Source organism: Comamonas terrigena NBRC 13299, assembly GCF_006740045.1.
Taxonomy (GTDB): Bacteria; Pseudomonadota; Gammaproteobacteria; order Burkholderiales; family Burkholderiaceae_C; genus Comamonas; species Comamonas terrigena.
Window position 1 is genome coordinate 1,868,967 of the sequence record NZ_AP019749.1, and the last position, 461,373, is coordinate 2,330,339.

A 461,373-nucleotide genomic window follows, 5' to 3' on the forward strand; every position below is an offset into this window, starting at 1 on the left:
CGGTGGGATGTCGGGCCGCCTCGGCGGCCGCGGTGTCAATGCCGGTGGTTGACCTTGCGCGACAGGGTTTCGCCGGCGAACTGCACGATGGACACCAGGGCCACCAGGATCACGATGACTTCGAACATCACCCGGGTTTCATAGCGTTCGTAGCCGTAGCGGATGGCCAGGTCGCCCAGGCCGCCCGCGCCCACGGCGCCGGCCATGGCCGAGGCGTTGACCATGGCGATCACGCTCACCGTCATCCCTCCGATGATGCCGGGCAGGGCTTCGGGCAGCAGCACATGGCGCACGATGTGCCAGCGCTTGCAGCCCATGGCGCGTGCGGCTTCCACCAGACCTGGATCCACATCGTTCAGGCTGACCTGGGCGATGCGGGCATAGAAGGGGATCAGGTTGACCGACAGCGGCACCACGGCCGCCCAGGTGCCCAGGGTGGTGCCGACGATGCTGCGGGTGACCGGCAGCAAGGCCACCAGCAGAATGATGAAGGGAATGGCACGGAAGATGTTCACCGTCACCGACAGCCCTTTGTAAAAGCGCGGCCGGGTGTACAGGCCACGCGGGCCGGTGATGGTGAGCACGATGGCCAGCAGCAGCCCCAGGCCGATGGCGATCAGCGAGGAGGTGGCCACCATCAACAGGGTTTCGGCAAAAGCCTGCAGGTATTTGTCAATCGGCGCGGACATAGCCCAGCAGCTCCAGGTGGTCGGCGCCGGTGGAGTGGCGCAATGCATCAAGGGAAGGCAGGCCGGTGGCTGGTGTGGACACCAGCAACTGGCCCAGTGAATGGCCGCGCAACCGGTCCAGCCCGCCATGCAGCAAGGTGGCCTGGCTGCCCAATGCGGCCAGGGCCTGCAGCGGCAGGCCTTGGGGGCGCTGTGCACCGGCAAAGCGCAGGCTGAGCACGGCGCGGTCGGCGCTGCTGCTGGGTTGGGGCAGCAGCTGGCGGGCCAGATCGGGGGGCAGGCCTTGCTGCAGCGGCTGCAGCAGCGCTTGCGTGGCGGCGGCCTGCGGTGCGCCGAAGACGCGCCAGACCTCGCCGATTTCCTGCACCTGGCCCTGGTCCAGCACCAGCACACGGTCGCAGATGGCGCGGATCACCGCCATGTCGTGGGTGATCAGCACCACCGTCAGGCGCAGCTGGCGGTTGATGTCGCGCAGCAGGGACAGGATGGACTGTGTGGTTTCCGGGTCCAGCGCGCTGGTGGCTTCGTCGCACAGCAGCACTTCGGGCCCGTGCACCAGGGCACGGGCAATGCCGACACGCTGCTTCTGGCCGCCGGACAGCTGTGCCGGGTAGGCCTGGCCCTTGTCCGACAGGCCGACCAGGGCCAGCAGTTCGTCCACCCGGGCCTTGATGATGGCCGGGCGTTCACCGGCCACACGCAGCGGCAGGGCCACGTTTTCGCGCACGGTCTTGGCGGACAGCAGGTTGAAGTGCTGAAAGATCATGCCGATGCGCCGGCGCAGCGCGACCAGGGCGTTTTCGTCCAGCTGCGCCGGGTCCACGCCGTGGATCTGCACCCGGCCTTCGGAAGGGGTCTCGAGCGCATTGATGGTGCGCAGCAGCGTGGATTTGCCGGCGCCGCTGCGGCCGATGATGCCGAAGACCTCGCCATGGTGGATGTCAAAGTTCACCGCCGACAGCGCCTGGACCTGGCTGCTGCGGCCGGCGTAGGACTTGCCCACGCCGTCGAACACGATGTGCGGTGCCAGTTGCACCGGAGGAGGGAGGGTGGTCATGCAGTCGCTCAGAACGCCGGAATCAGCGTGCCTTCGTACTTGGTTTCGATGAAGCGGCGGATGGCTTCGGTCTGGAAGGATGCCACCAGGGCCTTGACCCAGGGCGCGTCCTGGTCCTTGCTGCGCACGGCAATGATGTTGACGTAGGGGTTGTGCTCGCGCTTTTCCACAGCGATGCCGTCGCGGGTGGCGATCAGGCCGACCTGGTAGGCAAAGGTGTTGATGACGGCGGCGGCGTCCAGATCGGGCACCGAGCGGGCCAGGACGTTGGAGGCGGCTTCCACCAGCTGCAGCTGGCGAGGGTTGGCGGTGACGTCTGCCAGCCCTGCGGTGCCGGAGAAGGGGTCGAACCCGTCGCGCAGCTTGATCAGCCCCTGGTCGCGCAGGATGACCAGGGCGCGGGTCTGGTTGCTGGGGTCATTGGGAATGCCCACCCGGGCCTTGGCCGGCAGATCCTGCAGGCGCTTGTGCTTGTTGGAGTAGAAGGCGATCGGGGCAATCAGCGTGTTGCCTGCGGAGACGATCTGGTAGCCGCGCTGGCGCACCTGGTCTTGCAGAAAGGGCAGGTGCTGGAAGGCGTTGGCTTCCAGGTCGCCGTTGTTCAGCGCCTCGTTGGGGCTGACCGCGCCGCCCAGAACGACCAGCTGCACATCAAGGCCCTTGGCCTTGGCGGCCTTGGCCACTTCGGCCCACAGCTCTTCACCGATGCCGCCACGGATGCCCACGCGCACGCGCTGGGCCGCCTGGGCGGAAGGGAGTTGCAGCAAGGCAGCGGCGCCTGTGCCCAGCAGGGCGGCCAGTGCGCCGCGGCGCGAAGTTGGGGAAAAATGAATCATGGATGGCTCTCTCAGAACGCGGGAATCACCGAGCCCTGGTATTTCTGCAGGATGAACTGGCGCACCGGTTCGGACTGGTAGGCGGCCACCAGCTGTTTGGCCCAGGGGGTGTCCTGGTCCTTGGCGCGCACGGCAATGAGGTTGGTGTAGGGGTTGCGCTCGCGCTTTTCCACGGCAATGCCGTCGCGGGTGGCGACCAACCCCGCCTGGTAGGCAAAGCTGTTGACGATGGCGGCGGCGGCCAGGTCATCCAGCGAACGGGCCAGCACCACCGAGGCCACTTCCACCAGCTCCACCTTCTGGCGCAGCGCGGTCACGTCGGCCAGGGAGGCGGTGCCGGTGAAAGGGTCGAAGCCAGGCTTGAGGTCCAGCACGCCCTGGTCGCGCAGCACCACCAGGGCGCGGGTCTGGTTACTCGGGTCGTTGGGGATGCCCACGCGCGCGCCGGCAGGCAGGTCGGCTAGGCGCTTGTACTTGCGGGAATAGAAGGCAATGGGGGAGATGTAGGTGTCACCTGCCGATACCAGCTGGTAGCCGCGCTGCTGGTTCTGGTCGCGCAGGAAGGGCTGGTGCTGGAAGGAGTTGGCTTCCAGATCGCCGTTGTGCACGCCTTCGTTGGGGCTGACCGAGCCGCTGAGCACCACGGGCTTGACGTTCAGGCCGCGTTCCTTGGCGACCTTGGTCACCACCTCCCAGATTTCCTCGTCCACACCGCCGCGCACGCCCACGCGGATCAGGGCCGGGGTGGTGGTGGCGGCCGTGGCCAGGGCGGAGAAGGTGCCGGCCGCAGCAGGCAGCAGGAAGGCAGCAGAGGTGCGCAGAAAGTCGCGTTTGTTCATGGTGGATCCGGTCGGTGGGATGGAATGGGAGGCAGTATCCCGAGCCACCGGGGCCCGGGCAACGAAGCTTTGCGGCTATGCAAATGCGCTTTGCGCATGAGCACCGGGGTGCGCGGCGGGATGAGCGGAGGTGCCGGTGCCGGGGTAGGCGATCAGCTCCAGCCGGGTGCCATGGGTGTTGCCATGCACCACGGGCCCCAGAGGGTTGGCCTGCGTGGTGTGCAAGGCGATGGCAAACGGGCCTTCGCCTTGCAGGGCCAGCCGCTGGGCGGCTTCAGGGCTGGCGCTGGCGGATTCCAGCTTCAGCACGGTGCCGCCCAGCTGCAGGCTGGCAGCGCCTTCGGCAGGGACCGGGGCATCCGTCAGGCCCAGCAGGGCACGGTAGCGTTCCAGTGTGGCGGCCACGTCGTGCACGGCCACGTGCAGCTGGGCGACGCCCTGCACGCCATTGGCGTGCTCACGCACCGGGCCTTCAGGCACGCGCAGGGCGCGGGGTGTGACATCGCCGCACAGGAAAGGCAGATCGGGCGTGGCCGGGCGGGCGTTTTGCCAGCGCAGCTCCACCCCGTCGGGGCGCAGCCGCCCGCCATCGACCGGGGGCTGGTAGGCCAGGCCGCGCGACAGCGCCTGTGCCACCACCTGCGGCGTGGTGCCGGGCAGCAAGGCAAAGTCCACGATGCCGGGGCCAAAGCGGCTGAGCTTGGGCCACCAGGGGTGGGCTTCTTCCGGGCCTTTCCAGGCGATCAACTCAAAGTAGGAGCCGTCCTGGAACACCACCAGTGCGTTGTGGGTGGCGCGGCCCGGGTGGTCCCCGCCCGGGGTGACGGTGAATCCCAGATTGCGGTAGTCGTGGATGGCGGTGTGCAGATCGTGCACGGCAATCACGATGTGGTCCAAAGGCAGTGACATGGGAGGCTTTCTCTGAGGTGGGAAAGCGCCATGCTCGCGCGGCTGCGGGCGGGCGGCAAATACGGAATACGGCTTTGGTTATGCGGTTTGTGCCGGGCGCTGCATATCTGCTGGCCGCATATCCAAGTGCGAAAACAGAGGTTCAAAAAGGCGAGCGGAATTCCTAGCATTCAGGCCATCTGGAAGGTTTCCCTTGGAGTCTTCCGACTCTTGCATAACAGCGCCTCAATGGCATGAAGGATGGATGGTCTCGTGCAACTGCAACGCAAAAACAAACGTCAATGGTGGTGGCTGGCAGCCATGGCTGCGGGAGTCTGGGTGGCGGGATGCTCCCAGCAAAGCAGCACTTCGGAAGGCGCATCGGCAGGTGCTGCCGTACAGGGAGGGGAGCTGGTCTATCTGGAGCAGCAGGCCCACACCAATCTGTATCCGCCGGCCGGCGGCTTCTATCCCAACGGCGGTGTGCTCAACCAGATCACCGACAAGCTGACCTACCAGGACCCGAAGACGCTGGAAATCCAGCCCTGGATCGCCGAGTCCTGGGCCATCAATGACCAGGCCACGGAGTTCACGTTCAAGCTGCGTTCCGGCGTGACGTTCTCGGATGGCACGCCGCTGGATGCGGCGGCCGTGGCCAAGAACTTCGACACCTACGGTCTGGGCAACAAGGCGCTGAAGCTGCCGGTGTCCGAAGTGATCAACAACTACCAGCGCAGCGAGGTCGTAGACCCGCTGACGGTGAAGTTCTATTTCAGCAAGCCGTCGCCGGGGTTCCTGCAAGGCACGTCGGTGATCGGCTCGGGCCTGGTGTCGCTGGCCACGCTGGCACGGCCTTTCGAAGAGCTGGGTGATGCCACGCGCATCATCGGCTCCGGCCCCTTTGTGGTGGAGCGGGAGACACTGGGCAAGGAGCTGCTGTTCAAGGCGCGTGCCGACTACAAGTGGGGCCCTGCCAAGCATGCGCACCAGGGCCGTGCGCGCCTGGACAGCATCCGTCTGGTGGTCACGCCCGAGGACAGCGTGCGCATTGGCGCGCTGCTGTCGGGCCAGGCGGGCCTGATCCGCCAGGTGCAGGCCTATGACGAGAAGCGCGTGCAGGAACAGAACTTCCAGATCTACGCGCCTTCCACCCGCGGGGTGAACAACAGCATTGCCCTGCGCCCGGACAACGCCCTGGTGGCCGATCTGCGCGTGCGCCAGGCGCTGCTGCATGGGACGAACACCGCCGAAGTGGTGCAGACCCTGTTCTCGGCCAACTACCCGCAGGCCACTTCGGTGATCGCCAAGTCCGCCGCAGGGTACGTGGACCTTTCTGCCGATCTGAAGTTCGATCCGCAGCAGTCGCAGCGCCTGCTGGACGAAGCCGGCTGGACCTTGGGGGCCAACGGCCTGCGGCAGAAGGACGGTCAGGAGCTGGTGCTGACGGCCTATGAATCCCTGCCGCAGCCGCAGAACAAGGAAACCCTGCAGCTGGTGGCGCAGCAGTGGGGCAAGCTGGGGGTCAAGCTCAATGTGCTGGCCGGTGATGCGGGCAGCAAGACGCTGGACAGCCTGGATCCGGCCAAGACCCCGGTCGCGCCGGGCATGGTGGGGCGCGCAGATCCGGATGTGATCAAGAGCAACTACTACCCCACGAACCGCAATGTGCTGCTGCAAAAAGGCGGTGTGAGCCAGAAGGTCAACAGCTTTGTGGATGACAAGCTCAACGGCCTGCTGGACGCGATTGCGGCCGAGACCGACGCCGCCAAGCGCCTGCAGCTTACCGGGGACGTGCAGCGCTATTTGATTGCCCAGGCCTATGTGATTCCGATCTTCGAGGAGCCCCAGGCCTTTGCCGGTGCCACGACGGTCAAGGATGTCGGGTTCGAGGCCGTGGGCCGACCCAGCTTCTATGCCACCTGGCTGGCCAAGCCCTAAGCGGAGGCGCGCATGACGGCATATCTGTTGCGGCGCACCGGCCAGGCACTGCTGGTGCTGTGGGCAGCGTTCTCGGTCTCGTTCGTGCTGCTGCAGCTGATGCCAGGGGATGCGGTGCTGATCAAGTTCCTGAACCCCGATCTGGGGCTGGGGCCGGAGCAGATTGCCGATATCCAGGCCGCCTATGGCGCGGACCAGCCGGTCTGGCGCCAGTACCTGCACACCTTGGGGCAGTTTCTGACGGGCCATTTCGGCTATTCGCTGCAGGCCGGGGTGCCGGTCAGCGAAGGGCTGGCCACCAACCTGCCGCCCACACTGCGCCTGGCGGCGCTGGGGCTGGCTGCGGCACTGCTGCTGGCCCTGGGCCTGGCGCTGGCCGCCAGCGTGGTGCGGGTGCGGGCCGTGCGTGCGCTGCTGCAGTCGCTGCCCTCGCTGTTCGTATCGATCCCGGTGTTCTGGCTGGGCATCATGCTGATCCAGTGGGTGTCGTTCCGCTGGGGCTGGGTGCCGGTGATCAATCCCGGGCCTTGGCAGGGGCTGATCCTGCCCACGCTGACGCTGGCCGTACCCATTTCTGCGCCGCTGGCGCAGATCCTGATGCGCAATCTGGATGCCGCGCTGGCACAGCCCTATGTAGCCGTGGCGCGCGCCAAAGGTGCCTCGCAGCTGCATGTGCTGCTGCGCCATGCCGCACGCAATGCCTTGCTGCCCGTGCTGACCATGACTGGCGTGCTGTTCGGCGAGCTGCTGGCCGGCGCCGTGGTGACCGAGGCGGTGTTCGGCCTCAACGGACTGGGCAGCCTGACCCAGCAGGCCGTGGGCAACCAGGACACGGCGGTATTGCAGGCCGTGGTCATGGTGTCTGCCGCGGCCTTTGTGACCATCAACCTGATCGTGGACCTGCTTTATCCCTGGCTGGATCCACGGCTTCGCCATGCGGCAGGAGGCTGACGCGATGAATGCATTGACACACAACGAAGGGCTGGCGCTGCGCGCACCGGCAGCGGATCCCTTGCAGGGCACCGTGCCGCAAGTTGCCGTGGCGGCAGCAGCGGCCACAGCGGCTACCGCGCCTGCTGCATCCGCCCGTGCACGTCCATGGGCGCAGGGCCTTGGCCTGGGCTTGCTGCAGCAGCGCGCACGGCAGGTGCCGCCGGGCCTGTGGCTTGCCTGGACGGTGCTGGCCGTGGTGCTGCTGTGGGCCTTGGTGCCCGGCTGGTTCAGCAGCCACGACCCCCTGGTGGGGCTGGCGGGCCAGCAGCTGCGCGCACCGGGTGCCGGCCATTGGCTGGGCACGGATGCGCTGGGGCGCGATGTCTGGGCCCGGGTGGTACATGGTGCCGTGCATTCGCTGTCCGGCGCGCTGGTGGCCGTGGGGGTGGGCCTGGTGGCCGGCACCGCGCTGGGCCTGATCGCGGGCGCCGTGGGCGGCCGCACCGACGAGGCGCTGATGCGGGTGGTGGATGTGCTGCTGGCCGTGCCGTCGCTGCTGCTGTCGCTCACCATCATCATCGTGCTGGGCTTTGGCACGGTGAATGCGGCCATTGCCGTGGGGGTGGCGTCGGTGGCCAGTTTTGCGCGCCTGGTGCGCTCGGAAGTGGTGCGTGTGCGCCGCACGGAATATGTGGAGGCAGCCTTTGGCAGCGGCGGGCGCTTTGGCGCGGTGCTGTGGCGCCATGTGCTGCCCAACTCGCTGACCTCGGTGGTGGCGCTGGCGGCGCTGCAGTTCGGCACGGCGATTCTGGCCATCGCCACCCTGGGCTTTCTGGGCTATGGCGCGCCACCGCCCACGCCGGAATGGGGACTGCTGATCGCCGAAGGGCGCAATTACCTGTCCACGGCCTGGTGGCTGACATCGGCCCCGGGCCTGGTGGTGGTGGCCGTGGTGCTGGCGGTCAACCGCATCAGCGTGTCGCTGTCGGGAGCACGCGCATGAGTGCCTGGCAAATCTGGCGCCAGCGCCTGCTGCGCACGGCAGCGGCAGAGCCTGCCTCCGCCGCCGCGCCGATTCCGGCGGACGGCCCGTTGCTGGAAATCGACAACCTGCAAATCGCCTACCGGGAGGCGGATGGGCTGCGCACGGTGGTGCACGGCGTGTCGTTGAGCGTGCGTGCTGGTGAGGTGGTGGCGCTGGTGGGGGAGTCCGGCTCCGGCAAATCCACCACGTCGCAGGCCGCGATCGGGCTGTTGCCGGACAACGGCCGGGTGGTGGGCGGCAGCATCCGCCTGCTGGGGGAAGATGTGACCCATGCCGGCGAGGCGCAATGGCGCAGCCTGCGCGGCCGGGTGGTCAGCCTGGTACCCCAGGACCCGACGGCTTCGCTCAACCCCGTGCGCACCATCGGTGCGCAGGTGGCCGAAGTGCTGCAACTGCACGGCTGGCGCGATGCCGCTGCCGTGGAGCAGCAGGTGGTGGAGTTGCTGCGCAAGGTGGGTCTGTCGCGGCCGGAGCTGCGCTACCGCCAGTACCCGCACGAGCTGTCGGGTGGCATGAAGCAGCGGGTGCTGATTGCCATGGCCGTGGCGCTGAAGCCTGCGCTGATCATTGCCGATGAGCCCACCAGCGCGCTGGATGTGACCGTGCAGCGGCGCATTCTCGACCTGATCGACACCCTGCGCCGCGAGACCGGCACCGCCGTGCTGCTGGTCACCCACGATCTGGGGGTGGCGGCCGACCGGGCCCACCGCATTGTTGTGCTGCGCCAGGGGCGCGTGCAGGAAGCGGGTGAGACGCTGCAGGTGCTGCGCCAGCCGCAAAGCAGCTATGCGCGCCAGTTGCTGGCCGATGCGCCGGCCCTGTCTACGCCGGTGCTGCGCACGGCAGAGCCGGACGATGCCGCGCCGGTCACCGAATGGGCTGTGCAGGTGCAGGAGGTCGAGCACCACTTTCCCATGCCGGGCCAGCGGGAGCCGTTCAAGGCTGTGGACGGGGTGTCATTCCAGGTGCGGCGCGGCAGCACCCATGCCATTGTGGGAGAGTCCGGATCGGGGAAGACCACCACCATCCGCGCCCTGGTGGGGCTGCTGCGGCCCACGGCGGGGCAGATCCGCATTGCCGGAGAGGACGTGACCGCGCTGCGCGGCGAGGCTCTGCGCCAGTTCCGCCGCAAGGTGCAGCTCGTCTACCAGAACCCCTATGCCTCGCTGGACCCACGCCAGACCGTGTGGAACATTGTGGAGGAGCCGCTGCGCAACTTTGCGCCGCTGCCGGCCGCCGAGCGCCGCCAGCGTGTGCAGGCCACGCTGGAGCGCGTGGGGCTGGCGGCGGAGCTGCACCAGCGCCGCCCGCATGCCCTGTCGGGCGGCCAACGCCAGCGCGTGGCCATTGCCCGTGCCCTGGTGCTGCAGCCCGAGGTGCTGGTGCTGGACGAGGCTGTTTCCGCACTCGATGTGACGGTGCAGGCCCAGATCCTGCGCCTGCTGGAAACGCTGCAGCAGCAGCTGCAGCTGACCTATGTATTTGTCACGCACGACCTGTCGGTGGTGCGTCAGATCGCCCACACCGTCTCCGTGCTACAGCACGGCAAGGTGGTGGAGCAGGGCACGGTGGAGCAGGTGTTCCTGCATCCCCGCAGCCATTACACCCGTGAACTGATCGCCGCCATTCCCGGCACAAGGAGCATTGATTTTGTCCAATCCCACCACCACCCCGAAGAAACGCCTGGGCTACTTCAGCCGATTGCTGGATGACGCCTCTGCCGGCGAACGCTACCGCCTGGTGACCGAGCAGATCGCCCATGCCGAGGCGCTGGGCTTCGAGTCGGCCTGGGTCGCCCAGCACCATTTCCACGAACACGAAGGCGGCTTGCCTTCGCCGCTGGTGTTTCTGGCCCATGTGGCGGCGCGCACGCAGCGTATCCGCCTGGGGACGGGCGTGGTGACGCTGAGCATGGAAAACGCCATCCGGGTGGCGGAAGATGCCGCGGTGCTGGACCTGCTGTCCGGTGGCCGCCTGGAAGTGGGGCTGGGAACGGGCGGTACGGCCGAATCGTTCGAGGCCTTTGGCGTGGGCAGCCAGGAGCGGGGTGCGGTCTATGGCCGCAATCTGGATGTGCTGCGCGCCGCCTGGCGCGGTGATGCCTTGCAGGGTGGCGTGCGGGTCTACCCCGCAGCCCCGCATTTGCTGGGCCGCATCTGGCAGGCCACTTTCTCGGTGGAGGGCGGCCAGCGCGCCGGCGCGGCGGGCGAAGGCCTGATGCTGTCGCGCACCCAGCCCCGCCCTGACCATGCGCCCAAGCTGTCGCTCTCGGAGATCCAGAACCCCATCATCGATGCCTATCTGGCGGCACTGCCGGCCGGGCAGGCTCCGCGCATCCTGGGCTCGCGCACCCTGTTGGTGGCCGACCGCCGTGAAGACGCGCTGCACTGGGCCGAGACCGGTCTGCGCCGTCTGGCGGTGCGCCATGCCCATGCATCGGCCGGTCCATTCCCGCGTGTGGACCCCCAGGCGCCCCTGGAGCGGCTGATCGCAGCCTATGACGTGCACCTGGGCACGCCCGACGAGGTGATCGCCTCGCTGCAGGCCGATACGGCACTGGCGCGCACCACGGACCTGGTGTTCCAGGTGCATTCGATCGACCCGCCGCATGCGGCCATCCTGCGCTCGCTGGAGCTGACGGCCCGCATCGTTGCGCCTGCGCTGGGCTGGAGCGGCACCGCTGGCGCCGCGGCGGCACCGGCTGGCACCGAACGCGAATTGCAAGCGGCTTGAGAAAGGCAGAACCATGACAGAAATCGTGCATGCACCCGAAGCCACAAATGCGGGTACACAGACGGGTACCCATGCAGGCGCACAGACGGCACCGCCCGATGTGATCGACCTGCTGGCCGGTATTGCGCCAGGCGACTGGCTGGACCAGCTGCGCTGGTCGCGCCCGCAGACCCGTGATCAGGCGCAAAAAAGCCATGATGCGCTGTTTTCGCCTGCAGCCCCCGTGGCGGGGCAGGTCAGCGCAGCGGAGCGCCATGCGGTGGCCGCCTTTGTGGCCTTGCTGCACCAGCAGGCGGCGGTGGCGGATTTCCATCTGCAGGCCCTGGAACCCCTGGCGCCCACCTGGGCCCAGGCGGTGCGCCACGCCGCTGCCGTCGGCACGGTGCAAGGCCCGTACGGGCGCTTTCCCGAAGGGCCGCTGACGGTGGAAGACCGCGAAGGGCTGGAACTGCACCTGTCCGATACGCTGCGCACCGTGCTGGGGGGGCGGCTGCATGCCGCCTTGCGGCACGCGCATTTCCTGGTGTTCCATCCGCGGGATGCACAGCCGCAGCGCCTGCGCGCGCTGGAGGCTGCGGGCTGGTCGGCCGACGACATCGTGGTTCTGTCGCAGCTGGTGGCATTTCTCAGCTTTCAGATCCGGGTGGTGGCGGGGCTGGGGGTGCTGTCGGCGCACTGGGACACCACCGCTGCTGCTGCGGCACGCACCGGCGCGTCGCAGCCGGTGGCACCAGTGCACGAAGAGGTGGTGCCGGGCACGGCCCCGGTCGTGTTCACCCAGGCCGAGCTGGACTGGCAGCCCTGGCTGGCGCCGCTGGAAGAGGCTGCACTGACGCACCGCCACTATGACGGACTGGTGGATGCGGTGCGCGCCAAGTCGCCGTATTTCCGCTTGCTGGCACGCGACCCGGACACCTTGGGTGCGCGCACCCGCACCGACAAGGACATCTTCTACAACCCCGAAGCCGGCCTGCCACGGGCCGAGCGGGAGCTGGCTGCGGCGGCCACGTCGCGCCACAACGGCTGCATCTATTGCGCTTCGGTGCATGCCCGGTTCGCCAGCCATTTCGCCCGCCGCCGCGAGGATGTGCAGCGCCTGCTGGATGAAGGCGTGCACGCCGATCTGGGGGCGCGCTGGAATGCCATCGTGGACGCCAGTGTGGCGTTGACGGACACCCCGTCCCGGTACAACGCCTCCCATGTGGCCGCCCTGCGCACGCAGGGTCTGGATGCACAGGCCGCAGCCGATCTGCTGCACGCGGCGGCCTTCTTCAACTGGGCCAACCGGCTCATGCTGTCGCTGGGGGAACCCCGGTACTGAACAGATGGCAGGGGAGCGGGAGAGGGCGCATGCTACCGCACCTTGACTTTCCGCGCCTACTGTAATTTGCCTGTGCCCGCTACCCATGCGGGTGCGCCGGCCCATCCCACACCCCGCTGTGTTCTGCACAGCGGGGTTTTTTTGCTCTGGGCCGGGTTTGTGAGGGCCGGTGGACGGAGCTGCCTGGTGTCACGGTCCGCATGCATCGGGCGGTCCCAGGCCTCCCATTGCAGAAGTGTCAACGGGAGTCCGGCAGTGGCCTGGACCGGAATCTGGTTGCCTGACAGGCCGTGCAGTGTGGGTGGTTTGCACCGTGGGTCCTCCGCAAAAACTGCGCGAAATACCTAAGTTTTGTGATTGCTAGGTTTTTTCGAAACGGGTGAACTCGGGGTGTCTGTAACCAGGAGTTACTTAAGAGCGCACATGGAGCCCACGTGGTGGGGAGACCGGGGGGCCGGGCAGCAGCAGGTGGGCGTATTGCACCAAGGTGGTGCGGCTTGGCATGGGTCATGGGCTGCATGCGCGATGCGAGATGGATGTGGGTAGCTCCTGGATATGGACGACGGACGTACAGAAAAAAGAAATCGTTATCGCGACAGGCACAAGAGGCTCCCTTGCAAGTTCTTCGTTTTATCCAGTGCGGCATGGTCATCACCGCCGCGATGTTGTGCATGCACACGTATGCACAGACCTCTTCGGAATTGCAGCAGGCCACGCAAGATGCACAGCGGCAGCAGCAGTTGCAAGCGCAGCGTCTTCAGGAACAGTTGGCCAGAGATCGACTCAGCGCCTCTCCGCCGGCGCAGATCTCCATCACGCAGCCGGAGTCCGTCAGCAAGGACAACGGTGCATGCCGCGACATTCAGACGGTCCATGTGGACGGTGCCAGCCTGTTTTCACCAGCCGATCTGGACCGCATCACGCAGCCCTATCTGCAGCGTTGTCTGGGCGTCGGGCACATTGAGGCACTGCTGAGTGACATCACCCGTGCGTATGTCCAAAAAGGCTGGGTGGGGGTGAGAGCCTATTTGCCGCAGCAGGACCTGAGCGAGGGGCGGCTGAAGATTCTGGTGGTGGAAGGCAAGCTGTCCAAGATCCGGGTGGAGGATGGCGGCAAAAACAGCATTTCCGTGGGAACCATCGCTCCGGGCCTGGAAGGTGCGCCGCTCAATATCCGTGACCTGGAGCAGGCGCTGGACCAAGCCAATCGCCTGGCATCCAACAATGCCACGCTGGAAATGTTGCCGGGAAATACCCCGGGAGACAGCATTGTGGTGCTGCACAACAAGCCTACTTTTCCCTTGCACGCCTTGGTGAGCCTGGATAACCAAGGCTCCGAAAGTACCGGTGAATCCCAGGCCGGAGTGACAGTGTCGATAGACAATATCCTGGGTTTCAATGATTTTGTCAGCTACACCAAGCGCCGGACATTCCCTTTGGGTGACAAGCAGCGTCTGAGTGAATCAGACTCGATGACGTACATCATTCCATTTGGATATACCACCCTCAGTATCAATGGCAGTGTTTCGCGTTATGCCAGCTCTTTTTCTACCGCCAGTGGCACGCGCCTGAAAAACAGTGGTGACACCGATAGTTATTCGGTTCGGCTGGACCATGTCTTGTCGCGCAACGCGACCACGCGTTGGAATCTGTATTCCAACCTGACCGCCAAAGAATCCAAAAGCTATCTGGAAGACACGCTGTTGGAAGCGGCCAGCCGGAAAATGAGTGTTCTGGACGTGGGCGGTTCCGTCAATACGGTGGTGGCAGGTGGTTTTCTGTATCTGGACCTGGGCGTTTCGCAAGGTCTGAGATCTTTCGGTGCTTTGCGTGATGCCGATGGGCTCACCGCCAGCGATCCGCGTGCGCAGTTCAGGAAGTGGACATTCAGTGGGAATTTCTTCCGCCCATTCAAGGTGGGCGAGCAAGGGTTTGAATTCTCATCGCAATGGTCCTCCCAATATTCACACGATGTCCTGTATGGGACCGAACAGATCATGATCGGCAGCCTGTACTCGGTACGCGGCTTCAATCGAAGCTCACTTTCTGGGGACCATGGCTTTTTTGTCCGCAATGAAGTCGGGATGCGCCGTCCATTCGATCTGGCCGGTGTGACAGGAAGCGTACGCCCCTGGCTGGGTCTGGATTACGGGCGGGTCTACAGCCGCAACGAGGGCGTACCAGAAGGGGCGCTGACTGGCCTGGCGCTGGGTGTGCAATTCAATCTCCGCAACGGGATCAACGCCGACATACAGGCCACCAAGCCTTTATCCAAGCCCAATTTCATGCAGTTTGATCCTTTCAAGGTATGGCTGCGCCTGAGCGCCAGTATCTGAGCCGCATTTTCTGCCGATCAATCCCCAATAAATAGCTCAGGCAGTCTCCGTACTGCGGGCATGGACGTACAAAATGAACAATAAAGCTTACCGCGTGATCTGGAGTGAAGAACTCTGTACCTATGTGGCCGTACCGGAGTTTGCCCGGGCATGCGGAAAACGCAGCAGCTCCGTGGTTTTGGCGGCTGCCAGCAGCCTGGCAGTCTTCTTCATGCAATCTGCAGCTGCCCAGGTGAGCGTGTCGTCAGGGAATACGCAGGCTTATTCGGGGCTCAATGGGGTGACGGTGGTGGATATTGCCACCGCCAATGCCAATGGTCTTTCCCACAACAAGTACAACCAGTTCAATGTGGATGCCAAAGGATTGGTGCTGAACAACAATGCGCTGACCTCACCGATCCAGTCCAATCTGGCGGGGCAGGTCGAGCGGAACATGAACCTCAATGCCGCGGCCAAGGTCATCCTGAATGAAGTGGTGATGCAAAATCGTTCCACGCTGCAAGGCTATATGGAGGTGGCGGGGACGCGTGCGGATGTGATTGTGGCCAACCCCTGGGGTATTACCTGCAGCGGCTGCGGGTTCATCAATACCGACCGGGCCATGCTGACCACAGGCACACCGAATATTGCGCAGGATGGCAGTATTTCCAGTTTCAGAACCAACCAGGGCGATATTCTGATCAATGGCCGTGGTCTGAATGGCAACAGCGTCAATATCCTGGATATCGTGGCGCGCTCGGTGGTGCTGGACGGGCAGGTCAATGCCAACGACCTCAAGCTGGTGGTGGGCAATAACGAATTCAGCTATGCCACCCGCGTGGCCAATGCGGTCACCGCCTCCGGCGCACCGACCGTGGCATATGCCATTGACTCCACCATTCTGGGTGGGGCCTATGCCAACAAGATCGACATCATTGCGACCGAGCAGGGCGTGGGCGTGCGCATGCTGGGGGATGTGGCTGCGACCGGCAGCGATTTCACATTGACCGCGGCAGGCAAGATCGAGCTGCAGTCCAACATCAGCGCAGCGCGCAACGCTGCCATCACCAGCACCGCCAGCGGCACGGATGCCATTCATAGCCAAGGGGCCAGCCTGAGTGCCGGCCAGAACCTGAGTCTCAGCGCCACAGCCGGTCAGGTGCATCTGAGCGAAGGCGCCCTCCATGCGGGACAGGATCTGCAGATCAGCGCCAAGGCGCTGGCTGACACCGCTTCTGCCGAGGCCAAGCGCTTTGCCAGCCGCAACCAGACCTGGCAGATCGAAGACCATGCCGACATCAACGGTGGCCAGATCGGTGCTGGTGCACGCCTGGATGTGACCGTGGGCAGTCTGGCCGTGGGGGACAAAGGCACTTCGCTCTACAGCGGCAGTGACGCTGCCGCTGCAGACCGCAGCCTGCAGCTGACCGCCACGCAGGGGGACCTCCAGCTGGGCTCTGCCTCCCTGGTCTCGCCAGGCGCATTGAGCGTGGAAGCGACTGCCGGCGAGATCACCGTTGGCGCAGCAGGCCGCATCCATGCCACCGCGCAACTGGATCTGGGTGCGGGCACGGCCATTCGCAACCAGGGCCAGATACTGGGCGCGACCCAGATCCATGTGCGCGCAACGGACGCCGAGACACTGCTGGACAACAGCGGGACGCTCCAGGCATCTGGTGACCTGGTGTTGGGCAATGCGGGGCAGATCGTTGACTTGAACAACAGCGGTACCTTGCTGACGGGTGCTTCCCTGCAGATTGAGGGCGGCCACCTCAGCAACACCGGCAGGGTGCAGGCGACCGATGCAACCACCATCCGGGCGGTCAGCCTGGACAACAATGCGCCTTCCGCAGCATGGCTGCTCTCGACCGAGAGCGGGCAGGCGGGCAGCATCCATCTCAGTGAAGGGCTGAACAACCAGGGCGCGCTGCAATCCGCGGGGGGACTATCGGTAGTTGCCGATGGTGCGATCCACAACAGCGGCAACCTGTCGGTCGCAGACGATGCGGCCTATGCGCTGACCCTGACGGGGAACTCCCTGCACAACAGCGGCAATATCGTGGGCTCCGGCACCACGACGCTGACAGGCACGGCCACCAGCGGTGCTGCCATTACCAACAGCGGCCAGATCCACACCACGGGTGAGCAACTGTCTCTGGTCACCGGCGGCGGCGCTATCGAGAACACCGGCAGCGGCAAGATTCTGGCCGACCAGGCTCTGACCCTGTCCAATGCAGCTGCCAACGCCGAGCTGACCAATGCAGGCCTGATCCAGAGCCTGGGCGCCATGGCGCTGGGCCAGGCGGGCCACACCTTCAACCTGCACAACAGCGGTGCGGACAGCACGGTGCTGAGCAACAGCACCCTGGCGATCAGCGGCGGCAGCATCACCAACAGCGGCACGCTGCAAGCCAAGAACGGCAGCACCATCACGGCTGCCAGCCTGGTCAACAACGCCGGTTCGGCGCTGACCACCTCCACAGCAGCGGGCGCTGACGGCAGCATCACCCTCGACGGTGACTTCACCAACGCCGGCACGGTGCAGTCCGCAGGAGGGCTGAACGTCAGCGCAGCCGACCACACCATCACCAACAGCGGTACGCTGCTGAGCGCAGGTGCTGCGGACAGCCTGCAACTGACAGGTGCTCAGCTGAACAACAGCGGAGCCATCAAGTCGGCCAATACCGCCACCCTCACCGCCACCCAGGCCAGCGGCAATAGCATCGACAACAGCGGCACCCTCTACAGCGTGGGCGCACTCACGCTGAACACCGGCGCCTCGCTTAACAACGCCGCCAGCGGCAAGATCCTGAGCGACAGCGCGATCAGCCTCGCCACCGCCGCCGCCAGCGCCAACCTCAGCAACGCCGGCCGCATCCAGAGTGGTGGCGCAATGGTGCTGGGCGCGGCGGACCACCGGTTCAATTTGAATAACAGCAATGCCAGCAGCGTCATCCTTGCCGGCTCCACGCTGACGTCCCACGGCGGTTCGCTGACCAACCTCGGCACCGTGCAGGCCACCACCGGCGCCACCGTGACCGCCACCAGCTTCACCAACAGCGGCAGCGACGCGGCCTTCATCGCCTCCACCGTCGACGGCGGCAACGGTACGCTCACCCTCAGTGGCGCTTTCGACAATGAAGGCACCCTGCAGTCGGCCGGTGGACTCACCGTCGCAGCCAGCGGCCAGACGCTGGACAACAGCGGCGTCATCTACGCCTCCGGCACCAGCGGCAGCCTGAGCCTCTCCGGCAGCCAGCTCAGCAACACCAGCACCGGCATCATCCAGGGCAATGGCAGCGTCGCCATCGACACCACGCTCGCCAGCGGCAACGGCCTGGACAACGCCGGCACGGTCTATAGCAAGGGTGCGCTCAACGTCACTGCGGCCGACGACATCGCCAACAGCGGCCAGCTGCTGGCCGATGGCAACCTCACCCTCGCCACCGGCAGCGCCCTGGCCGATCTCGCCAACAGCGGCCGCATCCAGAGCGGCGCTGCAATGGTGCTGGGCGCGGCGGATCACCGGTTCAACCTGAACAACAGCAACGCCAACAGCGTCATCCTTGCCGGCTCCACGCTGACGTCCCACGGCGGTTCGCTGACCAACCTCGGCACCGTGCAGGCCACCACCGGCGCCACCGTGACCGCCACCAGCTTCACCAACAGCGGCAGCGACGCGGCCTTCATCGCCTCCACCGTCGACGGCGGCAACGGTACGCTCACCCTCAGTGGCGCTTTCGACAATGAAGGCACCCTGCAGTCGGCCGGTGGACTCACCGTCGCAGCCAGCGGCCAGACGCTGGACAACAGCGGCGTCATCTACGCCTCCGGCACCAGCGGCAGCCTGAGCCTCTCGGGCAGCCAGCTCAGCAACACCAGCACCGGCATCATCCAGGGCAATGGCAGCGTCGCCATCGACACCACGCTCGCCAGCGGCAACGGCCTGGACAACGCCGGCACGGTCTATAGCAAGGGTGCGCTCAACGTCACTGCGGCCGACGACATCGCCAACAGCGGCCAGCTGCTGGCCGATGGCAACCTCACCCTCGCCACCGGCAGCGCCCTGGCCGATCTCGCCAACAGCGGCCGCATCCAGAGCGGCGCTGCAATGGTGCTGGGCGCGGCGGATCACCGGTTCAACCTGAACAACAGCAACGCCAACAGCGTCATCCTTGCCGGCTCCACGCTGACGTCCCACGGCGGTTCGCTGACCAACCTCGGCACCGTGCAGGCCACCACCGGCGCCACCGTGACCGCCACCAGCTTCACCAACAGCGGCAGCGACGCGGCCTTCATCGCCTCCACCGTCGACGGCGGCAACGGTACGCTCACCCTCAGTGGCGCTTTCGACAATGAAGGCACCCTGCAGTCGGCCGGTGGACTCACCGTCGCAGCCAGCGGCCAGACGCTGGACAACAGCGGCGTCATCTACGCCTCCGGCACCAGCGGCAGCCTGAGCCTCTCGGGCAGCCAGCTCAGCAACACCAGCACCGGCATCATCCAGGGCAATGGCAGCGTCGCCATCGACACCACGCTCGCCAGCGGCAACGGCCTGGACAACGCCGGCACGGTCTATAGCAAGGGTGCGCTCAACGTCACTGCGGCCGACGACATCGCCAACAGCGGCCAGCTGCTGGCCGATGGCAACCTCACCCTCGCCACCGGCAGCGCCCTGGCCGATCTCGCCAACAGCGGCCGCATCCAGAGCGGCGCTGCAATGGTGCTGGGCGCGGCGGATCACCGGTTCAACCTGAACAACAGCAACGCCAACAGCGTCATCCTTGCCGGCTCCACGCTGACGTCCCACGGCGGTTCGCTGACCAACCTCGGCACCGTGCAGGCCACCACCGGCGCCACCGTGACCGCCACCAGCTTCACCAACAGCGGCAGCGACGCGGCCTTCATCGCCTCCACCGTCGACGGCGGCAACGGTACGCTCACCCTCAGTGGCGCTTTCGACAATGAAGGCACCCTGCAGTCGGCCGGTGGACTCACCGTCGCAGCCAGCGGCCAGACGCTGGACAACAGCGGCGTCATCTACGCCTCCGGCACCAGCGGCAGCCTGAGCCTCTCGGGCAGCCAGCTCAGCAACACCAGCACCGGCATCATCCAGGGCAATGGCAGCGTCGCCATCGACACCACGCTCGCCAGCGGCAACGGCCTGGACAACGCCGGCACGGTCTATAGCAAGGGTGCGCTCAACGTCACTGCGGCCGACGACATCGCCAACAGCGGCCAGCTGCTGGCCGATGGCAACCTCACCCTCGCCACCGGCAGCGCCCTGGCCGATCTCGCCAACAGCGGCCGCATCCAGAGCGGCGCTGCAATGGTGCTGGGCGCGGCGGATCACCGGTTCAACCTGAACAACAGCAACGCCAACAGCGTCATCCTTGCCGGCTCCACGCTGACGTCCCACGGCGGTTCGCTGACCAACCTCGGCACCGTGCAGGCCACCACCGGCGCCACCGTGACCGCCACCAGCTTCACCAACAGCGGCAGCGACGCGGCCTTCATCGCCTCCACCGTCGACGGCGGCAACGGTACGCTCACCCTCAGTGGCGCTTTCGACAATGAAGGCACCCTGCAGTCGGCCGGTGGACTCACCGTCGCAGCCAGCGGCCAGACGCTGGACAACAGCGGCGTCATCTACGCCTCCGGCACCAGCGGCAGCCTGAGCCTCTCGGGCAGCCAGCTCAGCAACACCAGCACCGGCATCATCCAGGGCAATGGCAGCGTCGCCATCGACACCACGCTCGCCAGCGGCAACGGCCTGGACAACGCCGGCACGGTCTACAGCAAGGGTGCGCTCAACGTCACTGCGGCCGACGACATCGCCAACAGCGGCCAGCTGCTGGCCGATGGCAACCTCACCCTCGCCACCGGCAGCGCCCTGGCCGATCTCGCCAACAGCGGCCGCATCCAGAGCGGCGCTGCAATGGTGCTGGGCGCGGCGGATCACCGGTTCAACCTGAACAACAGCAACGCCAACAGCGTCATCCTTGCCGGCTCCACGCTGACGTCCCACGGCGGTTCGCTGACCAACCTCGGCACCGTGCAGGCCACCACCGGCGCCACCGTGACCGCCACCAGCTTCACCAACAGCGGTGCCAACTCGGCTTTCATCGTCTCCACGGTCGACGGCGGTGACGGCACGCTCACCCTCGGCGGCAACCTGGACAACTCTGGCAAGCTGCAATCTGCTGGCGGGCTGACGGTCAATGCCGGCAGCAACGGCATCACCAACCGCAGCGGCGCACTGATATCCGCCACCGGTGGTTCGGACACCCTCAGTCTCACCGCCAGCACCATCAGCAACAGCGGCACCATCCAGGGCGGCGGCGCCACCAGCCTGAGCGGCACCAGTACCAGCGCTACCGGCCTCACCAACGCCAGCGGCGCCACCCTCTACAGCGTGGGCACGCTGAACATCCAGTCCGGCAGGGACATCGACAACGCCGGCAGCATCATCGGCAGCGGCACCGTGCAGTTGAAAACCAGCAGCACCGTTTCAGGCACCGGCACCGTGAGCAACAGCGGCACGCTCCAGAGCGGCGGCAACATGAGCCTCATGCGCGATACCAGTGGCGCAATGGATATGACCCTGGCCAATGCCGCGACTGGCGTGATCCGCGCCGGCGGCTGGATGTATTACTACGGCAACAGCATCAACAACCAGGGGGCGATGCAGGCGGCCACCGGCATGAACCTGGAAAGCACTGGCACGCTGGTGAACGGCAGCGCGAGCAACAGCAGTGCTCTCATCCTAGCGGCCACCGGTACCGCCCAGTCCGGCTACCAGCAGATCAAGGCCACCTCGCTGGACAACTATGGCGCCATCCATTCGAACGACAATGTGACATTGCTGAGCACCGGCAGCGGCGGCATCACCAACCGCAATACCGGCGGCCTCTCCTCGCTGCAGACCCTGAGCCTGGACACCAGTGGTGCCGACAACATCAACAACCACGGCGCCCTCTATGGCGGCGCCGGCCTGAAGCTGACGGCCGCCGCGCGCACCATCTACAACCGGGAGGGCGCGACCATAGACAGCAACGGTACGCTCACCACCTCATCGGCCAACTTCTACAACTTCGCCACCGTCCGCGTCGCCGACGCCGGCATCACCACCAGCACCTACTTCTACAACGGCCCGGAGAACATGCCGACGAAGTATGTGGATACCGGCAACGTCATTGCCAAGAGTGGTATCAGCTCCTACTACAACTGGCAGGAAAGCAACTGCATTTATTGCAATGAGCAGTGGCTGAACCAGCAGTTCATCACCTACCGCGAAGTGCAGAGCGGTTCGCTGCCGACGGTTACGCCGCAGATCCTGGCCAGCGGCACGCTGACGGTGAATTACGGCGCCCAGGGGGTGAACCGGGTCGGCATCCTGTCCGGCAACGTGGTGAATCTCAGCGGCACCAACTTCGCCAACGAAGCCTTCTATCTCGACCAGGTGGTCTACGTCCGCCGCCAGAGCCATTACGAGACCGACTGCGTTACCTGCGACAAGAAGCACTACTACGCCTCGGCCTCTACCGAGGCGGACTGGGCGCGGATGGATCCGAGCTCGCCGTCCTACGACCCCGGCTACTACCGCAACTTCCACAACCCAGACCTGCGCTCGGACGAACAGGCGATGGACGCATCCCTGACCAAGGAATCCAGCCGCTCGCTCTACCAGACCGTGGCCAGCGCCTACGTCTATGCCACAACGCTGAACGTGACAGGCGGCTCGGTCACCAACAGCGGCTCGCCCCGTTCGGTGACGACCACCAGCTCCTCGCAGAGCGGCAGCTCCGCCGCCAATGGTGGCCTGGCCAACGGCGCCAGCGGCAGCAGCGCCGCCACCCACAACGGCACCTCCGGTGCCAGCGGCAGCAGCGCCACCACCCACAACGGCACCTCCGGTAGCAACGGCAGCAGCGCCGCCACGGCGGGCGGCACCTCCGGCGCGGCAGGCGTCGGCAGCGCCTCGTCCAGTACTTCCGGAACCAGCGGCACTTCCGCCACGAACACTAACGGAACTGCCGGCGCCAACGCCGCCAGCAGCGACTCGGCGGGGCCGGTGAGCGGCACCACCACCAAGACGGTGGTCGCGGCCGACGTGCTGTCCAAGACCCCGTCGATCGCACTGGGCGGCGTCACCATCAACTTCCCGACCAACCCCAACGGCTATTTCGTTCCAACCAAGAACCCGGAATCTGCCTACCTGATCGAAACCAATCCCCGTTTCTCGGTGGGCACGGCATCGGTGGGGTCGGACTATCTGGAAAAACGCCTGGGTTACAACCCGGATGTCAATATCAAGCGCCTGGGGGATGCCAATTACGAAGCGGAACTGATCCGCCAGCAGCTGATCAATGAGACCGGCCGGAATCTGCTGGCTGGCAACAGCAATGAGGCAGCTCAGATTCAGAGTTTCATGGACCATGCCGCCACCCAGGCAACGGCCCTGGGTCTGGAATATGGCAAGCCGCTCACGGCATCGCAGGTGGCCGGTCTGACCAGTGACATTGTCTGGATGGAAGTGATCGATGTGGGCGGCATCAATGTGCTGGCGCCACGCGTGTACCTGTCTGCCGCCAGCAAGGCGATGATCACCGGCGGCGCGGTGATGGCCGCCGACAATACCACCATGAACGTGAGCTCGCTCACCAACACCGGCGGGACCATCTCCGGCAGCAACAGCCTGAGCATCACCAGCCAGGGCGACATCACCAACACCAGCGGTACCCTCAGCGGCGGCAATGTCAGCCTGACCTCCACCGGCGGCGACATCATCAACCGCACGCTGGTCGAAGTGCATGGCGACAGCGCCGCCATGGCCACCACCATCGGCAAGACGGGGGTGATCTCCGCCACCGGCAACCTCGGCGTGACCGCTGTCAGCGGCAACATCAGCGTGCAGGGCGCCGGCGTGAGCGCCGGCGGCAACGCCACGCTGAAGGCCGGCCAGGCGATCACCTTCGACACCATCGTCGAAAAGGCCTCCAGCACCACCGCCGGCAGCTCGTCCAGCGGCTTCCTGGAAAGCGCCAGCAACACCACCACCACCGCTACCACGCGCAACATCGGCTCCACCGTCACCGTGGGCGGCACCCTGGGCCTGAGCAGCGGCAAAGATACCACCATCGCCGGCAGCACGGTAAGCGCTGGTGCCCTGGCGGTGGATGCCGGAGGAGACTTCAATGTGCTGGCGCGCCAGGATACCTCCACCACCCACAGCGTCAGCACCGCCTCCGGCGTCGGCGTGGGCGGCGGCGTCTACGGTATGGAGACCAAGACCACCGACAGCTTCAAGAGCACGTCGGCGGGCTCTGCGATCGATGTGACGGGCAATGCCACGATCACATCGGCAGGTACCACGACCTTGCAGGGCTCTGCCTTGAATGTGGGCGGTGATGCGAATATCACCAGCAAGCAGGGGATCCAGGTGGTGGATGCGGTGAACATCGACCGCACCAAGACCGTTACCGAAACCACGACGTTCCTGAAGCTCACGGATTCGTCGGATACGAAGACCGAGACAGAAGCCAAGGCGGGTGCTGCGCAGCAGAAAGCCAAGGCTTCGGCGTCTGCAGGTGCCGAAGCGTCGAATGAAAGCAGCCTGAGACTGATGGAGGCGTCGACCACGACCGAGACCAAGTCGGAGACCACCAGTGCCGGCTCCAGCTTGAATGTGGGCGGCAATCTGACGGCCAAGACGGATGGCACCTTGACGATCCAGGGCTCTAAGGTTAGCGCGGGAGGCGATGTGGCCCTGGAGGCCAAGAGCATCGATGTGCTGGCAGGGCGTAACGAGAAGGTGGAGACCTCTGACACCACGCGCACTTCCATCGGCTTTTATTCCGAGAGCAACGCCTCTGCCGAGGCGGAAGCCCAGGCCAGTGCCAAGGCGCGCGGCCTGGCGGCCAATGCGGGGGCATCTGCCGAGGCATCGGCCGGAGCATCGTCCACCTTGACGGTGGGCGCCAAGCATGAGCAGGAGTCCAGCTCGGAGCGCACGGTCACCAACACCTCATCCACCATCCAGAGCGGTGGGAACATGAGCATCACGGCCAAGGGGGATGCGACGTTTGTGGGGGCCACAGTGGAGTCCGGCGGCAATCTGGATGTGAGTGCGAAAAGCATCACCAACAAGGCGGCGCAAGACACCCAGGAAAAGACCACGTCCAGCAGTTCCCACCTGGCCGGGGTCTACATCGGCACCGCAGCGGAGGCCAATGTGGCGGCAGAGGCCAATCTGAGCGCGTCCACCGGCGTTGTGGTTGGAGGCGGGGCAGGCGACAAGGACAAGTCGGACAGCAAGGGCAGCACCAGCACGGCCGCAGGCAGCAAGGCCACAGCCAGCACCGCCAAGACAGGCAGTGACGACAAGACCGCAGCAGCCAAGGACTCCGGTGGTCTGCTGGATGAGACGGGCCTGAAGGCGGACGCGAGTGCCAGTGCCAGTGCCAGCGCGGAAGTGACGGCAGGCGTGCGCTACCAATACAAGCAAGAGAGCGAAACTGAGGGCTCCGTTACCCAGGTCACGAATTCGTTCACCGCCAAGGGCAGTATTACGCGCACCGCCACCGACACCATCACCGACCAGGGAACCCAGATGGAAGCGGGCAAGAACATCAACCAAACGGCGCGCGTGATCAACGATGAAGCGGTAAGCGATTCCACCTACAGCAGCAAGGACGCGCAAAGCCATGATGCCCGCATTGGTGCGTATGCCGGCGCATCTGCCAGTGCGAGCGCCAGCGTGGAGGGTAAGGCCAGCGTGACAGGGAAGGTTGAATCCGAAAAGCCCGAAGTGGAAGCAGGGGCCAGTGCGGGCCTGGGCGTGAAGGCCAGCTACACCGGCAGCATCTCTTCCGAGTCGGAATCTTCCACCACGGCGGTGACGTCCCGCTACAAGGCCGGCGGCGATATATCTTCGACCTCGCAAGAAAAGACCACGCTGAGCGGCACAGCGATAGAGGCCGGCGGTAACGTGAGCCTGGGGGCGGGTTCCTTGGACTACAACGCGGCCAAGGACACCAAGACCTCGAGCAAGAACGAGCACGACATTGCCGGCCAGGCCACGGTGCGTGTCATCGGTACAGCAGGTGCGGATGTGGGGCTGAGCTATGACGGCAGCATCGAAAGCGAAAGCGCAACGACGGCGCGTGCAGGCAGCATCAAATCGGGGGGCGACACCCGCATCACCACCAAGGGGGATGCGAATTTCACCGGTACGGATATCGCCAGCGGGGGCAAGACGGCGGTGAATGCCGGGGGCGATGTCAATTTCAATGCAGCGCAGAGCACCACGGATTCGGCTTCCCATGAGATTGGCGTGAGCGTCAACGTCAGCTCGAGCAAGAAGAGCGACTCCATTGGGGCAGAAGCCAACTACGACATGTCCATTGGATCGAGCAATACGGCCAAGGGATCCAGCATTACTTCGGGAGGCGGGGTGGAGATCAGCTCGGGTAAGAGCGTCACCTTGGAAGGCACGGGCATCGAGTCCAAGGGGGATGTCAGCATCAGCGCGCGTGACAAGGTCGATCTGAAAGCGGCTGTCAGCAGTGAAACCAATGTCGGTTTGGGCATTGGTGTGGCCGTGGAGGCGAAAACCAAGAAGGAGGGCGCCGCCCCGTCCAGCGCGGACAGCAAGTCGGACAACAAGACCGGGACTGACAGCACCAAAAAGGCCGAGCCGGCAAAGCAGGAGCAGACCACCAAGGCGGCAGAAGCCGGCAAAACTGCCGAAGATGGCGCCGAAGAGGACAAAAACAAAAAGAAGGCGGAAACCGGCGTTGGCGTGGACTTCTATTCTGGAACGGAGTCCACCAGCACCTCCATCTCTTCCACCGGCAAGATCAACATCAAGGCGGGCACTGTCGTGAACCAGGAAGCGAAGCTGGAAGGGGCTGAAGGCACGTCGGTGGCAGGCAAGCAGGTGCAGAAATCGGCGGTCAACGGCTCGATCTCGCTGGGGGTCAACGCAGGGGTTTCCACCGGGGATTGACCAACTCCGCGCGCGCTCTGCCGACAAGCCCGCAGCCTCCTGTTTGCCTTGTAGCAGGAGTGCCTGTGGGCTGTCTTCTCTGCCCGGAAGGCATTCCGGGTGGAAATGCCACATCCAAGCCCGGACACGGCCACAACGTGGCCGGTTTCGTGCGCCGTGCGGGGAGGATCGTAGGATGCCGGACACCATCGGATTGATGGTGATGGGGCATCAGCTTGGGCGTTGCACTATGTCTGGCGGATCCGGGCTGCCAGGCCACTGGTGGCGAACTCCTGAACGATGTAATCCACGAACACCCGGACCTTGGCCGGCACGAGCTTGCGGCTGGTGTAGTAGATCGACAGCGGCCGTGATTCGGCATACCAATCGGGCAGCACGCGCTCCAGCGCACCGCTTTCCAGCAGCGGCAACGCATGCGGCAGCGGCAGCAGGGCAATGCCCATGCCGGTGGCTGCAGCACGCGCCATGGCCTCGGGGTCGTCCATGACGATGGACGGGCGCACGCTGGCGACCAGTTCCTGGCCTTCCTTGCTTTTCAGAGCCCAGGGGATCAGGCGCCCGGTGGCCAAAGAGCGGCGCAACAAGCCGTGGTGGCGCGCCAGATCCTGCGGGTGCTGGGGGGCAGGATGGGCCTTGAGGTAAGCGGGCGCGGCCACCAGCACGATACGCAGGCGCGCGAGTTCCCGCGCAATCAGTGCATCGGTCAGCTCGATACCGCCGCCAATCGCGACGTCGAACCCTGCCGCCACGATGTCGACCTGGCGGTTGTCGAAATGCAGATCGGGCAGCACGTCGGGGTAGCGGTGCAGGAATTCGCCCAGCAACGGGACAATGTATTCACGGCCCACCGTGTGGGCCAGTGCCACCTTCAGCGTGCCCGCCGGCTTGCCTGCGCCCTGGCGCAGGTCGGTCAGGGCGTCGTTGATCTCGCTCCAGGGCAGGCGCACCTGGGCATACAGGCGCTCGCCATCGGTGGTGAGTGCAAGGTGGCGGGTGCTGCGCTGGAAAAGCCGCACCCCCAGCCGGACCTCCAACTGACCCACGCTTTTGCTGATGGCGGCGGGCGTCAGCCCCAGCAGGCGTGCGGCGGCCGAGAAACTGCCTTCATCGGCCGAGGTGATGAAGGCGTCGAGGTGGCTGCGCAGTTCGGTCAACATGGCGCAATCTTATACAAATGGTTGAAATTGAATGCTTTGTTTAATGACTACCAGAAATAGGTGAGCCGGCTCACACTGCAGCCATCAACCACTCCCTTTGAAAGGAAACGCCATGAACACCACCTCCAACCCCGCCTCCGCAGCCTCTGCCGCCGTGGGCAAGCCCCTGGCCGGAAAAACGGCCTTCATCCATGGCGGCTCTCGGGGCATCGGCGCCGCCAGCGCCCGCCGCCTGGCCCGTGATGGCGCCCGTGTGGCCATTGGCTATGGAGCTTCTGCCATTGCAGCCGAAGCCCTTGTCGAAGAGATCAAGGCCAGCGGAGGCGACGCCATCGCCATCCATGCCGATGCCACCGATGCCGCTGCGCTGACCCGAGCCATCGACAGCGTTGCCCACCGTTTCGGTCGCCTGGACATTTTGGTCAACAGCGCCGGGGTGCTGGCACTTGCACCGCTGGACCAGTTCACGCTGGAAGACTTTGACCGCACCGTGGCCGTCAACATCCGCTCCGTGTTCGTGGCATCGCAGGCCGCTGCCAAACACATGCAGGAAGGGGGCCGGATCATCAACATCGGCAGCACCAATGCGCAGCGCATGCCGTTTGCGGGCGGGGCCGCCTATGCCATGAGCAAATCGGCCCTGGTGGGACTGGTCAAGGGACTGGCGCGTGACCTGGGGCCGCGCGGCATCACGGTCAACAACGTGGCCCCCGGCCCGGTGGACACGGACATGAACCCCGAAACCGGCGATTTCGCCGCGACGATGCACGGGCTGATGGCCATTCCGCGACATGGCAAAGCCGATGAGATTGCCGGCATGGTGGCCTACCTGGCCGGGCCGGATGCCGCCTTCGTCACGGGCGCGGACTTGCTGATCGACGGCGGTTTCGCCGCCTGAGGCAGGGCGGCAGCACAGCCGTACCTGCACGCCCCGCTGAATGCGTACCTGACGCTGGTCCAAAATACAAAAACCCCGCTATGCAGAACACAGCGGGGTTTCTTTATTTCAATGGTGCCGGAGACATGAATCGAACACGCGACCTTCTCATTACGAATGAGCTGCTCTACCGACTGAGCTACACCGGCAACAAGCCAATATTATAGCGCGTTTTTATCGGCTTCGAGATGGTACCGGGTGATGCGTTCCACTTCGTTCTTGGAGCCCAGCACAACGCTCACGCGCTCGTGCAGCTGGGTGGGCTGGATTTCCAGGATGCGTTCGCGGCCGTTGGTGGCCATGCCGCCGGCTTGCTCGATCAGCCAGCTCATGGGGTTGGCTTCGTACATCAGGCGCAGCTTGCCGGGCTTGAGCGGCTCGCGCTTGTCCCAGGGGTACATGAAGACGCCGCCGCGGCACAGGATGCGGTGCACGTCGGCCACCATGGCTGCCACCCAGCGCATGTTGAAATCCTTGCCGCGCGGGCCTTCCTTGCCGGCCAGCACTTCGTCCACATAGCGCTTCACGGGCTCGTCCCAGTGGCGCATGTTGGACATGTTGATGGCGAATTCCTTGGTGTCTTCGGGGATCTTGACGTTTTCCTCGATGAGCACGAAGGAGCCTTGCTCGCGGTCCAGCGTGAACATGGATACGCCGTCGCCCACGGTCAGCACCAGCGTGGTCTGGGGGCCGTAGATGCAGTAGCCGGCGGCCACTTGCTGGGTGCCGGGCTGGAAGAAGTCGCTGTCGTGCACGCCAGGGTGGCCTTCAGGCTTCTTGAGCACGCTGAAGATGGTGCCGATGGACATGTTGATGTCGATGTTGGACGAGCCGTCCAGCGGGTCGAACATCAGCAGGTATTCGCCCTGGGGGTAACGGTTGGGCACCACGTAGATGCCTTCCATTTCTTCCGAGGCCATGGCGGCCAGGTGGCCGCCCCATTCATTGGCTTCGATCAGGGTTTCGTTGGCGATGATGTCCAGCTTCTTCTGCACTTCGCCTTGCACGTTCTCGCTGCCGGCGGTGCCCATCACGTCGCCCAGCTCACCCTTGTTCACGGCAAAGCTGATGCGCTTGCAGGCGCGGGCAACGACTTCCAGCAGCAGGCGCAGCTGGCCAGGGATAAGGCCGTCCACGCGTTGCTGCTCGACCAGGTAGCGGGTCAGGCTGATGTTTTTCTTCATGGGTTGAACTCCTTAAAAATCCACGGGCCATCCGGCGCAAACCGGATCGCCTGGCGCAAGGGGCGGGCACGGTGCCGGCCTCTTGCGCATGTCAATGTGAGGCCTCAATCGGCCAGTGCGCGGGTGATGACTTCACGCACATCGTTGGACAGATTGGGCTTGGCGGCCACGCGCTCGATGGCGGCCTGGGCGGCTGTGCGGTAAGGCTCGGCCAGCTTTTTCCAGCGGTCCATCACCCGGGCCAGGCGGGCGGCCACCTGGGGGTTGAAGCCGTCGATCTCGATCACGCGGTCGGCCCAGAACACATAGCCCGCCGCATCGGTGCGGTGGAAGGCGCCCGGGTTGTTGCAGAAGCTGAAGATCAGACTGCGTGCGCGGTTGGGGTTCTTGATCTGGAAGTCCGGGTGCTTCATCAGCGTCTTCACGGCCGGCAGCACGTTGCCGCCGCGGTCGCAGGCGCTGCCTTGCAGGGCGAACCACTTGTCCAGCACCAGCGCATCCTGCTGGAACAGGGCGTGGAAGCGCTGCAGCGCTTGCGCCGCCAGGGGACTGGCGCTGTAGATCAGTGCGGACAGCGCACTGGAACGGTCGGTCATGTTGCCGGCGTCCTTGCAGCGCTGGTAGGCCTTGCCGGGCCAGACGGTGTCACCGCTCTGGGCCGATGCCAGGCACAGCATGGTCAAGGCACGGCCCGCCAGGGCACGGCGTCCGGCGCTGACATGGTCGGGGCGATAGGCACCGGTGTCGCTGTGGGCCAGCCACAGGGCTTCCCAGTCGGCTTGCAGTGCGGTGGCCAGCTGCAGCTGCATGGCTTCGCGCACGGCGTGCACGCGCTGCGGGTCGACTTCGGCCAGCTGCTCGGCGATATAGCTTTCCGACGGCAGCGTGAGCACCAGATCCTTGAAGGCCGCATCCAGCTTGTCATTGCCCAGCACTTCGCGCAGTGCCTGCATGAAAGCGGCGGGCAGCAGCTGGGCGCCGGGTTGGCTGTCAGTGTCTGCGGCGTCGGCCGGTGCCGTGATGGCCTTGAGCGCGTAGCGCAGGCCCAGGCGCTGGCTGGCTTCCCATTGGTTGAACGGGTCGCTGTCATGCGCCAGCAGGGTCAGCAGCTCGGCGTCGCTGAAGTCGCATTCCAGCACCACCGGGGCGCTGAAGCTGCGCAGCAGCGATGGCACGGGGGCTTCGGTCACGTTGGTGAAGACAAAGCGCTGTTCGGCTTCGGCCAGCACCAGCATGCGGCTCTTGGCGGCCTGTGCGGTGTCTTCGCCCTGCAGCCGCAGCGCGATTTCCTGGCCGCTGGCCGAGATCAGGCCCATCTGCACGGGAATGACAAAGGGCAGCTTCTCGGGCTGGCCCACGGTGGGGGCGCAGCGTTGCGACAGTGTCAGGGTGTAGGTCTGTGCGGCAGCGTCGTACAGGCCCACGGCTTTGAGGACGGGCGTGCCGGCCTGGCTGTACCAGCGGCGGAACTGCGGCAGATGCTGGGCCAGTGGCGAGTCGGGGTTGGCGTCGGCAATGGCCTGCGAGAAGTCGTCGCAGGTGACAGCGTGGCCGTCGTGGCGCTCGAAGTACAGCTTCATGCCCCGGGCAAAGCCTTCGCGGCCCACCAGGTTGTGCTGCATGCGGACCACTTCCGCGCCCTTTTCGTAGATCGTGACGGTGTAGAAGTTGTTGATCTCGATGTAGCTGTCCGGGCGCACCGGGTGGGCCATGGGGCCGGCATCCTCGGGGAACTGCACGGTGCGCAGCACGCGCACATCGTCAATGCGCTTGACGGCGCGCGCCGATGCGCTGCCCGCCATGTCCATGCTGAATTCCTGGTCGCGGAAAACCGTCAGACCTTCTTTCAGCGACAGCTGGAACCAGTCGCGGCAGGTGACGCGGTCGCCGGTCCAGTTGTGGAAGTATTCATGGCCGACCACGCTCTCGATGTTGAAGTAGTCGGTGTCGGTGGCCGTGGCCTGGTTGGCCAGAACATACTTGGTGTTGAAGATGTTCAGGCCCTTGTTTTCCATGGCGCCCATGTTGAAGTCGCTGGTGGCGACGATCATGAAGCGTTCCAGGTCCAGGCTCAGGCCGAAGCGCGCCTCGTCCCATGCAATGGAGTGCATGAGCGAGTTCATGGCGTGCTCGGTCTTTTCCAGATCGCCGGGGCGCACATAGACCTGCAGCAGGTGTTCGTTGCCTGCACGGCTCTTGATGTGCTGCTCGCGCGCGACCAGCTTGCCGGCCACCAGTGCGAACAGGTAGCAGGGCTTCTTGTGTGGATCGACCCACTTGGCAAAGTGGCGGCCGTCTTCCAGATCACCGGACTCCACCAGATTGCCGTTGGACAGCAGCACCGGATACTGGGCCTTGCTGGCGCGCAGGGTGACGGTGTACATGGCCATCACATCGGGACGGTCCAGGAAGTAGGTGATGCGGCGAAAGCCTTCGGCCTCACACTGCGTGAAAAAGGTGTCCTCGCTCACGTACAAGCCCATGAGCTTGGTGTTCTTGGCGGGCGCGCAGGTGGTGAAGATCTCCAGCTCCACGGGGGCATCGCCCTCGGGCAGGTTCTCCAGCACCAACTGGTCGCCTTCCATCTTGAACGAGGTGCCGCCGCCGTTGACCATCACCCGGGCCAGGTTCAGCTCGTCGCCATCCAGGCGCAGGGCCTGTGCCGGTACATCCGGGTTGCGGCGCACGCGCATGCGGTTGAGCACGCGGGTCTTGGCCGGGTCCAGGTCGAATGTCAGCTCCACCGTGTCGATCCACCAGGCAGGAGCCTGGTAGTCGGCACGGTAGACAGCTGTTGCTTGTCCTTCACGCAGCATGGGGATTCCTTAAACGCCTTGCTTGAGCGAGGCTTCGATGAACACGTCCAGATCGCCGTCCAGCACCTTCTGGGTGGCCGAGACTTCAACATTGGTGCGAAGGTCTTTGATGCGGCTGTTGTCCAGCACGTACGAGCGGATCTGGTGGCCCCAGCCCACGTCGGTTTTGGTGTCTTCCAGCTTTTGCTGCTCTTCCATGCGCTTGCGCATTTCGAAGTCGTACAGGCGCGAACGCAGGCGCTGCCACGCTACGTCACGGTTGCTGTGCTGGCTACGGCCGTCCTGGCACTGCACCACGATACCGGTGGGGATGTGGGTCAGGCGCACCGCCGAGTCGGTCTTGTTGATGTGCTGGCCGCCCGCGCCTGATGCGCGGTAGGTGTCGGTGCGCACGTCGGCCGGGTTGATGTTGATCTCGATGGAGTCATCAATTTCGGGGTAGACGAACAGCGAAGCGAACGAGGTGTGGCGACCGCCGGACGAGTCGAACGGCGACTTGCGCACCAGGCGGTGCACGCCGGTTTCGGTGCGCAGCAGGCCAAAGGCGTATTCGCCTTCGATCTTGATGGTGGCGCTCTTGATACCCGCCACGTCGCCGGGCGTCTCTTCTTCCACCGTGGCCTTGAAGCCCTTGCGTTCGGCGTACTTCAGGTACTGGCGCAGCAGCATGCTGGCCCAGTCGCAGGCTTCGGTACCACCGGCGCCGGCCTGGATGTCGACGAAGCAGTTCAGCGGATCGGCTTCCTGGCTGAACATGCGGCGGAATTCCAGCTCTTCGATCAGCGGGCGCAGCTTGGCGGTTTCGGCCTCAATGGTTTCCAGACCGGCTTCATCGCCTTCTTCCCGGCTCATTTCGTAGAGCTCGGAATTGTCGGCCAGCTCGGTGGTGAGCTTCTGCAGGGTCAGCACGACGGAGTCGAGGGACTTCTTTTCCTTGCCCAGCTCCTGGGCCTTCTTGGGGTCGTTCCAGACCGCGGGGTCCTCGAGCGAGGCGTTTACCGTGCGCAGGCGTTCAAACTTGGCATCGTAGTCAAAGATACCTCCGAAGGTCCTCTGTCCGGGCGGACAGGTCTTCGAGGGCGGCGCCGATTTGGTTGATGCGTTCTGCTTCCATGGTCAATTCCTGTTCTGTTTGTAGAGTGGCAGGCGCAAGCGGCGCCTTAAAAGCGTGATTTTCGCATGGTGCACTCCCTGCTGCTGCAAGACGGCCCCACAAGAATGCGCGATACATGGATTTGCCGCCGCGACAGGGCAGCAAAACGGCCGCAGGAACGACAACAGGCCCCGCAGGGCCTGTGTGCATGGGGCGCACAGCGGCAGGCTGTGCTTTGGCGGTGCTTAGAAGCTTAGAAAGCTTCCCACTCGCCCTCATGCTGGGCGGTAGATGCCGCAGCCGCCGGGCGGCGTGGGGCGGCCGGTGCCAGGGCAGGGCGGGGCGCTGCGGCCACGCTCTTGGCGGGGGTCTTGGCGACGGGACGTGGGGCGGACACGGCGGCCGTGGCACGGGGAGCGGCCACGGGGCGGGTTGCCGTCAGATCCAGGGCGGCAGGGCCGTTGGCCAGCTTGAATACGCGCACGGTCTGGCTCAGTTGCTGGGCCTGCTCCTGCAGGGAGCTGGCGGCGGCAGCGGACTCTTCCACCAGGGCCGCGTTTTGCTGGGTGACCTGGTCCATCTGGGCGACGGCCTGGTTGATCTGCTCGATGCCCGAGGTCTGTTCGTCGCTGGCAGCGGTGATCTCGCCCATGATGTCGGTCACGCGCTTGACGCTGTCGACGATCTCGCTCATGGTCTGCCCGGCCGATGCGACCTGGGAGTTGCCTTCTTCCACCTTGCCGACCGAGTCATCGATCAGGTGCTTGATTTCCTTGGCTGCTTCGGCGCTGCGCTGGGCCAGGGTGCGGACTTCACCCGCCACCACGGCGAAGCCACGGCCCTGTTCTCCGGCGCGGGCAGCTTCCACGGCGGCGTTCAGTGCCAGGATGTTGGTCTGGAAGGCGATGCCATCGATCACGCCAATGATGTCGACGATCTTGCGCGACGAGGTGTTGATGGCGGTCATGGTGTCCACCACCTGGTTGACCACGGCACCGCCGCGTTGCGCCACCTGCGACGCACTGGCCGCCAACTGGTTGGCCTGGCGGGCATTGGCGGCGTTCTGCTTGACGGTGGAGGTCAGCTCTTCCAGCGAGGCTGCAGTCTCTTCCAGCGAGCTGGCCTGCTGTTCCGTGCGCGAGGACAGATCCTGGTTGCCCGTGGCGATCTGCTGGGTGGCGGTGGCGATGGAATCGCTGCCCTGGTGGATCTGGGCCACGATCTGCACCAGGCTGTCGTTCATCTGCTTGAGGGCTTGCAGCAGCTGGCCGGTTTCGTCGGTGGAGGTGGCTTCGATGCGGCGGCTCAGGTCACCGCCAGCCACGGCCTGGGCCAGTTCCACGGCGTGGTTCAGGGGGCGCGAAATCAGACGGGCAATGAAGATGGCCAGCGCCAGGCCAGCGGCCATGCTGATGGCCACGATGGCCCAGATCAGGTTGCGGGATGCGGTGTAGATCTCGTCACCCAGCTTGTCGGCGGTGTCGGCACCTGTATTGATGTGTTCGAACAGGACATCGACCTTGCTGTTGATGCTGCGGCTGATGGTCAGCGCTTCACCACGCAACAGGGCCGTGGCTTCGGCTGTCTGCTGTTCGCGCGACAAACGTATTGCCTTGTCATGCACCTGGTTGTACTGGCCCATGGCCTGCACGATTTCGGCGTGCAGGCGCTTGTCGTCATCGGTGTTCAGAAACTTGTTCAGCAGCTCCACGTTCTGTTGCAGACCGTCCCACAGCTTGGGCATGGTCTGCTCGTAGGTGGCAGCTTCTTCGGGGGAGGCGCTGAGCACATGCTGCTGTTCCTGCGAACGATAGCGCTGCAGCTGGTATTTGACCTCCATGGCCGTGCGGGTGGCCGGCAGCCACTGGCGGGCCAGATCCGTGCCGGTCTGGTTGACGCGGTCGAGCTGCACGATCGACAGCAGGCCGATCAGTGCGGTCAGCACCAAAATCGCAGCAAAAGACAGCAACAGTTTGCTGGAGAGCTTGAGGTTATGAAAAAACTGCATGGTGGGGGTTGCAGCACGGGGCCGCTGAGAGTGCGCGAAGCTTTGTTAGAAACTGGAATGCCAACGCAGGCATGGGGGGACGCCGCCATGACCGCACCACAAAAGCGTGTGTGGTCGGGCTGATTCTAGGGGGGTGCCAGCTTTGTAAAGGTTTGTTTGTAGGCGGCCACTTTGTTGCATGGTGCCGAGGGTGCTTGCTATCAAGTCTGATGATGGCGAGGTGAAGGTGCTTGGGTGCAACTCTTTGATTTGATTGTTTTTGGTCCACCAAATGTGGAAACTACGCCATCAGTGGCGCTGATGGTTGCTGAGGCTGCGGCGCCACAGTCACCCATGCCTAAAGGTTATGACCATTTGGTAAAAATGGTCTATCAATGGGCGATTGCCCCGTTTGCTCTGTTTGATGCCGTCAAGTGCCCAACTTCCGGAGAACACCACGTGCCCTGGGAGTGTTGCTGTGGCAGACCAGGCTGCCCGTGTGCTTCGGGCGTGGCGGCATCTGCACACATGCAGCTTGCGTGTGCAGGCCATAAAAAAGGCCCCGGAACGCGATGTTCCAGGGCCAGCCCCGCACACGGGCGGACAAGTGCAGGGGCAAGGCGCATGGCACGCCTGTCAGTGGTGATCAGCTGCCGCGGGTGATAGGCACGTCGGCGTTTTTGCCATAGGTGCCGTACTTGCCCAGCTCCCACTTGGCAATGGCGTTGCGGTGGACTTCATCCGGGCCGTCGGCAAAGCGCAGCGTGCGTGCGTGGGCGTAGTCAAAGGCCAGCGGGAAGTCCTGGCTCATGCCGCCGCCGCCGTGCACCTGGATGGCCCAGTCGATCACGTCGCAGGCCAGCTTGGGCGCCACCACCTTGATCATGGCGATTTCGGTGCGGGCCACCTTGTTGCCCACGGTGTCCATCATCCACGCGGCCTTGAGCGTCAGCAGACGGGCCATGTCGATGCGGCAGCGCGCCTCGGCAATGCGTTCCTGGGTGACGGTCTGCTGGGCGATGGTCTTGCCGAAGGCCACGCGGCTGCTGGCGCGCTTGCACATCAGTTCCAGGGCGCGCTCGGCCTTGCCGATCAGGCGCATGCAGTGGTGGATGCGGCCGGGGCCGAGGCGACCCTGGGCGATCTCGAAGCCGCGGCCTTCGCCCAGCAGAATGTTGCTGGCGGGCACGCGCACGTTCTCGAAATACATCTCCATGTGGCCGTGGGGCGCATCGTCATAGCCCATCACGGACAGCGGGCGTACCACGCGCACGCCGGGGGTGTCGGCGGCCACCAGAACCATGCTCTGCTGCGAGTGCTTGGGTGCCTCGGGGTCGGACTTGCCCATGGTGATGTAGACGGCGCAGCGGGGGTCGCCTGCGCCGGAGATCCACCACTTGTGGCCGTTGATGATGTATTCGTCGCCCTGGCGTTCGATGCGGGTGCAGATGTTGGTGGCATCGGACGAGGCCACTTCCGGCTCGGTCATGGCAAACGCGGAACGGATGTCGCCGTTGAGCAGGGGCTTGAGCCAGCGCTCATGGTGTTCCTTGGTGCCGTAGCGGGCAATGGTTTCCATGTTGCCGGTGTCGGGCGCAGCGCAGTTGAACACTTCGGAGGCCCAGCCCACGCGGCCCATGATTTCGGCCAGGGGGGCGTATTCCTGGTTGGTCAGGCCGGCGCCGTCCACGCCGGCGATCTCGGCGGTGTCCTTGGGCAGGAACAGGTTCCACAGGCCTTGTTCCTTGGCCTTGTCCTTGAGGGCGTCCAGGAAGTGCAGGTGGCTCCAGCGCTTGCCGGCCTGGGTGTTGGCTTCCAGCTCGCTCCAGTAGGTGGCTTCATTCGGATAGATGTATTCATCCATGAAGCGTTGCAGGCGCGCTTGCAGCTCCTTGGTTTTGGGGGAGTAGTCGAAGTCCATGGTGTCTCCTTGAGGGTGGTGGGCGCACATGGGCGCGCGCTGCCCCCCGGCAGCCGCATGCCGTTTTGCACAGTGGGGGGATGGGAAAACCGTCTGTTGCCAGGCGGAACGGATTAAGCCCGGTGTTTCTGGGCGTAGGACCAGGCCAGCTCCGCCATGGGGCGGGCCGTGTCGCCCGAGGCCTTGGCCTGGGCGCTGGATGCGGTGCCGGCTTCCACCCGCTTGGCAATGCCTTGCAGGATGGCAGCGATACGGAACATGTTGTAGGCGAGGTAGAAGTTCCAGTCGGCCTGCAGCTGTTCGGGTGTGGCCAGGCCGGTGCGCTCGCAATAGCGGCGCTGGTATTCGGCTTCGGAAGGAATGCCCAGTGCGGCCAGATCCAGACCGCCGATGCCACGGCCCAGCGTGCTGGGGATGTGCCAGGCCATGCAGTGGTAGCTGAAGTCGGCCAGGGGATGGCCCAGTGTGGACAGCTCCCAGTCCAGCACGGCCACGGCGCGGGGCTCGGTGGCGTGAAACATCACGTTGTCCAGTCGATAGTCGCCGTGGACGATGGAGACCTTGCTCTCGTCCCTGGCGCTGTCAGGCAGGTTGGCGGGCAGCCAGGCCATCAGCTTGTCCATCTCGGGGATGGGCTGGGTGATGGAGGCCACGTACTGCTTGCTCCAGCGGCCGATCTGGCGCTCGAAATAGTTGCCGCTCTTGCCGTAGTCCGCCAGGCCCTGGGCGGCAAAGTCCACGGTGTGCAGCGCCGCGATCACGCGGTTGAGTTCGTCATAGTAGGCGCCGCGCTGGGTGGGTGTCATTTCCGGCAGCGACTGGTCCCACAGCACGCGGCCTTCCTTGAATTCCATGATGTAGAAGGCGCGGCCGATGACGGATTCATCCTCACACAGGGCATACATGTGGGGTACAGGCACTTGGGTGCCCGCCAGGCCGCGCATGACCTTGAATTCACGCTCGATGGCGTGGGCCGACGGCAGCAGCTTGGCCACCGGGCCGGGCTTGGAGCGCATCACATAGCTGCGCCCCGGCGTGACCAGCTTGTAGGTGGGATTGGACTGTCCGCCCTTGAACATTTCCGCTTGCAGCGGGCCGGCAAAGCCTTCCACATGCTGCTGCATCCAGGCGGTGAGGGCCGCCATGTCGAATGCGTGGGTGTCCGAGACGGGCTTGGTTCCTACAAAGTGGTCAAATTTGCTCATAAGTCCTTACAGGTCGGTTTCCGCAATGCGCAGAAGCGCATTGCGGTCCCGCACCACCAGCCCACCTGGTTCGATGCGGATGCTCCCCTCGCGCTCCATGCCTTTGAGTTCCTGGTTCACACGCTGGCGCGATGCTCCGAGCAGCTGGGCCAGCTCTTCCTGGGCCAGCTGCAGTCCGATGCGGATTTCCTGGTTGTCCGACAGGCTGGGAATGCCATAGCTGCGTGCCAGATGCAGCAGCTGTTTGGCCAGCCTGGCACGCAAGGGCAGGGTGTTCAAGTCCTCGACCAGGCCGTACAGCTGGCGAATGCGCCGCGCCTGCAGCCACAGCATGGCTTCGTAGAACTCCACATGCGAGGCCAGAATGCGCTTGAAATCTGCCTTGGCCACACACACCAGCGTGGTCGCGCCATGGGCGTACACATCGTGCGTGCGCCGGTCCCCGTCGAAAATCGACACATCCCCAAACCAGATGCCCGGTTCCACATAGGTCAGCGTGATCTGCTTGCCCGTGATGGAGGTCGAACTCACGCGCACCGCCCCCTTGGCGCAGGCAATCCATTCCTCGGGCGGCTCGCCGCGGGCGCAGATGAGTGCACCATCCTTGAAACGTTTGACGTATGCGCATCGAAGTATGTCGTGCCGTAATGACGGGGATAGGGATGAAAACCAGCGTCCTGAGTTGATCGCTTCTCTTTCTTCGATAGTAAGAATCGGGTCGTCCATGGCCTGTCGTTTCTGTGACTGAAAACAGCCCCATTGTCGCGTCAGGGACGAGGTCTGATTTGGATCAGCAGGTCACAAACGGATGAAGTTGTCCGATACACGACAGCAGCATGGCGCGGAACGTACAAAACCAAGGGTTAACCCTTTTGATTTGGGGCCGGCTGGCCGCAGCGTGGAGCGCAAAGCCAAGGCGGGTTGTGCTCCGCCCAAGGGCGTGGCCGGTAGACAGAGCTTAGGAGAGGGCGCTGCAGGCACCCTGTAGGCAGTGCGGGATTGATTGCTAGATAAAATGGTTTGAATTGCAAATTATTTAATCTACAAAGCATTGATGCCACGCTCCACTGCCAGCCCTCGTCCCCGTGCCGTCAAAAAGTCGGCGCCCATGCCGCCTGTGGTGGGTTCGACCCAGTCCACCAAGGTGGGCCATACGCTCCCATCGAACCATGCTGAAGCACCGTTGTTCGGCTACACGCTGATGAGCCTGGGCCGCCAGTGGCGCCGTGTGGTCCACCTGCGCCTGGCCGAGCTGGGGCTGACCGACGCCACCTGGGCGCCGCTGTTTCACCTGCATGCCGCAGCGCAAGGCATCAGCCTCAAGGCCCTGGCGCAGCGCGTGGGTCTGGACAGCTCTACCCTGGTGCGGGTGGTCGATCTGCTGGAAAACCGGGGCCTGGTGCGCCGCGAAACCGATGCGCACGACCGCCGCAGCAAGCTGCTGCAGGTGACCGAGTCCGGAAACGCCGCCGTGGCCGATGTGCGCGCCAAGCTGGTGCAGGTGGAAGGACGTCTGCTGGACGGCATGGATGCGGCTACCTCGCAACTGCTGCTGCAGGGCATGCTGCAGCTACAGCAGCGCATGGCGCAGGAGCTGGGCGATGCGGTGGAGGATGCGGACGACACCGAGCCCACGATGGAGCGGGGGCGGTGATGGTGCAGGACGCTCACACATCCAGGTGGCAGCGCGGCATGGCGGCCTGCGGTTTCCACCTGCCCACCCTGGTGTTTGCCTTGCGCACGGCACTGGCCGGTTTTGTGGCGCTGGCCGTGGCCTATGCCCTGGGGCTGGAGCACCCGCACTGGGCGGCCATGTCGGCCTGGGCGTCCAGCCAGCCCATGCGCGAGCATCTGCTGTCGCGCGGCATCTACCGCTTTGCGGGCTCCGTGGTCGGTGTGGCCTTTGCCGTGGCGCTGGTGCTGATGGCGCAGGGCTCGCTCTGGGTGCTGGCCGTGGGGCTGGCCTTGTGGGGAGGGCTGTGCGCTTTTCTGGGCAATCTGCAGCGGGGCTATATGGTCTATGGCTGCATGTTGGCGGGCTATTCGGCCGCCATGGTGGTGCTGCTGCACCACGGCGGGGCCGAAGAGGTCTGGCCGTTCGCCTGGGACCGCATGCTCACGGTGGTGACCGGCGTGCTCGCCGCGCTGTGCATCTCCTGGTGTTTTGCTCCCCGGCGCAAGGCAGCGGTTCTGATCGCCCAGAGTCGCCAGGCCCTGGCCGCCGTGCTGGACGCCTGCGTGGCCCGGTTGCGTGGCCACAGCGCCGCGCCAGGGCTGGACAATGCCAGCCTGCTGGTGCGTCTGGCCGAGGTGGAGGAGTTGCTGGAGCTTTACCCCGAAGGATCGCGCACCGCGCGCAACACCAGCAAGGCCATGCACTGGCAGCAGCACCAGGCGCTGGAGCTGGTCTACCACCTGGGGCAGACGGCGCAGGACAGCACGGCTGTGACTGACGCCCTGGACCCGGTGTGGGCCTTTGCCGCGATACCTGACGACGCTGGCGCTTCGCCTGCGGCCCTAGCCGATGCACTACAGGCTTTGGCCCAGGTGCTGCGCCAGGCGCCGGCGGCCGACAGCGCGGCCGCACACCCGGTGGATGCTGCATTGCGTCAGGCGATTGCCGCTTGTGAAGCGCTGGTAGAGCGTATCCAGGCAGACGGCCATGCGGTGCAACCCGGGCTGAACGCCTTGTACCTACTGATGCAGGAGATGCGCCGCGCCGTGCGTGCCGAGCAGCTGGACCTGGGCGGACCTGCCCGTGCGGGCACGGCATGGGTCGACCGCCGGGTTGATCCCTTGCCACTGCACCGCGACTGGGTGGGCGCCCGCGAAGCCGCGATCCGCGCAGGCGGCACCTTGCTGTTTTTCGGCCTGCTGTGGGCCTGGACGGGCTGGAGCCTGATTGCCTTTGGCATGCTGGGCCTGTCGGTGATGCTGCTGGTGTTCTCGGCCTTCGAGAACCCGAACCGCACCATGGCCTTTGTGCTGCGCGGTCAACTGATAGGTGCAGCGCTGGCCCTGCTGTGCCAGTGGCTGGTGTGGCCCTGGGCACAGTCCGGCTGGCAGATGGTGTGGATGCTGCTGCCTTTTGCCCTGCTGGGCGGGCTGGTGTTTGCCCACAAGCGCACCGCCGCCGGTGCCATGGACACCAATATGGCCATGCTGATCCTGCTGGCGCCGGTCTTTCCGTATACACAGGACATGGGCAAGAGCGCAACCATGGCGCTGGCCGTGGTGTCCGGCCCGGCGTTGGCCTGGCTGGTCTATCGCTGCATCTACCCCACCAATGCCCAGCGCCGCATGCGCACGCTGGCGCAGATGATGGTGGCCGAAGTGCCTGCGCTGGCCCAGCGTATGGTTGAAGAGGGCAAGCCCGGTTTGCTGCCCAGTTTGCCGGCCAGCATGGCCGTGGCGCCCACCGGCTTCTGGCAGGCGCAATTACACCACCGCCTGCTGCGCCTGGTGCGCTGGGCCGACAAGACCCAGCACCCGCGCCGCGCCACCTTGCCGGAGCTGGGCCTGGCCCTGCGCGCCACCCAGAGCACCATGCTGCAACTGCAGCAATGGCGGCGCGGCACCATTCTGGTCACCCCGCAGTTGCGCCGCACCGAGCGCAGGGCCGAACTGGCATTGCGCCGAACGGCCCAGTGGGGTGCCGCCCACAGTCTAGAAGCACAGGCTGCAGCCGGCCAGCAAGCCGCCCAGGCCTGGCAGACCCTGGCGGCGCAACCCGGCCTGCCGTCGCTGCTGGCCGCCGAGGCGCAGCGTGTCGCCCGGCGTTACCTGCCCGAGCTATGTGCGGCACGGCGGGATCTGCAGGTGCAGTAAGGGCTGCGTGAGTTTTGTGCAAAGAAAAAGGGCTTCGCAGGAAGCCCTTTTTTATGGCGTAGTGGTGGATGCGGTGATGCGGTGCATCCAAATCACCGGAGCCGCAGCTACTCATGCTTAGAAACTCTCCCAATCGTCCATGTCCTGGCCCACGGTAGCGGGTTTGGGGGCGGGAGTACTGGCCGCACTCGATGCGCCAGATGCACCAGAGATGGGGCGGCGCAGGGCCGGTGCAGCCGGTGTGCCGGAGCCCGACTGTGCGGGGCGGGAGAAGGGACGGACGGACGGCGTGGCGGACGTGTCCGGGACGGTGGATGGACTTGCTGGCTGGCTGTGGGCCACGGGCGTCGCCATGGCCGCCGGGCTAGGCTGCTCGTAAGCAGACAGCTTGAACACCGCCACGGTTTCCACCAACGACTGGGCCTGGGTGTTCAGGCTGCTGGCGGCGGCGGCCATCTCCTCCACCAGGGCAGCGTTTTGCTGGGTGGCCTGGTCCATCTGGGTCACGGCTTCACCCACCTGGGCCACGCCCTGGCTTTGTTCGGTGCTGGCGGCGCTGATCTCGCCCATGATGTCGGTCACCCGGCGGATGGCGGCCACCACCTCGTTCATGGTGGTGCCGGCTCGGTCCACCAGCAGGGTGCCCTGGCCCACGCGTTCCACGCTGGTGCCGATCAGCTGCTTGATCTGCTTGGCTGCGTCGGCGCTGCGGCCGGCCAGTGCACGGACTTCGCCGGCGACCACGGCAAAGCCCCGGCCTTGCTCTCCGGCGCGGGCGGCTTCGACGGCAGCGTTCAACGCCAGGATATTGGTCTGGAAGGCAATGCCGTCAATCACGCCAATGATGTCGGAGATCTTGTGGCTGCTGTCGTTGATGCTCTTCATGGTCTCCACCACTTCGGCCACGATCTCGCCGCCCTGGGCTGCCACGGTGGAGGCGTTGACCGCCATCTGGTTGGCCTGGCGGGCGTTGTCGGCGTTCTGGCGCACGGTGGAGCTGAGCTCTTCCATGGAAGCGGCCGTTTCTTCCAGTGCGCTGGCCTGCTCCTCCGTGCGGCCCGAGAGATCGTGGTTGCCGGCGGCAATCTGCGCGCTGGCCGAAGCCACGCCCTGGGCATTGCTGCGCACCGTGGAAACGGTCTGAACCAGGCTGTGCTGCATGCGCTGCAATGCCCCCAGCAGCAGACCCATTTCGTCCTTGCGGCCCACATCGATCTGGGTGCTGAGGTCGCCGCCGGCCACGCGGTTGGCTGCTGCCACGGCCTGGCCCAGCGGGCTGGTGATGGAGCGCGTGAGAGCGATGGCAATCCACACGCCCAGTGCCAGGGCCGACAGCACCAGCACGCCGGCCACCAGAATGGCTTGCTGGTAGGTGTGTTGCGCATCCGTCCGCGCGGCGGCAGCGCCTGCGCGGTTGAGCTCGACACTGCCGGAGATGAGGTCGGTGGCCGTTGCAAACGCCTTGGCCGATTCCCCGACGGACAGGGCGCGGGCATCGGCAAAGCGCTCCTCGCCGGCCTCGGCCAGTTCCAGCAGTCGCTTGTCGACCGTCAGGTAGGCGGCCCATGCGGCCTTGATCTTCAGGTTCAGCTCTTGCTCTTCGGGGGAGGAGACCAGCTTGTCATAGGCCAGCATGGTGGTGTCCATCTTGGCGATGGCTTCGTCGTGCAAGGCCCGCTGGGTACGTTTGCCTTCGGGCGTCACTTCCAGCACCGAGCGCAGGGAGGCGCGGCGGGCGCTGTTGGCCAGCGCGCGCGCGTCGCCCAGCGTTTGCACGCTGGGCAGCCAGTTTTCGGCGATTTCCTCGGTGCCATCATAGATCCTGGAGGCCTGGAAATAGGCCGCGGCCCCCATGCTGCATAGCAGCAGCAAGATGATGGCAAATCCCGCACTCAGGCGGGCGCCAATTTTGAAGTTGCCCAGGAAACCAGCCATGTTGAACGCCTCCAGATGAAAAATGCGCAGGCCTTGCTTGCCACGCCTGGCCCGCCAGGGTCGCGATTTTTTCGATTCTTGGGCATTTCCAAGTGGTCAGGCACTCCACTGGGAGGCAGTTGCATGGCCGACTGTCGATCTGGGGAAGGGCGGCCGTACCGTTCGTGCTCCGCCTGTTGCCTTACCGCGTTAAGGCCTTTGCGCGACCGCTAGCAGTGGCCCACTGCGCGCCGTTGGTCCGTTGCCTTCCGTCCGCCGCCCGGGTGCCTGCTGGCGCGCGGAATGCTGGGGTGGGCGTGTTGGGCGGGTTGGCGCTGCCGTTCCGGGCCCGGGGTGGCTGGCGTGCCGTTGCTATCATGGCCCGCATGACGATCGTTCACCGCCGGGTGGCTGCCTGCCTGCTCTTGTGTTGGCTGTGGGTCTGGGGCGTGGCTGGCGCCCAGGCAGCGGAGTTGCGCGTGGGTTCCAAGCGCTTCACGGAGTCTTACATCCTGGCCCAGATCATGGCGCAGACTGTGCAGGCCAGCGGTACGGCGGTACAGGTGCGGCAGGGTCTGGGCAACACCGCTATCGTGTATGAGGCGCTGCGTTCGGGCCAGATCGATGTGTATGCGGAATACACGGGCACGATTGCGCAGGAGATCGTCAAGGACCCGTCCCATACCTCGCTGGCCGATCTGCAGCTTGCCCTGGCGCCGCTGGGGCTGGACGTGGGGGTGCCACTGGGTTTCAACGACGGGTATGCGCTGGCCATGCGCCGTGCCCAGGCAGAGCAGCTGGGCATTCGCACGCTCAGTGACCTGGCCCGCCACCCGGAGTTGCGCTTCGGCCTGTCCAATGAATTCCTGGGCCGGGCTGACGGCTGGCAAGGGCTGGCAGCCCGCTACCAGCTGCGCGCCCGGCCCACGGGGCTGGACCATGGCCTGGCCTATGGGGTGTTGGCCCAGGGGCAGATCGATGTGATGGACATCTACACCACCGATGCCAAGATCGACGCGCTGGGCCTGCTGGTGCTGGAGGACGATCGGCAGTACTTCCCACGTTACGACGCGGTGCTGCTGTTCCGCAAGGATTTTCACCGCCAGCAGCCTGACGCCTGGGCCGCACTGCAGACGCTGCAAGGCCGCATTAGCGAAGCGCAGATGGTCCGCATGAATGCCCAGGCCGAGCTGCAATCCCTGCCGTTTGACGTGATTGCACGCCAGTTTCTGGCCGGCGCGCAGGCGCCGCAAGGCGCGGCCGCAGCCGCGGGCGGCACAGAAAAGGCCGCAGTCAGCGGGGAAGAGGGGGGAAGGGCGGCTGCCAGCGGCGCCGCGGCGTCTGCAGTGCCCGGCGCAGCATCCCCTGGCCTGCTGCAGCGGTTCTGGCAGCGCCTGTGGGCGGACGATCTGTGGACCCTGACCGGCCAGCATCTGCTGCTGGTGCTGCTTTCGGTTGGGGCGGCGGCCCTGATTGCGGTGCCTGCCGGTGTGCTGCTGTTTCCGCATGCCCGGCTGCGGGCGCTGGCCCTGGGACTGTCGGGCGTGGTGCAGACCATCCCGTCGCTGGCGCTGCTGGCCGTGCTGATCGCCCTGCTGGGGGTGATCGGACGGGTGCCGGCGCTGCTGGCGCTGACGGCCTATTCCATCCTGCCGATCCTGAGCAACACCTGCGCCGGACTGGCCGAAGTATCGCCCGGCCTGCGGTTGGCGGGGTCTGCCCTGGGCATGACGCCTGCACAGCGCATGCGTTGGGTGGAGCTGCCGATTGCCCTGCCCATGGTGGTTGCAGGCCTGCGCACCGCCTGTGCCATCGCCATCGGCACGGCCACCATCGCCGCATTCATCGGTGCCGGCGGCCTGGGCGAGCGCATTGTCACCGGCCTGGCACTGAACGACAGCGCGCTGATGCTGGCCGGCGCCGTGCCCGCAGCGGTGCTGGCCCTGGCCAGTGAGCTGCTGTTCGAGCTGCAGCAGCGGTGGTTCCGCAGGGGCCGGAGGGAAAAATAGGGCGATTTGCAGGCCGGTTTCCAGGCCGTGGTGCAGGTGTTGGACCCCCAAGGTGGTTGGTCCAACCACCTTGTCTTCAGGGCCTCAGCCCCGGTACATCTCGCGGCGGGCTTTGCGCTGTTCCGGGGTCTCGTTCAGCAGCTCGTCCAGTACCTGCTGGCGTGTCTTGTTCGACGACTGCTGCGACGGCGAGCTGTCGACCAGTGGGTAGTTGCTGTTGCGGAATACATTGGTGCCGCCATTCTTCAGGAACTCGGCCGTTTCCGCCTGGACCTGGGCCCGTGTCTTGTCGCTGCGGAAATGGTCGGGGTACACCACATATCCCGTCTCCGAATTTTTCGGGTGGATGTAGCTGCTGGCAAAAGCAGTGTTGACGGTGGCCAGTGACAGGGTGGCGAATGCCATGGACAGGAGAATGGGAGTGCGTGTGGTGTGCATGAAGGTGTGCCTTTCAGTCAGGTTGCAATCACCTCGAAGCGATGGCTTGCACCATGGCTTTCGAGAGGGTTTCATTGTGAAAAGCACACGCTGACGGAAGGCACACAGGAAGATGACATTGCGGCAATGAACGCTCTGGGCGGCGTGCGGAAACAGCAAAGCCATGGCGGGTAGGCCATGGCTTTGGGGTCACTCCGGTCCGGTCAGGACACGGACGGTCGGGAGGAGGGTGCCGTCTGCGGCAATTCTTCCTCGGACGGGTCGTGCCGGTGGACCAGGCGGTAGAGCAGCGGAAGCACCAGCAGAGTCAGTACCGTCGAGGACAGAATGCCGCCGATCACCACCGTGGCGAGCGGGCGCTGCACCTCGGCGCCGGTCCCGGTCGCGATGGCCATGGGGACAAAACCCAGAGAGGCCACCAGGGCGGTCATCAGCACCGGGCGCAGGCGCGAGAGTGCGCCCGCATGTACCGCTGCGGGGACGGCCATGCCGGTTTCGCGCAGTGCCCGGATGGACGAGATCATCACCAGCCCGTTCAGCACCGCGACGCCCGACAGTGCGATGAAGCCGATGGCGGCAGAGATGGAGAGCGGGATGTCCCGCAGCCACAAGGCCAGGATGCCCCCGGTCAGTGCGAAGGGAATCCCCGTGAACACGATGAGCCCGTCGCGCACATTGCCGAACATGGCGAACAGCAAGGTGAATACCATCAGCAGGGCCAGGGGCACCACGATCTGCAGCCGCTGCTGCGCCGACTGCATGTTCTCGAACGTACCGCCCCAGCGTGTCCAGTAGCCGCTGGGCATGGGGATGGCGTCCAGCTCACGCTGCGCCTGCTCCACGAAGGAGCCGATATCGCGACCACGCACGTTGGCACTGACGACGATGCGGCGCTTGCCATCCTCGCGGCTGACCTGGTTCGGCCCGGGAGACAGATCAAACGTGGCGACGGTGGAAAGAGGGACAAAGCCTGTCTTGCTGTCCGCCTGTGCAGGCAAGGCGATAGGAAGGCGTTCCAGCGCCGCAAGGTCGCTGCGCACCGATTCCGGCAGGCGCACCTGGATGTCGAAGCGGCGGTCGCCTTCGAACACGGTGCCGGCCTCCTGTCCGCCGATGGCGGTGGCAATGGTCTGTTGCACATCCCCCATGTTCAAGCCATAGCGCGATGCCTTCTCGCGATCGACCTGCACAGTGAGCATGGGCAGTCCGGTGGTCTGCTCGACCTTGACTTCCGAGGCGCCGGGCACCTTCTGCAGCATGGCAGCAATGGCCTGTGCCGTGCGCTCCAGCACCTGGGTGTCGTCACCGAAGACCTTGACGGCCACATCGCTGCGCACACCCGAGATGAGTTCGTTGAAGCGCAGCTGAATCGGCTGGGAGAATTCGTAGTTGCTGCCCGGAATGGCCTCCACCACCTTCTGCACGGCGGCCAGCAGGTCTTCGCGGCTGCGTTGCGGATCGGGCCATTGTTCCCGGGGCTTGAGCATGATGTAGCCGTCCGAGATGTTCGGCGGCATGGGGTCCGAGGCAATTTCCGCGGTGCCGGTGCGCGCGAACACGCGCTCGATCTCCGGGAAAGACTCCTTGAGGGTGCTTTCCAGCTGCATCTGCATGTCCAGCGATTGCGTGAGGCTGGTGCCGGGCACACGCAAGGCCTGGATCGCAAAGTCCCCTTCGTTGAGGTTGGGGGCGAATTCGCTGCCCATGCGCGAGGCGAGCAGCAGGCTGAGCACGACGGCCACGACAGCTGCCGCTATGACCACCACGGGGATGCGCATCACCCGGGTGAGCAGCGGTTCATAGGCTTGGCGGGCCCAGACCATGAGGCGGTTCTCCTTCTCCGCGACGCGTTTGCCGATGCACAGCGCAATCGCCGCAGGGATGAAGGTGATGGACAGCACCATGGCGCCGGCAAGGGCCAGCACCACCGTGAGCGCCATGGGGTGGAACATCTTGCCCTCCACTCCCGTCAACGCAAAGATCGGCAGATACACCACCATGATGATGAGCTGCCCGAACAGCAAAGGCCTGCGGGATTCCCTGGCGGCGGCAAACACTTCGTGAAAGCGTTCACTGCGGGTGAGCAAGCGCCCCTTGAGCTCCTGCGCATGGGCCAGGCGGCGCACGCAGTTCTCCACGATGACCACCGCGCCGTCGATGATGATGCCGAAGTCCAAGGCGCCCAGGCTCATCAGGTTGGCGCTGATGCGGTACTGCACCATTCCGGTGAAGGTGAACAGCATGGACAGCGGGATGATCAGGGCCGTGATCAGGGCCGCGCGGATGTTGCCGAGGAACAGGAACAGCACCACCACGACCAGTGCGGCGCCTTCCACCAGGTTCTTCTTCACCGTGGCAATGGCTTTTTCCACCAAGGTGGTGCGGTCGTAGACCGTCACGATCTTCACCCCCTCGGGCATGCTCTTGCGGATGGAATCCATGCGTGCGTCCACCGCCTTGGAGACCACGCGGCTGTTCTCGCCAATCAGCATGAACACCGTGCCCAGCACGACTTCGCGGCCGTTGTCGGTGGCGGCGCCGGTGCGCAGTTCGCGTCCCAGTTCGACATCGGCCAGATCCCGGATGCGCACCGGCTGGCCCAGGGCCGTGCCCACGATCACCTGCTGGAGGTCCTCGATGCCCTGGACCTGGCCGGGCGCACGGATGAGGTATTGCTCGCCTTCGCGCTCGATATAGCCCGCGCCAACGTTGGTGTTGTTGTTCTGCAGGGCCGTGACCAGCCTGTCCATCGAGATGCCATAGGACGCCAGCTTGTCCGGACGCGGCGCGATCAGGTACTCCTTGGCAAATCCGCCAATCGAGTTGATTTCCGTGACGCCGGGCACGTTGCGCAGCTGGGGTTTGATGACCCAGTCCTGGATCTCGCGCAGGTCCATGGGGGTGTAGGGCGTGCCGTCCGGCTTTTTGGCGCCTTCTTCGGCTTCCACGGTCCAGAGATAGATCTCGCCCAGGCCCGTGGAAATGGGGCCCATGCTGGGGGAGATGCCGGACGGCAGCTTCTCGCGGGCCTCCTGGATGCGCTCATTGACCAGCTGGCGGGCAAAGTAGATGTCGGTGCCATCCTTGAAGATCACGGTGACCTGCGACAGTCCATAGCGCGACAGCGAACGGGTCTGCTCCAGCTGCGGCAGGCCCGCCATGACGGTTTCTATCGGGTAGGTGATGCGCTGCTCGGTCTCCAGGGGCGAATAGCCTGGTGCCTGCGTATTGATCTGGACCTGGACATTGGTGATGTCCGGCACGGCGTCGATGGACAGACGCTGGTAGTTGAAGAGGCCGAGGATGGCCATGGCGGCCACGGCCACGATGACCAGCCAGCGCTGCTCGATGGCGAAACGGATGATGCGCTCAAACATGGGGGACTCCGGCTCAGTGCGTGTGCTCGGCAGACGCCTTGCCCAATTCGGCCTTCAGCAGGAAGGAGCCGTCCTTGACGTAGTCCTGTCCGGCCTGCAGGCCGGCGGTGACTTCGGTGGTCTTCCCGTCCGAGCGCCCCAGTTGAACGCGCTGGGCCTTGTAGCCCCCCTGCGCAGGAACGAAGACCACGTTGTCCTTGCCATTCGGGCGCTGGATGGCCTTGGCGTCGACCGCGACGGGAACCTGTGCGGCATCCGCGAGGACCTTGACCTCCACAAACAGACCGGGTCGCCAGACGCCTTGGGGGTTGGCCAGCGCCACGCGGGCAGGGGCCGTGCGTGTCTGTTCCCCGATCAGTGCGCCGACATAGGCGATCTTGCCTTCTGCGGCCGACTCGAACGCCGTGGCCCGCACCGTCACAGGTGCGCCGACGATCACATAGGGTAGCTGCGGTGCCGCGACATTGATCTCCGCCCAGACGGCGCTGAGGTTCGACACGGTGAAGGAGGCGGTGCTTTCCGTCACCGATTCGCCCACGGTCAGGTGCTTTTCGACCACCACCCCTGCCAGCGGCGCGCGCAGCTCATAGCGGCTGGAGCCGCCCGATCCGCCGGAACCCGCGCCCATGGCTGCGAGCTTCTGCGAGGTGTTGGTCACGGCAATTTCGGCCTCCTGCAGGGCCTGGCGGGCCTGCAGATAGTCTTGCTCCGCCGAAATCTTCTCTTCCCAAAGCTGCTTTTCCCGCTGGAATGTGTTTTGGGCGAGCACCAGACGTTTCTGTGCCGTCTGCAGTTCGCTGCGCTGGTCCGAGACGGTGGCACTGTGGATCACCGCCAGAAGCTGTCCCTTGGCGACCTGTTCACCCAACCGGGCATGGACCGAGGCCACGATGCCGGCCACGCGCGGCACCACGTGTGCGGTGCGGTCTTCATCCAGGCGGATCTCTCCCGGCAGCAGGACTTCCTTGCGGATGGCGGCTGCACCGGCCTGGGCCAGGGTCACGCCCGCTTTCTTCGACTGGGCTTCGCTGAGCGGGACCAGGCCTTCCTCTTCTTCAGGGCCGTGTGCATCCTCCCCATGCGGGTTGGCAGCCGACGCGGTCTTCTCCTTGTCGGCCGTGTCGGTTTTGGCGTCGTGGTGTTCTTCGTCGGAGTGCTTGTCGGCTTCCTGGTGGTCGCCATGCTTTTCAGCTGGCTGGCCATGGTGTTCGCCATCCTGGTGCGCGTCGGCATCCGCGTGGCCGGACGCTGCGGCCGGAGTGGGGGTGCCCGGAGTCCGGAGGATGAGGGCGCCAGCCACCATGCCACAGGCCAGAATCGCTGCGACGGCGATCCAGTGTTTGGGAGCAGAGAGTGATGCGTCGAATTGCTTGGGTTCGGACATGTTCAGATTCCAGTGTGTGTGTCGGCCAGGGATTCCGTGCCCAGGAGGCGGTCTATTTCTGCGCGTGCCTTGTGTGATGCCATCCACTGATCCAGCAACTGGCGCTGGCTTTCGATCAGCGTGCGCTGGGCTTCCAGTACATCCAGGAAGCTGAACTTGCCCAGAGAAAAGCCACGCACGGCGATGTCGTAGGCAGACTGTGCGGTGGGCAGCACCTGGCTCTGGAGCAAGGACAGTTGCTGGTTGCTGCTGATCAGTTGCTGGCGTGCTGTGAACACCTGGGCCTGTAACTGCAGGCGCTGTTCCTGCAATTTCTGTTCGGCCTGGTCCACCTTGCGCAGGGCCTGGAGCTGGTTGCCTGCATTGCTGTCGAACAGCGGCAGCGGGATGCTGATGCCCAGCACCACCTGGTTGCGGCCGACCTCGTTGGCCCGCTTGACGCCCAGGCTCACGGTCGGGTCCTGCAGGCGCCTGGCGCGTTCGATGGCGGAGGCGGCCTGGCTCTGCTCCAGCGCGTGGCGCGCCTGCACCATGGCGGGGGCGGTGTCCAGCAGCGCGTCCAGCTGGTCGGCTGTCGGAGCTTCCGCAGTGGCAGTGAAGTCGCCGATGGCCGTGCCGATGTCCGTCGTCCGGCCGCCCCAGAGGGCGGCCAGATTCTGCTGCGCGACCACTACCGACGACCTGGCCTGCTGCAGTTCCAGGGCAGCATGGGCCTGTGCCACCTGGGCGCGGCTGGCTTCGAGCGGAGGCACTTTGCCAGCCTGGACGCGTTTGCGGGCTGCGTCGCTGGCCTGTGCAGCGAGATCGTGTGTCTTCGACGCGAACTGCACGCGCTGCTGGGCGAGCAGCAGTTCGTTGAAACCATTGACCACCTGGTAGCGGAGCAGGGCCTGCGTTTCGGCCACGGCGGAATGGGCTGCAGCCTTCTCGCTTTCGGCCAGGCGCACGCGCGCTGCACGCTTGCCCCCCAGCTCGATGACCTGGTTGATCTGGACCGTGCTGGAGCGGTTCTCGGAGCGGGTGTCTTCCTGGCTGAACGCCAGTTCGGGATTGGGGCGGGCCTGGCTTTGCAGCAGAGCGCCTTCGGTGGCGGCGGCACCGAAACGGGCCGCTTTCAGACCGGGGTTGGCTGCCAGCGCCCTGTTCCAGGCATCCGCCAGGGTCATGGGTGTGCCGGTTTGCGCCGTGTGCTTGGGGGCTGGCGTCACCAGGGCCGGGGGCAGGTCTGTCGCGCTTGTCGTGGCGGATGCCACGCTGGCAAGCGCCAATGCGATCCATGCCAGGGAAATCTTGCGTTGCGTACGTGCCCCGCCGGGAGCATGGGCCAGGGTTGCCATGTGTGCTTCTCCAGAAAATGGTCGCGCACACGGGCCTTCCTGCGGCCGGTACGGCTGCGGGTTTCCATGTGCGATGGCGCAGACTGTAGAAATCGCCAGCGAACACCAAGCCGTCGGCCAGATGACAAATTTGTAATCAATCGGAGGCGTGCAAATCCGGGAAAATGGGTTAGATGAGACTGCTGTTGATTGAAGACGAAGCCAAGCTGGGCGAGTACCTGCGCAAAGGTCTGGCCGAAGAGGGCTATACCGTGGACGTCGCAGTGAACGGTATTGACGGGCTGCATCTGGCGATGGAGCTGGACTACGACCTCATCGTTCTGGATGGCATGCTGCCGGGCATTGATGGCTTTGCCGTGCTGGCGGCGCTGCGGCAGTCCAAGCCGACGCCGGTGCTGATGCTCACGGCCCGTGCGGATGTCGAAGACCGCGTGCGCGGCCTGCAAAGCGGTGCCGATGACTACATGATCAAGCCGTTCGCCTTCTCCGAGCTGGTGGCGCGGATCCAGGTATTGCTGCGCAGGGCGCATGCCTACCAGCTGGCGCCTGAGCCCACGGCGCTGAAGGAGGGCGATCTGGAGGTTGACCTGATTCGGCGCAAGGCGGTCCGGGCCGGGGTGCGGCTGGACCTGACGGCCAAGGAGTTCAACCTTCTGGCGCTGTTGTTGCGCCGCCAGGGTGAGGTGCTGTCCCGCACGGAGCTGGCCTCGCAGGTCTGGGACATGAACTTCGACAGCGAAACCAATGTGGTCGAAGTGGCGGTGCGGCGCCTGCGCATGAAGGTGGACCAGCCCTTCGAGACGCCGCTCATCCATACGGTGCGGGGCATGGGCTATGTGCTGGAGAGCCGAGCCCAGCCATGAAGCAGACCGCTGGAGTGCAGCACCTCGGCAGGCAGCTTTCACGCTGGATGGCCTTGCTGTCGATGCTGGGGCTGGGGGCGGTCAGCATTGCCGTGTATCTGGTGTTTGACACCACACTGTCGGCGCGGCAGGAGGAAATGCTGGACCAGAAGCAGCAGGCGCTGGCCCATGTACTGGGTGACGACGACGTCGAACACCGGGATAAATCGCTGGCCCATGTGCTGACCGATTTTCTGGCCGGCCATGCCGACTATGCCATCCGCATTGTGGATAGCCAGGGCGCCACGCTGTTCGACAGCCGCATTCCCGGCCTGGGCGCGGAGCATACGCTGCAGCGGACGTTCGCCGTCACCATCCAGTCCCGCACCACAGACCATGCGCAGGCAGCGACTGCCACGCTGGTGATGGACCGGCGTCCCGATGATGCCCTGCTGCGGGCGCTGGCCTGGGCGCTGTTCATTTCCATGATTGCGGGCTCGCTGCTGCTGTCCCTGTTCGGCGGCTTGCTGGTGCGCCGCAGTCTGCGTCCCATCCAGTCGCTGGTCTCGCAGATCGACGAGCTGTCGGCCAAGGACTTCGGCCGCCGCCTGGACGGCAGCGGGCTGCCGCAAGAGTTGCTGCCCATCGTGACGCAGTTCAATGCCTTGCTGGACCGGCTGGCAGACGCGTACCGGCAGCTGGAATCCTTCAATGCCGACGTGGCCCACGAGCTCAACACGCCGCTGTCCACGCTGATTTCCAGCACCGAGGTGGTGTTGCGCAAGCCCCGCACGGTGGAGGAGATGCGCGAGGTGCTGGAGTCCAACCTGGAGGACCTGCGCCGCATTGCCGCGATGGTGGGGGACATGCTGTTTCTCTCCCGGGCAGACCGGGGGGCGGGCACCCGGGAGGCCAAGGTGTTCAGCCTGGCCGCGGTGGCCGCCGATGTGGTGGAGTTCTACGAAGCGGTGGCCTTGGAGGCGGACCTGACGGTGGAAGTGCGCGGCGATGCGCAGCTGCAGTTCGATGCGCCACTGATGCGCAGGGCGCTGTCGAACCTGCTGAGCAATGCCACGCGGTATGCCGCCAGCGGCTCGCGCATCGTGATCCAGATCGGCACCCAGGCGCAGCACGGGCACACGGAAGCCGTCATCTCCGTGACCAACACCGGTGCGGACATCGCCCCCCAGCACCTGCGCCATCTGTTCGACCGCTTCTACCGGGCGGATTCCGCACGTTACAACGCAGACCGCAACCACGGTCTGGGCCTGGCCATCGTGAAGGCGATTGCCAAGATGCATGGTGGAACTGTGTTTGCCCAGTCGGAAGGTGGAACGACCACGTTTGGCCTGGTCCTGCCGGTGGTGCCGGGGGCTTGAGGCCGGCGGGCGGGGGCCTGCCCGGTATCCAGCCATGCCCCGGGAGTGCCTTGCGCTGCAACGGCCTGGACCGGTTTCCCGCATACCATCGTGCCCACCCCGCCCGCTGTGCTGTGCAAGCGGCCGCGTCTTCCTCGTTCCCCCGGCACACACCACCGACTTTCACCATGGCAACCACCAAGCAACTGTTCTATTATCCCAGCAACGCCAGCATGGCTCCTCACATCGTTCTGGAAGAAATCGGGAAGGCGTTCGAACTGGTGAAGGTGAAGCGCGAGGTGAATGCCCACAAATCGGCGGAGTATCTGCGCCTGAATCCCAATGGTCTGATCCCGGTGTATGTGGAAGGCAGCATGGTGCTGTACGAAACCGCCGCCATCTGCCTGCACCTGGCCGATACCCACCCTGAAAGCGGCATGGCACCTCTGCTGGCTACGCCCGAGCGTGCCGCGTTCTACAAGTGGCTGATGTGGCTGAGCAACACCTTGCAGACCGCATTGATTGTCTATTTCTATCCCGAGCGCTGGGTGGATGCGGGCAACGAATCGGGCGCCAGGCAGGTGCAGGCCCATGCGGAATCGAAGATCGCCAGCCTGCTCGAACAGCTGGAAGCGCAGTTGCAACAGAGCGAAGGCCCTTGGCTGCTGGGGGCGCAGTACACGGTGCTGGACCCCTATGCGTTCATGCTGTGCCGCTGGACCCGGGGCTTTGCGAAGCCGGCGCGGACATGGCCGCTGCTCGGTGCCTATCTGCAGCGGATGCTGGCGCGGCCGGCCGTGCAGCGCATGATCGCCACCGAGGGACTGGCCGAGCCCCTGGTCTGACCGGGCCGCTGGGGCTGTTGGCAAGCTGGCCTTGGGCCGGCAGGGTGGCGTTTTGGCATAGTGTAGGGCTGGGAATCGTTTGCGATGAACCCGGTTGTGGCCCTACCATGCACCGCGGGCAGGGCACAGCAAGAAGCCTTGTCCTGGGGTGCGAAGGCTTGTACCTGCGCGCTGCGTTCCGGTTTCGCTTGGTGCTTTTCGTTTGCGCTTCAGGAGGCCTTGATGAACATGAACTTGCCACGCATTCGTCCGCAATGTGCTGCGTTGTTGCTCGGTATGGCGGGGATTGCTGCCGCGTCCAGTGCCTGGGCTTGCACCCGACTGGTGTTTCACGGGGCCAATGGCCAGGTGGTGACCGCCCGCTCCATGGACTGGAAGAACGACATTGTCAGCAACCTCTGGGTGCTGCCGCGGGGCATGGAGCGCAATGGCAAAACAGGGCCCAACACTGTACGCTGGACGTCCAAGTACGGCAGCGTCATCACCTCGGGCTACGATGTTTCGACCACCGACGGCGTGAACGAGGCCGGTCTCAATGCCAATCTGCTGTGGCTGGTGGAATCGGAATACCCCGCATTCGATGGCCGTGGCAAGCCCGGGCTGACGATTGCCGCATGGGCGCAGTATGTGCTGGACAATTTTGCGACGGTGCAGGAAGCGGTGGCGGCACTGCAGAAAGAGCCCTTCACCATCGTGACAGACAATGTGCCGGGTGAGAACCGGCTGACCACGCTGCATCTGTCCATGTCCGACGCCAGTGGTGACAGTGCCATCGTGGAGTACATCGGGGGCAAGCAGGTCATTCACCACAGCCGCACATACCAGGTGATGACCAACTCGCCGATTTTTGAAGAGCAACTGGCGCTGAACACCTATTGGCAGCAGATTGGCGGCACGGTCATGCTGCCGGGCACCAACCGGGCTGCCGACCGTTTTGCACGTGCATCGTTTTATGTGAATGCCATTCCCAAGGACCAGACTCCGAACAAGAACCTGGCCAGCGTGTTCAGCGTGATCCGCAATGCGTCGGTGCCCTACGGCATCAGCACCCCGGGGCAACCCAATATTTCTTCCACCCGCTGGCGTACCGTGTTCGATCACCAGCGCAAGCTGTATTTCTTTGAGTCTGCACTGACGCCCAATACCTTCTGGGTGGATCTGAAGCAACTGGACTTCAGCCCACAAAGCGGCAAGGTGTTGAAGCTGGATCTGGGCCCGGATCAGGACCATACATTCTCGGGCAATGCCACGTCGCAATTCAAGCCATCGGCGCCATTTCAATTCCTGGGCATCTAGGCCTAGGGCACTGAAGCCCCCCAGGGCCGCCGGGTCCGGAGAGGGCGGGCGGCGGCCAAGGTCCTTTGCCCACAGCTTCGGCGGGCGAAGGGCGTGGCTATAGCTTCTTCCAGTCGCTGCAGGCCTGGGCGTCAGCTGACGGCGCCCTGCTGCAGGTCCGCATGCTGGACGATGCGGCCCTTGCCGGCATGCTTGGCGGCGTACATGGCTTCGTCGGCACTTTGCAGCAGCGTGGCCGTGGAACTGCCTGCGGTGCTGACGGAAATGCCGATGCTGATGCCGACCTGGGCCATGATGCCCTCGTGCAGGGCAATGGGCTGGCGCACTGCATCCATGCAGCGTTGCATCACCGAAAGCGCCTCCCCGGGGGTGTGCAGGTTGGCGAGCAGCACCACGAATTCATCACCGCCCAGGCGGGCCACGCAGTCGCCCGCGCGGGCCTGGGCCGTGAGCCGGGCGGAGACCACCCGCAACACTTCATCGCCGGCGTCGTGGCCCTGGGTGTCGTTGACCTGCTTGAAGCCATCCAGGTCCATGAAGCACACCGCCACCATCTGGCCGGACGTCAGCTCCTGGGTCAGGGTGTCTTCCAGCGCCCGGCGATTGGCCAGACCGGTGAGTGCATCGTGGTTGGCCAGGTGGGTGGCGGCCTGCTCGCCTTGCTTGAGGGCGTCGATGTCCACAAAGATCCACAGCGACTCGTCCGCATTCAGCAGGGTGCCGGAAGCGTCCACCCAGAAGCGCTTGCCGTCGGATGCCTGCAGCTGGAACTGCTTGTGAAACTTGCCGCGGGCCAGCAAGGAGGCGTAGGCTTTCTCGCCGATGAGCCGGTAGCTCGCATCGTCCGGATAGAACATGCGTGTGGACGCGCCATGCAGCGCCGAGGCGGGCTGTTTGAGCAGGCGGCGCAGGGCGGGGTTGGTCCACACGATGCGGCGTTCGCGCAGGCGGGCCATGCCGATCAGGTCGTTGTTGATGACCAGCTCCTGTTCTTTGCGGATGCGGTGTTCACGCTGCTGCAGGCGGTACAGGGCGACCGAACCCAAAGCGATCAGCAGAATGCACAGGCCGGTGAGCGCCCAGGCACGCCAGGCGGAGGCGCGCCACATGGCCATATAGGCTTCCGTGCCCAGCCCCGTGAACACCGTCAGAGGGTAGCCTTGCAAGCGCTGGTAGGCGGTGATGCGCTCCACGCCATCCAGCAGGGTGGGCGTGATGTACCAGCCTTCCTCGCGGTCGCGGGCGATGGCGCGGTGGTATTCGGGCGAGACCGTGGCCTTGCCGATACCGGTTTCGGCATCCTGGCTGGCCCCTGGATAGCGCGCGACCAGCAGCGCCTGGTCGGTGCGCAAGGCCATGGCGCTGCTGGAACCAAACGACTGGCGCTGGAACAGATCGTGAAAGTGCTCGGACGCGACTATGGCATACACAATGCCCTGGAAGCTGCCGTCCTCGGACAGCAGGCGCCGCGCCAGCACGATGGACCATTTGCCAAAGGAGTGGCTGACCAGGGGCTCGGACACCACCATCTGGTCGGTTGTTCGAGCCTGGGCGAAATAGTCGCGGTCGCCCACCGAAAAAGGTTCGTCGATCTCGCTGGGGGTGATCAGGACCTCACCCTTGCTGTCGGTGGTGCGCAAGGCCGTGACAAAAGGGATGAGGGCGCGCTGCTCCTGCAGCATCTCGTACAGGGCCAGGTTGGCCGTGGGCAGGCCTTCGAAGCTGCGCGTGCGATAGCGGTTGGCAATGGAGGACAGGGCGTTGTCCACCAGCCGCACCTCGGCTGCCAGCTCCAGGCTCAGACTGCGCGCCTGGTGCCGGGTGACGGCAATGCCCAGGTCCATGTCGGCACGGTAATTGGCATGCATGCTGAACCAGGTGGCAAAGCACAGCAGGGCGGCCACCACCAGGTTGCCGAGCACGATGCGACGCAAAAGCGTGTGGGAGCGGAGGCTTGTCATCTGGATGCGCAAGGTCCCTGGAGGCACGCCGGGAGTCCAAACGTTTCGGGTCCCGGCCATGCTTCCAATCACCGGTTGAGTGGAAAGTCGCGGGCCGCCACTGTGCATTAAGCGGGTCTTCATCCGCAGTGGCTGCGAAGAGTTTATAAGCGAGGATGAGATTCCTTGGAAAGCCCTGTATGGGGGGAAAGCCTGCTTCCAAAATTGATTGCAGACTTTGGCAAGCCGCGGTATATCCGGCGTCTGGCCGATCCCGGCGCAGCAGCAAGGCGGTGGCCGTGTGCATGCCGCTTCCGGTCACGGTCCCGCTCCGGGGTGCGGGGCGACACGGGCGTACAGTGGGTTGCACGCCACAATCCAGGCAAAAAAAAGAGGACTTCAACCGAAGTCCTCTTGTGGCGATGGCGCTCGGGGGGGCACCGCTGCAGGTTCGCAGACCGGCTGGCGGTCAGGACTGGGCGGGCTGCGGCAGCCTTGCCATCAGATCCCGCGCGGCTGCTTGCGGATCGGGCGCATTCACCAGTGCGCGCACCACGGCAATGGAGCCGACACCGGTAGCTGCGATGTCGCCGAACTGTTCCGCGGCAATGCCGCCGATGGCCACCAGCGGGTAGGCCTGCATCAGCCGCACATAGGCTTGCAGACGGGCCACGCCCTGGGGGGCGGTGGCCATTTTCTTGAGCGTGGTGGGGAACACGGCGCCCAGGGCGATGTAGCTGGGCTGCACGGCATGGGCGCGCACCATTTCGGCGTAGCCGTGGGTGCTGACGCCCAGGCGCAGGCCGCTGGCGTGGATGGCGGCCAGGTGCTCGCCGGCCAGCGCGTCCAGGTCTTCCTGGCCGACGTGGATGCCGTAGGCGCCGGCGTCGATGGCTTCGCGCCAGTGGTCGTTGATGAACAGGCGGGCGTTGGTGCCCTGGACAGCTGCAACCGCTGCACGCACTTCGGCACGGATGGCAGCGGCGTTGTCGCTTTTGAAACGCAGTTGCACCGTGGGCACCCCGGCGCGGGCCATGCGGCCCACCCATTCGGCCGTGGGCAGCACGCCGTATAGGCCCAGCTGGCGCGGGCAGGCAGGGAAGGCTTGGGCGGGATCGGCACCGGCCAGGCCGAAGTCCTGGGGATCGTCCGGCCAGTGGGTGACGTCGAAGTGGTTGGTCCGCTCGGCCTGGCGCTGCCAGGCCTGGGCCAGGCATTCGGCATCGACCGCGATGAAGCCCAGGCGGCTGCAGGCCTGCAGGGCCGCCAGATAGGTAGGCTCTGTACGCAGTGCCGGCGGCGTGGGCTGGGGCACCAGTTCTACGGAGTTGGCATCGTGGTGCAGGCGCGCGCCAAAGGTGGCACTGTGGTGGTGGACGATGGCGTCCGCCAGGGCCTGGATCTCTGCAGTGTGCATGGCGTGGTCTTCCAGCGAGGGTCAGGCGTGGTGCCAGAACGGAGTGCCCAGCACCGGGGTGCTGGGCTGGGCGGCACGCTGCTCGGCCATGGCGCCAGCCAGGTAACCGTCGCGGCCGGCCTGTACGGCGTCGGCAAAGGCACCTGCCATGCGCACGGGGTCTTCCGACAGGGCCACGGCTGTGTTCAGCAGCACGCCGTCAAAGCCCCATTCCATGACGGTGCAGGCGTGGGAGGGGCGGCCCAGGCCGGCGTCGACGATCAGCGGCACGTTCAGGCGCTCGCGCAGTGTCTGCATAGCATAGGGGTTGGCGGGACCGCGGCCGGTGCCGATGGGCGCGGCCCAGGGCATGACGGCCTGGCAGCCCACATCGACCAGGCGCTGGCACAGCACCAGATCTTCGGTGCAGTAGGGCAGCACCTGGAAGCCGTCCTTGATCAGGATGGAGGCGGCCTCCACCAGGTTCAGGGTGTCGGGCTGCAGGGTGTAGTCGTCGCCGATCAGCTCCAGCTTGATCCAGGGGGTGTCGAACACCTCGCGCGCCATCTGGGCGGTGGTGACGGCTTCCTGGATGGTCATGCAGCCAGCGGTATTGGGCAGCACGGGCACGTTCAGCTTGCGCAGCAGCTCCCAGAAGCTGGCGCCGGTTTCGGCCACTTCGGCGGCGCTGCTGCCCTGGCGGCGCAGCGAGGCGGTCACCATGGCAGGTTTCGCACGGGCGACCGCCGCTTCCAGCACGGCGGGTGAAGGGTAGCGCGAGGTGCCCAGCAGCAGGCGGCTGTGGAAGGTCTGGCCGTACAGCGTCAGGCTGTCAGCGGAGGATGCGGTGGTGTCGGTCGACATGAAATACTTCTGTGTTGGCGTAGGGCTCCGGCGCCTGCTGGGCGAGGGAGCGGTCCATTGGACGCTGAATGGGGCCCGAGTCTGCGGTCAGCCGCCGGTCACGGGGGCAATGATTTCGACCTGGTCGCCTTCGGCCAGCGCATGGGCCGCATAGCGGCCACGGGGCACAAAGCCGGTGTTCACCGCCACGGCAAAGGGCGGCTTGGCCTGCCACTGGGCCACGGCATCGGCCACGGTGGCGTTGGCAGGCAGTTCCACGGATTGCTGGTTGATGGTGATGTGCATGGGCTCTCAGGTCGGGGTAAAAAGGCAAAAATCTACTACGGGTTAACCCGTGGAGGAGGCGGCGATATCGCTGTAAGGGCTGGATCAGGCCGCCTGGGCAGTGGTCTGGGCAGCGGTGTGCGGCAGGTGCACGGCCACATCGAATTGTCGGGCCAAGTCGGTGGCTCCGCTGCGCAAAACCTGCAATGTGATGTCCAGCATGGCCGGGGAGATCATGAAACCGTGGCGGTACAGGCCGTTGACCTGCAGCACGCGATCATCCAGCCAGCGCAGTGCGGGCAGGTTGTCGGGCAGGGTGGGGCGGCACTGGGTGGCGATCTCCAGAATGCGTGCCTCGGCAAAGCCGGAGTGCACGGTATAGAGGGCGCTGAGCAGTTCCATGGTGGAGCGCACACTGGCCGGTCCCATGTCGTCGGACTCGATCTCGGTGGCACCGATCACAAACACATGGTCCTGCTTGGGGGCGATGTACAGTGGGTAGCGCGGGTGCACCAGGCGCGTGGGGCGCTGTAGCGTGACTTCGGGGGCGTGGACGCGCACGACCTCGCCGCGGATGCCGCGCAGCGCGCTCCACTCTGTGCGGGCGCCCAGGCCGCGGCAGTCCAGCACCAGATCGGGCTGGCCGGCACTGCCCGGGGCAAAGTCCGTGGTTTCACGGGCGGTGTGCCAGTGGAATTGCACGCCCAGGCGGGCCAGGGTGGTTTCCAGTGCGGCCAGCAGCTGGCGGTTGTCCAGCTGGCCCTCGCCGGGCAGGTACACGCCCTGCTGGAAGCGGCCCTGCAGTGCCGGCTCGACGGTGGCCATCTGGGCGTGGCTGACGCTTTCCAGCGCCGGCAGCGTGGGATTGATGCGGCGGTTCTTCTCGAACAGGCTGCACAGGCGGCTGGCATCGGGTGCATCCTGGCGGTGCCAGACCACGAGGGTGCCGTTTTGCTGGAAGTAGACCGGAGCGTCGAGCTGGGCAATCAGCTCGGGCCAACGGGTGAGGGCGTATTGGCCCATGTGCACCACGCCGGGCTCGGTGATGGCCGATTCGGCCAGCGGGGCCAGCATGGCGGCGGCCACGCGGGCGGCGGCGCCGTCGGCTTCGGGGCCCTTGGCCTCGAACACTTCCACGCGGTGCCCTTCGCGCGCCAGCTCCAGGGCCAGCAGGCGGCCCATCAGGCCGGCGCCCAAAATGGCGATATGGGAAGGTGCAGTCAGAGCAAGCATGGCGGTGTCGTTTCGTCCAAGGCGGTTAGAAGGCAATCCAGGGACCAAACGGGGTGGCATAGCCTGCAGAGGGCGGCCACCGGCTGTGAAACTCCCCACGCCAGCATGACCTGGATCGGGTGTCGGGGTCGCCTGCGTGCCGGGTCGGCATCCAGGCGGCCCCAGGGTCTGTTCTCAGTCGCATGCGGCCCGTGCCGCTGTGCGGCGGGCCGATGGACACCCCTGTTTCGTCCGTGAGCAGGAATTACAGCACAAGCCGCATACCTGGGATGGCCTTGTCGGCACAAGCCTTGGCTTGGGTCATAATTTTTGCCCTATGACCCCTCAGACATCCTCTGCGCCGCACCCAACTTCGCGTTATGTGCGTGTGCTGTCCATTGCCGGCTCCGACAGCGGCGGTGGCGCCGGCATCCAGGCCGACCTCAAGACTTTCAGTGCCCTGGGCTGCTATGGCATGACGGCCATCACGGCCATTACCGTGCAGAACACGCTGGGCGTGACCGGCATCCACAGCATTCCGGTGGATATTCTGCGCGGCCAGATCGACGCCGTGGTGGAAGACATCGGTGTGGATGCCGTCAAGATCGGCATGCTGGCCACGCCGGAAGTGGTGCGCACGGTGGCTGACGCCCTGCGCCGCCACGGCCTGCAACAGGTGGTGCTGGACCCGGTGATGGTGGCCACCAGCGGCGACCGCCTGATTGCCGAAGAAACCAAGGACGTGCTGGTGCGCGAGCTGTTCCCGCTGGCCACGGTGGTGACACCCAATCTGGACGAGGCCAGCCTGCTGATCGGCCGCCCCATCGATGGCATCGACGCGCTGGAGGCTGCTGCCAGCGACTTGCTGGCGCTGGGCGCGCCGGCCGTGGTGGTCAAGGGCGGACATTTGCCCGGTGACTGGGTGGTGGACCTGCTGGCTGCGCAGGACGGTCTGCGCCGCACGCTGGAGTCGCCACGCATTGCCACGCACAACGGCCATGGCACGGGCTGCACGCTGTCGTCGGCCATCGCGGCCCATCTGGCCCTGGGCCTGCCGCTGGCCGATGCCGTGGCGCACGCGCGTAGCTACATCCTGGAGGCGATCCGCGCCGGTGCGGCCGTGCGTACCGGCCATGGCCATGGGCCGCTGAACCACGGCCACGCGCCCGTGGCCCAGATCATTCGCGCCAACTGAAAGCGTGCAGCGGCGCAGGGCGCCGGCGAGTCCCGCTGTGGCGGACACGTAAAAACACCCCGCAGGCTGCGCGCCATGCGGGGTGTTTTTTTGGTGGCCTGCCCAGGCCCAGGGGCAGGTGGGCTTATTTTGTGACAGGGTCGGTCACAAAACCGATCTTGCGCACGCCCGCAGTTTGTGCGGCAGCCATGGCCTGTGCCACGCGCTCGTAGCGCACTTCCTTGTCGCCGTGGATGTGCAGGTCGGGCTGCGGATCCTTGGCGGCTTCGGCCTGCAGGCGGGTTACCAGTTCCTCGTCGGAGATGGCTTCCTTGTTCCAGTGGTACTTGCCATCGGCAGTGATGGACAGGCTCACGTTCTGCGGTTTGACCTTCTCGGGCTCGTTACTGGCGCGGGGCAGGTCGACGTTGATCGAGTGCTTCATCACCGGGATGGTGATGATGAAGACGATGAGCAGCACCAGCATGACGTCCACCAGGGGCGTCATGTTGATTTCGTTCATGACTTCATCGCTGTCGTCTTGGGTGCCGAAAGCCATGGCTTACGCGCCTTTCTTGATGGGAGAGACGTTGTGGTGGCCTTGGCCGCTGTCCACGCGGGCGCCGGTCACGAAGTAGGCGTGCAGGTCGTGGGCGAAGGTGTTCAGGCCGTTGAGCACGTTCTTGTTGCCGCGCACCAGGGCGTTATAGCCCAGCACGGCGGGGATGGCCACAGCCAGACCGAAGGCGGTCATGATCAGTGCTTCGCCGATGGGGCCGGCCACCTTGTCGATGGAAGCCTGGCCCGAGGTGCCGATGGCCACCAGGGCGTGGTAGATGCCCCAGACGGTGCCGAACAGACCCACGAAGGGGGCGGTGGAGCCCACTGATGCCAGGATGGCCAGGCCGGCTTGCAGGCGGGCGGTGAACTCATCCACGCAGTAGCGCAGCGAGCGGGTCATCCAGTCGCTGATGTCCAGCGCGTCGTGCAGGTGGGCGCTGGTCTTGCGGTGGTGGGACTGGGCTTCACGGCCTTCCAGGGCCATGTAGCGGAAGGGGTTGGAGGGGTCGGTGTCCAGCTTGCTCAGACCGGCGCTGAAGTCTTCGCTGTGCCAGAAGTCCTTGGCCTGGCGGGCTTGCTTCTTGTACTTCACCAAGGCCAGGGTCTTGATGATGATGACCGCCCAGGAGGCGACCGACATGATCAGCAGCAGGATGGCCACGCTGCGCATGACGAAGTCACCTTGTGCCCAGACGTGGGCAATGCCGAATTGGGATTCCATGAAAACTCCTGAGATGAATGTTTATTCGAGAACGAAATTGATGGGGACGATGTTCCACATGCCTTCGGGGACGCCGTTGCGCTTGCCGGGCACGAATTTCCATCGTTTGACGGCTTCCAGGGCCGCCTTGTCCAGGCGTTCGAAGCCGCTGGACTTGTTGATTTCGAGCTGCTGGGGCTGGCCTTGCTCGTCAATGAAGACGCGCAGCACCACCTTGCCCTGTTCGTTCATGCGGCGGCTGATCGCCGGATAGGACGGACGGGGATTGTTCAGGTAAGCGGCGTTGCTGGACGGCAGCTGGATGGCTGGCGGCGCGGGCGGTGCCGGTGGTGCGGGCGGAGCCGGGGGGGCAGCCGGTGCGGCCGGCACGGGTTTGCTGGGCTCGCTGTCCAGCGTGCCGGTGGGCGCGTTGGGGGAGGGTGTGGGGTCCGCGATGGCCTTGGGCAGCGGCTGCTTTTGCACCGGCTTGGGGACCGGTGCCGGCTTGGGTGTGGGCTTGGGTGGTTGGGGTGTCGGGGGAGCCGGTGGTGGAGGGGCCGGAGGCTGTGGCTCGGGGGCGGGCGGCGCAATGAACTCGGCAATCACCTCGGCGGGCACGATCAGCGGCTCGGGAGTGTGGGTCAGTGCATGTTGCAGCGCCCAGATGCCGGCCACGTGCAGTGCTAGCACCGAGCCGGTGATGACCGCATTGCGGTGCATATTGCCGGTCGGCGCGAAACGTTCAGATGAAGACATAGGGATCAAAAAGCCGGCCACGAGGCCGGCACTTGCACAGGGTCTGGTTCACGACCCCTCGAAGACTAGCGGATTGCGGACCCATTCAGGTCAACATGGCGCAACCCGAGGAGATGGGCTAGCGCCGGAAAATCCACAGGGAGCACCCCAGGACCAGGATCAGACTGCCAGTGACGGTTGCGAGGAAGGCCATGCTTTGCTCTCCAAAATAGAGGTGGCAAGCTGAACCGGCTTGGCAGATTCATTGTGAATCGCAGCATGCGTGCCGCTGGAGCAGCATTTGTCCACCACGTCACGGGCACAGCTTTCGCAGCGTCCGCACTGGGTGGCCACGCCGAGTTCGAACTGAATCTCGTCGAAAGACATGCCCGCATGTGCGTGGCGTGCGATTTCGCGGTCAGAAACCCGGCGGCAAACACAAACAATCATGGTCTCAAGCAGATGTGGCTGGCTGTTAAAAGATGGGAATGATTATAAATAGGAATCTATCGCATTTGCAATGTCTATCTTGTTCATAGTCGTTGCAGAGGTTCCTGAAAGTGGAAAAGCGGGGGGAGGTGCCGCCCCCAGTGGGTGCGGTGCTCCTCTCTTCTATATAGGTAAGGGGCTGGAATGGCCCTGTACGTCCCAGGGGCGGGGCTATGGGGGGGGCCGGGGTCTGCGTAAATCTTAGGTAAATGAGAGCTATTTTTATTTGTTGGCCCTAGAATCGAGGGCTTCGTGGCGCAGGGCAGGGTCCGTGCGCACGCCATCTTTTTGTGTATGCAAGCCTCCCCTTCTTCCCAACGTGCCTACTGGTTGAAAACCCTGCATGAATGGCACTGGGTCAGCTCCGCCATCTGTCTGGTGGGCATGCTGCTGTTTGCCGTGACGGGCTTCACCCTCAACCATGCCGGCCAGATCGAGGCCAAGCCCCGCGTGGTCTCCCGCCAGGACCGGTTGCCTGACTCTCTGCTGCCGGTGCTGCAGCAGGCGGCCGAGGCACAGAAAGCCCAGCCGCAGGAAGGCGCCAGCCTGCCGGTCACCGTGCAGACCTGGGCGCGCGAGGTGCTGGGGGCAGAGACCCGCCAGCGCGCTGTGGAGTGGAGCGAGGACGAGGCGTATGTGCCACTGCCCCAGCCGGGCGGCGATGCCTGGCTGCGCATCGGCCTGCAGGACGGCGAGGCCGAGTACGAGCACACCGACCGGGGCTGGATCTCTTATTTCAATGACCTGCACAAGGGCCGCCACACCGGCACCGCGTGGAGCTGGTTCATTGACGTGTTTGCCGTGGCCTGCTTGGTGTTCTGCATCACCGGCCTGTTTATCTTGCAGATGCATGCGGGCCGCCGGCCCATGACCTGGCCCATGGTGGGGCTGGGACTGCTGATTCCCGCCTTGCTGGCCATGCTGCTGGTGCACTGAACATTGACCGAATCACTTGAGAGGGACATTCCATGACAACAAAAATCTTGCGATTCACGGCCGCGCTGAGCGCCGTGGCTGGCCTGCCCGCCATTGCCGGCAGCATGAATGTGGGCGTGGAAGTGCCGCGCCTGGACGTGGCCGAATACCACCGCCCCTATGTGGCCGTGTGGGTGGAGCGCGCCGACAACTCGGTGGCCGCCACGCTGTCCGTGTGGTACGACACCAAGATGCGCGATGCCGAAGGCATCAAGTGGCTCAAGGACATGCGCCAGTGGTGGCGCCGCACCGGCCGTGAACTGACCATGCCCATCGACGGCGTGACCCAGCCCACCAAGCCCGCCGGCAAGCACGCGCTGTCGTTTACCGAAGGCCGCAACCCGCTGCCCAAGCTGGCTCCCGGTCAGTACAAGCTGCAGGTGGAAGCGGCCCGCGAAGTGGGCGGCCGTGAACTGGTGACCATTCCGTTCGAATGGCCCGTCAAGCAGGCCACCAACCTGAACGTCAAGGGCAAGAGCGAGCTGGGCGACATTACGCTCGAACTCAAGCCCTGATCGGCCTGATCCGCTGTCTTTCCGCGCTGCTACCCAGCCTTGCTTCCCGGGTTTCCCGCTTTCTCTGTTTCGACCATCTATTCCAAGGAGTCACCATGTTTTCTGCTTCCCGCCTTGCCCTTGCGCTGTCGTTGGCCTGCGCTGCCGTGGGCGCCCAGGCGCACAATCTGTGGCTCAAGCCGTCGAGCACCGTGCTGTCCAAGGCCGACTGGGTGACGGTGGATGCGGCCGTCTCCAACGACATCTTCTTCTTCAACCACCGCCCCCTGGCCGTGGACAAGCTGACCATCACCGCACCCGACGGCAGCACCGTGCAGCCCCAGAACGTGGCCAAGGGTGAACTGCGCAGTGTGTTCGACCTCAAGCCGGAAAAAGCCGGCACCTACCAACTGAGCATCGTCAACCAGGGTGCCATGGGTTCGTACAAGGATGCCGCCGGCCAGATGAAGCGCCTGCGTGGATCGGTGGAAGACATCGTCAAGCAGATCCCTGCCGACGCCAAGGAGGTGATGGTGGCCGAAAGCGCCAGCCGCATCGAAACCTTTGTGACCATGGGCAAGCCTTCGGCACTGCGCCTGAGCGGCAAGGGCCTGGAGCTGGCCCCGGTGACCCACCCCAACGATCTGGTGGTGGGTGAGGAAGCCACATTCGCCTTCCATGTGGACGGCAAGCCTGCTGCCAACGTGGAAGTGGTGCTGGTGCCCGAAGGCAAGCGCTACCGCGATGCAGTGAACGAGATCAAGCTGGTGACCGACGCCAAGGGCCAGTTCAAGGTGAAGTTCCCCGTGGCTGGCATGTACTGGCTGGATGCCGACGTCAAGGACAACAAGACTTCGGTGCCCCAGGCCAAGGAACGCCGTCTGGCCTATGTGGCCACGCTGGAAGTGATGCCCTGATGGCGGGTTGCCATCTGCTCACGTGACAGTGGGCAGATGGCCCTTGTCTTGTGCAGCCCGCATGAAGTCCCCCGCACGCGCTCTGCCGGATCCTGTGAAGCCCGGCGTTCGCCAGGTGCCGCGCGTGCATTTCGGCAGCGGCATCTGGCAGCGCCCGGCACCGGCGGTGGCTGCTGTGCCTGCTGCCACAGCGGTGCCTGCGTCGTTTGCCACTGTTGGCTGGCAGGCCGCCGGAGCGCAGCGCATGCAGCTGCAGCAGGACCGCAGCCTGCAGACCCAGGGCGGTGCCACCATGGGCACCACCTGGTCGCTTCGGCTGGTCAACCCCGACTATGCACCGTTGGCGCCCGTACACGCCCTGGTCCAGTCCACCCTGGACGAAGTCATTGCGCAGATGAGCAACTGGGAGGCGGATTCCCGGCTGTCGCGCTTCAATGCGGCCGCACCCGGCAGCTGGCACGAGCTGCCAGCGGAGCTGGCCCAGGTCATCGATGCGGCCCTGCACTGGGCACAGGTATGTGATGGCGCCTGGGACCCGACGGTGGGCGCTCTGGTGGCGCTGTGGGGCTATGGCCCGCGAGCGCAGCCGCAGCAAGCGCACAGCGGGCAGCTGCCTTCGGAGGCCGAGGTCGCCCAGGCCCTGCGCCACTGTGGCTACCAGCGGTTGCAATGGGAACCTGCGCAGCGGCGCGTGCTGCAGCCGGGTGGCCTGCAACTGGATTTGAGCGGCATTGCCAAGGGCTTTGCCGTGGACTGGGTGGCTCAGCGCCTGCAAGCCGCCGGCTGGCAGCATGGGCTGCTGGAGATTGGGGGCGAGATCCTGGGCTGGGGCCAGCGCCCCGATGGGCAGCCATGGCGCGTGGCCGTGGCCGGTCTGCCGCCCGAAGCGCAGGGTAGTGCCACCCCGGAAGCCGTGCCCTTGCAAGGCGGTGCCCTGGCCACCTCCGGAGACCACTGGCATGTGTTCACCCAGGGCGGGCGGCGTTACTCGCACACTATAGACCCGCGTACCGGCCAGCCGGTGGCGCACGCCCTGACCAGCATCACCGTCTTTCATGCGGCCTGCATGCACGCCGATGCCCTGGCCACGGTGCTCACCGTGCTGGGGCCGCAGGCGGGCTGGGATTTCGCGCTGGCACAGCATGTGGCTGCCGTGTTCCACACCCACCCTGATGCAGCGCATCCCCAGGGGCAGCGGCGCAGCACGCCGGCATGGGATGCGCGTTTTGCCTCCGCTGGAGGCCTTGGACAATAAGAGTCGCCTGCGCGCTGTGAAATGCCATACCCGGTGGCTAATGGATGGGGTTCTCTGCGGCAGGTGTACACACAGCTATGGTTTTGAGATCAGCATGATGGATTGGATTGTGACCCCGGCGCGTCTGGGTGGTGCGCTGGCGCTGGTGCTGGGCTATGCGGGTCTGTGCTCGGGTGTGGCCTGGCGGCTGCGACAACAGCGCCATGCGCTGCAGCGTGAGCGCCATAGCCTGCAACAAGGGGACGGCGCTGATGGTGCGGCCATGCTGGTGGTCTACGCCAGCCAGACTGGTCAGGCCGAGGCCCTGGCCCACGATACCGCACGCACCCTGCACGCTGGCGGCTGCCCGGTGCAGCTGGTGCCCGTGCAGGAGCTGACGCTGGCGCAGCTGCAATCCTGCCGCCACAGCCTGTGGCTGTTGTCCACCACGGGCGAGGGCGATGCGCCCGACCAGGCACTGCCTTTTGTGCAGCAGTTGCTGCCCCAGTCTGCGGCGCTGCGGGGGCACGATGCCCGCATTCTGGCGCTGGGTGACCGTGAATATGAGCAGTTCTGTGCCTTTGGCCTGCGGGTGCAGGCCTGGCTGCAGGGCCAGGGTGCCCAGACCCAGGTGGTGTGCATGGACAGCGGCCATGCGCCGGCCCAGGCCCGTGCGCTGGCGGACTGGCAGGACGGCGTAGGTGCGCTGCTGCACGCTGTCACGGGCCAGGCGGCGGCCGGTTGGCAGTCGGCAGACAGCAGCCAGCATTGGGTGCTGCGCAGCCGCACGCATTTGAACCCGGGCAGCCAGGGCGGGGCGGTGTACCTGCTGGAATGGGCGCCCGAGAACGGCCAGCTGCCGCAGTGGGAGTCGGGGGATCTGGTGTCGCTCTGCCCCCCGGGCGAACCGGATGCGCCGCGCGACTACACCATTGCGTCGGTGCCAGCCGATGGTTGCCTGCAGCTGCTGGTGCGCCAGAGCGTGCGGGACGATGGCGAGCTGGGCGTGGCATCCCGCTGGCTGTGCGAGGAGATGGCGCTTGGCGCCACGCTGGCATTGCGCATCCGCGCGCACAGCGGCTTCCGGCTGGAAGGCAATATGGACCGCCCGGTGGTGTTGATTGGCAACGGCACCGGTCTGGCGGGGCTGTACAGCCATATCAAGGCGCGGGTGCAGCAGCAGCAGTTTGACCACTGGCTGCTGTTTGGCGAGCGCAGCCCCGAACACGACAAACTGCTGGATGCACAGCTGCAGCAATGGGTGGCGCAGGGGCAACTGGCTCGGCTGGACCGTGCCTGGTCGCGCGATGTCGCGCAGCCCGGCTATGTGCAGCAACTGCTGGCCCAGCAGGCCGACCGCCTGCGCCACTGGGTGGAGCGTGGTGCCGCCATCTATGTGTGCGGCAGCCTGCAAGGCATGGCCAAGGGGGTGGACGATATGCTGCGTGAGCTGCTGGGCAGCGAACAGCTGCAGGCCCTGGCCGCCAGCGGCCGCTACCGGCGGGACGTGTACTGACGGGCCAGGCCTACGCCTGCACCCTGGTACGGTTCAACGCGGCTGCCACAACAGGTCGGCGCCGATCTGCCGCAGCTGGGCGCACCCGGTCTGGGCCATGGCCAGCTCCAGTTCGGAGCGCAGCAGGTACAGCATGTGCGCCGTACCCAGCGTACCGGCCACCGCCAGGCTGTGCAGTTGCGGCCGGCCGATCAGCACGGCATTGGCGCCCAGTGCCAGGGCCTTGAGCACGTCGGTGCCCTGGCGGATGCCGCTGTCCAGCAGCAGCGGCAATTGCGGGCCGACGGCCTGGCGTACATCGGCCAGCACATCGATCGGGGAGACCGCCGCATCCAATACGCGTCCACCGTGGTTGGACACCACGATGGCATCGGCTCCCAGTGCCGCCGCCTGGCGTGCTGCGCGTGGCGACAGAATGCCTTTGACGATCAGCGGCAGATGGGTGTGTGTGCGCAGCCATTCCAGATCGCTCCAGCGGGGTGCGCCGGTGGCCAGCGGTGTGCCAAACAGGATGTGATCGTCCATCAGGTCGCCGGTCTGCTGTGGCTGTGGCATGCCGCGCAGATTGACGGCTTCCACGCCGGGGGGCAAGGGGTAGCCCGAGCGTTTGATGTTGGCGTCCACCGTCCACACCAGGGCCTGGTAGCCGGCTGCTTCTGCGCGGCGTACCAGGGACAGCGTGTGCTGGCGGTCGGGCTGGCTGTAGAGCTGGAACCACAGCGGGGCCGTGCGGCCCAGTTCCTGGGAAGCGGCGTTGGCCGCCTGGGCGATTTCTTCCAGCGTGTAGCTCGACAGGGTGCTGACCACCATGCCGGTGCGCATGGCCATGGCTGCGCGCACGCTGGCAATTTCGCCTTCTGGGTGGGCCAGGCGGTGGTAGGCCACCGGAGCCAGCAGCACCGGCCAGTCGAAAGCCTGGCCCAGCAGTTGCAGGTGGGTATGGGCCTGAGACAGGTCCGGCAAAGGCTCGGGCAGCAGGCGGATGCGATCCAGTGCCTGGCGGTTGTGTGCCAGGGCCTGGGCCTGGTCGCAGCCGCTTTCGATGTGCGCCCAGGCATGGGCTTCGATATGGTGGCGTGCCTGGCGCGCATAGTCGGCAAGGGCCCCGATACCGGAGGGGATGCGCGACAGCGCCGGCTGCACTGCCTGGCCCAGCGCGTTGAGCACGGGCGCTGCGGAAGGCGTGTCTGTCATGCTTCGGACCACATGCGCAGCAGGTTGTGGTAGGTGCCGGAAAGCGTGGACAGACGGGGGTGCGCAGGCAGTTCGCTGCTGAGCTGCTGGATGGACTGGTCCAGATCGAACAGCAGGCGGCGCTGTTCGGCCGACTTGATCAGGCTCTGGGTCCAGAAGAACGAGGCATAGCGCGTGCCGCGCGTGACCGGGTTCACGCGGTGCAGACTGGTGCCGGGGTAGACGATGGCGTCACCTGCAGCGAGCTTGACGGTCTGCTGGCCGAAGGTGTCTTCCACGACCAGCTCGCCGCCTTCATATTCCTCCGGCTCGCTGAAGAACACGGTGGTTGACACATCGGTGCGCACCTTGATGGCCGTGCCGGGGATGGTGAACAGGGCATTGTCGATGTGGTTGCCGTAGGTGCCGCCGCCTTCATAGCGGTTGAAGCGCGGCGGCAGCACCTTGCTGGGCAGGGCGGCGGACAGATACAGCGGATGGTGGCCCAGGCGGTCCAGGATCAGACTGCCCAGGGTCTTGCCCGTGGCACTGTCCAGCGGCAGCTGCAGATTGTTTTTGACTTGGGCGGCCAGGAAGCCGGCGGTGGTGCGGCCATCCTGCCAATCGGCTTGTTCAAGCGCTTGGCGGCATTGGCGCACATCTTCGGCGGACAGCAGGGCGGGAATACGCAGCAGCATGGCAGGAATAATCCTTCAAGACGGGACAGGGTACAGGCCGTAAGTGTGAATGCAAAAAGCCCCGTGGGCATGGTGGTCCACGGGGCTGTGACGCTGGCCTGCGCTACATCAAGTGCGCAGGCGGGTCAGGGGGCTCAGTACGTGAACTTGAGCGAAGCCACGGCAGAGCGGCCAGCCGCAATGTTGGCGTAGTGGGGCGAGCGCACGCCGCTGTAGTACACCTTGTCGCCCAGGTTGTACAGGTTCAGCTGGAATGCCAGGTTGCGGTTGATCTGGTAGCCCAGCATGGCGTCATAACGCGAGTAGCCGCTGACGCCCTTGGTCACGATGCCGCCACCAGGAGCGGTCGACAGGGCATAGCTGGCGTTGACGCTGCTTTGTGCATACACACCCAGACCCAGGGTCAGCTTGTCCGTGGGCTTGTAGCTGGTCCACAGGCTGAAGCTGTGCTTGGGGGTGTTGGGGAAGGCTTGGCCGTTGGCGGCATTGCCTGCACCCATGTCCTTTTGTTCGCTATCCATGTAGGTATAGCCGCCAAAGACGCTCAGGTTGCGCAGGATCTGGCCGGTAAAGCCCAGTTCAATGCCGTTGACCACCTTGCTGCCGGCCATGTAGTCCACGCCACCTTCGGTGATGCGAGCATTGGTCACTTCATTGCGGAAGACTGCGGCGGTCAGGCCCAGCTTCTTGTCCAGCAGATCCCACTTGGTACCCAGTTCCATGGAACGGGTCTTTTCGGGCTTCATGTCGGCTGCCCTGGCAGTCGTCATGACCATGTCTTCATTGGCATTGCCCAGAGCATTGCCCACAGGGCGGGTGGAAGTGCCGATGTTGGCGTAGATGCTGCCATTGGGTGCCGGCTTGTAGACCAGGCCCAACTGGTAGTTGAACAGGGTGTCGGAACGCGAGATGTCGTAGGCCGGGTAGGTGTTCGGCGCACGGCCACCGGCAGGGCCCGAAGCCGAGGTCTTGTAGTGGTCGGCACGCAGGCCCAGGTTCAGCAGCCACTGCTCATTGAACTTCAGCGTGTCGAAGCCATACAGGGCGATGGTGTCGACCTGGTTGGTCGTGGCTTGTGCTGGCAGGCTCCAGGCGAATGTCCAGGGGGCATTGGCACCGCTGGGGTTGCTCAAGGTGGTGCACCATGGGGCGACCGCCGAGGTGCAGGTACCGCCGCTTTGGATGGCGGCAGAACGGACTTCGGCTTTTTCCTTGGACAGTTCCAGGCCCAGTGCAAAGCTGTGGCCCACGGAGCCCGTCTGGGCTTTGCCCGTCAGCTCGGTCACGTTCTGCAGGGTAGTGGTTTCCGAAACGCGTGCGTTGCCGCGGCGCCAGACATAGCCATTGATGGCATTGCCCTTGCTGTCGTCGGGCTGCGTCCAGATGTAGTCCTGGTCGGTCTTGCTGTAGCGCAGGCTGTTGCGGATCTTGTTGGTGTCGGTGAACTTGTGTTCCACGGTGGCCGTGAACAGGTCGCTCGTTTCTTTTTCGTAGTCACGGTGGGTCAGGCCGTACCAGTTGGCGCGGTCATTGCCATAGGTGGGGCGCACCGTGCTGCCACCAGGCAGTTTGGCCATGGCCGTGTTGCTGTAGAGGTAAGGCACGCCACCGTCGGGAATATTGTCTGTCTTGAGGTGTTGCCAGGACAGCGTGACTTCGGTGGGCGTGCCCATGCCGAAGGTCACGGTAGGAGCAATGCCCCAGCGCTTGTTTTGAGGACCATCGCGGCCGGGAATGTCGGCGTCATGGGCCATGGCGTTCAGGCGGAAACCGGTGGTTTCACCCAACTTGCGGTTCAGGTCCAGCGTGGCGCGCTTGTAGTTGTCGGTGCCCAGGCCCACATCGCCAGCGACGAAGTTGTCGTTCTTGGCTTTCTTGGTGGTCAGGTTGATGGAGCCACCCGCACCGCCACGACCGGCGTAGGCCGAGTCAGCGCCCTTGATGACTTCCACCGATTCCAGGTTGAACACTTCGCGGGTGCCGGCGGCGATGTCACGCATGCCGTCCACGAAGGTGCTGGCCTGGGAGTCCATGCCGCGGATGAAGGGCTGGTCACCGGAGGGGTTGCCGCCTTCGCCATTGCCGAAGGTGATGCCGGGGGTGGACTTCAGCGCATCTTTCAGGCTGGTGGCGCCGGTTTGCTTGATGATCTCTTCGCCGATCACCTGCACGGTCTTGGGGGTGTCCACCAAGGGGGCCGTGAACTTGCCCTGGGGCGAAGTCTGGGGGTTGAAGGGAGCGTCGGCCGTGGCGTTCACCTGCACGGAAGGCAGGGTGACTTCTTGCTGGGCCAGCGCGTTGCCGCCCATCAGGCACAGGCCAGCAGCGACCACGATCTGCGTGAGCTCGCAGTGCAGTGCGTTGATGTCTGTAGGTGTGTTTTTGAGTGTAGACATGTGAGCAAAGGTAGAGAAAATCCGGTCTCGGGTCGGCCCGAGGACGCTGGATTTTAGACACTACTGATAATTGTTCTCACTACTATTGCTGGGTTTGGAATGTAAACCTGATGTTTGTTGCCACTCTGCAACAAATGGCGGAAAAGCAGACTGCGATCCGGCTGGGGTTGGTGCTTGCTTTCTTTGTGAGTTAAGTCACACGGCGCTGCATGGAGCAGCGGCTGAGTACGCCGCATGACACGGTATGACAGACAGGGGTAAAACCATCACAGATCGCTGGGCACGGACGGGCCGGTGGGCGGTGGACGCACGGGGGCGCGCCAGACGCAAAAAAGCCGGCACAAGGCCGGCTTTTCGAATCCAGTGAAGGACGCTTTATTTGACGTGCTTGCCGATCAGGCCTGCCATCTCGAACATGGAGACTTGGGGCTTGCCGAAGACTTCCTTGAGCTTGGCGTCGGCGTTGATCATGCGCTTGTTGGCAGCGTCTTGCAGGTTGTTGGCCTTGATGTAGACCCACAGCTTGCTGATGATTTCGGTGCGTGGCAGGGGAGTGGAACCGACCACGGCAGCCAGAGCGGCGCTGGGGGTCAGGGGTTTCATGAAGGCTGCGTTAGGGGTGCGCTTTTTTGCAGGTGCTGCCGGTGCAGCGGTTGCCTTCTTTGCAGTTGCCATGGTTGCTTGTCCTTGTTGAGGAAGTGTGGTTCTCTTCGCCACGCTGCGGTCTTGCAGCAAGGCATCAGCAAATCCTACTGGGAAAATTTGCCCATTCCAAGCTGACTGGCCCCTTTTTTTGCCTCGAATTGTTGTGCAACGTCACTTTTGGCGGGTTTCCGGCACTGGCGGCACGCCCGAATGGTTGTTCAGGACGCCATGGCGACAAAAAAGCGGTGGCGGCTGCGCTAGCTTACGGAGGCAATTTCCAGGGGCGAAGGGCAGCGCTGGCGGCCCAGGAAGAGGTGGCTGGCGGACATCTGTGGAAGACTGTGGCCTGTGTTGTCGGGAGCCTGTCAGCGGCTGCCGGGATGATAGGGCTGCCCCTCCCGGTGGCTTGCACGTGCTGCCTGCGATCTGCCGTCGGCTGTCGTTTGCCGGCTTGCGTGTGGTCGCATGCTGCCCCTCTGTCAAGGGCCTCGGCGCCAACGCCGGGATCCGCCATCACGGGCGGCCCTACGGGTGATGACTATTGTTTTGGAGCTTTTTTCATGCGCACTGCCTCTGCCCACGGTCCTCAGGTTGCCACCTGCGATCTGTGCGATGTGTACAAGAACGACGAATCCGGCCAGTTCCGGGTGCTGCCGCCGGTCTTCCCCAGCTTTGGCGGGGTGGAGTCCTTTGCCGGCCCGGCCTTCACGGTGAAGTGCTTTGAAGACAACAGCCTGGTCAAGGCGGCGGTCGACTCCCCGGGCCAGGGCCGGGTGTTGGTGGTGGATGGAGGCGGCTCGGTGCGCCGTGCGCTGGTGGGCGGCAATCTGGCAGCAGCAGCCGCCCGCAACGGCTGGGCGGGGGTGGTGGTGTATGGTGCCGTGCGTGATGTGGCCGAGTTGCGTGCCGCCGCCGTGGGCATACGCGCGCTGGCGCTGATGCCGCTGCCCACGGAAAAGCGCAACGAAGGCCAGTCCGGCGTGGCCGTGCAACTGGCCGGGGTGACGGTGCGTCCCGGGGACTGGGTGTATGCCGATGCCGATGGCGTGGTAGTGGCCGACCGGGCAATTCACCCCGGAGCCTGAGCGTTCCGTCGCGGCGGCGTCCTGCGGGGCGCATGACGCTGGCGGTTGCTGGCGTCTCCTGCAAAGATGCCGAAGAGGTATCTGGGGGCGCCAGAGTGACAGATATTGCCCCTGGCGCTTCAGGCCGCGCGGTGTGCCACCCGCTGCAGCGGCAGCGACAAGGTCGCGACCAATCCCGGTGCGTCCGGAGCCAGGTGCAACTGGCCGCCAACGCTTTCGGCGATGCGCTGCACGATGGTCAGGCCCAGGCCGCTGCCCTGGGTGGCTGATGTCTTGCGCCAAAAGCGCTGCAGGGCCTGGGCGCATTCCTCGGCGCTCAATCCAGGGCCATGGTCCCGCACCTGGATCTGCAAGGTGGCGGTGGCCGTGCTGGCACAGGCCTCCACCCCTGTCGTGCCCGCCGTTCCGTGGCTTGTTGTGCCATGGGCCGGGTCGAGCCCTTCATCAACGCCATCGGTATCGCCAGCTGTACCCGTGCCGGCAGGCTGCAGGCTCAGTTGCAGGGTGATGGGTTGCTCGCCCAGGTGGTGGCGCAGGGCGTTGTCTACCAGGTTGGTGACGGCGCAGGTCAGCAGGGCGGGGGCCAGCGGCAGCTCCCAGTCGTGCAGTGCGGCGGGTTCCAGGTCGGTCTGCAGCCTGGGCGTGGGGGTGTCGCCCTTGTTGGCGCGCTGCAGCGATTGGCGGCAGGCCAGGTGCAGGGCCTCGGCGATGGCAGTACCCTCCGTGCTGGGGGGCGTGCCGGTGCTGGCGCTTTCCACGCGGGCCAGTTGCAGCAGCTGTTCCAGTGTGGCGTGCATGTGGTCAATGCCTTCACTGGCCTGCTTCAGAGCCTGGCTGGCGGGGTTGCCCGGGCTGCCTGGGCCGGGTGGTGCGTGGCGTTCCAGCACCAGCTGTGCCACCTGCACATGGGTTTTGATGGCGGTCAGCGGGGTGCGCAGCTCGTGGGCGGCGTCGGCCGTCCAGCGGCGCTCGTGCTCGATGGCGCGGTTCATGCGGCCCAGCAATTGGTTCAGGCTGCCCACCAGCGGGGCCAGCTCGGCCGTGTCCTGGCCGGTCTGCACGGGCGAAGGGTCCTGGGGTGGGCGGTGCTGCAGCTCTTCCCCCAGGCGGTGCAGCGGCTCCAGACCCAGGGTGCAGATCCACCAGGTCAGCAGCACCACGCCGGCCAGGGCCAGCACAAAGGGCACCACCAGGGTATAGACAAAGGATTGCACCAGCTGTTCGCGCACGTCCAGCCGGTCGGCGGTGGCAATGCGGATGCCGTTTTCCTCCAGCACATAGGTGCGCCAGGATTTACCGCCTTTTTCAATGCTGCCAAAGCCGGAGCGGGTGAGCGGGGTGAAGTCGGGGCTGTTGCTGGTCTTGGCCAGCGGCAGGATGTCCACCTCGCTGCGCACCAGGCTGACCTCGCAGGCCACGCCGTCGCGGGCAATTACCGACAGCAGGGCGTTGTTAGCGGGTGTGATGGCATCCACCTGCGCCGGCTGGAACTGGTGGACGATGCCCGACACCATGCGGGCGCTGGCGATCAGCCGGTCGTCCAGCATGGTGCGCAGCTCACGCTGCATGGTGGGAAACATCCAGGCCGCCACGCTGCCCCACAGCACGCACAGCGTCAGGCTCAGTCCCAGCACCAGGCGCAGGCGCAGGCTGGTGGGGGCCGGGGAGCGGCGCAACAGTTTCATGCCGGATCTTCAGAGACCGGGCTGGCAGTAGCGCGCGCCCAGCCGAAAGCCGATGCCGCGCACGGTGTCGATGATGTCGCTGCCCAGTTTCTTGCGCAGATGGTGCACATGCACATTCACCGTGTTGCTGCCCACATCCAGGTCAAAGCCGTACAGGCTGTCGTGCAGCTGGGCCAGGTTCAGAACCCGGCCTCGGGATTGCAGCAGCGCCGCCAGCAGCGCCCATTCGCGGCGGGACAGCTCCACCAGCTGACCGTTGCGCCAGACCTCTCCGGTGCCGGTGTTGACCTGGCAGTCGCCCAGCGCCATCAGATCGGTGGCACGGCCGCCGGCCCGGCGCAGCAGGGCGTGCAGTCGCAGCACCAGCTCCTGCAGGTCGAAGGGCTTGGTCAGGTAGTCGTCGGTGCCGGTCTGAAAGCCGGCCACCTTGTCTTCGATGGTGCCGCGCGCAGTCAGTATCAGCACCGGCAGCTGCAGGCCGGCGGCGCGCCAGCTGCGCAGCAGGGCCAGGCCGTCACCGTCGGGAAGGCCCAGGTCCAGCACGCAGGCGTCGAAATGGCCGGCGGTCAGATGGCGGTCGGCCAGGGCCAGATTGAGGGCAATGTCGCAGGCAAAGCCGTGCAGCTCCAATCCGGCCTTGATGCCACTGGCCACCAGGCTGTTGTCTTCCACGATCAGTATGTGCATGCCGCTGCCCCTGCGCGCCCGCGCGCACAAAAAAACCAGTGATTCTATAAATGCAGGGTTATCGCAGTATTAAGGGCGGGGTGCGGGGGCGGGATGTGGAAGCGAGTTAAGTGGCCGGTGCGGTGGCGCCCTTGCTGCTACACCCTGCAGCAATTGCAGGCGGCGGCAGCCTTGTCATCTTCCAAACTGTCCGCATGTGAAGGACGGGTTGCGTGGCATGTCGCTGCGGGACCGTCTGCCGGGGGAAAGAAAGGTCTGCCATGTGGAAGCTGGGTCGTCTGCTGTCGGTGTTTCGCAAGGAGCTGCGGCTCGCCTGGGCGGTGCTGCGGGATCCGCGTGCGCCCAAGGCTGCCAAGCTGGCCACGGTGCTGGCAGCGTTGTACGTGGTCAGTCCTGTGGATTTTGTATCGGACTTCATCCCCGTCCTAGGCTGGCTGGATGACGGTGTGATCGCCTATCTGCTGCTGCAGCTGGCCTTCAAGTTCCTGCCGCCCGAGCTGCTGGCCACGCTGCGGGCCCGGGTGGGGCAGCGCAGCCCCGGCAAGGCCACGCCCTGAGGCCAGGCGGCGCGTGCCTGCGCCCCCCTGGTGTTCCGCTTTATCGACGTGATCAGCCCACGGCGCGCGCCAGGATGGCTTTGGTCTGCTGTGCCAGCGGTGCCTGGTACTGTAGTGTCAGCTCGGGGCCGGGTTGGATCCGTCCGGGTTGGGGGGCCGTGGCAGGCGCGCCCGGCAGAGCCCCCAGCTGAAACAGCGCTGGCCGGTCCAACTGCTCTGCCCAGGCGCTGTAGGTGCGCCGCGCCGTGGCGTGCAGCAGCGCCAGGTGCTGGGGGAGCTGGGCCAGAATCTGCGGTGCGCGCTGCACGGCGGGGCCGGGGGCGCGGCGCAGTTCGTCCTGGCCTTCGCTGCACCAGGCGCGGACACTGTCCTCCGTGACTTCCAGGTGGCCCTGGAACGCCCAGTGGCGGCCATGCACAAAGCCCTTGTTCAGACAGAACGCGCCGTACATGCTGCGCGAGGCGCCTTGGGGCAGCTCGAACGTGTCGTAGTGCCAGTTGAACAGCGTGATCCGGGGCGGCAGCTGCATCAGGTCCTGCGCCTGGCGCGTGACCCATACGTTGCTCCAGCCGATGTTGGGGCAGGGATTGCGCCACACCCGCGCACCCATGGCGCGTGCCAGCATCTGTGCGCCAAAGCAGTGGCCCAGCACGGGCACATCGTGCGCCAGCGCGTTCTGCAGCAGGCAGCGCTCCTGTTCGATCCAGCGCAGCTGTTCGTTGGCACAGTGGTTGCTGCCCAGCACCACCACCCCGCGGTAATCCGCCGCCCGCACCGGCGCGTGGCCTTCCTGGCAGGGACTGATCAGTTCACAGGCAATGCCTTGCTGTTGCAAATGTTCCCAAAGCACCCCGGGGCCTTGTGCGGCTTCGTGCTGGAGGATGGCGACTGGTTTCATACGTCAATTGGCTGGGTGCTCCAGCCTGTGGTGGCGATGGCTGAAATCTAGGCATTCGGGCATCAAGCCCGTGTCGGGATTGCGCAGTAGGCCATCAAGATGGTGTCAAGCTGGCGCGGCCAGGCAGAGGGGCCGCAGGCCTTGCGCCAGGCCTGTCTTGCCCATGGCCCTGCTGGCGCGGTAGGCATTGGCCGGGCAGAGGTGATGAATCTGTATAAAAATACAGTTGCCTAACCGTTCCCGCCACTTTCTGTCATTTCCCGCCCGTGACTGCGCCGCAGCCTGCTGCCTTCCCGCCCCATCGCCTGTATTACCTGCACAACTTTCAGCGTGCGCTGAACTGGTTGGGGCAGCGCTATGGGGACCTGCTGGGTGAAGAGGAGGCCGGCTTTCTGGCTGGATTTGCCCTGCTGCCGGAGCCCACGCAGGCTCTGCTGGTGCGCATGGTGATGCGCAAGGGGCCGTGGTTTCGGGCCAGCAAGCTGGTGTATGCGGAAATCGGCGACAGTGCCCAGGCGGCCGTACCGCTGCTGCAGATGGGCTGGCTCAGCACTTCTGAGCCCATGGCGCTAGGTGAACTGTTTGGCCTGCACACCAAGTCCGAGCTGCTGGACATCTTGAAAGGCGCCGGGTTGGCGGCCACGTTGCGCAAGGCCGACATGCTGGCCGCGCTGGACGGGCAGACTGACCCTCAGCCCTATGCCGCCTGGCACCCCCAGGCCACGGACCCCGTTTGGCGCGTGATGGTGGGTGAGGTGTGTGAGCGGCTGCGGCTGATGTTCTTTGGCAACCTCCACCAGGACTGGTCGGAGTTTGTGCTGTCCGATCTGGGCATCTTCCGCTATGAAGCTGTGGCGCTGGATGCCGCCTCACGCGCTTTCCAGAGCCGTGCCGATGTGGACTTCTACCTGGCCATTTCCACCAGCCGCCAGGCACTGGATGCAGGGGGCGATGCCGGGGCGCTGCTGCAGTCGCTTGGGCAGCTTGAAAGCCCCCACCGCTGGCTGAACCAGCGCCGCGCCAAGCTGCTGCTGCGCCTGGGGCAGGCATGCGAGCGGGCGCAGGACTGGGAAAACGCTGCCCAGGCCTACACCGCCAGCGCCTACCCCGGCGCCCGCCACCGGCATATCCGCGTGCTGGAGCATATGCAGTGCTTCGGACAGGCCCTGGACCTGGCGGCCCAGGCCCAGACGGAACCTGAAAGTGAAGAGGAATCCCAGCGCGTGGCCCGCATGCTGCCGCGCTTGCGCCGCAACGCGGGCCTGGGCGGAGCCCCCCGCCAGGCTGCGTTGGCTCCGGCCGTGGCGGCGCTGTGCAGCGAGGTGGTGCTGGCGCGGCCAGCCCAGCCGGTGGCCGTGGAGTACGCATTGCGCGACCACTGGCACCGCGGCGAGGCACCGGTGTTCTATGTGGAGAATGCGCTTATCAACTCGCTGTTCGGCCTGCTGTGCTGGCCGGCGATTTTCGCGCCGCTGCCGGGCGCGTTCTTTCACCCCTTCCAAAGTGGACCGGCCGATCTGGGAGCCCCCGACTTTGTGGCCCGCCGCCAGCCCCTGTTCGATGCCTGTCTGGCCGAGCTGCAAGATGGCCGTTACCGCAGCACCATCCGCAGTCGTTTTGCCGGCAAGGCGGGCACGCAGTCGCCCTTTGTCTTCTGGGGCACGCTGAGCGACGCGCTGCTGGAGCTGGCGCTGGACTGCATTCCCGCCGCCCACCTGCAGCGGCTGTTTGACCGCCTGCTGCGGGATGTGAAGGCCAACCGCACCGGCTTTCCCGATCTGGTGCGTTTCTGGCCTGACCGCGCAGAGGGCGCAGGACGCTACGAACTGGTGGAAGTCAAAGCGCCGGGCGACAAGCTGCAGGACAACCAGATCCGCTGGCTGGACTATTGCGCCGCCCACGGCATTCCCGCGCGCGTCTGCCATGTGCAGTGGCAGGGGATTGGCGAAGGCGCATGAGCGACGCCGCTGCCCCGCCGACGGTGGCCGTGCGAGCGTTGTGCGAGTTCACAGCCCGCACGGGTGATCTGGATCTGCGCTTCACCCCGGCGCCCAGTGCGCTCGAAGGCATGGAGGGCCATGCCGTGGTGCAGCAACGCCGACAGGTCCAACCGGACAGCAGATATGAAGCCGAGGTCGCGCTCAGTGGCCAGTTTGAAGGCCTGCAGGTGCGCGGCCGGGCCGACGGCTTTGATGCGGCGGCGCAGCAGCTGGAAGAAATCAAGACCTACCGCGGCCCGCTGGACGCGGTGCGCCCCCACCACCGCGCATTGCACTGGGCCCAGGCCAAGGTCTACGGCCATCTGCTGTGCCAGGCACGCGGACTGGCGCGGTTGAACGTGGCGCTGGTGTATGTGCACACGCCCTCTCTGCAGGAAATGGTGCTGGTGCAGGACTGTAGTGCCGACGAGTTGCAGCAGTTTTTTGCCATGCACTGCCGCCGCTACCTGGACTGGGCGCGCAGCGAAGCAGGGCACCGCCAGCAGCGCAATGCGGCGCTGGCGGCAGCGGCCTTTCCCATGGCGGCGTTTCGCACCGGGCAGCGGCAACTGGCGGTGGCGGTCTACCGCACGGCCCGCAGTGCCGGTGGGGGCCGTTGCCTGATGGCCCAGGCCCCCACCGGCATTGGCAAGACGCTGGGCACCATCTTTCCCATGCTCAAGGCCATGGCGGGGCATGGCGCAGCCAGCGCTTCGAGCACTTGCAACGGGTTGGACAAGCTGTTTTTCCTGACCGCCAAAGGCACGGGCCATGGGCTGGCATTGCATGCGCTGGAGCACATGCAGACGGCATTGGCCCAGGGACAGCACGAACCGTTGCGGGTGCTGCAAATGCGTGCGCGCGACACCAGTTGCGAGCACCCGGACAAAGCCTGCCACGGTGAGTCCTGCCCGTTGGCGCAGGGTTTCTTCGATCGACTGCCAGCGGCACGGGCTGAGGCCGTGGCCCTGTCCGCATCTGCGGAGCCGGTGCTCTGGGATGGCTCCACCGTGCGCCAGGTGGCGCTGCAGCATGGCATCTGCCCCTACTACCTGTCGCAAGAGCTGGCACGCTGGGCCGATGTGGTGGTGGCCGACTACCACTACTTCTACGACAGCGCTGCCATGCTGTATGCCCTGGCGCAGCAGCAGGGCTGGCGTGTGGGGGTGCTGGTGGACGAGGCCCACAACCTGCTGGAGCGCGCCCGCAGCATGTACACCGCACCGCTGTCGCAGTTTGATCTGGCGGCCGCCCGCCGCTCGACCACTTCAGCCACGGGGGCCGTCAAGAAAGCGCTGGATGCGCTGCAGCGCCAGTGGAATGCGCTGAACAAGGCGCAAGCCGTCCTGCCGCAGCGGGCAACGGATTCCGAAGCCGATGGGGCGTCCGGTGCACAGAGCCTGCCGCTGTTTGCCCAGGCGGCCGCGCAGACCGTGTCCGGCCTCCGTGAGCCCCGCCACACCGCCAGCCACACGGCCTACCAGAGCTATGCCGCCATCCCCCCCGCGTTGCTGGCGGCCGTGCAGCGTGCCATCGGGGCGATTGCCGATGTGCAGGCTGACCAGGCTTTGCCTGCTGGCGACCCGGTGCTGACGCTGTACTGGGCCTTGCTGCATTTTCAAGCCCTGGCCGAACAGTTTGGTCCGCATGCGCTGTTCGATGTGCAGCTGGCGCCGCCGCTGCTGGCACGCGGCGGGCAGCCACGCACACCGGTTTCCACGCTGTGCATACGCAATGTCGTCCCCGCACCGCACCTGGCTGCGCGCCATGCTGCGGCCCAGGCCACGGTGCTGTTTTCCGGCACGCTCAGTCCGCCGCAGTTCTACCGTGATCTGCTGGGGCTGCCGGCCGACACCGCCTGGCTGGAGGTGGACGCGCCGTTCGCCGCCCACCAGCTGCAGGTGCGCATTGCCCGCCACATCTCCACACGCTGGCGCGACCGCGAGGCATCGCTGGCGCCCCTGGCCGACCTGATCGCCCGGCAGTACGCCGGCCAGCCCGGCAACTATCTGTGCTTTGTCAGCAGCTTCGACTACCTGCAGCGCGTGGCTGCCAGCCTGCAGCGCCTGCACCCGCAGCTGCCGTTGTGGCAGCAGGAGCGCAGCATGGACGAAGCCGGGCGTGCGGCCTTTCTGGAGCGTTTTGTCGAAGGCGGGCAGGGTGTGGGCCTGGCCGTGCTGGGCGGCGCCTTTGCCGAAGGGGTGGACCTGCCTGGCACCCGCCTGATTGGTGCTTTTGTCGCTACGCTGGGGCTGCCCCAGGTCAATCCCGTCAATGAGGCCATGCAGCGCGCCATGGATGCCGCCATGGGTGCCGGGCGGGGCCATGACTACACCTACCTTTACCCCGGCTTGCGCAAGGTGGTGCAAGCCGCTGGCCGCGTGATCCGTACCGAGCAGGACCGGGGCGTGGTGGTGCTGGTGGATGACCGCTTCCAGCGCGCCGAGGTCAGGGCCTTGCTGCCGTCATGGTGGCGGGTGGAGTGAGCCACAGGAGCTCCAGCCCTGGTCAGGAAGTTCTGGGAATACAGCCGACGCGCTTGCGCCATTGCAAGAGATATTTGTTGGCGCGGCTGTTCCCTGGCACGACCTACCTGGCTAATTTTTAGGCGAATCCGGCATCACTGTGCGCTTGGATTCAGGGTCCTGGGGAATGTCTGGTTCGGTGTCTGGCGAGAATGGCGGATGGGGCGGATCATCGCCATCCTTCTCCTGCTCGGGGTATGGCTTGCCAACGGGATCCATTTCTTCGTCCTCGGGAAATGAGGGCTTGCGTGTGCTTGGTGTAGCCATACCTCACTCCTGGTTGTTTTTCCCGGACTTCGGTGCATGCACAGAAGGGGGGCTTCCCTTGGGCACGGATTGGGGGCCGGTATTGGGCTTGCGGTGTTGCTCGGCGATGATGGTCGGTTCGGCCGCTACACCTTCTCCGGGCGCGCGCTTCGGCGAACGATGCTGGCTGGCATCGGTGCTGCTGGTTTTCGTTGACATATTTGCCTCCTTCCTGAGAGCCGCTCACACCACCCCATACCCTGCTTCAGCTTTGTCGTACGAAGTGCGCTGCCAGCGGCTTTGTGCCCCGTCTCGGTTGCAAACCTGCGGTTCGAGGGGGACGTGTTGGCCACTCTGAGACGCCGGCCCGGCCGGCTGCCGGGCAAAAATTAGCGCTGAGGCTGGTTTGGCTGGTCCTGCCCAGGCTGCTGGCGATTCGGGTTTTGCTGCTGCTGTTGGTCAGAGGGCTTTTGTCCAGGCTGTTGCTGACCAGGCTGCTGTTGGTTGGGGTTCTGCTGTTGATGTTGGCCAGGTTGCTGTTGATTGGCATTTTGCTGATGGGGTTGCTGCGACATGTCTTGAGCTCCTTCGGGTGAAACAACAGGTCGGGGTGACCTGCCTGTCCGTCAGCATGGAGCGCTGGCAGCAACTGATCTGTAGTCACAATCTGACAATGCGCTTCAGTTATGTAAGTGGATGCTCTTGGTTTATGCATTGGTATGCCTATAAGGGATTGAGTGCGCTTCTCACAGGTTGAGGTGCTTTGTAGACTTCTCTTACGTCAACGCTTTCATGCTCGGGTTCTAGGTGCCGTTCCTGGTGCGTCGTTGCCCGTCTTACCGTACGGGTTGCAGTGCTTGCGGTCTCAAGCTCCTTGTCTTGATTGAGTCCTGCTGCTCACCGGGCCGTGCTAGCCGTTCTAAGTGGACTGTGAAAAATGGATGACCAATGAAAAAAGCCCGCAAATGCGGGCTTCGGTATTCGGCGTTTCAGATAATTTACAGGTATGGAATTCCGTAATAGTCATTCACACGGCGGCGGTTTTCATCGGTGTAATCCCATTCCATACCGCGCGTATAACTTGGAGCGTCTTCCAGTTGTTCCTTGCTTACAGAGACAACGTAGCCGCCCATATTGGGTTCGTACTTCAGGCTGCTCCAGGGAATAGGGTAATTGTCGGTACCTATTCCCAGGAAGCCGCCAAATTCCATCACGGCGTAACGGACTTGGCCGCTGATCTTGTCGATCATCAGAGAGTCAATCGAGCCGAGCTTTTCGCCATTGGGGTTATAGACATTGGTCCCATTGACCTTGTCGGAGGAAATGATGCTCGATGCAGTATTGGGTGTAACCATGGCTATCTCCTAGAGGGGTTTACACACAAACGCTGAGGAAATGCGATGCCATCAAGGTGGCGATGCGAGGTGCGGACAATGTTGTGGAGAGAGCAATTTCTCTCTATTGATCCGCTTCAGCGCTTGGTACTTGCGAAGCAGAATGGCTTCTGGGTACAGATTAGGTCGCTCGTCGACGATAGGGAGTAGTCGATAGGTGTGCAGGACTGTAGGATCAGCACCTGCTCAAACCTGTCCAATGATATAACCATCTTTCGGCTGTAACTTATTGCATGGAAATGCGTGAAATGATCTCTGTCGTTTGGAAAAATAGTTCTCATACAGAAAAAATGAAGGGCTGTGAGCGCTGCAGCTATTGGGAGAAATGGGAGAAATTAATGCGGAAATTTTTTACAACCATTTTTCTTGCATGGGTCTGTGGAGCATCAGCGCAGGCAGACGGTGAGCCTGCAATCAATGAGGCACTTCTGCGCAATGCGTTGGGCGAAAGACTGAGTGGTACGGAAAGCGCCGAATTGAGGGCGCTGGAAATCATTGAAAGCAAAAAAGAGAAGGGCGATTTTCAGATATGTGGTGAAATCAAGGTGGGTGACAGCGGCACTTACACGCCTTTTCTGGTGTACATCGTCAATATGGAAAAGTACTCTGTGCTGGATATTTCGCCCAATGCGCGCAAACTGTGCACATTGGTCAAGAACGGAGATGTCTAAAGTTGCGCAGCGCTCCTCGCCCAAAGCATTGGCGGGGAGGTGGTGTACTCAGCCACTGTTTCATTTGGCTGCGCTTGTATCAGTCAAGGTTGTGATCGACCTACATCCATGGCGTGGCATTGGACGTACTCTGTACAGACTGTTCACCACACGAAGGAGTACACAATGAAGTTGTTTTCCCCGAATGCATCGACCATTCAGCGCGACCTGACCCGCCTGCTGCAAGACACGGGTGACGTGCTTGCCGCGCGCGCCAAAGAGGAACCCAAGTTGAAGGAGGCGGTGCAGTTCCTGGATCGTGGACTCAGTCGCGCTCGAAATGCGGCCAACGGAGCCGTGGATTATTCGAGGGATGTTGCTCGCAACACCGATGACTATGTCCATGATTCACCATGGCAGGCCATTGGCGGTGCATTGGCCGTTGGGGTTGTCATCGGCATGCTTTTGACCAGACGGTAATCCCACTCTGGTGTTGAATTTTTGTGAATAGAAAAGCCCGCATCATGCGGGCTTTTCTCTATATCGTGACCACAGACCGTATTCAGGTCCATGTGGTGCGAATGTTAATAAAGAATTTTATGGACGTGTGAGATTAAGGGCGAACCACAATGCTGTTCCTCACCCCCATAACACCTTTGGTGTTGCGTGTGATGGATTCTGCTCGATCTTTTTCTGCCTGGCTTTTTGCAAAGCCGGAGAGCTGAACTACACCCTTCATGGTTTCCACGCTGATGGAGGTGGCAGCAACAGTTTTATCCTCTGCAAATTTTGCCTTCACCGCTGTGGTGATGCCAGAGTCATCCATATAGGACCCAACGCTTTGTTGATTGCGGGCCACAGAGCAGCCAGTGACAGCCAAAACACCAGAGCTGAGTGCAATGGCGACAATCAGGGCGCGAGATGTGTTGCTTGCTTTCATGACGATTCCTTTCTGGGTTGGATGTCGGAAGTTATTTCTTGTTGATCAAACTTACGACGAATGTAATTACCGCAATCGCGATAAAGACAAAGAAGAGAATTTTCGCAATATCCACTGCACCTGCTGCGATCCCGCCAAATCCCAAAACGGCAGCGATCAGTGCAATGACCAAGAAAATAACAGCATAACGTAGCATGTTTGCCTCCTGTACTTAATTTTTATGCTGGGACTAAGAAAATATTTGTAAGGTTATTCAATAAATAGATGAAAGATATGGACTACACCATACGGAATTATCAGCCTGAGATCACTGTAAATCAATATTACATTTACGCCTGCATAGTTCTTATAATAGATCTTCAAGTTCAGTATGAAAATAATTGAATTTTCAAAGCAATAGCATTAGTGTGAATTTTATCAACCTTGCTTGGTTAATAGGCGTTGACGCAAAGACATGAAAGGAATCACCGCGATGAAAGACCCAAACAAGTGGAAAAAATCTGAGCGACCTGCCGATGCCGATGCCGCTATGCAACGCCAACAAGTTATTCAGGCGACGCAGGATGCAGATGACCGCCAGGCTCCCACACGTAATGCGCGTGCAAAGCCAAAAGCCAAAGGCGCTCCAGGCCCGGGACATGCCGAGCCAGCGCCCCCTCTGCCGCCGCAGACGCTCGCCAAGCCAGGGTTGCAGGCCGACATGCCACTGCAGCCTCGGAGCCTTGCGAAGGACTATCGTGGCAGCGGCAAATTGGAAGGCAAGGTGGCAATCATTACAGGGGGCGATTCAGGCATCGGTCGGGCGGTCGCGATTCTCTTTGCACGCGAAGGTGCCCGCGTCGCCATTGCTTATCTGAACGAAGACGAGGATACCCAAGAAACCTGCCGCCTGGTGGAAGCCGAAGGTGGCACATGCCTGCCCATCTCGGGGGACGTACAAGATGCCGCATTTTGCGAGGGTATGGTTGCCAAGGCGGTAGCGAAGTTCGGCGCCATCCATGTGCTGGTAAACAACGCGGCCTTTCAGGAGCATGCCGAACACATCGAAGACATCACGGAGCAGCGACTCGAAGAGACTTTCAAGACGAACGTCTTTGGCTACTTTCATATGGTCAAAGCCGTGCTGCCTCATCTTGGTCAGGGCGACTGCATTATCAACACCGGTTCTGTGACAGGCCTTCGCGGCAGTAAGAACCTCTTGGACTATTCGGCCACGAAGGGCGCAATCCATGCGTTCACCAAGGCGCTTGCAAGTAACCTGGCCGAGCGCAATATCCGCGTGAATGCCGTCGCACCAGGTCCTGTCTGGACGCCGCTCAATCCTGCTGACAAAACAGCCGAAGACGTGGTGCAGTTTGGGGCCAAAACCGACATGCGGCGACCCGCACAACCTGAAGAAATCTCGCCGGCCTATGTTTTCCTGGCGTCTCAAGCTTGTTCCAGCTACATCACCGGCGTTGTGCTTCCCATCACAGGAACGGCTGCAGAAGGCTGAAATTGGGCTATCCAGCACTCCAGCCACCGCAAAGGCGCGACCGTCCGTGCCGCATGCCTTTGCGTCGTGTGGTGCTGGCTTAAAGCCGGGCAGCTTGGCCTCAATTGACCATTGCCTGGCAGGCTTTAGCGCAGTGCTTGCATGCGTCAGCACACTGCTGGCAATGGTCATGTGAATGCTGTGAGCATTCGTTCGCACAAGCCAGGCAGACTTCACTGCACACACGGCAAAAATGCCGAGCCATTTCACTGTCGCGGGCCATCGCATGCGCTGCAAGGCTGCAGATGGCTGCGCAATCGGTGTCGAGTGCAATGCAGCGACGCATCATTTTCACGTCGTCTTCCTTGAGGCAAGCAGCCAGGCAGGCATTGCAGGCGGCAGCACAAGCGTTGCATGCGTCGATACAAGCCTGATATCGGGTGTGAATATTCATTGCTCAATCTCCAGTTCTCTGTTGGCGATGCGATCCAGAGCCGCAGAAACTCTGTCCCGTGCGATCTATTCGGCCCTGCCAGCGGTGCGAAGACCGAGCGCACTGTGACTCCGTAACCACTGGTGGAAGGCGCTGGCAGGGCCTGTACATCTCGTTCACGCAAGACTGCGCAATGTGGGCTCACGTTCCCAAATGCGAGATACCGCGGCCTTCACAAACGCTTTGGTGTCACTCGGGTCCACTACGCCGGCGTCGGGCTTTACTCCAGCCGCGTCAAGGATGGCGTGTGTGCCCTTGCAGGCTGCGATAGCTTTAAGGTGGCCAAAGGCATCGCGAAACCAGTTCTGCGCTGCGGCTTGCTTGGCCAGTTTTTTGCCAGACTCCAGCGGGATGATGGAAGCCACCGCATCAAACTGGGCGGAGGGCGATCCGGCCAGTTGGCCATCGATGGCGGCTTCTTTGCCATCACTCAGCCTGATGCCACCCAGGCGCGGGGCAATCAACTTGACGCTGGCCTTGGCCGCTTCCAGCGCCTTGCGCATCGCGGCAACGGACTCGGCATTCGATCCTTCATCCACCAAAATGGCGACGCAGCGGCCTTCCAGCGTGGGCTTCATTCGGTCGATGATGCGGGTGGCCGGGCTGACCGGCAGGTCCTGCACGGGGACGGCGGGCTGCACTGCATCAGGCACCGGCGACAGGCCCAAGCCCTTGGCCACGCGCTGGCCCAGTTCCTCGTCAATCACGCGCAGCTGGCTGACCACCGCGCTGCGCACATGGGGTGTCTGTACCTTTGAAAGCTCAAACACCAAGGCGCTGGTGATGTGGGCCTGCTCCAGGACACTTTGGCTGCGGAAGAACATGCGTGCCTGGCTGTAATGGTCCGCGAACGATTCGGGGCGTACACGGCCTTTGCTGCCTACCGCAGCTTCGGCAAATGAGCGAGAGCCCTGAGCCAGCGAAGCACGCGGGCTGTCGGGTTGCAGGCTGGACGGTTCATAGGCCACGCGACCCTTGGGTACTTGCATTTGCATATGTCCGTCGCGCTGGTGATGGGCGAAGGGACATTTCGGCGCATTGATGGGGATTTGCGCAAAATTGGGCCCACCCAGGCGCGAGAGCTGCGTATCCAGATACGAGAACAAGCGGCCTTGCAACAGCGGGTCGTTGGAGAAATCGATGCCTGGCGGCACGTTGGCTGGGCAGAAGGCCACCTGTTCGGTCTCTGCAAAGAAGTTGTCGGGCCAGCGATTGAGTACAAAACGGCCGATTTTTTGCAGCGGCACAATTTCTTCCGGAATGATTTTGGTGGGGTCAAGGTGGTCATAGGGCAGTTTGCTGGCCTGCTCCTCGGTGAACAGCTGCACGCTCAGCTCCCAGGCAGGCGCTTGGCCGGCCTCCAGGGCTTCAAACAGGTCGCGGCGATGGAAGTCGTTGTCGGCGGCTTGCAGCGCCAGCGCTTCGTCCCACACGGTGGACTGGATGCCCAATTCGGGTCGCCAGTGGAACTTGACAAAGGTGCTGTCGCCCTGGGCGTTGATCAGCCGGAAGCTGTGCACACCAAACCCTTCGATGGTCCGCAGGCTGCGGGGGATGGTGCGGTCGCTCATGATCCACATCACCATGTGCATGGACTCGGGCATCAGCGAGATGAAATCCCAGAACGTATCGTGGGCCGAGGCAGCCTGCGGAAAGCCGCGATCGGGCTCCATCTTCACCGCGTGTACAAGATCTGGAAACTTCATCGCGTCCTGGATGAAGAACACGGGCACGTTGTTTCCGACCAGATCCCAGTTGCCTTCGTCGGTATAGAACTTGATGGCGAAACCACGCACGTCGCGCGGGGTGTCCACGGAGCCAGCACCGCCGGCCACGGTGGAAAAGCGCACGAAGATGGGTACCTTCTTGCCCGTTTCGGTGAGTACTTGAGCCGTGGTGTATTTGGCCAGGGATTGACTCAACTCGAAGTAGCCGTGGGCCCCCGTGCCACGGGCGTGGACGATGCGCTCGGGGATGCGCTCGTGGTCGAAGTGGGTAATCTTCTCGCGAAGGATGAAGTCTTCGAGGAGGCTGGGCCCACGCTCATAGGCCTTGAGAGAGTTCTGGTTGTCGGGGACCGGGATGCCTTGCTGGGTCGTCATCGCCGGGTGGCTGCCCCCGGCTTGCTGCTGCAGCTCGCCGGCATTCCCGCGTAGGTCGGTCACTGACGGCTTGGCACTGCTCTTTTTCGCTGCTGGCTTGGTCATACAAACTCCTTTGCTGGTGGGAGCTGTTAACTATGCAGCGCTGAGCTGTCAGCGGGGTAGGCGTGGGGGAGGCATTGCTGGGGGCGATTGGACTACAAAGGGGCTCCTGGAGTTCTCGTCCCTCAGCGGTCCCTGTGAACCCTCTGCACTGAATTGGCCAGAGTTGTGCAGCTGGTTCAACGCTCCTGTTTCCATCAGCACCGCAGTCTTGATGCTTCGTTGGCGCTACTTCGAACAGATGGCCTCTGGCAAGCCAAGCCAATCCAATCCGGAAAGCGAGCGCGCCGTTGGCAATCGCTGGCCGCATGGCCCGCGCCGGGCATCACTGGGGCGGGTGGTGCCAGTGGATGACCGTTCTCAGCGCGCAGATGCGGTCACCGCTGCCACCATGGTGGCGGGTGGCGGGTGGCGGGTGGCGGGTGGCGTGGAACGCTGGAATGGCCTTCACGGGTCCGCGCTAGAAATCGATCACCACCGATGGTGCGCTGCGCCGGGCCTCGCCGTGGTACACGGCTTCGATGTTGTTGCCATCGGGGTCCAGCACAAAGGCCGCGTAGTACCCGGGGTGGTAGGGCCGCTCGCCTGGAGGGCCGTTGTCGCGTCCCCCATGCGCCAGCGCTGCTCGGTGAAAGGCCTCCACCATGGCCTGGTCTCTGGCCTGGAAAGCCAGGTGGCAGCGGCCTGTCAGCACCCCCAGCGCGGCCGGGCTGCCGGCCGAGGACACCACCAGTTCGTCCGCCCAGAAGAAATCATCACTGGTGCCGATGATGGGGATCTCCAGCACAGCCAGGACGGCGGTGTAGAAGTCCTGGCTGGCTTGGAGGTCGCTCACCACCAACTGGATGTGGTCGATGAGGCGTCCGCGGTGAAGCTGGTTGGTCTCCATGGTCATCCTTTCACATTCAAGGTCAGGGTTGCATGCGCAGTTGCCGGGCCAGCGCCGCCTGGGCGCGCGCACCGGATGCGGCATCGACCTGGCGGGTCATTACCTGCACCACCTGCTGCAGCTGGCTGGGCGTCAGGCCGGTGTTCAGGCTGATGCGCATATGGGCCTGCAATTGGCTGTCGACGCCTGGCAGGGCCGCCAGCTTGCCGACGGTGGCGATTTCGCGGCTTTGCCAGTCCAGGTTGTCGCGCGCAAAGATGTCGCCGAACAGGTGTGATTTTAGGAACACATCGATGGCCGGTGCAAAGTCAAACAGCGGTCCGGTGACCGGGCCCCCGGCAAGCCGGGTCTGGTTGGCGGTGCCCAGTGCCAGCAGGGCGTCGCCCGTGGGGACGGCACCGGGTTCGCGACCCACGGTGTCTTGCACGCCGCGCTGCCTGCGGGCATCGACCAACTGCATCGGCTCACCCAGGGCGTTCAGGCTGCGTGGAAAGCCGGCATAGGCATAGACCTGCACCAGCGGCTCCTTGGCCTCCTGGATCGGCATGTCGGCGTCCAGCGCCTGCTCCAGTGCCGTGCGAAGTCGGGGCATGTCGCCCACCGCTGCCCACGCCGCGACAGGTGCGATGGCCAGTTGCCGGGCCGTGAGGCTGGTGCCAGAGGAGGTGTGGTGTGTAGTGTGTGGTGGGGTGGTGCATGGGCGTTTCCTGCGCGTGTGTGGTGCCGGCCGATAGCGCCACCATCGATGCCGAGCTGGCCGCGCTGGCGGCATGGCGTGACAAGCCGGCGGGCACGGTGCGGATCTCCACCCACAACCACGCCATAACCACCGTGCTCTGGCCCCGGTTGCTGCCGCTGTTGCATGCCTATCCCGACATCCAGGTGGAGTTTGCGGTGGACTACGCCATGACCGATATCGTGGCCGAGCGCTTTGATGCCGGGGTGCGCTCCGGCAACCAGCTGGACAAGGACATGATTGCCGTGCGCATCAGTCCGGACCTGCGCATGGCGGTGGCGGCATCGCCGGCCTATCTGGAGGGCCGCCAACTGCCGCTCAGTCCCGCTGATCTGACCGGGCACCGCTGCATCTATCTGCGCCTGCCCACCTACGGAGGGCTGTACGCCTGGGAGTTTGAAAAAGGGGGCTAGGCACTGAATGTACGGGTGACGGGGCAGGTCACGGTGAACAACATGTTCTGGCTGCTGCGCGCCGCGCTGGATGGCATGGGGCTGGCCTATGTGCCACTGGATCTGCTGCAGTCCCATTTTGAGCAGGATACCCTGGTGCCGGTGCTGCAGGACTGGTGGCCCAGCTTCCCGGGCTACCACCTGTATTACGCCAACCGCAGGCAACCCTCGCCGGCGCTGACGCTGGTGATCGAGGCCCTTCGGATGGAGAGCCGTTGACGCCATCCCGGAGCCAGCTTGGGCACGTCATGGCTTCGGGCTGCCGGGGCATGCCGCCAGCCTTGGCAGGCAGTGCCCTCCAATGGGGGCTCGGCGGGCCCGGCCAGGGCCGTCGCGCTGCGCCGGTTCAGCCCCCGCTGGCAAATCCCTCCCTCACATGGTTGCAGACACAAAACGGCTGGTTGGCGGGATATCTGCCGCGGCACGGCGAAGGTCGCAGGCGCGCGGCCATACGGCGTGTACAGGCGCATCCGAAGGCCTTCAATGCCTTCTCTGCTTCATCCGAGAGCTTCACCCTTTAACGGGTGCTCGGTGGTCGAGCCTCGGGATGCAAGCCCGGATTGTTGCTTTGGCGTTACAGGCGACCTCGATGGGTTATGGCTATGGCACTAGGTAATCGCTGCACTGCCTATGGGCTGCGGTGTATCGCCTTTCCTGAAGCGCCGCAGGCACAGGCTGCCTTCGGGAGCTCCATCTTCCGAAAAGAGCGATAAACAGGCGCTTAGAAACGCTCAGTTTCAATAGTTACTTTTGAAATACTCTTGGAGATGCGTTATGCCAATCGCGCCAGCGACAGCGGGGTTGGATGACTGTGGGGCGGGCCCGATGCTGCCTTACCGCGCCCTTGAATTCTTTACCTAGCCTGCATTTATCTATGAGCAAAACCATCGCCAAGGCCCAATACCATCTGAACACGCGCAAGGCAGCGCTGCCGCTTCAGGCAGGTCAGGCCAACACCTACAAGGCTGTACCCGGTGAGGCCTATCGCGTTCTCAAGCGTGCAGAGGGTGCAGCCGGTGATGAGTTGGCCAGCGACGTGCTGGCTCAGCGCAGTGGTTCCGATCTGCAGTTGGACTACGCAGACGGCACACGGATCACGCTCCAGGACTATTTCACCGAATGCCGGGGCGATGCTGCGTGCAGTGTGACTCTGGCTGGCGACGCCCCAGAGGGCTGGGAACTGACGGCGGGCGCCAAGGATGGTGCCAGCTTGGCGGATGGCAGCAGTTTGTTGTATGCCCATGGCAGTCCTGAAGCCTTGGCCTCGATGGCGGGCAGTCACCCTGGGCTGGAGCAGCCCCTGGCGGGCCTGCAAGGTAATCTTCGGACCTATCTGCCGCAGGAGTCTTCCGGCATGGGGTGGATTGCCGGAGGTACTGGACTGGGCGCATTGATGGCCTCCGGCGGTGGTGGTGGAGGTGGAGGTGGCGCAACGGCTGCCGTTGCCGTGCAGAACTTCGTCAAGCTCAGCTTTGTGGGCGGCCCGGCGCTGGACGGCAACGATCTGAGCGTGGAGGTCTATAGCGCCGACGGCAAGACCTTGCTGGGGACAGGCAAGCTCGCTGCCGATGGCTCTGTGACTGTGAATGTAAAGGACTACCAGGGGGTCGTGGTGGTCAAGCTGCTCAATACTGGCGGTGCAAACGACTATCTGGATGAAGCGACTGGCCTGGGCAAGGACCTGGGTACCCAGCTGTATTCGATGGGGGTGATCAGCGCCCCCAACTCGACGATCAACCTGAACGTCAATGTGCTTACCACCATTGCCTACGTCAAGGCGCAGGAAGGGGTGGGGGGGACGCCGGACAACCCGGCCGTGCTGAGTGCGCAGCAGGTCTCCGACACAGCCAAGGCTATCAGCGCGGTGTTTCAGATCGAAGATGTGCTCCGCACCAGTGCCGTTGCAACCAATGGTGGCAACTACAACGCTGCCGACGGTCTGAGTGCGGGGGAGAAATACGGATCGGTGCTGGCGGCATTCTCCGGCGCAGACAAGCTGGGGGCTGGCAACGTGCAGCAGACCCTGGACAAGGTGCTGGCGGGTATCACTATCAGTGGTGGCCAGGCTGCCATCACCAATGAGAGTCAGGCGCTGCTGGTCGAGGGCGCCAAGGTCGCGAATGTTCCGGGTGGCTCTTCCAATGATCCGTCGGGTGGCGTCAGCGGCATCGTGGATACGTATGCGCCGGTTTTTTCGAGCTCCGGAACGGCCAGTGTCTACGAACACATTGGTGAAGGTAAGGTGGTGTACACGGCGGTGGCTAGCGATCCCAGTGCCTTTGCCTACAGCCTGGCAGGCGACGATGCGAGTGCCTTCCGCATTGACCCCCAGACCGGGGCCGTGACGCTGATTGGCGACCCGGATTTTGCAACCAAGTCGAGCTACAGCTTCAAGGTAGTGGCCACCGATGCGGCGGGCAATACCAGCAGCCAAGACATCGCGCTGGATGTAAAGCTGGCCGAGCCCATCATTCAAAAACTCGTCGTGGAGTCGGGAAGTTTCAATATCGGGGACGTTGTCACTGCCACCATCACCATCAGTGGAGACAGCGGCGTCCCGCTCTCAAGCATCAGTGGCACGGTTAACGGCTTTGCGCTGGGCAATTTGACGCGTGTCAACAGCACCACGTATACGGCGACGTTCACCGTGTCCTCTGGCGGCGTGGATATCGCCGAAGGGGAGAGCATTCCTGTCTCATTCAGTCTGGGTGACGGAGCCAGCCGAAACACACCGGTATACAACCAGTCCAACAAAGAAGCGCAACCCATTGTCGATAACTCGACCACCAGCTACGAGCTCTACGTCGACTCAGATGCCGATGCGGCAGATATCGTGCGCCTGGGCCTGAACGCCACCCATACCTACAAGGGCGATCTGATTATTTTGCTGGTGGCTCCAAACGGTAGTCAGGTCACCTTGTTTAGCCAGCAGGGCGGAGGTGCCGACGACTTTGTCAACACCTACTTCACAACGGGCGGTGCAAACCTTTCGACTGGCGTTGGCGCTTTCACGGGCAGCTTTGCTCCGGAACAAGGCTTTGACGGTCTGAGCGGCGCTGCACGCGGCACCTGGACATTGGTTGTCAAGGATGTGCAAGCCAGCGACGCGGGCGTGCTTTCCAACTGGAGTCTGACGCTGCCCGATTACACCGGCAGCATGATTGCCACCGAAGGCTCTACGGTCATCGATGCCAACGCGCCGCTGCTGCTCTCCAGCTCGCCCCAGGATGATGCCGAGAGTGCCGTTGCAAGCGCCAACCTGACGCTGACATTTGGGGAGAACATCCAGGCCGGCACCGGCTCGATCCGTATCGTCAACAACGACAATCCCGCGGACACGCGCCTTATCGATATCAACGACGGCACGCAGATCAGCATCAACGGCAAGGTGCTGGTGATCAATCCAAGCAATGACCTGCTGGCAGGGGGCAATTACCACATCGAAATTGACGGCAGCGCATTGCATGATGCCGCGGGCAACAACTATGCGGGCATCAGCAGTTCCGACAGCCTGAATTTCACGGTGGCTGCGGCCGCTGCATCGCAGTTGCTGGTGACGGACGGGGGGGTGTTTGTCGACAGCAATGGCGATGGCATGCTGGATGCAGGAGAGGCCCAACTGATCAGACTGGATCAAGGGCAATGGGTCTACACCGCCGCAGCCACTGGCTCGACCGAACAGACGGCTGGCGCATTGGGCGCAGCCATCGGAATCAATGGACTTCAAGATGGTGCAGGCCATGCGATAGCATTTGCTGATGGCGAGTGGACTGTCACTTTCCTGAGTGTCACGGGGCCGAAGCTGGATCTGGCAGGCTTTGGTGCCGATGACAAGATCGTTGTGGATATGAGTGAAGCGACGGTGTCTGGCAATCAGTTTGCAATGGGCCAGGACCTTGGTGTACTCGAAGAGGGGCGCTGGGTAGGCGATCGCTGGGGATGGGATGACTCAGAGCTTCCATCGGACGCTTGGGGGAAAGTCACCCACTACCCATATGACTACTCTGCAGGAGTCGAAGAGGCGTCGCTAGAAGTGAGTTTGGGGGAGAGCATCACGGCACATTACGAAGTGATCAATCGTCCCGGGGACAACCGGTCTGGTGACATCACTCTGGCGATCAACTTGCCAACAAACTACCTCTACGATTTCTTGCTTCCCGCGGCGGATTGATCAGGGTGAAGCGCTGAATCGGGCAGCTTGGCCAGCCAGTACCAAGCTTGCAATTTCGGCCCCTGCGCGCTTTCGGAGATACGCCCTCCGCAGACATTTGTCTGCGGAGGGCGTTGCCATGATCGACCCCGCTGCCTGTTGAACCAGCGAAAAAGTTGCCAGGTCCATTAGCCAGGCGCATGGCTGACATGGGCAAGGGGGAAGGAGCAACGGCAAGCAGGCCATCGGTTTGCGCGAGCAGCGACAATGAAGGAGTCGTGCAGGGGGAGGCGATCCGAAGTGCCTCCCACTCCTCGCACGGTAAGTGGCGTGCCAAAGGTATATGTACGCAAGGTCCTGGCACCGCATCTCAGACGCACAGCTGCGGTGCGGCTTAGGGCTCTCTGGAGTCATACCTGTGCGAACTTCCTATAGGCCGCGTGCGGGGACTTCCACAGGCAGTGAGCAAGCCCCCGTGGTCGCGATGAGGTCAGCCCACAGCACCGTGCGGCGATCTCCGAGATCCCGTCGGTGCGGTGGTGTCAGACTATCGGTGCATGCATGGCGGCACATGCAACTGCCGGGCGTAAACCGCAGGCACGGGTCTTGGCTGATGGCTTGCAAGTGCAAAAAGCAAGGAGCGCCAACGGGGCGGGGCATGGCTGCATTGTCAGAAAATCTGTCCGGCAGCAGGCATATCGGCTGCGCCTGAGCATGGCCGTGGCTGCATGCACGTGCGTGGACATAGCCATTGAAGGCGCCATCGCCGCTTGGCGCGTGAAGTGATGGCTGTACCGGGGTGGGATCTTCAGGACAACTAGGAGGAGCGGAGATGCGTTCTCGCCTGGGTCCCTCCAATCCCCGTCCGGGAGCAGGAGGCAACAGGGTGAGGCTGCAGTTGCCCGGGAGATGCCGCCGCCCAGGTGCGCAACGCCATCGTGCTAGGCGCCAGCCACCAACGGCTTAAACAGCAAGATCAGGCAAGCTTTCGCCCGCACTTGTGTCCCATCGGTTAGCCGGGGAGCCCTCCAGCTCTGGATCCCTGCAGACAGACAGTGCCCGCTAGCTTCTAGCGTTCTTTGAAGGATTCATTGAGCGTCTTGCGCAGCGGTTTCAGCAGGAAATCCATCAAGGTGCGGTCGCCGGTGCGAATGTCGAGTTGCGCAGTCATTCCTGGCAGTACGTCGAGCGCCCGGCGGGTGCTGCTTACCAAGGGTTGGCCCGGTCCCGATGTTTGGGGGCGCACATGGACACGATAGTAAATTTCCTCCCCGCGTGGGGTGCTTTCTTTGAGGGTGTCTGCGCTGACATAGCTCACTTCGCCTTGCACGGAGCCATAGATGGTGTAGTCGAAGGGGTCAAGCCGCACGGTGGCAGGCAGGCCGACAGTCACCCGCGCAATGTCGGCGGGCAGCACCTTGGCTTCGAGAATGAGGGCATCGTCCTGGGGCACGATCTGCATGATTTCTTCACCTGCCCGTAACACCCCGCCCAGGGTGGTGACCCGTACGTTCTTGACGATGCCTGGGCCTGCGGCGGTGAATATGCTGTCATGTACTTCCTGGCGGCGGCGGGTCATCAGTTGGCTGGCCTGGTTCAGCTCGTCCTCGGCTTTGCTTAAATCTGCGCGTGCGTCTTCCATGAATTTGTTGCGGCGGCCAATCAAACGGGCCTCTGCGTCGTTGAGGCCGCGCTGAGCACGCAGCACTTCGGCGGTGCTGACATCGCCCGAGCTTTGCAGGCCTTCAACGAGTGACAACTCTTTGCGGGCCAGGTCGACAGCGGTCTGCAGTGTGCGCAGGTCTTCCTGCAGGCTAAGTCGACGCTGCTGGAACAGCGCCTGTTCGATAGCAGCCTGCTCGCGCAGACCGGCACTGGCCTGCGTCGGGAAGCGGGGTGTGGCCAAACCAGCAGTTTCTGCACGCAGCCGGGCAATTCTTGCTTGCAGCCCCGTGATACGGGCGTCGACTTCACCGGCGGCGGCTTCGAGGCGTGTGGGATCCAGGCGCGCCAGCACTTGGCCGGCGCGCACTTTATCGCCTTCCTTGACATGCAACTCGGCCAGTACACCACCGTCTACGGACTGGATGATCTGTACCCGGCTGCTGGCAATAACTTCACCGCGCGCCTTAACAGCTTCGTCAATCCGGAAGAACATGGCCCAGGCGACGAAACCGCCCAGAGCCAGCGCAATCGCCCAGACCAAGACTGCAGCGGCGCGACTATTGTGGTAGCTCATGAGCCGGCTGGTGCGCGCGATGTCGGCGCGCTCGTCGTCAAACAGTTCGATGGGCATGCTTATTCCTGCGCTTTGGCAGTATCTGGCCGGATGGTCGGGGTCTGGGCGGGGAACGCCGGCAGTGCTTGCCGCGCAGTGGTCACTTGTACCTGTTCCAGACGCACTGTGGTGGCATGCGGTGCTGGAGCTGCATGGGCTGCGCCGGCGGCGCGTGCCATGAGGCCGGGAATGACCTGGTCTGGGCGGCCATCGCGGCTGATTTCACCTTGCTGCAGCACAATGACACGGGTGGCCAAGCCGATGGCGGTCATGGGGCGGTGGGTAGAGACGATCAGAATGTCTTCGGGCTGCAACTGGGCCTTGAGCTGTTGCCATACGCGGGCCTCCGCATCACCATCCAGCGATGCAGTGGGCTCGTCAAGCAGCCATACACGTGGCCTGGCCATCAATACGCGGGCCATTCCCACCAACTGGCGTTGGCCTCCTGAGAGCCCTTCGCCTCCTTCGCTGATCTCCATGTCCATACCCTGCGGGCTGCCGGCTGCAATCTGATCCAAACCCAGTGCGCTGACAGTTTCCAGCATGGTCGAGTCGCTGACAGCTCCGGACAGTGCGAGGTTGCTGCGCAGTGTGCCCTTGAACAGTTGCACATTCTGTGGAAGGTAGCCCACCTGGGCGCTGACAATCTGAGGATCTATCTCCCAGAGGTCCGCATCGCCCAGGCGCACCCTGCCTTCGCTCGGACGGTACAGGCCGGCTAGGACCTTGAGCAAGGTGGATTTGCCGCCGCCCACAGGGCCCAGCAGCAGAACGCGTTCACCGGAGCGAACATGCAGCTTGGGAATGTTAAGCAGTTGCAGCGGAGAGCCCGGGAATGCGAAGCGCAATTGTTCCACTGCTAGCGCATCCGGCAGCCGGTCGGGCATCAGCAAGGTCTGCTCAACGCGTCGCTCAGGGGTCAATGTCAGCAGTCGGTTCACCATCTGCAGTGATTCGCTGACCTGCTGCCAATGGACCAGATATTGCACCCCTTGGGCGATCGGGGCTATGACGCGGCCCCCCAGAATGGAGCAGGCGATCATTCCGCCCATGGTCAGGTTCCCGGCCTCGACTTGCCAGACGCCGACCACGATGGCAGCCACATAGGCCAGTGTTGACAGACTGCCGGTCGTGGTGCCGCTGAAATGGGCCAGTGCTTTTTGCTGGATGCTGTAGCCAGCGATCGACTGGCTCAACGTTTGCCAATCTTGGGCAAAGCGCCAGCCGGCATTGCTTGCTCGGATGGTTTCGGCGCCGCGGATCGTGTCTACCAGCAGGCCCTGGCGCTCGTTGCTGCGTAGCATCTGTTGGTGTGTCAGGCGGCGTAGCCGCAGTCGGGTGTACAGCCCAAGCAGCACTGCCACAGGCAGCAGGGCTGCATAGACCCAGCCTATATGACCGCCAATCACTCCGATCAGTGCAATGAACAGCAGCGCAAATGGCAGGTCCACCAGACCGAAAATGATGGTTGATGAGAAGAACTGACGCACCGAATCCAGCGCGCCTACCTGCGCAGCCAGTGAGCCCAGGCTGCGTGGCTGCTGGTCCAGTTGAAGTCGCAGCAGATGCTCGTAGACTTGCTGGGACAGGCGTTGATCGGCACCACTGGCCACGCTGTCCAGGATATGGGCGCGCAAGGTCTTGAGCAGCCAATCCAGCCCGATCATCAGCAGCATGCCCACGCTGAGCGTGGCCAGTGTGGCGTAAGCCATGGTGGGTATGACGCGGTCATAGACCTGCATGGCAAAGATCGATGTGGGAATCGAAAGCAGATTGACCATCAGTGTGGCCACGACCACACGTGCGATCCAGCCGCGTTCGCGCAGCAGCTCATGCAGCACCAGGCGCAGTGCCGGATTGCCCTGAGGCTGAGACGTATCGCCGGCTTGGGACTGCGGCTGGCCACGCAGCCAGATCACATGTGCGTCATGCAAAGCGTCTTCAGGGCATTCGCGTGCAGTTGTACCGGCACGGCTCAACAGAAGCTGTCCATTGGCCTGGCGCTCGGCAAGCCACCAGTGCTCCTGCTCCCATATCAAGGCCGGAAGTCGGCGTGGATCCAGGCGTCGCCAGGGAAGTATGGTGACCTGGATGTCCTTGAGGCCTGCATCTGCCAGCAGCTTGCGCAACTGGTACAGAGGGCGTGCCTCGGCGGCGGTGTGCAACACGTGCGCGTGGGCTTGTGCCAGCGCTCCCGGGTTGAAGCTGATACGCAGCTTGCCCAACAGGTCCTGCAGTTCGGTCAGGGATACGGGTTTCATCGGACAGTGATTGTGGTTTCTTGCGGCTGCGTCAGGATGGCCGCAGGCTCGTCGAACCATCCCATACGGGTGGCCAGACGCAGGCTGTTGATGCGCCAGTTGGCCTGTACCTGAGCCTGCTGCATTTGCTGCTCGGTCAGCTCGCGCACCGCATTCAGCACATCCAGCCAGCTTTTGTAGCCCGACTCATACTGGCGGCGGAATGAGGTCAGCGTGTTCTCGAGGGTTGCCACCGATTCGGCGTAGCCAGCCAGCAGCGCTTGATCGGAGGCACGTCGGTCCAGCAACTGCTGCAATTGCACCTGCTGTTCGTGGCGCAATTGCGCCAGATCCTGGCGTGCAGCCTCGACGCGTTCCAATGCGGCCCGCTGCTGCGCCTGGTTGGCCAGGCCCATACCTTCCAAGCTGGCCTGCATGACGATGTTGATCGTTGTGCTGCTGGCTTGATTCGGCAGGCGTGCCACGTGATTCCTTGCGGCTTCCAACAGCACGGTTGGCATGTTGGCGGAGCGTTCGCGCTGCACATCGGCCTCGGCCAGGGCGACCACGGCTTCGCGCAGGCGTATGGCAGCGCTTTGGGCCCACACTTGTTCGCTGATGGCCGGGTCGCTGGGCAGATTGAGAGCAGCGTGAGGGATGGGCAGGTCACTGGCGATGAAGACCTGGGTCAACGCAAAGAGTGCCGCTTCGGCATTGCGCAGATCAGTGCCCGTTGACTCTCGTTGAGAACGAGCTTGCAGCCATCGGGCCTGAGCCATGCTGACATCTACTGCGGAGGCCAGACCGCCATTGGCTCGACGTTGAATCTGCTGCTGCAACTCCTGGTGCCGCTGCACACTGCGTTCTGCGACGGCAAGACGTTCCCTGGCTCCCTGCACGCTGGCATAACTGGCAGCAGTCTCTTCCAGCAGTTGACGGCGTGTGGACCAGGCATCGGCCTGCTGCACCTGGATGTCCTGGTCAGCATAGGCAATTGAGCTGTCGATGCGACCAAAGGCCCAGAGAGGTTGCCTGGCGCTTACCGTAGTGGTGCTGGCTCCGCTGTAGCCTGAGCTTTGGCCGGCGCCAGTTGAGGCGCTGATCGAGGGGTAGCGCGCAGCGCGGGCCGCGTCGGCAGCAGACTCCTTAGAACGTACCTGTGCCTGCTTGCCTGCCAGCGCAGGGTGGTTCCTCAACATGCTGTGCAGTGCCTCTTGCAGACCTGCGGGCTTGCCTACGGAGATTTGGGCCGAGGCAGACAAAGCCCCGCAGCAGAAAAAGCCTGCTGTGATGAAAATGAAGAAACGGTTCATGCGAGGGTGTCGACCCACCTTGGGGCAGGCAACACGTTTTGGAGATGCATTTGACGGCACGCACCCGTTGGGCCAGCGCTAGGGGGCAGCAGCGGGCGCATCCTGTCAGGCTGCTGGTTATAAGTGCTAAGAGGAGCGCCAATCTGAGCAATTCTGAGCAGATGTGGCTGGCCTGCGAACCTGTTGCAACGGGCGCAAATGCAGTCAGGAATTGACAAGCGCTTTGGCGTGGAAGCGATAGCCCTGATTGCGCGCCGTGTTGATCGGTAGAGTCAAGCCGCTCAATTCGTCGACTTTGCGGCGCAAGCGCCGCATCTGTGTGTCCAGGCGACGTTGGTCATAGCTGAAAAAGTCCTCGCCCAGGGCTTCGATGATTTGCCTGCGGCTGACAAGACTGCCTGCATTGCACATCAGTTCCTGCAGTACGGTCAGATCCTGTTCGGAAAGGGCAATGGCCCTTCCTCTTGGAGGATGCAGGTTGCGAGGGCCTTGCTCCAGCACCCAGGTGTCGGCCTGGACGGCATTGGGCACCTCCAAGCGCCTGCCTAGGGCTGCCAGCGTTGCTGCAAGCTCGTCCAGGTCCAGCGTTTTGGCCAGGTAATGGTCGGCACCGATATCAAGGCCGCTGATGCGGTCGCGCGCTTCACCACGGGCGGTGAACACAACAATGCCGATGTGTTCGCCGCGTGCGCGCAGCTCTCGAATCAAGGTTAGTCCATCGCCATCGGGAAGGCCGATATCCAGAATCGCAATACTGTGACGGCGTGGATCAAAACGCCGGTGAAAGCCGGCCAGCGTGGACTCTGCGTCAATGCGATAGCCGCAACCTACAAGGAATTCGGTAAGTTCTTCACGCAGTACGGCTTCGTCTTCGAGCAGGATTACATCAAGCATGGATCTAGGGTATGCCCATGAGTGGTGGCGAATCTGAGCAAGTCTGAGCAGTAGGCTGCATTGTCAGTCAAATTGCTGCACAAACCATCCAGTTCACTGCCCACGGCGCTGATAATCAGCGCCGATGCGGTTTTTTTCTTCTCTCTTGCGATGCTCGCGCTCCCTGTTGGGGGTGTTGCTGGCAGTGCTGCTGCAGACCGTTATCAGCACGTCGCTCTGTGCCCAGCCAACGCTGATGCTCGAGGCCAGCCGCAGCATGTCAGCCAGCGGCCATCTGGCACTGCTGCGTGACCCTGGTGGCCAACTGGATGCAGAAGCAGTGGCAACCGCCGCGTCCTGGGAGGTTTTGCCCGGTTCGTTGAAGCTGGGTTTTACCGATGATGCGATCTGGCTGCGTCTGAACGTGCAACGCGGCGCTGCGGAACCTGTGCGTTGGCTGCTGACGTTGAGCAATGCGCTGCTTGACGATGTGCGCTTGTACCAGCGTGATCCGTCGGGGCATTGGCAACTGAGGCAGCACTCCGGTGAGGGGCTGGGCCGCCAGCACTGGCCAGTTGATGCGAGAAGTCCTGTACTGCTGCTGGAGCTTCCAAGTGACGTGCCGGAGTCGTTGTTGCTCCGTGTGCAAACGCGCAATGCGCTGACCACTCGGTTGGAGATTGCTACGCCCGAGTTGCACGGAGCCAAATCCCAGCGCGAGAGCTACTACTATGGATTGGGTCTCGGTTTCGGTTTACTGCTGATTTTGTTTCATGCTTTGTTTTGGCTGAAAACCCGAGAGCGAGTCAACGCCTGGTACGTGGCTTACGTGGGGCTCGCATTGCAAAGCGAGTGGCTCACTTCCGGTCTGGCGCAGCAGATGCTGGACCTGCCGGGGTGGCTTTCGGACCATTGGCTGGCCCTGGTCCTGTGCACGGCTTTGCCAGTCGGCGTGTTTTACAGCGATATGCAACTGGGACTGGCACAGCGCATGCCGCGCTTCAGCCGGTGCTTGATTACGGCCTTCACCGCCATCGGGGTGGTTGCTGCGATGCTGGTTCTCGCTGGCAACAACGGGGCCGGCATGCTGCTGATGCAGCTCAGCGCGCTGGTTGCCATGGTGCTGATGATTGGAACTGCCTTGTGTCTGCTGTCCCGTGACGATGGCCGGGCTCGTGCATTCTTATTGGTTTTTGGTATTTATTACGCAGGCGTGATCATCGCGTTTCTTCGGAACCTGGGCTGGTTGCCAAACACTGCCATCACCCAGAATGCCACGGCATTGGGTACGTTGGTGCACATGGTGGTGATGAGCGTACGGCTCAGCGATGGCTACGACAGAATGCGCCGTGAAAAAGAGGTGGTGCAACAGCGGCTTGTGGAACTCGTAGGGCAGCAAAACGAGTTGCTGGAGCAGGAGGTGTTGCGTCGAACCATCGCTTTGCGGCAAGAAATTGCACAGCGTGAATATCTCGAGGTTGAGCTGCGGTCTGCACTGGAAACGGAACGCCGGACCAGGCAATCCCAGCTAGATTTCATTGCGATGATCTCGCATGAGTTCCGCACGCCGCTGGCAATCATCAACACCACTGCCCAGCAGATTGCGCGCAACCTTGATGCAGCTCGCGAAAAGACGTTGACCCGCTGTACCAATCTGCGCAATGCGGCCAAACGCATGGTGGATCTGGTGGATGAGTATCTGAGCACCGACCGGATGAATACAGAACATGCACCTTTTCAACCGCTAGAGTGTTCTGGCCCGGATCTGTGCAAGCTTTTGGAAGAGCTGGTCACAGACTGGCCTGAGGGGCGGGTGAAACTGCATGGCATGCGTGTGCCAGAGCGGATATGGTGCGATTTGGAGCTGTTGCGTGTGGCATTGCGCAATCTGTTGGTCAATGCCGACCGCCATACCCAGGCGGGATTGCAGCTTGTCCTGGAGATGTCGTCGCACCGTGAGGGTTTTTTTGCATTGAGTGTGAGCAATCCCGGCGTGAAGATACCTTCAGATGAAGTTCCCCATTTATTCGAGAAATATTTTCGAGGCAGGCAGGCACAGCAATCTCCGGGAGCAGGTTTAGGCTTGTATTTGGTTCGCCGAATAGCCGAGCTGCACGGAGGAGAGGTGTATCTGGAAAACCATCAGAACACAAAGCTTGTCCGTTTTATTATCAGAATCCCAACTTCTACTCCTTTGCAGGCGTAAATGGGCTGAGATAATTTTTGTGCTGGGTGGATTTCAGCATGAATTGATTAGTATTTCGTAGGGGATATATTTCCGACTAGCTGGCGTATGTATAAATCTGTTTTATTGATTTTCATGCGGCTTTCCGATGGATGGTGTCGAACATGGTGATAGATCCTGTGTCATCAGGCGTTGCAGAAGTGGCTCCTGTCCGCACCAATACCAGGGTGGGCTGAACTGCAGCATTCACGCATTCCATAAATGACCTTGGCGCGATTGCAGCGTCTGGCCTCATTCCTTAACCAGTGTTGTGCGGTGAAGCTGGAAATAAGCACTAGCCTTCAACACCGCAGCACCGACAGGCTGCAGTAATCTTTTCGCGAAAGGGCTGTTTGCATCCACCGATACAGGCGTGCTCCTCATCAGTCCCCGCTGACAAACCCGGCTTTTACATGACTGCCGTCACAAAACGGCTTGTTGGCGGAGTGCCCGCAGCGGCACAGCCAGGTGTTGGTCACCCGGGTGATGGTGCGCCCGGTGCCGCTGACTACTTCGAGCGGGCCGCTCACATGCAGCGGGCCGCTGGTGGTGGGGTCTATCTGCAACGGACCGTTGCGTCGGGGCAGCGGGTTGGATTCCTGTGTGGACGGCTCCCCCGTGGCGGTGAAGCCGGCGGCAGTGTGGCTGCCGTCACAGTAGGGCTTGAGTTGCGACGCGCCGCAGCGGCACAGTGTGGCGCGCAGGCCGTCGGGTCGGCCGGCCACCACCAGTTCCGCATGGAAGGCCAGCGGCCCGTTCTCGCGCACGCGCACGGTGTTGACCAGCGGCGGCAGCTCCATGGCCGCACCGTCCGGGTGCTGGCACTGGATGGCACCGGAGGGGCAGTTGTGCGCCAGCTCCAGCACTTCATCCGGGGTGGCACGTTCGGGGTGGATCCAGGCGCCCTTGACATTGGGCACAAACACGTCCGGGCGGTCCAGCACGCAGTGGCGCGAGTGGATGCAGCGCTGGCCGTCGAAGGTGACGGTGACGTTGGAGGAGGAAACGGTTTCGCGGCCCATGGTGAGCTCCTGTTCTGGTCGTGGGGTGTGCGCTGCCGGCCCGTCCCGCACCATGTCGCCCGGGCAGGCGCGAGTGCACCTGTCCATCGTAGGCAGGCACGCGCTGCAGCAGGCGTAGGCCTGTGCCGCAGCGTGCAGCCCGATGTGGCACCGGCCTACACCGGCCTACAGCGGTGACAGACGGATGGCGGACGGGAGTGAGGGGAAGTCCCCAAGCTCTGTGGGAGCCCGCCCATGCCAGCATGGCGGCTGTGCGGCAGGTGGGGCCTGTTGTGTTGCGCCCTGTCCCATTTTTTCCTGCTGCCGGTGTGATGGAGGAGCTGCTTCATGTCTGCACTGCAAGTCCCTGTTTCAGCCCATGACCATGTCCATGGCCCGCGTGATGCCGCCGTGGTGCTGGTGGTCTATGGCGATTACCAGTGCCCTTACTGCGGTATGGCGGAGCCGACCTTGCAGCGCATTCGCCAGGAGCTGGGCGATCGGGTGGCGGTGGTGTTCCGCAACTTTCCACTGCCCATGCATGCCCAGGCGCTGCCGGCGGCCTTGGTGGTGGAGTTCGCGGGCCAGTACGGCCGTTTCTGGAAGGCGCACGACTGGCTCTACAGCCACCAGGCGACCCTGGGACCACCGCTGTACGGGCGCTTGCTGCAGATGCTGCAACTGAACGCGGAGGAACTGGGGCCGGCCATGGCCGGTGGGCACCTGGAAGCCCGCATCCGTGCCGATATCGACGGCGGGGAGCGCAGCGGGGTGGATGGTACGCCAGCCTTTTTTCTGAACGGCGAAGCCATCCATATCCAGCACAGCCATGACGAGCTGTATGAGCTGGTCTTGCGCGCGCTGCGCTAGGTGAGCCCGATACGCACGCAACCGGATGTCAGGGCTGACCGTGTGCAGGGTGCTGTGGGCGGAAGATGGCTTCGTCTCAGGCGCCCTACATGGTTCGATTCCAAGGTCAAGACGCCTGCCGTGGACAGGGCTGCACTGCGGCTTTTGCCCTGGGGGCGGTCAGGCATGGCACCATGCGGGTTTTGGATCTGGAGTGAGCGATATGAAGTTCTGGCTGGCAGGGGTGCTGGGTGCCCTGGTGGTGGCAGGGTGTGCAAGCAAGCAGGCACTGGTGCCGCAGGTGCAGCAAGGTGTGGATGCCAAGGGCGTCAAGACCGTGACCGTGGCTCCCGAGAGGGTGCAATGCAGCCGCCCGCAATGCCCCACGCTGGCGGCATCCTGGACCGCCGCGAAGAAGGGGCAGGCCGTGCTGAGCATTGGCTTGCCCAACCAGCAGGCTGCAGTGACGGGGGCGGATTTCCACTTTGGCAGTGGCGAAGTGCTGCGCGTGCGTTCGCGCTCGCAGACTGCAGCCATGCAGCAAGGCTATCCGGCCACGGCGTTTGACGTACCGCTGCGCACCATGGAGCGCCTGGCCTATTCGCCACGTACCTGGGTGCGCGTCTACACCGAAGGTGGCAATGTGGATGAAACCATCAACAGCGGCGAAGAAACCAGCCGCGCCTTCACGGCCATGAACTATTTCATGGGCGGCGTGGAGGCCGCTACCGGCCAGGGCCCCAGCGCCGATGTGAACACGGGAGGGCTGATGGACCGTCTGGGCCTGGGTGAAGACAAGGACAAAGAGCGCAACCGCTGAGCGGTGCCGCCTTCCGCTGCGGTACAAAAACATGGCGGCCTGTGTGGGCGCTGTGTGTTTCTGGAGGGGGGGCCAACTGAAGCGATTGCCCTCACTTCAACGGCCATGACAATGGCAATGGCACCGGGGAAGCCACTGCGCATGGCCCGCAGGGGCGACCCGCAGCCGCCGCTGCTTACTCTGGCATGCTGCTGGGCAGTTGCAGGCTGTCGCCGGTGACATAGAACTGGCCGCCCGCCACATAGTGCAGGGTGCGCAGGTCGTCTGGCGCGGCATCGAATTTCCAGCGGCCGTGCTGGAACACGCGTTCGTCGGCCCAGGCGGCCGTCACTTCGCCAATGAACAGGTCGTAGGCCTGCTGGTTGTGCGGCTCGGGGATAAGGCAGCACACCAGCCAGCCGGCGCAGCCGGCCACCAGCGGGGCGCCGGGTGCTGCGGGCGGGCGGAACAGCTCCACGCCGTGGCGCTGCAGCTTGTCCGGGTGCTGCACGGCGCTGTCGGTGCCCACATCCAGTGTCAGCCGGGCCTGGGCGCGGGTGGGCAGCTGCAGCACGAACTGGCCGCTGGCCTCCACCAAGGCCCGGGTGCGGGTCTGTTTGTCCAGCACCACCGTCACCTTGGGCGGTGCAAAGTCCAGTGCGCAGGCCCAGGCAGCGGCCATCACGTTGGCCTCGCCCGCGTGTGCGGCCGACACCAGCACCGTGGGTCCGTGGTTCAGCAGGCGGTAGCACTTGTCCAGTGGCACGCTCTGGCAGTAGGCGGGCAGGTGCAGCGGGAGATCGTCAAAGGAAGTCATGGCGGTGCAGGAAAGGGCGACAAAGCAAGCAGTGTAGGCGGCTGCCAGTGGTGTGCCGTGGGTGGCGGGCAGGTGCTTGAAAAAGCCGGTCTGTCAGACCGGCAGCGCAGCGCCCGGGTGCATGGAGCGCAATGGCAGGCACCATGCGGAAATGCTCCACGGTGGCGTAGCCAATTCGGAGCAGGTATAGCGCATATTCAGGAGACGCAGGACATGGTGCGATTATGGTGGTGCCCATATTCGTAGGGCTGCGCGGCGCCTTATCACCTGCGGGTTCTTATGCACCACGAGAATCGGTATCGAGCTGCGGAATTTTCCGGGAAATACCGAAAACCGTACCGTTTCGCCACACCCAGATACCTTGCGCTCCACTCCAAGTTGCGCACGTTATAGTGCTTTAACTGGTTTAGTCTCGGTCCTGCTTCTTCCTTGCGGTGTGCCATATAGGAGAACGGATAGGTCGTCAGCTTGAAAATAGCCCTATATGGGGTGTTGTGCCTGGCATTGCAGACAGGTAGCGAAACCAGGCAGTCAGCCCGTTGCGGTATCTGGAAGGCGCACAGGACGAGTTTGAGCATGGCATAATTTCATGGTGCTAGATTTTTGATTTTGAAACCCCATAATCAAGGACAAGTATTTTGGATACATCCATTTTGCACACACTCACCAGCCTGATTCCCATGATGCTGATTCAGGGGATTTATGCCATCTTTGCAGCACAAGTTGCAAAAAGAACCCAAAGAAGCGTACCGCTGTTTGTCATTCTCACCCTGATTCCCTTTTTGGGCATGCTCCTGTTTGTTTACGTCATCTGGTCTACGACTTTGTACGTACTGGATTCAATCAACGAGCTCAAAGAAAAATCGTGAATGCGCTGGCATGCGGTCTTGGAGGGTCCAAGATCGCATGCCTTGGCAGAACCGGGGTGCTCACAGGTGCTCATGGCTGCCCGGCCTGCCGGTGCAGGCGGTGCTTGCTGCGCCCGATTCGCTGCGCCTGGTAGATGCCGGCATGCCCGGAACACAGATAGGCGCTCACACAGGCAATGGCGGCAAATGGACCGATCTGCGCGCCGAACAGCTCCAGCGCCATCAGGATGGTGGTGATGGGGGTGTTTGCAGCCCCCGCAAACACGGCGACAAAACCGAGGCCGGCCATCATCGCAAGCGGCATGTGCAGCAACGGGGCCAGCGCATTCCCCAGCGTGGCACCAATGTAGAACAGCGGCGTGACTTCACCGCCCTTGAACCCGCTGCCGACCGACGTGGCCGTGAACAGCAGCTTGCCCAGGAAGTCCCATGGCCGGACGGGGGCGTGGAATGCCCGCAGGATGTCGGGGATGCCCAGACCGATGTAGCGGTAGGCATCGAGCCCCCACACGGCCGTTGCAATGGCGATGCCGCCGATGAAGGGGCGCAGCGGCGCACAGGGCACGCGGTGTTTCATGAAGGCGCCGATGGCACGGGTGGTCTTTGCAAACAGCATGCCGACCAGCCCGAAGAGGATGCCGGCGATGGCAACTGCCAGCACACTCCACCAGTCCACAGGAGGCACTTCCACCGCTGCATAGTGGGTGTGGTGGATGCCCCAGGCAAGCCCCACCTGGTCGGCCAGAATGGCAGCGACAACGCACGGGAACAGCGCGTCGTAACGCATGCGCCCCATCGCCAGCACCTCCAGGCCAAAGACGGCGCCCGCCAGCGGCGTGCCGAAGACCGAGGCAAAGCCGGCGCTCAGCCCTGTCATGAGCAGGATGCGCCGGTCGTGCGGTGCCAGCCGGAAGACAGCGGTTAGCTGGTCGGCGAGGGCAGCGCCCATCTGGACGGCGGTTCCCTCGCGGCCTACTGAGGCGCCGAACCCATGGGACACCACCGTGCTGGCCAGCACCAATGGCACTATGCGCAGCGGCACCACTTTTTTCGGCGTGTGGATCTCATTGAGGATGAGGTTGAGGCCGCCATCGACCGACTGGCCCACCTGGCGGTAGAGCATGCCTACCGCCAGGCCGGCGAATGGCAGCAGCCATACCACCCCATGGTGGGCATCACGCCAGGTGGTGGCATGGTCGAGTGCAAAAAGAAAAAAGGCGGAGGCGGTGCCGGCAAGTGCGGCCACCACACTGGCCAGGGCGAGCCACATCCCCATGCGGGGCAGCAGTGCGAAGGAGACGGGTGGGAAGAGTTTGGGCATTGGTCAACAAGGCGAAGGAATCGGCCTGACCAATGGGGGGACGTATACGCGAGCGCCTACAGCCCCGACCCAGGTCAGGTTCTGTAGACGTCATCAGCTGCATGCCGCAGCGGTTGAGGAGGAACGTCATCTCCTTGGCCGCCAGTATAGCGGCGCCAGCGGTGTGTGCTGGCTGTCGTTTTTTTGATGCCACTGGCTCACAGCCAGCGGCGCACCTGCTGGCAATAGCGATCGAACGCGGCCCCGAAACGCGTGCGCAGTGCGGCTTCTTCAGGGCGAATCTGGAAATGCTGCAGGTAGGCCATGAACACCATGACCGCGAGCAGCCCGGACAGCTTGCCCAGCCCTAGGGCAAAAGCCAGCAGCAGCAACGCAAAGCCCAGGTACATGGGGTTGCGTGTCAGGCGGTAGACCCCGCGCACCACCAGCGCCGAAGATGCGGCAGGGTTGACCGGGTTGACGGTGGTGCGTGCACGGCGGAATTCCAGCACGCCAGCCAGGCAGAAGCCTCCGCCCAAGACGGCCAGCACGGTGGCGGCCACCCCGGCGCCAGGCCGCCGGATGGGCAGCAGGTCAGGCAGCAGCCAGATGGCAGCGGCGAACAGTGCAAACAGTGCCAAAGGGGGTACGCGCAGAGAGAGCCAGGAGGACGGCTGCTGGGAGGAAGGGCGGGTGGGCATGGGCGAGTCGATGAAGTGGTGGTGAAATCTTTGTGCTGCAAGCATAAAGATTGAAGTTACTTCAATGTCAACGGCTGTGATGAAGTTGCAAACCTGCCGGGCGCCAATGGAAGGTGCATGATCGCCAGAGCAAGCCCCGCTGGGGCCGGTGTGCTGGGCATGCAAACCTTCTCCAGGACGCAGCAAGGCGCATGGGAGTGCCGTCGTGAACTTTGGCTGCAGCCCGCGCCCTGTTGTGCTTCAATGCTCAGCCCAGCTTTTGTTTTCTTCTGCCATGGCGAATTCCTGCGCCCTGGTGTGGCTGCGGCGCGATCTGCGCTGCGATGACCATGCCGCGCTCTATCACGCGTTGCGCCGCTTCGAGCGGGTGTATTGCGCCTTTGTCTTCGACACCGACATCCTGGACGCGCTCCCCCGCAAGCAGGACCGGCGCGTGGAATTCATCCACGCCAGCGTGCTGCAGTTGCACGGCGCGCTGCAGGCCTTGTCTGCCAGTGCGGGCGTTCCGGGTGGCGGGCTGATCGTGCGGCATGGCAGCGCTGCTCAATGCATTGTGCAACTGGCCCGCAGCCTGGGCGTGCAGGAAGTGCTGACCAACCGCGACTACGAGCCTGAGGCCATTGCACGGGACCAGCGGGTGGCCCAGGACCTGAGCGGGCTGGGCATCGCTTTCAGCGACTACAAGGACCAGGTGCTGCTGGACCGGGACGAGGTGCTGACGCAGCAAGGCCAGCCCTACAGCGTGTTCACGCCCTACAAGCGGGCATGGCTGCAAAAGCTGGACGCCTTTCAGCTCAAGCCCTACCCGGTGGCGCTCTACGCCCGCCATCTGGCCCCGATCCCTGTGGAGGAACGCTTGCCGGCGCTGGAGCAGCTGGGGTTTGAACGCACCAACCTGCAGGCCTTGCCCATGCCGGCGGGCATGGACGGCGCGCAGCAGCTGTTGCAGGACTTCCTGCCGCGCATGCATGCCTACCAGGAGGCGCGGGACTTTCCTGGGCGCAAGGGTGTGTCCTATCTATCCGTGCACCTGCGCTTTGGCACGGTGTCCATCCGGGCGCTGGCAGGTCTGGCCCTGCAGCGTGCCGTACAAGGGGATGAGGGCGCACAGACCTGGCTGTCCGAGCTGGCCTGGCGTGATTTCTACTTCATGATTCTGTGGCACCACCCGCATGTGGTCACCCAGTCCTTCCGCCCGGAATACGAGCGCGTGCTGTGGGACGACGCGCCGCAGCTGTGGCAGGCCTGGTGCGAGGCCCGCACCGGCTACCCCTTGGTGGATGCTGCCATGCGCCAGCTGCACCAGACCGGCTATATGCACAACCGCTTGCGCATGGTGGTGGCCAGCTTTCTGACCAAGGACCTGGGCATCGATTGGCGCCGGGGCGAGCGGCACTTTGCCGAGCACCTGAACGACTATGACCTGTCGGCCAACAACGGCGGCTGGCAGTGGGCGGCGTCCACGGGTTGCGATGCGCAGCCCTGGTTCCGCATCTTCAACCCCGTCACGCAGTCACAGCGGTTTGACCCGGATGGCCGCTTCATCCGCCGCTATGTGCCGGAGCTGGCCAGGCTGCCGGACAAGCACATCCATTTCCCGGCGGGAATGAAGCCGCTGGAGCTCCAGGCCTGCGGCGTGCAACTGGGCGTGGACTATCCGCACCCTGTGGTGGACCACGCCAGCGCCCGGCAGCGGACGCTGATGCGCTTTCATTTTCTGCAAAGCGACCGGTAAGGCGAACGCGAACCCTGCGCAGAGCGAACGGCAGGGCGCTGCGGCGGTGAAACAAGATGCAAAACAAATCTTATACAATGAGATTAATTCTCATTAACGATTTGTACGCTGCGGATCTTGGGCCACAGCTACGCGAAGGGCATTGTGGGCACCGCAGAGTTCACGCTTCAAGGACAGGTCAAGACCTTGTACACCAACCACCATGGTTGGTTGCACGGCTGGCTGCGCTATAGCCTGAATGATGCGACAGGTGCCGCAGACCTGGCGCACGACACCTGTGTACGGCTGATCGCCCGTCCCCGCAGTTTCACTACCGGCCCGGAAGCACCGGCCTATCTCCGCACCGTGGCCAACGGCCTGTGCATTGACATGTGGCGCCATCGCGAGATCGAGCGGGCCTGGCATAAAACCTGGTCACCCGGCCAGCGGGGCATGCACCGTCCGCCGAAGTGCATGTCGCTTGACACACCAGGAAGCCGCCCGCGAATGGGGCGTGTCTTCTCGCATGGAACCATTTTGATATGAAGTCCACTTTGACATCTCGCACTCCTTGGCATGCCGTGCTGCGCATCGCCGCTGCGGTCCTGGGAGGCTACATGCTGACCTGGGGCTTTATCGCGTTGGCGACGGCCGGCATGTTCGCGCTGGGCATGGAATTTCACGATGCAGAGCACCTCAGCTACCTGCTGGGGATGCTGCTGTATCTGACCGTCTTTCTCTGGGCGTTCGCAGCACCACGGCTGTCGCGCGTGTGGTTGGTTCTTGCTGGTGGTGGCGCACTCATGGCCGTGCTGGCTTCGCTGCTGCAATCGCAGTTGACTTAGGAGTGGAGCTGATGTTTCAAAGTTTTCGCCATGCCATGACCTGGCTGCACACATGGTTTGGTCTGGCCCTCGGATTTGTGCTGATGGCGTGTTTCTTTTTCGGATCGCTGTCGGTGTTCGACCGGGAAATTGACCGCTGGGCCATTCCGGCCTCGCGTTTCGCACCGCAGCCCATGCCGTCTTTTGACAAGGTGCTGCGACCGGTATTCGAGGATATGAAGCCCAGCCAGCAAAGCATCGAGTTCATGCGGGACAAGGTGAACGGGCCCATGCCCGAGCGTTTCGATACCGTGCGCAACTGGGGGGCTTACACCACGCACCGGGACCCGATGCTGAGCCTGTTTGCGGGCTATGTGGTGCCCAATGCCAAGAATCCCGATGACGGGGTCCGGGGCAACCGCACCATCGACCCACGCAGCGGCGGGGCTTTGCCGGATGACCAGCTCAAGGTCGGCAGCGGTTTCCTCTATCCCTTGCACTATAGCCTGACCTTCTACTGGAAGGGGCTGGGTTTCTGGATTGTCGGATTCGCGGCCCTGATGATGCTGGTGGCACTGGTGACCGGCGTGGTCATGCACCGCAAGTTCTTCCGAGAGTTCTTCACTTTCCGCCCCAAGAAGGCGGTGCAGCGCAGCGTGCTGGACCTGCACAACATGATGGGCGTGCTGGCGCTGCCGTTTCACTTCTTCTTCGCCTTCACCGGGCTGGTGATCTTCGCAGGGATCTATTTCCCGGTGTCGCATACCCAACTGGAGCCGCTGCATGAGTTGCACGAGCAGCATGAGGCGCAGACCACAGGGCTGCCGCATGACCGTGCCGGCGTGGCGGCGCCGCTGGCGTCGGTGGATGACATGGTGCGTGAAGCCCAGCGGCGGTGGGCCGCCAAGGGCATGGCCGGCGAGGTGGGGCTGCTCTCGCTGCGCCACGTGGGGGATGCCAATGGCTATGTCAGCGTCTTCCGTGCCGGAACGGACCGCATTGCGCTGGTGGGCGACGGCATCCATTTCAAGGCCAGCACCGGGGAGGTGCTGCGTGAAGACCCGCCCCGTACCGCGGTGGACAGCCTCAACACCTTTCTGACGGGGCTGCACCTGCAGCACTTCCGCCACTGGCTGCTTCGCTGTCTGTACGTGCTGGGTGGGCTGATGGGCTGCGTCTGCATTGCCACGGGTTTCATTTTCTTTGTCGAAAAGCGCAAGAAGCAGCATGCCAAGCAAGGTCGGCAGGGCAGCCGCATTGTGGATGCCCTGGCGGTGACCACCGTCACGGGCATGCTGATTGCCACCTGCACCATCCTGATTGCCAACCGCCTGCTGCCCGCGTCACTGCCCAGCGGATGGCCGCCCCGAGGCGATCTGGAACAATACCTGTTCTGGGCCGGATGGGTGGCAGCGATGGCGCACGCCTTCTGGCGCAGCGCACCCGTTGCCAGCGGACAGCCGAACCCTGCCTGGCGTGAGCAATGCTGGGCCGTTGCCGCCATGGCGGCAACGGCCGTGGGACTTAACTGGATCACGACGGGAGACCACCTGTTGAAGACCGTGGGCGAAGCCTACTGGCCGGTGGCGGGCGTGGACCTGAGCCTGCTGGTCTGCGCGGCCTTGGCCGTGGTGGCTGCCCGCAAGCTGGCGCTGCGTGCAGCGGCCGTGGGTTCGGTGAACCGTCTGGAGGCCGCCCATGCTTGAAGGGCCGACGGCTGCGCTGTTTTTGCTGGCAGCCTGCCTGGCCTGCTGGGCGGGCATGGGCTGGTTGGCCCTGGCGATGGACGGGCATTGGGAGCAGGTTTTCCAGGCAGAGCAGCCACAGAGCGTGGTGTGGCGGCTGCGGGCACAGGGCGCGGCTGGGCTGGCGCTGGGCTTGGTGCTGTGCCTGCAGGCCGACCATGCATCGATGGCCGCATTGGTGTGGGTGATGATGCTGGCCGCTGCTGCCTTGTCTGTGGCCATGACGCTGTCATGGCGTCCGGGCTGGCTGGCATGGCTGGCCTGGGGGGCGCGCAGAGCCTAGAGGCTGCAAGCGGCTGGATCGGCCGCAGGCCCGCATGCGGGCGATTCCGGGTGTGAGAAGGGATGGTTCTCCCATCCAGCCAGGCATTGCTGCGGCCTGGCGAGGTAGCCAGCAATGGAAAGGCCGGTGGTGCGCGCCATCCGTGCCGTTAGCAGCCATGCGCGCTTTGCTCCGATGTGATCAGGGCATTCACCCCTGCGCATGGCCTCAGCTCACTTTGCGCACCTCGGTGGCGGCAGGTTGCAGCACCGTGCCATCTGGGGCGTGCGGTGCCATGGGGGGCACCGGCTGGCCCGTGCGCTTGTCGATCAGCACCGAATGGCGTTCGCTGGGCGCAAACAGGTGCTGTTCGCCCCATTGGCGCAGCGCCACCACCACGGGGAACAGGTTTTCGCCCTGCGGTGTCAGCACGTATTCCTGGTAGGCCGAGCCATCCGAGGCGTCCTGCATGGCCAGGATGCCGGCATCGACCAGCTTGCGCAGCCGGTCGGACAGGATGTTTTTGGCCATGCCCAGGCTGCGCTGGAAGTCGCTGAAGCGGCGCATGCCGTCGAAGGCATCGCGCACGATGAGCAGGGACCAGCGATCCCCGATCAGGTCAACGGAGCGCGCAACGGGACAAGGTTGCTCGTTCAAAAATTTACGGGCTGGCATGGGGTCTACGGCAGGGTGGGCGGCAGCGGGTTGTTTGGTTGCATTTTAAAACTACATGTCTTAGCATCGTTCTGGTTTTGTTTTAAAACTAGTTTGAGTGAGCTTGGAACCATGAAAGCCTGCACCGCACCACCATCACCCCCGCCGTTGCCGCAGCGCTGTGCACCGGCGCAGTCTGTAGACATGCCCCGCAGCCTGGTCTGGCTGTTCGCCGTGGCCAGCGGCCTGAGCGTGGCCAATGTCTATTACGCGCAGCCCTTGCTGGACGCGTTGGCGCAGGACTTTGGCATCAGCCATGCGGCGGTGGGCGGTGTGGTCACGGCCACACAAGCCGGATGTGCGATGGCGTTGCTGCTGCTGGTGCCCCTGGGCGACCGGGTGGAACGCCGCCGCCTGATGGCCCTGCAGTTGCTGGCACTGGCCGCGGCGTTGGTGGCCGTGGCCATGGCCCAGTCGGTTCCCGCATTGCTGGCGGGCGTGCTGGCCGTAGGTTTGCTGGGGACGGCAATGACGCAGGGGTTGATCGCTTATGCCGCCAGCGCGGCAGCGCCCCAGGTGCAGGGGCGTGTGGTCGGCGCGGCACAGGGCGGGGTGTTCATCGGTCTGCTGCTGGCCCGGGTGTTTGCCGGGGGCATCAGCGATGTGGCGGGTTGGCGCGGCGTGTATCTGTGTGCTGCGGTGCTGATGCTGCTCGTTGCCTTGCCGCTCTGGAGACGGCTGCCTGTGTTGCCCGCATCGCCCGATGCGATGGGCTACTGGCGCCTGATTGTGTCCATGCTGACGCTGCTGCGGGAAGAGAAGGTGCTGCAGGTGCGCGGGGTACTGGCGCTGCTGATGTTTGCGGCCTTCAACATCTTCTGGAGTGCGCTGGTGTTCCCGTTGAGTGCGCCGCCCCATGGCTTCTCCCACACCGCCATCGGCGCGTTGGGCCTGGTCGGTGCGGTGGGGGCGCTGGCCGCTGCGCGCGCCGGGCAATGGGCGGACCACGGCCATGCGCAGCGCACCAGTGCGGCAGCGCTGGTGCTGTTGCTGCTGGCCTGGTGGCCGCTGTCGTTGATGGAGCGCTCGCTGGGCGCGTTGGTGGTGGGCATCGTGCTGCTCGATATGGGAGGGCAGGCACTGCACGTGACCAACCAGAGCATGATTTTCCGCACCCGGCCCGAGGCCCACAGCCGGCTGGTCGGCCTCTACATGCTGTTCTATGCGATTGGCAGCGGACTGGGGGCGATTGGCACGACGGCGATCTATGCCCGCGCGGGCTGGCAGGGCGTGTGTCTGCTTGGCGCTGCGGTCAGTGTGCTGGCACTGCTGTTCTGGTGGGGGACGCGGCCGACCACGAAGCAGGCATGAAGCAGGCATGAAACAGGCATGAAACAGGAAAGGGAGATGCTCCAATGAACGAACTGGAACTTTTGGCCCATGCCGATGTGCGCGGGCGCCGCTACACCGAAGCCAACGGCCAGCGCCGCGTGTTTCCGTTGGAGGAAGCGATTGCCGCATTGGCGGCCTTCGATGAGTCGCTGCCCGCCCTGGGTTTGCCGGCGGAGGCCACGCTGGCGCTGCTGGACGATGTGGGGTCCCCTGCAACCACGGCATCCAATGGGCCACGCTATTTCGGGTTTGTGATCGGCGCGGCATTGCCGGTCGCCGCGGCGGCGGAACGCTTGATGCTGGCGTGGGACCAGTGTGCCTCGACCTTCGACAATTCCCCGGTATCGGCCACGGTGGAGCGTGTGGCCGCCCGCTGGGTGCTGGACGCCCTGGATCTGCCGCGGGACAGCGCCGTCGGCTTTGGCACCAGCGCCACTGCCTGTACCTTGACCGCTCTGGCTGCAGCGCGGCGCGAGCTGCTGGCACGGCAGGGCTGGGATTTCGACGGCCAAGGGCTGCATGGTGCGCCGGAGATACGGGTGGTGGTGTCCGCGCTGGTGCACACCACGGTCAAGAAGGCATTGCGCGTGCTGGGCTTCGGGCTGAACCAGATCGTTCATGCGCCGGTCGATGGCCAGGGGCGGGTGGACGTGACGCAACTGCCGGCTCTGGATGCACGCACCATCCTCTGCCTGCAGGCCGGCGAGGTGAATACCGGCGCCTTTGATCCCTTTGCGCAGATCCTGCCGCATGCCAGAGCGGCCGGGGCATGGGTGCATGTGGATGGCGCTTTCGGCCTGTGGGCCCGGGCTTCCTCGCTGGCCCACCTGACCCAGGGCATCGAGCTGGCCGACAGCTGGACGACCGATGCGCACAAATGGCTCAACACCCCTTACGACTGCGCCATGGCCATTTGCCGTGATGCGCGGGTGCTGGCCGAGGCCATGAACAGTGATGCGGCCTATTCCAGCGCCAGCCTGGATGCCCAGAAGAATCTGACGCTGGAGTTTTCACGTCGGCCCCGCGGGATTCCGGTGTGGGCGGCATTGCGCAGTCTGGGCCGCCAGGGCATTGCCGAGCTGGTGGAGCGGCATTGTGCGCAGGCGCGCCGTATCGGGGAAGGTCTGGCGCAGGCCGGGTTCGAGGTGCTCAACACCGTGACGCTCAACCAGGTGCTGTTCCGCTGCGCCAGTGACGCACACACCCATGCGGTGCGCGTTGCAGTGCAGGCCTCTGGCGAGGCATGGTTCGGCGGCACCCTGTGGCAGGGACGGCCTGCCATGCGCATCAGCGTGTCGTCCTGGCGCACGCGGGACGAAGATGTGGAGGCGCTACTGGCCTTGCTGGAGATGGCGGGGCGGAAAAGCGCTGTGGGTCGGTGAGCGGCCATGGTGTGCCGCCCTGCCGGTCAGGTCCAGGCGCTCCGGCAGGAGCAGGCCGGAGCGGTGTGCTCCGGCTGTGCCTTTGTTACTCCGCCAGTGCGTTCACCAGATCGGTTTCCAGCTCCAGCTGGGCGGTGTTGTTGCCCAGTGTGGGGCCCTGGATCAGAAAGCTGTCCTCCACCCGTTCGCCCAAGGTGCTCACCTTGGCCAGCTGCACGCTAACTCTGTGTTCGGCCAGCACACGGGCCACGGTGTAGAGCAGACCGGCGCGGTCGCTGGCGGAGATTTCCAGCAGCCAGTGCTGTGATTTTTCGTCCGGCTGCAGCACCACGCGCGGCGGCATGGGGAAGCTGCGCACCCGGCGCGAGACGCGGCGGCGTGCCGGCGGGGGCAGGGGGCCTTCGGCCTCGATGGCATGGGGCAGACCTTCCTCGATCAGCGCGGTCAACTCGCGCCAGTGCACTTCCAGCGGCTCACTGGTGATGACCTGGAAGGTGTCCAGCGCGTAGCCGTTGCGTGCGGTGTGGATGCGTGCGTCCAGAATGGAGAAGCCCGAGCGGTCGAAGTAGCCGCAGATGCGGGCAAACAGGTCGCTGCGGTCGGGCGTGTAGACCATGACCTGCACGCCTTCGCCGGCCAGCGACTGGCGCGCCCGCACGATGGGGGTGGGCGTGCCCACATAGCGGCCCAGGTGGCGGGCGTGCCAGGCGATGTCGGCGGCCTCGTGGCGCATGAAGTAGCTCACGTCCAGCGTGTTCCACAGCAGCTTGTGCGATTCGTGTGGCTGTGCGCTGAGTGCCAGCTGCACCAGGGCTTCGCGCTTGCGCGCCTCGACCAGGGCCGCGGCGTCGGGCGCCCGGCCGCCCAGCATGCGCACGGTGGCGTGGTACAGGTCTTCCAGAAGCTTGCCCTTCCACGCGTTCCAGACCTTGGGGCTGGTGCCGCGGATATCGGCCACGGTCAGCAGGTACAGGGCGGTGAGGTGGCGTACCGAACCCACGCGGGCGGCAAAGGCGCGGATCACGTCGGGATCGGTGGTGTCCTGCTTTTGCGCCACCTGGCTCATGGTCAGGTGTTCGCGCACCAGGAATTCGACCATCTGCGCGTCGTCCGCGTCCACGCCATGCTGGCGGCAGAAACGCTTCACCTCGATGGCGCCGATCTGCGAATGGTCGCCGCCCCGGCCCTTGCCGATGTCGTGAAACAGGGCGGCGAGGTACAGCAGCCAGGGCTTGTCCCAGCCGCTGGCCAGCTGGGAGCAGAAGGGGTATTCGTGCACATGCTCGGCCATGAAGAAGCGCCGCATATTGCGCAGCACCATCAGCGTGTGCTGGTCCACCGTGTAGACGTGGAACAGGTCGTGCTGCATCTGGCCGACGATGCGGCGGAAGGCCCACAGGTAGCGCCCCAGCACCGAGGTCTGGTTCATCAGCCGCATGGCGTGGGTGATGCCGCTGGGTTGCTGCAGGATCTGCATGAAGGTGGCGCGGTTGACGGGATCGCGGCGGAAGGCGCCGTCCATCATGCCGCGCGCCGAGTACAGCGCGCGCAGCGTGCGCGCAGACAGGTCGCGCAGGCCGGGAGAGGTCTCGTAGGTCAGAAAGGTGGCCAGGATGGCCTGGGGATCGCGGCGGTACAGGTCGTCGCTGGCGACTTCGATCAGGCCGTCCTTGTCATAGAAGCGGTCGTCGATTCGCACCATGGCGCCCTGGCTGGCGGGGTACAGGCGCTCTTCGATGTTCAGCAGCAGGATCTGGCTGAGCTGGGTGACGGCCTTGGCCGCCCAGTAGTAGCGGCGCATCAGCCCTTCGCTGGCGCGCACCGGCATGCGCTGGCCGGTGCGCTGGTGGCTGTGAAAGCCCAGCTGTTCGGCCACGGTGGTCTGCAGGTCGAACAGCAGGCGGTCTTCATGCCGCCCGGTGGCCGCGTGCAGGCGGGCGCGGATGTGGCTGATCAGCGCTTCGTTGCGTTCCAGCTGCTGGGCTTCGAAATGCGTGGCAATGCCGCTTTGGGCCAGTTCCTTCCAGCTGCTGCCCAGGCCGGCGGCCTTGGCGACCCAGAGGATGGTGTGCAGATCGCGCAGGCCACCGGGCGATTCCTTGCAGTTGGGCTCCAGCGCGTAGGCGGTGTTCTCGAACTTGTTGTGGCGCTGGCGCATCTCCAGCATCTTGGCGGTGAAGAAGGCGCGTGGATTGAGCAGCGCACGAAAGCGCTGCTGCATCTGGGCGAACAGTGCCAGATCGCCGTCGATCAGGCGCGACTCCAGCAGCGCGGTCTGGATGGTGACGTCGGCTGCGGCTTCGTCCACGCATTCCTCCACGGTCCGCACACTGGAGCCGATTTCCAGCCCGGTGTCCCAGCAGGCTCCGATGAATTGCTCGAGCTGGGCCTTGAAAGGGCTGTCCTCGCCGGCGGGGTGTTCGGGCACCAGCACCAGCACGTCCACGTCGGAGGCGGGAAACAGCTGGGCACGGCCATAGCCGCCCACGGCGATCAGGGCCACGCAGTCCGGCAGGCCGGTCAATTGGCGCAGCGCCTGCAGGTGCTGGTCGGTGCGCTCGGACAGCTTGTGCAGCAGCGGCCGCACGCTGCGTTTGGCGGGGGCGGGCTGCTTGAACTGCTCCACCAGCGCGGCCTTGTCCTGGCGGTAGGCGTTGCGCAAAGCGGTCAGATCGGAGAGGGCGGGGGCGAGCGTGGTCATGTTGGCAATGCAAGCAAAAAACGTGCGCAAATGGTGCGGAACTGGGCAGGCGTGCACCGCACACGTGCACTGTAGCGGCTCTGCGGGGCGACGGGTCTTTGGCGCAGGCGCTGGCCGGTCTGGTGGCGCAAAAAAAGCCGCTGGACCCCCAAAGGGTGCAGCGGCGGGCGGGCAGCGCAGCAGGGGCCTGCGCGGAACCGTGCTGGATCAGGTGCGCAGCGCGGTGATGAAATCCGGCGGGGTGGGCGAGCCGTCCGACCAGGTCAGGATGTCGTAGCCGGTCTTGGTGACGGCCAGCATCAGTTCCCACTGGGCGGTCAGGCTGTGGTCCTTGGTGATCACGGTCCAGCCGTCGGGCATGGCCTTGATGTCCCTCTTGCCCAGGTTGAGCATGGGCTCGATGGTGAAGACCATGCCTTCTTCCAGCACCACACCGGTGCCGGGGCGGCCGTAGTGCAGCACCTGGGGCTCGTCGTGGAACACCTTGCCGATGCCGTGGCCGCAGTATTCACGCACCACCGACAGGTTGTGGCCTTCGGCGAAGGACTGGATGGCGTGGCCGATATCGCCCAGGGTGGCGCCGGCCTTGACCTGCTGGATGCCCTTCCACATGGCTTCAAACGTCAGCTGGCATAGGCGCTTGCCGGCAATCGTTCCGTCGCCCACGATGAACATGCGGCTGTTGTCGCCAAACCAGCCGTCGTCGGTGATGATGGTCACGTCCACATTGACGATGTCGCCCTTCTTGAGCGGCTTGTCGTTGGGGATGCCATGGCAGACCACGTGGTTGACCGAGGTGCAGACATAGGCCGGGTAGGGCGTCATGCCCGGCGGCTGGTAGCCCAGGCAGGCGGTCTTGGTGCCTTGCTGGGCCATGCGTTCGGCGCACAGATCGTCGATCTGCTGGGTGGTGATGCCGGGCTTGATGTGGGGGGTGATGTAGTCCAGCACATCCGAAGCAAAGCGGCCTGCGACGCGCATGCGCTCGATGTCTTCGGGGGTCTTCAGTGTGATGCTCATGCTGCCAATTATCCCATTGCGGGCTTGAACCTGCAGGGGCAAGGGGCGGGAGTGCTTCGGGTTAGTGCTAGGCACGGTAAAATCAGAGGCTCACCGATTCAGCGCTTTGGTCGGCCCCCTCGCAACAGGGGGCGGGCCAGGGTGCCCTTCACCAGCCTTCACATAAACAGGCCGCCACGTGACATTGCATCTGACACAGTTTGAGGGTGGAAACGCCCTGAGCTCGTTCCGCGCCCAACAGCTTCTGACCGACCTGGTCGCCATCCACCCCAAGATCACAGGCGTGTCCGCACGTTTTGTGCATTTGGTGGCTACCGAGGGGACGCCTGTGCCCGCATTGCAAGAGCGCCTGTCGGCGCTCTTGACATATGGCGAGCCCTTTGAAGGCAGCGCCGATGGCGTGCCCTTCATCGTCACTCCCCGCATGGGCACGATCTCGCCCTGGGCTTCCAAGGCCACCGACATTGCCCGCAACTGCGGCCTGGAAGTGTTCCGCGTGGAGCGCGCCACCGAATACCGCGTGACCTTGAAGTCGGGTCTGCTGGGCGGCACGCCCGAGCTGAGCGCCGAGCAGACGGCCCAGATCGCTGCGCTGCTGCACGACCGCATGACCGAGTCGGTGTTTGCCACGCGTGCCGAGGCCGAAAAGCTGTTCTCTGCCCTGCAGGCTGCTCCGATGGAGTTTGTCGATGTGCTGGGTGGCGGTCATGCCGCGCTGGAGACCGCCAACAAGCAGTGGGGCCTGGCCCTGGCCGATGACGAGATCGAGTACCTGGTCAACGCCTTCAACGGCCTGAAGCGCAACCCCACGGACGTGGAACTGATGATGTTCGCCCAGGCGAACTCCGAGCACTGCCGCCACAAGATCTTCAACGCCAACTTCACCATCGACGGTGTGGCGCAGGAGAAGTCGCTGTTCGGCATGATCCGCAACACCGAAGCCGTGTCGCCCCAGCACACGGTGGTGGCGTACTCGGACAACGCCTCCATCATGGAAGGCCACCAGGTCGAGCGCTTCATCGCCAAGTTCGATGCCGCTACCGGCACGGCACAGGCCCCCAGCTACCAGAAGCACAGTGCCACCAACCATGTGCTGATGAAGGTGGAAACGCACAACCACCCCACGGCCATTTCGCCCTTCCCCGGCGCATCGACCGGCAACGGCGGTGAAATCCGTGACGAAGGCGCGACCGGCCGTGGCTCCAAGCCCAAGGCCGGCCTGACCGGTTTCACGGTCTCCAAGCTGTGGGGCAGCGAAGTGGGCAAGCCCGAGCACATTGCCAGCCCGCTGCAGATCATGATCGAAGGCCCGCTGGGTGGCGCGGCTTTCAACAACGAATTCGGCCGCCCCAGCCTGACCGGGTACTTCCGTGAGTACGAGCAGCAGGTCGGCGATGTGACCCGTGGCTACCACAAGCCCATCATGATTGCCGGTGGTCTGGGTGTGATCGACGCCGAGCTGACCCAGAAGATTCTGTTCCCCGCCGGCACGCTGCTGATCCAGCTCGGCGGCCCCGGCATGCGCATCGGCATGGGCGGCGGTGCGGCCAGCTCCATGGCGTCGGGAACCAATGCCGCCGAGCTGGACTTCGATTCGGTGCAGCGCGGCAATCCCGAGATCGAGCGCCGTGCGCAGGAAGTCATCAACCACTGCTGGCAGCAGGGCGCGCAGAACCCCATCCTGGCCATCCACGACGTGGGTGCCGGTGGCCTGTCCAATGCCTTCCCCGAGCTGACCAATGACGCGGGCCGTGGCGCGCGCTTTGATCTGCGTGCGGTGAACCTGGAGGAATCCGGTCTGGCGCCCAAGGAAATATGGTCCAACGAATCGCAGGAGCGCTATGTGCTGGCGATTGCCCCCGAGTCGCTGGCCCAGTTCACCGCTTTCTGCGAACGCGAACGCTGCCCGTTTGCCGTCATTGGCACGGCCACCGAAGAGCGCGAGCTGGTGCTGGAAGACACGGCCGTCAAGTCGGGCGACCAGAAGTTCCCCGTGAACATGCCCATGAACGTGCTGCTGGGCAAACCGCCCAAGATGCACAAGGACGTGAAGACGGTGGAGCGCGAGCTGCCCGCCATCGACCTGACCGGCGTTCCGCTGGAAAAGGCCGTCATCGAAGTGCTGGCCCACCCGACGGTGGCATCCAAGCGTTTCCTGATCACCATCGGCGACCGCGCTGTGGGCGGCATGACCCACCGCGACCAGATGGTGGGCCCCTGGCAGGTGCCTGTGGCCGACGTGGCCGTGACGCTGGCGGACTTCCAGGGTTTCAAGGGCGAAGCCATGGCTATGGGCGAGCGCACCCCGCTGGCGGCCATCAATGCGCCCGCATCGGGCCGCATGGCCGTGGCCGAAGCCATCACCAACATGCTGGCGGCGCCGATCGAGCTGTCCAAGATCAAGATGTCGGCCAACTGGATGGCCGCCTGCGGCGAAGCCGGCGAGGATGCCGCCCTGTACGCCACGGTCAAGGCCGTGGGCATGGAACTGTGCCCGGCGCTGAACATTTCCATTCCCGTGGGCAAGGACAGCCTGTCCATGCGTACGCAGTGGAACGACAACGGCGTGACCAAGAAGGTTACTTCGCCTGTCAGCCTGATCATCACCGGCTTTGCATCGATCGACGATGTGCGCAGCACGCTGACTCCGCAGCTGGACGCCACCGAAGACGACACCACCCTGGTGCTGATCGATCTGTCGCGCGGCAAGATGCGCATGGGCGGCTCCATCCTGGGCCAGGTGCTGAACCAGTCCGGCAACGAAACGCCCGATCTGGACCAGCCCAAGGACCTGATCGGCATGGTCGATGCCGTGAACGCCCTGCGCGCCAAGGGCCAGATTCTGGCTTACCACGACAAGGGTGACGGCGGCCTGCTGGCGACCGTGGCCGAAATGGCCTTTGCCGGCCATGTGGGCGTGGCACTGAATGTGGACATGCTGATCACCGAAGGCGACGGCATCAGCGACAGCCGCATGGACAGCGGCGAAGGCAAGAACTGGGGCAACCAGGTGTCCGGCCGCCGCGAAGACCTGACGCTGCGCGCGCTGTTCAATGAAGAACTGGGTGCGGTGCTGCAGATCAAGACGGCAGACCGTGCCGAAGTGCTGCAAACCCTGCGCGAGCATGGCCTGGCCACCTGCAGCCACATCATCGGCAAGACCCGCCCTGTGTCGTCTGCCGTCGACATGGGCAAGGGCGAGCTGCAGGTCTGGCGCGATGCCAAGAAGGTGTTTGGCGCCACGCTGAGCGATCTGCACCAGGTCTGGGATGCCGTGAGCTGGAAGATTGCCCAGCAGCGCGACAACCCCGCCTGCGCCGACAGCGAACACGCTGCGGCGGGTGTACCTGCAGACCCCGGCATGCATGTGCACCTGACGTTCGATCCGCGGGCCAACGTGGCGGCGCCGTTCATCAACGTGGCGGCCAAGCCCCGCGTGGCAGTGCTGCGCGAGCAGGGCGTGAACTCCCATGTGGAAATGGCCTATGCCTTCACCGAAGCCGGTTTCGACGCGGTGGACGTGCACATGACGGACCTGCAGACCGGCCGTGCCCAGCTCAAGGACTTTGCGGGCGTGGTGGCCTGCGGCGGCTTCAGCTATGGCGACACCCTGGGTGCCGGCATTGGCTGGGCACGCTCCATCACCTTCAATGACCGCCTGTCGGCCGAGTTCCAGCAGTTCTTTGGCCGCACCGACACCTTTGGCCTGGGCGTGTGCAACGGCTGCCAGATGTTTGCCGAACTGGCCGACATCATTCCTGGCGCACAGGACTGGCCGCGTTTCACGCAGAACCTGAGCAACCGCTTTGAAGCGCGCCTGTCGATGGTCGAGGTGCTGGAGTCGCCCAGCCTGTTCCTGCAAGGGATGGCGGGTTCGCGCCTGCCGATCGCCGTGGCACACGGTGAGGGCTATGCCAACTTCAAGTTCCGCGGCAACCAAGCCCAGGTGCTGAAGGCCATGCGCTACGTGGACAACCACGGCCAGGCGACCGAACAGTACCCGTTCAACCCCAACGGCTCGGCCGGTGGTCTGACGGCAGTGACCACGGCCGATGGCCGCTTCACCGCCATGATGCCCCACCCCGAGCGCGTGTTCCGCAATGTGCAGATGAGCTGGACGTCGGGCGACAAGGCCGAATTCAGCCCCTGGATGCGTGTGTGGCGCAATGCGCGCAAATGGCTGGGCTGATCTGATCAGCGCCTGTCCATGAGAAAGCCCCGCAGTGTGAAAGCTGCGGGGCTTTTTTGTTGCCGCCAGCATGCGGCGAAGCATGCTGTGTTTGGGACGTGCAGTGTTAGTTGGATGAGCACGAGTGGCTATTGCATTGGGCGTGGTGGTTTGGCATACACCAGCAAACGCCCCTTGTAGCCTGCTTGCAGTTCGGTCTCCGTGCGGTCCAGCCGGGTTTCCGTCACGCCATAGCCGCGTTCGGCCATCTGGCGGCTGAAGGCGGCGCGGTTGCCACGGTCAGGGTCGATGATCCAGATCTGCGCGCTGGCGCTGGCATGCTCGCAGATGTAGTTGGGCAGGCGCGCAAACTGATCCCGTTCGTACAGTAGGTCGCTGCCGATGATGAGATCGAACACCCCACGCACTGGAAGATCTGCCACGGGTGCAACAAAGCCGCCCGGCAAGCTACCCGCCAAAGCGGTGGTCTGGGCAGCTGCATCGAAATGGGCGGTGGCTTCGGCTGCTGCGGCAATCGATTCCAGCGCCCCCCATTGGCCCGCGCGGTATTTCATGGGCGGCAGGTCGTTCAGGCGCAGGTTCTCTTTCAGAAAGTCGCCTGCCAGCGGGTGGCAATCGCTGGCCGTGATGTCCGCCCCCATACGGTGGCACACTAGGCTGGCCAGACCCAGTCCACAGCCCAGCTCCAGAATGCGCCGGCCTTGTATCACGGGCTGCTGTGCCATGTGGTTGGCCAGCTCGCTGCCGGAGGGCCATAGCAGACCGAACAGCGGCCAGATGGCATCCGAGATGCCCAGGCGCAGTGCGGCGCCGTCGGGGTCGAAGAATTGTTGCCGGTCCAGCAGGGAGCGAATTTGCATGTCCTGCGCGCCATCGATGCGAATGGACTCTTGTTTGGTCAGATACCCGGGCATGGGGTGCGGCGCGTCAAAACGGCAGCCGCTCAAGTGAAGGTGTCTGCAGTATGCGGTGTGAATGGCAAAACCGGACACCTGGCAGCGAATGTCCTTGGTGTGGGGAAAGCACGTTGCGGAACATGTCCCGAGTTCCACCACCGGCAGTCGCCTTGAAAAGACACGCCATGGCCGGGCTGGGCTTGCCCATGCTGTTCGGCGGTGTGGCGGACTTGGGGGACGATATTGCACGGATGACCAAAACGGAGGCTGGCAAAAGCACGTCCGTCCTGGACGATGCGGCCACTCAGACCCGGGTGGCCATGCCAAAGATGGCAGGATTGCCGGCAGGCGTGTATGGCGCAATGCGCGCAAGTGGCTGGGGTGATCCGGCATCCGGGATGCGTCGCAGGCAAAAGCCCCGCAGTGTGAAAGCTGCGGGGCTTTTCATCGGGGCACGGCGGGCTTTGTGCCAGCGGCCCTGCCCATGGCTGGCGGTCATGCGTCGCGCACGCGCAGTGCGGGACTGTGCCGGACCGGGTCTAGTCCGCCAGCACCACCCCGAGCTTGGCGAGTTTGGCTGCCAGCACATCACGGCGGCGGGCTGCTTTGGCCGCGGTTTCGCTGACGGTGGCGATGGTTCTGGGGCCTTTGGAGGCCGCGGCTTTCACCAGTTCCGCCTTTCGAGCGGCTTCGGCCGCGACTTTGCGGTAGCTGGCGATCAGTTCTGCGTGTGCAATGGGTTGGGTCACAGGATGTCTCGTTCAATGGGGCGCCCATTGTCACGGCAAAACGCTGCAAGCGTGCGGGGGCGGGTTGCCTGGCGGCGTTCAGCCGCCGCAGCAGCGCCGTTTGAAGGCATGATGGCGGATATCGAAACCAACGGGGGCGTGTGATGGCGGGTGCAGGTCTGTTGATGTTGCTGGACGATATCGCCACGCTGCTGGATGACGTGGCGCTGATGAGCAAGACGGCGGCGGGCAAGAGCACGGCCATCCTGGACGACGTGGCCACACAGAGCAAGGTGGCCATGCAGAAGACGGCCGGGGTGCTGGGCGACGATCTGGCGTTGAATGCCGAGCAGGTGACGGGCGTGCGTGCCAACCGCGAATTGCCGGTGGTCTGGGCCGTGGCCAAGGGTTCGCTGCTGAACAAGGCCATTCTGGTGCCTGCGGCACTGCTGATCAGCGCGTTTGTACCCTGGCTGATCACGCCGCTGCTGATGGTGGGCGGCGCCTTTCTGTGCTTCGAAGGTGTGGAGAAAGTGCTGCAGATGCTGCACAAGCGCCAGCAGCATGGTGTGCAGGAGGCGGTGCACGACGCCCAGGAGGCGGCTGAGAAGGGGGTAGCTCCGTCATCGGTGCATGCTGCCCGCGCAAAAGCCATGGATCCGGTGGCCTATGAAAAGGAAAAAGTCGCAGGCGCCGTGCGCACGGACTTCATTCTGTCTGCCGAAATCATGGCCATTGCGCTGGGCACGGTGTCGGCCAAGCCGCTGTGGGAACAGTTCACGGTGCTGGTGGCCGTGGCGCTGGCGATCACGGTGTTTGTCTACGGCATCGTGGCCTGTATTGTGCGGATGGACGATGTGGGCGAATGGCTGATGCGCAAGCCCGGTGCGGCTCTGCAAGGACTGGGCCGGGGGCTGATCGCTTCCACGCCCTGGCTGATGCGCGGCCTGTCCATTGTGGGCACGGTGGCCATGTTCCTGGTGGGCGGCAGTCTGCTGGTGCATGGCATGGCACCCATTGAGCACTGGCTGCACACCCATATCGAACCTTTGGGCGGCGCGGCGGCGGCCATCATCCCTTTGCTGGTGCATGTGGGGGTGGGGGCCGTGATCGGCGGCCTGGTGGTGGTGGTGGTGCACCTGTGGCACCGGCTGCGCGGTACGCAGCCTGCACACTGAACCCGGGCCTGTGGCGTGGCCCTGCTGTGGGAGGCTGGGGCCGCTTGGGTGTTGCACTGTCTTGGAGTGTTGCGGCTGTGCAACGCACTGTGCGGGTGCCGCACAGGGCTGGAAAAAGCTTGAGCTAGGGCAAATGCCAGTTGTCAGCACTTTGTTTCAATCAAGTCCAAGGGGAAACCACCCCGATTCAGTGACCCAAAGGAAACACCAAGATGAAGAAGACTCTGCTGGCAATTGCCGCTCTGACTGCCCTGACCTCCGGTGCTGCAATGGCGCAGCAGCAAGACGGCAACTGGATGGTGCGCGTGCGCGCCGTTCACCTGGACAGCGCTAACAAGGACTCCACCGGTCTGGGCTTGTCGATCAACAACAAGACGATGCCCGAGTTCGACATCTCTTACTTCTTCACGCCGAACATCGCTGCCGAGCTGATCCTGACCTACCCCCAGAAGCATGACGTGCGTTCCAGCGCACTGGGCGGCAAGATCGGTACCCTGAAGCACCTGCCTCCCACCCTGCTGGCCCAGTACCACTTCACCAACTTCGGTGCCTTCAAGCCTTATGTGGGCGCTGGTATCAACTACACCCGCTTCTCCAGCGTGGACATTGCTGACGGCGCTGCCGACGTGAAGCGCAACAGCTGGGGTGGTGCCCTGCAAGTGGGTTTCGACTATGCGCTGGACAAGAACTGGTCCATCAACTTTGACGTGAAGAAGCTCTACCTCAAGACCGACGTGAGCCTGGCTGGTTCGAAGATCGGCACCCTGAAGGTCGACCCCGTGCTGGTCGGCGTGGGCGTGGGCTACCGCTTCTAAGCTGTACGCTGGATCCTTCCAAAAACCGCTGCCTTGGCAGCGGTTTTTTTATGCCTGCGCTGCCTCTCGCGGTCGGAATGCCCTGAGCCCGTAGAAATGGGTCGTCACGGTTTGGCGAGCAGTCGAAGTGCCGGTGATGGATTGGGGAAAGGCTGGTGGCGTGGGGATCAGGCGGTTGCTTTGGGCAAGGTTGCCAGGCACACCGCCGACTTCAAACGCCCAGTGCCTGACCGACCAGACACAGCCCGCTGACCACCAGCAGTCCGCAGATCACCCGGCGCAATGCGCCAGGGGAAACACAGCGTGCTAAGCGATTGCCCAGCAGCACGCCGGCGACGGCCACACCCATCAGCAGCAACCACCGCTGCCACAGTTCGGCCTGTGACAGGCGCCCGGATGCGCCCATGGTCAGCAGCACGGTGCAGGCGCTGGCGGCAATCACCACCGGTGTGGTGGCACGCAAGGCCTGCATGTCGGGCAGTCGGCGGCTGAGCCAGGCGACGACCAAGGGGCCGGCCGTGCCAAACAGCATTTCCACCAGGCCGATGGCGCCACCCATGGCCGCAGCCCAAGGGGTGGAGGCTGCGCTGCCCGTACGCAGAGGGGCCGGAGCGGCGCGCAGTGCGTGCAGACCCACGGCGGCCACATAAGCCCCCAGCACCAGCAAAGGCCAGCGTGCCGACAGCACCTGGCTGAGCCACAGGCCGGCCAGGGCGCCGGCGACCAGGCCCGGCAGCAGGCGGCGCAGTTCGGTCATGTTCACCTGGCGCAGATTCAGCCCACCGTGCAACAGGGATGCAGGCACATCCAGCAGCAGGGTCAGGGCCACTACCTCCGGCAGCGGCCAATGCCAGGCCAGTAAAGGCACGATCACCAGAGCCGAGCCAAAGCCGGTGATGCCCAGCACCACATAACCCGCCAGCACGACGGCGGCGGGGTAGAGCAGCTCGGGCATCAGGCCACAGCGCCAGAGGTCATGGGCGGCATTGCAGCGGGCCAGCTCTCTGTCTGCTCCAGCCCGACATCGGCATCCAGCGGGTACATCGGACGGGGCAACTGCTGGAAGGGGAACAGGCTGTAGTCCGAGCTGCAGACACCCAGACCGCTGACCAGCACGATGTGCCTGGCAAACGGCTCAAAGCCGGCGCGGAAATGCTGGCGCGACTTGAGCAGCACGTACCTGGCCTGGGCTGGATCCACGCCGGCATGGGTAAAGACGCCGGTGTCGTAGGGCTCCTGCGGGCGCTCGGAGATGAAGATGCGCACCGTGCCTACACGCAGCACGGCCGTGCGGCCCAGGCTCAGGCGCATGCCGGTGTACATGGGGCCGGTGACGGTGTAGTCGCCATCGGTCAGCCGCTCCACCACTCCGCACAGCCGCAGTGGCTGGCCCTGCAATTGCAAGGCAGGCATATCGGTCTTGCCGCCCACGTCCAGCGTCACTTCGGCACCCACGCCGGCGTCAAACAGTGTGGCCACGCTGGCCGGGTCACAGAACGGGCCCGCCACCACATCTTCCAGGCCCTGTGCCAGCACTTCCTGCAGCACCGCCATGATGTCGGTGGTACCGCCGGCGCCGCAGTTGTCGCCGTGGTCCACCAGGATCACCGGGCCCTGCGGCAGGCGCTTGGCCTGGGCAATCGATTCGGCCACTGGCGCGGCGGGAAAGACAAAGTCCGCGCGGCGCGCCCAGGCCAGGGTGCACAGCTCGTCCAGCAGTTGCTGGCCTTGCGCCAGGCGATCGCGCTCGGTCACGATGACCACGGAGAAGCCGGCGCAGGGAATGTCGGACAGCGGAAAACCGCCAAACACCGAGGCGTTGCAGACCTCGCCGTCACGCTCCGCCTGCATGGCGCGGTCCATGATGTCTTTCATGGGCTGCATGGCCGGTGTCTGGCGCAGCATATGGGTCAGCATGGGCAGGCGGCGCCACAGCAGCACCGGGGCGCTGCGGCGCTCCAGCAGCGCGCGGATGCTGCGGCCCACGCGGGCCCCGGTTTCGTACACATCCACATGTGGGTAGGTGCAGTAGCCGGCGATGGCCGTGGCGTGGCGGATGAGTTCGCGGCTGAAGTTGGCATGGAAGTCCAGCGCCACGCCGATGGGCAGGCCTGCCGGGGTGCAGGCGCGCAGGCGGCGCAGCAACTCGCCTTCGGCGTCGGCATAGCCGTCCACCACCATGGCGCCATGCAGGTCCAGCAAGATGGCATCGCAGCCTTGCTTGGCGCTGTGCACCACGGTGTCGCACAGGTGCTCGAAGGCTTCGCGTGTCACCAGGCCGCTGGGCACAGCGTTGGCGCAGACGGCAAAGTCCACGTCAGCGCCCATGTCGCGGGCCAGATCGAGGTAGGCGGCGGCAGCGCTGTTGGTGCCCTCGCAGGCCATGCGGGCGGCATCGCCGTAGGCGGGGCCGTTCAAGGTGGTACCGCGGCGAAAGTCGCTCAGCTGCGTGGGTACGGGCGAGAAGGTGTTGGTTTCGTGGCGAATCAGTGCAATGACGAATTTCATGTGTCAGCCCGTTGCTTATTGTTTTTCCAGACCCGATTTCTCGACCAGCGCGCCGTAGCGCCGGGTTTCCTGCTGCAAGAAGGCCTTGGCCTTGGCGGGCTCCAGCAGCACGGTGTCCAGGCAGAGCATGTCCATGGTCCTGGTGAAGTCCTCCTCTTTGGCGCCGGCCTTGAGGATGTCGTAGAGCTTGTCGATGACGGGCTGGGGCGTGCCGCTGCGCATGACCACGGACAGGTTGGACTGCACGTTCAGTGCCTTGGGGTTCTGCTCACTTTGGGCTGTGGCCTTGGGAAATTCCTTGAGTGTGCGGCTTTGCAGCACGGCCACGGGCAGCACGCGGCCGCTGCGGGCGTGGGCGACGGAGGAGCCGACCACGTCCACATGCGCATCGGTGTGGCCGCCGATCAGGTCGGCCACGGCAGGGGGCGATCCGCGGTAGGGCACGATTTCGAACTTCAGTCCGTTTTCGCGGCGCCAGCTGTCCAGGGCCAGATAGGCGGCTCCGCCAATGGTGTTGACGCTGATGGACACCTTGCCAGGCCGGGCCTGGATGGCCTGCACCAGGTCGTCCAGGCTCTTGTAAGGCCCCTGTCCATTGACGATCAGCCAGTGCGGGTAGGTATTGAGCACGGTCACCGGGGTGAAGTCGCGGTCGCCGTCGTAGCGCGCGTCCTTGAGCAACCAGCGGTTGATGTTCAGCGTGTTGTCGCTGGCCAGGAACACGGTGTGGCCGTCGGCCGGCTCGCGCATCACGGCCAGGGCGCCGGGTACGGTGGCACCACCGGTGACGTTCTCCACCACCACGCTCACCTTGGGGAAGGCTTTGCCCAGCTTGTGGGCCACCAGGCGGCCCATGACGTCGGCCGTGCCGCCTGGCGGGTAGGGCACTACCACCTTGATGGTGCGGCGGGGCCAGTCGGTTTGCGCGTGGGCAGCGGACATGCCCAGCACGGGGGGGAGGCAGGTGGTGAGGGCCAGGCCAACAATCTGGCGGCGAGAGGGGTGCATGCGTGTCTCCTTGTTATCTATTGCCGGTATGCGAGGTAGGCAACGCGGCGGAGTATAGAAACGCATGTCGATAAGGTCTAATATATATAAGGTCTATTGTTTATATAAAAACTATATGGATGAGCACCGTCTGAAATGCTTTGTCGCGGTTTACGAGCAAGGCAGTGTGTCGGCTGCGGCCGAGCGCCTGCACATGACCCAGCCGCCTTTGAGCATCTTGCTGCGCAAGCTCGAGGAAGAGCTGAAAGTGAGTCTGTTCGACCGTAGCGGCCATCGCCTGGTGCCGACCGCCACGGGAGAGCTGTTCTATCTGCGTGCCAAGGCATTGCAGGCCAGTTTGCAGGCCGTGCGGCGTGAGCTGCGCGAGGCAGAACAGGGATCGCGCGGCACCGTGCACGTAGGCTGTGCCACGGCGGCCAGCCTGTTTCTGATGCCCCGGGTGATGGAGCAGCTGATGGCGTGTGATCTGAAGATCACCGTGCATGTGCACGAGGGCGAGACAGGCTACATGCTGCAGCGTTTGCGGGAGCGCAGCCTGGATCTGATCATCTGCCGCAGCCAGTACACGGCGCCGGAGCTGCAGAACCTGGAGATCATGAACGAGCCGCTGCGGGTGGCGCTGCCTCCACAGCACCCGCTGTGCGAACACGCGCAGGTGCCGCTGGCGGCGCTGCGCCATGAACGCTTTCTGCTGCACAGCTCACTGCTGGGCACGGGCATTTCGGACATGTTGCTGCGCGCCTGCCAGCAGGCCGGATTCACCCCGGAAGTGGCATATTGGGGCGTGGAGACCCTGCCCATGCTGTTGATGGTGCAAAAAGGATTGGGCGTGGCGTTTGCCCCCGAAAGCTTTGCCCAACTGGGTATGCAGGGTCTGCCCGCGCTGGTGCCGCTGCAGGATGCCGGGCTGCGCACGCACCTGAACCTGATCTGGCAGCGCGCGCATGCGCTGCCCCCCGCGGCCGAGCGGCTCAAGGCGCTGATTCTGGCGCAATGCGGGGTGCAGCCGGCAGGGTGAGGGGCGTGTTGCTCGGACTGCCGGCGCAGGGTGCGCGCCCATGAAAAAGGCACGCCGTAGCGTGCCTGGGTGTGGGTCCCTCTGCGCATGCAGAGGGTGGCCGGTGTGCCGCTTACTCGCGTTCGCCGCCCATGATGCCCAGCAGGGCAAGCAGGCTCTGGAACACATTGAAGATGTCCAGGTACAGCGACAGCGTGGCGCTGATGTAGTTGGTTTCGCCGCCGTCGATGATCTGCTTGAGGTCATACAGCATGTAGGCGGAAAAGATGCCGATGGCCAGCATCGAGATGGCCATCATGCCGGCGGTGGAGCCCACGAACACGTTGATGACCGAGCCCACCAGCAGCACCATGGCGCCGACGAACAGCCATTTGCCCATGCCCGACAGGTCGCGCTTGATCACAGTGGCCAGCGAGGCCATCACGAAGAACACGCCGGCCGTGCCCGCAAAGGCGGTCATGATCAGCTCGGAGCCGTTCTTGAAGCCCAGCACCATGGCAATCATGCGCGAGAGCATCAGGCCCATGAAGAAGGTGAAGGCCAGCAGCACGGGCACGCCGGCGGCGGAGTTCTTGGTCTTTTCGATCGCGAACATGAAGCCGAAGGCACCGACCATGAACACGATCAGGCCCAGGCCGCCGGAGAGCGAGCGGGTGATGCCGGTGGACACGCCGATCCAGGCGCCCAGCACGGTGGGCAGCAGGCTCAGCGCCAGCAGCCAGTAGGTGTTGCGCAGCACCTTGTGGCGCTGCTGCTGCGAGATGGCAACGCCAGCAGTGTCCCAAGAGGTGACGTGATCATTCATGGATAGGTTTCTCCTGTGTGTGGCTGCCGTTCAGGCAGTCCAGTGAATATGAGGGTGGAGGAAGGAAAGCGCAAGGGCCATGCGCTGGCACCCGTGGATGGACCTGGGCATTTTTAGGTTGTAATGTTTTGCGCTCAGGGTCGCTTTCGGTCCGGGTTTGCACATTATGCTGGTTGCTTCCTACTCAGCGCAAATTTCTGCCTTACAGACCATGAAGACCAAGCACGAACTCGAACTGTCCGACGTCAAGAAGATCGCCGCCGCCGCCGAGGCCGAGGCCCTCAAGAACAAGTGGGCTGTGACCATCTCCATCGTCGACGATGGCGGCCACCTGCTGTGGCTGCAGCGCATGGACGGCGCCGCGCCCATCTCCTCGCACATCTCGCCTGCCAAGGCCCGCACGGCCGCCGTGGGTCGCAAGGACACCAAGGCGTTTGAAGACATGATCAACAATGGCCGCACCGCTTTCCTGAGCGCGCCGTTTGTCGACGGCCTGCTGGAAGGTGGCGTGGCCATCGTCAAGGACGGCCAGGTGCTGGGCGCCGTGGGCGTGTCCGGTGTGAAGGCCAGCGAAGATGCACAGGTGGCCAGCGCCGGTATTGCGGCCCTGGGGCTGTAAGCAGCCAGGCTTTCCGCCTCGCCGGCTGCTGTGCGCTTTCAAGCGCACCGGCGGCCACCAACAAAAAGAGCGCTTCGGCGCTCTTTTTGTTGGTGGAGGCATCTGGGAGGCGGCGGTCATGGCCGGAAGGCCGCCCGATGCGCACTACATACCATACCGCGTAACGGCAGCTTTATCCCGCAGTCCGCAGGCGTGCCTGACTGGCGTGGTTGACGTAGCTGGCGCGGCGGGTGCAGCCGTGAAGCATGGTCAAGCATGAAAAAAGAGCGCCGAAGCGCTCCTTATGGGGAGGGCGGGCAGGGCGCTCTCAGACCTGGGCCAAGGCCTGCTCCAGATCGGCCAGCAGGTCGTCGATGTGCTCAATGCCCACGGACAGGCGCACCATGCCTTCGGTGACGCCGGCCTTGGCCAGCTCGGCGGGGTCCAGCTGGCGGTGGGTGGTCGAGGCCGGGTGGGTGGCCAGCGACTTGGCATCGCCAATGTTCACCAGGCGCGTGAACAGCTGCAGGGCATCGAGGAAGCGCGCTCCGGCGGCGCGGCCTTCGCTGCCCTTGAGGCTGAACGACATAATGCCCGAGGCGCGGCCGCCCGACTGCTTTTGCACGATGGCATGGTCGGGATGGTCTTTCAGGCCGGCATAGCGCACCCATTCCACCTTGGGGTGGTTTTGCAGTGTTTCTGCAATCTTCTGCGTGTTTTCGCAGATGCGGTCCATGCGCAGGGCCAGGGTTTCAATGCCTTGCAGGATCTGGAAGGCGTTTTGGGGCGAGATGGCGGCGCCCATGTTGCGCAGCGGCACCACGCGGGCACGGCCGATGAAGGCGGCGGGGCCTAGCGCCTCGGTATAGACCACGCCGTGGTAGCTCACGTCGGGCTCGTTCAGGCGCTTGAAGCGGGCCTTGTGCTCGGCCCAGGGGAATTTGCCGCTGTCCACGATGGCGCCGCCCACGCTGGTGCCGTGGCCGCCCAGGTATTTGGTCAGCGAGTGCACGACGATGTCGGCGCCATGCTCAAACGGACGCAGCAGATAGGGCGAGGGCACGGTGTTGTCCACGATCAGCGGCACGCCATGCTGGTGGGCCACATCGGCCAGTGCACGGATGTCGGTCACGTTGCCCAGCGGATTGCCGATGGATTCGATGAACACGGCCTTGGTCTTGCCGTCGATCAGCTTGCCGAAGCTGGCCGGATCGCGCGGATCGGCGAAGCGCACCTCGATGCCTTGCTGCGGAAAGGTGTGGGCAAACAGGTTGTAGGTGCCGCCATAGAGCGTGCTGGCGGACACGATGTTGTCGCCGGCTTCGGCCAGGGTCTGGATGGCGGCAGTGATGGCGGCCATGCCCGATGCCACGGCCAATGCGGCAATGCCGCCTTCCAGGGCCGCAACGCGCTTTTCCAGCACGTCGGTGGTGGGATTCATGATGCGGGTATAGATATTGCCCGGCACCTTCAGGTCGAACAGATCAGCGCCATGCTGGGCGCTGTCGAATGCGTAGGCCACCGTCTGGTAGATGGGCACAGCCACGGCCTTGGTGGTGGGGTCGGGGGCGTAACCGGCGTGAACGGCAAGGGTCTCGAGGCGCATGGATGTCTCTTTCTGGTGGTCTGCGAAAAAGGAGTGGAGCCAGGTATCGCACCGGCCGCGAGGGCCTGCTGTGACCGCTGGTCCGGCATAGCTGCGGCGATTATGCAAGGGGCCCTGCGCAGAACGAACCAAGCTTTAGCTATGTGCTTATGGGGCTGGCCCCACGGTCTTTCCGGATGGGTGGCAGCACTTGGATACACTTGTTTACCTTCTTCCTTCTGTGCAGGCCCTGCATCGGTGTTCTCTCTGCCCGACCGCTATTTCGCACTCCTGGTACCGCTGTGCGTGCTGCTGCTGGCAGCGGCACTGGTGGTGTGCTGGGGAGTACTGCGCCAGCAACGCCAGCAGCGCTATCTGCTGTGGCTTGCTGCGGGCTATGCGCTTAGCGCCATTGGCCTGGGCTGGCAGAGCCTGCTGGACAGCGCGCAGTTCGCCTTCTGGGCCCCCGTGACCGGGGTGCTGTACCTGGGGGGCGCGTGGTCGCTGGCGCGTGGCATTGCCGGGCGCTATGGGAAATCGGCCCACCCGCGCACGGCGCTGCTGATCGCCATGGTGGTGCTGGCCGCTTTGTACTACTACGGCCATGTGCAGGACAGGCTGCTGGTGCGCATGCACTGGCTCAATGCCGGCCTGGGTCTGATGCAGATTCTGCCCATGCGCGGCATTTTGCGCAGCCAGCTGCCGGGCAACCGGCTGGAGCGGGCTCTGCGCATGTCCTTTCTGCTGTTTGCCTGCTACACCATGGTGCGGCCCTTGCTGATCATGTTGCTGGTGCCGGGATTGCAGGGCAACGACATTCCGCGCTCGGGCTATTGGCTGATCACGCTGGCGGGGACACTGTTGTTTGCGCTGTGGTTCACCATGCTGGTGGTGGCCTGCACGGTGCGCGATGTGTTTGCCCAGCTGCATGAAGAGCGCAGCCGTGACCCGCTGACCAGGCTGCTCAACCGCCGGGCGTTCATGGAGACCGCCGAGGGAGTGCTCCGCGACCGCCGCAGCGGCCCCTGGGCCGTGGTGGTGGGCGATATCGACCACTTCAAGCAGGTCAACGACAACTGGGGCCATGCCTGCGGTGACCGGGTGCTGCAGCAAATCAGCCTGGTGCTGCAGCAGCAAGTGCGCCAAGGCGATCTGGTGGCGCGCTTTGGCGGTGAGGAGTTTGTGTTGCTGCTGCAGCGTGCCAGCCTGCTGGATGCCGAAAGCGTGGTGCAGCGCGTGCGCCAGCAACTGGACTCCTCCGATGTGCCTGGCCTGCCCAATGGCCGGCGGGTGACGGTCAGCTTTGGCATTGCTCCGGTACAGAGCCTGGAGCACCTGAGCAAGGCCTTGTCGCGTGCCGATGCCCTGTTGTATGAGGCCAAGCAGGCCGGTCGCAACCGGGTGCGGGTGGACGCCGAAGCCCAGGCTGCCGGCATGGTGGCGCCATAATCGGACTGACGGTGGAGCAATGAATGGCCGTGGCGATCGCTCTTGAAACAAGAGCTGCTTGTGCTTTGCTGCAGGGCGCTGAGGGGTCCAAAGCCTGCAGATTCTTGGCGCGCTGACAGGGGCTGCGACCGCGCCAGGACTTGCACGGGGAATGGGCGCCGACGCCAATGTGCACTTGTACAAGATCAAAGGCAGATGCGGTAGGGCACTCTTGCGCAAAGATACACTCAGATACATAGGGCTTACAAAGCCTGCGCCCCTTTTTCCACCGCCCGCATTGCCTGTGAATCTGCCTGCTGACCAGTACTTTGCCTTGATTGCACCCGCTTGCGTGATCTTGCTGGGCGGCGTGCTGCTGGCCTGCTGGTGGGTGCAACGCAACCAGACCCGTGCGCGGTTTCTGCTGTGGATGGCGGCCGGCTATGTGCTGCCGGCGCTGGCGCTGGGCGCGCAAAGCCTGATGACCAATGCCCAGCTGGGCCGGTGGTCGCTGGCCACCGCTGTGCTGTACCTGGCAGGGGCCTGGGGGCTGGCGCAGGGCATGGCGTTGCGCTGTGGCCAGGCGCACATCAACCGCTGGGTGGGGGGGCTGGCCGTGGTGGGTACGCTGGCCGTGCTGTATTACTTCTCCTACGTCGATGACGACCTGTGGGCACGGGTGCAGTGGCTGAACGTGGGGGTGGGTGTGCTGCAGTTCCTGCCCACACACAGCCTGCTGCGTGGACCGCGCGCTCGGGACCGGCTGGAAACCGCGTTGCGCTGGACCTATTTCTTCTTTGCTTCCTATACGCTGCTGCGCCCGTTGGGGGTGTGGCTGGTGGTACCCGTCGAGCATGTGGGTGAACTCACCCGCTCGGGCTACTGGCTGCTGACGTTGGCGGGCACCTTGCTGTTCACGTTGTGGTTTTCGCTGGTGCTGCTGGCCTGCGTGGTGCGTGATGTGTTCACCACGCTGCGCGAGGAGCGCAACCGCGATCCGCTGACCCGCCTGCTCAACCGCCGCGCTTTCATGGAGGCTGCCGAAGGCGTGCTGAACGACCGCCGTGTGGCACCCTGGGCGGTGGTGGCGGGGGATATCGACCATTTCAAACGGGTGAACGACAGCTGGGGCCATGCCTGTGGTGACCAGGTGTTGCAGTCCGTCAGCCAGGTGATGTTGCAGCAGGTGCGTGCGGGCGATCTGGTTTCACGCTTTGGCGGCGAAGAATTTGTGCTGCTGCTGCAGCGGGCCAGCCTGGACGACGCGGAAGGTGTGGTGGAGCGCATCCGCCAGCAGATGGCGTCGCCCCAGGGACCCTGTCTGCCCAATGGCCAGCAGGTGACGCTCAGCTTTGGCATTGCCCCTGTCCATAGCCTGCTGCACCTGACCAAGGCATTGTCCCGCGCCGATGCCTTGCTGTACGAGGCCAAACAGGCTGGTCGCAACCGCGTGCATGTGGACCGTCTGCTGCCGCCTTCGGTGCTGAACGATTTTCAGGCGCTGAAACGCTGACACCACAGCGCGGATCGCTGTCCCTACCGCGGCTCAAAGGCCGGCAGGGCTTGCAATCCTCAGGAGCCGGTCCGGCTCAGCCTCGGCGGGGCTGGAAAAGCGCTGCAATGCGGCTGCGGACGGGAGCTGCACCTTGCATGCTTTGCGGGCCTTGTGTGCCAGATGGCAGTGCCGGGGCGGTGGGCTGTGGCACGGGCGACGGCTGCGGTGTGGGCGCCGGTGGGGCGGACTGGATGAGGTCCGACCCGGGTGCACGGGGTGCGCGAGGGGGCCGGGGCGGGCGGGCTGTTGCAGGCGCGGGCTGGCGGGACTGCCAGGCGGGCAGGGCGGCATGGACCACGGCCGGCCCGTGGGCATCGTTGGCCGCATAGCGCAACTGGCCGGGGCTGTACTGGCGCGCCGCCCAGTTGGAGGTGGACATCTTCTTGGACTTGTGGAAGTTCTGCCCCAGTACCAGCGCCACGGCCGCACGCACACCGGTGCTGTTGCCGTAACCGTACTGTTTGAACACCCGGTCCAGGTCCACCACGTTGTGCAGTTCACAGCCCAGGCGGCGCGGCAGGGTGGCTTTGTCGTTGTCCAGGCCAAAACCCACTTTGCAGATGCCGGGGTGGGCCAGCAGTTCGCGGGCCAGCTCCAGCGCCTGTGGATGGTGCAGCTGCAGCAGCCAGGCTGCATCCGTGGTCGCCAGTTGCACCAGGTGCGGGCCGGTGTCGACCTGCTGGGTGCTGAATATGGGCTTGCTTTCCGTATCAAAACCCAGCGCGCTCTGGGCCAGCAGGGCCGTGCGGGCGGCGGCAAACTCGGCCTCGGTGGCGGGCAGGTGAATGGCGCTGTCCGGCAGGGCTGCAAACGCAGGCAGCAGCAGGCTTTCTTCTTTGGAGGGCGGTTTGAGGCGAGGCATGGTGCGCAATTGTCGCAGCTGCACCGGGCCGGCGCCGCGCAGATGCGCGGGCGGCCGGGCAGCCTGGGTTGGTGGCGTTGTCGCCCGCAGAGCTGCTTGCGCGCTTCGCTGTGGCGCGCGTACGGCCTTCACCGGGAGAGGCTAGTCAAACCTGGGGCTTGGGCAGCGACGTGGGGCGGGTGCGGTAGAACTGCATGGGGTGTTCCTGCATTTCCTTGGCATGCTGGTTCAGCACCGATTTCTTCATCTTGCCCACCACGTGCATCTCGCAGGGTTTGCAGTCGAAGCGCAGTGTGAGCTTTTCCTTGCCGTTGATCAGCTGCAGCGGCTCAGCCTTGATGGTGCCCTTGACGCCGATCACGCCCTTGGCCTGCTTGGGGCACAGGCTCATGGAGAAGCGCACGCAGTGCTTGGTGATCATCAGCGAGACTTCGCCTTCTTCTTCCTTGCTTTCATAGGCGGCGTCCACCACCTTCACGCCATGCTTCACATAGAAGTCATGCGCCTTCTGGTTGAACACATTGGCCAGATAGCTCAGCGTGTCCTCGGGGAACGGGGTGGGCGGCTCCACCGGCTTGGCGCGCGGCAGGCGGATCAGGCCGTCGGCGCGGGCCTGTTCCAGCCCGGCCAGCGCATCGCGGCGCAACTGGTTCAGGGCCGAAGCGGGCACAAACCAGGGCTGGCTGACGCTCAGCGCGATGTCGTTGACCGCGAAGATGCTGGCGCCAAAGCGGCCCAGCTGTTCGCGCAGCGTGGCTTCGGCCTTGGCCGTGTCTGTGGCGGCCTGGTGGGCCTGTTCGATGCCGGCGGTGGCGGTGAAACCGTCTTCGTCGGTCAGGGTCAGCGCAAAGCCCGCAGCAGTTTCCTTGAACTCGGCCCACAGGCCGATGCGGCGTTCGCTGGACTTCTTCTCCAGTGTGCGCACCCAGTCCATATCGCGGTTGCGGTTGATTTCCAGGCCCTTGCGCAGGTCCTTGAACTCGGCAATCTCGTTTTTGGGAAAGACCCGCCAGATGCCTTTCTTGGCATGCACGCATTCGGCACGGTTGATGTGCACGCCCACCAGTTCCTTTTGCAGGTCGTAATAGCACAGGCCGTCGCCGTTGTGCAGCTCGGTGGCCTTGTCGCTGGCTTCGATTTCGAACCACTTGTCGCCCACCTGGGTGACCCAGCCAATGGCACGGCCGGGGGTCTTGGGGGTGTCGAAGGCGCCGATGTCGTCCTTGCGGCCATTGACAAAGTAGTCGGTGAACTCGCGGTTGAAGTTCTGGTCGGGATCGGGCTCGAACGTGAACGTGGTGCGCCCGGAGGAGGAGCGCGCCAGCGGCTGGTCGGAGAATTCGCGCTCTTCGATGATCTCGTCCAGCAGCTTGCGGTAGTGGGCCGTGATGTTCTTCACATAGCCCATGTCCTTGTAGCGGCCCTCGATCTTGAAGCTGCGCACGCCGGCGTCGATCAGGGCGCGCAGGTTGTCGCTCTGGTTGTTGTCCTTCATGGACAGCACATGCTTTTCGTGCGCAATGATGCGGCCGCCTGCATCCGTCACCTCATAGGGCAGACGGCAGGCCTGGTTGCAGTCGCCACGGTTGGCGCTGCGGCCTGTGTGGGCGTGGCTGATGAAGCACTGGCCGGAATAGGCCACGCACAGCGCACCGTGCACAAAGAATTCGATGGTGGTGCGTGCCGGGTCGGTGGCGGCGCGCACGGCGGCAATCTGCTGCAAGTCCAGCTCGCGCGCAATCACGATCTGGGACAGGCCTGCATCCTGCAGAAACCGCGCTTTTTCGGGGGTGCGGATATCGGTCTGGGTGGAGGCGTGCAGCTGGATGGGGGGCAGGTCCAGCTCCAGCAGGCCCATGTCCTGGATGATCAGCGCGTCGGCCCCTGCGTTGTAGATCTGCCAGGCCATGTCGCGCGCGCCCTGCAGTTCATCGTCGCGCAGGATGGTGTTGAGCGTGATGAAGATGCGGCTGCCAAAACGGTGGGCATGCCGGATGAGCCGCTCCAGGTCGCGGATGTCATTGCCTGCCGTGGCGCGTGCGCCAAAGGCCGGGCCGCCGATGTAGACAGCATCCGCGCCATGGTTGATGGCTTCAATGCCGATATCGGCGTCGCGGGCCGGGGACAGGAGTTCGAGCTGGTGGGGCAGGAGGGACATAGGGCGCGGATTATCCCAGGGCCATGCCGGAAGCGGGTGAAAACGGGGAATTGACCGTTCATCGGCAAAAATACCAAAAACCAGGGATGTGCAGGTGTACGAGATTTACCTACAGTGGCATTGCCACCTTCGCGGGTGGAGTGGTGCCGGCCGCAGCCGCTGACAGGCGGCGCCCGGTGCGTCCAAGAGAGCCCATTGCGGTGTTGACGGTCTGCTTGCCTGGTCTGTAGACGGTCACTGTCCAGGGGGAGGGGAGGCGCGCTGAGGACATTGCCTGTCGGGGGCCGCGGCTGGACCACTGTCTCTTTCAATAAGCTTGACGGGCGCCTTCGGGCGCCCTTTTTTTGTGCCCCCCGGCACATGCAGGCTCCAGGCCGGGCGGGGATAATCGCCGGCACATGCCTGCTTCGCCTCCGCTCCCCCCCGACGCTTCCGACGCCGCCGTCGATCACGCCCACTGGATGCGCCATGCCCTGCGCCTGGCGCAGCAGGCTGCGGAGGCGGGCGAGGTGCCTGTGGGCGCCGTGGTCGTGTACCAGGGCCAGATCGTGGGGGAAGGCCGCAATGCCCCGATTGCCAGTGGCGACCCCACGGCCCATGCCGAGGTGCAGGCGCTGCGCGATGCGGCACGCCGCCTGGGCAATTACCGGCTGGAAGGCTGTACCCTGTATGTCACGCTGGAGCCATGCACCATGTGCAGTGGCGCCATGCTGCATGCGCGCGTGGGTCGGCTGGTCTATGGCGCAGCCGAGCCCAAGACCGGTGCGGCGGGTTCGGTGCTGAATGTGTTCGGCTACCCCGCCATCAACCACCAGACCCAGGTGCTGCGCGGTGTGCTGGCCGAGGAATGCGCCGCCTTGCTGGCCCGTTTCTTCCAGCAGCGGCGCCAGGCACACCGGGCGGCGGCCGTGCACCCGCTGCCGGATACCGCGCTGCGCGTGCCCGACCGTGCGTTTGCCGATCTGCCCGACTGGCCCTGGCAGCCCCGCTACCGCAGCGACCTGCCCAGTGGGCAGGGACTGCGTCTGGCCGCCGTGGACGAGGGGCCGCAAGGTGCCACGCTGACCTGGCTGTGCCTGGCCGCCAGCCCGGGCTGGGGCTGGGCCTTTCGCCACCTGATTCCCGTTTTTCTGGCTGCCGGCCACCGTGTGGTCGTGCCGGATCTGCCGGGCTGGGGCCGCAGTGACCAGCCCAAAAAGCCCCAGGCCCACAGCGCCGCCTGGCACCAGCAGCTGTTGCAGGAATGGGTGGAAGCACTGGATGTGCGCCACGCCATGCTGCTGGGGCAGGGCGATGCCGCCCGGCTGGGGCTGGCCGTGGCCAGCCAGCAGCCGCAGCGCTTTGTAGGCGCCTGGCTGCACGATGCATGGCCTACAGATGCCTTGCCCCCGGCCTGGTCGGACTGGCAGTTGCAGGCGGCCCGCAAACCCCGGTGGCCGGTGGGAGCGCAGCTGCAGCAGGCGTGGGGGCTGGCCCCCTCGGCGGTGGAACAGGCCGCATTCGATGCCCCGTTTGCGGCGGCCGGCCACCGTGCGGCACTGCAGGCTGCTCCACAATGCCGCGCCGCCTTGCCCGCTGTGCCGGCCGGGCTGCTGCACGACTGGCTGGCGCAGGGCCGCTGCTGGGTCACCCGCACGCCGCAGGCCGCGATGCAGCACCCGGTGTGCAGCGCATCCGAATACGAGGCCGCCTGGAAGCAGGTGCTGCCTGCGCTGGCCGGGTACCCGCAGGCCATGCCGTCCAACCCCGGTCTGGACTGGGGCCGGTCGCAGGCAGACGGCGGCGCACGCCGCGCTGTGGAATACTTCCGTCCGTAGCCCGCAGGCCGTGCCTGTGCGGCGTGGGTGCCTTGCTGTTGTGGCAAGACCCTCTCTCGCATTCCCCTTTTTCACGGAGCGCGCCGCCTGCTTGCGGTGCGGACAAGCTTTGGCGACCACCCGCAAATCCACCGGAACCTCTCCCAGCCCATCCACCCGCAAGACCCCGGCCACGGTGGCTCCGGCCGCTGCTGCTGCACCTGCCTATACCGCGGTGCAGACACCGGCACAGGGCCTGGGCATGGGGCATGCCTGCGGTGCAGACTGCGGGCATGACGGCCATCACGACCACGGTCACGATCATGGCCATGCCGACCATGTGCATGCGGCCGACGGCAGCTGCTGCGGCCACGACCACAGCCACGGTCCCAAACATATCTATGTGTACTCGCCCTCGGGCGCGGTGCGCGACAAGGCCGCATTCAAGCGCGGTATCCGGCAGCTGGAAGCCATGGGGCACCAGGTGGAAGTGGATGCCGATGCCCTGGCCAGCAGCCAGCGCTTTGCCGGTGACGATGCCACCCGCCTGGCCGCCATCCACCGCGCGGCCGCCAGCGGCGCCGATGTGGCACTGATCTCGCGTGGCGGCTACGGCCTCACGCGCATCCTGCCGGGCATCAAGTACAAGACCGTGGCCAAGGCCATTGCCAATGGCACGCAATTTGTGGGGCTGAGCGATTTCACCGCCTTCCAGTTGGCCATGCTGGCCCAGACCGGCGCCACGACCTGGGCGGGCCCGGTGGTCAACGCCGACTTCGGCGTGGACACCCGCGATGGCGGCGAGGTGGATGACATCATGCTCGACTGTTTTGCCGATCTGCTCAGCGGCCAGGGTGAGGGGGCCGGCTGGCAGATGCCCAAGGTGGGCGAGCTGCCCAACGGCAAGCCCCAGCTCAAGGACTTCTATGTGTCCGGCGGCGCCACGCTGTGGGGCGGCAACCTGGCGGTGCTGGTGTCCCTGCTGGGCACGCCGTATTTTCCGCAGGTTGAAGGCGGGGTGCTGTTCCTGGAGGATGTGGGCGAGCACCCCTACAAGATCGAGCGCATGCTGAACCAGCTGCTGCTGGCCGGGGTGCTGCAAAAGCAGAAGGCCATCGTGCTGGGGCAGTTCACTGAATTCAAGCTCAACACCCATGACAAGGGCTTCAAGCTGCAGACCGTGATTGACTGGCTGCGCATGCGGCTCAAGCGCCCGGTGCTGCAAGGCCTGCCGTTTGGCCATGTGCCCACCAAGGTGCTGCTGCCGGTCGGGGCGCAGGTGTCGCTGTCGGTGGAAGGGCGCGATGCCCTGATCTACTGGGGGCATACCCACTGAATTGCTTCCGGGGCCGGCGTACGCGCGGCCCCAAGCAGAGTACCCGTTGGCGGGTGTGGGGTGATGGATGGTTCAGAGGGGGCAATCGATGTGGGAATTTGCGGCCTATCCGCTGCTGGCGCTGGTGTTCGTGGGAATCTTCAGCCGGGAAGTGATTGCCCCGGCATCGCGCAACCACTGTGACCGGCGCTGGCTGCTGATGTCCAGCGCGCTGGCCTGCAGCACACTGCTGGTGACCTTGCTGGTGGGACATTGGTTCTCGGACAGCATCCGCGCCGTGGCGCTGTTCGATGTGGGCCAGCGCTGGCCCGCGCCGCTGGTGGGCCTGGCCAGCTTCGGGCTGACCAGCTTTGTCTTTTACTGGTGGCACCGTGCCACGCACCGCTGGGATCTGCTGTGGCGGGTGTTCCACCAGCTGCACCACAGCGCCCCCCGGGTGGAGGCCTTGACCGCTTTCTACGCCCATCCCATGGACACGGCAGCAGCGGTGCTGCTGAGTGCGCTGTCCAGCTACTGGGTGCTGGGCGCCAGCCCGCTGGCGGCGGCGTTCGCCATCGGCCTGACCGGTGCCTTTGACCTGTTTCTGCACGCGGACATCCGCACGCCGCGCTGGGTGGGTTACCTGGTGCAGCGCCCGGAGATGCACACCGTGCACCACCAACATGGCCACCATGCGCAGAACTACGGCCTGCCGATCTGGGACCTGCTGTTCGGCACCTGGGCCAACCCGCCCGAGCGCGTGCAGCGCCTGGGCTTTGACGACGAAAAGGCCGCGCGCATCAGCGACATGCTGCGCTGGCAGGATGTGCACAAAAACCGCTGAGGGGTGCTGGCGCGTAGCGCGCCGTCCCTTTCGCTTTCCATTTTTCCAACCAGGACAGACACCGCATGGGCAAAGCCGCACTGCAATGGACTGACGCGATGCTGGCCCAGCTGGGTCAGGAAAAAGACGCCGTGCTGGCCGAGCGCTGGGGTACATCGGCCAAGACGGTCAACCTCAAGCGCAATGCGCTGGGGATTCCCGCTGCGGGGCATTTCCAGTGGACGCCCGCAGCCCTGGCGCTGCTGGGTCAGCAGCCGGATGCGGCCGTGGCACAGCAACTGGGCATCAGCAAGGCCAGCGTGGTCGCCAAGCGCACGGAGCTGGTGATTGCCCCGGCCTCTGGCGCCACGGCTGCTACTGCTGCCTACGACTGGACACCCGAGGCCGTGGCCCTGCTGGGCACAGCGTCTGACGCCAAGGTGGCGGCCCAGTTGGGAATCAGCCGGCTGACGGTCTACCACGCCCGCGTGCAACGAGGCATTGCGGCAAGCCAAGGAAGCCGCAAGCCGGCGGATGCCAGCTGATACCTGCCTGATTTCTGCTGGGTGCGTGTCGGATGCCGCTGGAAGCGGTGCGGTGGCGTGCCGCACCAGGCTCCCTGCTGGAGATAAGGGCTAGCGCGCGGCCTGCCGTTCGGCCCAGACCACGGCGCAGGCGATGATGCCCAGGCCCAGCCATTGCCCGCCATCCAGGCGCTGGCCCAGCAGCAGCCCTCGATCAGCAGTGCCACGCGGCTGGTGGGCAGGCGGGCCATGCCGGCGTAGATCAGCATATAGGCCAGGGCCGTGTGGGCCAGTCCCAGGCCGGCCAGCCACAGCCAGCTGGTGCCCGATGCGGGCCAGCCGTGCTGCAGCGGCCAGACCCACAGCAGCACGGTGCCCAGCAGGCACTGCCACCAGGCCAAGGTGCTGGCGGTGACCGGCTGGTGCCGCTGCAGCCCCTGGGCGATCAGCGTGACGGCGGCGGTGCACAGTGCGCCCAGCAGGCACAGGGCTACGCCCAGCAGGTAAGCGGGGCGGGTGGCGTGGGCCTGGTCCTGCCACAGTGCCGACAGCGTGCCTGTGGCCAGCACCAGCCACAGCGGCTGTACATGGAACAGCACCACTGCCATGCCGGTGGATGTGGCGGGAATGGCGGCAAAGAACAGGACCCAGGCCAGCACCATCAAGGAGCCTGCGGCCAGCACCCCGGGGGCGGTCTGGCGCGTCAGCCGCAGCTGGCCGCCCTGGCGACGCCACAGCAGCCACAGTGTCAGCCCCAGCAGGCCGAAGGCGCTGCGTGCCCAGGTGGCGGTCAGCGCACCGGCCTGGGCCTGGTGCAGGAACAGCCCGATGCTGCCCAGCAGGGCGTTGCCCCACAGAAAAGGTGCCACCCCCGAGGCGCGGTGGACGCCGGACGGGGTGGAGGCGGCAGGGGCCGTGGTGCAGGCCGAAGAAGGGGAGGAAGGTGACGACATGCCGCGCAGTGTGCGGTGCTGCATGCATGCCGAAAAGCGCATAATATTGGCAATAATTATTCGATAAACGAATGTAAGGAGGCGTCTGTGGCCCTGCGGGATCTGCAAATCGACTGGCTGCACTGCCTGGTGGCCGTGGTGGATGCCGGTTCGCTGTCGGCTGCGACGGTGCAGCTGCACCGTTCCCAGTCGGCAGTGAGCATGCAGCTCAAGAAGCTGGAGGATGCCGTGGGCCACCGTCTGCTGGAGCGCGGGGCGCGCAGGCTGGAGCTGACGGAGCAGGGCCGGACCTTGCTGGGCTATGCCCGCCGCATGCTGGACCTGCAGGCCGAGGCCCAGGCCGCGCTGCAGCCTGCGGTGCTGAGCGGCCGTGTGCGCCTCGGCGTGCCGGATGACTATGCGGCCACCTACCTGACCCCGGTGCTGCGCCGCTTTGCGCCCCGGCACAGCGGCGTGGAGATCGAGCTGAACTGCGAGCAGTCCACCGCGCTGATTCCGCGGGTGGAGCGGGGAGAGCTGGATCTGGCGCTCATCTCGCGCGACCACGCGCGGCGCGGGCGCTTGCTGTTCCATGAGCCCATGGTCTGGGTGGGCTCCCCCCAGCTGGAGTTGTGGCGGCGCGATCCGCTGCCGATTGCGGTCTACGAAGACATCAGCCTGGCGCGGCGGGGTGCCATCCATGCGCTGGCGTTGCAGGGGCGGCGCTGCAAGGTGGTCTACCACAGCTCCAGCCTGGCAGGGCAGCTGGCGGCGGTGGAAAGCGGCCTGGCCGTGGCGGCCCTCACGCAGTGCAGCGCGCCCGCGCAGCTGCAGGTGCTGGGGCGCGAACAGGGTCTGGGGCCGCTGGCGCCGATGCAGGTGGCGGCCTACCGCAGCAAGGCATCGCGGGGGAACGCGGCCGTGGACGAACTGGAGCGCCTGCTGGTGCAGACGCTGCGCATGGCGCGCGGTGTAGGCTGAGGTGTTCAGCCCCCCTCGGCGTGGCAGTGACTAGGGCCCTGATGGGGGCGTGGCGGCACCAGCGCCACCCACGGCATCTGCTTGCCAGCCGCCACCCAGGGCTTTGTACAGCTGCACGCGGTTGTCCAGTTCGGCCTGGTGCAGGCGCACCACCTCCAGCTCGGCCGCATAGAGGTTGCGCTGCGCGTCCAGCTCCTCCAGGTAGCTGGCATAGCCGGCTTCATAGCGGTCATGGGCATAGCCCAGGGTCTGGTGCAGCACATCACGGCGCTGTGTGGCGTGCAGTGTCTGCTGGGCCAGGCGCTGGGTGCCGGTCAGCGCCGATTCCACATCGGCAAATGCGGCCAGCACGGCGCCGCGGTAGGCGTAGGCCGCCTGGTCGCGCTGTGCGGTTGCGGCATCCAGCTGTGCCTGCAGACGGCCGCCGTTGAACAGCGGGGCCAGCAGGCTGCCGCCCAGGCTCCACACGGTCAGCGGGTTGTAGTTGAGCGAGTTGACCAGCAGGCTGCCCACGCTGGCGCTGAGGTTCACCTGTGGCAGAAAGGCGGCGCGCTGGGCCTGCAGCTGGTGGTCGCTGGCGGCCAGCAGGGCGGCGGTGCGGGCGATGTCGGGGCGGCGTTCCAGCAGCTGCGATGGCAGGCTGGACGGCACGGCGGGCAGCTGCAGATCCTGCAGGCGCTGCGTGGGTGCTGCGGCCAGCGCGGCGTTGCCGCCGGCCTGGCCGAGCAGCAGATTCAAGGTGGCCAGCTGTTTGTCGACCTGCCATTGCAGCTGCTGCACCTGCTGCTGCACGCTTTCATGCTCGGCCTGGGCCTGGGTGACCTGCAGCTGCGAGATATAGCCCACGCGCTGCTGGTCCTGGGCCAGCTGCAGTGCTTTTTCGCGTGAGGCGACGGTGGCCTGGCTGATGGCCAGTTGCTGCTGCAGCGCGCGCAGGCCCACATAGGTCTGCACCGTGGTGGCGGCCACCGTCAGCTGCACCGCAGCGCGGTCGGCCTGGCTGGCCTGCAGCCGGGCGGCTGCGGCCTGGCTCTGCTGGGACAGCCGCCCCCACAGGTCCAGTTCCCAGCTGGCCTGCAGGCCGGGTTGCACATTGCGCGACTGGCTGGGGCCCAGCACCGTCAGGCTGCGGCCGGCCTGGGCACCCAGTGTGGCGTTGAGCTGCGGGCTGCGCGCGGCGTCGGTGGCGGCCAGGTTGGCCTGGGCTTCCTGCACGCGGGCCGCGGCGGTCAGCACATCGGTGTTGTTCGCCAGCGCCAGCTGTACCAGGGCGTCGAGTTGGGTATCGCCCAGCTGCTGCCACCACTGGGCCGCGATGGGGGCGGTGCCGGCTTCGGCCGCTGTACTCCACTGCGCAGGCAGCTGCGGCCGGGCGTTGTCGGGCGCGGCGGGAGGCAGAGGGGCGCAGGCGGACAGCAGGGCGGCGGCCAGCACCGCCGCCAGCGTGGCTGTGGCTGGGGTGGAGCGGCGCATCATGGCTGCGGACCCTCTGCGGCGGGGACCGCCGGGGCCTGGGGCGCGGCAGCAGTATCCACATGGGCGATCACGGACATGCCGGGGCGCAGGCGCGCCGCGTCGGGCTGGCCGGCATCGATGGCGATCTTCACCGGCAGGCGCTGCACCACCTTGGTGAAGTTGCCGGTGGCGTTGTCGGCCTTGAGCACGGAGAACTCCGAGCCGGTGGCGGGCGCAATCTCCAGCACGGTGCCGGTCAGCTGTGCGCCTTCCAGGCCGTCCACGGTGAAGCGGGCGGGCTGGCCGATGCGCACATGGGCGGTCTGGGTTTCCTTGAAATTGGCCACCACCCATAGCTGGGGCGGCACCACGTACAGCAGCTGGCTGCCGGCGGCCACGTACTGGCCCTTGCGCACCGTCACTTCGCTCACCTGCCCGTCACTGGGGGCGTGCACCGTGGTGTTGTCCAGGTTGATGCGGGCCTGCTGCACCTGGGCTTCGGCCATCTGCACGGCGGCCTGCAGGGCATCGCGGTTCACGGTGGTGGCCTTGATGGCTTCGTTGCCGATGGCGATGTCGGCCCGGGCCTTGTCCACATTGCTGGCGGCCAGGCGGGCGGTGGCGCGCACCTTGTCGCGCTCGTTCAGCGACACCGAGCCGCGGTTGGCCAGGTCTTCCACGCGGCGCAGTTCGGCCTGGGCACGTTCGGATTCAGCCTGGGCGGCCGACAGGGTGGCTTGCTTGGCCCCCAGTCCGGCGTGGTTCTGCGATTGGGTCTGGGCCGAATTTGCCAGCTGCGCCTTGGCATTGGCCAACTGGGCCTGGGCCTGGGCCAGCGCGGCTTCATAGCTGCGGGTGTCGATCTTGACCAGCGGCTGGCCGGCAGTGACACGTTCGTAGTCCTTGACCAGTACTTCCGTCACATAGCCGTTGACCTGGGGCGCCAGCACCGTGACCTGGCCGCGCACATAGGCGTTGTCGGTGGAGATGTCGGCCGTCTGGAACGGGCCCACATTCCAGGCGCGCAGCACCAGCGTGATGCCGAGCACGCCGATCACCACGGCCATCAGCGCGCTGCGCAGCGTGGGGCGCTCCTTCTTGGGAGTGGGGGACGGGCCCGGGGCCGCGGCAGCAGGGGCTGCGGGCGGCGTGGGGGCAGAGGTCGGTGCGGAAGTGGGGGCGGTGCTCATGTTGTTGGGTTCGGTTATGGGGAGCAAAAGGGGGCCGGCGCAAGGCGCCGCTGGCATCAGCGGGCGTCTGCGGTGGCGGGTGGCGGCCGGGTCGCAGAGGCCGGTGCGGCAGCGGATGCGGGGACGTCGTCGGTATCGTCACCGTCATCGTCCGGTGTGGCATTGGCGGCGTCGGTGCCGACTTCGCTGGCGTTGTCCTGGAGGCTGCGGGCATGGCGTGCCGCCCGCGCGGCGGCGCGCCGTGCCTGGCCGATTTCCAGCAGACACCAGGCCAGGTAGACAAAAGCCACCAGGGCCACGACGTGGAACACATCGTTGTAGGCCAGCACATTGGCCTCGCGCCGCACGGTGGCGGCCAGTTGGGCCGTGCCCTGGGCGGAGCGCAGCACGGGGTCGGTGATGGTGGGGGCCAGGGCCTGCTGCTGCAACTGCAGGCGTTGCGCCACCAGCGGGTTGGCCGGGTTGATCTGCTGCACCAGATCCACTGAGTAGGACTGTTCGCGGTAGGTCTGGTAGGTGCCCAGCAGCGAAGAGCCGATCAGTCCGCCCAGCGCCTGGGTCATGGAGATGGTCAGAATGGCCGTCAGCATGTGGCTGGGTCCGTTTTTCAGGCCCTGCACCACGCCCAGCAGCATCAGCGGGCCCATGAAGATGCCCGAGCCCACGGCCAGCAGGAGCTGGCTGAGATAGAAGTCGGCCGGGCGGTCCAGGCTGGTGCGGTGAAAGTCCAGGAAGGCGCCTGCCGCCAGCAGCACCAGGGCGGCCAGCAACTGCTTGGCAGCGTTGTCCAGGCCGAAGGTGGCCGACGACAGCACAATGCCCAGCAGCGTGCCGAAGAAGATCACCACGAACAGCGGCTGCATCTGGTCGGGCGTCATGCCCAGCGTGCGCATCAGGCCCACCACGCCATAGCTTTGCTCGGTGGTCAGAAAGCGCAGCACGATGGCACCGATCACAAAGCGGATGGTGGCGCTTTGTGTGAACCAGCGGGTGTAGAGCAGCGGGTTGGGGCGGTGGTGTTCCAGATAGAGGCCGGCAAAGAGCAGGACGATGGCACCGCACAGCAGCCAGGCCAGCTCGGGCGCATTGAACCACCAGCGGGTGGTGCCTTGCACCAGCACGGCCACCAGCAGGCCCACGCCGTGAATCAGCAGTGCCATGCTCAGAAAATCGCGCTTGCCGAAGACCTGGATGTGCACCCCCGCCGGCAGCTTGAGCAGCACCACGGCGGCAAACGACAGCAGCGCCAGACCGGCTTCCAGCATGTACAGGTTGTGCCACTGGCCGTGGTTGAGCAGACTGGGCGAGAGCATCCAGGCCAGGGGCGTGGCCAGCTGGCTCACGCCCACGCCCAGCACCAGCAGCTTGAGCACATAGGTGCGCGGCAGCGCCTGCAGCATGTACAGCGTGCCCAGTGAGGTGCAGGCCGCTGCCGCCAGGCCGCTGGCACCGCGCAGCCAGAGCAGGCTTTGCGGGCTGCCCAGCAGCAGGTGCAGCACGCACAGCAGGGCGTACAGGCCCAGGCCGATCTCGGCAAACAGGCGCATGCCGTACTGCTGGCGGAATTTGTAGACCAGCATGTTGGCGGTCACATTGAAGGTGACGTAGGCACCGGACAGCCAGGCGGCCTCGCTGGGTGTGAGCCCCATCTGCCCCTGGATGGTGGGCAGGTTGGCGGTGAACAAGGCATTGCCCAGGCCCCCGGTCAGCCCCACCAGCACGGCCACCAGGGCGTAGCAGACTCGCTCCCATGGCGCATGCCAGGGCATGGCGGGCGAACCGGGCAGGGCCGGTTTTTCGTGCTCCTCCCAGTCGGGGGGACGGCGCAGGTAGACGGTTTCGGTCATGCGGCAGAAACGGCTGAAGCGGCAGAATCCACCGAAGCGGCCGTTGACGCGGCAGAGGCGGCCGCGGTGTCGGCATCCGGCTGCAGGCCGCGGCGCACAATGCCCAGCGCCTGGCGGGCCAGGCGGCGGCGTTCGGCGTCGGTGTTGCCCCGCAATGCTGCCCCCAGCATGCTGGACAGCAGGGAAATGTCCTGTGCCTGGATATCGGCGCGGATCAGACCGCTTTGCTTGCCGCGTTCCAGGGCCGGGCCGAACGCTGACCAGACACGCTGGCGCAGGGCGTTGACGCGCGGGTCGTCCAGCTTGGCGGTGCGCCAGTAATCCGACAGCGCGGGCGAACCCACGATGCGGGCGGACAGGTATTCCAGCAGGGCGAAGAAGGCGTCCGGTCGGTCCTTCAGCCGATCGGCCTGGTCATGCAGGCGCTGGGCCGAACGTTCCATCAGGGCCAGCAAGATGGCGTGGCGATCGGGGAACTGGCGGTACAGCGTGGCGCGGCCCACACCGGCCTGTTCCACCACCAGTTCCAGCGGAGCATTCACGCCGTGTTGGGTGAACACGGTGTCCGCAGCATCCAGCAACTGGGCGCGGCGGGTGGCGGCATCGGGGCGTTTGGTGGGGCAGGAGGTCATGGGGGTGAATTTTCGGACAATTTTGTCCGTTTTGTTTTAGCGCCTGAGCAGCCATGGCGCGAAGCGGGTTATTGCCGGACCTGCCTGGTCCGAGGTGGATCTGCCCAGGGTGGTGGGCTACTGGGCTACTGGGCTACAGGGCTACAGGGCTACCGGGGCCAGTGCGGCCAGCGCGCCACAGCGGCGCAGAAAGTCGCCGCAGCGGTTGCTGCGCGGGCACCGTGGGTCCTGCCGGAGCGCCGCCGAATCACTCCTGCAGCTGCTGCAGTTCCGTGCGTCCAGGGCGTGCCACCAGTCGGCACCCGTGCGTGCGAGTCGGATGGGGCCGGGGTAGGGCGCGGTCAGCACACGCTGCACCGCGTGCAGATGCAGTGCAGCAGTGGCTTACGGCTGCAGGTCGCTCTCGGGCACCCGGGCGCAGCGCCGGACCAAAGCCAGCAGCTCGTTCGGCGCGTAGGGCTTGGTCAGGAAGGCCTGGGCCCCGGCGTCGATGGCTTTCTGGCTCACCGGACCGGCTTCGTGGGCGGTGAGCATCACCACCGGCAGCTGCTTGCAGCGGGCGTCGGCGCGCACGCGGCGCAGCAGTTCCAGGCCGTCCATCTCGGGCATTTCGATATCGGCCAGCAGCAGGGCCGGCAGCTCGCCGTCTTCCAGCAGCTGCCAGGCCAGCAGGCCGTCGGCGGCGGTGGCCACGCGGTAGCCCTGGGTCTGCAACAGGTGCTGGGCCAGGCGGCGCACGCTCATGGAGTCGTCGGCGATCAGCACCAGAGGCGGTGGCACTTCCGGGGCGCTGGCATCGTCGCTGGCGGCCACCGGCTGGGCGGACTGCAGCAGGCGGCGCGCCTCGTGCGCTGCCAGGGCTGCATAGGGGTCGTACACCTGCAGCACCTGGCCGCTGGGCTGGGCAGCGGTGCCCAGCAGGCCGGGCAGGGGCACGGCCACCTCGGCGGGGGGCTGCAGCGCCACTTCCTGTGTGCCCAGGACTTCATCCACCTGCAGTGCCCAGCGCGAGGTGTCGCTGCGCACCACCAGGGCAATGGACTGGCCGTCCACCGGCGGGGCACTGCTGCGGGCGGATTGCTGCCACACGGCACCGGCCCAGTACAGGGGCATGGGGCCGGTCACGTCGTCGGGCAGCATGCCCTGGGCGACCGCCTCGTCCATCTGTGCGGCGGGGATGCGGCGCACGGCTTCGATGCTGCGGGCCGGCAGGGCAATGCTCCAGCTGCCGGCCCGCAGGGCCACGACCTGCTCCACCTGCGGCGGCGCGGGCAGGGTGATGGTGAAGGTGCAGCCCAGGCCGGGCTGGCTGTCGATGTGCAACTGGCCGCCGAGCTGCTGCACACCGGCCTGCACGGCGTCCATGCCAATGCCGCGGCCGGAGAGTTCGGTGATCTGCGCGGCGGTGCTCAGGCCCGGATGCAGGATGAGTTCGGCTGCACGCCGGGCGTCCACGGTCTCGTCCGGCTGCAGCAGACCCAGGGCGACGGCCTTGGTCTGGACGCGCCCCACCTGCAGGCCGGCACCGTCATCCTGCACGGTCAAGGTCTGGACCGGGCCCTGGGTGTGCAGGCGCACCGTGATCTGGCCTGTGGCGGGCTTTCCTGCGGCCTGGCGGCGGGTCGCAGGTTCGATGCCATGGTCTACACAGTTGCGCAGCAGATGCTCCAGTGCCGGCGCCAACTGGTCGGCGACATTGCGCTCCAGCAACTGGTCGCCGCCTTCCAGCAGCAGCTGGGTGGGCTTGCCAGTGTCGCTGGCGGCCAATTGCACGGTGGCCAGCAGGCGTTCGTGCAGCTGGGCCAGCGGAGTCAGGCGCGCGTACAGCAGCGTGTGCTGCAGCGCGCGCAGGTGGCCGGCCTGGGTGGTGAGGGCGGTGTCCGCCGTCGCCAGGCCGTGCTGCAGCTGGCGCTGCACGGTGCCGATGTCGTCCACTCCGTCGCTGAGGCCGCGGATCAGATCGTGCAGCTCTTCATGCCATTCATAGGACAGATCCATATCGCCGTGCAGCACCAGGGTGTCGGCCCAGGCGGCGCAGTCCTTGAGCTGGGCGCGCAGGCGCTGCAGGCAGCTTTCCATCTCGGTCAGCATCTGGTGGTTGTCGGCCACGGACTGCTGGGTTTGCTCGTGGGTGCCCCACAGCGCTTGGGCGTGGCGGCCCACGGTGTCGATGGGGCTGGCGCCCCAGTGCTGCAGCGAGCGCTCGGGGTGGCGCGCGGCCAGCTCTTGCTGCAGGGCGACGAAGGCGATGCGCAGCACTTCCAGGGGCTGTTGCAGGGCACTGGGGCCCAGCGGCCCGTCATTGGGTTGCGCCAGCAGGGCCAGGTCTTCCAGGGCATGCACCTGGCTGGCCCAGGCGGCGGCACCGGCCAGGCGGGCGCTGCCCTTCAAGGTGTGCAGGCTGCGCAGCAGGGTCTGGCGGGGCGTGCCCTGCTCGGCAGGTCGCTCCATCCATTGGTGCAGCGCGGTCTGCAGCGCAGGCCAGACGGCAAGCACCTCTTCCTCGAACACGGCAAAGCGCACGGGTTCGAGCTGGTCCACGCTGGGCAGGACCGGGACCGGGACCGGGACCGAGGCCGGGACTGGCACGGCGGCAGGCACTTCTTCGTGCCCGATGGCCTGGTGGGTGGCCGTGCCGTCTATGAAAGTGGTGTGGCGGTCGGGGGCTGCCCCGTCGGCGTCGGTTTCGTCTTGGGCCGGACGGGTTTCGCTGTCCGGCGCTGGTGGTGTGGATACCGTATCTGCCAGGATGTGGTTCAAGGCTTCCAGCACCTGGGGGTGGGGGCGGCGCATGAAACCGGCGGCAAACTGGTGCAGCAGGCGCAGCACTTCGTCGGCGGCATGCACACAGGCCTGGCGCTGTGCAGCCGTGGCGTTGCGGCGCAGGCGCTCCAGCACCATCTGCAGGGTGTGGGTGAGCAGCGAGATCTCGGTGCAGCCAGCGCCCCAGGCGCTGCGGGTCAGCGCGCGCGCCTGCTCTGCGGCCGTGGCGGGCAGGGGCGTGTCGCTTTCTGCCGCCCACGCGGCGATCTCTGTCTGCAGCTGCTGGCTGAGGCCATCGGCTTCGGTCAAAAAGCCCTGGTTGGGTTCTGCCCGGGGCTGGCCGGCCGCACCTTGCAGCAGGGCGGCACCGGGTTGCAGCTCGGGCACGGCGGCTGCGGCCAGGCGTGTGGCCAGAGCGGTGCGCTCGTCCATGGGGGCGGCAGCCTGTGCCGCAGCGTCCTGCGGCGGTGGCACATCGGCGCGGGTACTGACGGCGTCTGCGGTGTCGGCTGTGGTTGCCAGTTCCGTGGGGAATGCTGTGTTTCCATCGTCTGCCGGGCGTTCTGCCTGAGCACTGTCCGTCACTGGTTCGGAACGCTCCTGAGCGGCTTCCACTGGGGGAGCATCGGTGTCGGTGTCGGTGTCGGTGTCGGTGTCGGTGTCGGTGTCGGGTGCGCTGTGCTCGCCGCTGGCGGCTTCGGCTGTCGTGGTGCTCCCAACGCTGTCTGCAGGAGCGGCGGATGTGGCGTGCTCCTGCTCGGCAAGGGTTGCATCGACAACGCCTTCCGGCATGCTGGCGGGGTGCGGTGTGGTGGCCTCGGCGAGCAGAACAGGCTCAGTGAGAGGCTCTGCTGCCGCTGGCGTGTTCGCTGCAGACACGGCCGCCACGGAGGTGATCTCGCTTGGCCCGGCTGCGTGGGGTACTACGGAAGATGCTGCCGCCGCAGGGGCCGCTGTGTTGTCCAGGGCGGTCGCACTGTGCGGTACCGCCGAAGTGTCCATCGCTTCGACGACGCCTGCGGTGGCGGGCAGAGCAGCATCGTGCGCTGCGCTGGTGGCAGCCGAGGCCGGGGTGGCGATGGAGAGGTCCCCGGTGGTTTGCGCCACCGGCTGTGGTATCGGTGCCCGCGCGGCGGGCGGGGCAGACGGTTCAGCGACTTCGACCGGTACCTCGGGCGCTTCGGGCTCGTCGCCGAACACCAGGTGCGAAAGGTTCAGGCCTGCATCGTCTGATGTGGCAGATGGGCCGGCTGCAGGCGTGGTGGAGCGGGGCTCTGCCAGTGTATCGTGCAGCGGCGCAGCCACAGTGGTGGGGACGGCCAGGGCTTCGGCTCCGCGGCCCAGGTCCAGGGTCAGTGTGGTGTCACCGGGGGGCGTGACAGCCTGTGCGACCCGTGCCGGAGCGTCTGCGGGCAGCAGCTGGCAGCTATGGCAGATGGCCTGCAGCACGGGCGGCAGGCCGTCCATCACCATGGCGGCGGTGTCGGCGGCCTGGGCGCAGTAATACAGCAGATCGCGCACCAGGGTGTCGGGCGGCGGGGTGAAGGCGGAGTCGCCGGCCTTGGCCACGCTGGCGTAGTGCATCAGCACGCGCGAGGCCAGGCGCTTGGTGTAGAGGTCTTGCTCCAGCAGGCCATGGGCCGTGGCGTCAAAGCAGCCGGCCGCTGCCTGCCAGAAGGCAGTGTCGGCCGGTGCCGCGCAGGTCTGGGCCAGGCCCAGGCACAGGTCGCGCAGGCGGGCGGCAGCTGGGGCGTCGGCGTTCTTGACCACGGCCAGCACCTGCTGGTCCAGCAGAGTGCGGGTGGACGGGGCTACCCTGTGGGGCGGTACCTGCAGCGCGGCGGGCAGCGGCGCGGGAACGGGAGCCAGTTGCCAGAGCAGCTCCCACAGGTCGGCCGGGTGGGCGCTGTCCTTGCCGCCGAGCTTGCAGACGGCGCGGTAGGCCGGGAAAAGGTGGGCCACCTGTGCGTTGCGGCCGGCCTGCAGAGTCTGCAGGTGGGCCTGGGCGTCCTTGGCGGCCAGCAGCAGTACATCGCGGGGGAGTGGGCTGCCTGGCGCCGTGCCGGTCGGTGCGACGGGCTGGCGCAGCGCGGTTTCCATGGCCCGCAGCAGCCGGGCCAGGCCGGGTTGCTGCACCACGTCCAGTGCGCGGGCGGTCTGGTGCAGCAACTGGGCGGCCTGGGACGGCGCCAGGGGATCGGTCGATTGCAGCAGGGCCGGCAGCTCCTGCAGCATGGCGCCCAGCGAGGGCGGCACCTGAACACGGGCTCCTGCCAGGTTGGCAGAGGCCGGGGTGGGTGCAGCCGGGGGCGTCAGGAGATCGGTCATGGCAGTGGGGAGGCAGGCCTGGCGGCATGCAGCACAAAGTCGGGGGAAGGCAGGCGGCAGCTATGGTACGCGCCTGCGGGCAGCACGCAGGCAAATCCATGCAAGCTGCAAGCGTAGCGCGAGATGGGCGTGTAGACCGCTTCCTCCGAGCAATTCGCTGCGCCACTGCAGACCGTGGGCAGGGAAGTCAGGTCGCTGGCCGGCCCGGCATGGGCATCCGCGCGACCTGTTGGGGCCGTCAACCCGGGGTTGACCGGGGTGTAGCGGCCGCGCCGGGGCGGCTTATTCCGCGTACTTGCCGTTTTCCTTGCGCCGCTCGCGCATACCTTTGCGGATGAACAGGTTCACACCGGGCAATGCCAGAAAGGGCTGGCCCATGCCGCCGGCCACATGGGCGGCCAGGCGTTGGGGCAGATCGGCCAGCGTGGCCTGGATGGCGGGGACTTCGCTGGCATGCGGGTGTTCGTCCACAAATTCCTGCAGGTACTGCCGGACTTCGCGTTCCAGCCATTCCAGGTTGGAAGGCAGGGCGATGTAGGTAGGCTGCTGCTCGCCTTCGGCCTCGAAGCCGAACAGGTAACAACCGATGAAGTGGCGGAAGGTTTCGCCCACATCGGGGCCGCGGGAGAGCTTGCGCAGCAGATCAAAAGGCCACATGGCAGGAGGGTGTCCGTGGTGGGGCGCTGGCAGCATGGCTGCAGGGCCTGCAAAAACAGGAGCGCACGGGGCGCGCCGGATGGGAAAAATGGATGCCCAATGTAGCGCAAATGCCGCGTGCGCAAACACAAGCCGCGGCATGGGGCATAGGGCGGTATGAGACAGGCGCCGCGTTCAGGGCTGGCGCACCAGACGGCTGAGCTGGTCGAGCAACAGGTGCAGGTGGCGTGTGCGCAGGGTGTCGCCTAGCAGATCCACCTGCAGCAGGCTGTTCCAGGTGGCGGCGTGGTCGACACGAAAGCTCGACAGGGCGGAAATCAGGTAGTGGACGTCGACCGCCGTCACATCGGCGCGGAACACGCCTTGTGCCACGCCGCGCTGCAGAATGCGCTCCACAGGCTCCAGTGCGGCCTTGCGCAGCAGTTCGGTGTTGGAAACCTGGCCCAGCAGCTGCGCGCCCTGAAAGTTCTCCTGCAGCACCAGGCGGGTGAATTCCTGGTTCTGTTCGTGGTACTCGAAGCTTTTCTGCGCCAGGGCGTGCAGGGCCTGCAACGGCGGCAGGGCGTCGAGGTTGAGCTGTTCTTCCGAGGCCCGGATATCGCTGTAGCACTGGGCGATAACGGCCAGGTACACATCCTTTTTGTTGCCAAAGTAGTAGTACAGCATGCGCTTGGCGCAGCCCACCTTGGCCACGATGCGTTCCAGCCGGGCGCCGTCAAAACCGTAGTTGGCGAACTCGGTGCGGCCCGCTTCCAGCAGGGCTCGGCGCATGTCGGCGGCGGAGTCCACAGCTGCATTCGGGAGTGGACGGCCAGTGTCGCTGAGGTCGCTGGCATGGCCGGGTGCAGCCTGGGGTGTGGCCGGCACCATGCCGTAAGCCTTGTCACTGTTGTGCTGCGCGTTCACCACCATCTCTCTTTGCAAGCTGTCGTCCACCAAAGCCTGCCAGCGTAGCATGCGCAGCGGCGGCGGGCGCCAGAGACAAAAAAAGCCATGGCCCTTGCAGACCATGGCGTTGGGGAGCTGGCGCTGCGCGCATTCCGTGGAACAGAAAGTGCGCGCAGGGCCGGGGCTTACCTGGCGGTGCCGTCTGGCAGCGCGTAGGCGATCACATAGTCGCCGCGGTCGGGCGACTGGCGGGCACCGCCGGCCGAGATCACCACATACTGCTTGCCGGTCTTGGGCGACTTGTAGCTCATGGGGCCGCCCTGGCTGCCCACGGGCAGGCGGCTCTTCCAGATTTCCTTGCCGGTGGCCGTATCCCAGGCGCGCAGGTAGTAGTCCTGTGTGCCGGCAAAGAACACTAGGCCGCCCTGCGTGGCCAGGGTGCCGCCCAGTGTGGGCAGGCCCACAGGCAGCGGCAGGCGCATCTTGATGCCCATGGGGCCGGTGTCCTGCACCGTGCCCACAGGCACTTGCCAGGCCACTTGCTGGGTCTTCATGTCGATGGCGGTCAGCGTGCCGAACGGCGGCTTCTGGCAGGGAATGCCCAGCGGCGACATGAAGCGGTCCTTCATCACCGCGTAGGGCGTGCCGCCCAGCGGCACCTGGCCCATGCCGGTGTTGGGTGCTTCGCCGCCGTCGGACAGCGCGGCATCCTTCTTCTGCGGCACCATCTGCACCCACAGGCCCAGGCGCATGTCGTTCACGAACAGCAGCTGGTTGGTCGGGTCGGCCGACAGGCCGCCCCAGTTCATGCCGCCCAGCGAGCCGGGGAAGCTCAGCGAGACATCGGTATCCGGCACGGTGAACAGGCCGTCATAGCGCATGGACTTGAACTTGATGCGGCACATCAGCTGGTCCAGCGGTGTGGCGCCCCACATATCGGCTTCGGTCAGTGTCTGCGTGCCGATCTGCGGCATGCCGACGGACAGCGGCTGGGTGGGTGCATATTTCTCGCCCGGGATGCTGCCGGGCTTGACGGCCACGTCTTCCACCTTGGTCAGGGGCTGGCCGGTCTTGCGGTCCAGCACAAAGATCTGTCCGGCCTTGGTGCCGACGACCAGTGCGGGCGTGGTGGCACCGTCGGGGTGGGGAAAGTCGATCAGCGTGGGGGCCATGGGAATGTCGAAGTCCCACAGATCGTTGTGCACGGTCTGGTAGACCCATTTTTCCTTGCCGGTCGCGGCGTCCAGCGCCAGAACGGAGGCGCCGTATTTCAGGTCGGCTGCCGAACGGGTGGCGCCATACAGATCGACCGAGGGCGAGCCCATGGGCAGGTACACGGTGTTGGAGCTGGGGTCGTAGGTGGTGCCCGCCCACACGTTGGCGGACGAGCGGGTGTAGGTCTGGCCGGGGCTGAGCAGCGCGTTCGGCGTGGCCGAGCCGGCGTCAAATGCCCAGCGCTGGGCACCGGTCACCACGTCGAAGCCGCGGATCACGCCGCCGGGCATGTCCACCTGCACGTTGTCGGCTACACGGCCGCCGATGACGATGGTGGTGCCTGCCACGGTAGGGGCCGAGGTCAGGGTGTAGTAGGCGGGGTTGGCAATGTTGCCCAGGCCCTGCTTGAGATCGACCACGCCATGGGTGCCAAAGTCATCGCACAGCGCGCCGGTGTCGGCGTTCAGGGCAAACAGGCGCGCGTCGATGGTGTTCATCAGAATACGGCGCTTGCAGCTGCCGGTGGCGGGCAGAGCCACCGCCTGCACCGGTGTCGAGCCCGGGACGCTGGGCTGGGCCAGGGGGGCTTCGGCATCGAAATAGGCCAAGCCGCGGCAGCGTTCCCACACGCCGCCCACATGGGAGTTGGTGTCATGGCGCCACAGCTGCTGACCGGTGTCGGCATCGAGTGCGATCACATTGTTGCTGGGCGTGCAGAGGAAGACCTTGTCGCCCACCTGCAGCGGCGTCAGCTGGTCTTCGGCGCCTGCGCCGGTAGATTTGGGTACATCACCGGTGTGGAAGGTCCAGGCCACCTGCAGCTGGTTCACGTTGTCCACATTGATCTGGTCCAGCGCGGCAAAGCGGTCGTTGTTGCTGCTGTTGCCGTAGTGGTTCCAGTCCTTTTGTTCGCTGGCGGCATCCACGGGCTTGCGCGTGGCTGCAGCGGCCTGGGGGCTGACCTCGGGATGGATCTGGAACATGGAGGCAAAAGCGGCCAGACCCGCGATCAGCAGCACGCCGGCCGTGGCCAGGGGCGCTTTGGCGCGGGAGCCGGCAGGCACACCGCCCTGGCGCAGCAGCGGCATGCTGGCCAGCACCACCACGGCGCCAAAGGTCAGCGCCAGCAGGCGGGAGATCAGGCTCCAGTAATCCAGACCCACTTCGCACAGTGCCCAGACCACGGTCGCAGCAAAGGTCAGCAGGTACAGCCATGCTCCGCTGCGGTGGCTGCGAACGGTCTGCAAGCCGGAGGCCAGCAGGCCGATGCCCGCCAGCGCAAAGTACCAGCTGCCTCCCAGACTGATGAGCTTGGCACCGCCAACCAGGAAGGCCAGGCCGGCCACGGCCAGCACTGCCCCCAGGATCCAGAGCCAAACACGCGCCGCCACCGGCTGCGCCTGCGCTTGATGAGTCATATCGAACCTCGCATGAAAACGGGCCTGGGCATGGAACCATGCAGGCCATTATTGTTGTGAGAAAAAAAGTCCATTCTTCATGGGAAATAAAGTCCATGTCGTGCTGGCGTGTACCGGATATTTCAGAAATTTGTGAAATTCAATAGCGGCGACCGCTGCTGGCGCATGTGCGCGGTGGGCTGTCACGGGTTGGGGGGCATGCTTGCGTTTGCGCGGCGCTTCGCTGGCGCCATGGGCGGACGCGCACCCTGTGATGCCGCTAGCCGGGCCGTCTGGCTGCTGATACTGGCATGGGGACGCGTTTGGGAGGCAGGCTGTGCGTCAGTTCGTCAGTTGCCGGGCTGGAAATGCTGCTCGATGGCCCAGGCGCTGCGCAGCAGCAGCGCGCGCACGGTGTGCTCGACAAACTGCGGCGTCATGGTGCGGATGTCGCCCGAGGCGCTGAGAACCATCATGGGCATGCCCTTGCCCACGCGCAGCGGGGTGGCGATGGCACCGACCTCGCCCCGCCATTCCGAGTACGAGGTGCAGCAGTCGGTGGCTTCGTACTCTTCGCCGGCGCGGGTGATGGCGCGCTCGATGTCGGCATAGCCCTCGGGGTTGAGGTTTTTGACCCGCTCCATCACCGATCTGCGGGCTGCCGGGCGCGAACCGGCCAGGTAGGCGCGGCCCATGGCGGTGGTGTGCAGCGGAATGCGCGAGCCCAGGTTCAGCCGGATTGTGATAACCGAGGCATCGCTGCGTGCCGTTTCCAGATAGAGCATCGACATGCCTTCGCGCATGCCCAGGGCGATCAGGCAGCCGGTCTGGTTGGCCAACTCCTGCATGATGGGTCGGCTGATTTCGCGCGCGTCCAGCCTCAGGAGCGTGGTGCCGCCCAGGGACAGCGTGGCCATGCCCAGCCGGTAGCGGTTTTGCACGCTGTCGTGGTGCAGAAAGTCCAGCAGCGTCAGGGTGTGCGTGAGCCGGGTGACGGTGGATTTGGGCAGGCGGCAACGCTGGGCGATTTCCTGGTTGCCCAGATGCTCCTCGCCCGAGGTGAAGCATTTGAGCACCTGCAGCCCCCGCGCCAGCGCAGTGACGAACTGGCGGTCTTCCTTGTGGTCGTCAATGGGCATCGGCAGTTTTCCGATGTCGCGGGAGGGCGTGGGAGGGCGCATGGGCAGGAGAGGAAATGCCATGTCCCTGGCTCCTGGCTGAAAGGCGTGGGCTGGGACATGGCTGGGCAAGCGGGCAATGCCGCGATTTTCAGGCGGATGTGCCGGCGTCCACCATGGCACGCAGGCGGCCGTTGATCAGCTCGTCGGTGGCTTCGCGCATGATGCGCTCGATCAGCTCGGCCACGCTGGGGATGTCGTGGATCAGGCCGGCCACCATGCCGCAGCTCCAGGCGCCGGCATCGACATCGCCCTGCACCATGGCCTTGGGGTAGATGCCGCCCACCAGCTCGCGGATGTCCTCGATGGTGGTGCTGGCGCCCTTGGCGGCTTCGATCTCCAGCAGCTTCTGCACGCCGGGGTTGTTCAGCACGCGTTCGGTGTTGCGCAGCGGGCGCATGACCAGGCGGGTGTCCAGCTCGCTGGCGGCAACGATGGCGTTCTTCACGTTCTGGTGGACCGGGGCTTCCTGGGTGCACAGAAAGCGTGTGCCCATGTTCATGCCATCGGCGCCCAGCGCGAGTGCCGCCACCAGGCTGCGGCCGTCGGCCATGCCGCCGGAGGCGACAAACGGGATCTTCAGCGCACGGGCGGCTGCGGGCAGCAGAATCATATTGGGCACGTCGTCCTCGCCGGGGTGGCCGCCGCATTCAAAACCGTCCACACTGACGGCGTCGCAGCCAATGCGTTCGGCCTTGAGCGCATGGCGCACGGCGGTGCATTTGTGGATCACCTTGATGCCGGCGGCTTTCAGGGCGGGCATATAGGCCTCGGGGCTGCGGCCGGCGGTTTCCACCACCGTGATGCCGCCTTCGCGGATGGCGGCGATGTATTCCTCGTACGGAGGCTGGGTGAAGGAGGGTAGAAAGGTGAGGTTGACGCCGAACGGCTGGTCCGTCATGTCCCGGGTCTTGGCGATTTCCTGGGTCAGCTTCTCGGGCGTGCCCAGCGTGAGGGCGGTGATCATGCCCAGACCGCCGGCGTTGGAGACGGCTGCCGCCAGCGGCGCCAGGCCCACATAGTGCATGCCGCCCTGGATGATGGGGTGGCGGATGTTGAACAGTTCGGTGATGCGTGTCTTCATGGTGTGTGAGGGCGTGGAAAGGGTGTTGCAGGTGCGCCCCGTCAGGGCCGAGGCAGCGATGGTGCAGCGGGTGGAGCAGGGCGTCAGCTGCCGGAACGCTGGGCCAGGATTTCTTCTTCCACCTCGCGCAGGCGGTCCTTGCCGAAGAACATCTCGCCGCCGACAAAGAAGGTGGGACTGCCAAAACAGCCGCGCTCATAGGCCTGCTGGGTGTTGGCCAGCAACCGGTTCTTGACCTCGGGTGTGGCAATGGCGGCGGTGATGGCTGCTGCGTCCAGCCCGGCCTGCTGCAGCACGCTCTGGAACAGCTCGGGCTCGGCCATGTTCAAGGCACGTTCCCACATGGCGGCAAACATGGCGTCCACATAGGGGTCCAGGCAGCCCATCTGCTGGGCGGCGATGGCGCCGCGCATCATCATCAGCGTGTTGACCGGGAAATGCGGGTTGCGCTGGTAGCGGTGCAGGTCGTGCTTGCGGATGAAACGCTGGATCTCCAGCTGGTCGTAGGCGCGCTTGGTGGGGATGTCGGCAAACGCCTCCATGGGCGAGCGGTTGTTGGCCAGCTTGAAGATGCCGCCCAGCAGAATGGGCACATAGGTCACGGGCTGGCCGGTGCGCGCGGCGATGGCGGGCAGCACCTGGTGGCAGAAATAGGCATTGGGGCTGCCAAAGTCGAACAGGAATTCCACGGTCGGTTGGTGCATGGTGCAAGCTCCGGTCTGGGGATGGTGGTGACGGGGGGCGGCGGTTTACCAGCTCTCCAGCCAAGGGCGCAGTTCGGTCTCGTGCGTCCAGGCGTTGCGCGGCTGCTGGTGGATGGCCCAGTAGGCGTCGGCAATGGCTTCGGGGCTGACGATGCCGTCCTGCTTCTTGAGCGCATAGCGTTCGGGGAAGTTGCTGCGGATGAAATCGGTGTCGATGGCGCCATCGATGATGGGATGGGCTACATGGATGCCCTGGGGCCACAGCTCGCGTGCCATGCTCTGGGCCAGGGCGCGCAGGCCGTGCTTGGCGCCGGCGAAGGCGGCAAAGCCGTCGCGCCCACGCAGGCTGGCGGTGGCGCCAGTGAACAAAATTGTGCCCCGCCCGCGCGGCAGCATGCGTTTGGCGGTCTCGCGCCCCATCAGAAAGCCGGCAAAGCAGGCCATTTCCCAGACCTTGAAATAGACGCGTGCCGTGGTCTCGGTGATGCCAAAGCGCACATTGGCCCCGATGTTGAACACCGCCACTTCGATGGGAGCGATCTGGCTTTCGATGTGCTCGATCAGGCTGACCATCTCGTCTTCCTTGCGCGCATCGCTGCCAAAGCCGTGGGCTTCACCACCTGCGGCGCGGATCTCCTGGACCAGCGGCTCCAGCTTGTCGGCGCTGCGGCGGGTGACGCAGGCGATATAGCCCTCACGGGCAAAACGCTTGGCAATCGCGCCACCCGTGGCGTCTCCGGCGCCAATCACGAGGATGGCTTTCTTGTCACTCATGGCTTGTCTCCTGTGTGTGCAGATGCAGTGCAGCCGGTGGGGCATGCATGTGCCGCCATCCTTGCCACTGGGATCGATTGTGGAGGGCGTGGACCGTTTGCAACCGCCGGCGGCACAGATCAAGTTCCGCACAGCGGTTTTGCAGCGGCATGGACAGCTGCAGTCTGCCGCCCCATGAACCGGTCTGCGGCACAAGATGGTGCCTGTGCCATTAGCGCAGCGATGGCCAAATGACAAGGGTGTCTTTCTGGAGGTGATGTTCCGCATGGCGGTTTTGGAAAAGAGCCCACCGGGCCGGGGGCGCTCCTACACTTTTCCAGCGCAGCAGCCATGTCGGACCGCTGTGACCCCCACCAGACAGGAGACACCATGCCCGCAGACACTGTGGAGGCCGGCTTGACGGCCCCGACCCTTTCTTCAGCGCCGCGCCGCATCCATGAGGCGATTGCCCCCTGGGTGCAGCGTCAGCCCAGCCATCTGGCCGTGCAGGATGCCCAGCACTGCCTGAGCTACCAGCAACTGTGGGCGGCGAGCGATACACTGGCCCAGCAGCTGCAGCAGGCCGGGGTGGGCCCCGGCGACCGCCTGCTGGTGGTGGGCGAGAACTGCGTGGCCGCCTGCGCACTGTTTGTGGCTGCCAGCAAGTTGGATGCCTGGGCGAGCATCGTCAACGCGCGCTTGTCGGAGCGGGAAATTGCCCAGTTCAAGGAGCATTCCGGTGCCCGCCGTGTGGTCTACCTGACCCATGTCTCGCCCGAAGCTGTGGTCCATGCCCGCCATGCGGAGGCGGTAGGCTGGGACACCCCGGTGGGGGCACTGGGTCTGGGCCCGCTGAACGCACAGGCCCAGGCGGAGCCTTGCAGCGCCGACCCGGCCGAGCAGGTGGCGGCCCTGGTCTACACCTCAGGCACCACGGGCCACCCCAAGGGGGTGATGCTGACGCACGCCAACCTGCTCTTTGTGGCGCAGTCGGCGCGCGAGATCCGCGAGATCGGCCCGCGCGACCGGGTCTATGGCGTGTTGCCCATGGCCCATGTGGTGGGGCTGTCGACCCAGTTTCTGGGCAGTCTGTGCGCCGGCGCCAGCCTGCTGCTGGAAGCCCGCTTCACGCCGGAGGCCGCTGCCCGGGCGCTGGGGGAGCAGGACGTTACCCTGTTCGTGGGCGTGCCGGCGCTGTTTGCCCGGCTGCTGGAATGGAGCCGCTCGCAGCAGCAGACGTTGCGAGCACCGGCACTGCGCCTGATCGGGGTGGCCGGTTCACCGCTGACGCCCAGCCTCAAGGCCCAGGTCGAGCAGGCGCTGGGCCAGACGCTGCACAACGGCTATGGCCTGACCGAAACCGGCCCCACCATCGCCCAGACGCGCGGTGCGCCGCGTGCGGACTGTGCCGTGGGCCAGCCGATTCCGGGCGTGGAGGCCAGCCTGCGTGGCCCCGGCGGCCTGCCGGTGGCGGCCGGGCAGGTGGGCGAACTCTGGGTGCGCAGCCCGGGACGCATGCGCGGCTACTACCGCGACGCCGCCACCACGGCCCAGGTGCTGGATGCCGCGGGCTGGTTCAACACCGGCGACATGGCGCGCCAGGGGGCGGATGGTGCGCTGGAGGTGGTGGGGCGCAGCAAGGAGCTGATCATCCGCTCGGGCTTCAATGTCTACCCGGTGGAAGTGGAGCAGGTGCTCAACAGCCATGCGGCCATCGTGCAGTCGGCTGTGGTGGGGCGCGAGGTGGCGGACAACGAAGAGGTGGTGGCCTTTGTCGAGGTGAAGGCCGGCATGGACCCCGACCTGCAGGAGCTGCGCCAGTGGCTGCGCGCACAGCTGTCGCCCTACAAGGTGCCCAGCGAGATCCGCATTGTGCCGGCGCTGCCGGCCGCGCCCACCGGCAAGATCCTCAAGCATGTGCTGAAACACTGGGCCGGCAGCCCGGCGGTGTGATACCGGCGCCCGCAAACGGAAGAGACACACCACACCGAGACGCGCTGAACAGGCCTGCACACCTGGGCGGCGCATCTGGCGCACATTGAGCACATCCCTTTCATAACTGGAGACCTTCCATGACCGATTCCCGCATGAGGCAGGGTCGCCGCCGCATGGCCGCTGCACTGGTACTGAGCCCTTTGCCGGCCCCGCTGGCCGGGCTGCAGCCCGTCCGCAGCTGGGCTGCTGACCGCCGCAGGCTTCAAGCGGCGGCGGTGCAGAAATCCTCGATCAGCCGCGCCACGGCAGCAGGTTGGTCGTGGTGCAGCATGTGGCCGGCGTCTTCGACGCGCGCCAGCCGGCAGTCGGGCACGGCCTGCAGGCGCTGGTGGTATTCGGCCAGCGTGTAGCGCTCTTTCCACCAGCCGGCCAGGCTGTCGTCGCTGGCTTCCACCGCCAGCAGGGGCGCGGTGATGGCCGCGTAGTGGGCCAGGGCTTCGTCCACACGGAACAGCTGGGGGTTGACAATCTTGTGTGCAGCGTCGCCCAGGATGGCCCAGCTGCCGTCGGCCTGCGGGGCCGACCAGTGCTGGGCCAGCCACAGGGCTTTGTCTGCAGGTAGGCGCGGGTTGGTCTTGCGCAGGCGCTGGGCCACTTCGTCCACGCTGGCATAGGTTTTGAGGGCGATGGCGCCGCTCTCGAGCTTCCGCAGCTCGTCCAGCCACTGGGCTGTGCGCCTGGGGGCCTGGGCGGGGCGGCTGGCAGGCATGCCGAAGCCTTCCAGATTCACCAGGCGGCGAATGCGTGCCGGACGGGCGCCCGCATAGAACATGGCCACATTGCCGCCCATGCTGTGGCCCACCAGATCGATGGCACCGTCTCCCGGCACACAGTGGCGCAGCAGTGCGTCCAGATCGCCCAGGTAGTCGGCGTAGTGGTAGTTGTCGCAGGGCGCAGGCATGGGGCTGAGTCCGAAGCCGCGCCAGTCCGGAGCGATGATCTGCCGCCCCTGCGCAAACGCCTGGCTGAAGGCATCCACCACAAACTGCCAGGAGGCGGAGACATCCATCCAGCCATGCACCAGTACCAGGGGGACGCTATCGGGTTGGGGCTGACCCCAGGTGCGCACATGGTAGGAGAGGGTGCGCACCGGAAGGTGCTGGCTGGTGGCGGCGCGTTGGGGCTGGTACATGTCGGTATGTCAGTGCAAAGGCGGTACGGCTGTCAGATAAATGCCCGTGGAAGGGGTGAACGGTGCACGCACCGGCAGTTGCGCGCACTACAGTAGCTGCAGCAAATCCTATAGCAACCGATGCGGCACGGGTGGGCGGGACTGTCCGGCGCGTGACGCACTGCGTGACATGGGGGACCGGAGTGGAGAGACCAGTCAAGCTTGCCAGTTTTCGATGGGCTGCTGCCCTTTTTCTGTGCCTGTGCAGCGGCTGGCCGCCGGCATTGGCGCAGGCCGGTACGGTGACGGTGGTGACCTCGCTGTCGCAGGAAATGATGCGGGCCTACCGCCTGGCGTTCGAACGCCAGCATCCGGGCATCCGCCTGGAGATCGTGGCCAAGAGCACCGCAGAGCTGTTGCGCGAGGTGGAGCAGCGCCCGGCGGGCAAGCGGCCGGATGTTGTCTGGGCCTCGTCCATCGAAGCCTTTGTGCTGCTGGCGCGCAAAGGGCTGCTGCAGCCTGCGCCCGAGCTGCGCAACCCCCAGGTGCCGGCCAAGGTGGGGCCGCATGCGCTCAACGATGCGAGCGGGCGCTATTTTGGCCAGTCGCTGTCGGGCTACGGCATCATGTGGAACAGTGACTATCTGCGCCAGCGCCAGATCCGGGAGCCCCAGGAGTGGCAGGATCTGGCCCAGCCCGCCTATGCCGGCCATGTGGTGCTGAGCGCGCCTTCGCGCTCCGGCACCACCCACCTGATGGTGGAAAGCATGCTGCAGGGCCTGGGCTGGGAACAGGGCTGGGCGCTGCTGCTGCAACTGGCGGGCAATGCGGCGGAGATATCTCCCGACAGCTATGCCGTGCCCCGGGGCATTGCGCGTGGCAGCTATGGCGCCGGTCTGGTGATCGACGCGTTCGGCCTGGCGGCCAAGTACTCCGGCATGCCGGTGGATTTCGCCTACGCCACCATGGCCCCTGTGCTGCCGGCCAGCATCGGCCTGGTCGCCGGGGCGCACAACCCGGACGGTGCCAAGCGCTTCATGGCCTTCACCCTGTCGCCGCCGGGGCAGCAGCTGTTGCTGGACCCCCGGATCAACCGCCTGCCGGTGCTGCCGGCCGCGGTGCTGCACATGCCTGCGGGCTACCCGGACCCCTACCTGCAGGCCCAGCGCTCGCGCCTGCAGTTTGATGTGGAGCTCTCCAGCACGCGCTACCAGCTGGTGAGCCGGCTGTTTGACCTGGTGGTGACGGAACCCCTGGTCGAGCTGCAGGCGGCGACCCGCGCCATCCATGCCGCAGACCGGGCATTGCGCAGCCGGTCCAGCCGGCAGGGTGCGGCGTTGCTGGCATCGGCCCGCAAAGTGGCTTATACGCCGGTGCTGCCGGCCATGGAGGCGAGCAGCCGGCAATGGCTGGCGGCGGCGGGTGCCCCGGCTGATGCCCAGTGGGAGCGGCTGCAGGCCATCTGGAGCGAGACGGCACGCAACAACTATCGGCGTGCGCGCCAGCTCGCGGAGCAGGCCCTGGCACAGGCCCAGGCTGCCCCCTGAAGCCATCCCGTGGTACGGATTCCGCCCGGTTTGTCTGCAACCGGGCTGCCAGCTCCTTACACTTGAACACTATTGTGAAGAGCAGGAAAGCAAGCATGCAGCATGTCGAACTGGGCCGCAGCGGCCTGAAAGTCAGCCCCATCTGCCTGGGCACCATGACCTTTGGAGAGCAGGTGAACGAGGTGGACGCCCACCGCATCCTCAGCCGTGCGCTGGAGCGTGGCGTGTATTTCTGGGACACGGCCGAGATGTATGCCGTGCCGGCGCGCGAAGCCACCTACGGTGCGACCGAGACCATTCTGGGCAACTGGTTCAAGGCCAACCCCGGCCAGCGCGACAAGGTGGTGCTGGCCAGCAAGGTGGCCGGGCCCTCGCGCGGCATGCCCTGGATCCGCGAAGGCACGGGCCTGAGCAGTGCCGACATCGTGGCCTCCTGCGAGGGCAGTCTGCGTCGTCTGCAGACCGATGTGATCGACCTCTACCAGATCCACTGGCCGGAGCGCCATGTGCCTGCCTTCGGCGCGCTGTACTACGAACCGGCCAAGGACAACTCCGCGACCCCGATCCGCGAACAGCTGGAGACACTGGCCAAGCTGGTGCAGCAGGGCAAGATCCGCCATGTGGGGCTGTCCAACGAAACGCCTTATGGCGTGCACGAGTTTGTGCGCCTGGCCGAGGAATATGGCCTGCCGCGCGTCGCCAGCGTGCAGAACCCCTACAGCCTGCTGAACCGCAGCTGGGAAAACGGCATGGACGAGAGCTGCCACCGCCTGGGCGTGGGCCTGCTGGCCTATTCGCCGCTGGGCGTGGGCCTGCTGTCCGGCAAGTACGACGCCATGGGTACGCAGGCGCCGGATTCCCCGCAGGGCCGCATTGCCAAGTACGAATCGGTACGCAAGCAGCGCTGGGGCCGCCCCGAGGTACTGCCCGTGGCCCGCCTGTACAACGCGCTGGCGCGCCAGCACGGCCTGATGCCGTCGCAGATGGCCCTGGCGTTCTGCTACACCAAGTGGCAGGTGGCCAGCACCATCATTGGCGTGACCAGCCTGGCGCAGCTCGACGAAGATCTGGCGATCTGGGGCACGCAGCTGTCTGCGGAACTGCTGGCGCAGATCGACGCCATCCGCTGGCAGCACCGCGACCCGGCGCAGTGACAGGGCGGCACGCCCGCTAAAGCGGCGCTGCTTGCCTTGCGCACCTGCGCTGCAAGGGAACGGCTGTGTACCGGGCGGTGCCTGCAGGGCCAGGCTACCCTGGTTCCATCGGTCTTCCACGCGCTTGTCAGGCGTGTGGGAGGCGAGGCTATCCATTCAGAGAATATGGCAAAAAAAGACAAAGCCCATGTGAGCGAGACCCCGGCCACCCAGCTGCTCAAGGCGCACAAGGTGGAGTTCACCGAGCACCCGTATGAGTACGTGGAGCATGGTGGCACCAGCGAATCGGCACGCCAGCTGGGGCTGGACGAGCACGCGGTGGTCAAGACCCTGGTGATGCAGGACCAGGATGCCAGACCGCTGCTGGTGCTGATGCATGGTGATTGCACCGTGTCCACCAAGAATCTGGCGCGCCAGATCGGCGCCAAGAGTGTCGAGCCCTGCAAGCCCGAAGTGGCCAACCGCCACAGCGGCTATCTGGTGGGCGGGACGTCGCCGTTTGGCACGCGCAAGGAGATGCCGGTCTATATCGAGTCCAGCATCCTGGATTTGCCGCGCATCGCCATCAACGGTGGGCGCCGTGGTTTCCTGGTGCAGATCGCCCCCCGGGTTTGTGTGGAGCTGCTGAACGCCAAGCCGGTGCAGTGCGCGCTGGCACAATAAGCGCTTCGGGGCGGCCCTGGCCGGCCCCTCCAAAACCGGAAAAACAACAAATACCAGCCGCCTGCCTTGGAGGGCAGGCAAGGATTTCTCTCTTGAACGCATTGCTTCCTTCCCTGGCCACCGTGCTCGCCTACCTGATCGGTTCGCTGTCGTTTGCCGTCATCGTCAGCCGCGCTTTCGGCCTCAGTGACCCGCGCACCTATGGCAGCGGCAACCCCGGCGCTACCAATGTGCTGCGCTCGGGCAGCAAGAAGGCGGCGGCCGTGACGCTGCTGCTGGACGCGCTCAAGGGCTTTGTGCCCGTGGTGCTGGTGAAATATGCCGGCCCCCAGTTCGGGCTGGAAGAGGGCACGCTGGCGCTGGTGGCCATTGCGGCCTTCCTGGGCCATCTGTTCCCGGTGTTCTTCCAGTTCAAGGGCGGCAAGGGCGTGGCCACGGCGCTGGGCGTGCTGCTGGGCATCAGCGGCTGGCTGGGTCTGCTGGTGCTGCTGACCTGGCTGGCGGTGGCGGTCATCAGCCGCTACTCCTCGCTGTCGGCCCTGATTGCCTCCATTGCCGCACCGGTGTACTACGTGCTGCTGGACGGTAGCCTGTGGTCGGCAGAAAAGCCGCTGCTGGCCGCCATCATCGCCATGTCGGCCCTGCTGCTGTGGCGCCATGCGCAGAACATCGGCCGCCTGCTCAAGGGCCAGGAAAGCAAGATCGGCAGCAAGAAAGACAAGGCCGCTGCCGCCAAGGGCAAGGCCGCCAAGCACTGAGTCAGGCCTTTCGTCCCCCCACACCGAAGCCCTGCAGCCCACGCTGCGGGGCTTTTTGCTGGTGGGGGCATCGCGGGAATGCCGCGGTGCAGGCGGAGGGCGGTGGGCCAAACCTATAATCAAAGGTTGTTCCGTGCCGTAGCAAGCAATTCGGCTCCTGGCACACCGAAACCCCCATATCCATGAGCACTCCCACTTTCTCCGTTGCCGACATCCGGAAGACGTTTCTGGACTTTTTCGCATCCAAGGGCCACACCATCGTGGAATCGAGCCCGCTGGTGCCGGGCAACGACCCCACCTTGATGTTCACCAACTCCGGGATGGTCCAGTTCAAGGACGTGTTCCTGGGCACGGACAAGCGCCCCTACAACCGTGCGACCAGCGTGCAGACCTGCCTGCGCGCCGGCGGCAAGCACAACGACCTGGAGAACGTGGGCTACACCGCCCGCCACCACACCTTCTTCGAGATGCTGGGCAACTGGTCGTTCGGTGATTACTTCAAGCGCGAGTCGCTGAAGTGGGCGTGGGAGCTGCTGACCGAGGTCTACAAGCTGCCGGCCGACAAGCTGCTGGCCACCGTGTACGCCGAGGACGACGAGGCCTACGACATCTGGACCAAGGAAATCGGCCTGCCGCCCGAGCGCGTGATCCGCATCGGCGACAACAAGGGCGGTCGCTACAAGTCCGACAACTTCTGGATGATGGCCGACACCGGCCCCTGCGGCCCCTGCTCGGAAATCTTCTACGACCACGGTGCACACATTGCCGGCGGTCCTCCCGGCTCGCCCGATGAAGACGGCGACCGTTTCATCGAAATCTGGAACAACGTGTTCATGCAGTTCGACATGGACGAGCAGGGCAACGTCAAGCCGCTGCCTGCGCCCTGCGTGGACACCGGCATGGGCCTGGAGCGTCTGGCGGCCATCCTGCAGCATGTGCACAGCAACTACGAGATCGACCTGTTCCAGCACCTGATCAAGGCGGCTGGCCGCGAGACCCATACCGCCGATCTGGAAAATCCCTCGCTGAAGGTGATTGCCGACCACATCCGTGCGACCGCCTTCCTGGTGGCCGACGGTGTGATCCCTTCCAACGAAGGCCGTGGCTATGTGCAGCGCCGCATCGTGCGCCGCGCCATCCGCCACGGGTACAAGCTGGGCCAGAAGACCCCGTTCTTCCATAAGCTGGTCAAGGATCTGGTCGCCACCATGGGCGATGCCTATCCCAAGATCCGCGAGCAGGAAGCCCGCATCACCGAGGTGTTGAAGGTCGAGGAAGAGCGCTTCTTCGAGACCCTGGCCCACGGCATGGAAATCCTGGACAGCGCACTGGCTGGCGGCACCCAGGTGCTGCCCGGTGATGTGGCCTTCAAGCTGCACGACACCTATGGCTTCCCGCTGGACCTGTCCAACGACGTGGCGCGCGAGCGTGGTCTGTCGGTGGACGAGGCCGGCTTCCATGCAGCCATGGAACAGCAGAAGAACCAGGCCCGTGCGGCCGGCAAATTCAAGATGGACCGTGCGCTGGAGTACACCGGCGCTGCCAACACCTTCACCGGCTATGAGAAGCTGGCCGAGCCGGCCACGATCGTGGCGCTCTACGCCGATGGCGTCAGCGTGAGCGAGCTCCAGGCCGGCCAGTCCGGCGTGGTGGTGCTGGACACCACCCCGTTCTACGCCGAATCCGGCGGCCAGGTGGGCGACCAGGGCGTGATCGCCGCTGGCGACGCACGCTTTGCCGTGGAAGACACGCAAAAGATCAAGGCCGATGTGTTCGGCCACCATGGCCAGCTGGCAGCCGGCAGCCTGAAGGTGGGCGACGCCGTGCAGGCACAGGTGGACACCCAGCTGCGCGCAGCCACCGTGCGCAACCACTCGGCCACCCACCTCATGCACAAGGCCCTGCGCGAAGTGCTGGGCAGCCATGTGCAGCAAAAGGGCTCGCTGGTCAACGCCGAGCGCACCCGTTTCGACTTTGCGCACAACGCGCCGGTGACGGCCGAGCAGATCCGCGAGATCGAAGCCCGCGTGAATGCCGAAGTGCTGGCCAACAGTGCCACCGATGCCCGCGTGATGGACATCGAAAGCGCCCAGAAGACCGGCGCCATGATGCTGTTTGGCGAGAAGTATGGTGAAACCGTGCGCGTGCTGGACATCGGCACCAGCCGCGAGCTGTGCGGCGGCACCCACGTGCACCGCACGGGCGACATCGGCCTGTTCAAGGTGGTGGGCGAATCGGGTGTGGCCGCTGGCGTGCGCCGCATCGAAGCGGTGACGGGCGAGAATGCGCTGGCCTATCTGCAGTCGCTGGAATCCACGGTGGATCAGGCTGCGGCGGCCTTCAAGGCGCCTGCTGCCGAGCTGACCCACCGCATCGGCGGTGCGCTGGAGCAGATCAAGGCACTGGAAAAGGAAATCGCCGCCCTCAAGGGCAAGCTGGCTTCCAGCCAGGGCGATGAACTGGCCACGCAGGCCGTCGAAGTCAACGGCGTGAAGGTGCTGGCGGCCAAGCTCGATGGCGCCGACGCCAAGACCCTGCGCGACACCATGGACAAGCTCAAGGACAAGCTGGGCGCGGCCGTGATCGTGCTGGCGGCCGTGGACGGCGACAAGGTGCAGCTGGCTGCCGGTGTGACCAAGGCCGAAACTGCCAAGGTCAAGGCTGGCGAGCTGGTGAACTTTGTGGCCCAGCAAGTGGGCGGCAAGGGTGGCGGCAAGCCCGACATGGCGATGGCCGGTGGCTCGGATGCAGCGGCAGTGCCGGCCGCTCTGGCATCGGTGCAGGCCTGGGTGTCCGAGCGTCTGTAAAACATCGTCGCTGCGGCAGCGGAAAACCCTGTTTTCCGGCCATGCATGAAAAAGCCCGCCATGCGCGGGCTTTTTTTCGTTATCGTTCTGGGTTTTTGCTGTGATGGCCCGGGGTGGGGCTGCACGCGCCAGGAAACTCCACGATGCCATTGATTGCCCGCCTTGCGCTGGGATGTAGGAAGACACAGGACTGTCTGCGCCAGTGCGGGAGCAGGGCCGCTTGGCGTGCCCTGGCGGCATGCATGGCGCTGCTGCTGGGCGTTGCGACGGGGGCGGCGGCGCAGCGCGTGACCTTCATCAACCCGGGAAAGAGCAGCGAGGGCTACTGGGTGACGGTGTCGCAGGTGATGCAACAGTCGGCACGCAGCCTGGGCATGGAGCTGGAGATCCTCTATGCCGAGCGCAATCGCCTGATGCCTATCACGCTGGCCAAGGAAATCGCACAGCGGCCGGCGCGCAGCAAGCCGGACTACCTGGTGGTCACCAACGACTACAGCGTGGGCCCGGAAATCCTGCGCTCGCTGGAAGGCGCCGGGATTCCGGTGTTCATGGTGTTCAGCGGCATCCCGGAGGATCTGCATGCCCAGACCGGCCGCCCGCGCGAGCGCTATCCGTTCTGGCTGGGCAGCATGGAGCCGCGTGCGGAAGATGCGGGCTACATGACCGCCCGGGCGCTGATCCAGAAAGCGCGCGCCATGCCGCAGCTGCGCGGCGCTGACGGCAAGCTGCACTTCATGGCAGTGGCCGGGGATCGCTCCACCACCGCCTCGGCGGCACGGAACAGGGGCATGCTGCGTGCGGTGCAGGAAGCCAAGGAGGTGGTGTTCACCCAGCAGGTCTATGGCGAGTGGCTGCGCGAGCGGGCGCACGAGCAGGCCAAGGTGCTGTACCAGCGCTATCCCGATGCCCGCCTGGTCTGGGCTGGCAGCGACCAGATGGCTTTTGGTGCCATGGAGGCCTGGAGACAACAAGGCGGCGTGCCGGGCAAGGATGCCTTGTTCAGCGCCATCAACACCTCCCAGGAGGCCCTGGATGCCCGCAGGCGTGGGGAGTTGACGGCGCTTGCCGGAGGCCACTTCCTGGCGGGTGCCTGGGCGTTGGTGATGCTCTACGACCACTTCCGGGGCATCGACTTCGCCTCCGAGGGGCTGGAGCTGCATTACCCCATGTTCATGCTGCTGAATGAAACCAATATTCCGGCCTTCGAGTCACGTTTTGCACAGGTGCAGACGCGTGTGGACTTCAAGGCCTTCAGCAAGTTCCACCAGCCGAAGTTGAAGCGCTACGACTTCGACATCGGCCGTTTGCTGCGCTAGCCCGCGGCCTATTCATGTCGTCTGCAGACACCACGCGCTTCCGTTCCATTTCCACGCTGCTGATCCAGCGCATTGTCTGGCTGTCGTTGGGCTGCATGCTGGCGTTGGGCGGGTTGCATGCCTGGATCGAGTTCCGGCATGAACAGGCCAGCTTCGAGCGGTCCATGCGCCTGCTGGCGGACAACAGCATGCGCAACCTGTCGATGGCACTGTGGGACATCGATCCCAGGGCCGTGCGCGAACAGGTCGACTGGATGGGCGCACTGCCGGAGGTGGCCCAGGTGCAGGTGCAGGCGCTGGCCACGGGCGAGACGTTCAGCAGCGGTCGGAATGTGCGGGACGTGCCGGCCACCGTGACGGTGCAGATCATGCCGCCGGACGGACAGGCGATTGCACTGGGTGTGCTGGAGATCTGGGCCGACCCGCAGTACTTTCTCTCCACCATGGCGCAGTCCACGCTGCGCGTGACCTTTGGCTATGCGCTTTTCACGCTGCTGATCTGCGTGATGGTGGCCTGGGTGCTGGGGCGCGAACTGCGCCAGCCGCTGTCCCAGATTGCGCACTTTGCCGCCGGGCTCAAGCCCAACGCGTTGAGCAAGCCGCTGCAGCTGCAGCGCCCGCAGCGCGCGCAGTCCGATGAGATTGACCTGGTGGTGCAGGGCTTTTTGCAGCTGCAGGGCGATGTGCGCAGCCACATCGACAATTTGGATGGGTTGGTGGCCGACCGCACCCAAAAGCTGGAAGTGCTGGTGGATGAGGTCAAGCGCCTGTCGCTGACCGATGCCTTGACAGGCTGTTTCAACCGCCGCGCACTGGATGAGCGCCTGCCGTCCGAGCTGGAGCGCAGCCTGCGCTATGGCCGGCCGCTGTCGCTGGTGTTTGTGGACATCGACCATTTCAAAGCCATCAACGACCAGCATGGCCACGGCGTGGGGGACATCGTGCTGCGGGAAGTGGCGTTGCGCCTGCAGACGCATCTGCGCAGCCAGGTGGACTGGGTGGCGCGCTACGGGGGCGAGGAGTTTCTGCTGGTGATGCCGGAAACCACGGCCCGCGAGGCGCTGGAATCGGCGCAGCGGCTGGCCGATTTCGTGCGTACCGGCCCGGTGCTGGCGCAGGGCGTGGCGCTGCAGGTGACGGCCAGCTTCGGCATTGCCCAGCTGCGCGGGCGCGAGACACTGTGCAGCTTGCTGGAGCGGGCCGACAGCATGCTCTACCAGGCCAAGGCCGATGGCCGCAACTGCATCCGCATGGCGTTGTAAGTTGTTGCCCGGCACTGGTGCTGCTGGAAAAGCAGCAGATTGAAAGCAGTGGATGGGCGGTCCAGGAGGCTGCGGGGCGAGCCTAGAAAAGCTCGACGTCGTCGTGGGCGACCTGATGGCCCAGGGCACCTTCGGCCACCAGGCTCTCGTAGTGGCAGACCTGGTTGCGGCCGTGCTGCTTGGCGTAGTACAGGGCCTGGTCGGACTGGCCCAGGATTTCCACCGGCGAGCACAGGCGCGTGCTGGTAAAACCCAGGCTGACGGTGATCTGGCCCAACTGCGGGAAGGCGTGGGATTCCACGGTCTTGCGAAAACGCTCGAACACCTGGTGCGCTTCCTTCAGCGAGGCGGCGCGCAGCAGGATCACGAACTCCTCCCCGCCAAAGCGAAAGATGCGGTCCTGGGTACGGAACGAGGCGCGCAGCAGATTGGCCACCAGAATCAGCACCTCGTCACCAAACAGGTGGCCGAAGCGGTCGTTGACCTGTTTGAAGTGGTCGATGTCCACCACCGCCAGCCACTGCTGGGGGACTTCGTCGCTCAGGCTGTGCGGCGCCGCGGCGACGCTGGCATTGGCTTCCAGGCTGGCAAAGCGGATGAACTGCTCGTCAAAGGTCTTGCGGTTGAGCAGGCCCGTCAGGGCATCGCGTTCGCTGTAGTCCAGCAGGCTCTGGTAGTTCTGGTAGACGCGGAAGATGCCTTGCAGCACCTCGATGCGCTGGGTGCTGAAAGGGCGGGACTGGGTGATCTCGAGGCAGGTGCGCGCCTTGTTGTGCATCCACACCGGCAGCCACAGCACATGGTGGTGGGGACCATCGCTGTGGCGGGCACTGCTGCGGGCCTGCTGGATACACTCGGCCAGCGGTGGCAGCGTGTGCAGGGGCTGGCCACGCTGGTCGCTGGAGGCCTCGCAGTCGGAAGACAGGATCTCGCCGTCCTGCAGCCAGGTGCGGGGACGGATCAGGGTGCCTTCGGCCTGCTCGGACAGCTCCAGCGCGCGCACATTGGTCACATGGGGCAGCTGCTGCATGGTGGAGAGTACCGACACTTCCAACCGCACGTGATCGCGGTGGCCGGTCATCTCAACCAGGTTCTGAAGAATTTGCATGCTGCCTTGTCGGACTCAATGAACTGGGGGTGCTATACGCGGCGGAAAACGACGTCCCACACGCCATGGCCGAGACGCAGGCCGCGGTTTTCGAACTTGGTCAGCGGGCGGTAGTCGGGTTGCGGCGCATAGCCTTCGGCAGTGTTGCGCAGCAAAGGTTCGGCGTCCAGCACTTCCAGCATCTGTTCCGCATAAGGCTGCCAGTCTGTGGCGCAATGGATATAGCCACCGACTTTCAGACGAGCGGTCAACTTGGCCACAAAAGCGCTCTGGATCAGACGCCGCTTGTTGTGTTTCTTCTTGTGCCAGGGGTCCGGGAAAAAGATGTGGATGCCGTCCAGGCTGCCTTCGGGCAGCATCTGCTCCAGCACTTCCACCGCGTCGTGCTGGAGGATGCGGATGTTGGTGATGTCGTGCTCGCCAATGCGCTTGAGCAAGGCGCCCACGCCGGGCTCGTGCACTTCGCAGCACAGGAAGTTGTCATCCGGGCGGACACGGGCAATGTGTGCCGTGGCTTCGCCCATGCCAAAGCCGATTTCCAGAATCAGTGGCGCGGTGCGGCCAAAGGCGGCCTGCGCGTCCAGCGGAGCGTTCTGGTAGTTCAGCAGATAGCGGGGGCCCAGGTCTTCAAACGCCTTGGCCTGGCCGGTGGTCACACGGCCGGTGCGGCGCACGAAGCTGCGGATGGTCTTGGGGTGGAGCACACCGGCAGGCGCCTGGCCTTGCGGGGTGGGGGCTGCATCAGGGGCAGCGGGGGTATGAGGAGTATCGGTCACGGGCCGCATTGTAAAAGCCCTGCCAATTCAGGACCCATGTGTGCAAGGCGTCCGGGATTGTCGCGGGGCTCTCCACGGGCGGCAAGCCCAGTACAGAGGCGGCTTGATATAGCGCAAACAATGGGTCGCTGAGATCCAGTGGTGTGGCGCCATGCTGCTTGGAGAGCTTTTCTCCATCGGGCATCAGCACCAGCGGCGTGTGCAGATAGGCCGGTGTCGGCACGCCCAGAGCATGCTGCAGCAGCATCTGGCGGGGGGTGTTGTCGGTCAGGTCTTCGCCGCGCACCACATGGGTGATGCCCTGCAGCGCATCGTCCACCACCACGGCCAGCTGGTAGGCATACAGGCCGTCGGCGCGCTGCAGGATGAAGTCGCCCACGGCCTCGACGGGGCGCTGGGTTTGGGGCCCCAGGCGCCGGTCCTGCCATTGCAGGCAGCCATCTTCCAGTACAAAGCCGGCCGGTGTCGCCCCGGCCGCCTGCCTGGCAGGCCAGTCCCGCACATATTCATCGAGCCGGAAACGCCAGCTGCGCGCCGGTTTGCCGTGCAGGCCGTGGCGGCAGGTGCCGGGGTAGGGACGCTCCACATGGCGCACATGGACCACGCCCTGGGCCGCCCAGGCGGCTTCCAGGTCACGGCGTCCGCAGCCGCAGGGGTAGGCCAGGTCGCTGTGCCGCAGCTGCTCCAGCGCGGCGGCGTAGTGCGCCTGGCGCTGCGATTGCCAGACCGGAGGTGCGTCGGGATGCAGACCGCATTGGGCCAGCTGCTGCAGGATGTACTGGTCGGCGCCGGGTTGGCAGCGCGGTGGATCGATGTCTTCGATGCGCACCAGCCAGGTGCCGCCATGGGCGCGGGCATCCAGCCAGCTGGCCAGGGCGGCGACCAGCGAGCCCGCGTGCAGCGGGCCGGTGGGGGAGGGGGCAAAACGGCCGCAGTAGGGAGCGGCCGTGGCGGGCAAGGTGACCGCAGCAGCGGCCGAAGGTGGGCAGGCAGAGTCAGGCATGTGCGGGCACAGGCCTGGCAGGCGGCACCATCACAGGGTGCCGGCCCGCAGGCCGCAGGAGATCAGGCTGGATTGTCCACCTGATCGGCAATGGCCAGCGCCAGATCCAGGCCGGAGAGGAATGCGTCTTCGACCCGCATGCCCACGCACCAGTCGCCGCAGACGCCGAACTGCTCGTGCGAGTCCCAGGCAAACGACTGGCCCAGCGGGGTGCTGGTGCGGGCGTGGGGCCACAGACGCACATCCATGTGGCTGGGCTGCACGCGGATGCCCGTCACTTCGGTGAAAGCCTTGTGCAGCTTGGCGAGCACGCGGGCCGGGCTGTCATTCTGGTGCTTGTGCGACCATTCGGCACTGGCGTGCACCGTCCAGCGTTCCTTGAGCGAGCGGCCGGGCTTGGACGATTCGCGCGCCAGCCAGGCAATGCGGTGGTGGGTGCTGCTGGCCACGTTCCAGTCCGGGCCCAGTGTGGTCACGCCGGGCTGCATGGCCTGGGGGAAGGACAGCATCATGGTCCAGCAGGGTTCCATTTCCACTTCCGACAGCGGCAGGGTCAGCGGGCTTTGCACGCCGCTGCCGCGCAGCAGCAGGGTGGCTGCCGGAGCGGGGATGGCCAGCACCACGGCGTCAAAGCCAGCATAGACATTGGGGGCGTCATCCGGGCTGGAGACGCGCAGCTGCCATTGGTCCGGGTGCAGGCGGTCGCGTTCCAGGGCCTGGACCTGGGTGCGGGTGTGCAGCATGCCATGGCGCTCCAGCGGGGCGGCCCAGGTGCGCACCAGATCGCCCATGCCGGGGCAGGCCACCCAGTGGTGTTCCTTGCCATTGGGGCGAGCGACTTTCTTGCCGGTTTCGTCCAGCACCACGATGGTGGTGGCGCTCCAGGGGCGGCACAGACCCGGTACGGTCACGTCCAGCGCCTGGGCAAAGCGCGGGTCGCGCACGGTGAAGAACTGCACGCCGGCATCGAAGCTGCCGTTGGCGGTGTCGACATGACCCATGCGGCCGCCGGCCTGGGCTTCTTGTTCGAAGACCGACACGCGAAAGCCGGCCTGCACCAGGGTGCGGGCGCAGGCGGTGCCGGCCATGCCGGCGCCGATGATGGCGATGTGATAGGGGCGGGAGGGAGCGGGCAGAGGGGTGTCGTAGGCTGCGTTGCGCGGCATGGAGAGTCTCCGTTATGGGTATGGGGTGCGCGGCGCTGGGCGTGCACTCCGGTTCACACTCTACACTGCATCCGACCCGCCGCCGGGCAGGTGGGGGTGCCGTGAATGGGCCAGCAGGGCGTTGCGGGTGGTGGGGCTTTCCAGCTGTTCCAGCCACCACTGCAGGGCCCGGCCGGGGCGGGTGTGCGCCGAAGGTGTCCACGCATAGCGCAGCCGCATATTACGCGTGGGGCGGGCGACGTCCTTGACGCGGAGCAAGCCGGCTGCAACATAGGGAGCGACCATGCTGTCGGGCAGAAAGCCGCAGCCCAGGCCACGGATCTGGGCCTCGATCTTGGCGGGCATGCTGCCCACCGTGAGGGTGTCCTGCCCGCCGAGCAGGCCCACGCTGGCAGCGTCGCGCACGCCGGAGTCCGCCACCACGATCAGCCGGTGGGCCAGCAGGGTCTCGTCGTCGATGGGTTCGGCGGCATTGGCCAGCGGATGGTGGGGCGCCACGGCAAAGCGGAAGATCATGTCGCCCAGATCGCGGGTCTGCAGACTCGCTGTGTCGCTGGACTGCACGCTCACGCCGATTGCCAGGTCGGCGCGGCCGGAGGTGAGGGTCTCCAGCGTACCGGACAGAATGCCTTCCACCAGCTTCAGGCGGGTCGGAGGGTGCAAGGCGTAAAAGGCTTCGACCAGATCCAGCAGGGTGGCACGGTGGATCACGCCGTCGACCACGATGGTCAGCTGCGGCTCCCAGCCGGTGGCCACGCGCTTGACGCGGTGGGCCACGGCGTCCATGTCCTGCAGCAGACGGTCGGCTTCCTGCAGCAGGGCCTGGCCGGCTTCGGTGGGCTGGGCCTGGCGCGAGCGGCGGTCGAACAGCAGCACATCCAGCGCCTCTTCCATCTGGCGCACGCGGTAGGTCAGGGCGCTGGGGACCAGGCCCAGGGTGCGCGCGGCGGCGGCAAAGCTGCCGGTGTCGGCGATCACCTGCAGCATGGACAGACTGTCGGGGGTGAGCACGTCGCGGGGTTGGGGCATGGCAGTGCAGGATGCAAAAGATTTGAATGATGCCATCAAACCCATGTTGCCCCCTGCAACAGCCCCCGCCCTACAGTACATCCATGGGTTGCACAACAGCGCGCAGCCCGCCATTCACACAAGGAGCACCGCGATGATCCGCATCCACAAATCCGCCGACCGGGGCCACGCCGACCATGGCTGGCTGGTGTCCCAGCACAGCTTTTCCTTCGCCAGCTACTACGATCCGGCCCATATGGGCTGGGGCAATCTGCGCGTCATCAATGAAGACCGCATCGCCCCCGGCACCGGCTTCGGCTCCCATGGTCACCGGGATATGGAGATCGTCAGCTATGTGATGTCGGGCCAGCTCTCGCACAAGGACAGCATGGGCAACGAGCAGGTGATTGCACCGGGCGAGGTCCAGCGCATGACCGCCGGTAGTGGTGTGGTGCACAGCGAGCACAACCACGCCGCCGGTCAGACCACGCATTTCCTGCAGATCTGGCTGCTGCCGCTGCGCCAGGGCATGGAGCCCGGCTACGAGCAAAAGCGCTTCACCAATGCAGAGAAAACCAATATCCTGCGCCTGGTGGCATCGCCGGATGGCGCGGAGAACTCCGTGCAGCTCAATGCCGATGCCCGCATCTACGCCACGCTGATGGACGGTTCCACCGCACTGCACCAGGCCCTGGATGCACAGCGCAAGGCCTATGTGTTTGTCGTTTCGGGCGCGGTGTCCATCAATGGACAAAAGCTGACAAGTGGGGATGCTGCGCTTATCGAGAATGAATCCAGTCTCACGCTGGACCAGGCCAGCCAGGCCGAGGTCTTGGTGTTTGATCTGGCCGCCTGATTGGTACAACTAGGAGCACGCAACATGATGTGGAATTCTTCTCAGAACGTCTTTGCGCTGGTCGGGCGCATCCTGATGGCTTTTCTGTTCATCCCTGCCGGGTTCGGCAAGATCAGCGGCTTTGCCGGAGCTGTGGGCTATGCCGGGGCGATGGGTATGCCCATGCCCACCGTGGCCGTCGGCATCGGTCTGCTGATTGAGCTGGTGGGGGGCGTCGCCCTGCTGCTGGGCTGGGGCACACGCTGGGCGGCCCTGGTGCTGGCGTTCTTTACGCTGGTGGCCAGCTTTTTCTTCCATGCCTACTGGGGGCTGCCGGCCGATCAGGCGGGCATGCAACAACTGCTGTTCAACAAGAACGTGGCAGTGGTGGGTGGGCTGCTGGCCTTTGCCGCCTTCGGTGCGGGCGCCTTCAGTGTGGATGGCCGTCGCCGTACCCTGTAAGCTGTGCTGCGCAATGCCGCCGTGCGGCGGTGTTGACTACCTTCCAAAGGCGCCCTCTGGGCGCCTTTTTGGTTGTGTGGGCGGCAGCACCCAAGGCGTGCTGATGGGTGATGGACTGGAGGCTTGGGCGCATGGTCTGCCGCGGAGATGCCATGCAGAACCCAGAGCCGGCCTGCACGCGATTTCGGGCGGTGGTGCCGGCGCCACCGGGGGGCAGTTTGGCATGCCGCGCCGCGCAAGGGTTGTCAGCCTGCTGCAATAAAAAAACGGTGCAGATGACTGCACCGTTGTTCTTGAGCGCTGGGGCTGGAGGCCGCTCAGGCGTACTCCACCGGGGTCAGCATGGTCTTGATCTTGTTGGCCAACTGGGCCACGGCCAGGGCTGCCGGGCAGCCAGGCATGCTGTGCAGCAGCAACTGGCGGCGCATCACCGATTCACGCACGGCCTTGTCGGCGGGAATGTCGCCCATGTGGATCAGGCGCATGGGGTTGCCGGATTCCGTGCTGACAAAGCGGTTGAGCACCTGTTGCAGCTGGCCGGTGATGGCGCGGCCGTCACCGGGGCGTGCGGCTTGGTTGATCACCAGGCGCATGTTGTGGCGCTTTTGCTGGGTGGTCAGCACCTTGATGGCGGCGTAGGCATCGGTCAACGAGGTGGGTTCGGGCGTGGCCACGATCAGCACTTCGGAGGCCAGCGACACGGAGAACAGCACCACGTCGGAAATGCCGGCGCCGGTGTCGAGCAGCACCACGTCGTAGCGGGGCGCCAGTGTGTCGATCACATGCATCAGCTGGTTGCGGATTTCCGGGGTCAGGCGGGAATATTCCACCATGCCGGAGCCAGCCAGCAGCACCGAGAAGCCACCGGGCGCGGTGATCACCGCTTCGTCCAGCGTGGCCTTGCCGGTGAACACATCGTGCAGCGTGACCTTGGGGTAGAGGTTCAGCACCACGTCCAGATTGGCCAGACCGAGGTCGGCATCCAGCACCAGCACGCGCAGGCCGTGGCGGGTGAGGGCTGCCGCCAGGTTGGCGGAGACAAAGGTTTTCCCGACGCCACCCTTGCCACTGGTGATGGCAATGATGTGCGCACGCGAACCACGCGAAGAAGGTACATGCGTGGACTGGGCAGTGGCTAACGGGGAAGGGGGGGGCAGCACGTCGCTCATCTTATTGCTTTCAGTTGACGCTGCCGGCAGGCTCATCCACGGCGTTCCACGCCGCGGCATCTTCGGAAACATCCGCCCAGGTGGACGGCATGTGGGTCAAAGGCCCAAATAGTAAGCTTTTTTCTTCTGCAGAAACGGTACTGTCCGGTTGTTCTTCGATATGCACGCAGTTGCGACCGCTACTTTTGGAGCGGTAGAGCTGTTGGTCCGCACGCTCCAGCCACAGTTTGCGGGTGCTGCGGATCCATTGGAGCGCGAAGGCGCCGCCGACGCTCACAGTCACCTGCAGCTCCTGGGTGGGGGAAATGGGCACGCGCACGGCTTCGACCGCACGGCGGATGCGCTCGGCCACCGATTTGCCGAATGCAGCATGGCAGGCTGGCAGGCTGGCAGGACGATGGCGAATTCCTCGCCACCAAAGCGCACCAGGGTGTCCATGGGGCGCACACTGTCGGCCAGCACGCGGCTCACGGCCTGCAGCACCTGGTCGCCAGCCACGTGGCCATGGGCGTCGTTGATGTGTTTGAAGTGGTCGATGTCCAGCATCAGCAGCAGGGCTGCTTCGCCCGAACGGGCCACACGGTCTAGTTCACAGTCGATGACCGTGAAAAGCTGGCGGCGGTTGGACAGACCGGTGAGTGGATCTTTGAGCGACAGCTCGCACAGACCGTCAATGAGGGCCTGCAGATAGCGAGCAGGCTCAGCGTCTGCAGGCAGCTGGCCGGCACCTACCAGTGCGCGCGCAGCTTCCAGTTGCAGATCCTGCAGGGACACCATGGGGAAAGCCTTAGATCCAGTCACGAAAATTGTTCGAAAGTGTGACGGAAGTGTATCAGCCTCGCGCATACCCTGGCGGCACCGACGATTTTGGCGTCGGAGTTGAAGGGGCCAGGGACGAGAGAGCTTGGGCATCGGTTCGGTACAGCACCAGGTCATCGCCGGGCACCAGTGCGCCGGCACGTACCAGTATCTGTTCCACGGGGAGTTTCATTCCCCCGATATGCAGGGCAATTCCCTGCTTTTGCAAGGATCGCCGCAGCCGCACGAACATTTCGACGCCTGTTACGTCGATGCGGTTGATGGGCAACGCGGCCAGATACAGGATGCGGATGTCCGGGCGCTGTGCCAGCTGGTCGGTGATGTGGCGCTCCAGCGACTGTGCGGAGGCAAAATCCAGTTCGGCATCCATGCGCAGGGCCAGCACCTCCGGGGCGATGGCGGGCAATTGCCACAGGTGGCGGTCGCGCAGGCTGCCGTCGGGATGGGGCGCCACTTCGATGATGCGGGGGTGCAGGCGCTGGTACAGAAAATAGCCCAGGCTCAGCACAATGCCGGCAAACACCCCCCAGTACATCTGCGGCGCGGTCAGCAGCGTCAGCAGCAGGGTGGCCAGGGCAATGCAGCCTTCCACCCTGGAGATCTGGAACAGGTAGAGGATGGCCCGGGGCTTGATCAGGTTGACCACGGCCGTGATGACGATGGCCGCCAGCGCGGCCTGCGGCACATGGTAGAGCGCGGGAATGAACCACAGCACCACCACCACCACCAGCAGGATGGCAAAGAGGTTGGAGTACCCGGTCTTGGCGCCGGCCAGCAGATTGACGGCCGAGCGCGAGAACGATGCGCTGGTGGCAAAGCTGCCGAACAGGCCGGCGCTGATCTTGGACAGGCCCTGGGCGATCAGGTCCTGGTTCTCGTTCCAGCGGGTGCCTGCCTGCTGGTGCTCGACCTGGGCGCTGGATGCGGTTTCCAGGAAGCTGACCAGCGAGATCACCAGCACCGGCAGGATCAGCGCGCTGAATTCCTCCCAACTGAGCATGCCGGGCCATGTGAGGTGCGGCAGGCCGCTGGGCAGATGGCCCACCACATCGCCACCGGCATCGGCATACCCCGTGGCCCAGCTGACGATGCCGGTGAGGGCGATGATGACAATCGCCGACGGAAAGGCCGCGCGCCAGCGCTTGGCCAGCACCAGCAGCGCAATGCTGCCCACGCCGTAGGCAATGGCATGTCCGTCAAAGTGCTGGAGCGAGGGCGTGTTCCAGACGGCACTCCAGGTGCTGCGCAGGCCCAGCACCGCTGGCAGCTGGGAAGCCAGGATCAGCAGCGCGGCCGCCTGGGTGAAGCCGGTCAGCACCGGGGCGGTGACCAGGTTGAGCAGCCAGCCGGCACGCACCAGCCCCAGTACGGCCTGCACCAGACCGGCCAGAATGGCCATCCAGGCTGCCAGCAGCACCCAGTGGGCGGACCCGGGCTCGGCCAGCCCCGTCAGCGAAGCACCGATCAACAGCGCACTCAGGGCGGTGGGGCCGACGCCCAGCCGGGGAGAGCCGCTGAACAACACCGCGATCAGGGCCGGGACAATGGAGGCATAAATGCCGGTGATCAGCGGCATGCCAGCCAACGCAGCGTAGGCCACGCCCTGGGGAAGCAGCATCAGCCCGACCGTCAGACCGGCCCAGAACTCCCCTTGCAGCAATGCGGCGGTGGGCCGGGGCCAGGCCAGAAAAGGGAAGTAACGGGCGAGAGAGGTCAGCATGGCCCGATTGTGCGTGGTTTCACACCAAAGCGCTGAGGCGCGCTCGACAGGAGTGCAGTTGCTGCTATGGAATTGAATAGCACCGCCTATCGGTCGTGCAGGGGTTTGTCCTACGCTCCGCTGAGAGGGCGCCTCACTCCGTGCCATGTGGGAACCACGTAGAGTCGGCTGGCATGGCCTTGCGCCATTCCGATGAACTGTCAGAACGAAGGAGCAGACACCGTGAGTAAATCGACCCAACGCATTGTGCAGATCATTGCCGTTTCGGCTCTGGCCTTTGGCCTGGCGGCCTGCAACAAGGCTGCTGACGAGGGACAGACCGCAGGCCAGAAGCTCGACAGCGCCATCGCCAACACCGAAAAGGCAGCGGACAACGCGGCGGCCAATGCCTCCGCTGCCGCCACCAATGCCGCTGATGCAGCCAAGGACGCCGCCAAGGAAGCTGGCAATGCCATGGTCTCGGCAGCCGACTCGGCCTCGATCACGGCCGCAGTGAATGCGGGCCTGATCAAGGACTCCGAGCTGAGCGCCATCAAGATCAATGTGGACACCAAGGACGGTGTGGTCACGCTGACGGGTGAAGCACCCAACCAGGCGGCCAAGGACCGCGCCGGTGATATCGCCAAGGCGGTGCAGGGGGTGAGTTCGGTGGCCAACAACCTGACCGTGAAGGCCGGCTGAGCCGGCTTTGCCTTGCCCCTGCTGTACCGGCATGCTGGTGCAGCCGCAAAAAAAGCTGCGATGCGTCGCAGCTTTTTTTTTATGGTCCAGTCCAGCCCTGCCGCCTTGGGCGGGCGGCTGGCAAGGGGTTATAGCTCCTCGACGCGGCGTGCGGGGTAGCTGTCCCAGCTCTGGCAGCCGGGGCAATGCCAGAAATGGGTGCGGGCTTCAAAGCCGCAGGCGGCACAGCGGTAACGCAGCAGCGGTTTGCTGGCATGGTCCAGCGCTTTTTGCACGGCGGGGTGGAACTGTTCCTGCTCCAGCTTTTCGCCTGCCAGCCACTTGGTGGCCGCGACCAGCGAGGGTTCCCGGGAGAGGTGCTGCACATACCAGCTGCGGGCGTCGGCCTGGGCTTCGCTGTCTTGGGGCGATGCGGGGGCTGCCCCCAGCGCGACCAAGGCGTCCAGCAGGTCCAGCGAAGGTGTCTGCTGGTAGTGCTGGCGCAGCAGGGCTGCGGCATCAGTGGTGTGGTTGCTGGCGGCCGCCACTTCCAGCAGCAGCGGTGCGGCCAGTGGCAGGCCCTGCGGTGTTTCGCGCGACAGCGTGACCAGGGACTGGAAGGCGTCCTCGGAGCGTTGCAGGCGGTGCAGCACCTTGGCCAGTTCGATGCGTGGGCGGATGGACTGGGGGGCGATGGCCACGGCTTCATGGAGCAGGTCCATGGCGGGCTCCAGCTGGGCGTGGGCGGCTTTTTCGCTGGCTTGCTCGCACAGGTAATGGGCCAGGCGGGCGCTGAAGTCGCCTTGGTTGGCAGTCTGCATGCGGCGGGCAATGTCCGCAGCCAGCGGCCAGTCGCGTGAGCGTTCGTAGATGGCCAGCAGTGCCAGGCGGGATTCGGTCTCGTAGGGCGTGCCTTCCAGGCGGCGCAGGGCTTCTTCGGCACGGTCCAGCAGGCCGGCTTTCAGAAAGTCCTGGGCCAGACCGTGCTGGGCACGTTCGCGGTCGGAGGCGCTCAGGTCTGCCCGTGACAGCAGGTGCTCGTGCACGCGCACGGCGCGGTTGTATTCGCCACGGCGACGGAACAGATTGCCCAGTGCAAAGTGCAGCTCGGTGGTGTCGGGGTCGTTCTGCACGGCCTCGATGAAGGCGTCAATGGCTTTGTCCTGCTGCTCGTTGAGCAGGAAGTTCAGGCCTTTGAAATAGGCCTTGGGTGCCTGGCGGTTTTCCGCGCGGATCTGGCGCAGGTCCAGGCGCGAAGCCAGCCAGCCCAGGATGAAGGCCAGCGGCAGGCCCAGCAGGATCCAGCTGAGGTCAAATTCCATGGATGCTCGAGGAAATGGTGTCGGAAGAGGTCACAGGTGCCGGCGTCTCGGCATTGGCGGGCGCCGGGGCTGGTTTCTGGGCGTGGGCTGCAGCCTTGCGGTGCTTCCACCAGCGCGGCACCATGCCGAGCACCCCGGCAATCAGGCCCATGCCGAAGGCAGACAGTACCACCAGGACCAGAGGGGCCCGCCATTGCGTGCCAAAGAAGAAATGCACCGTGACTTCTTGCTGGTTGTTCAGCGCGAAGGCGAAGAGGGTGAAAAAAATGGCTGCCTTGAGCAGCCACAACAGGTATTTCATGCGCGCCCTTGTAGTGACGCTCTGATTCTAGAACCTTCGCTGTGCTTTTTGAGCCAGCACAGCATGCGGATGCAAGGGCTCAGGCCTTGCGTTGCAGAAGGGTGGTGGTGTCGCTGGTGGCCGCGGGCACGGGGTGGTCTACATCTTCGCGCAGCGCCTTGCCGGGCTTGAAATGGGGAACGCGCTTGGCGGGAATCTGCACGGCTTCGCCGCTGCGGGGATTGCGGCCCAGACGGGGGGGGCGGCGGGTGACAGAAAAGCTGCCAAAACCGCGGATCTCAATGCGCTGGCCACGCACCAGGGCGTCGCTCACGGCGTCCAGGATGGTTTTCACGGCCAGTTCGGCGTCGCGCTGAGTCAGCTGATCGAAGCGGGCGGCCAGTTCCTCGACGAGGTCAGATCGGGTCATCGCACAAAAGTGAGGCTAGGGTGAAAAGCGCAGCGGGCGCCGAGAGAGCGCCCGCTGCTTGCGAATCCTCAGTGTTAGCGCAGGGCTAACACTGTGGGATTACTTGTCGGCGTCCAGCTTGGCGCGCAGCAGAGCGCCCAGGCTGGTGGTGCCGGCGTTTTCCTTGGAGGATTGGGCCGACAGGGAAGCCATGGCTTCTTGCTGTTCAGCTTGGTCCTTTTGCTTGATGGACAGCTGGATGTTGCGGGTCTTGCGATCCACGTTCACCACCACAGCAGTCACTTCGTCGCCTTCCTTCAGCACGGAACGGGCATCTTCCACGCGATCGCGGGAGAGTTCGGACACGCGCAGGTAGCCGATGATGTCTTCGCCCAGATCGATTTCAGCGCCACGTTGGTCCACGGTTTTGACCTTGCCGGTCACGATCTGGCCCTTGTCGTTCACGGTCACGAAGGTCGTGAAAGGATCGCTGTCCAGTTGCTTGATGCCCAGGGAGATGCGCTCGCGCTCCACGTCCACGGCCAGCACGATGGCTTCGACTTCCTGGCCCTTCTTGTAGTTACGAACAGCGGCTTCGCCGGTTTCGTTCCAGGACAGGTCGGACAGGTGCACCAGACCGTCGATACCGGCAGCCAGACCCACGAACACGCCGAAGTCGGTGATGGACTTGATGGGGCCCTTCACGCGGTCGCCGCGCTTGGTGTTCTGAGCAAATTCTTGCCAGGGGTTGGCCTTGCATTGCTTCATGCCCAGGGAGATGCGACGCTTGTCTTCGTCGATTTCCAGAACCATGACTTCCACTTCGTCACCCAGGGTGACCAGCTTGGAAGGAGCAATGTTCTTGTTGGTCCAGTCCATTTCGGACACGTGCACCAGACCTTCGATACCGGGTTCCAGTTCCACGAACGCGCCGTAGTCGGCAATGTTCGTGACCTTGCCGAACAGACGGGTGGCCGAAGGATAACGGCGCGACACGCCCATCCAAGGATCGTCGCCCATTTGCTTCAGGCCCAGGGACACGCGGTTCTTTTCGGTGTCGAACTTCAGGATCTTGGCAGTGATTTCCTGGCCGGCAGTCACCACTTCCGAAGGGTGACGCACGCGGCGCCATGCCATGTCGGTGATGTGCAGCAGACCGTCGATGCCGCCCAGGTCAACGAACGCACCGTATTCGGTGATGTTCTTGACCACGCCTTGCACGATGGCGCCTTCCTTCAGGGTTTCCATCAGCTTGGCGCGCTCTTCGCCCATGGAGGCTTCGACCACAGCGCGGCGCGACAGCACCACGTTGTTGCGCTTGCGATCCAGCTTGATGACCTTGAATTCCAGGGTCTTGTTTTCGTAGGGGGTCAGGTCCTTGATGGGACGGGTGTCGATCAGCGAACCGGGCAGGAAAGCGCGGATGCCGTTGACCAGAACGGTCAGGCCGCCCTTGACCTTGCCGGAGGTGGTGCCGGTCACGAATTCGCCGGATTCCAGCGCCTTTTCCAGCGACAGCCAGGAAGCCAGACGCTTGGCGGTGTCGCGCGACAGGATGGTGTCGCCGTAGCCGTTTTCGATGGAGCCGATGGCCACGGACACGAAGTCACCCACTTGGACTTCGACTTCGCCCTGGTCGTTCTTGAACTCGTCCAGAGGCACGTAGGCTTCCGACTTCAGGCCAGCGTTCACCACCACGAAATTGTGCTCAACGCGCACGACTTCAGCGGTAATGACTTCGCCAGGACGCATTTCGGTGCGTGTCAACGACTCTTCAAAAAGGGCTGCAAAAGATTCAGACATGTAGTTCCTTGACTGCAGACAGGTTTCCGACGGCACCATTGCCGGCGTTTTTATGGCTGTAAGCAGAGGCTTGCAGGTGTCACCCTGCGGGTTAAAAGGTTGCAAACCGCAGCACCAGTGCGCATGAAAAAGGCGCGAATGTGGTGTGCGGACCCAGTGCTCAGCCTTGTGCGGCGGGCGCAAAAGGCTGGCGCGCTGCCCACCAGTCCATCACCTGTTGTACGGCTTCTTCGGCCGTGCCGGTGGAATTGTCCAGTTGCAGCGCGTCTTCTGCGGGCTTGAGGGGGGCGGCTGCGCGATGCATGTCGCGCGCATCCCGGGCTTCAAGGTCCGCAAAAAGCGCCTGCATATTAGCAGGAAGTCCCTTGGAAATCAACTGCTTATACCTACGCTCGGCGCGGCATTGCACGCTGGCCGTGAGGTAGACCTTCAGCGGTGCGTGCGGGAAGATCACGGTGCCCATGTCGCGGCCGTCGGCCACCAGTCCGGGCAGGGCGCGAAAGGCGTGCTGCACGCCCACGAGGGCGCTGCGCACGGCCGGGAAGGCCGAGACCTTGGAGGCGTTCATGCCGGCTTCCTCGGTGCGGATGGCCAGCGAGACATCTTCACCGTTGACCAGCACGCGCTGGTCGGAGGTGAATTCCAGCTGCTGCGCGGCAATCAGTGCGGCAATGCGTTCGGCGTTGGTGGCTTCCAGTGCCATGCCGGCGCGGGTGGCCACCAGACCGGTGATGCGGTAGAGCGCGCCGGAATCCAGCAGCCGGTAGCCCAGGCGTTCTGCCACCTGGGCCGCCACCGTGCCTTTGCCGGAGCCGGAAGGGCCGTCTATGCAGATCACCGGAATCTGCTGTGCCGGGGTGTCGCACACGGCAAACAGCGATTCAAAGAAATCCGGGAAGGTCTTGCCCACGCACTGCGGGTCTTCGATGCGCACCGGCAGGCCGGCCGGATTGAAGGCGGCCAGTGCGAAGCACATGGCCACGCGGTGGTCGTCATAGGTGTGGATGCTGGCGGCTTTCCAACCGGTGGCACTGGCGGGCGGGGTGATGCGGATGTAGTCCGCGCCTTCCTCCACCGTGGCGCCCAGCTTGCGCAGCTCGCAGGCCATGGCGGCGATGCGGTCGGTTTCCTTGACGCGCCAGCTGGCGATATTGCGCAGCGTGGTCGTGCCATCGGCATACAGCGCCATCACGCCCAGCGTCATGGCGGCGTCGGGAATGTGGTTGCAGTCCAGATCGATGGCCTTCAGCGGCCAGGTGCCACGGCCGACCTGCAGCCAGTTGGGGCCGCTTTCCACCTGCGCGCCCATGGCCTGGGCGGCCTCCACAAAACGGATGTCGCCCTGGATGGAATCCTTGCCCACGCCCAGAATCCGCACGCCCGTTTGGCCTGGCGTGGCGGCTGCCAGGGCGCCGAGTGCGATGAAGTAGCTGGCGGACGAGGCGTCGGCCTCCACATGGATGGCGCCCGGCGACTGGTAGCGGCTGCCGGCGGGAATCACAAAGCGCTGCCAGTTCTCGTTGTGCACCTGGATGCCAAAACGCGCCAGCAGCTCCAGCGTGATGTGGATGTAGGGCTTGGAGATCAGTTCCCCCACCACCTCGATGGTGATGGCCTTGTCTGCAGCCTGCAGGGGCAGGGCCATCAGCAGCGCGGTCAGGAACTGGCTGGACACGTCACCGCGCACCTGGATGGGGGCATCACTCCAGGCGCTGAAATCCGGTTGGCCGATTTTCAGCGGCGGGAAGCCTGCGTCCTTGAGGTAGTCGATCTGGCAGCCCAGCTGGCGCAGCGCATCGACCAGGTCGCCGATCGGGCGCTCGTACATGCGGGGCACGCCCGTCATTTCAAAGTTGCCACCCAATACGGCCAGGGCCGCAGTCAGCGGGCGCATGGCGGTGCCGGCATTGCCCAGGAACAGGGTGGCCGCCGTGCCGGCGGGCAGCCGGCCGCCAATGCCGGTCACGGCAATTGGCTGGCCGGGGGTGACGGCATCGGGTGTGATGGTGCAGCCCAACTGCTTGAGTCCGGCCAGCATCACGCGGGTGTCGTCGGAATCCAGCAGGTCTTGGATAGTGGTTGTTCCCTGGCTCAGCGCGGCCAGCAGCAGTACGCGGTTGGAAATGCTTTTGGAGCCGGGCAGGCTGACGGTGCCGCCGGCCGTGGCCAGCGCGGGAAGGTCCAGGAATGCGGTGCGGTACATGCAGGAGGAATTATCAAAAATACAGTCAGGCCGGCGTGCGGGCCGCCGGGGGCTGACCCATGGTCCAGTGCAGGCGGGCATCGCTGGCGTGGGTCAGCAGGGCTTGCAGCGCCTGGTCGTCATCGGCCAGCATGGCCTGCTCCAACTGCTGCAGCGCCTGCTGGAAGTGGCGGGACTGGGCCAGCACTTCTTTTTTGTTGGCCAGCAGCACATCGCGCCACAGGCGGGGCTCGCCGCCAGCAATGCGGGTGAAGTCCCGAAAGCCGGGGCCGGCCAGCGACAGGAAGTGGGCCGCTTCCGGCTGGGCCAGCACGCCGTTCATCATGGCAAAGGCCAGCAGGTGCGGCAGGTGGCTGACGGCTGCGAACGCGGTGTCGTGTGTTTCCGGTGCCATGCGGGTCACGCGGCAACCCAGTGCCTTCCACAGTGCTTCGGCATGCTGCAACTGGGGCGCCAGGGTGTGCTCGGTGGGGGTCAGCACCACCAGGGCATTGCGGTACAGGTGGACGTCGGCGTGTTCGACGCCGGCCACTTCCTTGCCGGTAATGGGGTGGGCTGGCACAAAGCTGCCGAAGCTGTTGCCCAGTGCACTGCGCGCTGCGTGCACCACATCGGTCTTGGTGGAGCCCACGTCCATTACCAGCGTGCGGTGGGTGACCTGCTGCTGGATGGATTGGAGCGTGGCTTCGGTGGCAGCCACCGGCATGGCCAGCAGCACCAGATCGGCACCGGAGGCAGCCATGGCTGCGGTGGGGGCGATGTCATCGATCACGCCCATCTGGCGGGCGCGTTCGGTGGTGGAGGGGGATTTGCTGTAGCCGACTACGCGCTTCACCAGACCGGCTTCTTTCAGTGCCAGCGCAAACGAGCCGCCCATCAGGCCGCAGCCGATCAATCCCAGTTGTTCAAACATGCGGGCGTGTCCTCAGGCTGCAGCCACCGGGTAGGTGCCCAGCACCTTGTAGAAGGCGCTCAGGCTCTGCAGCTCGGCCAAGGCCTTGGCCATGTTGGGCTGGGCGGGGTGGCCTTCCAGGTCGATGTAGAAGTAGTACTCCCACTGGCCGGTGCGGGCCGGGCGCGATTCAAAACGCGTCATGGAGACGCCGTGCGTCTTCAGCGGAACCAGCAGATCGTGCACGGCGCCGGGGCGGTTGGGCACGGAAATCACGAGGCTGGTGCAGTCCTTGCCCGTGGGGGCCGGGGTGGCCAGGGTGTGTGGCAGGCAGATGACGGCAAAGCGCGTGCGGTTGTAGGCGTCGTCCTGGATGGCGTGGCTGACGATGTGCAGGCCAAACTGCTGTGCGGCGCGTTCGCTGCTGATGCCGGCCCAGCCGGGGTTCAGCGCCGCGAGCCGGGCGCCTTCGGCGTTGCTGTCGACCGGGCGGCGTTCGGCGTGGGGCAGGTGCTTGGATAGCCAGGCGTGGCACTGTGCCAGGGCCTGGGGGTGGGCCGCCACCACCTCGATGCCGTCGAGCGTGTTGCTGGAGCGCAGCAGGTTGTGGCGGATCAGCATGCTCACTTCGCCCACGATGTGGCAAGGCGAGTTGCGGAACATGTCCAGGGTGCGGTTGACCACGCCCTCGGTTGAGTTTTCCACGCCCACCACGCCGTACTGGGCGCTGCCGGCGGCGGTGGCATGGAACACTTCTTCAAAGGTGTTGCAGTACAGGAAGTCGGCGGCGCCGCCAAAGTACTGCACCGCGGCCTCTTCGCAGAAGGTGCCTTCGGGGCCGAGCACGGCCACACGCTGGGGCGATTCCAGCGCCAGGCAGGCGGACATGATTTCGCGCCAGATGGCGGCCACATGCGCACCCTTCAGCGGGCCGGGGTTGTGGGTCTTGATCTTTTCAATGACTTGGGCCACGCGGTCGGGGCGGAAGAAGGTGGAGCCTTCCAGCTTCTTCAGGTCACCCACTTGCTCGGCCACGCGCGCGCGCTGGTTGACCAGCTCCAGCAATTGCTTGTCCAGGCTGTCGATTTCGTTGCGCAGCTTCAGCAGCTCGGGGCTGGCTTGGGGTTCTGTGCTCATGGCATCCTCAAAATGCAAAAGCCGCCTGTACGCATGCAGGGAACAAACGTTTGCCGCAGAGTGTTGCGGCAAATCGTGGTGCTGCACGCACCGGCGGCTTGTTTCTTATCTGTGCTGGGTGGTGGAGGTCAGGCGTCAGGCGCTGGTGCGCTCGAATTCACGCATGTAGTCGACCAGTGCCTGCACGCCCGCCAGCGGCATGGCGTTGTAGATGCTGGCGCGCATGCCGCCCACGGACTTGTGGCCCTTGAGCTGGAGCAGGCCGCGTGCCTTGGCGCCGGCCAGGAAGGCGTCGTTGCGGCTTTCGTCACGCAGCAGGAACGGCACATTCATGCGCGAGCGGTAGGCCTTGTCGACCTTGTTCACGTACAGCTGCGAGGCATCGATGTAACCGTACAGCAACTCGGCCTTGGCGATGTTGCGCGCCTCCATGGCGGCCACGCCGGTCAGGCTGCCTTCGGTCTGGCGCTGGAGCCATTGGAAGGTGAGACCTGCCATATAGATGCCCCAAGTGGGCGGCGTGTTGAACATGCTTTGGTTGTCCGCTACGGTCTTGTAGTCGAACGCCGTGGGGCAGACCGGCAGGGCGCGGCCCAGCAGGTCTTCGCGCACGATGACGATGGTCAGGCCGGCCGGGCCGATGTTCTTTTGCGCGCCGCCAAAAGCCAGGCCCACGCGGCTCCAGTCCACCGGGCGCGAGGCCACGTGCGAGGAGAAGTCGATCACCAGCGGGGCGTTGCAGCCCAGGGCTTTCAGGTCGGGCAGTTGCTGGAACTCCACGCCGTGGATGGTTTCGTTGCTGCACAGGTGCACATAGGCTGCATCGCTGCCCAGCTTCCAGCTGGCGGCGTCCGGCACGCTGGTGAAGTTGCTGGCTTCGCCGCTGGCGGCCAGGCGGTTGCTGGCGTACTTGCCGGCTTCCTTGAAAGACTTCTGGCTCCAGCTGCCGGTGACCACGAAGTCCACCGCACCGCCTTGCGACAGGTTCAGCGGAACGATGGCGTTTTCGGCCAGGCCGCCGCCTTGCATGAACAGGATTTTGAAGTTGGCGGGCACGGCCAGCAGACTGCGCAGGTCGGCTTCTGCCGCTTCGTAGATGCTGATGAATTCCTTGCCGCGGTGGCTCATTTCCATCACGCCCATGCCGGAGCCTTGCCAGTCCAGCATCTCGGCAGCGGCTTGCTGCAGGACTTCTTCGGGGATGGCGGCGGGGCCGGCGGAAAAGTTGTAAGGGCGCGTCATGGTCGGCTATCAAATCGGGCTGCAGCGCCACGGTAGTCGGCGCAGTCAGCTATCAAAAATGCAATGTTAGGCGAAAAAACACCCCACAGCTTGCGCAGTGGGGTGTGGGGCTTATTCCGCCGAGGGGGCCTCGGGGGTGTCATCGCCTTCGGTGGCTTCCCCGGGGGTGGCTTCCGGGTCGCCTTCGGCGTCGCTGTTGGCGTCGTTTTCGGCAATCCGCTGCAGGCCGCTGAGCTTGGCGCCTTCGTCCAGTGCAATCAGTGTGACGCCCTGGGTGGCGCGGCCCATTTCGCGGATCTCCGCCACCCGGGTGCGCACCAGCACGCCGGTGTCGGTGATCAGCATGATCTCGTCTTCGGTGCCGACCAGGGTGGCGGCCACGACCTTGCCGTTGCGTTCGGACTGCTGGATGGCAATCATGCCCTTGGTGCCGCGGCCGTGGCGGGTGTACTCACCGATGTGGGTGCGCTTGCCGTAGCCGTTTTCGGTGGCGGTCAGCACGCTTTGCGAGCCTTCGGCCACGTTGCCGGTGCCGTCGTCGGCTTCGGCCACCAGCATGGCGATCACGTTTTGCGTGTCGTCGATGTTCATGCCGCGCACGCCACGGGCATTGCGGCCCATGGGGCGGACATCGTTTTCGTCAAAGCGCACCGCCTTGCCGCCGTCAGAGAACAGCATCACGTCGTGCTTGCCATCGGTGAGTGCGGCGCCAATCAGGAAGTCGCCTTCGTCCAGGCCCACGGCAATGATGCCGGCCTTGCGCGGGTTGCTGAACTCTGTCAGCGGCGTCTTCTTGACGGTGCCCATGCTGGTGGCCATGAAGACGTAGTGGTCTTCGGGGAAGCTGCGGTTTTCACCGGTGAGCGGCAGCACCACGTTGATCTTCTCGCCTTCCTGCAGCGGGAACATGTTGACGATGGGGCGTCCGCGCGAGCCGCGCGAGCCTGCAGGCACTTCCCAGACCTTGAGCCAGTACAGGCGGCCACGGTTGGAGAAGCACAGCAGGTAGTCGTGCGTGTTGGCGATGAAGAGCTGGTCGATCCAGTCGTCTTCCTTGGTAGAGGTGGCCTGCTTGCCGCGGCCGCCGCGCTTTTGCGAGCGGTATTCGGACAGCGGCTGGCTCTTGATGTAGCCGGTGTGCGAGAGCGTCACCACCATGTCGGTGGGGGTGATCAGGTCTTCGGTGGACAGGTCTTGCGCGCTGTACTCGATGGTGGAGCGGCGCATGCCCTTCTTGGATTGGCCGAATTCGGTCTTCAGCGTGGTCAGTTCGTCACCGATGATGGTGGACACGCGGGCGGGCTTGGCCAGGATGTCCAGCAGGTCTTCGATGGCGGCCATGATCTCGCGGTATTCGGCGACGATCTTGTCCTGCTCCAGGCCGGTCAGGCGCTGCAGGCGCATTTGCAGGATTTCCTGCGCTTGCGTGTCGGACAGGCGGTACAGACCGTCCTGGCCCAGGCCGAATTCGCGTTCCAGCGATTCCGGGCGGTAGTCGTCGGCATTGACCACCCCGCCGTCTTCGCGGGTGCGGGTGAGCATTTCGCGCACCAGCTTGCTGTCCCAGCTCTTGGCCATCAGCTCGGCTTTGGCCACCGGTGGGGTGGGGGCGTTGCGGATGATGGCAATGAAGTCATCGATATTGGCCAGCGCGACGGCCAGGCCTTCCAGCACGTGGCCCCGGTCGCGCGCCTTGCGCAGCTCGAACACGGTGCGTCGGGTCACCACTTCGCGGCGGTGCTGCAGGAAGACCTGTACCAGATCCTTCAGATTGCACAGCTTGGGCTGGCCGTCGACCAGCGCGACCATATTGACGCCGAAGGTGTCCTGCAGCTGGGTCTGCTTGTACAGATTGTTCAGCACCACTTCGGGCACTTCGCCGCGCTTGAGTTCGATCACCAGGCGCATGCCGGATTTGTCCGACTCGTCCTGGATGTGGCTGATGCCTTCGATCTTCTTTTCGTGCACCAGTTCGGCCATGCGCTCTTGCAGGGTCTTCTTGTTCACCTGGTAGGGGAGCTCATCCACGATGATGGACTGGCGCTGGCCCCGGTCGATGTCTTCAAAGTGCACCTTGGCGCGCATCACCACACGGCCGCGGCCGGTGCGGTAGGCTTCCTTGACACCATTGATGCCGTAGATGATGCCGGCGGTGGGGAAGTCGGGCGCGGGCACGATTTCCATCAGGTCGTCCACGCTGGCTTCCGGATTGCGCAGCAGGTGCAGGCAGGCGTCCACCACCTCGTTGAGGTTGTGCGGCGGAATATTGGTAGCCATGCCCACGGCAATACCGGCCGAGCCGTTCACCAGCAGATTGGGCAGGCGGGCGGGCAGGGTCAGCGGCTCGCTTTCGGAGCCGTCGTAGTTGGGGCCGAAATCAACAGTTTCCTTGTCGATGTCGCCCAGCATTTCGTGTGCGATCTTGGAGAGGCGGATTTCCGTGTAGCGCATGGCAGCGGCGCTGTCGCCGTCCACCGATCCGAAGTTGCCCTGGCCATCGACCAGCATGTGGCGCAGGGAAAAATCCTGGGCCATACGCACGATGGTGTCGTACACGGCGCTGTCGCCGTGGGGGTGATATTTACCAATCACGTCCCCGACGATACGCGCCGATTTTTTGTAGGGGCGGTTCCAGTCGTTATTGAGCTCGTGCATGGCATAGAGCACACGACGATGCACGGGCTTCAGGCCATCGCGCGCATCAGGGAGTGCGCGGCCCACGATCACGCTCATTGCGTAATCGAGGTAACTGCGGCGCATCTCTTCTTCTAGGCTGATGGGAAGTGTTTCTTTGGCAAACTGGGTCATGTACTCTTATACGGTGACGGCGAGGAGCGGTCATTTTAGGGTGAATGGCGTGTTGCTGCCAGGCAACACATGTCCGGTATTAGGCTTTTGTCCTACTGTTGGTGCCCAAGGGCCTTGGCTTTTGCTCTGTTACGTATGGCACAATCAAAACCAGCGTTCTTGGTGATGGTCACTAATGACGTCCTCAATTCCGTGGTCCGGCCACGGCTCAATCCCCAAGAGGAGAACCATGAAGAAACTGAACAAAGTAGCGATGCTGTTCGCAACCGCCGCCCTGGCAACTGCCGCTGGCGCTCAAGTCAAGGCAGCTAACGGTGGCAATGTCATCGACAACTGGCAGAACGGCACGGGCGAACACGTCTGGAAGAACGGCACGAACGAACTGTGCTGGCGCGATGCCAACTGGACGCCTGCTACTGCTGCTGTGGGTTGCGACGGTGCTCTGCAACCCGCTCCTGCTGTGGCTCCTGCTCCCGCTGCTGTTGCTCCCGCTCCCGCTCCCGCTCCCGCCGTGGCTTCGAAGGTGACCTTCGCTGCTGACGCTTTCTTTGACTTCGATAAGGCTGTTCTGAAGCCCGAAGGCAAGGCCAAGCTGGATGACGTGGCCTCCAAGGTCAAGGACATCAACCTGGAAGTCGTGATTGCTGTGGGTCACACCGACTCCATCGGCTCTGACGCTTACAACCAGAAGCTGTCGGTGCGTCGCGCTGAAGCCGTGAAGGCTTACCTGGTGTCCAAGGGCATCGCCAAGGACCGCGTGTACACCGAAGGCAAGGGCGAAAAGCAACCTGTGGCCGACAACAAGACCAAGGAAGGCCGCGCCAAGAACCGTCGCGTGGAAATCGAAGTGGTCGGTACCCGCGCCGCTCAGTAATCTTCGGATTGCCTCTAAAAAGCCCCGGCAACGGGGCTTTTTTTATTCCTGCTGATATGCCCGTGGATGGGTGACAATCTTTCACTATGAGCCAAAGTACCAATGTGGATCCAGCCGAGCTGGAGAAATTTGCCAGCCTGGCCCACCACTGGTGGGATACAGAGAGTGAATTCAAGCCTTTGCACCAGATCAATCCGCTGCGCCTGGCGTGGATTGACGGTCTTGCCTCGCTGAAGGGCAAGCAGGTGCTGGATGTAGGCTGTGGTGGTGGCATCCTGGCCGACTCCATGGCGCGCAAGGAGGCGCAGGTGCTGGGGATCGATCTGGCTACCAAGTCACTGCGCGTGGCGCAGTTGCATGCGTTGGAAGCCGGCACCACGGGCGTGCAATACCGCGAGGTGCCGGTGGAGGTGCTGGCGGAAGAGAAGCCGGGCGCCTTTGATGTGGTGACCTGCATGGAGATGCTGGAGCATGTGCCGGATCCGGCCTCGGTGGTGCGGGCTTGCGGTCAGTTGGTCAAGCCGGGTGGCTGGGTGTTTTTCTCCACCATCAACCGCAATCCCAAGGCGTATGCCTTGGCCATTGTGGCGGCGGAGTATGTGCTCAAGATGCTGCCGCAGGGTACCCATGAATTCGACAAGTTCATCCGCCCCAGCGAGCTGGCGCAATTTGCCATGGATGCGGGCTTGGTCGTTGATTCGGCCAAGGGGATGGAGCACAACCCTTTGACGGGGCGTTACTGGTTGAGTGGCGACACCAGCGTGAACTACCTGCTGGCGACACGCCGGCCCGTCCTGTGATGGCTGTGTCCTGGAATGGCGTGCGCGCCGTGCTGTTTGACCTGGACGGCACGTTGCTGGACAGTGCCCCGGATCTGGCTGCCGCAGCGAATGTATTGCGTCGCGATGCGGGCCTGGATGATTTGCCGCTGTCGCATTACCGGCCTTTTGTGGGCACGGGCGCACGCGGAATGCTGCGCATTGCGCTGGGTCTGCAGCCGGATATGCCAGAGTTCGAGCTGCGCCGCGAAGAGTTCTTTCAAGCCTATGAGGGTTTGCTGATGCAGCATTCGGGCCTGTTTGCCGGAGTGCCGCAGCTGGTGCAGGGGTTGGAGCAGCAAGGCCGTCCCTGGGGCATCGTGACCAACAAGTCCGAGCGCTTTACGCTGCCGATCGCCCGCCGGGAGGCGACGCTGGGTCGGGCGGCAGTGGTGGTCTGTGGTGATACCACCCCACATGCCAAGCCGCATCCGGCACCTTTGCTGCATGCATGTGAGCGTCTGGGCATCTTGCCGGAGCACGCCATCTACGTGGGGGACGATGAGCGGGACATGCAGGCGGCGCGTGCCGCAGGGATGCGCGGTGTGGCTGCGGATTACGGCTATCTGGGCGGCGTGGACAGTACAGCCGGCTGGAATCCGGATGCTGCAATTAAAAATCCCCTGGAGCTCTTGAAGTTGCTGGGTATGGACTAAGATACGGTCTATGGGGCTGTCCTGGTTTCGACGTGGGTTCGGGATCAGCGCGGTGCATGCCGAGCTTGAGTGACGCTCGTAAATCTCCATTCAAAAAACTAACTGCAAACGACGAACGTTTCGCACTCGCCGCTTAATCCGGTGAGCCTTGCAACAGCACGTTGATGGGCTGGGCAAGGGGGTAGAAATACCTCCAGGCTGCAAGGGAATTTACATCAGCTGGTTCTGCGCCGGGTACCTTGGTGTGGAACAAGAAAATAGGGTACTGGCCTTGTTTGCAGCGTGCGCCTGCGCGGCAAACCGGGTGAGATTCAAAACAGAACGCTAAGCATGTAGATCTGTCTGACGAAGGCTTGCGGACGCGGGTTCAATTCCCGCCAGCTCCACCATACAAGACACCGCCACACACTGGAAAGCCTAGTGTGTGGCGGTTTTTTCTTGTCCCATAGGGTCGTGTGGTGTCGCCAAATTCGCACCGATTTCGCACGGGATTCGCACCGATCACTCCCCGCTGACCAGGCGAAGTTCAGCCTTGGGCTTCTGGTGAACTTGTCGTAGGCGCGGACCTCCATCGCTACGACCCCATAGCCTAGGTGCCGGGCCGCCTGCCAACGGTTGGCTCCAGGGGCGATGCAGGGTTGCATCAGATCTGGCATGAGTTCCGGTGCGCAATTGCCGGCCGCTTTGCGATCGCGGCGGCCATGCCGACTTCAGTGTCCGAGCAGCATCGCTTGCTCAGGGCCCAGGCGTATAGAACAACCCCGTTGCTGCGCTAATGAAGCATCTCGGAGCCAAGCTGATTCGGGCGCAAGGGTAGCGTGGGAAAGTGGCATCAAAGACGGATGTCTTTGGCGGGGCTGGATTTTTGCTTTTTTAAAAGTTGATCTTTAGCCCATCCAGCTGACTGATTGCCTTGGTTGGCCCGGTCAAGTCAAAACGCATCACGGTAAAAGATCCACTTTGCACCGGCATGGTGAAATAGAGGATCCCAGATGACAATGCGTTATCCGTTCAAGATAAAGATGACTTCATCTTCTCTGTGACTTCTGGCGCTGGTTTGGGGTGACCAAACAGGAAACCTTGGAACTGAGAGTATCCGATATCAATGAGCATTTCGTGCTGGCTGTGCTCTTCCACGCCCTCAACAATAGCTTCCATTTCTAACAGTTCGGATATTTCAAAAATCTTCTTCAGCAGATTTTTGGAAGATTCATTGGACTTGGCATCTCGAATAAATTGCTTGTCTATCTTTATTTTCTGCACCGGCAATGTCTTGATGATAGAAAGCGATGAGAATCCAGATCCGAAGTCATCAAGAGCCCATTGGACGCCGAAATCTTTAAGTTGCTGGATTTTTAATATCGCTTGCTCGGCATCGATGATCAAGGCTGACTCCGTCAGCTCAAGTTCAATCAGCTCAGGCCTGACCCCGAAATTTTGAACCACTTCGATGACGGTAGCGACGAAATCTTCATCAGCAAGCTGCACCGGACTCACATTGACCGCTATATATTTGTCTTTGAGCGAAGAATCATTTGACCATTCTGCAAGCAAACGACAGGATTGACGTAAAACCTCAAGCCCAATATCACGGATGACAAGGCTCTCTTCGGCCAATGGAATAAATTTATCAGGAGATAAAAGGCCTCGTTCTGGGTGGTTCCATCTTACCAATGCCTCAGCTCCCAAAGGCTTGCCTTTCGCATCCACTTGAACTTGGTAGTGAACCACTATTTCATTTTTTACCACGGCTTGAGCCAGGCTGAATGCGAGATCAACTTTCTCGTTTAAATTTTTGATGTAGATTCTTATTATGGATGCCAGTATCAACGTGGAAAATGTGTAGTTGCTGACGCAACCTATCATTCTAATATTTTCTGGCGGAGAGAAATTGGAAGAATCTATATCAAAAAGTCCTACTCCGAAAGCGGCAAAAAATACCAAACAAAGTCTGGGGAAAATAATTCCCATGTATTTGTCTTTGGGGTTGAATATAAATACAACTCCAATGGCGAGAGGGAGGAAATATACATGGGCAGAGCGCGGAATGTTTTCAAGAGGGCTGTCTATCAAAGATATCAATGTCACTATCAGCAAGAGTGCATGCGCCATTCCTGCAAGATATGCATAACTGAAATTTCTCGCGGAATAATATGAACATATTCCCACAAGAAAAAGCCCAACAAAAATCAGCGCAAGGTCATTTCTGGAATACAAAAAATAACATGCAGCCCAGAATATACCCAAAACCGTACAAGCGATGGTATTGAGCTGCAAAAGGAGCTTGATTTTTATGACTTTATCACTTTGGGGAAATTTTTTCCCCAACCACTCTACCTCTCGGTAGTGGGAGGCTTTTGTATTATATTTATTAGTCAACGTACTTGCGCCTTGTAAATTTAAAGCAGTTGATATTTATTTTTAACAATGAGCGGCGCATTGTAAATTACAATTTGTTTCAATGCATTTGTTTTTGACTATAATTATAGTTGTTTTGATAGTTTGTAATTTTTATAGAAAAATAATTCTATTAATTACTAGCCCGGTGAAGCAGTGGTGGTTCTGATCGGCCGATAAGGCGCACAGTCATTCTGTGGGAGGACTTCATGGGTTTCAACCCATCGCACCAGCATCAAAAAAAAGCCACGCAGCGGTTATGCTGTGTGGCTTGATTTATTGCTCAAACGTTCCAGATGGCTATCAGAGTCAGCTTGTCTTTGGCAGTGCTTTCGGGTGCTGGTAATCCTCGCGGATGAATTTGCCGTAGGTGCGGAACACCATTTCCACGTCCTCGTGCCCCAACTGCTGTGCCACGTACCAGGGGTTGGCGCCGGCAGTCAGCAGCGTTGAGGCGTAGGTGTGCCGGATCTGGTACGGATTGCGGTAGGTTATGCCGGCCCTGGCCATCAGCGGCAGCCAGGCGGTTTTGCGCACCTGAGCATCCGTGGTCCAGGGGAGTAACGTCACTGTGTTGAGCCACACCCGCTTGCCGCGGGCGCCGCTGATGGGCAACTGGCCGCGGAGGGCCTGCATGGCCTCGTCGTTCAAATCCATCTCCCGCTTGCCGGCGGCTGTCTTCGGACCCTTGATGACACCCGCCACTTGGTTCTGGACGATGCGCGCGACGCGCCGCTCCCAGTCAATGTGCTCCCACTCCAGCGCCTGTAACTCTCCAGGCCGAAGGCCCGTGTTGAACCAGAACTGGAAGGTCGGGCGCTCATCGTTTCGGCAAGCGTCGAGGATAGTCATACGCTCGGCGTAGGTGAATGGCCGAACGACGTAGTCACTGGCTTTGGCTGTTTGCCGGATCAGCTTTGCCAATGCAATGCGTTCAAACGGGTTGAATTCGATCACGCCGTCATTCAGTGCATCTTCGAAAACGGAACGCAGAGGGATGAGCGTGTTTCGGATGGCCTTTGAAGTGCAGTCCATCTCGCCAATCTATTCGCGCAGCATGCCGGGGGTGATCTCGGACGCCTGCACATTGTCCCAGTGCCGCATCCGGTCGCCGTTTATCACCTTGGCATAGCCGTTATAGGTGGATTTCGACATCTGCCCGTTTTTGACTTGGCGCTCGTAGGTCTCCAGCTGGTTTTGCAAGAGCGTTCTCATCAGTCCGGCGTTTTTCCTACTGACACCGGCCTTCGGGCTGTCGGGAAAGAATGCGGCGTAGTCGAAGTCACCGGCCTTGATTTTGTCGCGGATGTCTTCTCGCAGAACTGCTGCTCGTTGAATGCTGGACTTGTTGATAGGCCCAGGCGGTAGCATCTCGCGGCACTCTTTGCCCTCGAATGAAAACGCAATTTGAATGCGGTCACCGGTGACAAATCTGCGGATGGTTACGCCGGGTGGTGTTTCGAGCTTTGGTCTTTTATCCATTGGTCTGCTGCTTTGATGTTGACGTAGAGGCGACGGGAAACGACAGCAACCTGCTGGCCGATCTTCCAAGTGCCGGTCTTCTTCCGCTGCTTGACGGTCTCGCGGGTGACGCCTGTCAGCTCTTCGTACTTGCTCGCCAGCACCCATTCGGGGGCACTAGCGGCGGCGGGATTCTCGTGGGTGACCACGGTTGCCTGGTGGGTTGCTCTGTCTCTCATTGACTGCTCCAGAAAAGACAAAGCCCGCCGGGCATGGGCCGGGCGGGCTGGGGTTCAGGGAAATCAGGACAGGCGCAAGTCCTGTGCTCATGCCCCTGGTGGGGCGAGTGTCGCCCCGGCCGAAGCCAGGGCGGCTGGTTTACGGCTTGAATTCCAAGCCGTTGCGCACAGCATCACGCATACGCTGGTCCCGCACATCACCGGGAACCGGCTTGCTGTTGCGATCCTCGATGCTGGTGCTGGACTCCGTGAAGGCTGGGACCTGGCTGCGCTGCACCGTGCCCTTGGGGGCATACGACGGCTGGGCCATGTTGTAGATGGCCGCCAGGGCCAAGGCGGCCAGGAAGATCCAAACCTTGCGCAGCTTGATGCCCAGCAACAGGCCGGCGGCCACCACAAGGTAGGGCAGAAGGTTCAGCAGCAGGATCATTTCAGCTTGACCATTGGGGTGGAGTCGCCCAGGGTGGTGGTGGGCAACTGACCATTCCACTTATCGATCCAGGCGCGCTGATTCTCCAGCTTGCGCAGCTCCAGCACGCGGCCGTCCACCGACTGGGCCAGGACGGCTTGAGCCATGGCTTCAGTTTCCGCCTTCTCTTTTTCGATGGCGCGGTTCAGGCGGGCTTCCTGCAGCTCGCGCTCTAATTGGGCCTTGCTGATGGCCAGCTGAGCCTCTTCCTTCTGGATGGCTTCGCGACGCTCGGCTGCAGAATCCTGGGCGTCGGTGATGATCTTGGGGTACTTGAAGTTCGTGATGCCCACATAGCGCACTGAGAACGGGGTGCGCGCCTCGATCACTTTGCCCAGTTGCAGGCGCAGGTCAGCGTTGATCTTCTCGTTGCTCGAGGCAATTTCGCTGATGCTGAACTTGCTCAGGTACTCGCGCACCTCGGCCTGGATGATCTGGCTGGCGTAGGTGCGGTACACCTGCTCATTGCCAATCACAGAGATATCGCCATCATTGCCTTCAGGGCTGATCGCGTTGAACAGCTCGCCCGTCTTGGCCGGGTTGATGCTCAGCGTGGCGCGCACCGCGACTTCCAGGTTCAACTTGTCCTCGGGAATGAAGATGGACAGAGCTTCCTGGTAGGCCTTGTCCGAGACGTCCAGTAGGACGAGGCGGTCGCAGTAGGCCCAGCACGCGGAGAGGCGGAATTTGGACGTGGGGATCAGGGCCTCCTGGTAGCCGTCCTTGGTCATGATTTTGCCCACATGGGCGGGCGGCACTTCGACCTTGCTGCCGCAGGCGGCCAGGGTCGCCAGGGCAGCAACAGCCAAGAACAGTTTGAGCTTGCGCATAGTTCGCCGCCTCCTTCGCGGCATGAAAAAACCCGCTCGCTGCGGGTGATAAGGGGAAAGGCGGCCGGTGTTATGCGGCCGGGGTGATCAGATAGGCCTCACGGTCCTGACCACGAATCCACACTGGCTCCTTGCCGCGCCCGGTCCAAGTATCACCGGTTTCCGGGTTGCGGTACTTGGCCGGCACAGTGCTGGTGATGCGTGGCTCGGCCTGGCTGGCGTTCGGGCGCGAGAGGGCGGAGGTCAGGCCGTGGCCATCACTCCTTGCAGGTGCTTGATCATCGCCCCCAGGATGTGCGGCACGCTGCCAGCAGGGTAGTGCTTGGCGGCCTTGATCGTCGTGGCCACAAAGCCGAGTTCAGCCAGGCCGGCGGCGTCAACTTTGATGGGCGCAATCAAGGCGTTGATTTGACCCAACGTCATCGTCCGGCCATCGTCGCTCGCTGCTGCAGCAGCACTGGTTTGCGCCGCAGCGATGGCATGCCGCGTGTCGATCTCGGCCACGCCGCTGTCTCGCAGGCCTTTGGCCAGTGAGCTTAGGTCATCCAACAGCGGGCCTGGCAGTTCATCGGCAGAACGTGCTTCATCAATACCGGCCTGCGCCTGAGCTTCGGCCTGAATGAGCTTCTCCCGCATTTCTGCATCGGCGCGCTGCTGCTCCTCCTGGCGAATGATCTCGCGTTCAGCCTCTATCCGCTTGGCCTCGGCCGAGCGATGGTTTCCGATGCGCAGCGCGGCCAGGGCATGGAAGTCCTCTGCGGCTTTGGTGCCCACGGCGGCGAAGTCGGCAAACAGGGCGATCCAGTCGCCGTCCTGTTGCACCAGGTGTGCGCGGTTGGCCACCAAGCGCTGAGCCAGGCCGTTGGCCTGTGCCTTGGCGTTGGTCAGCGCCACAGCTACGGCGTCCTGCATGTTGGCCAGGGACTTTTTGCCCTTGATGGTTTCCGCAAATCCACCTGCCATGCGGGGCAGCCAGTCGGCGCCCAGGCGCTTGTTGAGCGCGGCCACGTGCTGGTCCAGGTCCTGCTGGGCATCGGTCACCACGGCCAGGCGGCGGGCGTCTTTCTCGGCTGCTACCAGCTTCTCGCGTGCCAAGCGGGTGGTGCGCATCAGGTTGGCCAAGTCGCTTGCGGTGCGCGTGAAGGCCTCCACATCGCTGACCTGAGCCAGTGCACCGGTCACGGCCGCCTTCATGGCTTCCTCACCAGACTTCAGGGCTTTGCATTCGGCCTCGGCGTCAGCGAATTCCTGATCGGTGGAGGGCTTTGCCACCATGCCATCGATAAAAGCGCGCACGGCCACAGCCACTTTGTCCAGGTTGGACACTACGACCAGGCTGCCCTGGAGCTGCACTGCCACGGCCGGCAGGCTCTCCACTGGCTCGGCCACCGTAGGGGCCTGGCGCGCGGTGGTGGGGTCAAAGGCCACCACATCCCGCTCCAGCTGTTCCCAGCCGGCCACGATCTGGGCGCGCAGCTGCAGATTGGGTACATACCAGCAGTGGCGTTCCTCAACCAAGGTGCCATCGCTACTCCATGCGCTGGCCATGAACAGGATTCGCTCACAGCCCGAGACCATGGCCTGCTGCTCTATCTGCACCTGGTACTGCTGTGGCAGGTCGACACCGGTGCAGCCTTGGACCATGGCTTCGCGCAGCGTGTTGTTGAGCGTCTTGTGTTCGAACGCCACATCGTTCATGAAGGTGAGGCCATCAAACCATGCGCTGTACTTACCCTCGGTGCCAACACAGGGCGACAGTTCATCCCCGATGATTTCCTCTGCCAGCGGCCGCACCATGGCTTCGAACTGGTGGCCGGCATCAAAGCGCCGCTGGGTGGCTGCGTCCACTTCCTCGCTGATACCGGTGGCGAGCTCTTTGATGATCTGGGCCCGGGTCTTGTGCGGGCTGCAGGCCATCATGGCCGGGGCATCGCTGGCGTTGAAGTGCGCACGGCGGTGGGCGTGCCATTCAGGGGTGCCCTGCACCAGATTCACAATTCGCATGCTCATGGCTGCTCCAGTTGCGCCACGCGGGCATCAAAGATTTCGGTCATGCGCAGACGCTGCGCTTCGTCGGTGATGGCATCGAGCAGGCCGCCCAGCTCGTAGAGCTTGTCCAGGTCGGCACAGGCCTGCAGATCTGCGGCCAGCTTGTCGGGGGCCACCGCAGGGGCGCCGGGCGCGCCCGCTTGCGTGGTGGTGGGCTGCTGGAGCCTGGCCGTCTTGTCGCGCAGCTCTTTCTCCTGCTCAGCTGTGACCTTGCCCTTGCTGCCCAGCCAGGCCAGCGCGTCATCGACGGTTTTGCCCTGGGCGATGCCATCGAGAATCTGCGGCAAGCGCGCAGCCCACTTGTCGGTCGGCCATTCAGCCTGTACCACCTCGGCGGGGCCCATGTGCTTCTGAACTGGCAAAGGGTTGGCCGCCATGTCCTGCAGTTCCTCTGCCACGGGCATGCCGCGCAAAACGTCAGGAAACACGTCGCGCAGCGCAAAGGCACGCGCACGCATCTGGCGCATGCGCTTTGGGTACTGCGTCCACGGGCCTTGCTTGTTGGTCAGCCCAGCCTTTTGCGCATCAGCCATGCTGAAGCTGCGTACCTGCTCAGGCCCACCCTTGCGCTTCACGCGGCAATAGGCTGTATTGCCATCGTCATCTTCGGTGACGTACTCGCAGACGGGGCTGGCCAGGACCAAGGCAATGACCGCATCACCCCACAGTGCCGGCCGGCCGTTGATTACAGCCAGGTTCTGCAGCGACTGCAGAGGCTTGAGCCCCAGCTCAGCACCCCACTGCATGGCGATCAAGCAATTACCCGGTTTGCCCTTGAAGTCCTTGGGCACCAGGTCGCTCTCAGCCAGGTAGTTGGAGAACGTCAGGGCCTGCTCAAAGTTTTGCGGGCTCAGGTCGAACTGTGCGGCAGGGCGAAGGCTGCCTGCAGCCTGCTGGGGGGCGAGCGCATTGCTCATGGGATACCTCGATTCGTGGTGATGGTCAAAAGACGATGGCGGCGGCAGCGGCCAGCGCGAGGGCGCTGATCCCCAGCCACTTGAGCAGGTCCAGAAAATAAGAAGCCCGCAACGAGGCGGGCTGGTGGAGAGGAGCGGTGGTGTTCACGCAGAACCTCGCACACCGGCGGTGGTAATGCCCGCGATGACGCTGCCGGCGCGCAGCAGGCCGGCGGTGTAGGCCGCGTCGCGGGTACTGAAGGTGCCAGCACTAGGCTGCCCGTTCACGATGTAGATGAAGCGCACGGGATCTCCTAAAACTGTGTGGCCGCCAGGGCGGCGACGATGGCCAGGGCCAGAATGAACAAAGCCCGCTTGATGGCGGGCTTCTTCTTGCGGCGCGGCAGGCGCTGGAGTTGGATGGTCGGGCGCATGCTGACTTTCAATCAGAGAAGCCGGCCCGGCGCTCCACCTGGGCGTCGTTGCGTAGGGCCTGGCGGTGCGTGTCGTAGGCGCTAAGGATGGCCTCGTCGATGCTCGGCTCCAGCAGCGGGGCGATGTTCACGCCGCGGTGCCAGATGGCCGAGACAGACAGGTCAAAGTCATCGCCGTAGTGGATCAGTGTGTCCAGCGTGACGCCCTCGACCGTGACCTGAAAGCGTGCAGTGTCGGGCTCATAGGGCGGCAGGCCATTTGCGTCGGAGGGTATGGCGCGCAGTGGGAGTCGAGCGTTCATGCAACCTCCGTTTTGATCTCTTGGACACGGACATCAATCCATCCAGCTTTGGTGGCCAGCTCGGCACATTGCAGAGCTGCATCATTCAAGGTGTATGGCTTGCTACGAACAGGGGAGCGCTTCGCGCTGCGCAGCCAAGCCATCTCGTCAAAGTCTTTGATGTCTTGCCCTCCAACCTTCCGCGCTGATGCCTGCAGGCTTGCATGCGCACCGCGTGCTTCCTCAAGCAGGCCGGGCTTCACGCCGGTCACCCGCCATCCTTTGTGGACAGCTGCGACTTCGCCTTTTGCAGCAGCGCGGCGCAGGCGCTCTTGCTCTTGGCCGTGAGTGCGCATCGCGGCCATTTGGCTTTCAGTGATCTTTTTGCCGAAGCAATTCACAAATGTCAGGCTCATGACGCCTCCAAAAGAAAAGGCCCGTCGAAGCGAGCCGTAGAAATGGAAAAGCCCGCTCTAGGCGGGCAGGGGGAGCTACTATCGGGAGGGGCTACGAATAAATGATAGTAACTATTGAGAAATATAAAAAAATAAATAAACAGAATAAACCCATTGGTGTAATTTTTATTATTTTTTTGGGAGGTATAGATTTGGCGACCGTTTTAGGTATTTTAGATTCCAGTGGCGCAGGCCACGTGTATGCGACTGTTGGGTCGATTGGCGGCCAGGTCTGGAAAGGATAAGCATCTGCGTCGAACTCTAAATCAGCGTCCTGCCTGAGCTCCGTAAGGATTTGCTCTAAGCCAGAATCTCCTGAAACAATATCCCCGTGTCCTTCTGCATAAAACTGACCACCAGTGATCTTCGACAAAATCGCAACTGTTAACGCTTGAGCATAGAAGCTAGAAGGTGACCGGCCGGATGACGTTCTAGTGCAAACTTGGTAGGTGTAGTTATCAACGCTAACTAGCCTGTTCTTGTCATCTGGATTCGCGCCTCCTGGATTCAGAGACACATAGTATCCACACCCAGCTAGTAGCGGAACTCCAGGGTAAGAGCGCTTAATATAAGCTGGGGTCTCTAGGAAATTTAAATACAGCGATTCATCATCATTTTGCTGCAGTAAATTTATATCGGGATGAATTTCTACCTTGAACCCAAGCTCCGAAAATTCTTGAACGACTCTCTTCTCAAGGTCCTGCGTCTCATGCCCGAGAAAACCACATATAACTATGCTCATTTCGACCCTAAGGAGCTTTTGGTCGCCAATTTGAGGAACGAAATATAGCAGCAGATGCTGCTGCCTCCCAAAATGCAGGCACCTCGTGGAAACAAAAGAGAGGGAGGGAGGAGACTCCCCAGGCCCGGCTGTAAACGGGTGATGGCTGCCGTGTGCGCCCCGGCTTTTTCCAACATCTCTGCGGACATGTTGCAGGGAGGGTGCGGACTTTCACCGCGTGCTGGTGGGCAACTACCAGTCACACCATCAAGAAAGCCCCGGGGCTTGCTTCATGGCCTTGCAGTGGCCCTGCGAGAGAGTGGCGGTGCTCAGTTCACTGGCTTGAACAGATGCGCTGAATCAGTCTCAAGCGTGACCTCCGGACAACATTTGCGCTTGTCTTGCCGCACGTCAAGTCGGACCATTGCGGCCGCTGATAGCGGGATCACAATCGAGGATAGAGGCTTGATAGGCAGTGGATATCTCTTGTCGTACGCTTGCCTCACATCAACAACAGCAAACTGACGGGACCCATCTTGAGCAATCATGGTTCGCATATGAAGAGCATCCGTTTTGTTGACCGTCTGATAGATGGAGTGGTAACAAGTCTCATTCGGTCTAGGCAGCTTTTGCTTAAAACTGTTGTCGGCGTTTTTCTAATTGCTTCCATACTTATAGCGTCCACTTGGCATAACCTGCGCGAGTCGCGTGATTACCACGTTCAACGTGGCGTGGACGCCTCCATCAATCAGGCCCGCTTGTTGAGCTACGAGCTCAACACCGAGATGCGGCTGATCGATAACGCACTATCGACTATTGCGCACGAATTCCATCAGGCCGGGGCAACTGCACAAACATTTGAATCGGCCATGACCAACCAGGCTGCTTTGCTTCCCTTCTCCAAAGCAGTGCGTGTGGCCGATGCCAATGGCATGGTGCGCCTGGGCCTTTTGCCAAATGAGCAGCCTTTTTCGATTGCGGACCGGGCCTACTTTGAAGAGGTCAAACGCTCTGACAAGATGGTCATCTCAGAGCCTTTGGTCAGCCACTCGTTTAAAGAATGGAGCGTGGTTCTTAGCCGAAGGCTGGAGGGTGAAAACGGTACCTTCAAGGGTGCTGTGTTCGTCGTCCTGGATGTAGAGCATTTCCGCAAACTTTTCCAGAAACTGACCCCTGGCGAAGACAGCGCAACCACTCTACGCTCGGCCGAAGGCCGTTTGGTGGCCCGTTACTCGCAAGCAGATCCAACCTCGCATATTGGCGTTGGAGGCACGCTGACCTCTACCGCGCTGAAGCAAACGGTGCGCCGTAACCCAGATCATGGCTGGTTCATTACGCCAACTGCGCTGGACGGCATTGAACGCATAACGGCTTACCAACGTCTTTCCTCCCCGTATTCGCTGACGGTCTACACCGGCATCAGCACCGAAAGCTACCTGCGACCTTGGCGAAGCGAAGCTGTACGGGTCTGGAGCCTGACGGGGCTTTGCGTGCTGCTCATGGCGCTTGGTGCAGGGAGCCTGTTTCTGCATCAGCAGCGAGAGCTGACTGACAAGTTGCGCAATGCAGAGTTGCTGAAAGAGCAGAACTTCTTTGTCGAAAATGACTTGATCGGCATGATCAAAGTGCGCGACCGGAAAATACTCTGGGCCAACAAGGCCATGGCACGCATGCTGGGAAAGCACGTGTCTGATTTGAACCAGCAATCCAAGCTTTGCATCTATCCAGACAAAGAAACATATGAGCAAATCGGGCGACTGTCCAGCGAAGCGCTAAGTCATAACAAGCACTTCCGCACAGAGGTGCAGTTGAAAAAAAGCAATGGTCAAACCTTCTGGGTGGACGCCAATGCCGCGCAAATCACGGAAACGGATACTGTGTGGATTTTTGTGGATGTTGACGCCCACAAAAAGCTCCAGCAAGAGACCGAGCACCAAGCCACCCACGATGCGTTGACGGGCCTGGCCAACCGTCGGCTTATGGTCATGCAGATGGAGCGCTTCATTGCACTTGCCAACCGCCACCTGAGCTCAGTTGCCGTTTGCTTTATCGATCTGGACGGGTTCAAGGCTGTCAACGACACCTACGGGCACGATGCCGGCGATATCGTTTTGCAGACCGTAGCCAAACGATTGAAGGGGGCAGTGCGTGAATACGATTGTGTTGCACGCCTTGGAGGCGACGAGTTTGTCGTTGTGCTGACTGGGCGTAACGATCGCGAAAGCGTTGTACACACTATGCAGCGCTGCCTGCAGGAGGTACTGGTTCCTATTGTGGTGGAAGACATTCATACAACCAAAGTGGGATGCAGCATCGGTATTGCCTACTATGAATTTGATAACGAGTCATGCGATTCGTTAATTGAGCGCGCTGATGAAGCCATGTATGTGGCAAAGCACGCAGGCAAAGGGCGCGTCATCGAATCGAACAGACGGCCGCTTGGTGAGAACCCAAATGAGAATTCGACAGCTGCCACATAGCGCTGCAAAAGGGTGATGGCTGCCGTGTACGCCCCGGTTCTTTTTGCACTCAGCCACGAGAGACGCTGACTTCCACGGCTTGCTGGTGGGCAACTACCAGTCACGCCATCAAGGAAGCCACTGGGCTTGCTTCATGGCCCTGCATGCGCTCCAGGAGGCGGCGTTTAATGCCCGCATGGCTACTGAGTTACGATTTCTTTTTAATTACCGCTAGCCGCAGCTTTAAGCCCGATTTTTGAGGCTCTGGCAAAGGGGGGGCACCAGCAATCATCGGTCTTGGCGGTAGCTCGGAAATTGGCCGAGTAAATATTAGCCCAATATCACGCCAAAATTCAATATTTAACTTATATGCAAGTAGTGAGAACATATAGACCTCCGGTCTATTTCGGCTGCAATTTGGGGACCGCCTTGTCCCCACCTTATTTTCTAGTCAAATGTGCAGCCGACTATTTTGAACACATCTACTTTTCGCGTTTTCACTGTTTGCCGTAAATGGAGCCATTTTGTGGGAATTAGCCCCCTAGGTCGTCGGCTTCAAAAAAGTGAGAGTCCGACTTGGAATCACAACTTAGCGCAGAGGCTGGTCAGGTTGTTCTTGCCCTGGCTGCGGCTGGTTGGGGTTCGTTTGCTGCTGATCGGGTTGCTGCTGCCCGGGCTGGATCTGGTTGGGATTTTTTTGTTGTTCACCCGGATTCGGTTGATTCAATTGCTCACTCATTACCGCTGCTCCTATTAAGGCCAATCGAAGGATTGACCTAACCTATTATGGCCATTTAAAGAGTGAGGTGATGTAGGACAAGTAGTAGAGTAAAGCACTATATCGTAAGTAGACGCTACCAAAAATTAATTTAGGGATGCGCGAATTCGCTGCATGCAGTCCACTAATGGATCATTTCTTTGAAGTTCAACGGACGTGTTGGCATGCACTTGCAAGTCGGTAATTATCTGATCAATTTGTAAGAGTGCTAGTGCCATGTCGGGATGGCCATCTAAAACACAATCGAGAATCAGCCTTAACGAATTGGCTTCTAGCTGCAGGGGAGCAGATATCGCAATGCTGACGCTAGACATGGTTCCTACCTTAGCATTCAAAGTATTTAGCAGATGCTGGCTTATAACTAACTTTGTTGTTTTTCTTTCACGCCAGGCTCTTTCTCTCTGTCCCCTTGCTGGCGCTCTACTTTTTCATGTGGCTCCGGTGCGTCCTGTCTTACAGGCGCAGGCGAAGTAGGCGGAGCGACAGGCTCGGATTTCACCGGTGTTTTCGTCTCAATCATGGTTTTGCCTCCACGCTTTCCAAGAAGATCAAAAGCCCGCTTAAAGCGGGCTCATTAACTGCTGACCCTGAAGGCCGTGCAGTGCCCCCGAAAACCGAGGCGTTAGCAACTTGATTGCTTATTTGTGCTGCCCACTTGGCTTTTGGGCTGGCTGGCCTTGTTGAGGGGTCTTGGGGGAGGACTGTTCGGCTTGGCCGGGTTTTTTGCTCGGGGTCTGGCCGGGTTGTTGGTTGGACTGAGTCATTTGGATATTCCTTAACCATTTGCAGCGCATCGGGATGACTTGCTGCATCTTCACAATGAGGCTTTAGGGATAACCACGCTGTACCAATGCGTTACGGCCTAAGCCTTCGAGGATCAATAGTCCTCTTCTGCAGTTTTCTCGCGCTGCAGTTTGCGGACCTTTTTTATGGTTACTTTGGGTTGTTTGCTCGGGTCGACAAGCATGGTCAGTACATGCCAGTTCGGCTCGAACACATAGTCGTCACTCGAAGCTGTGTGACTGTCAAAGTCTGGTAGTTGGGGCAATCTGTCGCCTAAATAGGCTGCAGATTTCGAGGGGGGTGACATTTAGACCTCCGGTCTATCAAGGCGGATCAGGGCTGATCGCCTTTCTTCAGGGTACTCTCTTTCAGGAGCAAAAACCGTTCTGAGAGAATACTTACATTGTTCACCCCCAGGGCCCGTAGCGCCTTTGGTGAGCGGGCCCTGGTCTTCGCCCTGGTGTTGCTAAGGGTAAGGCGTTGCACCAGATGGCTTTTTCCCCTTTTTCCGCGCTGTGTCGACCATGCTTGGTGCTCCCCAGGAGGGAGGGGCGCGCGGACCACCTCGATCGCGACCAGTGGCAGTTGCCCCTTGACTTCCAGCACCACAGACTGCACCGCTTATCTGAGGAGTTGCCATGCGCACAGGACATGACAAGGTGGATTGGTCCAAAGCCCCAAGGCTTGCGCGTTGGTGGGCTATCAACCAGGACGGGGTTGCACACTGGTACTGCGCGCCAGACATTGCTTGTTACTCGAGCTTCTGGTTCTCTGATGCGGTGCCAGCTCCCGCATTCAATTTCCGTGGCGACTACAAGAAGTCTCTGACTTCGCGGCCAGAACGGCGTACTTATTTTTGAAAATTTGCCTTGGGATTTTTGCCCGCTTCACCTTCTAGCGCACGGCTGCAGAAAACGATGCAGGCAAACGCTCAGGCCACAGCAAGGCATAAAAAAGCCCGCGACTTGCGGGCTATGCAGGAAGTGTGTGAACTTTAAATAGCGAACGATGCGCGGTCTTTGTCGGCAATCCACTTCGGGGGTTTGCCGCGGCCAGTCCAGGTCGCACCGGTAGCTGGGTCGCGGTACTTGGGGGCCACAGTTCCACGGGGGCCGGTTGCGGCTTTCTTGCCACCAAACACATCGTCAGCAGTCAAGCCGTATTGCGCCACCAGTTCACGCGCTTGCTTCACCGCGTGGGCCAGTTCGGTTTTACGCGCCTCGGCGATCTTGGCTTCCAGTTCGGCTTTTTGTTGAAGCAGGCTTTTGTAGGTGCTCATGTTGGAGATCCCCTTGTTTGAGAGTTTGCAGTTGCCGTTAGAGAGCTGCGCGTATTGCTCGCGCTTGGGCTTTGCCTTGTGTGCCTTCACCTAAGAAGCAGTGCCCATTCAGTGATTCTTAATATTATTAAAAATTCTTTAACTTGTGAAATGTAGGGCATTCCATAACAAATCGTTCACCAAACCAGAGTATTTGCTTGACAAGTGCTCTGGTTTGGCCCGGGTCACCCCGGGCGGACGGTTGCTGGAATTAGGCCGGAGTGCACAAAGCAGGGTGCGTTTTGAACGGCTTCGCGTCCTTGGCATCCGGCTGTACGGTCACCCACAAGCCCTTGGTGGTTTCGATGATCTCCTGCACTTAGCCGGCAATCGTGGCGGTGCCACGGATAGTACGAGCTTTCACAGATTGGCCTTTTTTCAGTTGAGTCACGGTTGAGTTTCAAATTGCAGGGGAGGGCCGCCCTGCTATCGGCGTAAAAAAGCCAAGCGCTCTCTGGTGAAAGGGCTTGGCTTTTCCCCGGTGGCCCGGGTGAATGGGCTACCGCGCGTCCTTGGCTATCGATACCTGCTGTCCCAGGTGCAGGCGTGCGCGGCGGCTGGCATATCCCGAAGAGGGCCGGTACCAGCGTCCTGATTAACCGCTCAAGCGGGCGAGGGGCATGCTGTTTTAATCTGGCCCAGCTGGGCCTGGCTCGCGAGTGTTGGTTCTCGCGCCACCTGTCTTTTGCTTTCTGCCGACAGATCACAGGGGCAGGGCCTTTGGGCCTGTTCATCCGGCTCGGCTGATGTGATTGAGAGAGCGGGCAGGACGGCCATTCCCTGCTATGACACTGATTGCCGTGCCTCACAAGTCCATGAGCCCGCGCAATTGCGCCGCCTGGTCATGTCCTTAAGTCTTCCCCCGGTCTTTTCATCCCCGGGCATTTCGGCTGTGGTGCACCCCGTTGCATGTTTCCAGTACTTCGGTGCCGCCGCCTCTCTCAATCACACCAGCTGCTTTTTAAAGACCCGAGGTGCTGGCTCGATCACTTGGCACCCATCGCGTCTGCAACTCCTGTCTGCACTCCCTTGGGAGCTAACCCCGCCTTTGCGTCCTGTCGGCTTCGGCCCCGTATCGCTGGGCCTGGGGTGTCTCGCGGTGTGTTGCTGCGATGGGTGTATTAAACAATACGTTTAATTCGTCGTCAAACAAAATGTTTAAGACCTTTGTGATGGGCTGAAAAAACCGCCTCGGAGGGCGGTTTGTAGCGCTGAACGCAGAGATGGTTCGACGGGAGTCTCTCTAGAGGCTTCTGTCTTTGGTGGAGCTGTTTTGAACGCGCTTGATGAATGAGTCGAAAAGCTTGTCGAACTTCTTGAGGGCGGCTCGCGAGCCTGAGAGGTCGAAGCGCAGAACGGAGAACAGACCGCTTTCGAGTGGGATGGCAAACCCGATCAGACCGGAGGAGTCCTGAACGATCGTGGTCATTTGCTTATGGGTTGAGAGGATGTACCGGTGATAGTTAGTTCCACTAAGGTTGACGACACCAGAGCAGTGAGATGAAATTGCAAAAGATCCGCTAGATGCATTCACGAGGATAGGCGTCTCCGTGCCAGATTCGCATGCGGTCTTTGAAGTCAGAATGACCCAGAAGCAGTCCTGCATCTCGTCTGAGCAGACTTGCCCGAAACCGTTTCCGCTGTCATTAATGGTCATGGTGACCGGTGCATCAATCAAGTCATAAACTTCCCATTTCTGAAAGGTTTGTGCAGACACTCCGACACATGCAAGAGCGAAACACGCAGCAAGTGCGACTTTTCCCAGCGATTTCAACGGCGTCCCTCTTTCGATAATTAATGATTTTGGGTGATTAAAGTTTTCGACCATTCCATGCCCAAACCACACGGCCCAGCACTCGCACCTCGTGGTCTCCATTCAGCTCATCCACCGTTTTAATTGTTGGGTTATCCGAGCTGACCTCCAGCATGCCTGACATGCGCATGCGCACGCGCTTGATGTAGGTCTTGCCATGCAACTCCAGCACATAGACGCCCTCGTGGGCGGCCGGATCGCGTGAACCAGCATCCACCAGTAGTACGTCGCCATCGCTGAAAGTGGGAGCCATGCTCTCGCCGTGGGCGTGGATGAATCTCAACTCACGGATGTTGCCTGGCTTAATGTATTGGTTGATCCAGTGCGAGGACAGCGACAAGTCGCCGACCACGTAGTCAGAGTCCAGCACCTCATTGCCTGGACCCATGCTACCCGAATTGGCGAGCAAGGGGATTCGGACCAGGTCTGTTGCGGTCGGCGTTGCAGGCAGAAATTCTTCTCGCGGAGCAATAACGGATCCGCTTGTCATGTCGCCTTCGCCAGTGATGAGCCAGTTGGCTCGTACACCCAGCACATTCTCGGCCTTCATCGCTCCAGAGCGCGAAACACCACGCGTCTCCCAATTTTTCACTGTCTGGGGTGATTCATTGAGCAGGCGGGCAACAGCCGACTGACCCGAGATGTCTCGGAGTAGCTTGGCGGCTTGATAGAGGCGATCTGCAGAGGTGTGCATCTAGAAATTCTCCGTTTGCTAAACAAAATGTTGTTAAACGATGTGTTTGACTTTTGTTTAAACAATGTGTTTAATTTTGGCATGCACCAAGACGCAGGACTCATATCTCACATGGGCGGAGCCACCAAGCTCGCTGCCCGCTTAGGTTACGACCTAAAAAATGGCGGTATCCAGCGCATCCAGAACTGGAAAAGGCGTGGCATCCTTCGGGTGTTGAGCGTGACAACCCATGGATCACGCGCATCCGGCGCAACCTACTGAGAAAGCCAACTCCTACAACCACCCAGGAGGTGGCGTGATGTGCGGCCGGCTTCCTCTTTCTGCGGCGTACTTCGATCCGGCCTTCATCAACTGCCTGTCCAGTGCGATTGCTGAGCCAGAGCTGGCGGAGCAGTTCTGCCGGATCTACGGCTCGAAGCTGAACACCTCGCAGCGCAGCGAGGACGACATGCGCGCCTTCAGCAAGTTCGTTCACGACTCGATCTACACGTGCTTGCCCGACGAGGCGATCCATTCTTTGCGAGCGAATGCGCTGGCTGGCGAAGCGGGGGAGGTGAGCCATGGCTAGCCACAAGCTTCCCGCAGTGGATATGGCCGCAGTGCGAGCAGGAGAGCAGGGTGCTCTAGCCGCGGCTGTTGCTGCTTGTGCTGCGCGCTGGTTCAGCATGGCCGATTCCCACATCGCATTTCGGCACCACGCATCTCATGTTGCTCGCGAGGCAGGCTCACCCAAGGCAGGCCTTCTGGCTGCGGCCATGGATCTGAGTGAGCTACTGGCCCAAAGCCCGGATGGTCGGCAAGCCCTGCGTGATTTCGGTTTTGAGCCAGTCGAGAGCCGAGATAGCGCAGTTCCCATTTCAAGCCAAATGCCGAGGAGGTAAGTCATGGTTGAGTTGCAGACCTTCATATTGCCTGCCGGCACCGTGTACAAGCGAAACGGCATTCCTTTTGCGTTGGCGTACGCAACGCAGATTTGGTGCCACCCGGACAACTGGGAGCTGATCCGGGATGGCTTTACACCGCAGACCGATGGTCAGGCGTTGGCATGCAGCCAATCTGAGCATGGTTTGGATAGTCCCCAGGATGCCCAGCCGTGTTTGACCAGTGCAACTACAAGCAACTCGTCGTTGGAGTCCAGCTTGGATTTCAGCAAGTCTCGTACCTGAGCTGGCGTCCAGTTTGTGTTGACTATGAAAGTTGACTCCAAGCAGTTCCAGCTGCCCGGAAACGTTTCAATGATGAGTTTTCGCAACTCGGTGTACCGCTGCCCCAATTTGTGCAAGTCATATGCGATTAGCACTGCGCTCATGTCCGCCCTCCCTGGCGTTGGTTGTGTAGGAGCTTCCATCGTAGCCCGGGGCAGGGCGGGCACCCCTTCCAAGCCCAGCCCCGAGGAGGTGAGCCATGGGTGACATGTACGCCGCTACTACAGCTTCTCGCGCCGCGCAATCTCGTTGTCCACCCGCTGAATGCCATCGAGAAGCATGAAGTACGCCTCTTCGAACGCGGCCGCAACGATGGCTGGTGTGAATTCGCTGTGCTCGTCTTCGAGGTTCGACAGCAGCGCTGCAGCGAGCGTTGCAGTTGGACCTATCAATTCCTGTTTCATGTCCGCTCTCTTTGGTGTTGGTTGTGTAGGAACTTCCATCGTAGCCCAGGGCAGGGCGGGCACCCATTCCATGCCAAACGCAGAGGAGACCCCCCATGGCTGACCCGTACCGCTTTGGCGGCTCCATTTTTGAGTCTGTGCGGCGGCTGAAGAAGTGCCGCGAGAGGCATGGCTCCAGCCTGTTCGCTAGGGTGACGCGTGGTCGGAAGGCGGCTGCTGCAGTGATGTCTTCGCACTTGCACTCTGCTGCCCCCGAAGCGTCTCGAGCATGTGAAGGGCGCGGTCCTTCTCGGTCTGCATCAGATCCAGATACGAATTGCTGACTCCGGTGGGTATGTGCATGTTCTCCCAGGATTCGAATCTGATCTCTACGTCCTTGCGGAGCTCTTCCGCAGGGATTCGGGCCAAGAGGCTCATCACCAATAGCCGCAATCCATCGATCTGCGCTTGCAGTTCTTCTGGTTTTGTCATGTCCGCTCTCCCTGGGGTTGGTTGTGTAAGCCGCACCAGCATAGACCAGCGCAGGGCGGCCACCCCTACACATCGCGTAGCCCCAGCGCGATCGCACGCAGTGCGCGTGCCTCAATCCTTCCAAGCCACTTCTCGGCCCGTTCAATGGCTGCTTACACCTGCTCTGGTGTCAGCGCTTCGGGCTTGGGTGGTTGTGGCTTGGGTTCCATCTCTCTCTTTCTTCGTTGGGCCAAGTGTCGGATCTACCCCGAGCGGCTGCAACGTCCGTTTTTCTGGAGCCCGGACATGAACTCCCTTGATGCATTGCGGCGCATGGTTGCCAACTACCCGGGAGGCCGGGCAGCCCTACAGCATCCGCTGGACCCTGGCCGATAACACCACGGTGGAGCTGGGCGCCGAAGGCGTGATTGCGGTGGGCTTTGCCTTGCTGGCCCACACCGACGGCATCCACCAGCGCAGCCGGCAGATCTACGCCCAGATCCAGGCGGCACAGACGGCGGAGGAGGTGGCGGGCATCAGCTGGACGCAAGAGCCCGCAGAGATCGAAACCGCCGCTTGAGCACGAACAGGAGCCACACATGGACAACGACAACGCAATCAACCCGCGCCTGGCCGAAGTGCTGAACGCCAATGTGGGCAACAAGATCACGCCGGAGCTGTCGGCGGGCCTGCAGGGAACGCTGCAGCAGCTGATGAACACCATTGCGCTGGAGGCCTACGAGGCTGGGCTAGCGGCCCCCCGCGACGGCGGCCGCGCTGCAGGTGAGGTGACGGATGTGGAGCCCAAGTGCTGACGGCAGTCGGCGTAAGGCAATCCAGAGGGTAGGTTTTTGAGGACTCCTTCCAGGAATTTGGCTGGGGGGTAAGGGGGGGGTATGCAGGATGAGTGGGAAACGAGCTGCCGGTGCGCACGATGCAGCAGGTGAATGGCCGGTTCGATGCGGGCAGCGCACGCATGGCCGAAATCGAGCGTGGGCAGGGTTCGATCCCGCGCGAGCTGGAGCAGACGCGCAAAGAGCTGCATGAGCTCAAGCAGCAGTTGGCTGATCTGCTGGAATTCTTCACTGCCATGAAGGGCGCTTTCAAGGTGCTCAACTGGCTGGGCAAGCTGGCTCGGCCCACGGCCGCCATCGTGGCGTTGGGGGTCGCACTGACCGCGGCATGGAATGCGGCCCGGGGGATCTACCCGAAATGAACTACAAGCAGAAATTGATTGCCGCCATCGGCGCGGCGGCTGCGGCGTCCGTGGTGCCGCTCGTGGCCACGTATGAAGGGACTGTGCACCGCACGTACCGCGATCCCATCGGCATCGTGACGGCGTGCACCGGCCACACCGGCCCGGAGCTGCGCATTGGGCAGACCTTCACGCGCGAGCAGTGCGAGGCCATGCTGTACCAGGACCTGGCCCAGCATGCAGACGCGCTGGCTTGCATCCGCCAGCCGCTGACCGATGGCCAGCGCGCAGCCTTCCTGTCGTTCGCCTTCAATGTGGGGGAGGGCGCTTTCTGCGGCTCAACCCTGGTGCGCAAGGCCAATGCCGGGGACATGGATGGTGCGTGCGCCGAGCTGAGTCGCTGGACCTATGCCGGCGACAAGCAGCTGCCCGGCCTGGTGCGCCGCCGGGCGGCCGAGCGCCAGCTGTGTGAAGGTGGCCTGGCATGACGGGCCGAGGCAAAACCATCCTGGCCACCCTGGCGCTGGCCGGGGCCTTTGCTGCGGGGTGGACCGCCCAGGGCTGGCGTGCGGATACCGCGCTGGCCCGGGTGCAGGCCGAGCAGTCAGGAAAAGAGATGATGCAGGCGCAGCAATCGCAGACAGCCACGGAAAACAAAGCAGGCGCGCTGCTGCAGCATGCCCGCGATCAAAAGGAAAACACCCATGACTACACGCAAAAACTGGCGCAGTTGGAGGCTGGCCGTGCTGCTGACACTGCCCGTATTGCAGGCCTGCAGCACGCCGTCAGCGCTGCCGCCACCCGCAGCGCCCAAGCTGCAAGTGACGCCGCTGCCTGCCGAGATCTGGCAGATCAACACCAGCGACTCGCTGCCTTGGCTGGAGAGGGCGGAGCAGTGGTTGCAGGCCTGGTCCGGCAGCTGGATGCAGAAATAGGGCTGCTTGCGGGGCAGATCCGGGTCGATAGAGGGCTGGCTGACCAGCAGTAGTTCAACTCCACTGTCACTAAAGACAAAGCCAAGCTCAAGCACCTCCAGCGGCGCGCTCAGCCATGCTTCCATTGCATAGTCTTAACTCACTGGATCCTATAAGCAAGTTAATTGAATTTGGCAATAGGTAAATACCGATACTTATTGTGTTTATTTTTTGTGACAATAGTTAATAAGAATTATATTAAAAATGATTTAAGAATTTTTGCCTTATTTTAGGCAAATTCTCATGTATCAAGCATCATGCAAATTAATGAATTGTTTGCATGTCTTGCAATTTACTAAACACATATTAGGACTGCGCTATGCCAAGCCATATTAAATCATCTAGTAGCGGCTTTATTGGGGTGCTGCAAAAAAAGCCAATGAGATTTTTTAAAATAACTGATTTTGATGGCGCGCTTGCTAAGTCATTTATGATTATGGCGCTAAGTTTTTCTGGTGGAGTAGGGTGGGCAGCGGAATACGTTGATAATGAATACCGACCAATATCAGGAGGACAGTGGAATATTGTAGGTGATCTGGTTGTAGGTGATTCTGGTTTGGGATATTTATTTGTTGATAATCAAGCTAAAATAAAAAATGAGAATGGCTATCTTGGCTATGCGCCTCTTAGCGTTGGTCAAGTTATTTTGACAGGGAATAACACTAGCTGGACAAATACAGGTTTTTTGAGTATTGGCGTGGATGGAGATGCTGTTCTCTGGATTGAAGATGGCGCTACTGTGATCAGTAGTGACACTCTTATCGCGGGTTCTGGCGGGAGCACTTCTCAGCTTAATTTGAATGGCACCTCCCTTGCACGCGGAAAGCTCTCGACGGGCTACTTGATGAAGGGCGCGGGTATTGCATTATTCCAGTGGGATGGCGGTATATTGCAGGCGCGCAATAATGAGGCGGATTTCTTTCTTAATTTTTCTCGTTACGAAATCGAGATAGGTAATGAAGGGGCTTTTTTTGACACCAATGGCTACGATGTTGGAATCAGCACCGACCTGATCGCCACTGGAAGCGGCGGCTTCACAAAGATTGGCTCGGGTTCTTTAACTCTTAGCGGTAATAATGATTACTCGGGCGGAACATTCATTAGTGGTGGTACGCTGGTGGCAGACAATAACAGTGCTTTAGGGTCTGGTGCTGTGACGGTTGGCGGCGCTGGGACAACTGGCACCCTGAAGGTCAATGCAGGAATTACGCTTGCTAATAGTGTTACGCTTAATAATGGCGGCACCTTGTCCGGATTTGGCGCGGTGGGTAATACGGTTGTAGAAAGCGGTGGTGTTATTTCTCCAGGGCAATCAGGGTCCATTGGTACGTTGACTGTCAACGGTAACTTGGAGATGAAAACTGGTGCTGTCTACCACGTGCAAGCCGCCCCCAATAGCAGCGTGAGCAGCCTCATTAATGTGACAGGCATAGCCACATTGGCCGGAAATGTGCTGCATGTAGGCAATGAATCTAATGCAAGCACAGATTTCCAAGTGGGCAAGACTTACACCATTTTGCACGCAAGCCAGATCAACGGCGTTTTTAGCGGCGCATCGTCTAACTACGCTTACCTGGATGCGACCCTGGGCTACCTGCAAACCAACAGCGTGACCACAGACGTAACACTGCAACTGCAGCGCAAGACCAGCAATACGGGCGGTGGCAATATGGGCTTTGCTGAGCTAGCTGAAACACGCAACCAGTCGTCAGTTGCCAATGCGATCAACAGCCTGCCCAGCAGCAGCGCGCTTTACCAGTTTGTGGAAACGTTACCAGCAGGTACACCAGCCACAGTGCTGGCCAGCCTGTCCGGCGATGCGCAGGCCAGCGTAGGCAGCAGCTTGGTGGGCCTGGGCGCCTATGCTCCTAGCGTCAGCAGCCAGCATCTGCGCAACAACATGACCGCCGGTTTCCGTACCGGTGCCCCGGTAGCGCAAAGCGATGGCCCGCTGCCCGCATCGGCCTGGCCATCGTCCAAGGCCCTGCCGGCCTGGGCCGAGGTGGTGGGTCACTGGCAGCGTTATGACGGTGATGGCAATGCCGCCCAGCTGAAGCAGCGCACCACGGGCCTGTTCCTGGGCATGGACGAGGAAGTGGGCACCAGCGGCTGGCGCCTGGGCGGTTCGCTGGGTTACACCAATGCCAGCGGCAAGGTGGCAGACCGTTCCTCCGAGTCGGACGTGAACAGTTACAGCGCGGCCGTCTACGGCGGCAAGAGCTTTGGCACCGGCACGGGCCCGCGCATCAATGTGCTGGGTGGTCTGGCCTATACCTGGCACGACATCGAGACCACACGCCGTGTGACCAGCCTGGGCCAGACCCTGAAGGCCGACTACAGCGCTCACACGGCGCAGCTGTTTGCCGAGGTGGGTTATGCCATCGGCCAGTACGACAAGGTGGGGTTTGAGCCCTTCGCGGGCGTAAGCCTGGGCCAGCAGCGCACCGGCAGCTTCCAGGAACGCGGCGGTTTTGCCGCGCTGCAGGGCCGCAGCAGCACCGACGACCTGGCCAGCACCACCTTGGGTCTGCGTGTGCACAGCGACTTCCAACTGGCCGGCAAGGAAGGCCGCCTGCGCGCCACCGTAGGCTGGCGCCATGCGTTTGGCGATGTGACAGCCAAGAAGACCATGGCGTTTGAAGGCAGCCAGAACTTCACCGTGGCCGGCACGCCGCTGGCGCGCAATACGGCCGTGCTGGGCCTGGAGGCCGATGTGGCACTCAGCCGCAGCGCCGCGCTGGTGCTGGGCTATCAGGGCGAGATGGGTAGCGGCCAGCGTGACCACTCTGCCAGTGTGAAGCTGCGCTGGGCGTTCTAAAGCGCAGGCACATCACTTCAACCCCTGCCAGTGCAAGCCGGCAGGGGTTTTTGATTGGCGGGGAGGCGGTTGTTGTAGCGGCTCAGGCTACGGGTGCCCGTCTGCATTGATCATCGACCGCAGGGTCGACTGATCTTCGCACCGGCCGGCGGTGAGCAGGTGGGGGTGCCAGCTGCGCATGAACGAGTAGAACGTGCAGAAGTCGGTCTCCGTGCTTGGGAAGCCGGAGGGGTGGTCCTTCTCTGTTGTCCACAGCAGCCATTGACTAAGCACCGCCGACCTGGCTGCCTCGCGCCTGGAGAGAGATGTTTCGCTTCGCATTGCGATACTGTAAATTTATACAGTATTGTTGTGTCAAGGCCAGGGAATAACGATGTAGGCCTGCAAAGGCAAAGCGCCCCGGCAACTTGGTTGTTGCTGAGGCTCCTTTCGCTTTTGGTGTCAGTAGGTGTCGTGTGTTTTCCTAGATTCGCACGGCTTTCGCACCGATTGAGCGCAGGCCCGCATGCCGCCTAGTGCGGACGCGGGTTCAATTTCCGCCAGCTGGGGCCATAACGTTCAAGGGCGTTCACTGATTTCCAGTGAACGCCCTTTGTCTTGGGTCAACCAACGTGCAACCCTCAGCATCCGTTGGCGTTGGTACCCGTGGTGCCGATCAAAGCGGATCGGCATCAAGCGCCAGGTGCACGGGGGCTTCTGGCGGATCTCAAAACACTGCGGTGGTGCTTAGAAGCTTTCCCACTTGTCGGTGGCGTCTGCGGTCTTGGTCAATGCCGCAGGCTTGGCGGGCGCTGGGGGCGCAGTTGGTGAGCTGCCCTCGATCTTGAAGGGGGCAGGGCGCGCTGAAGGTGCCGGCTTGCGGGCCTGTGGGGCCGAGCGTGGTGCTGCGGTGGATGGCGTGGTAGTCGCCGAAGCCTTGGTGGCCTGGGCTTCGCTGGGGTGGAGTTTGAAAACGGCCACGGCCTGCACCAGGTCCTGCGCCTGGCCATGCAGGCTGTTGGCGGCGGCCGACATTTCTTCCACCAGGGCGGCATTTTGCTGCGTGGCATGGTCCATCTGGGTGACCGCATCGCCCACCTGGATGACGCCGGCGCTTTGTTCCGAGCTGGCGGCGCTGATCTCGCCCATGATGTCCGTGACGCGGCGGATGCTGCTCACCACCTCGTTCATGGTGGAGCCAGCCTGATCGACCAGGGCCGTGCCTTGTTCCACGCGCTGCACGCTGGCGGTGATGAGTTCCTTGATCTCCTTGGCGGCTTCGGCGCTGCGGCCGGCCAGAGTGCGCACTTCACCTGCCACCACGGCAAAACCCCGGCCTTGCTCGCCTGCGCGGGCCGCTTCGACGGCGGCATTGAGGGCCAGGATATTGGTCTGGAAAGCGATGCCGTCGATCACGCTGATGATGTCGGCAATCTTGGTGCTGGATTGGCTGATGCCCTTCATGGTGTCCACCACCTGGGCCACCACCTGACCGCCTTGCACCGCCACGCTGGACGCGCTTTGGGCCAGCTGGTTGGCCTGGCGGGTATTGTCAGCGTTCTGCTTGACGGTGGAGCCCAGTTGTTCCATGGATGCCGCCGTTTCCTCCAGGGCACTGGCCTGGCTTTCGGTGCGGGCTGACAGGTCGAGGTTGCCCTGGGCAATTTCGGAGCTGGCCGTGGCCACGCTGTCCGAGCCCTGGCGGACGGTGCGCACCACGCCCGACAGGTTGTTTTGCATGTCGCGCAAGGCTGCCATCAACTGGCCGATTTCATCGCTGCTGGTGATGTGCACTTCTTGGCTCAGGTCGCCTGCGCCAATGCGCTGAGCGGTAGCGCGCGCGTTGTCGATGCCAGAGGCAATGCCACGCGACAGGCGCCGGCTGATGAAGACCGCAATGGCGATGGCCAGCACCACCAGGGCAGCACCCACCTGATAGAGCTGCAGGAACATGGCCTTGACCTCCGCCTCGGCGGTGGAGACGTTGCTGACTTCCGCATCGACCAAGACCTGGATGGCATCCACATAGGCATTGGTGGCGGGAATGAAGCGGTTTTGGACGAATGCCTGAATCGTCTGGTTGTCGACGGAGGCTTTCATCTGGTTCACCTCATCGCGGGTGCTCAACCAGACCTTGCGGACATCCACGACCTTGTCGGCAAGCTGTTTGGATTGTGGGTTTCGGACTTTTTCGAAGAATGCGCTTTGCTTGGCATTGGTCTCGCGGGTGGTGGCGGCCATGGACTCCTTGAAGAAGTCCAGCATGGCCGTGCCATCAGAATAGGCGACAGCCAGAGAGCGTGCCGAGTTCTGGCGCACGTCGCCCTGCCAGGCACTGGCGATCTTTAGCAGTTCGGCCGAGCGCTCCATGCGCACGGTGGCCTGGGAAATCATTTCCACACGCCAGGCCGTGGCGGCGGACAGCAGCAGCAAGATGGCAATCACGAGCGTAAAGCCCAGATTGAGCTGGCTGGAAATCTTGAGATTTTTCATGGTGTGGCAGCGAGTCTGTTCTTGTAGTTATGCGTTGGCTGGCGTCAGGCTGCTCAAGCCCATGTCCGCGCTGGTGACGAGTTTCTCGATGTCCATGAGAATCAGCATGCGGGTCTGATCGGCCTGCTCCACCGTGGCAATACCCATGATGTGCTGCGAGGACACGGCGCCATTGAACTCCGGTGCAGGCTTGATGTCTTGCGCTTGCAAAGCCACAACGTCCTGCACCGCATCCACGACCATGCCAATCACCCGGTTCGCCACATTCAAAACGATGGTGACGGTTTGGCTGCCGTAGTGCACATCGGTCATGCCGAATTTGATGCGCATATCCAGCACTGGAACAATCACACCCCGCAAATTCAATACGCCCAGAATGAAGGCGGGGGCATTGGCCAGTCGGGTGGAAGGCTCATAGCCGCGAATTTCCTGGACTTTCAGGATATCGATGCCGTACTGCTCTTCTCCCAGCTGGAAGCTTAAAAATTCATTGTTGTTGGATTTCATGTCTCTGTGTGGTTGGGTTTATTGATTGCACGCAGAAGTATCCACGCACCGGGTGGTGTGAGAGCGGCGGATCAAAGAAGAAAAGGCGGCCCAATATGGCCCATGTGTGCTGCATGCACGGACCGCCTCTCACCGCCACCATGGCCATGGATGGTGTCTCCACCATGAAAAAGCTTTACTGATCCACAGCGCCGAATGACACGGGGCACCAGGTTTTGCTTCTGCGTGTAAAAGCCGAGAGGCTACGGTATCCATGGAGCGCATTGCGCATATTCCAGATGAATAAACTGTAACTTTCAGGCGATCAATTTTTGGCTATTGCCACAGGCCCTGGCGATGCCATTTTCTAAGAACAGTTCCCTGAATGGCTGCGTAGCGCCGCCATGGAATCTGGTGTGTGCGCTTTGCTTCGATATGGTTACTCTCCCGGCTGGCTGCCGCCGCCAACTACTTGGCCGGGCTGCGGCCGCAAGGGACGCATGAACCAGGATGGCAGGATCAGCACTCCGGGGCGCGACGACTGGGGTCAAGGAGGCCGGTCTGACCGTGTGGATAAGCCCCCGGCCCCCGGGGTATAGGGCCTTGCCTGCAGAGTGTGCGAAATCACATTAAAATCCTAGCAGTGGTCGCAGGTTTGCACGCTTGGCTGTGCAGACGTGGGTTGATTCCCGTTTGCGCCACCATTTCACAAAGCGCCACACAGCGTATTCGCTGGCGTGGCGTTTTTCATTGGCTGCTGCGCTGTCTGTGCCAACAGTACGGGCACCGGCCAAGGCAGTGGCCATGTATGTAGGGTGTGATACACCCACAGCAGCTATGGCAGCTGTTGATACGTACACTGTCAGGCTACGCGCCTGCTCCCCCACGGATTCGCACCATGAACGCCCCCATCGACGTCTCATTTTTTGAACGCGCAGCCAAGCCGCTGACCAGCTACAAACCGTACTGGGCCAAACGCTTTGGTCCGGCGCCGTTTCTGCCCATGAGTCGTGCGGAAATGGACCAGCTCGGCTGGGACAGCTGCGACGTGATTCTGGTCACGGGCGATGCCTATGTGGACCATCCCAGCTTTGGCATGGCCGTCATCGGCCGTGTGCTGGAGGCGCAAGGCTTTCGTGTGGGCATCATTGCCCAGCCGGACTGGACCAGTGCCGAGGCGTTCAAGGCCCTGGGCAAGCCCAATCTGTTCTGGGGCGTGACAGCGGGCAATATGGATTCGATGATCAACCGTTACACGGCTGATCGCAAAATTCGCAGCGACGATGCCTACACCCCTGGTGATGTGGCCGGCAAGCGCCCGGACCGGGCCGCCATCGTCTACTGCCAGCGCTGCCGCGAAGCCTACAAGGATGTGCCCGTCGTGTTGGGCGGCATTGAAGGGTCGCTGCGCCGTATTGCCCACTACGACTACTGGAGTGACAAGGTTCGCCGCTCCATCGTGGTGGACAGCAAGTGCGACATCCTGCTCTACGGCAATGCCGAGCGCGCGCTGGTGGAAGTGGCGCACCGCATTGCCGCGCGGGAGCCGGTGGAGCAGATCACCGATGTGCGTGGGACCTCGTTCTTCCGCCGCGCGTCAGAAGCGGGCTGGTTCGAGGTGGATTCGACCACGGTGGACGAGCCGGGCGAGGTCGAGCCTCATATCAATCCCTACATGACGACCAGTGAGCAGGCCGAGGCGCAAGGCCAGAGCTGCTCCAAGGAAGAGGTTGCGGCCGGAAATGCCGCAGGCAGCGGGGCTTCTGCCTGCGCCAGCGGTACCAGCGGTGCCGGCGATGCTCCCTCGGTCGCCAGCGTGCAGCCGATCCAGTTCGTTCCCAATCTGTCGCTGCGCAGCAAGTCCAAGCTGCCTCCGCGTGACCGTACTGTGCTGCGTCTGCCCAGCTACGAAGAGGTCAAGAGCGACCCGATTCTGTATGCCCACGCCAACCGTGTGCTGCATCTGGAGACCAACCCCGGCAACGCCCGCGCGCTGGTCCAAGCCCATGGTGAGGGCACGACGGCCCGCGATGTGTGGATGAACCCGCCTCCGATTCCGCTGACCACGGCCGAGATGGACTGGGTCTTCGGTCTGCCCTATGCACGCAGCCCGCATCCGGCCTATGCCGATGAAAAAGGCAGCCACGAAGGTGCCACCAAGATTCCGGCTTGGGAGATGATCCGCACCTCGGTGAACATCATGCGCGGCTGCTTTGGCGGCTGTACCTTCTGCTCGATCACCGAGCACGAAGGCCGCATCATCCAGAGCCGTTCGGAAGACTCCATCATCCAGGAGCTCGAGGAGATCCGCGACAAGGTCAAGGGCTTCACGGGCACCATTTCGGATCTGGGCGGGCCCACTGCCAATATGTACCGCCTGGGCTGCCGCGATCCCAAGATCGAGGCGGCCTGCCGCAAGCCCAGCTGCGTGTTCCCGGGTATCTGCCCGAACCTGCACACCGACCATGGCCCGCTGATCAAGATCTACCGCCGCGCGCGCAAGCTGCCCGGCATCAAGAAGATCCTGATCGGCTCCGGCTTGCGCTACGACCTGGCCGTCAAGTCGCCCGAGTACGTCAAGGAACTGGTGCAGCACCATGTGGGCGGCTATCTGAAGATCGCGCCCGAGCACACGGAGCAGGGGCCGCTGGGCAAGATGATGAAGCCCGGCATTGGCAGCTATGACAAGTTCAAGCAGCTGTTTGAAAAGTACAGCGAAGAGGCCGGCAAAAAGCAGTTCCTGATTCCCTATTTCATTGCGGCCCACCCGGGCACCAGCGATGAAGACATGATGAATCTGGCCATCTGGCTCAAAAAGAATGGTTTCCGCGCCGACCAGGTGCAGACCTTCTATCCCAGCCCCATGGCCACGGCCACGGCCATGTACCACAGTGGCCGCAATACCTTGACCCGTGTGCGTCGCCAGATGCGGGACGAGGCAGAAGAGCGCGTGGACATCGTGCGCGGTGAAAAACGCCGCCGCCTGCACAAGGCCTTTTTGTGCTACCACGATCCGAACAACTGGCCGCTGCTGCGCGAGGCGCTCAAGACCATGGGCCGTGCCGACCTGATCGGCAACGGCAAGCAGCACCTGATCCCGACCTTCCAGCCGCTGGTGGATGGCAGCTACCAGAGTGCGCGCAAGAAAAACAGCACAGCCACCAAGAGCGGTGGCACCGGTCTGGGCTACACCACCAACAAGGATGGCAAGGTCGTGGCCGTGCGCCAGCGTGTGCACAATGCGCAGGAGCCGCAGGGCGATGTGCGCTTCCGCCGTGCCGAGCCCAAGCCGGGTCGCATGCTCACCCAGCACACCGGGCTGCCACCGCGCCCGGGCGTGGGAAAATCGCTGGGCGGCAAGAAACGCTGAGTGACCGAGAAGCCGCTTTTCTGCAAAGAGAACGCGGCTTTTTTGTGGGGAAGGGGCTGGTCGGATGCGGCAGCGGGCGGTGATGCAGCCGCCGCCCCAGCACAGCGCGTGAACAGCGTTTTATGGCGTGTCCTGGGACGCTGTGCCGAAACGCTTGGCTCCTTGCGTGCTGGCGGCCGCAAAATATTCGTAGTTCCACGGCATGGGCTTGGCGATGCAGAAACCTTGTCCGTAATCGACCCCCATTTTGCGCAGCGCATCGATGGTGGCCTCGTTTTCCACAAACTCGGCCACCGTGCGCTTGCCCATCATGTGGCCGATCTGGTTGATCATCTCCACCATCGCGAAATTGGAGGGGTTTTCCAGCATGTCGTGTACAAAGCCGCCATCGATCTTCAGGTAGTCCACGGGCAGGCGCTTGAGGTAGTTGAAGCTGGACATGCCGGCGCCAAAATCGTCCAGCGAGAAACGGCAGCCCAGGGCCTTCAACTCGGTAATCAGGCGGATGGCATTGTCCAGGTTGGCAATGGCGCTGGTTTCGGTGATTTCAAAGCACAGAATCTGCGGCGGAACGTGGAATTCCTCAATCTGCTGCTGGAGAAAGCCCAGCAGGGATTCATCGCCCAAGCTCATGCCGGACAGGTTGATGGCGCAGGTGTGTATCTCGCGCAGCTGTTTGGGGTAGCGTGCCAGGGTGTGCAGCGCATGGGTGACCACCCAGCGGTCCAGCGCCGGCATCAGGCCGTAACGTTCGGCTGCGGGGATGAAGTTGCCGGGCGGAATGATCTGCCCGTGTTCATCGGTCATGCGCAGCAACACTTCAAAGTGCAGGCCGTGCTCGGCCCGGGTCTGGAGAGGCGCCAGGGTCTGGGCAAACAGGCAAAAGCGGTTCTGGTCCAGCGCGGTACGGATGCGCTCCACCCAGTCCATCTCGCCCATGTAGCGCTTGAAGGCATGGTCTTCGTGCTCGTAGGCCAGGACTTTGTTGCGGCCGCTTTCCTTGGCGCGCAGACAGGCCATATCGGCCATGCGCAGCAGATCCTGGGCGCAGGCATCCACACCGCTGATATGCACCATGCCAATGCTGACGCCGGTGCGCAGAATGCGCGTGCCCCACTGCAGGTGCAGGCTCTGGATGGCATGGCGCAATTTCTCTGCCACCACACTGGCCTGCTCCGGCGTGTAGTCGTGCAGCAGCACGGCAAATTCATCGCCGCCCAGCCGGGCCACGGAGTCGCTGTCGCGCGTCAGGCGGCTGATGCAGTGGCAGACTTCGCGCAGCACTTCGTCGCCCGCCGTATAGCCGGAGGTATCGTTGATCAGCTTGAACTGGTCCAGGTCCAGGTGCAGCAGGGTGGCCGGGCGCGACTGGTTGCGTGGCACGCTGAGCAGGCGTTCCAGGCGGGTGCGGAATTCGCTGCGGTTCTCCAGTCCGGTCAGCGTGTCGTGGCGGGACTGCCAGTTGAGCTGGTGCATGAAGTTCTGTTCGCGCGTGACGTCGTGCAGTACCAGCACGGCGCCGGCCAGCTGGCCTTCCTGCTGTATGGGAGAGCCCATCAGCTTGACGGCCAGTTGCTGCTGGTCGTTGCTGCGGCGTATCCAGCGTACGGCCTCATCGCGGAAGGGGTGGGGGGACTCCATCAGGCGCACAAACACCGGATCGCGGCCTTCCAGCTCGGTGCGCTCGAACACCAGCACCTTCTCCAGGGCCTGCCCGAGCAGGATGTCGGCGGGCTGGCCCAGAAGGATTTCTGCCGCAGGATTGGCATAGACGATCAGCCCCTGGTCGTTCAGCGTGAGCACGCCATCGCCCAGTGCCGCCAGCGTGGTGTAGCCGCGCTCGCGTTCGGAATGCAAGGCGTTTTCCACCGTGTGGCTTTGCGTCAGCAGCTTGTTCACAAACCACAGAATGGCCGAAATCAGCAGCAGCGCCGTGCCGAAGTTGATGGCCAGCAGCACCTGGGTGATCCTGCGGGAATTCATCCCCAGTGAGTCGCTGAAGGCCTGACTCAAGGGCGCAATGCTGGCGTCGATGTGGCTGATTTCCAGGTGCCATGCCCTGCGCTGCAGCAGATCGATATTGCGTGGGTTGGTGGTGCGGGCAGTGCGGATTTCCATCGACAGCGTGACCAGCTGGTCCAGATAGGTGTCCGCAGCGCGCCACAGGCCTATCGTCTTGCGCATCCATTCCATGTCCCAGGTGAGCCGCAGAATGTCTGTGGCGGTGCCGATGTCGTCGCTGTGGACTTCTCCGCGCAGCAGTCCTTCACGCACCTGCTGGGTGTTGGTGGGAGAACGGTCCAGAGCCAGCCTGGCCAGCCGGTCCCCGAGGGGAATCTCCAGCGCCTGGCGGAATTGCTGGTACGCCTCTTCATCGCCCTGGGCGGCGTAGCGATCCAGGTAGAGGATGGCGTCTTTCTGGGCCTTGGACCAGGTGCTCTCGCCTGCCACGATGATGCGCGTGCCCGACAGCAGGTAAATGCTCGCGGTTGCCAGCAGCAATTGCAGGCAAATGGCCAGCACAAAAGGCCAGGTGCGGGCCAGGAGACTGCGTGCTTGGCTCCGGATGATCATGGGTGGGTGCGGAGGAATGGGCAGTGAATGGACATGGGCGTGCTTACCTCAATGACAATGCGGCGCACTCGGTCGCTTGGCTGCTGTTTTGCAGGGTGTTGTCGGTCTGGAAACCCGCCACCAGATGGCTAAGCCGCTGCGCCTGCTGTGCCAGTGCCTGTGCGGCGTGGCTGGATTGCTCTACCAGAGCCGCATTCTCCTGGGTCAGCGTGTCCACCTGCTGTACCGCCGAGCTGGCATGCTGCAGCTGGGTGGCCTGTTGCTGTGCGGTCTGACTGATGGCCTCGATCAGTGTGGCGACCTGCTGGGAGTGGCTGACCAGTTGGTCCATGCTGTGGCCTGCCTGGCCCACCAGATTGGCTCCATGGTCGGCGTGGCCCATCGATTGTTCGATCAACTGGCGCACATCCCGGGCGGCACTGGCGCTGCGCTGGGCCAGGGCCCGTACTTCGCTGGCCACCATGGCAAAGCCCCTGCCTTGTTCCCCTGCGCGTGCGGCTTCCACGGCGGCATTCAGTGCCAGGATATTGGTCTGGAAGGCAATGGAGTCGATCAGCCCCACGATGTCACCGATCTTGCGCGCACTGCTGTGAATGGCTTCCATGGTGCTCACGACATTGCGCACCACGCTGCCGCAGGCATGTGCGCTGCTGCGGATGGCGTCCATGCTGGCAGCCGTCTGCTGCAACTGGCTCACCGCGGATTCAGCACGCTGGCCCAGGTGCTGGTTGCCTTGGGCGATGGTGTTGCTGGTCTGCAGCACCAGTGCGGCGGCGGCATGGGTTTCGGCCACCACCTCGTGCATGCGCGCCAGCGCATGGCGCACGGATTGCGCCGTGGGGCTGGTGACGGGCTTGTGCTGCACGTTCAGCGACAGCTCGCCGCTGGCGGAAGGCTGGCACAGGCTGCGCAGCTCGGCCGATTCCACTGCGTCGGTGCGCATGCGCAGCGCAATGCCCACTTCCACCGCTGTCTGTACCACCACAAACACTGCGTGCAGGACCACGCGCCCCACATCCGGCTGGGTCAGGCAGAACACGGGCAGGCCCAGCCACTGCAGGTGGTCGAAGGCCACATGGTGCACGGCAATGGCGGCGGCTGCCACCACGATGGGGCGCCAGTCACGGTAGACCAGCAAAAATGCCAGAAAAACGAACACACCGAAGTGCAGCTCGGTTTGCCCCATCGACAGCTGGATGTGCAGGGCCACCATGCCCATGCCGCACACTGCCAGCGTGCACCGGGACAGCATGGAACCGGGTGCCAGACGGTAGGTCACGGCAGCGATGGCCAGCAGAAGCAGGGCGGCGGTACTGCCGGCGCCCAGGGCGCCATAGATGCCACCCAGCGCTGCCGCGGCCACCGCCCCCAGACTCAGAATGCCCAGCACGGTTACATCCGCGCGGCATGCCATGGCATGCATGCTGGCATGCACTTCGTCCCGGGCTGGCTGCGTGACAGTCTTCATGGATGTCCCTTGTAGAGTTCCCTGCACCGCATGGAATGGGCGAGGGAGCCAGGACATTCACTGGTGCATGCTGTGGTGCACCGGCGCAACCCTCATCCAAGAGCAGGGCGGAATACGCCCCCCATGCAGCCCAGGGGCCGCTTGATTGGTACCGGCTGTGCGCAACTAACGCACGGCTTCAGTCCATTATTTGTTTCTATCTGCAAGGACATGTAGGGGAATGTCCTTTTCTACGGACAAGCGTTCTAAATCTGTACCAGCGGTGGTCTGCAGGAAGCGGGCGATTTGGTCGTGCACCGCCGGTGTGCGCATGGCCTGCACGCTGCCGTCGCACTCCACGCCTGCCAGGGCGCAGAGCTGGCGGGCAAAGTGGGGCTCCAGGGCGGCTACGGCTACATGCCCGTCGGCCGTGGCGTAGACACGATAGCCGGCATGGGCCCCGCCCACATCGCCGTTGGGAGTGGTCAGGCCCCAGTGCAGGGGCTGGGCCAGCCAGTGGGCCGCCTGGGCCAGGCCCACGTCGCGCACCACGCCGGTGCCGCTGCGTTCACGCTCCAGCAGGGCTTGCAGCAGGGCTTCGGCCGCGCTCAGGGCGCCGGCCATGTCGGCGTGCAGGCTGGTGGGCATGTGGCCGGGGCTGACCAGGCCGGCTTCGGCCTGGTAGGTCAGGTCGTGGCCGGGTTGGCTGGCTGCTTCGGCATTCAGATCCCCCTGAATGCGCACCATGCACAGCTGGGGGTAACGGGCGTGCAGGTGCTCCCAGTCCACTCCCAGCTTGATCAGGGCGCCCGGGCGGAAGGAGGTGATGAGCACATCGGTGACCAGCAGCTCCTGCTGCAGCAGCAGTTGGCCTTCCTCTGTTTTGAGATTGGCGTGCAGCACGCGCACACCCTGGTGCAGCTCGCGGTAGGCAGCAGGGCTGTACTGGGCCATGGGGTCGGCGCTGCTGCTGCCCTCGGGCGGTGGAGGCTCGAGCTTGGTGCAGATGGCGCCCATCTGGTGGCAGCGCAGCAGGGCGGCCGGCCCCGGCAGATTCAGCGCCAGGCTGAGGACGCGGATGCCTTGAAGTGTGGGGTGGTGTCTCATGGTGATCTTGTGGTTTTGATAAGGGCGGCAACGCTGCTGCGGATGGCTATCCGTCTTTATAGCCGGTATGCTGGCGCTGGCGTTCAGCCGCAGCGACAGCGTTTGCTCTGAAAATATGAGCCGGCTGTGCCCTGTGCAAGGGCTGTACAGGGCAAAAAACACATGGATTTCCCTGAGGCCGGCGCGGCACAGAGAGGTCTGCCTGCGCAATGCCGGGGGCGCAGGCATAAAAAAGCCGCCCGAAGGCGGCTTGGCAGAACACGACCGGCTGCAGCGCAGTGCGCCGCAGCCGTCGCATCTTCAGATCACGGCAGCAATGGACTTGCAGACGTGGTCGATGTTCTTGCTGTTCAGTGCGGCCACGCACATGCGGCCGGTGTCGGTGCCGTACACGCCGAATTCATTGCGCAGGCGCACCATCTGGTCCTTGGACAGGCCGGAGTAGCTGAACATGCCGATCTGGGTGGTGATGAAGCTCATGTCTTGCTGCACGCCGGCAGCCTTCAGGCCGTCCACCAGCTTCTGGCGCATGGCCTTGATGCGCACGCGCATCTCGCCCAGCTCGGCTTCCCACTGGGCACGCAGCTCGGGGTTGTTCAGCACGGCGGCCACCACAGCGCCACCGTGGGTGGGTGGGTTGGAGTAGTTGGTGCGGATGACGATCTTCAGCTGCGACAGCACGCGGGCTGCTTCTTCCTTGTCGTTGGCCACCACGGACAGGGCGCCCACGCGCTCGCCGTACAGGCTGAAGCTCTTGGAGAAGGAGGTGGAGACGAAGATGTTCAGGCCAGCGGCCACGAACTTGGCGATCACGGCGCCGTCCTCGGCCAGGCCGTAGCCAAAGCCTTGGTAGGCCATGTCCAGGAAGGCGACCAGGCCCTTGGCCTTGACCACTTCGATCACTTTGTCCCACTGGGCGGGGGTGATGTCATAGCCGGTGGGGTTGTGGCAGCAGGCGTGCAGCACCACCACAGTGCCGGGGGCTGCTGCGCTCAGGTCGGCGATCATGCCTTCGAAGTTGATGGCGCGGTTGGCGGCATCGTAGTACTTGTAGCTGTCCACTTCAAAACCGGCGTTCTGGAAGATGGCGCGGTGGTTTTCCCAGCTGGGGTCGGAGATCAGCACCTTGGCGTTGGGGTTGAGCTTCTTCAGGAAGTCTGCGCCGATCTTCAGGCCGCCCGTACCGCCCACGGCCTGCACGGTGGACACGCGGCCGGACTTGACCACGTCGGACTCGGCGCCGAACACCAGGGCCTTCACGCCGTTGTCGTAGGCAGCGATGCCGTCGATGGGCAGGTAGCCGCGGGCGGTGGGCTTGTCCATCATGGCCTTTTCAGCAGCCTGCACGCACTGCAGCAGGGGCAGCTTGCCGTTATCGTCGAAATACACGCCCACGCCCAGGTTCACTTTGTTGGGGTTGTTGTCGGCGGCGAATTGATCATTCAGGCCCAGGATCGGATCGCGGGGAGCCATCTCGACGGCGGTAAACAGAGACATGAAAAGTCCTTGATGGTGGAAATAAAGCGGGGAGCCCCCAAGTACTGCGGTAGTCTTGAGAGTTGCCCCGTTATTTTAGCCCCGGGCAGCGTCATGCGTTGAGCACATAACACCATGCAAGAAGCTATTGATACCGCGCCAGAAGGCACTTTTGTGCATTTCCCCGATTCGCCCTTCGAGCTGTTCCAGCCGTACCCGCCGGCAGGAGACCAGCCTGCGGCCATTGCCAAGCTGGTGGAAGGCATTGAGGACGGTGAGGCTTTTCAGACCTTGCTGGGGGTGACAGGTTCGGGCAAGACCTTCACCATGGCCAATGTGATTGCCCGCATGGGGCGGCCGGCCATTGTGTTTGCGCCCAACAAGACGCTGGCTGCACAGCTGTACAGCGAGTTCCGCGAGTTCTTCCCGAACAACGCGGTGGAATACTTTGTCAGCTACTACGATTATTACCAGCCCGAAGCCTATGTGCCGCAGCGCGACCTGTTCATTGAAAAGGACAGCGCCATCAACGAGCACATCGAGCAGATGCGGCTGTCGTGTACCAAAAGCCTGATGGAGCGGCGCGATGTGGTGATCGTGGCCACCGTCTCGGCGATCTACGGTATCGGCGAGCCGGAGAGCTACCACCGCATGGTGATGACACTGCGCACCGGCGATACGCTGAGCCAGCGCGATGCGATCGCCCAGCTGATCCGCATGCAGTACCAGCGCAACGACCAGGAGTTCACGCGCGGCAAGTTCCGCGTGCGCGGGGACACCATCGATGTGTTCCCGTCGGAAAACTCGGAGCTGGCGCTGCGCATCGAACTGTTTGACGATGAGGTGGACAGCCTGCAACTGTTCGATCCGCTGACCGGGCGCGTCAAGCAAAGCATCCCGCGCTTTACCGTCTACCCCAGCAGCCACTATGTGACGCCGCGCGACAAGGTGCTGGCGGCGGTGGAGACCATCAAGCTGGAGCTGGCCGAACGCCTGAAGCAATTGGTGGGCGACGGCAAACTGGTGGAAGCCCAGCGCCTGGAGCAGCGCACGCGCTTCGATCTGGAAATGCTGTCCGAAGTGGGGCACTGCAAGGGCATCGAGAACTACACGCGCCACCTGTCGGGCTCGAACCCGGGCGATCCGCCCAGCACGCTGACCGACTACATGCCCAAGGACTCGCTGATGTTCCTGGATGAGAGCCACCAGATGATCGGCCAGCTCAACGCCATGTACAACGGTGACAAGGCGCGCAAGACCACGCTGGTGGAATATGGCTTCCGCCTGCCGTCGGCGCTGGACAACCGTCCACTGAAATTCGAGGAGTTCGAGCAGCGCATGCGCCAGGTGGTGTTTGTCTCTGCCACGCCGGCGGACTACGAAAAGACGCACTCCGGCCAGGTGGTGGACCAGGTGGTGCGGCCCACCGGACTGGTCGATCCGGAAATTGAAGTGCGTCCTGCCACCCACCAGGTGGACGATGTGCTGCAGGAAATTCGCAAGCGGTCGGACGTGGGGGAGCGGGTGCTGATCACCACGCTGACCAAGCGCATGGCCGAGCAGCTGACCGACTACCTGACGGACAACGGAGTGAAGGTGCGCTATCTGCACTCGGATGTGGACACGGTGGAGCGTGTGGAAATCATCCGCGACCTGCGCCTGGGGGCTTTTGACGTGCTGGTGGGCATCAATCTGCTGCGCGAAGGCCTGGACATTCCCGAGGTGTCGCTGGTGGCCATCCTGGATGCGGACAAGGAAGGCTTTCTGCGTGCCGAGCGCAGCCTGATCCAGACCATCGGCCGCGCGGCGCGCAATCTCCACGGCAAGGCCATTCTGTATGCGGACCGGATCACGGATTCGATGCGCAAGGCCATCGACGAAACCGAACGCCGTCGCGTCAAGCAGATGGCGTACAACGAAGCGAATGGAGTGGTTCCGCAGGCTATTGTCAAGAGGGTGAAAGACCTGATTGATGGGGTCTACAGCGAAAAGAGCGGAAAAGAGGCCAAGCAACTCGAAGTACGCCAGCGTCAGGTCGAGGAAGTGCAGGAACTTTCCGAAAAGGAAATGGCCAAAGAAATCAAGCGTCTCGAGAAGGAGATGCTGGAGTTCGCGCGCAACCTGGAATTCGAGCAGGCCGCCCGTGCGCGCGATCAGTTGGCTGCGTTGAAGACGCGGATGTTGGGTGTCTAGGCATGCCGCCTGTCGGGGGAAACCGCGGGGCCGAGAAGGTCTCGCTATGCCCGCAAGCGACAAAAACCATGGTATCCGACAAATTTGATGGGGTTTATGCTATACTCCTGTCAATAACTCAACAACAACACACTTCGAAACAAAGAAGGGCTCTGGACCTTTTATAGGGCGGAGTAAGGGCGGAGACGGTGTCGGTACCAGGCATCCACTTGGCCGACGTTTCTGTAACCACAAGCCTGATTGAAGGAGCTCGCGATGCGTCTCACTACCAAAGGCCGCTTTGCGGTCACTGCCATGATCGACTTGGCCCTGCGCCAGAACAACGGTCCTGTCACCCTGGCGGCCATCAGCCAACGCCAGCAAATTTCGCTCTCTTATCTGGAGCAGTTGTTCGGCAAGCTGCGCCGCCATGAACTGGTGGAGTCGACCCGTGGTCCTGGTGGTGGATACACCCTGGCACGCAAGGCGGCCGACATCACCGTGGCCGACATCATTGTGTCGGTGGACGAGCCCATTGACGCCACCCAGTGTGGCGGCAAGGAAAACTGCATGGGCGAAGCCGGCCGTTGCATGACCCACGAGCTGTGGGCCGCACTGAACCAGCGCATGGTCGAGTTTCTGGACTCCGTCACCCTGCAAAAGCTGGTGGACGAGCAGATCGCCAAGGGCGTTCAGATCGAGGACAAGCCGGTCGTGCGCCGTGCGATCTCGACCGCGCCGGTGGTCAAGCCCATCCGCGTGAACGCCCCGAATTCGGTTTTTGCCCTGGGCAACGCCTTCGCAAAATCCTGATTCGGCGGGTGCGTGCTGGTCCCTCGGGAGCGGCGCCCACCCGGACAACGGCCAATTATTTCGGCACATTCATTTCGGCATATTCAATTGCCAGCCTGATTTCATAGAGCCAGCCATGGACATGACCCCGCACTTCCCCATCTACCTTGACTACGGCGCCACCACGCCTGTGGATCCCCGCGTCGTGGACGCCATGATCCCGTGGCTGCGCGAGCATTTCGGCAACGCTGCCTCGCGCAGCCATGCCTGGGGTTGGGAGGCGGAGGAAGCCATCGAGAAGGCGCGCCAGCAAGTTGCAGACCTGATTGGCGCCGATCCGCGTGAAATCGTCTGGACCAGCGGTGCCACGGAATCCGACAACCTGGCCATCAAGGGCGCGGCCCAGTTCTACAAGGGCAAGGGCAAGCACCTGATCACCGTGAAGACCGAGCACAAGGCTGTGCTGGACACCATGCGTGAGCTGGAGCGCCAGGGCTTTGAAGTGACCTACCTGGATGTACAGGAAAACGGTCTGCTGGATCTGGAAGTCTTCAAGGCCGCCATCCGCCCCGACACCATCCTGGTGAGCGTGATGGCCGTGAACAACGAGATCGGCGTGATCCAGGACCTGAACACCATTGGCGGGATCTGCCGTGAGAAGGGCATCATCTTCCACGTGGATGCTGCACAGGCCACGGGCAAGATGCCGCTGGACATGCAGACCATGCCCATCGACCTGATGAGCCTGGCTTCGCACAAGACCTACGGCCCCAAGGGCATCGGCGCTCTGTATGTGCGCCGCAAGCCGCGCATCCGCCTGGAAGCGCAGATGCATGGTGGTGGCCATGAGCGCGGCATGCGCTCGGGCACGCTGCCCACCCACCAGATCGTGGGCATGGGCGAGGCCTTCCGCATCGCCAAGGACGAAATGGCACAGGACCTGGAGCACGCCAAGCGCCTGCAGCAGCGTCTGCTCGACGGCCTCAAGGATGTGGAGCAGGTCTTCGTGAACGGCGATCTGGAGCACCGCGTGCCCCACAACATGAACATCAGCTTCAACTACGTCGAAGGCGAGTCGCTGATCATGGGGATCAAGGGCCTGGCGGTGTCGTCGGGTTCGGCCTGCACCTCTGCCAGCCTGGAGCCCAGCTACGTGCTGCGTGCCCTGGGTCGCAGCGATGAACTGGCGCACAGCAGCCTGCGTATGACGATCGGCCGTTTCACCACGGAAGAGGAGATCGACTATGCCATCAGCACCATCCGCATCAACGTGGAAAAGCTGCGTGAACTCAGCCCCCTGTGGGAAATGTTCAAGGATGGCGTCGATCTGAGCACCATCCAGTGGGCCGCGCACTGAAGCGTCGCCAGCAGCACAGCACATACTGAAAATTCAAGAGGTAGACACCATGGCTTACTCTGACAAAGTTATTGACCACTATGAAAATCCCCGCAACGTGGGCTCCTTCGACAAGGGCGACGATTCGGTGGGTACCGGCATGGTGGGCGCTCCGGCCTGCGGCGACGTGATGAAGCTGCAGATCAAGGTCAATCCTTCGACCGGCGTGATCGAAGACGCACGCTTCAAGACCTACGGCTGCGGCTCGGCGATTGCCTCGTCGTCGCTGGTGACCGAATGGGTCAAGGGCAAGACGCTGGACGAAGCGGCTGCGCTGAAGAACAGCCAGATCGCTGAAGAACTGGCACTGCCGCCCGTGAAGGTGCACTGCTCCATCCTGGCAGAAGACGCCATCAAGGCAGCGGTCAACGACTACCGCACCAAGCACACTGCCACTGCGGAAGCCTGAAATGGCCATCACGCTGACAGAAGCGGCCGCACGCCATGTGGGGCGTTATCTGACGCGCCGCGGCAAGGGCATCGGCGTCCGCCTGGGGGTCAAGACCACGGGCTGCTCCGGCTTGGCCTACAAGCTGGAGTATGTGGACGGCGTGGAGGCCGAGGACATCGTGTTCGAAAGCCACGGCGTCAAGGTGCTGATCGATCCCAAGAGTCTGGCGTACATCGACGGAACCGAGCTGGATTTCGTGCGCGAAGGTCTGAACGAAGGCTTCAAGTTCCACAACCCCAACGAACGTGATCGTTGCGGCTGTGGCGAGAGCTTCCGCATCTGACGCGCTGTGAACGGCCTGCAGGCAGGCCGCCCATTCCTCCAAACCGCCACCGCAGCCGTGCTGGCGGTTTTTTATCGACATGAATCTGCAGTCTGACGATTTTGAACTGATGGGCCTGCCGCGCCAGTTTGCCCTGGATCGTGCACAACTGGATGCGCGCTGGAAGGAACTGCAAAAGCAGGCACACCCGGACCGCTTTGCGGCCGAGGGCGCGGTGGCGCAGCGCGTGGCCATGCAATGGTCGGTGCGCATCAACGAGGCCTACCAACGCCTGAAGCAGCCACTCAAGCGTGCGGCCTATCTGTGCGAGTTGCTGGGCGCGCCGGTGCGTGCGGAAGACAACACCGCCATGCCGACGGCTTTTCTGATGCAGCAGATGGAATGGCGTGAAGCTCTGGATGATGCGGCCACGGAGGCGGACATCGACCGCCTGGAGCAGGAAGTGGCCGACTCCAAACGCGCCATGCTCCAGCGGTGCGAGCAATTGCTGGTGTCTCCCGAGGGAGCACAAAAAGCCGTGCAGGAGGTGAGATCCCTCATGTTCGTTGAGCGCTTTGCCCAGGACATCGATCGCCGCCGCGATCAACTGGGACAATAGGCTTCCTTCTTTTGTCGCAGCGCTGCAAGCGCGCTGCACATCTCTGTGGGGCAAGGGGGCACGCCGTGCCTGCCTTCCCTTGTGATTGCGAAGAATCCATGGCGTTACTGCAAATTTCTGAACCCGGCCAGTCTCCTGATCCGCACCAGCGGCGCATCGCCGTGGGCATTGACCTGGGAACCACCCATTCGCTGGTGGCTTCGGTGCGCAATGGCGTGGCCGAATGCCTGCCGGATATGCAGGGTCGTGTGCTGCTGCCTTCGGTGGTGCGCTATGCGCCCGAAGGCAAACGCCAGATCGGTTATGAGGCCCGGGGCCATGAGGTGGAAGACGCTGCCAACACCATCGTGTCGGTCAAGCGCTTCATGGGCCGCGGCCTGGCGGACATCGCCAACGCCGCACAGCTGCCCTATGTGCTGGAGCAGCCCGAAGACCAGGGCATGGTGGCCCTGTCGACACGGGCAGGCCGCAAGAGCCCGGTGGAGATCAGTGCCGAGATACTGGCCACCTTGCGCTACCGTGCCGAAGACAGTTTTGACAACGATCTGTACGGCGCGGTGATCACCGTGCCGGCCTATTTTGACGATGCCCAGCGCCAGGCGACCAAGGATGCCGCCCAACTGGCAGGCATCAACCTGCTGCGCCTGATCAACGAACCCACGGCGGCGGCCATTGCCTATGGCCTGGACAATGCCAGCGAAGGCGTTTACGCCGTCTACGACCTGGGGGGCGGCACGTTCGACATTTCCGTGCTGCGTCTGACGCAAGGGGTGTTCGAGGTGATTGCCACCGGTGGCGATTCTGCCTTGGGCGGTGACGACTACGACGCTGCGCTGGTGCAGTGGGTGCTGGAACGTACCCCGGTGCAGCCCGCCCACGGCGAAGACCGTGCAGCCCTGCGTGTGGCAGCCCGGGCGTGCAAGGAAGCCCTGACAGACGCAGACAGCGCCGCATTTGCAGCCACGCTGTCGGGGGGGGCGCAGATCGCCTTGGAGGTGACACGCGCCGATTTCGATGCCGCCACTGCACACCTGACCAAGCGTTCGCTGGCCGCCGTGCGCCGCGCCTTGAAGGACGCGGAACTGGTGGTCGAGGATGTCCAGGGGGTGGTGATGGTGGGGGGCTCCACCCGCATGCCCCAGGTGCAGCAGGCGGTGGGCGCTTATTTCAACCAGACGCCGCTGACCAACCTGAATCCGGATGAGGTGGTGGCGCTGGGCGCCGCCATCCAGGCCAACCAGCTGGCAGGCAACAACAGTGCCGGCGATCTGCTGCTGCTGGACGTGATTCCGCTGTCGCTGGGGGTGGAAACCATGGGCGGGCTGGTGGAGCGCATCGTGGCGCGCAACGAAACCATTCCCTCGGCCCGTGCGCAGGACTTCACCACCTACAAGGATGGTCAGACCGCCATGGCCATCCATGTGGTGCAAGGGGAGCGCGATCTGGTGGCCGACTGCCGCAGCCTGGCGCGTTTCGAGCTGCGTGGCATTCCGCCGATGGCGGCCGGTGCGGCGCGCATCCGCGTGACGTTCACGGTGGATGCCGATGGTCTGCTGTCGGTCAGCGCCAAGGAACAGCTCAGTGGTGTGGAAGCGCACATCGACGTCAAGCCGTCCTACGGCCTGTCGGATGCCCAGGTGGCCCAGATGCTGCAGGATGGCTTCAACACTGCTCAGGAAGACATGAAGGCCCGTGCGCTGGTGGAAGCCCGCGTGGACGCCGACCGCATGCTGCTGGCCACGCACAGTGCGCTGGCCGCCGATGGCGATGTGCTCAGCGCTGCCCAGCGTGCCGAGATCGACCAGTTGATGGACGCTTTGAGCCAGGCCAAGGGCTCGGACGATGTGGCCGTGGTGGAAGCCGCCACGCAGGCGCTGGCCAAGGGCACGGAAGCCTTTGCCGCCGAGCGCATGAACCGTGGCATCCGCGAAGCCCTGGCTGGCAAGAACGTGCAATCCATTTCCTAAAATCTGACCCCATGCCTGTTATCAAAATTCTTCCCCATCCCGAATACTGTCCTCAAGGCGCCCAGGTGGAGGCGCCTGCTGGTACCTCCATCTGCGAAGCCCTGCTGGACAACGGCATCAAGATCGAGCATGCCTGCGACATGAGCTGCGCCTGCACCACCTGCCACGTGATCGTGCGTGCGGGTGGGGCGTCGCTGAATGAAGCCGAGGAGGAAGAGGAAGACCTGCTGGACCGCGCCTGGGGCCTGGAGCCACAATCACGCCTGTCCTGCCAGGCCATCCTGGCGCAGCAGGACGTGACGGTGGAGATTCCCAAGTACTCCATCAACCACGCCAAGGAAAACCACTGATATGTCACGGCTGATCGTTCTCGATACGGAAACCACGGGTCTGTCGGCCGTCGACGGCGACCGCATCGTGGAGCTGGGGTGCGTGGAGCTGGTGAACCGCAAGCTCACCGGCAACAACCTGCACCTGTACTTCAATCCCGAGCGCGACAGCCATGAGGAGGCCTTGCGCGTTCACGGCCTGACCACCGAGTTCCTGCGTGACAAGCCCAAGTTCGCCGAGAAGGCGCAGGACATCCTGGCCTATCTGCAGGACGCCGAGCTCATCATCCACAACGCGCCGTTCGACGTCGGTTTCCTGAACAAGGAGTTCGATCGCCTGGGGCTGAAGCCGCTCAAGAGCTATGTCAGCGCCGTCACCGACACGCTGGCGATGGCCAAGGAGCTGTTCCCCGGCAAGCGCAATTCGCTGGATGCGCTGTGCGACCGCCTGGAAGTGGACAACAGCGGACGCACCTTGCACGGCGCCTTGCTGGATGCGGAGTTGCTGGCCGACGTCTACATCAACATGACCCGCGGGCAGGATGCGCTGCTGATCATGGAAGACGAGGCCCCTTCGGCTTCCCAGGTGAATACAGAGCTTGGCAGCCAGCAGCGTGTGGACCTGTCCCGCATTGCGCTGCAGGTGCTGCGCGCCAATGAGCAGGAGCTGGCCAGCCATGAGGCGGTGCTGGCCGAGTTGGACAAGTCCAGCGACGGCAAGACCATCTGGCGCACTGCGGAGCAGGCCGCCGCCTGATGCACACTGCGGTGTGCTGCCCGCGCGGGGTAGCATGCCGTGCCGCCATCGGCGTCAAATACCGCTGCTGCGCGTAGGCGTTCGCGGCAAAGCGTCCCAGGCAGGCTAGGATGCGGGGCTTATGACCGATACCCGCTCCCGCGATCTCATCACCCAGATCGTTCACCACCCCTACGTTCCCCCGGCCGATTTTGTCGCCCCCCAGCCGCCGGTGCACAAAGGCTCCACGGTGCTGTTCCCCAATGTGGCGGCCATGCGCGAGCGCCGCTGGCTGGACAAGAGCAGCTACACCTACGGCCTGCACGGCACACCCACCACCTACCAGCTGGAAGAGCGCCTGTGCGCACTGGAAGGCGGCTTGCAGTGTCTGTTGGTGCCCAGCGGCCTGTCGGCGCTGACCACGGTGTCGCTCGCGTTGCTGAATGCTGGCGATGAAGTGCTGGTGCCTGACAACGCCTACGGTCCCAACAAGGATTTCACCGAGATCGAGCTCAAGCGCCTGGGCATAGCCCATGCGTTCTACGATGCCATGAACCTGGCCGATCTGGAGGCCAAGATCACGCCCGCCACCAAGCTGGTGTGGCTGGAAGCACCCGGCTCGGTGAGCATGGAATTTCCGGATCTGGCGGCCTTGGTGCGCCTGTGCCGCGAACGCGGCGTGAAGACGGTGCTGGACAACACCTGGGGTGCGGGCCTGGCCTTCCGGCCCTTCGACCTGCTGGCCGACGGCGGCAGCCTGGGGGTGGACATCACGGCCCATGCGCTGACCAAATACCCCAGCGGCGGAGGCGATGTGCTGATGGGCAGCATCATCACCCGCGATGCCAATCTGCACATGCGCATCAAGCTCACCCATATGCGTCTGGGCATTGGCATTGGTGCCAACGATGCGGAACTGCTGCTGCGCTCTCTGCCCAGCGTGGGTCTGCGTTACCAGGCCCACGATGTGGCGGCGCGCGATCTGGCGCGGTGGCTGGGCCAGCAGCCGGCCGTGGTGCAGGTGCTGCACCCGGCGCTGGAAGAGGCTCCGGGCCATGTGCACTGGAAGGCGCTGTGCGGAGCCGCCCACGGCGGCCAAGGTGCCGCAGCAGGCCTGTTCAGCGTGGTGATCGACCCCAAGTACGGGCAGGACGCCGTGGACCGTTTCTGCGACAGCCTGCAGCTTTTCAAGCTGGGTTACAGCTGGGGCGGCCCCATCAGTCTGGTGGTGCCCTATGACATCGAGCGCATGCGCAGCCAGCCGCATGCGCAGCTCAAGACCGGGACCGTCGTGCGCTTTTCGATCGGTCTGGAGCAGGTCGACGACCTGCGTGCCGACCTGGCGCAGGCGCTGTCTCAGGCGTTTGCCTGATTGCACTGAGCGTGCGCCGCAAAAAAAGCCGGGCATTGCCCGGCTTTTTTGTGGTCGCTGTCCGTGCCGTGTTCAGCGGCTGCCGGAGAGGTCCATTTCTTCGTAGCGCACGATGCGGGTGCCTTTGGCCCATTTGTAGCCGAACCAGATCAGCAGAAACAGCGGCAGGCCGATGTAGGTAGCGATGACGCCGGTCCAGTCGATGCTGTCCTTGGTGAAGGCTTCGTAGTTCTGGCCCAGGGTGATGACCAGGCACAGCACAAAGGCAAAGATGGGGCCGAAGGGAAAGGCTGCTGCGCGGTAGGGTAGCTGGTCCAGCTGGTAGCCCTGTGCTTCGCAGCCTTTGCGGAAGCGGTAATGGCTGATGGCAATGCCCAGCCAGGCCACAAAACCGCACATGCCCGACAGGTTCAGCAGCCAGATGTAGACCGCTTGCGGGCTGAAGATATTGGTCAGAAAGCACAGCGCGGCGACCACGGTGGTGGCGACCAGGGCCATGATCGGCACACCGCGGGCATTGACGTGGGCAAACAAGCGGGGCGCCATGCCTTGCTGGGCCAGCGCATACAGCATGCGGGTGGAGGCATACATGCCCGAGTTGCCGGCCGACAGCACCGATGTCAGCACCACGGCATTCATCACGGCCGCGGCACCCAGCAGGCCGGCGCGTTCAAACACCAGGGTGAAGGGGCTGACGCTGATGTCGCCCACATCGTTCTTCAGCAGTTGCGGATCGGTATAGGGGATCAGCAGGCCGATGATCAGGATGGAGAACACATAGAACAGCAGGATCCGCCAGAACACCTTGCGCACGGCGCGGGGCACGTTCCTGGCCGGGTCTTCGGATTCGCCGGCGGCAATGCCGATCAGCTCCGTCCCCTGGAAGGAAAAGCCCACAATCATGGCCACACCGATCAGCGCGGCAAAACCGCCGGCGAACGGCGCATCTCCGGCGCTGAAGTTGGCGATATTGCCCCACAGGCCTTCGGGCGCACCGCCTTGCAGGATGCCCAGGATCATCAGCAGGCCCACCGCAATGAAGACCAGCACCGTGGTCACCTTGATGGCGGCAAACCAGAATTCCGACTCGCCGAAGCCCTTGGCCGACAGGGCGTTGAGCCCCACCATCAGGGCCAGAAACAGTGCGCTCCACAGCACGCCGTTGCTCTCCGGGAACCAGTAGGCCATCACCAGCTGGGCGGCCACCAGGTCCACGGCAATCGTCACGGCCCAGTTGTACCAGTAGTTCCAGCCCAGGGCGAAGCCAAAGCCTTCGTCCACATACTTGGCGCCATAGGTGGCGAACGAGCCGGAGACTGGCAGGTGCGAGGCCATCTCGCCCAGGCTGGTCATCAGGAAGTAGACCATCAGACCGACGACCATATAGGCCAGCAGTGCGCCGCCGGGGCCTGCTTGCGAGATGGTGGCGCCCGAGGCGACAAACAGGCCGGTGCCGATGGAGCCGCCGATGGCAATCATCGACATATGGCGCGGCTTGAGGCTGCGGTGCAGCGCGGAAGGCTGGCCGGAAGAGGAGGAATCTGCTGCCATGGGTGATGCAGTCGTATCGTCAAAAAAGCAAGATCCCAGGCGGTGGCCTGGTTGCCCGCACCAAAGACAAAGGCCGCAGACAATGCGGCCTTGAAAGCTGGAACGGGGGCGTTCGGAGGCAGATTGTGCGCGATGGGGTGCATCGCCGGAGACGATGGGGTTAATGACCCTACAGGCAGTTTAGAGCTGCTAATGCCCGTCGTGTGTGGGCTGCCAGGGGCACCGGGACGTGGGCACCACGCAGCGCTGTGCGTGATCCTGCTGGTTGCGGGCCGTGCTCTGCGCCGGCCATGAACGTTGCGGCCCCTGGATGGCTGCCGCAGGGACCCAAACGCGGTTTAATCGCTGCATTGGCAATGCCCCCTGGGCTGGAGTTTTGCATGACCGATCACACGGCTTTGGAGATTCAACGCATCGCACCCCGCAGCAGCGACCTGGGCGAAGGCCTGATGGTGGCGCGCACCTTGCCCAGCCGGGCACGCCGCATGGTGGGGGCCTGGTGCTTTCTGGACCATATCGGCCCGACGCATTTTGCGGACGGCCAGGGCCTGCACGTGGGCGCGCATCCGCACACGCGTCTGCAGACCTTCACCTGGATGATCGAGGGTGAAATTCTGCACCGCGACAGCCTGGGCAACGAGCAGGTGATCCGACCCGGACAGGTCAATCTGATGACGGCGGGCCATGGCATTTCCCATACGGAGGATTCGGCGCAGCCCGGTCAGCGCCTGCATGCGGCCCAGCTGTGGATTGCCTTGCCCGATGCAGTGGCCGAATGCCCGCCGGACTTTGCCCATTACCCGGATCTGCCCCAATGGAACGACGCCCAGGCACCCGCGGTGCGCTGCGCGCTGATGGCCGGTCAGTACGCCGGCCATACTGCGCCCACGGCGGTGCATTCCCCGTTGCTGGGGCTGGAGTTGCGCAACACCGGCAGCACGCCGGTCACGGTGGCACTGGCATTGGCACCGGGTTTCGAGCATGGGCTGATGGCGCTGGAAGGCGGCTTCACTCTGGCAGGTCAGGACTTTGCCATGGACGAGCTGGCCTATGTGGCCCCCGGGCCTGACCAGGCTGCGCTGCAGCTGGCGCCGGGCGCGCGCGTGCTGCTGCTGGGCGGCACGCCGCTGGGCGAGGCCGTGACCATGTGGTGGAATTTTGTCGGTCCGGACCTGGCCAGTATCCGGGGTTACCGCGCCGAATGGGAAGCGGCCAGCCCGCGCTTTGGCAGTGTGCCCGGCGGGGAAGGGCGGCGCATTGCGGCCCCTGCCTTGCCGTGAGCCCCCCTGACGCCACACAGCAGGGGGGACGCCGTGCCCTGTGGCGCACCCAGCTGGGCATGGCGCTGTTCTGGCTGGCGGCGCTGGGTGCGCTTTACCTGGCCATGGACCGCTGGCTGCAGCCCGCTGTGATCACCGTGCAGGCCGATGGCAGCGTGCAGCTGCAGCGCCACCGGAACGGGCATTTCTATGCCGCTGGGCATGTCAATGGCCAACCGGTGCAGTTCATGGTGGACACCGGCGCGACGGCGGTGGCGGTGACCGATGCCCTGGCCGAAGCCGCCGGGCTGCGTGGCGGGCGGTCCGCCACTTTTTCCACCGCCAACGGCGACCGCCAGGGCCGGCTGGTGCGTGCCGACACGGTGGCCGTGGGGCCGCTCACGGTGCACCAGCTGACGGTGGGCACGGGCTACACCGGTGCCACACCGCAGTCCGCGCTGCTGGGGCAGAATTTCCTGCGGCACTTCGACGTGCGCATGCAGGGCGATGTGATGGAGCTGCGCCCACGCTGAGCCCACATTGAGTCCACATTGAGCCTGCGCTCGCCGTGCGGCGGCGCTGTGAGGCCTGGCCGAGGATGGGGCTGCAGGGGCGGGCGCCCGGCTGAATGCGGGCCGCTGGCATCCATGCCCGTGGGGTCTGCGCGTGGGGGCGGACATGCCCGCGCCATCATCACCCACCCTGCCACTTGCCATTAGCGGCATGAAAAAAGCAGCCCGCAGGCTGCTTGGGAAGGGGGCGCAGGGGACGGATCAGCCCAGCAGCAGGGCGTCGTCCGCCAGTTTTTCGCCGCGCACCTTCTCGAACATGTGCAGCAGATCGGGTACGTCCATCTGGGCGCGCTCTTCGCCGCTGACGTCCAGCACCACGTTGCCCTGGTGCAGCATCACGGTGCGCTCGCCCACGTCCAGGGCCTGGCGCATGCTGTGCGTCACCATCATGGTGGTCAGCTTGCTCTCGGCCACGATGCGGGCGGTGAGTTGCAGCACGAAGTCGGCGGTGCGGGGGTCCAGCGCGGCGGTGTGTTCGTCCAGCAGCAGGATGCGCGAGGGCTGCAGTGCCGCCATCAGCAGGCTCACGGCCTGGCGCTGGCCGCCCGACAGCAGACCGATGCGGTCTGTGAGGCGGTTTTCCAGGCCCAGGCCCAGCGTGGCCAGACGTTCGCGGTACAGCTCGCGGTTCTGGGCCTTGACGGCACTGCTCAGACCGCGCGATGTGCCGCGGCGGTGGGCCAGGGCCATGTTTTCTTCGATGGTCAGGTCCTCGCAGGTGCCGGCCATCGGATCCTGAAAGACGCGGGCCACCCGGTGGGCACGGTCCCAGACGGGGCGGCGTGTCATGTCTTCGCCGGCAATGTGGATGCTGCCCTTGTCCACGCTCTGGTCGCCGGAGATGGCGTTCAGGAAGGTGGACTTGCCGGCCCCGTTGGAGCCGATGACGGTGACAAACTGGCCGTCCGGAATGTCCAGCGACAGGCCGCGCAGCGCGCGGGTTTCGATGGGCGTGCCGGGGTTGAAGGTGAGTTCGAGTTTTTTGGCGCTCAGCATGGGTTCACAACTTTCTTCAATGGTGGGCGCATCAGGGCTTGCGGCTCCACTTGCGCTTGAGCTGGGGAATCACCAGCGCCACGGTCACGAGCAGGGCGGTCACCAGGTTCAGATCCTGGGCCTTGAGGCCTATGAAGTCGCTGTTCAGCGCTGCTGCAATGAAGAAACGGTAGACGATGGCACCCACCACCACGGCCAGCGTGCACCAGACGATCTTGCGCGAAGGCAGGATGGATTCACCCACGATCACGGCGGCCAGGCCGATCACGATGGTGCCGATACCCATGGAGATATCGGAGCCGCCCTGGGTCTGTACGAACATGGCGCCGGCCAGGCCCACCAGGGCGTTCGAGATGGCCATGCCCAGCAGGATCATGCCGCCGGTGTTCACGCCCTGGGAGCGGGCCATGCGGGCGTTGGAGCCGGTGGCACGAATGGCCAGGCCGCGTTCGGTGGCGAAGAACCAGTCCAGTGCCAGCTTGGCCGCGACCACGATCGCCAGCAGCAGCAGCGGGCGGAAGATGTAGTCGTCAATGCCCTCGGGCTGGAGCATGTTGAAGATGGTGGGGTCGTTGATCAGCGGGATGTTGGGGCCGCCCATGACGCGCAGGTTCACGGAGTACAGCGCAATCATCATCAGGATGGAGGCCAGCAGGTCCATGATCTTCAGACGCACATTCAGCCAGCCGGTGATCAGCCCGGCCACGGCGCCGGCCGCGGTGGCGGCCAATGTGGCCAGCCAGGGATTGATGCCGGCGGCAATCAGCACGGCGCAGACCGCGCCACCCAGAGGGAAGCTGCCGTCCACGGTCAGGTCGGGAAAGCGCAGCAGGCGGAACGAAATGAAGACACCGAGCGCCACGAGGGCGAAGATCAGGCCGATTTCGATGGCGCCGAAAAATGAGAACAGGGACATGGACGGGGGCAGGCGCCGGGCGCCACACTTGGGGGGGAATGAACAAAGGCAGGGCCAAGTGTACTTGGCGCCTGCCTTGGGTCTGCCCGGCAAGGGCAGACAACACTCAGGGGATGGAAGGGCCCGAAAGGGCTTACTTCACCACCTCAGCGGCGGACTTCACCAGTTCGTCGCTCAGCTTGATGCCTTGCTTCTCGGCAGCGCCGGGGTTCACGAACAGTTCCATCTTGGTGCTGACTTCAGGCTTGATGGCGCCGGGCTTTTCACCCTTGAGGATGCGCACCACCATGCGGCCGGTCTGCTCGCCCAGATCGCGGTAGTTGATGCCATAGGCAGCCACAGCGCCGCGCTTGACGGAGTCGGTGTCCGAAGCCACCAGCGGGATCTTGGCGTCCTGGCCGACCTTGACCAGCGATTCGTAGGCCGACACCACGTTGTTGTCGGTGTTGGTGTAGATCACGTCCACTTTGCCGATCAGCGAACGGGCGGCGCTGCCCACGTCCACGGAACGGGGGGCGGCGGCTTCCACCAGGGTCAGGCCCAGGGTGGGCAGCAGCTTCTGCAGTTCCTTGACCACGACCACCGAGTTGGCTTCGCCGGGGTTGTAGACCATGCCGATGCGCTTGGCGTTCGGTGCGACCTTCTTGACCAGCTCCATCTGCTTGTCCAGGGCCAGCAGGTCGGACACGCCGGTCACGTTGGTCTTGGACGGTTCCCAGCTGGGCACCAGCTTGGCGGCCACGGGGTCGGTCACGGCGGAGAACACCACGGGCACGGTCTTGCTGGCGGCGACCACGGCCTGGGCCGAGGGGGTGGCGATGGCGACGATGGCATCGGGCTTGTCACCCACGAACTTGCGGGCGATCTGGGCGGCGGTGCCGGTGTTGCCCTGGGCGCTTTGGTACTGCCACTTCAGGCTCTTGCCTTCTTCGTAGCCGGCGGCCTTCAGCGCGTCCTTGACGCCGTCACGCACGGCGTCCAGGGCCGGGTGTTCGACGATGGCAGTCACCGCCACGGACTTTTGCTCGGCCGCTTGTGCGGGGGCGATGGCAGCGATGGCCAGTGCCATTGCACCCAGCGGTGCCCAGGTCAGATGCTTCATGTAGCTATCTCCAGCTTTTGTTGGTTTGGAATGCCTGCTGTGTTTGCGAGAAGGGGCTGCGCAGGACCTTGCTGCTCCTCGGCGGGCAAGTCTAAAGCACGACCGTGCCGAATGGAGTGCGGCGAAACACTGGTTTGTGACGCTTTTCTGACGGCGTGCAGTTTTCCTGCAGGCCACGCTGCGGGTTTGCACTTAGATACAAGGGCTGCGCAAAAAAACACACGAAAAAATGCCCGTGCAGCCATATCTATGCTGTGTCAGAAGCTATGGTTTTTTCTGGTGCAGCCCGGGGTGTGCGGTGCACCAATCTGCTGCAATTTCCCGCAGTTCACGCACTCTTTGATGCCAGGCGCAGCGCGCGTGAGCGATGGTGGTGCGCGCGGAGCCGACCGCTGCTGGAGAAGATGGTCGCCGTGTCCGCCCCGGCTTTTTTGCACTCAGACAAATGAGACGCTGACTTTCACTGCTTGCTGGTGGGCAAATACCAGTCACCCCATCAGCAAAGGCCGCAGGGCATGCGCAGGGAAACAGGCATGGAACGGTGGCCTTTGCTGATGCGCCGCCTGTCCATCCGGGACTTGATGGCAGGCAGCATATTGTGTAGGTGGCGTTCGGGGGCATCGAGTTCCCCGGGCGCGATGATAAACGGCCGCCATGGGCTGGCCGCCGCAGCCGTGCGCCGCTTCAGCGGTGCAGCTCGTATTCCAGCGCCCAGAAGTAGTCCCAGACATGGTGTTGACTGCGGTAGGCCCAGGGGGCCACGGCGGCCAGCAACTGCTCGCGGCTGGGGAAGTTCTTCAGCACCCGGTGCACCGATCCATCGGCCAGCGGGCGCAGCTGGTAGCTGTTGCCGGCTGCGTCGCGCTCGGCAATCGGGGTGTTGCTGCCGGGCACATACCGGTTGTCCATGAAGACCACGCGCGCGCCGGGTTGCAGCACCGCGTGCAGGCTCTGCAAAAAGGCGGGAATGCGCTCCAGCGGAATGTGCGACCACCAGAAACCGGCCAAGGCCGCCTCAAAGGGCAGGCCGCTGGCATCGTGCGCGGGTGGCTGGTAGGCATCGCCGATCTGCAGCTGCACCTGCGGAAAGCGTGCCGCTGGCATGCGCGTGCGGGCGATCTGCAGGGTCTCGGTGGCGCTGTCGATGCCCAGCACACGGGTGGCGTGGGGCGCGTAGAACGGTGTCCAGTAACCGGTGCCGCAGGCGATCTCCAGCACCGAGCGGCCGCTGAACACGCCGGGCAGCCAGGCTTCCATCTGGCGCAGATCGGCCTGGCGCTCAGGCTTGCGGTAGATCTGGTCGTATTCGCCGGCGCGGGCGGCGTAGTAGTCCTGCATGCCTTCCTCCTTCTGGTTGATTCTGGTGCATCCCTCCCGCACGCGCCACCCAGCGTGTTGCGTTGCGGTGGATGCCTGATTTCGGGCGAAAAAAAGGCCTGCAGAGCAGGCCGGGTGTGCACAGAGTGCCTGGGGTTTACATCCCCGAGTAGTTGGGGCCGCCGCCGCCTTCGGGCGTGACCCAGACGATGTTCTGTGTCGGGTCCTTGATGTCGCAGGTCTTGCAGTGCACGCAGTTCTGGGCGTTGATCTGCAGGCGCTGGGCATCGCCGCCCTTGTCGGTGTCGGCCACGAATTCGTAGACGCCGGCCGGGCAGTAGCGCGCCTCGGGGCCGGCAAACTTGGCCAGGTTGACGTTGACGGGCACCGAAGCGTCCTTGAGCGTCAGGTGGGCCGGCTGGTCTTCGCTGTGGTTGGTGTTGCTGATGAACACGCTGGACAGGCGGTCAAACGTCAGCTTGCCATCGGGCTTGGGATAGTCGATGGGGGTGCACTCTGCCGCGGGCTTCAGGTACACATGGTCGGGCTTGTCGCGGTGCAGCGTCCAGGGGATGTTGCCCTTCAGGACGAACTGCTCCAGGCCGTTCATGATGGTGGCAGTGGACAGGCCCTTCTTGAACCAGGTCTTGAAGTTGCGGGCCTTCCACAGTTCGTCGTACAGCCAGCTGTTTTCGAAGGCGGTTTCGTAGGCGCTCAGCACATCGCCCTGGCGGCCGGCGGTCACGGCGTCATAGATGGCGTCGGCCGCCATCATGCCGGTCTTGATCGCGGCGTGGCTGCCCTTGATACGGGACACGTTCAGGAAGCCGGCGTCGCAGCCCACCAGCGCGCCACCGGGGAACACGAACTTGGGCAGGCTCAGAATGCCGCCGGCCGTGATGGCGCGGGCGCCATAGGAAATGCGCTTGGCCGGCTTGATGCCCTTGGCCTCATCGCCTTCCAGGTAGTAGCGGATGTTGGGATGGGTCTTCCAGCGCTGCATCTCCTCGAACGGAGACAGGTAGGGGTTGGCATAGTCCAGACCCACCACATAGCCCAGCGTGACCAGGTTGTCTTCCAGGTGGTAGAGGAAGCCGCCGCCATAGGTCTTGTTGTCCATGGGCCAGCCGCCGGTGTGCAGCACCATGCCGGCCTGGTGGCGGGCAGGGTCGATTTCCCACAGTTCCTTGATGCCGATACCGTAGGTTTGCGGGTCCTTGTCGGCATCCAGCTGGTACTTGGCAATCAGTTGCTTGCCCAGGTGGCCGCGTGCGCCTTCGGCGAACACGGTGTACTTGCCGTGCAGCTCCATGCCCAGCTGGAATTCACCAGTGGGCTCGCCATCCTTGCCCACGCCCATGTTGCCGGTGGCCACGCCCTTGATGGAGCCGTCTTCGTTGAACAGCACTTCGGCCGCGGCAAAGCCCGGGAAAATTTCCACGCCCAGGGCCTCGGCCTGGTCGGCCAGCCACTTGCTGAAGAAGCCCAGGCGCACGATGTAGTTGCCTTCGTTGTGGAAGCACTGGGGCAGCAGGAAGTTGGGGGTGCGCAGCGAGCCCTTCTCGCTCAGGAACACCATGGCGTCGGTGGTGACGGGCTGGTTCAGCGGTGCGCCTTTTTCCTTCCAGTCGGGGATCAGCTCGTTCAGTGCCTTGGGGTCCATGATGGCGCCGGACAGCGTGTGCGCACCAGGTTCGGAGCCTTTTTCCAGCACCACGACAGAAATGTCCTGGCCTTTTTCGGCGGCCAGCTGCTTGAGGCGGATGGCGGTCGACAGGCCTGCAGGGCCGCCACCGACCACCACCACGTCGTATTCCATGGCCTCGCGTGGTCCGTACTGGGCCAAGATTTCTTCGTTTGTCATCGGGGTGTCTCGCTTATAAATAGTGAAAATCCGGAGGGCCTGAAGCCGGTGCTGCAGCGCCGCAAATTGCGGCTGATTCTATGCGTGCTGAAGGCATCTCCCAATAACTTGCGCGGCACTTACGGGGAGTCAACCCTGAAATATGACGGCTTGTCGGCATTTTTCTGACACCTTGGTGACGCATGGCGGTGGCAGCCTTGCCGCATTGCGAGGGGTTGCCTGCGCAGGATGCGAAGGTGGCGGGCCGGGGCAGGGGCTGTCCACCGGCTGGCTCAGGGCATGCCGCCATGGGACAAGGTAGCGTCATGCGCGGTGTCCGAAGCCGCACCGCACACCGTGTCGCACGCCGTGGCAGGTTCCCCTCACAAAGAACGGGGAAGGCGAAGACCATTCATTGTCGGCAGTGACTGCAATAGAATGAATAAGAACCATTCTTGTTTGATTTGCAGCGGACCGACCGGCTCCTATATGCCTTCCAGCCTCCCATCTTCTTCGCGGGACATCGCCACCCTGTATCTGGACCACCACAGCTGGTTGCTGGCCTGGCTGCGCCGGAGGCTGTCGAACGCCTGCGACGCCGCGGATCTGACCCAGGACACTTTTGTGCGCATCCTGGGAGCCAGGGAGGTGGCTGCGATCGAGACGCCGCGTGCCTACCTGACGACCGTGGCCAAGGGCGTGCTGGTGAACTGGTACCGGCGCCAGGCACTGGAGCAGGCGTACCTGGAGGCCCTGGCGCTGTTGCCCGAGCCGCAGGCCCCTTCACCTGAGCAACGCGCGCTGGTGCTGGAGACGCTGCAGGAGATCGATGCCATGCTGGACACGCTGGCGCCCGTGGTGCGCCGCACCTTCCTGCTGTCGCAGCTGGAGGGTATGAAATACGAAGACATTGCCCTGCAGCTGGGGGTGTCGCTGACCAGCGTCAAACGCTATATGGCCCAGGCGTTCCGCCAATGCCTGCAACTGGTGGAGTGAACAGGTTCATGGCCGGTGATGCAATGGATGCGCGCATTCTGGACGAGGCGGCCGATTGGCTGGTGCTGTGGCACGACCAGGGAATGACGGAGGCGGAATGCGCGGACTTCGAGCGCTGGCGCGCCCGCAGTCCCGCCCACCGCCAGGCGTGGGCCCGCGCAGAGCTGCTGATGGGGCGGCTGGGTGATCTGCCCCGTGACTGGGCCATGCCGGTTCTGGACCGCCCGGTACGCCATGCCCGCACTTCACGCCGTCAGGTGGTGGCCAAACTGGCAGCCTTGCTGGCCGTGGCACCAACGGCCTGGCTGGGCTGGCAATGGGCGGGGGAGCAGGGCTGGACGGCCGATGTGCGCACCGCCACGGGCGAGCAGCGCCGCGTGACCCTGGCCGATGGCAGCCAGCTGCTGCTGGATACCCATAGCGCCGTGGACATTGTGTTCGATGGCCTCCAGCGTACGGTGCATCTGCGCACAGGGGCGATTGCGGTGGAAACCGCGCCGGACGCCACCGGCCTGCAGCGTCCTTTTGCTGTGCACACCGCCCTGGGGCGGCTGCGGGCATTGGGGACACGTTTCACGGTGCGCCAGGAGGATGCGGTGGTGCACCTGGCGGTGACCGAGGGCGCGGTGGAGGTCACGCTGCACGGAGTGACGGTCCCCCGCACTGTGGTGCCGGTGGGACAGCAGACAGAGCTGACGAAGCAGGGCGTCAGCGCACTGGCGCCGGTGTCGGTACAGCAGCAGTCCTGGGTGCACGGCATGTTGATGGCCGATGCCATGGCGTTGAGCGATGTCTGCGCCGAGCTGTCACGCTACCGCAGCGGCATTTTGCAATGCGCGCCGGAGGTGGCGGGCCTGCGGGTGTCCGGAGCCTATCCACTGACGGATACCGACCGTGCGCTGGCCATGCTGCAAGCAACGTACCCCATCCAGGCGCACCAGCGCTGGCGTGGGCACTGGGTCACGCTGCTGGCGCGTTAGGGCGCGCGGCTTGCAGGGCTGCAGCGGCCTGCACGCCCTGGACAAAAAAATCTGCCCGTCCCCTGAGACTTTTTTTCGGCTCGCTTGGCAAGGGAAGTGAAACCGCTTTTTGCCCTTCACTTTTTTGCCAAGGACCGCTTTTCATGCCCGCATTTCAGGCTTCACGCCCTGTCTTCCACCCTGTTGCCCACGCCGTACGGCTGGTCTTGCTGGGCTGTGCCCTGGCGGCCAGCGCGGCCCAGGCGGCGGCCCCCGTGCCTGCGACCACGCCCATGGCTGCCCAGAGCTACGAGATCCCCGCAGGCCCGCTGGGCCGTGCGCTGGCCGAGGTGGCTGCCGCAGCGGGCGTGGCGCTGTCTTTCGACCCGGCATTGACCCAGGGACTGAGCAGTCCGGGCGTGGCGGGCAGTTTCACGCCCCAGGCGGCTTTGCAGCGCCTGCTGGCGGGCAGCGGCCTGGAGCTGGTGCCGCGCCCTGGCGGCAGCTATACCCTGCAAAAACAGCCGCAGCCGCGCAGCCGCAACCAGGAGGGGGCCACGCTGGCCGAAGTGCGCGTGACGGCGAATGCCGAGCCCAGCGACGCCACGGAAGGCACTGGCAGCTACACCGCCCGGCGGATGCGTACCGCCACGCCCCTGGCGCTGTCGCCGCGCGAGACCCCGCAGGCCGTGTCCGTGGTCACCAGCCAGCAGATTGAAGACCGGGGGCTGGTGTCGCTGGCCGACGCCGTGCAGGCCACCCCCGGCCTGACGGTGAGCAAGTGGGGCGGCGAGCGCTACCGTTTTTCCTCGCGCGGCTTCCAGATCAACAACCTGATGGTCGACGGCTTGCCCATGGAATATGAGGAGGCGGCGCTGTCCACGGGCGCGCTGTCCATGTACGACCGCCTGGAAGCCATGCGCGGCGCGGCCGGCCTGAGCGAGGGGGCGGGGACGCCGGGCGGCTCCATCAACTTGGTGCGCAAACGCCCGACACGCGAATTCCAGGGTTCGGCCACGGTCAGTGCCGGCAGCTGGGATGATTACACCGGTTCGGTGGACCTGGGGGGGCCGTTGAACGAAGCCGGCACGCTGCGCGGGCGTGCCGTGGTCAGCCGCCAGGATCGGCATTCCTTCATTGATGACTACCAGAACCGGCGCACCCTGGCCTACGGCATTCTGGAGGCGGATCTGGCGCCTTCCACCACCGTGAGCCTGGGCGCTTCGTACAGCAACGAGGACAATCCCGGGGTGGACTGGAACGGTCTGGGCACCATGCCCGACGGCAGCTTTCTGCCGATCCGTCGTTCCACGCGCATGAGTCCCAGCTGGTCTTTCTGGGACAAACGCAGCACCACGGTGTTCGCCGATGTGGAGCACCGCCTGGGCAACGGCTGGAAGGCCAAGTTCGCGGCATCGGCCATCGACAGCGAGATGCACATGCTGGGGTCCTATCTGCGTTCGGCCACCATCGACGCCGGCGGCCAGCCGCTGTTCAGTCTGGGTGGTGGCGGTTACGACTATGAGCGCACGCAGCGCAGCTTCGATGCCCAGCTTTCGGGCGCAGTCACCGCCTGGGGCCGCAGCCACGATGTGGTGGTGGGCGCCAGCCACCGGCGCAGCCGCTGGGATGATGTGGGTGGTGGCGCCACCATCGACGGCAGTTTCACCCTGGCGACCTTCAATCCGCTGAACTGGGACCCGCGCAGCGTGTCCCTGCCCACGGTGGGTGCGTACGGCCTGTGGCGGCGCAAGGCCGACATGGAGCAGACCAGCGTCTACGGCATGACCCGCCTGGCCGTGACCGATGCGACCAAGCTGATCCTGGGGTCGCGCCTGGACTGGTATGAGCGCAACCAGGTGCAGTTCGACGGCGACTATCCCTATGGAGAAACGCACCAGAAGGCCAGCCACAAGTTCACGCCGTATGCCGGGGTGGTGCATGCGCTGAGCCCGACCCATGCCGTGTATGGCAGCTGGACACGCATCTTCAATCCGCAAAGCTACAACACGGCCGATGGCGGCACGCTGGCGCCCGAGCAGGGCCGCAATCTGGAGCTGGGCATCAAGGGCGAATACCTGGGCGGCCGCCTGAATGCCAGCGCGGCGCTGTTCCAGATCGATCTGGAAAACCTGCCCGACGCGCTGCCCAGCTCCGCATGCACGGGACAGCTGACCACCTGCTACCAGCCTGCGGGCAAGGTGCGCAGCCGGGGTGTGGAGTTCGAGGTGGCGGGCGAGCTGGCGCGTGGCTGGCAGATGTCTGCCAGCTATACCTATGCTTCGGCCGAGCGGGTGGCCGCCGCCTCGGGCTACGACCCCACGGGAAGCTACAGCGTCGGGTCGCGTTACGCCACCAATATGCCGCGCCATCTGTTCAAGCTGGCCACGAGCTACCAGCTGCCGGGGGCGTTGCACCGTTGGAAGGTTGGTGGTTCGGTCCATGTTCAGGACAGCATCTCCAGCACCTGGAATGTGCGCCAAGGAGGCTATGCCCTGGTCGGCCTGCACGCGGCTTATGCACTCAGCCGCCAGCTGGACCTGAGCCTGAATGTCAACAACCTGTTCGACCGCAGCTATTACTCGGGCATTGGTGCGGACAACGGGCCGAACTTCTTTGGCGACCCGCGCAATGTGATGTTGACGGCACGCTACCGCTTCTGAGCGCGCTGGCTGCGCCGCAGGATCACCTGCTGTGGGTGGTTCTCGGTACTTTGCTGGTTTCAGCAGCCGATGGGGCGTGCGGGCATTCCCTGGGCAGGATGGGGCGGTAAGCGCCTGCGCGGCAGGGGGCGTTGCCGGTTCCGGCGCCAGCGGGCCAGCGCGCAGGGGCCAGGCCCGTCCCGGACAACCCCCTTGGCCACAATAAGATGGCCCTTTTTTCGATCTCGCGTGTCATAGCCTGAGAAGGGGGTATTTGCGCCCCCGTTTTTTCTGTCTGTTTCTCGCTGAGGGATTGCTGCGCCATGTCGCTTGCTTTGACCGCCCGTCCGGGCTTTTCCATGCTCTCGCGCGTGCTGGCCGCCGCGCTGGGGGGCTATGCCGTAGCCAGTGCCGTCGCCGTGCTGTTGGCTGCGGTTTTGCCCGTGGCGCGCGCGGAAGCGGTGCTGGCCGGCATACAGTGGAGTTTTGTTGTCTATGTGGTGGCGGCGATCTGGGCGTTCTCGCCCGTGTCGCTGGCCCGTGTCTGGGGTGTGCTGCTGGCCACCGTGGCACTGCTGGTGCTGGTCAGCTGGGTCTGCGCCCGTGCCGGGACAGGGGGCTGAGATGGCCAAATCACCTTCTACCAGCGGCGTGGGCCGTGGCAGCTTTCGCCAGGCCCAGGCCTGGCTGCACACCTGGTGCGGGCTGTGGGTGTCATGGCTGCTGTTCGCGGTGTTTCTGACCGGCACGCTGGCCGTGTTCGAGGAGCCGATCACCCACTGGATGACCCCCGAGCACCACGCTGAGGAGGCCGCGCAGGCGGCGGATCCGGCGGCTGAAGCCGGGGGCAACCTGTCCCAGCGCCTGGCCTGGGGGCTGGCCTATATGGAACAGCACCATCCCGACGCGGAGATGTGGGAACTGTGGCCGGCCGATGCCGAGGGCGCAGGGCGCCTGAACGTGTACTGGTTCGATGCCGCGCGTGCTTATGCAGAGGCCAGGCTGAACCCTGCCACCGGGGAGCCGCTGGGTGCCGTCGCGCGCACGGCCCGTGACACCCTGGGCGGGCACCATTTTGTGGACTTCCATTACCAGCTGCACGCTGGCAGGGCGGGGCTGTGGGCCGTGGGCATTGCGGCCATGGTGATGCTGGTGGCGCTGGTCAGCGGGGTCATCACGCACCGGCGCATTTTTCAGGATTTCTTCACCTTTCGCCCCCGCAAAGGTCAGCGCAGCTGGCTGGATGCGCACAACGCCACAGGCGTGCTGACGCTGCCGTTCCAACTGATGATTGCCTATACCGGGATCGTGATTTCGGGTCTGAGCTTCATGCCGGCCGGCGTGGTGACCTTCTACGGGGCGGGCAGTGAGGGGGTGCGGGCGCACATGGCGGCGCTGGAGGAGGGGGGCAAGCCCCCACGTTCCGGCCAGGCCATGGCGGTACCCGATCTGGAGCCGTTTGCCCTGCGCGGCCAGCAACTGATGGGCCAGCCGGTGCGGGCCGTGGTGATCAGCCATCCGGGCGATGCCGCAGCGCGCATTGGCGTGTATGGCTGGAACCAGGAGGACAGCATGCGCCAGCGCCTGAGTGCCACCAGCGGCATGGTGATGTTCTCGGCCGCGACGGGCGAGGTGCTGCAGGTGCGGCTGCCCGGTGGGGTGGACGGTGGCGGTGCTTCGCTGGCGCAGTCGGTGCTGGGCGGCCTGCACCGGGTGGAGTTTGGGGGGCTGGCGCTCAAGTGGCTGTACTTTCTGTGTGGCCTGGCGGGCAGCGCCATGGTGGCCACCGGCGCCGTGCTGTTCATGGTCAAGCGCCGTACCAAGCACCTGGGCGAGTTTGGCCGCGCCACCGCCCGCGTGTATGGGCTGATTGAAGGCCTGAATGTGGCGGCCATTGCCGGGCTGGCGCTGGCCTGCATCGGCTACCTGTGGGCGAACCGGCTGGTGCCCGTGGAGCTGGCCCACCGCCATGACTGGGAACTGGCCACGTTCTTTGGCCTGTGGCTGCTGGCGCTGGTGCACGCGCTGTACCGCCCGCCCGCCAGGGCCTGGAACGAGCAATTGGGCGCGCTGGCCGCGCTGTGTCTGCTGCTGCCGCTGCTGAACTGGATGACGGTGGGCGACCAGCTGTGGGCCCAGTTCCTGCGCGCAGACTGGGAAAGCATGGGCGTGGAGCTGGTGGCACTGGCCTGTGGTGGTGTGGCCCTGCTGGCACTGCGCAGGCGCACCCAGCACCGGCCGGTCGCCACAACTCGCAAGGCGGCAGGGGGGGGCGTTGCCGCGGCTGACGTGTCCGTACCTGCATCGGCTACCCGTGCCAAGGAGGCCGCATGAATACCGGACTGGCTTTTCTTCTGTCCTGGGCGCTTGCGCTGGCCGGCATGGCGGCACTGGCGCTGGCGATCGACCGCCACCACGGGCAGCTCCACGGCGACGGAGAGTTGTCCCGCCGGCGTGCCGTGCTGCTGCAGGTGGCGGGGGTGTTGCTGCTGGCAGCTGCCGTGGTGCCTTGTGTGCAAGCCTGGGGCGGCACGGTGGGGACGGTGGCCTGGTTGGGCTGCCTGTCAGCCGGCGCTTTGACGGTGGCCTGGGGGCTGAGCGTGTCCCCGCGCACCGTGGCCTGGCTGGCCCTGTTGGCGGCACCTGTGGCGCTGGCGGTGTGGCTCGGGTGCGGTGGATGGGCGGCGTGAAGGTGTCAACGCGTAAAAAGCTGCAGCCAGGGCCGCAGCGGTGGCTATACCGTCTGTAATCCTGGCGACTGCCGGCTAGGGTATGCACGCCTGAAAGCGCAGCGCCCGCTTTCTACACTGGCTTCTCATCCATCTGGAGGAGGCAAGTGCATGAAGCAATCTCGGCGTGGAGTTCTGGGCTGGGCCTTGGCGGCCTGCGGGGCGACGGTTGCGTCCGGGCCTCTGGCGGCTTGGGCACAAGGGGCGTATCCGAACCGGCCCATCAAATTCATCGTGCCCTGGCCGGCCGGCGGCAGCGCCGATATTGCCGGGCGCCTGTATGCCGACTTTCTGTCCAAAGAACTGGGCCAGCCCGTGGTGGTGGAAAACCGGCCCGGCGCCGGTGCCAATCTGGGGGTGGGTGTGCTGGCCAAGTCGCCGGCCGATGGGTACACGCTGGGCCAGGTGTCCATCGGCACCCAGAGCATCAACCAGTTCGTCTATCCGGCCCTGGGCTTCGATCCGGTGGGCAGTTTCGAGCACATCGGTCTGCAGACCAAGCAGCCCAATATCCTGCTGGTGAAAAAAGACTCGCCTTTCAAGACGCTGCAGGAGCTGGTGGCCTATGCGAAAAGCAACCCGGGAAAGCTGAACTATGCATCGCCCGGGATTGGCTCGTCGCTGCACCTGAGCGGGGCGTACCTGGCTTCGCAGGGCGACTTCCAGTGGACCCATGTGCCGTTCAAGGGCAGCGCGGAATCGATCCCGGCACTGATCGGCGGGCAGGTGGATGCGGTGTTCGACAACCTCTCGTCCTCGCTGCCCCATGTCAAGGACGGCAGCAAGGTGCGGGCACTGGTGGTGACTTCGCAGCAGCGCGTGGCTGACATTTCCCAGGTGCCCAGCGTGCTGGAAACTGGGATTCTGAAAGACCCCATTTATTCGTGGTTCGGCATTGCCGGACCCAAGGGCCTGCCGCCCGAGGCGCTGCAGCGGCTGGTGGCCGCATCGGCCAGGATCTTTCAGCACCCGGATTACATCCACAAGCTCAAGGCCATCGGTGCCGAGCCGGGCGGGCTGCAGGGGGCGGATTACCTGAAGTTCCAGGTGGCTGAGCGCGCGCGCTGGAGCAAGGTGGTCAAGGACAACCAGATCAGCATCCAGAACTGAGCGTGCGCACATGTTCCGAGATGCCGCCGTGCGCCAGCTGCGCGGGCCATTGACGCCCGGGCGACAGACGGACTAGTCTGTCCCCAGGCACGCTTCAGGCATTGGAGGAATGTCCTCCCGCGCTTGCTGCATGTGCGCAAGCAGCTATGGATTTGAAAGGAAACAAAAGATGAACGGTGCCGATCAGCTGTGTGACACCTTGCTGGCCAACGGGGTGGATGTGTGCTTTGCCAACCCCGGTACGTCGGAAATGCACTTTGTGGCCGCGCTGGACCGCAAGCCGCAGATGCGCTGCGTGCTCGGTCTGTTTGAAGGCGTGGTCACCGGCGCAGCCGACGGCTACGCGCGCATCACCGGCAAGCCGGCTGCCACGCTGCTGCACCTGGGCCCGGGCCTGGCCAATGGCCTGGCCAATCTGCACAACGCGCGCCGTGCACGTTCGCCCATCGTCAATGTGGTGGGCGAACATGCCACCTACCACCAGCAGTACGATGCGCCGCTGACCTCCGACATCGAATCGCTGGCACGCCCTATGTCGCACTGGGTGCACCGCATTGCAGCGCCGCAGGCGGTGGGCAAGGACACGGCCCGCGCCGTGGGCGAGGCACTGCGCAAGCCCGGCCAGGTGGCCACGCTGATCCTGCCGGCCGACTGTGCCTGGGGCGAGCTGCCCAAGGACACCCGGCCGGTACAGGCTCGCCTGCTGGCTGCACCCGCACCGGATGTGCAGCACATCGAACATGTGGCCCGTGCCATGCTGCGCGCCATCCAGGCTGAAGAGCAAGTGGTGCTGTTCCTGGGGCCACAGGCGCTGGAGCCCGAAGCGCTGCAGATTGCCGGCCGCATTGCCCAGGCCACCGGCGCGCGGTTGATGACGCCCACGGCATTTCGCCGCATGCAGCGCGGCCGCGGCGCCGTGGCGGTGGAGCGCCTGCCCTATGTGGTGGATGCCGGTCTGCAGGCCCTGGCCGAAGTGCAACAACTGGTGTTGCTGGGCGCGCCCCAGCCGGTGGCCTTCTTTGCCTACCCCGGCAAGCCCAGCACGCTGGCGCCGGCGGGCTGTGCCATCCACACGGCGTGCAGCCCGGAAGAGGATGTGCTGCTGGCGCTGCAGGCGCTGGCCACTGCGCTGGGCGTGGACCGCAAGGCGCCATTGGCCGTGCAGGCTGCCGGTCACATCCATGCGCCCACCAGCGGGCCGCTGACCGCCAGCGCTGTCAATCTGGTGGCGCTGCAGGCCTTGCCTGAAGGCGCCATCGTGGTGGATGAATCCATCACCTCCGGCCGCGACATTGCGGCGCACAACATGCAGGCCGTGCCCCATGACTGGCTGGTGATCACCGGTGGCGCCATCGGCCAGGGCATCCCCACGGCGGTGGGGGCGGCCATTGGCGCACCCAGCCGCCAAGTGGTGGCTTTCCAGGCCGACGGCAGCGCCATGTACACCTGCCAGGGCCTGTGGACCCAGGCGCGTGAAAAGCTCAAGTGCCTGACCATCATCTACGCCAACCGCAGCTATGCCATCCTGCATGGCGAGATGAAGGCCGTGGGCACCCAAACCCCCGGTGAGAACGCACAGCGCATGCTGACGCTGGACCAGCCCGCCATCCGCTGGACCCAGCTGGCCGAATCCATGGGTGTGCCGGCGGTGCGCTGCGAGACGGTCGAAGAATTCAGGAAGGCCCTGCAGGCCGGGCTGGCGGAAAACGGCCCGTTCCTGATTGAGGCCGTGATCTAAGCTGGAGGGGGCTGTCGTCTGGAAGACGGCGGCAGTGCCTAGGGCCGGCGGCTCGCGCCTGGAGCCGCCTCGCATAAGGCGATCTCTCAACCCTTGGGGTCAGCCCGGAGGCCGGGAACCGCCTGGCGGGCTCGCCCGGAATTCGTCAAGGGCCGATGAATTCGCAACCCCCAGGGGTGGGCACACGGCCAGCAGCCGGTGCGCGGCTCTGCAGGTTGCAGGCAAGCCAACCAGGAAGCTCCGATGGATGGAGGGGCTTTGCAAACAGAAACCCCTGGGCTGCCGGATAGCCCAGGTCCTTGAGCAGGTTGCGCTGCGCATCGGTTTCCACCCCTTCCGCCACCACAGACAGGTGCAGGCTTTTGCCCACGCCCAAAATGGCGCTGCTCAGCGAGCGTGCCGCTTCGTCATGCTGCAGGTCGGCAACAAAGCTGGGGTCCAGTTTCAGTTCGCTGACGGGCAGGCGGCGCAGGTAGCTCAGGCTGGAATATCCGGCGCCAAAGTCCTTCATGGAAAGCCGCACCCCCTGCCTGTGGATGTCGTGCAGTGTTTTCAGCGTGGCGGGGTTGGCATCCTGCAGAATGCTTTCCGTCAGTTCCAGGGTGAGGTCCTGCGGTTGCAGGCCATGGCGGTGCAGCGTATCGGCAGTCATCTGTGCCAGATCGAGGTGCTGAAAATCCGTCGGCGAGAGATTGACCGACACAGCCGGCACGCCGACGCCTTCCCGGCGCCATTGCGCCAGCTGGCGACAGGCTTCATCCAGGGCCCAGCGGCCCAGCTCGGCCGTCAGACCGTGTTCCTGTGCCAGCGCGATGAACTGCGCAGGAGGAATTTCGCCGATCTCCGCATGCGTCCAGCGCGCGAGTGCCTCCACGCCGTAGAGTTCGCCGGTCGCCAGATCGATTTGCGGCTGGTACTGCAACCGCAGGCGCAGTTGCCGGCCTTGCAGGGCGCTGCGCAGTTCCATCTCCAGCATCAGCTTCTGCTGTGCCACACGGTTCATTTCGTGGCTGAAAAAACAGAACCTGCCCCTGCCCGTGCTTTTGGCTTGGTACATGGCCATGTCGGCATGCTGCAGCAGTGTCTCCAGATCCTGTCCATCGGCGGGAAAGAGGGAAATTCCGATGCTGGCAGAGATGGTCAGGCTGGTTTTCTTGATGGTCAGCGGTTCTGCCAGCAGCACCTGCAGGCGCTCGATCGTGCTGGTGGCATGGTCCGCATCGCATTGCGTCAGCACTGCGGCAAATTCATCGCCGGACAGGCGACCGACGATGTCGTTGGCGCGCAGCACCTGTTGCAACCGGGCCGCCATGGTGCGCAGCAACTCGTCACCGGCTCCATGGCCCAGGGAGTCGTTCACCTGCTTGAAGCGGTCCAGGTCAATAAACAGCACGGCCAGTTGCTCGTGGTTGCGCGCAGCCGAGGCGATGGCCTGGTCTGCCTTGGCGCGCAGCAAGGCCCGGTTGGGCATGCCAGTCAGCCCATCGTAGAACGCCAGCTGGCGAATGCGGTGCCGGTCCGATTCGCGCTCCAGTGCCAGGGCGCACAAATGCGTACAGGCGTCGATCAGCTTCTGGTGAAAGTCCTGCGAAGCCTCGGCCCGTGGTTCCCGAAAATAGAAGGCAAACGTGCCAATGGGCTGGTGCTGGCTGTTGCGGATAGGCGTCGACCAGCAGGCCTGGTAGCCCAGCGGCAGCACCAGATGCCGGTACTCCTTCCAGAGCGGGTCCTGGGCGATGTGGTCCACGATGACCGGTGCATTGCGCCAGGCCGCCGTGCCGCAGGAGCCGGCGGCAGGACCGATGGACTGTCCGTCCAGAAGCTGCGAATACGATTGGGGCAAGCTCGCGCCCGCCAAGGGGTGCAGCAGTCCCTGGGCGTCCACTTCCAGAACCGAGGCCGTCACTTCCGGCGCAATCCGCTCGACTTCCTGGCAGACCAGTTCCAGAACCTCCGTCAACGGACGCTCGCGTGCCAAGGCCTCCAGGACGCGGTGCTGCAACGCCTCGTGCATCTTGGAGCGGGTGATGTCCGTGAGCATGGAGACGGTGTATATCCATGCACCCTGCGCATCCTGGATGGGGTTGCTGATGACCTTGACCCAGTAGCGCTGACCGCTTTTGCCCACCACAATTTCTTCCCGCTCCACGGACGTCCCGGCACGCAATGCGCCGTGGTAGTTTTCTGAAAATTCGGGCGGCAGGTGCGGTGCCAGCAGGCCGATGGGGGCCTTTCCCAGCGCTTCTTCGTTCTGCCAGCCAAACAGACGGGTGAAACCGCGGTTCACATGCAGGATGCGGGAGTCCTTGTCGCTGATGATCAAAGCCGCATCCGAGGTGTCCGCGATCAGCGTCAACCGCGTGAGATGCTCCTGCTGTGCCTGCTCTTTGACGTAGCGGTCCGTGATGTCGGTCGCAATCTTGAGAATATGCTGCACCTGACCCTGTGCGTTGAATACGGGGGAATAAGTGGCGTCCAGCCAGCAACTGCGGCCATCGTCGCGTATGCGCTCCACGGGACCGGAGAAGGGGTTTCCGGCACACAGATTCGACCAGATGGTGCTGTAGCGTCCGCTGTTGAGCAGGGCTTGCGGGCAGAAGCTGCGGTGCTTTCTGCCCCGCGCCATGTCATGCGACAGGCCAAACAGCTGCAGGTAATTGGCATTGGCATGGCGCAGCGTGCCATCGAGCTCGAACTCTGCAATGGCCATGACCCTGTCGAGTGCCATCAACTGCTCCGCGCCCAGATTGCGAGGAAAGTCATCCAATGGGGTTTCACCTTTCATGCGCTCCTCCGACCGAACCTTCTGGTGCCGACAACACACGCCACATGCACGAACTCCGCGTAAGTGGGCATTCATGTTAGGAGGGTTGTCAGAGCAGCAAATACCATTTAGCCATGGATAGGAAACGGGTATCTACGTGAAGAGCCCCATAGCCTGTGCGCGGCACAGACCGCAGGATGTGGAATGCATATGACTCTGATCGGCCTTCTCAGGCAGTGCTCCATCCGGCCAGGCTATGGGGAGACATGGGCACTGTGGACAGCATAAAAAATCCCGGACTCTCCGGGATTTGCTCTGGATACCTTTGGCGTGTGAGGATCGCTCCAGTGAGTGCCGTGCGCGGCGCGCAGTGTGCCGACGCTGATATGGGTCTATTCTGTTTCCAGCGCTCCAAACTGCCGGTACCCGCCGGTTTCCGGAAAGCTTCCCGCACGCTTTTGCTGGCCGGCCTGGAGGGCTTCCATCACATGGCGGTTGCTCCAGATGCCGGACTGCAGCCAGCCCATCTGGCGCAGGCTGTCCTGCACGCTGTGGTCGCGTGCGTAATGCAGGGCCTGCTTGGTGCCCCAGATGGTCACGGGTGGGTGCCGGGCAATCTCCCGGGCGCAGGCCATGGCGGCTTGCAGTGCGGCGTCAGGGGTGTCGAGCACGGCATTGACAAAGCCCTGTTGCAGGGCCTGGGCTGCGGGCCAGCGGCGACCGGTGTAGGCCAGCTCCTTGACAAGCCCCATGGGCAGCAGCTTGGGCAAGCGCTGCAGGCTGCCGATGTCGGCCACCATGCCGATGTTGATTTCCTGTACGCAGAAGAAGGCATCGTGTGTGGCGTAGCGGATGCAGGCACAGGCCACCATGTCCAGCGCGCCGCCAATGACGCCGCCTTGCAGCACGGCAATCACCGGCAGGCGCAGCTCTTCAATGCGGGTGAGTGTGGCCTGCATGTCCCACAGCATTTCGGCGAGTGCGGCGCGGCCTTCGGGTGTGCGGTCGTCCGGGGCGAAGCCGGGGTTGGCAAAGGTCTCCAGGGCCATGCCGGCCGAGAAGTGCTTGCCGGTGCTGCTGATGACCAGGGCGCGGGCCGTTTGGGCTTCCGGGCTGTGTTGCAGGTGGTGGAGCACGGCATCCAGCTCGCGCCAGAAGCCGGGGCTCATGGTGTTGAGGCTGTCCGGGCAGTTGAGCTGCAGGTGGGCAATATGGTCCTGCAGCGTCCAGCGAAAGTGGCGGAGAGCGGGAAGGGGTGAGGCAGTGGCGCCGGCTGCGGCGGTTGCTGCGGTGTTGGAGGCGGTCGATGTGGTCATGCGCTGCACTCTAGGCGGCGCTGCGGCAGTACACCACTGGCGTAAACACCGGATGTGCACCGGCCGTGCCAACCGCTGTGGTGCGGAAGACGCGCCTGCCGGTTGCGGCCCTCCGGCAGGCGCGTGGGCGACAGGCTGGCAGCAGCCTGTCTGCTGCGCAATCAGGCCGGGTCGATCTGCACGGTGAAGCCCTTGCCGGTGGCAATCACCTCGAGCAGGCGGTCGATATTGGGGTGCGCGCCGGGGCGGGCCTTGGCGTCTTCGGTGTGCTCGGCAAAGATCTGCAGGCCTTCTTCGGCCGCTGCCACATTGATGCTGCCGTGCTTGGCCGCCAGGGCGTTGTACACGGTGACCGAACCAGCCTTGCCCGGGGCGTTGGGGATGGTGGCGACCACGGCGCCGCTGTCGTCCAGCAGGTGCAGGGCGGCAATGTGGGTGATGGCGGGCAGCTGGCGCAGGTTGTCGGCAAAGGCCATGGTCAGGGCTTTCAATTCAAGAGGTCTGGAAAAACGCAGCCGCTGGAATCCAGGGCTGCGGCCGCTATTGTGGCCCGGAGTGGGGCAGCGGTTGGCGAAGCCCGGGGTCGTCTGGGTATATGCCGTTCATGAACCAGATCGTGGGGCTCTCGGAGAGGGAGACTTCGCTGGGTGGGCTGCTGGCTGCGGCCTCAAGACACCAAGACATAGCCCAGGCCTGCAGCCAGCAGCACCACCGCCACGGGCGGCACACGGGCCACGGCCAACAGCGCCAGGTACAGCAGGGCCAATGCGCAGTCCTGCCGGCTGTGGATGGCGCTGGTCCACACCGGGTCGTACAGGGCCGCCAGCAGCAGGCCTACCACCGCGGCGTTCACCCCCGCCAGCACGCGCTGGGCCACAGGGTGGGCGCGCAGCGCTGCCCAGAACGGCAGCGCGCCCAGCACCAGCAAGGCGGCGGGCAGAAAAATGGCCACCAGGGCCAGCAGGCCACCCAGCCAGGCCGACCATGCCCCCGATCCCAAGCCGAGCGGCAGCAGCGCACCCAGATAGCTCGCCAGCGTGAACAGCGGCCCCGGTACGGCCTGGGCGGCGGCGTAGCCGGCCAGAAACTGCTCGCTGCTCAGCCAGCCGGGCTGCACCACGCCGCCTTGCAGCAGCGGCAGCACCACATGGCCGCCGCCAAACACCAAGGCGCCAGCCTGGTAGAACACGCTGACGGCCTGCCACAGCGGTGACCGGGTGCCGTGGGCCAGCAGCGGCAGAACCAGACCCAGCAGCAGGCACAGCAGCAGCAAGGCCGCGCCGGTGCGGCGGGAGATACCAGTGTCGGGAGCGAGGTCGGTGACCACCGACGCGGGCAAGGCCGGCCGTACCCAGCGCCAGCCGATCAGCGCGCCCAGTGCAATCAGCAGCAGTTGCACGCTGGCGCCTAGGTGGGCGGACAGCCCCAAGGTCAGCACTGCCGCGCCGAACGCCAGGGTGGCGCGCAGCCGGTCCGGGCACAGGCTGCGGGCCATGCCCCAGACGGCCTGGGCCACCACCGCCACGGCCACCAGTTTGAGTCCGTGCAGCACGCCGTGGAACGCGCCCTCCTGCCCTACTGCGTGCGACAGGCCCAGGGCCAGGGCGATCAGCAGCAGAGCCGAGGGCAGCGTGAAACCCAGCCAGGCCGCCAGCGCGCCCCAGCCACCGGCACGCAACTGGCCCAGGGCCATGCCTACCTGGCTGCTGGCCGGGCCGGGCAGGAACTGGCACAACGCCACCAAGTCTGCATATTGCGCGTCGCTGAGCCATTGGCGCCGCTGCACGAACGCTGTGCGGAAATAGCCCAGATGTGCCGCTGGCCCACCAAACGAGGTCAGGCCCAATTGCAGAAAGACGACGAACACTTCCAGCACCTGGCGCCAGCGTGCGGGCGGCCGCGAGGTGGAGGCTGCGGGAGGAGATGGCATGCCATCGCCTGGAGTGTTGGGGTCTTGGGGCCCGGCTGTGCGGTCAGGATGCAGCGGCATTGCGAAGGTGACCGGGGCCACGGCGCGTGGGGGAGTAGAGGGGTAGGGCATGGCGGCACGAGAGAAGACGGCACCAGCATAGCGCCGACATATGAAAGTCCAGGGTCCGCTGTGCGGACGCGACCGCGGCGGCTGTGCCGGGGGGCATGGTCTTGCAGCAGCTTCTTTCCGGCACGGCCCTCGCTGGCCGCGCTGGCCACCGGGTGTGCGCACAGAGGTCGCATGCGGCGTGGCGCGGGTCACTCTGTTTCGGAACCGCTTTCTTTGCGCAGGCCTCCCAGCCCCATGCCGACGCCCATGCCTCCCATGCCACCGGCAGCCGCACCGCCACCACCACCTGCGCGGCCCCCGCCGGTTGCCGCGCCCGTGCCGCCTGCAGCACCGGTTGCGCGCCGGGCGTTGCCACCACTGGTGCTGCTGCGCGTGGGGCCCTGGTTGGGAATGGTGATGTGGGCGGGAATCGGCTCCAGGTCCAGTGCCGCACGGATGAACTGGCGCAGCGAGGCCACCAGCGGCGCGGTTTCGATGGCGCGGCCGGCCACCATGTCCTGCGCCGCCTGGGCGGCCAGACGCACCTGCTCTTCGGTGCCCAGCAGGATCACATCGGACAGGGCCGCTTCCACGCTATCGCGCGTGCGGCGCTGGCGTTCGCTACTGCTCAAGGTCGGGATGTCCTCACTGTCTTCGCCGCTGCCGTCTTCCGCTTCGGCGGCATCTGCCATGGTTTCCGCCCGGCGTGCGGCAGCGTGCACCTCACGCAGATGCACGGGGCTGACGGCCAGTTGCCCGGTGAAGCTACCACCCAGTGTCTTGTAGGCGGCCATCAGGGTTTTGAGCCGCTCGTTGATCTGGCGGTTTTCGCGTTCACGGCGCTTCTGGATGGTCTGCATGAAGACCAAGCGTATGCCCACCATCAGCAAGGTGATCAGCAGCAGGCTGGCCACGGTGGTGAGGATGGAGGACCAGGAACTGAAATCGATCATGCCGCCGCGCATGGTGTCTCCTCAGGTTGCAGACTGCAGCGGCACGCGCTGGATGTAATCCCATTCTGCCGGGGTGACTTCAGTGATGGACAGACGATTGCCCCGTTGCAGCACACGCATGCCCTGCAGCGCGGCATGTTCGCGCAACTCGGGGATCAGGATGGGACGGGTCTTGCGCAGGGCCTGCACATCCAGCAGCAGCCAGCGGGGCCGGTCGGGGCTGCTCTTGGGGTCGTAATAGGGTGAGGCTGGGTCGAACTGGCTGTCGTCCACGCGCAGACCGCCGGCGATGCGGGCCAGGCCGTAGATGCCGGGTTCGGCGCAGCTGGAATGCCAGTACAGCACACCGTCGCCCACGCGCATCTGGTCGCGCATGTAGTTGCGCGCCTGGTAGTTGCGCACACCATCCCAGGCAATGGTCTGCCCGGGGGCTGCGAGGGCGTGGTCGATGGAGTAGGCATCAGGCTCGTTCTTCATGAGCCAGTAGCGGGGCGTGGAGGCATCGGTCATGGCTGCAATGATCGCCGATTTGGTGCCGCAGGGGTGGGTTGGTGCCGCACGCGCCATGGGCGAAAAAAAGCAGGTGTACCGGGGTACACCTGCTGTGGGGGCAATGACTACCGGGCCGCAGCGCCGGCGGCGGCCGTTGGTCGGCTCAGCGGGCCTTGCTGCGGACCAGGTTGTAGATGAACAGCAGGACGACTGCGCCGATGACGGAGGCAATCCAGCCGGCGGCTTCACCCTGGGCGTACAAGCCCATGGCTGCACCCAGATAGCTGGCCAGGAACGAGCCGGCAATGCCCAGCAGGATGGTCATGATCCAGCCCATGCCATCGTCGCCCGGTTTGAGCGCGCGTGCGATCAGGCCCACGATCAAACCCACAATCAAGGTTCCAATTAGCGACATCATCTTTGATCTCCAAAAGCAATAGGGGCCACTCTAAAGAGCGCGCGCAGCGTGGGTTGTCGGACAGGGGCTTTTTGATGGTGGGGCGCACCGCGCGTGTGCATTGTGACAAGGCCGGAGTAGGGACAGGCCGCCCAGTATGTCAAGAAACGTCCTGAGACCCTGGTCCCTATGGAGCGGATTGCTATCGAACAGGATAGAGGCGGGATGGACAGGCCGTCCGGCGCAGCGGGCGCAGGCCCGCTGCCTGGCTGCTGCTGTGCGCGTGCTCAGGCCGTGCAGGACTGCGGGGCGGTGTCGGTGAGCAGTTGCTGGTGGGCGTAGTGCGCAAAGCGCGGCAGCAGGCGTGCGGCCCAGGGCGTGCTGCACACGGGCCACTCGCTGGTGTCGGCGCTGGATAGCGCGTGGCTGTGCAGGCTGTGGCGCACATGGTCCACATAGGCTTGCATCACCAGCGCATCGAATTCCGGGTGGAATTGCACACCCCAGGCATGGGCCCCCCAGCGAAAGCCGTGGTGGGGTTCGTGCGGGTTGGCTGCCAGCACCTGGGCACCAGCAGGCAGGCGGCGTACCGACTGGTAGTGCACGGCATGGGCCTGAAAGCGGGCGGGGAGGTCGTGCCACAACGGATCCAGCGCGGCGGCGCGCTGCGCGTCAACGGGTACGGTGCCCAGCTCCAGGCCGGCGGGGTGCGGGGCGACCTGCCCACCCAGGGCCTGGGCCAGCAACTGGTGGCCAAAGCAGATGCCCAGCAGGGGCAGATCCTGCTCGGCCAGGCTGCGCAGCCAGTCCTCGCAGCGCAAGCACCAGTCGGCACCGTCGGTGACCATGTCGTGCGAACCCGTGATGACCAGGCCGGCCATGGCGCTGCGCTCCGGCCATTGCCAATTGGCTGCGGTGCAGGCGTGGGCATCCAGCACGCGGATGTCCAGCGGTGTGCCGGCCAGACCCTGGGTGATCCAGTCTTCAAAATCGCCATGCGCTGCCGCGAGCGCGGGCAGGGTGGACCCGGTTTTGAGGATGTACAGAGCTGGTGTGGCGGATATGGCAGGCATGAAGCATTCCCAGAACGTGTCAGATATGCATTTTTTGCATGCAAGAATCATGCCGTTTGTCTGCATGCCAGATGTCCGCACGCACTGGGGCAAGGGGTCAGTCGACCGGCAAAGAGAGCAGCCACTGCGCCAGTGCATCGCGCCAGACGGCGGGCTGACCCAGAAAGCTGGCGGTGTCCACGCGTTGCAGCTGTACCGGGGCATCCGGCGCGGTCTGCCATTCCAGCACCCAGGTGGGAAAGCCCTGGCCACCGGCGCGCTGCAGCCACTGGCGGCTGTCCAGAATGTGGTCGATCGTGCGGTCGCCCAACTGCATCACATAGGCCGCTGCAAATTGCTGGGGGTCCAGCCCGGCCTCGGCGGCGATCTGCTGCAAGGTGTCGGCATCGCTGATGGTGCGGCCTTCCACGTAGTGCGCGTGCTGGATGCGGTGCAGCAGATCCAGGGCGTGGACTTGTGGCTGGTCGCTGGCTTGGTCCATGGCCTGCACGGCCAGCAGGGCGGTGATGGGTGGACCGGAGTCCAGCGGCGTGCCCACCTGGTTCAGCAGGACGTCGGTGTAGGCCGAGCCAAAGGGTTGGCCGGTCAGCTGGGCAATGCGTTGGTCGTGCGGTAGCACGTGGTCGCGCCAGTCGGCCGTGATGCGCCGTGCGTGCGGGCCTGCCAGCATGCCGCCGGCATGCCACTGCACGACCAGGCCGGGCAATTGGCGTGCGGCATCCACCAGCGGTGCGGCGCCATAGCACCAGCCGCACAGTGGATCAAAGATGTAGTGCAGGGTGAGGGCGGTTCGGGCGGAGGTTATTCAGCTATGGGCGAGGGGTGGAGATTGCCCGCAGTATGGCCCAGCAGACATCACCCGCCACAGCGCAGCCTGCATGGGGCTGCACCGGCGGGGTGACATAGCCGATGCCCTGGATGCAATCGCTGCCACGCAAAGCCCACTCCGCAGGCAGCCCGAAGCGGCAGGCAGTGCGCAAGCATGCAAGCAGACGGGATGGCCTGTCGGCGCATCCGCTTGGCTGCGCGCACCGCCACTTTGCACCGCTTTCGGGCGACTGGTATGGACATTGTGTTGCACCTGCTGGGCCGTGTGTCCAGCTTTTTGCTGCGCTTGCAGGGGTTTCAACTGCTCTTTATTTGGCCCGGCTGGCTGGTGCTCAGGTTGCTCACACTGGGACGCTATCCGCAATTTCTGGGTCCGCGGCGCAATGCCACGGCATGTGAAGACGTGGAGCTGGTCAGCTGCACAGGGCTGGTTACCAGTGCAGCTGGCCCTGGTGTGGTGGACGCACTCTGGGGCCGGGTAGCGCCGTTGGCTGCAGCGCTGCCAGCCTGTCGGGGTCTGGTTGGTGAGGGCCTGCGCCGAGGTAGATCGGCCTGGTGGGGCAAGGGCCTGCACAGGCCCTTTTTGGTACTTACAGCTTGCGCAGCCGTTCCAGTGCAGCACGCAGGGTGTCGTCCTGCTTGGCAAAGCAAAAGCGCACCACCTTCTGGTCGAAGCCGTCGCCGTAGAAGGCCGACATTGGAATGGCAGCCACGCCCACTTCCTTGACCAGCCACTGGCAGAACTCGGCCTCGTTCAGATCGCTGATGGCGGAGATGTCTGCACACTGGAAGTAGGTGCCGGCCGTGGGCAGCAGCTTGAAACGGGTCTGGCTCAGACCTTCGGCAAACAGATCGCGCTTGCGTTGGTAGAACGCAGGCAGTTCCAGGTACGGGGCCGGGTTCTGCATATAGGTGGCCAGGCCGACCTGCATGGGGGTGTTCACGGTGAACACATTGAACTGGTGCACCTTGCGGAATTCGGCCGTCAGTGCGGCGGGAGCGGCCACGGTGCCGACCTTCCAGCCTGTCACGTGGTAGGTCTTGCCAAAGCTGGAGACGATGAAGGTGCGTGCAGCCAGGCCCGGGTAGCGCGCCGCGCTTTCGTGCTGGGCACCGTCAAACACCATGTGCTCGTACACCTCGTCGCTGATCAGCAGCACATTGGTGGGAGCCAGCAGGTCTTCGAGCTGCTGCATTTCTGCCGCCGTCCACACCGTGGCGCTGGGGTTGTGCGGGGTGTTGACGATCATCAGCCGCGTTCTGGGCGTGATGGCGGCGGAAATCTTGGCAAAGTCCGGACGGAAGGTGCCGGGCGTCAGCGGCACCCGCACGATGGTGCCGCCGGCCATCTCGATATTGGGGGCGTAGCTGTCGTAGCAGGGGTCCAGCACGATCACTTCATCACCGGCCTGCACGGTGGCCAGGATGGCGGTCAGGATGGCCTGGGTGGCACCTGCGGTGATGGTGATCTCGGTCGCCGCGTTGTACTGGCGGCCATGGAGGGTGTGGATTTTCGCGGCCACCGCTTCGCGCAGCTGGGGCATGCCGGCCATGGGCGGGTACTGGTTGTGGCCGGCGCGCATGGCATCGTTGACGGCGTCCAGCAGCGTGGGGTCGCAGTCAAAGTCCGGAAAGCCCTGGCCGAGGTTGACGGCCTGGTGTTCGGCGGCCAGGGCCGACATCACGGTGAAGATGGTGGTGCCCACATGGGGCAGGCGGCTGGGAAAACTGGGGGTGTGCGCGGTGGTCATCGCTCAATCGCAAAAAGGCAAAAACCCGGGGGCTAGGGGTCTAGCGCCGGGCTGGGGAAGGTCTCTGAGTGAACTGTACGCTCACAGTTCGTAATCGTTGACGTGGCCGGTCATTGCCCGCGCGATCAGGTCGCGGCTGAGGCGGTCGCTCAGGGTTTCGGCAAACTTATAGACGAAGTTGCGCAGGTAGGCGCCGCGCTTGAAGGCCACACGCGCCACGCTCTGACCGAACAGATGGCCGACGGGGCGGGAGACCAGGTCCACGCCCGGATCGTCACGCATGGCCATTTCGGCCACGATGCCGATGCCAAGGCCCAGGCGCACATAGGTCTTGATCACGTCCGAATCAATGGCTTCCAGCACGATGCGCGGGGTGATCTTGCGCGTGGCAAAGGCGGTGTCGATCTTGTTGCGACCGGTGAACGAGGGGTGGTAGGTGATCAGCGCTTCCAGACCGATGTCTTCCAGACCGATGCGTTCCTTGGTGGCCAACGGGTGGCCCTTGGGCACCACCAGCACGTGCTGCCATTCGTAGCAGGGCAGGGTGACCAGGTCGGGGTAATCGGCCAGCGATTCGGTGGCCATGCCAATTTCGGCCACTTCGTCCAGCACCATGCGCGCCACTTCATGGGGCGTGGCCTGGTGCAGGCTGATGGTGACCTTGGGGTAGGCGTCGCGCAGCTTGGCCACCGCATTGGGCAGCACGTAGCGCGCCTGGGTATGGGTAGTGGCAATGCTGAGGGTGCCGCTGTCCTGGGCACTGAATTGCTCGCCGATGCGCTTGAGGTTGTCGACTTCGCGCATGATCAGCTCGATGCTTTTGAGCACATGCTGGCCGGGCTCGGTGATGCGCTTGAGGCGCTTGCCGTGGCGGGCGAAGATGTCCACGCCCAGTTCTTCCTCCAGCTCGATGATTGCTTTGGAGACGCCGGGCTGCGAGGTGTGCAGCGCTTTGGCGGCCTCGGTGAGGTTGAGGTTGCGGCGGGCGGCCTCTTGAACGAAGCGGAATTGGTGCAGATTCATAAGCGGATGTCGGCTGGCGTGGACATCATTATGAATGATTTATCTAAAGTTTTGGTTCTTTATATATGTGCTGCTGTGCGATTTGCGCCAACAGGCCGATGACCCGGGGGTCTTCGCCCACGGGGGTGGCGCTGTCCAGCTGCACGCCGGGGTGCTGCTGGCGGGCTTGCTCCAGCAGCAGGGGCAGGTCTTCGCGCGCGTGGCGGCCGGTGCCCAGAAATAGCGGCAGCACCGTAATGCGGGTGCAGCCCTGGGCGACCAGTTGCGCAATGGCGGCGGGCAGCGAAGGGCTGCTGATCTCCAGGTAGGCGCACAGGCAGAGCGCGCCCGGCTGTTCTGCCAGCAGTTGATCGCGCACGGCCTGCATGGGGCGGTGCCACAGGGGGTCGCGCGAGCCATGTGCGAACAGCACCAGGCCCGTTGCCGGAGCGGCAGGGCCGGGGCCGGGGCCGCTGTGGGTGGATGGGTTCATCGCCGCAGCACCAGCCAGGTGAAAGCACCCAGAGACAGCAATGAATAGATCACCCCGGGGGCCGCTGCGGTCAGCATGGGCTGCCAGTTATTCAGATTGCCGGCGTAGCCAAAGACGTTGTTGAGCAGGAAGAAGCTGATGCCGGCCATCACACCGCCGAACACATAGCCTGCCAGCCCGCCGGAGCGGAAATGCAGATAGGCAAAAGGCAGGGCCAGCACCACCATCACCAGGCAGCTGAGCGGGTAGAACAGCTTGCGCCAGAACTCGATCTCGTACTTCTGCGCCGACTGGTCGTTGCTCTGCAAATGCTGGATGAAGCGGAACAGCTCGATGGTGGGCATGCGATCGGGCTTGTGCACGGCCGCGGCCACCATGTTGGAGGTGAGGTTGGTGGCGAAGTCGTATTCGGCTTCGGTGTAGCGCTGCAGGCGCGCCTGTGTGGGTTCGGGGTAGCTGAACTCGGAGCGGCGCACCTGGCTGAGCTTCCACAGGTCGTTGTCCTTCACCTCGGCTTTTTCGGCATGGATCTGGCGCAGCATGCGGCCATCGGCATCGAACTCGAAAATACGCACGCCCAGCAACTCGTCGTCACGGATGTTGCGCACATTGATGGCCAGGGTCCTGCCGTCCTTGCGTTCCTTCAGCCAGGCTCCTGTCGCCCCGGAGGTGACGGTGCCGCCCTGGAACTTGGCCTGGGTGGCCGATGCGGCGCGTTCGGACAGCGGAGCGATGTAGTCCCCTATCAGAAAGGTAAGCACCACAAAGCCGGCGCCAATGGTGACCAGGGTGCGCAACGCCAGCCAGGGGCCCAGGCCGCTGGTGCGCATGATGGTGAATTCCGAGCTTTGCGCCAGGCGGGCCATCACGTAGATGGTGCCGATCAGCACGGTGATGGGCAGCAGCTCGTACAGGTGATTGGGCACTTCCAGCAGCACCACCAGCATGGCCTGGGGGACGCCGTACTGCTCGTAGCGGCCCACATAGCGCATTTCGTCGAGCAGGTCGAAGAAGAAGAACAGCGCCAGGAAGGCCAGGGTCACAAACGCCACCGTGGTGATGACGTCCTTGAAGATCATTTTGCGCAGTGTCTTCATGCCGAAGCTCCTTGCGGTACTTGGGCGCGGCGTTGCAGCAGTTGTCGGGGCGACCAGCGGTGGTGGCGAGTCATCAGGGTGGCCAGGGCGATCCCCAGGACCGCGCCGTGCAGGCCGAGCAGGAAGCCCAGCATGGACATGCGGCCGGAGACGACCCAGCTTTGGCCCACGGTCATCAGGTTGTAGTAGACCACGAATGCCAGCAGCGCGACGGCCAAGCTGGTGCTTTTGGCGGCACGCGGGTTGGCGTTGGTGATGGCCAGGGCCAGCAGCACAAAGTTGAGCGCTGCCAGGGGCAGGCCCAGGCGCCAGCCCAGCTCGGCCCGGTCCTTGGGCTCGTCAGAGGCCAGCAGCGCCGCCGTGGGCTGGGATTTGGTGGCCAGGGCTTCGGCGCTGGCGCTGCTGCCGTCCGACAGGCGCAGTGCGTATTCCTGAAACTGGCTGATGCGCAGCCCCGCGCCGTCGGGCTTGGTCTCGATGCGTTGGCCATCGGTCAGCACCGCCATTCTCACGCCTTGCTGCACGCGCAGATGGGCGCTCTTGGCAGAGGTCACAACCTCTTTGCCATTGCTGTTGTCGACGATGAAGACATTGCTCGCAGATTCGGAGGACACGGATTCCTTGTCGATGAAGAAGACCCGCTGGCCGTCCGAGGATTCCTGGAACTCTCCGGGGGCGATGCGGTCCACATCGCTGCGCTGCTCGAATTGCTCACGCATCTGCTGCACCTGCTGGTTGCTCCAGGGCCAGACCCATACGCCCAGCACGGCAACGATCAGCAGCACCGGCCAGGCAAAGCGCAGCAGCGGCTTGACCAGACTGGCCAGGCCGCGGCCGCTGGCAAACCAGATCACCATTTCGCTGTCACGGTACATGCGGGTGAGCGTGCCGACAATGGAGACAAACAGGCTCAGCATCAGGATGGTGGACAAATGGCTGAGCACGGTGAAGCCCATGACCAGCAGCACGTCGGATGGGCTGACATTGCCTTTGGCGGCCTGGCCTAATGTGCGGATCAGCATCATGGTCATGACCACGGTAATCAACACCACCAGGGTTGCGCCAAAGCTGCGGGCCAGCTCCTTGCGTATGGATGAATCGAATAACATCGGCGTTAAAGGAAAACACCGATTATGAACTTTGATCTCAAGGCCTTGAACTTGGCGGGTGCTGCCGCTGAAAAATGTGATGCGCTGGTGCTGCTGGTGCCCGACGCTTTCAAGCCCGGCAAGGACGCGCTGTCGCAGTGCGTGGCGCAGGCGCGCAAGGCAGGGGATCTGGACAATGGTGCCGGCAAGCAACTGGCGCTGTACCAGCCCGCGGGCGTGGCTGCGCGCCGCGTGCTGCTGCTGAGCGCGGGTACGGCCTCCGCCAAGGAAGTACGCACCGCGCTGACAGCGGCTGCCAGCACCCTCAAGGCCACGGGCTGCAAGCGTGCGGTGGTGTGCCTGTCGGCCCTGCCGGACGCGGCGGCGGTGACGGCCGCTGCCGTGCAGACGCTGGCCGATATCAGCTATGTGTACACAGCGACCAAGCCCGAAGCCAAGGCCCTGGCCTGGACACGTACCACCGTGGCCGTGCCCGACAAGGCTGCGGCTGCACCGACATTTGCCCTGGGCGAGGCCTTGGCCTCTGGCGTGGGCATGGCCCGCGAATGGGCCAACCGCCCCGCCAACCATGCCACGCCCACCATGCTGGCGGCGGCGGCCAAGGCCTTGGCCAAGCACGGCGGTATCCAGTGCAAGGTGCATGGCCCCAAGGAAGTGGCCAAGCTGGGCATGGGCGCTTTCATGGCGGTGGCCCAGGGCTCGGCCCAGCCGCTGCAGTTCATTGAACTGCACTACAACGGCGCAGCCAAGTCGCAGGCGCCGGTGGTGCTGGTGGGCAAGGGAATCACGTTCGACACCGGAGGCATCTCGCTCAAGCCGGCAGCGGGGATGGACGAGATGAAGTTCGACATGGGCGGCGCCGCCAGCGTGCTGGGCGTGTTCCGCGCGCTGGCCGAGCTGCGCCCCGCCATCAATGTGGTCGGCCTGATCCCGGCCTGTGAGAACATGCCTGACGGCACTGCCGTCAAGCCCGGGGATGTGGTCACCAGCATGAGCGGCCAGACCATCGAGATCCTGAACACCGACGCTGAAGGCCGTCTGGTGCTGTGCGATGCGCTGACCTATGCCGCACGTTTCAAGCCTGCCGCACTGGTGGACGTGGCAACGCTCACCGGTGCGTGCGTGATTGCCCTGGGCGGCATCCGCAGCGGCATGTACGCGACCAGCGATGCGCTGGCCGATGCCTTGCAGAAGGCGGGCGATGCCGCGCAGGACCTGTGCTGGCGCATGCCGCTGGACGACGACTACGCCGAAGGTCTGAAGACGACGTTTGCCGATGTGGCCAATGTGGCAGGCCGTGCAGCGGGCTCGGTGACCGCCGCCAAGTTCCTGCAGCGCTTTGTGGGCGACATTCCCTGGGCGCACCTGGACATCGCTGGCACCGCATGGAAAGAAGGCGCTGCCAAGGGCGGCACCGGCCGCCCTGTGGGGTTGCTGGTGCACTATCTGCTGGGCCAGGTGGCCACGGCAGCCAAAACAGCCAAGCCGGTGAAGGCCAAGGCGCCCCAGGCGGTGGTTGCGGACAAGGTTGTCAAGAGCGCTAAGCCGGTGAAAGCCGCCAAGGCAGTCAAAACCGTCAAGGCCGTCAAGGTGGCGCAGCCTGCTGCGGCATCCGACACGGCGCCGACGGCCAAGGCCGCGCTGACGCCAGTGGAAGCTGCGCGCGATTGAGAAGGCGGGTGCTGTGATGACCGAGGTGGCTTTTCACTTCAACGCGCCGGACAAGTTGGGCTATGTCTGCCGGTTTGTGCGCAAGGCACTGCGCCATGGGGCGCAGGTGACTGTCACCGCCCAGCCGGGCGTGCTGGCCCATCTGTCGGCACGGCTGTGGAAAAGCGCACCCAGCGATTTTCTGGCCCATGCCGGCCCTGGCGCTGATCCGCAGGTGCAGGCCTTGTCGCCGGTGGTGCTGGTGCAGCAGGCTGAGGCCTCGCCGCACCGCGACATCCTGCTGAATCTGGGCGAAACCGTGCCCGAAGGGCTGGAAGGTTTTGCGCGGGTGGTGGAGGTGGTGTCGCTGGACGATATGGACCGCGCCATGGCCCGCAATCGCTGGAAAGACTATGCCGCACGTGGTCTCGCCATCCAGCGGCATGATCTGGTGCTGAAAGGAATGTGATGGAGCCGTTTGGCCGCCAACCGCCGCGCTTTGTGCCGACGCTGACCGATGTGGTGCCGGAAGGCCTGCCGCTGGCGAAACCTGCGCAGCAGGAGCCGGTGCAGGAAGACCGCCTGGACACGCCGGGATTGTCGTCGGAGTCTGCCGCCGGCATGCCTGCGGGATCGGAGGACGTACCGCAGGCGGGTGCTCAGCCAGCAGCAGGCTCCGTGTCAGAACCCGTGCTGACGTCATTCGCGCCAGCTGGTACGGCAGGCATGTCCGTGCCTGCACAGAGGGACCCGGTGCTGGTGGAGCCGCCTGCGGACTGGCTTGGTGGGGAAGCGGATGCTGTGGCGGGTGGGTATGCCGATATGCCTTTGGTGCTGGATCTGCCCGAGCCCGCGACGGAGCCTGCATCCGTGCCAGCGTGGGATGCTGCAGCCCTGCACGAGATGCTGGTGGAGCGCATTCTGGCGCGGGTCCAGCCCCAGCTGGAGGCGCATCTGCGCGAAGTGGTGGCCGATGTGGTGTCCATGCATGCCCAGGCCATGTCGCGCAGCCTGCATGCTGCCGTCGAAGATGTGGTGCAGCACGCCGTGGCCGATGCGATCACTCAGGAGCAGATCCAGGCCCAACTGGGGATTCAGCCCCCTCTGTAGCGCCGAAGGTGTGCTGGTGGTGGGTGGTTCGTTGCTGCTCCGAAAAACAAAAAAGGCCTGCTGATGCAGGCCTTTTTGATAGGGACGTGGTCCCGTGGAATGGCTCAGCGCGGACCAAGCACCTCGGGGTTGACGATGTTGGTCGGCTTGCCTTGGACGAAATTCACCACATTGTCAAAAGCCGCGCCAAAGTACAGTTCGTAGTTGTCCTGCTCCACATAGCCGATGTGCGGCGTGCAGATGCAGTTCTCCATGCGCAGCAGCGCGTGGCCTTGCAGGATGGGCTCGGACTCGAACACATCCACTGCGCCCATGCCGGGGCGGCCGTGCTGCAAGGCCGTGGCCAGTGCGTCTGGCTCCACCAGCTCGGCCCGCGAGGTGTTGACGAACAGGGCCGTGGGCTTCATCAGCGACAGGTCGCGCAAGGTGATGCAGTGCTGCGTGTCGGGCGTGAGCTTGAGGTGCACGGACAGAATGTCGCAGGTGGAGAAAAAGTCTTCGCGCGAATGGGCCACCTGGTAGCCATCGGTCAGTGCCTTGGCTCGGGAGGTCTCGCGCCCCCAGACCTTGACGCCCATGCCAAAGGCCTTGGCGTAGCCGGCCACGATCTGGCCGATGCGGCCATAACCCCAGATGCCCAGGGTGCGACCGCGCAGCACGGTGCCCAGGCCGAAGTTGGAAGGCATCGAGGCCGCCTTGAATCCGGACTGCTGCCAGGCGCCATGTTTGAGGTTGGCGATGTACTGCGGCAGGCGGCGGCTGGCCGCCATGATCAGTGCCCAGGTCAGCTCGGCAGGTGCAACCGGGGAACCCACGCCTTCTGCCACGGCAATGCCGCGCTCGCTGCACGCCTGCAGATCAATGTGCGGGCCCACGCGGCTGGTTTGTGAAATCATCTTCAGCCGGGGCAGCTTCTCCAGCAGAGCGCGGGTGATGGGCGTGCGTTCGCGGATCAGCACAATGATGTCGGCATCACGCAGGCGCACAGCCAACTGGCCCACGCCTTTGACCGTGTTGGTGAAAACCTTGGCGTTGAAAGCGTCCAGACGGCTGGCGCAGTGGAGCTTGCGAACTGCGTCTTGGTAGTCGTCCAGGATCACGATATTCATGGGAGCGTGGCCTTATCAAACCGGGAGAAGTGAAACGCGTGGCAGGCAGCCGCAGTAGCGAATCTGCCGCACAAATGTGTATTCTCTTCCGAAACGTGCGTTAAAACCATGTGAAACCGGTGTGTGCACGTAAAACCGTGCGCCATGGATGCGGTGGATGTCAGCCGGGTGACAGCGGCGTGCACCGGCTGGGCTACAGAAGGCCGCAGAAAAGCTGTGCCCTTGGCAGCACAAATGCGCTGTTGGCTGGCAGCGGGCGGCGAGCTGGCCTGCTACGTTGGGCGGATGCAAAGTTGGAATCGATCGCAATGGCGCGCTGCCGCGCTGCAATGTCTGGCAGGCGTGCTGCTGGGCGGCTGCGTCAGTGCACCGGCGCCGCTTGGAGCGGTGCAAGGGGAGTAATTCTCGGCTGAAGAGATATGGCAGTCCGACAGCAACCGCATGGTGACGCTGGCGATGCGCGACAACCTGGAAAGCCTGTGGCTGCTGGCGGACAAGCTCTATCAGCGGAACCCAAGGGAGTGGAAAAAGAGTGCCTCCAGCCGCGAAGCGGCAGTGGCGCAATTGCGCAAGGCGGTGCTGGAGCGTCAGCCATGGCCCGATCTGCAAGGCCAGCGTGATATCGCGGCCTTGTCGCTGGCGCTGCAGCCGCAATTTGCTGGGGACCGCGTGGCGGGCTTTGTCTATGCGGCAGCAGATACGGTGATCACCGCACATGGCAACAAGACCCGTTTCACTCTGGTTGATGGCCTGGATGCACAGCATGTCTTCAATGCCGCGCGCAATCTGGAAGCGGCCAACTGGATCCTCAACAGCCGGCGCAATGCCGATGGTTCATCGTTGCTGCTGTCCAACCACATCGACGACAGTCAACGCAATCTGAGCTTCGAGCGGGAGATGGGCAAGATCATCGGCAGGCTGGATCTGGTGGCCAGCTATGCCACGGAGCGTTACCGCCGCTCGGTCATCGGGTATGGGCAGGGGCTGGTGGCCGGGCCGTTTCTGCAGTTTCTGCCGGTGCGCTGAATGCGTGGCATACCAGTGGGTGCGCCGTTCGGTGGCAGAGACCGGCTGGCAGGCGTGCCACAATCGCTGCATTGCAAGGACAGACCGGTGCAGCCATTGCCCGGTTCTGGCGTTTGTATCGAGGCTCGATCGACTCCCTTGCGCCATGCCGGCTTGCCGGGGCGCAACACCGCTGCTGCATTGCTGCACCGGGTCGATCGTTCCGGGGCCGGGCGCCTGCTGTTGTTCTAACGCTTTGTCCCGTGTCACACCGCCAACCCATACGCGTCGCTGATATTGCGCAGTTTGACGCCATCATCGACGCCCGCACCCCGGCCGAGTTCGCGCTGGACCGCATTCCGGGCGCCATCAATTGCCCCGTGCTCAGCAACGAAGAGCGCGTGACCATCGGCACCATCTACAAGCAGGTCAGCCCTTTCGAGGCCAAGCGGCTGGGCGCCGCCATGGTTGCCGCCAATCTGGCGGGCCATCTGCGTGAGACCTTCGCCAATCAGCCGGCACACTGGAAGCCGCTGGTGTACTGCTGGCGCGGCGGGCTGCGCAGTGGCTCCATGGTGACCTGGCTGAGGCTGGTGGGCTGGGACGCGCAGCAGCTGGCCGGCGGCTACAAGGCGTTTCGCGGCCATGTGATTGCGCAGCTGGAGCAGCAGGTGCCCCGCTTGCATCTGCGGGTGCTGTGTGGTGCCACCGGCAGTGCCAAGACCCGCGTGCTGCATGCCCTGCAGGCGCAGGGCGCGCAGGTCCTGGACCTGGAGGGCATGGCCAGCCACAAAGGATCGCTGCTGGGAGGCCTGCCTGGCGTCGAGCAGCCCAGCCAAAAGCATTTCGACACCTTGCTGTACACCCAGCTGGCACAGCTGGATCTGACGCGCCCGGTGTTTGTGGAAGGAGAAAGTCCCAAGATCGGTCGCGTGGCCCTGCCGCTGGCGCTGGTGGAGCAGATGCGCCAGGCACCGGTGGTGGAGGTACGTGCCACACCAGAGGCGCGGCTGGCCTTTTTGCTGCGTGATTACGTCTATCTGGGCGACGACGCCGCGGGTCTGGCCTTCAAGCTGGGATTTTTGAAGGAGCTGCAAGGCCGGGAACGCGTGACGCGCTGGCAAGGCTGGGCACAGCAGGGCGATCTGCCTGCACTGTTTGCCGAGTTGATGGCGCTGCACTACGACCCGCAGTATGAGCGTTCCCAGTCCAAGCATTTTGTGCAGTGGGCGCAGCGGCAGGTGCTGGAAACAAACGATCTGACCGCACAGGGCATTGCTGCGCTGGCGGGTCAGATGTATGCCGGTCAGGAGTGAAGCGCAGCGAGGACGTTGCTGACGACACGCTGCCGCTGGCGCAGGGCCACGCGCAGCAGGTTTGGGGCGATGGCAATGGACAGCGGCGGGTGGCATGCAGCCACCGCCACTGGCCAGGAGCTCCTGGCATGAACAGCGCCGTGCGCGGGAGTAGGAGCGGGGCTGGTCTTGCGTTCCGTGTTCAATCGCGCTTGGCGCGGATCACCCGGCCGTCGGCCGCATCCACCTTGACCTCCATCAGCACGCCATCGGCCTGCAGCACGTTGACCTGGTAGCTGGTCGTGCCCCAGTGGTTGTCCAGTTCGGCACTGACTGCGGTGCCGGGGGTATGTGTGGTGGCAGACTGGATGGCTTGGGGCAGGCTGGCTTTGGCACTTTCCAGGCGCTGCAGGTCTTTGCGTTTGGCCTTGCCGTCGTTCTTGTACGGGGTGGCCTGGCCGGTCACGGCATTCACCCAGACCTCGACGCTCTCGCCATTGGGGGTGATGACTTCCAGCTCGTAACGGGCTCCTGCCTGATCGCCTTTGTCCAGTTCGGCTTCGATCACTGAGCCCGGCACGGCGCGGGTGGCGTTGTCGATGGCCTGGATCAGGCTGAGCTTGGATTGCGCCGTGAGCTGAAGCCATTCCGCGCCCGATTTGGCGCTGGCCAGGGTGCAGAACGCCGCCGTGGCAAGGGCAAGAGCGGAAATACGAGGTGAAAAGCGCATGCGGGGACTCCTTGTGCAGTGCAAAAAGAAAGGACAAGCTTAGGCGTCGCTGGCGGCCGGGGTGTGTCAGCCTAGACCGGCAATTGGCTCGCTGCAGGCGGGCAAGCAGTGCTGCAGCCGCATCCTCGCCTCGGAAATGCGTGCATCAGCGTGCCGGCGCAGGCGTTCGATGGTGTGGCGCTGACTTCAGTACAGCGCAACGGCCAGGATGTCGTGCGCCCTGGCCGTGCAATGGTCCGAAGAATGGCGGCGCCGTGCTTACAGCCCCAGCGCCTTGGCCACGTAGTCCGCGTCCTTGTCGCCGCGGCCCGACAGATTGACCAGGATATGCTGATCGGCGCCCAATTGCGGCGCCTGGCGCATGGCCCAGGCCACGGCGTGGGCACTTTCCAGTGCAGGAATGATGCCTTCCACGCGCGACAGCGTCATGAAGGCGTTCAGGCATTCCTTGTCGGTGACCGACTGGTACTGCACGCGCCCCAGGTCTTTCAGATAGCTGTGCTGCGGGCCCACGCCAGGGTAATCCAGGCCGGAGGCGATGCTGTGCACGGCGGCAGGGGTACCGTCGGCATTTTCCAGCACATAGCACTTCATGCCGTGGATTTCGCCGGGCTTGCCCACTGACAGGGTGGCCGCGTGGCGGCCGGGCTGGTCTACCCCTTCTCCGGCAGGCTCTACGCCCACCAGTTGCACGCCGGCATCGTTCAAGAAGGCGGTGAACATGCCCATGGCATTGCTGCCGCCGCCCACGCAGGCGCTGACGTAGTCGGGCAGGCGACCATGCTTGGCCAGGAACTGCTCGCGCGCTTCACGGCCGATGATGCTCTGGAAGTCGCGCACCATCATCGGAAAGGGGTGGGGCCCGACCACCGAGCCAATGGCGTACAGGTAGTCGGTGGGGTTGGTCAGGTACTCGTCGAACGCGCTGTCCACGGCTTCCTTGAGGGTGGCCGCGCCGCGCGTGACGGGCACCAGCTTGCAGCCCAGGATGCGCATCTTGGTGACGTTGGGGTGTTCCTTTTCGATATCGACCTGGCCCATGTGGATTTCGCAGGGAATGCCCACCAGCGCACAGGCCGTGGCCAGGGCCACACCGTGCTGGCCGGCTCCGGTTTCGGCAATCACTTTCTTCTTGCCCATGAACCTGGCCAGCAGTGCCTCGCCCAGGCAGTGGTTGATCTTGTGGGCGCCGGTGTGGTTCAGGTCTTCGCGCTTGAGGTGGATCTGTGCGCCGCCCAACTGGGCCGACAGGCGTTTGGCATGAAAGATGGGGCTGGGGCGGCCCACATAGTCGGCAAACAGGTCAGCCAGCTCATCCTGGAAGTCCTGGCGCTGGGTGATCTGCGCATAGGCGACGTTGATGTCGTCCATGGCCTGCTTCAGGTGCGGGGGCACCAGTTGGCCGCCATAGGGACCGAAGAAGCCCTGTTCGTCGGGCATGGAAGAAAAAGCGGGCAGAGCGTTCATGAAGTGACAGCAAGAGTGGGTGAAAAGATCCCCATCTTGATAGCACGCCATGCTTACAGCAAGCCATGCGAGCTTGCCCGGCTTGTCAACGTGTGGCGATATCGGGTGATCAAGCCATCGTGGATTCGGGCGGAATCTCAGCTTCCACCAGCAACGCCAGCAGTTGCAGCGACTGTTGCCAGCCCAGGTAGCAGGCTTCTGCAGGAATCACCTCGGGCACCCCTTCCTGCACGATGTGGACCTCGGTGCCGCAGACCACGGCACGCAGGTCGACCGTGGTGGTCATGGAGCCGGGCAGGCTGGGGTCGTCAAACTGGTCGCTGTTGCGGATGCGGGTGTTGGGTACCAGCTCCAGATAGGTGCCGCCAAAGCTGCTGCGCTCGCCGGTGCCCAGGTTGACGAAGGCCATCCGAAAGCGCCCACCCGTGCGGGCATCCATTTCCAGCACCTCGCAGACGAAGCCATGGGGCGGCATCCATTTGGCCAGGGCCGCAGGGCTGGTGAAGGCGCGGTAGATGCGCTCCGGCGGAGCCTGGAGCACGCGGTGCAAGCGGATGGTGTGGGCCATGTCCAGCTCCTGTGGGCGGTGTGAAGGCGCTCAGCCTAGCGCTTTGTCGCAGGTGTGGCGAGCCAAAGCCCTGGCTGTGCCGTGGCAAAGCGCACCGGCGGCCCAGGTGGGTGATGCTGGGCGGTGCGCCGGGAGCTGTCGCCTGCAGGACGGAAGGGCAGGGTTGCTGCCAGGGTTGAGGGGCGGGGCGCGCTCCTACAGTGTCCAGAACGTGCCGGCGATGGCTGCATTTGCGCGGCGGAGAGAACAGCGCCTGCACGTTGCAAAGGGGTAGTCCGCCAGCGGTGGCGGGGCCCATGTGAAAGGCAAGAGCATGCAACGCAGAACCCTGATCGCCCTGTGCGCTTCCCTGGCCGCAGTGGCCACCATGCCCCAAGCGGGCGCACAAGGCGCATACCCCAACCGGCCCATTACACTGATCGTGCCCTATGGCGCGGGCGGGGTGACCGATGTGATCGCCCGTGCGCTGGCACAGGGCATGTCCAAGCCGCTGGGTCAAACCATCGTGATCGAGAACAAGCCTGGCGCCGGTGCCTCCATGGGCGTGGTCGACATGAAGAACGCCAAGCCCGACGGCTACCGCCTGACGCTCACGCCGGTGGGCATCTTCCGCCAGCCCCATATACAGAAAGTGAATTTCGACCCTGTGGCCGATGTCAGCTATGTGGCGGCCTTCATGACCTATGACTTCATTCTGGCTGTGCCGGCCAATTCGCCCTTCAAGAGCGTGAAGGATGTGGTGGATGCTGCCAAGCGCGACCCAGGCAGCGTTGACTACGGGACCCCTGGCAAGTTCTCGGCCAACCACGTGACCATGGCGCAGCTGGAGCAAAAGACCGGAGCCAAGTTCACCCATGTGCCGTTCAAGGGAGATGCGGATTCCATCAACTCCCTGCTGGCCGGCCACACCAAGACGGCCGTGTTTGCCAACAGCGTGCAGCCGTACCTGACCAGCGGCAAGATGCGGGCGCTGGCCATTGCCTCCGACAAGCGCACCGAAGCCTTTGCCGATGTGCCCACCTTCCGCGAGCTGGGCTATGCATTTGACGTACCGTCGCCGCTGGGCATTGCAGGTCCCAAAGCTCTGCCCGCCGAGATCACGCAAAAGCTCGAAGCGGCCATCCAGTCCGCCATGCAGGAGCCCGCCTTCAAGCAGGTGGCTGCCAACTACGGCATCCGCCTGGAATACCGCAATGCCCAGGAGTACAGTGCCTTTGCCAAGAAGGCCTTTGCCGAGGAGAAGGACATCGTCAAAGCGATCGGACTGGACTGATGATTCCTGTGGGCTGCTGGGTGGTGCGTTCTGCACTGCCCGGCGGGCGCCGGGTCGGCATCCGCTGTCGGATCGCGAGGCCTTGCAGTGAAGGCCTTCCAAATCCCCAGGACATTGCTTGCTGCTATAGTGTGGCGCACTGCAGCAAGGTCCATGGACTGCTGGCAGCACATTCTGGCCTTCCGCTGGCACCGTACGGCAAGCGCTCCAAGGCCCATCGCATCAGACGATGACTGTACTTTCTGTCCTGCGGCTTCTGATCCGCTGGTCTTCCCGCCCTGAACCTTCCAGGGGCCGGAAAAATTTCTCCCTCGCACCCCAACGCGTTGAGCGGGCTTGCTTTTGAGTCCTTCCTTTTTGTACCGGTGTTCTTGCACCACGTTCTGTTGTTGAACCACTCCTTCTCTCTTTCCCAGGTCGTCGGTAAATACCTTCTGTCTCCTGGTTCGGTGCCCATGCCCGACGGGCACTACACCGCCTCCCTTTCGATTCGCAGCGGCCACGGCACGGCCACCCATGACCGGGTGTTCCGCTTTGTGCCGCAATTCCGCTCCGCCCAAGCTGCCGTGGCCTACGCCATGGAGCAGGGGATGTGTTTGCTGCGCCAGCCTGGTCTGCCGGCCTGAGCGCACAACACCTTCGGGATAGATCCCCCCAGTTTCATTCAGTCAGAGCCCTCATGTCGAAAGAAGATCTCATTGAAATGCACGGACAGGTGATGGAAGTGCTGCCGGACTCACGTTTTCGCGTGACGCTGGACAACGGCCATTCCCTGGTTGCCTACACCGGTGGCAAGATGCGCAAGTTCCGCATCCGCATCCTGGCGGGTGACAAGGTTTCGCTGGAGATGTCGCCCTACGACCTCACCAAGGGCCGCATCACTTTCCGCCATATCGAAACACGCTCCGGCGGCGCTCCTTCGGGACCGCGGCGCCGCTAAGTTCCGGGCGGTGCGTTCCTGTAGGGCGCGCCGCCCACCCTATGTCCATTGCAGCATCTGCTGCACGGTCATTTTTCCCCTGAAAGTTCAACCATGAACAACAAACTCTACGTCGGTAACCTCTCTTACTCCATTCGCGACAACGATCTGGAACAACAATTCGCCCAGTTCGGCAACGTGGCTTCCGCCAAGGTCATGATGGACCGCGACACCGGTCGCTCCAAGGGCTTCGGCTTTGTGGAAATGGCTTCGGAAGCCGAAGCACAAGCTGCCATCGAAGGTCTGCACGAGCAGTCCTGGGACGGTCGCAACATGATCGTCAACGTGGCCCGTCCTCGTGAAGAGCGTCCTGCCGGCTTCGGCGGCGGCGGCTTCCGTGGCAACAACGGCGGCGGCGGTTTCCGCGGCGGCAATGGCGGTGGTTACGGCGGCGGCCGTGGCAACGGCGGCGGCTACGGCTACTGAGCGAAGCGCTGATTGAGCGCCTGCAACACACAGAGAGATCTGGAATACCTGGTACTCCGACCTCTGTGCAGGCGCCAATGGGCCCGCAAAAAAGCTCCCCTGGTGGGAGCTTTTTTCATGGGTGCGTGGCAGGCGGCGCCATCTGAGATGTCGGTCGCAGCGGTGCACAGAAAGTCATTTCAGCGCCGTGCCGAGCCGCGTGTGGCGGCTCGCATGCCCGTGAGCCCGGGCATGGCGGCACGCATGGCATCCAGAAAGCAGCGCAGCCGTGCAGGGTAGAAAGCGGCCTGCGGGTAGACCAGGGAGACGGGCAGTGGCGCGGCCTCCCAGCCCTCTACCAGGTGCTGCAGCCGGCCGGCGCGCAGATCGTCCTGGACCATCCAGGCCGAGGCAATGCCGACCCCCAGACCGGCCAGTGCGGCGCTGCGCAGGGCATACAGGCTGTCGGTGGACAGCCGGGGCTGGATGGCAAAGCGCTGCATGCCGTGCTGGGCATGGGTCAGACACACTTCGCGCTGGTAGAAGGTGTTGAGTGCCATCCACGGCCAGTCTGCCAGGTCCTGTGCGGCAGTGGCTGGCGGGTGCTGGGCGACCAGGGGCGGGGCTGCCACCACGATGCGGGGGACTTCGGCCAGACGCAGGGCGATGGCTGCAGGGTCCAGCACCTGGCCAACCTGGATGGCGCAGTCAATGCCTTCGGCAATAAAGTCGGCCCGGCGGTCATGCAGCAGCCATTCCACCTGCACCTCGGGGTAGCGGCGCAGGTAATCTAGCAGCGGCGCCATGAGCTGGTCCTGGCCAAAGGCGTGGGGCACCAGCACGCGCAACTGGCCGCGCGGTACATCCTGCACGCCACGCAGATCGGCCTCCATGGCCTCCCATTCATGCACCAGCGACTTGGCATGGGCGTAGCAGCGTTCGCCGTCCACGGTCAGCTTCATGCCGTGGGTGGAGCGTTGCAGCAGACGCAGGCCCAGCGTGCGCTCCAGTTGCTGCAGGCGGCGGCTGACGGTGGGTTGGGTGGTGCCCAGCTGCAAGGCTGCGGCCGAGAGGCTACCTGCTTCCACGATACGCACCAGCGTGTGCATCAGCGCAATGCGGTCGCTGCCGGCAGAGAGAGTTGTTTCCATACGTAAAGCGTATAGCAGATCTGCATGCCAGACCACTACACAAGCGCCTGCTGACTCCAGATACTACGCAGCATTCGAAACAAAACCACAGATGGACACCATGTCATCCATTCAATCTACGTATGAAGAGCGTCCTGCCGGCGCTACCGCGGCACCTGCTGCAGCTGTGCCAATCCCTGCACCACAGGCCATTGGCGCGCCGTTGCTGCTGTTGCTGGCCGCGGCCGCTGGCGTCAGCGTGGCGTCGCTGTACTACAGCCAGCCCATGCTGGGCCTGCTGGGGGCCGATATGCAGGCGTCCGCGAGCACTGCCGGCTGGGTGCCCACGCTGACGCAGCTGGGCTATGCGCTGGGCATTCTGCTGCTGGCCCCGCTGGGGGACCGATATGACCGCCGCCGCATCATTCTGGTCAAGGCCGTGGCCCTGGTAGGGGTGCTGCTGGCCAGCGGACTGGCGCCCGGCATGGGCAGCCTGCTGGCAGCCAGCCTGGGCGTTGGCCTGGCCGCCACGATGGCGCAGGATGTGGTGCCTGCTGCAGCCACACTGGCCCCTGCCGCCCAGCGTGGCCGCATGGTGGGCACGGTGATGACCGGGCTGCTGCTGGGCATCTTGCTGTCCCGTGTGGTCAGCGGCCTGGTGGCCCAGCTCTGGGGCTGGCGCAATATGTACCTGCTGGCGGCATCGGCCATCGCCGTGCTGGTTGTGGCGGTGTGGCGCGGCCTGCCGCACTTTGCGCCCACCACCCAGCTGGGCTGGCTGGCGCTGATGCGTTCCATGTGGGAACTGTGGCGCCAGCATGCTGCCTTGCGCCGCGCGGCCCTGGCACAAGGCCTGCTGGCGGTGGGGTTCAGCGCCTTCTGGTCCACGCTGGCGGTGATGCTGCACAGCCAGTTCCAGCTGGGTGCCGCCGCTGCCGGTGCGCTGGGACTGGCCGGCGCGGCGGGCGCCCTGGCCGCGCCACTGGCCGGGCGCATGGCCGACCGCCGTGGCCCCGAACTGGTGACGCGCGCAGGCGCTGCACTGGCAGCGGCAGCCTTCGCCAGCATGGCCACCGCGCCCTGGCTGGGCGCGCAGGGCCAATTGCTGCTGATCGTGGCGGCGGCCGTGGTGTTTGACTTTGGTGTGCAGGCCGTGCTGGTGGCCCACCAGACGATTGTCTATGGCATTGCGCCCGAGGCGCGCAGCCGCCTGAATGCGCTGCTGTTTACCGGCATGTTCGTGGGCATGGCCAGTGGTGCAGCCCTGGGCAGCTGGGTGCTGGACCATGCGGGTTGGCTGGGCGTGGTGGCGCTGGCCACGGTGTCTGCCCTGGCCGCCCTGGCGGTGCGCTGCTGGCCCCATGCCCGTTGAGTGCTGGGGAAACCCTCGGCATGCGCCGTGAGGCCGCCCCGGGCGCATGGCGTGTGCCTTGTTCTCACGGGGCAGTGTGCGACCCTGCACCAAGGGTGCTATCGGTCTCAGGCCGGGCGGGGTAAGGTGCGCAGCACCTCGGCCAGCCGGCGCACGCCGGCTTCGAGCTCCATGGGGCTGTGGGCTGCAAAGCCCATCAGCACGCCCTGGTGGCGCGGTGTGCCGCTGTAGAGCGCAGACAGTCCTGCCAGGGTGATGCCGGCACGCGCTGCGGCAGCCACCAGCTGCGCTTCCGGCAGCCCGCCGCGCAGGTGGCAGGCCATTTGCATGCCACCTGCGGGCACCTGGGGCTCCAGCCAGTCGGCCAGATGCGTGCGCAGCAACCGGGCCAGCACATCGCGCCGGTGGGCGTAAACGGTGCGCATGGTGCGGATGTGGGCACCCAGGTGACCGCCTTCGATGAAGCGCGCCAAGGTCAGCTGGGCCAGGGGAGCGCTGTGCCCGTCCTGCAAGGAGCGGGCCACGGTCATGGGGGCCACCAGCGCGGGCGGCAGCACCATATAGCCCAGGCGCAGGCCTGGAAACAGCGATTTGCTGAATGTGCCGATATAGAGCGTGCGCCCGTGGGCATCCAGCCCCTGCACACAGGCCGTGGGCTTGCCCGCGTAGTGGAATTCACTGTCGTAATCGTCCTCGAGGATCCAGGTCTGGTGTTCCCGGGCCCAGGCGATGGCGGCCAGCCGCCGCTCCAGCGACAGCGTGGCACCGGTGGGGTACTGGTGCGACGGGGTCAGAAACATGGCCTGGGCGGAGGGTGCGGCAGCAAGGTGCTGCATCTGCATCCCATCGGCATCCAGCGGGACGGGTTGGCAGACCAAGCCGGCAGCATCAAAGGCCCTGCGTGCACCGTGGTAGACCGGGTCTTCGATCAGGATGCGGTCACCCGGGTCCAGCAGTACCTGAGCGCACAGGCCCAGCGCCTGCTGTGAGCTGGTGAGGACCAGCACCTGTTCGGGTGTGGCGCGGGCTCCGCGCTCCAGATTCACATAGTCGGCAATGGCCTGCCGCAGGGGCAGCATGCCCTGCGCCGGGCTGTGCTGCAGGGCGCGGTGGCCGTACTCCTTGAGCACCTGGCGCTGCAGCCGTTCCCAGGCTGGCAATGGAAAGTTGCGGGTCTCGGGCACGCCGGGCACAAAGGCATGGGGCGCCGGAAAGTCGCTGACGCCACCGGCGGCCAGCATGGCCTGGCCGCGCCGGCTCAGCTGTGGTGCTGTGGCGGTGGGGGGCACTGCGGGGCGGACAGGCAGGCTCCGCGCCTGCTGGGACACCCGGCTACCGCTGCCCACGCGCCGGGTAATGAAACCTTCGGCGTGCAGCTGGCTGTAGGCCGTTTCCACCGTATCGCGCGAAACCGCCAGCGATTGCGCCAGCGCGCGGGAGGCCGGCAGGGGGCGCCCTGCTGCCAGCTGGCCATCGAGGATCAACTGTCGCAGGCCGCGCTGCAGGCGGGCGTGCAAGGGCAGGGCCTGGTGGACCGGATCGGCCATCCAGGCTTTGACTGATTCAAGCAAGGCGTGTTTGAACAATTGGTCTGGCTATTTGTGAAAAAGTGGTTGGAATCATCATGCCATTGGGATTTTATAAACGGCGCATGCCCAGGCCACCGTCCAGCCCGGTTCCAGCTGCCGCACAGGCCAGGGCGCATTCGATCTGTTGGAAAGTTGTTCAGGCATGCCCCATACCCCGGCTCCCGTTTCTGTGTCCACGCGGCTGCGTCTGCGCGATGTGTTCCACCCTGCCGTGGCGGGGCTGGTATCGGTCATCGTCAACTACGGCGGTACCTTCATTCTGGTGTTTCAGGCGGCCCGGGTGGCCGGGCTGGATGCCGCGCACACGGCTTCCTGGGTGTGGTCGCTCTCCATTGGCGTGGGTCTGACGGGCCTGCTGCTGAGCTGGATGACACGTGCCCCCATCATCACGGCCTGGTCTACGCCGGCGGCGGCGTTTTTGGTGACGGCATTGGCCAGCACGCCCTATGCCGAAGCCGTGGGCGCTTACCTCGTATCGGCTGCGGCCTTTGTGGTGCTGGGGCTGTCGGGGGGCTTTGAGCGTGTCATCCGGCTGATTCCTCCGGGTGTGGCCACGGGGCTGCTGGCGGGGATTCTGCTGCCCTTCGGCATGCGGGCCTTTGGCGGCATGGCGGTGGAGGCGACACTGGCGCTGCTGCTGATCGTGGCCTATGTGGTGCTCAAGCGCATTGCCGCGCGCTATGCAGTGGTGGGCATTCTGCTGCTGGGGCTGGCGTTCCTGGTGCTGCAACAACGCGTGGACCTGGCGGGGCTGTCGCTGCAGTTGGCGGCACCGGTGTATACCGCACCGGCCTGGTCGCTGGACAGCCTGCTGAGCGTGGCCCTGCCATTGTTTCTGATCACCCTGACGGGGCAGTACATGCCGGGCATGCTGGTGTTGCGCAACGATGGCTTTGCCACCAGTGCCAACCCGATCGTGACTGTGACCGGTCTGGGCTCTTTGCTGATGGCTCCGTTTGGTGCGCATGCCTTCAATCTGGCGGCCATCACGGCAGCCATTGCCACGGGGCGCGAAGCCCATGAAGACCCGTCCAAGCGGTGGATTGCGGGAGTGACCGCAGGCCTGGCTTACTGTCTGGTGGGGGTGTTCGGGGTAACGCTGGCTGCCGTCTTCATGGCCCTGCCGGCTGCGTTCACCACCACGCTGGCGGGACTGGCCCTGCTGGGCACCCTGGGCGGCAGTCTGGCGGCCGCCCTGGCCGATGCCCGTACCCGCGAGGCGGCGCTGATCACCTTTCTGGCTGCAGCGGCCAACATCCAGTGGCTGGGCGTTGGCGGCGCGTTCTGGGGCCTGGTGATCGGTCTGCTGGCCCATGCCGTGCTGCATGGCCGCATGCCCTGGCGCCCGGGGAGTGCTGCACCGCTGGCAGCGACCTCCTCTGTCACCAAGGCCTGAACCTATGTCGGCTCCAAATTTCTTTCCCCCTGCGACCCGCACCGGCCATGACCAGCATGGTCGCTATCCCCAGGCCCTGACTCTGGCGGACTTTCAACACAATCTGGCTGCGGTCCAGGCCCGCATGGCGGCGGCCTGCCAACGCGCTGGGCGGGATGCGGCCAGCGTGCGGCTACTGCCGGTGAGCAAGACCAAACCCGAAGCCAGCCTGCGCCTGGCCCATGCGGCGGGTTGCCGGATGCTTGGCGAAAACAAGGTGCAGGAGGCCTGGGGCAAATGGGAGTCTTTGCAGGACCTGACCGATCTGCGCTGGTCGGTCATCGGCCATCTGCAAACCAACAAGGCCAAGCTGGTGGCGCGCTTTGCCAGCGAATTCCAGGCCCTGGACAGCCTGCGCCTGGCCGAGGCCCTGGACCGCCGCCTGCAGGTAGAAGGGCGCGCGCTGGATGTCTTTGTCCAGGTCAATACCTCGGGCGAGGCCAGCAAATACGGGCTGGCACCCGAGGCGGTGCCAGCGTTTCTGCGCGCCTTGCCCGCCATGTCTGCGCTGCGGGTGCGCGGCCTGATGACGCTGGCGCTGTTCTCCCGTGACAGCGCGCGGGTTCGCCAGTGTTTTGTGTGCCTGCGCGGGCTGCAGGACCAGTTGCGGCACAGTGCACCGGCGGGCATGTACCTGGACGAGCTGTCCATGGGGATGTCAGGTGACTTTGAAATAGCGATCGAGGAGGGCGCTACCGTGGTGCGCGTGGGCCAAGCCATTTTCGGTGCCCGGGCGGTGCCGGACCAGCACTATTGGCCTGGACTTGCCGGTCCGGTGGAGGTGGAGGGGGGGGCAGGGCAGCCGCTTCACCCGAACTGAATGCCCTGGGCCAGAGGCAGCTCGCGCGAGTAGTTGATGGTGTTGGTGGTGCGGCGCATGTACTGTTTCCAGGCGTCGGAGCCGCTTTCGCGGTCGCCACCGGTTTCCTTCTCGCCGCCAAAGGCGCCACCAATCTCGGCCCCGCTGGGGCCGATGTTGACGTTGGCAATGCCGCAGTCCGAGCCGGCGGCCCCGAGAAACGTCTCCACCTCACGCAGATCGTTGGAGAAGATGCAGGAGGACAGGCCCTGGGGCACGCCGTTGTTCCAGTCGATGGCCTGCTCCAGCGTGTCGTAGGTCAGCACATAGAGCAGGGGCGCAAAGGTCTCGTGCTGCACGATGGGGGTTTGCGCCGGCATGTCCACCATGGCCGGGGCCACGTAATATCCGTGGGGGAACTGCTCTGCCAGCACGCGCTGGCCGCCGGTCAGCACGGTTCCGCCTTGGGTCTGTGCCTGGGCAAGGGAATGCTGCATCGCATCCCAAGCGGCACGGTCGATCAGCGGGCCCACCAGTGTGCCGGCCTGTAGCGGGTCGCCGATGCGCAGGCTGACATAGGCTTTCAGCAGCTTTTCCAGCAGCGCGGCCTTGGCACTGCGGTGCACGATCAGTCGGCGCAGCGAGGTGCAGCGCTGGCCTGCCGTGCCCACGGCGCTGAAGACGATGGCACGCACCGCCAGATCCAGATCGGCCGCGGGTGTGACCACCATGGCATTGTTGCCCCCCAGCTCCAGAATGCGCTTGCCAAAGCGGGCTGCCACCTTGGGGCCCACGGCGCGGCCCATGCGGCTCGAACCCGTGGCGGACACCAGGGCGATCTGCGGGCTGTCCACCAGGGCCTCGGCCACATCGCTGTGGCCGAACACGATCTGCGCCAGACCCGGCGGAGCACGGTCACCAAAACGGGCGATCGCCTGCTCCAGGGCCTTGAAGGTGGCCAAGCCCGACAACGGGGCTTTCTCCGAGGGCTTGAAGACCACCGGATCACCACAGACCAGTGCCAGTGCCGCATTCCAGGCAAATACTGCGCTGGGAAAATTGAAGGCGGTGATCACGGCCACCGGCCCCAGCGGGTGGTACTGTTCCATCATGCGGTGGCCGGGGCGTTCGGACACGATGGTCTTGCCATGCAGCTGGCGGGACAGGCCGACGGCAAACTCGCAGATGTCCACGCCTTCCTGTACTTCCCCCAGGCCTTCCTGCAGGATCTTGCCCACCTCGCGCGAGACCACCTGACCGATATCGGCCTTGCTGCGGCGCAGCTCCTCGCCCCATAGCCGCACCAGCTCGCCGCGCACTGGGGCGGGCACCAGGCGCCATTGCTGAAAGGCCTGGGCCGCGCGATCGATCACGGCCGGCATGGCTGCCACGGGCAGTGCGGCCAACTGGGCCAGCGTTGCGCCGTCGATTGGGGAGCGCACGGTGATGTCATCGCCCTGGTGGGCGGCCAGATCGATGCCGCAGTGCGACAGTACGGTGGAAAAGTCGGTGGCAGAAAGCGTGGTCATGGGTGTTCCGTGGAAGAGGGGTGGGTGGGCATGTGTGGTGGCACGGGTTTCAGCCCGTGGTAGAAGGTCCAGGCCGCTGCGAGATAGACCAGGGGGTAGGTCAGCGCGTAGGCCGCCAGTTCCAGGTAGGCGGGCAGGCTGTCTGCTGCAAAAAGCAAGGTGTGTACCAGTGCCGCCAGCAATGCGACCGTGTATGCCAGCAGCGCCAGATAGGCTGCGGCCGTGGCCGCCAGCAGCATGGCGCGCCGTCGTACCGGGACCTGCAGGGCACCGGCACGCAACTGCCGGGGGATGTGCAGCAGGCGGTAGACCGCCAGCATGAGCAGAAATGGCAGGGCGATGGCGGGCAGAACAAACATGGCAGCGGGCAGAAAGAGGCAGACCCCGGCAGGGTGATCAGGCGACGGTGTTGCCGGGCGGCGCGGAAGCGGGCAGCAGGGCTTCAACGTAGCGCCCCACACGGGTGTTGCGCAAGGCGGAAAGCGTGCATTGCTCCTGTCGCACAAAGCCTTGTTGCGGCAGCAGGCCCTGGGCACACAATTCCACTGCAGCCAGCGCGCCAGCGGCTGTGGTCAGTTCGATGGCGGTGCGCTGCTGCCCGCGCAGCGGTGCGCCGTAGAGCCGGGTGTTGTGCGTGAGCTGTTCCAGCCGACCGCTGCGCATGCCCGTGGCCGTGGCGGCCATCACCACCATGTCGTCGCGGCTGTGGGGGACAGCACCATCCAGCACCTGGCGCAGCAGATCGCGCCGCTCGATCAGGCGCAGACCGTGCAGCAGCAGGTGCATGGCGTCGCGGTGGCCCGGGTGGCGAATGGTCTTGTAATTCAGATTGCGCACGCGGCCGGCCAGTGTTTCGCACAGCGTGCCCAGGCCGCCAGAGGTGTTGAAGGCCTCGAACACCTGCCCGTCGAGGCTGAGGTTTTCCAGGCCTTCCAGGGGTTGCAGATTGGCGAGCTGGCCGCCCACGATGGCGTCACAGGGGTTGCAGTATTCGTTGATGACGCCGTCCACGCTCCAGGTGAAGTGGTAGCGCAGCGCATTCAGGGCGTGCAGCGTGATCGCGCCCACGCGCAGTTGCAGGTCATAGAGCTCGTCAAACTGCCCGGCCAGATGGCCACCCAGCATGCCGATCAGCCCCGGTGCCAGCCCGCACTGCGGCATCAGCACTGCCCGTGCCTGGGGTGCCAATGCGCGGATGGTGCGGGTGGCCGCCACATCCTCGGTCAGATCAAAGTAGTGCACGCCCCGCTGCGCTGCAGCCGTGGCCACGCGTGCTGCGCAGAAAAATGGCAGGGCATTGATCACCAGAGGGTGCTGGTTCAGCACCGAAGCGAGCGCCGCATCATCCTGCACATCCAGCTGCAGAGGATGCAGCTGAGGATCACCATGGGTCGAGGGGGGATGCATATCGGCCAGCGTGACCTGCGTGCCATACAACTCCACCAGCATGTCGGCGAGGGTGGCGCCGATCTTGCCGGCACCGAGGATCAACACCTTGTCCAGAGCAAACTGCATAGCAACTCCTTGTCCAAGCCACCCACCATCCCGGCGGTGGGGTGACGGCGCGCATGCCGTGCGTGTCAGCCCAATGTAGCGAGGGCCACGAAAAATGCAGACAGGGTCGTGGGGATAAATTTTCTAATGGGGTGTGAGAGCCGCTAATTGAATGAATTTGAATGGATGCTTGAAAGGGAACGCCAGAGAACAGGTGCCGCCGCACCGGTGCACAACGAAAAATGCCACCCAATGCAGATTGGGTGGCATCGGCAGGCAAGCAAAGCCGACGGCTACGCCATCATTTCTTTTGCAGCATCTTGATCACGCTGGAGAAGTCCTCCCCTCCATGCCCCGCAATGCTGTGTGCGGCGTAAATGGCGCGGGCCATGCCGCCCAGTGGGGTGCTGGATTTGGTAGTGATGGCGTTTTCCTGGGCCAGCCCCAGGTCCTTCAGCATCAGATCCGTGCCAAAGCCGCCTGCATAGCCTTTGCTGGCGGGCGCGTTTTCGTGCACGCCGGGAAAGGGGTTGTATTTCTCCAGTGCCCAGTTGCCGCCGGAGCTGCGGCGCATGATTTCGCTCAGGACCTTGGGGTCCAGGCCATTGGCTACGCCCAGGGCAATGGCTTCGCTGGTGCCCACCATCAGAATGCCCAGCAGCATGTTGTTGCAGATCTTGGCAGTCTGGCCCGCACCCACGGCTCCGGCGTGGAAGATGTTGGCGCCCATTTTTTCCAGCAGGGGGCGGGCGCGGTCCAGCTGGGCGTCGCTGCCGCCGACCATGAAGGTCAGGGTGCCGGCAATGGCACCGCCAGTGCCGCCGGAGACCGGGGCGTCGATGAAGTCAATGCCCGCTGCTTCAGCGGCCTTGGCCACTTTCTGGCTGGTGGCAGCGGCTATGGTTGAACTGTCGATCACCAGCGCGCCCTTGGCGATGTGCTGCAGCAGGCCGGGGGCGTTGCCGTTGCCCAGGAACAGCGCTTCCACATGCTGGCTGGCGGGCAACATGGTGACGATGGCCTCTGCGCCCTGCACGGCGTCCTGCGCGCTGGTGGCGACATGGCCGCCGGCCGCCACCACCTTGGCGATGGCGTCCTGGCTCAGGTCAAAGGCTTTGACACTGTGGCCGGCCTTGACCAGGTTGATGGCCATGGGGGCGCCCATATTGCCGAGGCCGATGAATGCGATTTGCATGGTGCTGTCTCCTTGGGTGTGTAGGTATGGAAAAGGTTGGCGGTCGGTTCAGTGGTGGCTCACGTGCGGTGGCGTGCTGCCGCCTGAGGGGGTGGGAGTGCGGGATGGAATGCTTTCGCCATCTGGGGTCAGTCCGCGGCGATGGCCGCGCCCTTGTCGGCCAACAGCGCGCGCAGGATGCTGCGGTGGCAGCGGGTTTCGTCGTCGCAATAGCAGCCAATGGCAAAGCTGGCCTGTTGCGACAGCGCGGCGAGCAGTTGCAGTGTGCGGTCAGCGCCGGCCTCGGCCATTTCCTTGCGGAAGGCTTTGTTGAACTGCTGCCAAGCCTTGAGATCACCACTCTTTTGCGCGGCCTGGCCCAGGGCCATGGTGTCGGCGCTGGGGGACAGCTCGGGGTACCAGCAGTCGTAGTAGTCGCGGCTGGCAAATTCCGCCTTGGGCACGCCCCGTGGCGGGCGTCGCACGGTACCAATGCGCAGACCTTCGCCCGGGGTGCGGGGGGTGCCGAGTTGGACGATGCGAAGGGGCATGGCGGGGTTCCTGGGGCTTGGCGGGTGAAAGTCTGGGATCGGCTGAACGCGGTGGGCGGGATGGCGGCGGCTTACATGTCGTCGTCATCAAACACCGAATGCTTGCGCGGCGTCACCGTTTTTCGGCTGCCGGTTATTGCAGGTGTTTTGGGCTGCTCAATCGCTTCTGGTGCTCTGGAGGTGCTCTTTTTTATAGAGCGCTTGCGTGCTGCGGCACCGCTTGTCTCTGCGGTGTTCCCCGCAGCGGTTTTCGGTTTGGCCTTCTTGGGGGTGGCCTTGGCCAGCGGGTTGAAGGCCAGGGCCGCGTCAATCCAGTGCTGCCACTGGGCGCGCGTGGCGTAGGCGGCGGGGCCCACCAGAAAATAGCCATCCATCAGCCCGCGGCTCGACAGTGGCCGCACACCCGGTGTCTCTGCGACTTCGGCGTGGGTTATGGGGGGCAGGCGCACCAGCAGCTCGTCATGCTCCACGCCCAGGCACATCTTGCCGTCCACCATGAACACATGGCAGCCGAACATGCGCTTTTCCTCCACATCGCTGCCTTGCTCGGCCAGGGCCTCGCGCACGGCGTCAATCAGTTGCAGCGTATCGTCGGACAGGGGGCGGGCGGGCATGGTAGGGGGGAACGGCTTCTACGGTATGGAAAGTGCGCAGGCGCAAGCTACAGAAGGCTGCAGCGCAGCGCTTCAGCGGATGGCCTCGCAGGCATCGCCATCCAGCATGCGCCGGGCAATGATCACACGCATGATTTCGTTCGTGCCTTCCAGGATCTGGTGTACGCGGGCATCGCGCATCAAGCGCTCCAGCGGGTATTCGCGGATATAACCGTAACCGCCGTGCAGTTGCAGCGCTTCGTTGCAGACCATGAAGCCGGCGTCCGTGGCAAAGCGCTTGGCCATGGCGCAGTAGGTCGATGCGTCGCGCGCGCCGGCATCCAGCTTGGATGCGGCCAGTCGCACCATTTGCCGTGCGGCGACCAGTTCGGTCGCCATGTCGGCCAGCTTGAACTGCAGGGCCTGAAAGCTGGCAATGGGTTTGCCGAACTGCTTGCGCTCCTGCATATAGGCTTGTGCCTGGGTGAGGGCGCCTTGGGCGGCTCCGACCGAGCAGGTGGCGATATTGATGCGGCCGCCATCCAGCCCCTTCATCGCGATCTTGAAACCTTCGCCCTCGCGGCCCAGCAGGTTCTGGGCAGGAATGCGCACATTGTCGAAGCTGATCACGCGGGTGGGCTGGCTGTTCCAGCCCATTTTTTCTTCCTTCTTGCCGTAGCTCACGCCGTCGGCATGGGCGGGGACGACAAAGGCGGAGATGCCAGAGGCGCCGGAGCTTGCGTCACCGGTGCGGGCCATCAGGACCAGCACGTCGGTGGCGCCGGCGCCGCTGATGAAGGCCTTGCTGCCATTGATGATGTATTCGTTGCCCACCAGCTCGGCCCGGGTCTTGAGCGAGGCGGCATCAGAACCGGCCCCGGGTTCTGTCAGGCAGTAGCTGGCCAGTTTGTGTCCGCTGGTAAGCGCCTCGCCCCATTCGCTGCGCACGGCATCGGTGGCCCAGGTGCCTAGCATCCAGGTGGCCATGTTGTGGATGGTGATGAAGGCGGTGGTGGAGGGGTCCACGGCAGCCAGCTCTTCGAACACCAGCGTGGCATCCAGCCGGGGCAGGGCCAGGCCGCCGGCATTTTCGGGCGCATACAGACCGCAGAAACCCAGCTCGCCTGCCTTGGCAATGGCTTCGCGCGGGAAGGTGGCTTCGCGGTCCCACTCGGCCGCATGGGGGGCCAGTTCGCTTTGGGCGAAGGCTCGGGCGGTGTCGGCAAAGGCGCGTTGGTCTTCGGTGAGTTCAAAGTCCATGGCGGGTGTCTCCGTTTCGTTGTTGTTCTGGGGGCGTGGCCAACGGATCAAAAGTCCGTGGGTCGCAGTTGGTCGCGCTGCCTGGATCCGTTCATTGCGGCGGCCTTTCGCCATGGTGCAGCCAGTGTTTCAGCGCGGTATGGCGTGCTTCGGTGGCAGCCGTCAGGCAGCGGTGGTAGCGCGCCGGCCAGTCGGCCCGGTCTTCGTCGGCCGCATGGCGGGCCTTGCAGTCGCGCGTGCGCTGCCGGCTCCAGGCGGCTTGGTCCTGGCGCAGGGCAGGGCGTTCATGGGCGGAGAGGGCGCGCATCACGTCGGCATAAAGGATGTTCTGGGCCGTGTCCACTTCCTGAAAGTGCTGCACGGCGCAGGCGTTCAGGCTGGCAACGGCGGTGGATTGCGGGTCGCAGGCCGCACCGGCCTGGGCCCGTGCAGTGCCAGGGCACAGCGCAGAAACGGTCAGCAGGCTGGCGGCACACAGGCTGGCGAAGGACTGCAGCGGCTGGCCCGTGCTGGGAAATGCAGGCAGAGACATGTCTGCATCATCCCAGATTCCATGTGGCCAGCCGGACTTGCATGCCCGGCCCATGGACTGCAGTTGCTATCGTTTCTGCTGCTGCCGGCTTACTTCAGGCTGATGGTGGTGTTCACCCCGTGGCTGGTCGTGCTGTCGTCGAACCAGCGTGCGGTCACGGTCTTGGTCTGGGTGTAGAACATCACCACCTGCTTGCCATAGGGGCCCAGGTCGCCCAGCTTGGAGGCGCGGCTGCCGGTGAACGAGAACAGTGGCACGGGCACGGGGATGGGCACGTTGATGCCGACCTGGCCCACGTCGATTTCCTCCTGGAACTTGCGCGCAGCGGCGCCGCTCTGGGTGAAGATGGCCGTTCCGTTGCCATTGGGGTTGGCGTTGATGAAAGCGATGGCTTCATCGATGTCCGCCGCTTCGGCAATGCACAGCACGGGGCCAAAGATTTCCTGGTCATACACGCTCATGCCGGGCTTGACGCCGCTGAAGACGGTCGGGCCAACGAAGTTGCCTTTTTCATAGCCCTTGACACTGGGCTTGCGACCGTCCAGCTCTAGCTTCGCGCCATCGGCAATGCCGCGCTCGATCAGGCCTTCGACGCGCGACAGGGCGGCGCAGCTGACCACCGGGCCCACATCGGTGCCGGCTTCGGTGCCGCCCGAGACCTTGAGCGTCTTGGCCTTTTCCACCAGTTCGGGGATCCATTTCTGGGCGTCACCGACCAGCACCACCACCGACAGCGCCATGCAGCGCTGGCCTGCGGCACCGAAAGCGGCACCGGCCAGGGCGTTGAGCGACTGCTCCTTGTTGGCATCGGGCATGACGATGGCGTGGTTCTTGGCGCCCATCATGCATTGCACGCGCTTGCCGTTCAGGCTGGCGCGGTTGTAGACATGGGTGCCCACCTTGGTGGAACCCACGAAACTGATGGCCTTGATGTCGGGGTGGTCGCAGATGGCGTTCACCGCGTCTTCACCGCCGTGGATCACGTTCAGCACGCCAGGGGGAACGCCGGCTTCCAGCGCCAGTTCGCACAGGCGCATGGTGACCATGGGGTCTTGCTCGGAAGGCTTGAGCACAAAGGTGTTGCCGGTGGCAATGGCCATGGGGAACATCCACAGCGGAATCATGGCCGGGAAGTTGAACGGCGTGATGCCGGCGCACACGCCCAGTGGCTGGTTCAGTGTGTAGGTGTCGACGCCATTGGCCACGTTGTTGGCCAGTTCGCCCAGTTGCAGATTGCCGATGTTGGCGGCGTGCTCCACCACTTCCAGGCCACGGAAGACATCGCCTTCCGCATCCGGCAGGGTCTTGCCCTGTTCGGCGGTCAGGATGGCCGCCAGTTCCTTCATGTTTTCGCGGATCAGTTGCTGCAGCTTCAGGAAGATGCGGGCACGCGTGCCGATGGGGGTCTTCTTCCAGGTCTTGAACGCTTCCTTGGCATTGCTCACCGCCAGGTTGATTTCCTCGGGTGTGGCGAAGGGCACCCGGGCCAGCACTTCCTGGGTGGCGGGGTTGACCACATTGCGCCACTGCGTGGTCTTGGATTCGACCAACTGGCCGTTGATCAGTAGCTTGACGGTGGGGGCCAGCACGGCGGACTTGTCAGGGGCGTTCATGGGTGTCTCCTGGAATGGGTGTGAAGCCGAAGCCTGCCGTCCATGTCGGACAAGCCCCGAGGTGGATCCCATGTTAGATGTGCAAAATACTGCAAACAAGTGCTATTCATGCACTTAGGGTTTGCGTTTTTGCACAGGCTTTTCGAGAGAGATATCCGCTGTATGGCGCACAGGTCATGGCAGTGTGAGTTGATGCCTTAGGAGGGGACATGGATTGGGAGCAACTGCGCCACTTTGGCGCCTTGGCCCGGGCGGGCACGCTGGCGGGCGCGGCCCGCAGCCTGGGGGTGGAGCACACCACGGTGGCGCGGCGCGTGCAGGCCCTGGAAAAAGCGCTGGGCAAAAGCCTGTTTGCCCGGGGGGCAGACGGTCACCAGCTGACCGAAGCCGGCCGGCAGCTGTTGCCGGCCATCGAAGCCATGACCCAGGCGGCCCGCCAACTGGAGCATGCGGCCGAACTGGCCGTGGATGATGCGGAGGCACCCAGCGGCCTGGTGCGTGTGGGCACCACCGAGGGCCTGGGCACGCAACTGCTGGCGCCAGCCCTGGCCAGGCTCACGCTGCAGTGGCCGCAGCTGTCGGTGGATTTGCTGGCGCTGCCACGCCTGCTGCACCTGTCGCGGCGCGAGGCAGACATCGTGATTTCCCTGGAGCGGCCCAAGCGCGGGACGGTGGTGGTCAGCAAGCTGGCGGACTACCGCCTGTACCTGTATGGCGAGCGTGAGTACCTGGCCCGCCGCCCGCTGGTGGCCCAGCGCGAGGATCTGCGCCACCACCGCTTCATCCATTACGTGGACGACCTGCTATTTTCCAAAGAGCTGCAGTTGCTGGACCAGCTGTACCGGCCGGAGCGCTTTGCCTTTCGCTCCACCAGCATCACCGCACAGTACGAGGCGGTACGGGCTGGCGCCGGGTTGGCGGTGCTGCCCGCGTTTCTGGCGGACCGGGACCCGACCCTGAGCCGTGTGCTGCCGCAGCAAGCCTGCTTTACCCGCACCTTCTGGATGAGCATGCCGGAAGAGCTCAAAGGCCTGCCGCGCATCCAGACGGTGTGGCGTTTCTTGAAGGAGGCGGTGCAGCAGAAGCAGACCTGGCTGGGCTGAGGGTGGTCCGTTGGGGTGTTTTTCACCCGGGTGACCGCCCATCCGCACAACACCTAGGTTGATTCAGGTCATTTCTGTTTCAAAGTGTTGACGTTTTAGATAGAAAAGTCATCAATTCCGCCGTTCAACAACATAGAAAGGCACTATGCTTTTAAGTGGTCCACAGTTTTAGCCGCCTATCGTCTTATTCGTCTGTGTGATCTTCTCCTCCCCCTTCATGGCAGTTGCTCCTTCTTCGCGCACGTGGGTATCGGTCTGGCTGTTGCCAGGGGCTGTGCTATGCGGTGGTGGCTTGCTGAGCCTGGTGCTGGCGTGGATGCTGCAGCGCACGGTGCAGACCATGGCGCACGAGCGTGCGGTACACCGCATCGATACCCTGGTGCAGGGGCTGGAACACAGCGTCAACTCGTACGGCGAAATCGTCAAAGGCCTGCAGGCGCGCTTTTCGGTCAAGCCGTATCTGAGCCGTCAGGAGTTCGACGCCACCATGGTGGAGATGGATGTGCCGCGCCGTTACCCCGGCCTGCGCGCACTGACCTTCACCCGCATCCTGGCCCCGACCGAACTGGCCCACTTTGAAGCCAGCCTGCGCGCCGATGGCCAGGTGGCGCGCCAGGATCTGCGCATCCGCTTTGCGGCCGACCGCTCGGAGTACGCCGTGGTCGACTATGTCTGGCCGCTGCGTGGCAACGCTGCGTTGGCCGGACTTGATGTGTATCTGCAGCCCGAAAGCCTCTCGAGCCTGTTGCAGTCGCGTGCCACGGGCAAGGTGTCCATGACAGCGCCGTTCACTCTGTTGCAGGACGACAAGGATCCCACCGGGGTGCTGATCCGTGCACCGGTGTTTGTCACGCCTGCAGGCCAGGGTGAGCCGGTGTTCCAGGGGGCTGTCAACATCAGTCTGCAGACGCGCGAGCTGCTGCTGCATGCGCTGGACGCGGTGCAGCTCGATGGCGTGGCGGTAACGGTGGAGGACCTGGGGCGTGCCGATCAGCAGCCTGGCGGGGAAAACCTGCGCCGCACCATTTACCGTACACCCAATTGGGAGGTCTCCAACGCCACGCTGGCCCCGGTGTTGCGTGACATTGCCCTGCACGACCGTATCTGGCGGGTGCAGTTGCTGCCGCGCAGTGCGTTGCTGTCCCAGGTGGAGAGTGCCCACCCGTGGCTGATGGGGGCCGGCGGCCTGGGCGCGAGTGCCCTGCTGGCGCTGCTGGTGGCCTTGCTGGCCCGCCAGCGCCAACAGGCCCGCCAGGAGGTGGAACACACCCAGTCGGCATTGCAGGAGAGCATGGACCGCTTTCACGATCTGTTCCACCACTGCGGCATGGGGGTGAGCAAGGTGTGCTCGGAAACCGGGCGCCTGCTGCAGGTGAACCAGCGCTACTGCGAGATTCTGGGTTTCAGCGAAAAAGAGCTGCTGCGCACCAATGTGCTGGAGCTGAGTGCGCCTGAGGATGTGGACGACACGCGCCGGCTGCTGAGCGAGCTGCGCCAGGGCCTGATCTCCAACTATCTGCAGTCCAAGCGCATGCGCCGCAGCGATGGACAGCTGATCTGGGTGGAGGTGGCGGCTTCTCCGTTGTTGGATGGCCAGCAGGAGCTGCTGGGTCAGCATATTTCGGTGGTGCAGGACGTGTCCGAGCGCCGCCAGCTGCAGGCCGCACTGGAGCAGCGCGAGGCGCGGCTCAGCGCCATGCTGCAGGCGCTGCCAGTAGGCATGCTGATGGTGGATGCGCAGCAGCGCATTCTCTCCATCAACGACCGTTTCACCGCGCTGACCGGCTATGGACAGCAGGACTTGCAGACATTGGATGACTGGTGGAAGGTGATCCAACCCGATGCATCGCAGCGCCAGACCAGCCGGGCCTGGGTGGAGTCTGCCCGGCGCGAGGCCATGGTGCAGGGGGTGATGCCCTGCTGCGAGCTGGCCGTGCATTGCAAGGACGGCAAGATCCGGGCCCTGGAGCTGTCTGGCAGCCCGGTGCAGAGCGATTTTGTCTTTACGCTGATGGACCTGAGCCAGCGCAAGCAGGCCGAAGAGAAGATCCGCAACTTGGCGTTGTTCGACATGCTGACCCAGCTGCCCAACCGCCGCCAGTTGCTGGAGCGGGTGCATGACGCGCTCCAGCACTGTCCGCGCCAGAACTCTGCTGGGGCCTTGCTGCTGCTGGACATCGACAATTTCAAGACCCTGAATGAAACCCAGGGCCATGACCAGGGCGATGCGCTGCTGCTGCAGGTGGCGCAGCGCCTGTCGCACTGTCTGGCCCAGGGCCCGCATACGGGTTACACCCTGGCCCGCCAGGGCGGGGACGAATTTGCCGTGGTGCTGGAGAATCTGCCGGCCGATCCGCTGCAGGCCGCCCAGCAGACCGAAAAACTGGGGCGCCGCATGATGGAAGCGCTGCGCGAGCCTTTCATCCTGGGTACTGCGCCTTGCCACGTCACTGTCAGCATGGGGGCCACCACGTTCCATGGCACGGGCGAGACGGTGGAAGAGTTGCTCAAGCGGGCAGACCTGGCGATGTACGAGGCCAAAAGTGCCGGACGCAACGCGCTGCACTTCTTCGACCCCAGCATGCAGTCCGCGATCCGCGCCCGTGCGGAGATGGAAGCCGATCTGCGCAACGCGATCGAGCAAAGCCAGTTCGATCTGTATTACCAGCCCCAGGTGATGCACGAGCAGGTGGTGGGTGCTGAGGCACTGCTGCGCTGGCGGCACCCGGTCAAGGGTTTCATCTCGCCTGCACTGTTCATTCCGCTGGCCGAGGACAACGGCATGGTGCTGCAGCTGGGCCGCTGGGTGCTGCACACGGCCTGCCGCCAGCTGGCGCAGTGGGCGCAGCGCCCGGGCCTGGCGGAGTTGGCGCTGTCGGTCAATGTCAGCCCGCTGCAGTTCCAGCAGCCGCAGTTTGTGCAGGATGTGGAGCAGGCACTGGCCTCGCACGGCGTGCGCCCTGACCGCCTGAAGCTGGAGCTGACCGAAGGCATGCTCCTGTCCGATGTGGAGGACACCATCCGCAAGATGGAGCAACTGCGCGGCCTGGGCGTGGCCTTCTCGCTGGACGACTTTGGTACCGGCTATTCCTCGCTGTCGTATCTGAAGCGTTTGCCGCTGGAGCAGCTCAAGATCGACCAGAGCTTTGTGCGGGAAGTGCTGACCAATGCCAACGACCAGGCGATTGCCAAGACCATCGTCGCCCTGGCCAGTTCGCTGGGGCTGCGGGTGATTGCGGAAGGCGTGGAAACCGCAGCACAGCGCGATTTTCTGGATGCCAACGGCTGCCATGCCTGGCAGGGCTATCTGTTCAGCCCGGCCGTGCCGGTGGCGCAGTTCGAAGCCTGGGTGGCCCAGTTCAGCGAGGTGGGGCACAGCGCCATCGCCTGAGTGGCGTGTTGGCAAAGGGGACGGTGACTCGTGGTTGACGTCCTGCTACTGGCTGCGTCCGGGCCTGCGCTGCACCGCCAGGCTGCGCAGCGGTTGTGTGATCACCTGCATGTGCTCCTAGGGAAATCAGTTCCAGCGGCTCTTTCCATCAGCACTGCATGCTATGGTTTGTGCATTCCTTTTACACCGGACGCCACCATGTCGTGGCGGTTCTGCCTTTCCCATGCGCACATTTGCCCTGTACCTGCTGACGGCCCTGGCCGAAATCGTGGGCTGCTATCTGCCATGGCTGTGGCTGCGCCAGGGAGGCAGCGCCTGGCTGCTGTTGCCGGCGGCTGCCAGCCTGGGCCTGTTCGCCTGGCTGCTCACCTTGCATCCCGACGCCAGCGGGCGGGTGTACGCCGCCTACGGCGGGGTGTATGTGACGGCAGCACTGCTGTGGCTGTGGGCCGTGGACGGTGTGCGGCCCAGCGCCTGGGATGTGGTGGGTGGTCTGGTCTGCCTGGGCGGCATGACCATCATTGCCTTTGGGCCGCGCAGCGCCTGATCAGCAATCCTTCTTGCACACTGCGTGCCTGTCCTTGGCGGTCGATGCATGGCCGCGTGCAGGGCGGATCCTTGCCAGGGGAGCGCGATGCGGCGCGCGGCGACCAGGCATGGACGCAGAAAAGTCCCGCCCAACGTGCAGTGGCGTTGCTTCTGAATTCATAGCTGCTTACCTTTTATTGAAAAAGGTGAAACGCCAATTTGGCATGAAGTCTGCTGGCGTTGCCCATACCGTTGGCCTGCAGCCAAGCGCGGTATCATGCGGGCCTGTTTCCGCTTCGTACTCTCCCATACCATTTCTCTGCCGCTGATCTGACCCGTGCGCCTTAATTCCATCAAGCTTGCTGGCTTCAAATCCTTTGCCGAACCTACCAACTTTCTGCTGCCTGGGCAACTGGTGGGCGTGGTGGGGCCGAACGGCTGCGGCAAGTCCAACATCATGGATGCGGTGCGCTGGGTGCTGGGGGAGTCCAAGGCCAGTGAGCTGCGTGGCGAGTCCATGCAGGATGTGATCTTCAACGGCACCACCCACCGCAAGCCGGCCAGCCGCTCCAGCGTGGAGCTGGTGTTCGACAACGCCGACCACCGTGCTGGCGGTCAGTGGGGACAGTACACCGAAATCGCCGTCAAGCGTGTGCTCACGCGTGACGGCAACAGCAGCTATTTCATCAACAACCAGCCGGTGCGTCGCCGTGACGTGCAGGACGTGTTCCTGGGCACCGGTCTGGGCCCGCGCGCCTACGCCATCATTGGCCAGGGCACCATCAGCCGGATCATTGAATCCCGCCCCGAAGAGCTGCGCCTGTTTCTGGAAGAAGCGGCGGGCGTGTCCAAGTACAAGGAGCGCCGTCGCGAGACCGAAAACCGCCTGTCCGACACGCGCGAGAACCTGACCCGCGTGGAAGACATTCTGCGCGAGCTGAACGCCAACCTCGAAAAACTGGAAAAGCAGGCCGAAGTGGCCGCCCAGTACAACGCGCTGCAAGGCAGCGTGACGCTCAAGCAGCAGCAGCTGTGGTTCCTCAAGCGTGCCGACGCCGAGGCCGACATGGCCAAGATCCGTACCGAAGGGCTGGAAGCAGTCAACGAGGTGGAATCGCGCATGGCCGAGCTGCGCAACATCGAGGCCGATCTGGAGACCATCCGCCAGGCCCACTATGCGGCCGGCGACACCGTCAACCAGGCCCAGGGTAAGCTGTACGAAGCCACGGCGGAAGTGGGGCGGCTGGAAGCCGAGATCCGCTATGTGGTGGAAGGCCGCCAGCGCGTGGAGCAGCGCCTGCAGCAGCTGGGCGAGCAGATTGCCGCCTGGGGCACGCGCCGCGAAGAGGCCGAGATCGAACTGGAAACCTTGGCCGGCCAGGGCATGGATGCCGAAGAGCAGGCCGAGATGCTGGCAGCCCAGCTCGAAGAGCAATCGATGCAGCTGCCCGATCTGGAGGATGCGCACCGCACTGCCCAGACCAAGGCCAACGAGCAACGCCAGCTGGTCACCCAGGTACAGCAGCAAATCCAGGTGCTGGCTGCCGAGCAGCGCAGCACCAGCGAACAGTCTCGCCAGCTGGAGACCCGGCACGAACGCCTGCGTGCCGACCGCAATGCGCTGGCTGCACCGGACGAAACCCGCGTCACCAACCTTCGCCAGCAGTATGAAGAAGCGGCCGAGCTGGCCGAAATGGCCGAAGCGGCGCTGGTGGAGCTGCAGGACAGCGTGCCTCAGCTCGACGATGAGCGCCGCCAGCGCCAACAGGCGCTGAACCAGGAAGGCGCCCGCCAGGCCGATCTGGCTGCGCGCATGGAGGCCCTCAAGGCGTTGCAGGAAAAGGTCAAGACCGATGGCAAGCTCCAGCCCTGGTTGGCCAAGCACGGGCTGGACAGCCTGCAGGGGTTGTGGAGCCGCCTGCATGTGGAGCCCGGCTGGGAAAACGCCCTGGAAGCGGCTCTGCGTGAACGCATGGGCGCACTGGAAGTGGGGCGCCTGGACATGGTGCGCGGCTTTCTGGGCGCCGGCGGGCACGATGCGCCGCCCGCCCGGCTGGCCTTCTACAACAAACCATCGGATACCGCTGCGCAGAACGGACAAGGCGCCAACCGCCTGTCGGACCTGCTGCGCATCAGCGATGCCGGTCTGCAGGCCGTGCTGGTCGATTGGTTGACCGATTGCTACACCGCCCCCACGCTGGACGAGGCGCTGACCTGTCGCGCCAGCCTGCAGCCCGGTGAAACCATTTACGTGCCCACCGGCCACGCCGTGACGGCACACAGTGTGAGTTTTTACGCCCAGGATTCCGAGCAATCCGGTCTGCTGGCCCGGGCGCAGGAAATTGAGCATCTGGAAAAAGAGCTCCGCGCGCAGACACTGATCCACGAAGAATCCCGCATGGCCCTGGCCCGCGCAGAAAGCGCGTATGCCGATGCGTCGCAGCGCCTGGTGACGGCACGGCGCGAAGCCTCGGAGGCCAAGCAAAGCGCGCACGAGTTGCAGGTGGAATCGCTGCGACTGAGCCAGCTGGCCGAGCAGGCGCGCGCCCGCACAGCCCAGCTGGACGCGGACCTGGGGGAAGTGGCGGCCCAGCTCGAAGAATTGCAGGAGCGCGCCGTGGCGGCCGAGGCCCGGTTTGAAGAGCTGGACATGCAACTGGCCGACAGCCAGGAGCGCCATGCCCAGCTGGACGAACGCGTGATCGAGTGCGAACGCAAAGTGGCCGAATGCCGCGAGCAGCAGCGCACGCTGGAACGCCGTGCGCAGGAAGCCACCTTCAGCCAGCGCAGCGTGGAAGCGCGCAAGGGCGAGTTGCAGCGCACCATGGAAACGGCAATGCAGCAAAGCAAGGCCCTGGCCGAGGAGCGTGAGCGTGCCGTGGCCGAACAAGGGCGATTGAACGATGCGGCAGCCCAAGGCGGTCTGCAGGATGCATTGAATCTGAAGATGGAGCGCGAGCAGGCCCTGGCTGCCTGCCGCAGCGAATACGACGACCTGACCAACAAGCTGCGAGCCAGCGACGAGCGCCGCACCCAGCTGGAGCGCAGCATGGATCCGCTGCGCCAGCGCATCACGGAATTCCAGCTCAAGGAGCAGGCCGCGCGCCTGGGTGTGGAGCAGTTCGAAGGCCTGTTGACCGAGGCCAATGCCGATCTGGCTGCCGTGGCCCAGTCCATTGCGGAAGGCAATGTGCGCCTGCATGGCCTGCAAGGCGATATCGACCGCCTGCACCGCGAGATTGCCGCCCTGGGGGCCGTCAATCTGGCCGCACTGGAAGAGCTGCAGATCGCCCGGGAGCGCAAGACCTTCCTGGATGCGCAGATGGACGACCTGACCCGTGCCATGACGACGCTGGAAGACGCGATCAAGAAGATCGATGGCGAAACGCGCGAGCTGCTGTCGGGCACGTTCGACACGGTGAACCGCCACTTCGGCCGGATGTTTCCGGAGCTGTTCGGCGGTGGCAATGCCAAGCTGATCATCACCGGCGACGAAATCCTGGATTCGGGCGTGCAGGTCATGGCCCAGCCACCAGGCAAGAAGAACCAGACCATCCACCTGTTGTCGGGCGGTGAGAAGGCGCTCACCGCGATTGCGCTGGTGTTCGCCATCTTCCAGTTGAACCCGGCGCCGTTCTGTTTGCTCGACGAGGTGGATGCCCCCCTGGACGATGCGAATACTGAGCGCTATGCCAAACTGGTGGCCAGCATGAGCAAGGGCACCCAGTTCCTGTTCATCAGTCACAACAAGATCGCCATGGAAATGGCGCAACAGCTGATCGGCGTGACCATGCAGGAGCAAGGTGTCTCCCGCATCGTGGCCGTGGACATGGAGTCCGCGCTGTCCATGGCCGAGGCTTGAAAACGAAACAGACCCATTCATGAGCACCCTGCAAATCAGTCTGGCCGTCGTGGGCGTTGTCCTGCTCGGCCTGATCGTGGCCTACAACGCATGGAACACCCGCCGTCACGCCCCCAAACGTGCGGACCGGGACGAACAAGCCCGCCAGGGCGCCGAAGATGCGGCCCGCTTCGAGCCTGCGCTGGACGGTGTGGATGTGACGGATCTGCCCCCCCATATGCGCCCGGCCGCCACCCAGCCGCTGAGCACTCCGCTGCACGATCCGCTGCTGGATGCCATGCCGGACAAGCCGGAGTTCGAGGCCCCCATCGCTGCGCCGCAGCCGGACAAGGCCGTGGCCCCGGTGGCCCATGGTGCAGGGGTGGAGGAGCCATCTCCGACACAGACTGCAGCTGCGGCGCCGGTGCACCAGCCATTGCCGGCCGAACGCAAGCTGGCGCTTGATGGCCTGATCGATGCCATCGCGCCCATCCAGATGGAGCAAAGCGTCTCCGGCGAGGCGGCACTGCAGGTGCAGCCCACCACGCGCCGGGCGGGCAGCAAGCCTTTCCGTATCGAAGGCTTCAACGAAGCCACGCGCGACTGGGAAAGCGTGCGTGCCGGCCAGCGCTACAACGCCTTCCAGGCGGGCGTGCAACTGGCCAACCGCACCGGTGCACTCAACGAGATCGAGTTCTCCGAATTTGCCGCCAAGGCCCAGACCTTTGCCGATGCCCTGAACGGCGCGCTGGAGCTGCCCGACATGCTGCACGAGGTGGGCCGGGCGCGCGAGCTGGATCAGTTCGCCAGCGAGCACGATGCGCAACTGAGCTTCATGCTGCGCGCACGTACCGCTGCCTGGAGCCCGGGCTATGTGCGCCAGCATGCCGGTCAGCTGGGCTTTGTGATGACCAATATGCCGGGCCGCATGATGCTGCCGTCGCCGGTGCCCGGCAATTACCCGCTGCTGGTGCTGGCGTTCGATGCCCAGGCCGCCCAGGCCGCCGATTTGGACCGCACTGCCTTCCATGAGGTGATGCTGAGTCTGGACGTCCCCCAGGTGCCGCGCACCGAGCAACCGTTTGCCAAGCTGCGCGAAGTGGCGCAGGCACTGTGCGAGGCCATGGATGGCGTGCTGTGCGACCAGAACGGCCAGCCGCTGCACCCCCAGGTGCTGGAGCCCATTGCCGGCGATCTGGAACTGTTGTACGACCAGTTGGACCAGCGCGAACTGTCGGCCGGCTCCATGCTGGCACGCCGTTTGTTTAATTAAGGCACTTCCCCAGAGTCGCCCGACGCGGCCTGCTCAACGCGATTGCGCCGCGTGGCGATGTGGGACGAAACGGCCGCGCCGTTGCTGGGCGGCCCTTGCGTGCATCCCTGCCTCTGACGAGGCTGCGTTGCTTGCGCAGGTCTGGCCTGGGCTTTACGCCACCGCTCTTTCGGGCGAGGATGGGGGAGCCCGCATGCCTGACGCGCGCAGCGTATTGAACCATTGAAGTCTGATGACCGAAAATTTTGACCTTTTTTCGGGTGAAACGCCCAGTGCAAGCGCTACGCCGGCTCCCAATGCGGTGGTGGCCAAGGTGCAGGCGCTGCGTGCCCAGTTGCAGCAGTGGGCGCATGAATACTATGTGCAGGATGCACCCACCGTGCCCGATGGCGAGTACGACCGCGTGTTCCAGCAGCTGCAGGGCCTGGAAGGGGCGTATCCGCAGCTCATCACCCCGGATTCCCCCACGCAGCGCGTGATCGGTGCCGTGCTCGACGGCTTGACGCCGGTGCGCCACGTGGTGCCCATGCTGTCCATCCGCACCGAGACCGATACCGAAGCCACAGGCGCCGAAGCCTTTGATGCCCGCATTCGCCGCGAACTGGAGCTGGACGACAGCGCGCCGGCGGTGGAATATGTGTGCGAGCCCAAGTTCGACGGCCTGGCCATGAGCCTGCGCTACGAGCAGGGCCGCCTGGTCCATGCCGTCACGCGCGGGGACGGCGAGGTGGGCGAGGAGGTGACGCACAACATCCGCACCATCCGCCAGATTCCGTTGACCTTGCCGACAGGTGTGGGCGGCGTACCGCCGGTACTGGAAGTGCGCGGCGAGGTGTATATGCGCCGCGCCGACCTGGAAAAGCTCAATGCCCGCCAGGAGGCCGCAGGTGCCAAGCTGTTTGCCAACCCGCGCAACGCCGCGGCCGGTGCCGTGCGCCAGCTTGACAGCAATATCGCCGCCCAGCGCCCGCTGTCCTTTTTTGCCTACGGCATGGGGGATGTCACGCCGGTGGCGGAAGGGGGGCCACAGTTTGGCACCCATTACGCCCTGCTGCAGCAGCTCAAGGCCTGGGGATTCCCGGTGGCGCCGCAGGTGCAGATCGCCCATGGTGCTGCCGAACTGGTGGCGTTTCATGCCCGCATGGGGGCCGAGCGCGCCACGCTGCCGTACGAGATCGATGGTGTGGTCTACAAGGTCAACAGTCTGGCCCTGCAGCGCCAGTTGGGCTTTGTCACGCGCGAGCCGCGCTGGGCCGTGGCCCACAAATACCCGGCGGAAGAGATGCCCACCGTGATGGAAGGCATCGATGTGCAGGTGGGGCGTACCGGCAAGCTCACCCCTGTGGCGCGTCTGGCGCCGGTGGCGGTCGGTGGGGTGGTGGTGACCAATGCCACCTTGCACAACCTGTTCGAGACGCGCAAGAAAGGCGTGCGCGTGGGGGACACGGTGATCGTGCGCCGCGCGGGGGACGTGATTCCCGAGGTCGTCGGCAGGGTGCCCGGTACGCGGGCCGCCTATGTGCCCAATTTCCGCATGCCCGCTGCGTGCCCTATCTGCGGCAGTGCCGTGGTGCGCGAAAAAGGCGAGGCCAACCACCGCTGCACCGGCGGGCTGTTCTGTGCTGCCCAGCGCAAGGAAGCGCTGCTGCATTTTGCCGCCCGCCGTGCCATGGACATTGAAGGTCTGGGCGACAAGCTGGTGGACCAGCTGGTGGATGGCAATGTGGTGCGCACGCTGCCCGATCTGTACAAGCTGGGTTTGACATCGCTGGTGGCACTGGACCGCATGGCCGAAAAGTCGGCGCAGAACGTGCTAGATGCGCTGGAGAAGTCCAAGTCCACCACGCTGCCGCGTTTTCTGTTCGGGCTGGGCATCCGCAATGTGGGGGAGGCCACGGCCAAGGATCTGGCGCGGCACTTCGGCCTGCTGGACGCCATCATGGACGCCAGCGTGGAACAACTGCTGGAAGTGCGTGACGTGGGTCCCATCGTGGCGGACAGCATCCACACCTTTTTTGCGCAGCCCCACAACCGTGAGGTGGTGGAGCAGCTGCGTGCCTGCGGGGTGCACTGGGAAGAGGGCGCACCGGCCGAAAAGCCGGCCCAGATCCTGGCTGGCATGACGGTGGTGCTGACTGGCACCCTGCCCACGCTGACGCGCGATGCTGCCAAGGACATGCTGGAAGCCGCTGGCGCCAAGGTGGCCGGCTCGGTCAGCAAGAAGACCAGCTATGTGGTGGCCGGGGCAGACGCCGGCAGCAAGCTGGCCAAGGCCGAGGAACTGGGTGTGAAGGTGCTGGACGAGGCGGGCATGCTGGCCTTGCTGCAAGGCGGCAACGTGGACGGAGGCGCCTGATGGCACTGAGCCGGCGTACCCCCAAACTGGGCCTGGCGCTGGGCAGCGGCTCGGCCCGTGGCTGGTCGCACATTGGCGTGCTGCGGGCGCTTCGGGATGCGGGCATACAGCCCGATGTGGTCTGCGGCAGCTCCATCGGTGCGCTGGTGGGTGCCGCCTATGCCGGTGGCGAACTGGAGCGCTTTGCCGACTGGGTGCAGGGCCTGGGCATGCGCGATGTGTTTGGCTTCATGGACTTCAATCTGGCCGGAGGCATGCTCAAGGGGGAGAAGCTGATCAGCTTCTGGCGCCGCAATTTCGCCGATTTCGATATCGAGAACTCTCCCATTCCGTTCGGGGCCGTGGCCACCGACCTGCATTCGGGTGCCGAGGTGTGGATGCGCCAGGGCTCGATCGCCGATGCGGTGCGTGCCTCGATCGCCCTGCCCGGTCTGTTCACACCAGTGCTGCGCGAAGGGCGCTTGCTGGTGGACGGTGGTCTGGTCAATCCGGTGCCGGCTTCGCTGGCGCGGGCCATGGGTGCGGACATTGTGATCGCCGTGGATCTGAATGTTGACCTGATGCAACGCCACATGCAGCCGCTGGCGGTGCAGGAGGCGCCGCCACCGATTCCATCACCACGCCACCAGCAGGCAGAGGATGGTGACGAGGAGGAGGGTGACATGTTGAACAGGACGCCGCCTTACCCTGTGCCACCAGCCGGTGGCACAGCGGTGGAGGAAGCAGGTGCTGCCGTGCCGCCCCCTGGCAAGCCCTGGTCCCGGCGGCTGACCTCCTGGATCCCTGGCGTGGGTGCGCCGCCGGCCGCCGCCAACAGCCCGCTGGTGGATGGCATGCGCATTCCGTCGGTGCTGGATGTGGTGATGACCAGCGTCAACATCATGCAGATGCGCATCACGCGCAGCCGCATGGCCGGTGACCCGCCCGAGCTGGTGATTGCCCCGCGTCTGGCGCATCTGGGTCTGCTGGACTTTCACCGCGCCAAGGAGGCGATGGATGCCGGCTATGCCGCAACGCAGGCCGCGCTGCCGGGCTTGGCCCACTGGCTGCGGCAATAAAAGGCATGAGCAGGGCGTCTAGGGCACTGTCCTGAGCCGAAGGTTGGGCCCCAGCAGGGCAGCGCGCACCGCGTGGGTGCGCTGGCGGTGCATCAGGCCAGAACCTGGCGACGGGCGCGGACTTGCTGCGTGGCCGCACCGATGGGCTGGCCCGATGCCGGAACGGCGCGCTCCCGTCCCCAGGCCCGGATGCTTTCGATCTGCTCCGGTGCGGTCTTGGACAAGGGCACCAGATTGGTGAAGCTGCGGCGGAAAAGCTCCGCCGTCACGACCTCGTCACCGCGCAGGTAGGCTTCCTTGACCACTTCGCGCACGGCCGACTCCAGATCGGAACCGGCAAAGCCGTCGGACAGTTCCACCATTTCGTCCAGCAGCGCAGCCGGAACCTCCTGCCGCAGACCGCGCTGGGTATAGATGGCGATGATTTCGCGGCGCTCTGCCGGGGTGGGCAAATCGACAAAGAACAGCTCGTCAAACCGGCCACGGCGTAGCAGTTCCGGTGGCAGCTTGGACACGTCGTTGGCGGTGGCAACGACAAAGACGCGGGCCAGGGATTCTTGCAGCCAGTATAGGAATTGACCGACCAGGCGGGTGGCGGTGCCGCCATCGCCGCTGCCTCCGGCGCCTGCCAGACCTTTTTCAATTTCGTCGATCCACAGCACGCAGGGGGCCACATGGTCGGCGGTGCTCAGTGCATCCTTCAGGCGGCTTTCACTTTGTCCCAGGTACTGACCATGGATGGTAGACAGGTCCAGGCGGTACAGCGGCAGCCCCCAGTTGGCTGCAATCGCTTTGGCAGACAGTGATTTGCCACAGCCGGGAACACCCACCAGCAGCACGCCGCGGGGAGGGCGGATGCCGCGCTCACGCAGATCTGCGGTGAGCAGGGGCTGCTCCTTGTCCAGCCAGGCTTTCAGGCCTCCCAATCCCCCCACGTTCAGGCTGCTGCTGCGCACATTGACACGCTCGATGCCGGAGATGTCGGCAAAGATGCGGTCCTTGGCATGCATCACCTCGACCATGTCTGCCTTGGTGATGCGGCCATTGGCCAGCAAGGTCGCAACGATGTTCTCCGCTTCGATGCGCGACACGCCTGCGAGTGCGGCAGCGGCACGGCGCTCGTCGGCGTCATCCCACTCAATGGGGAAATGCTCGCGGTAGGCGTTGAGGTTGTCACGAATGATGCCGAGCATCTCATCTTCGGTGGGGGCGGAGAGCACCAGCGACATGCCCGCACGCTGCAACTGGCCCCAGACCGGTTTGGTGGTGATCACGATGACCGAGCCACTGTTCTCGGCCGCCAGCATCACGACATCCAGCAGGTGACGCGCCGCGGGCGTGTCGTCTTCAATGTCCGAGACCTCGGTCAGGATCACGGTGAGATTCTGGCGTTGGGCGAACTGCTGGCTGGCGAAGTCCACGGCACCCGTCACGGAACGGTCATCGTTGACGGAGCGGTTGCTGCCGAGCTCGCGCGTACCTTGCGACAGCGTGTGCACATAGACCGGTGCCTGCAGTGCGGAGCCTACGTCGCGCAGCAATTCCAGGACCCGGCTGCGCTCGGCGCTGCGAATGGAGATGAAGGGAATGCGCGCCTTGAGATAACGCGTCAGCGTGGCTTTGAATTCAGCGGTGTCACTCATGGAAACAGTGGTCAGTTCAGGATATTGCGCCTGCGGGGTGCAGCCGCTGTGGCCGGGGACAGGGTGGCTGCTGTCAGCGGCGCGTTATGAAGGGGGCCGGAGGACGCTGGCGTGCGGTCGTAGCCCGTCAACGGGTTGTTGCGCAACAGGGTGGCCAGTTGTCCGCTGCGGTCGGCCTTGGCCGTGTCTTCTAGCGATTTCTGTGCGCGCTCGGCAAATCTGAGAATTTCGCTTTGCAGGTGCTGTTGGGTGGCCGCGGGCAGTACCGGCAGCTGGCACAGCCGGTGCACAAAACACAGTTGCACGCGCCCCTGGAGCACGGCACGCACGATCAGGGTTTCCTGCGCCCCCATTCGCAGATCACGTGCCAACCGGTCGGAGCAGCGTTGCAGCCGGCGCTGGACTTCTTCGCTGATGCGTTTGCCCAGCATGGGCGCCACCCCCGCAGTCCATTCCAACTGGCCATTCTCGAGCTGCTGCAGGCAGGCTGCATCGTTGTCCTCTTTCGCCAGGGCATCCAGGCACTGGCTCCATTGGGCATAGGACTGCGGGGCATCGCCCGCAGCCGGTTCTGCCGCAGACGATGCCGTATCAGCAGGGCGGGAGAACCAGCCCCGCATCACTTGATGCGGCGCACAAAGGGCGAGCCTGGCAGGAGATCCCAGTCAGGCAGCGCTCCCGCCAGTGCGTCGCGATCGGTTTGTGGTTCGACGGGCTGCGGTGCGGGCGCTGGGTGTGTGGAAGGGGCCGCGCGGGGAGCACTGGAGGCGTTTGGCACATCGGGTGTCACGGTGGACAAAAGGTCTCGGGGCATAGGGAATCCTGGTGTGATTAGGCGGCCATGACGCGGCGCACGTTGTCGTGACCGGACAGCAGGTGCTGCGCGGGGCTGATGCTTTCCAGCAGGGCTGTCACATTCGCAGAAACGCCATCGCGCTGTGCCAGGTCGCGGCGCAGCTCCACAGTCTCTGCCATGCAAGCGCGCAGTGCCTGCGCCGACTGGGTTTTCAGGCGCGCGAAATCCTCACGGATCTTGATGCGCAGCTTCTGCACGGTGCGGTGGCCCAGATAAGCCCAGCCCAGTGCTGCCAACCCCAGCACCAGCGAGACCATGCCGTAGGACACGCTCATCAGTACCAGAACGGCACCGATGGCAACGGCGCCCCAGTGCTTGAGTCCCAGCTTGGCGCCTGCCAGCGCCTCGGCTTCGCGTTGGTCCAGATGCGAGGCCAGGCTGGCCAGCAGCTCGGCCTCGTTTTCTCCGGCACTGGTCTGGCCGCTCCAGTCTTCAAGCTGCAGCTCAATGCGTTGTGGCACTCTCTGCCGCGCCTTGGCCGTGACATCGCTGTGGGCATCCAGAATCCAGTCGCGCGAGTGTGCAATCGCAAAGCGTTGCGTGGCCCGCGTGACATGCGAGGTTTCGGGGTGCATAGCTGCATTGGTCAGCAACTGGGTGAAGTCCACCTGCGTGTCCAGCGTTTTGCTTTGCAGGTCGTAGCGGCTCTGGGCGGCACGCTTGTCGCCGCTTTCCTCAATGATCAGCCGGCACAGCTCTTCCTGGCGGCGCAGTGGAAGCTCCTCATCGTCAAAGCGGGTGACCAGCTTGGTCAGCAGGTCGTCCACTGCCACCAGCACGCTGCTGGCAGGCTTGATCTCCCCTTGGAAGACCTGTTCGAAATGCTGCAGCACCGCCGATTGCATGGAGGCTTCGTTGAGCGACGTGCCCAGCGCACCCCAGGTAGGACTGAAGCGCGACAGATGGGGATAGTCGTCCGCATGGTCTGCATGGGGGGTCTTGGAGCGCAAGGCGTCGCTCCACTGGCTGCGCTGCGCCTCGGCAAATCCCGCCTGCTGCGACAGTTCTTCGATCCAGGCGGTGATGCGCTTGGAGCACAGCTGTGTGGTGTCGGCGTTGAAGACACCATTGGCCATGGCGTCGACCATCACCACGGTCTGGCGGTCGAGCTGGTGTGGATTCTGGAGTCCGAAGTAGCGGTCCAGCCAGGTCCGGTTGGCTTCGCTGCGGCCGGCACGGCGGGAGATCAGGGCAAAGAACAGCGAGGTCTTTTCGTCGTCACGGCGCACCGCTTCGGCCAGTGCACGCTGGGCCAGGTCGCGATTGTCTCCCAGCCAGGCGGCCAAGGCCACCAGGGCCGGTGCCAGCCAGTAGCGGGGGGTGGAGAGCATCAGCTCTTCCGTCGCACCCCGGATGGTTTTCTGGCGCACCAACTGAATGTCGGAGGCTTGCAGGATGCCGGTGGCCTGGCGGCGCACCACGGCGTTCTGCCCGAAGGTGTTTTCGATTTCCTGGCGGATCTTCACCTGGCGGGTTTCGGCCAGCGACAGTTCCTTGGCCTTGAGGTCGGCTTCGACGAAGTCCGCGAAAGCCTGCTCCAGGCGCGACAGTTCGGCACGGGTCTGCGACAGGTCGTGGCCGACGTTGTCCACCTGGTTGGAGACGGTGCCGATATCGCTTTGCAGGGAGCGAAGCGACCCGAGAATCAAGGACAGGTCTGCAACCTGGATGATGCGTTCAGAACTCATAGGGCAAGCAGGAGGAGGTCAAAGGTCAATGAGCGCGGTCTGCCCGGACGAGCTGACCGCGATAAGGCGGGATCCATACACTTCAATGAAGGCGTAAGCCGGGTGCTGGGCCAGGCTGCGCGCCCGCTCCAGCGTAGCGGGCAGGCTTTCATGGGTCTTGTAGTGCTGGATGATGCTGCCGCTGCAGTCCAGGGTATGCACCTCATAAGGTGCGCCCAGATAGCAGCGGGACACGATGCCAAAGGGCAGGGCATCGATCGAGACATCGGGCAATTCATTGCGGATGGCATCGATCAACGCCTGGGTGGCGGCTGGGCTGTGCACATGGCCGCCGGCATCGAGCTGCGTCACGGCCTGCACATAGGCCGAGGAACGCTTTTGCCGCAAGCGGGCCTGCAGCGCGGCACCGTTCAGGGGAGTCTGTAGCGGGGTGGTGGTGGACAGCTCCAGCGGGGTCTGGGAGGCTGCAGGGCGAAGTCCGAGCAGTGAACGGGCCATTGGGCAAACATCAGCCGTGCCAACAGCGGCACGGCCTAGTTTGTAACATAACGTGCTTACCGAATCGTGTCGAAACGGGGTTTCAGGCGTTTTCTTCCCTGCCTGGATGGCGATGTGCGTCTGCAGCAGCCGTTGCACTCGCCTGCCCCTGCAGCGTGTGCAGCAGGGCCGCTGCACTCAGGCACTGGATCAGCAGGCTGCCGCCGTTGGCCTTGACCAGGGCATCCACCAGCCGGTGCTGGGAGGGGGCCATGGCGGGCGCAGGGATGACCTGGCTGTCGGCAAAGCGGGCCACGCCCTGCAGGTCGCTGACCAGCAGGCCCAGGCGGCGCCCGGCATGCTCCAGCACGACGACCTGGCTTTGCGCGGTGACGCGGGTGGGTTTGCCGTGCAGCAGGGCGTTCAGGTCGAACACCCAGACATAGCCGGTCAGCGCACCGCGGCTGCGGCGGGCCATGGTGCCCACACAGTGGGGAATGCGGCCGGCCGACACCGGGGCGATGGCGGCGGCGGGCAGGGCTTCGAGCACGCAGGCGGCGTCCAGTGCCATCAGGCTGCTGCCGACGAAGAAGGTGGCCATCTCCCGCAGCTGCTGGCCTCCTTGGGCAGGCGCCATGGAATCGATGCAGGTGCTGCGGCGGCGCACGGCGGCAATGGCATCTTCCTGTTCGGCCCCGAAAGGCTGGACGGCCACGGCCAGCACCTCTTCGCGGTAGCCGTCGCTGCGCTTGAATTCACGGTAACCGCTGCCTGCCGTGGCGGCCACGATGCAGTACTGGCCGGCGTGCACCATGGCGCGTGCGGCGCTCTGGCCGGCAGGCAGCTGCAGCAGGTCGACTGGCAGGGGCATGCGGCTGCCCACAGGCTGGGCCGTGTCGGTGGAGGCCAGCACCTGACCCAGGCGATCCAGGTAGAGCACGCGGGTGGCGCTGTCAGCAGTCGCTGCGTTGTGCGGCGCGGCACTGTCCAGCATGGACTGCAGCTCGCGTTCGGCATTGAAGACCAGACCGATGCCGCCCAGCACCTGCCCGTCGTCGCTGCGCAAGGCCGCGTGGTAGGCGTAGGTGGGGGCCTGGCTGCTTTCGAGGGCGCTCGGCCGCCAGGGGCTGACGTGGTAGGCCTGCGGGCTAGACAGGGCCAGTACCTGGGTGAGTGTGTCGGCCTCGATGCTCTGGCCCAGCAGTGGATGCTGCAGGACGTCGTCGGTGGTGTTCTGCCAGCCGGCAGGTGCTCCTGCGGGTGTTTCGCCCCGCAAGCTGGTGGCCACGATGCGGCCGCTGCGGTCATACACCACCAGCTGGCTGTAGACGGTGTAGAGGCTATGGATGTGGCTGAGCTGGGCACAGACTTGCTGCACCTGGGTGTCCGTGGCCTGGTCGCGTTGCACGGCCAGCAGCAGCGCAGGCAACTGGGGCGTCAGCGCCCACCAGCGGCAATCGTTGGCGCGCTCGTACAGGTTGCGGTCCAGCAGGTCCACCAGCAGGCGGCTGAGCAGGGTGTTGTCGCGCAGAGCTGCATTCAGCACCGTGTCGTACAGCGCGCGGATGGACTGGGTGAACACCTCGTTGGTGCGTGCCCCGGTCTCGCCGATCTGCTCCAGCACGGCCTGCAGACGGGTGCCGTCGCTGCCGTTGTCGGGCGTGTCGCCGGCGGTCATCACCTGGCCATTCCAGACCACGCGGCGGATGGTGTCCGCCGCCGTGATGATGGCATGCAGCGGCGGGCAAAAACGGTGGGCATGGGCCAGCAGACCCTGAGCCACATAAGGGTCCAGCTGTTCCAGCAGATGCTGGCTCTGGTTAGCAAAGGCCTGCTCCACTGGAATCATGATCTGGCCTTGCCAGCCGTCAGGGCCAGGGTAGCCCTGGTAGCCGGCCGATGCGGCGGTCTGCACCAGGTAGGTGCGTCCAGCATGGATGTGCAGACTTGGCGCACTGTTGTGGTACGTCGGGACAGGGCTGTCGGCACCAATCCAGTGCGGATCGCTGCTGGCCAGCACCTGCCCGCTCCCATTGACCAGCAGGCCCACGCTGCGCACGCCATTGTTGCTGCCTTGCAGACCAGCGGCGCGTGCACCGAAGATGCCGCGCATTTCGCCATCGAAATCAAAGCTGAGGCACAGCACGCCAATGGGTTCACCCGTCTGCGGGTGCAGCATGCGCTGGGAATAGATCAGCGCGTGGGTCTGGTGGGGACGCAGGTCGGTGGCGCGGAAGGTTTCCACATAGCTGCTGCTTTGCAGCGTGTGCGCCAGCAGCGGGTCCTGGCTGCCTTCCACGGGCGAGTCGCCATCGGTCTGGGCCAGCACCGTACCGTCCAGGCCTACGAGCAAGATCTCGTTATAGACCGTGTACTTGCTGCGGTAAGCGCGCAGGCGCTCCTGCACGCCCACACCGTCGGCCAGCCCGGCCACGTAGCGGCAGAGCATGCTGTCGGTGGCCAGAAAGCCCACGTCGGCCGTGCGTTCGTACAGGTTGCGCACCAGGGTATCGATCACGTTCTGGGCCTGTGTGGCCAGGGCGGCCATCACCCCGGTGACGGACTGGTGCACCATGGAGTGCACCAGATCCTGTTCCAGCTGCTCAAAGCCGGCACGCGTGGCGGCCATCATCGGAAGGATCGCATGGGCTTCCTGCGGGCAGTTCATCTTGGCAGATGACTCGATCAGCCGCCACATCAGGTTCAGCTCGCGCAGCGAAGCCTCGCAGCGCGTGACATTCCGCATATATGGGATGAAGGCATCGGTGTGCAGCTGGGGGACTGCAGAAGATGCGGCGGCATTGTGGCTGGAGGTCGTCATACGGGTCCTTGTCTCTTGTTGGTGTGTGCCTCGGTACGCGTGATCTGCATCAGCAAAAGCCGGGCCCGGGGTAAACCCATGTCAAGAAACTGCCAGCAATGTCAGCAGCAGGTGGTGGGCGATATCGCGGGTTTTGTGGCCGTGCCGTGTTCGGGTGCCGCCAAGCCCCTTACCATCGGCGCCTATGAGTTCCCAGTACGAAAACCTGCCCCAGCCGGGCGATTACGCCGCCTTCTTCAAAGTGAGTCCTGCGGAGGTGCCTGCGGAGCGCCTGGTCCGTGCCAACCGTCTCAGCGGCATGGTCCGTGCCGTGGCACAGCCCGTGTCGTCGGACGCCACGGTGGCCGATGTAGTGTCGGTGGCAGGTGGTGCAGCCGAGGCCGCGCCCCTTCCGAAGTCGACCGTGGCTGTTGCCTCCGATGCGGTGCCTGCGGCCAAGCCCAAGGCCCCTCCCGTGCAGCGCGAATGGGTGCCGGCACAGTTCGGTTTTGTGGCGCACTGGGTCAAATCCGCATCAGATGCCCGACTGCGCGCGCCCAAGCAACTGGTGGCGCGCAACGACACGGTATCCACTGTGCAGGCCTACCGTGACGCATGGTTGGCCGGGCAGCGCTGCATCATTCCGATGCAGGCGTTCTTCGAGGACGATCTGCGCAGCGGAAAACCGGTGTCCACCCGCATCTCGCGCGTGGATGGCGAGCCCATGGGCGTGGCCGGAGTGTGGTCCCGTTGGCAGGATCCGGACAGCGGCGCGGAACTGATCAGCTACGCCATACTGACCGTGAACGCCAATAGCCATGCACTGATGCACCGCTACCAGCACCCGGGAAGCGAAAAGCGCATGCCGGCGATTCTGAACGAAGGCTCGTACGATGCCTGGCTGACTGCCCGCCAGGACAAGGCGCGCGAGTTTTTGCGTGCCTATCCTTCCAACTGGTTGACGGCCAACCCGGTGGAGCGCAAGCAGGACAAAAAGCCCAAGGGCTGGTTGGGCTGAAGAGGCCGTTCAACGCGGTACGGGGCCCGCACATGGACCCTGTACTGCGGCCGTTCCCGCCAGATTGCGAAGTTCCTACGACGGTGTACCCAGGGCAATGCCCGCCGTTGGGTGGCCGGACATGAAAAAGCCCGCTGCATTCCAGCGGGCTTGCACAGGCAGCAGTGAGGGGGAGGGCGGTCAGACCAGATCGATGGCGTGTACCTGGTCGCTCATGCCGTTGTCGCGGTCGGCAAACCAGCGCTGCAGCGTGGTGCTCACGGTGCGAAAAGCAATTTCGTCCCAGGGAATATCTTCTTCGCGGAAGAACCGTGCCTCAATGGTTTCCGGCCCTGGGTTGAGTGCTTCGCTCAGCACTTCGGCGGTGTAAAACAGGTGCACCTGGCCTACGCGCGGCACATTGATGACCGAGAACAGCCGCCCCATGCGGATCTGGGCGCCGGCTTCCTCATCCGTCTCGCGTGCTGCGCCCTGGCTGGTGGTTTCATCCAGTTCCATGAAGCCGGCCGGCAGCGTCCATTTGCCCCAGCGTGGCTCGATGTTGCGCTTGCACAGCAGCACGCGGCCATCGGCCAGCACGGGAATGGTGCCTACCACGTTCAGCGGGTTCTCGTAGTGGATGGTGGCGCATTGCGGGCACACGGCGCGGGCACGCGTGTCGCCGTCGTCGGGCACGCGGTAGGTCACGGCATGGCCGCATTCACGGCAGAACTTGATGGGGCTGCGCAAGGTCATGTCTGGAATATAGGGGAAGTGTGGCTGTGATGCTTGCTGCGTGAACGTTGGTAGCTATGAAAACATGAGTTCTCGGCTGCGCTGACGTGCCCAAATGGACCGCAGGGCCCGGCAGATCGCCGGGATCGCCGGTGCACCATGAAGACGCCGCGCGAAGCCGCAGACGTACGGGACGGTACGCTCAGCTTCGCAACCACGTCTTCAGTGTGTGCCGCTTTTACGCCACGCGCACGCGGATGGACTCCAGGCCGTCCACGCCGCCGGCCATCACATCGCCACGCACCACGGCGCCCACGCCTTCGGGCGTGCCGGTCATGATCAGGTCGCCGGGTTGCAGCTCCCAGGCTTGCGACAGGATGGCCACGGTCTCGGCAATGTTCCAGATCAACTGGTCCACATTGCTGCGCTGGCGGTCGACGTCGTTCACCTGCAGCCAGATGCCGGCCGTGGCCACGTCACCCGCCTGGGCGACAGGCGTGATGGGGCCGATGGGGGCGCTGTAGTCGAAGCCCTTGCCGATGCACCAGGGACGGCCCTGCTTCTTCATCTCGCCTTGCAGGTCGCGGCGCGTCATGTCCAGGCCCACGGCGTAGCCGTAGATATGCTCCAGGGCCTGGGCCACGGGAATGTCCTTGCCACCCTTGCCAATGGCCACCACCAGTTCGATCTCGTGGTGCAGGTTGTCGGTCAGCGTGGGGTAGGGCATGTCCACCGTTTGGCCGGCGGGCACGGGCAGCACGGCGTCGGCCGGCTTCATGAAGAAGAACGGCGCCTCGCGGCCGGTAAAGCCCATTTCCTTGGCGTGTTCGGCGTAGTTGCGGCCCACGCAGTAGACGCGGTGCACGGGAAAGAGCGCGTCGCTGCCGGTTACGGGCAGGCTGGCAACAGGAGCAGGGGGGAGAACGTACTGTTGGGACATGGTTGTTGGTCAATCTAACGTGTTGTCTCGGGGCACGGGCAAAGTGGCGCTGCGGCCTTTCTACCCTGCTTGCAGTGTGCCACGGCGCCAGCATGGTGCAGCCCAAAAGGCGACACGGCCTGCGCTATGCTGCGGCCCATGCAGCTCTACAACTACTTCCGCTCCTCGGCCTCGTTCCGTGTGCGCATTGCTCTGGCACACAAGGGGCTGCCGTATGACTACCACGCCGTGCACCTGGTGCACGGCGCACAGCGGGCGCCGGATTACCTGGCGCACATGGGGGACAGTCTGGTGCCGGCCCTGGACATCGGCGGCGGTGCCGTCTGGTTGAACCAGTCCATGGCCATCATCGAGTACCTGGACGAGACCCATCCCCAGCCCAGCCTGCTGCCAGGCGATGCGCTGGCCCGTGCCCGCATCCGCGGCCTGGCGCAGATGGTGGCTTGCGATATCCATCCTTTGAACAATCTGCGGGTGCTGCGGTGGCTGGTGCACGAAGGCGGTTTGAGCGACGACACCAAGAACCTGTGGTACCACCACTGGGTGCGTCAGGGCCTGGACGCTTTCGAGCGCGAGCTGGCGCTGCTGGCGGGCGAGCGTGCGCGCCTGGGTATGGCGCCGTCCACGCTGTGCTGGGGCGACCGCCTGACCTTGGCAGATTGCTGTCTGGTGCCGCAGATCTTCAATGCCCAGCGCTTTGGCGTCCCCCTGGACGGCCTGCCTGCCACCCTGGCCGCCTATGAAGCCGCGCTGGCGCAGTCCGCCGTGCAAGCGGCGCAGCCCTCGGCCTGCCCGGATGCGCAGCCTTGAACGGCGGTGTTGCGCCGAATGTGGAGCTTGAATGTGGTGTGTGAACGAGAAGATTGACGATGCGTGAGAGTGCAATGATGCCTGTGTCCCACCCCTGGCTGGTGCCCGAATGGCCGCAGATCGCGGGTGTACAAGCCCTGTTCACCACCCGTGCAGGCGGGGTGAGCCAAGCACCGTTTGGCAGCCTGAACCTGGGTGACCATGTGCGCGACGACCCTGCCGCTGTGGCTGCCAACCGCCGCATCCTGACCGAAGCCATCCAGCGCAGCAGCCCTGGAGCACGCCCGGTGTTCTTGCAGCAGGTGCATGGCTGCGATGTGGAGGCATTGCATGCCCATACCACCGACGGAGTAGCAGCAGACGCCTGCGTGAGCGATCAATCGGGCGCGGTGTGCACCATCATGGTGGCCGATTGCCTGCCGGTGCTGCTGGCCCACCGCCATGTGCCGGTGGTGGCCGCAGCCCATGCGGGCTGGCGCGGACTGGTGGGGCAAGACGGTGTGGGCGTATTGGAGACGGTGTTTGCCCGTTTTGCAAGGCAGGTACAGGCACGCCAGGTGCATTCGGCGCCTGCAGCTCTGCCACATGCTGCTGAAGTCATGTCGGTGCAGACGGTGGCTGACATCGCAGCCGATACCCAGGTCTGGCTGGGGCCGTGCATCGGCCCCACGGCGTTCGAGGTGGGCAGCGAAGTCCGCCAGGCGTTCGTCACTGCATCCGCGCAAGCGGCCAGTTGCTTCACCCCTGGCGCGGTGTCGGGCAAATGGTGGGCCAACCTGCCAGGACTGGCCCGCCAGCGCCTGCAGGCGCTGGGTCTGACGGGCATCTACGGAAATGACGGCAGCACGCCCTGGTGCACGGTCACCGACAGCGCCCGCTTTTTCTCTCACCGCCGTGATGCTGCGGTGCTGGGCAGTACGGGAAGGATGGCAGCATGCATCTGGCTGGAAGGGCAAGCGCCTGCAGCGCGAAGCTGACGGCCATCATGCCCAGCCGGCTGGGCTACCCCGGACACCGTGGCGCCCCTTTGGGGCGTGATCGCAGCGATTGATCGACGGCCCTGCGCCGGTGGGTACGCACAGTTTTCAATTGCTTGCAACTTGCCTGGATGGCCCGGGCGCACTGTGGCGTGCGCGCTGCAAGTGGCATGCCGTTGGTCGGCATCCGTCTTGCAGGGACGCTGTTCTGCCGGGGCGGTGGCGTTCGCTGGTCGCACCTCGGCAGGGACAACGGGAGCGGAGTCAATGCCCGTCGTGGCTGGCTCCTCGATCGTTCCGGTCGGTGTGGGCTTGGTGGTGGTTGCAGGTGGCTCCTGGGCAGCATCCCAGGCTTGCTGCTCGGCTTCGCGCCGGGCTTTCAAGCGGCGTTTTCGCTCGGGCGTGGCCATGATGTAGCCCACGATGGCCATCGGTAGCAGGCCATACAGCACAAACGTCACGATGCCGCCCAGGACCGAACCCACGGGGTTGGTGGCTTCGGCAATGGCCATCATCAAGGTGACATAAAACCAGGCAATCAGGATCAGGTACATGGCGCCAAGCATAGGGCAGAGGGCGGTATGCACACCGGAAAACGCCGTGAATCGGGCTTGATGTCTGTCAACGTCTCTCCAAGCAAGGCACAGTGCGGCGCTGGGTTGCGTTGTCAGCGCCTGCCGCCTCGGCAACAATGGATGCAAGCCCGTTGGTGACACATGGCATGCGGGCTGACAGCGACAGCAACACCAAGGGGACAAGGCAGGCATGAATTCTGAACCTATCTGGGGCCAAAGTGCCCAGGCTTTCCAGCAGTTCTTTGGCGAGCATTGGGCCAAGACCCTGCAGTCATTCCAGCAGATCGATCCCAAGGCGCCCGGCACCGTACCGCCGGTGCAGTTCGAGCCGGGCAAGCTGCAGGCGCTGCAGCAGGAATACGTGCGGGAAGCCACGGCCTTGTGGGCTGCCGGCATGAAGGCTCCCGTGCCCAAGGACAAGCGCTTCAGCGCCGCCCCCTGGGAACACAATCCGCTGGCGGCATTCTCGGCTGCCAGCTATGCGCTCAACGCCAAGGTGCTGACCGGCATGGCCGATGCGGTGCAGGCGGACGAAAAGACCCGCCAGCGCATCCGCTTTGCCGTGGAGCAATGGGTGGCGGCCATGGCGCCCAGCAACTTTCTGGCGCTGAACCCCGATGCCCAGCAAAAAGCCATCGAAACGCGTGGAGAGAGCATCGCCAAGGGCGTGCAGAATCTGTTGCACGACATCCAGCAGGGCCATGTGTCCATGACGGACGAAAGCGTGTTCGAGGTGGGCAAGAACGTGGCCACCACCGAAGGCGCGGTGGTGTATGAGAACGAGTACTTTCAGCTGATCGAGTACAAGCCGCTGACGGCGAAGGTGCATGAACGGCCCTTCCTGATGGTGCCTCCCTGCATCAACAAGTACTACATCCTGGACTTGCAGCCCGACAATTCGCTGATCCGCTATGCCGTCAGCGAGGGGCACCGCACCTTCGTGGTCAGCTGGCGCAACCCCGATGCGACCATGGGCGACCGCACCTGGGACAACTACATCGAAGACGCCATCCTGCGCGCCATTGCCGTAGTGCAGGAGATTGCCGGTGCGCCCAAGATCAACGCGCTGGGTTTCTGTGTGGGAGGCACCATGCTGGCTACCGGCCTGGCGGTGCTGGCCGCGCGCGGAGAGCACCCGGTGGCCAGCGCCACCTTCCTGACCACGCTGATCGACTTCCAGGATACCGGCATCCTGGATCTGTTCATCGACGAGAACTTCGTCAAATACCGCGAGATGCAGATGGGGCAGGGCGGGCTGATGGCCGGTCAGGACCTGGCATCCACCTTCAGTTTCCTGCGCCCCAACGACCTGGTCTGGAATTACGTGGTGGGTAACTACCTGAAGGGTGAAACCCCCCCCGCGTTCGATCTGCTGTACTGGAACAGCGATTGCACCAATCTGCCGGGTCCCTGGTACGCCTGGTATCTGCGCAACTTCTATCTGGAGAACAACATGGTGCAGCCGGGCAGGGTGACCGTGTGCGGCGAGCAGATCGATCTGCGCAAGCTCAAGCTGCCAGTGTATGTCTACGGTTCACGCGAAGACCATATCGTGCCCATCACCGCGTCCTATGCGTCCACCCAGGTCCTGCCCGGCCCCAAGCGCTTTGTGATGGGAGCCTCCGGTCACATTGCGGGGGTGATCAACCCTCCTGCCAAGAAGAAGCGCAGTCACTGGATTCGGGAGGACGGTGCACTGCCGCCCACCCATGCTCAGTGGCTGGAAGGGGCGCAAGAGCAGCCCGGCAGCTGGTGGGAAGACTGGGCCGGCTGGCTCAAAGGGCAGGCTGGCAAGCAAATTGCTGCGCCCAAGCGCTACGGTCAAGGCACCAAATACAAGGAACGCATGCCAGCACCCGGCAGCTACGTGCTGCAAAAAGCCTGAGGTTTCGCTGCCGCAGCCCTGGAGGACAGGGCAAAATGCTGCGGTGCAATATCTGAAGCAGCCGCTGCACGGCCCTCGGGCTGTCGTCGGCTGCGGAGCTCAACCACCCCGATACGGAAAAACACAAGAGGAAGACCATGGAAGACATCGTTATCGTTTCTGCTGTCCGCACCCCCGTTGCCAAGTTTGGTGGCGCCCTGGCCAAGGTGCCCGCCACCGAGTTGGGCGCTATCGTCATCAAGGAGGCTCTGGCCCGTGCCCAGGTGGGCGCTGACCAGGTGGGCGAAGTGATCATGGGTCAGGTGCTGACCGCAGGCGTGGGCCAGAATCCCGCTCGCCAGGCCATGATGAAGGCCGGTGTGGCGAAGGAAACCCCGGCGCTGACCATCAACGCCGTCTGTGGATCCGGTCTCAAGGCCGTGATGCTGGCCGCCCAGGCCGTAGCCACGGGTGACAGCGAGATCGTGGTGGCCGGTGGCCAGGAAAGCATGAGCCTGTCGCCCCACGTGCTCAATGGTTCGCGCGACGGCCAGCGCATGGGTGACTGGAAGATGAGCGACACCATGATCGTGGATGGCCTGTGGGATGTGTACAACCAGTACCACATGGGCATTACGGCCGAGAACGTGGCCAAGGAAAACAGCATCAGCCGCGAGCAGCAGGACGCGCTGGCGCTGGCCAGCCAGCAAAAGGCGGCCGCAGCACAGGACGCCGGCAAGTTCAAGGACGAAATCGTTCCCGTGGTGATCCCGCAGCGCAAGGGCGACCCCGTGGTGTTTGCGGCCGATGAGTACATCAACCGCAAGACCAATGCCGAAGCCCTGGGCGGCCTCAAGCCTGCTTTCGACAAGGCCGGTACGGTGACCGCGGGCAACGCCTCGGGCCTGAACGACGGCGCTGCCGCCGTGGTGGTGATGAGTGCCAGCAAGGCCAAGGCCCTGGGCCTGAAGCCACTGGCCACCATCAAATCCTACGCCACCAGCGGCCTGGATCCCGCCACCATGGGCATGGGCCCGGTGTTTGCCACCCGCAAGGCGCTGGACCGCGCCGGCTGGTCTGTGGGGGACGTGGATGTGTTCGAGCTGAACGAAGCCTTCGCAGCCCAGGCCTGTGCCGTCAACCAGGTGCTGGGCATTGATGCCGCCAAGGTCAACGTCAACGGTGGCGCCATCGCCATCGGGCACCCCATTGGTGCGTCCGGCTGCCGCGTGCTGGTGACCTTGCTGCACGAAATGCAGCGCAGCGGCGCCAAGAAGGGCGTGGCTGCGCTGTGTATCGGCGGCGGCATGGGTGTGGCCATGGCGCTGGAGCGTTAAAAGCCCGGCGGCACACGCGGCGATGCGCTGTCGCTGCGGCCTGGCAGCAGCCAGGCCGTGGTCCCGTACCACAGGGTATGCCCCGGTGGGCAAACGGGTGGGCTTCGGCTTGCCGTTTGCTCCGGTGTTGATAGCGCGAAATCCAATCTAATTGCCGCGATTGGTACTTACCTCAGGGTTTCCCTGCGCCAAAGCAGGTAGAGTGTTAGTGGAAAACTATCGATTAACAGGAGAATATGTATGAGCCAGAAAGTAGCGTATGTGACCGGGGGGATGGGTGGCATTGGTACGGCCATCTGCCAGCGCCTGCATCGTGAAGGTTTCAAGGTCATTGCCGGCTGCGGCCCGACACGCGACTTTCAAAAGTGGTTGGATGAGCAAAAGGCACTGGGCTACAACTTCCACGCGTCGGTTGGCAATGTGGGCAACTGGGAGTCGACGGTCGAGGCCTTTGGCAACGCCAAGGCCGAGCACGGCAGCATCGATGTTCTGGTGAACAACGCCGGTATCACCCGCGACCGCATGTTCCTGAAGATGACACCCGATGACTGGCAGGCGGTGATCGAAACCAATCTGAACTCCATGTTCAACGTGACCAAGCAGGTCGTGGGTGACATGGTGGAAAAGGGCTGGGGTCGCATCATCAACATCAGCTCGGTCAACGGTGCGAAGGGCCAGGCCGGCCAGACCAATTATTCGGCCGCCAAGGCCGGCATGCATGGTTTCACCATGGCCCTGGCGCAAGAGCTGGCCAACAAAGGCGTGACGGTGAATACCGTGAGCCCGGGTTACATCGGCACCGACATGGTCAAGGCCATCCGCCCTGACGTGCTGGAGAAGATCGTGGGCACCATCCCCGTGAAGCGCCTGGGTGAACCCGGCGAAATTGCCTCCATCATCGCCTGGCTGGCATCGGACGAGGGCGGTTATTCCACCGGTGCCGACTTCTCGGTCAACGGCGGTCTGCACATGCACTGAGCAACTGGCGGTCTTTCCGGGCCGCTTGTATGCGTGGGGGAGTTGGACATGTCCAGCTCCTTTTTTTATTTCTGTGTGGATGGTCCTGGCTTGCAACATGACATCCTGCGCGGTGTGCAGCAGATGACCTGGCCAGCAGGACACACATGAAAAAAGCCCACGCAAGTGGGCTTTTTTACAGGTGGAACAACGTTGAAGACGGCGCAACACTCAAAGAACAGATCCAGGGCATCCGATGGGCGAATTGGGCTCCCAAGATCGGGCCAGCGTCATGGCCGCTCAGCCTGCAATCGGATTACAGGCGTGCGGGTGCGCGCTTGCGGTCACGTTCGTCTTCAGGCCATGCGGACAGGATGTCGGTCAGGTTCATACGGTTTTCACTCCTTGTGCATCTTCAACGCGTGGCCCGCAGCACGGGTTGACGGTCAGGATGCAAGCAGGTGCATGCAAAAGTGAACGAGTGTGTAAACGCCCCAGGTTGGAGGATGCCGTGCACCACGATGGTGCCATTGGCATTGGCATCGGCATCGGCATCGGCATTGCCGCGCGACGGTGATGACGTTGAAGTTTTGTGGTCAGCGGTGTGTACTACGCTTGGTAGCGACAACAAAAAACCCGCCAGAGGCGGGTTTCAGAGTGGGTAATGTCGTATCTCAGCGCACAAACTGTGCAGCGGCAGCGGCAGCGGTCGGCAAGTGCCGGCACGGCATTTGCTTACAGACGTGCAGGTGCGCGCTTGCGATCACGTTCGTCGTCAGGCCAGGCAGACAGAATGGCGGGGGTTTGCATACGAATTCACTCCTTGTGCTGCTTTAACGTCCGTTATGCAGGCCGGGTTGACACACTGCGCGCAAAAGAGCGTCGAAAATGACAGGGGAAAGGTGAGTAGATCTGGCTTTCAGGGCCGGCATCGCCCGCATCTTGCTCTGGCGCCGGTGGATGGCGTTGTGTGTTGCACCAGCTCGGCACACTGGCAGGCTCCATGAAGCACAAAGCCCGCCGAAAGCAGGTTCAGGCGGGCTGGGTTGTGTAGCAAGGTGCGCGTAGAAAGTGGTGTGCCGGGCAGGGAACGCGCTCCCTGGTAAGCAGCCAGCATGCACGTGCTGGCGCGGTGCCTGTGGCAGGCTGTCAGAAGCGGGCTGGTGCGCGCTTGCGATCGCGTTCGTCGTCAGGCCAGGCGGACAGGATGGCGGTGGTATGCATCTGGGTATTACTCCTTGTGCACCTCACAACGCGGCCCCGATCACCCCGGTTGACACATTTTGGAAATATTTCGTTGCCGATATAAAAATTTTTAAACTGTATACAAATACAGTTCGCTGCAAAGCATTGGAACAGGCCGCCGCCTACAATCCACGGCTGTAGCTGGATAGGCATTTCCATGCGCTGCTGTCAGCGTGTTGCTTGATGCGCCTATCCGTCCCCTGTGTTCTGCCAGGCGGGTGCCGCCTTGCATGGCGCGCTGCGCTGGCGGTTGGAAGTTTCCATGTCTTTGCATACCTGGTTGTTGTTTGTTTCTCTGGCAGGCGCCGTGATTGCGGCGCCCGGCCCGTCGGCGTTGCTGTGCGTGACGCATGCGGCACGCCATGGGGTGCGTCCGGCACTGGCCACCATCGTGGGCGGGATGACGGCGTCGATGACGCTGATGGGCCTGTCCGCGCTGGGTCTGGGGGCGGTGATTGCCGCATCGGACACGCTGTTTCACATCATCAAATGGGCAGGGGCCGCCTATCTGCTGTATCTGGGAATTGCCACTTGGCGCAGCCATGGTAGCGGCGCAGCGGATGATGCCGCTGTGCAGACGGCCGCCAACGCCAGTCCTGGCGCTCAAGATCACCAGCAGGCCGACCGGTCCATGTGGCGCACCTGGCGACCCCTGTACCGCAAAGGCCTGATCGTGGGCATTGGCAATCCGAAGGACCTGCTGTTCTTCAGTGCGCTGTTTCCGCAGTTCATGGACGCCAGTCTTCCCATTGCAGGGCAATTGGGCGTGCTGGCGTTGACCTGGCTGGTGCTGGACGGCGCCATCATGCTGGGCTATGTGCTGTGTGGTGCCACGTTGCTGGCGCGCCTGCAGCAGGGCAGCGCGGGCCGCTGGTTCCAGCGTGTGACCGGCGGCGCTTTCATTGCAGCCGGTGGGGTGCTGGCTGCGTCCCACCGCTGAAGGCGTTGGAGAGGTGGCGCTGAGCGAACTGGCAGCGCCTGTCAGGGGATTGCCACCGGGCGATGGCAACAGGCCAGCAGCCCGGAACTGGACATCTAACCAGTCCCGGCTGCAGGCCTCGTGCCTCAGGCCAGACCCGCGGCCTGGGTCAGCCCTTCGATTTCTTCGGTCAACTCCAGCCAGCGCTCTTCCAGCGCGTCCAGCTCGCTGTTGATGCTGCTGAGCTGCTTGCCTGCTTCCACAATGTCGGCACCGGACCGCCCGGGCATGGCCAACTCGGCTTCCAGCGCGTCGCGCTGGGCCGTCAGCTGGGGCATTTTCTTATCGATCTGCTCCAGCTCTTTCTTGAAAGGCTTGGTCTTTTCCGACAGCTGCTGGCGTGCGGCGGCAGCCAGCTTGCGCTGCTCCCGCTGGTCGCCTTGCGGGGCAGGCGCCGCAGATGGTGCCGCGGCGATTTCCACAGGTGCTGCCACCGGAGCCACCACGGCAGCGGCTGGAGCCGGTGCCGCAGCTGCCTGCTGCGCCTGGGCTTCTGCATGCTTGGCTTCTTCGCGCAGGCGCTTGGATTCTTCCAGCAGGTAGCGCTGGTAATCGTCCAGATCGCCGTCGAAGGGGCCGACCACGCCGCGGCCCACCATCCAGAAGTCTTCGCAGACGGCACGCAGCAGGTGACGGTCGTGGGACACCAGCATCACCGTGCCGTCGAAGTCGTTCAACGCCATGGCTAGGGCTTCGCGGGTTGCCAGATCCAGGTGGTTGGTAGGTTCGTCCAGCAGCAGCAGGTTGGGGCGCTGCCAGACGATCATGGCCAGCACCAGGCGGGCTTTTTCACCGCCGCTCATGGTCCCCACGGTCTGCTTGACCATGTCGCCGCTGAAGTTGAATGTGCCCAGGAAGTTGCGCAGATCCTGCTCGCGGCTGGGTTGCTTGGCATCCGGACCCAGATCGCGTGCCAGGCGGATCATGTGCTCCAGCGGGTTATCGCTGGGGCGCAGCACGTCCAGCTCCTGCTGGGCAAAGTAACCGATGTTCAGGCCCTTGCCTTCCGTCACTGAGCCGGCCAGCGGCTTCATGGTGCGGGCAATGGTCTTGACCAGGGTGGATTTACCCTGACCATTGGCCCCCAGAATACCGATGCGCTGACCTGCCAGCACCGAGCGGTTCACGCCGGTCAGGATGGTGGTGGTCTGGCCCTCGTCGTCGGTATAGCCAAAGGCCGCATCGCTGATGGCCAGCATGGGGTTGGGCAGGTTGGCGGGCTCCTTGAATTCGAAGGTGAATTCGGCCTCGGCCAGCACCGGGGCAATCTTTTCCATGCGTTCGAGCTGCTTGACCCTGCTTTGTGCCTGCTTGGCCTTGCTGGCCTTGGCCTTGAAGCGGTCGATGAAATGCTGCAGGTGGGCCATCTTTTCCTGCTGCTTGGCAAAGCTGGCAGCCTGCAGTTCCAGCTGCTGCGCGCGCAGTTCTTCGAACTTGCTGTAGTTGCCGCCGTAGCGCGTGAGCTGGCCCTGCTGGATCTGCAGCGTGACGTTGGTGATCGCGTCCAGGAACTCGCGGTCGTGGCTGATCACGATCATGGTGCCCGGGTAGCGCTTGAGCCAGGCTTCCAGCCAGACCAGGGCGTCCAGGTCCAAGTGGTTGGTGGGTTCGTCCAGCAGCAGCAGATCCGACGGGCACATCAGGGCGCGCGCCAGCTGCAGGCGCATGCGCCAGCCGCCGGAAAAGCTGTCCACAGGCTGGTCCAGCTCGCTGGTCCTGAAGCCCAGACCCAGGATCAAGGCCTGGGCCCGTGCCTCCGCGTCGTGGGCGCCGGCATCATGCAGGTCGGAATAGGCCTGGGCAATGGCCATGCCGTCGTCGCTGGCCTCGGCTTCTGCCAGCTGGCGCTGCACTTCGGTCAGGCGGGTGTCGCCCTCCAGCACAAAGGCGGTGGCGCTCTGGTCGGTTTCTGGCATGTGCTGGGCGACTTCGGCCATGCGCCAGCTCGACGGAATGTGGAAGTCACCGCTGTCCTCGTGCAGCTTGCCGCTGAGCAGCGCAAACAGGGACGATTTGCCGGCCCCATTGCGGCCAACCAGACCCACGCTTTCGCCGGGGTTGATGGTGGCCGAGATGTTGTCCAGCACCACTTTGGTGCCGCGGCGCAGGGTGACGTTGCGAAGGGTAATCATCAGCGAGTACGAAAAAACGCACCCGCCGGCGAGCTGTGCTCACGGCGGGTGGAGGGGTTGTGCGATGGGGCGCAGGCCTGGCAGTGGCTGCGCCGGGCTTTCCGGCAGGCCAGCCGATCGGGGATCCAGCGGGGCTGCGCGGTAGAGCGATAGCCTCTATTGTGCCAAGAGCTTGGCCTGGGCGAGCAACGCGGCGCGGGTAACCAGCAGAACCTGGTCCTCGCCAGCGCTGGTGTCCAGCCAGAACACCGGCAGCAGCGGGAAAGCCGCTTCAAAAAATGCGCGTTCGTTGCCGATTTCCAGCACCAGCACCGCGTCTTCCGTCATGGCGGCGGGCGCCGCGGCAAACAGGTCCCGGATGAAATCCATGCCGTCGGTGCCTCCGGCCAGGGCCAGTTCGGGCTCGGCACGGTACTCGGCGGGCAGCTTGGACATGCTGTCCGCATTCACATAGGGCGGGTTGCACAGGATCAGATCCCAGGGGCCGGGGACTCGGGACAGGCCGTCGGTTTCCACCAGCGTCACGCGCTCCTGCAGTCCGTGTTTGTCGACATTGATGCGGGCCACGGCCAGTGCATCGGTGGACAGGTCGGCGCCAGTCACTTCGACTTCGGGGTAAGCCATGGCCGCCAGACAGGCCAGTGAGCCGTTGCCGGTGCACAGGTCCAGGACCTTGCGCGTCTTGTCAGAGAGGAAGTGGTCGATGCTGCCGTCGGCCAGCAGCTCGGCAATAAAGCTGCGCGGAACGATGGAACGCTCGTCGATGTAGAAAGGCACACCCACCAGCCAGGCTTCTTGCGTCAGGTACGCGGCGGGCTTGCGGCTGGTGATGCGCTTGTCAAACAGCTCGGCAACCTGTGCGCTCTGCTCGGCTGTAACAGCTTGGTTGTCGATGGCGTCCTGCTCGTCTTCCAAAGGACTGTCGATGGGCAGGCCCAGCTGCCACAGCACCAGCCACGTCGCTTCGTCGTGTGCATTGGCTGTGCCGTGGCCAAAGCCTACGCCGGCCTGGGTCAGACAGCTGGTGCCGCTGGCAATCAATTCACCCACGGTGGTGCCGTGGGGCAGGGTATAGGAAGTCGTCATGTCAGAAAGTAAGGTGCGCGCAGCTTATTCGGAGGCTGGCGCGAAGGCTTTTTCAGCGGTGTGGGCTGCCAGTGCCTGGGCATGCAGGTTTTCCAGCGTGCGGCGGTAGATGTTGGTCAGCGGCTGCACATCGGCGATGGCAATGTGTTCGTCAATCTTGTGGATGCTGGCATTGGGCGGGCCCAGCTCGATCACCTGGGGGCAGATCTGGGCGATAAAACGCCCATCGCTGGTGCCGCCGGTGGTGGAGAGTTCGGTGGTCATGCCGGTTTCGGCGTGGATGGCGGCCTGCACGGCGCCGACCAGATCGCCCGGGGTGGTCAGAAAGGGCTCGCCGCCCAGGGTCCATCCCAGGTCGTATTCCAGTCCATGGCGGTCGAGCACTGTCTTGACGCGCTGCTTGAGGGATTCGGCCGTGCTTTCGGTGCAGAAACGGAAATTGAAATCCACCACCACTTCACCCGGGATCACATTGCTGGCACCGGTGCCGCCGTGGATGTTGCTGATTTGCCAGCTGGTGGGCGGGAAGAAGGCATTGCCCTGGTCCCAGGTGGTGGCGGCCAGTTCGGTCAGTGCCGGCAGCGCCTGGTGGATGGGGTTGCGTGCCAGCTGTGGGTAGGCAATGTGACCCTGGATGCCGTGCACGGCCAGACGTCCGCTGAGCGTGCCACGGCGTCCGTTCTTGATCATGTCACCGGTCTGGTGGACGGCAGTGGGTTCGCCCACGATGCAGTAGTCCAGCTTTTCGCCGCGCTGCTTGAAAATCTCGACCACGGCCTTGGTGCCATCGATGGAGGGGCCTTCCTCGTCGCTGGTGAGCAGGAAAGCGATGTCCAGCAGGGGCTCTGGGGTGGCCGTCAAAAACTCCTCCACTGCCACTACGAAGGCGGCGATGGAGGTCTTCATGTCGCTGGCGCCGCGTCCGTAGAGCTTGCCGTCGCGGTAGCTGGGAATGAAGGGCTGGCTGCTCCACTGGGATTCCGGTCCTGTGGGCACCACATCGGTGTGGCCGGCAAACACCAAGGTCTTGACCGCCGCTTGGCCGCCTGCCGCGGGCTTGGCCGACCGTTTGGCCCACAGATTGTGGACACGGAACGTGTCCGGGCCACTGTCCAGGCGCTCGCAGGCAAAGCCCAGTGGCGCCAGGCGTTCGGCCAGCAGTTCCAGGCAACCGAGGTCTTGGGGGGTGACAGAGGGTCGGCTGATCAGGGCTTCAGCCAGCTGCAGGGTGGGGGACATGTCGAAAACGCTTCCTCGAAGCCCAGGCCCCGGGCGCACGCACTCAAGGTCTGGGCATATGGGTATCCAGCACGATGTCGCTGACCGGGGCCGCAGGGGCGGCGTCGGCGGCAGGGGGCTGGAAGCTCGGTACGGCCTGCTGCACAGAGGCCGCGGCAGCCGTTGGGGGGTCATTTTGCAGGCGCCACATCAAGTTGGTGTGCGAATCTGCATTGGACAGACCTTCCTTACGGTCTATTTTGCCGCTCAAAACGAGCTGTGCGAGGCTATCTTCAAAGGTTTGCGAGCCTTCGTCCATGGATTGATCCATCGCATCCTTGATTCCGGTGAAGTCGCCTTTCTCGATCATGGTGCGCACCTGGGGGGTGTTCACCATGATTTCGGCGGCCGGAATGCGGTGTCCATCGGGCTGGCGCACCAGGCGCTGCGTGACCACGGCGCGCAGCGCCGAGCCCAGATCGCCCAGCAGGGAGGCGCGCTCCTCCACGGGGTAGAAACCCAGAATACGTTGGAGCGCGTGGTAGCTGCTGTTGCCATGCAGCGTGGCCAGGCACAGGTGGCCGGACTGTGCGTAGGCAATGGCGGCGGACATGGTCTCGCGGTCGCGGATTTCACCGATCAGGATCACATCCGGGGCCTGGCGCAGCGCATTCTTCAGCGCAATCTGCTGGCTTTGGGTGTCGGTGCCCACCTCACGCTGGTTGACGATGGATTTCTTGTTGCGCAGCTGGTATTCGATGGGGTCTTCAATGGTCAGGATGTGGCCGGAGCACAGCTCGTTGCGCCGGTCGATCATGGCCGCCAGCGTGGTGCTCTTGCCCGATCCGGACGCGCCGGCAATGAGGATCAGGCCATGCTTTTCCATGACCAGATCGCCCAGGGCAGGCGGCATGTGCAGGCTGTCGAGCGAAGGCACCTGCTGGGCCAGAAACCGCACCACCACCGCCACCGAGCCGCGCTGGTGCATGGCGCTGATGCGAAAGCGGCCCACGCCCTGCAGCGGCACGGCCAGGTTCAGCTCGCCGGTGTTGGCCAGCACATCCATGTCCTGGGGGGTAACGATTTCAGCCAGCAGTGTGCGGGGCGCCTCGGGGGTGAGGATCTGGCTGTTGACGGGCATGCATTCGCCGTCAATCTTGATCAGGGCCGGGGAATTGGCGGACAGATAAACGTCCGATGCCTGTTTGTCGGCCATCACGCGAAGAATGCGCTCCATCATGCTCATGGGGTGAACCTCGGAATCCGGTGGTCTGCACCGTGCATCGCTGTCGTGGCGTGCACGCTCCCTTGCATGTGAAGCCCCGGTACGGTCGCAGCGTCAGCGCACGACCGGGAGAGTCAGGCATGCCCTCCTATGGTGCCTGAACACCATGGAAGGCAGCAGCGCGGCGATCAGTCGCGCAGCAGATCGTTCAGGCTGGTCGTGGAACGGGTCTTGGCGTCCACCGTCTTGACGATGATGGCGGCGTACATGGAATAGTCCTTGCCGTCCTTGGTCTTCTTGGGCAGGTTGCCCGACACCACCACGGAGCCCGCAGGCACGCGGCCGAAGGTGGTTTCGCCGGTTTCGCGGTTGAAGATGGGGGTGGACTGGCCGATGTACACGCCCATGGAGATCACGGAGTTCTCTTCTACGATCACGCCCTCCACCACTTCGGAGCGGGCGCCGATGAAGCAGTTGTCTTCAATGATGGTGGGGTTGGCTTGCAGGGGTTCCAGCACACCACCCAGGCCCACGCCACCCGACAAGTGGACGTTCTTGCCCACTTGGGCGCAGGAGCCGACGGTGGCCCAGGTGTCAACCATGGTGCCTTCGTCCACGTAGGCGCCGATGTTCACGTAGGAAGGCATCAGGATCGCGCCCTTGGCGATGAAGGAGCCGCGGCGGGCGACGGCAGGGGGCACCACACGCACGCCGGTGGCGGCGATTTCGGCTTCCGACAGACCTTGGTACTTGGTGGGAACCTTGTCGAAGAAGTTCAGCGCGCCCGACTGGATCAGGGCGTTGTCCTTCAGACGGAACGACAGCAGCACGGCTTTCTTGAGCCACTGGTGCACGGTCCACTGGCCCACGCCTTCACGGGTGGCTACGCGCATGCGGCCTGCATCCAGTTCGGCGATCACATGTTCGACCGCGTCCACCACTTCCTTGGGGGCAGAGGCGGCCGAGATGGAAGCACGGTTTTCCCAGGCGGAATCAATGATTTGTTGGAGTTGTTGCGTCATAGCTTGTGCTTAGTTGGAATGGGAGTGGATGAATTGGACGATGCGGCGTGCAGCGTCCACGCATTCGGCGGTTTCGGCCACCAGGGCCATGCGTACGCGGCCGGCGCCGGGATTGTGTCCCTGGGCGTCGCGGGCCAGGTAGCTGCCGGGCAGCACGGTCACATGCTGCTCGGCAAACAGGGCACGGGCGAATTCGGTGTCGCTCATGCCCAGCTGGGCAGGCACGCCGGCCCACAGGTAGAAGCTGGCGTCAGGCAGACGCACGTCCATCACATCGGCCAGCAGCGGGGTCACGGCCGCGAACTTCTCGCGGTACATGCGGCGATTGTCTTCGACATGGGCCTCGTCACCCCAGGCGGCAATGCTCGCCATTTGCACGGTGGGGCTCATGGCCCCGCCGTGGTAGGTGCGATACAGCAGGAAGGACTTGAGCAGTTGCGCATCACCGGCCACAAAGCCGCTGCGCAGGCCCGGCACATTGCTGCGCTTGGAGAGGCTGGTGAAAGCCACCAGGTTGCGGAAGTCGCTGCGGCCCAGCTGCTTGGCCGCTTCCAGGCCACCCAGGGGTGCGTCATCGCGGAAATAGATCTCGCTGTAGCACTCGTCCGAAGCAATCACAAAACCATAGCGGTCGGACAGCTCGAACAGCTTTTTCCATTCGTCCAGCGGCATCACCGCGCCGGTGGGGTTGCCGGGGGAGCAGACAAAGATCAGCTGCGTTTGGGCCCAGACCCCGTCCGGCACCGCATCCCAGTTGACCGCGAAGTTGCGGCCGGCCTCGCTGGCGGCGTAGTAGGGCGTGGCCCCGGCCAGCAGGGTGGCGCCTTCGTAGATTTGGTAGAAAGGGTTGGGGCAGATCACGGTGGCGCCGGCACGCGTAGGGTCGATCACGGTCTGCGCAAACGAGAACAGTGCCTCGCGCGAGCCGTTGACTGGCAGCACCTGGGTGGCTGCATCCAGCTGCACGCCATAGCGGCGGCCCATCCAGTCCGCACAAGCCTGGCGCAGGCGGATATCGCCCGCCGTGGCCGGATAGTTGGCCAGACCACCCAGGTTGGCCGTCATGGCTTCCTGGATGAAAGCCGGTGTGGGGTGGCGGGGCTCGCCCATGCCCAGGCTGATGTGGGGGAGGGAGGCGGGCGGGGTCACGCCCGCGAACAGTTGGCGCAGCCGCTCGAATGGGTAGGGCTGCAGTGTGGAGAGCAGGGGGTTCATGATCGAAGCATTATCGGGTGCCCTCCGGCGGGGCGCGGAGACTTTTCCCGACACTAACGACGTTTTTTATCGCCATTACGACAGTGCTATTGCGGAAAACCCCTGCGCCCAGGGGTTTGCGCCGCTGTGCACAGTCGCGTACAAACAGGCGCACACGATACAAGAAACATAAAGAAACATCCAAGGGGGACACCATGGCTCGGCTTTTCTTTGCACCCGCTTTGTGGCTGCTGCGACGCATGGGGTTGCGGGCCAAGTTTTTTGCGCTGGGGCTGTGCGGGCTGCTGGCGCTGGGCGTGGTGCTGTGGAGCGGCAACATGATAGCCGGGCCGACCGTGCAGTCGTTGCTGGCGGTGGCAGTGATGCTGGTATTCCTGTACGGTGTGGGGGCGCTGTATGTGGACCTTTCCCAGGGCTTGCGCCGACTGTTGCAGGTGACAGCACAGGCCACCGAAGGTGACTTGACCAGCCGAGCCCAGTGTGACGGCCGCGATGAACTGGCGGCCCTGGGCAGCCAACTGGACAAGATGGTGGTGTCGCTGTCGGCCATGGTGGCCGATGTGCGCAGCAACGCCGCACTGGTGGCCCAGGCCGGTCACCACCTGACGCAGGACCAGCATGCGCTGTCGGTGCGTACCGAACAGCAGGCCGCCAGTGTGGCCCAGACCGTGGTCAGCGTGGAGCAGGTCACGGCTGCCGTGCAGAACAATTCCGACGTGGCCAAGACGGCCGACCAGCATACGCTGGAGGTGCGCAAGGCCGTGGAGCAAGGTGCGCAGGCCATGGAGCGTGCGGTGCACTCGGTGGAGGCCATCGAGCAAAGTGCCGGCCGCATGAATGAAATCATTGGTGTGATTGACGGCATCGCCTTTCAGACCAATATCCTGGCACTGAATGCGGCTGTGGAAGCCGCCCGCGCCGGTGAGCAAGGGCGTGGTTTTGCCGTGGTGGCCGCCGAGGTGCGCACCCTGGCGCAGCGCTCGTCCGAAGCGGCCAAGGAAATCAGCCGGCTGATCGGCAATTCCGTCAGCCAGGTGGGTGCCAGCACCACCATGATCCGCCAGGCCGGCAAGGAAATGGGGCACATTGCCGAAGGGGTGCGAAGTGTGGCCGGTCATGTGACTGCCATCACCGAAGCCGGCGCCCACCAGGGGACGGGGCTGGCGCAGATCAGCCAGGCCGTGCATGAGATTGACCAGGTCACCCAGGACAATGCCCAGATGGTCGGCCACGCCGTGCGCCAGGCGCAGTCGCTGGAAGACCGCGCCATGACGCTGACGCGTGCTGTTGCACGCTTTCGCCTGCAGCAGGGCACGGCCGAGGAAGCCGTCACGCTGGTGGAGCGCGCCCAGGCCTTGCGTCGCATGGGCATGCCGCTGGAGCGTTACTGGGCATCGTTGACCGACCCCAAGCAACCGTTCCACGACCGGGACATGTATGTGTTTGTGCTGGATGCCCACGGGAAGTACATGGCCTTCGGTGGCAATCCCGAGCGCGTGGGCACCCGCGTGCAGGATGCCAAGGGGGTGGATGGTCAGCAACTGCTGAACGACATCATCCACCAGGCCGAGCAAGCGCCCGGCTGGGTGGAATACGCCTATGCTCACCCGGTGAGCGGCGCGATCCTGACCAAGATGTCCTTTGTCTGCAAACAGGATGGCGTGTACCTGGGCTGCGGGATCTACAAGGCGTTTACGGGAGCGTGAATGGCCCCTGCCCCTTGGCGTTGCGGCTGGGGCCGGCAGACTGAAATGTGCAGACCGGGCTGAAGAGGCCTGAGACACGTCAACGGCCCGGCGGTTTGGTGCTGTTGGCCTATGGCTTGGATGGTTTCCCTGACACAGCTGTAGCAGCAGGTGCACGCAGTGCCCGTGCCTTGGCCAGTGCCGCGGCGATGGCGGCTTTCTTCGGATCGACCACATGGGCAGAGCTGGTCGCCGTGTCTGAACTACCTACCGCACTGCCTTCCGCATTGACTGCGCCGCTGATGGATCCTGAACTTTCCTCCGGCGTGTCGGGTTGCGCGGTGGTTACGGGAGGCTCCGGGCGTGTGCTCACTGCCGTGGTGGCGCGTTTGGCGGCCAGCCGCGCGCGGTGCACGGCATAGCGTGAGCGGGCATGGTCGGCCTGTGCGGTGGACCAGGCTTGCCATCCCGTGGCCTCCCCGCTGACCACATCCAGCTCGATGCAGTCCACCGGGCACACCGGCAGGCACAACTCGCAACCGGTGCAGTGGGCACTGATGACGGTGTGCATATGCTTGTTGGTCCCCAGGATGGCGTCGGTCGGGCAGGCCTTGATGCACAGCGTGCAGCCGATGCACCAGGCTTCGTCGATGCGGGCCACGGTCAGCGGCCCCTCCACCCCAAAGCTGCGGTTCAGGGGCTGGACGGCCTGGCCGGTGAGGGCGGCCAGGCGCTGCACCCCTTCCATGCCGCCAGGCGCGCATTGGTTGATGGGAGCGCCGTCTGTGGCGATGGCCTGCGCATAGCTGGCGCAGTCCGGGTAGCCGCAGCGGGTGCACTGCGTTTGCGGAAGCGCCTGGTCAATGAAAAAAGCCAGTCCCTGCAGGGCTGGCTGTGGAGGAGAGGGCTCGGCCATGGGCCGGTATTATCGGCGGCTGCGGCGCTTGCTGTGTACAGGCGTGGCGGTGACGTTCAGCGCTGCGGGGGTTTCCGGGGATTCGGCCTTGGTGCGGGCTGGACCTGCAGCCAGCGCGATCTTGGTGGTGGGTGTGCCGGCCTGGTGCTGCAGCACGAAATCGCGCAGTGCCGGGTAGACGTTTTCGCGCCAGCGGCGGCCGCTGAAGATACCGTAGTGGCCGGCGCCAGGCACTTCCAGGTGCTTGCGCTGGTCGGCAGGAATTTGCGTGCACAGGTCGTGTGCGGCACGGGTCTGGCCGGAGCCGGAGATGTCGTCCAGCTCGCCTTCCACCGTCAGCAGGGCGGTGCCGCGGATGTCCTGCGGGCGCACGCGCTCGGTTTCCCCGGCAGGGTTGACCACATCCCAGGTGCCATTGACCAGCTTGAAGTCCTGGAACACGGTGGCAATGGTTTCCAGGTAGTAGTCCGCATCCATGTCGAGCACGGCGTTGTACTCGTCATAGAACTTGCGGTGGTGTTCCACGCTGGCGTCGTCGCCCTTGATCAGGTCCTTGAAGTAGTCATAGTGGCTGGTGGCGTGGCGGTCGGGGTTCATCGCCACAAAACCGGCGTACTGCAGGAAGCCGGGGTAGACGCGGCGGCCTGCGCCCGGGTAGTTGTCGGGCACGCGGTAGATCACATTGTTCTCGAACCACTCGAAGCTGCGCTGCGTGGCCAGGTTGTTCACCGACGTCGGTGAGCGGCGCGCATCGATGGGTCCGCCCATCATGGTCATGGTCAGCGGCGTGGTTTCGCCGCGGCTGGCCATCAGTGACACGGCCGCCAGTACCGGCACGGTGGGCTGGCAGACGCTGACCACATGGCAGTGCCCGTACTTGCCCTGCAGGTGGCGGATGAATTCCTGCACATAGTTGACGTAGTCGTCCAGGTGGAATTCCCCTTCGGACAACGGCACCAGACGGGCATTCTTCCAGTCGGTGATGAAGACCTTGTGGTCACCCAGCATGCTGTTGACGGTGTCGCGCAGCAGGGTGGCGTAGTGGCCCGAGAGTGGGGCCACGATCAGCACGGCGGGCTGCTCCAGCAGCGTATCCAGCGTGGTGGGGTCATCGGAGAAGCGTTTGAAGCGGCGCAGCTCGCAGAACGGCTTGTCGATTTCCACGTGTTCGCGGATGGTCACATCAACGCTGTTGACCTTGACGGAGCGGATGTCGAATTCCGGTTTCTCGTAGTCTTTGCCAAGGCGGTAGAACAGATCGAAGGCCGCCACCATGCGCTGCGAGTACGGCAGCTTGCTGTAAGGCAGCATGGGGTTGCTGTAAAGCTTGGCCGTTGCCTGGGCGAAGTCGGCAAACGGTTCGACAAGGGCCCGCTGGGTTTCGTAGAGCTGGTAGAGCATGGGGCAGTCGCTTTATGGATGTTGCACTGCAATATATCAGTACTTTCAAACGGCGTCAGGCCGTAATTACCCCGTTTTGCCGTCGCGGTAGAGACAAAAGGATTGCCAGAAAACTGCCTGGGGTCTAGAGCAGCTTCCTTGTCAGGGCTTGGTGTTTGCGATAGCAAACACTTCGCGGGCGGAGAGTTGTTTGAGGCGGTGGTCGCTCCACACCTGGCGCCAACGGCGGGCGCCGGGCATGCCGTGGCGCAATCCCAACATGTGGCGGGCGATGGAATACCACCCCGTGCCGTGCTTGGCCGCTTCCTGCTCCATATAGCGCACCATGGCCTCCTCCACTTCCACGTGGGAGAGGGTGCTGGGTGCGGCGCCAAAGTACAACTCGTCCCAGCGGCTGAGCCACCAGGGGTTGTGGTAGGCCTCGCGCCCCACCATCACGCCGTCGACATGCTGCAGCTGCTCTTGCACGACGGCATCGGTGGCAATGCCTCCGTTGATGGCAATGGTGAGCTGCGGGAAGTCGCGCTTGAGCTGGGCCACCACGTCATAGCGCAGCGGCGGGATCTCGCGGTTTTCCTTGGGCGACAGGCCTTTGAGCCAGGCATTGCGCGCGTGGACGATGAAGACATTGCAACCGCCTTCGGCCACGGTCCCGATGAAGTCGCGCACGAAGCCATAGCTCTCGTCCTTGTCGATGCCGATGCGGTGCTTGACGGTGACAGGCACATCCACGACATCCACCATGGCCTTGACGCAGTCGCGCACCAGCGTGGGCTCATGCATCAGACAGGCGCCGAAGGCCCCGCGCTGCACACGTTCGCTGGGGCAGCCACAGTTCAGGTTGATCTCGTCATAGCCCCATTGAGCACCTAGTCTGGCCGCCTGGGCCAGGTCGGCTGGTTCGCTGCCACCCAGCTGCAGGGCGAGCGGATGCTCCTGCTCATGAAAGCGCAGATGGCGCGGCACATCGCCGTGCAGCAGCGCCCCCGTGGTGACCATCTCGGTGTAGAGCAGGGCATTGCGGCTGAGCAGACGGTGCAGGTAGCGGCAATGCCGGTCTGTCCAGTCCAGCATAGGAGCAACACTCATGCGCCATGGCGATGTAACCTGTTGATTTTTATCTGTATTGTTTGTGTTCATTGTGAATTTCGGATGCCGGGCAGCACCGAAGTAGCGCCCCGGAAACCACCCAAGTCCCGATGTCTGGCATGCCGTGCTGCAAAAACGATGGGCAGCACCGGGGCAGTGGGTGCCATCACCGCCTGAAAAAGGGGAACCGCGCAACTGCGTATGCAGCGCAGATCCGTCTCAAGGAGAAGGGCGTTATTGTGCACACCGGGAGGCAGATTTTCATGCGCAAGGCTTTGGGCCGGGAGTGGCCAAAGCGCAGGGGGCGGAGTTGTGGCATGCCCGTGCAATATGAATGCTGCGCCAAGATCACTGTGCGAGAAGGGGCTGCATCCGAGATATGTGGGGTCATCTCCCCAACTTTTCACAGCAAGCTCCAGGCAGGATATCGCCGCCCCCGTATTCGCTAACGTGGATAAGCAGTGCAAGCCTTTGCCATGCCCCAAAAAGAAACCCCGCACGGGTGGCGGGGCTGGAGAGATAGAGGACACGGTCTCAGTGCGCGGACTGGCCCATGCGTGGCGGAGCAGTGGGCAGCCGGGCCAGCTTCTGAGAGCAGTCACCACACACATGGCATGCATGAAAAAGGCGGGCACCAGAAGCCGGTTTCTTTTGGCTGCATTGGATGCAGTCGATGGTGTGGGCTAGGTCTTGAAGCCGCATGGGGGGCTGGCCTTTCTTGGGACTGCGCATGGATCTCCTTTGGCTTGTGCGGCGGCAATGGCGCGTTGAATGCCGCAGTGGCGGGGTTGCTTGTTGCCACGGTGGCGCGGGCTTGTTACATGGCTGTGACTGGCGGGTGTGGGTTGGTATTCGCAGTGCAGCAAAAACAATGCCCGCGCGGCGTGGGCCGGGCGGGCTGGTGGATAAACGCAGAGGTAGTTCTGGTTCCAGCTCTAGCGCTTGTGCTTGATATATGGACTGCGATCTAGGCAACTATCTTGCGGCGGTCCTACCACCACATCACGCGCTGTCATTCAGCTTCGGGGGGCAGGCTGCCGTCTGTGGGCCGCGCTTTCGCGCGTCATCACAGGCATTGCCTGTGATGACGCGGTGAAGCCGGTAAGCCTTTGTGAGCCCTGCGCTTGCCAAATGCTGCAGAGGTCATCAGAACAATGCCCAGTGCCAAAAGGATAGGGCCCAGCGTCCACTGCCCGGCCCATTGCATTGCGCCCAGCCATCGGCATAGGCCGTGCGGTGTCTGGCATTGGGCTTTGCCATGCGGGGCGGCTCGGCAGGGACTCGCACCTCCCGGGCGCAGGGAAGGGGGGAACGCTTCAGTACAAGCGCGGGCCGAAGCAGAGAGGCTGACGACTTCCCCGCAGCCCAAAGCACCCATGTGCGGCGGTGGGCACACATTGACCAAGGAGCGGGAGCGCTGTTCTTCCTATGCAGGGCGAAACCGTGCCATTGCCGTCCAGCTTTTTGCGTCCGGGTCTTTGTGGAAGCCGCTGTGGCCCGGTGAAAGCCTGGCCTGTGGACGCTCGGCAGATGTTTCTGGATTGTGTCCTTTATGTATCAATTTTGATAGCTAAAAATGCAGTCTGAATAAGCTTTTCGGTTCATATAATGAATTGTTTTGTGAGGGAGTGAGGAAGAGAAATGCGTGTGCGATGGTTCCATGTGGGGGTGCTGTCTGCCTGTCTGGCGGCGGCCTTGGGGGCACAGGCCCAGCCCAGCGAGACGGTCAGCGCCGCAGAAGCCGGACAGCCCGTGGCCCAGTTTGAGCTGGGTTCCATCTACTTCAATGGCAAAGGCGCAGAGCGCAACCCCAAGGAGGCATTGCGCTGGTTCCGTCTGGCGGCCGAGCAAAACCATGCCCAAGCCCAGTACATGCTGGGCCTGGTGAAACTGCTGGGCGTGGGAGGGGTGGAGAAAAACCTGAAGGAGGGCATGGCCTGGATTCAGAAATCCGCTGCCAACGACAATGTGGATGCACAGAACATGCTGGCCAGCCTGTATCTGCAGGCCAAGGATGTGCCGCGCGATCCCGCTGCTGGAGTGGCCTGGCTGGAGCGCGCAGCGCAGCAAGGATCGTTGACAGCGCAGAAAAACCTGGGTTTTGTGTACCGCAAGGGGGAACTGATCCCGCAGGACCTAAAGAAGTCTTTCCAGTGGAACATGGCCGCAGCCCAGCAATCCGACATGCTGGCCCAGTTTGTGGTGGGAGAGATGTACTACCTGGGCGAAGGCGTGGAACAAAACCATGCCGAAGCCGCGAAGTGGCTGACACCGCTGGCCGACAAAGGGGCGCAGAACGCCAAGCTGATTCTGGGCAAGATCTACTTTGAAGGGCAGGGCGTGCCCCCGGATTACAAGCGCGCCTTGCTGTTGCTGCACGATGTGGCCATCCGCGGATCGGGCCAGGCCTTTTTTGAACTGGGCCGCCTGTTCGAGCAAGGAGAAGGCGAGTACCGCAACGAAAAAGAAGCGGTGGCCTATTACACCCAGGCGGTCAAGTACAAGCACACCGCGGCCGCGAAACGGCTGGCCGAAATTTCTGCCGAATCACCCAGCTCCGGAGAGATGGTCCAGTCCATGGAATACGTGGAGAACCTGAACTCCGCTGTGCGGGGCAACAAGCTGGCGCAGTACAACATTGGTGTCTTCCAGTATCTGGGCAAGGGCTTTGAACAGCCCAATTACGCCGAGGCGGTGAAATGGTTCACTTTGGCAGCCAACCAGGGATATGCCAAGGCCCAGTACAACCTGGGCACCATGCACGAAAACGGTGAAGGCGTGACCAAGAGTCTGGCCCAGGCCCTGAAGTGGTACCGCTTGGCCGCTGAGCAGGAAGATGCCCCGGCCCAATATGCCCTGGGAACCATGTACCGCGACGGCCTGGGGGTCAAGAAGAATGCCAAGCAGGCGCGGCGCTGGCTGCAGCGCGCCGCAGACCAGGGCTATGGCCCAGCCAAAAGCGCTTTGGCACGCCGTTGAGCACCTGGGAGCGATGCCGCACGGTCCATAGGAAGCAGGGCAGCCGAATCCAGTCGTACTGCCCACGGCATGGAAATGACCGTAGCAGTGAAGAGGGGCTCCGCGTCAGATCATTGCGAGAGATCTTGCCAACCGTGCGGCGCACGCAGGGCTTTGCATGCGCACGTGCACCAGGCCAGGCCAGGCCTGAAATGCGAAGTGGTGGGGGCTGTTGGCAACCGGGTGGAGCCGCACAGCTTGCATCTTCCATGGCTTGCGCTGAGGCTCGCATGCTGCGGGCTCTTCATCCTTGGGTTCTTTCTTTTTATATTGAATACAGCTTACATGAAATGTATCAAAGCACTCAAAACCCACCGAACCTCATTCCAAGTCCACAAACTGCTGCAGGTGGCCTAGAGCATGAGGGGTCTTCAAGCCGGCACGTTGCAGCACCTCCGCCTGGGGCAGGCCGGATTGCAGCCACTGCACGATGACGGTGTTGCGGATCACCTGAGGCCCCATGCGAGGCGGCCGTTCCTGAGAAGAGCAGGCGCTGGCAGCCTTCAAGGTCTTGCTGACCAGATGCAGCACGGTGTGGGTGGAGAGCGCGGGCGCCTTGCGCGTACAAAACAGGGCGGGTTGCTGTGCCATCGGTGAATAGCCTGCCCGGTAGCCCAGCCAGACCCGCAAGGCCTCGTCCAGCTGTGATGGAACCTCGAGCGTGCGGGATTGCATGGCGCGCAGCCCGGTGATGCGCAGACCGTGAATGCGGGCGGAAGACGCCTTGGCGGCTCCTTTGTCCGCATGGTTGGCAGGCTGAGCCAACGTAGCGCCTGCTTTGGCAGAGGCATCCCCCCACAGCACATCCTCCAGCACCAGGGCGCGCACCTCTTCGGAGGAAAGCCCCAAATGCACCAGCACCAGCAACACCGCACGGTCACGGGCGGAAATCAAATCGGTGGCGGCAGGAATCTGGCGCAGCAAAGCATGCCATGTCCGCGGGCTCAGGATCGCACCCTGCGGGTCTTCGCTGGGAGGTTGGTCCAATTCGGACACCGCATCCAACGGATTGTGTGCGATCCAACCGTGCAGCAGCGCATGGTCGTAAATGCGCTCCAGAACACGCCAGTAGCGGCGGCGGGTGATGTCGCTGGGCAGATCCAGTTGCTTTTGGCTGCGCGTGGACTGGTTCAGAAACTGCAGTACCTGTACCGCCTGGGCCTGCTGCCAGGGTTGGAGTGCCTTGCCTTCGGCTGGCCGTGTGGCATCGGCCGATGCTGCCAGCAGTTTGAGCCACGCGCCCCAGATAAAGCGGTAGGGCGCAGCCGCCGCCTCGCTCAACGGTGCCCAGGGGTCGGCGCTGCAGGCTGACAGCCAGTGCTGAAACAGCGCATCGCCAGTCGGCGCGTCAAAGGCTGGAAGGAGCTTGCGGGGCTGCATTCCTCTATTTTAGGAGCGCGTAATTCAAAGTATGCATAAGCTGGAGCCCGATTTCACGGAAATTTCTGAAAGCAAGTGCCACCTTGGGCAGCTTAGCTTACCCAGAGATAGGTATGCCATCGCCTGCACGCCCTTGCGGGCGTTCAGCGCCGTGTTGCCCACCAGTGTTGCAGCAGCATGCCGGCCAGCATGGCAGCCACAAAAAGCCAGACTTCAGACTGCAGCGTAGCCAGGTTCATCACGGCGGGTCCGGGGCAAAAACCTGCCAACCCCCAGCCGGTGCCAAACAGCGCCGCGCCAGTCAGCAGGCGACGGTCCACGGCCGAGGCTGTGGGCAGCTGCATGGGCTCGCCCAGCAGGCTGGTCTTGCGGTGCTTGGCCCAGGTGAATGCAACCAGGCCCACGGCAATGGCGCCGCCCATGACCAGGGCCAGCGATGGATCCCAGGTGCCGAAAAAGTCCAGAAAGTTCTGAACCTTGGCTGGATTGCCCATGCCTGACAGGATCAGTCCCAGGCCAAACACCAGGCCTGCGGCCAGGGCTACCAAAGAACTGGTGATGTTTCGCATGGCAGGTTGGAATTGCTGTGATGGCATAGCAGTCTTTTAGGCGATGTGGAGTACATGGCGCAGCACAAACACCGTCAGCGCACCGGTGACCATGAAGGTCAGCGTGGCGGCCAGTGAACGTTGCGACAGGCGAGACAGCCCGCACACGCCGTGGCCGCTGGTGCAGCCTGACCCCAGGCGCGTGCCAAAACCCACCAACAGGCCGGCCAGCACGATCAGCAACGGGTTGCGTGGCAGTTCCATGGCGGGCAGGGGGGCAAACCACTGCCACACCAGCGGTGAGCCGATCAGACCCAGCACAAAAGCCAGGCGCCAGCCCCAGTTGCTGGTTTGCCGCCAGGTAGTCCATTGCAACAAGCCGCCCACAATGCCGCTGATACCGGCAATACGGCCCAGCAACACCACCATCAACGCGGCGGCCACACCGATAAGCACGCCTCCGGCCAGCGAGGATCCGGGCGTGAATGCGTTCCACAGAATTGTCATGCCTGCTCTCCAGGGGCGCAGAAAAGTTGGTGAATGGCCTGCATCAGCTGCAGAGCCCGTTTGTCGGCCAGTTGGTAGCAGATGAATTTGCCTTCGCGCCGCGTGCTGACCAGGCCTTCGCGGCGGAGCACTCCAAGCTGCTGGGACAGCGTGGGCTGGCTGATGCCGGTCAACTGCTCCAGCTCGCCCACCGTGCGCTCCTGCTGTGACAACTGGCACAGCAGCATCAGCCGGTCTACGTTGCCCAGTACCTTGAGCATTGCCACTGCTTCATCGGCATGGGCGCGCAAAGCATCCTGATCCAGCGTGGCAGTGACAGACAGCTCAGATACAGCAGGAGGGGGTGAGGCTTCGTTCAAGGACATGGTCGGCAGCAGGGCAACATGCGATGGATCAATACTATATAAAAAAGTAAATTGTCATGGCCCGCCAGGCGATAGCCGCCTGGCAACGCCGCGTGTCCGAAGGCGGTGTCCATGGGAACCCGCCGTTGGATCGCATCCGCACCAGCCCCAGACAATGATTTGGACTGGCGCGCTGCGCCCTTATGGATGCATGGCCGGGATGACCCCCAACCCCCTGCATCGACCACGGACTGCCTCCGGATTGGCAGGGAACGCGGTCCATCGCTTCCATCAGTTCACAGCCTTTTGAAGCGCGCCGCAATGGAGGCAATCAGTCATACACCGTCGTGCATGACACCACTTTGTGCAAGGGCCCTGTATATGGCTACGTTGCGCCCGCGCTCAACGCTTGCAACTGCTGATGCCTAGCAGCGGGTACGCCGGGCAGAAGCGAAAGATTCCGGTCAACAATGGCAGTATGCCCAGCCAGCCCCACCATCCCACCGTGCCAGTGGCAGCCAGGGCAATCAGTACCAGGCCGATGGCGATGCGCAGAATGCGGTCCAGGCCGCCTACATTGAACTTCATGGTCTTTTCCTTTCAAGGGTGGGCTACAAAAAGGGGTGGACGCAGGCCATGGCCTTGACAGCACGGAGGTCCCAGCGGCATCGCCAAACAATATGTTTTTGTATATTATATAAAAATATAAATTAATCAAGCGATCGCTGATCTCGGCGCTGCCGCCCACTACCATGCTGGCATGCAGTGCGCGCAGAGCACCGCTCCCCAGCCAAACCCAGAGCTGCCCATGACCACTGAACGCATGCATATCCAAGGCTTCTATGACCCTGCCACAGGGACCATCAGCTATGTACTGGCCGATCCCCAGGCCCGCCAGGCCGCGGTGATTGATGCCGTGCTGGACCTGGATCCCAAGTCTGGCCAGCTCTCCACCACTTCGGCCGATCGCATTGCCGCTTACCTGCATGCCCAAGGTTGGCAGTTGCAGTGGATTCTGGAAACTCATGCCCATGCTGACCACCTCTCGGCTGCGCAGTACCTGCGCCACCAACTGGGAGGCCAGGTGGCCATGGGTGAACGGATACGCGATGTGCAACGGGTGTTCCGCAGCGTGTTCCACTTCGAGCCAGGCTTTGTGCCCGATGGCCGCCAGTTCGACCGCTTGTTTGCGGCCGACGAGGTCTTTCAAGTGGGGCAACTGTCTGTGACAGCGCTGTGGGTGCCCGGCCATACGCCGGCAGACATGGCTTACCAGGTACAGGATGGTCCGGGAGAGGCCGGCGCCGTATTTGTGGGGGACACATTGTTCATGCCGGACGTGGGCACTGCAAGGGCCGACTTTCCTGGCGGCGATGCGGCTCAGCTGTACCGCTCCATCCACCAGTTGCTGGCTTTACCTGGCGATACGCGCTTGTTCATGTGCCATGACTACCCGCCTGCAGGTCGGGAGCCGGCCTGGGAGTGCACGGTGGCGGATCAGCGCCGCAGCAACATCCATGTGCACGACGGTGTGCGCGAGGCCGACTTTGTGCATATGCGCCAGGCACGGGACGCCACGCTGGCCATGCCCACGCTGATCCTGCCTTCTGTGCAGATAAACGTGCGTGCCGGCAAGCTACCGCCCGCACAGGACGATGGGCGCATCTACATCCAGCTACCCGTCAATGCGCTGGGTGCCGGGGCCGGTCAGCCGTTGCCTCCAGGCCTGGGGCAGGGCCCCGGAGCAGACAGTTGAAGCAGGTCAGCGGCAGCGCTCCAGCGATCGGCCAGCGTGCTTTCCACTTTGGAAGGCGCCGTCAGCGCCAAACACAAAGAGTTCGTTGCTCTGGCCATTCGCGTCACGCAGTGCTGCCCGGGCTGCATGCGCTTTCACTTCAAAAGACTACGTCTCCCGCCTGAAGCTGGAGGCAATGCTGGCGGTTGGCATCTACAGAGGCGCGTCCCTGAGCGGAGACATGCCACCGAGGCCGGGAATGCCAGGGAGAGGATGCCCGGCCGATCACCGCCTGAACATAGCCTGGAAGCAGAAAGAGAGCAGCCCCAGCACGCCATGCGCTCTGGGGCTGTTCTTTGGCTGGTCCACGTGCTCAGCGCTTGGCCTTGCGCGTATCCGGCAGCAATGCAGTAGCCAGGCCCAGCAGCGGCAGGAACGACACCAGGCCATAGACCCAGACAATGCCATGCGTGTCGGCCAGCTCGCCCAGGCCTGCGGCGCCGATGCCGCTGATACCAAACATCAGCCCGAACATCAGGCCAGAGACCATGCCCACGCGGCCGGGCACCGCTCCTGCGCATAGACCACCAGTGCGGCAAAGGCGGATGACATCACCAGGCCGATCAGAATGGCCAGCACCGCTGTCAACACCAGACCTACATGGGGCAGGGCCAGCGCAAACGGTGCCACACCCAGGAACGATATCCAGATCACTGCCTTGCGGCCGATGCGATCGCCCACCGGGCCGCCAGCAAAGGTGCCAGCAGCCACGGCCGCCAGAAAGACAAACAGATAGAGCTGGCTGTGCTGCACGCTCAGTCCAAAGCGCTCCATCAGATAGAAGGTGAAATAGTTGGTGAAGGCGGCAATGTAGACGAACTTGGCAAACATCAGCAGGCAGATCACCACCATGGCGCGCACCACGGCAGCGCGGCCCAGGCCCTGCTGGGCACCTTGCCTGGCCAGGCCTTTGGCAGTGGCTGTACCGTGCTGCAGCACCCAGCGGGTGAGGCGGTACAGCACATAGATGGCTGCCAGTGCCACCAGCATGAACCAGGCCACTGCACCCTGACCGTAGGGGATGACAATGGCCGCGGTCAGCAGCGGGCCTATGGCCGAGCCGGTGTTGCCCCCCACCTGGAAAGTGGACTGCGCCGTGCCAAAGCGCCCGCCAGAGGCCAGCCGCGCAATGCGCGAGGCCTCGGGGTGAAAAGTGGCCGACCCCACCCCCACCACAGCGGCGGCCGTCAGCAGCATCGCGTAGCTGCCTGCAGTGGCCAGCAGGGCAATGCCGATCAATGTCATCACCATGCCGCAGGGCAGCAAATAGGGCTGGGGGTGCTTGTCGGTATACAGGCCGATCCAGGGCTGCAGCAACGAGGCGGTGACCTGGTAGACCAGGGCGATTAGGCCGATCTGTCCAAAGCTCAGCGCGAAACTGGTTTTCAGCAGCGGGAAGATGGCCGGCAGCATGGCCTGAATCAGGTCGTTGAGCAAATGGGCCAGCGCGGCGCCGCCTACGATGGGCAGTAGAAAGCCCTGCGTGCGCGGGAGCGCGGCAGAGGCTGGGTTTGCCTGGGGTGATTCAGCAAGGGTGGCGGAAGGGGGAGTCATGGCGCAAACAGCTTGGGACATGCAGGGGCCAGGATGGCTTGGCCCGCACGGCCCGGGGTTCCAAAAACCGTGTCTGCCGGCATGGCAGCCCACGGAACCGCCAGCGTAGTGCGCTGCAGCGTGGCTGTCGCACGCTTATCTGCCAATTTCTGTAGAGTTTCTGCCATGAGCGCAGATCCATCGCACCACTACCTCGCCTATGACCAGCTGCCCCAGCCGGTGGTGGCCATGGAAAGCCGCTGGCGCCACGGCATGTCCACAGGCTGGCACAGCCATCCCCGGGGGCAACTGCTGTACGCCACGGAAGGCGTGATGGTCATCCACACCGACGCCGGCTCCTGGGTCATTCCGCCCAACCGGGTGCTGTGGATGGTGACTGGCCTGCGCCACTGCGTCACCATGTCCGGTGATGTGGTCATGCGCACGGCCTACATCAATGTGGATCAGGTATCTGCCATGCCGGCGCAAAGCTGCGCCATCAACGTGTCACCGCTGCTGCGTGAACTGCTGGTAGAAGCGGTACGCATTGCCCCCGGTGCTGCGCTGTCGGCACGCCATGCCCGTGTGCTGGAGTTGCTGATCGACGAGATACAGGTCTCGCCCACCTTGCCTCTGCATTTGCCGCTGCCCCAGGACAAACGACTGCACCACATCTGCACGGCATTGATAGCGCACCCGGCCGATGCCGCCAGTGCCGCGCAATGGGCCGCCAGTATCCAGGTGGCAGAGCGCACGTTGCACCGTCTTTTTGCGCAGGAAACCGGCATGACCTTCGCCCAGTGGCGCGAACAGGCCCGGCTGCTGCACGCGCTGCGCCGTATCGCTTGCGGAGACAAAGTGATCGACATCGCGCTGGACTGCGGCTACGCCAGCCCCAGTGCGTTCACCGCCATGTTCCGCCGGCACTTTGGGGTGACGCCTTCCGGCTTCTACCGCTAAGCAGCAGTTGTGCGCTGAGTGCAACCAGAAAAAGTTGCACTCAGGCTTTAGGGAATGAATGGCTCTGGAGAACCATTTTTTTATTTCTGAATTCTTCCATGCAAAGTGAATAGTTTTTTCACTTCCAAGACATGGCGTTTCTGTATCTTTTACATCCACGCCAATATTCTTCCTCGGCCAATGCAGTAGCAGCTGCATGGGATGTTTTATAAAGAAAATTTATCAAAATATAAAATTTAATTGGAGGAATCATTAATTGTAAGTGATTTTGATTTAAGTCAAGATATCTTCTTGTGTTGTAAATAATCTCTTCCGCGCATCATGAAGTAAAAATTGAATTTCAGAGAAAAATGAGTCAAAATGAAAATTGTAATTAAAGTTTAGGCGTATCTGTTTCGGTTTTTTGTTTTTATTGCTTGTTCGGTACACGAACCGTTATCTGAAATACGCTACGTTGTAGTAGTCAATATTCCTCACAGCCTTATGCATATACAGTCTATCCCATCAATCATAAAACAGCAGGAGTAAAAAAATGACTGTTCGTCATTGGGGTGGATATGTCTCAGTAGATTTTGACTGCGATGGAAATAACATTGAACCGTTACTATGGTGCTTGAGGTTTTTGATTGTAGACCACTTGCCTTTAGATTATTGGTTGAGCCGAATTTTTCCTGCAATCGAGAAGCGCTATGCAGGAGGAGATCCAGGTTGGGAAATTACTAATGTCCAATTAGATACGGGGGATGCGCTATGTGATTCGATGGGTAAAATAATTTATCGTGTATGGATTGATGAAGATATTAGCTATCTTGAGTCAGGAGTTGGATTTTATGAAGAGGCGATCGTCAAACATCATGTACGCCGCACACTAGAAAATTTCCGTGCTGTGCATCCTGCTTATTCAATCGAAATTGATGCACTAGTGCAAAAGTATGAAATTTATTAATCTGAGAGTCAGGCCTATATTAAAACACTTGATACACAGATATTCAAAGATAACAGTACAGCTATTAATCTCGCAGTCTTAATAAATCAAGTTGGCGCTATAGGGACTGCGGCAACTAGAGTTGATGGTACTGCATCTCTCAGACTTCTTTTCACTGATAGTAATTATTTTGACGAGCACCTAAATTTGGGTTCTCAAAAAGTAGCTGAAAAGTTGTTTACTGATGTTCTTGGCAACACACCTTCAATTGCTGGAAGAGCTATAGCGATGATTGATTTGGCTGGAGGGTGGGATGCATTCGTTGAACGTATAAAAATTGATCTCTTTGGAATGTCTAAAGACAGTAAAGATAAAAAATGAAGAAACAGATACATTGGGTTTTCTTATTAATAGATGGTATTATTTCCATGTACTTTTTTAATGGATGGGGAATTTTTTTTGGATACTTGGGGCTATTATTATTTTCCGTATGGAATATTTATGCATATACAAACGTAAAAAATATGATTTCATTGCCAATGATGGCTGAAAATGTCAAGATAAATGGAAAATCGAGCGTTAGATTTTTTTGTTCTTATACTCATTAATTACGCCGTTAATTCTATTTTTTGCATATATATACAAAAGTATTGATGCATAGTTAATTACTCAATATATATCGTCGCTTAGTTATGTAAAGCATATGCGATTTTTTGAGATGCTGAATTTTATAAGTCTGCGCCAGACAGAACAAAGCATGGTACAAACACGACACTCCAGCAGCAATGGGATCGCGCAATGAATGGCGTAAATCCTCAAGCAGGTGGATCTGGATCTAAATCAGATACATTAAATTTTTTTAATGACACTGACATGAATGACGCCATCGAAAAGGCGGAAAATGTATGCTGATAATCCTGATTATTACCCTTAAAAATTTAAACGTTGGTTATGTCAGGCCTGATCTCTTGAAAATTGGTGTTAACAGATGATTGATATCAGTTTGAAGCACGCTGCTTCTATTGTTCGGCCTCTAGATGAAGAAGTTTCATTAAATTATGGATATTATGATGAGCTTTCATCACTAAATTTAAGCATAAAAGATGAAGCTGAGTATGCAATTAAAAAATGGCTTGTCCCCAGCTACTTAAATCCTGAAAATTACAGAGAGACGGAGCATGGTCTTTTTTTGAGAAAAGAGGCATGTCGATTTAAAATTACTTTAAACCATCCATTTGGAGCAGCGTGGCTTCCAGGAATTGACATTGCTGGAGATGTTTATGTAAAAGATGTTTGCGCACGAAGAAAATATCAAAGTGATTTAATGAAATTTCAATTGCTTCTATGGGAGCATAGATTTCCAAATGAGTCATTCAAAACTGCAGACTTGGAAAATTATCGCAATCGCATAGACTCAGGATTTAAAGATTTTCCAGATTATCCTGAAAAATGGGGAGAGCCTGAGTATGCGGCTTGGCCGTGGAAAGATCTGGTTGCTTGGATACAAGATGACAATTGATGTTGTTTTTCTTTGATTAGATCGCCTCTAAGGATTCAAAGAGATATGCATGTTAATTATGAGTTAAATTATTAAAAATTATAGATTTTGTAATTCATAATGAACGATTATGGTTTTAAAAGAGTAATCAGAATAGCGTTATGACTGTAATTAATTTGTTTCGCTGAATCCTTCGGACGAAAATATGATAAACAGAATATTAATTATTGACAAGTATCATAACATTGGTAGATATATGGCGTATTTCTTGCATGTACTCATATAATATTGTTATATATTATGATGATTACAAAAAATATAGCACACTCTCTTCAAGATGCATTGTATGTGACGAGTTTAGATGGCTACTGCCCAGATTTGTTTGTAGGCGGTCGTCCCGATAGAAGACCAGATAATTCCAACGATATATGGGAGTCTAGTGTCGAGTTGATTTATCGTTGCTTGAAATCTGACCTTCTGCATGTCGACTCGGGTTGGATGAAAGCAATGGAATTTGGTGACTTTAACTTTTTTTGTCAAGAAACTTGCGCAACATGATCCATTTGATTTTGCAGATTTCAATGAAAATGGAGCGACGTACTGGTTAGACCCTCTTTTATATGCAACGGAAAGATCTAAAGTATTGCTTTCAAGATATCATATAAATGATTTAGGGAAATATTTGTGCTCCAATTTTATTGCAGAGATAGAAGATATTTTTCTAGAAAATAACGTTCCCTGGGGACGTAATTTTGTATTTAATAGCTACAGATAACTTATATAAATTCATGAAGAAAATAGTATTCTCTTTTTTCCTCGCTGCACTCATAAGTGCTTGTGCCAGCAACCCTCCTGCCAGTCAAACCGACTACAACCCCAAAGAGCAGTCTCGCATTCGTCTTTATGGTCAAAATGGGAAACCAACGCTGATGCGCTATAGCCACAATGGCCAAGAAACCAAAGTCAATGTGGGCGGTGGTATGGGGGATGCTTTCAGTTCTTTTGTCGGCACCGCAAAAAATCAAAGCATTGGTATTCCATCAACGCGTATCAGCAATAATGTGGGAGATCAGAATGGAATTCTGGCCAAAGCTTTTTACAAGGAGTTTGCCGTGCCCAGCACCAGCGCGCTGCGGATTCAAAGCAATTTGATTGGTATGGCCAACTTCAGTCCAAGCGGACAGGCCGTGTCCTACAGCCCCCGCTGCAGCAGCAAGGAGTTCTCCTTCCAGCCAGAAGCGGGTAAAGATTACGAAGTGGCTTCCATCGTGAACCAGCAAGGCTGTGCTGTGGTGGTTTTTGAAGTGCAGGCGAATGGGGAAATCAAGCCAATCACCCGGTAGGACTTAAGAGGTGCAAAGTCTCGCTTAAAGGGCTGTGGTGGTTGCCAATAGCCCTTCTTTGGCAAGTTTTCTGAAGCACAGGCGCTGCTCCCGCTGGCGGCATGGCACATGGGTGCTCGCCCAATTCAACGGAATCCGGGACTTCAGGGAGAAGGCCTCGCCGCTATTCTGGTGGAGGAGCGCTCGAGGTGATCGCCGCCTGTGTCGCTGCAGCCATACGCAATCAGCAGCAGGCTTCAATGCAACAGGTGAATCAGCCATTCACCGGCTGCGCCGGTGTGTCCAACAGCAGAGAACACCAGGTCAGCCAGCCGCCAAATTTGAAAGCCACCTGTGGCAGGTTGCCCACCAGGGCAAAGCCCAGCTTTTCATGCAGCGCACGGCGACCTGTGTTGGCGGCCTTGATGGCGCCAATCTGCGCCTGTATGAGGTCAGCCCTGACCAAGCCCAGTTTGGATAACCGCATGTTCTACCGTGTACTTTGTGGGTCAATTGGGAGTATCGGCCTGTAACATGCAATGCTAAAAAGGCCATTGCAACATCTACCAGGATGTTGGGCAAGTTCGACATCAATCTAGTTATGAAATTATTTCCGGTTTGAGATCGGTACCGTATATTATCTTTGGATTATTAACCGAGAGTTGAGAAAATTATTCATGACCAAGTGAAAGCAAAAGACAGTATCAGATATGGCGTGACTCACAATATACCAGGAATTTATTGATGAAATTAACATTTACATGGGAAAAAATAGCAGGTGGCATCACTCCCTTCTGTGAGTCTTCCGATCAAAATGAAGACGGAATCAGCCTTCTTGCATGTTTGCTAATGGATGATGGAGGGCGAAGATATATAGAAACACTATCATGGATCCATGATGGACTTTTAAGGGTTGACTCTGTCATGCGTGGGTGTTTATCAAATTCAGATTGGGATCGCGAGGCATGGGGGGCAAAAATAGATGGTAATGAAGTAAAAATTTATTCTTTGCATAATGAATATTATTGCGAATTAATTGCTGTTTCTACATTTCGCATGGCATTAGAAGCTTGGGAAAATTTCATTCAATCTGCCCCTGATATGGCGGTAAAAAAAGAAATTTCATTATAATCATTATTTGATAATCGTATTAATGGCCGGCATATAAATAATTTGATTGGGGTGAATAAAATCAGGCAACGCTGAAATGAATTTTAATGAAAATATACTGCCGTAGTCAGGATTTTATGTTATGACTGAAAACTAGTAAATAGTATAAGACTGCATCCATTACCACCCATTACGGTCGTGCTATTGTTTTTAAAAGCTCAGAGAGGTGGCAATTGCTAGAGGTGTGAGGACCAAAATGAAGTGCTATGGTTGTTGTTGCAAACTTCCTCTGACCGTTTCTTTGAAGCACTGATTTTATGCTAGCCTATATAGTTGCAAGCAACATAGGCCGTCCGGAGAGCTGCGAGATACTTGGCTTGAGGGCAAAGTTATACGTAAATTAGGCGTTTTTTAAAAATTTCAACTAAGAGGCGGTGGATATGAATATTTTTGTTGGGGAAAGATGCATGTTTCAAATACACATGAGAGATATGAGGGCTGATGGATATGGATGTTTTACATACAGTGCATCCAATAAGGTTATATTGCAGAGCAATAATATTGTCAATGCATATGATGAAATATACTCTCAAATGGATGTAAATCTTATTCGATATGGTCAAGAAGATTTTTCATCTCTTGCAAATGAGATTATAAAAAATACTCCTCTTATTGTGTATTCAGGTAGTGATAGATCATTTGAAAATTTATCAGTGCAAGACAAATTATTTATGATAGATGCGATATATGGCGCAAAACAAAACAATCCTTTATTTAATTTGGAGTTAGAAGACGCATCATATGAAATAAGGTCTTTGAATGATAAATGTTTTCCTGCTGCTATCTTTGATTTATCGTCTTCAAAATATAATATATTAGGACCTTTTATATATAAATTAGGAGGGGTGGGAAAAATTATATGGGGTTGCTTTGGCGAGTTTTTTGAAGTGGATATTAATCTTTCCTATTTTTACGCTGTTTATTATAAGGCAGCAGAGATAATTAATTTGAAGATGAATACTTGGAAGTTTTCAAAAGATTTCTATGAAAACTCAATAGAAAATGTGAAATGTATTCCTGTGGAGATTGATGGGGATATATTCAATTAAGGGTTGTCGGACGGTTTGCTGCATAAAAATTGATTTTTGCTAAATGAAACAAAAAACGGTCTTCGAGTTGGTTAGGTTAGGCCATCTCATTGCTATATTTTTACTTAGCACAATTTGCATTGTTTTTATTATTGAATTGATAGTAGATCCTTTTATTAAGATCATATTTTTTAATGAGTCATATCATCTTCCATCTTTAAAAATATTTTTTAGATCAGTATTATTTATTGCATTTACAAGTGTTTCTTTTGGATTGCTTTGTTGGATTTATGAAAAATTTTATTTAAGAAGATAAAATCAGAAACATTAATGCAGGTGTTAGCTACGCGACTTTGGCAATTCCGGGAGGTGTTGTAGGGGTGGATTATAGGTACTGGATTAGTAGCATCAGCTGGAAGCGCATTAACCAGTAGATCAGCCATGGATGAGATTATTAAAGTTTGTTCTCAGGAGACTGCATAAAAATTTATCGCAAATGTTTTTTGCATTCTTTTAATACTGAGATCAGAATTAATTCTCTTGTCGATCTTTCTGCTGATTGGGATGCATTTGTGAACATGGTAAATAAGACCTATTAGGTGAAAAGATGAAAAAAATAAAAAATAAAAAATATTTTTTATATATAACTATCGCAATGGGGGTGTTTTTATTATTTGTTTTTTTGCTTGCGAAGTTTAATTTCGGCGAGTATATATTGCTGATATACTGGTTTTATATTTGTGGTAAGAATATTCACGGTTATTTTTATGATGGAAGGATGTTCGCATTTGGGGGGCTGATGTTTCAAAGGGTGAAAATAATGATGAAGCAAGAGTATTTTTTCTCTATATGACATTGATATTGTATTTTGTTCTTTTATCGATTATACTGTTCACGTATTGGCGAATATAATTTTCAGTGGCGTTGTTGCATAAATCGCCTGCTAGGGTTAGGTAGCCTCGGGCGATGAGTCAGTCCCGCAGTCCAAGCCTCGCTACCGCACCACCAACTGGAAGCAATACAACACAGCGCTCAAAGCTCGTGATTCCCTGACCATCTGCCTGGATAAAACCATTTTCTAGTTTGCCGCTGCCAGCGGAAAATGCGGACGCAGCCCGCAGTTCTCGGATACAGCGATTCAGTTCTGTCTGACCATCAAGCAATCTCTTTGGATTGGCCTTGCGCCAGACCACAGGCTTTGTGCAGTCACTACTAACTTTGTCTGGACTGCCGTGGCCACTTCCCGACTTCAGCACGCTGTGTCGTCGTCAGCGCAGCCTGGATGCGCAAGTTACATACCGACCGAGCTTGGCAGGTCTGTTCCTGCTGGTCGACTCCACAGGCATCAAGTTCTAGGCGAAGGCGACTGAAAATTCAAAAAGCATGGGCCGGAGCGTCGCCGCCAGTGGCGCAAGTTGCACATCGGCATCGATGCCCAGACCTTGCAGGTGCGGGCCATCTGCGTCACCTCCAACAACGTCACTGACGCTGCAGTGCCGCCACAGTTGCTGGAGCAAATTCCGGGTGATGAGCCACTTCTGACGGCGACAGGTGATGGCGCCTATGACACCCAGCCCGTACAAGCGACGGTCATTCAGCGCAATGCCACGCCCATCATTGTTCCGAGAAAGAATGCCAGGATGCGCAAAGGCGATTGCCGCATGCAGGTGCTTCGGTCGCGAGCGCTGGAAAAACTGGCGTTATTACCACCGACGCAGCCCGGTGGAGACCAAGATGAATTGCATCAAACGGCTGGGCAAATGTCACGCTCGATTGAGCGCCAGGTCAACGCGCTGCACATCCGCGCAGCCATCCTCAATCGGTTTATTGAACTGGGCTGCCCGCAGACGGTGGCTGTTGTAAGCCATGGTTGGGGAAAGTCTGGCCTGAGGCTGATTTATGCAACAGCGCCCGCTGACTCCATGGCAGGCAGGTAGCAATCAGCAGCAGGCTTCCTGAGCACCAGGTAAATCAGCCATCCACCGGCTGCAACGGTGTTTCCAGCAGCAACTGGTAGAACACCAGATCCAGCCAGCCGCCAAATTTGAAAGCCACCTGCGGCAGACTGCCCACCAGGGCAAAGCCCAGTTTTTCATGCAGGGCACGGCTGCCGGTATTGGCGGCGTCGATAGCGCCAACCAGTGCGTGCACATTGCCGCGCTTGCGGGCCTCGGCGATCAGCGCGTGCATCAGTTGAAGGCCCAGGCCACGCCCGCGCTGGGTGTGGTGTACGTAGACCGAATGTTCCATGGTGTATTTGTAGGCCGGTTGTGGGCGAAACGGCCCGTAGCTGGCGAAGCCCAGCAGGGTTCCGGCAGCGTCTTCCAGACCCAGCACGGGCAGGTTGCCGATGAGCTTGCTGGCAAACCAGGCGGCCATTTGCTCGGGTGGGCGCGGGTGGTAGTCATACAGCGCAGTGGAAGTGGCGATGGCGTGGTTGAAAATGTCCAGAATCGCGCCAGCGTGGCGTTCGGGGGTGCAGGGCACCAGGTGCAGATCGTTCATCGCAAGGTCCTGGCAGCCAGGGCTGCCGTGAAAGAAGGGGATGCCACCGTCGATGCCAGCACATAGCGGGCAGGGCGGTCGCCGGGGTTGGCAAAGACGATGGGCTGGTTGACCACCATGGCCAGGCAGTCGCCGGCCGCCAGTGCCCAGGTCTGGTGGCCTACGGTCAGTGTCATCCTGCCTTCCAGCAGCCACAGTTGCTGCTGGGGCGCGAGGTGTGCGGGCAGGTGGGTGGCGTTGTCAAAGGTCACGCTCTGGCCGGCAGGGAAGGTCACTTCCACCAATTCCAGCGGTGCCCCCAGGCCGGGCGGCGTGAGGTGGCGGCGTTGGTAGCCGCTGCCAGGGTCGGTCCAGCAAGCCTGTTCGGCATGGCGGGCCAGCGGTGAGGGGGGGGTGTCGGCGGGCACGGCATCGAATAGCGTAGCCAACGGCACATCCAGTGCAGAGGCCAGCTTGCTCAGCACTGCTGCCGTAGGGCTGGTTTCGCCGCGCTCGATCAGCGAGATCATGGAGCGGCTCACGCCGCTGCGCTGTGCCAACAGATCCAGTGTGGCGCCCCGTGCCTTGCGCAAGCCACGCACACGGGCAGCGAGAAGGGTGTCGATGTCCATGCATCCATTATGCAAGAAATAAATTCCAGCATCATGGAATTTGCCGCTCTATGGCTTGACTGCGCGTACCGGGGTTGCAGAGAGCTTGGCGGGCAGGCAACCGTTGACCGCGCCTGCGTGAAAAGTTGCGCAGGCCTGGCTCGCAGGCATCGCTGTGCTGTCGCTCCTGCAGTGTGTGGCAGTGGTGGTGCCTGCGCCTTGCAAGGTTGCAGACCATGCTGGAGCCGCTGTCTCGCTCAGCTTCTTGGAGCCCCAATCTCCAGGGCTGGGCATGGCAAAACCTCTGCCTGGCGCATTTCCCGATTTCCAGCCGCATCTGTCACCAGCAAGACAAAGCCGTCGCACAACAGATAATGCGCTGCACCAGCCTGGTGCTACGATTTATCGTGAATATGCGCAGACATATTCATTCAAAAATAATCGGATTGGAGACAAATCACCATGCTTTTGCGCCACACCCTGAATGCCGTCTCTCTGGCCTTGATTTCCATTTTCTGTACAGCTGCCATGGCCGACGGCCTGCCCAATGTGCACAGCAAGGAACGTATCGGTACCGTACAGCAGGTTTACGACGGTGCACTGCTGCCGGATGTGCAGGCCAACACCTTCCGCAATATCGACCGTTTGTTTTCGACCCGCACCATCCACAAGGGGAAGACAGTTTATCCGTTGCCAAAATCCGATGTGCAGCTGAAGAATTTCAGCTTTGCATCCAATGGCAAGAACTACGACTTGTACGATTATGTTTCGATCAACCGCGTCAGCGGCTTGCTGGTGATCAAGAGCGGAAAAATTGCATTTGAAGACTATGAGCTGGGCAACAGCGATCAAACCCGCTGGATGTCCATGTCGGTGGTCAAGTCCATCACCGCAACGTTGGTGGGTATTGCCATTCAAGACGGGTTCATCAAGAGCATCGACGATCCGGTGACCCGGTACCTGCCCGAACTCAAGGGCAGTGCCTACGATGGTGTGTCGGTGCGCAATCTGCTGCAAATGGCTTCCGGCGTGCAGTGGAACGAAACCTATACCGACCCGGCTTCCGACCGCCGCAAGATGCTGGAAGTGCAGAACGCCCAGACGCCCGGGGCCGTGCTCAAGCTGATGGCCCAGTTGCCCCGCGCAGCCGCCCCCGGCACGCGCTGGAACTACAGCACGGGCGAAACCCATGTGGCCGGCGCCCTGGTGCGCGCAGCCGTAGGCAAGCCTGTGGCGCAGTATTTGTCCGAGCGTGTGTGGGCCAAGTTTGGCATGGAGTCCGACGCTACCTGGTGGCTGGAATCTCCCAATGGCCTGGAAGTGGGGGGCAGCGGCCTGTCGGCCACGTTGCGCGACTATGGGCGTTTTGGCCTGTTCCTGATGGGGGGCGGTAAAGTGGGCAATGAGCAGTTGTTGCCTGCCGGCTGGGTGGCCGATGCAGGCAGCCCCAAGATGGTGGACGGCAAACCGGTGGACTACGGCTACATGCTGTGGCCCATTCCCAAGTCCCAGGGCACGCCCAACGAAGGTGCCTTTGAAGCACGCGGCATTTTTGGCCAGCATGTCTACATGAACCCGCGCGAAAACACAGTGATCGTGGTGTGGGGGGCCTTGCCCAAGCCCACGGGCAAGAACACCATCAATGACAATGATTTCTTTGCTGCAGCGGTGCAGGCCTTGCGGTAAGGCATGGGTGAACCATGAAAAGCGCTCGAAAGGGCGCTTTTCTGTTTTGAAGATCATTATTGTTGATCTCTTGTAAAGATAAATATTAATCTTCAGAGAGGATATGGGAAATTCGTTTTATAACACATGAAAACAGAATATTATCTAATTATTTAATAGGGAAATATTCAATAAACTATTTATTGCAATGCGATTGCGCTACATTAATTCATGTTTCACGGTTAGAAAATTATAATTCACGGCTTTGTTCTTCATTGTCCGTTCATGGATTAATGCAAGCAGGTATTAAGAATATAAATGCAGCATCTGGGTTTGCTCATGCACTGAATAATCCGATACCTGTTGCATTGAAAATGCAGCCACCAACGCCTCAAGCGCGCGTGCCAGGGGCACCTGTGGATTCATGGCCTGGTCCGATGGCTGGTGCACTGGCCGACAGCAAGCATCTGTGTACGGCGAATCAACAGCCGCCCAGACCGTCAAAGGCTTGCTATTTACCGCCAGGTCTTACACTCTGATCGTTTATTACGCTGAGCGACTGCGCCGCGATGGGCCGGCGCAGCTTTCCTGATCCACATGTGAGCAAAGTGCTGTCCTGCGGGCCGGGGCGCTTTGCGGCGGCAGTTCTGTACAGGCCCTACTTGGTACCCCTTCACTTTTCCATGGTTGCAACCATTCTTGTTGGCATGCTGTGCGCACACCTGCTGTGCTTTGCAGCGATGTTCCTGCTCATCAGCAAGCGCCTGCATGGCAAGAAGATGGGACTGGACTTTTTTGCCGTGGGCAATCTGCTGTTGGGGCTGGCCTATGTGCTGCAACTGGTGGAAGGCGGGCCGGCCTGGAGTGTGATGAGCGTGGTCAACCACACGCTGACACTGGCGTCCCCGGTGGCCTTTTGGCTGGGGGCCATGCGTTTTTTTGGGCGGCCCGTACCGTTGCTGCGGCCGCTGCTGGTGTTTGCGGCCGTCTACAGCATGGCCCAGGTGCTGGTGCAGTGGAGCCTGGGGCCGGTGGCGCGCTACGCCATGCTGTCGGGCGTTTCGGCGCTGATGTTCCTGCTGATGGCCGGCACGGTGGTCTATGGGGTGCGCACCTTTGCCAAGGACTTGTACGGCGAGATGGTGTTTTTTGCGGCCCTGATCTTTGGCATCTGCGTGCTCAATGCAGTCAAATTCGTCAAATTGCTGAGTGGCGGGCTGGCAGCGCTGCAGATGGATGCCGATTTCCAGCTGGTGTTCTATATCTACATGTCTTTCCTCGCGACGGTGCTGCCGCCATCCATCATCTGGCTGGTGCTGCGCAGGCTGACGGATGAGCTGCGCAATCTGGCAGCGCGTGACCCGATGACGCAACTGCTCAACCGCCGTGGGCTGAACGATGCGCTGCAGCTGTATTTCAACTCCCGCAAGGCCGTGCCGGCGCATGCGCTCATGGTGGACGTGGACCACTTCAAGCGCATCAATGACCGCTACGGCCACCAGGCGGGTGACACGGTGCTGTGCCATGTGGCGCAGGTGTTGCACCACACGGTGCGCCGCGGCGATCTGACCGGACGCATCGGGGGGGAAGAATTTGTCGCCATCTGCCTGGACAGCGATGTGGATGGCGTGATGCAACTGGCAGAACGCCTGCGGGCCGCCATCGAAAGCCAGGCCGTTGCCATGGCGGGCGGGGGGCAGATGCTGCACTGTACGGTCACCGTGGGTGTGTCGCACCACTTTATGGGCGCGCAAGGTCTGGAGGCGGCCATGCAGGAGGCCGATGCCGCCTTGTACCGCGGCAAGGCTGCCGGGCGCAACCGGGTGGAGCTGGCCGCCTGCGCCCAGAATGGCTTGCCCGTCCAGCGCACAGACTGCCCATCCGACACGACCAAGACGGCGATGTAGCCTGCGTGGTGCACGTCCTACGGTGCGGACGGCGCAGGTGTTATCGGGCCACAGGCTCTTGCAGAGCGGGCGAGGCAGCGGAAGGCGCGTCGGTGTCAGGCCCCGTTGGCTTCAGCAATGGCTGCAGATGCTGTGCCAGTGTCGCGGTAGAGAGCTCGCCCACGCGCAACGCGCTCTGGCGACCTTGGGCATCGACAAACACCGTGGTGGGCAGCGCACTGCTGCGCAGCAAGCGGCCCAGTTCCTGGCGTTCATCCAGCAACACCTGGGCGGGAGGCAGCCGCTGCTGGGCCGCGTACTGCAGCACGGTTTCCGGCGACTCTCCCTGGTTGACCCAGAGAAAGCGCACGTCCGGGTGCTCACGCTGGGCTTGCAGCAGGGCGGGCATCTCGCGGCGGCATGGCGGGCACCAGGTGGCCCAGAGGTTGATGACCAGGGGTTGGCCTTGCTGCTGGGCCAGTTGATCCAGCTGCACGGTGCGTGCATCCAGCGCCACGGCGGAGAAGGTGGGCAGTGGTGCCTGACCGGGCGCCATGGCTTGGCGAAGCCCTTGCGCACCCAACCACAGCGCCAGAGCACCGGCAATGCCCACCATGGCGGCGGGGGCCAGCGGATGGCGCCTCAGCCACAGCGTTGCCCCATATAGCAGTACGGCGATCGTGCCCACGCTGGCGGTCCATCCTCCGTCACGGATGTCGAATGCCGCCCAGGCAGGCTGGGCGTAGTGGGGCGCGAACTCCAACACAAAGGCGGCGCGCGCCGCCAGCAAGCCGCAGACCAGTAACAGCCAGCCATGCCAGCCCCAAATCTGCTGGCTGCGCGCGGCCCGGCGCTGGGCCAGGGCATCGCCCAGCCACCAGGCGGCAAACAGTTGCAAGGGGGCAAGGGGCAGGGCCAGAGGGCCGATGCGCAAGACTTCTTCCATCACATATCCGGGTCAAGAGGGAGGGGCGGGCAAGGAGCCCAGTCGCACAGCCTACCGTAGCGCGCCAAGCAGGGTGCTGCGGCATGGATAGCAGCGCACCCGCAGCCAGTCGGCAAAGGGCGCAGAGCTTCAGCGGCGGTCGTGGCATCAGGCGGCAGCTGGCGTGGGAATGCAGCTGGCGCGGCGGCCGTGCCGAAGTGCATCGCAGACCAGCGGGCCAAAAAAATCCCCCGGCCCAAGGCGACCGGGGGGAAGCACAAGCGTCAGCCTGGACGTTGCCCACCGTGGGCGCGCAACAGGCTGACGGTCAGATTGGGCCCTGCTTGCGTTAGGAGGGGATTAAGTACCGATCGCACAAGCCTCGCTACGCCTTTGCCCTGCCTAGTTCAGGACCCAACCAAAGCTGGAATGCAGCGCGTGCCAGCAGCTCCAAAGCATGGGGTGCAGCCTGCGCTCCGGGCGTGTCTGCTGGCCCGATTCGGGCAGCCCCGCGCCAACCACCTGTGCCGAGGCGAGCGATGAGGGCCGAGCACCTGCCAGCCCACACCAATACAGGCCAGTCGTTCAGACGCCCTTGCCCAGCAGCCTTCCGTTGACTTCCACGCCGTACAAGGAGTTGGGGCTGTTGTGAAAGACCTCGCGCGTGCGGGCGATATCCCCATTGAAGCGCGGATCCTGCGGGCGCTCGAAGCTGTTGATGAAAGTGGCCACCTCCCAGGCTTCCTGGTCGCTCAGGTCGTTGTGCAGACCATATGGCATATTGGATTTGATGAAGCTGGCCGCCTTGTCGATCTCGTGCATGCCGGCTCCCCAGTTGTAGGAGTCCTTGCCCCAGAGGGCCGGAAATACCGTCACGCCGTCTTTCTTCTGGCCCTGGCCGCTGTCGCCGTGGCACAGCGCGCACTTGGCCGCATAGACCTTCTGGCCCGCTTCAAAGGTGGGCGCCACCTCGGCTTGGGACAATTTCTGGAAGCCGGCGCCGGGCAATTTTTCGCCAAGGGGGGCTTTTTGCGCCATCCAATAGGCATAGGCTTCCACCGCTACCAAAATGTCGTGGCCATCGTCCGGTGCCTTGCCGTTCATGGAATACATGAAGCAACCACGCACGCGTTCGGCAAAGGTGTCGACATGGTCCGTCTTTTTGCGATAGGCCGGGTACAGCGGGTAGGCCCCCCACATGGGCGCCGCGTTCTTCAGGCGACCGGCGTCCAGGTGGCAGTTCACGCAGTTGAGCGAATTGCCGGAAAAGCCTTTGGCATTCTCGGGCGTGCGCAGGAAGATGGCTTCACCGCGCTGGATCCACTCTCCCATCTTGCTGTCCGGAATCGCGCGCGCATCGGGCACGCTGTATGCCGCCGGTTGCAATACGGCTTGCGCGGTCTGGGCCTGCTTGGCGGCCTGGGCGGCTTTCTCGGCCGCAGCGCGTTGTGCCTTGGGGGTGTCGGGGAGGCTGTAGGCAATGCCGCCGATGGCGGCCACCAGCGGGATGGCGCAAAAAGCCACTGCCAAAGCAGCGCCCAGCGTACCGCTGGCGTGCTGGCGGTCTGCCGTGGTGTGCACAGAAGAGTCCGTGGTCATATCCGGGGTCTGCCTTTCAGTGGGAAGCGGCAGCGCTGCCGTGCTGTTGTTGGTAATAGGCCGCAACGTCCTGGATATCCTGGGGGCTGAGCTTCTGGGCAATGGAGCCCATCAGGCCCAGCGGACCGGCCTGGCGGCTTTTGTTCTTCCAGGCATCCACCTGGGTTTGCATATAGGCCGCGCTCAGATGGCCGATGGCGGGGAAATCCACACCCACGCCAGTGCCGCCCGGTCCATGGCATTTGGCGCAGGCAGGAATGCCGTCTTCCCAACGGCCGCGCTCCACCAGCCAGGCGCCATTGCCATCCTTGGCTTTGGGCAGGGGACCCACTTTGCTCTGGATGGGGAGTTTCAGACTGGCGTAATAGGCCGCGACGTCGGCTTTTTCCGCGTCGGTCAGCGCACGGGCATTGGGCTCCATGGTGGGTGCCTTGCGTCGGCCGGCCGCAAAGTCGTGCAACTGGCGTTCCAGATAGCCTGCAGACTGACCAGCCAGCGGCGGGAAGGAGGCCGTGCCTTCACCGTTGCTGCCGTGGCAGGACGCGCAGGCGGCAGCCCCCTGGGAGCCACCGTTGGCAGCAATCTTGGCGCCGGCGTTGACATCGGCAGCCCATGCGGGAAAGTGGCAGGCTGCGAGCAGGGCGAGGCAGGCCAGCCCGTGGGGAGGGGCCTTGGGGACAGACATAGGGATGACAGAATGGAGAGAGGGCAGAAAAGCTGGGGCCAGCCGCGTGGCGGGAGCCCCAGGCGTGTGCATGCCCCGCAGGCGCACAGACACCCGACAGGCATTGACCCGTTGAAGGTTAGGGGCAAGGGATTAAGTGCGGATTAAGGGCCGTGCACTCGGTCCGAATGTGCCGCTCACCTCGCCGGGCCGGACACAAGGATGGTCCTGGCTGTACACATCAGCGTGCAGCTGGCCGGGCGGATGGTCCCCATGCTTCCAGGATGCATGGTCCGGCCGGTGCCGGGTGCCATCGTCCCGCGCATCACCGGCCGGGGCTGTATAGGCCTGCGCGCCATGGCGGCAGGCAGGAAGTGGCACTATTTGGCGGCCGGCACACTGGCCGCGCGCCCGGGTACGGGCACCGTGGCCACCAACACGCTGGCCAGTGCAATACCCAGGGCCAACAACTGCAGCGGCTGCAGCGATTCACCCAGCAGCAGCACCCCGGTGAGGGCGGCACTCACCGGCAGCAGCACGGTGAAAATACCGCTTTGCGAGGCGGGCACGGTGCGCAGCCCCGTCATCCACAGCCACACGGTCCACATGCTGGCAGCCAGCGCGTACAGCAGCAACAGCCACCACATGCCGCTGGCCACGGCAGCAAAGTCAAACTGCAGCGCCATATAGATGCCCATGGGCGTGGACAGCGCCAGACCCCACAGATTGATGATGGCCGTGATGCGCTTGGGTGGTAGTGCCGCCGTGAGTTTTTTGCCGATGACGGCATATGAGGCCTCGCACAGCACCGCGGCAACCAGCAGCAGATGCCCGATCAGGCTGCGGCTGCCTTCCGTGGACAGGCTGCTGCTATCAGCGTCCGCGCCATGTGCACCCGGGTGGCCGGGTGCAAGTGCCAGCAAGGCAATGCCGGCCACCGCCAGTGCAATTGCCCACCAGGTGCGGGCGTTGGCTTTTTCCTTCAGAAAGATCCAGCTGAACACGGCCACAGCTGCCGGGATGGCCGCCATGATGACGCCGGCCGACACGGCACTGGTCAGGCTGACGCCGGTGATCATGCACAGCGTGAACAAAAAATTGCCGAAAAAAGACTCCAGGAACAGCAGTCCGCGCGTCTGGCGGGTCATCGGCACTTCCACCCCGGTCTTGCGCAGCCACGGCGCCATGGCCACGGCGGCAATCCCGAAACGCAGCCAGGCCAGCAAGAACACAGGGATGGCTGCCACCAGCGGTTTGGTCAGTGCCACATAGCAGCCCACCATGGTCATGCTCAGGCCCAGACAGAAATAGGCCACAGGTTTGGAAGGCGGATGGGACATGGTGCAACGGGGCGAAGGCAAGGGAGAGAGACCGTAAGAGGGCGCCAGAAGGCGGTGCCGGGCGAAAAGCGGATCCCTGGTGTAGGGAACAAGCCGGACTGTTGCCATCAGGCGCAAGCAAAACGCCTGCCATCATGCCGCAAGCGGTCAGGGCCGTGGGTCTCCTGCGTGCGTGTGCGCCTTGCGTATGGGTGGCTTGGTGTCTGGTTCAGCGCATGCGATCGTCCGACTGCGCCGTCGGCAGCCGTTGCAGCCCGTGCTGGAACCAGCCAATGCGTTCGGTATGGCGCACATCCAAAGCCGGCACGTAGGGTTTGATGTCCAGCACCGGCGTGCCATCCAGCATGTCGTTGCCGGTGAAATGTAGGCAGCCTTGCTGCACGCGTTCCAGGCGCACGATGGACAGTCCCAGCCGGTTGGGGCGTGCCGGCGCCCGTGTGGCAAAGACGCCGTGGCTGTGGTCATCCATGAAAGGCACGACCTCTAGTTTTTCGACTGCCTGGTGCAGATGGGTGATGAGCATCAGGAACTCAAAGCCTTCGATGTCGCGCAGGCCGGGCTGGTAGTGCGCCAGCAGCTCCAGTTGCCCTGGGACATTGGCCGCCACCACGGTCTGGATGGGCATGCCCTGAGGGCTGTGAAAGGGGCTGCGCACAAAGCCGATGGGCTGCAGAGTGATGGGGTAGGAAAGCGTGTCAGGAGCGGTCATCGATGGCAGAGGTAGTTTGCGCAGCGTGTGGTGTACGGACCGACGATGCAGTGGCGGCGCGCTTTGGTCGAGTGAAATGCAGCGGATTATTTCGCTATTCTTATTTTGAATAGCGAGGGGTATTATCGTCCTCTATCAAAGGAATAGGGGACATAGCAGGACATGTGTCACACGGCCCGCCGAGCCCCTTGGAACGCCCAGAACCTGCGCTGCAGCATGTGCGCGCGTATTTTTTGCATGACCGATATCCACCGCAAGCCACGCAAACCTGGAAGCGGCCGCAAGGCCATCTACGATGCGCCCATGGGTCGCGTCAATCTGCCGATGACCGCTGTGCAGCGGGCCAAGCTAATGCGCCTGGGCGGGGCCGCCTGGGTGCGCCAGCAGATCGATGTATCACCCGAGCCGCCGCGCCAGGAAGCTGCAGGCTGAACGCATGCCATGCGTTCGGAATGACGCCCCGCCATGGCGTGGTATGCCGGATGCTTGGGGCTTGTGCCACCAGAGGAGATGCAGAGGGAGAGCGGCTGCATCGCAGCCTACCCGACCCAGGCGGCCTCGGGTGCGCATGGTCCCCAGCGACGCAGGTGCCCGGAGCTCTCGCTCTAGCTTTTCAGAAAGTCCAGTAGCACCTGGTTGAATTCCTTGGCGTGTGAGAGGTTGCAGCCATGCGGCCCGCCCTGGATCACATGCAGCTTGCTGCCTGGGATGGCCTGATGCGTGCGTGCACCGCTGGCTTCCAGCGGAACGATCTGGTCGCTGTCTCCGTGCAGTACCAGCGTGGGAATGCGGAACTGGGCTAGATCGTCCCGAAAATCGGTGCGCGAGAAGGCGCCAATGCAGTCGTGCGTGGCCTTGGGCGAAGCCATGGCGGCAATCAGTTTGGCGTATTGGCGCTGGGCTTCGCTGACCAGCAACTCACCGCCCTTGGGGGTGAAGAATTTCTGCGTGAATTCATCCAGAAACGCCAGGCGGTCGGCGCGCACGGTGCGCTCGCGGTCAGCAATGTCCTTGTCGGTGCGCAGGCCGTCGGGGTTGTCGGCCTTCTTGAACAGGCAGGGCGGCACGGCCGCCGCAAACACGGCCTTCGCCACCTGTGCCGTACCATAGGTGGCCACGTAGCGGGCCACTTCGCCGCCGCCCATGGAAAAGCCCACCAGCGTGGCGCCCTTGAGCTCCAGTGCGGTGATCAGCGTGTGCAGGTCCTGGGCCAGCGTGTCGTAGTCATAGCCTTCCCAGGGCTGGCCCGAAGCGCCGAAGCCGCGCCGGTCATAGCTGATGACACGGTAGCCGGCCTCGACCAGCGGCATCACCTGGGCTTCCCAACTGCGGCTGCTCAGTGGCCAGCCGTGGATCAGCACCACAGGCGGGCCATCACCGACATCCTGGTAGTACAGGTGCAAGCCGGGCTGGTTGGAAGCGGTAAGAGGCAGATACGGCATGGCGAACTCCTTGCGGGCGGAAAGGAACGCACAGCGTTGCAAACCACGGGCCGATCGTCTGTAGGCCATTCCTGACAGTGCGCTGCAGCAAGGCGGTGCGCTCGACCATTGGACGTATTTCCCAGGTTGCGGCCCAGGTCAGTCTGCGCTGTGTTGTGCGATTTTTTCTGCACCCCTCCTTAGGTGGTCTGCCGCGCCTGCGCATGGTTGTGCAGCACGCCGCCTGAGCAGGGAGGCCGCGTCTGCATGGCGTGGTGCCGAACAGCGGCGCTCAGTAGCCGCCTTCCTGTACATACGCACGGTTGGCCCGTTCCCAGGCCGCGCGGATGGGGTGCTCGGCATCCGGCCATTTCAGCCGGCTGTGGGCATGCTCGGCATCCCAGCGGCGCTCCCATTCCTGGCGGGTGTAGCTCCATTCCTCATGGCCCTGGCCGCTCTTGCGGCTGTGGTACCCGGCGCGATAGGCCGGAGCGTAGTCATCGTAGGTGTAGGCGTCCGAGTAGTACGGTTCATGCTGGTAGGCATCGCGCCAGTAGGTCTCCTCGGCATCTGGCACCAGGGCCTGGGCCACGGTGTTGCCCGCCAGTCCGCCCACGACGGCCCCCACCACGGATGCCACTGCCGCCGCCCACGGGCCGCCAGCCAGGCCCACTGCGGCGCCCAGAGCCGCGCCACCCGCCACGCCCAGTCCAGTGCCGACGGGGTGATCGCGGCTGGGCTCATCGGTGACCAGATCCACGGGGCGGCGGTGCGAAGTATGGAGATATGTCATGACAGCCTCCTTGCCGGGCCCTGCACGCACGCTGTGTGGCAGTGTCCTGGCTCCATGCTACGCCTGAGGCGCCGCCATGGCACAGCTCCCTTGTTAGGTGAGGTTGCTTGTGTGGCCGCTTCCGGGCCATGTTCCTGTATCGGTGTATCTTTGCTCGTCGGACTACAGCTTGTCCGCTGCGGCATGGAGAGGTAAGAGCGCCGGCCTACATGCCGGGCGCAGGCACAAAAAAGCCCGCCAAGGGCGGGCTGTGGAGATGGCATGCAGCCTGTGCTGCCAGGTGCATGGCCTCTCTCAGGCGTGTTTCAGGCGGAACACGCTGACCATCTGCGACAGATCGCCGGTCTGCTGCTGCATGGACTGCGCGGCTGCGGTGGACTCTTCCACCAGGGCCGCGTTCTGCTGGGTCACCAGATCCATTTCGGCCACGGCGCGGTTGATCTGCTCGATACCGGAGGTCTGCTCCTGGCTGGCCGCAGTGATCTCGCCCATGATGTCGGTCACGCGCTGCACGCTGCTGACGATCTCGTCCATGGTCTGGCCGGCCTGGCTGACCTGCAGGCTGCCTTCCTCGACCTTGTCCACCGAGGCCTGGATCAGTTGCTTGATTTCCTTGGCCGCTTCGGCACTGCGCCCGGCCAGCGAGCGCACTTCGGATGCCACCACCGCAAAGCCACGGCCTTGCTCGCCCGCACGGGCCGCTTCCACGGCGGCGTTCAGGGCCAGGATATTGGTCTGGAAAGCAATGCCATCGATCACGCCGATGATGTCGGCAATCTTCTTGGACGAGGTGCTGATGGCACCCATGGTCTCCACCACCTGCGACACCACCAGACCGCCCTTGACGGCCACGTCCGAGGCGGACAGGGCCAGCTGGTTGGCCTGGCTGGCGTTGTCGGCGTTTTGCTTGACGGTCGACGTCAGCTGCTCCATCGAGGCGGCCGTCTGCTGCAGCGAGCTGGCTTGTTCTTCGGTGCGCGAAGACAGATCGTGGTTGCCCGAAGCAATCTGGCTGGATGCGGTGGCAATGCTGTCGGTGCCCTGGCGCACCTGGCCGACCAGGCGGCCCAGGCTGGCGTTCATGTCGTGCAGGGCCTGCAGCAGCTGGCCGGTCTCATCGGTGCCGGTCACGCGGATGTCGGTGCTCAGGTCGCCATCGGCCACACGGCGGGCCACGGTGACGGCATTGCGCAGCGGGGCGGTGATGCCCTGCGTCAGGCGCCAGGCGCTCACGGCGCCAATGGCCAGGGCCAGCACGGCCAGAATCACGAAATAGGTCTGGCTGGTGTTTTCAATGGCCTGCACTTCGGCGGCCTTGGCGTCCAGACCGGAGCGCTGCAGACTCAGCAACTCGCTCAGCAGCTTCAGATAGCCTTGTGCAGCAGGCACAAAGGCATTGACCAGCGTGGCTTCGGCTTCCTCCGACAGCCCCTCGGCCTTGAGCTGGCTGACCTTGTCGCGGCTGGCGATATAGGTTTTGCGGATGGCCATGATCTTGTCCATGATCTCGCGCTCGGCCGGCAGGGAGATCAAAGGCTCGATCTGCTTGAGCACGTCGGCCGTACCCTTGGCCGTGGCGGCGGCATCGGCAGCCAGGAAGGGCACCAGGCTGGCATCGCTGCTCTTGGCAATGGCCGTGGTGCGGGCCACCGCCACGCTGACATTGCTGTTCCAGTCACTGATCAGGCGCTCCTTGGTCAGCGGCTCCTGCATCATCTGCTGCGTGGCTTTGCCCACGGAGTGCAACTGCCACATGCCGATGGCCGTGATCACCACGGCAAATGCCAGCACCACGGCAAAGCCCAGGCCCAGGCGGGCACCGATATTGAACTTGGAAAAATTCATCGCTTCCATCCATTCCAGAAAAGAAGTCCGCGCAGCCTGAAAGAACACCGTTACGTTGACGGTAGTGGCTGTGGAGCGGAGGGGGAAAAGTTATGCGGAATGGCAGACGCCTACCGCAAAAGTAACAGAACGTTATAGGGATTATCCCGTGAATTGCTTGTGGTGCGATGAAATTTTGCGCTGCATCAAAAATCACTATGGATCACGCAGAGGCCCATAGAAAAGCACAAAGCAGTTGAAAGCCATGCAGGTACAGCATTTGTTTCCGCCTATTCAACCCGGGCAGTTCAAAAACGTCATGAAACACCGATGCGGCGGCGTGGAGAAAAAGAGCCCCCTAGAGCACTCCCCTGCCTTCATGCGAGGCACTGGCATAAAAAAGCCCGCCAAAGGCGGGCTGTGGAGATGGCATGCAGCCTGTGCTGCCAGGTGCAGGGCCTCTCTCAGGCGTGTTTCAGGCGGAACACGCTGACCATCTGCGACAGATCGCCGGTCTGCTGCTGCATGGACTGCGCAGCTGCGGTGGACTCCTCCACCAGGGCCGCGTTCTGCTGGGTCACCAGATCCATTTCGGCTACGGCGCGGTTGATCTGCTCGATACCGGAGGTCTGCTCCTGGCTGGCCGCAGTGATCTCGCCCATGATGTCGGTCACACGCTGCACGCTGCTGACGATCTCGTCCATGGTCTGGCCGGCCTGGCTGACCTGCAGGCTGCCTTCCTCGACCTTGTCCACCGAAGCCTGTATCAGTTGCTTGATTTCCTTGGCCGCTTCGGCACTGCGCCCGGCCAGCGAGCGCACTTCGGATGCCACCACCGCAAAGCCACGGCCTTGCTCACCCGCACGGGCTGCTTCCACGGCGGCGTTCAGGGCCAGGATATTGGTCTGGAAGGCAATGCCATCGATCACGCCGATGATGTCGGCAATCTTCTTGGACGAGGTGCTGATGGCGCCCATGGTCTCCACCACCTGCGACACCACCAGACCGCCCTTGACGGCCACGTCCGAGGCGGACAGGGCCAGCTGGTTGGCCTGGCTGGCGTTGTCGGCGTTTTGCTTGACGGTCGACGTCAGTTGCTCCATCGAGGCGGCCGTCTGCTGCAGCGAACTGGCTTGCTCTTCGGTGCGCGAAGACAGATCGTGGTTGCCCGAAGCAATCTGGCTGGATGCGGTGGCAATGCTGTCGGTGCCCTGGCGCACCTGGCCGACCAGACGGCCCAGGCTGGCATTCATGTCGTGCAGGGCCTGCAGCAGTTGGCCGGTCTCATCGGTGCCAGTCACGCGGATGTCGGTGCTCAGGTCGCCATCGGCCACACGGCGGGCCACGGTGACGGCATTGCGCAGCGGGGCGGTGATGCCCTGCGTCAGGCGCCAGGCGCTCACGGCGCCAATGGCCAGGGCCAGCACGGCCAGAATCACGAAATAGGTCTGGCTGGTGTTTTCAATGGCCTGCACTTCGGCCGCATTGGCGTCCAGGCTGGAGCGCTGCAGGCTCAGCAGCTTTTCGAGCTGCTGCAGATAGGCCTGGGCCACCGGCGCGTAGTCATTCGCCAAAGCTGCATCCGCCTCGCTGGTCAGGCCTTCGGCCTTGAGCTTGCCCACTTTGTCGCGCGTGGCCAGATAGGCTTTGCGGATCTCCAGAATCTTGTCCAGGATCTCTCGCTCGGCCGGCATGGAGATGCGCTTTTCAAACTGATTCAGCAGCTCCACCGCGTTCTTGGAGGAGGCAGCGGCCTCCGCCGCAAAGAAAGGCACCAGGCTGGCGTCGCTGCTCTTGGCGATGGCCGTGGTGCGCGTCACCCCCACCGTGACAAATTTGCTCCAGTCGCTGATCAGGCGTTCCTTGGTCAAGGACTCTTCCAGCATCCGCTGCGTGGCTTTGCCCACGGAGTGCATCTGCCACATGCCGATGCCGGTGATTACCACGGCAAACGCCAGCACCACGGCAAAGCCCAGGCCCAGACGGGCACCAATGTTGAGCTTGGAAAACTTCATCGCATTCATCCATTCCACAGAAGACGTTCACGCAGCCGGAACGGGAACCATGCCATCGGCGCAGGAAAGAGCAGGAAAGCGCAGCAAGCTGTGAATTACCGCAAAAAGTAACTGAAAGTAATACCGATTATCAGAGAATTGCGTAAAGAATGGCGATGAATGGTGTCGCGCAGGCGTAAGCCTGTCTGCTTGCGCTGTGGAATGGCATTGCGTGTCCGCAGGCGGAGCTTGCCCAGGAACACAGTCCAGCGATGCGGCCACTGCGCCAGTCCGGTAAACGCACTGCCCCCGAGTGCTTCCGCCATAGCATATCTGTGCGCGGCAGGCCTGGCGTTGCACGGTGCAAGACAGGGGGCCAACTTCGCCGTGTGCCGCTGCGATCAGACAAAAAACGGCCCCCGGCACCAGATGGCGGCGGGGGCAGAGTAGGTGTGGAGGCGCTGCCGGCTGTTCGCTCAGTATTGCTGCGCCATCGGTAGAGCCACACCGTCTGGTCCGGCCCTCAGAACAGATCAGCGCAGGCCGGTGCCCTCGCCTTGGTCGTCCTTGCGCTCGATCAGTTCGATCTTGTAGCCATCGGGATCCGTCACAAAGGCAATCACGGTGCTGCCGCCCTTGACCGGGCCTGCTTCACGTGTCACGTTACCACCGGCAGCCTTGATCTTTTCGCAGGCGGCATAGGCGTCGGGCACGCCCAGCGCGATGTGACCGTAGGCATTGCCATGGTCGTAGCTTTCGGTGCCCCAGTTGTAGGTCAGCTCGATCTCGGCCTGACCCGGGTTGCCGCCTTCAAAGCCCAGAAAGGCCAGCGAATACTTGTACTCGGGGTTTTCCGAGGTGCGGATCAGCTGCATGCCGATCACGTTGGTGTAGAAGTCAATCGAGCGCTGGAGGTTGCCCACGCGCAGCATCGTGTGGAGGAATCGCATAGTCATGCTGCACATTGTGCCTGCAGTCGTCTCATCCATGCTGCGCCAGGGCTCCGTCCAAACAAGCAGGCCGCGGCACCGGGGATAAGGTGTCGCGGCCTGATTCAGGTGCTTCGGCGGGGAAGTACTTCACATCTCCATATGCCGACGGTTTATCAGCGCTGTCATGTGACTGGTGTTGCGGCCATCGTCAGCGCCGCTCCCATGGCTTTCAGTGTGCGCCGGATGCTACAGAAAATGTTGCTTCAAATTTGCAGATTGCCGACCGCTACAGAATTTTGTTTTGTATATTTAAGATAAGCCGTAAACTTTTCTGATGGATGCTTTGGATCGAAAAATTCTGGCGGTATTGCAAACCAATGCACGCGCGAGCCTGCAGGAGGTGGGGCAGGCCGTCGGGCTGAGCGCTTCGCCATGCTGGAGCCGCATCAAGCGCATGGAGGAGGCTGGCGTGATCGAGGGCTACACCGTGCGCCTGAACCCCCAGGCGCTGGGTCTGGCCGACACGGTGCTGGTGATGGTCACGCTGGACAGCCATTCCGACAATACGCTGGAAAAATTTGGCGAAGTGCTGGCAACCATTCCCGAAGTGGTGGAAGCGCACCTGGTGTCTGGTGAGTACGACTATCTGCTGCGCGTTGTGGTCAAGGACACCCGCGATTACGAGCGTCTGCTGCGCGAAAAGCTCTACAAGATCAAAGGCATACGCCACAGCCAGTCCAGCTTTGTGCTGCGTACGCTCAAGCGCTCCGACCTGCCCTTGGGCGTGTGAAGGGCGGGGCGTGGGAGGCGGCTGCGCAGGCTTCAAGCCCAATCGGTTGCCAGCACCATCGGAGCTTGCCAGGCATGCTCACAAAAATTTGCAGAAACCGTTCGGCTTGTCATTGCTGGAGGGTGGGGGCTGTGCTGAAATGGCTGCGCGCCGGTCATCGGCGTGATTGCACACAACACACACCATGAAAAACTGCATCGTTCTGTCCGCACTGGTTCTGGCTGCTTCGCTGGCATCTGCTGCCGACAAGGCTCCCACAGCCCAGCAAAACCTGATGGGCACCTGCAATACCGAAGCCGCTGGCAAGAAGGGTGATGAACGCAAGGAGTTCATGAAGTCCTGCCTGTCCGACGGCAAGAAGCGCCAGCAGGAACGCATGAAGTCCTGCAATGCCGACGCCACCGGCAAGAAGGGCGACGAACGCAAGGCCTTCATGAGCGAATGCCTGAAGAAGTAAGCGGCGCAGTCGGCGCCTCTACGCCCCCCCACCGTATCAGCGGTTTTTCAGGGGGCGGCTATTCTGTCGCCGGGGCGGGCGTGATGCCACTGCCCGCGGGCCTGACCGGGTGTTGTGCGAGGCGGGCAGCAGCCAGCAGAGTGGCCGCCGTGTGCCCCTGGCGCGGGTAAAGCGCCCAGCCACAGCTGGCGGACACCTGGATCACGATGGACGACAGTTCCACAGGCAGCTGCAGTGCACCGATCAGGCGGTTGCACATGATGTGCAGCCCTTCCTCATCCTTCAGCCCTGCCAGCACCACGACCAGCTCATCACTGCGCCCCCGTGCCAGCGTGTCTTCGCCACGCAGGTAGCCGCGGATGCGGTAGGCCACCTTTTCCAGCAGCTCGTCCCCCACACTGCGCCCATGAATTTCATTGATGCGGTGGAAATGGTCGAAATCGATGCTGATCACTGCCAGCTGCGTGCTATTGCGTTTGGCCGAAGGGATGGCGTGGGCGATGTGCTCGATCAGCAGCAATTCATTGGGCAGACCGGTCACGCTGTCATAAAGGGCTTTGTGTTCCAGCGCCAGCTGGGCGCGGGGGTGGAGGCTGACATCGCTGATCACCGCCACATAGTGTGTCAGGCGCTTGTGCTCATTGAGCACCGCGGTCAAGGACAGGCGCTGCGTCCAGTCACTGCCATCGGCGCGGGGCAGAACGACTTCACCTTGCCAGTTGCCATTGGCTGTGACCGCCTGCCAGATGGCCGGCATATTAATGGCCGGCTTGGCACCCTGGTACAGCGCATCGAACGGCGTGTGTACACATTCTGCGCGCGACAAGCCGGTCAGATGGACAAAGGCCGGATTGGTTTCCACTACCAGGTGGTTGGCGTCAATGATGGCAATGCCTTCGCAGGTGTGGTCAAACACGCTGGCGGCAATGCGCAGCTGTGCCTCGGTGCGTTTGCGCTCGGTCAGGTCATAGGCAAAGCCCACAAAGACCGGCCCGTCCGGGGTATCGGCCTGGCCGATGGACAGGCGCAGCGGGATATGGCGTCCATCCTTGTGCATGCCCAGCACTTCGCGGCCGGTGCCGACGATGCGCCGCTCACCGTTCTGGTGATAGCGTTCCAGATAGCCATCGTGTTGTTCCGCCAGAGCGGAGGGCATCAGCAGCTTCAGATTGCGGCCGATGATGTCGCTGGCTTTCCAGCCGAAGATCCGTTCGGCAGCGGGGTTGAAGCTTTGCACCAGACCCTGGCCATCGATGGTGATGACGGCATCCACTGCGGTGCTGGCCATGGTCTGCAGACGTGACTCGCTGCGCTGCACCTGCAGCCACAGACCGCGGTAACGCAATGCAGCACTGGCCAGTGCCATCAGGCCGAACATCACTGCGCAGATACCGATGACCAGCAAGGCCAGGCCATGGCTGAAGCTGGTATCGTCCAGGCCCGGCTGCACGGTGTTCCCCACAAAGCGGGCTGCCGACATGGAGATGTAGTGCATGCCCGTGATGGCCCCCCCCAGCACCACCGACGGCAGGACCAGCCGCTGCAAGATGGGGCTGTGGCTGCGATGGACCATGCGGTTCCATAGCACCAGTGCACTCACTGCCATGAGTATGGCAACGGCCAGCGAAGCGGCGAACAGCCAGGGGTCGTAGCGCAGATCGGCGGACATGTGCATGGCCGACATGCCGCTGTAGTGCATCAGCGCAATGCCCATCCCAACCACCACGCCGGCCGCCAGCAGCCGGAGCAGGCTGGACTGCGGGGCCAGCAGGTGGCGCAGCGCCAGCCAGGACGCAAACAGCCCGGGGAGCATGGATGCCAGGGTCACGCCCAGGTGGTAGTGCACATCCACCGGCAGCTCCAGGGCCAGCATGCCGATGAAATGCATGGACCAGATGCCCAGGCCCAGCGTGCCGCAGCCGCACAGCAGTGCCACCTGCCGTTGGAAGCGACCCGGAGCATGCATGCCGGCCTGCACCAAGTACAGCGCCAGCACCGAGGCGGCAATCGCCACGGCAATCGACAGAATCACCAGCAAAGAGTCATGCCGCACATGCAGCAAATGCTCCGGCTGGCCTTGCAGCAAAAAGAAATTCGAAAGCAACGTGACTCCTTGGTGCAGTGGCATGTATGCGGCACGTGCAACGTGGCGTCCAGGTCCTGCAGCGCCGCACACAGCATGGCCCACACAGTGTCCACATGGCGGTGCGTGCGCGGGGCGCAGGACGGGACGTCGCTCGGCAGCAGCAGTGCCAGCTTAGGGCTGGGCAAGAAGGGCGCCAATCCCGCCGGGCCGAATGGATGCCCGAGATGACAATTGGTGGCATTTACCGCGGGACGATGCAGCCCACAGGCAAAAAGCAGTCTGTCAGGCGGCGGCGCGCAGACCGTTGCGGAAATGCAGCTGCATGGCCCGGCGCGCACCTTCGCTGTCGCGTTGGTGCAAGGCCTGGAGAATGTTGCGGTGCTCCTGCAGGCTGTCGTGGATGCGGCCGGTCTTAAACAGGGACTGGTGGCGGTTGAGTTTCATCACCTTGCGCAGGTCATCCACCACCTGGTTGCGCCAGCGGTTGTTGGCCACAGTGAGCAAGGCCATATGAAAACGCTCGTTGACGGCAAAGAAGTGCTCCGCATCGTCGACAGCGGCCTCCAGCTCATCGTGCAAGGCCTGCAGCTCTGCCAGCTGGGCAGGGGTGGCCAGGGTCGCAACCACGCCGGCCGCATCGCTCTCCAACAAGGAGAGCAGGTGGTACACGTCCTTGAGATCGGTCTCCGAGACCTCGGTCACATAGGCGCCGCGGCGAGGCTTCATGGTCACCAGGCCTTCGGCGGCCAGCACTTTCAACGCTTCGCGCAGCGGCGTGCGGCTGATGCCGAATTCCTCGGCGATCTTGAGCTCATCGATCCAGCTGCCGGGTTCCAGCGCACGTTGAAAAATGCGCTGCCGCAATTGTTCGGCAACTTCAACATACAGAGCACGGGGAGTAAACAGGGCAGGGGAATGGGACATGGGCCGCTAATTGTAAAGGCTCGTCAGTTTCGGTTCGGGTTGTGCATTCATAATTATGAATAATGTACACTCTCGCGCATTGAGCGATTCACTGCAACCTTTTTTGGATCATCGTTTCCCATGAGCCACGATTCCCAAGCCGCGCAGGGCGCAGCCCAGCCTGACGATTTCACCCAATCCAGCCTGAAAGACTGGGCCAAGGCCGCTGCCAAGGCGGCTCCTGGCGGCGATGTGGAAGCCCTGAACTGGGTGACGCCGGATGGCATCACGGTCAAGCCCTTGTATACGGCCGAGGACACGGCGGCCTTGCCCTATACCAATACGCTGCCGGGTTTCGAGCCCTATATCCGCGGCCCCCAGGCCACCATGTATGCCGGCCGCCCCTGGACGATCCGCCAGTACGCAGGCTTTTCTACCGCCGAAGAGTCCAACGCCTTCTACCGCAAGGCACTGGCAGCCGGTGGTCAAGGCGTGTCGGTGGCTTTCGATCTGGCCACGCACCGCGGCTACGACTCCGACCATCCCCGCGTGACCGGAGATGTGGGCAAGGCCGGGGTGGCGATTGATTCGGTCGAGGACATGAAGGTGCTGTTCGACCAGATCCCCCTGGACAAGGTGTCCGTCTCCATGACCATGAACGGTGCCGTGCTGCCGGTGCTGGCCGGCTACGTGGTGGCGGCAGAAGAGCAGGGCGTGAGCCAGGACCAGCTGGCCGGAACGATTCAGAACGACATTCTGAAAGAGTTCATGGTGCGCAACACCTATATCTACCCGCCCAAGCCTTCGATGAAGATCATCGGCGACATCATCGAGTACACGAGCCAGAACATGCCCAAGTTCAACTCGATCTCGATTTCGGGTTACCACATGCAGGAAGCCGGCGCCAACCAGGCGCTGGAGATGGCCTTCACGCTGGCAGACGGCAAGGAATATGTGAAAACAGCCATTGCCAAGGGCATGGACGTGGATGCGTTTGCTGGTCGCCTGTCCTTCTTCTGGGCCGTGGGCATGAACTTCTACCTGGAAGTAGCCAAGATGCGTGCCGCGCGCCTGCTGTGGTGCCGCATCATGAAGGGCTTCGATGCCAAGAATCCCAAGAGCCTGATGCTGCGCACACACAGCCAGACCTCGGGCTGGTCGCTGACGGAGCAGGACCCCTACAACAACGTGGTGCGCACCACGATCGAAGCCATGGCCGCCGTGTTTGGTGGCACCCAGTCCCTGCACACCAATGCACTGGACGAGGCGATTGCCTTGCCCACGGAATTTTCTGCCCGCATTGCCCGCAACACCCAGCTGATCATCCAGGAAGAAACCCACATCACCAATGTGATCGACCCCTGGGCGGGTTCTTACATGATGGAAAAGCTGACCCAGGAAATGGCTGACAAGGCCTGGGCCATCATCGAGGAAGTGGACGCCATGGGCGGCATGACGGCCGCCGTGGATTCCGGTTGGGCCAAGCTCAAGATCGAAGCCGCGGCAGCCGAAAAACAGGCCCGCATCGACTCCGGCAAGGAAGTCATTGTCGGCGTCAACAAGTACAAGCTGGCCAAGGAAGATCCGGTCGACATTCTGGAAGTGGACAACGTCAAGGTGCGTGACAGCCAGATTGCCAGCCTGAAGAACATCAAGGCCAAACGCGACCAGCAGGCGGTGGATGCGGCCCTGGCCGCGCTCACGGCAGCAGCAGACACCGGCCACGGCAATCTGCTGGACCTGTCCATCAAGGCCGTGCGCCTGCGCGCCACGGTGGGTGAAATCTCCGACGCGCTGGAAAAGTCCTTTGGCCGCCACCGCGCCGATACGCAAAAGGTGACCGGTGTGTACGCTGCCGCTTACGACTCGGCCGAAGGCTGGGACAAGCTCAAGGAAGAGATCAACACCGCTTCCGGCGCCCTGGGCCGCCGTCCCCGCGTGATGATCGCCAAGCTGGGCCAGGACGGCCATGACCGTGGGGCCAAGGTGGTGGCCACCGCCTTTGCCGACCTGGGCTTTGACGTGGACATGGGTCCGCTGTTCCAGACGCCCGAAGAGTGTGCCCGCCAGGCCATCGAAAACGATGTGCACGCCGTGGGTGTGTCCACGCTGGCAGCCGGCCACAAGACCCTGGTGCCGGCCATCATTGCCGAATTGAAAAAGCAGGGCGCGGACGACATCATCGTCTTCGTCGGCGGGGTGATCCCGGCCCAGGACTACGACTACCTGTTCAACGCCGGCGTCAAGGGGGTGTATGGCCCCGGCACGCCAATCCCTGCCAGCGCCAAGCATGTGCTGGAGCAGATCAAGCAGGCCCACAACCTGTAATCTGTCGCTGATACCGAGACAGAGCAAAGGCGATCTGCTGTGACCCCTGAGCAAATGCAAGACGGCATTCTGCGCGGCAATCCTGCCGTGCGGCGCCGCGCCATGGCCAAGGCCATCACCTTGCTGGAATCCTCGCGCCCCGACCACCGGGAGCAGGCCGATGGCTTGCTTACGGCCCTGCTGCCGCACACCGGCAAGGCATTCCGCCTGGGCATCAGCGGTGTGCCCGGCGTGGGCAAGTCCACCTTCATCGAAGCCCTGGGCCTGTACCTGATCGGGCAGGGGCTGAAGGTGGCGGTGCTGGCCATCGACCCGTCGTCCACCGTCTCCGGTGGCTCCATCCTGGGGGACAAGACCCGCATGGAGCAGCTGTCGATGCGGCTGGAAGCCTATATCCGTCCCAGCCCGTCCAGCGGCACCCTGGGGGGGGTGGCAGAGAAGACCCGCGAAGCCATGCTGGTCTGCGAGGCCGCAGGCTACGACGTGGTGATCGTCGAAACCGTGGGCGTGGGCCAGAGCGAGATTGCCGTACACGGCATGACCGACATGTTCTGCGTGCTGCAGCTACCCAATGCGGGCGACGATCTGCAGGCGATCAAGAAAGGCGTGATGGAGCTGGCGGACCTGGTGGTCATCAACAAGGCTGATATCGACCCCAACGCCGCAACGCGGGCGCAGGCACAGATCACATCCAGCCTGCGGCTGCTGGGCATGCATGGCAATCCCGACCACGCCAGCACCGGCGCACTGTGGCAGCCGCGGGTGCTGCAGATCAGCGCCTTGCTGGGGCAGGGGGTGGAAGGCTTCTGGGCAGCGGTTTCCAGCTTCCAGGACCTGCAGACCCGCAACGGTCGTCTGGCACAGCGCCGCGAAAAGCAGTCGCTGGCCTGGATGTGGGAGCGCATCGACTTTGGCCTCAAGCAGGCTTTTCGCCAACACCCGCAGGTGCAGGCACTGCTTCCTGCCCTGCAGGCCGATGTGGCCGCGGGGCGCATTGCGGCCAGCACGGCAGCAAGACATCTGCTGTCTGCGCAATCCAGTAGTGCGTAGACAGCCCAACCGAATCGCAGCAGACGCCGCACAGGCCGAGCGAGACACACAACCCAAATCACGTTAGAGGACAAGCATGCAAGAAGACATCCTGAAGCAGCTGGAAGCCAAGCGAGAACTCGCTCGGCTGGGTGGGGGACAAAAGCGCATCGACGCGCAACACAAGAAGGGCAAGCTGACGGCGCGCGAACGCATCGAGCTGCTGCTTGACGACGGAACCTTCGAAGAGTGGGACATGTTCGTGGAGCACCGTTGCACGGACTTCGGCATGGAAAACACCAAGATCCCCGGCGACGGCGTGGTCACCGGCTACGGCATGATCAACGGCCGTCTGGTCTTTGTGTTCAGCCAGGATTTCACGGTCTTCGGCGGTGCACTCTCCGAAACCCATGCCGAGAAGATCTGCAAGGTGATGGACCAGGCCATGAAGGTTGGCGCTCCCGTGATCGGCCTGAACGACTCTGGCGGTGCACGCATCCAGGAGGGCGTGGCCTCTCTGGGCGGCTATGCCGATGTGTTCCAGAAGAACGTGTTGGCGTCGGGCGTGGTGCCCCAGATCTCCATGATCATGGGCCCCAGCGCCGGTGGGGCAGTGTACTCCCCCGCCATGACCGACTTCATCTTCATGGTCAAGGACAGCTCCTATATGTTCGTGACCGGCCCTGAAGTCGTGAAGACCGTGACCCACGAAGAAGTCACGGCCGAAGAACTGGGCGGTGCCATCACCCACACCACCAAGAGCGGTGTGGCCGATATGGCCTTTGACAACGACGTCGAAGCACTGATGATGCTGCGGCGCCTCTACAACTACCTGCCGCTGAACAACCGCGAAAAAGCGCCTGTGCGCATCAGCACCGATCCCGTGAACCGTGCCGAAATGTCGCTGGATACGCTGGTACCGGAGAATCCCAACAAGCCCTACGACATGAAGGAGCTGATTCTCAAGACCGTGGACGATGGCGACTTCTTCGAGCTGCAGCCCGAATATGCCAAGAACATCCTGATCGGTTTTGCCCGCATGGCCGGCCAGACCGTGGGCATTGTGGCCAACCAGCCCCTGGTGCTGGCGGGCTGCCTGGACATCAAGTCCTCCATCAAGGCAGCGCGCTTTGTGCGCTTCTGCGATGCCTTCAACATCCCGGTGGTCACGTTCGTGGACGTGCCCGGCTTCATGCCCGGCACCTCGCAGGAATACGGCGGCATCATCAAGCACGGCGCCAAGCTGCTGTACGCCTATGCGGAAGCCACCGTGCCCAAGATCACCGTCATTACGCGCAAGGCCTATGGCGGCGCGTACGACGTGATGGCCTCCAAGCATCTGCGCGGCGATGTGAACCTGGCCTGGCCCCACGCCGAAATCGCCGTGATGGGCGCCAAGGGCGCAGTGGAAATCATCTTCCGCGAAGACAAGAACGACCCCGAAAAACTCGCTGCACGCGAAGCCGAATACAAGGCCCGTTTTGCCAACCCGTTCGTGGCCGGCGCACGTGGCTTCATCGACGATGTGGTTCAGCCGCACGAGACGCGCAAGCGCATCTGCCGTTCGCTGGAAATGCTCAAGAACAAGCAGCTGGAAAATCCGTGGCGCAAGCACGGAAACATTCCGCTCTAAGAAGAACAAGAACCAGGAGAACTACACACCATGTTTACCAAGATCCTGATTGCCAACCGCGGCGAAATCGCCTGCCGCGTGATCGCCACCGCCCGCAAGATGGGCATCCAGACCGTGGCGGTCTATTCCGACGCCGACAAGGATGCCCGCCATGTGAAGCTGGCCGACGAGGCCGTGCACATTGGCGCCGCGCCCAGCCGGGAGTCCTATCTGCTGGGCGACCGCATCATCGCCGCCTGCAAATCCACCGGTGCCCAGGCCGTGCACCCCGGCTACGGTTTCCTGTCGGAAAACGAAGCCTTTGCCAAGCGCTGCGAAGACGAGGGCATCGCCTTCATCGGCCCCAAGGCGCATTCGATTGCGGCCATGGGAGACAAGATTGCCTCCAAGAAGCTGGCCGGTGAGGCCCAGGTCAATACCATCCCGGGCTACAACGACGCCATCGAGAATGCGGAAAAGGCCGTCGGCATTGCCCAGGGCATCGGCTATCCGGTGATGATCAAGGCTTCCGCTGGCGGCGGTGGCAAGGGCCTGCGCGTGGCCTACAACGACAAGGAGGCACTGGAAGGCTTTACCGCCTGCCAGAACGAAGCCCGCAACAGCTTTGGCGATGACCGCATCTTCATCGAGAAGTTTGTGCAGGAGCCGCGCCACATCGAAATCCAGATCCTGGGCGACAGCCACGGCAATGTGGTGTACCTGAACGAGCGCGAATGCTCCATCCAGCGCCGCCACCAGAAGGTGATCGAAGAGGCGCCCAGCCCCTTCATCAGCGACGCCACCCGCAAGGCGATGGGCGAGCAGGCCGTGGCCCTGGCCAAGGCCGTGAAGTACCAAAGCGCCGGCACCGTGGAGTTTGTGGTCGGCAAGGACCAGGATTTTTACTTCCTGGAAATGAACACCCGCCTGCAGGTGGAACATCCCGTGACCGAATGCATCACCGGCCTGGACCTGGTGGAGCAGATGATCCGCGTGGCCGCCGGTGAAAAGCTGGCTTTTACCCAGACGGACGTGAAGCGCGACGGCTGGGCCATCGAGTGCCGCATCAACGCCGAAGACCCGTTCCGCAACTTCCTGCCTTCGACCGGCCGCCTGGTGCGTTTTCAGCCCCCCGAGCAGACCATGTGGCAGGCCAACACCCAGAGCCTGCAGGGCGTGCGCGTGGACACCGGCGTGTTCGAAGGCGGCGAGATCCCGATGTTCTACGACTCGATGATCGCCAAGCTCATCGTGCACGGCAAGGACCGCAACGACGCCATTGCCAAGATGCGTGAAGCCCTGAACGGCTTTGCCATCCGCGGCATCAGCTCGAACATTCCGTTCCAGGCGGCGCTGCTGGCACACCCGGATTTCGTCTCGGGCAAGTTCAATACTGGCTTCATCGCCCAGCACTATGCCCACGGCTTCCATGCCGAAGACGTGCCGCACGCCGATCCGGACTTCTTGGTCGCACTGGCCATGTTCCGCAACCGCCGCTACCGCGCTCGGGCATCGACCATCACCGGTCAGATGCAGGGCCACCAGGTGCATGTGGGCCACCAGTACACGGCGGTGATACTGGGTGGAGAAGGCAAGCACCAGTACGTGAGCGGAGAGGTGACTGACTTTGACGCAGAAGCCCGTGTATGCAACGTGGTGGTCAACGGCAAGACCTACGAGATGCGCAGCAACGCCGACATCCGTGACTTGGTGGTGCGGGGCAGTTGCAACGGCAAGCCCTTCACCTGCCAGATCGAGCGCGGCACGGCCAAGAACCCGTTGGCTCTGCGTGTGATCCACAACGGCACGCAAGCCGACGTGCTGGTGCTATCGCCCAAGGGCGCCACACTGCACCAGCTCATGCCCTACAAGGCTCCGCCAGATCTGTCCAAGTTCCTGCTCTCGCCCATGCCCGGACTGCTGGTCGACGTGGCAGTGCAACCCGGTCAGAAGGTGCAAGCCGGTGAAAAGCTGGCGGTCATCGAAGCCATGAAGATGGAGAATATCCTGTTTGCCGTACAGGACGGCGTGGTGAGCAAGATCAGCGCCGCCAAGGGCGATTCGCTGGCCGTGGACGACATCATTCTGGAATTCGAATGATGGCGGCAGACGTGGCAGTGCCGACATGGCGTTGCGCCGCCACGCTCTGGTCTGTGTGATGGGCCCGCGTGGTTGGTGCCGCGCGGGCTTTTCATCAGGCACACTCGGAAGGTAACAACTGGTTGCAGTTAAGCTCTGCAATATCCGTCAAAACCACCTTCCGCGCACCCGGTACTTGCGCATGCAGCTATGTATTTGAAAGCCCCTTTGGCCACCTTGTCATCGTCCACCTCCAGCCGCAGCCCTGGTCAACGCCTGCAGCGCACGCTGCTGTCCCTGGTCAGTGCCGTGCTGCTGGCCGATGCCGTGGTGCTGATGATGTGGAACCACTTCAATGTGGGCGTGGTGGTGCCGGGTGCGCTCGGCGCCGTGGGTGCCTTGCTGGCCTGGCTGTGGCCGGAAGTGCAGCGCTGGCGCCACAGCAAGCGCAGCCACGCCGCCTTGTGGAAATGGGGCTGGATCCTGCTGGCACTGTGGGTGCTGAGCGTGCTGATTTTCTGGAGCCGCTTGCTGGGCGTCGGTGTGCCCCCCGTGCAAGTGCCGGCAGTGGAGGCCATTGTGGTGCTGGGCAGTGGCACGCAGGATGGCCGACCGCGCCCGGTCCTGCAGGAACGTCTGGACACGGCGGCCCAGCTGGCGCGCTTACAGCCCATGGCCTTGATCGCCGTGTGCGGCGGCATCGACTGGGGTGAAACCGAAAGCGAAGCCGCCGTGATGGCCCGCTATCTGATAGAGCGCCACAGCATTTCCCCTGAACGCCTGGTGATGGAAGGCGAAAGCACAAGCACCGAATTGAATCTGCAACTCAGCCGCCCGCTGCTGCAAGAGCGCGGCGTGGACGCCACCGCGCCCATGGCCATGGTCAGCAGCGACTTTCATTTGATGCGCGCCATGGGGATTGCCCACCGACAAGGGCTGACCGGCATGGTACCGGTAGCTGCCCCAATCCCTCTGGCCACACGCTACAACGCCTGGCTGCGGGAATACTTTGCCATGCTCAGCAGTTGGGCGCTGGGCGAGGTGTGAAAGCAAGGGCGGGGCGTGTTGCGATTTTTTTTAATCCAATTGGCGGCCTGTACTGAACAGCAAAGCACAGGCCGCTACCCCATAAGGAGTATTTCATGACAGCAAACACCCGCCCTTTCAAAGTACTGGGCATCCAGCAAGTCGCTATCGGTGGCACCGACAAGGGCCGCATGAAGAGGCTGTGGGTAGACATGCTGGGCCTGGAACAGACCGGCACCTTCCAAAGCGAGCGGGAGAACGTGGACGAAGACATTCTCGCCATGGGCAAGGGTGCCATGAAGGTGGAAGTGGACATCATGCAGCCCATGGACATCGAGAAAAAGCCTGCCGTGCACGCCACGCCGCTGAACCACATCGGTCTGTGGATCGACGACCTGCCCAAGGCTGTGGAATGGCTGACCGCCAACGGCGTGCGCTTCGCACCCGGCGGCATCCGCAAGGGTGCTGCGGGCTATGACATCACTTTTCTGCACCCCAAGAGCAACGACGAATTCCCCATTGCCGGAGAGGGCGTGCTGATCGAGCTGGTACAGGCGCCTGCGGACGTGATCGCTGCGCTGAGCTGATAAGCCCAACCAGCTACACGCAGAGCACCGCCATGCGCTGGATTGCCATTTTTACCGACACGCCAGCCATGCTGGCGGTGCGTGCGCAATGGGGCAACGCACATTTGACGTATCTGGACCAGCACCGCGATGAGATCGTGCTGGCTGGAGGTTGCCGCCACAGTCCCGAGGGCGATTACGTTGGCGGCCTGTGGATTCTGGATGTACCCGACCGTGCCCGGGCCGTGCAACTGGTCGAGCAAGACCCGTACTTTATCTACGGCGCACGCCATTACGAACTGCGCACCTGGGGCAAGGCGTTTGCCGACAGGGTGGTGCCACTTTAACCGGGTTCTGCGGCCGCAAGAGTCCTGAGCGGCATGGGATGCCACTGCTGCGGGCGCGGTCCTACCGGCTTGCTTTTCGTCACAGCGCAGACCGCAGCGATGCATTCGTTGCAATGCAATTCCAGCCCCAGCCAGTCGGTAATGCCCCTTTCGCGGCGGCCTATGACACAGATGAACGGCGTGTGTGCAGAGAGACCTCCGATGTCTGTTGACGTTCAGCGATTTCTTGGGATTTCACAGCCGAATCGCCCAAACCGTGTGGTTGCCGTCCGTGCTGCTGCATGTATCTGATCTACCTTGACAGTCGCGTATGATCAGGACGCAAAATTTCAAGCCCACCTGTCTATGCGGTCAGTGCGTGCTTTCTTTATAAGATATTAATTGAGTTGACAACAATATGCCATATGTAGTTTTATTATTAATGAGTATTTCATTATTTTTTATATATGGGAAAAATTGCAATGGAAAAGTGGAATTGTTGACTTCATCAATAATTTCTGCATTGGTTATTATTTGTTTGATACCTATATTTACTCATTTTATTGGGGTTGAATCCAAAATTTTTTATTACTATGTAGTGGCTCCCGTCCTATGTTTTTTTGCCTTCAAACAAAAAAATAAAATTCCATCCTTAAAGATGGAGCGTGCAGATTATGTGATGGTTTTATTTCTGGCTATTATTTTTATAATATTCTTCTTTCACAGTAAAATGGGGAAAGAAGTCCATTTTATATCGGTGGATCCTGTTGGCCATTTCGACATGGCTCTGACGTTTGCAAAGAACAAATATCTGCTCATAGACAAGCAGAGCGAGCTATTCAGTTACACAACCTATCCCCCATTTTTTTACACGGTCGCTGGATTTTTATTTGGCGATGTTCTTAATAAGAATAATATCGATTTTTTACTTCAATTCAATGTTTTTAATTTTTGCTTGCTGACAATTCTGGCTGTGCAAATATTCTGTGTTTGTAAGGCAATCACGCCAAATAATTTGTGGTTGGCATTATTTTTCTCAATCCTTATCATCATTGGTCACCCTCTAGACATATATTTCAGCGGCTACGCTGCGCAGATGCTGGGTTTGATTTTTGTTGTTGGGATCAGTGCATCCCTTATTTCCCCTTATGAAAAATCTCCGCGAATCTTGCAAAATGCATTATTGCTGGGATTGTATCTTTCATACTTTTATTATATCCCATTTGTTGTTCTTGCATTGTTTTTGCATGCATATAAAAATAATAAGGAACTGAAGTTAACTAATTTAATTATTAAATTTGCAGTTTATTTCTTGCCTTCTGCCATTTTAGCGCTGCCGATGATTCCATACTATCTGGAAGCATCGAAAGCGATATCCGTAAGTGGAGCAATGTTCACCGATGTATATTTGAGCTTTCTTATTTTCATACCTGGCATATTCCTTCTGCTAAGCAAGCGTAATTATAAGGATGTTGAGTTCTTTTTGATTTCAGCATTGCTTTTTGCTGTGGTAATGTTTGCATTAAGAGTCGCCAATATATCGTCGGTATACTATTTCTTTAAGATATATTCTGCAATTTATATTTTTATGGGTTTTTGCGCCTTAAAAGCAATTTCTTCGAAAAGCTATCAAAAAATAATATTTTCCTACCTGTTTGCGGCACTTCCGTTATTGGTTTTGGCGCCTAAGATACAGATCGATTTGCTGTCGACAAAAAACTACTTTGTCATGGAATCAAATCTTAAATTTCTTTTTAAGAATAAAATATTTGATACAGAGCAATTGCTTTTGATATCAAATCTGAACAACTTATCTAAGCCAGAAGACAGTGTTTGCATGGCTTCCGAAAGTCCATTGCAGTTGATGTGGTTTGTCGAGTTAACGAATGGGAAATACTTTAGGGGGCATGGCGACACCAAGCATCTTTGGATGAAAGATGCTACCTGGCAGGATATGAATCAAGATGCGCAATGTAAATTGCCGAACTATGATTACATAGTTGATTTTTCTTGCAATGCAAGAGATCTCCATAAATTGGTTGAAAATCCAGCTGGGTGCATATTTAAAAGTCAATCTGCTTCTGGCAGTTGAAGATATAAATGTTTTTTAAACATCTGAGTGATCATGTTTTATATCAAACCATTGTATGCTGGAAAGCACCATGAAAGATAATAATAAGATTGCAGTCGTCATTCCAACATACAAGGCCAAAAGGCATATATTCAATGTGCTTGGAAAAATAGGCCCTGAGGTGGATAAGATCTATGTGGTGGACGATTTCTGCCCAGAGAATACTGGCGATTATGTAAAGGAATTATGCACTGACGATCGCGTTGTGGTCATCAAAAAATCATCCAATCAGGGTGTTGGTGCCGCGGTGATGACCGGCTATCAAGCAGGCATCCAAGATGGAATGGCTATTCTTGTCAAGATAGATAGCGATGACCAGATGGATCCATCTCTAATTCTTAACTTTGTCGCCCCTTTGGTTGAGGGGGAAGCGGACTATACAAAGGGAAATAGGTTTTTTGATCTAAGTAAAATTGGGTCAATGCCTACAGCTCGATTGTTTGGTAACGCTATACTTTCTTTAATGTGCAAGCTTTCATCAGGGTATTGGAATATATTTGACCCTACGAATGGTTATACAGCCATCCATGCTAGCGTTGCAAGCCGTTTGCCATTTGAAAAAATTAGTCATCGCTATTTCTTTGAAACAGATATGCTATTCCGTTTAAATACATTGCGTGCGGTGGTCGTTGATGTACCTATGGACGCGAAATATGGCGATGAGGTGAGTAACCTTAAAATTTCAAAAATCATTGGTGAATTTGCGATCAAGCATATCCGAAATTTCTTCAAACGGATTTTTTATAATTACTATCTACGGGATATGTCGCTTGCATCTATTGAGCTCCCGCTGGGATTGATTTTGCTTGGTTTTGGGGCCATTTATGGGGGTGTACATTGGGCACATTCAGTGCAGGACGGTCAACCGACGCCTGCAGGAACTGTCATGCTAGCGGCTTTGCCTGTTCTTGCAGGCATTCAGTTGCTACTTGGATTCATTGGTCACGATGTCTCTTCTGTCCCCACCAGATCCATCCATCGCTATATTCGAAAAGATACTTGATTTGTAGAGTGAATTAAATGCAGTAATGTGTTAAATTTAAAATTTATTAGATATGATATGTCAATCCTTCAAACAATATTAATTTTTTGTACGGTATTACTTCTATCAATTGGACAAATACTATTTAAATTAGCATCCAATGATATTGAATTGAATTTTGAAAAAATAATACCATCATTATTAAATATAAAACTGGTCATCGCCTTCGTAGTTTATTCTGCTGCCACAATCCTGTGGATGATTGGTATAAAGGGGGTTCCATTGCGCCTAGCATATCCTTTTTCGGCATTGGCTTTCTTTTTTGTGCCCATGATGGCACATCATATTCTCAATGAATCCATTGGATGGAATACCTATGTTGGGGCACTTATTATTGCTCTAGGTGTCTTTATTTCTGTGTACAAATAAAATATACGAAATACAATTACATATTCATTGTGAATAAGATTTAAAATTCACTAAAAATATTCAGAATACCATGAAAAAAGATCCACCCTCATTGTGGGAGAGCGAGTACTCTCAAGCTTATGATGATGCCAATTATGGAAGAAACATGACTGGCTTTGTAATGAATAAAAGTCATCAGTTGATTGAGAAAGATTTCGGGAATAGCACTTATTTCTCCAAGATCATTGAAGTTGGCGCGGGCTCTGGTGCACATCTTCCTTTCGTGAAGCATGCATATGATGAGTATCTCATGACCGATAGCAGTGTTGAGATGCTGAACTTGGCGAAGAAGAAGCACCAAAGTAACGGAAGGGTTAAATTCTCAGTATCCAGTGCAGAAAAACTGGAGTGTGCTAATAATACTTTTGATCGCCTGATTGCATCACATGTGTTGGAACATTTAAAAGAGCCTCATGAAGTATTGAAAGAATGGAACAGGGTTGTGAAACCCGGAGGAATTATCTCCATCATTCTTCCTTGTGATCCAGGTATGCTCTGGCGCCTAGGTCGGAACTTTGGCCCTAGAAGGAATGCGGAATCTGCGGGTATTCCGTATGATTACATCATGGCGAGAGAGCATGTAAACTCCATCACAAATCTAAGAGCACTGATTAACTACTATTTTGACAAGCTCAATGAGAAATGGTGGCCAACACCTATCAGCTTCACTGATATTAATTTGATTTATTGCGTCAATATAGTAAAAACTTGAATCAAAATAATAAGCTTTAAATAAAAACGCTTTATCTGCATTTTGAGTTATCTTGTATACACTTTTGTCGGTGTTTACCTTGCAAATAGGGTCATTTTTATTAAATATTTTATCAATTCTTGACCTTTTCCAGACCCAGCCGCTCGATGATGACCTTCTCGCGCTGGCTCACTTCGCGGGCAAATTGGGTGTACTGCTCGCTGCTCATGTAATTGGGCAGCATGTCGTACTTGGCCAGGGCGTCGATGGAGGACTTGTCCTCCAGCGCCTTTTTGAAGGCATCGTGCAGCTTTTTGACCACCTCGGGTGGTGTGCCCTTGGGGGCCACCAGGCCGTAGGGGGAGGTCTGGACGATATCAATGCCCAGTTCCTTCAGCGTGGGCACATTGGGGAAGCGTTCCATGCGCTTTTCGCCCCAGACATTCAGCAGCTTGGCCTTGCCAGATTCCACATAGGGCACAAAGGCGCTGCTGTCGGCCGCGGCCATCACATGGCCACCCAGCAGGGCCTGGGCCAGATCGGCGCTGCCTTTGAAAGGCACATGGGTCAGCTGGATACCTGCTGCTTCGGCAATGCGCTCCATGGTCAGGTGCGGGCTGGTGAGGTTGCCGCCGGCAGAGCCATAGGTGATCTTGCCGGGGTTGGCCTTGGCATAGGCCACAAAGTCCTGCCAGCTGTTGAACGGGCTGTTGGCGGGCACGGTCAGGCCAAAGGTGTAGCCCGTCAGATTGATGATGTAGCGCAGATCCTTGAGGGGGTCCCAGTTCATCTTCTGTGTGTAACCCATGCGGAAAATGCCTAATGGCGACTGGCCGATGGAGTAGCCATCAGGGGGGGACATCTGTACCGTGGTGGCGGGCAGGGTCCCGCCGGCACCGGGTTTGTTTTCCACCACGATGGGCTGTCCCAGTGTCTTGCTGGCGTGTTCGGCCATCACACGCATGGTGATGTCGGTGGGCCCACCAGCCGGGAAACCCACCTGCAGCTTGATGGGGCGAGATGGAAAATTGTCCGCAGCATGCACTGCAGGCAGGCCCGCACAGGTGGCCAACACACAGACCGACTTCCAAACCCAACGTGGCATACAGATTCCTTGGGTGCCGCAGCACCAGATTCAGTGGAGGAGAAGCATCACTTTGGGTTTGTGCAGCAAAGGCTTTGGCATCACCAGGGTGCGAACCCTAGGGCGCAGATGCGTGCTAGCGCGGATCGGGAATGCATGCATTGGCATGGCTCCCCATCGGCGTGCACCCGTGAAATGCCAGGGCCGTCTGCGACGTGCAGGCGGTGCTTCACCGCAGCAGCAAGGCCGCAAAAGATAGGTGGATGCGGTCTGGGATCCCCCATCACCGGGCTAGTCCTCATCCATCATCCGCGCCGCCTGGTTGTGCAGCGCCGATTCCGCGCGGAAGTAGCCCAGCACCGTGGCCACGCTGTGGTGGCCGGTCAGGGCCATGGTTTCGGGCAGGGGTACATTGCGGCGCCCAGCCTCGGTCACAAAGCCGGAGCGCAGTGAATGCGCGGAAAAATCGCCTTCCACCCCCGCGAGTGCGCACCGCTCCTTGACGATGGTGCGCACGGCCGCAGGCGACAGCGGCTCCGCCACATGGCCGCCTTTGCGTATGCGGCGGAAGATGGCGCCGTCCACGATGCCGCTGGCCGTCAGCCATTCCTGCAGCGCTGCGCCGGCCGCACCCAGCACCGGCTTGTGGTTGTCGGGCACATCCATGCCCGACTGGTTGGTTTTGGAGTGGGCGAGGGTGTAGAGGTATTCCTGTGGTGCCACCCGGCGCAGATGGCGCATTTCGGCCTGCGCGACTTCAGAGCGGCGGCGTCCGCCGCTGGCCCAGGCAAACAGCAGCAACGCCCGGTCGCGCTTGCCGCGCAGGCTGTCGTCACAGGTGGCCAGCAACGCGCTCAGTACTTCCTTGGTGATGGCCGCTTTCTTCTGCGGCATGGCGCCACGTTTGGCGTAGGCCTTGCGCGTGCGCGCCATCAGCTCGCGCACATGCGCGTCCTGGCATGGATTGGGCCAGCCCTGGCTCTGGTGGTATTTGGACAGCACCGCCACACGGTGCACCAGCGTGTTGTGGGAGAGGGCGCCCATGCGGCCCTTGCGTCCCGCCTGCACCAGCGCTCGGTCCACGGTTTCCGGCAGTTCGCAGCGCAGGCCGGTAGGCGTCTGGCGCTCGGCATGGTCCACGATGAACTGGAGCACATGTGCCACATCCGTTGGCCAGACCATTTCTTCGCCATAGCGCAGGCGGTGCCAGGCCTGCCAGTAGCGCAGGGCACTTTGGTAGCTGGCTCGGGTGTTAACGGACTCTCCCTCGGCCAGCAGGTCCTTGATGGCGCTGACGGTGGCGTGGCCCAGTTGCACCGGAGTTTCCACCCCCTTTGTAGTGTCTGAGACGAGATATTGCATATGTATGATGTAGTGCTTGTTATATTTAATACGTCACATGTATGTTGTTATATAATAATATTCAACAAATCACGATAACAATCACTTATCGATGGTAACCGAAAAGGATGTGGGCATGAACACCAGCAAAAGTACGCGAGGAATCCAGGAAGCCGATGTATGGGGTGCCGCAGACGCCCTGATCGCCCAGGGTCTGCGTCCCACGATCGAGCGCGTGCGCCAGCACATTGGCCGTGGCTCGCCCAATACCGTCAGCCCCATGCTGGAAGCCTGGTTTGCCACGCTGGGTGCCCGCCTGGGGGTGGCGGAATCAGCCCAGGAGCCGGCAGACGACGTGCCGGAACCGGTGCGCCAGGCCGCGCAGCTGATGTGGGTGAGCGCACTGGAGCAATCCAGGCAGGCAGCAGAGCAGCTGCTGCAGGAACGCGAATCGACCATTGCTGCGGCCGAGAAGACGGTCGCAGCCAATGAGCAGCACTTGGTTCAGCGCGAAGAGGCCATGCACCAGCAGAAAAAGGCCATGGACGACGCCATGAAACTGGCGCGCAGCCAGGCACAGGAGCTGTCGCGCCGCCAGGACGAGATGCAGCAGCTGCTGCAGGAGCGTGAGGCGCAGATCCAGGCGCTGCGCAACGAAGTGGCCGAGAAGAACCGTCTGCGGGAAGAAGACCACAAGCAGCACGCCGAAGCACTGCAGGCCGCATCCGCCGAGCGCCAGCGCCTGGCCGAACAGTTTGCCGGCAATGAACGCCGCATGCTGGCCGATCTGGACCGCGCACGACAGGATCTGGCCACAGGCAAAAAGCAGCAGGCCGAGGGCGAGCGCCGCCAGCAGGCACGCTACGAAGAACTGCACGAGCGCTTCGTGCGTTCCGAAGAAGAGCTGGTGCAAACGCGCGGAGCACAGCTGTCGGCCGAGCAGGCATTGCGTTCGGCCCTGGAGCGCATTGACGATCTGAAGGCCTTGGCCGCCATGCGCAGCCATGTGACGCAGCAGTCGCAGGCACCCATCCATCCTTTGGCCGATGCGGCTGCCGCGCGGCCACGCCTGGCACGGGCCCCGGCACGCAAAAACCTGCCTGCGCGAGCCCTGCGGAAGAACCGGAAATGAACCACCCTGGGGGCAGAACACCTCTCTGCCTCAAGCCTGATGCACCAGTGTGAGGTGCATCACTGAGAAAACAGCGCCTGAAATTTTCTTCTGCGTCTGGCTTCTGCTAGTTCAGAGCGACAAATCGGCTACCGCAGTCGCCACACACAATATTCAGGTTGGGCCTGCCCCAGACACTCAGCTTCGGACACCCGCCGCATGTGTATTTGATGCGGTTCGACTTGTTGGGTGCGGCCTCGGGGGCGGAGGGCACCTCGCCAACAGCAACTTCTGCGATGGGTTTGCGGCTGGGTCCACCAGGGCGAACCGCGCCGGCCAGGGCAGGGTTGTCTTTGATGGGGGCTGAAGCGCCCATGACACCGACCAACTGCGCAGACACGGTGTTTTGTCCCAGCTGCACGTGCTCTTCGGCAGGAAAGCGGTCGTACCAGCTCAACGAGAAATCACTGGTCAGAAGCGATTCACAAGCCACCAGGAAGCGGCCACCGGCAACAGGGTAGTCGGCCATCATGTCCCCGGTGCGCTTGCCGCCAGGCTGGCCGGTGGAGGAGGGCATCAGGCCGATGGATTCCATCTTCTGTGCCCACTGCTCGTTGTGATAGCGGCCACGACCTGGCTGACCGAAGTGCTGCTGCCAGAGATGGGCCATCTCATGCACCAAGGTCTGCATGGTCTCCACCAGCGGGACAACCGCAAAGTAGGAGGGGTTGATGGCGATCTCGTCGGTCGTGGCCCCTTCGAGCGACGCAAATCGCGCGGCCGAGAAATACCCCACAGTGCGCTTTTCCCGCTGGAGCGTCAGGAGGCAGTGGGGCAACCTGCCATCAAACAACGCTTCATTGAAATGGTCGTAGGCCTGCTGCAACTCGGAGTAGGTCTGGTGTGTCGGAGCAGTACCGGGCATGGTGTTGGACATCAATGGTTTGTATTGTGCAATACAAACTGCCCAAAAACATCTGACTGAACGGGTGGAGGAGGGGCCATCCAGTCGGCGCTTGCAGATGCAAGTCCATCGTGGTGCGGCACGCATTTGGCCTGGGCAAGCGCACGTGGTAACGCGACGATGCGACGGGTCAATCCCGGGACAGCACCGAACACCAGTGCCGTCTTGCAAGCCGAGCCCGAACGCAGCAAGACGGCCTTGACGCCGGAACGCGCACGGCATGCGCGGCGGCAGTGACTTTCACACCACACGAAATGACTGTCACAAACAGTACTTGTGCGTTGCTTAGAGTTTCCGCAGCGGTTGCAGAAAGCCACCGCCACTTCCTTTGATCAGTTCAGTTCGTATCTCGGCAATGAAAACTCAAAAAGCGCGCTCGCGCACCCTGGCACTCGTGATGGGCACGTTTGTCGCATCGACTTCCAGCTTGGCCTTGGCACAATCTTCCGTCACCGTTTTTGGCGTGGTGGACGTCGGCATCACCAGCGCCAAGTCCGGCAGCAACAGACTCAATGCATTGAACTCCAGCCAAGGCAAGACCAGCCTGATTGGTTTCCGCGGCAAGGAAGACCTCGGCGGCGGCAACCAGGCTGAGTTCTGGCTCGAAGGCGGCCTCAACCCCGACGCTGGTACCGGTGGCAGCAGCGGCTCTCTGGCTTTCGAGCGCCGCTCCACCATCGGACTGTCCAACAAGACCTGGGGTGAAATCCGCCTGGGTCGCGACTACACCCCCAGCTACAACATCTTCACCGCCTTCGGTGGCCCTGACACCACCACCGGCGTGCAGGCCAACCTGTTCCAGACCATCCGCCAGACAGCCTACAACGCCGCCAGCCAAAGCGGTACGGTGGATCGCACGCGCATCAGCAACTCCGTGAGCTATTTGCTGCCCCGCGACCTGGGCGGCTTCTACGGCCAGCTGTCGGCATCCTTCGGTGACGAAAATACTTCCGGCTCCGGCGCAAGCAAGGCCCGCAAGTACGTCGGCGGTAGCCTGGGCTACCGCTCCGGCCCGCTGAACATGGGCATCGGCTACGGCAAGATGTCCGGAAACCGTGCGGTGACCACCCCCAGCGCCATTGCCGCAACCAGCGACCTGGACGACTTGGCACTGGGCGCTTCGTACAACTTCGGCAGCTTCGTGCTCAGCGGCGGATACAACCGCCTGAAGTGGGAACCCATTGGCACCGGAACATCCGGCAAGGTCGATGGCTTCTACCTGAGCGGCGCCTTGCCTCTGGGCCCGGGCAATCTCCGCATCAAGTACGCTAGCGCCAAATTCAGCGGAAATGCCACCGCCCTCACGCGCAGCGGCGGCAAGGCCGACAAGTATTCGATCGGATATGTCTACGACCTGTCCAAGCGCACCTCGCTGTACGCTGGTGTGGCGCACGTCAGCAACAAGAACGGTGCCAGCGTCGGCCTGATCGGCGGCCCCGCGGGTGTTGCCAATGCCAGCTCGAGCGGTGTGGACCTGGGCATCAGCCACTCGTTCTGAACGCCGCCAGCGTCTCTTCGTAGCGAACCTCCACCTTGGAACAGGCCCTTGCCCCGCAGGGCCTGTTTTTTTGGCCTTCCATCTTCTTCTCCCGCCATACCCGCGATACCCGCCATGCGCCACCTCAATTCTTCCTTCTGCCTGATGGCAGCGACTGCCGCTGCGGTCGCCTTGCTGAGCGCCTGCGCCGACACCCGTACGCTCCAGGTCACAGGCACCGAGACCGTCACGCAGACGACTGGCGTCGGCAGCATCAGCGCCATCGTCACGCGCCAGGATGTCCAGTTCGACGACAAGTTCTATTTCCCCTATGAAGGCAAACATCCCGCCACCAAGGCCGATTTCCCCCAAGGCTTTCTGCCGGCCTACGGTTCGGGCCTGGCCCTGAAGGGCAGGCGCGCCGACGGCACGCTGGAGTTCTACGCCATCACCGACCGCGGCCCGAACGCCACCACCGGCCCGGTCACGCAGATCACCGACGGCTCCAACCCCACGGGCTTCGCCAGTTCCACGGTGTTTCCATCGCCCAACTTCACGCCGTCCATCGGCGTGATCACGCTCGGCAAGGATGGCGCCAAGCTCGTCTCGACCCTGCCGATCAAGTTCAGCGCCACACAGAACGCCAATGGCCGGGTACAACCGCGCGGCATCACAGGCAACACGGGCGAACAGGTTCTGGACGACTCCTTCACCTATCCTGGCAATGCCAAGGGCTACAGCGAATTCGGCCTGGACACCGAATCCGTGGTGGTGGATGCAGCACGCAATGCGCTGTGGGTGTCCGACGAATACGGCCCCTTCATCGTGAAGATCGACCCGGCCACCGGCATCATCCAGAAGAAATACAAGCCCGGCACCGGCGCAGCCGATCTGGCTGCCATCCTCGCCAAGCGCCGCGCCAACCGTGGCATGGAGGGGCTGAGCATCGATGTGGCCAGCGGCAAGCTCCACGGCTTCCTCCAAAGCCCGCTGGACGATGGCAAGGCCGACTACACCAGCACAGCCGTTCCCGGCGCGACCGGCAAGTCGGAAAACGTGCGCGACTACGCCCGCTTTGTGCGCTGGGTGGAGTTTGACCCCACCACCGAGAAGACCCGCCTGTTTGCGTTGCCAGTAGACAGCAGTTGGTACAGCCAGGGCAAGACCGGCAACGCCAAGCTGGGGGATGTGGTCTCGCTGGGCAAGGGAAAATTCATCGCCATAGAGCAGGGCACGGGCAATGATAAAAAAGTCTTTAACGATCTGGTACTGATCGAGTTTCCGGCTAACGTGACCGACATCACCGCACTGGGCTCCGACCTGGAAAAAAGCAGCCTGACCGGCAAGCCGGTCAACGGCGCGGACTATTCCAAGATTGTGACGCTCAAGAAGACCCGGCTGTTCAACCTGAACGCCACCGGCTGGGTGGCCGAGAAGGCCGAGGGCCTGGCACTGGTCGACGACCACACCTTGGCGCTGACCAACGACACCGACTTCGGTGTTTCGCTGGCGGTGCTGGACGCCAGCGGGAAGGAGATCGAAGGCTCCGACGTCACCAAATGCATGGTGGACGCCGACGGCAAAATCGTGAACGACGGCAAATGCGCCAAGGGCGCGGCGAGCCTGCGCTTTGCCACCAACGACGTCAACGATCGCGCGCAGCGACTGTGGACCTTCCAGTTCAGCAAGAAGCTGAGCGAATACGGCGCTCTCTGAACAACAGCGGCTGCATGAGCACCACCATGCGCCCAGCGGCAACGCCGGGACGCATGGTGGTGTGCTGCAGCTTCGCTCAAAGAGATCCATGAGAAGTGATCGGGTGTTCCGAGTTCATAGCTGGGTATCGGCAGATGTGCGAGGTCACCAAACAACAAGACCGTGGAGGCCGGTGCATAAGCCTCAAGCTGGCGATCTGCTTCTCGTTTTCTGGCATCTCTGAAAAGAATACGATGTGTATTATGTTAAATATCATAGTAACCAACACGTCGTTTACGGCAGATGCGGCCCTCTGTCGCAATCCCGTTCTCCCCAGTTGCTCCATCGGTTCCTTGGCAATCGTGTGATGGATGTGTGATGTACAAGGCTGCAGCCTTGTACACCGACAACACCTCCTCACGCACGCGCTCCCGCGTATGGTCTTTTGTCACGCCGCCGCGGCAGTTCCTGCATCCTGGCGCTGGGATTTCAGCCGCTCCCAGGTGACACGGACGTGGCTGGCCATCAGCGTCTTGGCAAGCTCGGTGTGCTGCCGCTCAATGGCGCGCGTGATGGCCTGGTGGTCTTCCAGGCTCTCGGTGAACTGATCGTCGGAATAAAAGAAGAAGGCACCGGTGACCCGCCGCGTGTTGAGCAGGCCTCCCACCATCTGGACCAGACGCGGTGAACGGGCGGCCTGAACCACGGCTTCATGAAATCGCCGGTTGATGTCCTGGATGTCGGAGCGAAAGTCCTCCGATCGTTGCTGGATCAGGCCCGCCATCTCCGCGTTCAGTGCATGCAGGCGTGCGATATCGCTTTCGCTGCGCCGCTGCGCCGCCAAGGAAGCTCCATGGGATTCCAGTTGGATGCGCAGGTCAAACACCTCATCGTTGTCCAGATCGGTCCAAGGCGCGACGATCACCCCCCGATTGGGTACCGCTTCGATAAAGCCATCCTGCTCCAGGCGCTGGAACGCGGCACGTATCGGGGTGCGGCTGATACCCAGCTCCTCCGACAGCGAAACTTCCTTCAGCCGGTAATTGGGTCCATAAGCGCCCAAGGTGATGCGCTTGCGCAGCAGCGCATACACCTCGTCAGCAGACCCGCGTCGCGTACCCGTGGCCTTCATGGGGCGCCCTTCTCCACCGGTGCACCAGGGCGACGGCTCCAGTCGCTCCAGCTGCCGGCATAGAGGCTGGCTGGGCCCAAACCCGCAAGCTCCAGTGCAAGCACGTTCGGTGTCGCACTCACGCCGCTGCCGCAGTAGTTCACCAAGCCCACGTAGTTGGCGGGCAGCAACGCGGTGAATTCGGTGCGCAGTTCCTGGGCGGACTTGAAGCGCCCGTCCGGGCGGAAATTGAGAGCAAATGGACGGTTCAGCGCACCAGGGATGTGCCCTGCCACCGTGTCAATCGGTTCCACATCCCCCCGATAGCGTTCGGCGGCACGCGCGTCGATCAGGACATGGGCACTGTCACCCAGCAGCTGTTCCACCCGCTCGGCGTCGACCAGGTCCACCAGCGGCGGCTGCACCTCAAACCTAGACGCAGCCGGTCTTGGCGGGGGACCTGAAACCACCTCACCGCCGGTGGCTACCCACGCCTGCAACCCGCCGTCCAGCACGGACACCGCATCGTGGCCCAGCCAACGCAGCATCCACCACAAGCGCACACAGAAATTGCAGCGGTTGCGGTCGTAGACCACGACGTGGGTGCTGTTGGACACCCCCTGGCTTGCCAGCCAGCTCGCAAATTCCGCGCGCTGGGGAAGCGGGTGCCTGCCACCGGAAGCGCCCTGCCCATGGTGCGCACTGAGCACATCGCCCAGGTCCGCGTACAGCGCGCCGGGGATGTGCGTTTCCAGGTAGGCGCGCAGGCCGGAGTCTGGGTCGGGAAGGTCATAGCTCACATCCAGCACGACAACCGGTTTGCCTGCCGCCACGGCGGCCTTCAGTCCCTCGGCAGAGATCAGTGGAGAGTTGCTCATATGAATTTATATTGTCTTTAGATTGTTCTAATTATGTGGAGCACTTGCCAACCTGCAAAGGCAAAATTCGACTAAGAATCTGCAGAAAACATGCTTAGCTTAAAAACAATAAAAAAACACACTGCCATCCTGAACTTTTAAGAAGGACGTTCTCATGGCAGAAGATCAACTGGGCTGGCGCATTGACACCGGCTTCGCTCGTATCCCCGATGCACTTGTGGCCCAGGCCCGCGGCATCCCGGTTGCCGTCATTGGCGATGTCTCGCACCGCCTCTTCAGCTTCCCGGGCGGTTTTCGCAACTACTCCAGCAAGGCCAACCGTGTCGCAGGCCCTGCTTTGACCGTCAAGGTGCGTCCCGGTGACAACCTGTTCCTGCACAAGGCGCTAGACATTGCGCTGCCGGGCGATGTGATTGTGGTTGCCGCGGGCGGTGCGCTGGACAACGCCATCATTGGCGAGATGATGGGCAGGTATGCCGTGTCTCGCGGCATTGCCGGCATCGTGATCGACGGCGCTGTGCGCGACATCGAAGGCCTGGCCGAGCTGCCGATCCCCGTGTATGCCCGTGGCGTGACACCCAATGGCCCCTGGAAATCAGGTCCAGGCGAAATCGGCTACCCGATTGCCGCCGCAAACGTGGTGGTGGCGTCGGGGGACCTGGTCGTCGGTGACCAGGACGGAATCATCGTCCTCCCGCGCGAGGATGCAGTACCCGTGATCGAAAAGGCACTTGCGCACGCGGCAACGGAAGCGCAATGGGCGCAGCAGATCGCATCCCGGTCCTGGCCTCGGACCTGGGTGGACCAGGCCATTGCGCAAGGCAATTGACCCCCTCCTCCATGCATACCGCGGGGCCTGCCTCTTGGCCCCGCCATTTCCGAGTCGAAATCCTATGAAGCCCGTTTCCCTTGGCGTTCAACGCTTTCTTGCTGCCACTCTGGCATCTCTCTTCTCTTTCGGGGCGCTCGCTGCAGCGGATGTGGCGAGCTTCCCCGAAAAGCCCATCGTCCTTGTCGTACCCCAGTCGCCCGGGTCGGTTGCCGACATCATGGCGCGCCTTGTCGGCAAAGCCCTTGGCGAACAGCTTGGCCAGGCGGTCGTGGTCGAGAACCGCGCAGGTGCGAGCGGCATCATTGGCGCCCAGACCGTCGCCCGGGCCAAGCCCGATGGCTACACGCTGCTGATCGGCTCGGTCAGCACCCACGGACTGCTTTCCGGCACCGAGAAGAACCTTGCCTATGACCCCATCAAGGACTTCGCACCGATTTCGCAGCTCAACGACTCGCCCCTCGCGCTGGTGGTCAACCCCGGTTCCGGCATCAACACCCTCTCCGACTTCGTGGAGCGCGCCAAGGCCAGCCCCGGCCGCCTGAGCTATGCATCCGCCGGCAATGGCAGCGGCTCCCGCTTCACCATCGAACTGCTGCGCCTGCACAGCAAGCTCGACATGATCCACGTGCCCTATCGCAGCCCGATGGAAGCCGTGCGGGCCGTTGTGGCCGGCGAAGGCGATATTGCATCCCCCTCCATCCCCAGCGTGCCGGAGCTGATCCGCGCGGGCCGGCTGCGCGCACTGGCGGTCACCGGCGACAAGCGCTCACCGCTGCTGCCCGATGTCCCCACCACCGCCGAAGCCGGTTTCGCCAGTGTCGTGTTCACCAGCTGGACCGGTCTGTTCGCTCCCGCAGGAACCCCGAAACCCATCCTGCTGAAACTCAACCGGGCCGTGGAAAAGGCATTGAAGGATCCTGGCGTGGTCAAGGGGATCGAAGACAGCGGCGCCACGCTGGTCAGCAACTCACCGGAGGCCTTTGCGGCATTTGTCCAGTCGGAAGTCACCAAGTGGAGCAAGGCAGCCCAGGATGCCGGCGTGCGCGCCCAATGATGAGGCGGGGTCCAGGCGCCCTCTTGCCTGGACTTTGGATGCGCCCTGCAGCCGCGGCCACACCGTACTCCCTTATGCACCGCGACCCGTTGGCAATCCACCCACCCTTGTGCAATGGCGCAGTGATGCAGGCAGACAGTCGCGGTCGCTGGCATCACTTTTCCGCAAGGCCCCCGCTTGCCATCGCCCGTAGTTGCAAAGACCGCATCCGGGTACGGTCGCTGGCGATGCTGGTTCAGGACGCGACGCCCAGCCCCGTGGCTTGCCGGACCACGCCACGGGTGGCGGGCTTTTCAAAGCGATAGAACAGATTGGGCTCCGAGACAATGAACATCCGGTCATCCGGTGCCAGGGTGATGCCCTCCGGCTGTGGAATCTTGTGCTCCAGGCCGTGCAGGCCGGACCACAGGGGCAGCAGGCTCACGGGGTCACCCTGCGGGGTGTACTCCACCACCATGGCGGACTCTTCGCTCAGCAGCAGCAGATTGCCTGTCGGCTCATGGGTGGTGACGGAAGCCAGGTCATTGATGAACAGCGCCCCCAGCCCGCGGGCGCTCCACTCCTTCACCGCCAGTTCGGCGGGGCGGGTGACAGCGCCAGAAGCGGCTATCTCGGGACTGCCTTCCACACTCAGCAGGCGCAGAGGCCATTTTTCCTGCCCCACCAGCAAACGCTGGTGGCGTGCGTCCCAGGACACGGCTTCCACTCCAAGGTTGTGGTGCAGCGACGTCAGCGGCATGGGCAACGGCTCGCGCGCCTGCACTGCTTGCGTATCGGGGCCGATGTTCACCGCGTACAAGGTGTTGTTGCGCTCGTCCGAAAGCAGAAAGCGTTCACCGGCAATGTGGGTGATGCCTTCGGTATCTCGTGCACCGTGGATCGGGATGGTGCGCAGCACCTCCCCTTCCGTACTCAACTCCGCGATCTGTGCCGGACGGTTGGTGGTGGCAAACAAGGTGCCGGTGTGGGGGCTGAAGGTCAGTCCCGACAGATTGTCCTCCAGTCCGACGACCTGCCGCGCCTGCACCACCGCCTGGTATTGCGGCAGCCACAGCGCCTGCGGATGCGCGGCATCTGCGCTCCAGGCACTCTGCGCCCAGTAGTACGCGACGGCAGGCACCTGGAAATAGGCACCCATGATCAGCCCCACCGCCAACATCGCCAGTGCCAGACGGCGTAACCAACACCGCGCACGCGCAGCACAAACAACAGACAGCATGACAAGGGCAAGAGCGAAACCAGGGCCTGCATCCTAGCGCCTGGTATTTACCCTTAAATATTCTGCGATCAGTCTCTGTCAGCGCCCTCCCCAGCCGAGGATTGGAGTTGGGCCATGGCTGCAGGAGGCAAAGATGCCGCTCCAACACAGCCGCTGGATACAAAGACGCGGAGCTGACGCGCGTTATCGCCCACCAAGATTTGCTCAAGGAGTCCGCGCTGCCATACTGCCTGGCCATGACCATCGCGCTCGCCACCTTGCTTATTTATGCCAAAGACATGCAGCGCTCAGCGCGCTTTTATGCCGACCACTTCGGCTATGTCACCAGCTATGCCGTGGTCGATGGACTGATTGAGTTGAAACCGCAGGACGGTGGGGCGGAAATTCTGATTCACCAGGCCGCCAAGAGCCTCAAGCTGGGCTCCGCTGCGCTGAAACTGTCGTTCAGCGTGCCCGATGTCGACCGGTTCGTCGCCACGGCTGCCGCTGCCGGGCTCGATTTCGGAACCATCCATCGGGCCAGGGGTTATGCGTTCGCCAATACCAAGGATCCCGACGGCAATTCCATCAGCGTGTCGAGCCGCCAATACCGTGCATGACACCTCGCGTGTCTATACAAGGTATCCGGTCAGGACATTTTCCCTGGGTGGAGCACGGCAGCATATATAGTCGGACTCCTTGCCCGCCCACCATGGCGACAGTTGATGCATTCACCTTCCCACGTTGTAGGCAGGTATTGCTTCCAGGCAGCTATCGCCCACGGTGAAGGCGAAAGCCAAAATTCTTTTGTCTGTCGAGCGGCCTTTGTGGGCTTGGTCGGAAGGAGTCATCCATGCTGGTTCGGCCCCTGCTATCTAAGCCCGCTGATCTGAACGACTGCAGCACATCCAGCCAAACGCCACAGGCATCTGTTCTGCCCAGCGGCTGTCAGCCATCCATGCCGCCCGTTGGTTTCTGGGCAAAAAACCTTCTTTTCAGGAAATCCCGTACCGCAGTGCGTGCAAAGATGCTGCATGTGGATGCTGAAGCGGTAATGTCCTGGATTTTAAATGGACATGGAATCTATCCTCCAAATGGATTCAAGTCTTCAGTTTCCCCAAGCTTATTAATATTAATTAATGTGAAAAACCAAATAAAGGGTATGTACTGCACGTCTCCGCACATCTGCATGCAAGAATGAGACGCACGCTCACTATGGCCCAATGCTCCATGCTTCCCCATCGCCCTCCTCTTCATGCTTGGAGCCGTGGTGGCCGACTGCAACTCTTGATCTGCATGGTGGCTTATATCCTGGGCTTCGCCTGGTGGAGTCCGACCCGGGCGCAGAATGCGGCGCATCAGCGTCCGGACGTTCTGATATTGCTCTCCTACCATCCCGGGCACAGCTGGGAAGACCGAATCCTGGCAGGCATAAACGAATGGCAGGGCAATGGTGAATCCCGGCCCATTTTTCATACGGAATGGCTGGACAGCAAACGTCTTCCTGGCCCGGCCCAATATGACAATGTCCTGAATTACCTCACACAGAAGTACATCGACAAACGTTTCGATCTGGTGCTGACGGTTGACGACAATGCGCTCGCTTTCGTCGCGCGCAATCCCCAGATCTTCGGCAATCCCCCTGTTGTGTTCAGCGGGATCAATGGCAGTCCTGGCGATCTCATCGGCAACATGACCGAAGTGACGGGCATCCTTGAACGTTTTGATCTGTCACGCACGCTGCACACAGCACTGTCACTCCATCCCGGCACTCGGCGTCTTGTCTTCGTCACACCTGAAGATGATGTGGGCGTCAGCATGCGCAACGACATCAATACGGTGATGGCTCTGGAGCCCGCAGGCCCTATCGTGGAGCATTGGATAACGCCTGAGCTTCTGGCCATCAAAGACAGGCTGAAAGAAAAAACGCAGGAGACCTTGCTTTTTGTTTTGGGAGCGATTCCTGCCAGGAAAGGCTTCCCCCCGCTGGAGCCTGAAGAAGCCGTGTCTTTCGTGCGTGCTGCCACCGATTTGCCGGTCTACACCGATTTGGATACCTCGGTGGGAAAAGGTGCGGTCGGCGGATACATGGACAGCGGAATTGAAACCGGCCGACTGCAAGCAGCCATGGCGCAGAAGGTCTTGTCTGGCATTGCCCCTTCCCAGATACCGTACGTTCGAAAAACACCTTTGGCTCTGGTTTTCGATTACCTTGAATTGCAACGCCTGGGCCTGAGCAAACAGGATCTTCCCTCGGGCAGCACTTTCATCAATGAACCCGCTTCGATATTCGATTCAAAATATCGCAAGCCATTGATCATCTTCTCGGTCATCATTGCCACGCTGATCGCCTGTCTCGCCGCCCTGGTCATCCGAAGCCGGGTGCTGGCTGACCGTCAACGCGCCTTGCGCTACCAAGCCACGCACGACGACCTCACCGGACTGCCCAATCGCCACGAATTGCCGCAGTTATTCCGGCAATTCGACCGTACCGCCGAGCGTGAACCAGTCGCGCTGGTGATGCTCGGCCTGAACCGTTTCAAGCTCCTGAACAGCACCTACGGCCATGCTTTTGGCGACACCGTAGTGCGCGCGGTGGCGGATCGCTTGAAGGCCTGGTGCTCCAGGCATGAGGCCTTGTCGCGCTTCGGTGGCGACTCATTCGTCATCGTTTCACGCCTGGGTGACGATGGCGCATTGAATGACTTGTGCACACGTTGCGAGGACTTGTTCAGCACCCCCCTCAGTATCAACGGACAGCATATATCCGTTTCTGCTGCCTTTGGCATCAGCATTGCCAATCCGCCGCAGATCAACCTCGAAAATATGCTGCGCGAAGCAGATACGGCAATGTACGAGGCGAAGCGCAGCGGAAACACGCATGTGGTGACTTTTGACCGCTGCCTGTTCGAGCGTTCTGCACGCCAGTTCCAGATCGAATCGGCTCTTCCCGACGCCATCGCAAAGGGTGATATCGAAATCTATTACCAGCCGATAATAGATACGCAACGCGGTTGCATCGCCGGATTTGAAGCATTATCGCGCTGGAAACATCCTGAACTGGGGATGATTCCTCCCCCCGAATTCATACTTGCTGCCACAGATTCAGGCCATATCTCCAAGCTGACGCAATATGTGTTGCGCCAATCCTGTGAGGCCTTTCGCCCTCATCTCGCCAACCCTGAATGCCCCTACCTGGGCGTTAATATTTCGGTAAGTGATATCTATACGGGGGATCTGCCAAACCGCCTGGCTGAAATATTGAAAGAAACAGGCATGCCCGCCAGCCGTTTGATTCTGGAGGTGACGGAAGACATGCTGCTGCACGATGAAAATTCAGCGATCGAGGTATTGGCGCAAATCCGCTCCCAAGGCGTACGCATCGCCATCGACGACTTTGGTACCGGTTATTCATCGATGGGCTATCTTTCGAAATACCAGGTGCATCTCATCAAGATTGATCGTAGCTTTGTGCAGAATATCGCCACATCCTCTCAAGATCAGAAGATTGTGCGTGCCATTTCCTCCATGGCCAGAGACCTGGAGTTAAGCATCATTACCGAGGGTGTGGAAACCACCGAACAATCCGATCTGCTCCGGAAAATGGGGTGCCTGCTGCAGCAAGGTTATCTGTTTGGCAAGCCACAGCCGGCCGCACAATGGGCGGTGAACGCCAACCGGGCGCCTGCGGGCCGGGCCACCCAATCTGTGCACTGACCTGCCTGGAGCGTCGGTCTGTGCGACATTGGCCTCAAGTCCTCCATGTCCATGGCCACACCTGGCATCGCATGGTGCATGGCCGCCGCCGCAGCAGCAAGACCGGCAAGTGCGCACGGATCATATTTCTTGCTGATTGGCCCTGAAACCTAGAACATCACCCGATAGCATATCGCATTGATTTTTTGCGAAATATTCAAACTGTTCAAGATTGTTTATGTCTTTTATCAAGACCTCCACCTTGAGCATTTTCGCAAGCGCCATGATATTGGAGAATATAAGCTGGTCTGTTTTGTTATGAAAAATAGACTCTATAAACTCCCCGCCAATGGTGATCCTGTCCACCGGGACTTCTTTCAGTCTGTGAAGCGACGAATATTCGGTCCCAAAATTGTTGACTGAAATTTTCACGCCCATGCTGCGCAAGGCTTTGATGCCATTGATCAGCGTGCAATCTATTCTGGGTAAGCTGGCGATTTCATCCACCTCCAGGTATAGTTTGGAAGTGTCAATTTGGCTTTTATTCAGAATGCGTCTCAGAAAATCTATTCCGTAATTTCTGATGACCGCATCAAGATGGAATGCAATGCTCAGCTTCCAGTCCTGCTTCTCTTCTTCTTTTTCCCAGCGAGAAATCTGACTGCATGCCTCAGCAAAGGACCAGGCGCTCTCCAATGCAGATGAGGTGCCGCTGGCTGGCGGAATGAGTAAGTCCTTCACGGAGTTGATGATTCGATTGCATCTGGCGTGGTGCAATTCGGCGGCCATTCCAGTTATGCAGAACCTGCTGTCAACCATGGGTTGAAAATTGAAAAACAATTCTTCTTTATTTATTCTGGAACACTGCCTCTCTTTCGCTGCAAGCACTTCTCTTTTCATCATAAAAACAAATTTTTATTCCGCGCAGAATTGTTATAAATACATTCCAAACTGAGATATTGCCCTGTGGGGTGGTCCAGACTGATAATTTTATATATTTTTTACAATATCCCATTTTGGGATTTGTTAGAATTTGTTTGAAAATTCAGTTATCTTAAAATTTGCAATGACCACCATTGAATCTCTTGCATGTGGATCGCGAAAAAAAGCTTCGTAGTGTATTGCGTGAAGCAAGAGAGCGCCAAAGACTGTCGCAGAAACAACTTGCGGACCGATTGTATAAACCACAGTCTTTTATTTCAAAAATAGAGTCCGGAGAGAGAAACCTGAATGTCGTGGAGTTCCTGGAGCTATGCGATGCAATGAATGTGGATGCGGTTGAAATCATCAGCGAAGTGCGAGAAGCCAAAGATTTGATCTTTCCATGGAAAGAAAAGATCAATTACTATTGAGCGCATCCATGCAAAGCTTCGTTTGTTATATGGAATATATCCCTATAAAATTTCAGATTAATTCAAAAAAACAGGGAAACCAGAGTTAGGTTCAATAACAGTAGCCTGTTCCGCTGCGGCCCTGTGTTGCCACAGCATTCGGAAGGCTGGCGTCTTCTGGATGTGACGCATGCCACGGTGCGGGCGGCTTTTCCCAGAAAATTCTTCCGCAAGCGCACTCTTGCGGCAGCTGCCCTCTCCGGGTATGCATGGCGTGAAGGCGCATGCGGTGGCAAGACATGGTTTTCAGGGCCTAAACCATGGGCGGCTGCACGGCGCTTGGCAGCGCAATGCTTTGCCGCTTGCCGCTTGCCGCTTGCCGCTTCTTGCTGCTCAAGGCGCTTGCGCAATGTCCGCCCCACTTCCCTTCGTTATCCCACTCTTCATCGCACCAAACCAGCCGCGGCGCACCATGACGGCTGCAGCTTGGCCGAAGGGTGATCCAGGCTATGCCGCCTCGCCCTCCTCCCGAGCGCATGGCAGCACAGGACGGCAGCCACCCGGCCTGGCATCTCCATGCATGGAGAAGATGTCTGCTTCCCCAGGGCCGAAGCGTGACAAAGAAAAAAGCCTCTTGAACCGGAGTTCAAGAGGCTTGTGTTGGTGGGTGATACATGGATCGAACATGTGACCCCTGCCGTGTGAAGGCAGTGCTCTACCGCTGAGCTAATCACCCGGTGTGCAGACCCGTACAGGTCTGCACTGAAATTGTGGTGGGTGATACATGGATCGAACATGTGACCCCTGCCGTGTGAAGGCAGTGCTCTACCGCTGAGCTAATCACCCGATGTGCAGACCGGACAGATCTGCACTGAAATTGTGGTGGGTGATACATGGATCGAACATGTGACCCCTGCCGTGTGAAGGCAGTGCTCTACCGCTGAGCTAATCACCCCTTTCGTTCAGATTTACACAGTATTGTGCTGATCCGGCGAAGCTGAGATTCTAGCATCAAGTGCGCACCACTTTTGGAAAGTGCTCAGCTTTTTGCTAGCACCGCTGCCAGTCTGCATGTTTGTGCCCCGCGCATACTGCTGCCCGCACGGCGCAAGGAATCCAATGCTCCGGCGCCATGCATGGGGCAAGAGGAGGCGCCCATGGTGCGCATGCAGCGCACACCGAAAGGCCAAGGCGGCGGCGCCAACAAAAAAGCCTCCTGACCGAAGTCAGGAGGCTTATCGTATGGTCGGAATGGCGGGATTCGAACTCGCGACCCCTTGCACCCCATGCAAGTGCGCTACCAGGCTGCGCTACATTCCGAAGACTTGAATTATATACACATTTTTCGGCCTACAGCGCCAAAAGCGAACGAATCTGCAAAAGCTCGTGGCGGACCTGCTCCAAAGAGGCTGCTGTTGCCCCGCCCTCCTGGCGCAGCAGCTGATCCAGCAGCAGTTGGGTTTGCAGGTTGGCGTCAGCCGGCGCGGCCGCCACGGCATCCACCCGCCCGGATGTCGCCTCCTCGCCAGCGTGCGCACGCAGCTGGTTGCGTGCTCCCTGGATGGTGAACCCCTCGTCGTAGAGCAGATTGCGGATGCGGCGCACCATCAGCAGCTCGTGGTGCTGGTAGTAGCGGCGATTGCCACGCCGCTTCATGGGGCGCAGCTGCACAAACTCCTGCTCCCAGTAGCGCAGCACATGGGGCTTGACATCACACAACAGCGCAACTTCGCTGATCGTGAAATAACGTTTGGCAGGGATGGGAGGAAGGTTGGCCATAAACCGATGGTTGCGAACGCAGGCGTGCCAAACAAAACAAGCGCCCTAGCCTACCGCAGCTTGTGCAATAGACCAAGAGCGCTTGTACAAGGTACCGAGAGCTTTAGAGCTGAACTGGCGTGCCGCCGCCCTCTGCGCCCTGAATCTGTTCCTTGAGCTTGGAACTGGCGTGGAAGGTGACCACGCGGCGAGCGTCGATGGGAATCAGCTCGCCGGTGCGTGGATTGCGTCCCGGGCGCGGCGCCTTGGTGCGGATCTGGAAGTTGCCGAAACCCGACAGCTTCACATCATCGCCATCGACCAGACTTTTGGAGATCAGGTCGAAGAACGCATCCACCATTTCCTTGGATTCGCGCTTGTTCAAGCCGATCTGATCGAACAGCAGTTCGGCCAATTGCGCTTTGGTCAGGGCGGAGGACGCCTCTGCGCCATCATCTGCAAATTCGATCATTTCAGGCTCCTTGGGAAATGACGCGGCACATCAGCCGCGCAGGCGTGCAGCCACACGCTCCACCAGCGATGCAATCGCGCCCTGCATGGCGGCGTCGATTTCGACATCCGTCAGCGCTGCCTCGTCGCGGCCCAGCGTCAGGCGGATGGCCAGGCTCTTTTCGTCCTGGGCCAGGCTGCCCGGCGCAGCTTCTTCGCCGGCCTTGAGCTTCTTGGGGCGGAAGACGTCAAACAGCGCGGCCGAACGCAGGATACCGCCCTGCACCCCTTGCTGCACCGCTTCCATCACCTGGGCATGGGTTACCGCCTCCTTGACCACCACGGCAATGTCGCGCTCCACCGCCTGGTGCTTGGCCACTGGCTTGAACACCGGCACCTGGCGGGCCAGCACGGCATCCAGTTCCAGCTCGAACATCACCGGAGCCTGGGCCAGATCCCATTCCTGGCGCCATTTGGGGTGCAGCTCGCCGACAAAGCCGATGACCTTGCCATCCAGCAGCACGCGGGCGCAACGGCCAGGGTGCATGGCGGGATGTTCTGCAGGCTCGAACACCGGCTTGGCCGGAGCCAGCAGCGCTTCGACATCGCCCTTGACATCGTAGAAGTCAACCTTGGTCTCGGCCCTGCCCCATTGCAGCTGGTCGGCGGCACCATAGGCCAGCCCCGCCACACGCATGGGCTGGTAGAAGCCCTTGACGGTGGTGTCGGACTCGACCACGGATTCATCCTTGAAGAACACGCGACCCAGTTCGAACACGCGCACGCGCTGGGCCTTGCGGTCCACGTTGAACTTCAGCACCTGCAGCAGCGAACCCAGCAGCGACGAACGCATCACGCTCAAATGGCTGGCAATAGGGTTGAGCAGCTTGATGGCATGGTGGTTGCCCGCCAGCTCCTGCTCCCACTTTTCTTCGACAAAGCTGAAGTTGATGGTCTCCTGGTAGCCCAGGCCAGCCAGTTCATGACGCACACCGAACGGGCTGCGCTGGTTTTCAGCGCGCAACTTGGGCGAGATGGGGGCCAGAGGCTTGGTGGTCGGCAGATTCTCGTAGCCGATCATGCGGGCCACTTCTTCGATCAGGTCCTCTTCCAGATTGATGTCGAAGCGGAAGGTCGGCGCCGTGACCGAGATCACCCCCTCGGATGCCAGCGTGGCGGGCAGGCCCAGGCCGTTCAGTGCATCCAGGCACTGCTGCTGGGTCACGGCCATGCCGATCACCTTGGCCGCACGGGCCACGCGCAGTTGCACGGGCTTGGGCTGGGGCATGTTGGGCTTTTGGTCGTCCATGGCCGCCACCTGCGTGTCAGGCGTACCGCAGATTTCCAGCACCAGCGCGGTGATGCGCTCGATATGCTCGATGGTGAACTCGGGGTCCACGCCGCGCTCGAAACGGTGGCCCGCGTCGGTCGAGAAATTGAAGTGGCGCGAGCGCCCGGCCACGGCCTTGGGGAACCAGAACGCAGCTTCGATGTAGATGTTCTTCGTGTCGTCCGATACGGCAGTGGCATCGCCACCCATGATGCCGGCCAGCGACTCCACTTCCTTGTCGTCGGCAATCACGCCCACCTGGATGAAGTCGTCGATCTGGATGGTGTTGCCGTTGAGCAGCTTGAGCGATTCGCCTTGCTTGCCCCAGCGCACGTTCAGACCACCGCTGATCTTGTCCAGGTCGAAAATGTGGGACGGACGGCCCAGCTCGAACATCACATAGTTGGAGATGTCCACCAGGGGCGAGACCGAGCGCTGGCCGCAGCGTGCCAGACGGTCCAGCATCCACTGGGGCGTCTTCACCTGGGTGTTGACGTTGCGCACGATACGGCCCGAGAAACGGCCGCACAGGTCGGTCGCTTCAATCTTGACGGGCAGCTTGTCTTGCGACGCCACGGCTGCAGCGGGGAAAGACAGCGGCTTCAAAGCTGCACCGGTCAATGCCGACAGCTCGCGGGCCACGCCGTATACCGACAGGCAGTGCGCCAGATTGGGCGTGAGCTTCAGCGTGAACAGCGTGTCGTCCAGGTTCAGGTACTCGCGCACATCCTGGCCCAGGGGCGCATCGGACGGAAACTCCAGCAAGCCGCTGGCATCTTCGTCAATGCCCAGCTCCTTGGCCGAGCACAGCATGCCAAAGCTCTGCACGCCGCGCAGCTTGCCGATCTTGATCTTGAAAGGCTTGCCGTCTTCACCCGGCGGCAGCTCGGCGCCCACAGTGGCGCAGGGAATGCGGATGCCCACGCGCGCATTGGGCGCACCGCAGACGATGTTCAGCAGCTCGGGGCCACCCACGTCCACCTGGCAGATGCGCAGGCGGTCGGCATCGGGATGCTGCACGGCTTCCTTGATTTCACCGACAACAATGCCGGTGAAAGGAGGCGCCACAGGATCCAGCTCTTCCACTTCCAGACCGGCCATGGTCAGGGTGTCGGCCAGTTGCTGGGTGGTCAGGTTGGGGTTGCAGTACTCGCGCAACCAGGATTCAGGAAATTGCATAGTCAGACTCTTTGGCGTTCATGCCGGCTGCACCGTAGCGGTCTGCAGCTGGCTGGGCATGCGTACTTTCAAAAGAAGCTGCGGCGCGGGATTCACAAGGACTTCGGCAAAACCATCTGAAGTGCCTGCAACCACAGCGCTGGCAGCCCGCTTCTTCAATTACTGAAACTGCGACAGGAAACGGATGTCGCCGTCGAAGAACAGGCGCAGGTCGTTCACGCCGTAACGCAGCATGGTCAGGCGGTCGGGGCCCATGCCAAAGGCAAAGCCGATGTGCTTTTCGGGATCCAGGCCCATGTTGCGCACCACGTTGGGGTGCACCTGGCCGGAGCCCGCCACTTCCAGCCATTTACCGGCCAGCGGGCCGCTCTGGAACTGGATGTCGATTTCAGCCGAAGGCTCGGTGAATGGGAAGAAGCTGGGGCGGAAACGCAGCACCAGATCATCCTGCTCAAAGAAGGTCTTGCAGAAGTCCGTGAACACGACCTTCAGGTCCTTGAAGCTCACGTTCTCGCCAATCCACAGGCCTTCGCACTGGTGGAACATGGGCGAGTGGGTGGCGTCCGAGTCCACACGGTAGGTGCGGCCGGGGGCAATCACGCGGATCTCGGGCATGGTCTGGCCGGCATCCAGCTGATTGCGGTATTTCTTAACATGCTGCACGGCATGGCGCACCTGCATGGGGCTGGTGTGCGTGCGCAGCAAGTTGGGTGCGTGTTGCGTGCCGCCTTCCACATAGAAGGTGTCATGCATGGAGCGCGCGGGGTGGTCTTCAGGCGTGTTCAGCGCCGTGAAATTGAACCAGTCGGATTCGATCTCGGGGCCCTGGGCCACATCAAAGCCCATGGAGCCAAAAATGCCCTCGATGCGCTCCAGGGTGATGGAGACAGGGTGCAGCCCTCCTGCGCCACGGCGGCGGCCGGGCAAGGTCACATCCAGCACTTCGGCCTTCAGGTGTGCTTCCAGCTCGGCATCGGCCAGGGCCTTGCGGCGCGCGGTCAGGGCCGCTTCGATCGCCTGCTTGGCCACGTTGATGGCAGCGCCGCGCGATTTTTTCTCTTCGACGGAAAGCTGCGCCATGCCCTTCATGAGCTCGGTCATCTTGCCCGACTTGCCCAGAAACTGCGCCTTGGCGTTTTCCAGATCAGCGGGGGTATGGGCCTGCGCAAACAGCTGCTGCGCGCTCTCGACCAGAGAATCCAACTCGTTCATATCGACTCTTTATCGACGTTTGAAAAACCTGCAAGCCCTGCCCTGCCGCACCGCTCCCACGGAGCGCGCCACATGCCAAAGCCCGGCGATAAAAAAACAAGGGCTAGTGCCTTTTCAAGCCCTAGCCCTTGCTGTTTGTGCATCAGTAGCTACTACGTGAGTAGCAACTACTGACCGTGATCTCAAGCAGCCAGCTTGGCCTTGACTTGGTTCACGATGGCGCTGAAAGCAGCCTTGTCGTGCACAGCGATATCGGCCAGCATCTTGCGGTCGATTTCGATGGCAGCCTTCTTCAGGCCGTTGGCGAATTGGCTGTAGGTCAGACCCAGTTCACGTGCAGCGGCGTTGATACGGGCGATCCACAGCTGACGGAACACGCGCTTCTTGTTACGACGGTCACGGTAAGCGTATTGACCGGCCTTCATCACCGCCTGCTTGGCGACGCGGAAGACATTACCGCGGCGGCCGCGGAAACCCTTAGCAAGGGTCAGAACTTTTTTGTGACGGGCACGGGCCGTTACACCACGTTTGACGCGAGGCATGTATTTTCTCCTAGTTCGTCAGTGAATTACAGACCAGCGCCAGGCAACATCTTTGCGATGGAGCCCATGTCGCCTTCATGCACGGAGGTAATGCCACGCAGGTGGCGCTTATTCTTCGTGGTCTTCTTGGTCAAGATGTGACGCTTGAAGGCTTGACCGCGCTTGACGGTACCACCGGGACGAACGCGAAAACGCTTCTTCGCGCTGCTCTTGGTTTTCATTTTGGGCATGTGAATGCTCCTGTTATTTGTGCTCGTGAGGCGGCTGCGCAACCAATACGCGGCACTTGTAGGCACACCGAGACACTTGTTTGCCCCATGTGACTGGGGCCGTGCCTCCCTGAGAAAGCACGATGCGATTGGCGCCCGAAAACGCCAATCGCATATTCTAACCCGATTCGCGGCAAATGCCTATGAATCAGGCGGCAGTCTTGCCTGCTTCTTCTGCCGGTGCTGCAGCGGGCTTGGCCACTGGAGCGGGCTTTTTGTTGCGCGCCGGAGCGATCATCATGATCATCTGGCGGCCTTCCAGCTTGGGGAACTGCTCCACCTGGATGGTGTCGGCCAGATCGTCACGCAGACGGTTCAGCAGATCCAGACCCAGTTGCTGGTGCGTGATTTCACGACCGCGGAAACGCAGCGTGATCTTGCACTTGTCGCCCTCGGCCAGGAAGCGGCGGATATTGCGCAACTTGATGTTGTAGTCGCCATCATCGGTACCAGGACGGAATTTGACTTCCTTGATTTCGATGACGGTTTGCTTCGCCTTGGCCTCGGCCGCGCGCTTTTGCTCTTGGTACTTGAACTTACCGTAGTCCACCAGGCGGCAGACAGGCGGGTTCGCAGTGGAGGCAATCTCCACCAGATCCACGTCCAAGTCGCCAGCCATGCGCAGCGCTTCCGCCAGGCTCACAACCCCGATGGGTTCGTTATCAGGACCGGACAGACGCACTTCAGGCGCCTGGATTTCACGGTTGAGACGGTGTTTGCGTTCCTCGCGGTGGCGACGATCACGAAATTCAGTAGCTATGGCTTTCACCCTAATTTCAAAACGCTACGAAAAGCGTAGCTGCTTGCGCGCAATTGACGCAGTCCAAAGCACAAATTGATGCTCAATCAGGCTTTGGAAGCGATGTCGTTGGCCAACAGTTCAATGAAGGCGTCGACGGACATCACACCCAGGTCCTTATTGCCCCGGGCGCGCACTGCGACAGTTCCTGCGGCCTTCTCCTTGTCGCCGGCGACAAGGATGTAAGGCAGCTTTTGCAACGAATGCTCGCGTATTTTATACGTGATCTTTTCATTGCGCAGGTCAGACACAATCTTAAGACTTTGATTCGGCAATGCTTTTTGCAGCTTTGCCACAACGTCTTGCACGTAGTCGGCCTGGGAGTCGGTGATGTTGAGCACGGCCACTTCCACGGGCGCCAGCCAAACCGGCAGCGCACCGGCGAATTGTTCGATCAAAATGCCGATGAAACGCTCCAGCGAACCGACGATTGCACGGTGCAGCATCACGGGGCGGTGACGGTTGCCATCTTCACCCACGTACTCGGCATCCAGACGCACGGGCATGGAGAAGTCCACCTGGATGGTGCCGCACTGCCACTGGCGACCCAGGGCATCCTTGAGTGTGTATTCGATCTTGGGGCCGTAGAAGGCGCCGTCGCCCACCGCGATCTGATACTCGCAACCCGAAGCCTTGAGCGAGTCGAACAGCGCTTTTTCCGCCTTGTCCCAGACTTCGTCCGAGCCAATCCGCGCTTCCGGACGGGTTGCGACCTTGTAGATGATGTCGGTGAAACCGAAGTCGGCGTAGACCTTTTGCAGCAGCTGCGTGAAGTCAAGCACTTCCTTCTGGATCTGGTCTTCGGTACAGAAGATGTGGCCATCGTCCTGGGTGAAGCCGCGCACGCGCATGATGCCGTGCAGACCGCCCGTGGGTTCGTTGCGGTGGCACTGACCGAATTCACCGTAGCGCAGCGGCAGGTCGCGGTAGCTCTTGATGCCTTGCTTGAAGATCAGGATATGGCCCGGGCAGTTCATGGGCTTCAGCGCGTAGTCGCGCTTTTCCGACTCCGTGATGAACATGTTGTCGCGGTACTTGTCCCAGTGACCGGTTTTTTCCCACAGGGTCTTGTCCAGAATCTGGGGGGCCTTCACTTCTTCGTAGCCGTTTTCACGGTAGACGCGGCGCATGTACTGCTCCACCTCCTGCCACACGCGCCAGCCCTTGGGGTGCCAGAACACGGTGCCGGGCGAGCATTCGTCGATGTGGAACAGGTCCAGCTCGCGACCCAGGCGACGGTGGTCGCGCTTCTCGGCTTCTTCGATGCGGGTGATGTAGGCCTGCAGATCCTTCTTGTCCGCCCAGGCCGTGCCATACACGCGCTGCAGCTGCTCGTTCTTGGCGTCGCCGCGCCAGTAGGCGCCAGCCAGCTTGGTCAGCTTGAAGACCTTCAGGAAGCGGGTATTGGGCACGTGGGGGCCACGGCACATGTCGACATATTCCTGGTGGTAGTACAGGCCCATGGCGGTTTCATTGGGCATGTCTTCGACCAGGCGCAGCTTGTAGTCTTCGCCGCGTTCCTGGAACACCTTGATGACTTCGGCGCGCGGAGTCATCTTCTTGACGACGTCGTAGTCCTGCGCAATCAGCTCCTTCATGCGAGCTTCGATGGCGGCCATGTCTTCGGGCGTGAACGGGCGCTCGTAGGAGATGTCGTAGTAAAAGCCCTCCTCGATCACCGGACCGATCACCATCTTGGCCGTGGGATACAGCTGCTTGACGGCGTGACCGACCAAGTGGGCGGTGGAGTGGCGAATGATCTCCACGCCTTCGTCGTCCTTGGGCGTGATGATCTGCAGCTTGGCGTCTTCGCTGATCAGATCGCAGGCGTCGACCAGACGGCCGTTGACGCGGCCGGCCACCGTGTTCTTGGCCAGACCGGCGCCGATGGACTGGGCCACCTGCATGACGGTGACCGGGCCGTCGAATTCACGTTGCGAACCGTCGGGAAGCGTAATTTTCAGCATGGAAATCCTTGGAAACCTAATGTGGGATACGGGGCCGCGGCCAGTGCTTTGAAAAGCAAAAAGCGCGGAACAGGTCCGCGCTTTGGATAAGAGGGAGAAAAGACTCCGGGCAGGCGCGAACTCGCAGCCTCAACGGCTGCACAACCTTTGCAAGGTACTCGTTCGCGGTGTCATAACCAGACTGCCTTTCTCGCTCTTGTAAATGGATACTGGCAACCATTTTAACGCCGTATGCACAAAAAAGCCCGAAGCAGCAGCGCTTCGGGCCGAAATGGGTGTCCTGGCGACGGTTTTTAGGCTGCCGCACAGGCCCCAGACAACAAGCTTCCGTCCGTTCTACTGTGCCATGTCAGTGGTCCAGCAGAGCCGTGCAGATCAGTGGAACTGCTCTTCTTCGGTGGAACCGGTCAGGGCCTTCACGCTGGAAGAGCCGCCCTGGATCACGGTGGTCACGTCATCGAAGTAACCCGCGCCCACTTCCTGCTGGTGCGACACAAAGGTGTAGCCCAGTTCGCGTGCCGCGAATTCGGGTTCCTGCACCATTTCCACGTAGTGCTTCATGCCTTCGCCGCGTGCATAGGCGTGGGCAAACTTGAAGGTGTTGTACCAGTTGCTGTGGATGCCGGCCAGGGTGATGAACTGGAACTTGTAGCCCAGTGCAGACAGGTCTTCCTGGAAGGACGCGATCTGGCTGTCGTTGAGGTTCTTCTTCCAGTTGAACGAAGGCGAGCAGTTGTAGCTCAGCAGCTTGCCGGGGCAGGCTGCGTGCACGGCCTGTGCGAATTCACGGGCAAAGCCGATGTCGGGCACGCCGGTTTCGCACCACACCAGATCGGCGTAGGGAGCGTAGGCCACGCCGCGGCTGATGGATTGCTCCAGGCCGTTCTTGACACGGTAGAAGCCTTCCTGGGTGCGCTCGCCGGTCAGGAAAGGCTGATCGTTGGCGTCGTGGTTGCTGGTGATCAGGTTGGCTGCCTCGGCGTCGGTACGGGCCAGCACGATGGTGGGCACGCCCATCACGTCCGCAGCAAAGCGGGCGGAAATCAGCTTTTCGCAGGCTTCACGGGTGGGCACCAGCACCTTGCCGCCCATGTGGCCGCACTTCTTCACGGCTGCCAGCTGGTCTTCAAAGTGCACGCCAGCAGCGCCGGCCTGGATCATGTTCTTCATCAGCTCGAAAGCGTTCAGCACGCCGCCGAAACCGGCTTCCGCATCGGCCACGATGGGCAGGAAGTAGTCGATGAACTCCTTGTCGCCGGGATTCACACCCTTGCCCCACTGGATTTCGTCAGCGCGCTTGAAGGTGTTGTTGATGCGGCGCACCATGGTGGGCACCGAGTCATAGGCGTACAGCGACTGGTCGGGGTACATGGTTTCGGACGTGTTGCCGTCGGCAGCGACTTGCCAACCCGACAGGTACACGGCTTCCAGACCGGCCTTGGCTTGCTGCATGGCCTGGCCGGCAGAGATGGCGCCGAAAGCGTTCACGTAGCCCTTCTTGGAGCTGCCGTTGATCTTCTCCCACAGCACTTCGGCGCCACGCTGGGCCAGGGTGTACTCGGGCTGCAGGCTGCCACGCAGGCGCACCACGTCAGCCGCGGAGTAACCGCGCTTGACGCCCTTCCAGCGGGGGTTGGTGGCCCAGTCTTTTTCCAGGGCGGCGATTTGCTGTTCGCGGCTCAGTTGGGTGTTCAGCGCTTTGGTCATCGTGATCTCCTTGAAAGGTAGTGAAACTGGTTTGCCGTGGTGTGCGGCCTTGGAGACAACTGTAGGCAAAGCGACGGCTCCCAACAATCACTTCTATCTTATATAAGACGAAAAAATATTCCTTAAAAATCAAATACTTATTTTTATATTTCTGTATGTGAAATGTTTTTTCTCATATTGAGAAAAAATGCTGCGAAGCAACAAGCATTATTTTCCACATTACGGAAACGCTTTTCTGCAATGCAACATCCCCGCCAGGAAATGATCACGCCGGACAGGAAAGAAGTACCTCGATAGAGGCGGTTGACAGGCGCCACCTCAGGGCTTCCCGCAAGCTGCTCTGCACCGGCATATCCCCTGCAGTCCCATGTCTGCAGATGGCCGTTTTAACAAAATACTGTATTCATGTACAGTTCCGTGCATGTACGCACTTCAGGATGGCAAGCATGTCCCTGTCGCCCGCGAGCGAGGCTTTCCGCCGCGCCTGCAGAGGCAGCGTGCGCTACTGCTCCACCGCAGCGCCTGTCCGCCCCTCACCGGGCTGAAGGCCGGGACAGCGGTCTATCCCATCCGTGATGGCAGCTCTACCGGAGCTTCTCCGCGAAGACGAGCCGTGATGTGCCCTCCTGCACCCCGTGCGCAATCGCTTCGTATTTCCTTGAAGGCTCCTCTTGTGGGAGCTGCAAATGCCATCTTGGCGCCAGAGATCCAGCAGATTCTGGAGATTGCCAAGAGTCCTCTTATCTTGCCGCCTGACGGTTCTTTTTCGGAGCATCTTCCATGAGCACTTTGCGTCTGCCCTATTCCACCCTCTCGCCTGCTGCCTACCAGGGTCTGCTGGCCACCAAGTCCGCACTGGACCACAGCAGCCTGGGCAAGCCTTTGATCGAGCTGGTCTATCTGCGCGTGTCCCAAATCAATGGCTGTGCCTTCTGCCTGGAGATGCATGCCAAGGCCTTGCGCGCCGGAGGCATGGCACAGGCCAAGCTCGACAGCCTGGCCGGCTGGCGGGTCAGCGCCCAGTTCGATGCCCGGGAACGCGCGGCACTGGGCTGGACGGAATCCCTGGTCGATGTGGCCCATACCCACGCACCGGACACCGACTTTGCATCGCTGCAGCCACACTTCAGCGATACCGAAATTTCCGACCTGAGCTTTGCGATTGCGCTGATGAGCGCCTTCAACCGCCTGGCCATCGGCATGCGCCAGTAGCAACTAGTCAACGTACCTTCTTGTCCATGGGTGTGCTGCGGGAGCCCAACCCCGGTCCACGCCGACCGGCACGGAATAGGCCGTGCAATGCACGGTTCGCTCTCCAGCACAAGCGAAAGTGGCTTGCGCGGCGATGGCCCTCTCCACACGGTGGGCCGCATCGTTGCGGCCCATGGCGGCTGCCACCCAAATTCGTGCCCCTGCGCCGTGCGGATTAGGTCTTGTACTTGGCCTTTAATGGACCGTTTTCCAACGACAAGGCCTGGACGAAGGTGACCTACTCCGGCTTTTCACCCTGGTTCAGGCTTGCGGGTTGGGTGACCTGACCAGGGATCGGGACCTGAACCTTTTCCCAGCCAAACAGGCGATATGGGTGCATGGGGCCTCCCTTATTTGAAATCCCGGCTCTCGGTGGCCAGCCGGCCGAGCAAATGCGACAAGTCGGCCATGCGCTCGGCGATCAGATTGCACACCGGTCCCTGGCGCTGCCATGTACCCTCCACCGCCAGCAGGCGTGAGCCCACCAGCACCTGCCGATACGCGTCGCGCACGTCGCGCCAGACGATGACCTGGGTGCAGCCATGCTCGTCCTCCAGCGACACAAAGACGGTCCCGTTGGCGGTCCCCGGCTGCTGCCGCAAAGTCACAATGCCGGCAGTCCGAACCCGCTGGCCGTTGGATAGACGGCGCAGCTCCTGCGAGGTTTTGACCTTCCAGCGGTCGAGCTTGGGGCGCAGCAGCCGCATGGGATGGCTGCGCAGCGTGAGGCCCGTGGAGGCATAGTCCCAGACCACTTCTTCACCCTCGGGCGCTTCAGGCAGCGCCAGCAAGGCTTCATCGAAGCGAGCTTCTTCCAGCAGCTCAGGCGCGGCGTTCAGGGCCGCGGCCTCCCAGACCTGCTGGCGGCGGTGTCCCGACAAGCTGGCCAGGGCCCCTGCTGCGGCCAGGGACTTCATCTCCTGCTGATCCAGGCGCGTGCGCCGGGCCAGTGCTTCGGCGCTGCCGAAAGGAGCCTGGCGGCGGTTCTCCTCGATGCGCCGGGCACTGCTGCGGCCCAGGCCCGAGACCATGCGCAGGCCCAGCCGGACTGCCGGCTGCAGCTTGCCGGTCTCTTCCAGCGTGCAGTCCACATCGCTGTGCATCACATCCACGGGCCGTACTTCGACCCCGTGGCGGCGCGCATCCTGCGTCAATTGGCTGGCGGAATAAAACCCCATCGGCTGGCTGTTGAGAATCGCCGCCAGGAAGACCGCAGGCTCGTGGCGCTTGATCCAGCTGGACGCATAGACCAGCAGAGCAAAGCTGGCCGCGTGACTTTCCGGGAAGCCGTATTCCGAGAAGCCCTTGATCTGCTCGAAGATGGATTCGGCAAAGTCGCGTTCGTAACCGCGCGTGGTCATCCCTTGCACGATCCTGTCGTAGTACTTCTCCAGCCCCCCTTTGCGCTTCCAGGCCGCCATGGCCCGGCGCAGGCCATCAGCCTCGCCGGGGGTGAAACCGGCGGCCAGCATGGCGATCTGCATGACCTGTTCCTGGAACACCGGCACCCCCAGCGTACGGCCCAGTGCCTGTTTCAAGGCCTCGCTCGGGTAGACCACCGGGTCCTTGCCCTGGCGCCGGCGCAGATAGGGGTGGACCATGCCGCCCTGGATGGGGCCCGGCCGCACCAGCGCCACTTCCACCACCAGGTCGTAGAACTTGCGCGGGCGCAACCGGGGCAGCATGGACATCTGCGCCCTGCTCTCGATCTGGAACACACCGATGGTGTCGGCGCGGCAGATCATGTCGTAGGTGGCCGGATCCTCCGGCGGGATGTCCTGCATCGTGAACGCGCAGCCTCGGCGCTGACCGATGAAGTCCAGGGCGCGGCGGATCGCCGACAGCATGCCCAGGGCCAGCACGTCCACTTTGAGCAGCCCTGCCGCGTCCAGATCGTCCTTGTCCCACTCGATGACCGTGCGGTCGTCCATGGACGCGTTCTCCACAGGCACCATGCGGCACAGCAGGCCGCGCGTGAGCACAAAACCGCCGGTGTGCTGGGACAGGTGGCGGGGGAACCCGATCAACTGCTCGGTCAGTGTGGTCAGCTGCTGCACGGCCAGGGAGCCCGCATCCAGCCCCAGCTCTGCAAAACGCTCCTGCCGGATGCTGCGCCCATCGAACCACTGCTGCCCCTTGGCGATGGCGTCCACCACAGCGAGGTCGAAGCCCAGGGCCTTGCCCACATCCCGGATGGCCGAGCGCGGCCGGTAGGAGATCACGGCCGCAGCCAGAGCCGCGCGGTCGCGGCCGTACTTCGCATAGAGGTACTGGATCACCTCTTCGCGGCGCTGGTGCTCGAAGTCGATGTCAATGTCTGGGGGCTCGTTGCGCTCCTTGGAGATAAAGCGCTCGAACAGCACGGCAGTGCGGTCCGGGTCCACCTCGGTCACGCCCAGGCAGTAACACACCGCGCTGTTGGCAGCGGAACCGCGGCCCTGGCACAAAATGCCGCGCGAGCGCGCGAAGACCACAATGTCGTAGACGGTCAGAAAGTACTGCTCGTACTTCAGCTCGCAGATCAGATCCAGCTCGTACGCGATCTGGCGTTGGACTTTCTCGGGGATGCCCGCAGGCCAGCGCCGGTGCGCGCCGTCATAGCTTGCCTGGCGCAGGTAGCTGGCCGCCGTGTGCCCTGCAGGCACCACCTCATCGGGGTACTGGTACTGGAGTTCGTCCAGGCTGAAGCTGCAGCGCGCCACCACGGCCAGGGTCTGGGCCAGCAGCTCCGCAGGAAAGGTCTGGGCCAGGCGCAGGCGGCTGCGCAGGTGGCGCTCGGCGCTGCGCTGCAGGGCGTAGCCGCATTCGGTCAGTGGCTTGCCCATGCGGGTGGCAGTCAGCACGTCCTGCAGCGGTTTGCGCGAGCGCACATGCATGTGCACGTCGCCCACGGCCACCAGGGGCACGGCGGTCAGCGCCGACAGCGCGCGCATGCGGTACAACCACAGCTCATCGTCCAGGCGCCGTACCAGATCCACGCCGATCCAGCAGCGGCCCGTGAAGTGGGTCAGCGTCCAGCGGCCCATGGCCTCCAGCTGCGCATCGGTGGCCTTGCGCTCCGGGCACAGCAGCACCAGACAGTCCTGCAGCTCCTGGCCGGTGATGCAGCCCAAGTCCAGGTGGTAAGTGCCTTTGTCCGAAGCGCGCCGCAGCTTGGTGATGAACTGGCACAGATTGCCGTAGCCGTTCAGATTCTGGGCCAGTACCACCAAAGTGAAAGGTGCTTCGCCGGCATCGCGTGGCTGGATGCAGAACTGGGCGCCCAGCAGCAAGGTCAGGCCCTGCTGCCTGGCGGCCACATGGGCGCGCACAATGCCCGCCAAGGAACATTCGTCGGTGATGGCCAAGGCACTGTAGCCCAGCGCCTTGGCACGCTCCACCAGCTCCTCCGGGCGGCTGGCCCCCCGCAGAAAGGTGAAATTGGAGATGCAGCGCAGCTCGGCGTACGCGGGAAGAAGGTGTTGCATCGCGCCTCAGGCGTAGTGCCCATGCAGAAACCAGGCGGTTTCATCGCCAGCCAGGCGGGCCTGAAAAATCCACAGCAGGCCCGCATGCTCGCTGCGCGCAAGCCAGTAGTCGCGCTGCACATTCAACGGCACCTCCCCGCTGCCCACCTGGTCACGGTGCCACCAGCCGCCTTCCACACGGTCCGGGCCCAGCAGCAGCTGCAGGGCGCCCTGGTAGATGGGCCTGTTGGCGCGTTCGACGAGACGCACAGGTGTGCCCAGCATCCAGGTCGGCTGCGGCAGCTCGCACACCAACTCCGGTTTGCTGGGGCGGTGCTGCCCAGCCGATAGCCACTGCTGCATCCATTCGGGCCTGTGGTCCGCAGAGAGCACGGGCCGGCGCACGGCATCGTTGCCCAGCCGGGCCTGAATGCGCTCCAGAGCCAGCTTGATGGAGGAGCCCTTGCCCGCCAACTCCGGAATCAGGGACCGGCTGTCTTCCACCATGGGCTCCACCTCGGTGGCCAGCAGCTCCAGGTCTCCCACCGGCGCCAGAAGCGCAACCCGGGCCAGATGCTCGGACAGCAGGCGCGAGAAGTGGTCGACATTCTGTGTCGGTTCTGCCGTGCGAATGGTCAGCTCTCCGCTGCTGCCGACATCCCGTGCGCGCATGACATCGTGGCACCAGCGCAGCGTGAAGGCGGTCGCGCCCAGTTGGCGGGCCTTCAGCCAACCCGCCATCTGCACAAGCAGACGCCGCGCCCCGAACAGCATGGCCGGCGCCAGTTCCACCCGGGACATCAGCTCAAGGCGCGCATGGAAAGCATCCGGAGCCTTCACCCACTCGTAGGTTTCAGGGCGCAGACCATAGGCCTGGTCCATGGCTTCCAACAGGACCTTGTCGAACCGGCGCGCAATGCCTGCGCGCGGCAGGGCACGCACCTGGCCCAAGGTCCGGCACCCGACCCGCGCCAATGTCGGTTGGTGGCGCTTCACAGCGGTGATGCATTCCAGCAACAGCCGATCCAGCAGCCGTTCCAAAGGCGCGGAAAATCCGTCGACACCTTTCTGCCGCGCAAAGGCCAGAGCAGCCATGCCGGTGGGAGCCCAGGCCACACGGGCACCGAGATCCCAGGCACCCTCTTCCACCAGGGCGTGCAAGCTTTTTACACCCCCAAACAAACGCAAACTGGCTTCCACTTCGATCAGCACCGCCTCCTCGAACAACGCCACGCGCGGCGTGAACTGGAGGGCCCAGACGGCAAGCTGCACAGAGTCAATGGGTGAGGTGGTGTCCGGAAGCGGTATGGGAATCAGAGCGGCCCAATGCATGCAGCACCTCCTTCTGCAGCCCCCCTGGCGCCTGAAGTTCGCGCATGCGGGGGGTGATCACGGAATTCAAGTTGCCAGGGATCGCCTTCAGGTGCAGCACCTCGGGACACACCGCCCCTCGTCGCTTTCGGATGCACACATCCAGGTCCCAGCCTGTACCCAGGGCCAGCGACACCCGCAGCGGAGCTGCCGAGGCTTCGGACATGGCCGTCTCCGGGCGGACCAGGAACACCGGGGCATCGCAATGGATGGAATGAACTTGCAGGCGGCGGATCTGCTCCGGGCGGGCCTGGGGCAGCCAGGCAATGACCGCACCGGCAGGTTCGGACTTCAGCAGCTGTTCGGTGACCCACAGACGCTCCTGCGCCCCCTTGGCGTCAATCCAGACCAACTGTTCGGGGGGCAGGCCCAGCTGGGCCAATCCCATCGCATGGGGAATCTGGGGCGGTGCGACCAGATAGATACGCGCCGCCTTGTCGGCCAGCAACCCTGGCAAGGCGGGCCCCAGAAGCCGCCATTCAGACACCGCCGCTTGCGGCTGCAGCAGCTCGCACAGGCTCGCTGTGGGCCAGCCCTGCCCTGGCAGGGCCTTGTCCAGGGCTTCGTAGCCTGTGGGCACCGTCCGGCTGGCGCAGGTGCTGACCTCGTTTCCACACCACAGCGCGTGTGCAATATGCGCAGGCAGCTTCCCCCGGTCAAGGCCGGGAGCCAGCGAAAGGCGGGCGTGGTTGGCGTAGGTCATGGCAAATACTGTTTATACATACAGTATATTGAAGTTTGCCTGCGCGCTGAAGGGGGCGTTGAGGGGACATTGAAAGAACTTGGTACTGCTTCGCTTTCCGAAGCAGTCTGTCCTGCCCCAACCGGCCGTACCGGCACGGATGGCAACGTCAGATTGCCCAAACCTGATGTGTTCTCGGGGGCATTGGTTCCTTCGCGGCCGCACACCCGTCCATGAAAAAGGCCGTGCAATGCACGGCCTGATGGCTGCAAAGCAAGGGGCTGCCCCTTGCTGAAGCGACAGAGGCTTACTCGATGATCACCACTTCCACGCGGCGGGCTTCGTCGTTGCTGCCGTCGGCCTGGGTCACTTCGGGCTTGCGCAGCTCCACATTGCCGGCGACCACGCCCTGGGCAATGATGGACTGCTGCACGGCCTGGGCGCGGCGCTTGGCCAGCTCGGCGTTCACTGCGGCGTTGCCGGTGGCGTCGTGGTAGCCGGACACCGCCAGCTTCTTGCCGCGCTGGGCGGCAATGCGCACCACATCGGCCAGGGCTTCGTCGGCACCAGCGGCCAGCTCGGCGCTGCCGGTGGCGAAGTAGAACTTGACCACGCCTTCTTCCACGCGGATGTAGGCGCCATCACCTTGCTGCACGGCACCCGCTGCCAGGGCAGGCGGGGTGCTTTGGCTGGCCACTGCAGAGTCCACCACGGCCGGAGCCGCCGCAGTAGGCGCGCCCTTGGCTCCGGCGACCGAGCGGTACACCACCGCGCCGACGACGGTGCCGACCACCAGAAGCACCAGGGCAAAAATGATGCCGAGGGCAAAGCGCTGTTGGCTGTCGTCGTCCGATGTATTGAAGGCCATGAAATTCTCCAGAGGATGTTGTGTGTGATCGTGCGTTCTTGCAGCCCGAATGCGGGGCATGGCGGAGCCTGTCCAGCCTGCCGCCGCTACGCGGGCCCGCTTGCGGGGGCCCATTCTAGAGGGAGTGCCGCCTGCATATGTAGTGCGCCTGTAGCCGCGTCGTGCCCATCCCATGGGTTTTGCTCTAGCATCACAGCCATGTCCGAAGTCCCTACTCTTCTGCCCGCCGCACCAGGCCGTGATCCACGCACTTTTTTGGAGCAAACGCTGCAGCAATGGGGGGGTGAACAGGATTTGTGGGTATTCGGCTACGGCAGCCTGATCTGGCGGCCCGAATTTGACTTTGCCGAGCGGCGCGATGCCAAGGTGCACGGCTGGCACCGCGCGCTGAAGATGTGGAGCCGCATCAACCGCGGCACGCCCGAACGCCCCGGACTGGTGTTTGCCATGCTGCCCGGAGGCAGTTGCCAGGGCGCAGCGTTCCGCATTCCCGCCCGGCAGGGGCATGAGACCCTGCATGCGCTGTGGCAGCGCGAGATGCCGCTGGCCACCTACGACCCACGCTGGTTGCAGTGCAGCACGCCCGAAGGCCCGGTGCGCGCCCTGGCCTTCACCCTGTCGCGGCACAGCCCCAGCTACTGCGGCACGCTGCCCCCCGAGCAGTACCAGCGCATCTTTGCCGAATCCGCCGGCATCTACGGCACCACGCGCGACTATGCCCTCGCCACCTACGACGGTCTGCAGGCCATGGGCATCCGCGACCGGGCGCTGGAACAGGTGCTGCACTGGGGCAAGGCCTGGGAAGACCGCCAGCCCCCGGCCCCGCCGCAGGCCCGCACAGGGCACCAGCCCCGGGGGCGCTGAACGCCCACGGTTGTCCCATGGCAGGCATGGAGGGCGCTGTAGCGCTCAGCACCCTGACAACCCGCAGCCCACACCGTGGTCAGTGCAGGCCCGGGCACCGCGGCGACGGTCGCACCATCTTGATGCGCATCAAACCCCGGGACATCCCATCGGACAGCGCCCGGCCTGCGGCCGATAATCCGCAGCATGTCTGACACCCCTACTTCCGCTCCCGACGGCGCAGCCGACACCACCCCGGACCACGCCGCAACGGCAGGGGCCGACACGCCCGTGCGCAAGCCACGCCTGGTGCGCTGGCTCATCGGCCTGCCGGTGGCCTTCTTTGCCATCCTGATGGCCATGGGTTATCTGTTCAATACCCCCGAAACCGAAGACCGCTGGGTCGCGCGCGAAACCATCCGCCTGTGCTGGAAGGAAGTGCAGAAGCCGCCCAAAGAAGGCAAGCCCGTGCATTTCACCCAGCAATCCGAATGCGAAAAGCTGGAATTCGACTTCAAAACCCAATATGGGGAAAACCCCTGATTCAGGGGCATGAAATCGGGCGGTCCGCAGGGCGGCATGCCGTGGCCGGCCGGTGGCGAAGTTACAGCTTGTGCATCGCAGCATAAAACACCGTTCCGTAGTGTGGAAGCTGATGCTAAACTCAAGTCTTATACAAGAGTTGGGATTGCGATCGCAGGCCCGCTCTTGTGGTGCGCTACACAGATAGCGAGCCGGGCCTACCCGCCCGGTGCCAATACGCCACGCGCGCAGGCGCGGTTTTTGAACCCTAGACAACAGACCACAACATGTCTTCATCCTCCAAGATCATCTACACACTGACTGATGAAGCACCGATGCTGGCAACGTATTCGTTGCTGCCCATCGTGCAGGCGTTCACGCGCTCCGCTGGCATTGACGTCGAAACCCGCGACATCTCGCTGTCCGGCCGTATCCTGGCCCTGTTCCCCGAGCTGCTCAAGCCCGAGCAACGCATCGCCAACGACCTGGCCGAACTGGGCGAACTGGCCAAGAAGCCCGAAGCCAACATCATCAAGCTGCCGAACATCTCGGCCTCCATTCCCCAGCTCAAGGCTGCCATCAAGGAACTGCAAGGCAAGGGCTACGCCCTGCCCGACTATCCTGATGTGCCCGCCAACGACGTGGAAAAAGACGCCAAGGCCCGCTACGACAAGGTCAAGGGCTCGGCCGTGAATCCCGTGCTGCGTGAAGGCAACTCCGACCGCCGCGCACCGCTGTCGGTCAAGAACTACGCCCGCAAGCACCCCCACAAGATGGGCGCCTGGACGGCCGACAACAAGGCCCACGTGTCCCACATGGATGCTGGCGACTTCTACGGCAGCGAAAAGTCCACCGTCGTGGCCAACGCTGGCAATGTGCGCATCGAACTGGCCACCGCCGCCGGTGCCACCAATGTCCTCAAGGCCACCACCAAGGTGCTGGCCGGTGAAGTGATCGACGCCTCCGTCATCAGCAAGAAGGCCCTGCGCAGCTTCCTGGCCGCACAAGTGCAAGACGCCAAGGACCAGGGCGTGCTGTTCTCCGCCCACCTGAAGGCCACCATGATGAAGGTCTCCGACCCCATCATCTTCGGCCACGTGGTCTACGCCTACTACGGCCCCGTGCTGGACAAGCACGCCGCTGCACTGGCCGAGATCGGCTTCAACGCCAACAACGGCATCGGCGACCTGTACGCCCGCCTGGACAAGCTGCCCGAAGCCAAGCGCGCGGAAATCGAAGCAGACCTGAAGGCCCTGGCCGCCGACCGCCCCGCTCTGGCCATGGTCAACAGCGACAAGGGCATCACCTGCCTGCACGTGCCTTCCGACGTGATCGTTGACGCCTCCATGCCCGCCATGATCCGCGACTCCGGCGGTATGTGGAACGCCGAAGGCAAGCTGCAGGCCGCCAAGGCCGTCATCCCTGACCGCTGCTACGCTGGCGTCTACCAGACCGTCATTGACGACTGCAAGAAGCACGGCGCGCTGGACCCCGTCACCATGGGCACCGTGCCCAACGTGGGCCTGATGGCACAAGCCGCCGAAGAGTACGGCAGCCACGACAAGACCTTTGAAATCGCCGAAGCCGGCACCGTGCGCGTGGTGGACGAAGCCGGCGCCGTGCTGCTGGAACAAGCTGTCGAAGCCGGTGACATCTTCCGCATGTGCCAGGCAAAGGACGCACCCATCCGCGACTGGGTCAAGCTGGCCGTCAGCCGCGCCCGTGCCTCCGGCATGCCCGCCGTGTTCTGGCTGGACGAAAACCGCGCCCACGACGCACAGCTGATCAAGAAGGTCACCACCTACCTGAAGGACCATGACCTGTCCGGCCTGGACATCCAGATCATGTCGCCCGTCAAGGCTACCCAGTTCTCGCTGGACCGCATCCGCAAGGGCCAGGACACCATCTCCGTCACCGGAAACGTGCTGCGTGACTACCTGACCGACCTGTTCCCCATTCTGGAACTGGGCACCTCGGCTAAGATGCTCTCCATCGTGCCCCTGATGAACGGCGGCGGCCTGTTCGAAACAGGTGCCGGCGGCTCTGCCCCCAAGCACGTGCAGCAGTTTGTGGAAGAAGGCTTCCTGCGCTGGGATTCGCTGGGCGAATTCATGGCCCTGGCTGCTTCGCTGGAGCATCTGGCCGGCTTTGCCAAGAACCCCAAGGCCCAAGTGCTGGCCGACGCCCTGGACGCTGCCACCGGCCGCTTCCTGGACGAAAACAAGAGCCCCACGCGCAAGCCTGGTGCCGGCATCGACAACCGCGGCAGCCACTTCTATCTGGCCTCGTTCTGGGCCCAGGAACTGGCCAAGCAAGGCAAGGACGCCGAGCTGCAAGCCGTGTTCAAGCCCGTGGCCGAAGCCATGGTGACCAATGAAGCCAAGATCGTCGAAGAGCTGAACGCCGTGCAAGGCAAGCCTTCGGACATCGACGGCTACTACCGTCCCGATGAAGCCAAGACCGGCACCGCCATGCGCCCCAGCGCCACGCTGAACGCCATCGTCGGCAAGCTGGCCTAAAGCCAGGTCTGTGCCCTGCCTCTGTGAAGGGGCGGTGGCGACGGCTACCAAAAACCGGCCGTCCCTTTGCGGGGCGGCCGGTTTTTTTATGTCCGGGTTATCGCACCGGCCTGGCCTGCGTACAGTGCGGCCATCGTCAGGACTCTCTTGTGACGCGAATGCATGCGCCATGCACATGCACCACCATGAGGCACAGAACTTGCTGCCTGCACGGTAAAGCTCCGCATGCCCCACCATGACTTCTGCCCTGCATTACCTGATTGCCGTCCGCCGCTGTGAAATGGGCGAGCTGGAGCAACTGCTGCACACCAGCACCCTGGTGCGCCAACTGGGTGCGCTGATCCATGCGCTGCAGGCCGAGCGCGGCCTGTCCAACATCGTGCTGGCCAGTGGTGGGCAGCGCGGCACCAGCGTTCGGCTGGCGCAGGTCCAGACAGCGGACCGCTGCACGGCACAGCTGCACCAGGCACTGGCGCAACTCGATCTGAATGCCTTCCAGGGCGGTCACGGTGCGCGGCTGTTCAACCATATCGCCTATGTGTTGCAGGGGCTGGACGCCTTGCCCGCGCTGCGCCAGCAGGTCAGCGCGCTGGCGCTGACACCCGATGCCGCCACAGCGGCCTATATCCGCCTGATCGCTGGCCTGCTGGCCGTGGTCTTCGAGGCGGCCGACAGCGCCACCGAGCCAGGCATTTCCCGCCTGCTGGTGGCCATGTTCCACTTCATGCAAGGCAAGGAGCTGGCCGGCCAGGAGCGAGCCACCGGGGCCGCTGCCTTTGGCAGCGGCCGCAGCCAGGCCGCACGCCAGCAGCACTGGCTGCATCTGATCGACGCGCAGGAGCGCTGCTTTCAGGTGTTTGCCGATTGCGCACCCGCCACGCCATTGGCGCTGTGGGAAAAGACCCAGCACCACAACCCCGAGTTGCTGGTGATCGAGCGCATGCGCCGCATGGGCTGCACCGCCGCCACCGGTCAGGCCCTGGATGCCGAGCTGAGCACACCCTGGTTTGAAGCCTGCACCGCCCGCATGGATGCCTTGTATGCCATCGAGGTGCAGCTGGCTGACGAGCTGCAGCAACGCTGCACCGCCCAGCTGCAGGCGGCCCGACAGGCGCCAGAGCCACGGGCACTGTTGCAGCGCAGCGCCGGTGCGGGTGACGCCCCTGCCCCCGCAGCGCCCGACGGCCTGCCCGATTTCTTCCATGCACCAGCCCCCGAAACCACGCTGCAACTGGGCAACAGCCTGGCACCGCAGCTGGGCCAGTCGGTGCTGAGCCTGGTCCAGGAGCAATCCCAACGGCTGCGGGCCATGCAAGCCGAACTGGAAACCGTGCGCTCCGCCCTGACCGAACGCAAGACGCTGGAGCGCGCCAAGGGTCTGCTGATGGCGCACCGCCAGCTCAGCGAGAGCGAAGCACACAAGCTGCTGCGCCAGACCGCGATGAACCAGAACCGCCGCCTGATCGATGTGGCCGAGGCCGTGCTGGCCATGGCCGATCTGCTGCCGCCGGCGCAGGGCTGACCTTCCCGCACACCATCCGAAACGCACCAACACACAGCAGCACTGGCGCCGGCACCCCTGCTGCAGCGCACCAAAACCGCGCTGCCATCCACCGATATGCGCACTGCAAAGCGCATCACCGCGCTCCATAGGCGGTGCTTCCCTGGGGAAACCCGCCGCTGGCAAGCTGGCACGGTTTCTGCATTCCTTGGCGGTGAATCCCGGCCAACGGCGGTCTGGAATCAGCCCCCACACACAGGACAACGGCGTCCCCATCCCCTGCGCACCGCAGACGGATCGGGACGCCGTTGTGCTTTGCAGCGCTGGAAACAGCCCTGTGGTGGGATCCGTCGTTCCGTTGAAAAAGCATTCGCCCCACGCACTGGAAGGAGCCGAACCATGGCACAGCACACCCCGGATACCGCTTGCACTCCCCCATCCACCCCGGCAGACCCCATGGAAGCGGGCAGCCGCCGCCAGTTTCTGCGCCAGGCTGGCGGCATCGCCGCAGGTGCCGCCCTGTACACCCAGTTGGGACATGGTGGCGTATGGGCCGCCGGATCGGACGCCCCGGAGAAAAAGGAAGTGAAGATCGGCTTCATCCCGCTGACGGATTGCGCCAGCGTGGTCATGGCCTCGGTGCTGGGGCTGGACCAGAAGTACGGCGTCAAGATCATTCCCACCAAGGAAGCCAGCTGGGCCGGCGTGCGTGACAAGCTGGTCAACGGCGAGCTCGACTTCGCCCATGTCCTCTACGGCCTGGTCTACGGGCTGCACCTGGGTGTGAGCGGGCCCAAGAAGGAAATGGCCGTGCTGATGACGCTCAACCAAAACGGCCAGGCCATCACCCTGTCCAAGAAACTGGCGGACAAAGGCGCAGTGGATGCCGCCAGCCTGGCCAAGCTCATGGCCAGCGACAAGCGCGAATACACCTTTGCCCAGACCTTCCCCACCGGCACCCATGCCATGTGGCTCTATTACTGGTTGGCATCGGCCGGGATCGACCCGCTCAAGGACGCCAAGGTCATCACCGTGCCACCGCCGCAAATGGTGGCCAATATGCGCATTGGCAATATGGATGGCTTCTGCGTGGGCGAACCCTGGGGCCACCGCGCCATCATGGACAACATCGGCATCACCGCCGTCACCACGCAGGACATCTGGCAGGGCCACCCCGAAAAAGTGCTGGGCACCACAGCCGAATTCGCACAGAAAAACCCCAACACGGCGCGCGCCGTGATGATGGCCATTCTGGAAGCCGGCCGGTGGATCGACGCCAGCCTGCA

375 protein-coding genes, 5 tRNA genes, 1 other RNA gene, 7 pseudogenes and 1 riboswitch (1 of these 389 cut by a window edge) are annotated in these 461,373 nt (G+C 63.0%); of the genes and pseudogenes, 169 read left to right on the top strand and 219 right to left on the bottom strand.

The features are described from left to right. Positions 1 to 35 precede the first annotated feature (35 nt). The 5 genes from CT3_RS08640 to CT3_RS08660 form a co-directional block, all read right to left on the bottom strand. Positions 36 to 689: a methionine ABC transporter permease gene (locus CT3_RS08640; RefSeq protein ID WP_066534906.1), complete on the bottom strand. Its 654-nt coding sequence runs from the start codon at positions 687 to 689 to the stop codon at positions 36 to 38. Next, entirely contained in the window at positions 673 to 1,746 is a 1,074-nt protein-coding gene (locus tag CT3_RS08645; protein WP_066534903.1) for a methionine ABC transporter ATP-binding protein, read from the bottom strand. Before CT3_RS08645 ends, CT3_RS08640 begins: the two co-directional genes overlap by 17 nt. Positions 1,747 to 1,754: 8 nt before the next feature. Beyond that, on the bottom strand, positions 1,755 to 2,582 hold the full coding sequence (locus tag CT3_RS08650; RefSeq protein ID WP_066534896.1) for a MetQ/NlpA family ABC transporter substrate-binding protein: 828 nt from the start codon (positions 2,580 to 2,582) through the stop codon (positions 1,755 to 1,757). A gap of 11 nt (positions 2,583 to 2,593) precedes the next feature. Beyond that, positions 2,594 to 3,421 (bottom strand): MetQ/NlpA family ABC transporter substrate-binding protein, encoded by an 828-nt coding sequence (locus tag CT3_RS08655; RefSeq protein WP_045266294.1) that lies wholly within the window; start codon positions 3,419 to 3,421, stop codon positions 2,594 to 2,596. A 75-nt stretch (positions 3,422 to 3,496) separates the two neighbouring features. Further along, a complete protein-coding gene (locus CT3_RS08660; protein ID WP_083520367.1) occupies positions 3,497 to 4,330 on the bottom strand; it encodes a VOC family protein in 834 nt (277 codons plus the stop codon). Between the two features lie 300 nt (positions 4,331 to 4,630). Here CT3_RS08660 and CT3_RS08665 point away from each other — a divergent pair, with 300 nt between their 5' ends. From CT3_RS08665 to CT3_RS08700, 9 genes and pseudogenes are all read left to right on the top strand, one after another. Beyond that, positions 4,631 to 6,247 carry a TIGR04028 family ABC transporter substrate-binding protein gene (locus tag CT3_RS08665; RefSeq protein WP_225608615.1) on the top strand — a complete coding sequence of 539 codons (1,617 nt, stop codon included), beginning with the start codon at positions 4,631 to 4,633 and terminating at the stop codon, positions 6,245 to 6,247. Positions 6,248 to 6,259: 12 nt separating this feature from the next. Continuing rightward, entirely contained in the window at positions 6,260 to 7,198 is a 939-nt protein-coding gene (locus tag CT3_RS08670; RefSeq protein ID WP_066534887.1) for an ABC transporter permease, read from the top strand. 4 nt (positions 7,199 to 7,202) lie between these two features. After that, positions 7,203 to 8,183, top strand: coding sequence for an ABC transporter permease (locus tag CT3_RS08675; RefSeq protein ID WP_066536089.1), 981 nt, complete (start codon positions 7,203 to 7,205; stop codon positions 8,181 to 8,183). Beyond that, on the top strand, positions 8,180 to 9,937 hold the full coding sequence (locus CT3_RS08680; RefSeq protein WP_083520366.1) for a dipeptide ABC transporter ATP-binding protein: 1,758 nt from the start codon (positions 8,180 to 8,182) through the stop codon (positions 9,935 to 9,937). Before CT3_RS08675 ends, CT3_RS08680 begins: the two co-directional genes overlap by 4 nt. Beyond that, complete coding sequence (locus CT3_RS08685; RefSeq protein WP_066534883.1) at positions 9,870 to 10,958, top strand: putative FMN-dependent luciferase-like monooxygenase; 1,089 nt, start codon at positions 9,870 to 9,872, stop codon at positions 10,956 to 10,958. Before CT3_RS08680 ends, CT3_RS08685 begins: the two co-directional genes overlap by 68 nt. 13 nt (positions 10,959 to 10,971) lie before the next feature. Beyond that, positions 10,972 to 11,565, top strand: a pseudogene (locus tag CT3_RS21530) (CMD domain protein); the annotation flags it as partial. Between the two features lie 138 nt (positions 11,566 to 11,703). Continuing rightward, the gene (locus tag CT3_RS21535; protein WP_218568129.1) at positions 11,704 to 12,279 is read left to right on the top strand and encodes an alkylhydroperoxidase domain protein; all 576 of its coding nucleotides are present in this window, start codon (positions 11,704 to 11,706) and stop codon (positions 12,277 to 12,279) included. 614 nt (positions 12,280 to 12,893) lie between these two features. Further along, the gene (locus CT3_RS08695; protein WP_172591821.1) at positions 12,894 to 14,615 is read left to right on the top strand and encodes a ShlB/FhaC/HecB family hemolysin secretion/activation protein; all 1,722 of its coding nucleotides are present in this window, start codon (positions 12,894 to 12,896) and stop codon (positions 14,613 to 14,615) included. A 73-nt stretch (positions 14,616 to 14,688) separates the two neighbouring features. After that, positions 14,689 to 26,604 (top strand): two-partner secretion domain-containing protein, encoded by an 11,916-nt coding sequence (locus tag CT3_RS08700; RefSeq protein WP_141891742.1) that lies wholly within the window; start codon positions 14,689 to 14,691, stop codon positions 26,602 to 26,604. A 227-nt stretch (positions 26,605 to 26,831) separates the two neighbouring features. Here the strand turns inward: CT3_RS08700 and CT3_RS08705 are convergent, their stop codons facing one another. Then, positions 26,832 to 27,761: a LysR family transcriptional regulator gene (locus tag CT3_RS08705; protein WP_066534873.1), complete on the bottom strand. Its 930-nt coding sequence runs from the start codon at positions 27,759 to 27,761 to the stop codon at positions 26,832 to 26,834. A 112-nt stretch (positions 27,762 to 27,873) separates the two neighbouring features. Here CT3_RS08705 and CT3_RS08710 point away from each other — a divergent pair, with 112 nt between their 5' ends. Next, positions 27,874 to 28,659, top strand: a complete 786-nt coding sequence (locus tag CT3_RS08710; protein WP_066534871.1) for an SDR family oxidoreductase — start codon at positions 27,874 to 27,876, stop codon at positions 28,657 to 28,659. A 112-nt stretch (positions 28,660 to 28,771) separates the two neighbouring features. On the opposite strand, the gene CT3_RS08715 is transcribed toward CT3_RS08710, so the two are convergent. The 8 genes from CT3_RS08715 to CT3_RS08750 all read right to left on the bottom strand — a co-directional run bounded on the left by CT3_RS08715 (position 28,772) and on the right by CT3_RS08750 (position 39,630). Further along, positions 28,772 to 28,847 (bottom strand) — tRNA-Thr (locus tag CT3_RS08715). A 12-nt stretch (positions 28,848 to 28,859) separates the two neighbouring features. Continuing rightward, a complete protein-coding gene (locus tag CT3_RS08720) occupies positions 28,860 to 29,882 on the bottom strand; it encodes a class 1 fructose-bisphosphatase (RefSeq protein ID WP_066534869.1) in 1,023 nt (340 codons plus the stop codon). 104 nt (positions 29,883 to 29,986) lie between these two features. Further along, positions 29,987 to 32,704, bottom strand: coding sequence for an aminopeptidase N (pepN, locus tag CT3_RS08725; RefSeq protein WP_098066123.1), 2,718 nt, complete (start codon positions 32,702 to 32,704; stop codon positions 29,987 to 29,989). A gap of 3 nt (positions 32,705 to 32,707) precedes the next feature. Continuing rightward, positions 32,708 to 33,812 (bottom strand): peptide chain release factor 2 gene (gene prfB, locus CT3_RS08730; RefSeq protein ID WP_115594698.1). Its coding sequence is split into 2 segments (ribosomal slippage): positions 32,708 to 33,730 and positions 33,732 to 33,812, totalling 1,104 coding nucleotides; the frame shifts between segments, so codons are not numbered across the junction. A gap of 232 nt (positions 33,813 to 34,044) precedes the next feature. Next, positions 34,045 to 35,799, bottom strand: a complete 1,755-nt coding sequence (locus CT3_RS08735) for a methyl-accepting chemotaxis protein (RefSeq protein WP_066534864.1) — start codon at positions 35,797 to 35,799, stop codon at positions 34,045 to 34,047. Positions 35,800 to 36,424: 625 nt separating this feature from the next. Next, positions 36,425 to 37,699: an acyl-CoA dehydrogenase family protein gene (locus tag CT3_RS08740; protein ID WP_066534862.1), complete on the bottom strand. Its 1,275-nt coding sequence runs from the start codon at positions 37,697 to 37,699 to the stop codon at positions 36,425 to 36,427. A 113-nt stretch (positions 37,700 to 37,812) separates the two neighbouring features. Further along, on the bottom strand, positions 37,813 to 38,904 hold the full coding sequence (locus CT3_RS08745) for a phosphotransferase (protein WP_066534854.1): 1,092 nt from the start codon (positions 38,902 to 38,904) through the stop codon (positions 37,813 to 37,815). 6 nt (positions 38,905 to 38,910) lie between these two features. Beyond that, complete coding sequence (locus tag CT3_RS08750; RefSeq protein WP_066534849.1) at positions 38,911 to 39,630, bottom strand: Crp/Fnr family transcriptional regulator; 720 nt, start codon at positions 39,628 to 39,630, stop codon at positions 38,911 to 38,913. Between the two features lie 328 nt (positions 39,631 to 39,958). Here CT3_RS08750 and CT3_RS08755 point away from each other — a divergent pair, with 328 nt between their 5' ends. After that, positions 39,959 to 40,558, top strand: coding sequence for a MarR family winged helix-turn-helix transcriptional regulator (locus tag CT3_RS08755; RefSeq protein ID WP_225608571.1), 600 nt, complete (start codon positions 39,959 to 39,961; stop codon positions 40,556 to 40,558). Further along, entirely contained in the window at positions 40,558 to 42,732 is a 2,175-nt protein-coding gene (locus tag CT3_RS08760; protein WP_066534846.1) for an FUSC family protein, read from the top strand. The genes CT3_RS08755 and CT3_RS08760 overlap by 1 nt, the downstream gene beginning before the upstream one ends. Positions 42,733 to 42,849: 117 nt before the next feature. Here CT3_RS08760 and CT3_RS08765 read toward each other — a convergent pair whose 3' ends face one another. After that, positions 42,850 to 44,667 (bottom strand): methyl-accepting chemotaxis protein, encoded by a 1,818-nt coding sequence (locus tag CT3_RS08765; protein WP_066534840.1) that lies wholly within the window; start codon positions 44,665 to 44,667, stop codon positions 42,850 to 42,852. 365 nt (positions 44,668 to 45,032) lie between these two features. Here CT3_RS08765 and CT3_RS08770 point away from each other — a divergent pair, with 365 nt between their 5' ends. Further along, complete coding sequence (locus CT3_RS08770; protein ID WP_066536074.1) at positions 45,033 to 46,655, top strand: ABC transporter permease/substrate-binding protein; 1,623 nt, start codon at positions 45,033 to 45,035, stop codon at positions 46,653 to 46,655. Positions 46,656 to 46,739: 84 nt separating this feature from the next. Here the strand turns inward: CT3_RS08770 and CT3_RS08775 are convergent, their stop codons facing one another. The 4 genes from CT3_RS08775 to CT3_RS08790 form a co-directional block, all read right to left on the bottom strand. Beyond that, positions 46,740 to 47,093 carry a DUF4148 domain-containing protein gene (locus tag CT3_RS08775; protein ID WP_066534837.1) on the bottom strand — a complete coding sequence of 118 codons (354 nt, stop codon included), beginning with the start codon at positions 47,091 to 47,093 and terminating at the stop codon, positions 46,740 to 46,742. A gap of 203 nt (positions 47,094 to 47,296) precedes the next feature. Beyond that, positions 47,297 to 50,470: a CusA/CzcA family heavy metal efflux RND transporter gene (locus tag CT3_RS08780; RefSeq protein WP_066534834.1), complete on the bottom strand. Its 3,174-nt coding sequence runs from the start codon at positions 50,468 to 50,470 to the stop codon at positions 47,297 to 47,299. Between the two features lie 13 nt (positions 50,471 to 50,483). After that, complete coding sequence (locus CT3_RS08785) at positions 50,484 to 51,854, bottom strand: efflux RND transporter periplasmic adaptor subunit (RefSeq protein ID WP_066534831.1); 1,371 nt, start codon at positions 51,852 to 51,854, stop codon at positions 50,484 to 50,486. A 2-nt stretch (positions 51,855 to 51,856) separates the two neighbouring features. Then, positions 51,857 to 53,191: a TolC family protein gene (locus CT3_RS08790; RefSeq protein ID WP_098066125.1), complete on the bottom strand. Its 1,335-nt coding sequence runs from the start codon at positions 53,189 to 53,191 to the stop codon at positions 51,857 to 51,859. A gap of 173 nt (positions 53,192 to 53,364) precedes the next feature. Here CT3_RS08790 and CT3_RS08795 point away from each other — a divergent pair, with 173 nt between their 5' ends. The 4 genes from CT3_RS08795 (at position 53,365) to CT3_RS08810 (ending at position 57,532) form a co-directional block, all read left to right on the top strand. Then, entirely contained in the window at positions 53,365 to 54,054 is a 690-nt protein-coding gene (locus CT3_RS08795; RefSeq protein ID WP_066534828.1) for a heavy metal response regulator transcription factor, read from the top strand. Next, positions 54,051 to 55,412: a heavy metal sensor histidine kinase gene (locus tag CT3_RS08800; RefSeq protein ID WP_066534814.1), complete on the top strand. Its 1,362-nt coding sequence runs from the start codon at positions 54,051 to 54,053 to the stop codon at positions 55,410 to 55,412. Before CT3_RS08795 ends, CT3_RS08800 begins: the two co-directional genes overlap by 4 nt. Before the next feature lie 167 nt (positions 55,413 to 55,579). Then, positions 55,580 to 56,236, top strand: a complete 657-nt coding sequence (locus CT3_RS08805) for a glutathione S-transferase family protein (RefSeq protein ID WP_066534811.1) — start codon at positions 55,580 to 55,582, stop codon at positions 56,234 to 56,236. Between the two features lie 222 nt (positions 56,237 to 56,458). Next, positions 56,459 to 57,532, top strand: coding sequence for a linear amide C-N hydrolase (locus CT3_RS08810; RefSeq protein ID WP_066534808.1), 1,074 nt, complete (start codon positions 56,459 to 56,461; stop codon positions 57,530 to 57,532). A gap of 131 nt (positions 57,533 to 57,663) precedes the next feature. On the opposite strand, the gene CT3_RS08815 is transcribed toward CT3_RS08810, so the two are convergent. The 5 genes from CT3_RS08815 to thiO all read right to left on the bottom strand — a co-directional run bounded on the left by CT3_RS08815 (position 57,664) and on the right by thiO (position 63,229). Further along, the gene (locus tag CT3_RS08815) at positions 57,664 to 59,493 is read right to left on the bottom strand and encodes a sensor domain-containing diguanylate cyclase (protein WP_066536063.1); all 1,830 of its coding nucleotides are present in this window, start codon (positions 59,491 to 59,493) and stop codon (positions 57,664 to 57,666) included. Between the two features lie 448 nt (positions 59,494 to 59,941). After that, positions 59,942 to 60,889, bottom strand: coding sequence for a thiamine phosphate synthase (thiE, locus tag CT3_RS08820; RefSeq protein WP_066534806.1), 948 nt, complete (start codon positions 60,887 to 60,889; stop codon positions 59,942 to 59,944). A gap of 21 nt (positions 60,890 to 60,910) precedes the next feature. After that, positions 60,911 to 61,732: a thiazole synthase gene (locus CT3_RS08825; protein ID WP_066534803.1), complete on the bottom strand. Its 822-nt coding sequence runs from the start codon at positions 61,730 to 61,732 to the stop codon at positions 60,911 to 60,913. An 87-nt stretch (positions 61,733 to 61,819) separates the two neighbouring features. Next, complete coding sequence (gene thiS, locus CT3_RS08830; RefSeq protein ID WP_066534798.1) at positions 61,820 to 62,017, bottom strand: sulfur carrier protein ThiS; 198 nt, start codon at positions 62,015 to 62,017, stop codon at positions 61,820 to 61,822. Positions 62,018 to 62,101: 84 nt separating this feature from the next. Next, complete coding sequence (gene thiO / locus CT3_RS08835) at positions 62,102 to 63,229, bottom strand: glycine oxidase ThiO (protein WP_083520359.1); 1,128 nt, start codon at positions 63,227 to 63,229, stop codon at positions 62,102 to 62,104. Positions 63,230 to 63,545: 316 nt separating this feature from the next. Here thiO and thiD point away from each other — a divergent pair, with 316 nt between their 5' ends. Continuing rightward, positions 63,546 to 64,403 (top strand): bifunctional hydroxymethylpyrimidine kinase/phosphomethylpyrimidine kinase, encoded by an 858-nt coding sequence (gene thiD / locus CT3_RS08840; RefSeq protein WP_066534795.1) that lies wholly within the window; start codon positions 63,546 to 63,548, stop codon positions 64,401 to 64,403. A gap of 124 nt (positions 64,404 to 64,527) precedes the next feature. Here thiD and CT3_RS08845 read toward each other — a convergent pair whose 3' ends face one another. From CT3_RS08845 to CT3_RS08860, 4 genes are all read right to left on the bottom strand, one after another. Beyond that, entirely contained in the window at positions 64,528 to 64,941 is a 414-nt protein-coding gene (locus CT3_RS08845; protein ID WP_066534792.1) for an ExbD/TolR family protein, read from the bottom strand. Positions 64,942 to 64,944: 3 nt separating this feature from the next. Further along, a complete protein-coding gene (locus CT3_RS08850; protein WP_066534790.1) occupies positions 64,945 to 65,664 on the bottom strand; it encodes a MotA/TolQ/ExbB proton channel family protein in 720 nt (239 codons plus the stop codon). A gap of 21 nt (positions 65,665 to 65,685) precedes the next feature. Beyond that, positions 65,686 to 66,399 (bottom strand): energy transducer TonB, encoded by a 714-nt coding sequence (locus CT3_RS08855; protein ID WP_066534783.1) that lies wholly within the window; start codon positions 66,397 to 66,399, stop codon positions 65,686 to 65,688. 159 nt (positions 66,400 to 66,558) lie between these two features. Further along, positions 66,559 to 66,828: a (2Fe-2S)-binding protein gene (locus CT3_RS08860; RefSeq protein WP_083520358.1), complete on the bottom strand. Its 270-nt coding sequence runs from the start codon at positions 66,826 to 66,828 to the stop codon at positions 66,559 to 66,561. 333 nt (positions 66,829 to 67,161) lie between these two features. On the opposite strand from CT3_RS08860, the gene CT3_RS08865 reads away from it, so the two are divergent. From CT3_RS08865 to CT3_RS08885, 5 genes are all read left to right on the top strand, one after another. Further along, on the top strand, positions 67,162 to 67,803 hold the full coding sequence (locus CT3_RS08865; protein ID WP_066534778.1) for a PepSY-associated TM helix domain-containing protein: 642 nt from the start codon (positions 67,162 to 67,164) through the stop codon (positions 67,801 to 67,803). Between the two features lie 32 nt (positions 67,804 to 67,835). Beyond that, positions 67,836 to 68,357, top strand: coding sequence for a DUF2271 domain-containing protein (locus tag CT3_RS08870; protein ID WP_066534775.1), 522 nt, complete (start codon positions 67,836 to 67,838; stop codon positions 68,355 to 68,357). Positions 68,358 to 68,452: 95 nt separating this feature from the next. After that, the gene (locus CT3_RS08875; protein ID WP_066534773.1) at positions 68,453 to 69,253 is read left to right on the top strand and encodes a DUF4198 domain-containing protein; all 801 of its coding nucleotides are present in this window, start codon (positions 68,453 to 68,455) and stop codon (positions 69,251 to 69,253) included. Positions 69,254 to 69,314: 61 nt separating this feature from the next. After that, positions 69,315 to 70,508, top strand: a complete 1,194-nt coding sequence (locus CT3_RS08880; protein WP_066534771.1) for an FAD:protein FMN transferase — start codon at positions 69,315 to 69,317, stop codon at positions 70,506 to 70,508. Positions 70,509 to 70,602: 94 nt separating this feature from the next. After that, a complete protein-coding gene (locus tag CT3_RS08885) occupies positions 70,603 to 72,003 on the top strand; it encodes a sulfite reductase subunit alpha (protein ID WP_265331847.1) in 1,401 nt (466 codons plus the stop codon). A 33-nt stretch (positions 72,004 to 72,036) separates the two neighbouring features. On the opposite strand, the gene CT3_RS08890 is transcribed toward CT3_RS08885, so the two are convergent. The 4 genes from CT3_RS08890 to CT3_RS08905 all read right to left on the bottom strand — a co-directional run bounded on the left by CT3_RS08890 (position 72,037) and on the right by CT3_RS08905 (position 76,945). Next, on the bottom strand, positions 72,037 to 73,197 hold the full coding sequence (locus CT3_RS08890; RefSeq protein ID WP_066534769.1) for an alpha-hydroxy acid oxidase: 1,161 nt from the start codon (positions 73,195 to 73,197) through the stop codon (positions 72,037 to 72,039). Further along, positions 73,194 to 73,874, bottom strand: coding sequence for a Fe2+-dependent dioxygenase (locus CT3_RS08895; protein WP_066534765.1), 681 nt, complete (start codon positions 73,872 to 73,874; stop codon positions 73,194 to 73,196). Before CT3_RS08895 ends, CT3_RS08890 begins: the two co-directional genes overlap by 4 nt. 134 nt (positions 73,875 to 74,008) lie before the next feature. After that, entirely contained in the window at positions 74,009 to 76,270 is a 2,262-nt protein-coding gene (locus CT3_RS08900) for a TonB-dependent receptor (RefSeq protein ID WP_066534761.1), read from the bottom strand. Between the two features lie 375 nt (positions 76,271 to 76,645). Beyond that, complete coding sequence (locus tag CT3_RS08905; RefSeq protein WP_066534759.1) at positions 76,646 to 76,945, bottom strand: SWIB/MDM2 domain-containing protein; 300 nt, start codon at positions 76,943 to 76,945, stop codon at positions 76,646 to 76,648. Positions 76,946 to 77,475: 530 nt separating this feature from the next. Here CT3_RS08905 and rraA point away from each other — a divergent pair. Further along, positions 77,476 to 78,000 (top strand): ribonuclease E activity regulator RraA, encoded by a 525-nt coding sequence (rraA, locus tag CT3_RS08910; RefSeq protein ID WP_066534756.1) that lies wholly within the window; start codon positions 77,476 to 77,478, stop codon positions 77,998 to 78,000. A gap of 119 nt (positions 78,001 to 78,119) precedes the next feature. Here rraA and CT3_RS08915 read toward each other — a convergent pair whose 3' ends face one another. Beyond that, positions 78,120 to 79,685, bottom strand: a complete 1,566-nt coding sequence (locus CT3_RS08915) for an ATP-binding protein (RefSeq protein WP_066534753.1) — start codon at positions 79,683 to 79,685, stop codon at positions 78,120 to 78,122. A gap of 9 nt (positions 79,686 to 79,694) precedes the next feature. Further along, positions 79,695 to 80,372: a response regulator gene (locus CT3_RS08920; protein WP_066534750.1), complete on the bottom strand. Its 678-nt coding sequence runs from the start codon at positions 80,370 to 80,372 to the stop codon at positions 79,695 to 79,697. Positions 80,373 to 80,632: 260 nt separating this feature from the next. Here CT3_RS08920 and CT3_RS08925 point away from each other — a divergent pair, with 260 nt between their 5' ends. Continuing rightward, the gene (locus CT3_RS08925) at positions 80,633 to 80,929 is read left to right on the top strand and encodes a YkvA family protein (protein ID WP_066534748.1); all 297 of its coding nucleotides are present in this window, start codon (positions 80,633 to 80,635) and stop codon (positions 80,927 to 80,929) included. 52 nt (positions 80,930 to 80,981) lie between these two features. Here CT3_RS08925 and CT3_RS08930 read toward each other — a convergent pair whose 3' ends face one another. Next, positions 80,982 to 81,827, bottom strand: a complete 846-nt coding sequence (locus tag CT3_RS08930) for a type 1 glutamine amidotransferase (protein ID WP_083520357.1) — start codon at positions 81,825 to 81,827, stop codon at positions 80,982 to 80,984. Positions 81,828 to 82,093: 266 nt separating this feature from the next. On the opposite strand from CT3_RS08930, the gene CT3_RS08935 reads away from it, so the two are divergent. Further along, positions 82,094 to 83,785, top strand: coding sequence for a VRR-NUC domain-containing protein (locus CT3_RS08935; protein WP_066534747.1), 1,692 nt, complete (start codon positions 82,094 to 82,096; stop codon positions 83,783 to 83,785). Next, on the top strand, positions 83,782 to 86,292 hold the full coding sequence (locus CT3_RS08940; protein ID WP_066534746.1) for a helicase C-terminal domain-containing protein: 2,511 nt from the start codon (positions 83,782 to 83,784) through the stop codon (positions 86,290 to 86,292). Before CT3_RS08935 ends, CT3_RS08940 begins: the two co-directional genes overlap by 4 nt. A gap of 111 nt (positions 86,293 to 86,403) precedes the next feature. On the opposite strand, the gene CT3_RS21245 is transcribed toward CT3_RS08940, so the two are convergent. Both CT3_RS21245 and CT3_RS08945 read right to left on the bottom strand, forming a co-directional pair. Continuing rightward, positions 86,404 to 86,598: a hypothetical protein gene (locus CT3_RS21245; RefSeq protein WP_192333194.1), complete on the bottom strand. Its 195-nt coding sequence runs from the start codon at positions 86,596 to 86,598 to the stop codon at positions 86,404 to 86,406. A gap of 3 nt (positions 86,599 to 86,601) precedes the next feature. Then, a complete protein-coding gene (locus CT3_RS08945; RefSeq protein ID WP_127446198.1) occupies positions 86,602 to 86,796 on the bottom strand; it encodes a hypothetical protein in 195 nt (64 codons plus the stop codon). Between the two features lie 187 nt (positions 86,797 to 86,983). Between CT3_RS08945 and CT3_RS21250 the strand changes: the two genes are divergently transcribed. After that, on the top strand, positions 86,984 to 87,334 hold the full coding sequence (locus CT3_RS21250; protein WP_172591820.1) for a hypothetical protein: 351 nt from the start codon (positions 86,984 to 86,986) through the stop codon (positions 87,332 to 87,334). 241 nt (positions 87,335 to 87,575) lie between these two features. Here CT3_RS21250 and CT3_RS08955 read toward each other — a convergent pair whose 3' ends face one another. Continuing rightward, positions 87,576 to 87,932 carry a PRC-barrel domain-containing protein gene (locus CT3_RS08955; RefSeq protein ID WP_066534739.1) on the bottom strand — a complete coding sequence of 119 codons (357 nt, stop codon included), beginning with the start codon at positions 87,930 to 87,932 and terminating at the stop codon, positions 87,576 to 87,578. 287 nt (positions 87,933 to 88,219) lie between these two features. Here CT3_RS08955 and CT3_RS08960 point away from each other — a divergent pair, with 287 nt between their 5' ends. Further along, complete coding sequence (locus CT3_RS08960; protein ID WP_127446199.1) at positions 88,220 to 88,642, top strand: hypothetical protein; 423 nt, start codon at positions 88,220 to 88,222, stop codon at positions 88,640 to 88,642. 165 nt (positions 88,643 to 88,807) lie between these two features. After that, the gene (locus CT3_RS08965) at positions 88,808 to 89,101 is read left to right on the top strand and encodes an ElaB/YgaM/YqjD family protein (RefSeq protein WP_172591818.1); all 294 of its coding nucleotides are present in this window, start codon (positions 88,808 to 88,810) and stop codon (positions 89,099 to 89,101) included. A 133-nt stretch (positions 89,102 to 89,234) separates the two neighbouring features. Here CT3_RS08965 and CT3_RS08970 read toward each other — a convergent pair whose 3' ends face one another. Further along, positions 89,235 to 89,561, bottom strand: a complete 327-nt coding sequence (locus CT3_RS08970) for a BON domain-containing protein (RefSeq protein WP_083520355.1) — start codon at positions 89,559 to 89,561, stop codon at positions 89,235 to 89,237. A gap of 31 nt (positions 89,562 to 89,592) precedes the next feature. Continuing rightward, positions 89,593 to 89,757 (bottom strand): DUF1328 domain-containing protein, encoded by a 165-nt coding sequence (locus tag CT3_RS08975; protein ID WP_083520354.1) that lies wholly within the window; start codon positions 89,755 to 89,757, stop codon positions 89,593 to 89,595. Positions 89,758 to 90,033: 276 nt separating this feature from the next. Here CT3_RS08975 and CT3_RS08980 point away from each other — a divergent pair, with 276 nt between their 5' ends. Further along, positions 90,034 to 91,056, top strand: a complete 1,023-nt coding sequence (locus CT3_RS08980) for an SDR family oxidoreductase (RefSeq protein WP_066536050.1) — start codon at positions 90,034 to 90,036, stop codon at positions 91,054 to 91,056. A gap of 100 nt (positions 91,057 to 91,156) precedes the next feature. Here CT3_RS08980 and CT3_RS08985 read toward each other — a convergent pair whose 3' ends face one another. The 5 genes from CT3_RS08985 to CT3_RS09000 all read right to left on the bottom strand — a co-directional run bounded on the left by CT3_RS08985 (position 91,157) and on the right by CT3_RS09000 (position 95,213). Continuing rightward, positions 91,157 to 91,489 carry a four-helix bundle copper-binding protein gene (locus CT3_RS08985; RefSeq protein WP_083520353.1) on the bottom strand — a complete coding sequence of 111 codons (333 nt, stop codon included), beginning with the start codon at positions 91,487 to 91,489 and terminating at the stop codon, positions 91,157 to 91,159. A gap of 155 nt (positions 91,490 to 91,644) precedes the next feature. Continuing rightward, complete coding sequence (locus CT3_RS08990; protein ID WP_066534726.1) at positions 91,645 to 93,735, bottom strand: catalase; 2,091 nt, start codon at positions 93,733 to 93,735, stop codon at positions 91,645 to 91,647. Between the two features lie 322 nt (positions 93,736 to 94,057). Beyond that, complete coding sequence (locus tag CT3_RS21255) at positions 94,058 to 94,183, bottom strand: hypothetical protein (RefSeq protein ID WP_256682317.1); 126 nt, start codon at positions 94,181 to 94,183, stop codon at positions 94,058 to 94,060. A 9-nt stretch (positions 94,184 to 94,192) separates the two neighbouring features. Continuing rightward, positions 94,193 to 94,621, bottom strand: a complete 429-nt coding sequence (locus CT3_RS08995) for a VOC family protein (RefSeq protein ID WP_066536036.1) — start codon at positions 94,619 to 94,621, stop codon at positions 94,193 to 94,195. Between the two features lie 22 nt (positions 94,622 to 94,643). After that, entirely contained in the window at positions 94,644 to 95,213 is a 570-nt protein-coding gene (locus CT3_RS09000; RefSeq protein WP_305954871.1) for a carboxymuconolactone decarboxylase family protein, read from the bottom strand. A gap of 104 nt (positions 95,214 to 95,317) precedes the next feature. Between CT3_RS09000 and CT3_RS09005 the strand changes: the two are divergent. Together CT3_RS09005 and CT3_RS09010 are read left to right on the top strand one after the other, a co-directional pair. After that, positions 95,318 to 96,028 (top strand): annotated as a pseudogene (locus tag CT3_RS09005) (LysR substrate-binding domain-containing protein). Between the two features lie 655 nt (positions 96,029 to 96,683). Continuing rightward, complete coding sequence (locus CT3_RS09010) at positions 96,684 to 99,980, top strand: Ig-like domain-containing protein (protein ID WP_066534720.1); 3,297 nt, start codon at positions 96,684 to 96,686, stop codon at positions 99,978 to 99,980. A 1,048-nt stretch (positions 99,981 to 101,028) separates the two neighbouring features. Here the strand turns inward: CT3_RS09010 and CT3_RS09015 are convergent. The 4 genes from CT3_RS09015 to CT3_RS09030 form a co-directional block, all read right to left on the bottom strand. Next, the gene (locus CT3_RS09015) at positions 101,029 to 102,255 is read right to left on the bottom strand and encodes a beta-barrel domain-containing protein (RefSeq protein WP_083520351.1); all 1,227 of its coding nucleotides are present in this window, start codon (positions 102,253 to 102,255) and stop codon (positions 101,029 to 101,031) included. 2 nt (positions 102,256 to 102,257) lie between these two features. After that, positions 102,258 to 104,558 (bottom strand): ATP-binding cassette domain-containing protein, encoded by a 2,301-nt coding sequence (locus CT3_RS09020; protein ID WP_098066131.1) that lies wholly within the window; start codon positions 104,556 to 104,558, stop codon positions 102,258 to 102,260. Next, the gene (locus tag CT3_RS09025; protein ID WP_083520349.1) at positions 104,495 to 105,790 is read right to left on the bottom strand and encodes a TolC family protein; all 1,296 of its coding nucleotides are present in this window, start codon (positions 105,788 to 105,790) and stop codon (positions 104,495 to 104,497) included. The genes CT3_RS09020 and CT3_RS09025 overlap by 64 nt, the downstream gene beginning before the upstream one ends. A gap of 204 nt (positions 105,791 to 105,994) precedes the next feature. Continuing rightward, entirely contained in the window at positions 105,995 to 106,684 is a 690-nt protein-coding gene (locus tag CT3_RS09030; RefSeq protein ID WP_066534703.1) for a response regulator transcription factor, read from the bottom strand. Between the two features lie 124 nt (positions 106,685 to 106,808). On the opposite strand from CT3_RS09030, the gene CT3_RS09035 reads away from it, so the two are divergent. Next, positions 106,809 to 108,869 (top strand): sensor histidine kinase, encoded by a 2,061-nt coding sequence (locus CT3_RS09035; protein WP_083520348.1) that lies wholly within the window; start codon positions 106,809 to 106,811, stop codon positions 108,867 to 108,869. A 401-nt stretch (positions 108,870 to 109,270) separates the two neighbouring features. Here CT3_RS09035 and CT3_RS09040 read toward each other — a convergent pair whose 3' ends face one another. Beyond that, on the bottom strand, positions 109,271 to 109,909 hold the full coding sequence (locus tag CT3_RS09040) for a CDGSH iron-sulfur domain-containing protein (protein ID WP_066534697.1): 639 nt from the start codon (positions 109,907 to 109,909) through the stop codon (positions 109,271 to 109,273). A 327-nt stretch (positions 109,910 to 110,236) separates the two neighbouring features. Between CT3_RS09040 and CT3_RS09045 the strand changes: the two genes are divergently transcribed. Next, the gene (locus CT3_RS09045) at positions 110,237 to 110,758 is read left to right on the top strand and encodes a DsbA family protein (protein ID WP_066534693.1); all 522 of its coding nucleotides are present in this window, start codon (positions 110,237 to 110,239) and stop codon (positions 110,756 to 110,758) included. Between the two features lie 202 nt (positions 110,759 to 110,960). Beyond that, positions 110,961 to 111,557 (top strand): hypothetical protein, encoded by a 597-nt coding sequence (locus CT3_RS09050; protein WP_066534690.1) that lies wholly within the window; start codon positions 110,961 to 110,963, stop codon positions 111,555 to 111,557. Between the two features lie 175 nt (positions 111,558 to 111,732). Here CT3_RS09050 and CT3_RS09055 read toward each other — a convergent pair whose 3' ends face one another. Beyond that, positions 111,733 to 112,353 (bottom strand): flavin reductase family protein, encoded by a 621-nt coding sequence (locus CT3_RS09055; RefSeq protein ID WP_066534685.1) that lies wholly within the window; start codon positions 112,351 to 112,353, stop codon positions 111,733 to 111,735. Positions 112,354 to 112,991: 638 nt separating this feature from the next. Between CT3_RS09055 and CT3_RS09065 the strand changes: the two genes are divergently transcribed. Further along, positions 112,992 to 113,222 carry a hypothetical protein gene (locus CT3_RS09065; RefSeq protein WP_066534683.1) on the top strand — a complete coding sequence of 77 codons (231 nt, stop codon included), beginning with the start codon at positions 112,992 to 112,994 and terminating at the stop codon, positions 113,220 to 113,222. Positions 113,223 to 113,292: 70 nt separating this feature from the next. Here the strand turns inward: CT3_RS09065 and CT3_RS09070 are convergent, their stop codons facing one another. Then, positions 113,293 to 114,543, bottom strand: a complete 1,251-nt coding sequence (locus CT3_RS09070; protein WP_066534680.1) for a voltage-gated chloride channel family protein — start codon at positions 114,541 to 114,543, stop codon at positions 113,293 to 113,295. A gap of 77 nt (positions 114,544 to 114,620) precedes the next feature. Continuing rightward, positions 114,621 to 114,686: riboswitch (Fluoride riboswitch) on the bottom strand. A 54-nt stretch (positions 114,687 to 114,740) separates the two neighbouring features. After that, positions 114,741 to 115,223, bottom strand: a complete 483-nt coding sequence (locus tag CT3_RS09075; protein WP_066534676.1) for a methyltransferase family protein — start codon at positions 115,221 to 115,223, stop codon at positions 114,741 to 114,743. Positions 115,224 to 115,497: 274 nt separating this feature from the next. On the opposite strand from CT3_RS09075, the gene CT3_RS09080 reads away from it, so the two are divergent. The 5 genes from CT3_RS09080 to CT3_RS09100 all read left to right on the top strand — a co-directional run bounded on the left by CT3_RS09080 (position 115,498) and on the right by CT3_RS09100 (position 119,789). Beyond that, entirely contained in the window at positions 115,498 to 116,958 is a 1,461-nt protein-coding gene (locus CT3_RS09080) for a cryptochrome/photolyase family protein (RefSeq protein ID WP_066534673.1), read from the top strand. A gap of 186 nt (positions 116,959 to 117,144) precedes the next feature. Further along, the gene (locus CT3_RS09085; RefSeq protein ID WP_227657872.1) at positions 117,145 to 117,483 is read left to right on the top strand and encodes a sigma factor; all 339 of its coding nucleotides are present in this window, start codon (positions 117,145 to 117,147) and stop codon (positions 117,481 to 117,483) included. Continuing rightward, positions 117,480 to 117,782, top strand: a complete 303-nt coding sequence (locus tag CT3_RS09090) for an iron uptake protein (RefSeq protein ID WP_066534670.1) — start codon at positions 117,480 to 117,482, stop codon at positions 117,780 to 117,782. Before CT3_RS09085 ends, CT3_RS09090 begins: the two co-directional genes overlap by 4 nt. 11 nt (positions 117,783 to 117,793) lie before the next feature. After that, a complete protein-coding gene (locus CT3_RS09095) occupies positions 117,794 to 119,467 on the top strand; it encodes a PepSY-associated TM helix domain-containing protein (protein ID WP_066536026.1) in 1,674 nt (557 codons plus the stop codon). Beyond that, positions 119,460 to 119,789: a DUF3325 domain-containing protein gene (locus CT3_RS09100; RefSeq protein ID WP_066534668.1), complete on the top strand. Its 330-nt coding sequence runs from the start codon at positions 119,460 to 119,462 to the stop codon at positions 119,787 to 119,789. Before CT3_RS09095 ends, CT3_RS09100 begins: the two co-directional genes overlap by 8 nt. A 207-nt stretch (positions 119,790 to 119,996) precedes the next feature. Here the strand turns inward: CT3_RS09100 and CT3_RS09105 are convergent, their stop codons facing one another. Then, positions 119,997 to 120,443 carry a winged helix-turn-helix transcriptional regulator gene (locus tag CT3_RS09105; RefSeq protein ID WP_066534665.1) on the bottom strand — a complete coding sequence of 149 codons (447 nt, stop codon included), beginning with the start codon at positions 120,441 to 120,443 and terminating at the stop codon, positions 119,997 to 119,999. A 111-nt stretch (positions 120,444 to 120,554) separates the two neighbouring features. On the opposite strand from CT3_RS09105, the gene CT3_RS09110 reads away from it, so the two are divergent. Together CT3_RS09110 and CT3_RS09115 are read left to right on the top strand one after the other, a co-directional pair. Further along, positions 120,555 to 121,793, top strand: coding sequence for an MFS transporter (locus CT3_RS09110; RefSeq protein ID WP_066534663.1), 1,239 nt, complete (start codon positions 120,555 to 120,557; stop codon positions 121,791 to 121,793). A 44-nt stretch (positions 121,794 to 121,837) separates the two neighbouring features. Further along, positions 121,838 to 123,196, top strand: a complete 1,359-nt coding sequence (locus CT3_RS09115; protein WP_066534656.1) for a pyridoxal phosphate-dependent decarboxylase family protein — start codon at positions 121,838 to 121,840, stop codon at positions 123,194 to 123,196. A gap of 85 nt (positions 123,197 to 123,281) precedes the next feature. On the opposite strand, the gene CT3_RS09120 is transcribed toward CT3_RS09115, so the two are convergent. Both CT3_RS09120 and map read right to left on the bottom strand, forming a co-directional pair. After that, a complete protein-coding gene (locus CT3_RS09120) occupies positions 123,282 to 125,897 on the bottom strand; it encodes a [protein-PII] uridylyltransferase (protein ID WP_066536017.1) in 2,616 nt (871 codons plus the stop codon). 207 nt (positions 125,898 to 126,104) lie between these two features. Next, the gene (gene map / locus CT3_RS09125) at positions 126,105 to 126,917 is read right to left on the bottom strand and encodes a type I methionyl aminopeptidase (protein WP_066534651.1); all 813 of its coding nucleotides are present in this window, start codon (positions 126,915 to 126,917) and stop codon (positions 126,105 to 126,107) included. 178 nt (positions 126,918 to 127,095) lie between these two features. Between map and purL the strand changes: the two genes are divergently transcribed. Next, the gene (gene purL, locus CT3_RS09130) at positions 127,096 to 131,106 is read left to right on the top strand and encodes a phosphoribosylformylglycinamidine synthase (protein WP_066534649.1); all 4,011 of its coding nucleotides are present in this window, start codon (positions 127,096 to 127,098) and stop codon (positions 131,104 to 131,106) included. Positions 131,107 to 131,234: 128 nt separating this feature from the next. On the opposite strand, the gene CT3_RS09135 is transcribed toward purL, so the two are convergent. Then, positions 131,235 to 132,020: a class I SAM-dependent methyltransferase gene (locus CT3_RS09135; protein ID WP_066534646.1), complete on the bottom strand. Its 786-nt coding sequence runs from the start codon at positions 132,018 to 132,020 to the stop codon at positions 131,235 to 131,237. Positions 132,021 to 132,541: 521 nt separating this feature from the next. Continuing rightward, positions 132,542 to 132,751 carry a hypothetical protein gene (locus CT3_RS09140; RefSeq protein WP_066534643.1) on the bottom strand — a complete coding sequence of 70 codons (210 nt, stop codon included), beginning with the start codon at positions 132,749 to 132,751 and terminating at the stop codon, positions 132,542 to 132,544. A gap of 143 nt (positions 132,752 to 132,894) precedes the next feature. On the opposite strand from CT3_RS09140, the gene CT3_RS09145 reads away from it, so the two are divergent. Further along, positions 132,895 to 133,908, top strand: a complete 1,014-nt coding sequence (locus CT3_RS09145; protein ID WP_066534640.1) for a DUF808 domain-containing protein — start codon at positions 132,895 to 132,897, stop codon at positions 133,906 to 133,908. A 212-nt stretch (positions 133,909 to 134,120) separates the two neighbouring features. Continuing rightward, positions 134,121 to 134,723, top strand: coding sequence for an OmpW/AlkL family protein (locus tag CT3_RS09150; RefSeq protein WP_066534637.1), 603 nt, complete (start codon positions 134,121 to 134,123; stop codon positions 134,721 to 134,723). Between the two features lie 211 nt (positions 134,724 to 134,934). On the opposite strand, the gene CT3_RS09155 is transcribed toward CT3_RS09150, so the two are convergent. Genes CT3_RS09155 through CT3_RS09165 form a run of 3 tightly spaced genes read right to left on the bottom strand, consistent with a single transcriptional unit; the run spans position 134,935 to position 138,239 of the window. Further along, complete coding sequence (locus CT3_RS09155) at positions 134,935 to 135,678, bottom strand: sulfite exporter TauE/SafE family protein (protein WP_066534636.1); 744 nt, start codon at positions 135,676 to 135,678, stop codon at positions 134,935 to 134,937. Then, the gene (locus CT3_RS09160) at positions 135,678 to 137,231 is read right to left on the bottom strand and encodes a M81 family metallopeptidase (RefSeq protein WP_066534633.1); all 1,554 of its coding nucleotides are present in this window, start codon (positions 137,229 to 137,231) and stop codon (positions 135,678 to 135,680) included. The genes CT3_RS09155 and CT3_RS09160 overlap by 1 nt, the downstream gene beginning before the upstream one ends. Positions 137,232 to 137,246: 15 nt before the next feature. Beyond that, positions 137,247 to 138,239, bottom strand: a complete 993-nt coding sequence (locus CT3_RS09165) for a Bug family tripartite tricarboxylate transporter substrate binding protein (RefSeq protein ID WP_066534629.1) — start codon at positions 138,237 to 138,239, stop codon at positions 137,247 to 137,249. A 64-nt stretch (positions 138,240 to 138,303) separates the two neighbouring features. On the opposite strand from CT3_RS09165, the gene CT3_RS09170 reads away from it, so the two are divergent. Continuing rightward, positions 138,304 to 139,257 carry a LysR family transcriptional regulator gene (locus CT3_RS09170; RefSeq protein WP_282597782.1) on the top strand — a complete coding sequence of 318 codons (954 nt, stop codon included), beginning with the start codon at positions 138,304 to 138,306 and terminating at the stop codon, positions 139,255 to 139,257. A gap of 112 nt (positions 139,258 to 139,369) precedes the next feature. Here CT3_RS09170 and CT3_RS09175 read toward each other — a convergent pair whose 3' ends face one another. After that, positions 139,370 to 140,062: a Bax inhibitor-1/YccA family protein gene (locus CT3_RS09175; protein WP_066534625.1), complete on the bottom strand. Its 693-nt coding sequence runs from the start codon at positions 140,060 to 140,062 to the stop codon at positions 139,370 to 139,372. Positions 140,063 to 140,273: 211 nt separating this feature from the next. On the opposite strand from CT3_RS09175, the gene CT3_RS09180 reads away from it, so the two are divergent. After that, complete coding sequence (locus CT3_RS09180) at positions 140,274 to 140,681, top strand: GlcG/HbpS family heme-binding protein (RefSeq protein WP_066534622.1); 408 nt, start codon at positions 140,274 to 140,276, stop codon at positions 140,679 to 140,681. 307 nt (positions 140,682 to 140,988) lie between these two features. Here CT3_RS09180 and CT3_RS09185 read toward each other — a convergent pair whose 3' ends face one another. Then, entirely contained in the window at positions 140,989 to 142,266 is a 1,278-nt protein-coding gene (locus tag CT3_RS09185; RefSeq protein WP_066534619.1) for an O-acetylhomoserine aminocarboxypropyltransferase/cysteine synthase family protein, read from the bottom strand. Positions 142,267 to 142,503: 237 nt separating this feature from the next. On the opposite strand from CT3_RS09185, the gene CT3_RS09190 reads away from it, so the two are divergent. After that, on the top strand, positions 142,504 to 143,694 hold the full coding sequence (locus CT3_RS09190) for a GGDEF domain-containing protein (RefSeq protein ID WP_066534615.1): 1,191 nt from the start codon (positions 142,504 to 142,506) through the stop codon (positions 143,692 to 143,694). A gap of 283 nt (positions 143,695 to 143,977) precedes the next feature. After that, the gene (locus CT3_RS09195; protein ID WP_172591816.1) at positions 143,978 to 145,186 is read left to right on the top strand and encodes a GGDEF domain-containing protein; all 1,209 of its coding nucleotides are present in this window, start codon (positions 143,978 to 143,980) and stop codon (positions 145,184 to 145,186) included. A 76-nt stretch (positions 145,187 to 145,262) separates the two neighbouring features. On the opposite strand, the gene CT3_RS09200 is transcribed toward CT3_RS09195, so the two are convergent. Then, positions 145,263 to 146,090: a 3'-5' exonuclease gene (locus CT3_RS09200; RefSeq protein WP_083520344.1), complete on the bottom strand. Its 828-nt coding sequence runs from the start codon at positions 146,088 to 146,090 to the stop codon at positions 145,263 to 145,265. A 145-nt stretch (positions 146,091 to 146,235) separates the two neighbouring features. After that, entirely contained in the window at positions 146,236 to 148,248 is a 2,013-nt protein-coding gene (locus CT3_RS09205) for a peptidase U32 family protein (RefSeq protein ID WP_066534611.1), read from the bottom strand. A gap of 461 nt (positions 148,249 to 148,709) precedes the next feature. Here CT3_RS09205 and tadA point away from each other — a divergent pair, with 461 nt between their 5' ends. The 4 genes from tadA (at position 148,710) to CT3_RS09225 (ending at position 152,727) form a co-directional block, all read left to right on the top strand. Then, positions 148,710 to 150,065, top strand: coding sequence for a tRNA adenosine(34) deaminase TadA (gene tadA / locus CT3_RS09210; protein ID WP_428042547.1), 1,356 nt, complete (start codon positions 148,710 to 148,712; stop codon positions 150,063 to 150,065). A 241-nt stretch (positions 150,066 to 150,306) separates the two neighbouring features. Further along, positions 150,307 to 151,380 carry an LD-carboxypeptidase gene (locus CT3_RS09215; protein WP_083520407.1) on the top strand — a complete coding sequence of 358 codons (1,074 nt, stop codon included), beginning with the start codon at positions 150,307 to 150,309 and terminating at the stop codon, positions 151,378 to 151,380. 88 nt (positions 151,381 to 151,468) lie between these two features. Further along, positions 151,469 to 152,203: a sterol desaturase family protein gene (locus CT3_RS09220; protein ID WP_225608574.1), complete on the top strand. Its 735-nt coding sequence runs from the start codon at positions 151,469 to 151,471 to the stop codon at positions 152,201 to 152,203. A gap of 65 nt (positions 152,204 to 152,268) precedes the next feature. Continuing rightward, the gene (locus tag CT3_RS09225) at positions 152,269 to 152,727 is read left to right on the top strand and encodes a hypothetical protein (RefSeq protein ID WP_066534602.1); all 459 of its coding nucleotides are present in this window, start codon (positions 152,269 to 152,271) and stop codon (positions 152,725 to 152,727) included. Here the strand turns inward: CT3_RS09225 and CT3_RS09230 are convergent. Then, entirely contained in the window at positions 152,658 to 153,659 is a 1,002-nt protein-coding gene (locus CT3_RS09230; RefSeq protein ID WP_225608575.1) for a DMT family transporter, read from the bottom strand. The two genes, CT3_RS09225 and CT3_RS09230, sit on opposite strands and share 70 nt — an antisense overlap. A gap of 87 nt (positions 153,660 to 153,746) precedes the next feature. On the opposite strand from CT3_RS09230, the gene CT3_RS09235 reads away from it, so the two are divergent. Next, positions 153,747 to 154,619, top strand: a complete 873-nt coding sequence (locus CT3_RS09235; protein ID WP_066534600.1) for a LysR family transcriptional regulator — start codon at positions 153,747 to 153,749, stop codon at positions 154,617 to 154,619. A 30-nt stretch (positions 154,620 to 154,649) separates the two neighbouring features. Here CT3_RS09235 and CT3_RS09240 read toward each other — a convergent pair whose 3' ends face one another. The 12 genes from CT3_RS09240 to CT3_RS09295 all read right to left on the bottom strand — a co-directional run bounded on the left by CT3_RS09240 (position 154,650) and on the right by CT3_RS09295 (position 172,731). Then, positions 154,650 to 156,092, bottom strand: coding sequence for an efflux transporter outer membrane subunit (locus CT3_RS09240; protein ID WP_098066381.1), 1,443 nt, complete (start codon positions 156,090 to 156,092; stop codon positions 154,650 to 154,652). Continuing rightward, the gene (locus CT3_RS09245) at positions 156,092 to 157,264 is read right to left on the bottom strand and encodes an HlyD family secretion protein (protein ID WP_066534594.1); all 1,173 of its coding nucleotides are present in this window, start codon (positions 157,262 to 157,264) and stop codon (positions 156,092 to 156,094) included. Before CT3_RS09245 ends, CT3_RS09240 begins: the two co-directional genes overlap by 1 nt. 56 nt (positions 157,265 to 157,320) lie before the next feature. Next, a complete protein-coding gene (locus tag CT3_RS09250; protein WP_083520343.1) occupies positions 157,321 to 159,111 on the bottom strand; it encodes an MFS transporter in 1,791 nt (596 codons plus the stop codon). Beyond that, positions 159,108 to 159,743, bottom strand: a complete 636-nt coding sequence (locus tag CT3_RS09255) for a TetR/AcrR family transcriptional regulator (RefSeq protein WP_083520342.1) — start codon at positions 159,741 to 159,743, stop codon at positions 159,108 to 159,110. Before CT3_RS09255 ends, CT3_RS09250 begins: the two co-directional genes overlap by 4 nt. 384 nt (positions 159,744 to 160,127) lie before the next feature. Further along, complete coding sequence (locus CT3_RS09260; RefSeq protein WP_066534592.1) at positions 160,128 to 164,834, bottom strand: hybrid sensor histidine kinase/response regulator; 4,707 nt, start codon at positions 164,832 to 164,834, stop codon at positions 160,128 to 160,130. Between the two features lie 282 nt (positions 164,835 to 165,116). Beyond that, a complete protein-coding gene (locus tag CT3_RS09265) occupies positions 165,117 to 165,491 on the bottom strand; it encodes a hypothetical protein (protein WP_066534590.1) in 375 nt (124 codons plus the stop codon). Between the two features lie 174 nt (positions 165,492 to 165,665). After that, a complete protein-coding gene (locus CT3_RS09270; RefSeq protein ID WP_227657874.1) occupies positions 165,666 to 166,397 on the bottom strand; it encodes a TetR/AcrR family transcriptional regulator in 732 nt (243 codons plus the stop codon). 167 nt (positions 166,398 to 166,564) lie between these two features. Then, positions 166,565 to 169,012, bottom strand: coding sequence for a membrane-bound PQQ-dependent dehydrogenase, glucose/quinate/shikimate family (locus tag CT3_RS09275; RefSeq protein ID WP_066534588.1), 2,448 nt, complete (start codon positions 169,010 to 169,012; stop codon positions 166,565 to 166,567). Between the two features lie 329 nt (positions 169,013 to 169,341). Continuing rightward, positions 169,342 to 170,193, bottom strand: coding sequence for an IclR family transcriptional regulator (locus tag CT3_RS09280; protein ID WP_066534586.1), 852 nt, complete (start codon positions 170,191 to 170,193; stop codon positions 169,342 to 169,344). A gap of 67 nt (positions 170,194 to 170,260) precedes the next feature. Continuing rightward, positions 170,261 to 171,253, bottom strand: coding sequence for an NAD(P)H-dependent flavin oxidoreductase (locus CT3_RS09285; RefSeq protein ID WP_066534583.1), 993 nt, complete (start codon positions 171,251 to 171,253; stop codon positions 170,261 to 170,263). An 83-nt stretch (positions 171,254 to 171,336) separates the two neighbouring features. Beyond that, the gene (locus CT3_RS09290) at positions 171,337 to 171,957 is read right to left on the bottom strand and encodes a 2-hydroxychromene-2-carboxylate isomerase (RefSeq protein WP_066534581.1); all 621 of its coding nucleotides are present in this window, start codon (positions 171,955 to 171,957) and stop codon (positions 171,337 to 171,339) included. Between the two features lie 45 nt (positions 171,958 to 172,002). Continuing rightward, complete coding sequence (locus CT3_RS09295; protein WP_066534574.1) at positions 172,003 to 172,731, bottom strand: SDR family oxidoreductase; 729 nt, start codon at positions 172,729 to 172,731, stop codon at positions 172,003 to 172,005. A gap of 369 nt (positions 172,732 to 173,100) precedes the next feature. On the opposite strand from CT3_RS09295, the gene CT3_RS09300 reads away from it, so the two are divergent. Further along, on the top strand, positions 173,101 to 174,663 hold the full coding sequence (locus CT3_RS09300) for a class I adenylate-forming enzyme family protein (protein WP_066536010.1): 1,563 nt from the start codon (positions 173,101 to 173,103) through the stop codon (positions 174,661 to 174,663). A gap of 244 nt (positions 174,664 to 174,907) precedes the next feature. Here CT3_RS09300 and CT3_RS09305 read toward each other — a convergent pair whose 3' ends face one another. Further along, positions 174,908 to 175,837, bottom strand: a complete 930-nt coding sequence (locus CT3_RS09305) for an alpha/beta fold hydrolase (protein WP_066534572.1) — start codon at positions 175,835 to 175,837, stop codon at positions 174,908 to 174,910. 290 nt (positions 175,838 to 176,127) lie between these two features. On the opposite strand from CT3_RS09305, the gene CT3_RS09310 reads away from it, so the two are divergent. The 7 genes from CT3_RS09310 to CT3_RS09340 all read left to right on the top strand — a co-directional run bounded on the left by CT3_RS09310 (position 176,128) and on the right by CT3_RS09340 (position 185,323). Continuing rightward, complete coding sequence (locus CT3_RS09310) at positions 176,128 to 177,363, top strand: ABC transporter substrate-binding protein (RefSeq protein ID WP_227657875.1); 1,236 nt, start codon at positions 176,128 to 176,130, stop codon at positions 177,361 to 177,363. Between the two features lie 95 nt (positions 177,364 to 177,458). Then, positions 177,459 to 178,517, top strand: a complete 1,059-nt coding sequence (locus CT3_RS09315) for an aldo/keto reductase (protein WP_066534569.1) — start codon at positions 177,459 to 177,461, stop codon at positions 178,515 to 178,517. Between the two features lie 165 nt (positions 178,518 to 178,682). Beyond that, positions 178,683 to 179,180 carry a Cys-tRNA(Pro) deacylase gene (gene ybaK, locus CT3_RS09320; protein WP_066534566.1) on the top strand — a complete coding sequence of 166 codons (498 nt, stop codon included), beginning with the start codon at positions 178,683 to 178,685 and terminating at the stop codon, positions 179,178 to 179,180. A 92-nt stretch (positions 179,181 to 179,272) separates the two neighbouring features. Then, positions 179,273 to 179,938: a glycerol-3-phosphate 1-O-acyltransferase PlsY gene (gene plsY / locus CT3_RS09325; RefSeq protein ID WP_066534563.1), complete on the top strand. Its 666-nt coding sequence runs from the start codon at positions 179,273 to 179,275 to the stop codon at positions 179,936 to 179,938. Positions 179,939 to 180,120: 182 nt separating this feature from the next. After that, complete coding sequence (gene alaS / locus CT3_RS09330) at positions 180,121 to 182,745, top strand: alanine--tRNA ligase (protein ID WP_066534561.1); 2,625 nt, start codon at positions 180,121 to 180,123, stop codon at positions 182,743 to 182,745. A gap of 242 nt (positions 182,746 to 182,987) precedes the next feature. Then, positions 182,988 to 184,061, top strand: coding sequence for an ABC transporter substrate-binding protein (locus CT3_RS09335; protein ID WP_066534558.1), 1,074 nt, complete (start codon positions 182,988 to 182,990; stop codon positions 184,059 to 184,061). Between the two features lie 14 nt (positions 184,062 to 184,075). After that, positions 184,076 to 185,323 (top strand): GGDEF domain-containing protein, encoded by a 1,248-nt coding sequence (locus CT3_RS09340; protein WP_066534555.1) that lies wholly within the window; start codon positions 184,076 to 184,078, stop codon positions 185,321 to 185,323. A gap of 82 nt (positions 185,324 to 185,405) precedes the next feature. Here the strand turns inward: CT3_RS09340 and CT3_RS09345 are convergent, their stop codons facing one another. From CT3_RS09345 to CT3_RS09365, 5 genes are all read right to left on the bottom strand, one after another. Continuing rightward, positions 185,406 to 186,431 (bottom strand): GGDEF domain-containing protein, encoded by a 1,026-nt coding sequence (locus CT3_RS09345; RefSeq protein WP_066534553.1) that lies wholly within the window; start codon positions 186,429 to 186,431, stop codon positions 185,406 to 185,408. Between the two features lie 32 nt (positions 186,432 to 186,463). Beyond that, on the bottom strand, positions 186,464 to 187,216 hold the full coding sequence (gene trmB / locus CT3_RS09350; protein WP_066534551.1) for a tRNA (guanosine(46)-N7)-methyltransferase TrmB: 753 nt from the start codon (positions 187,214 to 187,216) through the stop codon (positions 186,464 to 186,466). Continuing rightward, positions 187,173 to 188,210, bottom strand: a complete 1,038-nt coding sequence (gluQRS, locus tag CT3_RS09355) for a tRNA glutamyl-Q(34) synthetase GluQRS (RefSeq protein ID WP_066536005.1) — start codon at positions 188,208 to 188,210, stop codon at positions 187,173 to 187,175. The genes trmB and gluQRS overlap by 44 nt, the downstream gene beginning before the upstream one ends. A 62-nt stretch (positions 188,211 to 188,272) precedes the next feature. After that, the gene (locus CT3_RS09360; RefSeq protein WP_115594676.1) at positions 188,273 to 189,376 is read right to left on the bottom strand and encodes an NAD(P)/FAD-dependent oxidoreductase; all 1,104 of its coding nucleotides are present in this window, start codon (positions 189,374 to 189,376) and stop codon (positions 188,273 to 188,275) included. A 60-nt stretch (positions 189,377 to 189,436) separates the two neighbouring features. Continuing rightward, on the bottom strand, positions 189,437 to 190,405 hold the full coding sequence (locus CT3_RS09365; protein WP_066534548.1) for a LysR family transcriptional regulator: 969 nt from the start codon (positions 190,403 to 190,405) through the stop codon (positions 189,437 to 189,439). Between the two features lie 133 nt (positions 190,406 to 190,538). Here CT3_RS09365 and CT3_RS09370 point away from each other — a divergent pair, with 133 nt between their 5' ends. Both CT3_RS09370 and CT3_RS09375 read left to right on the top strand, forming a co-directional pair. Beyond that, complete coding sequence (locus CT3_RS09370; RefSeq protein WP_066534542.1) at positions 190,539 to 191,240, top strand: pirin family protein; 702 nt, start codon at positions 190,539 to 190,541, stop codon at positions 191,238 to 191,240. A gap of 27 nt (positions 191,241 to 191,267) precedes the next feature. Continuing rightward, on the top strand, positions 191,268 to 191,681 hold the full coding sequence (locus CT3_RS09375) for a DoxX family protein (protein ID WP_066536000.1): 414 nt from the start codon (positions 191,268 to 191,270) through the stop codon (positions 191,679 to 191,681). A gap of 317 nt (positions 191,682 to 191,998) precedes the next feature. Here CT3_RS09375 and CT3_RS09380 read toward each other — a convergent pair whose 3' ends face one another. The 3 genes and pseudogenes from CT3_RS09380 to CT3_RS09390 form a co-directional block, all read right to left on the bottom strand. After that, positions 191,999 to 192,850, bottom strand: a complete 852-nt coding sequence (locus CT3_RS09380; protein ID WP_066534540.1) for a MinD/ParA family protein — start codon at positions 192,848 to 192,850, stop codon at positions 191,999 to 192,001. Positions 192,851 to 192,860: 10 nt separating this feature from the next. Further along, a pseudogene (locus tag CT3_RS09385) lies at positions 192,861 to 193,627 on the bottom strand (GGDEF domain-containing protein). A gap of 55 nt (positions 193,628 to 193,682) precedes the next feature. Next, positions 193,683 to 195,389, bottom strand: coding sequence for a SulP family inorganic anion transporter (locus CT3_RS09390; protein ID WP_066534537.1), 1,707 nt, complete (start codon positions 195,387 to 195,389; stop codon positions 193,683 to 193,685). Positions 195,390 to 195,611: 222 nt separating this feature from the next. On the opposite strand from CT3_RS09390, the gene CT3_RS09395 reads away from it, so the two are divergent. After that, a complete protein-coding gene (locus CT3_RS09395; protein WP_066535997.1) occupies positions 195,612 to 196,070 on the top strand; it encodes a BON domain-containing protein in 459 nt (152 codons plus the stop codon). Between the two features lie 128 nt (positions 196,071 to 196,198). Here the strand turns inward: CT3_RS09395 and lapB are convergent, their stop codons facing one another. From lapB to gyrA, 9 genes are all read right to left on the bottom strand, one after another. After that, positions 196,199 to 197,371 carry a lipopolysaccharide assembly protein LapB gene (gene lapB / locus CT3_RS09400; protein WP_066534534.1) on the bottom strand — a complete coding sequence of 391 codons (1,173 nt, stop codon included), beginning with the start codon at positions 197,369 to 197,371 and terminating at the stop codon, positions 196,199 to 196,201. Then, positions 197,361 to 197,672: a LapA family protein gene (locus tag CT3_RS09405; RefSeq protein WP_066534531.1), complete on the bottom strand. Its 312-nt coding sequence runs from the start codon at positions 197,670 to 197,672 to the stop codon at positions 197,361 to 197,363. Before CT3_RS09405 ends, lapB begins: the two co-directional genes overlap by 11 nt. A 79-nt stretch (positions 197,673 to 197,751) precedes the next feature. Continuing rightward, positions 197,752 to 198,081 carry an integration host factor subunit beta gene (locus tag CT3_RS09410; protein WP_066534529.1) on the bottom strand — a complete coding sequence of 110 codons (330 nt, stop codon included), beginning with the start codon at positions 198,079 to 198,081 and terminating at the stop codon, positions 197,752 to 197,754. A 99-nt stretch (positions 198,082 to 198,180) separates the two neighbouring features. Continuing rightward, a complete protein-coding gene (gene rpsA / locus CT3_RS09415; protein ID WP_066534527.1) occupies positions 198,181 to 199,863 on the bottom strand; it encodes a 30S ribosomal protein S1 in 1,683 nt (560 codons plus the stop codon). Between the two features lie 160 nt (positions 199,864 to 200,023). Further along, positions 200,024 to 202,066 (bottom strand): bifunctional 3-phosphoshikimate 1-carboxyvinyltransferase/cytidylate kinase, encoded by a 2,043-nt coding sequence (locus CT3_RS09420; RefSeq protein ID WP_066534524.1) that lies wholly within the window; start codon positions 202,064 to 202,066, stop codon positions 200,024 to 200,026. 25 nt (positions 202,067 to 202,091) lie between these two features. Further along, positions 202,092 to 202,979: a prephenate dehydrogenase gene (locus CT3_RS09425; protein ID WP_066534522.1), complete on the bottom strand. Its 888-nt coding sequence runs from the start codon at positions 202,977 to 202,979 to the stop codon at positions 202,092 to 202,094. Positions 202,980 to 202,991: 12 nt separating this feature from the next. Continuing rightward, entirely contained in the window at positions 202,992 to 204,095 is a 1,104-nt protein-coding gene (gene pheA / locus CT3_RS09430) for a prephenate dehydratase (protein WP_066535995.1), read from the bottom strand. Between the two features lie 135 nt (positions 204,096 to 204,230). Next, entirely contained in the window at positions 204,231 to 205,337 is a 1,107-nt protein-coding gene (serC, locus tag CT3_RS09435) for a 3-phosphoserine/phosphohydroxythreonine transaminase (protein WP_066534520.1), read from the bottom strand. Positions 205,338 to 205,448: 111 nt separating this feature from the next. Continuing rightward, complete coding sequence (gyrA, locus tag CT3_RS09440; RefSeq protein ID WP_066534517.1) at positions 205,449 to 208,145, bottom strand: DNA gyrase subunit A; 2,697 nt, start codon at positions 208,143 to 208,145, stop codon at positions 205,449 to 205,451. A 229-nt stretch (positions 208,146 to 208,374) separates the two neighbouring features. On the opposite strand from gyrA, the gene ompA reads away from it, so the two are divergent. The 4 genes from ompA (at position 208,375) to ssrA (ending at position 210,882) form a co-directional block, all read left to right on the top strand. Beyond that, positions 208,375 to 209,019, top strand: coding sequence for an outer membrane protein OmpA (gene ompA / locus CT3_RS09445; RefSeq protein ID WP_066534514.1), 645 nt, complete (start codon positions 208,375 to 208,377; stop codon positions 209,017 to 209,019). An 86-nt stretch (positions 209,020 to 209,105) separates the two neighbouring features. Next, entirely contained in the window at positions 209,106 to 209,819 is a 714-nt protein-coding gene (gene ubiG / locus CT3_RS09450; RefSeq protein ID WP_066534512.1) for a bifunctional 2-polyprenyl-6-hydroxyphenol methylase/3-demethylubiquinol 3-O-methyltransferase UbiG, read from the top strand. After that, positions 209,819 to 210,493 carry an HAD-IA family hydrolase gene (locus CT3_RS09455; protein WP_066534509.1) on the top strand — a complete coding sequence of 225 codons (675 nt, stop codon included), beginning with the start codon at positions 209,819 to 209,821 and terminating at the stop codon, positions 210,491 to 210,493. Before ubiG ends, CT3_RS09455 begins: the two co-directional genes overlap by 1 nt. Before the next feature lie 12 nt (positions 210,494 to 210,505). Continuing rightward, positions 210,506 to 210,882: a transfer-messenger RNA gene (ssrA, locus tag CT3_RS09460) on the top strand. Between the two features lie 622 nt (positions 210,883 to 211,504). On the opposite strand, the gene CT3_RS09465 is transcribed toward ssrA, so the two are convergent. The 14 genes from CT3_RS09465 to CT3_RS09515 all read right to left on the bottom strand — a co-directional run bounded on the left by CT3_RS09465 (position 211,505) and on the right by CT3_RS09515 (position 220,746). Then, on the bottom strand, positions 211,505 to 212,872 hold the full coding sequence (locus tag CT3_RS09465; protein ID WP_066534506.1) for a putative bifunctional diguanylate cyclase/phosphodiesterase: 1,368 nt from the start codon (positions 212,870 to 212,872) through the stop codon (positions 211,505 to 211,507). Between the two features lie 327 nt (positions 212,873 to 213,199). After that, positions 213,200 to 213,847, bottom strand: coding sequence for a site-specific integrase (locus tag CT3_RS21260; RefSeq protein ID WP_227657876.1), 648 nt, complete (start codon positions 213,845 to 213,847; stop codon positions 213,200 to 213,202). An 87-nt stretch (positions 213,848 to 213,934) separates the two neighbouring features. Further along, positions 213,935 to 214,372 carry an Arm DNA-binding domain-containing protein gene (locus CT3_RS21265; RefSeq protein WP_225608582.1) on the bottom strand — a complete coding sequence of 146 codons (438 nt, stop codon included), beginning with the start codon at positions 214,370 to 214,372 and terminating at the stop codon, positions 213,935 to 213,937. Further along, entirely contained in the window at positions 214,333 to 214,590 is a 258-nt protein-coding gene (locus CT3_RS09475; RefSeq protein WP_098066135.1) for an excisionase, read from the bottom strand. The genes CT3_RS21265 and CT3_RS09475 overlap by 40 nt, the downstream gene beginning before the upstream one ends. 139 nt (positions 214,591 to 214,729) lie before the next feature. Beyond that, complete coding sequence (locus CT3_RS09480; RefSeq protein WP_066534503.1) at positions 214,730 to 215,020, bottom strand: hypothetical protein; 291 nt, start codon at positions 215,018 to 215,020, stop codon at positions 214,730 to 214,732. Next, positions 215,017 to 215,889, bottom strand: coding sequence for an SPFH domain-containing protein (locus CT3_RS09485; protein ID WP_083520339.1), 873 nt, complete (start codon positions 215,887 to 215,889; stop codon positions 215,017 to 215,019). Before CT3_RS09485 ends, CT3_RS09480 begins: the two co-directional genes overlap by 4 nt. 70 nt (positions 215,890 to 215,959) lie before the next feature. Next, positions 215,960 to 216,076 (bottom strand): H-NS family nucleoid-associated regulatory protein, encoded by a 117-nt coding sequence (locus CT3_RS09490; protein WP_376784333.1) that lies wholly within the window; start codon positions 216,074 to 216,076, stop codon positions 215,960 to 215,962. A gap of 56 nt (positions 216,077 to 216,132) precedes the next feature. Further along, positions 216,133 to 217,899, bottom strand: coding sequence for a YqaJ viral recombinase family protein (locus CT3_RS09495; protein WP_066534500.1), 1,767 nt, complete (start codon positions 217,897 to 217,899; stop codon positions 216,133 to 216,135). Continuing rightward, entirely contained in the window at positions 217,896 to 218,855 is a 960-nt protein-coding gene (locus CT3_RS09500) for a recombinase RecT (protein WP_066534499.1), read from the bottom strand. Before CT3_RS09500 ends, CT3_RS09495 begins: the two co-directional genes overlap by 4 nt. A 25-nt stretch (positions 218,856 to 218,880) precedes the next feature. Then, a complete protein-coding gene (locus CT3_RS21270; RefSeq protein WP_255503228.1) occupies positions 218,881 to 219,003 on the bottom strand; it encodes a hypothetical protein in 123 nt (40 codons plus the stop codon). Next, complete coding sequence (locus tag CT3_RS21275) at positions 219,000 to 219,140, bottom strand: hypothetical protein (RefSeq protein ID WP_172591815.1); 141 nt, start codon at positions 219,138 to 219,140, stop codon at positions 219,000 to 219,002. The genes CT3_RS21270 and CT3_RS21275 overlap by 4 nt, the downstream gene beginning before the upstream one ends. A gap of 136 nt (positions 219,141 to 219,276) precedes the next feature. After that, complete coding sequence (locus tag CT3_RS09505) at positions 219,277 to 219,570, bottom strand: hypothetical protein (RefSeq protein ID WP_066534497.1); 294 nt, start codon at positions 219,568 to 219,570, stop codon at positions 219,277 to 219,279. Further along, entirely contained in the window at positions 219,567 to 219,965 is a 399-nt protein-coding gene (locus CT3_RS09510) for a hypothetical protein (protein ID WP_066534495.1), read from the bottom strand. The genes CT3_RS09505 and CT3_RS09510 overlap by 4 nt, the downstream gene beginning before the upstream one ends. 91 nt (positions 219,966 to 220,056) lie before the next feature. After that, a complete protein-coding gene (locus tag CT3_RS09515; protein WP_127446200.1) occupies positions 220,057 to 220,746 on the bottom strand; it encodes a hypothetical protein in 690 nt (229 codons plus the stop codon). 536 nt (positions 220,747 to 221,282) lie between these two features. Here CT3_RS09515 and CT3_RS09520 point away from each other — a divergent pair. Then, entirely contained in the window at positions 221,283 to 223,205 is a 1,923-nt protein-coding gene (locus tag CT3_RS09520; RefSeq protein ID WP_066534491.1) for a diguanylate cyclase domain-containing protein, read from the top strand. 568 nt (positions 223,206 to 223,773) lie between these two features. Here the strand turns inward: CT3_RS09520 and CT3_RS21280 are convergent. The 4 genes from CT3_RS21280 to CT3_RS09540 all read right to left on the bottom strand — a co-directional run bounded on the left by CT3_RS21280 (position 223,774) and on the right by CT3_RS09540 (position 228,570). Further along, the gene (locus CT3_RS21280) at positions 223,774 to 223,923 is read right to left on the bottom strand and encodes a hypothetical protein (protein ID WP_172591814.1); all 150 of its coding nucleotides are present in this window, start codon (positions 223,921 to 223,923) and stop codon (positions 223,774 to 223,776) included. A 1,816-nt stretch (positions 223,924 to 225,739) separates the two neighbouring features. After that, a complete protein-coding gene (locus CT3_RS09530; RefSeq protein WP_066534489.1) occupies positions 225,740 to 226,024 on the bottom strand; it encodes an H-NS histone family protein in 285 nt (94 codons plus the stop codon). A gap of 1,282 nt (positions 226,025 to 227,306) precedes the next feature. After that, entirely contained in the window at positions 227,307 to 227,891 is a 585-nt protein-coding gene (locus tag CT3_RS09535) for a hypothetical protein (protein WP_127446202.1), read from the bottom strand. Next, positions 227,875 to 228,570 (bottom strand): LexA family transcriptional regulator, encoded by a 696-nt coding sequence (locus CT3_RS09540; RefSeq protein ID WP_066534483.1) that lies wholly within the window; start codon positions 228,568 to 228,570, stop codon positions 227,875 to 227,877. Before CT3_RS09540 ends, CT3_RS09535 begins: the two co-directional genes overlap by 17 nt. A 229-nt stretch (positions 228,571 to 228,799) precedes the next feature. Here CT3_RS09540 and CT3_RS09545 point away from each other — a divergent pair, with 229 nt between their 5' ends. Together CT3_RS09545 and CT3_RS09550 are read left to right on the top strand one after the other, a co-directional pair. Then, positions 228,800 to 229,138: a hypothetical protein gene (locus CT3_RS09545; protein WP_115594673.1), complete on the top strand. Its 339-nt coding sequence runs from the start codon at positions 228,800 to 228,802 to the stop codon at positions 229,136 to 229,138. A gap of 316 nt (positions 229,139 to 229,454) precedes the next feature. Beyond that, positions 229,455 to 229,736, top strand: coding sequence for a hypothetical protein (locus CT3_RS09550; protein WP_066534479.1), 282 nt, complete (start codon positions 229,455 to 229,457; stop codon positions 229,734 to 229,736). 260 nt (positions 229,737 to 229,996) lie between these two features. Here the strand turns inward: CT3_RS09550 and CT3_RS09555 are convergent, their stop codons facing one another. Then, on the bottom strand, positions 229,997 to 230,179 hold the full coding sequence (locus CT3_RS09555; protein ID WP_066534469.1) for a hypothetical protein: 183 nt from the start codon (positions 230,177 to 230,179) through the stop codon (positions 229,997 to 229,999). A 186-nt stretch (positions 230,180 to 230,365) separates the two neighbouring features. After that, positions 230,366 to 230,650 carry a hypothetical protein gene (locus CT3_RS09560; RefSeq protein WP_115594672.1) on the bottom strand — a complete coding sequence of 95 codons (285 nt, stop codon included), beginning with the start codon at positions 230,648 to 230,650 and terminating at the stop codon, positions 230,366 to 230,368. 316 nt (positions 230,651 to 230,966) lie between these two features. Between CT3_RS09560 and CT3_RS09565 the strand changes: the two genes are divergently transcribed. From CT3_RS09565 to CT3_RS09580, 4 genes are all read left to right on the top strand, one after another. Continuing rightward, complete coding sequence (locus tag CT3_RS09565; RefSeq protein ID WP_066534465.1) at positions 230,967 to 231,209, top strand: DUF4376 domain-containing protein; 243 nt, start codon at positions 230,967 to 230,969, stop codon at positions 231,207 to 231,209. Between the two features lie 19 nt (positions 231,210 to 231,228). After that, positions 231,229 to 231,444 carry a hypothetical protein gene (locus CT3_RS09570; protein WP_066534463.1) on the top strand — a complete coding sequence of 72 codons (216 nt, stop codon included), beginning with the start codon at positions 231,229 to 231,231 and terminating at the stop codon, positions 231,442 to 231,444. Between the two features lie 92 nt (positions 231,445 to 231,536). Further along, positions 231,537 to 231,845, top strand: coding sequence for a hypothetical protein (locus CT3_RS09575; RefSeq protein WP_227657877.1), 309 nt, complete (start codon positions 231,537 to 231,539; stop codon positions 231,843 to 231,845). Further along, a complete protein-coding gene (locus CT3_RS09580; RefSeq protein ID WP_066534455.1) occupies positions 231,842 to 232,312 on the top strand; it encodes a lysozyme in 471 nt (156 codons plus the stop codon). Before CT3_RS09575 ends, CT3_RS09580 begins: the two co-directional genes overlap by 4 nt. 116 nt (positions 232,313 to 232,428) lie before the next feature. On the opposite strand, the gene CT3_RS21285 is transcribed toward CT3_RS09580, so the two are convergent. Then, on the bottom strand, positions 232,429 to 232,884 hold the full coding sequence (locus tag CT3_RS21285) for a hypothetical protein (RefSeq protein ID WP_066534452.1): 456 nt from the start codon (positions 232,882 to 232,884) through the stop codon (positions 232,429 to 232,431). A gap of 233 nt (positions 232,885 to 233,117) precedes the next feature. On the opposite strand from CT3_RS21285, the gene CT3_RS09590 reads away from it, so the two are divergent. After that, complete coding sequence (locus tag CT3_RS09590; RefSeq protein ID WP_083520334.1) at positions 233,118 to 235,616, top strand: autotransporter family protein; 2,499 nt, start codon at positions 233,118 to 233,120, stop codon at positions 235,614 to 235,616. Positions 235,617 to 236,342: 726 nt separating this feature from the next. Here the strand turns inward: CT3_RS09590 and CT3_RS09595 are convergent. Both CT3_RS09595 and CT3_RS09600 read right to left on the bottom strand, forming a co-directional pair. Beyond that, entirely contained in the window at positions 236,343 to 238,088 is a 1,746-nt protein-coding gene (locus tag CT3_RS09595) for a methyl-accepting chemotaxis protein (protein ID WP_066534449.1), read from the bottom strand. Between the two features lie 27 nt (positions 238,089 to 238,115). Further along, complete coding sequence (locus CT3_RS09600; RefSeq protein ID WP_066534446.1) at positions 238,116 to 238,595, bottom strand: chemotaxis protein CheW; 480 nt, start codon at positions 238,593 to 238,595, stop codon at positions 238,116 to 238,118. A gap of 877 nt (positions 238,596 to 239,472) precedes the next feature. On the opposite strand from CT3_RS09600, the gene CT3_RS09605 reads away from it, so the two are divergent. Further along, positions 239,473 to 241,944, top strand: a complete 2,472-nt coding sequence (locus CT3_RS09605) for a YgiQ family radical SAM protein (RefSeq protein WP_066534437.1) — start codon at positions 239,473 to 239,475, stop codon at positions 241,942 to 241,944. A gap of 120 nt (positions 241,945 to 242,064) precedes the next feature. Here the strand turns inward: CT3_RS09605 and CT3_RS09610 are convergent, their stop codons facing one another. The 4 genes from CT3_RS09610 to CT3_RS09625 form a co-directional block, all read right to left on the bottom strand. Then, complete coding sequence (locus tag CT3_RS09610; protein WP_066534435.1) at positions 242,065 to 244,518, bottom strand: putative bifunctional diguanylate cyclase/phosphodiesterase; 2,454 nt, start codon at positions 244,516 to 244,518, stop codon at positions 242,065 to 242,067. 43 nt (positions 244,519 to 244,561) lie between these two features. Continuing rightward, entirely contained in the window at positions 244,562 to 245,986 is a 1,425-nt protein-coding gene (locus CT3_RS09615) for a methyl-accepting chemotaxis protein (protein ID WP_083520333.1), read from the bottom strand. Between the two features lie 186 nt (positions 245,987 to 246,172). Then, positions 246,173 to 247,072: a CoA transferase gene (locus tag CT3_RS09620; protein ID WP_066534432.1), complete on the bottom strand. Its 900-nt coding sequence runs from the start codon at positions 247,070 to 247,072 to the stop codon at positions 246,173 to 246,175. 300 nt (positions 247,073 to 247,372) lie between these two features. Then, a complete protein-coding gene (locus CT3_RS09625; protein WP_066534428.1) occupies positions 247,373 to 248,569 on the bottom strand; it encodes an amino acid aminotransferase in 1,197 nt (398 codons plus the stop codon). A gap of 114 nt (positions 248,570 to 248,683) precedes the next feature. On the opposite strand from CT3_RS09625, the gene uvrB reads away from it, so the two are divergent. The 10 genes from uvrB (at position 248,684) to CT3_RS09675 (ending at position 258,644) form a co-directional block, all read left to right on the top strand. After that, positions 248,684 to 250,741, top strand: a complete 2,058-nt coding sequence (gene uvrB / locus CT3_RS09630) for an excinuclease ABC subunit UvrB (protein WP_066534424.1) — start codon at positions 248,684 to 248,686, stop codon at positions 250,739 to 250,741. A 255-nt stretch (positions 250,742 to 250,996) separates the two neighbouring features. Further along, positions 250,997 to 251,533: a Fe-S cluster assembly transcriptional regulator IscR gene (iscR, locus tag CT3_RS09635; RefSeq protein WP_066534422.1), complete on the top strand. Its 537-nt coding sequence runs from the start codon at positions 250,997 to 250,999 to the stop codon at positions 251,531 to 251,533. A 115-nt stretch (positions 251,534 to 251,648) separates the two neighbouring features. Beyond that, complete coding sequence (locus CT3_RS09640) at positions 251,649 to 252,869, top strand: IscS subfamily cysteine desulfurase (RefSeq protein WP_066534419.1); 1,221 nt, start codon at positions 251,649 to 251,651, stop codon at positions 252,867 to 252,869. A 49-nt stretch (positions 252,870 to 252,918) separates the two neighbouring features. Then, complete coding sequence (gene iscU / locus CT3_RS09645) at positions 252,919 to 253,317, top strand: Fe-S cluster assembly scaffold IscU (RefSeq protein WP_066534417.1); 399 nt, start codon at positions 252,919 to 252,921, stop codon at positions 253,315 to 253,317. A gap of 1 nt (position 253,318) precedes the next feature. Further along, complete coding sequence (gene iscA / locus CT3_RS09650) at positions 253,319 to 253,642, top strand: iron-sulfur cluster assembly protein IscA (RefSeq protein WP_066534414.1); 324 nt, start codon at positions 253,319 to 253,321, stop codon at positions 253,640 to 253,642. Between the two features lie 79 nt (positions 253,643 to 253,721). Beyond that, positions 253,722 to 254,240, top strand: coding sequence for a Fe-S protein assembly co-chaperone HscB (gene hscB, locus CT3_RS09655; protein ID WP_066534411.1), 519 nt, complete (start codon positions 253,722 to 253,724; stop codon positions 254,238 to 254,240). A gap of 98 nt (positions 254,241 to 254,338) precedes the next feature. Next, complete coding sequence (gene hscA, locus CT3_RS09660; RefSeq protein WP_066534408.1) at positions 254,339 to 256,207, top strand: Fe-S protein assembly chaperone HscA; 1,869 nt, start codon at positions 254,339 to 254,341, stop codon at positions 256,205 to 256,207. Between the two features lie 11 nt (positions 256,208 to 256,218). Continuing rightward, positions 256,219 to 256,557, top strand: coding sequence for an ISC system 2Fe-2S type ferredoxin (gene fdx / locus CT3_RS09665; RefSeq protein ID WP_066534401.1), 339 nt, complete (start codon positions 256,219 to 256,221; stop codon positions 256,555 to 256,557). Between the two features lies 1 nt (position 256,558). Further along, positions 256,559 to 257,293: a DNA polymerase III subunit epsilon gene (gene dnaQ, locus CT3_RS09670; protein ID WP_066534399.1), complete on the top strand. Its 735-nt coding sequence runs from the start codon at positions 256,559 to 256,561 to the stop codon at positions 257,291 to 257,293. A gap of 121 nt (positions 257,294 to 257,414) precedes the next feature. Further along, positions 257,415 to 258,644: a PLP-dependent transferase gene (locus CT3_RS09675; protein ID WP_066534397.1), complete on the top strand. Its 1,230-nt coding sequence runs from the start codon at positions 257,415 to 257,417 to the stop codon at positions 258,642 to 258,644. Between the two features lie 72 nt (positions 258,645 to 258,716). Here the strand turns inward: CT3_RS09675 and CT3_RS09680 are convergent, their stop codons facing one another. Further along, positions 258,717 to 260,195, bottom strand: coding sequence for an amino acid permease (locus tag CT3_RS09680; RefSeq protein ID WP_066534394.1), 1,479 nt, complete (start codon positions 260,193 to 260,195; stop codon positions 258,717 to 258,719). A gap of 380 nt (positions 260,196 to 260,575) precedes the next feature. Here CT3_RS09680 and CT3_RS09685 point away from each other — a divergent pair, with 380 nt between their 5' ends. Next, positions 260,576 to 261,475, top strand: coding sequence for a pirin family protein (locus CT3_RS09685; protein WP_066534392.1), 900 nt, complete (start codon positions 260,576 to 260,578; stop codon positions 261,473 to 261,475). After that, positions 261,472 to 261,987: a retropepsin-like aspartic protease family protein gene (locus tag CT3_RS09690; protein ID WP_227657878.1), complete on the top strand. Its 516-nt coding sequence runs from the start codon at positions 261,472 to 261,474 to the stop codon at positions 261,985 to 261,987. The genes CT3_RS09685 and CT3_RS09690 overlap by 4 nt, the downstream gene beginning before the upstream one ends. Positions 261,988 to 262,227: 240 nt before the next feature. On the opposite strand, the gene CT3_RS09695 is transcribed toward CT3_RS09690, so the two are convergent. From CT3_RS09695 to CT3_RS09715, 5 genes are all read right to left on the bottom strand, one after another. Then, complete coding sequence (locus tag CT3_RS09695; protein WP_066534390.1) at positions 262,228 to 263,022, bottom strand: ABC transporter ATP-binding protein; 795 nt, start codon at positions 263,020 to 263,022, stop codon at positions 262,228 to 262,230. A gap of 31 nt (positions 263,023 to 263,053) precedes the next feature. Next, positions 263,054 to 263,938 carry an ABC transporter permease gene (locus CT3_RS09700; protein ID WP_066534388.1) on the bottom strand — a complete coding sequence of 295 codons (885 nt, stop codon included), beginning with the start codon at positions 263,936 to 263,938 and terminating at the stop codon, positions 263,054 to 263,056. Between the two features lie 133 nt (positions 263,939 to 264,071). After that, complete coding sequence (locus CT3_RS09705) at positions 264,072 to 265,040, bottom strand: ABC transporter substrate-binding protein (RefSeq protein ID WP_066534387.1); 969 nt, start codon at positions 265,038 to 265,040, stop codon at positions 264,072 to 264,074. 684 nt (positions 265,041 to 265,724) lie between these two features. Next, a complete protein-coding gene (locus tag CT3_RS09710; RefSeq protein ID WP_066534386.1) occupies positions 265,725 to 266,378 on the bottom strand; it encodes a class I SAM-dependent methyltransferase in 654 nt (217 codons plus the stop codon). Positions 266,379 to 266,514: 136 nt separating this feature from the next. Continuing rightward, complete coding sequence (locus tag CT3_RS09715; protein WP_066534385.1) at positions 266,515 to 268,221, bottom strand: electron transfer flavoprotein-ubiquinone oxidoreductase; 1,707 nt, start codon at positions 268,219 to 268,221, stop codon at positions 266,515 to 266,517. 468 nt (positions 268,222 to 268,689) lie between these two features. Here CT3_RS09715 and CT3_RS09720 point away from each other — a divergent pair, with 468 nt between their 5' ends. The 8 genes from CT3_RS09720 (at position 268,690) to CT3_RS09755 (ending at position 278,374) form a co-directional block, all read left to right on the top strand. Continuing rightward, positions 268,690 to 269,196, top strand: a complete 507-nt coding sequence (locus CT3_RS09720) for a sigma-70 family RNA polymerase sigma factor (RefSeq protein ID WP_066534383.1) — start codon at positions 268,690 to 268,692, stop codon at positions 269,194 to 269,196. Positions 269,197 to 269,204: 8 nt separating this feature from the next. Next, the gene (locus tag CT3_RS09725; RefSeq protein ID WP_305954870.1) at positions 269,205 to 270,176 is read left to right on the top strand and encodes a FecR domain-containing protein; all 972 of its coding nucleotides are present in this window, start codon (positions 269,205 to 269,207) and stop codon (positions 270,174 to 270,176) included. Between the two features lie 143 nt (positions 270,177 to 270,319). Continuing rightward, positions 270,320 to 272,818, top strand: coding sequence for a TonB-dependent siderophore receptor (locus CT3_RS09730; RefSeq protein WP_066534380.1), 2,499 nt, complete (start codon positions 270,320 to 270,322; stop codon positions 272,816 to 272,818). Between the two features lie 302 nt (positions 272,819 to 273,120). Next, positions 273,121 to 273,420 carry a hypothetical protein gene (locus tag CT3_RS09735; RefSeq protein ID WP_066534377.1) on the top strand — a complete coding sequence of 100 codons (300 nt, stop codon included), beginning with the start codon at positions 273,121 to 273,123 and terminating at the stop codon, positions 273,418 to 273,420. A 1-nt stretch (position 273,421) separates the two neighbouring features. After that, complete coding sequence (locus tag CT3_RS09740; protein WP_066534375.1) at positions 273,422 to 275,131, top strand: PepSY-associated TM helix domain-containing protein; 1,710 nt, start codon at positions 273,422 to 273,424, stop codon at positions 275,129 to 275,131. Further along, positions 275,128 to 275,487 (top strand): DUF3325 domain-containing protein, encoded by a 360-nt coding sequence (locus tag CT3_RS09745; RefSeq protein WP_066534374.1) that lies wholly within the window; start codon positions 275,128 to 275,130, stop codon positions 275,485 to 275,487. Before CT3_RS09740 ends, CT3_RS09745 begins: the two co-directional genes overlap by 4 nt. Before the next feature lie 150 nt (positions 275,488 to 275,637). Then, on the top strand, positions 275,638 to 276,636 hold the full coding sequence (locus CT3_RS09750) for a Bug family tripartite tricarboxylate transporter substrate binding protein (RefSeq protein ID WP_066534373.1): 999 nt from the start codon (positions 275,638 to 275,640) through the stop codon (positions 276,634 to 276,636). Positions 276,637 to 276,805: 169 nt separating this feature from the next. After that, entirely contained in the window at positions 276,806 to 278,374 is a 1,569-nt protein-coding gene (locus tag CT3_RS09755) for an acetolactate synthase large subunit (protein ID WP_066534371.1), read from the top strand. 145 nt (positions 278,375 to 278,519) lie between these two features. Here CT3_RS09755 and CT3_RS09760 read toward each other — a convergent pair whose 3' ends face one another. The 14 genes from CT3_RS09760 to lptF all read right to left on the bottom strand — a co-directional run bounded on the left by CT3_RS09760 (position 278,520) and on the right by lptF (position 293,669). Then, positions 278,520 to 281,159 (bottom strand): sensor domain-containing protein, encoded by a 2,640-nt coding sequence (locus tag CT3_RS09760; protein WP_066534370.1) that lies wholly within the window; start codon positions 281,157 to 281,159, stop codon positions 278,520 to 278,522. Between the two features lie 371 nt (positions 281,160 to 281,530). After that, a complete protein-coding gene (locus CT3_RS09765; protein ID WP_083520332.1) occupies positions 281,531 to 282,454 on the bottom strand; it encodes an enoyl-CoA hydratase-related protein in 924 nt (307 codons plus the stop codon). Between the two features lie 161 nt (positions 282,455 to 282,615). Continuing rightward, positions 282,616 to 282,930, bottom strand: a complete 315-nt coding sequence (locus tag CT3_RS09770) for a DUF2322 family protein (protein ID WP_066535975.1) — start codon at positions 282,928 to 282,930, stop codon at positions 282,616 to 282,618. A 191-nt stretch (positions 282,931 to 283,121) separates the two neighbouring features. Beyond that, positions 283,122 to 284,384, bottom strand: coding sequence for a chromate efflux transporter (gene chrA / locus CT3_RS09775; RefSeq protein WP_066534369.1), 1,263 nt, complete (start codon positions 284,382 to 284,384; stop codon positions 283,122 to 283,124). 299 nt (positions 284,385 to 284,683) lie between these two features. Next, a complete protein-coding gene (locus CT3_RS09780) occupies positions 284,684 to 285,439 on the bottom strand; it encodes a hypothetical protein (RefSeq protein WP_066534367.1) in 756 nt (251 codons plus the stop codon). A gap of 9 nt (positions 285,440 to 285,448) precedes the next feature. Further along, positions 285,449 to 285,937: an EVE domain-containing protein gene (locus CT3_RS09785; protein WP_066535972.1), complete on the bottom strand. Its 489-nt coding sequence runs from the start codon at positions 285,935 to 285,937 to the stop codon at positions 285,449 to 285,451. A gap of 145 nt (positions 285,938 to 286,082) precedes the next feature. Then, a complete protein-coding gene (locus CT3_RS09790; protein ID WP_066534365.1) occupies positions 286,083 to 286,337 on the bottom strand; it encodes a GlsB/YeaQ/YmgE family stress response membrane protein in 255 nt (84 codons plus the stop codon). Between the two features lie 266 nt (positions 286,338 to 286,603). Next, positions 286,604 to 287,389 (bottom strand): glutamine amidotransferase, encoded by a 786-nt coding sequence (locus CT3_RS09795; protein ID WP_066534364.1) that lies wholly within the window; start codon positions 287,387 to 287,389, stop codon positions 286,604 to 286,606. A 97-nt stretch (positions 287,390 to 287,486) separates the two neighbouring features. Next, positions 287,487 to 288,113, bottom strand: a complete 627-nt coding sequence (locus tag CT3_RS09800) for a DsbA family protein (protein ID WP_098066137.1) — start codon at positions 288,111 to 288,113, stop codon at positions 287,487 to 287,489. Positions 288,114 to 288,807: 694 nt separating this feature from the next. After that, a complete protein-coding gene (locus tag CT3_RS09805; protein WP_066534361.1) occupies positions 288,808 to 289,968 on the bottom strand; it encodes a pyridoxal phosphate-dependent aminotransferase in 1,161 nt (386 codons plus the stop codon). Between the two features lie 81 nt (positions 289,969 to 290,049). Continuing rightward, positions 290,050 to 290,991, bottom strand: a complete 942-nt coding sequence (locus tag CT3_RS09810; protein ID WP_066534360.1) for a CysB family HTH-type transcriptional regulator — start codon at positions 290,989 to 290,991, stop codon at positions 290,050 to 290,052. Positions 290,992 to 291,034: 43 nt separating this feature from the next. Then, positions 291,035 to 291,463, bottom strand: a complete 429-nt coding sequence (locus CT3_RS09815) for a sirohydrochlorin chelatase (RefSeq protein WP_066534358.1) — start codon at positions 291,461 to 291,463, stop codon at positions 291,035 to 291,037. After that, a complete protein-coding gene (lptG, locus tag CT3_RS09820; protein WP_066534356.1) occupies positions 291,460 to 292,560 on the bottom strand; it encodes an LPS export ABC transporter permease LptG in 1,101 nt (366 codons plus the stop codon). Before lptG ends, CT3_RS09815 begins: the two co-directional genes overlap by 4 nt. Next, the gene (gene lptF, locus CT3_RS09825) at positions 292,557 to 293,669 is read right to left on the bottom strand and encodes an LPS export ABC transporter permease LptF (protein WP_066534354.1); all 1,113 of its coding nucleotides are present in this window, start codon (positions 293,667 to 293,669) and stop codon (positions 292,557 to 292,559) included. Before lptF ends, lptG begins: the two co-directional genes overlap by 4 nt. Before the next feature lie 24 nt (positions 293,670 to 293,693). Here lptF and CT3_RS09830 point away from each other — a divergent pair. The 3 genes and pseudogenes from CT3_RS09830 to CT3_RS09840 all read left to right on the top strand — a co-directional run. Beyond that, positions 293,694 to 295,190: pseudogene (locus tag CT3_RS09830) on the top strand (leucyl aminopeptidase); the annotation flags it as partial. Between the two features lie 166 nt (positions 295,191 to 295,356). Next, entirely contained in the window at positions 295,357 to 295,788 is a 432-nt protein-coding gene (locus tag CT3_RS09835) for a DNA polymerase III subunit chi (protein WP_066534350.1), read from the top strand. Next, positions 295,788 to 296,429, top strand: coding sequence for a hypothetical protein (locus tag CT3_RS09840; RefSeq protein ID WP_066534349.1), 642 nt, complete (start codon positions 295,788 to 295,790; stop codon positions 296,427 to 296,429). Before CT3_RS09835 ends, CT3_RS09840 begins: the two co-directional genes overlap by 1 nt. 104 nt (positions 296,430 to 296,533) lie before the next feature. On the opposite strand, the gene CT3_RS09845 is transcribed toward CT3_RS09840, so the two are convergent. After that, complete coding sequence (locus CT3_RS09845) at positions 296,534 to 297,538, bottom strand: D-2-hydroxyacid dehydrogenase family protein (protein WP_066534346.1); 1,005 nt, start codon at positions 297,536 to 297,538, stop codon at positions 296,534 to 296,536. Between the two features lie 285 nt (positions 297,539 to 297,823). On the opposite strand from CT3_RS09845, the pseudogene CT3_RS09850 reads away from it, so the two are divergent. Together CT3_RS09850 and mnmH are read left to right on the top strand one after the other, a co-directional pair. Beyond that, positions 297,824 to 298,564: pseudogene (locus CT3_RS09850) on the top strand (hypothetical protein). Positions 298,565 to 298,806: 242 nt separating this feature from the next. Beyond that, positions 298,807 to 299,859 (top strand): tRNA 2-selenouridine(34) synthase MnmH, encoded by a 1,053-nt coding sequence (gene mnmH, locus CT3_RS09855; protein ID WP_066534345.1) that lies wholly within the window; start codon positions 298,807 to 298,809, stop codon positions 299,857 to 299,859. A gap of 181 nt (positions 299,860 to 300,040) precedes the next feature. Here the strand turns inward: mnmH and CT3_RS09860 are convergent, their stop codons facing one another. The 3 genes from CT3_RS09860 to CT3_RS09870 form a co-directional block, all read right to left on the bottom strand. Further along, the gene (locus tag CT3_RS09860) at positions 300,041 to 300,568 is read right to left on the bottom strand and encodes a PepSY domain-containing protein (RefSeq protein ID WP_066534344.1); all 528 of its coding nucleotides are present in this window, start codon (positions 300,566 to 300,568) and stop codon (positions 300,041 to 300,043) included. Positions 300,569 to 300,826: 258 nt separating this feature from the next. After that, entirely contained in the window at positions 300,827 to 302,035 is a 1,209-nt protein-coding gene (trpB, locus tag CT3_RS09865; RefSeq protein ID WP_066534343.1) for a tryptophan synthase subunit beta, read from the bottom strand. 109 nt (positions 302,036 to 302,144) lie between these two features. Then, positions 302,145 to 302,603, bottom strand: coding sequence for an SRPBCC family protein (locus CT3_RS09870; protein ID WP_066534342.1), 459 nt, complete (start codon positions 302,601 to 302,603; stop codon positions 302,145 to 302,147). Positions 302,604 to 302,916: 313 nt separating this feature from the next. Here CT3_RS09870 and CT3_RS09875 point away from each other — a divergent pair, with 313 nt between their 5' ends. From CT3_RS09875 to CT3_RS09890, 4 genes are all read left to right on the top strand, one after another. Then, entirely contained in the window at positions 302,917 to 303,876 is a 960-nt protein-coding gene (locus CT3_RS09875; RefSeq protein WP_066535967.1) for a Bug family tripartite tricarboxylate transporter substrate binding protein, read from the top strand. A gap of 455 nt (positions 303,877 to 304,331) precedes the next feature. Further along, positions 304,332 to 304,502: a hypothetical protein gene (locus CT3_RS09880; protein WP_227657880.1), complete on the top strand. Its 171-nt coding sequence runs from the start codon at positions 304,332 to 304,334 to the stop codon at positions 304,500 to 304,502. Positions 304,503 to 304,555: 53 nt separating this feature from the next. Beyond that, positions 304,556 to 304,816, top strand: a complete 261-nt coding sequence (infA, locus tag CT3_RS09885) for a translation initiation factor IF-1 (RefSeq protein WP_066534340.1) — start codon at positions 304,556 to 304,558, stop codon at positions 304,814 to 304,816. Between the two features lie 93 nt (positions 304,817 to 304,909). Then, positions 304,910 to 305,281: an RNA-binding regulator gene (locus CT3_RS09890; protein ID WP_066534338.1), complete on the top strand. Its 372-nt coding sequence runs from the start codon at positions 304,910 to 304,912 to the stop codon at positions 305,279 to 305,281. A gap of 179 nt (positions 305,282 to 305,460) precedes the next feature. Here the strand turns inward: CT3_RS09890 and CT3_RS09895 are convergent, their stop codons facing one another. Continuing rightward, positions 305,461 to 306,411 (bottom strand): LysR family transcriptional regulator, encoded by a 951-nt coding sequence (locus CT3_RS09895; RefSeq protein WP_066534336.1) that lies wholly within the window; start codon positions 306,409 to 306,411, stop codon positions 305,461 to 305,463. Between the two features lie 100 nt (positions 306,412 to 306,511). Between CT3_RS09895 and CT3_RS09900 the strand changes: the two genes are divergently transcribed. Beyond that, the gene (locus CT3_RS09900) at positions 306,512 to 307,762 is read left to right on the top strand and encodes an MFS transporter (RefSeq protein ID WP_066535957.1); all 1,251 of its coding nucleotides are present in this window, start codon (positions 306,512 to 306,514) and stop codon (positions 307,760 to 307,762) included. Between the two features lie 107 nt (positions 307,763 to 307,869). Here the strand turns inward: CT3_RS09900 and pdxR are convergent, their stop codons facing one another. Next, positions 307,870 to 309,348, bottom strand: coding sequence for a MocR-like pyridoxine biosynthesis transcription factor PdxR (gene pdxR, locus CT3_RS09905; protein WP_066534332.1), 1,479 nt, complete (start codon positions 309,346 to 309,348; stop codon positions 307,870 to 307,872). A 145-nt stretch (positions 309,349 to 309,493) separates the two neighbouring features. Between pdxR and CT3_RS09910 the strand changes: the two genes are divergently transcribed. Together CT3_RS09910 and CT3_RS09915 are read left to right on the top strand one after the other, a co-directional pair. Beyond that, entirely contained in the window at positions 309,494 to 310,747 is a 1,254-nt protein-coding gene (locus tag CT3_RS09910) for a benzoate/H(+) symporter BenE family transporter (protein ID WP_066534331.1), read from the top strand. Between the two features lie 4 nt (positions 310,748 to 310,751). Continuing rightward, positions 310,752 to 311,606, top strand: a complete 855-nt coding sequence (locus CT3_RS09915) for a YggS family pyridoxal phosphate-dependent enzyme (protein ID WP_066534330.1) — start codon at positions 310,752 to 310,754, stop codon at positions 311,604 to 311,606. Here CT3_RS09915 and amaB read toward each other — a convergent pair. The 9 genes from amaB to CT3_RS09960 form a co-directional block, all read right to left on the bottom strand. Continuing rightward, the gene (gene amaB / locus CT3_RS09920; protein WP_066534328.1) at positions 311,594 to 313,114 is read right to left on the bottom strand and encodes an L-piperidine-6-carboxylate dehydrogenase; all 1,521 of its coding nucleotides are present in this window, start codon (positions 313,112 to 313,114) and stop codon (positions 311,594 to 311,596) included. The two genes, CT3_RS09915 and amaB, sit on opposite strands and share 13 nt — an antisense overlap. Continuing rightward, complete coding sequence (locus tag CT3_RS09925) at positions 313,111 to 313,473, bottom strand: hypothetical protein (RefSeq protein ID WP_066534326.1); 363 nt, start codon at positions 313,471 to 313,473, stop codon at positions 313,111 to 313,113. Before CT3_RS09925 ends, amaB begins: the two co-directional genes overlap by 4 nt. 37 nt (positions 313,474 to 313,510) lie before the next feature. Further along, positions 313,511 to 314,629 (bottom strand): saccharopine dehydrogenase family protein, encoded by a 1,119-nt coding sequence (locus CT3_RS09930; RefSeq protein WP_066534323.1) that lies wholly within the window; start codon positions 314,627 to 314,629, stop codon positions 313,511 to 313,513. Between the two features lie 280 nt (positions 314,630 to 314,909). Next, positions 314,910 to 315,803: a 3-hydroxyisobutyrate dehydrogenase gene (gene mmsB / locus CT3_RS09935; RefSeq protein WP_066534322.1), complete on the bottom strand. Its 894-nt coding sequence runs from the start codon at positions 315,801 to 315,803 to the stop codon at positions 314,910 to 314,912. A gap of 128 nt (positions 315,804 to 315,931) precedes the next feature. Further along, positions 315,932 to 316,333, bottom strand: a complete 402-nt coding sequence (locus tag CT3_RS09940) for a DUF488 domain-containing protein (RefSeq protein WP_066534320.1) — start codon at positions 316,331 to 316,333, stop codon at positions 315,932 to 315,934. A 71-nt stretch (positions 316,334 to 316,404) separates the two neighbouring features. Next, positions 316,405 to 316,947 (bottom strand): TfoX/Sxy family protein, encoded by a 543-nt coding sequence (locus CT3_RS09945; RefSeq protein ID WP_066534319.1) that lies wholly within the window; start codon positions 316,945 to 316,947, stop codon positions 316,405 to 316,407. A 72-nt stretch (positions 316,948 to 317,019) separates the two neighbouring features. Then, positions 317,020 to 318,186, bottom strand: coding sequence for an acyl-CoA dehydrogenase family protein (locus CT3_RS09950; protein WP_066535954.1), 1,167 nt, complete (start codon positions 318,184 to 318,186; stop codon positions 317,020 to 317,022). A 91-nt stretch (positions 318,187 to 318,277) separates the two neighbouring features. Beyond that, positions 318,278 to 318,718, bottom strand: a complete 441-nt coding sequence (locus CT3_RS09955) for a lysozyme inhibitor LprI family protein (protein WP_066534317.1) — start codon at positions 318,716 to 318,718, stop codon at positions 318,278 to 318,280. A gap of 89 nt (positions 318,719 to 318,807) precedes the next feature. Continuing rightward, on the bottom strand, positions 318,808 to 320,331 hold the full coding sequence (locus CT3_RS09960; protein ID WP_066534316.1) for a CoA-acylating methylmalonate-semialdehyde dehydrogenase: 1,524 nt from the start codon (positions 320,329 to 320,331) through the stop codon (positions 318,808 to 318,810). A 209-nt stretch (positions 320,332 to 320,540) separates the two neighbouring features. Between CT3_RS09960 and CT3_RS09965 the strand changes: the two genes are divergently transcribed. From CT3_RS09965 to CT3_RS09995, 7 genes are all read left to right on the top strand, one after another. Next, the gene (locus CT3_RS09965; RefSeq protein WP_066534315.1) at positions 320,541 to 321,434 is read left to right on the top strand and encodes a LysR family transcriptional regulator; all 894 of its coding nucleotides are present in this window, start codon (positions 320,541 to 320,543) and stop codon (positions 321,432 to 321,434) included. A 217-nt stretch (positions 321,435 to 321,651) separates the two neighbouring features. Continuing rightward, on the top strand, positions 321,652 to 324,825 hold the full coding sequence (locus tag CT3_RS09970) for a bifunctional diguanylate cyclase/phosphodiesterase (RefSeq protein ID WP_127446203.1): 3,174 nt from the start codon (positions 321,652 to 321,654) through the stop codon (positions 324,823 to 324,825). 223 nt (positions 324,826 to 325,048) lie between these two features. Then, on the top strand, positions 325,049 to 325,372 hold the full coding sequence (locus tag CT3_RS09975) for a YnfA family protein (RefSeq protein ID WP_066534310.1): 324 nt from the start codon (positions 325,049 to 325,051) through the stop codon (positions 325,370 to 325,372). A gap of 318 nt (positions 325,373 to 325,690) precedes the next feature. Continuing rightward, positions 325,691 to 329,215: a chromosome segregation protein SMC gene (gene smc / locus CT3_RS09980; RefSeq protein ID WP_066534308.1), complete on the top strand. Its 3,525-nt coding sequence runs from the start codon at positions 325,691 to 325,693 to the stop codon at positions 329,213 to 329,215. A 19-nt stretch (positions 329,216 to 329,234) separates the two neighbouring features. Next, positions 329,235 to 330,467 (top strand): cell division protein ZipA C-terminal FtsZ-binding domain-containing protein, encoded by a 1,233-nt coding sequence (locus CT3_RS09985; protein ID WP_066534305.1) that lies wholly within the window; start codon positions 329,235 to 329,237, stop codon positions 330,465 to 330,467. Between the two features lie 232 nt (positions 330,468 to 330,699). Further along, a complete protein-coding gene (gene ligA, locus CT3_RS09990) occupies positions 330,700 to 332,823 on the top strand; it encodes an NAD-dependent DNA ligase LigA (RefSeq protein WP_066534303.1) in 2,124 nt (707 codons plus the stop codon). Then, on the top strand, positions 332,823 to 333,881 hold the full coding sequence (locus tag CT3_RS09995) for a patatin-like phospholipase family protein (protein WP_066534302.1): 1,059 nt from the start codon (positions 332,823 to 332,825) through the stop codon (positions 333,879 to 333,881). Before ligA ends, CT3_RS09995 begins: the two co-directional genes overlap by 1 nt. Positions 333,882 to 333,973: 92 nt before the next feature. On the opposite strand, the gene CT3_RS10000 is transcribed toward CT3_RS09995, so the two are convergent. The 5 genes from CT3_RS10000 to CT3_RS10020 form a co-directional block, all read right to left on the bottom strand. Beyond that, positions 333,974 to 335,524, bottom strand: coding sequence for an AAA family ATPase (locus tag CT3_RS10000; protein ID WP_066534300.1), 1,551 nt, complete (start codon positions 335,522 to 335,524; stop codon positions 333,974 to 333,976). 11 nt (positions 335,525 to 335,535) lie between these two features. After that, positions 335,536 to 336,144, bottom strand: a complete 609-nt coding sequence (locus tag CT3_RS10005; protein WP_066534298.1) for a hypothetical protein — start codon at positions 336,142 to 336,144, stop codon at positions 335,536 to 335,538. Between the two features lie 211 nt (positions 336,145 to 336,355). Continuing rightward, complete coding sequence (locus CT3_RS10010) at positions 336,356 to 338,068, bottom strand: hypothetical protein (protein WP_066534297.1); 1,713 nt, start codon at positions 338,066 to 338,068, stop codon at positions 336,356 to 336,358. An 18-nt stretch (positions 338,069 to 338,086) separates the two neighbouring features. After that, positions 338,087 to 338,566: a hypothetical protein gene (locus tag CT3_RS10015; RefSeq protein ID WP_066534294.1), complete on the bottom strand. Its 480-nt coding sequence runs from the start codon at positions 338,564 to 338,566 to the stop codon at positions 338,087 to 338,089. 82 nt (positions 338,567 to 338,648) lie between these two features. Beyond that, a complete protein-coding gene (locus tag CT3_RS10020) occupies positions 338,649 to 341,366 on the bottom strand; it encodes a chemotaxis protein CheW (RefSeq protein ID WP_083520330.1) in 2,718 nt (905 codons plus the stop codon). A 184-nt stretch (positions 341,367 to 341,550) separates the two neighbouring features. Between CT3_RS10020 and CT3_RS10025 the strand changes: the two genes are divergently transcribed. Beyond that, positions 341,551 to 342,363 (top strand): SOS response-associated peptidase, encoded by an 813-nt coding sequence (locus CT3_RS10025; protein WP_066534289.1) that lies wholly within the window; start codon positions 341,551 to 341,553, stop codon positions 342,361 to 342,363. Positions 342,364 to 342,543: 180 nt separating this feature from the next. Here CT3_RS10025 and CT3_RS10030 read toward each other — a convergent pair whose 3' ends face one another. Together CT3_RS10030 and CT3_RS10035 are read right to left on the bottom strand one after the other, a co-directional pair. Continuing rightward, positions 342,544 to 343,098, bottom strand: a complete 555-nt coding sequence (locus tag CT3_RS10030) for an NUDIX hydrolase (RefSeq protein WP_066534287.1) — start codon at positions 343,096 to 343,098, stop codon at positions 342,544 to 342,546. Between the two features lie 217 nt (positions 343,099 to 343,315). Further along, positions 343,316 to 344,017: a fumarylacetoacetate hydrolase family protein gene (locus tag CT3_RS10035; protein ID WP_066534285.1), complete on the bottom strand. Its 702-nt coding sequence runs from the start codon at positions 344,015 to 344,017 to the stop codon at positions 343,316 to 343,318. Positions 344,018 to 344,155: 138 nt separating this feature from the next. Here CT3_RS10035 and maiA point away from each other — a divergent pair, with 138 nt between their 5' ends. The 6 genes from maiA (at position 344,156) to CT3_RS10070 (ending at position 352,722) form a co-directional block, all read left to right on the top strand. Continuing rightward, positions 344,156 to 344,827 carry a maleylacetoacetate isomerase gene (gene maiA, locus CT3_RS10040; RefSeq protein ID WP_066535952.1) on the top strand — a complete coding sequence of 224 codons (672 nt, stop codon included), beginning with the start codon at positions 344,156 to 344,158 and terminating at the stop codon, positions 344,825 to 344,827. Positions 344,828 to 344,904: 77 nt separating this feature from the next. Continuing rightward, positions 344,905 to 345,804 carry a purine nucleoside phosphorylase YfiH/LACC1 family protein gene (locus tag CT3_RS10045; protein WP_225608583.1) on the top strand — a complete coding sequence of 300 codons (900 nt, stop codon included), beginning with the start codon at positions 344,905 to 344,907 and terminating at the stop codon, positions 345,802 to 345,804. Between the two features lie 765 nt (positions 345,805 to 346,569). Beyond that, positions 346,570 to 348,264 carry a PHA/PHB synthase family protein gene (locus tag CT3_RS10055; protein ID WP_066534283.1) on the top strand — a complete coding sequence of 565 codons (1,695 nt, stop codon included), beginning with the start codon at positions 346,570 to 346,572 and terminating at the stop codon, positions 348,262 to 348,264. A 137-nt stretch (positions 348,265 to 348,401) separates the two neighbouring features. Continuing rightward, a complete protein-coding gene (locus tag CT3_RS10060) occupies positions 348,402 to 349,580 on the top strand; it encodes an acetyl-CoA C-acetyltransferase (RefSeq protein ID WP_066534282.1) in 1,179 nt (392 codons plus the stop codon). A 240-nt stretch (positions 349,581 to 349,820) separates the two neighbouring features. Beyond that, positions 349,821 to 350,558, top strand: coding sequence for an acetoacetyl-CoA reductase (gene phbB, locus CT3_RS10065; protein WP_066534281.1), 738 nt, complete (start codon positions 349,821 to 349,823; stop codon positions 350,556 to 350,558). 1,486 nt (positions 350,559 to 352,044) lie between these two features. Beyond that, on the top strand, positions 352,045 to 352,722 hold the full coding sequence (locus CT3_RS10070) for a LysE family translocator (protein ID WP_083520402.1): 678 nt from the start codon (positions 352,045 to 352,047) through the stop codon (positions 352,720 to 352,722). A 125-nt stretch (positions 352,723 to 352,847) separates the two neighbouring features. On the opposite strand, the gene CT3_RS10075 is transcribed toward CT3_RS10070, so the two are convergent. From CT3_RS10075 to dapC, 6 genes are all read right to left on the bottom strand, one after another. Beyond that, positions 352,848 to 354,893 (bottom strand): ABC-F family ATP-binding cassette domain-containing protein, encoded by a 2,046-nt coding sequence (locus CT3_RS10075; protein WP_066534279.1) that lies wholly within the window; start codon positions 354,891 to 354,893, stop codon positions 352,848 to 352,850. 156 nt (positions 354,894 to 355,049) lie between these two features. Next, on the bottom strand, positions 355,050 to 355,979 hold the full coding sequence (gene prmB, locus CT3_RS10080) for a 50S ribosomal protein L3 N(5)-glutamine methyltransferase (RefSeq protein ID WP_066534273.1): 930 nt from the start codon (positions 355,977 to 355,979) through the stop codon (positions 355,050 to 355,052). Between the two features lie 24 nt (positions 355,980 to 356,003). Then, a complete protein-coding gene (dapE, locus tag CT3_RS10085; RefSeq protein WP_066534271.1) occupies positions 356,004 to 357,218 on the bottom strand; it encodes a succinyl-diaminopimelate desuccinylase in 1,215 nt (404 codons plus the stop codon). A gap of 43 nt (positions 357,219 to 357,261) precedes the next feature. After that, positions 357,262 to 358,443, bottom strand: a complete 1,182-nt coding sequence (locus CT3_RS10090; protein ID WP_066534270.1) for a PilT/PilU family type 4a pilus ATPase — start codon at positions 358,441 to 358,443, stop codon at positions 357,262 to 357,264. A 167-nt stretch (positions 358,444 to 358,610) separates the two neighbouring features. After that, positions 358,611 to 359,444, bottom strand: a complete 834-nt coding sequence (gene dapD, locus CT3_RS10095) for a 2,3,4,5-tetrahydropyridine-2,6-dicarboxylate N-succinyltransferase (protein WP_066534269.1) — start codon at positions 359,442 to 359,444, stop codon at positions 358,611 to 358,613. Between the two features lie 9 nt (positions 359,445 to 359,453). After that, positions 359,454 to 360,659, bottom strand: a complete 1,206-nt coding sequence (dapC, locus tag CT3_RS10100) for a succinyldiaminopimelate transaminase (protein ID WP_066534268.1) — start codon at positions 360,657 to 360,659, stop codon at positions 359,454 to 359,456. A 194-nt stretch (positions 360,660 to 360,853) separates the two neighbouring features. On the opposite strand from dapC, the gene CT3_RS10105 reads away from it, so the two are divergent. Further along, the gene (locus tag CT3_RS10105; RefSeq protein WP_066534265.1) at positions 360,854 to 362,365 is read left to right on the top strand and encodes a methyl-accepting chemotaxis protein; all 1,512 of its coding nucleotides are present in this window, start codon (positions 360,854 to 360,856) and stop codon (positions 362,363 to 362,365) included. Between the two features lie 109 nt (positions 362,366 to 362,474). Here the strand turns inward: CT3_RS10105 and CT3_RS10110 are convergent, their stop codons facing one another. The 3 genes from CT3_RS10110 to dusA form a co-directional block, all read right to left on the bottom strand. Next, positions 362,475 to 363,260, bottom strand: a complete 786-nt coding sequence (locus CT3_RS10110) for an RnfABCDGE type electron transport complex subunit B (protein ID WP_066534262.1) — start codon at positions 363,258 to 363,260, stop codon at positions 362,475 to 362,477. A 9-nt stretch (positions 363,261 to 363,269) separates the two neighbouring features. Beyond that, positions 363,270 to 364,661 (bottom strand): polyhydroxyalkanoate depolymerase, encoded by a 1,392-nt coding sequence (locus tag CT3_RS10115; protein ID WP_066534259.1) that lies wholly within the window; start codon positions 364,659 to 364,661, stop codon positions 363,270 to 363,272. 141 nt (positions 364,662 to 364,802) lie between these two features. Continuing rightward, entirely contained in the window at positions 364,803 to 365,750 is a 948-nt protein-coding gene (dusA, locus tag CT3_RS10120) for a tRNA dihydrouridine(20/20a) synthase DusA (protein WP_066534258.1), read from the bottom strand. 1,641 nt (positions 365,751 to 367,391) lie between these two features. Between dusA and CT3_RS10130 the strand changes: the two genes are divergently transcribed. Continuing rightward, positions 367,392 to 368,729 carry a tetratricopeptide repeat protein gene (locus tag CT3_RS10130; protein ID WP_066534257.1) on the top strand — a complete coding sequence of 446 codons (1,338 nt, stop codon included), beginning with the start codon at positions 367,392 to 367,394 and terminating at the stop codon, positions 368,727 to 368,729. Positions 368,730 to 369,089: 360 nt separating this feature from the next. On the opposite strand, the gene CT3_RS10135 is transcribed toward CT3_RS10130, so the two are convergent. The 5 genes from CT3_RS10135 to CT3_RS10155 form a co-directional block, all read right to left on the bottom strand. Then, entirely contained in the window at positions 369,090 to 370,148 is a 1,059-nt protein-coding gene (locus CT3_RS10135; RefSeq protein WP_066534256.1) for a tyrosine-type recombinase/integrase, read from the bottom strand. Positions 370,149 to 370,291: 143 nt separating this feature from the next. After that, positions 370,292 to 370,717: a YeeE/YedE family protein gene (locus tag CT3_RS10140; protein WP_225608584.1), complete on the bottom strand. Its 426-nt coding sequence runs from the start codon at positions 370,715 to 370,717 to the stop codon at positions 370,292 to 370,294. Between the two features lie 36 nt (positions 370,718 to 370,753). Then, positions 370,754 to 371,203: a YeeE/YedE family protein gene (locus tag CT3_RS10145; protein ID WP_066534254.1), complete on the bottom strand. Its 450-nt coding sequence runs from the start codon at positions 371,201 to 371,203 to the stop codon at positions 370,754 to 370,756. Beyond that, a complete protein-coding gene (locus CT3_RS10150; protein ID WP_066534253.1) occupies positions 371,200 to 371,568 on the bottom strand; it encodes an ArsR/SmtB family transcription factor in 369 nt (122 codons plus the stop codon). The genes CT3_RS10145 and CT3_RS10150 overlap by 4 nt, the downstream gene beginning before the upstream one ends. A 381-nt stretch (positions 371,569 to 371,949) precedes the next feature. Continuing rightward, positions 371,950 to 372,135, bottom strand: coding sequence for a YgaP family membrane protein (locus tag CT3_RS10155; RefSeq protein WP_066534252.1), 186 nt, complete (start codon positions 372,133 to 372,135; stop codon positions 371,950 to 371,952). A gap of 220 nt (positions 372,136 to 372,355) precedes the next feature. Here CT3_RS10155 and CT3_RS10160 point away from each other — a divergent pair, with 220 nt between their 5' ends. Continuing rightward, complete coding sequence (locus CT3_RS10160) at positions 372,356 to 373,303, top strand: MBL fold metallo-hydrolase (RefSeq protein WP_066534251.1); 948 nt, start codon at positions 372,356 to 372,358, stop codon at positions 373,301 to 373,303. Positions 373,304 to 373,655: 352 nt separating this feature from the next. Here the strand turns inward: CT3_RS10160 and CT3_RS10165 are convergent. Further along, a pseudogene (locus tag CT3_RS10165) lies at positions 373,656 to 374,896 on the bottom strand (MFS transporter). A 165-nt stretch (positions 374,897 to 375,061) separates the two neighbouring features. On the opposite strand from CT3_RS10165, the gene CT3_RS10170 reads away from it, so the two are divergent. The 6 genes from CT3_RS10170 to CT3_RS10190 all read left to right on the top strand — a co-directional run bounded on the left by CT3_RS10170 (position 375,062) and on the right by CT3_RS10190 (position 379,601). Continuing rightward, positions 375,062 to 375,835 carry an AraC family transcriptional regulator gene (locus CT3_RS10170; protein WP_066534249.1) on the top strand — a complete coding sequence of 258 codons (774 nt, stop codon included), beginning with the start codon at positions 375,062 to 375,064 and terminating at the stop codon, positions 375,833 to 375,835. 532 nt (positions 375,836 to 376,367) lie between these two features. After that, positions 376,368 to 376,781, top strand: coding sequence for a hypothetical protein (locus CT3_RS10175; RefSeq protein ID WP_127446204.1), 414 nt, complete (start codon positions 376,368 to 376,370; stop codon positions 376,779 to 376,781). A 186-nt stretch (positions 376,782 to 376,967) separates the two neighbouring features. Next, positions 376,968 to 377,141: a hypothetical protein gene (locus CT3_RS21290; RefSeq protein WP_172591812.1), complete on the top strand. Its 174-nt coding sequence runs from the start codon at positions 376,968 to 376,970 to the stop codon at positions 377,139 to 377,141. Between the two features lie 607 nt (positions 377,142 to 377,748). Then, on the top strand, positions 377,749 to 378,279 hold the full coding sequence (locus CT3_RS10180) for a hypothetical protein (protein WP_127446205.1): 531 nt from the start codon (positions 377,749 to 377,751) through the stop codon (positions 378,277 to 378,279). Positions 378,280 to 378,775: 496 nt separating this feature from the next. Beyond that, the gene (locus CT3_RS10185) at positions 378,776 to 379,033 is read left to right on the top strand and encodes a hypothetical protein (RefSeq protein WP_127446206.1); all 258 of its coding nucleotides are present in this window, start codon (positions 378,776 to 378,778) and stop codon (positions 379,031 to 379,033) included. 13 nt (positions 379,034 to 379,046) lie between these two features. Beyond that, a complete protein-coding gene (locus CT3_RS10190) occupies positions 379,047 to 379,601 on the top strand; it encodes a hypothetical protein (RefSeq protein ID WP_066534248.1) in 555 nt (184 codons plus the stop codon). A 253-nt stretch (positions 379,602 to 379,854) separates the two neighbouring features. On the opposite strand, the gene CT3_RS10195 is transcribed toward CT3_RS10190, so the two are convergent. Further along, positions 379,855 to 380,067 carry a GNAT family N-acetyltransferase gene (locus CT3_RS10195; RefSeq protein WP_127446207.1) on the bottom strand — a complete coding sequence of 71 codons (213 nt, stop codon included), beginning with the start codon at positions 380,065 to 380,067 and terminating at the stop codon, positions 379,855 to 379,857. 257 nt (positions 380,068 to 380,324) lie between these two features. Here CT3_RS10195 and CT3_RS10200 point away from each other — a divergent pair, with 257 nt between their 5' ends. The 3 genes and pseudogenes from CT3_RS10200 to CT3_RS21565 all read left to right on the top strand — a co-directional run. Continuing rightward, positions 380,325 to 380,711 carry a DUF5376 family protein gene (locus tag CT3_RS10200; protein WP_127446208.1) on the top strand — a complete coding sequence of 129 codons (387 nt, stop codon included), beginning with the start codon at positions 380,325 to 380,327 and terminating at the stop codon, positions 380,709 to 380,711. Positions 380,712 to 381,130: 419 nt separating this feature from the next. Next, positions 381,131 to 381,799, top strand: coding sequence for a hypothetical protein (locus tag CT3_RS10205; RefSeq protein ID WP_127446209.1), 669 nt, complete (start codon positions 381,131 to 381,133; stop codon positions 381,797 to 381,799). 962 nt (positions 381,800 to 382,761) lie between these two features. Beyond that, a pseudogene (locus CT3_RS21565) lies at positions 382,762 to 383,637 on the top strand (IS5 family transposase); the annotation flags it as partial. A gap of 112 nt (positions 383,638 to 383,749) precedes the next feature. Here CT3_RS21565 and CT3_RS10215 read toward each other — a convergent pair. After that, the gene (locus CT3_RS10215) at positions 383,750 to 384,283 is read right to left on the bottom strand and encodes a GNAT family N-acetyltransferase (RefSeq protein ID WP_218568118.1); all 534 of its coding nucleotides are present in this window, start codon (positions 384,281 to 384,283) and stop codon (positions 383,750 to 383,752) included. Further along, positions 384,280 to 384,894, bottom strand: a complete 615-nt coding sequence (locus CT3_RS10220) for a helix-turn-helix domain-containing protein (protein WP_066534244.1) — start codon at positions 384,892 to 384,894, stop codon at positions 384,280 to 384,282. The genes CT3_RS10215 and CT3_RS10220 overlap by 4 nt, the downstream gene beginning before the upstream one ends. Positions 384,895 to 385,335: 441 nt before the next feature. On the opposite strand from CT3_RS10220, the gene CT3_RS10225 reads away from it, so the two are divergent. Together CT3_RS10225 and CT3_RS10230 are read left to right on the top strand one after the other, a co-directional pair. After that, the gene (locus CT3_RS10225; protein ID WP_083520326.1) at positions 385,336 to 386,559 is read left to right on the top strand and encodes a serine hydrolase domain-containing protein; all 1,224 of its coding nucleotides are present in this window, start codon (positions 385,336 to 385,338) and stop codon (positions 386,557 to 386,559) included. 662 nt (positions 386,560 to 387,221) lie between these two features. Next, positions 387,222 to 388,445, top strand: coding sequence for a GGDEF domain-containing protein (locus tag CT3_RS10230; protein WP_066534242.1), 1,224 nt, complete (start codon positions 387,222 to 387,224; stop codon positions 388,443 to 388,445). Positions 388,446 to 388,485: 40 nt separating this feature from the next. Here CT3_RS10230 and CT3_RS10235 read toward each other — a convergent pair whose 3' ends face one another. From CT3_RS10235 to tsaA, 5 genes are all read right to left on the bottom strand, one after another. Continuing rightward, complete coding sequence (locus tag CT3_RS10235) at positions 388,486 to 389,370, bottom strand: TlpA disulfide reductase family protein (protein ID WP_066534240.1); 885 nt, start codon at positions 389,368 to 389,370, stop codon at positions 388,486 to 388,488. A 564-nt stretch (positions 389,371 to 389,934) separates the two neighbouring features. Next, positions 389,935 to 390,948 (bottom strand): c-type cytochrome, encoded by a 1,014-nt coding sequence (locus CT3_RS10240; RefSeq protein ID WP_066534237.1) that lies wholly within the window; start codon positions 390,946 to 390,948, stop codon positions 389,935 to 389,937. Positions 390,949 to 390,964: 16 nt separating this feature from the next. Next, positions 390,965 to 391,633, bottom strand: a complete 669-nt coding sequence (locus CT3_RS10245; RefSeq protein ID WP_066534233.1) for a c-type cytochrome — start codon at positions 391,631 to 391,633, stop codon at positions 390,965 to 390,967. Between the two features lie 359 nt (positions 391,634 to 391,992). Next, positions 391,993 to 392,952, bottom strand: a complete 960-nt coding sequence (locus CT3_RS10250; protein ID WP_066534232.1) for a DMT family transporter — start codon at positions 392,950 to 392,952, stop codon at positions 391,993 to 391,995. A gap of 208 nt (positions 392,953 to 393,160) precedes the next feature. Beyond that, complete coding sequence (gene tsaA / locus CT3_RS10255; protein ID WP_066534229.1) at positions 393,161 to 393,661, bottom strand: tRNA (N6-threonylcarbamoyladenosine(37)-N6)-methyltransferase TrmO; 501 nt, start codon at positions 393,659 to 393,661, stop codon at positions 393,161 to 393,163. Positions 393,662 to 393,898: 237 nt separating this feature from the next. On the opposite strand from tsaA, the gene CT3_RS10260 reads away from it, so the two are divergent. Further along, a complete protein-coding gene (locus CT3_RS10260) occupies positions 393,899 to 394,093 on the top strand; it encodes a hypothetical protein (RefSeq protein WP_066534228.1) in 195 nt (64 codons plus the stop codon). Between the two features lie 173 nt (positions 394,094 to 394,266). Here the strand turns inward: CT3_RS10260 and CT3_RS10265 are convergent, their stop codons facing one another. From CT3_RS10265 to gloA, 5 genes are all read right to left on the bottom strand, one after another. Beyond that, a complete protein-coding gene (locus tag CT3_RS10265; RefSeq protein ID WP_066534227.1) occupies positions 394,267 to 395,103 on the bottom strand; it encodes an alpha/beta fold hydrolase in 837 nt (278 codons plus the stop codon). Between the two features lie 271 nt (positions 395,104 to 395,374). Then, positions 395,375 to 395,875, bottom strand: a complete 501-nt coding sequence (locus tag CT3_RS10270; protein WP_066534226.1) for a hypothetical protein — start codon at positions 395,873 to 395,875, stop codon at positions 395,375 to 395,377. Positions 395,876 to 396,169: 294 nt separating this feature from the next. Beyond that, on the bottom strand, positions 396,170 to 397,720 hold the full coding sequence (locus CT3_RS10275) for a methyl-accepting chemotaxis protein (RefSeq protein ID WP_066535939.1): 1,551 nt from the start codon (positions 397,718 to 397,720) through the stop codon (positions 396,170 to 396,172). A gap of 443 nt (positions 397,721 to 398,163) precedes the next feature. Then, positions 398,164 to 399,714, bottom strand: coding sequence for a methyl-accepting chemotaxis protein (locus CT3_RS10280; protein WP_066534225.1), 1,551 nt, complete (start codon positions 399,712 to 399,714; stop codon positions 398,164 to 398,166). A 512-nt stretch (positions 399,715 to 400,226) separates the two neighbouring features. Beyond that, positions 400,227 to 400,643, bottom strand: a complete 417-nt coding sequence (gene gloA, locus CT3_RS10285) for a lactoylglutathione lyase (RefSeq protein WP_066534223.1) — start codon at positions 400,641 to 400,643, stop codon at positions 400,227 to 400,229. A 316-nt stretch (positions 400,644 to 400,959) separates the two neighbouring features. Here gloA and CT3_RS10290 point away from each other — a divergent pair, with 316 nt between their 5' ends. Together CT3_RS10290 and CT3_RS10295 are read left to right on the top strand one after the other, a co-directional pair. Beyond that, the gene (locus CT3_RS10290; RefSeq protein ID WP_066534222.1) at positions 400,960 to 401,415 is read left to right on the top strand and encodes an Lrp/AsnC family transcriptional regulator; all 456 of its coding nucleotides are present in this window, start codon (positions 400,960 to 400,962) and stop codon (positions 401,413 to 401,415) included. Between the two features lie 184 nt (positions 401,416 to 401,599). Then, positions 401,600 to 401,872 (top strand): PsiF family protein, encoded by a 273-nt coding sequence (locus tag CT3_RS10295; RefSeq protein WP_066534220.1) that lies wholly within the window; start codon positions 401,600 to 401,602, stop codon positions 401,870 to 401,872. A gap of 58 nt (positions 401,873 to 401,930) precedes the next feature. Here CT3_RS10295 and CT3_RS10300 read toward each other — a convergent pair whose 3' ends face one another. Together CT3_RS10300 and CT3_RS10305 are read right to left on the bottom strand one after the other, a co-directional pair. Then, positions 401,931 to 403,976, bottom strand: coding sequence for a sensor domain-containing diguanylate cyclase (locus CT3_RS10300; RefSeq protein ID WP_172591811.1), 2,046 nt, complete (start codon positions 403,974 to 403,976; stop codon positions 401,931 to 401,933). Positions 403,977 to 404,240: 264 nt separating this feature from the next. Continuing rightward, the gene (locus CT3_RS10305; RefSeq protein WP_066534214.1) at positions 404,241 to 404,882 is read right to left on the bottom strand and encodes a GntR family transcriptional regulator; all 642 of its coding nucleotides are present in this window, start codon (positions 404,880 to 404,882) and stop codon (positions 404,241 to 404,243) included. 120 nt (positions 404,883 to 405,002) lie between these two features. Between CT3_RS10305 and scpA the strand changes: the two genes are divergently transcribed. The 11 genes from scpA to CT3_RS10360 all read left to right on the top strand — a co-directional run bounded on the left by scpA (position 405,003) and on the right by CT3_RS10360 (position 418,120). Next, on the top strand, positions 405,003 to 407,189 hold the full coding sequence (gene scpA, locus CT3_RS10310; RefSeq protein WP_066534213.1) for a methylmalonyl-CoA mutase: 2,187 nt from the start codon (positions 405,003 to 405,005) through the stop codon (positions 407,187 to 407,189). A 54-nt stretch (positions 407,190 to 407,243) separates the two neighbouring features. Beyond that, a complete protein-coding gene (gene meaB, locus CT3_RS10315; protein ID WP_083520323.1) occupies positions 407,244 to 408,239 on the top strand; it encodes a methylmalonyl Co-A mutase-associated GTPase MeaB in 996 nt (331 codons plus the stop codon). Between the two features lie 76 nt (positions 408,240 to 408,315). After that, positions 408,316 to 409,851, top strand: a complete 1,536-nt coding sequence (locus CT3_RS10320) for an acyl-CoA carboxylase subunit beta (protein WP_066534210.1) — start codon at positions 408,316 to 408,318, stop codon at positions 409,849 to 409,851. A gap of 30 nt (positions 409,852 to 409,881) precedes the next feature. Beyond that, complete coding sequence (locus CT3_RS10325) at positions 409,882 to 411,930, top strand: acetyl-CoA carboxylase biotin carboxylase subunit (RefSeq protein ID WP_066534207.1); 2,049 nt, start codon at positions 409,882 to 409,884, stop codon at positions 411,928 to 411,930. Between the two features lie 216 nt (positions 411,931 to 412,146). Further along, positions 412,147 to 412,956 carry a YdcF family protein gene (locus tag CT3_RS10330; RefSeq protein ID WP_227657881.1) on the top strand — a complete coding sequence of 270 codons (810 nt, stop codon included), beginning with the start codon at positions 412,147 to 412,149 and terminating at the stop codon, positions 412,954 to 412,956. A gap of 95 nt (positions 412,957 to 413,051) precedes the next feature. Beyond that, complete coding sequence (locus CT3_RS10335) at positions 413,052 to 413,522, top strand: VOC family protein (RefSeq protein WP_066534206.1); 471 nt, start codon at positions 413,052 to 413,054, stop codon at positions 413,520 to 413,522. A 32-nt stretch (positions 413,523 to 413,554) separates the two neighbouring features. Beyond that, positions 413,555 to 413,848 carry a YciI family protein gene (locus CT3_RS10340; RefSeq protein WP_066534203.1) on the top strand — a complete coding sequence of 98 codons (294 nt, stop codon included), beginning with the start codon at positions 413,555 to 413,557 and terminating at the stop codon, positions 413,846 to 413,848. A 397-nt stretch (positions 413,849 to 414,245) separates the two neighbouring features. Further along, positions 414,246 to 415,919, top strand: coding sequence for a hypothetical protein (locus CT3_RS10345; protein ID WP_141891746.1), 1,674 nt, complete (start codon positions 414,246 to 414,248; stop codon positions 415,917 to 415,919). Positions 415,920 to 415,989: 70 nt separating this feature from the next. Further along, complete coding sequence (locus CT3_RS10350; RefSeq protein WP_083520400.1) at positions 415,990 to 416,961, top strand: glycosyltransferase family 2 protein; 972 nt, start codon at positions 415,990 to 415,992, stop codon at positions 416,959 to 416,961. A 57-nt stretch (positions 416,962 to 417,018) separates the two neighbouring features. Continuing rightward, positions 417,019 to 417,369 (top strand): EamA family transporter, encoded by a 351-nt coding sequence (locus CT3_RS10355; protein WP_115594667.1) that lies wholly within the window; start codon positions 417,019 to 417,021, stop codon positions 417,367 to 417,369. A 70-nt stretch (positions 417,370 to 417,439) separates the two neighbouring features. Next, positions 417,440 to 418,120 carry a class I SAM-dependent methyltransferase gene (locus tag CT3_RS10360; RefSeq protein ID WP_083520321.1) on the top strand — a complete coding sequence of 227 codons (681 nt, stop codon included), beginning with the start codon at positions 417,440 to 417,442 and terminating at the stop codon, positions 418,118 to 418,120. Between the two features lie 112 nt (positions 418,121 to 418,232). Here CT3_RS10360 and CT3_RS10365 read toward each other — a convergent pair whose 3' ends face one another. Both CT3_RS10365 and CT3_RS10370 read right to left on the bottom strand, forming a co-directional pair. After that, a complete protein-coding gene (locus CT3_RS10365) occupies positions 418,233 to 419,204 on the bottom strand; it encodes a Bug family tripartite tricarboxylate transporter substrate binding protein (protein ID WP_066534202.1) in 972 nt (323 codons plus the stop codon). A 270-nt stretch (positions 419,205 to 419,474) separates the two neighbouring features. Continuing rightward, complete coding sequence (locus tag CT3_RS10370; RefSeq protein ID WP_282597783.1) at positions 419,475 to 420,500, bottom strand: site-specific integrase; 1,026 nt, start codon at positions 420,498 to 420,500, stop codon at positions 419,475 to 419,477. Between the two features lie 160 nt (positions 420,501 to 420,660). On the opposite strand from CT3_RS10370, the gene CT3_RS10375 reads away from it, so the two are divergent. Further along, a complete protein-coding gene (locus CT3_RS10375) occupies positions 420,661 to 421,656 on the top strand; it encodes a DNA-binding protein (RefSeq protein WP_172591810.1) in 996 nt (331 codons plus the stop codon). A 106-nt stretch (positions 421,657 to 421,762) separates the two neighbouring features. On the opposite strand, the gene CT3_RS10380 is transcribed toward CT3_RS10375, so the two are convergent. Then, the gene (locus CT3_RS10380; protein WP_098066141.1) at positions 421,763 to 422,572 is read right to left on the bottom strand and encodes a SprT-like domain-containing protein; all 810 of its coding nucleotides are present in this window, start codon (positions 422,570 to 422,572) and stop codon (positions 421,763 to 421,765) included. 382 nt (positions 422,573 to 422,954) lie between these two features. On the opposite strand from CT3_RS10380, the gene CT3_RS10385 reads away from it, so the two are divergent. Both CT3_RS10385 and CT3_RS10390 read left to right on the top strand, forming a co-directional pair. After that, the gene (locus CT3_RS10385; protein WP_225608586.1) at positions 422,955 to 424,097 is read left to right on the top strand and encodes a porin; all 1,143 of its coding nucleotides are present in this window, start codon (positions 422,955 to 422,957) and stop codon (positions 424,095 to 424,097) included. 114 nt (positions 424,098 to 424,211) lie between these two features. Next, positions 424,212 to 425,792, top strand: a complete 1,581-nt coding sequence (locus CT3_RS10390; RefSeq protein WP_066534197.1) for an esterase-like activity of phytase family protein — start codon at positions 424,212 to 424,214, stop codon at positions 425,790 to 425,792. A 427-nt stretch (positions 425,793 to 426,219) separates the two neighbouring features. Here CT3_RS10390 and CT3_RS10395 read toward each other — a convergent pair whose 3' ends face one another. Further along, positions 426,220 to 426,903, bottom strand: a complete 684-nt coding sequence (locus CT3_RS10395; protein WP_066534196.1) for a GntR family transcriptional regulator — start codon at positions 426,901 to 426,903, stop codon at positions 426,220 to 426,222. Further along, on the bottom strand, positions 426,900 to 427,760 hold the full coding sequence (locus tag CT3_RS10400; RefSeq protein ID WP_066534194.1) for a sulfurtransferase: 861 nt from the start codon (positions 427,758 to 427,760) through the stop codon (positions 426,900 to 426,902). Before CT3_RS10400 ends, CT3_RS10395 begins: the two co-directional genes overlap by 4 nt. A 154-nt stretch (positions 427,761 to 427,914) precedes the next feature. On the opposite strand from CT3_RS10400, the gene CT3_RS10405 reads away from it, so the two are divergent. After that, on the top strand, positions 427,915 to 428,589 hold the full coding sequence (locus tag CT3_RS10405) for an RraA family protein (RefSeq protein ID WP_066534193.1): 675 nt from the start codon (positions 427,915 to 427,917) through the stop codon (positions 428,587 to 428,589). Positions 428,590 to 428,740: 151 nt separating this feature from the next. Further along, complete coding sequence (locus tag CT3_RS10410; protein WP_172591809.1) at positions 428,741 to 429,646, top strand: Bug family tripartite tricarboxylate transporter substrate binding protein; 906 nt, start codon at positions 428,741 to 428,743, stop codon at positions 429,644 to 429,646. A 235-nt stretch (positions 429,647 to 429,881) separates the two neighbouring features. Here CT3_RS10410 and CT3_RS10415 read toward each other — a convergent pair whose 3' ends face one another. After that, a complete protein-coding gene (locus CT3_RS10415) occupies positions 429,882 to 430,784 on the bottom strand; it encodes an SdiA-regulated domain-containing protein (protein WP_172591808.1) in 903 nt (300 codons plus the stop codon). 317 nt (positions 430,785 to 431,101) lie between these two features. On the opposite strand from CT3_RS10415, the gene CT3_RS10420 reads away from it, so the two are divergent. From CT3_RS10420 to CT3_RS10430, 3 genes are all read left to right on the top strand, one after another. Continuing rightward, complete coding sequence (locus CT3_RS10420) at positions 431,102 to 431,464, top strand: VOC family protein (RefSeq protein ID WP_066534190.1); 363 nt, start codon at positions 431,102 to 431,104, stop codon at positions 431,462 to 431,464. A 233-nt stretch (positions 431,465 to 431,697) separates the two neighbouring features. Then, a complete protein-coding gene (locus tag CT3_RS10425; protein WP_127446211.1) occupies positions 431,698 to 432,045 on the top strand; it encodes a hypothetical protein in 348 nt (115 codons plus the stop codon). Positions 432,046 to 432,140: 95 nt separating this feature from the next. Next, the gene (locus tag CT3_RS10430) at positions 432,141 to 434,561 is read left to right on the top strand and encodes an EAL domain-containing protein (protein WP_282597784.1); all 2,421 of its coding nucleotides are present in this window, start codon (positions 432,141 to 432,143) and stop codon (positions 434,559 to 434,561) included. Between the two features lie 120 nt (positions 434,562 to 434,681). Here CT3_RS10430 and CT3_RS10435 read toward each other — a convergent pair whose 3' ends face one another. Continuing rightward, entirely contained in the window at positions 434,682 to 435,443 is a 762-nt protein-coding gene (locus CT3_RS10435; protein ID WP_083520317.1) for an EAL domain-containing protein, read from the bottom strand. A gap of 188 nt (positions 435,444 to 435,631) precedes the next feature. On the opposite strand from CT3_RS10435, the gene CT3_RS10440 reads away from it, so the two are divergent. Next, positions 435,632 to 435,892 (top strand): helix-turn-helix domain-containing protein, encoded by a 261-nt coding sequence (locus CT3_RS10440; RefSeq protein WP_172591805.1) that lies wholly within the window; start codon positions 435,632 to 435,634, stop codon positions 435,890 to 435,892. Between the two features lie 640 nt (positions 435,893 to 436,532). Here the strand turns inward: CT3_RS10440 and CT3_RS10445 are convergent. The 13 genes from CT3_RS10445 to aceA all read right to left on the bottom strand — a co-directional run bounded on the left by CT3_RS10445 (position 436,533) and on the right by aceA (position 447,084). Continuing rightward, positions 436,533 to 436,607 (bottom strand) — tRNA-Val (locus CT3_RS10445). A gap of 35 nt (positions 436,608 to 436,642) precedes the next feature. Next, positions 436,643 to 436,717 (bottom strand) — tRNA-Val (locus CT3_RS10450). 34 nt (positions 436,718 to 436,751) lie between these two features. Then, positions 436,752 to 436,826, bottom strand: a tRNA-Val gene (locus CT3_RS10455). A 288-nt stretch (positions 436,827 to 437,114) separates the two neighbouring features. Beyond that, a tRNA-Pro gene (locus CT3_RS10460) sits at positions 437,115 to 437,191 on the bottom strand. Positions 437,192 to 437,221: 30 nt separating this feature from the next. Next, on the bottom strand, positions 437,222 to 437,650 hold the full coding sequence (locus tag CT3_RS10465) for a MerR family transcriptional regulator (protein WP_066531811.1): 429 nt from the start codon (positions 437,648 to 437,650) through the stop codon (positions 437,222 to 437,224). Positions 437,651 to 437,753: 103 nt separating this feature from the next. Continuing rightward, on the bottom strand, positions 437,754 to 438,101 hold the full coding sequence (locus tag CT3_RS10470; RefSeq protein WP_066531827.1) for an integration host factor subunit alpha: 348 nt from the start codon (positions 438,099 to 438,101) through the stop codon (positions 437,754 to 437,756). 30 nt (positions 438,102 to 438,131) lie between these two features. Next, positions 438,132 to 440,588 carry a phenylalanine--tRNA ligase subunit beta gene (pheT, locus tag CT3_RS10475; protein ID WP_066531830.1) on the bottom strand — a complete coding sequence of 819 codons (2,457 nt, stop codon included), beginning with the start codon at positions 440,586 to 440,588 and terminating at the stop codon, positions 438,132 to 438,134. A gap of 159 nt (positions 440,589 to 440,747) precedes the next feature. Next, positions 440,748 to 441,800, bottom strand: coding sequence for a phenylalanine--tRNA ligase subunit alpha (gene pheS / locus CT3_RS10480; RefSeq protein WP_066531832.1), 1,053 nt, complete (start codon positions 441,798 to 441,800; stop codon positions 440,748 to 440,750). 182 nt (positions 441,801 to 441,982) lie between these two features. Next, positions 441,983 to 442,342: a 50S ribosomal protein L20 gene (gene rplT, locus CT3_RS10485; RefSeq protein ID WP_066531841.1), complete on the bottom strand. Its 360-nt coding sequence runs from the start codon at positions 442,340 to 442,342 to the stop codon at positions 441,983 to 441,985. 26 nt (positions 442,343 to 442,368) lie between these two features. Next, on the bottom strand, positions 442,369 to 442,572 hold the full coding sequence (gene rpmI, locus CT3_RS10490; RefSeq protein WP_066531848.1) for a 50S ribosomal protein L35: 204 nt from the start codon (positions 442,570 to 442,572) through the stop codon (positions 442,369 to 442,371). 187 nt (positions 442,573 to 442,759) lie between these two features. Continuing rightward, the gene (gene infC, locus CT3_RS10495) at positions 442,760 to 443,380 is read right to left on the bottom strand and encodes a translation initiation factor IF-3 (protein WP_083520170.1); all 621 of its coding nucleotides are present in this window, start codon (positions 443,378 to 443,380) and stop codon (positions 442,760 to 442,762) included. A 77-nt stretch (positions 443,381 to 443,457) separates the two neighbouring features. Further along, on the bottom strand, positions 443,458 to 445,377 hold the full coding sequence (gene thrS, locus CT3_RS10500; protein WP_066531855.1) for a threonine--tRNA ligase: 1,920 nt from the start codon (positions 445,375 to 445,377) through the stop codon (positions 443,458 to 443,460). A 375-nt stretch (positions 445,378 to 445,752) separates the two neighbouring features. Next, positions 445,753 to 447,084, bottom strand: coding sequence for an isocitrate lyase (gene aceA, locus CT3_RS10505; RefSeq protein ID WP_066531856.1), 1,332 nt, complete (start codon positions 447,082 to 447,084; stop codon positions 445,753 to 445,755). 780 nt (positions 447,085 to 447,864) lie between these two features. Here aceA and CT3_RS10510 point away from each other — a divergent pair. Next, on the top strand, positions 447,865 to 448,296 hold the full coding sequence (locus CT3_RS10510) for a carboxymuconolactone decarboxylase family protein (protein WP_066531857.1): 432 nt from the start codon (positions 447,865 to 447,867) through the stop codon (positions 448,294 to 448,296). A gap of 389 nt (positions 448,297 to 448,685) precedes the next feature. Here the strand turns inward: CT3_RS10510 and CT3_RS10515 are convergent, their stop codons facing one another. The 4 genes from CT3_RS10515 to CT3_RS10530 form a co-directional block, all read right to left on the bottom strand. Then, on the bottom strand, positions 448,686 to 451,802 hold the full coding sequence (locus CT3_RS10515) for an error-prone DNA polymerase (protein ID WP_066531859.1): 3,117 nt from the start codon (positions 451,800 to 451,802) through the stop codon (positions 448,686 to 448,688). Positions 451,803 to 451,808: 6 nt separating this feature from the next. Beyond that, positions 451,809 to 453,113 carry a Y-family DNA polymerase gene (locus tag CT3_RS10520; protein ID WP_066531861.1) on the bottom strand — a complete coding sequence of 435 codons (1,305 nt, stop codon included), beginning with the start codon at positions 453,111 to 453,113 and terminating at the stop codon, positions 451,809 to 451,811. After that, entirely contained in the window at positions 453,058 to 453,855 is a 798-nt protein-coding gene (gene imuA / locus CT3_RS10525) for a translesion DNA synthesis-associated protein ImuA (RefSeq protein ID WP_066531870.1), read from the bottom strand. The genes CT3_RS10520 and imuA overlap by 56 nt, the downstream gene beginning before the upstream one ends. Before the next feature lie 286 nt (positions 453,856 to 454,141). Then, a complete protein-coding gene (locus tag CT3_RS10530; protein ID WP_066531872.1) occupies positions 454,142 to 454,702 on the bottom strand; it encodes an OmpA family protein in 561 nt (186 codons plus the stop codon). 198 nt (positions 454,703 to 454,900) lie between these two features. Here CT3_RS10530 and CT3_RS10535 point away from each other — a divergent pair, with 198 nt between their 5' ends. The 5 genes from CT3_RS10535 to CT3_RS10555 all read left to right on the top strand — a co-directional run. Beyond that, positions 454,901 to 455,566, top strand: a complete 666-nt coding sequence (locus tag CT3_RS10535; RefSeq protein WP_066531874.1) for a gamma-glutamylcyclotransferase — start codon at positions 454,901 to 454,903, stop codon at positions 455,564 to 455,566. A 186-nt stretch (positions 455,567 to 455,752) separates the two neighbouring features. Continuing rightward, on the top strand, positions 455,753 to 456,088 hold the full coding sequence (locus CT3_RS10540; protein ID WP_083520171.1) for a hypothetical protein: 336 nt from the start codon (positions 455,753 to 455,755) through the stop codon (positions 456,086 to 456,088). Positions 456,089 to 456,354: 266 nt separating this feature from the next. Further along, positions 456,355 to 458,586: an NADP-dependent isocitrate dehydrogenase gene (locus tag CT3_RS10545; RefSeq protein ID WP_066531876.1), complete on the top strand. Its 2,232-nt coding sequence runs from the start codon at positions 456,355 to 456,357 to the stop codon at positions 458,584 to 458,586. Positions 458,587 to 458,821: 235 nt separating this feature from the next. Continuing rightward, the gene (locus tag CT3_RS10550; RefSeq protein WP_066531877.1) at positions 458,822 to 460,108 is read left to right on the top strand and encodes a nitrate regulatory protein; all 1,287 of its coding nucleotides are present in this window, start codon (positions 458,822 to 458,824) and stop codon (positions 460,106 to 460,108) included. 435 nt (positions 460,109 to 460,543) lie between these two features. Further along, on the top strand, positions 460,544 to 461,373 hold the 5' portion of the coding sequence (locus tag CT3_RS10555; RefSeq protein WP_066531886.1) for a CmpA/NrtA family ABC transporter substrate-binding protein. The gene runs 409 nt beyond the window's last position; only the first 830 of its 1,239 coding nucleotides appear in the window; its start codon is at positions 460,544 to 460,546; the stop codon falls past the right edge of the window.

Excerpts from the sequence above, each read along its gene's own strand:
- CT3_RS08810 (WP_066534808.1), top strand. The coding sequence starts at position 56,459 with ATGAACATGAACTTGCCACGCATTCGTCCGCAATGTGCTGCGTTGTTG.
- CT3_RS09280 (WP_066534586.1), bottom strand. The coding sequence starts at position 170,193 with ATGGCATTTCCTCTCCTGCCCATGCGCCCTCCCACGCCCTCCCGCGAC.
- CT3_RS10140 (WP_225608584.1), bottom strand. The coding sequence starts at position 370,717 with ATGCGAAACATCACCAGTTCTTTGGTAGCCCTGGCCGCAGGCCTGGTG.
- CT3_RS10175 (WP_127446204.1), top strand. The coding sequence starts at position 376,368 with ATGACTGTTCGTCATTGGGGTGGATATGTCTCAGTAGATTTTGACTGC.
- CT3_RS08710 (WP_066534871.1), top strand. The coding sequence starts at position 27,874 with ATGAACACCACCTCCAACCCCGCCTCCGCAGCCTCTGCCGCCGTGGGC.
- CT3_RS09035 (WP_083520348.1), top strand. The coding sequence starts at position 106,809 with ATGCGGTTTTTTTCTTCTCTCTTGCGATGCTCGCGCTCCCTGTTGGGG.
- CT3_RS08915 (WP_066534753.1), bottom strand. The coding sequence starts at position 79,685 with ATGAAACTGTTGCGCCGCTCCCCGGCCCCCACCAGCCTGCGCCTGCGC.
- CT3_RS09625 (WP_066534428.1), bottom strand. The coding sequence starts at position 248,569 with ATGTCTCTGTTTACCGCCGTCGAGATGGCTCCCCGCGATCCGATCCTG.
- CT3_RS08860 (WP_083520358.1), bottom strand. The coding sequence starts at position 66,828 with ATGATTGTTTGTGTTTGCCGCCGGGTTTCTGACCGCGAAATCGCACGC.
- rraA (WP_066534756.1), top strand. The coding sequence starts at position 77,476 with ATGCGCACTGCCTCTGCCCACGGTCCTCAGGTTGCCACCTGCGATCTG.
- CT3_RS09315 (WP_066534569.1), top strand. The coding sequence starts at position 177,459 with ATGCAGCATGTCGAACTGGGCCGCAGCGGCCTGAAAGTCAGCCCCATC.
- CT3_RS09105 (WP_066534665.1), bottom strand. The coding sequence starts at position 120,443 with ATGCCAGCCCGTAAATTTTTGAACGAGCAACCTTGTCCCGTTGCGCGC.
- CT3_RS08780 (WP_066534834.1), bottom strand. The coding sequence starts at position 50,470 with ATGTTTGAGCGCATCATCCGTTTCGCCATCGAGCAGCGCTGGCTGGTC.
- rpsA (WP_066534527.1), bottom strand. The coding sequence starts at position 199,863 with ATGTCTGAATCTTTTGCAGCCCTTTTTGAAGAGTCGTTGACACGCACC.
- CT3_RS09420 (WP_066534524.1), bottom strand. The coding sequence starts at position 202,066 with ATGTACCGCACCGCATTCCTGGACCTTCCCGCGCTGGCCACGGCCGGC.
- CT3_RS10400 (WP_066534194.1), bottom strand. The coding sequence starts at position 427,760 with ATGAGCAACTCTCCACTGATCTCTGCCGAGGGACTGAAGGCCGCCGTG.
- CT3_RS09875 (WP_066535967.1), top strand. The coding sequence starts at position 302,917 with ATGCAACGCAGAACCCTGATCGCCCTGTGCGCTTCCCTGGCCGCAGTG.
- CT3_RS09100 (WP_066534668.1), top strand. The coding sequence starts at position 119,460 with ATGCTTGAAGGGCCGACGGCTGCGCTGTTTTTGCTGGCAGCCTGCCTG.
- CT3_RS09705 (WP_066534387.1), bottom strand. The coding sequence starts at position 265,040 with ATGAAGCATCTGACCTGGGCACCGCTGGGTGCAATGGCACTGGCCATC.
- CT3_RS09950 (WP_066535954.1), bottom strand. The coding sequence starts at position 318,186 with ATGGACTTTGAACTCACCGAAGACCAACGCGCCTTTGCCGACACCGCC.
- CT3_RS08855 (WP_066534783.1), bottom strand. The coding sequence starts at position 66,399 with ATGTCTTCATCTGAACGTTTCGCGCCGACCGGCAATATGCACCGCAAT.
- CT3_RS10395 (WP_066534196.1), bottom strand. The coding sequence starts at position 426,903 with ATGAAGGCCACGGGTACGCGACGCGGGTCTGCTGACGAGGTGTATGCG.
- CT3_RS08925 (WP_066534748.1), top strand. The coding sequence starts at position 80,633 with ATGTGGAAGCTGGGTCGTCTGCTGTCGGTGTTTCGCAAGGAGCTGCGG.
- CT3_RS08985 (WP_083520353.1), bottom strand. The coding sequence starts at position 91,489 with ATGAATATTCACACCCGATATCAGGCTTGTATCGACGCATGCAACGCT.
- CT3_RS10195 (WP_127446207.1), bottom strand. The coding sequence starts at position 380,067 with ATGCGGTTATCCAAACTGGGCTTGGTCAGGGCTGACCTCATACAGGCG.
- CT3_RS08945 (WP_127446198.1), bottom strand. The coding sequence starts at position 86,796 with ATGTCAACGAAAACCAGCAGCACCGATGCCAGCCAGCATCGTTCGCCG.
- CT3_RS10405 (WP_066534193.1), top strand. The coding sequence starts at position 427,915 with ATGGCAGAAGATCAACTGGGCTGGCGCATTGACACCGGCTTCGCTCGT.
- CT3_RS09810 (WP_066534360.1), bottom strand. The coding sequence starts at position 290,991 with ATGAATCTGCACCAATTCCGCTTCGTTCAAGAGGCCGCCCGCCGCAAC.
- dnaQ (WP_066534399.1), top strand. The coding sequence starts at position 256,559 with ATGTCACGGCTGATCGTTCTCGATACGGAAACCACGGGTCTGTCGGCC.
- CT3_RS08745 (WP_066534854.1), bottom strand. The coding sequence starts at position 38,904 with ATGAGCAAATTTGACCACTTTGTAGGAACCAAGCCCGTCTCGGACACC.
- rplT (WP_066531841.1), bottom strand. The coding sequence starts at position 442,342 with ATGCCTCGCGTCAAACGTGGTGTAACGGCCCGTGCCCGTCACAAAAAA.
- CT3_RS09550 (WP_066534479.1), top strand. The coding sequence starts at position 229,455 with ATGGTTGAGTTGCAGACCTTCATATTGCCTGCCGGCACCGTGTACAAG.
- CT3_RS10015 (WP_066534294.1), bottom strand. The coding sequence starts at position 338,566 with ATGGCCCGTTCACTGCTCGGACTTCGCCCTGCAGCCTCCCAGACCCCG.
- CT3_RS10415 (WP_172591808.1), bottom strand. The coding sequence starts at position 430,784 with ATGGGTGCCTATTTCCAGGTGCCTGCCGTCGCGTACTACTGGGCGCAG.
- CT3_RS09685 (WP_066534392.1), top strand. The coding sequence starts at position 260,576 with ATGACCGATCACACGGCTTTGGAGATTCAACGCATCGCACCCCGCAGC.
- CT3_RS09290 (WP_066534581.1), bottom strand. The coding sequence starts at position 171,957 with ATGCACCAACCGACCGTGGAATTCCTGTTCGACTTTGGCAGCCCCAAT.
- CT3_RS09185 (WP_066534619.1), bottom strand. The coding sequence starts at position 142,266 with ATGCGCCTCGAGACCCTTGCCGTTCACGCCGGTTACGCCCCCGACCCC.
- CT3_RS09135 (WP_066534646.1), bottom strand. The coding sequence starts at position 132,020 with ATGCCCGGGTATCTGACCAAACAAGAGTCCATTCGCATCGATGGCGCG.
- CT3_RS09120 (WP_066536017.1), bottom strand. The coding sequence starts at position 125,897 with ATGACCACGCTCGCCCCCGCCCTCTCCGATCTGACCGCTTTGCGCAAC.
- CT3_RS09265 (WP_066534590.1), bottom strand. The coding sequence starts at position 165,491 with ATGTGGCCTTTTGATCTGCTGCGCAAGCTCTCCCGCGGCCCCGATGTG.
- CT3_RS10025 (WP_066534289.1), top strand. The coding sequence starts at position 341,551 with ATGAGTTCCCAGTACGAAAACCTGCCCCAGCCGGGCGATTACGCCGCC.
- CT3_RS10515 (WP_066531859.1), bottom strand. The coding sequence starts at position 451,802 with ATGCAACACCTTCTTCCCGCGTACGCCGAGCTGCGCTGCATCTCCAAT.
- CT3_RS09175 (WP_066534625.1), bottom strand. The coding sequence starts at position 140,062 with ATGAATGATCACGTCACCTCTTGGGACACTGCTGGCGTTGCCATCTCG.
- ybaK (WP_066534566.1), top strand. The coding sequence starts at position 178,683 with ATGGCAAAAAAAGACAAAGCCCATGTGAGCGAGACCCCGGCCACCCAG.
- CT3_RS09455 (WP_066534509.1), top strand. The coding sequence starts at position 209,819 with ATGGCTGTGTCCTGGAATGGCGTGCGCGCCGTGCTGTTTGACCTGGAC.
- CT3_RS10530 (WP_066531872.1), bottom strand. The coding sequence starts at position 454,702 with ATGGCCTTCAATACATCGGACGACGACAGCCAACAGCGCTTTGCCCTC.
- CT3_RS10215 (WP_218568118.1), bottom strand. The coding sequence starts at position 384,283 with ATGAACGATCTGCACCTGGTGCCCTGCACCCCCGAACGCCACGCTGGC.
- CT3_RS09205 (WP_066534611.1), bottom strand. The coding sequence starts at position 148,248 with ATGTCCCTCCTGCCCCACCAGCTCGAACTCCTGTCCCCGGCCCGCGAC.
- CT3_RS09015 (WP_083520351.1), bottom strand. The coding sequence starts at position 102,255 with ATGCCCATCGAACTGTTTGACGACGAGCGCGCCGACATCGCGCGCACC.
- CT3_RS10340 (WP_066534203.1), top strand. The coding sequence starts at position 413,555 with ATGCGCTGGATTGCCATTTTTACCGACACGCCAGCCATGCTGGCGGTG.
- CT3_RS09815 (WP_066534358.1), bottom strand. The coding sequence starts at position 291,463 with ATGAACCCATCCACCCACAGCGGCCCCGGCCCCGGCCCTGCCGCTCCG.
- CT3_RS10540 (WP_083520171.1), top strand. The coding sequence starts at position 455,753 with ATGTCTGACACCCCTACTTCCGCTCCCGACGGCGCAGCCGACACCACC.
- CT3_RS09535 (WP_127446202.1), bottom strand. The coding sequence starts at position 227,891 with ATGGTCGAAAACTTTAATCACCCAAAATCATTAATTATCGAAAGAGGG.
- CT3_RS09150 (WP_066534637.1), top strand. The coding sequence starts at position 134,121 with ATGAAGAAGACTCTGCTGGCAATTGCCGCTCTGACTGCCCTGACCTCC.
- CT3_RS09720 (WP_066534383.1), top strand. The coding sequence starts at position 268,690 with ATGCCTTCCAGCCTCCCATCTTCTTCGCGGGACATCGCCACCCTGTAT.
- CT3_RS09540 (WP_066534483.1), bottom strand. The coding sequence starts at position 228,570 with ATGCACACCTCTGCAGATCGCCTCTATCAAGCCGCCAAGCTACTCCGA.
- CT3_RS09960 (WP_066534316.1), bottom strand. The coding sequence starts at position 320,331 with ATGAACGCCCCTGACAAGTCCGCCGTGCTGGCCCCCACCGTCAAGCTA.
- CT3_RS10145 (WP_066534254.1), bottom strand. The coding sequence starts at position 371,203 with ATGACAATTCTGTGGAACGCATTCACGCCCGGATCCTCGCTGGCCGGA.
- CT3_RS09700 (WP_066534388.1), bottom strand. The coding sequence starts at position 263,938 with ATGTCCCTGTTCTCATTTTTCGGCGCCATCGAAATCGGCCTGATCTTC.
- pheS (WP_066531832.1), bottom strand. The coding sequence starts at position 441,800 with ATGAACGAGTTGGATTCTCTGGTCGAGAGCGCGCAGCAGCTGTTTGCG.
- CT3_RS10280 (WP_066534225.1), bottom strand. The coding sequence starts at position 399,714 with ATGAAGTTTTCCAAGCTCAACATTGGTGCCCGTCTGGGCCTGGGCTTT.
- thiE (WP_066534806.1), bottom strand. The coding sequence starts at position 60,889 with ATGCACACTGCAGAGATCCAGGCCCTGGCGGACGCCATCGTCCACCAC.
- CT3_RS09570 (WP_066534463.1), top strand. The coding sequence starts at position 231,229 with ATGGACAACGACAACGCAATCAACCCGCGCCTGGCCGAAGTGCTGAAC.
- CT3_RS08740 (WP_066534862.1), bottom strand. The coding sequence starts at position 37,699 with ATGGACTTCGACTACTCCCCCAAAACCAAGGAGCTGCAAGCGCGCCTG.
- phbB (WP_066534281.1), top strand. The coding sequence starts at position 349,821 with ATGAGCCAGAAAGTAGCGTATGTGACCGGGGGGATGGGTGGCATTGGT.
- CT3_RS09735 (WP_066534377.1), top strand. The coding sequence starts at position 273,121 with ATGTCGCTTGCTTTGACCGCCCGTCCGGGCTTTTCCATGCTCTCGCGC.
- CT3_RS09555 (WP_066534469.1), bottom strand. The coding sequence starts at position 230,179 with ATGAAACAGGAATTGATAGGTCCAACTGCAACGCTCGCTGCAGCGCTG.
- CT3_RS10150 (WP_066534253.1), bottom strand. The coding sequence starts at position 371,568 with ATGTCCTTGAACGAAGCCTCACCCCCTCCTGCTGTATCTGAGCTGTCT.
- CT3_RS09765 (WP_083520332.1), bottom strand. The coding sequence starts at position 282,454 with ATGACCACATCGACCGCCTCCAACACCGCAGCAACCGCCGCAGCCGGC.
- CT3_RS09425 (WP_066534522.1), bottom strand. The coding sequence starts at position 202,979 with ATGTTTGAACAACTGGGATTGATCGGCTGCGGCCTGATGGGCGGCTCG.
- CT3_RS09225 (WP_066534602.1), top strand. The coding sequence starts at position 152,269 with ATGGGCAAAGCCGCACTGCAATGGACTGACGCGATGCTGGCCCAGCTG.
- CT3_RS08705 (WP_066534873.1), bottom strand. The coding sequence starts at position 27,761 with ATGTTGACCGAACTGCGCAGCCACCTCGACGCCTTCATCACCTCGGCC.
- ompA (WP_066534514.1), top strand. The coding sequence starts at position 208,375 with ATGAAGAAACTGAACAAAGTAGCGATGCTGTTCGCAACCGCCGCCCTG.
- CT3_RS09755 (WP_066534371.1), top strand. The coding sequence starts at position 276,806 with ATGAACGGTGCCGATCAGCTGTGTGACACCTTGCTGGCCAACGGGGTG.
- CT3_RS09295 (WP_066534574.1), bottom strand. The coding sequence starts at position 172,731 with ATGAGTGACAAGAAAGCCATCCTCGTGATTGGCGCCGGAGACGCCACG.
- CT3_RS10260 (WP_066534228.1), top strand. The coding sequence starts at position 393,899 with ATGACCGATATCCACCGCAAGCCACGCAAACCTGGAAGCGGCCGCAAG.
- CT3_RS09880 (WP_227657880.1), top strand. The coding sequence starts at position 304,332 with ATGCCCGACGGGCACTACACCGCCTCCCTTTCGATTCGCAGCGGCCAC.
- CT3_RS10360 (WP_083520321.1), top strand. The coding sequence starts at position 417,440 with ATGAAAAAAGATCCACCCTCATTGTGGGAGAGCGAGTACTCTCAAGCT.
- meaB (WP_083520323.1), top strand. The coding sequence starts at position 407,244 with ATGCAAGACGGCATTCTGCGCGGCAATCCTGCCGTGCGGCGCCGCGCC.
- CT3_RS10130 (WP_066534257.1), top strand. The coding sequence starts at position 367,392 with ATGCGTGTGCGATGGTTCCATGTGGGGGTGCTGTCTGCCTGTCTGGCG.
- CT3_RS09475 (WP_098066135.1), bottom strand. The coding sequence starts at position 214,590 with ATGAGAGACAGAGCAACCCACCAGGCAACCGTGGTCACCCACGAGAAT.
- fdx (WP_066534401.1), top strand. The coding sequence starts at position 256,219 with ATGCCTGTTATCAAAATTCTTCCCCATCCCGAATACTGTCCTCAAGGC.
- CT3_RS09745 (WP_066534374.1), top strand. The coding sequence starts at position 275,128 with ATGAATACCGGACTGGCTTTTCTTCTGTCCTGGGCGCTTGCGCTGGCC.
- CT3_RS10005 (WP_066534298.1), bottom strand. The coding sequence starts at position 336,144 with ATGCGGGGCTGGTTCTCCCGCCCTGCTGATACGGCATCGTCTGCGGCA.
- thiS (WP_066534798.1), bottom strand. The coding sequence starts at position 62,017 with ATGCACATCACCATCAACCAGCAATCCGTGGAACTGCCTGCCAACGCC.
- CT3_RS10385 (WP_225608586.1), top strand. The coding sequence starts at position 422,955 with ATGAAAACTCAAAAAGCGCGCTCGCGCACCCTGGCACTCGTGATGGGC.
- CT3_RS09030 (WP_066534703.1), bottom strand. The coding sequence starts at position 106,684 with ATGCTTGATGTAATCCTGCTCGAAGACGAAGCCGTACTGCGTGAAGAA.
- CT3_RS10305 (WP_066534214.1), bottom strand. The coding sequence starts at position 404,882 with ATGTCCCATTCCCCTGCCCTGTTTACTCCCCGTGCTCTGTATGTTGAA.
- CT3_RS08815 (WP_066536063.1), bottom strand. The coding sequence starts at position 59,493 with ATGACAAGCCTCCGCTCCCACACGCTTTTGCGTCGCATCGTGCTCGGC.
- CT3_RS10295 (WP_066534220.1), top strand. The coding sequence starts at position 401,600 with ATGAAAAACTGCATCGTTCTGTCCGCACTGGTTCTGGCTGCTTCGCTG.
- CT3_RS10265 (WP_066534227.1), bottom strand. The coding sequence starts at position 395,103 with ATGCCGTATCTGCCTCTTACCGCTTCCAACCAGCCCGGCTTGCACCTG.
- CT3_RS09340 (WP_066534555.1), top strand. The coding sequence starts at position 184,076 with ATGTCGTCTGCAGACACCACGCGCTTCCGTTCCATTTCCACGCTGCTG.
- CT3_RS09045 (WP_066534693.1), top strand. The coding sequence starts at position 110,237 with ATGTCTGCACTGCAAGTCCCTGTTTCAGCCCATGACCATGTCCATGGC.
- CT3_RS08995 (WP_066536036.1), bottom strand. The coding sequence starts at position 94,621 with ATGGAGACCAACCAGCTTCACCGCGGACGCCTCATCGACCACATCCAG.
- CT3_RS09345 (WP_066534553.1), bottom strand. The coding sequence starts at position 186,431 with ATGCAAATTCTTCAGAACCTGGTTGAGATGACCGGCCACCGCGATCAC.
- CT3_RS10055 (WP_066534283.1), top strand. The coding sequence starts at position 346,570 with ATGAATTCTGAACCTATCTGGGGCCAAAGTGCCCAGGCTTTCCAGCAG.
- CT3_RS10390 (WP_066534197.1), top strand. The coding sequence starts at position 424,212 with ATGCGCCACCTCAATTCTTCCTTCTGCCTGATGGCAGCGACTGCCGCT.
- CT3_RS08750 (WP_066534849.1), bottom strand. The coding sequence starts at position 39,630 with ATGGACGACCCGATTCTTACTATCGAAGAAAGAGAAGCGATCAACTCA.
- CT3_RS08665 (WP_225608615.1), top strand. The coding sequence starts at position 4,631 with ATGGCTGCGGGAGTCTGGGTGGCGGGATGCTCCCAGCAAAGCAGCACT.
- CT3_RS09510 (WP_066534495.1), bottom strand. The coding sequence starts at position 219,965 with ATGAGCCTGACATTTGTGAATTGCTTCGGCAAAAAGATCACTGAAAGC.
- CT3_RS09170 (WP_282597782.1), top strand. The coding sequence starts at position 138,304 with ATGTCGATAAGGTCTAATATATATAAGGTCTATTGTTTATATAAAAAC.
- CT3_RS08865 (WP_066534778.1), top strand. The coding sequence starts at position 67,162 with ATGCAAGCCTCCCCTTCTTCCCAACGTGCCTACTGGTTGAAAACCCTG.
- gloA (WP_066534223.1), bottom strand. The coding sequence starts at position 400,643 with ATGCGATTCCTCCACACGATGCTGCGCGTGGGCAACCTCCAGCGCTCG.
- CT3_RS09020 (WP_098066131.1), bottom strand. The coding sequence starts at position 104,558 with ATGGTTCGACGAGCCTGCGGCCATCCTGACGCAGCCGCAAGAAACCAC.
- CT3_RS09245 (WP_066534594.1), bottom strand. The coding sequence starts at position 157,264 with ATGAGCACCGCCCCCACTTCCGCACCGACCTCTGCCCCCACGCCGCCC.
- thrS (WP_066531855.1), bottom strand. The coding sequence starts at position 445,377 with ATGCTGAAAATTACGCTTCCCGACGGTTCGCAACGTGAATTCGACGGC.
- CT3_RS09095 (WP_066536026.1), top strand. The coding sequence starts at position 117,794 with ATGTTTCAAAGTTTTCGCCATGCCATGACCTGGCTGCACACATGGTTT.
- CT3_RS10105 (WP_066534265.1), top strand. The coding sequence starts at position 360,854 with ATGGCTCGGCTTTTCTTTGCACCCGCTTTGTGGCTGCTGCGACGCATG.
- CT3_RS10550 (WP_066531877.1), top strand. The coding sequence starts at position 458,822 with ATGACTTCTGCCCTGCATTACCTGATTGCCGTCCGCCGCTGTGAAATG.
- CT3_RS09165 (WP_066534629.1), bottom strand. The coding sequence starts at position 138,239 with ATGCACCCCTCTCGCCGCCAGATTGTTGGCCTGGCCCTCACCACCTGC.
- CT3_RS09725 (WP_305954870.1), top strand. The coding sequence starts at position 269,205 with ATGGCCGGTGATGCAATGGATGCGCGCATTCTGGACGAGGCGGCCGAT.
- CT3_RS09895 (WP_066534336.1), bottom strand. The coding sequence starts at position 306,411 with ATGGAAACAACTCTCTCTGCCGGCAGCGACCGCATTGCGCTGATGCAC.
- CT3_RS09840 (WP_066534349.1), top strand. The coding sequence starts at position 295,788 with ATGGAGCCGTTTGGCCGCCAACCGCCGCGCTTTGTGCCGACGCTGACC.
- CT3_RS09580 (WP_066534455.1), top strand. The coding sequence starts at position 231,842 with ATGAACTACAAGCAGAAATTGATTGCCGCCATCGGCGCGGCGGCTGCG.
- CT3_RS10465 (WP_066531811.1), bottom strand. The coding sequence starts at position 437,650 with ATGGCCAACCTTCCTCCCATCCCTGCCAAACGTTATTTCACGATCAGC.
- CT3_RS10020 (WP_083520330.1), bottom strand. The coding sequence starts at position 341,366 with ATGACGACCTCCAGCCACAATGCCGCCGCATCTTCTGCAGTCCCCCAG.
- CT3_RS10240 (WP_066534237.1), bottom strand. The coding sequence starts at position 390,948 with ATGACCACGGACTCTTCTGTGCACACCACGGCAGACCGCCAGCACGCC.
- CT3_RS08675 (WP_066536089.1), top strand. The coding sequence starts at position 7,203 with ATGAATGCATTGACACACAACGAAGGGCTGGCGCTGCGCGCACCGGCA.
- prmB (WP_066534273.1), bottom strand. The coding sequence starts at position 355,979 with ATGACGACTTCCTATACCCTGCCCCACGGCACCACCGTGGGTGAATTG.
- CT3_RS10245 (WP_066534233.1), bottom strand. The coding sequence starts at position 391,633 with ATGTCTGTCCCCAAGGCCCCTCCCCACGGGCTGGCCTGCCTCGCCCTG.
- CT3_RS09760 (WP_066534370.1), bottom strand. The coding sequence starts at position 281,159 with ATGAAAGGTGAAACCCCATTGGATGACTTTCCTCGCAATCTGGGCGCG.
- CT3_RS09890 (WP_066534338.1), top strand. The coding sequence starts at position 304,910 with ATGAACAACAAACTCTACGTCGGTAACCTCTCTTACTCCATTCGCGAC.
- CT3_RS10290 (WP_066534222.1), top strand. The coding sequence starts at position 400,960 with ATGGATGCTTTGGATCGAAAAATTCTGGCGGTATTGCAAACCAATGCA.
- CT3_RS09180 (WP_066534622.1), top strand. The coding sequence starts at position 140,274 with ATGAAGACCAAGCACGAACTCGAACTGTCCGACGTCAAGAAGATCGCC.
- CT3_RS09995 (WP_066534302.1), top strand. The coding sequence starts at position 332,823 with ATGGCACTGAGCCGGCGTACCCCCAAACTGGGCCTGGCGCTGGGCAGC.
- gluQRS (WP_066536005.1), bottom strand. The coding sequence starts at position 188,210 with ATGCCTGACTCTGCCTGCCCACCTTCGGCCGCTGCTGCGGTCACCTTG.
- CT3_RS10115 (WP_066534259.1), bottom strand. The coding sequence starts at position 364,661 with ATGCTCTACCAGCTCTACGAAACCCAGCGGGCCCTTGTCGAACCGTTT.
- CT3_RS08770 (WP_066536074.1), top strand. The coding sequence starts at position 45,033 with ATGACGATCGTTCACCGCCGGGTGGCTGCCTGCCTGCTCTTGTGTTGG.
- CT3_RS10090 (WP_066534270.1), bottom strand. The coding sequence starts at position 358,443 with ATGAGCATGATGGAGCGCATTCTTCGCGTGATGGCCGACAAACAGGCA.
- CT3_RS09945 (WP_066534319.1), bottom strand. The coding sequence starts at position 316,947 with ATGCCCGCCCGCCCCCTGTCCGACGATACGCTGCAACTGATTGACGCC.
- CT3_RS09115 (WP_066534656.1), top strand. The coding sequence starts at position 121,838 with ATGAACGAACTGGAACTTTTGGCCCATGCCGATGTGCGCGGGCGCCGC.
- CT3_RS10470 (WP_066531827.1), bottom strand. The coding sequence starts at position 438,101 with ATGATCGAATTTGCAGATGATGGCGCAGAGGCGTCCTCCGCCCTGACC.
- CT3_RS10155 (WP_066534252.1), bottom strand. The coding sequence starts at position 372,135 with ATGAAGTTCAATGTAGGCGGCCTGGACCGCATTCTGCGCATCGCCATC.
- CT3_RS10170 (WP_066534249.1), top strand. The coding sequence starts at position 375,062 with ATGAGCGCAGATCCATCGCACCACTACCTCGCCTATGACCAGCTGCCC.
- CT3_RS09710 (WP_066534386.1), bottom strand. The coding sequence starts at position 266,378 with ATGCAGGACTACTACGCCGCCCGCGCCGGCGAATACGACCAGATCTAC.
- iscU (WP_066534417.1), top strand. The coding sequence starts at position 252,919 with ATGGCTTACTCTGACAAAGTTATTGACCACTATGAAAATCCCCGCAAC.
- CT3_RS09790 (WP_066534365.1), bottom strand. The coding sequence starts at position 286,337 with ATGATGTCGCTAATTGGAACCTTGATTGTGGGTTTGATCGTGGGCCTG.
- CT3_RS08880 (WP_066534771.1), top strand. The coding sequence starts at position 69,315 with ATGAAGTCCCCCGCACGCGCTCTGCCGGATCCTGTGAAGCCCGGCGTT.
- CT3_RS09940 (WP_066534320.1), bottom strand. The coding sequence starts at position 316,333 with ATGCCCCTTCGCATCGTCCAACTCGGCACCCCCCGCACCCCGGGCGAA.
- CT3_RS09910 (WP_066534331.1), top strand. The coding sequence starts at position 309,494 with ATGCCCCATACCCCGGCTCCCGTTTCTGTGTCCACGCGGCTGCGTCTG.
- CT3_RS09750 (WP_066534373.1), top strand. The coding sequence starts at position 275,638 with ATGAAGCAATCTCGGCGTGGAGTTCTGGGCTGGGCCTTGGCGGCCTGC.
- CT3_RS08795 (WP_066534828.1), top strand. The coding sequence starts at position 53,365 with ATGAGACTGCTGTTGATTGAAGACGAAGCCAAGCTGGGCGAGTACCTG.
- CT3_RS09695 (WP_066534390.1), bottom strand. The coding sequence starts at position 263,022 with ATGCTGAGCGCCAAAAAACTCGAACTCACCTTCAACCCCGGCACGCCC.
- CT3_RS09160 (WP_066534633.1), bottom strand. The coding sequence starts at position 137,231 with ATGAAATTCGTCATTGCACTGATTCGCCACGAAACCAACACCTTCTCG.
- CT3_RS10010 (WP_066534297.1), bottom strand. The coding sequence starts at position 338,068 with ATGAGTTCTGAACGCATCATCCAGGTTGCAGACCTGTCCTTGATTCTC.
- map (WP_066534651.1), bottom strand. The coding sequence starts at position 126,917 with ATGAGCATCACACTGAAGACCCCCGAAGACATCGAGCGCATGCGCGTC.
- CT3_RS09250 (WP_083520343.1), bottom strand. The coding sequence starts at position 159,111 with ATGACCGAAACCGTCTACCTGCGCCGTCCCCCCGACTGGGAGGAGCAC.
- CT3_RS09480 (WP_066534503.1), bottom strand. The coding sequence starts at position 215,020 with ATGATCCTGCTGCTGAACCTTCTGCCCTACCTTGTGGTGGCCGCCGGC.
- CT3_RS08700 (WP_141891742.1), top strand. The coding sequence starts at position 14,689 with ATGAACAATAAAGCTTACCGCGTGATCTGGAGTGAAGAACTCTGTACC.
- CT3_RS08890 (WP_066534769.1), bottom strand. The coding sequence starts at position 73,197 with ATGACAGACACGCCTTCCGCAGCGCCCGTGCTCAACGCGCTGGGCCAG.
- CT3_RS09260 (WP_066534592.1), bottom strand. The coding sequence starts at position 164,834 with ATGACCGATCTCCTGACGCCCCCGGCTGCACCCACCCCGGCCTCTGCC.
- CT3_RS09080 (WP_066534673.1), top strand. The coding sequence starts at position 115,498 with ATGGCGAATTCCTGCGCCCTGGTGTGGCTGCGGCGCGATCTGCGCTGC.
- CT3_RS09595 (WP_066534449.1), bottom strand. The coding sequence starts at position 238,088 with ATGAAAAATCTCAAGATTTCCAGCCAGCTCAATCTGGGCTTTACGCTC.
- CT3_RS10425 (WP_127446211.1), top strand. The coding sequence starts at position 431,698 with ATGCTGGTTCGGCCCCTGCTATCTAAGCCCGCTGATCTGAACGACTGC.
- CT3_RS09845 (WP_066534346.1), bottom strand. The coding sequence starts at position 297,538 with ATGAATATCGTGATCCTGGACGACTACCAAGACGCAGTTCGCAAGCTC.
- CT3_RS08655 (WP_045266294.1), bottom strand. The coding sequence starts at position 3,421 with ATGAACAAACGCGACTTTCTGCGCACCTCTGCTGCCTTCCTGCTGCCT.
- thiD (WP_066534795.1), top strand. The coding sequence starts at position 63,546 with ATGACCCCTCAGACATCCTCTGCGCCGCACCCAACTTCGCGTTATGTG.
- CT3_RS09675 (WP_066534397.1), top strand. The coding sequence starts at position 257,415 with ATGACCGATACCCGCTCCCGCGATCTCATCACCCAGATCGTTCACCAC.
- CT3_RS10000 (WP_066534300.1), bottom strand. The coding sequence starts at position 335,524 with ATGAGTGACACCGCTGAATTCAAAGCCACGCTGACGCGTTATCTCAAG.
- CT3_RS09025 (WP_083520349.1), bottom strand. The coding sequence starts at position 105,790 with ATGAACCGTTTCTTCATTTTCATCACAGCAGGCTTTTTCTGCTGCGGG.
- CT3_RS10520 (WP_066531861.1), bottom strand. The coding sequence starts at position 453,113 with ATGCATTGGGCCGCTCTGATTCCCATACCGCTTCCGGACACCACCTCA.
- CT3_RS08660 (WP_083520367.1), bottom strand. The coding sequence starts at position 4,330 with ATGTCACTGCCTTTGGACCACATCGTGATTGCCGTGCACGATCTGCAC.
- CT3_RS08645 (WP_066534903.1), bottom strand. The coding sequence starts at position 1,746 with ATGACCACCCTCCCTCCTCCGGTGCAACTGGCACCGCACATCGTGTTC.
- CT3_RS09925 (WP_066534326.1), bottom strand. The coding sequence starts at position 313,473 with ATGTTTGTTCTGCCCGCCATCGCCCTGCCATTTCTGCTCATGCTGGCG.
- CT3_RS08885 (WP_265331847.1), top strand. The coding sequence starts at position 70,603 with ATGATGGATTGGATTGTGACCCCGGCGCGTCTGGGTGGTGCGCTGGCG.
- CT3_RS09620 (WP_066534432.1), bottom strand. The coding sequence starts at position 247,072 with ATGAGACACCACCCCACACTTCAAGGCATCCGCGTCCTCAGCCTGGCG.
- trpB (WP_066534343.1), bottom strand. The coding sequence starts at position 302,035 with ATGAACGCTCTGCCCGCTTTTTCTTCCATGCCCGACGAACAGGGCTTC.
- CT3_RS10430 (WP_282597784.1), top strand. The coding sequence starts at position 432,141 with ATGGTGGCTTATATCCTGGGCTTCGCCTGGTGGAGTCCGACCCGGGCG.
- pheT (WP_066531830.1), bottom strand. The coding sequence starts at position 440,588 with ATGCAATTTCCTGAATCCTGGTTGCGCGAGTACTGCAACCCCAACCTG.
- CT3_RS09255 (WP_083520342.1), bottom strand. The coding sequence starts at position 159,743 with ATGACCTCCTGCCCCACCAAACGCCCCGATGCCGCCACCCGCCGCGCC.
- CT3_RS10435 (WP_083520317.1), bottom strand. The coding sequence starts at position 435,443 with ATGATGAAAAGAGAAGTGCTTGCAGCGAAAGAGAGGCAGTGTTCCAGA.
- CT3_RS09860 (WP_066534344.1), bottom strand. The coding sequence starts at position 300,568 with ATGCGCTTTTCACCTCGTATTTCCGCTCTTGCCCTTGCCACGGCGGCG.
- dapC (WP_066534268.1), bottom strand. The coding sequence starts at position 360,659 with ATGAACCCCCTGCTCTCCACACTGCAGCCCTACCCATTCGAGCGGCTG.
- CT3_RS10545 (WP_066531876.1), top strand. The coding sequence starts at position 456,355 with ATGTCTTCATCCTCCAAGATCATCTACACACTGACTGATGAAGCACCG.
- gyrA (WP_066534517.1), bottom strand. The coding sequence starts at position 208,145 with ATGACCCAGTTTGCCAAAGAAACACTTCCCATCAGCCTAGAAGAAGAG.
- CT3_RS09915 (WP_066534330.1), top strand. The coding sequence starts at position 310,752 with ATGTCGGCTCCAAATTTCTTTCCCCCTGCGACCCGCACCGGCCATGAC.
- CT3_RS09530 (WP_066534489.1), bottom strand. The coding sequence starts at position 226,024 with ATGAGCACCTACAAAAGCCTGCTTCAACAAAAAGCCGAACTGGAAGCC.
- pheA (WP_066535995.1), bottom strand. The coding sequence starts at position 204,095 with ATGAGCACAGAACCCCAAGCCAGCCCCGAGCTGCTGAAGCTGCGCAAC.
- CT3_RS09390 (WP_066534537.1), bottom strand. The coding sequence starts at position 195,389 with ATGCTGACCTCTCTCGCCCGTTACTTCCCTTTTCTGGCCTGGCCCCGG.
- CT3_RS09375 (WP_066536000.1), top strand. The coding sequence starts at position 191,268 with ATGTGGAATTCTTCTCAGAACGTCTTTGCGCTGGTCGGGCGCATCCTG.
- lptG (WP_066534356.1), bottom strand. The coding sequence starts at position 292,560 with ATGAAGACACTGCGCAAAATGATCTTCAAGGACGTCATCACCACGGTG.
- CT3_RS09305 (WP_066534572.1), bottom strand. The coding sequence starts at position 175,837 with ATGTACCAGCCCCAACGCGCCGCCACCAGCCAGCACCTTCCGGTGCGC.
- CT3_RS09900 (WP_066535957.1), top strand. The coding sequence starts at position 306,512 with ATGTCATCCATTCAATCTACGTATGAAGAGCGTCCTGCCGGCGCTACC.
- CT3_RS09335 (WP_066534558.1), top strand. The coding sequence starts at position 182,988 with ATGGCGCTGCTGCTGGGCGTTGCGACGGGGGCGGCGGCGCAGCGCGTG.
- CT3_RS09275 (WP_066534588.1), bottom strand. The coding sequence starts at position 169,012 with ATGACTCATCAAGCGCAGGCGCAGCCGGTGGCGGCGCGTGTTTGGCTC.
- tsaA (WP_066534229.1), bottom strand. The coding sequence starts at position 393,661 with ATGACCGCTCCTGACACGCTTTCCTACCCCATCACTCTGCAGCCCATC.
- CT3_RS08870 (WP_066534775.1), top strand. The coding sequence starts at position 67,836 with ATGACAACAAAAATCTTGCGATTCACGGCCGCGCTGAGCGCCGTGGCT.
- CT3_RS09300 (WP_066536010.1), top strand. The coding sequence starts at position 173,101 with ATGCCCGCAGACACTGTGGAGGCCGGCTTGACGGCCCCGACCCTTTCT.
- CT3_RS09680 (WP_066534394.1), bottom strand. The coding sequence starts at position 260,195 with ATGGCAGCAGATTCCTCCTCTTCCGGCCAGCCTTCCGCGCTGCACCGC.
- CT3_RS08650 (WP_066534896.1), bottom strand. The coding sequence starts at position 2,582 with ATGATTCATTTTTCCCCAACTTCGCGCCGCGGCGCACTGGCCGCCCTG.
- CT3_RS09785 (WP_066535972.1), bottom strand. The coding sequence starts at position 285,937 with ATGACCGATGCCTCCACGCCCCGCTACTGGCTCATGAAGAACGAGCCT.
- CT3_RS09985 (WP_066534305.1), top strand. The coding sequence starts at position 329,235 with ATGAGCACCCTGCAAATCAGTCTGGCCGTCGTGGGCGTTGTCCTGCTC.
- CT3_RS10375 (WP_172591810.1), top strand. The coding sequence starts at position 420,661 with ATGAACACCAGCAAAAGTACGCGAGGAATCCAGGAAGCCGATGTATGG.
- CT3_RS10320 (WP_066534210.1), top strand. The coding sequence starts at position 408,316 with ATGCAAGAAGACATCCTGAAGCAGCTGGAAGCCAAGCGAGAACTCGCT.
- CT3_RS09500 (WP_066534499.1), bottom strand. The coding sequence starts at position 218,855 with ATGAGCAATGCGCTCGCCCCCCAGCAGGCTGCAGGCAGCCTTCGCCCT.
- CT3_RS09240 (WP_098066381.1), bottom strand. The coding sequence starts at position 156,092 with ATGCGCCGCTCCACCCCAGCCACAGCCACGCTGGCGGCGGTGCTGGCC.
- CT3_RS10035 (WP_066534285.1), bottom strand. The coding sequence starts at position 344,017 with ATGTCCCAACAGTACGTTCTCCCCCCTGCTCCTGTTGCCAGCCTGCCC.
- CT3_RS08755 (WP_225608571.1), top strand. The coding sequence starts at position 39,959 with ATGCCACGCTCCACTGCCAGCCCTCGTCCCCGTGCCGTCAAAAAGTCG.
- CT3_RS09000 (WP_305954871.1), bottom strand. The coding sequence starts at position 95,213 with ATGCCCCGACTTCGCACGGCACTGGAGCAGGCGCTGGACGCCGACATG.
- CT3_RS09090 (WP_066534670.1), top strand. The coding sequence starts at position 117,480 with ATGAAGTCCACTTTGACATCTCGCACTCCTTGGCATGCCGTGCTGCGC.
- CT3_RS09805 (WP_066534361.1), bottom strand. The coding sequence starts at position 289,968 with ATGACCACCGCGCACACCCCCAGTTTTCCCAGCCGCCTGCCCCATGTG.
- mmsB (WP_066534322.1), bottom strand. The coding sequence starts at position 315,803 with ATGCAAATCGCATTCATCGGCCTCGGCAATATGGGCGCCCCCATGGCC.
- CT3_RS09380 (WP_066534540.1), bottom strand. The coding sequence starts at position 192,850 with ATGAGCGACGTGCTGCCCCCCCCTTCCCCGTTAGCCACTGCCCAGTCC.
- CT3_RS08980 (WP_066536050.1), top strand. The coding sequence starts at position 90,034 with ATGAAAGACCCAAACAAGTGGAAAAAATCTGAGCGACCTGCCGATGCC.
- CT3_RS10380 (WP_098066141.1), bottom strand. The coding sequence starts at position 422,572 with ATGTCCAACACCATGCCCGGTACTGCTCCGACACACCAGACCTACTCC.
- CT3_RS09965 (WP_066534315.1), top strand. The coding sequence starts at position 320,541 with ATGGATTGGGAGCAACTGCGCCACTTTGGCGCCTTGGCCCGGGCGGGC.
- CT3_RS08960 (WP_127446199.1), top strand. The coding sequence starts at position 88,220 with ATGATCTCTGTCGTTTGGAAAAATAGTTCTCATACAGAAAAAATGAAG.
- CT3_RS08800 (WP_066534814.1), top strand. The coding sequence starts at position 54,051 with ATGAAGCAGACCGCTGGAGTGCAGCACCTCGGCAGGCAGCTTTCACGC.
- CT3_RS10110 (WP_066534262.1), bottom strand. The coding sequence starts at position 363,260 with ATGGCCGAGCCCTCTCCTCCACAGCCAGCCCTGCAGGGACTGGCTTTT.
- CT3_RS08965 (WP_172591818.1), top strand. The coding sequence starts at position 88,808 with ATGAAGTTGTTTTCCCCGAATGCATCGACCATTCAGCGCGACCTGACC.
- CT3_RS10275 (WP_066535939.1), bottom strand. The coding sequence starts at position 397,720 with ATGAATTTTTCCAAGTTCAATATCGGTGCCCGCCTGGGCCTGGGCTTT.
- CT3_RS10345 (WP_141891746.1), top strand. The coding sequence starts at position 414,246 with ATGCCATATGTAGTTTTATTATTAATGAGTATTTCATTATTTTTTATA.
- CT3_RS08680 (WP_083520366.1), top strand. The coding sequence starts at position 8,180 with ATGAGTGCCTGGCAAATCTGGCGCCAGCGCCTGCTGCGCACGGCAGCG.
- CT3_RS21265 (WP_225608582.1), bottom strand. The coding sequence starts at position 214,372 with ATGGATAAAAGACCAAAGCTCGAAACACCACCCGGCGTAACCATCCGC.
- CT3_RS09070 (WP_066534680.1), bottom strand. The coding sequence starts at position 114,543 with ATGCCCAAACTCTTCCCACCCGTCTCCTTCGCACTGCTGCCCCGCATG.
- CT3_RS09870 (WP_066534342.1), bottom strand. The coding sequence starts at position 302,603 with ATGGCCCACACCATCCGCTTGCACCGCGTGCTCCAGGCTCCGCCGGAG.
- CT3_RS09360 (WP_115594676.1), bottom strand. The coding sequence starts at position 189,376 with ATGCCGCGCAACGCAGCCTACGACACCCCTCTGCCCGCTCCCTCCCGC.
- CT3_RS08875 (WP_066534773.1), top strand. The coding sequence starts at position 68,453 with ATGTTTTCTGCTTCCCGCCTTGCCCTTGCGCTGTCGTTGGCCTGCGCT.
- infA (WP_066534340.1), top strand. The coding sequence starts at position 304,556 with ATGTCGAAAGAAGATCTCATTGAAATGCACGGACAGGTGATGGAAGTG.
- CT3_RS09050 (WP_066534690.1), top strand. The coding sequence starts at position 110,961 with ATGAAGTTCTGGCTGGCAGGGGTGCTGGGTGCCCTGGTGGTGGCAGGG.
- CT3_RS09230 (WP_225608575.1), bottom strand. The coding sequence starts at position 153,659 with ATGTCGTCACCTTCCTCCCCTTCTTCGGCCTGCACCACGGCCCCTGCC.
- CT3_RS10180 (WP_127446205.1), top strand. The coding sequence starts at position 377,749 with ATGATTGATATCAGTTTGAAGCACGCTGCTTCTATTGTTCGGCCTCTA.
- CT3_RS08895 (WP_066534765.1), bottom strand. The coding sequence starts at position 73,874 with ATGCTGCTGCGTATTCCCGCCCTGCTGTCCGCCGAAGATGTGCGCCAA.
- CT3_RS10205 (WP_127446209.1), top strand. The coding sequence starts at position 381,131 with ATGAATATTTTTGTTGGGGAAAGATGCATGTTTCAAATACACATGAGA.
- hscA (WP_066534408.1), top strand. The coding sequence starts at position 254,339 with ATGGCGTTACTGCAAATTTCTGAACCCGGCCAGTCTCCTGATCCGCAC.
- CT3_RS10060 (WP_066534282.1), top strand. The coding sequence starts at position 348,402 with ATGGAAGACATCGTTATCGTTTCTGCTGTCCGCACCCCCGTTGCCAAG.
- CT3_RS08930 (WP_083520357.1), bottom strand. The coding sequence starts at position 81,827 with ATGAAACCAGTCGCCATCCTCCAGCACGAAGCCGCACAAGGCCCCGGG.
- CT3_RS21285 (WP_066534452.1), bottom strand. The coding sequence starts at position 232,884 with ATGGAAGCATGGCTGAGCGCGCCGCTGGAGGTGCTTGAGCTTGGCTTT.
- CT3_RS08790 (WP_098066125.1), bottom strand. The coding sequence starts at position 53,191 with ATGGCAACCCTGGCCCATGCTCCCGGCGGGGCACGTACGCAACGCAAG.
- CT3_RS09740 (WP_066534375.1), top strand. The coding sequence starts at position 273,422 with ATGGCCAAATCACCTTCTACCAGCGGCGTGGGCCGTGGCAGCTTTCGC.
- lptF (WP_066534354.1), bottom strand. The coding sequence starts at position 293,669 with ATGTTATTCGATTCATCCATACGCAAGGAGCTGGCCCGCAGCTTTGGC.
- CT3_RS09495 (WP_066534500.1), bottom strand. The coding sequence starts at position 217,899 with ATGAGCATGCGAATTGTGAATCTGGTGCAGGGCACCCCTGAATGGCAC.
- CT3_RS09970 (WP_127446203.1), top strand. The coding sequence starts at position 321,652 with ATGGCAGTTGCTCCTTCTTCGCGCACGTGGGTATCGGTCTGGCTGTTG.
- CT3_RS10420 (WP_066534190.1), top strand. The coding sequence starts at position 431,102 with ATGACCATCGCGCTCGCCACCTTGCTTATTTATGCCAAAGACATGCAG.
- amaB (WP_066534328.1), bottom strand. The coding sequence starts at position 313,114 with ATGACCACGCTTTCTGCCACCGACTTTTCCACCGTACTGTCGCACTGC.
- CT3_RS09770 (WP_066535975.1), bottom strand. The coding sequence starts at position 282,930 with ATGGCCTTTGCCGACAACCTGCGCCAGCTGCCCGCCATCACCCACATT.
- CT3_RS10160 (WP_066534251.1), top strand. The coding sequence starts at position 372,356 with ATGACCACTGAACGCATGCATATCCAAGGCTTCTATGACCCTGCCACA.
- CT3_RS08940 (WP_066534746.1), top strand. The coding sequence starts at position 83,782 with ATGAGCGACGCCGCTGCCCCGCCGACGGTGGCCGTGCGAGCGTTGTGC.
- imuA (WP_066531870.1), bottom strand. The coding sequence starts at position 453,855 with ATGACCTACGCCAACCACGCCCGCCTTTCGCTGGCTCCCGGCCTTGAC.
- CT3_RS21280 (WP_172591814.1), bottom strand. The coding sequence starts at position 223,923 with ATGAGTGAGCAATTGAATCAACCGAATCCGGGTGAACAACAAAAAAAT.
- CT3_RS09010 (WP_066534720.1), top strand. The coding sequence starts at position 96,684 with ATGAGCAAAACCATCGCCAAGGCCCAATACCATCTGAACACGCGCAAG.
- CT3_RS09615 (WP_083520333.1), bottom strand. The coding sequence starts at position 245,986 with ATGAAGACTGTCACGCAGCCAGCCCGGGACGAAGTGCATGCCAGCATG.
- chrA (WP_066534369.1), bottom strand. The coding sequence starts at position 284,384 with ATGCCATCTCCTCCCGCAGCCTCCACCTCGCGGCCGCCCGCACGCTGG.
- ubiG (WP_066534512.1), top strand. The coding sequence starts at position 209,106 with ATGAGCCAAAGTACCAATGTGGATCCAGCCGAGCTGGAGAAATTTGCC.
- CT3_RS21245 (WP_192333194.1), bottom strand. The coding sequence starts at position 86,598 with ATGGCTACACCAAGCACACGCAAGCCCTCATTTCCCGAGGACGAAGAA.
- CT3_RS10235 (WP_066534240.1), bottom strand. The coding sequence starts at position 389,370 with ATGGAAGAAGTCTTGCGCATCGGCCCTCTGGCCCTGCCCCTTGCCCCC.
- CT3_RS10190 (WP_066534248.1), top strand. The coding sequence starts at position 379,047 with ATGAAGAAAATAGTATTCTCTTTTTTCCTCGCTGCACTCATAAGTGCT.
- dapE (WP_066534271.1), bottom strand. The coding sequence starts at position 357,218 with ATGTCCCCCACCCTGCAGCTGGCTGAAGCCCTGATCAGCCGACCCTCT.
- CT3_RS10075 (WP_066534279.1), bottom strand. The coding sequence starts at position 354,893 with ATGATTACCCTTCGCAACGTCACCCTGCGCCGCGGCACCAAAGTGGTG.
- dapD (WP_066534269.1), bottom strand. The coding sequence starts at position 359,444 with ATGACGCAACAACTCCAACAAATCATTGATTCCGCCTGGGAAAACCGT.
- CT3_RS10325 (WP_066534207.1), top strand. The coding sequence starts at position 409,882 with ATGTTTACCAAGATCCTGATTGCCAACCGCGGCGAAATCGCCTGCCGC.
- CT3_RS09600 (WP_066534446.1), bottom strand. The coding sequence starts at position 238,595 with ATGAAATCCAACAACAATGAATTTTTAAGCTTCCAGCTGGGAGAAGAG.
- CT3_RS09405 (WP_066534531.1), bottom strand. The coding sequence starts at position 197,672 with ATGAAATACCTGTTGTGGCTGCTCAAGGCAGCCATTTTTTTCACCCTC.
- CT3_RS09590 (WP_083520334.1), top strand. The coding sequence starts at position 233,118 with ATGCCAAGCCATATTAAATCATCTAGTAGCGGCTTTATTGGGGTGCTG.
- CT3_RS09605 (WP_066534437.1), top strand. The coding sequence starts at position 239,473 with ATGAACGCCCCCATCGACGTCTCATTTTTTGAACGCGCAGCCAAGCCG.
- CT3_RS08760 (WP_066534846.1), top strand. The coding sequence starts at position 40,558 with ATGGTGCAGGACGCTCACACATCCAGGTGGCAGCGCGGCATGGCGGCC.
- aceA (WP_066531856.1), bottom strand. The coding sequence starts at position 447,084 with ATGACCAAAGCGCTGAACACCCAACTGAGCCGCGAACAGCAAATCGCC.
- CT3_RS09365 (WP_066534548.1), bottom strand. The coding sequence starts at position 190,405 with ATGCCCCAACCCCGCGACGTGCTCACCCCCGACAGTCTGTCCATGCTG.
- CT3_RS09640 (WP_066534419.1), top strand. The coding sequence starts at position 251,649 with ATGGACATGACCCCGCACTTCCCCATCTACCTTGACTACGGCGCCACC.
- CT3_RS09520 (WP_066534491.1), top strand. The coding sequence starts at position 221,283 with ATGAAGAGCATCCGTTTTGTTGACCGTCTGATAGATGGAGTGGTAACA.
- CT3_RS09930 (WP_066534323.1), bottom strand. The coding sequence starts at position 314,629 with ATGCAGTTTGCTCTGGACAAGGTGTTGATCCTCGGTGCCGGCAAGATC.
- CT3_RS09795 (WP_066534364.1), bottom strand. The coding sequence starts at position 287,389 with ATGCCTGCCATATCCGCCACACCAGCTCTGTACATCCTCAAAACCGGG.
- CT3_RS10355 (WP_115594667.1), top strand. The coding sequence starts at position 417,019 with ATGTCAATCCTTCAAACAATATTAATTTTTTGTACGGTATTACTTCTA.
- CT3_RS08920 (WP_066534750.1), bottom strand. The coding sequence starts at position 80,372 with ATGCACATACTGATCGTGGAAGACAACAGCCTGGTGGCCAGTGGCATC.
- iscR (WP_066534422.1), top strand. The coding sequence starts at position 250,997 with ATGCGTCTCACTACCAAAGGCCGCTTTGCGGTCACTGCCATGATCGAC.
- CT3_RS10225 (WP_083520326.1), top strand. The coding sequence starts at position 385,336 with ATGCTTTTGCGCCACACCCTGAATGCCGTCTCTCTGGCCTTGATTTCC.
- CT3_RS09220 (WP_225608574.1), top strand. The coding sequence starts at position 151,469 with ATGTGGGAATTTGCGGCCTATCCGCTGCTGGCGCTGGTGTTCGTGGGA.
- CT3_RS10070 (WP_083520402.1), top strand. The coding sequence starts at position 352,045 with ATGTCTTTGCATACCTGGTTGTTGTTTGTTTCTCTGGCAGGCGCCGTG.
- CT3_RS08765 (WP_066534840.1), bottom strand. The coding sequence starts at position 44,667 with ATGGCTGGTTTCCTGGGCAACTTCAAAATTGGCGCCCGCCTGAGTGCG.
- CT3_RS10365 (WP_066534202.1), bottom strand. The coding sequence starts at position 419,204 with ATGCCACGTTGGGTTTGGAAGTCGGTCTGTGTGTTGGCCACCTGTGCG.
- iscA (WP_066534414.1), top strand. The coding sequence starts at position 253,319 with ATGGCCATCACGCTGACAGAAGCGGCCGCACGCCATGTGGGGCGTTAT.
- CT3_RS08735 (WP_066534864.1), bottom strand. The coding sequence starts at position 35,799 with ATGCAGTTTTTTCATAACCTCAAGCTCTCCAGCAAACTGTTGCTGTCT.
- CT3_RS10535 (WP_066531874.1), top strand. The coding sequence starts at position 454,901 with ATGTCCGAAGTCCCTACTCTTCTGCCCGCCGCACCAGGCCGTGATCCA.
- CT3_RS09285 (WP_066534583.1), bottom strand. The coding sequence starts at position 171,253 with ATGAAGACACGCATCACCGAACTGTTCAACATCCGCCACCCCATCATC.
- CT3_RS08975 (WP_083520354.1), bottom strand. The coding sequence starts at position 89,757 with ATGCTACGTTATGCTGTTATTTTCTTGGTCATTGCACTGATCGCTGCC.
- CT3_RS09610 (WP_066534435.1), bottom strand. The coding sequence starts at position 244,518 with ATGATCATCCGGAGCCAAGCACGCAGTCTCCTGGCCCGCACCTGGCCT.
- CT3_RS09560 (WP_115594672.1), bottom strand. The coding sequence starts at position 230,650 with ATGACAAAACCAGAAGAACTGCAAGCGCAGATCGATGGATTGCGGCTA.
- CT3_RS09715 (WP_066534385.1), bottom strand. The coding sequence starts at position 268,221 with ATGACAAACGAAGAAATCTTGGCCCAGTACGGACCACGCGAGGCCATG.
- CT3_RS08720 (WP_066534869.1), bottom strand. The coding sequence starts at position 29,882 with ATGAAGAAAAACATCAGCCTGACCCGCTACCTGGTCGAGCAGCAACGC.
- lapB (WP_066534534.1), bottom strand. The coding sequence starts at position 197,371 with ATGGAATTTGACCTCAGCTGGATCCTGCTGGGCCTGCCGCTGGCCTTC.
- dusA (WP_066534258.1), bottom strand. The coding sequence starts at position 365,750 with ATGAGTGTTGCTCCTATGCTGGACTGGACAGACCGGCATTGCCGCTAC.
- CT3_RS09955 (WP_066534317.1), bottom strand. The coding sequence starts at position 318,718 with ATGTCTCTGCCTGCATTTCCCAGCACGGGCCAGCCGCTGCAGTCCTTC.
- maiA (WP_066535952.1), top strand. The coding sequence starts at position 344,156 with ATGCAGCTCTACAACTACTTCCGCTCCTCGGCCTCGTTCCGTGTGCGC.
- tadA (WP_428042547.1), top strand. The coding sequence starts at position 148,710 with ATGCGCCATGCCCTGCGCCTGGCGCAGCAGGCTGCGGAGGCGGGCGAG.
- CT3_RS08990 (WP_066534726.1), bottom strand. The coding sequence starts at position 93,735 with ATGACCAAGCCAGCAGCGAAAAAGAGCAGTGCCAAGCCGTCAGTGACC.
- CT3_RS08670 (WP_066534887.1), top strand. The coding sequence starts at position 6,260 with ATGACGGCATATCTGTTGCGGCGCACCGGCCAGGCACTGCTGGTGCTG.
- CT3_RS09200 (WP_083520344.1), bottom strand. The coding sequence starts at position 146,090 with ATGCCTCGCCTCAAACCGCCCTCCAAAGAAGAAAGCCTGCTGCTGCCT.
- CT3_RS08775 (WP_066534837.1), bottom strand. The coding sequence starts at position 47,093 with ATGCACACCACACGCACTCCCATTCTCCTGTCCATGGCATTCGCCACC.
- CT3_RS08970 (WP_083520355.1), bottom strand. The coding sequence starts at position 89,561 with ATGAAAGCAAGCAACACATCTCGCGCCCTGATTGTCGCCATTGCACTC.
- CT3_RS09505 (WP_066534497.1), bottom strand. The coding sequence starts at position 219,570 with ATGAACGCTCGACTCCCACTGCGCGCCATACCCTCCGACGCAAATGGC.
- CT3_RS10335 (WP_066534206.1), top strand. The coding sequence starts at position 413,052 with ATGACAGCAAACACCCGCCCTTTCAAAGTACTGGGCATCCAGCAAGTC.
- CT3_RS09410 (WP_066534529.1), bottom strand. The coding sequence starts at position 198,081 with ATGACCCGATCTGACCTCGTCGAGGAACTGGCCGCCCGCTTCGATCAG.
- ligA (WP_066534303.1), top strand. The coding sequence starts at position 330,700 with ATGACCGAAAATTTTGACCTTTTTTCGGGTGAAACGCCCAGTGCAAGC.
- CT3_RS09370 (WP_066534542.1), top strand. The coding sequence starts at position 190,539 with ATGATCCGCATCCACAAATCCGCCGACCGGGGCCACGCCGACCATGGC.
- CT3_RS08955 (WP_066534739.1), bottom strand. The coding sequence starts at position 87,932 with ATGGTTACACCCAATACTGCATCGAGCATCATTTCCTCCGACAAGGTC.
- CT3_RS08805 (WP_066534811.1), top strand. The coding sequence starts at position 55,580 with ATGGCAACCACCAAGCAACTGTTCTATTATCCCAGCAACGCCAGCATG.
- CT3_RS10045 (WP_225608583.1), top strand. The coding sequence starts at position 344,905 with ATGCCTGTGTCCCACCCCTGGCTGGTGCCCGAATGGCCGCAGATCGCG.
- serC (WP_066534520.1), bottom strand. The coding sequence starts at position 205,337 with ATGACGCGCCCTTACAACTTTTCCGCCGGCCCCGCCGCCATCCCCGAA.
- CT3_RS09515 (WP_127446200.1), bottom strand. The coding sequence starts at position 220,746 with ATGAGCATAGTTATATGTGGTTTTCTCGGGCATGAGACGCAGGACCTT.
- scpA (WP_066534213.1), top strand. The coding sequence starts at position 405,003 with ATGAGCCACGATTCCCAAGCCGCGCAGGGCGCAGCCCAGCCTGACGAT.
- trmB (WP_066534551.1), bottom strand. The coding sequence starts at position 187,216 with ATGCGGCCCGTGACCGATACTCCTCATACCCCCGCTGCCCCTGATGCA.
- CT3_RS09485 (WP_083520339.1), bottom strand. The coding sequence starts at position 215,889 with ATGCGCAAGCTCAAACTGTTCTTGGCTGTTGCTGCCCTGGCGACCCTG.
- CT3_RS10135 (WP_066534256.1), bottom strand. The coding sequence starts at position 370,148 with ATGCAGCCCCGCAAGCTCCTTCCAGCCTTTGACGCGCCGACTGGCGAT.
- uvrB (WP_066534424.1), top strand. The coding sequence starts at position 248,684 with ATGCAAGAAGCTATTGATACCGCGCCAGAAGGCACTTTTGTGCATTTC.
- alaS (WP_066534561.1), top strand. The coding sequence starts at position 180,121 with ATGAGCACTCCCACTTTCTCCGTTGCCGACATCCGGAAGACGTTTCTG.
- CT3_RS10510 (WP_066531857.1), top strand. The coding sequence starts at position 447,865 with ATGAGCACTTTGCGTCTGCCCTATTCCACCCTCTCGCCTGCTGCCTAC.
- CT3_RS09730 (WP_066534380.1), top strand. The coding sequence starts at position 270,320 with ATGCCCGCATTTCAGGCTTCACGCCCTGTCTTCCACCCTGTTGCCCAC.
- CT3_RS10350 (WP_083520400.1), top strand. The coding sequence starts at position 415,990 with ATGAAAGATAATAATAAGATTGCAGTCGTCATTCCAACATACAAGGCC.
- CT3_RS09155 (WP_066534636.1), bottom strand. The coding sequence starts at position 135,678 with ATGCCCGAGCTGCTCTACCCCGCCGCCGTCGTGCTGGCGGGTTATGTG.
- CT3_RS09780 (WP_066534367.1), bottom strand. The coding sequence starts at position 285,439 with ATGCGCGGCGGCATGATCGATTTCAGTTCCTGGTCCTCCATCCTCACC.
- rpmI (WP_066531848.1), bottom strand. The coding sequence starts at position 442,572 with ATGCCCAAAATGAAAACCAAGAGCAGCGCGAAGAAGCGTTTTCGCGTT.
- CT3_RS09975 (WP_066534310.1), top strand. The coding sequence starts at position 325,049 with ATGCGCACATTTGCCCTGTACCTGCTGACGGCCCTGGCCGAAATCGTG.
- CT3_RS09040 (WP_066534697.1), bottom strand. The coding sequence starts at position 109,909 with ATGGGCCGCGAAACCGTTTCCTCCTCCAACGTCACCGTCACCTTCGAC.
- thiO (WP_083520359.1), bottom strand. The coding sequence starts at position 63,229 with ATGCTTGCTCTGACTGCACCTTCCCATATCGCCATTTTGGGCGCCGGC.
- CT3_RS08845 (WP_066534792.1), bottom strand. The coding sequence starts at position 64,941 with ATGGCTTTCGGCACCCAAGACGACAGCGATGAAGTCATGAACGAAATC.
- CT3_RS10270 (WP_066534226.1), bottom strand. The coding sequence starts at position 395,875 with ATGACATATCTCCATACTTCGCACCGCCGCCCCGTGGATCTGGTCACC.
- CT3_RS09215 (WP_083520407.1), top strand. The coding sequence starts at position 150,307 with ATGGGGCATGCCTGCGGTGCAGACTGCGGGCATGACGGCCATCACGAC.
- CT3_RS10220 (WP_066534244.1), bottom strand. The coding sequence starts at position 384,894 with ATGGACATCGACACCCTTCTCGCTGCCCGTGTGCGTGGCTTGCGCAAG.
- CT3_RS10200 (WP_127446208.1), top strand. The coding sequence starts at position 380,325 with ATGAAATTAACATTTACATGGGAAAAAATAGCAGGTGGCATCACTCCC.
- CT3_RS09110 (WP_066534663.1), top strand. The coding sequence starts at position 120,555 with ATGAAAGCCTGCACCGCACCACCATCACCCCCGCCGTTGCCGCAGCGC.
- CT3_RS08825 (WP_066534803.1), bottom strand. The coding sequence starts at position 61,732 with ATGTCGACCGACACCACCGCATCCTCCGCTGACAGCCTGACGCTGTAC.
- CT3_RS10030 (WP_066534287.1), bottom strand. The coding sequence starts at position 343,098 with ATGACCTTGCGCAGCCCCATCAAGTTCTGCCGTGAATGCGGCCATGCC.
- CT3_RS09075 (WP_066534676.1), bottom strand. The coding sequence starts at position 115,223 with ATGCCCACCCGCCCTTCCTCCCAGCAGCCGTCCTCCTGGCTCTCTCTG.
- CT3_RS08900 (WP_066534761.1), bottom strand. The coding sequence starts at position 76,270 with ATGTCTACACTCAAAAACACACCTACAGACATCAACGCACTGCACTGC.
- CT3_RS10230 (WP_066534242.1), top strand. The coding sequence starts at position 387,222 with ATGGTTGCAACCATTCTTGTTGGCATGCTGTGCGCACACCTGCTGTGC.
- CT3_RS08785 (WP_066534831.1), bottom strand. The coding sequence starts at position 51,854 with ATGTCCGAACCCAAGCAATTCGACGCATCACTCTCTGCTCCCAAACAC.
- hscB (WP_066534411.1), top strand. The coding sequence starts at position 253,722 with ATGAATCTGCAGTCTGACGATTTTGAACTGATGGGCCTGCCGCGCCAG.
- CT3_RS09545 (WP_115594673.1), top strand. The coding sequence starts at position 228,800 with ATGGATCACGCGCATCCGGCGCAACCTACTGAGAAAGCCAACTCCTAC.
- CT3_RS08640 (WP_066534906.1), bottom strand. The coding sequence starts at position 689 with ATGTCCGCGCCGATTGACAAATACCTGCAGGCTTTTGCCGAAACCCTG.
- CT3_RS09145 (WP_066534640.1), top strand. The coding sequence starts at position 132,895 with ATGGCGGGTGCAGGTCTGTTGATGTTGCTGGACGATATCGCCACGCTG.
- CT3_RS08905 (WP_066534759.1), bottom strand. The coding sequence starts at position 76,945 with ATGGCAACTGCAAAGAAGGCAACCGCTGCACCGGCAGCACCTGCAAAA.
- CT3_RS10250 (WP_066534232.1), bottom strand. The coding sequence starts at position 392,952 with ATGTCCCATCCGCCTTCCAAACCTGTGGCCTATTTCTGTCTGGGCCTG.
- CT3_RS09055 (WP_066534685.1), bottom strand. The coding sequence starts at position 112,353 with ATGACTTCCTTTGACGATCTCCCGCTGCACCTGCCCGCCTACTGCCAG.
- CT3_RS09835 (WP_066534350.1), top strand. The coding sequence starts at position 295,357 with ATGACCGAGGTGGCTTTTCACTTCAACGCGCCGGACAAGTTGGGCTAT.
- CT3_RS08850 (WP_066534790.1), bottom strand. The coding sequence starts at position 65,664 with ATGGAATCCCAATTCGGCATTGCCCACGTCTGGGCACAAGGTGACTTC.